Origin of the sequence: Streptomyces sp. NBC_01092 (assembly GCF_045039535.1) — a bacterium.
Lineage (GTDB): Bacteria > Actinomycetota > Actinomycetes > Streptomycetales > Streptomycetaceae > Streptomyces.
Window position 1 is genome coordinate 2,848,290 of the sequence record NZ_CP108659.1, and the last position, 453,700, is coordinate 3,301,989.

Sequence of the window (453,700 nt, forward strand, 5' to 3'; positions counted from 1 at the left end):
GGTTTACCGAAGCGGTTTACCGGATCACGCCTCAACCGCTCCATGCCGGATGCCGCGGGTCGTCGGCGCGCACCAGTACGTCGGCGGTGCCGGCCGGGTCGGTCTCCTGGTCGTAGCGCTCGTAGGCGGGGAGGGTCCAGTGCTCGGCCTCGGGGGTGCGGCGGCGTAGGGCACCGGGCGAGAGGAGGACATGGACAGTCAGATCGAACGGAAACCAGTGGCGCAGCAGGAGGGGGCCGTGCAGCAACAGGAAGCCACCGGGCGGGAGTTGGACGTGAGGGCTGCGGGTGGCTCGGTCGGTGGCCGGGTCCCACAGGTCGGGCAGGACGCGGCCGTCGCCACCGGCTTCGAGGGGGCCGAAGACCTCGCGCCACAGGGCGCCGGTGTCGACCCAGCCGTCGTAATAGGCCTCGACGTCCCGGTGGCCGTACTCCAGGCGGACGGAAGCAGGGCGCAGGAAGCCTTCCGAGCCGACGGTGAGCGAGGGGCGGCCGCGTATGCGCAGCGCCTCGCCGACCCGCTCGGCGAGGTCGCCGGGACGGGCCGCCGGGGCACCGTCGAAGGCCACGCGCGGCCAAGGGCTGCCGTCGGTCGGCTTCAGATCGAGCAGCCGCTCGGCCAGCTGTTCGCCGAGCCGGTCCCAGGTGATCGCTTCCAGTCGCACACGGCCCATGATGCGACAGGGGGTGGGTGGGGTGCGTTGCGGGCCGGGGGCGAGGGGGCCCCGACCCGAAGAACCCGATCGGCGAGTACCCCGCCCCCGGCCGGAGAGGCCCGATCGGCAAGTTCCCCAGCCCTTGTCCGAGGGGAATGAAGCCGATATGGCGCCCCTCACAACTCCCCCGCACCGCACCGGTCTTCTCGTCATCCAGCCCGTCAAGCGGCGGCAGTGCGCGGAGTGTCATGTGGGGCCGTTGCGGATGCTCGTGCTGGAGGACGGTTCGCCGCGGTGTCTGGACTGTGCCGACCTCGGGCATCTGGTGTTCCTGCCGCGCGGCGACACCGCGTTGACGCGCCGGTCGCGGGAGGAGAGTGCCCTGTCGGCGGTGGTGGTGCGGTTCAACCGGCGCAGGGGCCGTTACGAACGGCAGGGCGTTCTCGTCGAGGAGGCGGGGCTGGCCCGGGCCGAGGAGCGGTGCCTGGCGGACGCGGAGGCGCGGCGGCGGCGCCGGATGCGGGACGCGCGGCGTCGGGCGCAGGAGGACGTGCGGTTCGCCGAGGCGTTCGCGGCGGAGATACGGCGGCTGTTCCCGGGATGCCCGGCGGACCGGGCGCGGGACATCGCCGCGCATGCGTCGGTGCGGGGCAGTGGACGGGTGGGCCGGAGTGCGGCGGGGCGGGCGTTGTCCGAGGTGGCGGTGACGTCGGCGGTCGTGGCGGCCGTGCGGCACATGGACACGCCGTACGACCAGTTGCTGATGAGCGGCGTGCCGCGGCACGAGGCCCGTCGGCGGATCGCGGTGGTGGTGGTGACGAGGTTGGGGGCATGGCGGGCGGAAGTGTCCGAGGCCGGATGACGGTGCAGCGGCCACCCACGCGGCACCCACGCCGCCGCCGTCCGCCGTCCGTCGTCCGTCGCCCCAGGCCCTCGCCGGCGTCCGTCCTCCGCTGCTCAGACACCGCGGCGCACCGACCTCCACCGTCCCCGGCCTCGCCACCGACCTCCACCGTCCACGCTCTCGCCACCGGCCTCCACCGTCCCCGGCCTTCGCCTGCGTCCTCCACAGCCCTCGCCGGCGTCCTCCGCTGCTCAGACACCGGCGCACCACCCTCCAGCCCCCTCCCTCCCCACCCGGAGTTCGGGCCTCCGTTCTTCTGGACGTTTGCGTATGTGGTCGCGTCGCTCGGCCATGGTCACTGATGTCGTACAGGATTTCACTTGAGGTGATGGACGGGGCCGGGGCAGGATCTCGGCGGAATGCGGGAGTTGACGTTGACATGATCGATGGGCCGTACTTCGTACTGATCGTGATCGGTGTGGTGGGGACCGGCCTCGTGGCCGGGGTCTTCTGCGCGTTCTCGACCTTCGTGATGCGCGGACTCGCCGCGCTGCCACCCGCGCAGGGCGTCGCGGCGATGAAGGCGATCAATGTGACCGCGCTGATGCCGGCGTTCATGCTGGTGTTCATGGGTACGGCGGTGCTGTGCGCGGTGATCGCCGTGGTGACGTTCGTGCTCTGGCCGGACGAGGGGACGGTGGAGCTGTTGCTGGGCAGTGCGTTCTATCTGTTCGGCTCGTTCGGGGTGACCATGGTGGCGAACGTGCCCCGGAACAACGCGCTGCTCAAGCTGGAGGCGGGCACCCAGGAGGCGGCTGCGTACTGGCCGATGTACGTGCAGGAGTGGACGGCATGGAACCACGTCCGGACGGTCGCCTCGGCCGCCGCGACGGTGTCGTACGTGCTGGCCATCAGCTGAGCAACCTCGACTGGAGAACGGCGGCGAGAAAGCGCTGTCCCCCACTCTGCGCAGGTGACCCGTGAGACGTATCGTTGCCGGAAGAGTGCCGCCCGATGACGCACGGCTCCACCACGTCACATGCGCACGCGCACGCGAGGAAGACGGCCATGGCCGATCCCAAGGGTTTCATGACCACCCCCCGCCAGGACTGGCCGCGCCGGCCTGTCGAGGAGCGGGTCCGGGACTGGGACGAGGTGTACGTCCCGAGGGCGCTGCTGCCGATCATCAGCAAGCAGGCCGACCGCTGTATGGACTGCGGCATCCCCTTCTGCCACGACGCCTGCCCGCTGGGCAATCTGATCCCCGAGTGGAACGACCTGGTGTCGCGGGAGGACTGGCGGGCGGCCTCGGATCGGCTGCACGCGACCAACAACTTCCCCGAATTCACCGGGCGGTTGTGTCCGGCGCCGTGCGAGGCCGGGTGTGTGCTGGCGATCAACCAGCCGGCCGTCACCATCAAGAACGTCGAGTGCGCCATCGGCGATCGGGCATGGGAGGAGGGGTTCACTCCGCCTCGGCCGCCGGACCGGCTGTCGGGGCGGACGGTCGCGGTGATCGGCTCGGGGCCGACGGGGCTCGCGGCGGCGCAGCAGCTGACCCGGGCGGGGCACACGGTCGCGGTGTACGAGAAGGACGACCGGATCGGCGGGCTGATGCGGTACGGCATCCCCGCGTTCAAGATGGAGAAGCACCATCTGGAGCGGCGGATCGAGCAGATGCGGGCCGAGGGGACCAAGTTCCGTACGTCGACGGTGGTCGGGCGGGACATCGGGGCGGCCGAGCTGCGGTCGCGCTACGACGCGGTCATCATCGCCACCGGGGCCACGGCCTGGCGTGAACTGCCCGTACCGGGGCGGGAGTTGAGCGGCATCCAGCAGGCGATGGAGTATCTGCCGCTGGCCAACCGGGTGTGCGAAGGGGACTTGGAGTCGTCCCCGATGTCGGCCACCGGGAAGCATGTCGTCATCGTCGGCGGCGGGGACACGGGGGCCGACTGTCTGGGCACGGCCGTGCGGGACGGTGCCGCGTCCGTGACCCAGCTGGACATCTACGCCCAGCCGGACGCCGAGCGGGACGAGGACGCCGAACCCTGGCCGACGTATCCGAAGATCTACCGGCTCTCGGCGGCGCACGAGGAGGCGCGCGATCTGGAGACGGCGCCCGCGGCGGACGCGGACGCGCGCCTGTTCGCGGCGTCCACGCTCCGTTTCACGGGCGACGCCGACGGGCACGTACGGTCGCTGCACCTGGTCGAGGTGGACGCGCAGCGCCGCCCGATGCCGGAAACCGGGCGGACGCTGCCCGCCGACCTCGTGCTGCTGGCCCTCGGCTTCTCCGGGCCGGACCGGACGGACGGGCTGATCGAGCAGCTGGGGCTGGAGATGGAGCCGCGCGGCACGGTCACGCGGGATGCCGGGTTCGCGACGAACGTGCCGGGCGTGTTCGCCGCCGGGGATGCCGCCCGGGGGCAGTCGCTCATCGTGTGGGCGATCGCCGAGGGGCGGGCGGTGGCGGCGGCCGTCGACCGTCATCTGACGGGGAGTTCGAGGCTGCCGGCACCGATATCGCCGTACGACCGGCCCATGACCGTCTGAGCACCGTCTGAGCAACGGGCCGGCGGCCACTCCGCCCAAGAAGGCAGCCACTCCGCCCAAGAAGCGGAGCGAACCAACGCCTAGCGTCGCTCGTCCGTCCCCGCCACCTTCCCCGTGGCCAACGCCACCCTGTTCCACGTGTTGATCGTCATGATCAGGGCCAGGACGTGGGCCAGTTCCGTGTCGTCGAACTGGGCCGCCGCCTGGGCGTAGGCCTCGTCCGGGACGCCTCCGCCGGCGACCAGGGTCACCGCCTCAGTGAGGGCCAGGGCCGCCTGCTCCTTCTCGGTGAAGAAGTGGCGGGCCTCGCGCCAGACGGCGACCAGGTGCAGCCGGTCCTCGCTCTCGCCGGCCTTGCGGGCGTCGTTGGTGTGCATGTGGAGGCAGTAGGCGCAGTGGTTGAGGAGCGAGGCGCGGATCTGGATGAGTTCGACGAGCGCCGGGTCGAGGCCCTCACGGGCGGCGGCGTCGAAGCCGACGATGGCGCGGAAGACCTTCGGGGCGGACTTCGCGAAGTCCAGGCGGGTGCGGGCGGCCTCGGCCTCGCTGATGGCGCCGGCGATGTCGATCTCGATGTCGGTCGTGTTCGTCGTCATGTGGACCAACCTACGGGCCTGAAAGACCGGCTGTAGGGTGCATTTCCATGGTGGAATCATGGGTCAATTCGGCGGAGCGGATCGGCGCCGACCTGCACCTGGACCTCTCGGAGGCGTCCGGGCCCGGTGGGCGGCGGGCCGCGCTGACCCGTGCGCTGCGCGACGCCGTGCGCAGTGGGCGCCTCGCGCCCGGCACCCGGCTGCCGCCGTACCGTTCGCTCGCCGCCGACCTCGGCGTCGCCCGCAACACCGTGGCCGACGCGTACGCGGAACTGGTCGCCGAGGGCTGGCTCACCGCCCGGCAAGGGTCGGGGACAAGGGTGGCCGAGCGGGCCGAGCCACTGCGGCGCACCGAGCGGGTGCCTCGTACGCCATCCCGGATGCCGCCACGCGCGCGTGGGCCTCGGCACGATCTGCGGCAGGGCACGCCGGACGCCTCGGCGTTCCCGCGTGCGGCCTGGCTGGCCTCCTATCGACGGGCCCTCCAGCAGGCGCCGAACGAGGTCTTCGGGCCCGGCGATCCCGCCGGGCGCGTAGAACTGCGCGAGGCGCTCACCGGGTACCTGGCACGCGTGCGTGGCGTGCGCACCGAGCCGGGCCGGATCGTGATCTGCTCCGGCTTCGCCCACGCCCTGCGGCTGCTGTTCGGCCAGGGCACGGGTGCGGGTGCGGGCGGCGGTGTGCTGCGCGGGCCGCTGGCCGTGGAGGCGTACGGGCTGGGCTTCCACCGGGAACTGCTCGCCGCCGCGGGCGCACGGACCGTACCGCTCCCCCTCGACGAGGACGGCGCGCGCGTCGACCGGCTGGCGCGCGAGCGGGCCGTGCTGCTCACGCCCGCGCACCAGTTCCCGACCGGCGGCCCGCTGCACCCCGAGCGCCGCGCCGCCGTGATCGACTGGGCACGCGCGCGTGGCGGCGTGGTGCTGGAGGACGACTACGACGGTGAGTTCCGCTACGACCGCAAGCCCGTCGGGGCCGTCCAAGGACTCGATCCGGAGCGGGTGATCTTCATCGGCTCGGTGAGCAAGAGCCTGTCGCCCGCGCTGCGGCTGGGCTGGATGGTGCTGCCGGAGCGGTACGTCGGCGATGTGCTCGCGGCCAAGGGCGAGCGCGAGGCGTGGGCGAGCGTCCTCGATCAGCTGAGCCTCGCCGACTTCATCGTCTCCGGGGCGTACGACCGTCATGTACGGCGCATGCGGCAGCGGTACCGGAGCCGCCGCGACCGCCTCGTCGCCGCCCTCGCCACACACGCGCCGCAGATCGAGGTCACGGGTGTGGCCGCCGGACTCCACGCGGTGCTGCGACTGCCGCCCGGCACCGAGCGGTCCACGGTGAAGGCGGCCACCTGGCAGGGCGTCGCCCTGGACGGCCTCGCCGAGTTCCGGCACCCGGACGCGACCGAGCCGGAGATGCCGGCCCGCGACGGGATCGTCGTCGGCTACGCCACGCCCTCCGAGCATGCGTACGGCGCGGCGCTGGACGCGCTGTGCGGGGTACTGCCACCGGGATGACGCCCACGCCGGGCCTCTGTCGCCGGGCCTCTGCCCCCCCCCGCCGGGCAGCAGCACCCGCGGCACACCGCCGCCCCCGGCACTCCCCGGCACCCCGGCACCCTGGCACCCCGGCACCCCGGCCGGATCCTGCCCGCGAAGGAGCCGTCGGCCCCGCGTCCTGCCCACGAAGGAGCGGTCGTCTGCTTCCGCTGGATGAGTCGGCGCGACCCGGCATACTGCCGCGATCGGATTTGTTCTTCTATCTGTCCGAAAAGTGGCTTCCGGGCTACATGCATCCAAACAGGAGTGGGACCCTCGGAGCAGGAGGCGTCCTGTAGCCGCACCCGGAAACGGGCTGCCGTCGGCTCGCCCCCATCCTTCGTTCCGTCGTCAGGCGCAGGGCCACCCCCGCGCGTCCCCCCTGTTGGCGGTCGGTCCTGGAGGGTGTTCGATGACGACGCTCGATGAACGTCATGGAGAAGGTGCCCGCGAAGGGGAAGAGCACCGGGGCGACATCGCCCTCGGCCAGCTCGGGACGCGCGGCCCGGCGAGAGTGCCGCAGGCCATGGTCCCGCTGGACCAGCCCGGCACCGAGTACCCCCGGCTCATGGGGTCCAAAGCGGCGAACCTCGCCCGCGCGGCCCGCGCCGGACTGCCCGTACTGCCCGGGTTCGTGATCCCGCACCAGGCAAGCGGCGACATGATCGCCCTGCGGCGCGCCTGGGACGAGCTCTCCGACGACGGCACCCGCCCGCTCGTCGTACGGTCCTCCTCGCCACAGGAGGACACCGAGGAGTCGTCGCTGGCAGGCCAGTTCGCCTCGGTGCTGGATGTGCGCGGCTGGCGGAACTTCCTCGCCGCCGTACAGAACGTGCTCGACTCGGCCCAGCGGCCGGACAGGTCCACCGCACCCATGGCGGTGCTGGTGCAGCCCATGCTGAGCGCCGAGGTCGGCGGCGTGATGTTCGGCGCCGACCCGGTGGCGGGGCGGGCCGACCGGCTGCTGGTCAGCGCGGTGCGCGGCGGGCCGGACAGCCTGGTGAGCGGCACGCGGTCCGGCACCAGCTACTGGCTCAGTGGACGCGGACGGCTGCTGCGGACCGAGCCGGCACAAGACGCGGGGACCCAGGCACCGCTCCCAGCGGGTACCGACTCACCACTCCCGACAGCGACCGACTCGCCGCTCACACGCGCCGAACTGTTCCGGCTGGCGCGGCTCGCACGGCGGGTCCGGAAGGTCTTCGGCGGGCCGCAGGACGTCGAGTTCGGATTCGACGCGGACGGGCGGCTGTGGCTGTTCCAGAGCCGGCCGATCACCGCGATGGCGGCCCGGCCGACGCGCGGCGCGCGCCTGCTCGGGCCCGGTCCGGTGGCGGAGACGCTGCCCGAGCAACTGGCGCCGCTCGAAGAGGACCTGTGGGTGGCGCCGATGGCCCGTGGCCTGGCCGCCGCGCTCGACATCGGGGGCACCGCGCCGCGCCGACTGCTCAGGTCGGTGCCGGTGGTCACTACCGTCGGCGGGCGCGCGGCCGCGGACCTGCGCCTTCTCGGCACCGTGCGGCCTCGCCACCCCTGGCTGGCTCTGCTCAACCCCGCGCCCGGAGCGCGCCGGCTCGGCGCGGCTTGGCGGGTGGGCCGCCTCGCCTCCTCCCTGCCGGGTCTGGCGACCGACCTCGTCGCCGACGTCGACCGCCGTCTCGCCGAGATCCCGGCCCCCACGACACTCTCCGGCACCGCCCTGGCCACCGAGCTCCGCTGGACCCGCCGGGTTCTGGTCTCCCTGCACGCCCAGGAAGCCCTCGCGGGCGCCCTCCTCCACGAACCGCCCAAGAGCCGCACGGCGGCCGGTACGGCCCTCGCCGTGCTGACCGAGGCACGCGCCCGGGGCGTTCCCGACGATTCTGTGGCCACCACGGACCCGGTCGTCCTGGCCCTCACCGCCCCGAGCCTGCGAGGCCGGGGACGCCTGCCGGACGCCACGATCCCAAGGTCGACAGCACCGACCGACTCCGCACGGCACTCGCGGGCGGCAGCACCAGCACCAGCGCCAGCACACGCGCCCACACCCGCACCCGCACCCGCACCCGCACCCGCGACACCTACCCGCCCCCTCATCACCGCCCTCCCACCCCGAGAAGCCCTACGCCTGCGCGTCCGCTGGGTGCAGGAACTACAGGTACGGCTCGTCCGTGAGGTCGCCCTGCGCCTGGGGATCGGGACCGAGCGCATCGGACTGCTCCGGTGGTCGGAGCTGGCCGGCGTCCTGAACGGCGACCCCCTGCCCGGCGACCTCCACGCGCGCGTGCCGCACCCCGCGACGCCCCCGCTGCCGGACGAGTTCCGGCTCGCGGACGGCTCGGTCGTCGCCGCCGAGCGCGACACCCGCCGGGGCAACGGGGTGCGGGGCGTGTCCGCGGGGCGCGCCGTCGGAACCGTATGGGACGGGACGGGGCCGCGACCGACGGACGCCGTGCTGGTCGTGCGCACCCTGGACCCCGCGCTCGCCCCGCTGCTGCCCGGCCTGACCGGCCTGGTGGCGCAGACCGGCAGCCCGTTGTCGCATCTGGCCGTCCTGGCGCGGGAGTTCGGGCTCCCCGCGGTCGTCGGCGCCGTGGACGCCGTGCGCCGCTTCCCGCCCGGCTCGCGGCTCACGGTCGACGGGACGGCGGGTGACGTACGACTGGTCGACGGGACGGCCGGTGACGTACGGCAGGGGGGCGCGCCATGAGGAAGATCGCCTATGTCTTCGGTGCGCTCGCCGCGGCTGGCGCTGGCACCTACCTGATCGTCTATCTGTACCGGTGGCAGTGGCAGCGCGCGATGATCTGCGGCGTACTGCTGCTGATCATCGAGGTGATGCTGTTCGGCCTGGTGACGCTGGGGCGGCTGAACCGCATCGAGGAGCGGCTGCGCGACTCCGACCGGCGGCAGCGGGAGCTGGACGCCCGCCAGGAGGACGTGCTGACGCGGCTGCGCGAGCCGGCCCTGGCGCGGGAGGAGACGCGGTTCCGCTGGCTGGAGGACCCGGCGGACCGGTCGTACGTCTTCGTGCCGGTCCTGATGGTCGCCGGAGTGGTGCTGTCCGGGCTCGCCTGGGTGGTGCAGAGGGTCGCGTCGAGCACGGCGAAACCCGCCGAGCGGCGTCTGGCCGGACGGCTGGCCATCCTCGCCGCGCCTGATCCGTCCGCGCCTGATCCGTCCACGTCTGATCCATCCGCACGGGACCGGGTGCCCGGCGGCGACGGGTCGTCCGCCCCCGGCGATCTGGACGACCTCCCGCCCCTGGGCACCGGATCCGGCCACCGCACCGCCCGCATGACCACGGCGACGGTCCTCTCCGTCGGCCTGGTCGCCGCGCTGGTCATGGGGCTCGCCGATCTCACCCAGACCCGGGCGGAGGAGGACAACGAGCACGAGGCGACCTCGGTGCTCGTCCAGGTCGATCTGCGCGGCACGGACGTGTCGGCCGCCCGGAAGGCGCTGGCCGCACGGCAGATCTGGGAGGGCTGCCGGGATTCCACGTCCGTGCCGCTGCGGCACGCCCCCCTCGGTGACCTGGGGAAGGGCATGTTCGCCGGGGTCGTACGCCCTGCGCTCACCGACCACGACCTCATGCGGCTGCGCGGCTGCCTGGAGGACGCGACCCTGGAGCGCGCCCACCTCACAGTGGTCGCCGTCAATGACGTGGAGTCGGGCGACGACTCACGGTGACCGTCTGGACCTACTGGACCTACTGGACCTGCTGGACAACCGGACATGACAAGTGAGACGTATCGCACAAAACGGACGTAGCACTCATTGATCACAATCCCCGGGGTACGCTTCCAATGCGCCCACCGTCCCCTAGTCCCCCGGGTCGCTCATGGCTGTTCTCTCCGCTACCCTGCCTCGCGCTGCCCTGCGCAAGCGCCCTCTGCCACAGCGGGCATTGCGCGCCCTCATCGGCATCCTGATCGGTTACATCATCCTGTGGGCAGCAGGCGCCGGCGGCATCCTGAGCCTTTCGTTGCTGACCCGCGCGGAGACCCCGGCACCCGCCGGAACTCGCACCGTCCAGGGCGTGAACCACTTCCAGCCCGTAGGCTCCGACGGCCGGCTGTGGCGCGGTTCCGCCCCCTCCCCGGCCGGTTACCGGGCCCTGGCGGGCATGGGCATCACCACCGTCGTCGACCTGCGCGCCGAGGACATGAGCGCGCGCGAGCTGGCCGAACCGGGCGAGGCCGGTCTGAATGTCGTACGCCTGCCGATCCGTGACGGTCAGACGCCGTCGCCGAAGCAGGTGCAGCGATTCCTCGACGTCGTCTCCACGGCCTCCGGCCCGGTGTTCGTGCACTGCGGCGCGGGAGTCGGCCGTACGGGCGCGATGGTCGCCGCGTACGTCGTGAACACCGGTGAGGAATCGCCGTCGCAGGCGGTCCGGAACAACCTCGCGGTCGGACCCCCGTCGATCGAGCAGATCTACTACGGGCTGAACCTCACCCCGGCCAAGGCGGAGCAGCCGCCGCTGCCGGTGCTGGTCGTCAGCCGCCTCGTGGACGCTCCGCGGCGCATCATGTCGTACCTGTGATGCCTGTGAGCATCGACTAGGGCTTGCGCCCCACCGCCCCGTACCCCGGAATGACCCCGTCGTCCTGCCCGGGTACGGGCTCGCCCAGGTCGGGGTGCCATTGGTGCGGCACCTCGACGCCCGGCGGGACGAGTTCGAGGCCGTCGAAGAAGCGGGTGAACTCCGCACGGGAGCGCAGGGCCAGGGTGACGCCCGCCGCCTTGAGTTTCTCGACAGCCGCCTTCGACTCCTCGGGAGTGAAGTCGGCGCTCGCGTGGGTCACCACCAGGTAGCTGCCCGAGGGAAGCTCGGACAACATCCGGCCGACCAGCTCGTGCGCGCCGTCCTCGTCGGAGACGAAGTGCAGCAGCGCGACCAGGGAAAGAGCCACCGGACGGCTGAAGTCCAGGACCTTCCTGGCCCCTTCGATGATGGCGTCCGGATCACCCACATCGGCTTGCAGGTACTCGGTGGCGCCCTCCTGCGTGCCGCGCAGCAGGGCGGCCGCGTGAGCGAGCACGATGGGGTCGTTGTCGCAGTAGACGACGCGCGCGTCGGGGGCGGTCCGCTGGGCCACCTGATGGAGATTCGGCTCGGTCGGGATACCGGTGCCGACGTCCAGGAACTGGCGCACGCCCTGCCGGGCCAGCCAGCGGGTGGACCGGTGCATGAAGGCCCGGTTGACCCGCGCCATCACGGGGACGCGCGGATCGAGGGCGAGCATCTGCTTCCCCATGGCCTCGTCGACGGGGTAGTTGTCCTTCCCGCCGAGATACCAGTCGTACATCCGTGCGGGATGGGGCTTACTGGTGTCGATCTCAACGGGGTTCGGCCCGGTCATGACCAGCTCCGTAAGGTTCGAGACGATAAATGATCAACTCAGCACCAAGATAAGGGAATTGACTGAACGCAATGGATTGAACAACGGGTCTCACGCCGTCAGGACAGCAGGAAGTCCGCCTCCCCCGCCTTGGCGCCCTCGATGAACGCCGTCATCTCGTCCGAGGTGTAGATCAGGGCCGGCCCGTCGGGGTCGGTGGACTGACGGACTGCGATCCGGCCGTCGGCGAGTTTCATCGCCTCCAGGCAGTTGCCCCCATTGCCCCCGCTCCACGGCTTGTGCCAGCCCTCGCTGCCCAAGTCCCGCGCGGGCATGCCGTTGTAGACCTGTATGCGCGGCTTGATGCGATCCATTCACAGCTCCTTGCGGAGATCCCGCAGGATCTCCTTCGTGCGATGTGCCGTAGCGGCCTGCGCCGCCATGCGGTCCATGACCTCGAGATGGGTCGCCACCTCGGCGCGCGCGTCGAGATAGACGGCGCCGGTCAGGTACTCGCTGTAGACCATGTCCGGCAGTTCTGACATGGCAAATCGGAACAGCACGAAGGGCCCGTACGTGCCGGGGTGCGGCCCGTTCGCGAACGGGGCCACCTGCAGCGTCACGTTGGGCAGCTTCGTGGCCTGAAGCAGCCTGTCGATCTGGGCACGCATCACCTCCGGTCCGCCCACCTGGCGGCGCAGCGCGGTCTCGTCCATCACGACCCACAGCCGGGGCGCATCCTCACGGGTGAGCAGTTGCTGGCGTTGCATGCGCAGGGCGACATGGCGCTCGATGTCGTCGGGGCTGGTCTGGCCGATGGCGCCCGACCTCAGCACTCCGCGCGCGTAGTCCTCGGTCTGCAACAGGCCGGGCACGAAGTGGGGTTCGTACGACCGGATCAGGGCGGCGGCGCCCTCCAGGCTGACGTACATGGAGAACCAGCCGGGCAGGATGTCGTGGAACCGCTGCCACCAGCCGGGCTTGTTGGCCTCCTCGGCAAGTTGCACGAAGCCGTCGGCCTCGTCGTCGGAGACGCCGTAAGCCTTCAGGAGCAGCTGGAGGTACGGGATCTTGAGGGAGACCTCGGCCATCTCCATACGGCGGACCGTGGCAGGGGCGACGCGCAGGACGCGGGCGGCCTCCTCACGCTTGAGCCCGGCACGCTCCCGCAGGTCCAGCAGGCGCCGACCCAGGACGACCTGGCCGACCGTCGGCGCGGACCGCGGCTCGCTCACGCTCCACCTCCACGAATGAATCCCGACAAGTCGATTGAATCCTGACAGGCCGACGGCGCCGCTCGAAGACCTATTCGAAGATCGACGTGGATCTCCGGCGATCCCAATTGGCGCCGTTCGACATGCTGTTGCGAGCAGTGTGCCACGGCCTTCCAGAGAGTCACACAGCACTCTGCATTTTTCAGAGTGACTCTTGCCAAGTGTTCACGGCGGGGCGATAGTGGCAAGCGTGATTCCGTCCCCGCCCTTAGGAACAGACGCCACTGTGGTCCCCCACGGCCTCAGTACCCCCACCGGAGTCGGCCCCCAGCGGGGCGTCGGCGCCGAGCGCCGGTTCCGGTTCGAACTGGCCGCACATCCGGGTTCGCCCGCGCAGGCCAGACGCCTGACCAGGGCGCGGCTGAACGGCTGGTCGGTGTGCGAGGACACCTGCGACACGGCGGCTCTGGTCGTGTCGGAGCTGGTCACCAACGCGATCGTGCACACCGCCAGCGAGCACATAGTGTGCGAACTGCGCGACGGCGCCGACCTGGTACGCATAGCCGTACGCGACGAGGGATGCGCGCCGGGTGAGCCCCACCCGACGTCCGCGCGTCCCGAGGAGGAGCACGGCAGGGGACTGCTCCTCATCGACGCCCTCTGCCATGCGTGGGGGGCCCAGGAACACGGGTCCGGACTGGTGGTCTGGGCTGATCTGACACGCGGGGCCGCCCTCCGTGAGGTGCTGCGCACCGAGCACGCGCCCTGCAACGACCTCGGCTGGGGGTCCCGGCCCAAGCCGGGCCCGCCCGGGGGCCCGGGCGACGAGGACGAAGCCGAGGCGCGACACCACGGGGGAACGGGATCCGCATGGCTGTGAGCGGCGTGTCCGGCGGGGTCAAGGTGCTGAGCCTGGACACGCTGGTCCGCTTCCGCCGCGGCATGCGCACATCCGCCGCCCCGCGCCGCCTGCCCGTTCCGGAGGGGATGACAGCTCCCCTGGGCTGCGACGCGGTGGCGGTTCCCGCCCGCTTCGGTCCGCTGATCCTGCCCCGGCTGCCGCGCGTGGGGTGCGTGTACGCCGACGACACGCACTGGTGGTGGATCGTCCCGTCGGACTCCGACTACGCGCTGGAGTGGCCGGCGTCGGTGCGGTACACGACGGGGGCGGTCGTGCTGGACACCCCGCGTCTGATCCACCGGCCGGACGGGACGGTGCCGTACACGCCGCCGATTCCGCTGTATCTGGCGCTGTGCAGGGTCATGGGTACTACGCCGACATGGTGCAAGCAGATCCCCGCGTGAGGCTCCGCCGGGTGGGCCGGGCCGTGTAGGTGCGGCCTGGTCGGCGGCGTACGCCCGCGTGCACCCCCTGCTTCCACCCGCGCCCTCCCCGAAGCGCCCCTGCCCGGCCATAGTGGCCCTCCGTCACGAGCGGCGGTCGGGGGGATGAGCGGTGGCGAAGCAGAGTGATGCCGGTGAGTCCAGGGTGTCGGAGTCGGAGCGGCTGCTCTTCGGCGGGCCCCTGCGGTACGACATGGGGTGGAACCAGCATCGGGACGCCTTTCTGGAGCTGAACTTCCGGGCGATGGTGACGCGGTTGCCGTCACTCCTCGCGTCGAGCTTCCGGCTCGCCTGGCAGGCCGATCGGCGGGCCGCGCGGACCGTGCTCGTGGCCGAGGTGACCCGGGGACTGGCGCAGGCGGTCGGGCTGCTCGCCGTGAACAGTGTGCTGGGGCGGCTGTTCGAGGGCGGGGAACTGGAGGAGCGGTTACGGGGCGCCGTTCCCGCGCTCGTCACGATGGCCGCCGTGATGGTCGTGTCGACGCTGCTGCGAGCCGCCTCGACGTACGCCACCGGGCGTCTGGAGCCCAAGGTGGAGCGCGTGGCGACCGAGCTGTATCTGGAGCGGGCGGCGGCCGTGGAGCTGGCCGCGATCGAGGATCACGCCTTCCACAAGCTGCTGGACACCGCGCAGTACGGCGCCGCGTCCGCCCGCCGCATGATCTCCTACAGCGCCCGCGTCGTGAACGCGGCCATCTCGCTGATCGCCGCGGCCGGCGTGCTCACCATGCTGCACCCCGCCCTGCTCCCGCTCCTCGCCACCATGACGCTGCCCAGCGCCTGGAGCGCCCTGACCAACGCCCGGCGCCGCTACGAGTCCTTCCACACCTGGGTGCAGCACGCCCGCGCCGGCCATCTGATCAGCGGGCTGCTGACCGAGCCCGCCGCCGCGCCCGAGATCCGCGTCCACGGCGTCGGCCCCTTCCTGCTGCGTCACTACCGGGCGATGTCCGAGACGGCGGAGGCGGAACAGGCCCGCCTTGCCCGGCTCGCCGCGCGCACCGGGTTGATCGCGGCGGCGTGGACGGGGCTCGCGACCGTGGCGACGTACGCGACGCTGGGCGGGCTGCTGCTCGCCGGTGCCATGGCGCTGTCGGTGGCGGGTACGGCCGTGATCGCCATCCGCACCGGGTCGTCCAGCCTCGACAGCCTCGTACTGGAGGTCAACGCGCTCCACGAGGAGGCGCTCTTCGTGGGCGATCTGCAGCGGCTGTACGTCGAGGCGGCCGAACGGGCGATTCCGGTCGGCGGCGCCGCCCTGCCCGAGGACCCCCGGGAGATCCGCTTCGAGAACGTCAGCTTCTCCTACCCCGGCGAGTCCGCCCGCCCCGCCCTCGACGACGTCACGCTCACCCTCCCCCTCGGCCGGATCGTCGCACTGGTCGGCGAGAACGGCTCCGGCAAGACCACCCTGGTCAAGCTGCTCGCCGGGCTCTACACCCCGGACCGGGGCCGCATCCTGTGGGACGACGTCGACGCGGCCGGCGCCGACCGGCACCAACTCGCCGAGCGCATCGCGATGCTGGCCCAGGACTTCAAGCGCTGGCCCTTCACCGCCCGGGTCAATGTGGCCGTCGGCCGCTCCTCCGCGTCCCTCACCGAGGAACGTCTGGCCACCTCGGTCGCCGAGGCGGGGGCCGAGGAGGTGGTGGCGGATCTGCCGCGCGGCCTGGACACCTTGCTGGCGCGCCAGTTCAACGGCGGGCACGAGCTGTCCGGCGGTCAGTGGCAGCGGCTCGGCATCGCCCGGGCCGCCTACCGGCGCGGCCGCATCCTGATCGTGGACGAACCGACGGCGGCCCTGGACGCACGGGCCGAGCTGGAGGTCTTCGAGAAGATCCGCGCCCTGGCCTCCACCGGGCAGACGGTCGTCCTCATCACGCACCGGCTGGCGTCCGTCCGCCATGCCGACCTGGTGCACGTCCTCGACCAGGGCCGGCTCGTGGAGTCCGGGACTCCGGACGAACTGCTGGCCACCGGCGGGGTCTACGCGGAGCTGTACTCGCTCCAGGCCGAGCAGTTCACGACGCGGGTGCCCGCGCCGAAGGCCGGCTGACCGGCACGCCTCTGCCGAGGGCTCACGCGGCGGCGTCCACCGCGCCGTCACCGCGGACGATCACCAGGAACGCGTCCGTCGCGAGGTCCATGACGACCTCGGCGGGCAGTCCCTCCATGCGCCGCGCGTGAGCGAACTCCTCCGCCGGCCACGATCCTCGCGGCCCGCCCGCGGGAAAGCGTTCGAGCACTGTTCGCCCGTTCACCATCCTGACCTCCGATAAGCGTCGTACTTGTAGGAGTTAACGCCTGCCGGAGGTGAATCGCCTCGCTCAGTGACGGGACTGAGACGTAGTTGACACTCGTTCACCGCGATGTGTGAGCATTCGATCACGCTCAATGATCAACCGCTACGCCTCGTGTCAGTCGTCGTACTCGTCGTGATATCGGATACGGTCGCTGCCCGCCAGCGCCCCCAGAGCCGACGCGCGCCCCTTGGGCTCCTCCCACTCCTCCTGCCGGCCCAGCGCCGTGAGGTCGAGGAAGCCGGTGGTCGAGCCGAGCCCGTCCAGGCCTCGCTCGTACGTCGAGTAGGTGTGGAAGACACGGTCCCGGTCCCGCAGGAAGCAGCTGACCCCGGGCCGCTCCACCAACTCGCCCTCGTGCTCCAGGGTCACCTCGAAGTCGTGGTTGAAGTCGGTGCCGTACGACGAGAACCAGGGAAGCGTCCAGCCCATGCGTGCCTTGAACGGCAGGATCTTCGTGAACGGCGCCCGGGAGACGGCGACAAGTGTCGTCCCGCGGGCCTTGAGGTGCGCCGGATGCCCGATCTGGTCCAGGAACCCCGAGCAGCTCCTGCACCCGGCGTCCCATTCGGGGGCGAACATGAAGTGGTAGACGACGAGTTGGTGCCGCCCCTCGAAGAGGTCGAGCAGGGTCGCCTTGCCGTCGCCGCCCTCGAAGACGTACTCCTCCTCGACCTCGACCATGGGCAGTCTGCGCCGCTCGGCGTTCAGCACGTCACGCGCGCGCGTGGCCGCCTTCTCCTTGACCAGCAGTTCCTCACGCGCCGCGCGCCACTGCTCGCGCGAGACGATCTCCGGAAGCGACATGGGCGCCCCTCCTGTGCAACGGTCCCTTCCGGGTGGTGACCGGCGGGAGGAGCGGAACTCATCGCCGAGGCCGAAGAATTCTCAGCAGAACTCTCAGGAGATTTTCTTGGAGTACGCCACCGGCAGCGCGAGCAGGCCACGCGCGCGCAGGGAGCGGCGCCACCGGATGTTCTCGTCCTGGAGGATGAGTTCGGGGAACCGCTCCAGCAGCGCGGTCAGGGCGATCTCGGTCTCGGCGCGGGCCAGCGGCGCGCCCAGGCAGTGGTGGACGCCATGGCCGAGGGCGAGGTGTCCGGAGGCGTCGCGGGACAGGTCGAGACGGTCGGGGTCGGGGAAGCGGGCGGGGTCGCGGTTGGCGGCGGCCGGAGACAGCAGGACGGTCTCGCCGGCCGGCACAGGGACACCGCCGATCGTCATGTCCTCGGTGGGGAAGCGGCGGATGGCGAGGAGGGCGGGGCCCTCGAAGCGGTGGAACTCCTCCACGGCGGCCGCGATGCGCGCGGGGTCCTCGCGCAGGGCGGCGAGCTGCTCGGGATGCCGCAGCAGTGCCAGCACCGCGTTCCCGATGAGCTGCACAGTGTTCTCGTACCCGGCGAAGAGGATCAGGAAGGCGAGGGACATCAGCTCGTCCTCGCTGAGCCGGTCGCCCTCGTCGCGGACCGCGATCAGGTCGGACAGCAGGTCGTCCGCGGGCTCCTTGCGCTTGTCGGCGAGAAGCCGGGTGAAGAACCCGAGCATCGCGACCACCGACTCCTTCGCGGCCTGCGGTCGCGCCGGGTCCGGAGCCACCAGGGCGTCGGTCCATTCCCGGAAGTCGCGCCGGTGCTGGTCCGGGACGCCGAGGAGGTCGCAGATGACGGTGATGGGCAGGGGCGCGGCGTAGGAGGCGATGAGGTCGGTGGTGCCGTGCGGGCCGAGGGCGTCGAGGAGACGGTCGGCGGTCTGCCGTATGGGCGTGCGGAGTTGATCCACGCGCCGGGTGGTGAAGGCGCGGCCGACCAGGCGGCGGATGCGGGTGTGGTCGGGCGGGTCCATGTTGAGGAGGTTGGCGTCGAGGGCGGGCGGAAGGGCGAGGCCGCGATAAGTACCGGGCGCCGCATGCCGTTTGTCCAGCGACAGCCGCGGGTCGGCGAGAGCCTCACGCACATCGCCGTACCGGGTGACGAGCCAGGCGGGACTGCCGTCCGGACCGGCGATCCGGTGCACGGGGGCGGCCTCGCGGAGGCGCCGGTAGACGTCGTAGGGGTGGTCGATGAGGCCGTCGGCGGGATCCATTCGGATCAGCCTAGGGCCGGGCGGTCAAGGGCTGCCCGACTGCGTGACCCCCTGCGCGAGTTGACCGACCACGTCCGCGACGCCCTGCCCGAAGGCGGTCGGCGCGACCAGGATGCCGAACACCAAGACGATGGCCACGGTCAGCTTCTCGTCGTTGCGGCTCCGCGCCTCGGTGCGTCGCCCGAGCCGCAGGACGATGATGACTGCGAGCAGCACCGCCACGTTGATCGTCAGCTCCACCCGGCCGGCCTCCCGTCAGACAGGTTTGCTCCCGCTTACCTGTGTACCGTGAAAGCACCCTGCGCGACCGACCGGCTGCCCGTGGTTGGCGGCAAATCGCTTCTGTGAGACCGGTTCTCAGGCGTCGTACTCCTGGATCCGCCTGCCGTGACTCCGGTCCAGGAGCGCGGGCATCCGCTGCCCCAACTCCCTTACGACTGCGGCGACATCGATCGTCAGCAGTTCGCGGTCGCGCATCAGGACCCGTCCGTCGACGATGGTCGTGCGCACGTCGCCGGCGCGGGCGCTGTGGACGAGGGTGGCGGCGAGGTCGTGCACGGGCTGGGTGTGCGGGCCGGTGAGGTCGACGAGGATGATGTCGGCGCGCCGGCCGGGTGCGAGGGTGCCGAGGGTGTCGCCGAGTCCGACTGCGCGGGCGCTCTGGAGCGTGGCATGGTGCAGGGCTTGACGGGACGTCAGCCATCGCGGGTCGCCGGTCGTCGACTTCTGGATGAGGGCGGTCAGGGCCATCGACTCCCACACGTCGAGGGAGTTGTTGGAGGCGGCGCCGTCCGTGGCCAGGCCGACGGGGATGCCGATGTCGTGCAGGGCGCGTACGGGTGTGGTGGTGGGCCAGGCGAACTTGAGGTAGCCGCGCGGGGCAGTGGCGACGGCCGTACGTCCCTCGGCGGCTTCGAGCAGCGGCAGGTCGCTGTCGAGGATGCCGGTGCCGTGGGCGATGAGGACGTCGGTGTCGAGGATCCCGGTGCGCCTCAGCACCTCGATGGGGGTGACGCCGTGGCGGGCGAGGCCGGCCTCGGCCTGGTCGCGGTTCTCGGCGGCGTGGAGATGGACGGGCAGGCGGTGGTCGCGGGCGAGTTCGGCGGTGGCGGCGAGGTCGGCGTCGTCGACGGTGTAGGGGGCGTGCGGGGCGAGGGTGGTGGTGATACGGCCGCCCGCGCCGCCGCGATGCTGCAGCGCGAACTCCAGTGATTTCTCCCGCCCTTGGGGCCCCTGGGAGGAGAAGTAGGCCTCGCCGAGGTGGGCGCGGATCCCGCATTCGTCCACGACGGCGGCGACGGCGTCCATCGAGAAGTAGTGGTCGGCGAAGCAGGTGACCCCGCCCCGGATCATCTCGGCACAGGCGAGCCGGGCGCCCAACTCCACGTCCTTCTCATGGAGGTTGGACTCGATCGGCCACACGACGTCGTTGAACCACTCCTCCATGGGCAGGTCCTCGGCGACACCGCGCAGGGCGACCATCGGTGCGTGGGTGTGGCAGTTGACGAGGCCGGGGAGGGCGACCTGACCGGTCGCGTCGAGACGCTCGACGGCGGGCAGGTCACGTACGGCGTCGGCGGTCGTGACGGCCTCGACGACCGCGTCGCGTACGACGATCGCGGCGTTCTCCTCGAACCCGATCCGCTCTTGATCGTCGTGCACGAGGACCGTGCAGCCGGTGATGACGAGGTCGGCGGGAGCTTCTGCGGGAGAAGGCGTCATCACGCCAACGTACGACGCGGTCGTCGGGTCGCGTGAGGTGAACCGCGCATCCGGTCAGGGGTCTGTCGCACGGACCTGACACCCGGGCAGGCTGGCCCCGTCACGGCCCGCCCGACGGCCGCACCCGGCCCGCTCGGCGGCTTCGAGGCCTACGGCTTTGGCTTCTGAAAGGAGCCCGGCATGCTCCTCGGCACCTGGAACCTCGAGAACCTCTACCGGCCCGGCGGCGAGTTCGGCCCCAAGGACAAGGCGGCGTACGAGACGAAGCTCGCGGCGCTGGCGGCGACGGTCACCGCTCTCGACCCGGCGCTGCTCGGCGTGCAGGAGGTCGGGGACCCCGAGGCCCTGCGGGACCTGACCGGGATGCTGACCGGCGACTGGCATGTGGCGCTCTCCGAGCACCCGGACGGCCGGGGAATCAGGGTCGGCTTCCTCAGCCGCACGGCGCTCCGGGTCCTGCACGACACGTCCGCGTTCCCGCAGAAGCTGAGGCCGGTACAGACGGACGACGACGGCGACACCGTGTCGGACTCGGGCCGGGGCTTCCTCGCGGTGGAGACGGAGCCGGAGCCTGGGTCCGGGGCGCTGCGGGTGGCGGTCGCCCACCTCAAGTCGAAGCTGCTGTCGTACCCGGGCAACCGCTTCAATCCCCGGGACGAGGGCGAACGGGCCCGCTACGGCGCCTACGCCCTCTACCGCCGGGCGGCCGAGGCGACGGCGCTGCGCGCGCTGGCGGACGTTCTGCTGGCCGGTGACGGACGCGCGCGCGACGTGGCGCTTCTCGGCGACCTCAACGACGAGGTGCAGACGGCGACCACCCAGATCCTGCTGGGCCCGCCCGGCTCGGAGATCGGCACGCCCGGCTTCAAGGTGAAGGACAACGGTGACGCCGTCCGCCTGTGGAACGTGGCGCCGCTGATCCCGGCCGAGCAACGCTTCTCGCGCGTCAACTCCGGGCGGCGCGAGCTGATCGACCACATACTGTGCAGCCACCGTCTGATCCACCGGGTGACGGCCGCGGGGACAGGGATGCCAGGGGCCGGTGCGCCGCAGTTGCCGTCGGTCGGGGCGGATCCGCAGGAACGGCGGAGCGAGGCGGGGTCGGACCATGCGCCGGTGTGGGTACGGATCGGGGGCTGAAGCCAGGAGGGTGCGCTTCGGGGACCGGGGCTGAGTCAGCCGGCGAGGGGAAGTCGGGGCACCTTGGGGGCCTCGGGGATCCGTAGCCCGACCCGGTCGCGCTCCTGCGCGAGTTCGTCCAGCAGCTCGGTGAGCTGGGCGGCGTGCGTGAGGGTGAGCCGGCCGGAGTCGTCGAGATGGACGGCGCACGCGGTCGTCGCGTCGACGAGCCGTTCGAGGGTGGCCACGACCTCGTCCGCGCCCTCCGCGTGCCGGGCGAGCGCGGGGAGTTCGGCCGAGGCGAGGGCGATGGCGGTACGGGCTTCGGCGAGCGCACGGTAGGCCTCGCGGCGCAGGGTCCAGCGGACGGAGCGGGCGGGGCCCTCGGCACCGGCGTCGGCGTCGGCGCGGCCGTCGGCCTCGCGCAGAACATGGTCGAGGTAGGCGTACGCGGCACGCCCCGCCGCGCCGAGCCGCGCCCTCACGCCCCCGCCCCGCTGTCCCGGCATCGGCAGATGCCCGACGACGAGCACGATCGCGCAGGCCAGCAGGGTCTCCCCGATCCGGCTCACGGAGGCCTGCGGCTCGCCGCCCACCATCACCAGGGCGAGCACGAGCACGGTCACGACGGCGGTCTGGGCGGCGAAGTGCCGGGTGGCCACGGGAATGAGGGCGCCGCTGACAGCGACGAGCGCGATGAGCCCCTCCGGCCGGGGCAGCACGGCGGCGAACCCGGCGAAGACAAGAGCCCCCAGCACGGTGCCGGCAGCCCGGCACAGCACCCGGGACACGAGCGGCCCGAGGTCGGGCTTGACGAGGAAGACGGCGGTGGCCGGGAGCCAGTACCAGTGCTCGTGCTGCCCGTACCACTGGGCGTGGTGCAGGGCCTGGGCGATGCCGGCGCTGGCCCCGAAACAGAGGGCGACACGGAGCCCGTACTCCCGCCCGCCGGCCCCGAACAGGGCCCGGACGAGGTCCCTGGCCGTACGACGCCGGGTGTGCAGGTCACTGTTCTCCCTCCCCCGGTCGAAGGCCTCCGCGGCGTGCAGCAGGGCGTCGTCGAGGGCGCGCAGGGCGGGCGCCGACCGGGAGGGCGCGGGGAGGGGCCCGGTGTGGGTGTTGCCGCGTACGGCGGCGGCGAGGCGTCGAGGCCCCTCGGCGGAACGGGCAGGCGCCGCCTCCCCGGCCCAGGCGAGCGCGGTGGCGGCCTCGGCGAGCGGCAGGGCCGCGGCGTACTGCGCGTGCAGCCGCCGCTCGGTGGACGAGGAGGCGTACCGCCGCAGCCGGGGTCCGGTGAGGGCGTCCTGGGCGTGATCGAGGGCGGCGGTCAGGGCGACGCGACGGGCGGTGGCACGGTCGGTCCCCACCGCGTCGAGCAGCCCGGCGACAGCGTCGTACACCGCCGCCACCGCGTCCCGCTCCCCGTCGAACCGGAAGTCACCGACGAGGGACCCGGGCGTGGGAAGCGCCAGCCGGAGCGAGAGCAACCAGGCGGCACCGCCGAGATAGGCGACGGCCCGCACCCACCCACTCTCGGGCAACGGCATCCCGGCCCCGATGGCAGCGGCGACGAGCAGCTGCGTACCGGCACCGGAGGCGACGGGCCCGACGGCACTGATGCCTCCGGCGACGAGCCCGAGCCCGGTGAGCACAAGCGTGAGCGGCACGGCCCCGAGGTGATCCCCCGCATACGTCCCGACGAACAGCCCGGCCGCCCCCACCGCGGCGGGCACCCCGAGCCGCCTGACGGAGCCCCGACGGCTACCGGGGCGGTCGTTGATCCCGGCGAGCATGGCGGCGATGGCGGCGACGACACCGAGGGAGGTACGACCGACGAGAACGGCGGCAAGGAGCAACGGCCCCGCGGCCAACGCCCCTCGCGTGACCGCACTCCAGGGAACCGGTCCCCGTTGCGCGCGCAGGGCGTGATCAAGCCAGGGCGGAAGGGCAAGGGCCGGACGTACGGGGCGGGACACAGGGCTCCTGTCGGGACGAGGGCGGTGTGCGGGTGCCTTCGGGCGACGGTGGCCGGGCGGTGGGGGGCCGTGACGGGCGCGGCCTGTGGTGTCCACGGTAGAGCTGGGTCTTGGTGGGGAGCGGACGTTCGGGTTTCGGGGATGTGACGATGCTTGGAAACGGCACGTTCTTTATGAACGCAATTCGGAGGCGCAGCGCTTGGCGAACAACGTCTCCGCGTCGGTGATCGCTCGCAGCAAGGCCGTCGGCTGCGGCTCCACCATCCCGAGGATCGCGTCCACTCCGCGGAGCCCGGCCCGCTCCAGCAGCCGCTTCTCGTTCGTCACCCACTCCCCCCGCCCCGCCAGCACCGCGTGCCCCGTCTGCACGGAGGCCGTGGCGAGCGCGCCCGCGGTCTCGGTGAGGCGGCCTGCCGGGGCGTGGTTGGCCTTGGCGTACGCGAGGGTGGCCCGGGCAGTGCCGTACCAGCGCTCGCACGCCGCGAGGCGCAGCTTCTCCGGATAGGCGGACGGCCGCGGCAGCGCACCCCGCAGCACCCGATTGATCGCCAGCTCCGCCACGACCAGGTAGCTGGGAATCCCCGCGAGATGGAACAGCAACGGCTCCACCCGGAACCGCCCCTCCCGCGCCTGCGCCAACTCCCGCTCCACCACATCGAGATCGCGATAGTGAACGTCCACCCGCCGCCCCTCGATCGTCAGCCACGCACCGCCGTTGAAGACACCGCCACCCCAGCCGCCGACTTCGGAGACCTCGCCTTCCCAGCCGAGGGCGCGGAGGTCGGCGGGGTCGAAGGGGCCGCGGTAGTAGACCGCGAGGTCCCAGTCGCTGTCGGGGCGGTGGGTGCCCTGAGCGCGGGAGCCGCCGAGGGCGACGGCGCGGACGGTGGGGAGGGAGGCGAGGCGGTCGGCGGTGATGTCGAGGAAGGCGGCGTCGTCGTGGGAGGGCATGTGTGCAGCGTAGGTATCGGGCTGTGTTGGCTCCACCTGGAGGAACGCGTCGTCAGGAGCCGCAGTCCCGGCCGGCGTCGCACTGCCAGCCGGAGAAGCCGCCTTCGCGGGGATGGTCGATGTCGTCGTCGAACTGGACGAACCCCCAGGCCACCCAGGCGATGAAGGCAATGCAGAGGCCGAGCCCGGTCCACAGGGCCAGCTTTTTCAGCAGCATGTGACGGTCCTTCACGAGCGGGCCGTCATCTGGTCGGACGAGCCGGACACGTTGAAGTCCTGGGCCATGCCGGAAGTATAGGGATGGGCGATGTCGGCCTGCTCCAGGTCTATGGATCATCTGCTGCGGACAACTGAGCAGAGGTCGAAATTCGGATGCGCGCGGGAGGACGGGCGCGGATGATCGGCGAGTTGTACGTCGTACGGCCGGCCACGCCTCGCCGTCACCGGCCCACACCCGGCACTTCCGATCAGGAGCCCTCGTGATCCGACGCGTCACCTCCCCCGCCCTCTTCCCTCCCCCCACCTACTCCCACGCCTCCGTCGTAGAGGCCGGCACCAGGATCGCCTTCCTCGCCGGTTCCGTGCCGCTTGACGGGGACGGGAACATCGTCGGCCCGGGGGACCCCGTGCGGCAGGCCCGGCAGGTGATCGCCAACCTTGAGGTGCAACTGGGCGCCATCGGCAGTGACTTGGCGCATGTGCTGTCGACCGACGTCTACGTCGTGAGCGGTGACACCGCCGTGCTGTCCGCCGTCTGGGAGGTCGTCGAGGCATCCGGGCTGAGCGTCGGGCCTCACTCGTCGACGCTTCTCGGGGTGGCCTGCCTCGGATACACGGGGCAGTTGGTGGAGATCACCGCCACTGCCGTCGTTCCCGACCAACCCGCCGAGGGGACGCAGCCATGACCGCCGTGGCCCTCCGCGGCGCCCTCCCCACCGACGCCGGTGCCGCCGCCGACGTATGGCTGCGCTCCTTCGCCGCCGCCCTGCCGACCGTCGTGCGGCCCCGCTCCGACGACGACGTACGAACGTACTTCCGCGAGGTCGTGGTGCTGCTGCGGGAGACCTGGGTGGCCGAGGTCGCCGACCGGGTCGTCGGCCTCATGGTCCTCGACGGCGACGTGCTCTCCCAGCTCTACCTCGACCCCGACTGGCGTGGCCGCGGCATCGGCGACCGGTTCGTCGAGCTCGCCAAGCGGTGCCGTCCGCAGGGGCTGAGCCTGTGGACCTTCCAGGTCAACAACCCCGCCCACCGCTTCTACGAGCGACACGGCTTCGTCGCCGTCGAGTACACGGACGGCAGCGGCAACGAGGAGCGGGAGCCGGACGTGCGGTACGTCTGGCTCCCCGGCGGACACTGAGGTCACTCCCGCGCCCGCCCCCACGCACGCCGCTTCGGCAACGGCGCCGCATAGCCCCCGACCCGGCTCGTCCGCAGCCCCAGTCCCACCAGCGACTCGGCGAGTTTCACGGCCGCGCCCACTCCGTCCACCACCGGCACCCCCAGCTTCTCTCCCACGGCCCGCTGCAACCCGGTCATGCCGGCGCACCCCAGCACCAGGACCTCGGCGCCCGCGTCCCGTACCCGCTCGGCGGCGGCCAGGAACGCGGCCTCCATGCGCACGGCGTCCTCCAGTTCCAGGACGCCGAGCCCCGTACCGACCACAGCGACGCAGTTGCGCCCCACCCCGGCCGTCTCCAGGCTGTCCTCGATCTGCCCGCGGGAGCGCTCCAGCGTGGTCACCACCCCGTAGCGCCGCCCGAGCAGGCAGGCGAGATGGGCCGCCGCCTCCGTGATGTCGACGACCGGTACGTCCACCAGCTCCCGGACGCCCTCTCGCCCGTGCTCCCCGAAGCCGGCCATGACGACCGCGTCGTACGCGGGGCCGTCGTACGTCCGCAGGACGTCCATCACGGCTGCCGCCGACAAATAGCTGTCCAGCCAGCCCTCCGCCGACTCGGGCCCCCACCGCGGCGTCAGTCCGAGCACGGTGGTGCCCGGGCCTGCCGCGGCCCGGGCACCTCGTACGATCTCCTCGGTCATCTCCTGCGTGGTGTTGCAGTTGGTGACGACGATCCGCACGTCCGTCAGACCTCCCGCGCCACGGACCCGGCGGCTTCGCGCTCACCGCGGCACAGCACCAGATACAGCCCCGCCCCCATCGCCGTACCGATGAACCACGAGTACGGCGCCACATCGCTGAACGTCGTCACCAGCGCCAGCACCGCCGCGACACCCGCCGCCGGCAGGAACGCCCACAGCGCCTTCGGGTTGACGCCCTTGCGGTAGTAGTAGCGCGAACCCGGCTCGGCGGAGAAGAGCTCGTCCACGTCCACCCTGCCGTGCTTCACCAGGTAGTAGTCGACCATGATCACGCCGAACAGCGGGCCCAGGAAGGCGCCGAGGCCGCCGAGGAAGTAGTTGACGACCGTCGGGTTCGAGAAGAGGTTCCACGGCGTCACCACCAGGGCCGCCACTGTGCTGATCATGCCGCCGACCTTGAAGGTGATCTTCTGCGGCCAGACATTGGCCAGGTCGTACGCCGGTGAGACGAAGTTCGCGACGATGTTGACGCCCATGGTGGCGATGGCGAACGTCAGCGCGGCCAGAACCAGCACCCAGGTGTTGCCGACCTTCGCCACCAGCTCGGCGGGATCCGTGATGGCCTCGCCGAACACCTCCAGCGAACCGGCCGTGACGATCACCGAGACGACCACAAACGCGGTGGAGTTGATGGGCAGGCCCCAGAAGTTGCCCTTGCGGACCGTGCGGTAGTCGGGCGCGAAGCGGGAGAAGTCGCAGAAGTTGAGCATCAGCGTGCCGTACGTGGCGAGGATCAGGCCGATCGCGCCGAACCACTGCCGCCACTGCTCACCGACGGACACCGGATGCGGGGTGGACGTGAGCGAGATCGTCCAGCCGGCCTTGGCGAGGACCCAGACCGCCAGCGCGATCATCACGACCCAGATCGCCGGGCCGCAGAAGTCCTGGAACTTGCGCACCGACTCCATGCCCTGGCTGATGATCAGCGCCTGGATCAGCCACAGGGAGAGGAACGACACCCAGCCGAGCGCGTGCAGGCCGAGGAAGGAGCTGTGCGTCCAGGACTCCAGGCCGGGCCAGGCGGCCAGCAGCATCACGTTCACGGCGACGGAGGCCAGATAGGTCTGGATGCCGTACCACATGATGGCGATGACGGCCCTGATCAGCGCCGGGATGTTGGCCCCCCAGACGCCGAAGCTGATGCGGCTGACCACCGGGAACGGGACGCCGTGGCGCTGGTCGATCCGGCCCATCCAGTTCATGCCGATGTAGATGAGCACGAAGCCGACGAGCAGGGACGTGAAGACCTGCCACACGTTCATGCCGAGGACCAGCAGACCGGCCGCGAACGTGTAGTTGCCGAGGTTGTGGACGTCGGACATCCACAGGGCGAAGAGGTCGAAGACCTTCCAGTTGCGCTTGTCCGCGGGCGCGAGGTCTTCGTTGGTGAGCCGGGGATCGGGGACGAACGCTGCTGTGCCGGTGGCTTCGGCACGGTCGGCGAGGGACACGGGGCCTCCAGGAGCGAGGGGACGGAGGAGGGCTGCTTTCCGGTCGCTTGGCTGCTTCGACAGGTCGAGCGATCCTTCGGCCTGTCGCGCTTTTGGTATACCAAACTGCGCTCATAGTCCTCCCGTCAACCGTTCTGACGGATATCGCTGCTGTTAACGCTTCGTAAATCGCGCCCGGCGTCGGCGAAGATGGCCCCATGACGAAGATCGAACCGCTCGGAGCGATCCGCGAGCGCGTCCTGGCCACGCTGCGGCAGGACATCATCGCGGGCCGCCTGCGTCCGGGCGATCGCCTGGTCGAGCGCGAACTCGCCGACCGCTTCGGGGTCTCCCGGGTGCCGGTCCGCGAGGCGATCCGGGCGCTGGTCGCCGAGGGGTTCGTCCACTTCGAGACGCCCCGCCGCACGGTCGTACGGCGGCTGACCCCCGCCGACGTCAAGGAACTCTTCGAACTGCGCGAGGCGTTGGAGGTGTACGCGGCCGGGCTCGCGGCGTCACGCGCGACGCAGGAGGACCTGGCGGAGCTGCGGGAGCTGCTGCGCACGGCGGCGAGCGCCACCGAGACCGGGGACGCCGAGCGGATCACCGACGTCAACACCCGGTTCCACAACAGGATCCTGGCCATGGCGGGCAACAGCCTGCTGACCTCGGTCATGGAGCCGGTCGACGGCCGCCTGCGCTGGCTCACCCGGCAGAACGAGGAATGGCCCCAACTCCTCACCGAACACCAGGAGTTGTACGAGGCCATCGCCTCCGGCGATCCCGCCCGCGCCCGCGCCCACACCCTCAGCCACGTGCAGGCCAACTACCGCTCGACGGTCCGCCACCTCTTCGGCGAGGACGAGGGGTCCGGCTAGGGCCCCGCGTACTTGTCCGTCGCCGCCACCAGCGCCTCGGCGACTCCCGGCGCTCCGGCGTCGTGTCCGACCTCGTCGATCATCACCAACTCGCTGCCGGGCCAGGCGTGATGGAGCCGCCACACGATGCCCAGCAGGTTCCCGAGGTCGAGGCTGCCCTGCACCAGCGTGCCCGGGATGCCCTTCAGCAGATGCGCGTCCCGCAGCACGACCCCCTCACCACCGGCGTCCAGGAAATGGCCGTTGCCCCAGTAATGCGTCACGGTCCGGGCGAAGCCCAGGCGGAACGCCGGGTCCTCGAACCGCTCCACCGAGCGCGCCGGCGCCGGGATGATCGCCGTCTCCCAGTCCGTCCAGGCCCGCGCCGCCCGCGCCCGCACGGCAGGGTCGGGCGACTCGATGAGCCGGTTGTACGCGGCGGCGAGATCACCGCCCCGCTCCCCGGCCGGCACCCCGCCCACGAACCGCTCGAACGCCTCCGGGAAGAGCCGCCCCAACCCCCTTGTCAGCAGGGCGACTTCGGGATCCGACCCGGTCGTGACCCCGGTCAGCACCAGCTCGGACACGACCGCCGGGTGCGTCTGCGCATACCGCAGCCCCAGCGCCGACCCCCATGACACACCCCACACGAGCCACCGCCCGATCCCCAGATGCCGCCGCAGCAGTTCCAGATCGGCGATGAGACGATCCGTCGTGTTGACGCTCATGTCCGTCTCGTAGGCGCTCGCGTGCGGCGTCGAGCGCCCGCATCCACGCTGGTCCAGCAGCACGATCCGGTACGCGGCCGGATCGAACAGCCGCCGGAAGTACGGGGTGCAGCCGGACCCCGGCCCGCCGTGCAGCACGAGCGCGGGCTTGCCGTGCGGGTTTCCGCAGGTCTCCCAGTGGACGCGGTTGCCGTCGCCGACATCGAGCATGCCGTGGTCGTACGGTTCGATCTCCGGGTAGAGGCGGCCCATACGGGCACCCTAACGACCCTACGACCGCTGCCGCCCCCTCATTTCAGCCCCGCCGCCTGCGCCGCCGTGCCCAGCACCTCCCGCAGCATCGCGGGCGTGAGCTTCCCGGTGAAGGTGTTGCGCTGGCTGACGTGGAAGCACCCGAAGAGGGCCAGACCGTCAAGGGCGACCCTCGCCCCGTGCGCGAACGCCGGCCGCGGCCGGGGCACGCTCCACCCCGCCTCCACCAGCGCGGGCAAGGTCGCCTGCCAGCCGAAGGCGCCCAGTACGACGACCGCCCGCAGCGTCGGCCGCAGCAGCCGCAGCTCCTGCACGAGCCAGGGACGGCAGGTCTCCCGCTCCCCGGGGGTGGGCTTGTTCGCGGGCGGGGCGCAGTGCACGGGGGCTGTGACGCGGACGCCGTACAGCTCCAGGCCGTCCCCGACGGCCACCGAGGTGGGCTGCGAGGCGAGGCCCACGTCGTACAGGGCCTGATACAACACGTCACCGGAGCGGTCGCCGGTGAACATCCGGCCGGTGCGGTTGCCGCCGTGGGCGGCCGGGGCGAGCCCGACGATCAGCAGCGGGGCGTCCGGCGGGCCGAAGCCGGGCACAGGGCGGGCCCAGTACGTCTGGCCGGCGAAGGCGGCGCGCTTGGTGCGGGCCACCTCCTCCCGCCAGTCGACCAGCCGCGGGCAGGCCCGGCAGTCCGAAACCCGCAGGTCGAGATCGGTGAGGGCGTCCACAGCTCCACGGTAGGCCGTGCCGGATCCGTGCGGGGACTAAGGTCGAGGCATGGCTTCCGAGGATGACGAGGCGACGCGCGGCAGCGCGGACGAGACACGGCGACCGGACGAGGCACAGCGGCCGGAAGAGGCACAGGGGCCGAACACCGAGCAGGCCGTCGACCCGAAGATCGCCGCCGCCGTGGCCGCGGCCGAGGCCGCCGCTGCGCACAGCGGCGAGTCCGTGCGGATCGACAGCTGGATCTGGGCCGTACGTCTGGTCAAGACCCGCTCCATGGGCGCCACCGCCTGCAAGGGCGGACACGTCCGCGTGAACGGCCAGAACGTGAAGCCCTCCCATGCCCTGCACGTCGGTGACGAGGTGCGGCTGCGGCACGAGAACCGGGAGCGGATCGTCATCGTCAAGCAGCTCATCCGCAAGCGGGTCGGCCCCCCGGTGGCGGCCCAGTGCTACGTCGACAACTCGCCCCCTCCCCCGCCGCGCGAGGCCGTCGCCCCGGCCGGCATCCGCGACCGTGGCACGGGCCGCCCGACCAAGCGGGACCGGCGCGAACTGGAACGCCTGCGCGGCCTCATGGGCGGCGGCGCGGGACACCCCCACGGAGGCTGACATACGACGGCGGCGTCCGGCGGGCCGAAAAGGCCCGGGCCGGACGCCACCGATACCGTCGGTCACGCACGCCGTCAGGTCACGTACACCGTCGGGTCACGCACACCGCCAGGTCACGCGCGTCGCCGCACCAACCGCAGCAGATCCCCGTTCGACCTCCGCCGTGCCCAGGCGATCAGGGCGAGCGGCAGGATCAGGATGAGTGGCGTAGCCGCGTTCTCGCCGTCGAAGGCGGTGATCGTGACGACGAACGCGCCCACCATCAGCGCGCTCAGCGCCATCGCCGCAACCGACTGGAGCACCGGGATCAACAGCGCCACAGCACCGGCCAGTTCGAGCGCGCCGATGGTGTACATCCCCGCGCTGCCCCAGCCGAGCTCGTCGAACATCTCGGCGGCCGACGGGTGCGCGATCAGCTTGGGCAGCGCACTGGCGACGGCGTAGAAGAGGGCGAGCAGGATCTGAAGACCGCGCAGGGCGATCCGGGCACGGCGGCCGCGCGCGGTCGCGGACTCGGCGATGACGGTGCGGGACGTGGGGGAGGCGGCTGCGGTGACGGAGGCGGTGGTCTCGGACATGGGGGTCTCCTGTGTTCAGCGGTCCGTGGTGCTGTCACAGAGGTAGACCGGCGCTCCCTGTCGAACTCATCGCCGTACGACGGAACTTCAGCCGTTGCTGTCGAACGGCAGCCAGCCGTGCCCGATGTACCAGTGCCCGCCCGCCCGCAGATGGTCCCCGACGGCCCGCTCCACGGCCGTACGGCGCGGCAGGCCCTCGATCGGCAACTCCGGGTCGCCGAAGACGAATTGGACCGGCTCGGTGTCGGCCGGCTCGCGGTCCTCGCGGGTGAGGCGGAAACGCTCCTGGAACCGGACGATGTTGGAGTCCCCGGGAAGGTACTTCCTCAGCTGATCGTCCAGCAGCCAGGAGTGGCACATGGCCACCCGGTACCGCTCCCGCGGAAAGTGCAGCGCGAAGAACTCCCGGGCCCGCGCCAGGGAACGGTCGACCGCGGGCGGGGACATCGGCCCCAGGAAGTCGGGTATGTGCACATTGAGGCAGAGCGAGTCCGGACCGACGTCGAGCCCGGCCGCCGCGAGCCGCGTCCCCGCGCGCTGGCCGAGCCGCGCCCGCTCGAACTGCAGCCGGCCCAGCTGGTACAGCTCCCCGCGGAAGTGATGGATGAGCCACCACGGCGCCTGCACGCCGGCCCGGCCGTACCGCCTGCGGTGCACGGCCATGTTCCGCCCGAGGTCGGCGAGGGTGCGCCGGGAGACGTCGGCCGGGATGCCGTGCTCGCGGTGGTAGGCGCGGGTGTACGGCAGCGCCGCGACGAACACGTACACCGGGAAGCAGCGCTGCAGGGGACCCGCGGCCCAGTCGAGGTCGGGCAGATCGACCGGGCCGCCGACCTGGCCCATCCCCCGGACGAGCTCGTCGACGGACCGCTCCAGGAACGGCCGCAGCTCCGGGTCGTCCGTCACGCGCCGGCCCATCCGTACGAGGTCGTTGATGTCCTCATGGGGTACGGAGAGGTCGAGCAGCACCTCGGCCAGTTCATCGGTGTCCGGCAGCACTGGGCCCCCTGCGGGAAGAACGAGGAGAACGAGGAGTACGTTTCAAGAAGGAGTGGTGATCCGGATGCGTACGGGCAGTGAGCCTACGACGGCGCGCAGTGCACTGCGGGCCCGTTTCTGGCTGTGCGTGTGGGGCGTGCTCTGGGCGATCTTCGGTACCACCGCGTTCGCCCTGGCGGGACGCCCCGGCTGGGCGGTGGCCTGCGGGGTGCTGTGGCTGGTGATCACGATCGACATGACCATGGTGCTGCGGCACATCCACCAGGGACCGCACTACCAGCCGGGACGCGACATCCCGCCGTACCGCCCGCCCGAGAACCGTCCCTACCGTCCGCCGGGACCACGGCAGAACCGCCCGCATTGGCCACCGGGGAACCGTCACCCCTAGCCGCACCGAGAGCCGTCACCCCAGTCGCCGCTCACCCGTCGAACCGTGCCGCCTTCAGGTACTGCGGGTTCGGGTCGAGCGCGGCCGCCAGCCGGAAGTGACGCTGGGCCTGTCCGGCCCTGCCCTGCCGTTCGTAGGTGCGGGCGAGCGCGAAGTGCGCGAACGCGTTGTCCGGCTCGCGCTCCAGGACGATCGTGAACTCCAGCTCGGCGGGCCGCAGTTGCGCGGCGGCGAAGAAGGCACGCGCGCGCAGCAGCCGGGCGGCGGTGTTCTCGGGGTGCACGGCGATGACCTCGTCGAGCAGCTTCACCGCGCCCCGCGGGTCCCGCGCGGCGAGCAGCTGCTCGGCGGCGCGGAAGTCGATGACATGCGTCTCCGGAGTACGTCCGGTCGATCCGCTGGTCTCGGGCACGGCAGAGTCCTTCCCTCACTGCGAGGGTTCAACGCGCGAACGGAGCAGGGCTATTCCTGGGGCGATCGGGCGGGCCGGTCCTCATGTGCCCCGTGAGCCCGGCGCACGAGCTCGTCCCATACGTCCTTGACGCGGCGCTGAAGCTCCTCCAGTGGTACGTCGTTGTCGATGACGATGTCCGCAATGTCGAGCCGCTGGTCACGCGTCGCCTGCGCGGCCATGCGCGCGCGTGCGTCCGCCTCGGTCATGCCGCGCAGCCGGACCAGGCGATCGACCTGGGTCTCGGGGGCGGCATCGACGACGACCACGAGGTCGTACAGCGGCGCCAGGCCGTTCTCGGTGAGGAGCGGGACGTCGTGGATGATGACGGCGTCCTCGGCGGCGGCCTCCTCCAGCTCGCGGGAGCGGGCGCCGACGAGGGGGTGCACGATCGAGTTCAGCACGGCGAGCCGGTCGGCGTCCGCGAACACGATGGAACCCAGCTTGGGCCGGTCCAGGCTGCCGTCCGCGGCCAGCAGATCCTCGCCGAACGCCTCCACGACGGAGGCGAGACCGGGGGTGCCCGGTGCGACGACCTCCCGTGCGATCCGGTCCGCGTCGATCAGCACGGCGCCGTGCTCCACGAGCAGCCGCGACACCTCGCTCTTACCGGCGCCGATACCGCCGGTCAGGCCCACCTTCAGCATGACGGACAGCTTAGGTCCTGCCACTGACAGCGCACCGGGCAGGACCGGCCCTGCCGCTCAGCCGTCGCCCTCCCGCTCGGCCAGGAACCTCTCGAACTCCCGGCCGATCTCGTCCGCCGAGGGGATGTCCACCGGCTCGGCGAGCATGTTGCCCCGGGATTCGGCGCCGGCGACGGCGTCGTACTGGTGCTCCAGGCCCTCGACGAGGTTGGTGAGCTCCTCGTCGCCCTCGCGGATCTGGCGGTCGATCTCGTTCTGCGTGCGGTGCGCGTCGGTGCGCAGGGAGTGCGCGATGGCGGGCAGGACCAGTCCGGTCGCCGCGGTGACGGCCTCCAGGACGGTCAGGGCCGCGTCCGGGTACGGGGAGCGGGCGATGTAGTGCGGGACGTGCGCGGCGACACCCAGGACGTCGTGTCCGGCCTCCATCAGCCGGTACTCCACCAGGGACTCGGCGCTGCCGGGCACCTGCGCCTCGTCGAAGGGGCTGGTGTGGCCCGGGACGAGGTCGGTGCGGTTGCCGTGCGGGGTGAGGCCGACCGGGCGGGTGTGCGGGACGCCCATGGGGATGCCGTGGAAGTTCACCGACAGACGCACCCCGAGCCGCTCGACGATCTCCTTGACGGCGGCGGCGAAGCGCTCCCACTCCACGTCAGGCTCGGGCCCGGACAGCAGCAGGAAGGGCGCGCCGGTGGCGTCCTGCACGAGCCGCACCTCGATGGCGGGGTCCTCGTACTCGGCCCAGCGGTCGCGCTTGAACGTCAGCAGCGGTCGGCGGGCGCGGTAGTCCACCAGCCGGTCGTGGTCGAAGCGGGCGACGACCTGGTGGGGCAGCGAATCCAGCAGCCCGTCGACGATCTGGTCGCCGGTCTCACCCGCGTCGATGTATCCGTCGAAGTGGTAGAGCATGACAAGACCGGCCGACTCCTGGGCGAGCGCCATGTCCACCACGGCGAGGCCCTTCGGCTCCCATGCGTACAAACCCTGCGGATCAAGCACTGTGACCGCTCCTCCTCGTGTCCATACGTGACAACACCCTTACGGGCGGCGGCATTCCCGAGGAAGAAGCCCAAGATCATGAGAAGGGCACGGCCAACGCGCCCGCTCTTTTGGGGGCGCGGGGAACTGCGCGACAAGCCCCCACCGGCCCGCAGCCGAAAAGCGACCCACAAACGCCTGAGGGACCGCACCTCGAAAGGTACGGCCCCTCAGTCAACAGCTAAGCCTCAGCGGCCAGCGTTCAGCTCTGACCGCCCGCGAGCTTCTCGCGCAGCGCGGCAAGCGCCTCGTCCGAGGCCAGCGCACCGGAGTTGTCCGGGCCCTCGGAGGAGTACGAACCGCCGCCGCCACCCGCGGCCGGAGCCGCACCCGCAGCGTCGCCGCCCTCGGCCGCCGCAGCGGCGTCGGCCTCGCGGGACTTGATGACCTGCTGCTGGTGCTGCTCGAAGCGGGTCTGCGCCTCGGCGTACTGGTTCTCCCACACCTCGCGCTGAGCCTCGAAGCCCTCGAGCCAGTCGTTGGTCTCGGGGTCGAAGCCCTCGGGGTAGATGTAGTTGCCCTGGTCGTCGTACGACGCGGCCATGCCGTACAGGGTCGGGTCGAACTCGACCGAGGCCGGGTCGGCACCGAAGGACTCGTTGGCCTGCTTCAGCGAGAGGCTGATGCGACGACGCTCGAGGTCGATGTCGATGACCTTGACGAAGATCTCGTCGTTGACCTGGACGACCTGCTCCGGGATCTCCACGTGGCGCTCGGCCAGCTCGGAGATGTGGACCAGACCCTCGATGCCCTCGTCCACGCGGACGAACGCACCGAACGGAACCAGCTTCGTGACCTTGCCGGGCACGACCTGGCCGATCTGGTGGGTGCGGGCGAACTGCTGCCACGGGTCTTCCTGGGTCGCCTTCAGCGACAGGGAGACGCGCTCGCGGTCCATGTCGACGTCGAGGACCTCGACGGTGACTTCCTGGCCGACCTCGACAACCTCGGACGGGTGGTCGATGTGCTTCCAGGACAGCTCGGAAACGTGGACCAGACCGTCGACGCCACCCAGGTCCACGAAGGCACCGAAGTTGACGATCGAGGAGACGACGCCGGAACGGACCTGACCCTTCTGGAGGGTCGTGAGGAACGTCTGGCGGACCTCGGACTGGGTCTGCTCCAGCCAGGCACGGCGGGACAGGACCACGTTGTTGCGGTTCTTGTCCAGCTCGATGATCTTGGCCTCGAGCTCCTTGCCCACGTAGGGCTGGAGGTCGCGAACACGGCGCATCTCGACCAGGGAGGCCGGGAGGAAGCCGCGGAGGCCGATGTCGAGGATGAGACCACCCTTGACGACCTCGATGACGGTACCGGTGACGATCCCGTCCTCTTCCTTGATCTTCTCGATGGTGCCCCAGGCACGCTCGTACTGGGCGCGCTTCTTCGAGAGGATCAGGCGGCCTTCCTTGTCCTCCTTCTGGAGAACAAGGGCTTCGATCTCGTCACCGACGGCGACGACCTCGTTCGGGTCGACGTCGTGCTTGATCGAGAGCTCGCGGCTCGGGATAACGCCTTCGGTCTTGTAACCGATGTCGAGCAGGACCTCGTCCCGGTCGACCTTCACGATGACGCCGTCGACGATGTCGCCGTCGTTGAAGTACTTGATCGTCTCGTCGATCGCGGCGAGGAAGGCTTCCTCGTTACCGATGTCGTTGACCGCTACCTGCGGGGTGGTGGCGGTGGTCTCGGTGCTGCTCGTCATGTGGGAAAGGGCTCCGGTACGGACATTGAAGTCGTAGGTACTGCTTACGCCGGGAGCCCGTTTCGCTCTGAAGAAGCCGGACAGCCAAGGAAGCGCCACACAAAACAAACGGTGGCGCCTCGAAAACCGAGGGGACATACAACAGATGCGAGCGCGACCTGCTACGTCTGAGGTGCGCAGGCCCGCAGCGCAACTTGTAGCATACGGGGGCAGCCGGGCAGGGTCAATGCGCGAAGCCGCACACCCGGGGCGGATCGCCCCATACCCGGCACAAAACCTGTCTCTTGAGGCCACGTGGGCCTTGGGCAGTCCCTTTCGTGACACCGCCGCGAGGGGCAGCGCCATTCAGGTGACGGAAGAGTACGACGAGGGAGCCGATCATCCAAGAGCCCGTATCGCCCGAGATCGCGTCCGACGTGTCGGCCGATGTCTCCGGCGCCACTGACACCTCCGACGACTCCTTCGAACCGGAGGCCACCCGGCGTCAGGCCGATGTCGCCGAGAGTTCCCGTGCCAACCGGGGCTGGTGGGACCGCAACGCGGACGAGTACCAGGTCGAGCACGGCACGTTCCTCGGCGACGACCGTTTCGTGTGGTGCCCCGAGGGCCTCGACGAGGTGGAGGCCGAGCTGCTCGGCCCGCCGGAGGACCTCAAGGGCAAGGCGGTCCTGGAGATAGGCGCCGGCGCCGCGCAGTGCTCGCGCTGGCTGGCCGCGCAGGGGGCCCGCCCGGTCGCCCTGGACCTCTCCCACCGCCAGCTCCAGCACGCGTTGCGCATCGGAGGCGCGTTCCCCCTGGTGTGCGCCGACGCGGGCGCCCTTCCCTTCGCCGACGCCTCCTTCGACCTGGCGTGCTCGGCGTACGGCGCGCTGCCGTTCGTCGCCGACCCGGTGCTGGTCCTCAAAGAGGTGCGCCGCGTGCTGCGCCCCGGCGGTCGCTTCGTCTTCTCCGTCACCCACCCGATCCGCTGGGCGTTCCCCGACGAGCCGGGTCCGGAGGGCCTGTCCGTCGCCGCCTCCTACTTCGACCGCACGCCTTACGTGGAGCAGGACGACGAGGGCCGCGCGGTGTACGTCGAGCATCACCGCACGATCGGCGACCGGGTGCGGGACGTCGTGGCCGCCGGGTTCCGGCTGGTGGACCTGGTCGAGCCGGAGTGGCCGGCCTGGAACAGCTCGGAGTGGGGCGGCTGGTCGCCGCTGCGCGGGAACCTGATTCCGGGGACGGCGATCTTCGTCTGCGTACGAGACTGAGAGCGTGATCCGTTACGACGCTCTGGACGTTCTGCCCGTACGCGCCGCCCTGCCCGGCCTGACCGACGCCCTGGACGCGCACGGCACGGCGGTGCTCGTCGCGCCGCCCGGCACCGGCAAGACGACGCTGGTGCCGCTGGCGCTGGCGGGGCTGCTCGGCGAGGGGCCGACCCGGCGGGTCGTCGTCGCGGAGCCGCGGCGGATCGCGGCCCGGGCCGCCGCACGGCGGATGGCGTGGCTGCTGGGCGAGAAGGTCGGCGAGAGCGTCGGCTACACCGTGCGCGGGGAGCGCGTCGTCGGTCGCCGCGCGCGCGTGGAGGTCGTCACGACCGGGGTGCTGCTCCAGCGCCTTCAGCGCGACCAGGAGCTCGCGGGCGTGGACGTGGTGGTGCTCGACGAGTGCCACGAGCGGCATCTGGACGCGGACACGGTGGCGGCGTTCCTGTGCGACGTACGGCAGACGCTGCGGCCGGAGCTGCGGCTGGTGGCCGCGTCGGCGACGACGGACGCGCAGGGGTGGGCGCGGCTGCTGGGCGACGCGCCGGTGGTCGAGGCCGAGGGCACCTCGCACCCCGTGGAGATGGTGTGGGCGCCGCCGACGCGTCCCGTACGGCCGCCGCACGGCATGCGGGTCGACCCGGCGCTGCTGACGCATGTGGCGTCGACGGTCCGGCGGGCGCTGGCCGAGCGGGCGGGGGACGTGCTGTGTTTCCTGCCCGGCGTGGGCGAGATCGCGCGGGTGGCCGGGCAGCTGGGGGCTCTCGGGGACGTCGAGGTGCTCCAGGTGCACGGACGGGCGCCGGCGGCCGTGCAGGACGCGGTGCTGGCCGGCGGGGAGCGGCGCCGGGTGGTGCTGGCGACATCGGTGGCGGAGTCGTCGCTGACCGTCCCCGGGGTGCGTGTGGTCGTCGACTCCGGGCTGGCGCGGGAGCCCCGCGTCGACCACGCGCGCGGGCTGAGCGCGCTGGCGACGGTACGGGCGTCGCAGGCGGCCGGGCGGCAGCGGGCGGGGCGGGCCGGGCGGGAGGCGCCGGGCGCGGTGTACCGCTGCTGGGCGGAGGCCGAGGACGCGCGTCTGCCGCGTTTCCCGTCGCCGGAGATCAAGGTGGCCGACCTGACGGCGTTCGCGTTGCAGGCGGCGTGCTGGGGCGATCCCCAGGCCGATGGCCTTGCGCTGCTCGATCCGCCGCCGGGCGGGGCGATGGCGGCGGCGAGGAGCGTCCTTGCGGCCATCGGGGCGGTGGACTCCGACGGGCGGGCCACGGCACGGGGCGGCGCGCTGGCCCGGCTGGGCCTGCATCCCCGGCTGGGGCGGGCGCTGCTGGACACGTCCGGCGCCGGTGCCGAGGTGGTCGCGCTGCTGAGCGAGGAGGCCCCGAGGGAGTACGGGGACGACCTGGCTGCCGCGCTGCGGGCGGCCCGGCGGGGCGGTGACGCCTATGCGGGGCGGTGGCGGGCGGAGGTGCGGCGGTTGCGGGCGAGCGGCGAGAGCGCGCGGACGCAGGGTGTGGGGGACCGCTCCGGGGCGCACGGCGGGGACGACCGCACCGCGGGCCTCGTGGCCGCCCTCGCCTTCCCCGAGCGCGTCGCCAAGGCCGACGGCGGTTCCTACCTCATGGCGTCCGGCACGCGCGCCGAACTGCGTGACGGCAGCCCCCTGCGCGGTGCCCCGTGGATCGCCGTGGCCGTGGCGGACCGTCCGGTCGGCAAGGGGCACGCACGCGTGCAGCTCGCCGCGGCGGTGGACGAGGACACGGCCCGCTCGGCGGCGTCCTCGCTGTACGACGAGGGCCAGGAGGTGCACTGGGCCGACGGGGACGTCGTCGCGCGGCGGGTCGAGCGGCTCGGGGCGATCGAGCTCGCGGTGCGGCACCTGAAGGACGCCGACCCCGTCCTCGTACGCGACGCGCTCCTCGAAGGGCTGCGGCAGGACGGGCTCGGTCTGTTGCGCTGGTCGTCCGACGCCGTCGTACTGCGGCAGCGGCTCGCGTTCCTGCACCTGCGCCTCGGGGAGCCGTGGCCCGACGTCCGCGACGACGCGCTGCACGCGCGCGTGGACGAGTGGCTGGAGCCCGAGCTGGGGCGGGCCCGGCGGCGGGGCGACCTGGCGCGGATCGACGCCGGGGAGACGCTCGTACGGCTGCTGCCGTGGGCTTCGGGGGACGCCGGACGGCTCGACGAGCTGGCCCCGGAGCGGATCACCGTACCCAGTGGGTCCAGGATCCGGATCGACTACGGCAATCCCGAACAGCCCGTGCTCGCCGTGAAGCTGCAGGAGATGTTCGGCCTGCACGAGTCGCCGAGGGTCGCCGGGGTGCCGCTCCTCGTCCATCTGCTCTCCCCCGCCGGGCGCCCCGCGGCCGTCACCGCCGACCTCGCCTCCTTCTGGAAGGACGGCTACCACGGCGTACGGGCGGAGCTGCGCGGTCGCTATCCGAAGCATCCGTGGCCCGAGGATCCGGCCGGCGCCGAGCCGACCCGGCACACCAACGCCCGGCTCAGGCGCTGACCGGCTCCGGCTCGGTGTCCCTCGTCGGTTCCGGGTCGCGGGGGCGACGGCCGCGTGCCTCCAGGTAGAGGGACAGCGCGAGGAGAAGGATGCCCAGGGTCAAAAAGCCCCAGGGCAGGTACGACGTCATCAGCAGGACCAGGGTGCGGTTGGACTTGACCAGGTCGACCGTGCTGTCGATGTAGTCCTCGCGCATCTTCACGTGGCCGGCGAAGGCCGTCACCTTGTCGCGGCCGCCGAGGAGGGTCCCGCCCCGCAGTTCCTCCTTGTGGATCTCCTCGCCGTAGACGGGGGCGCCGGTGAGCGGTTCGACCCAGAACTTGCGGACGGTGGTGTACCAGATGGTCGTGCCGGTCTTGGCGACCGACTCCGGTGTGATGCCCTCGACCGGCATCGTCTTGGGGAACCTCACCTTGGTCCACGGGATGGTCTGCTCGAAGTAGTAGACCTCGACGCCGCGGAAGTCCTGGGTGCCCTTGTAGTGGATGGGGGCGGTGATCCGGGCCTGGGCGTCGAAGTACTCGTAGTCCCGCTTCTCCGTCAGGAAGGGCCACTTGAACTCGATGCCCTGCCGTTTGACCGGATCGCCGTCGACCATCTCGCCGGTGGCATGGACGGGTTCCTGGGTGTGGGCGTCGAAGATGTAGCGCTCGGGGATCTTGGAGACCATCTTGCCGTCTGGGCCCTGGACATAGGACAGGCCGTCCCAGACGACGACGTCCTTCCCGGCCGTCCGCTCGATCTTCTCCGACTCCTCGACGTTGCCCTTCAGCGTCTGCACGATGGTGACCTTGGGGACCTTGCGGGCCTTCATCGTGCCGTAGTCGAGGAGGGTCGCGTCCTTCGCCTCCAGGACCATGTCCTGGTACTGGCCGGGCGGGATCTTGGCCAGGCGCGGGAAGGCGTACCAGCGCAGCAGCGGGGACAGGGCCGCGAAGAACACGGCGAGGGCGAGCAGGATCAGGCCGGCCTTGCGGCGCATCTCGGCCTCCCTCCCGGACGGGCGGTTACGGGTGTGCGGGCACCGTCGTCAGCAGCGGCTTCGGGGAGGTCTCGCCCGCCGGTGAGCCCATCGCGGTGAGCGCGAGGACCAGGGCGAGCGCGGCGGCGAGACCGGTCGCGGCGGCGATCAGGGCGCGCATACGGGCCTCCCGGAACCCCGGAGCTGATTCGTCCGGCACATCTGATACATCGTCAGGTTCGGCACCGTAGCAATGCGCGGGCGAGATGAGAACACGTTGCACACAGACGAAGGGCGCTCCGTCCGCCGCCTGCGGAGGAGCGCCCTTCGTTCGGAAGCCGGTGGCGCTACGCGCTCGGGCTCGGGCTCGGGCTGGCCGAGCCGGACGCCGGGTCCGTCGGGGTCGGGCTGGGCGACGTCTCGGCCGCGGCCACCTTGAGCTCGACGGTCAGGGTGGCACCGCCCGCGGTGTTGATGCGGAGCAGGAACGTGCCGGTCGCGTCGTCGGCGTACAGCTTCGGCAGCTTGAGCAGGCCGTCCGCGTCCGTCGTCAGGCCGGTCAGGGTGCGCACGGCCTTGCCGTCGGCGTCCTTGAAGAAGGGGCCCTTGTCGTTCTCGGCCGGGTCGTCCGCCGATTTGATGAGCGTGGCGGTGGCCGCGACCTTGTCCGCGACGGCGCCCTTGTAGGTCGCCTTCACCTCGACCTGGTCGGCGAACTCGCCGCCCGGGGTGCAGGTCAGCGCGGTGTCGCTGGTGCGGGCCAGCGCGTCGGCGGCGCGCTCGGTGACGGTGGCCCTGTAGTCGAGACCGGCGATCGTGCGGCCGACGACGGTGACGCGGACGACGAACTCGCCGGTGTTCTCGCCCGCCTTGAGCGCGGGCGCCAGCGCCTCACCGGTGCCGCCGGTGAGGACGGTGGCGTACTTCTCACCGGTGCTGAAGGTCGCGTCGGTGGCGCCGATGATCGTGAAGCGGACCCGGACCTTGGGAACTGCCTTGCCGGCCTTGGTCTCGGCGCGCGCGGAGATCTTCTCGGCGAAGGTATCGCCCGCCATCGCGCTGAGCTTGGCGGTGCCCGCGTCCTCCAGGTGGTCGACCGTGTCGGTGGGGGTGGGAGGCGTCGTGCCGGGCGGGGTCGTGCTCGGCGGGGTCGGCTCGGGGCTCGGGGAGCCGCCGTTGTCGCCGGGCTTGAGGCTGCTCGGTGTCGTCGGCGTGCTGGGCGCCGACGGCGTGGCGGGCGTCGTCGGTGTCGGGCTCGCGGCAGCCGTGTCGTCGCTGCGGTCGGACGGGAGGGTGCCCGTGCCGTCCGGGACCTCGTGGGTGCCCTTGCGGTAGTACTCCAGCCACGTCAGGACGAGGTTGAGGTAGTCCTGCGAGTTGTTGTAGCTGAGGATCGCGCTGTCGAGGTCGCCCTTGGTGGACAGGTCCCAGCCGAAGCGGCACAGATAGTGGCCGGCGGCGAGCGCGGCGTCGTAGACGTTGTTGGGGTCCTTCTTGCCGTCGCCGTTGCCGTCGCGGCCGGCCCACTCCCAGGTGGACGGGATGAACTGCATGGGGCCGACGGCACGGTCGTAGCGGCTGTCGCCGTCGTAGGCGCCGCCGTCGGTGTCGCTGATGTTCGCGAAGCCCAGGCCGTTGAGCTGCGGGCCGAGGATCGGGGAGGTCGTGGTGCCGGCGGCGTCGACGCGGCCGCCGCGGGCCTGGCCCGACTCGACCTTGCCGATCGCGGCGAGGAGCTCCCAGGGGAGGTTGCAGCCGGGCTTGGCCGACTGGAGGGCCGTCGCGGCCTTCTTGTAGGCGTCGAGAACGGTCGCGGGGATGCCCGCCTCGCTCTCGCCCTGGGCGACGGGGGTGCCGGTGGTGGGCGAGGGGTTGGGGCTCTTGAGCGGCGGCAGGTCCGTGTAGTACGGCGAGTTGCCGGTCGCGCTGTTCTCGGCGGGCGTGTCTGGTGAGGGCTGGGTGCCGGTGGTGATCTTTCTGCCGGCGTCGTCGGTCATCACTCCCGGAGCCTGCGACGCGGCCAGTGCCGCGACCACGACCGCGGCGACCGTGGTGTTCACCGCGCCCTTGCGGAGCCTGCCGAATTGCGCCGCCATGAAATGGACCCCTCCCGTGGACGCCCGAGCGCCCATCTGTCTGCCGAGCTCGCCGTGCTCGCCCATGTAGTGACGATCGACTCGCCGCGACAGTTGCCCTCGCGGCACACCTTCGTCGCTGTTCATCTGTTCGACCGCACGTCCCCCGGTGCGGCGACCCAGGCGACCCTACGACAACTTCCTTTGCACGGTCACCCGTTGGCGCCCGATTTTTACCGCTTGGCCATGTGAGAGCTGTCCGTCGTATGCCCCTCATACTGGCTAGTCCGACGATCTGGATCGACCGTCCCGTCAATACCCCGCACGAGGAGCCCCGTTGCCGTTCACGCTCAGCCACGCGGCGGCCGTACTGCCCGCCGTACGCACCGACGGAACCGGCCGAGGCCCACTCGTACCCGCCGTGTTGGTGGCGGGTTCCTTCGCTCCCGACATGACCTATTACGCGGGGAGTGTCCTGCCCGGGGCGATGGAGTTCGGCGATGTCACGCACTCGTTCGCGGGCGTGTTCACCATCGACGTGGTGGTCGCCTGGGCGCTGGTGGGGCTGTGGCTCCTGCTGCGTGAACCGCTGGTGGCGCTGCTGCCGGTGCGGCGGCAGGCGCGGGTGGCCACGCTGCTGCGCTGCGGGGCGCCACGCGCGCGTGTACGGCCGTCGCTTGCGGCGCGCTGGTACGGCTCGGCCGTGCTCGGCGCGCTGACCCATGTCATGTGGGACGCGTTCACGCATCTCGACCGCTGGGGAATGCGCCTGTTTCCCGTGCTGGGCGAGGAGATCGCGGGGTCGCCGCTGTACTGGTACCTCCAGTACGGCGGTTCGGCGGTGGCCGCGGTCGTCATCGCCGCGTTCGTGACCGTGGCGCTACGGCGGACGCCGGCCGCCGCGCCGGTCGGGGTTCCGGCGCTTTCGGTACGGGACCGGTGGTGCGCGGTTGCGGTGATCGGCGCACTGGCCGCGGGGGCGGCGGTGCAGCGGGCGTCTCACTGGTGGGACTACTGGGGGTCAACCGCCAAGTACTGGGAGCTGATCCCGACGCTGTGCTTCGGGGCGGGCGCGGGGCTCGCCCTGGGGCTGGTGCTGTACGGCGTAGGGGTCAGGGTGTGGCGTCCGGTTCCGCGCCCGGGCAGTGCGGGTGCGGATGGTGCGGGGCGGGAGCCGAGCCGTCCGGCCGTTCGGTGAGGGCGCGGGCGGTCGCGACGAGCAGCGTGACGGTGCGGATCAGGCGGTACCTGAGGGTTGCCGTCCTTTGTCGCAGGGTGCTCATCGGGTCGGCGGGGATGCGGGCGGTGCTTGCGCCGGGGGCGAGTGCCGCGACCGGCTTCCGCGCCGGTGACGGGGGCTGATCGGCGGTCGCTTGCGCCGGTGCCGGGGCCGTCCGGCGGTGGAGCGTGCGTATACCCATGACCGCATCTTTACGGGCGCGGGTCGCCTGCGGCGCTTTTGCGGGGGCCACGTGAGTGACGGGTCCCTCCGGGGGGGGTGGGCCGGGTCCGGGCGTCTGGCTGGTTGATGCCGGTTTGGGCGTGCGGGTTGTTGGGGGCTGGTCGCGCCCACGCGGCGGAGCCGCAAATCGATGCAGCCCCGCGCCCCTTCGGGGCGCTGCAGGCCGGGCGGGGTGCTGAACCCGGCCCGGCACGCGCGCCGCCCAGGGGCGTGGGGAACTGCGCGACCAGCCACGACGGCGCCGCAGACGAACGACGGCCTGTCACGGCACCAGCGGAGCCCTCAGTGCGCTGCCGACTCCCAGTCCGGGCCCGATCCGACCGAGACGCCCAGGGGGACGTTGAGGTGGACCGCGTTGGACATTTCGCGGCGGACCACCGCCTCGGTCGCCTCGCGTTCGCCGGGGGCCACTTCCAGGACGATTTCGTCGTGGACCTGGAGGAGCATGCGGGAGGTGAGGTTCTCCTCGCGCAGGGCCCGGTCCACATGGAGCATGGCGATCTTGACGATGTCCGCCGCCGTGCCCTGGATGGGGGCGTTGAGGGCCATGCGCTCGGCCGCCTCGCGGCGCTGGCGGTTGTCGCTGTTGAGGTCGGGGAGGTAGCGGCGGCGGCCGAAGAGCGTGGCCGTGTAGCCCGTCGCCCGTGCCTCGTCGACCGCGCGGCGCAGATAGTCCCGGACGCCGCCGAAGCGCTCGAAGTAGGCGTCCATCAGGGCGCGGGCCTCGCCCGCGTCGATGTTCAGCTGCTGCGAGAGGCCGAAGGCCGACAGACCGTAGGCCAGGCCGTACGACATCGCCTTGATCTTGCGGCGCATCTCCGCGTCCACCGCGGCCGGCTCCACGGCGAATACCTGTGAGGCGGCCGTGGTGTGCAGGTCCTCGCCCGAGGTGAACGCCTCGATGAGGCCCTCGTCCTCGGACAGGTGGGCCATCACACGCAGTTCGATCTGGCTGTAGTCCGCGGTCATCAGGGACTCGAAGCCCTCGCCGACCACGAAGCCCCGGCGGATCGCCCTGCCCTCGTCGGTGCGGACCGGGATGTTCTGCAGGTTCGGGTCCGTCGAGGACAGACGGCCCGTCGCGGCCACCGTCTGGTTGAAGGTGGTGTGGATACGGCCGTCCGACGCGATCGTCTTGATCAGGCCCTCGACGGTGACGCGCAGCTTCGCCTGCTCGCGGTGGCGGAGCATGATGACCGGCAGTTCGTTGTCGGTCTGGCCGGCCAGCCAGGCCAGGGCGTCGGCGTCCGTCGTGTAGCCCGTCTTCGTCTTCTTCGTCTTGGGCAGGGCCAGCTCGCCGAAGAGGACTTCCTGGAGCTGTTTGGGCGAGCCCAGGTTGAACTCGTGCCCTGCGGCCGCGTGCGCCTCCTTCACGGCCTGCTGCACGGCGCCCGCGAACATCTGCTCCATGGCCTCCAGGTGGGCCCGGTCGGCCGCGATGCCGTGCCGCTCCATGCGGGCCAGCAGGACCGAGGTCGGCAGCTCCATGTCACGCAGCAGATCCGCGGCGCCGACCTCCTCCAGACGGCTCTCGAAGGCCTCGCCCAGGTCCAGGACCGCGCGGGCCTGGATCATCAGGGCCTCGGCCTCGGCGCCGTCGTCCGCGCCGAAAGCCAGCTGGCCGTCGGCCGCGGCGGCCGGGGCGAGCTCGCGGTGCAGGTACTCCAGGGACAGCGCGTCCAGGTCGAAGGAGCGGCGGCCCGGCTTGACCAGGTAGGCGGCGAGCGCGGTGTCCATGCGCACGCCCTCGATGCTCCAGCCGTGCTCCGCGAAGACGCGCATCGCGCCCTTGGCGTTGTGGAAGACCTTGGGCTTGGCGGCGTCGGCCAGCCAGGCCGCGAACGCCTTCTCGTCGGTCTCGTCCAGCTGCGCCGGGTCGAACCAGCCGGCCGTGCCGTCCGCCGCCGCGAGCGCGACCTCGGCGACCGAGCCGGCACCGAGCGCCCAGGTGTCGACAGTGGCGACGCCGAGGAGCCCGCCGCCGTGCTCGGTGAGCCAGGGGCCCAGCTCGCCGGTGCCGAGCACCGAGCCGTCCAGCTCGACGCCCTCGGTGGCGATCGGGGTGGCCTCGGCCTCCTCGGCGCCGGGGTCGACGCCGAAGAGCCGCTCACGCAGGGACGGGTTCCTGATCTCCAGGGTGTCCAGGACCAGCGCGACGGCCTTGCGGTCGTACGGCTCGCGGGCGAGGTCGGTGACGGTCTTGGGCAGCTCGACGGCGCGCTCCAGCTCGGTGAGCCGGCGGTTGAGCTTGACGGCCTCCAGGTGGTCGCGCAGGTTCTGCCCGGCCTTGCCCTTGACCTCCTCGACGCGCTCGACCAGCTCCGCGAACGAACCGAACTGGTTGATCCACTTCGCGGCGGTCTTCTCGCCGACGCCCGGGATGCCCGGCAGGTTGTCGGACGGGTCGCCGCGCAGGGCCGCGAAGTCGGGGTACTGGGCGGGCGTCAGGCCGTACTTCTCGACGACCTTCTCCGGGGTGAAGCGGGTCAGCTCGGAGACGCCCTTGGTCGGGTACAGCACCGTGGTGTGATCGCTGACCAGCTGGAAGGAGTCCCGGTCGCCGGTGACGATCAGCACCTCGAAGCCGTCGGCCTCGGCCTGGGTGGCGAGGGTGGCGATCACGTCGTCGGCCTCGAAGCCGTCGACCGCGAAGCGCGAGACGTGCATCGCGTCGAGGAGCTCGCCGATCAGCTCGACCTGGCCCTTGAACTCGTCCGGGGTCTTGGAGCGGTTCGCCTTGTACTCCGTGAACTCCGCGGAGCGCCAGGTCTTGCGGGACACGTCGAAGGCCACGGCGAAGTGCGTGGGCGCCTCGTCGCGCAGGGTGTTGGCCAGCATCGACGCGAAGCCGTAGATCGCGTTCGTCGGCTGGCCCGTCGCGGTCGTGAAGTTCTCCGCGGGGAGCGCGAAGAACGCGCGATAGGCCAGCGAGTGCCCGTCCATGAGCATCAGGCGGGGCCGGCTGCCACCGGGGTTGCTGTCGGTCTTCTTCGATGCTGTCTCTGCCACGCCCCCGATCCTGCCACGCCCCACTGACAGTCGGTTCCCATCGGGGGGTACGGCTGCTCGGACGGGGTGCGCGCGAGGGGTCGCACGGGGAATACGGGTGCCGGGCCCCCCACCCGCGTTGTCGGTACCGCGTGCGAGGATCGGAGATGTACCTCACACGTGTACACAAAGAGGAGTGCGCGATGGCCACCAAGCCGCCCAAGGGTGATCCGGTTCAGGACGCGCCGCAGGTCGCCGAGCCGAAGCATGCGGCGGCGGGGTTGCCGGCCATCGGGCACACCTTGCGCATCGCACAGCAGCAGATGGGCGTGAAGCGCACCATGCTGACGTTGCTGAGCGTCAACCAGAAGAACGGCTTCGACTGCCCGGGGTGTGCCTGGCCGGAGCCGGACCACCGGCACAAGGCGGAGTTCTGTGAGAACGGCGCGAAGGCGGTGGCCGAGGAGGCCACCCTGCGCCGGGTCACCCCGGAGTTCTTCGCCGCGCACTCCGTCCCGGACCTCGCGACCAGGAGCGGCTACTGGCTGGGGCAGCAGGGGCGGCTCACCCACCCCATGTATCTCCCCGAGGGCGGCACGCACTACGAGCCGGTGTCCTGGGAGCGCGCCTTCGACATCATCGGTGAGGACATCACGGCCCTCGGCTCCCCCGACGAGGCCGTCTTCTACACCTCCGGCCGCACCAGCAACGAGGCCGCGTTCCTCTACCAGCTCTTCGCGCGCGAGCTCGGCACGAACAACCTGCCGGACTGCTCCAACATGTGCCACGAGTCGTCCGGGTCGGCCCTCTCCGAGACCATCGGCATCGGCAAGGGCAGCGTCCTGCTCGACGATCTGTACAAGGCCGAGCTGATCATCGTCGCCGGCCAGAACCCGGGCACGAACCACCCGCGCATGCTCTCCGCCCTGGAGAAGGCCAAGGCGAGCGGCGCGAAGATCATCACGGTCAACCCGCTGCCCGAGGCGGGCCTGGAGCGCTTCAAGAACCCGCAGACCCCGCAGGGCATGCTCAAGGGCGCCGCGCTCACCGACCTGTTCCTCCAGATCCGCATCGGTGGGGACCAGGCCCTCTTCCGCCTCCTCAACAAGCTGATCCTCGAGACCGAGGGCGCGGTCGACGAGGAGTTCGTGCGCGAACACACCCACGGCTACGAGGAGTTCGCCGAGGCCGCCCGCACCGCGGACTGGGACGAGACTCTGACGGCGACCGGCCTCACGCGCGCGGACATCGACAAGGCCATGGCGATGATCCTCGCCTCCCGGCGCACCATCGTGTGCTGGGCGATGGGCCTCACCCAGCACAAGCACTCGGTGCCGACGATCCGCGAGGTCGTCAACTTCCTTCTGCTGCGCGGCGACATCGGCCGCCCGGGCGCGGGAGTGTGCCCGGTGCGCGGCCACTCGAACGTGCAGGGCGACCGCACGATGGGCATCTTCGAGCGGCCCGCCCCGGCCTTCCTGGACGCCTTGGAGAAGGAGTTCGGCTTCGCGCCCCCGCGCGAGCACGGCTTCGACGTCGTACGGGCCATCCGCGCGCTGCGCGACGGCGAGGCGAAGGTCTTCTTCGCGATGGGCGGCAACTTCGTGGCCGCGACGCCCGACACGGACGTCACCGAGGCGGCGATGCGGCGTGCCCGGCTGACCGTGCACGTGTCGACGAAGCTCAACCGCAGCCATGCGGTCACGGGCGCCCGCGCGCTGATCCTGCCGACGCTGGGCCGCACAGAGCGTGACCTGCAGGTCGGCCCGAACGGGAAAAGCACAGCGCAGTTCGTGACCGTCGAGGACTCGATGGGCATGGTGCACGCCTCCCGAGGCCGCCTGGAGCCCGCGAGCACGCACCTGCTGTCCGAGCCGGCGATCGTGTGCCGCCTGGCACGCCGCGTGCTCGGCGAGGCCAGCCGCACGCCCTGGGAGGAGTTCGAGAAGGACTACGCGACGATCCGCGACCGCATCGCGCGCGTGATCCCGGGCTTCGAGGACTTCAACGCGCGCGTGGCCCACCCCGGCGGCTTCACGCTCCCGCACGCCCCGCGCGACGAGCGCCGCTTCCCGACGGCGACCGGCAAGGCCAACTTCACCGCGGCCCCGGTCGAGTACCCGGAGGTTCCGGAGGGCCGGCTGCTGCTGCAGACCCTGCGGTCGCACGACCAGTACAACACCACGATCTACGGCCTCGACGACCGATACCGGGGGATCAAGAACGGCCGCCGGGTCGTCATGGTCAACCCCGAGGACGCACAGCGGCTGAACATCGCCGACGGCAGTTACGTCGACCTGGTCGGCGAGTGGAAGGACGGCGTCGAGCGGCGGGCGCCCGGCTTCCGGGTCGTGCACTATCCGACGGCCCGCGGCTGCGCGGCCGCGTACTACCCGGAGACCAATGTGCTGGTCCCGCTGGACGCCACCGCGGACACCAGCAACACCCCGGCCAGCAAGTCCGTCGTCGTACGTCTGGAACAATCGGCGACCGACTGAGCGTTTGCTCAGTCGACGGGCAGGACGAGCGACTGAGCACCACGAAACGGAGCCGGACCCATGGGCGAGCAGCAGCACGTGAAGTTCCCGCAGGACGTCATAGACGAGTACGCCGCGCTCGGTGTCGACCTGCCGGCCCTGTTCTCCGCCGGGCACCTCGGTACGCGCATGGGCGTGGAGATCGTGGAGGCGTCCGCGGAGCGGGTCGTCGGGACCATGCCGGTGGAGGGGAACACCCAGCCTTACGGGCTGCTGCACGGCGGCGCGTCCGCGGTGCTCGCCGAGACGCTCGGGTCGGTGGGGTCGATGCTGCACGCCGGCACCTCCAAGATCGCGGTCGGCGTCGACCTCAACTGCACCCACCACCGGGGCGTGCGCTCCGGCCTCGTCACGGGCGTGGCCACACCGCTGCACCAGGGCCGCTCGACGGCGACGTACGAGATCGTGATCAGCGACGAGGAGGGGCGACGGGTGTGCAGCGCACGGCTCACCTGCCTGCTGCGCGACGTGAAGCCGGGCGACGGCGAGCACCTCCGGTCGGCGAACTGACGTCGACGTCCCGACGACGCGGGCGTGACCACAACCCCCTTGCTTTTCGCGGCCGTTGAAACGGCGGCGCCCGACGGCATACCGTCGGGGCATGACGACGGGAGGACCCCGCCGCAAGGGGGCCGCGCTCGGACCGGCGCTGCTGGCCGCCGTATTGGCGGCCGGCTGCGGTGAGCCGGGCACCCGGGCCGACGCGCCCGAGCCCCGGGCGAGCGCCAACTCCCCCTCCCCGTCGGCGACTGCGCCCGCGCAGCTGTGCGCGCACATCGTCGGGTACTGGGCACGCCGGTCCCTGACCGGCGACACGTACGGCGACTATCAGTCGATGGGCCTGTCCGACGGCCAGTACGAGATCCTGCGCAAGGTCGTGGACGGCGCGCGGGCCGAGCGCGAGCGCGCGGACGCGCGTGCGGCGGACCGCCTGATCGACCGCAGGGCCCGCGAGTTGTGCGAGGAGCGGTACCGCGACGGCGAGCCGACCGGAGGTCCATGGGGCTGACCGAGCAATCCCCAATTCCACATTTCGATGCCCCATGCATGAAAAGCCGGGGGCGGCCGAGCACCTATCACATTCGTAACTCTGTGTAATACGGATGCAATACGAACCAGCAGTTCCCCTGGAGTGGTCATCTTTCACGCAAGGCGACCGAGGCCCCCTGGTAGCCTCCAGCAACAACCTCGGTAATCACCAAAACGCGTGAACACTCGTGAAGAAGCTACGCGCGAACGCTGCGAGTTCTCACAATGTGGACAGGGCGAATCGGCCGGAAATCCGCTCTTCCCCCCATGGAGTACCGCTCTGCGTTACCCCGTGTCATAACAAGAGCGTCACAGCCTTGGTCAGAACCTCCTCCATGTTCCCCACCCGCGCTTAGAGTCACCGCCAGTCACCGCGCCATCGGATTCGAAGTCACTTCGGCCCAGCGCTCGACTCGGCGAGTTCCATGGGGAGCCGCCGTGCCAGGGAAAGGACCTGATTCGTGCGTCAACGTTCGATCATCGCCATAACCGCCGCGCTCGCGGCGGGATCGCTGACACTCACGGCTTGTGGGTCGCGTGACGACGACGGCGGCAGCAGCAACGGCGACAAGACCACTGTGGTGATCGGTGTCGACGCCCCGCTGACCGGCGACCTGTCGGCCCTCGGCCTCGGCATCAAGAACTCCGCCGACCTCGCCGCCAAGACAGCCAACAAGCAGGAGTACGTCAAGGGCGTCGAGTTCAAGATCGAAGCCCTCGACGACCAGGCGCAGCCCTCCGTGGGCCAGCAGAACGCCCAGAAGTTCATCAGCGACAAGGACGTCCTCGGCGTCGTCGGCCCGCTGAACTCCAGCGTGTCGCAGCAGATGCAGAAGCCGTTCAGCGACGCCGGCCTGACCCAGGTCTCCCCGGCGAACACCGGCACCGAGCTGACCCAGGGCGACGGCTGGAAGACCGGCGACTCGGTCCGCCAGTTCAAGACCTTCTTCCGCACGGCCACCACGGACGAGATCCAGGGTGCCTTCGCGGCGGACTACCTGTACAACCAGGCGAAGCTCAAGAAGGTCTACCTGATCGACGACCAGAAGACCTACGGAGCCGGCCTCGCCGCCTCCTTCAAGGCGAACTTCACCAAGTTCGGTGGTCAGATCGTCGGCAGCGACCACATCAACCCCGACGACCGTGACTTCAACGCCGTGGTCGCCAAGATCAAGAAGACCGGCGCCGAGGCCCTGTACTACGGCGGCGAGTACCCGGCCGCCGGTCCGCTGAGCCAGCAGCTCAAGGACAGCGGCCAGAAGATCCCGCTCATGGGCGGCGACGGCATCTACTCCGGCGAGTTCCCGAAGCTGAACAAGAAGGCCGAGGGCGACCTCGCGACCTCCGTGGGCAAGCCGGTCGAGCAGCTCGACTCCGCCAAGACGTTCATCAAGGACTACGAGGCGGGCGGCTACGAGGACGCCTACGAGGCGTACGGCGGCCTCACCTACGACGCCACCTGGTCGATCATCGAGGCCGTCAAGCTGGCGGTCGAGGGCAACGACGGCAAGGTCCCGTCCGAGGGCCGCAAGGCTGTCCTGGACGCCATGGCGAAGGTCAAGTTCGACGGCGTCACCGGCACCATCTCGTTCGACGAGTTCGGTGACACCACGAACCACACGATGACCGCGTACAAGGTCAAGAGCAACGCGTGGGCGCCGGAGTTCAGCGGCGAGCCCAAGCTGGGCTAGCAGAGGACGAGTAAGAGCACTCCACAGAACACACATTGATCCAGGCCGCGCGGGATCGCCCATCAGCGCTCCCGCGCGGCGCCATATCCGAACCACTCCACGGAGGCCCTGCGGTGAACGAACTGCCGCAACAGCTGGCCAATGGACTCATCCTCGGCGCGATGTACGGACTCATCGCGATCGGTTACACGATGGTCTACGGCATCGTCCAGCTCATCAACTTCGCCCACGGCGAGATCTTCATGGTCGGGGGCTTCGGGGCCCTCACCGTCTGGTTGGTACTCCCCGAGGGCTTCGGCCTCGGGGCTGCAGTCCCCCTCATGATCATCGGTGGCGTCCTCGTCTCGGTCGCCGTCGGCACGGCGGCGGAACGGTTCGCCTACCGGCCACTGCGCACCGCGCCACGGCTGGCACCCCTCATCACCGCCATCGGCCTGTCCATCGTCCTGCAGCAGGCCGTGTGGATGTGGTACCCGGACGCGAAGAAGGACCAGCCCTTCCCGCAGTTCGAAGGCGGCCCCATCGACGTCCTGGGCGCCAACATCCAGCGCGGTGACCTCTTCGTTCTCATAGCCGCCCCGGTGTGCATGATCGCCCTGGGCCTCTTCGTCAACAAGACGCGCTCCGGCCGCGGCATGCAGGCCACCGCTCAGGACCCCGACACGGCCAAGCTGATGGGCATCAACACCGACCGCATCATCGTGATGGCGTTCGCCATCGGTGCCGCGTTCGCCGCCATCGCCGCCGTCGCCTACGGCCTCAAGAACGGCCAGGTCGGCTTCCGCATGGGCTTCCTGATGGGCCTCAAGGCCTTCACGGCAGCCGTGCTCGGCGGTATCGGCAACATCTACGGCGCCATGCTCGGCGGTGTGGTCCTCGGCGTCGCCGAGTCCCTCGCCACCGGCTACATCGGCGACATCCCCGGCATGGACCTCTTCGGCGGCGGCGCCTGGAAGGACGTGTGGGCGTTCGCCCTCCTCATCCTCGTCCTGCTGTTCAGGCCACAAGGTCTGCTCGGCGAACGCGTCGCGGATCGGGCGTGATACCCATGACCACCGAGATCCCCATGGACAAGAACACCGACGCCGCCAAGGTGTCCACCGCGCCGGCCACCCCGATCATCCCGCTGCCGCAGGTCGCGGCACGCGGACTGACCGTCGCCGGCTCCGCCTTCGCCCTCATAGGCACCTTCCTCGCCTGGACCTGGACCGATGAGTTCCCGGGCAACCTGACCGTCACCGGCTACCCGGGCGGCCTTCAGATCCTCACCCTCTTCGGCTCCGTGCTCACGCTGCTGTTCGCCCTCTCCGGCTACGGCATCCGCGGCCTGGGCTGGCTCACCCCCGGCGGCAAGAACAGCCCCGTCCTGCTCGCCGCCCTCGGCGTGTTCGGCACCACGGGCTACGCCATCGGCGCGATCACCCAGGAGCTCGGCGGCCTGGTCAACCTGGAGCCCGGCGCCTGGGTCTCCGGCATCGGCGCACTCGTCGCCGTGATCGGCGCCCTCGGCCTCCCGGTCGACCAGCCGTACGGCGCGGCGGACCCGACCCCGAACCTCTGGGGCCGTATCCGCCACTCGCTCACCGCGCCCGACCCCGGCCGTGCCAAGGACCTGCCCTCGTGGGTTGAGATCCTGATCATCGCCGCCGGTTTCGGCGTCGGCCTGTACGTCTTCGCGTTCGGCATCGGCACCGAGTACTCCGAGCTGTTCATCGGCTTCCTGATCGTCACGGCCTTCGGCTTCACCGCCGTGACCCGGGCGGGCCTCCTCAAGCGGCTCTCGGGACTCACCGCCAAGCACCGCAACGTGGCCATGTCCGCCGCCTTCGTCGCGGCGATCTGCTTCCCCTTCACCCAGAGCAACGACCAGTTCGCCCTCATCGGCGCGAACATCCTGATCTTCGCCACGGTCGCGCTGGGCCTCAACGTCGTCGTCGGCCTCGCCGGCCTGCTCGACCTCGGATACGTCGCCTTCCTCGGCGTCGGCGCCTACGCCGCCGCCCTGGTCTCCGGCTCCCCGCAGTCCAGCATCGGCGTCGAGTTCCCGTTCTGGGCCGCGGTCCTCACCGGCGCCGCCGCCTCGCTGATCTTCGGCGTGGTCATCGGTGCCCCGACCCTGCGACTGCGCGGCGACTACCTCGCCATCGTGACGCTCGGCTTCGGTGAGATCTTCCGCATCACCATGAACAACCTGAACGGCAACAGCGGACCGGACGTCACCAACGGCTCCAACGGCATCCCCAACATCCCGGACCTGGAGATCCTCGGGTTCAACCTCGGGCTGCCGCACAACGTCCTGGGCACCGAACTCACCCGGTCCGGCAACTACTACCTGCTGATGCTGGCGTGCACGGCCATCGTCGTCCTGGTCTTCCGCCGCTCGGCGGAATCCCGCATCGGCCGCGCCTGGGTCGCCATCCGCGAGGACGAGACCGCCGCCACCGCGATGGGCATCAACGGCTTCCGCCTCAAGCTCCTCGCGTTCGCGCTCGGCGCGTCCCTCGCCGGCCTCGCCGGCACCGTCCAGGCGCACGTGTCCTACAGCGTCACCCCCGAGCAGTACCAGTTCGCCGGCTCCGTGCCGCCGAACTCGGCCTTCCTGCTCGCCGCCGTCATCCTCGGCGGTATGGGCACCATCAGCGGCCCGCTGATCGGCGCCGCGCTGCTCTACCTGATCCCGGCCAAGCTCCAGTTCATGGCGGAGTACCAGCTGCTGCTCTTCGGCATCGCGCTGATGCTGCTGATGCGCTTCCGCCCCGAGGGACTGGTCGCCGACCGCAGGAAGCAGCTCGAATTCCACGAGACCGGACAGCTCGACGTACCGGAGGACAAGCCATTGCCCGAAGGCGCGACCGGCGTCGCGAAGGCAGGGGCGTGACCGCCATGACCACGACCACCACCGCACCCGCCACCACCACGGTGCTCGACGCCACCGGTGTCACGATGCGCTTCGGCGGCCTGACCGCCGTGCGCGACGTGAACCTCACCGTCAACAGCGGCGAGATCGTCGGCCTCATCGGCCCCAACGGCGCCGGCAAGACGACCTTCTTCAACTGCCTCACCGGTCTGTACATCCCGACCGAGGGCAAGGTCGCCTACAAGGGCACCGTCCTGCCGCCCAAGCCGCACCTGGTCACCCAGGCCGGCATCGCCCGTACGTTCCAGAACATCCGGCTCTTCGCCAACATGACCGTTCTGGAGAACGTGCTGGTCGGACGGCACACCCGCACCAAGGAAGGCCTCTGGTCGGCCCTCCTGCGCCTGCCCAGCTTCAAGAAGGCCGAGGACGCGTCCCGGGCCCGTGCCATGGAACTCCTGGAGTTCACCGGTCTCGCCGCCAAGGCCGACCACCTCGCCCGCAACCTGCCCTACGGCGAGCAGCGCAAGCTGGAGATCGCCCGGGCGCTCGCGAGCGAGCCCGGTCTGCTCCTCCTCGACGAGCCGACCGCCGGTATGAACCCGCAGGAGACCCGGGCGGCCGAGGAACTCATCTTCGCCATCCGGGACCAGGGCATCGCCGTCCTCGTCATCGAGCACGACATCCGGTTCATCATGAACCTCTGCGACCGGGTCGCCGTGCTGGTCCAGGGCGAGAAGATCGTCGAGGGCCCCGCCGAGGTCGTCCAGGCCGACGAGCGCGTCATCGCCGCCTACCTGGGCACGCCCTTCGAGGGCGAGCCCGGCGCCGCGGAAGCCGCCGAGGTCGAGGCCGCCGAGGCGCAGAGCAGCACGGAAGGGGACGACAAGTGACCGCACTGCTCGAGGTCGAGGACCTCAGGGTCGCTTACGGCAAGATCGAGGCCGTCAAGGGCATCTCGTTCAAGGTGGACGCGGGCGAGGTCGTCACCCTCATCGGCACCAACGGCGCCGGCAAGACCACCACCCTGCGCACCCTGTCGGGTCTCCTCCAGCCGCTGTCCGGACAGATCAAGTTCGACGGCAAGTCGCTGAAGAAGGTCCCCGCGCACAAGGTCGTCTCGCTGGGGCTCGCCCACTCCCCCGAGGGGCGGCACATCTTCCCCCGCATGACGATCGAGGACAACCTCCGTCTCGGCGCGTTCCTGCGTACCGACAAGGAGGCCATCGAGAAGGACATCAAGCGCGCCTACGACCTGTTCCCCATCCTCGGAGAGCGCCGCAAGCAGGCCGCGGGCACCCTCTCCGGCGGTGAGCAGCAGATGCTCGCCATGGGTCGGGCGCTGATGTCACGGCCGAAGCTGCTCATGCTCGACGAGCCCTCCATGGGTCTGTCGCCGATCATGATGCAGAAGATCATGTCCACCATCAAGGAGCTCAAGTCCCAGGGCACCACCATTCTGCTCATCGAGCAGAACGCCCAGGCCGCGCTCTCCCTGGCCGATCACGGCCATGTGATGGAGGTCGGCAAGATCGTCCTCTCCGGCAGCGGGCAGGACCTCCTGCACGACGAGTCCGTGCGGAAGGCGTACCTGGGCGAGGACTGATCGCCCGGACACCCACGAGTGAGGCCCGTGCCCCCCGGTCAAGGGCACGGGCCTCACTCTTTGCCGCTTCGGTACGTCAGCCCTTGGCGGCCTTCTTCTCGTCGGCGTCCTGGATGACGGCCTCGGCGACCTGCTGCATCGACATCCGGCGGTCCATGGACGTCTTCTGGATCCACCGGAACGCGGCCGGCTCGGTCAGGCCGTACTCGGTCTGGAGGATGGACTTCGCGCGGTCCACGAGCTTGCGTGTCTCCAGGCGCAGGGTGAGGTCGGCGACCTCCTTCTCCAGCTCCTTCAGCTCGGTGAAGCGCGAGACGGCCATCTCGATCGCCGGCACGACGTCACTCTTGCTGAACGGCTTGACCAGGTAGGCCATGGCACCGGCGTCCCGGGCGCGCTCGACGAGGTCGCGCTGCGAGAACGCGGTCAGCATCAGCACCGGGGCGATGCTCTCCTCGGCGATCTTCTCGGCGGCGGAGATGCCGTCGAGCTTGGGCATCTTCACGTCGAGGATGACAAGGTCCGGCTTGTGCTCGCGGGCGAGTTCCACCGCCTGCTCACCATCTCCGGCCTCACCGACGACGGTGTACCCCTCTTCTTCGAGCATCTCTTTGAGATCGAGCCGGATCAGCGCCTCGTCCTCGGCAATGACGACACGGGTCGTCAGCGGAGGCACGTGCGACTTGTCGTCGTCGGGCGCGTCTACGGGCTGGGGCGACTCGGGGGCGGTCACGGGGGCTCCTCGTTCAGGGGCATGGGTGCTGCTGACAAGAGCCTACCCAGCTGCTGTAAGGTGGGGGCACGGCGGGTAACCACCAACCTTCATATTGAAGGGGCCCCGGTAGCCCAGCGGAAGAGGCAATGGATTCAAAACCCATACAGCGTCGGTTCGAATCCGACTCGGGGCACTTTTCCTTGGTTTCCAAGGTCGCCATAACAAAGCGGATGTTCACGCTCTCGTGAACATCCGCTTTTTGCTGCAAAGGGCCCCTCCTCAATACCGAAGAAGGGCCCTTCGTCTGCTACTTGGGACTGTCGTCCTCGCCGATGTGATGCACGCGGACCAGGTTCGTCGAACCCGACACCCCGGGAGGCGAACCCGCGGTGATGACGACGACGTCGCCCTTCTTGCAGCGGCCGTATTTCAGGAGGAGTTCGTCGACCTGGTCGACCATCGCGTCCGTGGAGTCCACGTGCGGGCCGAGGAAGGTCTCCACGCCCCACGTCAGGTTGAGCTGTGAGCGCGTGGCCGGTTCGGGGGTGAAGGCCAGGAGGGGGATGGGCGAGCGGTAACGGGAGAGGCGACGGACCGTGTCGCCGGACTGCGTGAAGGCGACCAGGAACTTCGCGCCCAGGAAGTCGCCCATCTCGGCCGCCGCGCGGGCGACCGCGCCGCCCTGGGTGCGGGGCTTGTTGCGCTCGGTCAGCGGCGGCAGGCCCTTGGCGAGGATGTCCTCCTCGGCCGCCTCGACGATCTTCGCCATCGTCCGGACCGTCTCGATGGGGTACTTGCCTACGCTGGTCTCGCCGGACAGCATCACCGCGTCGGTGCCGTCGATGACGGCGTTGGCCACGTCCGACGCCTCCGCCCTCGTCGGGCGGGAGTTCTCGATCATCGAGTCGAGCATCTGCGTCGCCACGATCACCGGCTTGGCGTTGCGCTTCGCCAGCTTGATCGCGCGCTTCTGGACGATCGGGACCTGCTCCAGCGGCATCTCCACGCCCAGGTCGCCGCGGGCGACCATGATGCCGTCGAAGGCGGCCACGATGTCGTCGATCGCGTCGACGGCCTGCGGCTTCTCCACCTTGGCGATGACCGGAAGGCGGCGGCCCTCCTCGTCCATGATGCGGTGGACGTCCTCGATGTCACGGCCGGAGCGGACGAAGGACAGGGCGATGACGTCGAAGCCGGTGCGCAGCGCCCAGCGCAGGTCGGCCTCGTCCTTCTCGGACAGCGCGGGGACGGAGACCGCGACGCCGGGGAGGTTGAGTCCCTTGCTGTCGGAGATCATGCCGCCCTCGACGACGGTGGTGTTCACGCGCGGGCCGTCGACGGAGGTGACCTCCAGGCAGACCTTGCCGTCGTCGACGAGGATGCGCTCACCGGCGCTGACGTCGGCGGCGAGGCCGGAGTAGGTGGTGCCGCACTGGTGGCGGTCGCCCTCCGCGCCCTCCTCGACGGTGATGGTGAAGGTGTCTCCGCGTTCAAGGAGTACAGGTCCTTCGACGAAGCGGCCGAGGCGGATCTTCGGGCCTTGAAGGTCCGCGAGGACGCCGACGCTGCGGCCGGTCTCGTCGGAGGCCTTCCGCACGCGCTGGTAGCGCTCCTCGTGGTCGGCGTGGCCGCCGTGGCTGAGGTTGAAGCGGGCGACGTCCATTCCGGCGTCGACCAGTGCCTTTATCTGGTCGTACGAGTCGGTGGCAGGGCCCAGGGTGCAGACGATTTTCGCTCGGCGCATGTTTCGACTCTATGACTTACCGGCGGGTAGAGAATTGGTACGGCATGACCACTCAACAACCGTTGCGTGAAGGGATATTGACAAGTGTTGAATTGTGCGGCGGGGTGCTCCGATGAGCGTTCGAAAGGCACCCCGCCGAGGTAATTCACAGCCGCGGCGGCGTCATCGTGAAGCGCGCGTTGACCTGGGCGTGGACATGCTGCCGCTGGGGTTCGAGATCGAGCGGGGCCGCGGCCGCGTCCTCGGCGGCGCCGTAGGCCACGGAGCGCATCCGGCCGCCGGGGGCCTGCGGATAGGGCGGCGGGGCGCTCTCCGCGCCGATGTCGGCGAGCTCCACCAGCGCCGCCAGGGAGGACCCCAGCGCCTCCGCGTACTCCCGGGCGCGCTGCACGGCTTCCCGTACCGCCTGCTGCCGCGCCTGACGATGGGCCGGCGAGTCGGGGCGCAGGGCCCACCAGGGGCCGTCCACGCGGGTGAGATCCAAGTCGGCCAGGCGGGTGGTCAGTTCGCCGAGCGCGGTGAAGTCGGTGAGGACGGCTGTGATGTGGACGCGGCCGTGGTAGGCGTGGACGCGCTCGCCGCGGCCCTTGTCCTTCAGTTCGGGGCTGATGGAGAAGGCACCGGTCTCCAGGCGCTCGACCGCGTCGCCGTAGGTCTTGATGAGGTCGAGGACGGCGGCGTTGCGGCGGGTGAGGTCGTCGAGGGCGGCGCGGCGGTCCTTGCCGCGGGAGGCGACGGTGACGCCGATGCGGGCGATCTCGGGGTCGACCTCCAGTCGGGCCTCGCCGCGGACGGCGATGCGCGGGGCGTCGGGGGTGCCGTAGGGGACGGCCGGCTGAAGTTCCTCTGAAGGCACGGTCATACGTCCCACTCTGTCATCGCTTGCTGGGTTACGGCCCCCGTGAGTCACCAGATCGAAACCTGCGAGGTCTGTTGCGACTCGCCATGCGCAGGTCAGAATCACGCTTCAGAATCTACGCGCGTTGTTGACCATTCGCCCTGGAGAAGCACTCATGCCGTTGAACCGCCGGAAGTTCCTGAAGAAGTCCGCCGTGACCGGAGCGGGGGTGGCACTCGCCGGTGCGGCGGCTCCGATGGCGGAGGCTGCGGAGCCTGCGGCGGCCACGACGGCGACGAAGAAGTGCGAGAAGCGGTACTCGCTGACCGTCATGGGCACCACCGATCTGCACGGTCACGTCTTCAACTGGGACTACTTCAAGAACGCGGAGTACACCGACGCCAAGGGCAACGCGCAGGGCCTGGCCCGGGTCTCGACGCTGGTGAACGAGATCCGTGCGGAGCGGGGCCGGCGCAACACGCTGCTCATCGACGCGGGCGACACGATCCAGGGCACCCCGCTGACGTACTACTACGCCAAGGTGGACCCGATCACCGCCAAGGGCGGCCCCGTGCACCCGATGGCGCAGGCGATGAACGCCATCGGCTTCGACGCGGTGGCGCTCGGCAACCACGAGTTCAACTACGGCATCGAGACGCTGCGCAAGTTCGAGGAGCAGTGCCGCTTCCCGCTGCTGGGTGCGAACGCGCTGGACGCGAAGACGCTGAAGCCCGCCTTCCCGCCGTACTTCATCAAGAAGTTCCGCGTGCAGGGTGCCCCGCCCGTGAAGGTCGCCGTCCTCGGTCTGACCAACCCGGGCATCGCGATCTGGGACAAGGCCTATGTCCAGGGCAAGCTGACCTTCCCGGGCCTGGAGGAGCAGGCGGCGAAGTGGGTGCCGAAGCTGAAGGCGATGGGCGCGGACGTGGTGATCGTCTCGGCGCACTCCGGCTCCTCGGGCACGTCGTCCTACGGTGACCAGCTGCCGTACATCGAGAACTCTGCGGCGCTGGTGGCACAGCAGGTGCCGGACATCGACGCGATCCTGGTCGGCCACGCGCACGTGGAGATCCCGGAGCTGAAGGTCACCAACGCCAAGACCGGAAAGACGGTCGTCCTCTCCGAGCCGCTGTGCTTCGCCGAGCGCCTGTCGCTGTTCGACATCGAGCTGACCTTCGCCAAGGGCCGCTGGACGGTCGAGAAGGTCGCGGCGTCGGTGCTCAACTCCAACACGGTCGCCGACGACCCGAAGATCACCAAGCTGCTGAAGGACGAGCACGACAAGGTCGTCACCTACGTCAACCAGGTCGTCGGCACCGCCACCGAGGCGCTGACCACGGTCGAGGCCCGCTACAAGGACGCCCCGATCATCGACCTGATCACCAAGGTCCAGGAGGACGTGGCGAAGGCGGCGCTGGCGGGCACGGAGTACGCCGCGCTGCCCGTCATCGCACAGGCCTCCCCGTTCTCGCGCACGTCGGAGATCCCCGCCGGCAATGTGACGATCCGGGACCTGTCGAGCCTGTACGTCTACGACAACACGCTGGTCGCGAAGCTGATGACGGGCGCCCAGCTCAAGGCGTACCTGGAGTACTCGGCCGAGTACTTCGTGCAGACCGCCGCCGACGTGACCGTCGACGTGGACAAGCTGACGAACGCGAACAACCGCCCCGACTACAACTACGACTACGTCTCCGGGCTGTCGTACGAGATCGACGTCGCGCAGGCGGCGGGTTCACGGATCAAGAAGCTGTCCTACAACGGTGCCGCCCTGGACGACGCCCAGAAGTTCGTGTTCGCGGTGAACAACTACCGGGCCAACGGCGGTGGCGCGTTCCCGCATGTGGCGGCGGCGCAGGAGCTGTGGGCGGAGTCGACGGAGATCCGCACCCGGATCGCGGAGTGGGTGACCGCGAAGGGCGTGCTGGACCCGAAGGACTTCGCGTCGGTGGACTGGAAGCTGACGCGCGACGGTACGCCCGTCTTCTAGGGCCGCGCAGGGAAGGCCGACGGCGGACCGGCCGTCGGCCTTCCCCTCCGCTCAGAACAGGCTCGTCACGCTGTCCTGAAGGGCCGCCACATCGCCCGCGACGGCGGCCGTGGCCGCCACGCCGGGGGCGAGGAAGCCGAGCCATCGCAGCAGGACGCCCCGGCGGGGCTCGTCCTGGGCGAGTTCGGCCTCGACACGCTCGGCGGCTTCCACGAGTTCCTCGCCGTCCTCGTACTCGCCCTGGTGAGTGCGTACCTGGTCGAGCAGCAGCCGTGCCGCGGCCCGCAGTTCGGCGATGGCCGCCTCGCGGTCGGCGTCGGCCGGAGTGCCGGTGGTGGCGGTCGAGCGGTTGACGGCTACCGCGCTGCCGTCGATGCGGATGTCGCCGCCGGCCTGGATGCCGCTGTTGTCGCCGGCGCCCGTGTCTGACATGTCGTCACCTTCCTCGGTTCGCGGACGGCGCGGCGGCGGGCTGCCCGGCCTGTGCCGGCTGGCCCGCGGCCCCGGCCGCCTGACCGCGCCGGAAGACTCCGGCCACGCTGCCGCCCACCCCTACGGCGGAACCGTGGACGTTCACGTCGCCGCCCGCGTACAAGCCGGTGTTGTAGATGGTGGTCTGACGCTGCATCAGTTCGTTGGTGTCGATGTCGTGCTCCTCCAGGAACTCCACCAGGGCGTCCAGGACGCGGTGTTCGACCGTCTTGGCGTACAGCTCCCGGTCGAGTTGCTGGAAGTAGCGGTAGTAGAGCTTGTCGCTGGCCGCGTCCCTGATGCTGAAGGACGCTCCGTAGTCGAAGGCACGGTGGCGGATCTCCTGTGCCTGACGGCGTTGCTTGCCGTGCTGGATGAACGGCGAGAACAGGCCCGCGATGACCGAGAAGGGCGACCCGACCAGCAGGAGCGGGGCGCGCAGGCCGGCCTGGGCCACCAGGGCCCACCACTGCCGGAAGGTCGGCGAGTCGAGCAGCCGGTCCGCGATGCGGTAGCGCTCGCGCACCGGGGCGAGCAGGGAACTGCTGCCCTCGATGAAGAGCATCTTGCGGTCGGACAGCAGCGCGCACCGCAGGAAGAAGGTGATGGCGAGTTCGCCGCTCCAGCCGGTGACCCGGATCGCGAGGTACGGGCGGGCCCGGCCCTTGCCGTCCTCGCGCAGCTCGTGCAGGAGGTCCGTGGAGACCCTCGCGCCGGGCGGTCCGGCGGGGTCCGCCAGCAGTTCGGAGCGGGTGCGCTCGTCCACCTCGTACTGGAGGTCCTTGCCGTTGACCAGGAGCAGGTTCTCGACGTGGACGCCGGGCAGCTTCAGGTCCCCGACCCGGGCGGCGAGATGGTCGTTGAGCTCGTGCACGGTGAACGGCACGACCTGCTTGCCCTCTTGGGGGCGCGCCGTGTCGAGTGCGAACGACCAGGTGCTCGTCGTCTGCCCGTACCCGACGAAGGGGGTGTACATCGAGGAGACCACGACGTTGCCCCGGTCGCGCCTCTCGATCTCCTCGATGCGCCGCCGGTTCTCGGCACCGGCCGGCTGCGGGGCCTTGTCCGGGGCGAAGTTCTCGCGGCTGAGCTGCTTGGAGACCACGCCGTAGTGCACCGAGAGGGACTCGACGGCGACGATGACCCAGGCCACGAGCCAGCCCATGATGATCGCCGTGCCGAAGGTGATCGGCAGCATGATCACCACGATCAGCAGCAGTACGGCGAGCAGGACGTCCCGCCCCACCTGACGGCGGCGGGCCGCCAGGGCGTGCCGCAGCACACAGCCGAGGTCGACGCCCGGCGACGAGGCGACGGCGCGGCGCGGCTCCTCCACGATCTGCTCGACGGCCCGGCGGGCGAACCTGGTGTCCGTGTGGACGGCGGTGCACAGATACCGGGTGATGTCGGGGGCGAAGCGGGTGGACGGGGCTGCCAGGGGGGCGCGGGAGGGCGCCGGTGGTGTGGGGACGGTGGGACGGACGGCGGCGGGTGGCCGAGTCGGTGCGGCGGGGGCGGGAGACGGGGACGGGACGGACGGAGCCGGGGCCGGGGCGGACGGGGGCGGCTTCGGTGCGTCCGTCGGGTCGATGGCGCGGGCGGTGCCGCAGTTGGCGCAGGTGCGGTAGTTGCGGTCGTTGTCCGCTTGGCAGCGGGGGCATTTGAGGGTGTGAGTGGTCATGGCTTTCTTCCTCCTCTCGGATTTCTGGCGCAGGACGAGGTAATTCGGCGGTGACGAAAATCGGCCATTCCCGGTGATCGCATATATGCGTTTTCCAGAAATGGCCGGGAGGGAGCGCAGCCCGTCGAGCAGCGAGGATGCCGCAGTCGAAAGCTCCAGCAGACCAATCCCCGCATGAACCGGAAGGTATCAGCGGGCCCGGGCAGAGGGGAGGGAAACGGGATATGCAAGTGCCTTTTGCGCGTCCCCTTCCACGATTCTTCACGCCGATCGCACAGCTGTCCGCCGGGGCTGTTACCGAAGTGACGGGAGGGACTGTGCGGGCCGTCCTTACCGCCTCTCGACCAGCGGGGTGAGCACCGGTGCCTTGCGCGCGGCCGGGATCCGGGGCCGCTGTTCGAGGCCGAAGGTGGTGAACGCCGTACGACCGGGGAGGGCGTAAGTCTCCTTGCCGGTCACGGAGTTGAGGATCCCGGCGCTGCGCCAGGCCGCGAGGCCGAGGTCCGGGGCGCCGACGCCATGGGTGTGGCGTTCGGCGTTCTGGACGTAGACGTTGCAGCCGGAGCCGGTGACCGTCGGGTCCATGACCATGCGGTACTGGTCGTCGATCCGGGGGCGTTCGCGGCTGTCGCGGCGCATGTAGGGGTCGAGGCCGGCAAGGATGCGGTCCAGGGAGCGCTCGCGGTAGCCGGTGGCCAGGACGACCGCGTCGGTGGTCAGGCGTGAGCGGGTGTTCTGGTGGATGTGCTCCAGGTGGAGCTCGACCTTGGTCGTGGCGATACGGCCGGCGGTGCGGACGCGGACCCCCGGGGTGAGCACGGTTTCGGGCCAGCCGCCGTGCAGGGTGCGGCGGTAGAGCTCGTCGTGGATGGCGCCGAGGGTGGCGGCGTCGATGCCCTTGTGGAGCTGCCACTGGGAGGCCACGAGCTTGTCGCGGACCGGTTCGGCCAGGGCGTGGAAGTAGCGGGTGTAGTCGGGGGTGAAGTGCTCAAGGCCCAGCTTGGAGTACTCCATCGGCGCGAAGGCCTCGCTACGGCCGAGCCAGTGCAGCTTCTCCCGCCCGACGGGGCGGCGTCGGAGCAGGTCCAGGAAGATCTCGGCGCCCGACTGTCCGGAGCCGATGACGGTGACGTGGTCGGCGGCGAGCAGTGTCTCGCGGTGGTCGAGGTAGTCGGCGGCGTGGATCACGGGCACGGCGGGCGCCTCGACGAGGGGCCGCAGCGGGTCCGGGACGTACGGCTCGGTGCCGATGCCGAGGACGATGTTGCGGGCGTATGTGCGCCCGAGCGCCTCGACCTCTCCGTCGGGCGCGATCTGGGTGAAGTCGACCTCGAAGACGTCGCGTTCGGGGTTGAAGCGGACCGCGTCGACCTGGTGACCGAAGCGCAGTCCCGAGAGGTTCTCGCAGACCCAGCGGCAGTAGGCGTCGTACTCGGCGCGCTGGATGTGGAAGCGCTCGGCGAAGTAGAAGGGGAAGAGCCGGTCGCGGTGCCTGAGGTAGTTGAGGAACGACCAGGGGCTGGCGGGGTCGGCGAGCGTCACCAGGTCGGCGAGGAAGGGGACCTGGACGCGGGAGCCGTCGATGAGCAGCCCCGGGTGCCAGGAGAAGGCGATGCGCTGTTCGTAGAAGACGGCGTCGAGTTCGGCGAGCGGCTGGGCGAGGGCGGCCAGCGACAGGTTGAAGGGACCGATGCCGATGCCGACGAGGTCGCGGGGGGTGTCGGGGTCCTGGCGCGGGGCGCCCGGCTGCGGGTCGGCTGGGGGGTTCGACTGCGGGCTCATCCGGGGGTGTTTCCTTCCACAAGTTTCAGCAGGGCGGCCAGGTCGTCCGGGCGGGTCACGGGATTGAGGAGGGTCACCTTCAACCACAGGCGCCCGTCTGTGCGGGCCCGGCCCAGGACGGCTCGGCCTTCGGTGAGGAGCCTTCGGCGTACGGCCGCGACGGCGTCGTCGGTGGCGTGTGCGGGCCGGAACAGGACCGTGCTGAGGGTGGGCCGGTCGTGGAGCTCGAAGCCGGGGTGGTCGTCGACGAGGGCGGCGAACTCGCGGGCGCTGTCGCAGACTCGCTCGACCAGCCGGCCGAGGCCGCTGCGGCCGAGGGTCTTGAGGGTGACGGCGATCTTGAGGGCGTCGGGCCTGCGGCTGGTGCGCAGGGAGCGGCCGAGCAGGTCGGGCAGGCCCGCGTCGGTGTCGTCGTCGGCGTTGAGGTAGTCGGCGCGGTGGTGGAGCACCGTGAGATCGCCCGGGTCGCGGACGGCGAGGAGACCCGCGGCGACCGGCTGCCAGCCGAGTTTGTGCAGGTCGAGGGTGACGGTATCGGCGGTGTCGAGGCCGGTCAGCCGGTCGCGGTAGCGGTCGCTGAAGAGCAGGCCACCGCCGTAGGCGGCGTCCACGTGGAGCCGGGCGCCATGGGCCGCGCACAGGGCCGCGATCTCGGGGAGGGGGTCGATGATCCCGGCGTCGGTGGTGCCGGCGGTGGCGGCGACGAGATGCGGGCCGGGCAACTCGGTGAGCGCCTCGTCCAGGGCGGCGGGATCGAGGGCGCCGGCCGGGGCGGGCACGACGACGGGCTCGGCCAGCCCGAGCAGCCAGGCGGCACGCGGCAGCGAGTGGTGTGCGTTGGCCCCGTGCACGAGCCGGACGCCGGCGCCGCAGGCCTCCCGGGCGAGGAGGAGGGCGAGCTGGTTGGACTCGGTGCCGCCGGTGGTGATCAGGGCGGAGGGCGGTGGCTGGGGCGGGCCGACGGGGGCCGTGGTGGCACCGGAGGCCTCCCGCCGGAGCCCGCCGCTGTCGCTGAACACCTCCCGCGCCAGGGCCGCCGTGACCAACGCCTCCAGCTCCGAGGCGCCCGGCGCCTGGTCCCAGGAGTCGAGGGACGGGTTGAGGGTGGAGACGGCGAGGTCGGCGGCGGTGGCGAGGGCGAGGGGCGGGCAGTGGAGGTGGGCCGTGCAGAAGGGGTCGGCCGGGTCGGCGGCGGCCTCCGCGAGCGCGCGGACGACGGTGTGCAGGGCGTTCGGATCGCCCTCGTCCGGCAGTACGTCCCCGACCGCGGCCCGCATCCGCGCGGCCACCGCCTGCGGTCCGCCCGCGGGCAGCGGTCCCCCGCGGGCCTGCGCGCCCTCGTTCAGCGCGTCCAGCACGGTGTCCAGCAACGGCCACAGGGCGTGGGGACCTTCGGGGCCTGAGGCGAGCGACGCAGGCGTGCTCATCGTGTCCTCCCGGGCGCTGGGCGAGAAGGACTTCCAGCTTGTACCCGGATGGACGATGGCGCCCGAAAAGCCCAATGATCGGAACCCGAAAGGGGGTACTTTCGTGCGGGGAAAGCGTGTCGGATGCGGTATGCGGAGTTCGGCGGAGTAGGGGGCAGCCGGACGAACCGGCGCCCCCTACGTCGGACGTACTAGCCCTTTCGGTCCTCTCGCACCCTCAACGCCCTTGCCAGGTCGTCGAGTTGGTCGGCGAGCCTGCGGCGCAGCGCCGGGACCGGCTCGCCGTCGCGCAGGCACTCCTCCCCCAGCCGCAAGGCTTCGGCGTCCACGGCGTGCATCGGGAAGGCGTGGCGTCCGGCGGCGTCGGCGATGGCGTGGCCGCGGCGGGCGGCGAGGGCGAGCGCGTCCTTGAAGTAGCGCGGGACGTAACTCCGGACGAGGTCGGCCTGTTCGGGCTGCCAGAAGCCCTGGGCGGTCGCGGTGAAGAGGTAGTTGGACAGGTCCTTGGTCTCGTCGGTGGCGAACAGGGCCTCCCACGCCCTCGCCTTGGCCTCCTCGTCGGGCAGGGCGGCGCGGCAGCGGGCGGCGCCCTCCTGGCCGGTGGCGCTCGGGTCGCGCTCCAGCTCGGCGGCGATGGCGGCCTCGTCGACGGCGCCGAGCACGGCGAGCCGGCCCAGGACCCGCCAGCGCAGCTCGGGGTCGAGCTCGGGTCCGCCGGGCACGGTGCCGTCGGCGAGCCAGGCGGCGATCGTGTCGGGGTGGGCGGCGACGGAGATGAAGTGGCGTACGGCGATCAGGCGCAGGCCGGGGTTGTCGCCGTCCTCGGTGCGGCGGATGAGGTCGCGGCACAGGGCGGACAGGGTGGCCACGGCGGCAGGCCGCTCCTCGGCGGGGAGGAAGCGGTCGGCGATCTGGGCGGAGGCGAACGCGAGGACGCCCTGCACGATGGCGAGATCGGACTCCCGGGGCAGGTGGGCGCGGGCGGCCTCCAGATAGGCGCTGGCGGCCAGTTCGCCGTCGCGGACCGCGTCCCGCAGGGCGTTCCAGACGACGGCTCGGGAGAGCGGGTCGGGCAGGCCCGACAGGCGCGCGCCGACGGTCTCGAAGGACTCGGCGTCGAAGCGGACCTTGGCGTAGGTCAGATCGCCGTCGTTGAGCAGCAGCAGTGCCGGGCGCTTGCCGATGGGCCGCGGGGCGCTCTGCGGGACGTCGATCTCGAGCCGGTCGCGCAGAGTGAGGTGGCCCTCGTCGTCGCCCAGGTCCTGGTCGTACAGGCCGACGGCGACGCGGTGCGGGCGGCTGCCCGCGTGGTCGACGGTGAGGCTGTAGGTGCCGTTGTCGCCGGGGGTGACCTGCGGGGTGAGGGTGTCGACGCCGGTGGTGCGCAGCCAGCTGTCGGCCCAGGCGTGGACGTCGCGGTCGGTGGCGGAAGCGAGGGAGTCGATGAAGTCGGCGAGGGCGGCGTTGGCGAACTTGTGCCGGGCGAAGTGGGTGTTGATGCCGGCGAGGAAGTCCTTCTCGCCGAGCCAGGTCACGAGCTGGCGCAGCGCGGAGGCGCCCTTGGCGTAGGAGATGCCGTCGAAGTTGAGCATGGCGGAGGCCGTGTCGTCGACGGCCTCGGGGGCGACGGGGTGGGTGGAGGGCCGCTGGTCGGCGTCGTAGCCCCAGGACTTGCGGACGATGCCGAAGTCGGTCCAGGTGTCGGTGAAGCGGGTGGCCTCGACGAGGGTCTGGTAGCCCATGTACTCGGCGAAGGACTCGTTCAGCCAGATGTCGTCCCACCAGCGCAGGGTGACGAGGTCGCCGAACCACATGTGGGCCATCTCGTGGGCGATGACCATGGCGCGGGTCTGCCGCTCGGTGTCGGTGACGGCGGAGCGGTAGACGAACTCGTCGCGGAAGGTGACCAGTCCGGGGTTCTCCATGGCGCCGGCGTTGAACTCTGGGACGAAGGCCTGGTCGTAGGAGTCGAAGGGGTAGGGCTCGTCGAACTTCTCGTGGAAGCGGTCGAAGCACTGCCGGGTGACCTCGAAGATCTCGTCGGCGTCCGCGTCCAGGTGGGGGGCCAGGGAGCGGCGGCAGTGGATGCCGAAGGGCAGGCCGCGGTGCTCGGTGCGCACCGAGTGCCAGGGGCCGGCGGCCACCGCGACGAGGTAGGTGGAGATCAGCGGGGTGGGCGCGGCCTGCCAGCGGCCCTCGCCGAGGTGCTCGGTGCGGCTGTTGGCGAGGACGGTCCAGCCTTCGGGGGCGGTCACGGACAGGTCGAAGACGGCCTTGAGGTCCGGCTGGTCGAAGGCGGCGAAGACGCGCTGGACGTCCTCCATGAACAGCTGGGTGTAGAGGTAGGTCTCGCCGTCGGTGGGGTCGGTGAAGCGGTGCATGCCCTCGCCGGTCCGGGAGTAGCGCATGGCCGCGTCGACACGCAGCTCGTGCTCACCGGCGGTGAGGTCCTTCAGGGGCAGCCTGTTGCCGTCCAGGGTCTCCGGGTCCAGGGGACGGCCGTCCAGCGTGACGGAGCGCAATTCGGCCGGCTTGACCTCGACGAAGGTGTCCGCGCCGGTGCGCGCGGTGAACCCGATGACGGTGCGGGAGTCGAAGGTCTCGTCCCCGGTCGTCAGATCGAGTTCGATCGTGTAGCGATGGACGTCGAGGAGCTGGGCACGAGTCTGCGCTTCGTCGCGCGTGAGTACGGACATGCAGGACATGCTGCCTGATGGCACCGACAACTCACAGAGGCTGATCAGTACGGGCGTTATGTCCGGTCCTTGGCCGGCGTGGCGGTCGGGTTGTCGCGCTGCGGCGGGACGTGGGTGTCGGAGTGGCGCAGGGTGCGGCGTGGACGCGGTTCCGGTGCGTCGGTGTGGCCCTTGACCAGGGCACGTAACTCGCGGACCTCCTCCTCCAGGGCTCGGTGGCGCTGGTAGGCGTCGTACAGGTAGCGGACCTTGGTGCGCAGCGCCCAGGGGTCGGTGGGCTTCAGGACCAGGTCAGCGACGCCGAGCCCGAAGGCGGTGGCGGTCAGTTCGTGATCGGCGCCGAAGCCGGTGAGCAGGATGACCGGTATGTTCTGGGTCTGCTCCACGCGCCGCATGTACCGCACGACGTCCAGCCCGCTGACGCCCGGCATGCGGACATCCAGGAGCAGCAGGCCGACCTGCCCGCGGAGCACCTGCTTGAGGGCCTCGTCACCGCTGGTGGCGCGGGCGAGCCGGTAGCCCAGCGGGGCCAGGGCGCTTTCCAGGGCGTACAGCGTCTCCTCGTGGTCGTCGACGATGAGGATCTTGGCATCCGACGGCATGGCCCGACGTCCCTCCCGCGTGGACATCCAGGGTATGTCCGGGGGTGCTGACGGAGCGTGCGCGTCAGCTGGCATGCGGTGCACAGCGCAGCATGCCCCCCGCGGGCCGCCGTGTCACTCCCTCGGAAGGGCCAGTAGGCGTCAGTTCGCCGTGGGCGCAGCGTCGTTGACCGTGTCCTCGGCGATGCTCTCGTGGTGCCTGATCACCTCGGCGATGATGAAGTTCAGGAACTTCTCGGCGAACGCCGGATCGAGCTTGGCGTTCTCGGCGAGGGTGCGCAGCCGGGCGATCTGCCGGGCCTCCCGGGCCTGGTCGGCCGGCGGGAGCTGGTGGCGGGCCTTGAGATGGCCGACCTGCTGCGTGCACTTGAAGCGTTCGGCGAGCATGTGGACGACGGCCGCGTCGATGTTGTCGATGCTGTCGCGCAGCCGGGCGAGCTCCTCGCGGACCGCGGGGTCGACGTCGCCTGGGGACATGTTGCTGGTCATGAGGGCTCAGCCTACGGGGCCGCCTCGGTCGTCGTTCGCCTGATCACGGGTGGATCGGCGGGATCGGGGACCCGGTTGCTCCAGCCGCCGGGCACGGTGCGGCCCTGCTGCGCGCGGAAGCGGACCGGGGCCATGCCGACCCGGCGGGTGAACAGGCGGGAGAAGTAAGCGGGGTCGTCGTAGCCGACGCGGCGGGCGACGGCGGCGACGGGGAGGTCGGTGGCGGCGAGGAGTTCCTTGGCGCGGCCCAGCCGGATGCCGAGCAGATAGTCCTTGGGGCTGCACCCGGCGCCCCTGCGGACGGCCGTGCGCAGTTCGGCCGGGGTCATGCCGTGCCGGGCGGCGTGGTCGGCGACCGTGAGCGGCAGACAGGCGTCGCGGGCGAGGGCCTTGAGGACCGCCTCGCCGTCGGGGGCGAGGTCGGCGCGGGCGCGGCGCAGGGCGACGAGGAGCTCGTGGACGGCGGCGCCGGTCTCCACCTCCAGCAGGGGGTTGTCGCGGCGCGCGGCGCGGGCCATGCGTCCGATGACGGCACGCGGGCCCGAGGCGTCGGAGAGGGGCACCACGGGGCGGTCCGGCTCGATGTAGCCGAGTTCGGTGTACGAGGCGGTGGCCGGCCCGGTGAAGTCGACGAAGCCCTCGTCCCAGCCGGTGCCGGGGTGGGGCGCGTAGTGGTGCGGGACGCCGGGGGTGAGCCACAGCAGGGCGGGCGCGATGACGGTCGTACGGCGTCCGTGTGGGTCGGCGTACCAGCCGCCGCCGGTACTGATCACGACGGCGACGTGGTGGTCCAGGACCCTGGGTCCGACGGTGGGGAGGGCGCCGTACTGGAGGCCGACGCCGAGACAGACCAGGCCGAGGCGGTGGTGGGCGGGGCCGGGGGTGAAGAAGCGCATCCAGGTGCGGTACATCCGCGCGCCTCCATCCGCCTTCTTCTCCGCCCGCTTCGGTCCAAGCAGCGCTGATCTTTGTCCATGGATCCCGGCCCGCGCCAGAGGCGAGGGTGGGCTCATGAGCGAGTTCACGGTGGGGGACGAAGACTTCCTGCTGGACGGGCGGCCGGTGCGGCTGCTGTCCGGCGCGCTGCACTACTTCCGGGTGCACGAGGCGCAGTGGGGGCACCGGCTGGCGATGCTGCGAGCGATGGGCCTCAACTGCGTGGAGACGTACGTGCCGTGGAACTTCCACGAGCCGAGCCCGGGGCAGCTGAGGGACGTGGCCGCGCTGGGCCGGTTCCTGGACACGGCCCGGGAGGTGGGGCTGTGGGCGATCGTGCGTCCGGGGCCGTACATCTGCGCCGAGTGGGAGAACGGTGGACTGCCGTACTGGCTGACGGCCGAGGTCGGCGCACGCGCGCGTACCCGTGACGAGGGCTACCTGGGGCACGTGGCGAACTGGTTCGGGCGGCTGCTGCCCGAGATCGTGCCCCGGCAGATCGACCGGGGCGGACCGGTGATCATGGTCCAGGTCGAGAACGAGTACGGCAGCTACGGCTCGGACGCGCGGTATCTACGCCATCTGGCCGGCCTGCTGCGCGAACACGGCGTCACCGTCCCCCTGTTCACCTCGGACGGCCCCGAGGACCACATGCTGTCCGGCGGCTCGATCCCGAGGGTCCTGGCGACGGTGAACTTCGGCTCCCACGCGCGCGTGGCGTTCGAGACGCTGCGCCGGCACCGCCCCGAAGGCCCGCTGATGTGCATGGAGTTCTGGTGCGGCTGGTTCGACCACTGGGGCGGCGAGCACGCCGTCCGGGATCCCGGGGACGCGGCGGCCGCCCTGCGGGAGATCCTGGACCGCGGGGCCTCGGTCAACCTGTACATGGCGCACGGCGGCACGAGCTTCGCGGGCTGGGCGGGCGCCAACCGGGGCGGCGGCGCGCTGCACGACGGGCCCCTGGAGCCCGATGTGACGTCGTACGACTACGACGCCCCGATCGACGAGTACGGCCGCCCCACCGAGAAGTTCCGGGCCTTGCGCGAGGTCCTCGCCGAGTACGCCGACTGCCCCCTTCCCGAAGTCCCGCCCGCGCCCGTGCCGTTGGGGGAGCCGGCCGAGGCGGTCCTGACCGGCTGGGCATCCCTGGCGGCCGTACTGGAGACGCTGGGCGGCCCGGAAGTGTCCGGTCCCGTTCCGCCCACCTTCGAGGAACTGGGCGTCGAGCGGGGCCTGGTGCGCTACGAGGTGACGGTGCCGGGTCCGCGGCAGCCGTACCCGCTGACGGTGCGCGGGCTGCGGGACCTCGCCGTGGTGTACGTCGACGGGCAGCGGGCCGGGGTGCTCACCGAGGACGACGCGTGCCTCAAGGAGCCCGTCGCCGGGCACGCGCGCGTGGAGCTGTGGGTGGAGTCCCTGGGCCGGGTCAACTACGGGCCGCGGCTGGGCGAGCCCAAGGGGATCACCGGGGGCGTCCTGCACGAGCGGCAGTTTCTGCACGACGTACGCGCGCGTGGGCTGCGACTGGAGGCCCTGGACGACATCGAGGGCGTCCGGGCGGTGCCGTCGCGGGAGCTGCCCGAGGACGGCGCCCCGGGGTTGTACCGGGGCACCGTCACGGTGCGGGGCGCCGGTGACGCCCGTCTGGAGCTGCCGGGCTGGACCCGCGGGTTCGTGTGGATCAACGGCTTCGGTCTGGGCCGTTACTGGTCCGCGGGCCCGCAGCGCACCCTGTTCGTGCCGGGGCCCGTACTGCGGGAGGGCGCCAACGAGGTGTGGCTGCTGGAGCTGGAGAGGACGGCCCGGACCGGGTCCGGCGAGGCGGGTGTCCCGGTCCTGCGGGCCGTCTGACGCACCTTGCTGCGGCGGCTGCCTACAGCGCGGCCGCCGCGCGGGCGATGTCGCTCGCGAAGTGGCTGACCTCGGTGTAGATCCCCGGCACACCGGAGCGGGCGCAGCCGTCGCCCCAGCTGACGATGCCGACCTGGATGAACTTGCCCGCGTCGTCCTTACGGAACATGGGGCCGCCGGAGTCGCCCTGGCAGGTGTCGATGCCGCCGCTCTGATAGCCGGCGCACAGTTCCTCCTTCGACACCAGCCGGTTGCCGTAGTGGCGCTTGCACACGCGGTCGGCGACGAAGGGAACGGTGGCCTTGCGGAGCTTGGTCGTGCCCGTGCCGGCTCCCTCCTGCGTGTCGCCCCAGCCCGCGATCGTGAACGTGCCGCGGTTGTACTGGTCCGTGGTGGCGATCTTCAGCGTCGGCTTGTCGATGGGCCGGGCGAGCTTGATGAGCGCCCAGTCCTTGCCGGTGCCGTTGTAGCCCGGGGCCACCTTGACCTTGGTGGACTTGACCTTGATCGCCGCGGAGGAGTTGATGTCGTTGACACCCGCGGTGACGGTGATGCTGGTGTTGTTGCCGGAGCCGTTCATGCAGTGGGCCGCCGTCAGCACGACGTCCTTCTTGTAGAGCGCCCCGCCGCAGCCCATGGAGAGATGGACCATGAACGGGAACTCGTTCTGCGCTGCAGCCGTTCCACCGACGATGCGGGTGGACGCGGCGTTCGCGCTGAGCGGCTGGAGGGAGGCGACCGTGAGGGCGACGGCGCCGACGGCCGCGGCTCTCTTCGCCAGGGTGAGGCCGCTTCTCTTCGATATGTGACGGGTCAACATTCGTCCCTTCGTGGGGGGTTGCGCGACCCGGAGTATGAAGATCAAGGGGGGTTCATGACAAGGACGGATCTCACGTTCCGCGCGCGGAACCTCACCGGGGAAAATCCCCTCACATCCCCGTAGAGTGGAATCGGTTTCGAGGCGTCTTGGGGGTACGGGCGTGGCGAACGGCGGACCGGTCCAGCACGGCTTCCCGCACCTGGAGACGGTGCGGGCCTCGATCACCGCGCTCTACAGACGGCTGTCGTACGACACCGTGCAGACGTTCGCGACCAGCGTGGCCCCCGCCGACGTGGCGTTCTGCGACACCGACGATCTGCATCTGGGCGCGCAGCGGGTGGCCCGCGAGCTGGTGCGGCACTACCGGCTGCCGGACGCCCGGCTGGTCGTCGGCTTCCGGGAGATGAGCCACGCGGCGAACGTCGAACTCGCCGCCGGGCCGGAGTACTTCGTCGAGCTGAACGACCGATTCCGCACCCATCGCCGGGACATCGGCGCGGCGCTCGCCCACGAGGTGACGCATGTGTATCTGCACCGCCTCGGCCTGGCCTTCCCGGGCACCCGCGACAACGAGATCCTCACGGACACGGTGACGACGTATCTGGGCGCGGGCTGGCTGCTCCTCGACGCGTACCGGGAGGACGCGGCGTCCTCGCAGAAGCTGGGGTATCTGACTCCGGAGGAGTTCGGGTACGTCCTCGCCAAGCGGGCGCAGGTCTTCGCCGAGGACCCGTCGATCTGGTTCACCAGCCCGCAGGCGTACACGGCGTACGGGAAGGGCACGGCGCAGGCCCGGCGCGACGAGCAGCAGCCTCCGCTGACGGCGGCCGGCTGGGCGGGGCGGCGGCGCTATGCCCGTGACCGGCGGCATGCCCAGGACCATCAGGGGGCCGGTCCCCAGCCGGGGGCTCCGTATACGTTCACGCCCGACGGGCATGGGCCGCTGCGGGTGTCGTTTCCGTGTCCGACGTGTCAGCAGCGGATCCGGGTGCCGGTGAAGGGGCGGGTTCGGGCGCGGTGCGGGTTGTGCCGGACGGTGCTCGAATGTGATACGTGAGCGCCCATGGGGGTGCCGCGATGTGTTGTGGGGCGGCTGCGGGTCCATGGTGGCTGGTCGCGCCGACGCGGCGGAGCCGCATATCGATACAGCCCCGCGCCCCTGATGGGGCGTCTCCGCTAGGCCCCATACGCCGGCGCCGGCGCCTCCGCTTCCCCCAACAACTTCCGAGCCGTCTCCCCCGCCTCCTGCGGCGTCCACCTGGCTGCTTTGTCCGCCGTCGGCCCGGCGTGCCACCCCTCCATCACCGTGATCCGCCCACCCTCCGTCTCGAAGACGCGGCCCGTGACCCCGTCACTCGCCTCCGAGCCCAGCCAGACGACCAGGGGGGAGACGTTCTCGGGGGCCATGGCGTCGAAGCCGCAGTCGGGGGCGGTCATCGTCTGCGCGAAGGTGCGCTCCGTCATGCGGGTGCGGGCGGCCGGGGCGATGGCGTTGACCTGGACGCCGTAGCGGGCCAGTTCGGCGGCCGCGACCAGGGTGAGGCCGACGATCCCGGCCTTCGCGGCGCTGTAGTTCGACTGCCCGACCGAGCCCAGCAGCCCTGCCCCACTGCTCGTGTTGACGATCCGGGCGACCGGAGTGCGGCCCGCCTTCGCCTCCCCACGCCAGTGCGCGCCCACGTGCTTCAGCGGGAGGAAGTGCCCTTTGAGGTGAACGCGTACAACGGCGTCCCAGTCGTCCTCGTCGAGGTTGACCAGCATCCGGTCGCGCAGGAAACCGGCGTTGTTGACGAGGGTGTCGACCCGGCCGTAGGTCTCCAGCGCGGTCGCCACCAGGGAGGCCGCGCCGGCGCTGGTCGCCACGTCGCCGCCGTGCGCGATCGCCTCGCCGCCCGCCGCGCGGATCTCGTCGGCCACCTGGCGGGCGGGGCTGTCGGCGGCCGGTGTGCCGTCGAGGCCCACGCCGAGGTCGTTGACGACGACCTTGGCCCCCTGCGCGGCGAACGCGAGCGCGTGCGCGCGCCCGAGCCCCCGGCCCGCCCCGGTGACGACGACGACCCGCCCTTCACACATCCGGCTCATGTCAGGCCTCCTTGTTGACCGTTGCGGCGTCCAGGAACGCGGGCCGCTCGCCCCCGCCGTGCACATGCAGGCTCGCCCCGCTGATGTAGGCGGCGTCGTCGGAGGCGAGGAAGACGGCTGCCGCGCCGACGTCGGCCGGTTCGGCGAGGCGGCCGAGCGGGACCGTGCGGGAGACGCCGGCCATGCCGTCCTCGCCGCCGTAGTGGAGGTGGGTCTGCTCGGTGCGGACCATGCCGACGACGAGCGTGTTGACGCGGACGTGCGGCGCCCACTCCACCGCCATCGAGCGGGCCAGGTTGTCCAGCCCGGCCTTGGCCGCCCCGTACGCCGCCGATCCGGGCGAGGGACGGCCGCCGCTGACGCTCCCGATCATCACGATGGAACCCCGCGACCGCGTCAGGTGCTCGTACGCGGCCAGGGACGCCGTCAGCGGGGCGACGAGGTTCAGCTCGATGACGCGCGCGTGGCGCTCGGCATCCGCGTCCGTCAACCTTCGGTACGGCGTACCACCCGCGTTGTTGACGAGGACGTCCACGCGGGGCAGGGCGGCGAAGAAGGCCCGTACGGCGGCCGCGTCGCGCAGGTCGAGCGGTCTGAACTCGACGCCCGCCAAAGGGACTTCGGGTGGCCTGCGCGCGCAGACCACGACCTTCGCACCCGCCTCGACGAAGGCCCTCGCCACCCCGGCTCCGACGCCGCGCGTACCGCCCGTGACGACAACTACCTTCCCGTCCAGCCCCATTCGCGGCTACCCTTCACCTAACAAACGTTTGGTGGAAAGGTAGCTGATGCGGCCATGGGTGTCTCCACCTCGTCCCCGGAAAACGGGCCCGAAAAAAGCGGAATCGCCGTCGTCACGGTCGACTTCCCACCGGTGAACGCGCTGCCGGTGGCCGGCTGGTTCGCGCTGGCCGACGCGGTGCGGGCGGCGGGCCGCGATCCGGAGGTCCGGTGTGTGGTGATCGCGGCGGAGGGGCGCGGGTTCAACGCGGGCGTGGACATCAAGGAGCTGCAGCGGGACGGGCCCGGCGCGCTGATCGGCGTCAACCACGCCTGCGCGGAGGCCTTCGCCGCGGTCTACGACTGCGAGGTGCCGGTCGTGGCGGCGGTGCACGGCTTCTGTCTGGGCGGCGGCATCGGACTGGTGGGCAACGCGGACGCGATCGTGGCGAGCGAGGACGCCACCTTCGGGCTGCCCGAGCTGGACCGGGGAGCATTGGGCGCGGCCACCCATCTGGCCCGGCTGGTGCCCCAGCATCTGATGCGCGCCCTGTACTACACCTCGCGTACGGCGACCGCGGCCGAGCTGCACGCGCACGGCTCGGTGTGGCGGGTGGTGCCGCGCGAGGAACTGCGCGCCGCCGCCCTGGAGTTGGCGCGCGAGATCGCCGCGAAGGACGGGCAGTTGCTGCGCCTGGCCAAGGCCGCGATCAACGGCATCGACCCGGTCGACGTCCGCCGCAGCTACCGCTTCGAGCAGGGCTTCACGTTCGAGGCGGGCCTCAGCGGGGTGGCCGACCGGGTCCGGGACAGCTTCGGAAGGGACGGTGGCTGAGTGAGCGACAAGACGACGACCACGGACGAGGTCGTGGCCCACCTGCACAGCGGCATGACCCTGGGCATCGGCGGCTGGGGCTCACGCCGCAAACCGATGGCCCTGGTGCGGGCCCTGCTGCGCTCCGACGTCACCGACCTCACGATCGTCTCGTACGGCGGCCCGGACGTCGGCATGCTGGCCGCCGCGGGACGGATCCGCAAACTGGTCGCCCCCTTCGTCACCCTCGACTCGATCCCGCTGGAACCGCACTACCGCGCGGCCCGTGAGCGCGGCGCCTTCGAGCTGATGGAGATCGACGAGGCGATGTTCATGTGGGGGCTGCGCGCCGCCGCGAACCGGCTGCCGTTCCTGCCGGTGCGGGCCGGGATCGGCTCGGACGTCATGCGGGTCAACCCCTCCTTGCGGACGGTGACTTCGCCGTACGACGACGGCGAGACGTTCGTCGCGATGCCGGCCCTGCGCCTGGACGCCGCCTTGGTGCACGTCAACCGGGCCGACCGGCTGGGCAACGGACAGTATCTGGGCCCGGACCCGTACTTCGACGACCTGTTCTGCGAGGCGGCCGACAGCGCGTACATGTCCTGCGAGCGGATCGTCGACACGGCCGAGCTGACGAAGGACGCCGCGCCGCAGACCCTGCTGGTCAAGCGGCATGTGGTGACGGGGGTCGTGGAGGCGCCGAACGGCGCGCACTTCACGTCCTGCGCCCCCGACTACGGCCGGGACGAGGCGCTCCAGAAGCGGTACGCGACGACGCCCTGGACGGAGTTCGCGGCGCGCTACCTGGCCGGGGACGAGCAGGCGTACCAGTCCGCGGCCCGGGAGGACTCATGACCACACGTGCCGAGTACTGCGTAATCGCCTGTGCCGAGGCCTGGCGGGACAGCGGCGAGATCCTGGCGAGCCCGATGGGGCTGATCCCCTCCGTGGGCGCCCGGCTGGCGCGGCTCACCTTCGCTCCGGACCTGCTGCTGACCGACGGCGAGGCGACGATCGTCCGCCCGGACGGCACCGCCGAGGGCTGGCTGCCGTACCGGCAACACCTGACGCTCGTCACCAGTGGCCGGCGGCACGTGATGATGGGCGCGAGCCAGATCGACCGCTTCGGCAACCAGAACATCTCCTGCATCGGCGACTGGGAGCGGCCGAAGCGGCAGCTGCTGGGGGTGCGGGGAGCACCGGTCAACACGCTCAACAACCCGACCAGTTACTGGATCCCCAGGCACTCCCGACGGGTGTTCGTGGAGAAGGTCGACATGGTGTGCGGGGTCGGATACGACCACGCAGGCGACGCCCGGTACCACCGGATCCCCCGTGTCGTCTCCGACCTGGGCGTCTTCGACTTCGCCACGCCGGACCACGCGATGCGGCTCGTCTCGCTCCATCCGGGCGTCACCGTGGAGCAGGTCAGGGAGGCGACCTCCTTCGACCTGACCGTCCCGGACGACGTACCGCCTACCCGCGAGCCCACCGCCGAGGAGCTGCGGCTCATCCGCGAGGTGATCGACCCGGAGAACACCCGCGCCAGGGAGGTCGGTGCGTGATGGAGACACCGCTGACCCGGCTGGTCGGGGTCCGCCACCCGATCGTGCAGACGGGGATGGGCTGGGTGGCGGGCCCCCGGCTGGTCTCGGCGACGGCGAACGCGGGTGCGCTGGGCATCCTGGCCTCCGCGACGATGACCGTCGACCGGCTGCGGGAGGCGATACGGGAGGTCAAGGCCCGTACGGACGCGCCGTTCGGCGTGAATCTGCGGGCGGACGCCTCTGACGCCGGCGACCGGGTCCGCGTCATGATCGAGGAGGGGGTGCGCGTCGCCTCCTTCGCCCTGGCGCCGTCGCGTGAGCTGATCGCCGAGCTCAAGGACGCGGGCGTGGTCGTCGTCCCCTCGATCGGCGCCCGGCGGCACGCCGAGAAGGTCGCGGCGTGGGGCGCGGACGCGGTGATCGTGCAGGGCGGGGAGGGCGGCGGCCACACCGGCGAGGTGGCGACGACGGTGCTGTTGCCGCAGGTCGTCGACGCCGTGGAGATACCGGTGGTGGCGGCGGGCGGCTTCTTCGACGGGCGGGGCCTGGTCGCGGCGCTGGCCTACGGCGCGGCCGGTGTCGCCATGGGCACCCGGTTCCTGCTGACGTCGGACTCGACGGTGCCGGACGCGGTGAAGGCGCGGTATCTGGCGGCGACGGTACGGGACGTCACGGTCACCCGTGCGGTCGACGGGTTGCCGCACCGGATGCTGCGCACCGAGCTGGTGGCCGAGTTGGAGCACGCGGGCCGCACGAGTGCGCTGCTGCATGCCCTGCGGCGGGCGGCCGGCTTCCGGCGGCTCTCGGGACTGACCTGGCGGCAACTGGTCCGCGACGGCCTCTCCCTGCGGCACGTCAAGGACCTCACCTGGAGCCAGGTCCTGCTCGCCGCCAACACCCCGATGCTGCTCAAGTCGGCCATGGTGGACGGCCGTACGGATCTGGGGGTGATGGCATCCGGGCAGGTCGCGGGGGTGATCGACGACCTGCCGTCGTGCGCGGAACTGGTGGAGCGGATCATGGCCGAGGCCGCGCAAACCATGAGTGGGTTGCCAGTGGGCGGTGCTTCAATGCCCGCATGACGGAGACGATCAACGAGCCCTGGGGGCTCAGCGTTTTTGGTGCGGGCAGTGTGCGGGCGGAGCCCCAGCTGGTGCGGGTGAAGCTGGGGGTGGAGGTGCTGGAGCCCGCCCCCGACCGGGCGTTCCACGAGGCCGGCACGGCGGTGACAAGGCTGCGCGAGGTGCTGCGCCGGCACGGGATACCGGACTCCTCGGTCTCCGGCTCCCGGCTGAGGCTCAGCTCGGAGTACGGCCATGCCGACGGCGCGCGGAAGTTCCTCGGCTACTTCTGCCAGGCCCAGTACGTCGTCGAGACGGAGGCGCTGGACGACCTCCAGCAGCTCATCGTGGAAGCGGTGGAGGCCGGTGCCCGCAGCATCGACAGCGTCGAGTTCGACGTGCACGACAAGCCCGCGCTGCGGGACGAGGCGCGTCGCCGGGCGGTGGCGGCCGCCCGGCGCAAGGCCGAGATCTACACGGAGGCCGCCGGCGTGCCGCTCGGCACGGTGGTGCACATCCAGGACGTGGACTCCGAGTCGTACCAGTTCCGCCAGTACCGCGGGCACGGCGGCGGTGGCGGCAGCTCCGCGGGCGACCTCGCGCCGGGGATGGTGGAGGTGTCCGCGGGTGTGGTGCTGGGCTTCTCACTCGGGCGCTGACGTCACAGCCGCTCGATGATCGTCACGTTGGCCTGTCCCCCGCCCTCGCACATCGTCTGAAGGCCGAACCTGCCGCCCGTGCGCTCCAGTTCGTGCAGCAGGGTCGTCATCAGCTTCACGCCGGTCGCGCCCAGTGGATGCCCGAGGGCGATCGCGCCCCCGTTGACGTTGACCTTGTCGGGGTCGGCGCCGGTCTCCTTCAGCCAGGCCAGGACGACCGGCGCGAAGGCCTCGTTGATCTCGACGAGGTCGATGTCGGCGATCGACAGGCCGGTCTTCTTCAGGGCGTGGGCGGTGGCGGGGATCGGGGCGGTGAGCATGCGGATGGGATCCTCACCGCGCACCGAGAGGTGGTGCACCCGGGCCCGGGGCGTGAGCCCATGCTCGCGCACCGCCCGCTCCGAGGCCAGCAGCATCGCCGCCGCGCCGTCGGAGACCTGCGAGGAACACGCTGCGGTGATCGTGCCGCCGTCGATGACCGGCTTCAGCCCGGCCATCTTCTCCAGGGAGGTGTCCCGGCGCGGCCCCTCGTCGACGGCCACCTGGCCGTACGCCACGGTCTCCCGCTCGAAGCGGCCCTCGTCGATCGCCCGCAGGGCCCGTCGGTGCGAGCGCAGGGCGAACTCCTCCTGGTCCTGCCGGCTGATGCCCCACTTGGCGGCGATCATCTCGGCGCCGGCGAACTGGTTGACCGGCTTCTTCCCGTACCGCGCCTGCCAGCCCTCGCTGCCCGCGAAGGGGCCCGCGGTCAGCCCGAGCGGCTCGGCGGCCTGCCGGGTGGCGAAGGCGATGGGGATCATCGACATGTTCTGCACACCGCCGGCGACCACCATGTCCTGGGTTCCGGACAGCACGCCCTGCGCGGCGAAGTGCACGGCCTGCTGCGAGGATCCGCACTGGCGGTCCACGGTCACGCCCGGCACCTCCTCGGGCAGCCCGGCCGCCAGCCAGCAGGTCCGCGCGATGTCCCCGGCCTGTGGCCCGACGGCGTCCAGACAGCCGAAGACGACGTCCTCGACGGCGGCCGCGTCCACGCCCGCGCGCTGCACGAGCGCCTTCAGCACATGCGCGCCCAGGTCGGCCGGATGGACTTCACTGAGCCCTCCTCCGCGCCGCCCGACGGGCGTCCGGACCGCTTCGACGATGTAGGCCTCGGCCATGGCAACTCCCCAATGGGAACAATGGGAACAGCGGGAACAGCGGGCTATGTGCGTACGGCGATCCCGTCCAGCACCATCGACAGGTACTGCCGGGCGATCTCCTCGGGGCTGTGCTGTCCGCCGGGCCGGTACCAGGACGCGGCGACCCACACCGTGTCGCGCACGAACCGGTAGGTGAGCCGGACGTCGAGGTCGGACCGGAAGATGTCCGCCGCGACCCCGCGCTCCAGCGTGGACAGCCACGCCTTCTCGAACTTGCGCTGCGACTCGGCGAGGAACGCGAACCGCTCCTGCGCGACGAGCTGTCTGTTCTCCTTCTGGTAGATCGCGACGGCGGCCCGGTGCCGGTCGATCTCCCGGAACGACTCGGTGACGAGCGCCTCCAGCGTCTCGCGCGGGCCCAGCCCGGCCTCCAGGACGGCGTCGTAGCCGCTCCACAGCTCGTCGAGGAAGGAGCGCAGGATCTCTTCGAGCATCGACTCCTTGGAGTCGAAGTGGTAGTAGAGGCTGCCCGCGAGCATGCCCGCGTGGTCGGCGATCTTGCGTACGGTGGTGGCGTTGTAGCCCTGCTCGGCGAAGACCTCGGCGGCGGTGTCGAGGAGTTCGCGGCGCCGGGCGGCCGCGGCGGTCACCTGGGGCTTCTTCTTGGTCGGCACGGGTCCATTGTCGTCCTAGCTGTGCTGGCTGCTGACGGGGACGATCTCTCCCGTCATGTACGAGGAGTAGTCCGAGGCCAGGAAGACGATCACGTTGGCCACCTCCCAGGGCTCGGCGTACCGCCCGAAGGCCTCGCGTGCGGTGAGCTCCTCCAGCAGTTCGGGGGTGGTCACCTTCGCCAGGTGCGGGTGCATGGCGAGGCTCGGCGACACCGCGTTGACCCGCACCCCGTACTCGGCCGCCTCGATCGCCGCGCACCGGGTCAGCGCCATCACGCCCGCCTTCGCGGCCGCGTAGTGCGCCTGTCCGGCCTGGGCGCGCCAGCCGACGACGGAGGCGTTGTTGACGATCACGCCGCCGCCGGTGTCCCGCATGTGGCGCAGGGCGGCCCGGGTGCATCTGAAGGTCCCGTTCAGGGTCACGTCGAGGACCTTCGACCACTGCTCGTCGGTCATGTCGGCGAGGGGTGAAGTCCCGCCGAGACCGGCGTTGTTGACGACGACGTCGAGCCGGCCGTGCTCCTGTACGGCGGTGTCGAACAGCGCGCGCACCTGCGTCTCGTCGGTGACGTCGCACACCGCGGAGCTCACCGCGCCCTCGAACTCCCGGGCCAGCTCCGCCTCGTGCTCCTTCAGCCGCCGCGCGTGCGCGTCGCTGATCAGCACGCGCGCGCCCTCTTCGAGGAAGCGGCGCGCGGTCGCCCCGCCGATGCCCGCACCGGCCGCCGCGGTGATGACGGCCGTGCGCCCGCGGAGCAGTCCGTGCCCGGGAACGTACGTCGGCGCCTCGACGTTTGTCATAGCAGCACGCTAACCTACCAAACACTTGTTAGGGAAGACTCGCAGGGTCCGTAAGGAGGGAGCGCGACCGTGGATCTCACCCACTCCACCGCCGACGAGGCGTTCCGCGCCGAGGCCCGCGCCTGGCTGCGCGCGCATGTGCCGCCCGATCCGCTGCCCTCCCTGGAGACCGAGGAGGGCTTCGCGGCGCACCGCGCGTGGGAGGCCGAACTGGCCGCGGACCGCTGGTCGGTGGTGAACTGGCCGGCGGCCTACGGCGGCCGGGACGCCACGCTGCTGCGGTGGCTGCTGTTCGAGGAGGAGTACTACGCGGCGGACGCACCGGGCCGCGTCGGGCAGAACGGCGTGAGCCTCCTGGCCCCGACCCTCTTCGACCACGGCACCGACGAGCAGCGAGCCCGGGTGCTGCCGTCCATGGCCACCGGCGAGGTGATCTGGGCACAGGCCTGGTCGGAGCCGGAGGCGGGCTCCGACCTGGCCTCACTCAGATCGAGGGCCGTGCGCACGGACGGCGGCTGGCTGCTGTCCGGCCAGAAGACCTGGTCCTCGCGCGCCGCCTTCGCCGACCGCGCGTTCGGCCTGTTCCGCACCGACCCGGACACCCCGAAGCCCCACCAGGGCCTCACCTACCTGATGTTCGACCTGCGCTCCCCCGGTGTCACGGTCCGCCCCATCGCCCGCCTCGACGGCAAGCCCGCCTTCGCCGAGCTGTTCCTGGACGAGGTGTTCGTGCCGGACGAGGACGTGATCGGCGAGCCCGGCCAGGGCTGGCGGATCGCGATGTCGACGGCGGGCAACGAACGCGGTCTGATGCTGCGCTCCCCCGGCCGCTTCCTCGCGAGCGCCGACCGACTGCACCGCCTCTGGCAGGACCGGGGCGGCCCGGCGAGTGCGCGCGAGCGCGTGGCCGACGCCCTCATCGGCGCCCGCGCCTATCAGCTCTTCACCTACGCCGCCGCCTCCCGCTTCCTCGACGGCGAGTCCATCGGCCCGGAGTCCAGCCTGAACAAGGTCTTCTGGTCGGAGTACGACATCGCCCTGCACGAGACGGCCCTCGACCTCCTCGGCGCCGAGGGCGAGCGGGCCGACACCGACTGGTCCGAGCGCTACGTCTTCTCCCTGGCCGGCCCCATCTATGCCGGGACGAACGAGATCCAGCGCGACATCATCGCCGAACGACTGCTCGGCCTGCCGAAGGGGCGACGCTGATGAGGTTCCTCCTCGACGCCGAACAGCGTGCGTTCGCCGACTCGCTGGACGCGATGCTGACGGCGGCGGACACGCCCTCGGTCGTACGGGACTGGAGCCGGGGCGAGCATGGGAGGGGGCGCGCGCTGTGGTCCCGTATCGCGGAGGCGGGGGTGTTCGCACTGGCCGTCCCCGAGACGTACGAGGGACTGGGCCCCCGGCCGGTCGAACTCGCCGTCGGCTTCATGGAGTTGGGGCGGCACGCGGTTCCGGGACCTCTGGTGGAGACGGTCACGGCGGCGGCCCTGCTCGCCGGGCTGCCGGACCCCGGCCCGGCAAAGCGGCTCCTGCCCGCGCTGGCGTCCGGGGAGGCGATGGCGACGCTGGCGTGGACGACGCCGTACGCCCTCGACGGTGACGCGGCCACCACCCACCTCGCGCTCACTGCCGACGGTCTGCGCATCTCCCCAGGTCCCGGCCCGGTGCGCCCCTCCCTGGACCCGGCCCGCCGCCTCACCCCCCTCGAACCGGGCGGCGAACTCCTCAGTCCCGCCCCGCCCACCGCCCACGCCCTCACCCTCGCCCGCCTCACCACCGCCGCCCAAGCCCTCGGCGTCGGTCTCGCCCTGCTCGACAAAACCGTCGCCCACGTCAGGCAGCGCACCCAGTTCGGCGTCGCCATAGGCTCGTTCCAGGCGGTGAAGCATCGCCTCGCCGATGCGAAGGTCGGCCTGGAATTCGCCCGGCCGCTCGTCCTCGGCGCCGCGCTCACCATGGACCCGGCCGACGTCGCCGCCGCCAAGGTCGCCGCCTGCGAGGCGGCCTATGCGACGGCCCGTACCGCGCTCCAGTTGCACGGCGCGATCGGCTACACGGCGGAGTACGACCTGTCCCTGTGGCTGACCAAGGCCCGTGTCCTGCGCACCGCCTGGGGAAGCCCGGACGCGTGCAGGGACACGGTGCTCAGTGGTGGTGATCGCCGCTGGTGATCTCCCGGTACTCCTCCGCCGTCGGCTTGGGGATCCGCGACCGAGGCCCGAACATCGCCTCCGCCAGCCGCGCCCGCACCCGCTGGGAGACGGTGACCCGGCGCCGGACGCCGTTCGCGTCGACGCGCGGGCCGATCTCGTACGGCTCTTGCTCGTCATGCTGGGTGAGGGTGAACAGCTGTCCCTGGGCGAGCGGCTCGTGGATCTCGATGTACTCGCCCTGCGGCAGCCGTTTGATGGTGCCGGTCTCCCTGCCGTGCAGCACCTGGGCCCGGTCCCGGCGCTGCAGTCCGAGACAGATCCGCTTGGTCACCATGTAGGTGAAGACCGGCGCCGCGAAGACCGCGATCCGCACGAACCAGGTGATCACGTTGATGGACAGATGCAGATGCGTGGCCACGATGTCGTTGCCGCCGCCGATCAGCAGCACCGCGTACAGGCTCAGCCAGGCCGCGCCGAGCCCGGTGCGCACGGGCATGTTGCGCGGCCGGTCGAGGATGTGGTGCTCGCGTTTGTCGCCGGTGATCCACGCCTCGATGAAGGGATACAGGCCGAGCGCGATCAGGATCAGCGGGAAGAGCGAGAAGGGGATGAAGACGCCCAGTTCCAGGGTGTGGCCCCAGGCGTTGAGCTCCCATCCCGGCATCACCCGGATCAGGCCCTCGGAGAAGCCCAGATACCAGTCGGGCTGGGCGCCCGTGGTCACCAGGTCGGGGCGGTAGGGCCCGAAGGCCCACACCGGGTTGATGCTGGCGATGCCGCCCATGAGCGCGAGCACACCGAAGACGAGGAAGAAGAAGCCGCCCGCCTTGGCCATGTACACGGGCAGGAAGGGCATGCCGACGACCGACTTCTGGTCCCGGCCGGGGCCCGGGTACTGCGTGTGCTTGTGATAGAAGACCAGGATCAGATGGGCGACCACCAGCCCCACCATGATCCCGGGCAGCAGCAGGATGTGGATCGGGTAGAGGCGCGCGATGAAGTCCTCGCCGGGGAACTCCCCGCCGAAGACGAAGAACGCCACATACGTCCCCACGATCGGGATGGACAGGATCGCGCCGTGCGCGAACCGCAGCCCCGTGCCGGACAGCAGGTCGTCGGGCAGGGAGTAGCCGGTCAGGCCGGTGATGATGCCGAGCATCAGCAGGGTCCAGCCGAACACCCAGTTCAGCTCGCGCGGCTTGCGGAAGGCGCCGGTGAAGAACACCCGCATCATGTGCACCAGCATGCCGGTGACGAAGACCAGCGCCGCCCAGTGGTGGATCTGCCGGATGAGCAGCCCGCCGCGCACATCGAAGCTGATGTCGATCGTGGACTCGTAGGCCCTGGTCATCAGGACGCCGTTGAGGGGCTCGTAGGCGCCGTTGTAGACGACCTCGCTGGTGCTCGGGTCGAAGAACAGGGTGAGGTAGACGCCGGTGAGGATCAGGACGATGAAGCTGTAGAGGCAGACCTCGCCCAGCATGAAGGACCAGTGGTCCGGGAAGACCTTGCGCATCTGCGACTTGGCCAGCCCGTACAGCCCGAGCCGCCCGTCGGCCCAGTCGGCGACCCGCTCGCCCTTGCCCGGCGCCGCGGACCGCCGCCCCGCCGCTGCCTCGTTCCCCGATCGTGCGCCGTCCATGCGTCGTCGCCTTCCGCCGGATCACCTCAGAGTGACACGGCGGTACGGGGTCAGCCAACGGTGCGCACAGGGGCAAGGGGCCATCCGGCCGACCCGTCAGCCCGGCCGTACGATCCCCTGCGCGCGCGCCGCCACCAGCCACTTCGGGAACTCCCCGACCAGGCGGTCGTACAACTCGGCGTCGGAGACCTTCCGCGGATCCGGGCCGGCGTGGAAGAACCCGGCGTTGTCGACCACCCGCTTGTCCGGCACCGCCAGGTCGTCCAGCTTGCGCAGAAAGTCGAACTGCTTGCTGGTCGGGTCCCCGAAGCCGATGAACTGCCAGAACAGCGGGAGCGGGGCCGCCTTGCACAGATACCGTTCGGCGGCGAGCTTGTTGATCGGGCCGCCGTCGGTCTGGAAGACGACCAGGGCGGGATCGTGCGACCCGCTCTCCAGGTAGTGGTCGATGACGGCGTCCATGGCCAGGTGGTAGCTGGTCTTGCCCATGTGCCCGAGGCCGGACACGATCCGCTCGATCCGCCCCTGATGGTCCGCCAGCGCGATCTCGGTCTCGGCATCGACGTCGGTGGAGAAGAACACCACCGGCACAGTCCCGTCGTCGTCGAAGTGCGCCGCCATCCCGAGCACCCGGTCGGCGAGCGCCTGCACGCTGCCGTCCTTGTAGTACGGCTTCATCGAACCGGAGTAGTCGATCACCAGATAGACCGCGGCCCGCACCCCGTCCAGCCCCTGCCGGTGGAGCGAGGCACCGGCGCTCTTGTACAGGCTGACCAGCGCGGGCGCGGTCTCCTCCACCTTGCTGAGACTGATCGCCGCCATACGTTCTCCCCCTCGCGCATGTCCGTGGCTGCCGAGATTACGACACCACCGGCCCCGCCCGTGCCTGCGTCCACAGCTGTTCGATAGTTTGTCCGGCGCCGCCCCCACCGGCTCACTGTTCGTCCAGTCCTCCGAGGAGCCGGCTGTGGAGCCCGAGTCCACCGAGTCCACTCTGACCACGTGCTATCGCCACCCCAAGGTGGAGTCCCACGTCCGCTGCACCCGCTGCGACCGGTACATCTGCCCGGACTGCATGCGGGAGGCGTCCGTGGGCCACCAGTGCGTGGAGTGCGTGAAGGAGGGCGCACGGTCGGTGCGGCAGGCCCGGACGGTCGTCGGCGGGCGGATCGCCTCGACACCGCTGGTGACCTCGGTGCTGATCGGGCTCAACGTCCTCGCCTATCTCGCCGAGGTGGTGCGCCCGGAGATCCTGGACCGGTTCGCGATGCTCAGCGCCCGGCTGGTCGGACCGGACGGCGGCTACTACGTCTTCCAGCCCGGGTACCCGTCGGACTTCCATGCCGAGGGCGTGGTCGCCGGGCAGTGGGAGCGGCTGCTGACCGGCGGCTTCCTGCACCTGCCGCCGACGGAGGGAACCTTCGGGCTGCTCCACATCGTGATGAACATGGTCTCGCTGTGGCAGCTCGGCCGGGTCGTGGAGCCCGTGCTGGGGCGGGTCCGGTTCATCGCCCTCTATCTGCTGGCGACGCTGGGCGGTTCGGTGTTCGAGCTGCTCCTCACCGAGGTGAACGTCGAGTCGGTCGGCGCGTCGGGCGCGGTCTTCGGCCTCGGCGCGGCGTACTACGTCCTCGCCCGCCGGGTCGGCGCGAACATGCAGTCCGTCAACCGCTTCATGACCTTCCTGCTGCTGTGGCTGCTGCTGTCCGCGGGCCTGACCTCCTGGCAGGGTCACCTCGGCGGACTGCTGACGGGTGCGGCGGTGACGTTCGCCTACGCGTACGCCCCGCGCGGACCGCGCCAGGCCGTGATCCAGGCGGTCGCCTGCGCGGGTGTGCTGGTGCTGCTGGCGGTGGTCGCGTTCGTCAAGGTCTCGGAGCTGACGGGCGGAGGGATGGCCCAGTGAGACGTACCGGCATCCTGCTCTTCGCGGCCGTCCCCGTCGTCATCACCGCGGGCGCCTACTTCCTCGCCCCCACCGACTCCGCCGAGAGCCCGTCCGAGCCCTCCGTCGCCACGTCGCAGCAGGCCTCCCGCCAGGACGCCAAGACCCGTGCCGAAAAGGAACGGTCGGCCGACGACAAGCTGATCGCGAGCCTGCCGCCGGGGCTGGCCGCCCCGGGAAAGAAGGAGCTGGCCCAGCGGATCGTGGCCAGCGCCGAGAACTCGACGCTGGACTGGCGCAGCGCCTACGGCTACATCGAGGACATCGGGGACGGCCAGGGCTACACGGCCGGCGTCATCGGCTTCTGCACCGGGACGAACGACCTGCTCACCCTGGTCGAGCGCTACACCGCCGACCACCCGGACAACGGCCTCGCCGAGTATCTGCCCGCCCTGCGCGCGGTCGACGGCACCGACTCCCACGAGGGCCTCGACCCCGGTTTCACGGCCGCCTGGAAGGCGGAGGCCGAGGTGCCGGCCTTCCGCGAGGCCCAGCTCGCCGAGCGCGACCGCTCCTACTTCGACCCGGCGGTCCGCCTCGCGAAGCTCGACGGTCTCGGCACGCTGGGCCAGTTCATCTACTTCGACGCGATGGTCTACCACGGCCCCGGCATCGACGAGGACGGCTTCTACGTCCTGCGCGAACGCGCCCTGCGCGAGGCGAACTCCCCGTCCCAGGGCGGCTCGGAGAAGGCGTACCTGGACATCTTCCTCGACATCCGCCGGGGGGCCATGCGGGAGAAGCGTCCCGGCACCGACACGACCCGCATCGACACGGCCCAGCGGGGGTTCCTGTACGACGGGAACCTGCAGCTGCGGACGCCGTTGGAGTGGCGGGTGTACGGGGAGACGTACAGGGTGCCCTAGCCGCCCCTGGGCCAGACGTACGAGACAAAAGCCGCCTACGGCCTCCATTGACGAAAGATGGCGCCTCATCGACGTTAATCCCCTCAAGGGGGAACAACGTCAAACAAGGGGGACGCCATGGCAGCCGATACGGCCGAACCGGCCGCCGCCGGTTCGGGGTTCGGGCCGTACCAGGTCGGACCGGAGGTGCTGGCGGGGCTGGTCCAGCTCGCGGGCAAGGGGCCGAAGGCAGTGCAGTACACCGAGGTCGACGGCCGGCCCGTGTTCGAGGGCGACATCGTCCTCGACCTCATCGAGTCCAAGCAGGTGGCCGCCGAGGAGGCGGTCGCGCTCCTGGAGAGCGGGGTCGTCATCCCCGGTCAGCAGTTCCGCTGGCCGAACGGCCTCGTGCCGTACGAGATCGATGCGAACCTGCCGGACCAGGCACGGGTGACGGGCGCGATCGACCACTGGCAGCGCAACACCCGCATCCGCTTCGTGCAGCGCACGGCCCAGAACACGGACTTCATCCGGTTCGTGCCCGGCAGCGGGTGCAGCTCGGCCGTGGGCCGGCGGGGCAACGTCCAGCAGATCACGCTCGGCCAGGGCTGCGAACTGGGCGCCGCGATCCATGAGATCGGGCACGCGGTCGGGCTGTGGCACGAGCAGAGCCGGGAGGACCGGGACCAGTTCGTCACCGTCAACTGGGCCAACATCCAGCAGGGCATGGCCCACAACTTCAACCAGCACATCACCGACGGCGACGACGTCGGCGCGTACGACTACCACTCGATCATGCACTATCCGCGCTGGGCGTTCTCGAACAACGGCCAGGACACCATCGTGCCCCGGCAGAACATCGAGATCGGCCAGCGGACGGGGCTCAGCCCCGGCGACTGTCTCGCCGTCCGCACGATGTACGCGAACCTGGAGTCGCCGGCGCGTTTCTCCGGTGTGCAGTTCACCGGCCGGGTGGCTGCCGGGCAGGTCGGCCGCTGGTTCACCCACAGCTGGCCGGCGCACTGGTACGTCCACTGGACGGTCGTGCCGACCGCGCCCGTGGTGGACGGGGACGCGCAGATCGAGTCGTGGGTGCAGGTGACCCGGCAGTCCGGTGGGCTGCTGAAGTACTTCCTCAACATCCGCAATCTGACCGGCTCTCCGGTCGACATCCAGGCCCGCTACGACGTGCTGGGCTGGGGCGCCAACGCGACCTGACGGTCCAGGAACCAGGGGGAACGATGCAAGCGATGGGAATGCCGGGCGAGTCCGTGCCCGCGGTCTGGGCCGACGCGGTCGACGCCGGTCCGGCGCCGAGCCTGAGCGGGGCGCCTCAGGCGCCGGCCGGGGCGGCGGTCACCGGGACCGGCAGCGGGATCGGTGGGCCCGAATTCGCGGGCGCCGCTTATGCGCCACTGGGCGCGGCACAGGACGGCGGTGGCGTCGCGGGCGTCCCGGCCGCCGTGCCCAGCCCGAACGACGGCGGGGCCGCACCGAAGGCCCCGGAAGAAGGGGGAGAGTCATGATTCTGGGAGTGCAGTTCCGTGGCCAGGTACCGGCGAACACCAGCCGCCGGTGGTTCACCCACAGCTGGCCGGAGGCCTGGCGGGTCGACTGGACCGTCGTGCCGACGTGGCCCATGGTGGACGGCAACGCCCAGGTGGAGTGGAAGGTCCAGGTGGACCGTCAGGCGAGCAACCTGATCAAGTACTTCATCGAGATCCGCAACCTCACCGGCGCTCCGGTCGACATCGAGGCACGGTACGCCGTGCTCAACTCCTGAAGGCCATGACGACGGTTTCCGGACGGGTCCTACTCACTCCCGACCTGGGGTCCTTCCCCCGGGCCGTCCTCCGGGTGCGCGTCCTCGACGTGACGCTCGCGGACGCGCCCTCGCGGGAGCTGGCGGTGACGGTCCAGGACCTCACGTACGACGGGAAGGGCACGCTCGCCGTGCCCTTCCGGCTGTCGGCGGACTGGGACCCGGGGCGGTCGGTCGTGGTCGACGCGCACCTGGACCGCTCCGGCAGCGGCGTGGTGGAGAGCGGTGACGCGCTGACCGTGCGGTCGACGCCGGTCCCCGACGAGCCGGTTCCGGTGACCGTGCGGCTACGAGCCGTCTGAGAAGAGCGAGCCGTCCGAGAAAGGCGAGCCATCCAGGAAAGGCGACGGCGCCTGCCCATTCGTCCGGTCGGGGACAAGGGGCAGGCGCCGTCAGTGTTCCGTACGCCTTTGTACGGGACGTCTGGTGATCCTCCGGATCAGACCATCAGCGAGCGGTCCGTCGGGCGGATCGGGGCCGGCAGTTCGCTGGCGCCGGTCAGGAAGCGGTCGCAGCCGCGGGCGGCCGAGCGGCCCTCCGCGATGGCCCACACGATGAGCGACTGGCCACGGCCCGCGTCACCGGCGACGAACACGCCGGGCACGTTGGTCTGGAAGTCGGCGTCGCGGGCGATGTTACCGCGTTCGTCCAGGTCCAGACCAAACTGGTCGACCACGCCGTTCTCCCGGTCGGTGCCGGTGAAGCCCATGGCCAGCGTCACCAGCTGGGCGGGGATCTTGCGCTCGGTGCCCGGCTTCGGGGTCAGCTTGCCGTCGATGAACTCCACCTCGGTGAGGTGCAGCCACTGGACGTTGCCGTCCTCGTCGCCCTCGAAGTGGGTCGTGGAGACGGAGTAGACCCGCTCGCCGCCCTCCTCGTGCGCGGAGGTGACCTTGTACAGCATCGGGAAGGTCGGCCACGGCTGGTCCGGCGCCCGGTCCTCGCCCGGACGGGGCATGATCTCCAGCTGGGTCACCGAGGCCGCGCCCTGGCGGTGGGCGGTGCCCACGCAGTCCGCGCCGGTGTCGCCACCGCCGATGACGACGACGTGCTTGCCCTCGGCCGAGATCGGGGAGGTGACGTAGTCGCCCTCCTGGACCTTGTTGGCCAGCGGCAGGTACTCCATCGCCTGGTAGACGCCCTTGAGCTCGCGGCCGGGGACCGGGAGGTCACGGGCGGTCGTGGCGCCGGCGGCGATGACGACCGCGTCGTACCGCTTCTTCAGGTCGGTCGCCTTGAGGTCGCGGCCGATCTCGATGCCGGTACGGAAGCGGGTGCCCTCCGCGCGCATCTGCTCGATACGGCGGTTGATGTGCCGCTTCTCCATCTTGAACTCGGGGATGCCGTACCGGAGCAGGCCGCCGATGCGGTCGGCGCGCTCGTAGACGGCGACGGTGTGGCCGGCCCGGGTCAGCTGCTGGGCGGCGGCGAGGCCCGCCGGGCCCGAGCCGATGACGGCGACGGTCTTGCCGGACAGGCGCTCGGGGGCCTGCGGGGCGACGTCACCGCTGTCCCACGCCTTGTCGATGATCGAGACCTCGACGTTCTTGATGGTGACGGCCGGCTGGTTGATGCCGAGCACACACGCCGACTCACAGGGAGCGGGGCACAGACGGCCCGTGAACTCCGGGAAGTTGTTCGTGGCGTGCAGGCGCTCCGAGGCGGCCGACCAGTCCTCGCGGTAGGCGTAGTCGTTCCACTCGGGGATCAGGTTCCCCAGCGGACAGCCGTTGTGGCAGAAGGGGATGCCGCAGTCCATGCAGCGGCTGGCCTGCTTGCTGATGATCGGCAGCAGGGAGCCGGGGACGTAGACCTCGTTCCAGTCCTTCAGACGCACGTCGACGGGGCGGGACTTGGCGACCTCGCGGCCGTGGTTCAAAAAGCCCTTCGGGTCAGCCATTGATCGCCGCCTCCATCATCTTCTCGGTGACCTCGGTCTCGGAGAGACCGGCTCGCTCGGCGGCGTCCTTGGCGGCGAGCACTGCCTTGTACGTGCTGGGGATGATCTTGCTGAAGCGGTCGACCGCGGTGTCCCACTCGGCCAGGAGCTTCTCGGCCACCGTCGAGGCGGTCTCCTCCTGGTGACGGCGCACCACGTCGTGCAGCCACTGCTTGTCGGTGTCGTCGAGGGCCTCGACGGCATCGACGTTGCCGACGTTGACGTTGTCGCGGTCGAGGTCGATGACGTAGGCGATGCCGCCGGACATGCCGGCCGCGAAGTTACGGCCCGTCTCGCCCAGGACGACCGCGTGGCCACCGGTCATGTACTCGCAGCCGTGGTCGCCCACGCCCTCGGAGACGACCGTCGCGCCGGAGTTGCGGACACAGAACCGCTCGCCGGTACGGCCGCGCAGGAACAGCTCGCCACCGGTCGCGCCGTACGCGATGGTGTTGCCCGCGATCGTCGAGAACTCGGCGAGGTGGTCGGCAGCCCGGTCCGGGCGGACGATCACCCGGCCGCCGGAGAGGCCCTTGCCGACGTAGTCGTTGGCGTCGCCCTCCAGGCGGAGCGTGACACCGCGCGGCAGGAAGGCGCCGAAGGACTGGCCCGCGGAACCGGTGAAGGTGATGTCGATGGTGTCGTCGGGCAGGCCCGCGCCACCGAACTTCTTCGTCACCTCGTGGCCGAGCATGGTGCCGACCGTGCGGTTGATGTTGCGGACCTTGATCTGGGCGCGCACCGGCTGGGCGTCGGTCGCGGAGTCAGCGGCCAGGGCGTCGGCGGCGAGCTTGACGAGCTCGTTGTCGAGCGCCTTCTCCAGGCCGTGGTCCTGCTCGATCACCTGGTGGCGCACCGCGCCCTCGGGCAGCTCAGGCACGTGGAACAGCGGCGCCAGGTCCAGGCCCTGCGCCTTCCAGTGGTCGACGGCCCGCGTGACGTCCAGCGTCTCGGCGTGGCCGACGGCCTCCTCGATGGAGCGGAAGCCCAGCTCGGCGAGGAGCTCGCGGACCTCCTCGGCGATGAACCGGAAGAAGTTCACGACGTACTCGGCCTTGCCCGCGAACCGGTCCCGCAGGATCGGGTTCTGGGTGGCGATGCCGACCGGGCAGGTGTCCAGGTGGCAGACGCGCATCATGACGCAGCCGGAGACGACGAGCGGCGCGGTCGCGAAACCGAACTCCTCGGCGCCGAGCAGCGCGGCGATGACGACGTCACGGCCGGTCTTCAGCTGGCCGTCGGTCTGCACGACGATGCGGTCGCGCAGGCCGTTGAGCAGCAGGGTCTGCTGGGTCTCGGCGAGACCGAGCTCCCAGGGGCCGCCCGCGTGCTTCAGCGACGTCAGCGGCGAGGCGCCCGTACCGCCGTCGTGGCCGGAGATGAGGACGACGTCCGCGTGTGCCTTGGAGACACCCGCCGCGACCGTGCCGACGCCGACCTCGGAGACCAGCTTGACGTGAATCCGCGCCTGCGGGTTCGCGTTCTTCAGGTCGTGGATCAGCTGGGCCAGGTCCTCGATGGAGTAGATGTCGTGGTGCGGCGGCGGGGAGATGAGCCCCACGCCGGGGGTGCTGTGACGCGTCTTCGCGACCCACGGGTAGACCTTGTGGCCGGGCAGCTGGCCGCCCTCGCCGGGCTTGGCCCCCTGCGCCATCTTGATCTGGATGTCGTCGGCGTTGACCAGGTACTCGGACGTGACGCCGAAGCGGCCGGAGGCGACCTGCTTGATCGACGAACGGCGCGCCGGGTCGTACAGCCGGTCCGGGTCCTCGCCGCCCTCACCGGTGTTGGACTTGCCGCCCAGCTGGTTCATGGCGATGGCGAGGGTTTCGTGCGCCTCCTTGGAGATGGAGCCGTACGACATGGCGCCGGTGGAGAAGCGCTTGACGATCTCGCTGACCGGCTCGACCTCGTCGATGGAGATCGGCTGCCGGTCCGACTTGAAGCCGAACATGCCGCGCAGCGTCATCAGGCGCTCGGACTGCTCGTTCACGCGGCCCGTGTACTTCTTGAAGATGTCGTAGCGACCGGTGCGCGTGGAGTGCTGGAGGCGGAAGACCGTGTCCGGGTCGAACAGGTGCGGCTCGCCCTCGCGACGCCACTGGTACTCGCCGCCTATTTCGAGGGCGCGGTGGGCGGGCGCGATACCGGACGCCGGGTACGCCTTGGCGTGCCGGGCGGCGACCTCCTTGGCGATGACGTCGATGCCGACGCCGCCGATCTTGGTGGCCGTGCCGTTGAAGTACTTCTCGACGAAGGCGTCGTCGAGACCGACGGCCTCGAAGACCTGGGCGCCGCGGTAGGAGGCGACGGTCGAGATGCCCATCTTGGACATGACCTTCAGGACGCCCTTGCCGAGGGCGTAGATCAGGTTGCGAATCGCCTGCTCGGCCTCGATGTCCGTCAGGAACGTACCGGCGCGGACCAGGTCCTCGACGGACTCCATCGCCAGGTACGGGTTGACCGCGGCGGCGCCGAAGCCGATGAGCAGGGCGACGTGGTGGACCTCGCGGACGTCGCCGGCCTCGACCAGCAGGCCCACGTGGGTGCGCTGCTTGGTGCGGATGAGGTGGTGGTGGACGGCCGCGGTGAGCAGCAGCGACGGGATCGGCGCGTGCTCGGCGTCGGAGTGACGGTCCGACAGGACGATCAGGCGGGCGCCGTTGTCGATGGCGGCGTCGGCTTCGGCGCAGATCTCCTCGATGCGCGCGGCCAGCGCGTCACCGGCGCCGTGCACCCGGTACAGGCCGGACAGGGTCGCGGCCTTGAAGCCGGGCATGTCGCCGTCGGCGTTGATGTGGATGAGCTTGGCCAGCTCGTCGTTGTCGATCACCGGGAAGGGCAGGGTGACGCTTCGACAGGAGGCCGCCGTCGGGTCCAGCAGGTTGCCCTGCGGGCCGAGGGAGCTGCGCAGCGAGGTGACGAGCTCCTCGCGGATGGCGTCCAGCGGCGGGTTGGTGACCTGCGCGAACAGCTGGGTGAAGTAGTCGAAGAGCAGCCGCGGGCGCTCGCTCAGCGCGGCGATCGGCGAGTCGGTGCCCATGGAGCCGATCGGCTCGGCGCCGGCCTTGGCCATCGGCGCGACGATGACGCGCAGCTCCTCCTCGGTGTAACCGAAGGTCTGCTGGCGGCGGGTGACCGAGGCGTGGGTGTGCACGATGTGCTCACGCTCGGGCAGGTCGGACAGCTCGATCTCGCCGGCCTCCAGCCACTCCGCGTACGGCTGCTCCGCGGCGAGCTGGGCCTTGATCTCGTCGTCCTCGATGATGCGGTGCTCGGCGGTGTCGACGAGGAACATCCGGCCGGGCTGCAGGCGGCCCTTGCGGACGACCTTCGCGGGGTCGATGTCGAGGACGCCGACCTCGGAGCCGAGGACGACGAGGCCGTCGTCGGTGACCCAGTAGCGGCCGGGGCGCAGGCCGTTGCGGTCGAGGACGGCGCCGACCTGGACGCCGTCGGTGAAGGTGACACAGGCCGGGCCGTCCCAGGGCTCCATCATCGTGGCGTGGAACTGGTAGAAGGCGCGCCGGGCCGGGTCCATGGAGTCGTGGTTCTCCCACGCCTCCGGGATCATCATCAGCACGGAGTGCGGCAGCGAACGGCCGCCCAGGTGCAGGAGTTCGAGCACCTCGTCGAAGGACGCGGAGTCGGAGGCGTCCGGCGTGCACACCGGGAAGACGCGGTCGAGGGCCTTCTCGTCGGATCCGAACAGGTCGGAGACGAGCTGCGACTCGCGGGCGACCATCCAGTTGCGGTTGCCCTTGACGGTGTTGATCTCACCGTTGTGCGCGACGAAGCGGTACGGGTGCGCCAGCGGCCACGACGGGAAGGTGTTCGTGGAGAAGCGCGAGTGGACGAGGGCGACGGCCGAGGCGAAGCGGCGGTCGGACAGGTCCGGGAAGAAGGGTTCGAGCTGGCCGGTGGTCAGCATGCCCTTGTAGACGATGGTCCGGGCCGACAGCGACGGGAAGTAGACGCCGGCCTCGCGCTCGGCGCGCTTGCGCAGCACGAAGGCCTTGCGGTCGAGGGCGATGCCCTGGCTGGAACGGTCCGTCACGAAGATCTGCCGGAACGCCGGCATCGTCGACCGGGCGGTGGCACCGAGCAGTTCGGGAGCGACGGGGACTTCGCGCCAGCCAAGGACGGTGAGCCCTTCCTCGGACGCGATGGTCTCAATCCGTGAGACGGCGTCCTGGGTCCCGTCCTCCGGCAGGAAGGCGATACCGACGGCGTAGGCACCGGCCTCGGGCAGTTCGAATTCGGCCACCTCACGGAGGAAGGCGTCCGGCACCTGGGAGAGGATGCCCGCGCCGTCGCCCGAGTCGGGCTCGGAGCCCGTGGCGCCGCGGTGTTCGAGATTGCGCAGAACGGTGAGCGCCTGCTCGACCAGCGTGTGGCTCGCCTCGCCCGTGAGGGTGGCCACGAAGCCGACGCCACAGGCGTCGTGCTCGTTGCGGGGGTCGTACATACCCTGCGCAGCAGGGCGAGCATCCATGAAGGACCAGTTCTGGCCATTCGCGGAGTGCTGGGACGGCTGGCGCGGCGTACGCATCGGCTCTCCCGTCGTCGTCATGTGGCATATGCAGATTGCCGAGGGACGACGTTGGCCCTCTGCGTGAGTGCAAAATTTCGTGCAGGTTACATGATGGAGCGGTTCTCGGGAAGCGGGATAATCCGTTCCAACATGCGGACGCCACGGGGATACGGCGGGGGTTCCGCACACGTGGCTTGAAGTATGTGGGGACCGAGCAGGACAGGTCGATGTCCGACGATCCGAGGGGGGCGGAGGAGGCGTCGTCGCCGACCCCGCGAGTGCGCCACAGGCGTCATTGCCCACAGCGCTTACGGCTCATGCCCGGTGGTCACGCATCCGAAACCAGCGAGTAACGGCTACTTATGCGGCCCAACGCATAAGTCCGAGCCGATCTATCCTACGGCCGTTCCGAACAAACTGCCCAGGGCATACGTCACACCGGCCGCTGCGCCACCCAGTGCGAGCTGCCGCAATCCGCTGTACCACCAGGTCCGCGCAGTCACCTTGGCCACGACGGCACCGCACAGGAAGAGCCCGAAGAACGCGAGCAGCAGGGCCGGCCACAGCGAGGTCGCCCCGAGCAGATACGGCAGTACGGGCAGCAGGGCGCCCAGCGCGAACGACCCGAACGACGAGACGGCCGCGACCAGCGGCGACGGCAGATCACCGGGGTCGATGCCGAGCTCCTCACGGGCGTGTATCTCCAGGGCCAGCTCGGGATCGCGGGAGAGCTGCTCGGCCACGGCCCGCGCGAGCGGCGCCTCGACGCCACGCGCCTCATAGAGGGCGGCGAGCTCGGCCTGCTCGTCCTCCGGGTGCTTGCGCAGCTCCCCCCGCTCGACGTCCAGCTCGGCCTCGACGAGCTCGCGCTGCGAGGCGACGGAGGTGTACTCACCGGCGGCCATGGAGAAAGCGCCGGCGGCGAGCCCCGCGAGCCCGGTCAGCACGATGGTCTGCTGACCGACCGCGCCGCCCGCGACACCGGTCATCAGGGCGAGGTTGGAGACCAGACCGTCCATCGCGCCGAAGACCGCGGGGCGCAGCCAGCCGCCGTTCACATCGCGGTGCGTGTGGTTGTCGCGGTGCGCCACGTGCAGCGCGGCCTCGGTTTCGATGATGGCCATGAAGGTCCCCCAGATGACTCAGATAAGGATGACTCAGGTAAGGCTGTCTTTAGACATGTTCTACTCTTGGACAACTCCAAATCTACGCCCCGGAATTCCGCTCCGCCAGCAAGGAAAGGCTGGGCTAACCTGCGGTTTTGCCTAGAACGCTCATTCGTGAAAGGGGGCGCACAGATGTCGACCGGGTGACTCTGAGGCTTCTGAGGCTCTGGTCAACCGCCGACGGTGGGACATATCCGCAAAGGGCTCCGCGCCCTGGGTGGAGCCCCCGGAGGAGAGGCCGCGTATGGCATCGATCGCCTGCATCCCCTCGGTTCCGGCGCCCGGGGACGCCGCCGCACTGCGCGCACGGGCGCGCGGCGCGCTGCTGGGCCTGGCCGTCGGCGACGCGCTCGGCGCCCCCGCGGAGAACATGAAGCCCTCCGAGATCCGCGCCCGCTGGGGCCGTGTCACGGGATTCGTCACCGACAACCCGTGCGGCACGGACGACACCGAGTACGCGATCTTCTCGGGCCTCCTCGTCGCCCGCCACGGCTCGGCCCTCACCCCGGCCCATGTCGAGGCGGCCTGGCACGAGTGGATCGCGGACCGGGCGGAGGGCCCGTTCAAGGGCGCGGGCTTCAGCGAACGCGGCACGCTGGAGAACCTCCGCCGCGGCCTGGCCGCCCCCATCTCGGCCCAGCACCGCCACGCCTGGAGCGACGGTCTCGCCATGCGGGCGGCCCCCTTCGGCGTCTTCGCCGCGGGCCGTCCGGCGGAGGCGGCCCGCCTGGTGGCGATCGACGGTTCGGTGAGCCATGACGGCGAGGGCATCTACGGCGGCCAGGCGGTGGCGGCGGGCGTGGCGGCGGCGATGGCGGGGGCGCCGACGATCGCGGTGGTGGCCTCGGCGCTGGCGGTCGTCCCGGACGACTCCTGGACGGCCCGCTCCCTGCGCCGGGCGGTGGCGGTGGCCCACCGGGGCGAACGCGCGGTCCGCTCCGCGGTCGTGATCGGCGGCTATCCGTGGACCGACCTGGCCCCCGAGGCGGTCGCGCTGGCCTTCGGCGCCTACGCGGCGGCGGACGGCGACTTCGTCCAGGCGGTCCTGACGGCCGTGAACATGGGCCGCGACGCCGACACGACGGCCGCGGTGGCGGGGGCACTGGCCGGCGCGACCCAGGGCGAGCCGGCGATCCCGACGGAGTGGGCGGCGGCGATCGGGCCGGCGCGGGGGAGCTGCCTGCCGTCGATGGCCGGGCACCATGTGCTGGACGTGGCGGAGCTGCTGGTCATGGGCGAGGACAGAAAGTGGGTAACGGGGGGACTCCGACGATGACGCCGCCCACCCCTTGGGACGAGGGCAGCCGAACGTCGACACAGAGCGAACCCGCGGTCGTCGACGGCGAGGACGCCCCACTGGGGCCACCCGCACCCGACGACGAAAGTCGCACGGGCGGTGCGGGGAACCAGCAGGCCGAAGGCGAAGCCGAGGCCGGTCAAAGAATCCTCGGCCTCCTCCTCGGCCTCGCCGCAGGCGACGCCGCCGGCTGGCCGGCCGCCCGCCACCGAGCCGCCCGCATGCCCGAATGGACCCGCCGCCTCACCCGCGAACTCGACACCTTCGCCGAACAGAACGCCACCACCACCCTCCCCCTCCCCCTCGCCCTCAACCAACCCCCCGAACCCCTGCGCCTCGGCCCCTCCGACGACGCGGAATGGGCGGTCTTCGCCGCAGAAGCCGTGCTCCGCGCCGGCGACGACACCGCCCTGGGCGACCTCAGCCGAGAACGCCGCACCCGCGCCGCCATCGACCTGACCTGGAACGCCGTGGCCAGCGAGGTCGCCGCCGCAGCCGAGCGCGCCCCCGAGGTCGAGTCGGCGATCCTCCCCCTGCGCGCCCGCATCTCCGTCCGCGCCGGCCTCGGCAACCTCGCCACCGGCCTGCGCCCACCCGCCACCGGCCACGACAACCCGCACTACTTCGACGACGCCGCCTGCGTACGGGCCTGCGTCCTCGCCGTGGCCCACCCCGGCGCCCCCCGCAGCGCGGCCGACCTCGCCGAGTTCGACGCCCGCTACACCCAGGACGGCGACGGCGTACACGGCGCGCGGGCGATGGCGGCGGCCGTGGCCCTGGCCCTGACCGGGTCGAAGCCCGAGGCCTGCGTCGCCGCGGCCCTCGCCGAACTCCCCGAGGAGACGGAGATCGGCCGCAACGCCCGCCACGCCCTGCACCTCGCCCGGGGCGCCGACAGCGCCTTCGCCCTGATCCCCCTCCTCGAACACCAAATCGTCGACCACGTCTACAGCTACGGCATCGCCGCCGCCGAGACGGTTCCGGTCGCCCTCGCCCTCACGGTCGCGTCGGACGGCCGTATCGCCGAGGCGGTCCCCGCCGCCGCGTGCCTGTCCCGTGTCGCCGACTCGGCGCCGGCCCTGGCGGGCGCGCTGACCGGCGCGTTGGGCGGCGGTACGTCGATCCCCGCGTCCTGGCGCGACACCTGCCGCACCCTCTCCGGCTGCGTGCTCCCCCGCCTCACCGGCACCGACCTCGTAGAACTCGCCGAACTCCTGGAAGCCACACAACCGGCCCGTCCAGGAGGATGATTCGGGGCATGACGCCCAAAGCAGAAGAAAGCGGTGGCCCGCGTCTCGACGAGCGGATCACCGGCGCCCTGGTCGGCGCGGCGGTCGGCGACGCCCTCGGCGGCCCGGTGGAGGGCTACTCCCCCGACCAGATCCTCGAACGTCACGGCGGCCGGGTCCACGGCATCGTCGGCCCCTGGAACGGCGACGCCTGGCGTACGGCCCGCCCCATCGCGCCGTACCACAAGGGCGACGGGCACGTCACCGACGACACGTTGATGACGCACGCCCTGATCCGGGTCTATGCGCAGGTCCGCGACCACCTCGACGCGTACGCGATCGCCGACCACCTGGTCCCGGACCTGATGACGAACCCGCGCTGGATCCCGGAGCTGGAGGCGCAGGCCCTCCCCCTGCACCGCATCTTCCTGGCCGAGAAATGGCTGGTGGCCCGTCTCCACTACGGCCACGTGGACCCACGGGAGGCCGGCGTCGGCAACATCGTCAACTGCGGCGCGGCGATGTACATGGCCCCGGTCGGCCTGGTCAACGCGGCCGACCCGAGGGCCGCGTACACGGAGGCGCTGGATGTCGCGGGCGCCCACCAGTCGTCGTACGGCCGTGAGGCGGCGGGCGTCTTCGCGGCGGCGGTGGCGGCGGCGTGCACACCCGGCGCGACACCGGCCTCGGTCGTCGAGGCCTGTCTGTCCCTGGCGAAGGACGGCACGAGGACGGCGATCGAGAAGGTCTGCGAAGTGGCGGGCGCCCACAAGGACTTCGAGTCGGCGCTGACCCCGCTCCGGGAGGCGATCACCCCGTACGACACGGTCGGCCCCGACTACCGCCGCCCCTCCCTCGGCGCCCGTCGCCCCTCCCGCCTGCACGCCATCGAGGAACTCCCCATCGCCCTGGCCATGGTGCTGATCGGATGCGGCGACTACCGCCGAGCGGTCCTGGGCGCGGTCAACTACGGCCGGGACTGCGACTCGATCGCGACGATGGCAGGCGCTCTGGCGGGCGCGTTGGGCTCACCGCCCCCGCAGGACTGGTCGAAGACGGTCGCGGAGTCCAGCCGCCTGGACCTCTGGGAACCGGCCCGCACGCTGGCCGAGGTGACGAGGGAGATCCACCGACGGGACACCGTCCGCCGCCGGACCCACGAGGCGGCCTTCACCGCACTGGAGGGCCGAGAATGCTCCGACTGACCTGGGTCCAGCCGGAGGACCTGATCGGCCATGAGCTGCACCAGGCGGCCCTGGACGGCCGAGAGCCGTCAGCGATCGCGGCGCGTTGGAGAGCGGCGGGAGGCAGGGTGGCGCCGCTGCGGGCGGGCGCCTCACCGGAGCCGGCGTCACGTTATCTGCGGACTCTGGCAGAGGACCTGCTGGACGAACTGGCGGACCTCCCGAGCACGTTGACGGACCGGGAACCCACCGCCCTGGCGAGAATCAAGGCCGGCTGCCCGTCCTGGCCGGCGGCGAGCGCCCCCACCCCCGCGACAGCCCCCACCGAGGCCCGCTACGAAGCCGCCTGGCTGGGCCGGGCGGTCGGCTGCCTCCTCGGCAAACCGGTCGAGAAGCTCCCCCTCGAAGCCATCCGGCAACTGGCCGGATCCACCGGCAACTGGCCCCTCACCACGTACTTCACTGCCAGGGGAGTCCCCACGGACCTCCTCACCGCCCACCCCTGGAACCGCCGCTCGGCGACAACCTCCCTCGCCGAGAACATCGACGGCATGCCCGAGGACGACGACCTCAACTACCCCCTGATCAACCTCCTCCTGCTCAGGCGCCACGGCAAAGCCTTCACCACCATCGACGTGGCCCGCCTCTGGCTCGACGAACTCCCGGCCGGCCGCACCTTCACCGCCGAGCGCGTCGCGTACCGCAACCTCCTCCTCGGCATCGAACCCCCGCACACGGCCCGCCACCGCAACCCCTTCCGCGAATGGATCGGCGCCCTCATCCGCGCGGACGTCCACGGCTGGACCAACCCCGGCGACCCGGCCGCCGCGGCCGAACAGGCCCACCGCGACGCCACCCTCACCCACACCGCGGGCGGCGTCCACGCGGCGATGTTCACGGCGGCGGTCATCGCACAGGCGGCGACGGCGACCGGCCCGCACGACATCCACACCTGCCTGCGCACCGGCCTCACGGTGATCCCCCCGAGCTCCCGCCTCGCCCAGGCGATCCACCACGCCATCCGCCTCGCCCGAACCCACGACGACTTCGACACGGTCGTCGACGAACTCCACGCCACCCACGCGCACACCCACCACTGGGTCCACGCCCTCCCCAACACCGCCCTGATCGCCGCCGCCCTCACCCACGCGGACGGCGACTTCACCGGCTCCATCTGCCGTGCCGTATCGGGAGGCTGGGACACCGACTCCAACGGCGCGACCGCGGGCAGCATCGCCGCCCTCCTCACCGGCTCCCCCACCGCCCTCCCCGACCGCTGGACGTCCCCCCTCAAGAACCGCCTCGCCACCTCTGTCGCCGACTTCAACGGCATCGGCTTCGACACGCTCGCCCGCCTGACGCACGAACTCGCCCACAAGCGCACCCCCTTGGAGGCCGCTCACCCATGACCGACATCGTCGTGCTCGGCAGCACGAACATGGACCTCGTCGCCTACGTCGAGAAGGCCCCCCAGCGCGGCGAGACAGTGACGGGCCGGGAGTTCCGTACGATCCCCGGCGGCAAGGGCGCGAACCAGGCGATCGCGGCGGCCCGTGCGGGCGGCAACGTCATGATGATCGGCGCCGTCGGCAACGACGCCTACGGCACCCACCTGCGCTCCACCCTCGAACACTCCGGCGTGGACACCGACGACCTCCGCACGGCCGAGGGCCCGTCCGGCACCGCACACATCGTCGTGGACGACGAGGGCGGCAACGCGATCGTCGTGATCCCCGGCGCGAACGCCACGCTCGACCACCTCAGCCCCGGCGACGAGGCAATCATCGCCGCCGCCGACACCCTGCTGCTCCAGCTGGAGATCCCGCTGGCCGCGGTGCTCGCCGGCGCCCAGGCGGCCCGCCGCCACGACGTCCGTACGGTCCTCACCCCGGCCCCCGCCCAGCCGCTCCCGGACGAACTCCTCGCCGCGATCGACCTGTTGGTCCCCAACGAGCACGAGGCCACCACCCTCACCGGCCGCACCGACCCCCGCGAGGCGGCCACCGCACTGCTGGACCAGGTACCCGAGGTGGTCGTCACCCTGGGCGCCGCCGGCAGCCTGTACGTCACCCGCGGCGCCGAACCCCTGGCCGTCCCCGCCCCGAAGGTGACGGCCGTCGACTCCACCGGCGCCGGCGACACCTTCGTCGGCGCCCTCGCGGTGGCGCTCGGCGAAGGCCGCCCCATGCCGGACGCCCTGAAGTGGGCGGCCGCGGCGGCCGCGCTGTCGGTCCAGCGGGAAGGCGCCTCGGTGTCGATGCCGTACCGCCCCGAGATCGAGGAGGCGTACGCCTCATGAGCGCGCGTCCCCCCGCTCCCCTGGCCGGCCTGCGCGTCCTCGACCTGGCCACCCTCTTCGCGGGTCCCCTCGCCGCCACGATGCTCGGCGACTACGGCGCGGAGGTCGTCAAGGTCGAGCACCCCGAGAAGCCCGACCCCTCCCGCGGCCACGGCCCGTCGAAGGACGGCGTGGGCCTGTGGTGGAAGGTCCTCGGCCGCAACAAGCGCACGATCACCCTCAACCTCTCCAAGCCCGGCGGCCGCGCCACCCTCCTGCGCCTGGCCGCGACCGCCGACGTCGTCATCGAGAACTTCCGCCCCGGCACCCTGGAGAAGTGGGACCTCGGCTGGCCGGAGCTGTCCGCCGCCAACCCCCGCCTGATCCTCACCCGCGTCACCGGCTTCGGCCAGTTCGGCCCCTACGCCCACCGCCCCGGCTTCGGCACCCTCGCCGAGGCGATGAGCGGCTTCGCGGCGCTCACCGGCGAACCGGACGCACCCCCGACGCTGCCGCCGTTCGGCCTGGCCGACTCCATCGCGGGCCTCGCGACCGCGTACGCGGTGATGACGGCACTGGCCGCCCGTGAGCGCACCGGCGAGGGCCAGGTCGTCGACATGGCGTTGATCGAGCCGATGCTGCTGGCACTCGGCCCCCAGGCGACCTGGTACGACCAGCTCGGCTACGTCCAGGAACGCACCGGCAACCGCTCCGCCAACAACGCCCCGCGCAACACCTACCGCACCGCGGACGGCAGTTGGGTCGCCGTCTCCACCTCCGCCCAGTCGATCGCCGAGCGCGTGATGCACCTGGTGGGACGCCCCGAGCTGATCGACGAGCCGTGGTTCGCGACGGGCGCCGACCGGGCCCGCCACGCCGATGTCCTCGACCGGGCAGTCGGCGGCTGGATCGCCCGCCACACCCGCGCCGACGTCCTCGCGGCCTTCGAGAAGGCGGAGGCTGCGGTGGCCCCGATCCAGGACGTACGGGATGTGATGACCGACCCCCAGTACGCGGCCCTGGACACGATCACCACCGTCGACGACCCCGAACTCGGCCCGCTGCGCATGCAGAACGTCCTCTTCCGGCTCTCCGCCACCCCCGGCACGATCCGCTGGACCGGCCGCCCGCACGGCGCGGACACCGACGAGATCCTCACCGACCTGGGCCTGACCCCCGCCGACGTGGCGGCCCTGCGTGCGGAGGGCGCCCTGTGACTCCGTGCCCTTTGACCTGGCTGTACGCCCCGGGCGACCGCCCACACGTAGTGGTCAGGGCGCTGTCCTCGGGCGCCGACATCGTCATCGTCGATCTGGAGGACGCGGTCGCCCCGGACCGCAAGGACTACGCCCGCGCGGCCACCGCGGACCTGCTCTCGACCCCCGATCACCCGGTTCCCGTCCAGGTCCGTGTGAACCCCCTGGACACCCCGCCGGGTGTGCGGGACCTCGCGGCGCTGGCCGCCCTCCCGGGCCTTGCCGCCCTGCGCCTGCCGAAGGTGACCTCCGCCGAACAGATCATCCACCTCGCCCAGACGACCCCGCCCTCGGCCCCGGGCACGACCCCGCTGCACGCCCTCCTGGAATCGGCCCTGGGCATCGAGCGCGCACACGCGATCGCCTCCGCCCACCCGGCCCTCCGGGGCATCTCCCTCGGCGAGGCGGACCTACGCACCGACCTGGGCGTACGCGGCGACGCGGGCCTCGACTGGTCCCGCTCCCGCGTCATCGTGGCCGCGCGCGCGGCAGGCCTGCCCCCGCCCTCCCAGTCGATCCACCCGGACATCCGCGACCTGGAGGGCCTGGCGGCGTCCTGCGCCCACGGCCGCACCCTGGGCTTCCTGGGCCGGGCGGCCATCCACCCCCGCCAACTCCCGGTGATCGAACGGGCCTACCTCCCCACGGAGGCGGAACTCGAACACGCGGAGACGATCATCAAGGCGGCCACGACGGACCAGGGCGCCCAGGCCCTCCAGGACGGCACGTTCATCGACGCGGCGGTGGTGGCAGCGGCCCGGAGAACCCTGTCGCTGGCGCGCCGTACCTGAGAAACGTCAGAGGGCGCCCGGTAGGACCGGGCGCCCTCATCGACGTACAACCGACCGTCAGCCCTTCTTCGCCGACTCGGCCTCGTCGCTCGGTTCCTTCTCGGCTTCGGCGTCCGAGGCGTCAGCCTCGGCTTTCTCGCCCTCGGCCTTGTCCAAGTCAGCCTTGACCAAGTCAGCCTTGTCCGCGTCAGCCTTCCCGGCGTCGGCGTCGGCCTCGGTGCCGTCCTCGACCTCACCGTCGGAGGCACCCGGCTCGACCACGGCCTCCCGGCCCGGCCGCTTCTTCGCCGACACCACGATGTACACCACCGCGAGCAGGAAGACGACCAGCGCGGTCCAGTTGTTCAGGCGCAGGCCCAGGAAGTGGTGGGCGTCGTCGACCCGCATGTACTCGACCCAGAACCGGCCCACGCAGTACGCGGCGACATACAGCGCGAACGCCCGCCCGTGGCCCAGCTTGAAGCGGCGGTCGGCCCAGATCACCAGCAGCGCGACACCGATGCACCACAGCGACTCGTACAGGAACGTCGGGTGGTACGTGCCCGGCACGCGACCGTCCGTCGAGGACGTGATCTTCAGCGCCCACGGGAGGTCGGTCTGCCGGCCGTACAGCTCCTGGTTGAACCAGTTGCCCCAGCGCCCGATGGCCTGCGCGAAGGCGATTCCGGGGGCGACGGCGTCGGCGTAGGCGGGCAGCGGGATCCCGCGGCGGCGGCAGCCGATCCAGGCGCCCAGCGCGCCCAGCGCGATGGCCCCCCAGATGCCGAGGCCGCCCTCCCAGATCTTGAAGGCGTCCACCCAGTCACGGCCCTCGCTGAAGTACAGCTCGTAGTCCGTGATCACGTGATAGAGGCGCCCGCCGACCAGCCCGAACGGGACGGCCCAGACCGCGATGTCGGCCACCGTGCCGGACCGCCCGCCTCGGGCGATCCAGCGTTTGTTGCCGAGCCAGACGGCTACGAAGACACCGATGATGATGCAGAAGGCGTAGCCGCGCAGCGGAATGGGACCGAGGTGGATCACCCCGCGCGACGGGCTGGGAATGTAGGCAAGTTCCATGGCAAGGTCGACGCTACCCTGCCGGGCGGCACCGATGTCAGGCAGCCCGGCTACGGGTCCATAACAGGCGCCGCCCTCAGCCCTTGTCGGCTTCCTCCACCATCTGCTTCAGCTTGGCCGGAGTCATCGTCTGGTCCTGGTAGATGTTCTTGCCGTTGAGCAGGACCGTCGGCGTACCGCTGAAGCCGCCGCTCTTGAACGCGTCGTTGGACTTCTCGACCCAGCTGTTGTGCGTGCCGTCCTCGACACACTTGCGGAAGGCGGGCGTGTCCAGGCCCTTGACCTTGCCCGCGAGCTCGAAGAGCTTGCTGTTCTTGGCGAAGGCGTCGTCGACCTCCGGCGGCTGGTTCTCGTACAGCACGTCGTGGTACTGCGTGAACTTCCCGGCGTCCTGGGCGCAGGCCGCCGCGTTCGCGGCGTTGCGCGAGCCCGTGCCGCCCATGTTGCCGTCGATGATCGTCGCCAGGTGGTATTCGACCCGGAGCTTTCCGGAGTCCGTCAGCTCGTGGATCGTCGACCTGTAGGCGTCCTCGAAGGACTTGCAGGCCGGGCAGCGGAAGTCCTCCCAGACCGTGAGCGTGGACTTTGCGTTCTCCTCGCCCACCGGGATCGCGAGCCCGTCCTTGCCCTGGGCTCCCGAGGGCCCCACGACCGGTCCCGCGTCGCTGCTGTCGTCCTTGCCGGCGTTCGCCGCGACGACTCCGACCACCGCCGCGAGTCCCAGCACACAGACGACGCTCGCGCCCACGATCAGCGCGCGGCGCCGCTTGTCGGCCGCCTTCTGCTTCTCACGCTCGACCGCCAGCCGCTCCCGGGCGGTCCGCTTTCCGTCACGATTCTTTTCGCTCACACCCGCAGAACGAACCGGGGAGGCGCAGCGCGCCTCCCCGGTCCCAGGTCCACCCGTTCGAGCGACTCGTACGGAAGGCCCTTCTTCTGAAGATCCACTCTCGCGGGTGTCGGCTACGCCTGTCCGCGCACGCCCTTCGCCAGTTCACCGGCGAGCGCGCGCACGGCCTCGACGCCGGCCGCGTCGTCCGGCGCGTCCAGCATCCGCTTCACGAAGGCCGAGCCGACGATCACGCCGTCCGCGAAACCGGCGACCTCGGCGGCCTGCTCGGCGTTGGAGACGCCGAGCCCGACGCAGACGGGCAGCTCGGTGCCGGTGGCCCGGGTGCGCTCGACCAGGTCCTGCGCCTGCGCGCCCACGGACGCGCGGGTGCCGGTGACGCCCATCAGCGAGGCGGCGTAGACGAAGCCGCTGCCGGCCGCGGTGATCTGGCCGAGCCGCGCGTCCTTGCTGCTCGGCGCCACCACGAAGACCGTCGCGAGGCCGTGCTTGTCGGCGTGCTCCCTCCACAGCGCCGACTCCTGGACCGGCAGGTCGGGCAGGATGCAGCCCGCGCCGCCCGCCTCGGCCAGCTCGGCGGTGAAGCGCTCGACGCCGTAGCGGTCGATGGGGTTCCAGTACGTCATCACGAGGATCGGCTTGCCGGTGGCCTCGTGCGCCTCGCGGACCGTCCGCATGACGTCCGCGATCCTGACGCCGCCCTTCAGGGCGATGTCGTCGGCGGTCTGGATGACGGGACCGTCGAGGACCGGGTCGCTGTGCGGCAGCCCGACCTCCACGACATCCGCGCCCCCGTCGAGCGCGGCCTTGATCGCCTCGATGCCGCCGTCCACGGTCGGGAACCCGGCCGGGAGGTAGGCGATGAGCGCGGAGCGGCCCTCGGCCTTGGCGGCATGCAGGGTGTCCGTCAACAGCTGGCCCTTATTGCTATTCAATGCAGCCCCGCTCACTTGGCGTCCCCCTGGATCTCGGCGGCGCCGCCATTGGCGTCGGCGGCCACCTCGGCGTCGGTGTCGTACAGGCCGAAGTAGCGCGCGGCCGTGTCCATGTCCTTGTCACCGCGCCCCGACAGGTTGATGACGATCAGCCCGTCCTTGCCCAGCTCCCTGCCGACCTCCAGCGCACCGGCGAGCGCGTGGGCGCTCTCGATCGCCGGGATGATGCCCTCGGTGCGCGACAGCAGGCGCAGGGCCTGCATCGCCGCGTCGTCGGTGACCGCGCGGTACTCGCCGCGACCGCTGTCCTTGAGGTAGGAGTGCTCCGGGCCGATGCCGGGGTAGTCCAGACCGGCCGAGATCGAGTACGGCTCGGTGATCTGGCCCTCGTCGTCCTGCAGGACGTAGGAGCGGGAGCCGTGCAGGATGCCGGGCTCGCCGGCGGTCAGGGTCGCCGCGTGCTCACCGGTCTCGACGCCGTGCCCGGCGGGCTCGCAGCCGATGAGGCGTACGTCCGTGTCGGGGATGAAGGCATGGAAGAGGCCGATGGCGTTCGAGCCGCCGCCGACGCACGCGACGGCGGCGTCGGGGAGGCGTCCGGCGCGCTCCAGGAGCTGGCGCCGTGCCTCGACGCCGATGACGCGGTGGAAGTCGCGGACCATGGCGGGGAAGGGGTGCGGGCCGGCGACCGTACCGAAGAGGTAGTGGGTGCGGTCGACGTTGGCCACCCAGTCGCGGAACGCCTCGTTGATGGCGTCCTTCAACGTACGGCTGCCGGACTTCACGGCGATGACCTCGGCGCCGAGCATGCGCATCCGGGCCACGTTGAGGGCCTGGCGCTGGGTGTCGATCTCGCCCATGTAGATGGTGCATTCGAGGCCGAAGAGCGCACAGGCGGTGGCCGTGGCCACGCCGTGCTGGCCGGCGCCGGTCTCGGCGATCACGCGGGTCTTGCCCATGCGCTTGGTGAGCAGGGCCTGGCCGAGCACGTTGTTGATCTTGTGCGAGCCGGTGTGGTTGAGGTCCTCGCGCTTGAGGAACACGCGGGCGCCACCGGCGTGTTCGGCGAAGCGGGGCACCTCGGTGAGGGAGCTGGGGCGGCCGGTGTAGTTGACCAGCAGGTCGTCGAGCTCGCGGGCGAACTCGGGGTCGTGCTTGGCCTTGTCGTACTCGACGGCCACCTCGTCCACGGCGGCGACGAGGGCCTCCGGGATGAACTTGCCGCCGAACGCGCCGAAGTAGCCTTCGGCGCTGGGGACTTGACCCTCCGGGTCCGGGATGAAGAAGTCGCTGGGCATGCGGATACCTCACGGTGAGTGTGTGGAAAAGACACTGTTCGCCGTGGGGGCGGAGCCTGTCGTACGACCTCAGGCCGGGTGCGGCCGGTCGCTCAGTTCCCCGCGCCCCTGAGGGGCGCGCTGCCATCGGCGGCCGTTTACCTGGCCCGGTTCGTCTCCGATGACGTATCGCACTCGGCGCCCGTGCACGCGGCGTGCCGGTGCGCGGCAGCCGCGAGGGCGGCAGCCGCGCGCGAGGCGGGCGTACCGGTCCACGGTCGTCACAGTGCGATTCATCGACGTAAGCCTAGCGGGTGATCAGCCGCGGCCGTGTCGGAGTGCGGGGTGCTCGCCCGCTGCCACCAGGTCGGCCACCGCGGTCTTCGGGTCCTTGCCCGTGACCAGGGACTCGCCGACCAGGACCGCGTCGGCGCCGGCGTTGGCGTAGGCGATGAGGTCGTGCGGGCCGCGGACGCCGGACTCGGCGATCTTGACGAGGTTGCTGGGGATCTCGGGCGCGACGCGCTCGAACGTCCCGCGGTCGACCTCCAGGGTCTTCAGGTTCCGCGCGTTGACGCCGATGATCTTCGCGCCCGCGTCCACGGCACGCTCGACCTCGTCCTCGTCGTGCACCTCGACCAGCGGGGTCAGGCCGATGGACACCGCGCGCTCGATCAGCGACTCCAGCGCCGACTGGTCGAGGGCCGCGACGATCAGCAGCGCGAGGTCGGCGCCGTACGCGCGGGCCTCCCACAGCTGGTACGACGTGACGATGAAGTCCTTGCGCAGGACCGGGATGTCGACGCGCGCGCGGACGGCCTCCAGGTCGGCGAGCGAGCCGCCGAAGCGGCGCTGTTCGGTGAGGACGGAGATGACGGCCGCGCCGCCCGCCTCGTAGTCCGCGGCCAGCCCGGCCGGGTCGGCGATCGCGGCCAGCGCGCCCTTGGAGGGGCTGGAACGCTTGACCTCACAGATGACCTTGACGCCGTCGCCCTTGAGCGCGGCTACCCCGTCCTTGGCCGCGGGAGCCTTCGCCGCGCGCTCCTTGAGCTCGTCGAGGCTGACGCGCGCCTGCCGCTCCGCGAGGTCGGCACGGACTCCGTCGATGATCTCGTCGAGCACACTCACGCGAGCGGCCCCCTTTCAGACGGTGGAAGTGAAAGCGGTACGAAACAGGTGGTCACTGCGATGGTATCCGGAGCTGGGCTTAGGCCTCGCATCCGGTTGACGCCGGTCCCAGTACCTGGACGTTCACCCGTTGATCAAGGGTGGAGCCAGCCACCGAACGGCAGGTTCCGGACAACGGTGAAGACCAGCAGCAACGCGCCCGCGGCCCACAGCTGCACCGGCCCGAGATCGATCCTCAGCGGCCGGCCGCGCACCGCGCGGACCACCCAGACGGTCCACACCACGGCGAAGAGCGCGTAGCCGACGACGGCCAGTGCGTTGTCCTGGAGCGCCGCCGCGAAGTCCCCGTGGACCACGGCGTGCGCGCTGCGCAGGCCGCCGCAGCCGGGGCAGTAGATGCCGGTGACCTGCAGGAGCGGGCAGGCGGGGTAGTGGCCGGGTTCGTTCGGGTCCACGGCACCGACGTAAGCGAAGGCCCCGGCGACGGCCGCGAGCACGCCCGCGGGGACGGCCAGCCGCCCCCACACGGCGCCGGTACCGGGCTGTGTCACCCTCTGGCTGTCGGCGTTCACGTCATGCATTGTGCCCCGCACGCGCGTGAGGGGCGCCCCCGGGCACACATCGGTGCCGGGTCGCCCCTCAGCGAAGTCGTACGGCTGTCAGCCCTTGGCGGCCGCCGCCTCGCGCTCCTGCGTCATGAGCAGCGCCTTGTGGGCGTCCTTCGGCTGGCCCATGCCCATCGCGCTCATGACCCAGCCGATGACGCCGCCGAGGACCACGAGGCCCAGGCCGGCCCAGAAGCCCGCGGGCTGGTCGAGCACCATGAAGGCGCCCGAGACGCAGAAACCGATGAAGGCGATCGTGACACCGGTCCAGGCGGCCGGGGTGTGACCGTGGCTGCTGCCCGCCATTGCTTGCTCCTCGTTGCTGTGTACGGGTTGTACGTGGGTGAGCCGGTAGCTCGGTGTCATTGTCCCGCACGCGTGCGGCTGCGGTGATCGGGGGTCACGGCGCGCCCTGTGCGCTCAGGCTCCGGTCGGGTCCTCGCCCCGGTCGAGGGCCTTCCAGAGTTCCTCGGGCCGGTCGGGGTCGACGGCGGCCCGGGTCCTGCGGCGCGGCCGGGGTGTGCCGTCGCGCTCGTAGCGGCCGGACATGCCGGGCCAGAGCCGGCCGTAGCGCAGGGCCAGCAGTCCGGCGAGCAGGAGCAGGCCGCCGCCGACGGCCGCGACGTACGGCCAGGCGGTGTGGGTGAGGGCGCCGACGGTGGCCGCGGTGTCGCCGGAGGCCCGCGCGGCCTTCTCGTCGAGCGCGGCGCTGTCGGAGGCGCCGAGCAGGGCGGCGGCGACGGTGCCGGCGCCGGAGAGCGCGAGCAGGGCGGCGACCATGAAGCGGCCTGCGCGGCGGACGGCGAAGACGGCGACGAGCGCGGCGAGTCCCACTATGGCCAGGGCCGCGGGGACGCCCGTGACGTCGCTGCCCTTGGCGGTCAGGGGGAACGCGCCGCCCGCCACCGTCGCGGTGCCCTCCGACCAGCGCTGCCGGGTGGCGAGCAGCGCCACGGCCGCGCCGAGCGCCCCGCACAGCAGGGCTACGGCGAGGCTCATGCGGCCGGCCCGGGCGGAACCGGGGGCTTCGGAACGGGGGTGCGGTACGGCAGTCACGTAGTCCACTATCACCCGAACCCCGGGCGATCAGTCACCCGGGGTACATATGAGACGGCCATTTCCCTGCGGACACAGCCGTCACCGGGCTCACTTCAGCCGGTTCGCGGTGTGTACCGCACGCAGGACCGCCGCCGCCTTGTTCCGGCACTCGGTGTCCTCGGCGACCGGGTCCGAGTCGGCGACGATGCCCGCGCCCGCCTGGACGTAGGCCGTGCCGTCGCGCAGCAGGGCCGTACGGATGGCGATGGCGGTGTCGGAGTCGCCCGCGAAGTCGAGGTAGCCGACGCAGCCGCCGTACAGCCCGCGCCTGGACGGTTCGAGTTCGTCGATGATCTGCATCGCGCGGGGCTTGGGGGCGCCGGAGAGGGTGCCGGCCGGGAAGCAGGCCGTCAGGACGTCGAAGGCCGTGCGGCCCTGCGCGACGCGTCCGGTCACCGTCGAGACGATGTGCATCACGTGGGAGTACCGCTCGATGGACATGAAGTCGACGACCTCGACGGAACCCGGCTCGCAGACCCGCCCCAGGTCGTTGCGCCCGAGGTCGACCAGCATCAGGTGCTCGGCGCGCTCCTTGGGGTCGGCGAGCAGCTCGTCGGCGAGGGCCTGGTCCTCCTGCGGGGTCGCGCCGCGCCAGCGGGTGCCGGCGATGGGGTGGACCATGGCCCGGCCGTCCTCGACCTTCACCAGGGCCTCGGGGGACGAGCCGACGACGTCGAAGCCGTCGAACCGGAACAGGTACATGTACGGGGAGGGATTGGTCGCCCGCAGTACCCGGTAGACGTCCAGCGCGCTCGCCGTGCACGGCGTTTCGAAGCGCTGGGAGGGCACCACCTGGAAGGCCTCGCCCGCGCGGATGCGCTCCTTGATGTCCTCGACGGCCTCCTGGAAGTCCTCGCCGCCCCACAGCGCGGTGTACTCGGGCAGCTCCGAGGGCGGCAGGACGGCCGGGGGCTGGGCCACCGGGCGGGAGAGGTCGGCCTCCATGGCGTCGAGGCGGGCGACCGCGTCGGCGTGGGCCTCGTCGACTCCGGTGTCGAGGTCGTTGTGGTTGATCGCGTTGGCGATCAGCAGGACGGAGCCCTCCCAGTGGTCCATGACGGCGAGGTCACTGGTGAGCAGCATGGTCAGCTCGGGCAGCCCCAGGTCGTCCCGCTCGCCGGGGCCGATCTTCTCCAGGCGGCGCACGATGTCGTAGCCGAGGTAGCCGACCATGCCGCCGGTGAAGGGCGGCAGGCCCAGGTCGTGGGCGAGGTCGTGCGGGGTGTGCAGGGCCTCGATGGTGGCGCGCAGGGCGGCCAGCGGGTCGCCCTCGGCGGGGACGCCGACGGGCGGGGAGCCGAGCCAGTGGGCCTGGCCGTCGCGCTCGGTCAGCGTCGCCGCGGAACGGACGCCCACGAAGGAGTAGCGGGACCAGGAGCGGCCGTTCTCCGCGGACTCCAGCAGGAAGGTGCCGGAGCGCTCGGCTGCGAGCTTGCGGTAGAGCGCGACCGGGGTGTCGCCGTCGGCGAGGAGCTTGCGGGTGACGGGGATGACGCGGCGGTCGGTGGCCAGCTTGCGGAAGGTCTCGAGGTCCATGGCGGCTGACCTTACTGATCCACTGCCGGTACGCCGGAATTGGCGTCCTTGAGCAGTACGTCCTCGTCGAAGCAGGTCCGCGCGCCCGTGTGGCAGGCGGCGCCGACCTGGTCGACCTTGACGAGCACGGTGTCCGCGTCGCAGTCCAGGGCGACCGACTTCACCCACTGGAAGTGGCCGGAGGTGTCGCCCTTGACCCAGTACTCCCCGCGGCTGCGCGACCAGTAGGTGCAGCGGCCGGTGGTGAGCGTGCGATGCAGCGCCTCGTCGTCCATCCAGCCGAGCATCAGCACCTCTCCGGTGTCGTACTGCTGGGCGATGGCGGGCAGGAGCCCGTCCGCGCTGCGCTTGAGGCGCGCGGCGATCTCGGGGTCCAGCGGGCTGGGCTGACGGGGCGTGCTCGTGGTCATGTCTGCCATTGTGCCGCGCACAACTGACAGTGACGGCGCGGTGTCCACTGGGTGGATGGGGGCGGTGTGCGGCGCGGGTGGCCGGGCGACCGGGTGGGCGGACCGGATACGTGGTCGTAGGCTGACTGTATGTCGACCTTCGCGCAGCGTGAACGACTTCTCCTGGCCGACCTCCTGGAGGCCGAGGGCCCCGAAGCCCCCACCCTCTGCGAGGGCTGGGCCACTCGTGATCTGGCCGCGCACGTGGTGGTGCGCGAGCGCCGCCCGGACGCCGCGGCCGGTCTGCTGATCAAGCCGCTCGCGTCGCGCCTGGACAAGGCGATGGAGGAGTTCGCGGCCAAGCCGTACGAGGAGCTGATCCAGCTCATCCGCACCGGCCCACCGCGCTTCTCGCCCTTCCAGCTCAAGCCGATCGACGAGGCGTCCAACACCCTCGAGTTCTACGTCCACACCGAGGACGTCCGCCGCGCCCAGCCGGACTGGACGCCGCGCGAACTCGACCCGGTCTTCCAGGACGCCCTGTGGTCCCGTCTGGAGCGCTCCGCGCGTCTGGTGGGCCGCAGCGCCCCCACCGGCCTGGTGCTGCGCCGCCCCGACGGACAGACGGCGGTCGCCCACAAGGGCACGCCGGTCGTCACGGTGACCGGGGAGCCGTCGGAGCTGCTGCTGTTCGCCTACGGCCGGCAGAGCGCCGCCAAGGTCGAGCTGGACGGCGACGAGAACGCCATCGCCAAGCTGCACGAGTCGAAGCAGCTCGGCATCTGAGCTCAGCCCGGCAGTTCGGCCCGGCGCAGGTCCCGTGCGCACAGTCCGACCAGCCCGCCGAGCCCGCAGAGCGCGGCACTGGCCACGAAGACCGGGCCGGTGCCCCACTGGCCGATCGCGGCGCCGGTCAGGGGGAAGGTGAGCGGGGCGAGGCCGAGGCTGAAGAAGGTGGACACGGACGTGACCCGGCCGACGTAGGCCCGGTCGGACTCGGCCTGGAGCAGCGCCCCGCACAGGACGCCGTTCAGGCCCGAGATCAGCCCGATGGACAGGGCCACGGCCACGGCGACCCCGATCTGCGGTACGAAGGCCAGCGCGCCGATCGAGGCCGCGCTGAGCACGCCGCACGTGGACAGCACGAGCCCCGCGCGCGGGACGCGGCCACGGGCGGTGAGCAGCAGGGAGGCCGCCCCCGCGCCGGTGCCGAACCCGGCGAGCACCCATCCGACGCCGCCGGCTCCCCAGCCGCGTTCGTCGGCGAGCAGGGTCAGGCCGACGTTGAGCGGGCCGACGAAGCCGAGGTCGCTGAGGGCGATGACGACGATCAGCGGCAGCAGGACCCGGTGGCCGCGTATGTAGCGCAGGCCGCCGGTCAGATCGCTCCAGGCGCTGCCACGCGCGCGTGCGTCGTCGCCCGGCAGCCTGCCCACCCGCAGGGCGATCAGGAGCGGCAGGGAGGCCGCGAACAGCAGCCCGGCCAGCCCGAACGCCGCCCCGGTGCCCCCGAGGGCCACGGCGAGGCCGCCGAGCGGGGCTCCGACGACGTTGGCCAGCCGGACGACGAGTCCCCGCATGCCGTGCACCCGGGCGAGCTGTCCGCGTGAGGTGATCCGGCTGGGCAGGGCGCCCAGGGCGGGCATCATCACGGCGTCGACGGCCCCGAAGACCAGCGCCAGCGCGGCCAGCGGCCACAGGCCGGGACTGCTCACGAGCAGCAGCGCGGCGACCGCGAGGACCGCCGCGCAGCGCAGGGCGTCGCTGCTGATCAGCACCCTGCGGGGGCCGAGCCGGTCGGCGATCACTCCCCCGCCCAGCATCAGCGCGGCCCGCGGCACCGCGCTGAGGGCGGTGACCAGTCCGGCCTGGGCGGGCGTACCGGCCTGGACGGCGGCCCAGGACAGGGCGAGGTAGTAGACGTTGTCGCCGACGGCCGACGAGGCGTAGGCGCCGAGCCAGCGCCGGACGTCGGGGTCGCGGTGGGCGGGGCGCTCCACCGCGGCGGCGGGCGCGTTGCCGGTCTGTGTCGCGGGCACGTCCGTCCTCTCAGATCCGGAACGGGAAGGCATAGGTGTGCACCGCGACGCTCTCGCGGCCCTCGGTGTCGCCTGCGGCGTCGGCGGCCACGCCCTGCTCGTCGTACCGGCGCAGCAGGGCGAGCATGTCCTTGTTCAGCTCGGCCAGTTCGTCCGCGGTGAGCCGCAGGTGGGACTCGGAGGACTCGGCGGCCCGGTTCCACTCGGGGCCCCAGTGGGTGCGCTCGTCGAGCCAGCGCCGGTACATGTCCGTGCGCTGCTGCACGAAGAGCCTGCTGGCCGCCGTGTGCGCGGCGGCCTTCTCGGGGGCGTCGCGGAAGTCCTCGTCGTGGATGCGCACCCCGTCCGAGGCGGGCTGCCACCAGCGCTCGCGGCCGTCGGCGCTGCGCGGCTCGGCCTCCTCGATGAGCCCGTGCTCGGCGAGCTTGCGCAGGTGGTAGCTGACCAGTGACACGGCCTCGTCGACCTGTTCGGCCAGCTGTGAGGCGGTGGCGACCCCGGCGACCGTCAGCCCGCGCAGCAGCTGCATCCGCAAGGGGTGGGCGAGCGCCTTGAGCGTGCCCAGGTCGGTGATGCGGCGGTCTCTCTCCTTGTCCGTCATGCCTTGACCGTAGATACGAAAGGAAAGTTGCGCAACAGATTTTGCGCAACTTCTCTTTTCCATCTACCCACGAGAAAGCCCCGGCCATCTCAAGGGCGACCGGGGCTCAGCCCACCGGGGCTCAGCTCGATGTCAGCGGACGGGGTGTCCCGCCCCCCGCAGCGCGTCCTTGACCTCACCTATCCGCAGATCGCCGAAGTGGAACACGGACGCCGCCAGCACCGCGTCCGCCCCCGCCTCGATGGCGGGCGAGAAGTCGGCGAGCTTGCCGGCGCCGCCGGAGGCGATCACCGGGACCGTCACGTGCTTGCGCACGGCCTCGATCATCTCCAGGTCGTAGCCGTCCTTCGTGCCGTCCGCGTCCATCGAGTTGAGCAGGATCTCGCCCGCGCCCAGCTCGGCCGCGCGGTGCGCCCACTCGACGGCGTCGATGCCGGTGCCCTTGCGGCCGCCGTGGGTGGTGACCTCGAAGGTGCCTTCGGGAGTGCGCCGCGCGTCGACCGAAAGGACCAGCACCTGCCGGCCGAAGCGCTCGGCGATCTCGCGGATCAGGTCGGGACGGGCGATGGCCGCCGTGTTGACGCCCACCTTGTCCGCGCCCGCGCGCAGCAGCTTGTCCACGTCCTCGGCCGTACGGACGCCGCCGCCGACCGTCAGCGGGATGAACACCTGCTCGGCGGTGCGGCGCACCACGTCGTACGTCGTCTCACGGTTGCCCGACGAGGCCGTGATGTCCAGGAACGTCAGCTCGTCGGCGCCCTCGGCGTCGTACACCTTGGCCATCTCGACGGGGTCGCCCGCGTCGCGCAGGTTCTGGAAGTTCACGCCCTTGACGACCCGGCCGTTGTCCACGTCCAGGCAGGGAATGACTCGGACCGCCAGGGTCATGAATCCACGGCTCCTCTGAATGCTTCTATTTCCACTTCGACCAGGATGCGCGAGTCCACGAACCCCTCGACGACCAGCAGCGTCGAGACCGGACGCACCGCGTCGAAGACCTCCTTGTGGGCCCGGCCCACGGCGTCCACGTCCCGCGCGTGGGTCAGGTACAGCCGCGTACGGACCACGGACTCGACCCCGAGCCCGAACTCGCCGATCGCCTCGATCGCGCTGGCGAAGGCCGCCTTGGCCTGTTCGTACGGGTCGCCCTCGCCGTACAGCACATCGCCCTTGAACGACGTCGTGCCCGCGACCAGCACACGGTCGCCGGCCGCCACGGCGCGTGCGAACCCGAAGGACTCTTCCCAGGGACTTTCACTCTGCACGCGCCGTACGGCATCGCTCATGACGACACAGCCTCCAAGGCCTCTTCCAGGGTGAACGCCTTCGCGTACAGGGCCTTCCCGACGATGGAGCCCTCGACACCGAGGGGCACCAGCTCGGAGATCGCGCGGAGGTCGTCCAGGGACGAGACCCCGCCGGAGGCGACCACCGGGCGGTCGGTCGCCGCGCACACGTTCTTCAGCAGCTCCAGGTTCGGGCCCTGCAGGGTGCCGTCCTTGGCGATGTCCGTGACGACGTAGCGGGCGCAGCCCTCGTTGTTGAGGCGCTCCAGCGTCTCGTAGAGGTCGCCGCCGTCGCGGGTCCAGCCGCGGCCGCGCAGCGTCGTGCCGCGTACGTCGAGACCGACGGCGATCTTGTCGCCGTGCTCGGCGATGACCTTGGCGACCCAGTCCGGGGTTTCCAGGGCGGCCGTGCCGAGGTTCACGCGGGTGCAGCCGGTGGCGAGCGCGGCGGCGAGCGAGGCGTCGTCGCGGATGCCGCCGGACAGCTCGACCTTGATGTCCATCGCCTTCGCGACCTCGGCGATCAGCTCGCGGTTGTCGCCGGTGCCGAACGCGGCGTCCAGGTCGACCAGGTGCAGCCACTCGGCGCCCGAGCGCTGCCAGGCCAGGGCGGCCTCCAGGGGCGAGCCGTAGGAGGTCTCGGTGCCGGACTCGCCGTGCACGAGGCGGACGGCCTGGCCGTCGCGGACGTCTACGGCGGGGAGGAGTTCGAGCTTGGCCATGTCTCTACAGGGTTCCGATCCAGTTGGTGAGCAGCTGCGCTCCGGCGTCGCCGGACTTCTCGGGGTGGAACTGCGTGGCCCACAGGGCGCCGTTCTCCACGGCCGCGACGAAGGGCTTGCCGTGTGTCGACCAGGTGACCTTGGGGGCGGTCATCGCCGGGTTGTGGATCTCCAGCGTCCAGTCGTGGACGGCGTAGGAGTGCACGAAGTAGAAGCGCGCGTCCGCGTCCAGGCCGGCGAACAGCTCGGTGCCCGGCGCCGCGTCCACGGTGTTCCAGCCCATGTGGGGCACGATCGCGGCCTGCAGCGGCTCCACCGAGCCCGGCCACTCGCCGAGGCCCTCGGTCTCGACGCCGTGCTCGATGCCGCGCGCGAACAGGATCTGCATGCCGACGCAGATGCCCATCACGGGGCGTCCGCCGGACAGCCGGCGCTCGATGATCCAGTCGCCGCGGGCCGCGGTCAGCCCCTTCATGCAGGCCTCGAAGGCGCCGACGCCCGGCACCAGCAGGCCGTCGGCGTTCATGGCCCTGTCGAAGTCACGGGTGATCTCGACGTCGGCGCCCGCGCGCGCGAGGGCGCGTTCGGCGGACCTCACATTGCCGAAGCCGTAGTCGAAGACCACGACCTTCTTGGAGTCGGTCAATTCCACACCTCCAGCCTCAGGACGCCCGCGAGGAGACACATCGCGGCGCCTATCGAGAGCAGCACGATGAGGCTCTTGGGCATCTGCTGCTTGGCGAAGGAAATGATGCCGCCGACCAGGAAGAGCCCGACGACGATCAGGATGGTGGACAGCCCGTTCATGGGTTACAGCGCGCCCTTCGTCGAGGGAAGGATGCCGGCCGCGCGCGGGTCGCGCTCGGAGGCGTAGCGCAGGGCCCGCGCCAGCGCCTTGAACTGGCACTCCACGATGTGGTGCGCGTTGCGCCCGTACGGCACGTGCACGTGCAGGGCGATCTGGGCCTGGGCGACGAAGGACTCCAGGATGTGCCGGGTCATCGTGGTGTCGTACTCGCCGATCATCGGCGCCATGTTCTCGGGCTCGGTGTGCACGAGGTAGGGGCGGCCGGACAGGTCGACGGTGACCTGGGCGAGGGACTCGTCCAGCGGGACCGTGCAGTTGCCGAAGCGGTAGATCCCCACCTTGTCGCCGAGGGCCTGCTTGAAGGCGGCGCCCAGCGCGAGGGCGGTGTCCTCGATGGTGTGGTGGGAGTCGATGTGCAGGTCGCCCTCGGTCTTCACGGTCAGGTCGAACAGACCGTGCCGGCCGAGCTGGTCGAGCATGTGGTCGTAGAAGCCGACGCCTGTCGACACATCGACCTTGCCGGCCCCGTCGAGATCGATCTCGACGAGGACCGAGGTCTCCTTCGTCACCCGCTCTATGCGGCCTACGCGGTTCATGCGCTCTGCTCCTTCTTCATTTCACGTACCGCGTCGAGGAACGCGTCGTTCTCATCGGGAGTTCCGGCGGACACCCGCAGCCATCCCGGGATACCGTTGTCCCGGACCAGGACACCCCGGTCGAGGATCTTCTGCCAGGCCTCGTGCGAGTCCTCGAACCGGCCGAACTGCACGAAGTTCGCGTCGGACTCGACGACCGCGTATCCGGCCGCGCCCAGCTCGCTCACCAGCCGGTCCCGCTCCGCCTTCAGCTGCTCGACGTACTTCAGCAGGACGTCCGTGTGCTCCAGGGCGGCCAGCGCGGTCGCCTGGGTGACGGCCGACAGGTGGTACGGCAGCCGTACGAGCTGGACGGCGTCCACGACCGCCGGGTGCGCGGCGAGATAGCCGAGGCGCAGGCCGGCGGCGCCGAAGGCCTTCGACATCGTCCGGGAGACGACGAGATTCGGCCGGCCTTCGAGCAGCGGCAGCAGCGAGTCGCCGTGGCTGAATTCGATGTACGCCTCGTCGACCACGACCATCGACGGCTTCGCCGCCTGCGCGGCCTCGTACAGCGCGAGCACGGTCTCGCGCGGGACCGCGTTGCCCGTGGGGTTGTTGGGCGTGGTGATGAACACGACGTCGGGCCGGTGCTCGGCGATGGCCTTGGCGGCCACCTCGACGTCGATCGTGAAGTCGTCGTTGCGCGGGCCGGAGATCCAGCCCGTGCCGGTGCCGCGGGAGATGAGCCCGTGCATCGAGTACGACGGCTCGAAGCCGATCGCCGTGCGGCCCGGTCCGCCGAAGGTCTGCAGCAGCTGCTGGATGACCTCGTTGGAGCCGTTGGCCGCCCAGACATTGGCGAGGCCGACCTCGTGACCGGACGTGTCCGTCAGGTACTTGGCGAGCTGGGTGCGCAGCTCGACCGCGTCCCGGTCCGGGTAGCGGTTGAGGTTGCGGGCGGCCTCGCGGACGCGCTCGGCGATGCGCTCGACCAGCGGCTCGGGCAGCGGGTAGGGGTTCTCGTTGGTGTTCAGCCGTACGGGGACGTCCAACTGGGGCGCGCCGTAGGGGGACTTGCCGCGCAGCTCGTCCCGTACGGGGAGATCGTCGATGCGTACGTCGCTCACTTGCTCTCCGGTACCTTCCAGCCGAACCTGGCCTTGACCGCCGCGCCGTGCGCCGGCAGGTCCTCCGCCTCCGCCAGCGTGACCACGTGATGCGCGACCTCGGCCAGCGCGTCCTTCGTGTAGTCGACGATGTGGATGCCGCGCAGGAAGGACTGCACGGACAGGCCCGAGGAGTGGCAGGCGCAGCCGCCGGTGGGCAGCACGTGGTTGGAGCCGGCCGCGTAGTCGCCGAGCGAGACCGGCGCCCAGGGGCCGATGAAGATCGCGCCTGCGTTGCGCACCCGGTCGGCCACGGCGGCCGCGTCGGCCGTCTGGATCTCCAGGTGCTCGGCGCCATAGGCGTCGACGACCCGAAGGCCCTCGTCGACGCCGTCGACCAGGACGATCGCGGACTGCCTCCCCTTGAGGGCGGGCACGATCCGGTCGTCGATGTGCTTGGTGGCCGCGACCTGCGGCTCCAGCTCCTTCTCGACCGCGTCCGCGAGCTCGACGGAGTCGGTGACGAGGACGGCGGCGGCCAGCGGGTCGTGCTCGGCCTGGCTGATCAGGTCGGCGGCGACGTGCACCGGATCGGCCGTGGAGTCGGCCAGGATCGCGATCTCGGTCGGGCCCGCCTCGGCGTCGATGCCGATCCTGCCGGTGAAGTAGCGCTTGGCGGCGGCGACCCAGATGTTGCCGGGGCCGGTGACCATGTTGGCGGGCGGGCAGGACTCGGTGCCGTACGCGAACATCGCGACCGCGGTGGCGCCGCCGGCGGCGTATACCTCGTCGACGCCGAGCAGCGCGCACGCGGCGAGGATCGTCGGGTGCGGCAGGCCGCCGGCTGGATCATTTTGAAAAGCGGGGGCCTGGGCCGGAGAGGCGAGCGCGATGGACTCGACGCCGGCCTCCTGGGCGGGCACCACGTTCATGATCACGGAGGACGGGTAGACGGACCGGCCGCCGGGCGCGTACAGCCCGACGCGGTCGACCGGCAGCCACTTTTCGGTCACCGAGCCGCCGGGCACGACCTGGGTCGTGCGGTTCGTACGGCGCTGCTCGCGGTGGACGAGGCGGGCGCGGCGGATGGACTCCTCCAGGGCCGCGCGCACGGCCGGGTCGAGTTCCGCGAGGGCCTTGGTGAGCGCCTCGGCGGGCACCCGTACCCGGTCGAGCCTGACCCCGTCGAACTTCTCCGCGAAGTCGATCAGCGCCGCGTCACCCCGATGATGCACGGCCTCGCAGATCGGACGCACCTTCTCCAGGGCGGCCGAGACGTCGAAGTCGGCTCGGGGCAGCAGGTCGCGCAAGGCGGGGCCCTCGGGGAGGGCGTCGCCGCGCAGATCGATTCGGGAGATCACGGGTGCAATTCTCTCAGACCCTGCTCCGGCGTCGTTCGCGCGTATCAATGGCTGATACAGATCGCCGGCGGAACCCGGAAGATCTTCTTCACGTCTAGCGTTCGGGGCGTCACTCAGCGGGCATGAACGGTTGTACTAAACCCACGAGTAGCTGAGGGGGATGGGCGCAACGTGACCGAACGGGGCGGTCTTCGCGACGGAGACCTGCCGGACGACCTGCCCAGCGACCTGACCGCCGCCGAGCTCGGCATGTGGCAGGCCTTCCGCAACGGCAGCGTGTACGACCTGAGCAGCGGCGACACGGTCGTCGACGACCCGCACGGCGGGCATCCCTGGGGCGCGGACCGGACCGTGCGCGCGCGGATCATCTGCTGGCTGCTGCTGGACGGTCCGCCCGCCCTCGCGGGCCGGGTGTCCTCGCTGAAGCTGGTGGGCGTGCGGATCAGCGACACGATGGACCTGGCGGGCGGCACGGTGGAGCCGTACGTCGAGCTGCGGGGCTGCCGCTTCGACCAGGAGGTCCGGCTGCCGGAGGCCCGCTTCACGACCGTACGGCTGGTGGACTGCGCGGTGCCGCGCCTGGAGGCGGCCCGGGTGCACACCGAGGGCGATCTGCATCTGCCACGCTGCCGGTTCCACAACGGCGTACGGCTCACCGACGCCCACATAGGCACGGACCTGCTGCTCAACCAGGCGATCGTCTACCGCGACCGCAGCGGCCGCTCCATCGCCGCGGACGGCATCAGCGTCGGCCAGGACCTCCAGGCCGAGATGCTGGAGTCGCACGGCGAGCTGAGCCTGCGCGGCGCCAGCATCGGCGTGTCGCTGAGCCTGCGCGGCGCGCGGCTGGTCAACCCGTACACCCGGCTCGCGCTGAACGCGCCCCAGCTGACCGTCGGGCGCACGCTGTACCTGACCCCGGCCGGCGTCGGCAGTCCGCTGCTGAGCGGCCGCACTCCCGCGCGCGGGACCCGGATCCAGCGTTTCGAGTGCCAGGGCGGGGTGCGCCTGGACGACGGGCGGTTCGGGGACGCGGTCGACCTGGAGCGGGCCCGGTTCACCTTCACCGACGAGCAGGAGCTGTCGCTGCGCCGGATCCAGACGCCGGAGCTGCGCTTCCTCGGGGAGCGGCCGGAGCGCGGCGGGGTGGTGCTGTCGGGGGCGCGGACCGTGAACCTGATGGACCGCGCGGACGCCTGGCCGGACCCGGGGCTGCTGCACATGAGCGGCTTCACCTACGAGAATCTCGTGCCGCGCGGCCCGTTCCCGCTGGAGCGGCGGCTGGAGTGGGTGGCCGCCGCGACCGCCGAGTACAACCCGGAGCCGTACGAGCGCCTGGCCTCCGTGCTGCGGGCCGGCGGCGAGGACGAGGACGCGCGCGAGGTGCTGCTCGCCAAGCAGCGCCGCCGCCGCGAGACGCTGCCCCCCGGGGCCAAGGTGTGGGGGTACGTACAGGACTGGATGGTCGCGTACGGATATCGGCCCGGCCGGGCCGCCGTGTGGATGGCGGTGCTGTGGGCGGCGAGCTCGCTGGCCTTCGCCCACGCCGACCATCCGCCGATCAAGCGCGGCGAGCATCCGGCCTGGAACCCGCCGCTGTTCGCCCTCGATCTGCTGCTGCCGGTGATCGACCTGGGCCAGGTCGGGTTCTGGCAGCTGAGCGGGGCCTGGCAGTGGCTGGCCGCCGCGATGATCCTGCTCGGCTGGATCCTGGCGACGACCGTGGCGGCGGGGGCGACGCGCACGCTGCGGCGTAACTGACACACCCAGGTGCTGGGGCCTGCGGGGTCGGTGAGGTCAGTGGGATCACTGCGTCGAAAGTGTCGAAAGTATGGATGTCGGACAGTTGTTGAAGAGTTGACCTTTACCGGTTCTTGACCTCCGCGCGTACAACTTTCGACGTCTTGGCCGTTCCCTCTGGCGCGGCATGACCAGCGGTCTTTCAATGGTCGACACCATGGCTCTGATGCTTCCGTTCGGCCGTGCGTCCCGGACGACAAGGACCGCCGAGCACCTCGTCGCGCTCCCCGCCGACGACGAGGTGCTCCTCGACGCCCCTGACGACCGCCTCGGCCCCGCGCTGGTCGCGGCCGGGAGCGGCGCGTACGAGCCCGCCGCCGCACTGCTCGCCCGTACGAGACAGCAGGCGCAGTGGGAGTACCGCGACCGCTACACGCTGCACCTGGCGGCCTTCGCACGCTCACGCACGGAGTGGCTGGAGACCTGGTACGCGGCCGCCCCGCAGGATCCGGACGCGCTGCTGATCAGGGCCCAGCTCGCGGTGGACCACGCCTGGCGGTCACCGGCGCAGGCCGAGGTGCTGCGCGGGGTGAGCCCGCTGATCACCGCCGCCGCGCGCGCCGACGACCGCGACCCGGTGCCCTGGCGCATCGCCCTGGACCACGCGCGCGGCTCACGCGCCGGGCACACCTACTTCGGGGAGCTGTGGGAGGCGGCGCTGCGCCGCGCTCCGCGCCACTACGGCTGCCATGTGGCGGCCCTGCGCTACCTGGCGTCGTCCTGGCACGGCTCCCACCGCGAGTGCCTGGACTTCGCCGACCGGGCCGCGCAGGACGCCCCGGCCGACTCCCTCGTCCAGGCGCTGCCGACCCGGGCCGTCCTCGCCTACCTGGACGACGACTGCGGTCCGGGCGTGCCGCGCGAGCGGCTGGAGACGGCGGCCGACCGGGCCGTCACGCTGTCCGCCCGGTTCCCCGCGGCCGACCTGTGGCCTGCCGCGATCCGCAACAAGCTGACGTATGTGCTGGTACGGCTGGGCCGCTGGGAGGACGCCCTGGAGCAATTGCGGCTGATCGGGCCGTACGCCACCTCCTTCCCGTGGAGCAGGCTCTCGGAGGATCCGCTGGACCGGTTCCTGAAGATGCGCGAGGAAGTTCGGCTGCAGGCGGCCACCGACACCGAGGGCAGCGCGCGCGGCGGACATCCACGGAGTGGGCGCGGCGGACGCGTTCACTCCGGCGACCATTAGGCTTTGGCGCCGTGACCGTCCGCCTTCCGCTGTTTCCCCTGAACTCGGTGCTGTTCCCGGGACTCGTGCTGCCGCTCAACGTGTTCGAGGAGCGGTATCGCGCCATGATGCGCGAGCTGCTGAAGACCCCCGAGGAGGAGCCGCGCCGATTCGCCGTCGTGACGATCCGCGACGGCCACGAGGTGGCCCAGAGTGCTCCCGGCATGCCCGACCCCACGGCCCTGCCCGAGCGCGGGCCCACCGCGGGCTTCGGCCCCGACCCGGTCAAGGCCTTCCACGGGGTGGGCTGTGTGGCGGACGCGGCGACGATCCGGGAGCGGGAGGACGGCTCCTTCGAGGTGCTGGCGACGGGCACGACGCGGGTGCGCCTGGTGTCGGTGGACGCCTCGGGCCCGTTCCTGACGGCGGAGCTGGAGGAGCTGCCGGAGGAGCCGGGCGACGAGGCGGGTGCGCTGGCCGAGGGCGTGCTACGCGCGTTCCGGCAGTACCAGAAGCGTCTGGCCGGCGCCCGTGAACGTTCCCTGTCCACGACGACCGAACTGCCCGACCAGCCCTCGGTGGTCTCCTACCTGGTGGCGGCCGCGATGATGCTGGACACCCCGACGAAGCAGCGTCTGCTCCAGTCCCCGGACACCGCGTCCCGGCTGCGCGACGAGCTGAAACTCCTTCGCACCGAGACCTCGATCATCCGTACGCTGCCGTCGCTGCCGTCGTCCGACCTGACGCGCGGCCCGACAAGTCTCAACTGACGTACGACCTCTGGGGAACCGGCCACCATGGCGAAGAAGTCCAAGAAGAACCAGCAGCAAGGAGCCGGGGCGGGCGGCACTCCCGCCACCGTGGCCCTCACGGCCGCGGGTGTCGCCTACACCGTCCACTCCTACGACCACGACCCCGCCCACCCCTCGTACGGCGAGGAGGCGGCGGAGGCGATGGGAGTGTCCCCCGACCGGGTCTTCAAGACGCTGGTGGCGGACGTGGACGGCAGCCTGACGGTGGCGGTGGTCCCGGTGGCGGGCCAGCTGGACCTCAAGTCCCTGGCGTCGGCGGTCGGCGGCAAGCGCGCGGCGATGGCCGACCCGGCCATGGCGGAACGCACCACGGGCTATGTGCGCGGCGGCATCTCCCCCCTGGGCCAGCGCAAGAAGCTCCGCACGGTCCTGGACGACTCCGCCCGCGCCCACGCCACGATCTGCGTCTCGGCGGGCCGTCGCGGCCTGGAGGTCGAGCTCTCCCCCGGGGACCTCGCCGAGCTCACGGAAGCGGTCCTCGCGCCCATCGGGCGTGCGTGACCCCTCGACGGCGGGGGTGTCCTCGGTTAAGTACGAGGGACATGTCGAAGAAAACGCGGAAACGCAAGTGGCGCATCAAGAAGGGCCGCTCGAACCACGGACGCCGCCCGGCATGACGATCCATCGCTCCAGGGGGCCGAGCCCCCTGGGCGTTCCGCGGCTTCAGGCCTGCGGCGCCCCGTACGGGTCCTTCGGCTGCCCCTGCGGCGGGTGCTGCTGATACGGGTCCGCGTCCCGGGGCCCGAACAGCGCCGTCAGCCCGAGGTGGACGACCAGCGCGGCCAGCGGCCAGGCCAGCAGCGCGCCCTTGGCGCCCAGCTTCAGCGGCGCCGAGAAGGCGACTCCCTTACCCGCTTCCTTCGCGTGGGCGATCACATCCTGCGTGGGCCCGAGCCGCACACCGAGCCACCAGGCCAGCAGCGCCCCGAGGAATCCTCCGACGGCCAGCCCGATCACCAACGGCACACCCCCGCGCCGCCGCCAGAGAAAGACGGCGAGCGCACTGACCAGGCCGAACGCGAGCGCGAGCAGAGTGAACGTTCCGTCCACCCCGATGGCCTGCTCCCCCTCGGAATCCTTGAAGTAGACGACCCAGCCGTTGTCGACGACGTCCCCGACCAGCGGCACGCTCGGCGCCAGCCGCCACCACAGCACTCCGAGCAGCGCGCCGAAGAGCGCCACCACCACCGTGACGATCGCGGCCTCTCGCAGCTCGGTCTTCATTCCGGGACCGTCCTGTTCGTACGAGCCATATATGCCGTACGGGCCGGGAGCGCCGGGGTGGCCGGGTATCCCGCCCGGGGCACCGGATATGACGTCATGCGGCGGCACGGCGGCCGCGTGCCGGGCAGCGGGCTGCTGCCACCCCCCGTTCGGGGACGGTTCACGTGGCGGCGGTGGAGGAGTCAGCGGAGCGGTCACCCTGCCATCGTGCCAGGCCGACCTGTGCGGCGCGTCACCGGACGGCCGCCCGACGGTACGCCCAGGTGGCGACGGCCAGCGAGACGACGCCGACGACCCCGCACACGGCCAGGTCAGCGAGCACGAACGCCCAGTCGGGCCGCTCCCCGAAGGTCCGCGCGAAGGCCTCGACGCCGTACGTCGAGGGGAGCAGGTCCCGTGCGAGGCGCACCGCCTCCGGCATCCGGTCGGCGGGCAGCACACCCAGCAGCAGCGCCGCCGACATGCCCAGCTGGCCGAGCAGTGTGGCCAGTTCGGGGCGCGGCGCGAGCAGTCCGAGCGCCGCCCCGAGTCCGGCGAGCGCGGCACCGGCCAGCGGGATCACCGCGATGAGCACCCACAGATGCGCCATCGGCAGTCCGAACAGCACGCATCCGAAGACGGCGGTCACCACGGTCCCGGGCACGGTGAAGGACGCGTACGCCCCCGCCGCCCCCAGCACCACCGCGGCGGGCGGCACCGGCAGCGTGGCGTAGTGGTCGAGCCCGCCGCTGGCCCGCAACTGCCCGAAGTACTGCGCGAGCAGGTTCAGCGCGACGAAGGCCACGACGAGCACCGCCGACCCGGCGACCACGGCCTGCGCCTCGGCCCCGCCGTCCACGACCCCGCGCATCAGGATCATGATCCCGATCGACTGGAAGGTCGCCACGAACAGCAGCGGAATACGCGCGACCCGCGCCCGGGACAGCTGCGCCCGGTACACGGCGCACAGCGCCGGCCACATCCGCGCACGCGGCCCGAGCTCGGCCGCGGCCCGGCCGGCCGTTTCGTCCACGGCCAGGGCGCTGCCCGGCAGAACCTCGGCGGGTACGACACTCACGTGGCGCTGCTCCCTTTCGCACTGGGGATCACTCGGGAGGTGGCCCTGTTCCGTACGGCGTTCTGTACGGCGTTCTGTACGGATACGACGGTCTGCGTGCTCACGCTTTCACCAACCCCTGCTGCGCGGCCCCGCCCAGCGACAGATAGACGTCCTCCAGGCTCGGCGTGGCGAGCGTGAAGTCGTCCAGCGCGGCGAAGGCGGCCCCGCCGGTGACGGTGGCGACGACCGCGCGGGCCTCCTCGGGGGCTAGCCGCAGCGTCCAGCGGCGCCCGGACTCCACGACCCGGTCCTGGAGCGCGGCGACCTCGGGCACGTCCAGGGGCGCCCGGTCCCGCCACAGCAGTTCGACCCGCACCTCGCCCGCGACCCGTTCCTTGAGCCCGGACGGCGTGTCACAGGCGATCACACGGCCCCGGTCGAGGACCGCGACCCGGTCGAGCACGGTCTCGGCCTCGATGACGTTGTGGGTGACGAGCAGCACGGTCGTCCCGTGCTCGGCGCGTCGCCGGTCCACGGCCGACCAGACGGCCCGCCGGGCCACCGGGTCCATCGCGGTGGTCGGCTCGTCGAGCACGAGCAGCGGCCGCTCCCCCACCAGCGCGGCGGCGAAACAGGCCAGCCGGCGCTGCCCGCCGGAGAGCTTCCTGATCGGCCGCCCGGCGAGCGGACCGAGGCCCAGCTCGTCGAGCACGGCGTCCCGCTCGGCCCGCGCCTGGCGCACGTCCAGGCCGCGCAGCCGCCCGGTCGTCTCGGCGGCGAGCGACACGGTCAGGTCGTCGAGGGCGGTCGACTCCTGGCCGAGGTAGGCGAGAATGCGGGCGGCCCGCTCGGGGTGGCGCACGATGTCGTGCCCGAGGATCTCGACGCTGCCGGTGTCGGGCCGCATCAGCCCGGTGAGCTGGCGCACGAGGGTGGTCTTGCCGGCCCCGTTGGGTCCGAGCAGTCCGAAGATCTCGCCGCGCCGGATGTCCAGCCGTACGTCGTCGGTGGCCCGCACCTCGTCGGTCGCGGGCACTCCGCGCCGTCCGCGCACCGCCGGATAGGTCTTGGTCAGCCCGCGCACGGCACACACGACGTCACCACCGTGCCGAAATACCTGTGCCGCGCGCGTACTCACAAGGGACGAGACTACGGGGTCGGGACCCCTGCTCCGCTCCCGGGGCGGCCGGTTGTCACAAATCGCCTGCTCGCCGCCCGAAATCCGCCGGCCGCCATAAATCCGCCGCAACGGCGCTCAACCCCTACGGCACGGTCCGGCGGATCCTGATGGACCGACCCACGGGTCACTCGCCGGCCGGCGCATGCTCCGCGGCCGTCCGCACATCGATCTCCCGCCAGAACCCGGCCCGAATCGCATACCGATCATGCTCGTCGATCTGGTCGTCCTTGTGGGCGAGCAGCCCGAAGCGGGCCGCGTACCGGAGCAGCTCGCCGTCGATCCGGTGCGGAATGCGCGGATACATCCCGGACAGCCGCTGGAGATGGCTCTGGTCCCCCAGCCGCCCCATCCACCGCCGGGCGAAGACCTGCCCCACCTCGTACGGATCGCCGCCGACCGTGGTGATGTCCTCCTCCCGGTCGGCCCACCGCTGTTCCGCCGTGGTCAGCTGGGCCAGCGTCGGCATGGACGCGGCCTCGGCCGTCTCCGCCGTGCCCCCGGGCCGGTCGACCCATCCCTTGTCGGAGGACCAGCGCAATGTCGCGCTCGTCGGGTGCTGGGCGGGCTGGACCCCGGGCGCGCGCAGGGCGGCGAGGTCCTTCGGGGTGGGCACGCCCTTGGGGGCAGGCACCCGCTCCTGTGTGCCGTTCTCCGAGGCGGTGGCCGGTGCGGCGTGTTCGCCCTCCACGGTGCGCCGCTCGGTCGCGGCGCCGAGCGCGGAGTCGGGCAGCGGGGCGGACAGGATCGCGGCGATCTCGGGCCGGGGCACGGGCGGCGGTGCGCACACGCCGGTGAGCTCCTTGGCGCGTACGGCCTTGGTGATCCACGTACGGTCCAGCACGCGCCGTTCGTCGGCCTCGGCGACGAGATCCTCGGACTGGTTGTAATCGCCGTCGGCGGCCTGCACGGCCCACAGGTGGACGGCGACGCCGTGCTCCTTGGCGGCCATCATGCCCGGCAGCAGATCGCCGTCCCCGGTCACCAGCACCACGTCGGAGCAGGCGCGGTTGCGGGCCAGCTCGGTGAGCTCGGCGTGCATCGCGGCGTCCACGCCCTTCTGCGCCCAGCGGCCGTCGCTGCGGGTCAGGGCGCCGAGCCGGACGGTCACCCGGGGCATCACGCGCAGTCTGCGGTGTTCGGGCTGGGGGACGCGGTCGGGGGCGCCGTCGAACCAGTAGATGCGCAGCAACGGCTGCTGGGTGTCGGACTCGGCGCGTTCACGCAGCCCCTGGATGAGGGCGGCATGGTCGACGGTGATCCGGGACCGGGAGGGTTCCCCGGCGAGCAGGCTGGCGGCGGCCCCCAGCAGATACCCGGCGTCCACCAGGACGATGCAGCGGTCCACACGACTCACCCTCTTCCCGGGAGGTTTGCTTCGGGCTTCCTTCGAGTCTGCCCGACCGCGCGGGGGTTAACGGGCCGAACTCGATCTTCGGCGTGGCGTTTCGAGGCATGGGATCCACGGAGCGCCATGCCTCACGCCCCGACAACCGCTGTCACGCACGGTAATTATCCGAAATGCGTTCTTTGTCAGCCTATGTGAATCTGGTCGCGGCCCTGGCCCCTAGTTCCCCACAGGAGGCAGATCACCATGGCCAAGAACAAGAAGCAGGACCGGAAGCAGCCGCAGTCCGAGCGTGGTCAACAGCAGGCCCAGCAGTCCGCGATCGAGTCGCAGACCGAGCAGCGCGCCACGCAGGTCACCCCCGGCGACATGGCCCGCAAGGGGCGCCAGAAGCGCTTCGGTCACAACTGACATCTGCATATCGGGTTGTTGAGACCCAGGCACACACAGAAGGGCGCGTCCCCCGCGGGACGCGCCCCTCTCACGTTCTGCTCGCCGTCGCGGCTCAGCCCGCCAGGCAGGACGGCCCGAGCAGCACCTTCAGGTCTCCGAACAGCGCCGGGTCGGGCTTCACGCGGTGCCGGTCCAGCCGCAGCACCGTCGTCCTGGTCGGGCCCTGGAGCTTGATGCGGACCTCGCTGTCGCCCTTGTGATGGCTGAGGATCTCGCCGAGGCGGTTGATCATCGGCGGGGTGACCCTGGTGGCCGGGATGGTGAGGATCACGGGCGCGTTGGTGCCCGCGTTGGACAGGTCGGGGACCTGGAGTTCCATCGCGACCAGCCGCGGCACGTCCTCGCGCTTGTCGAGGCGGCCCTTGACGAACACGACGGCGTCCTCGACGAGTTGGGTCGACACGAGCTGGTACGTCGCCGGGAAGAACATGCACTCGATGGAGCCGGCGAGGTCCTCGACGGTGGCGATGGCCCAGGCGTTGCCCTGCTTGGTCATCTTCCGCTGCAGGCCCGAGATGATGCCGCCGATGGTGACGACCGCGCCGTCCGCGTGCTCACCGCCGGTGAGCTGGGCGATGCCCGCGTCGGCCTTGTCGGACAGCACGTGCTCCAGGCCGAAGAGGGGGTGGTCGGAGACGTACAGACCGAGCATCTCCCGCTCCTGGGCGAGCAGATAGGTCTTGTCCCACTCGTCCTCGGTGAAGACGACGTCGAGTCCGAAGCCGGGCTCGTTGCTCTCCTCCTCGCCCATGCCGCCGAAGAGGTCGAACTGGCCCTCGGCCTCCTTGCGCTTGACCGCGACCACGTTGTCGATCATCGGCTCGAAGTGGGCGGTGAGGCCCTTGCGGGTGTGGCCCAGGCTGTCGAACGCGCCCGCCTTGATCAGCGACTCCGTGGTCCGCTTGTTGCACGCGGTCGCGTCGACCTTGTCGAGGTAGTCGGGGAAGGAGCCGTACTTGCCCTTGGCTTTGCGGCTCTTGATGATCGACTCGACCACGTTCGTGCCGACGTTGCGCACGGCCTCCAGGCCGAAGAGGATCACGTCGTCGCCCTGGGCGGCGAAGTTGTGCACCGACTCGTTGACGTTCGGCGGGAGCACCTTGATGCCCATGCGCCGGCACTCGTTCAGATAGACGGCCGACTTGTCCTTGTCGTCCTTGACCGAGGTCAGCAGCGCCGCCATGTACTCGGCGGGGTGGTTCGCCTTCAGGAACGCGGTCCAGTACGAGACCAGTCCGTACGCGGCGGAGTGCGCCTTGTTGAACGCGTAGCCGGCGAAGGGGACCAGCACGTCCCACAGGGCCTGGATGGCTTCGTCGCTGTAACCCTTGTCGCGGGCGCCCTTCTGGAAGAGGACGAAGTTCTTCGCCAGCTCGTCGGGCTTCTTCTTGCCCATGACTCGGCGGAGGATGTCGGCCTCGCCGAGCGAGTAGCCCGCGATGATCTGCGCGGCCTTCTGCACCTGCTCCTGGTAGACGATCAGGCCGTAGGTGACCGCCAGAACCTCTTCGAGGGGCTCCTCCAGCTCCTTGTGGATCGGGGTGATCTCCTGGAGCTTGTTCTTGCGCAAGGCGTAGTTGGTGTGCGAGTCCATGCCCATCGGGCCGGGACGGTAGAGCGCGGAGACGGCGGAGATGTCTTCGAAGTTGTCGGGCTTCATCAGACGCAGCAGCGAGCGCATGGGGCCGCCGTCGAACTGGAAGACGCCCAGGGTGTCGCCGCGCTGGAGCAGGTCGAAGGTCGTGGGGTCGTCCAGCGGGAGGCTGAGGAGATCGATGTCGATCCCCTTGTTGGACTTCACCATCTTGACGGCGTCGTCCATGATCGTCAGGTTGCGCAGGCCCAGGAAGTCCATCTTCAGCAGGCCGAGCGACTCACAGCTCGGGTAGTCCCACTGCGTGATGGTCACGCCGTCGGTGTGCCGCACCCAGACCGGGACGTGCTCGGTGATGGTCTCGCTGGACATGATCACGCCGGCCGCGTGCACACCCATCTGCCGGACCAGGCCCTCGACGCCCTTGGCGGTGTCGATGACCTTCTTCACATCCGGTTCGTTCTCGTACATCGCCCGGATCTCGCCCGCCTCGCTGTAGCGGGGGTGCGAGGGGTCGGTGATGCCGTTCAGGTCGATGCCCTTGCCGAGGACGTCGGCGGGCATGGCCTTGGTGAGACGGTCACCCATCGCGTACGGGTAGCCCAGCACGCGCGCGGAGTCCTTGATCGCGTTCTTGGCCTTGATCTTGCCGTAGGTGCCGATCATCGCGACCTTGTCGGCGCCGTACTTCTCCGTCACGTACCTGATCACCTCGACGCGCCGACGCTCGTCGAAGTCGATGTCGACATCGGGCATCGAGATGCGCTCGGGGTTGAGGAACCGCTCGAAGATCAGACCGTGCGGGATCGGGTCGAGGTCGGTGATGCCCATGGCGTACGCGACGATCGAACCGGCCGCGGAGCCTCGGCCGGGGCCGACCGCGATGCCGTTGTTCTTGGCCCACATGATGAAGTCGGCGACGACGAGGAAGTAGCCGGGGAAGCCCATCGAGATGATGACGTCCATCTCGTACTCGGCCTGCTTCTGGCGGTCGTCGGGGATGCCGCCGGGGAAGCGGCGCTCCATGCCGCGGCGGACCTCCTCCTTGAACCAGGTGACCTCGGTGTAGCCCTCGGGGATGTCGAACTTCGGCATCAGGTTCCGGGACTCGAACATGCCGTCGGTGTCGACCATCTCGGCGATCAGGAGCGTGTTGGCGCAGCCCTCCTGCCAGGCGTCCGAGGAGTCGATGGCGTACATCTCGTCCGTGGTCTTCAGGTAGTAACCGGTGCCGTCGAACCTGAAGCGGTCCGGGTCGGAGAGGTTCTTGCCGGTCTGGATGCACAGCAGGGCGTCGTGGGCGGTCGCCTCGTGCGCGTACGTGTAGTGCGAGTCGTTGGTGACCAGCGGGGGGATGCCGAGCTTCTTGCCGATCTCCAGCAGGCCGTCGCGGACCCGGTGCTCGATCTCGATGCCGTGGTCCATCAGCTCCAGGAAGTAGCGGTCCTTGCCGAAGATGTCCTGGTAGTCGGCGGCCGCCTTCAGTGCCTCGTCGTACTGGCCGAGGCGCAGCCTGGTCTGGAGCTCGCCGGAGGGGCAGCCGGTGGAGGCCACGATCCCCTCGGACCACTGGGCGATGGTCTCCTTGTCCATCCGGGGCCACTTCTGGAGCCAGCCCTCGGCGTAGGCGTCCGAGGACAGCCGGAAGATGTTGTGCAGGCCCGTCTTGTTGACGGCCCACATCGTCTTGTGGGTGTAACCACCGGAACCGGAGACGTCGTCGCGCTTCTGGTGCGGCTGGCCCCACTGGATCTTGCGCTTGTTGCGCCGGGACTCGGGGGCGACATACGCCTCGATCCCGATGATCGGGGTGATTCCGGCCTTCTTCGCGGTGTGGAAGAAGTCGTACGCCCCGTGGAGGTTGCCGTGGTCGGACATGGCGATGTGCGTCATGCCCATCTCATTGCACGCGTCGAACATGTCCTTCAGCCGCGCGGCACCGTCCAGCAGTGAGTACTGGGTGTGGACGTGCAGGTGCGTGAACGGCGGCTTTGACACGGCTTGGCCTCCATGGAAAACGCTCGGTGACAGGCGGACGGACACTTCTGGGGACAGCGTCGAAGTCTATGCCTCGGGACTGACACTCGCGGGGCTCCCCCGCGTACCTTCACAGCGAGGGTCGCGGGCACTTTCCCGTGGGCCCGCCCGTTGGATACGACAGAAACGCTGTCGTACACATGCACCAGGAGGCACCCAGCGATGTCGGTCCCCCAGCTCAACGACGAGCAGCGCGGCGACGAGATCCTCGCCGTCTTCGACACCGCCTTCGGCGAGCTCCTGGCCGCCGATCCGGCCGCGTTCCGCGTGAAGTTCCGGAAGATGGCGGCCTCGGCCTTCGCGTTCTACCGCGGCACGGCGTGCCTCTTCTGCAACGACCTGGATGCCGAGAAGCGCGGCGGCCCGTACCTGGACGAGCGCACCTCGCGCGTGTGGATCCACGGCGACCTGCACGCGGAGAACTTCGGCACGTACATGGACGCCAACGGCCGGCTGATCTTCAACGTCAACGACTTCGACGAGGCCTACGTCGGCCCCTTCACCTGGGACCTGAGGCGCTTCTCCGCCTCGATCGCCCTCATCGGGTACGCCAAGGCGTTCGGCGACGACCAGATCAGCGAGCTGGTGCGGATCTACGCGGGCGCCTACCGCGAGCGCGTGCACGCCCTGGCGACCGGCGCCAAGAGCGACGAGGTGCCGCCCTTCACGCTGGACACCGCCCAGGGCCCGCTCCTGGACGCGCTGCGCGACGCCCGCGCGCTGACCCGCTTCGGGCTGCTGGACTCCATGACGGAGATCCGCGACTTCGAGCGCCGCTTCGCCCCCGGCGGCGGCTCCATCGAGCTGGACGCGGCCACCCGCTACAAGGTGCTCGCCGCCTTCGACGGCTACCTGGAGACGCTGCCGGACGCGTCCCTGGCCCGCCCCGACTCCTACCGGGTCAAGGACGTCGTCGGCCGCCGCGGCATCGGCATCGGCTCGGCCGGGCTGCCGTCGTACAACATCCTGCTGGAGGGCCACACCGACGCCCTCGAGAACGACGTCGTGATCTACATCAAGCAGGCCCAGACCCCGGCCGTCTCCCGGCACATCACGGACCAGGCGCTGCGCGACTACTTCCAGCACGAGGGCCACCGCACGGTGATCTCCCAGCGCGCCCTCCAGGCGCACGCCGACCCGTGGCTGGGCTGGACCGAGCTGGACGGCGCGGGCCAGCTGGTCGCCGAGGTCTCGCCGTACGCGGTCGACCTGGACTGGGGCGACATCGACGACCCGGAGGAGATCGCGTCGGTCGTCGCCGACCTCGGCCGGGCCACGGCCACGATGCACGCAGCGGCGGACGACACCTCCGGCGAGTCGCTGGTGCCGTTCTCCACCGAGCGCGCCATCGACGCGGCCATCGCGGCCGACGAGGACGGCTTCGCGGAGCTCCTGGTCGACTTCGCGCACGGCTATGGCGCACGCGCGCGGGCCGACCACCAGATCTTCGTGGACCTGTTCCGCAACGGCCGGATCCCGGGTCTGTGACCGAGGGCCGCTGACCTTTAGGGGTCCTTTACAGGACCACGTGACACACTCTCCTCCGCTATGGACATATCCGGGACCCAGCTGCGAGCCGTACGCGCGGCGCTGTTCACGTCACTCGTGGTGACGCTGAGCACCGCGTCGCACGTACTGCTGTCCCGGGCGCCCCTGCCGCTGAACACGGTGGCCCTGCTCACGGCCGCCGTGTTCGTCATCGCCTACGCGCTGGCCGGCCGCGAGCGGACCTTCGGTCGGATCGCGGTACTCCTGATCCCGCTGGAGCTGGCCGCCGACACGATCCTGACGACCGGCCAGCACGTCTGTTACGGCAGAGCGGGCGGCCCGGTCGCCGGCCCGCTGGCGTCGGTCGGCTGGGACGTCCTCTGCGGCGACGGCACCCAGGTCGGCACACCGCTGGCCCAGGTCACGGGCACCGACCCCAACCGTTTGGGCGGTCTGCTCGCGCACGTCGACCCGGCCACCGCCTGGCTTCTGCTCGGCGCCCACATCGGCGTCGGCCTCCTCGCCGCCGCCTGGCTGCGCCGCGGCGAGCGGGCCCTGGCCCAGCTGCTGAGCGCGGTCGCGGCGACGACGTTCCGGCCGCTGCTCATGGCGGTCGCCGCGGTGACGGTCCCCATGACCGCCCCGGCCCGCCGCCTGCCGCGCCCCACCGGCCGTGCGGCCACCACCCGCAGCCGCCTCCTCGTGCACTCCCTGGGACGACGTGGACCGCCGTGCTCGCCCGCCTTCACCTGCGCGTGAACAGCATCTGAGCACCACAGCCCACCCATACGTATCCCGCACACGACGTGTGCGTGTCCCCATGGAGATCACCAACATGAGCAAGCGGAACACCCAGGCCGCGAAGACGGCGGCCCGAGAGCGCCTGCGCATCGAGCGCGAGCGCGAGGCGAAGCGGGCGAAGATCAAGCGCCAGCTGATCGTCGCCGGCTCCATCGTGGGCGTCCTCGCGATAGCGGGCGGCATCAGCTATGCGGTCATGCAGGGCAACAAGCCCGGCTACTGGGAGGCCGCGAAGGACGACAAGCTGGTCAAGCCGGCCAACACCACGGGCAAGAACGGCACGACCGTCGTCATCGGCGAGGACAGCGCCAAGAAGACCCTTGTGATGTACGAGGACCCGCGCTGCCCGGTCTGCGCCACGTTCGAGCAGACCGTCGGCTCGACCATCGACAAGGACGTCAAGGACGGCAAGTTCAAGGTCCAGTACGTCGGTGCGACCTTCCTCGACAACGGCCTGAGTGGTGAGGGCTCCAAGAACGCCCTCAGCTCCCTCGGTGCCGCGCTGAACGTCAGCCCCGAGGCGTTCCTCCAGTACAAGGCCGCGATGTACTCGGCCAAGTGGCACCCCGAGGAGTCCGACGACAAGCTCAAGGACGACGCCTACCTGATCAAGATCGCGGACACGGTCGACGCCCTGAAGAACAACAAGGAGTTCCAGAACGCCGTGAAGAACGGCACCTACGACAAGTGGGCGCTGGAGATGTCGGCGACGTTCGACGACAGCGGCGTACAGGGCACCCCGACTCTGAAGATGGATGGCAAGACACTGACCGGCGCCGACGGGAAGAACGCGCCGATGACGGTGACCGACTTCAACAAGGCGATCGAGACGGCCCTCAAGGGCTGAACCGAACCTTCAGGGGAAGAGCGGGCGAACTTTTGTGAGTTCGCCCGCTCTTGTTCATACCAGTCAGTAACCTGATCGGCTGTGACCAGTCGATACAGATCACCAGAGCAGCACAACTCCCTCGCCCCTCGCCGCCGTACGGTCGTCAAGGCCGCGGCGGCGACGGCTGTCCTGGCCGGGCCGCTCGCCGCCGCGCTGCCCGCCGGCGCCGCCGAAGCGGGCCCCGCCTTTCTGCACGGCGTCGCCTCGGGTGACCCCCTGCCCGACGGCGTTCTGCTGTGGACCCGGGTGACGCCGACCGCCGAGGCGACGCCCGGCTCCGGCATCGGGCGTCCCACCGAGGTCAGCTGGGTCGTCGCCCGGGACAAGGCGCTGACGAGCATCGTCGCCAAGGGCTCGACCACCGCGACCGCCGCCTCCGACCACACCGTCAAGGCGGACATACGAGGCCTGGAACCGGCCACCGACTACTGGTTCCGCTTCTCGGCCGGCGGCACGGACTCCCCGGTGGCGCGCACCCGCACCGCGCCGGCGGCGAGCGCCTCCGTCTCCGGCCTGCGCTTCGGCGTGGTCTCCTGCGCCAACTGGGAGGCCGGCTACTTCGCGTCGTACCGCCACCTCGCCGCCCGCAGCGACCTGGACGCGTGGCTGCACCTCGGCGACTACATCTACGAGTACGGCACCGGCCAGTACGGCACGCGCGGCACCGTCGTACGAAAGACCGAGCCTGCCAACGAAATCCTCACGCTCGCCGACTACCGCGGCCGGCACGGCAAGTACAAGACGGACGTCGATCTCCAGGCCCTGCACGCGAAGGCGCCCGTCATCGCGATCTGGGACGACCACGAGATGGCCAACGACGCCTGGGCGGGCGGCGCCGAGAACCACACCGAGGGCACCGAGGGCGGCTGGGCCGCGCGTCAGGCCGCCGCCAAGCAGGCCTACTTCGAGTGGATGCCGGTGCGCCCGGCCATCGCGGGCACCACCTACCGGCGCTTGCGCTTCGGCAAGCTCGCCGACCTGTCCCTGCTGGACCTGCGTTCCTTCCGCTCGGAGCAGGTCAAGGTCGGCAACGGCGACGTCGACGACCCGGACCGCACGCTCACCGGCCGCGCCCAACTGGACTGGCTGAAGGCGGGCCTGAAGTCCTCCGACACCACCTGGCGGCTGGTCGGCAACTCGGTGATGATCTCGCCGTTCGCCATCGGCTCCCTCTCCGCGGACCTGCTCAAACCGCTGGCCAAGCTGCTGGGCCTGCCGCAGGAGGGCCTCGCGCTCAACACCGACCAGTGGGACGGCTACACGGACGACCGCCGCGAGCTGCTCGCCCACCTGCGCTCGAACGCGATCCGCAACACCGTGTTCCTGACCGGCGACATCCACATGGCGTGGGCCAACGACGTGCCGGTCGACGCCGGTACCTACCCGCTGTCCGCCTCCGCCGCCACCGAGTTCGTCGTCACGTCGGTCACCTCCGACAACCTCGACGACATCGTGAAGCTCCCCGAGGGCACCGTCTCCGCACTCGCCTCGCCGCTCATCCGAGCCGCCAACCGGCACGTCCACTGGGTCGACACCGACCGCCACGGCTACGGCGTCCTGGACATCACGGCCGACCGCGCGCAGATGGACTACTACGTCCTGTCCGACAAGACGAAGCAGGACTCCGGCGCTTCGTGGGCACGTTCGTACCGCACGCGCAACGGGACACAGAAGGTGGAGCGGACGTACGACCCTGTGTAATGACTGTGCCTTAGGGGCGATTTTCGGCCACCCCTGGCCCATATGGGGACCGTTAACCGGAGATCACATCGCTACGGCGGGTGGTGCGCGCCAGGGTCCGAATCCGGACACACCACCCGCCCGGGCGGCGGAAACCGTTACGCCGCGATCTCACACTCCGGACGGTTGATCATTCACTTACTCCAATCATCCCCGTTTGCCGGGTAATTGATTGGGCCTGATCGATTCTCTTCGGACATGGGCATGTCCACGTAACCTCCGGGCGATGGCCAGGAAGACCCCTGCGCCTTCCTCCCCAACGCATCAGCTAGGAGTCAGCATGCGTGCGCTTGCCCGGATATCCCCCCATACGCGCAGACGTGTTCTTGCCACGACAGCGGTGGCCGGAACCTTGATGCTCACTCCTCTGTCGGCACCCACCACGGTCGCTGCGGCCCAGGCTCCGGCCGCCGACTGCGCCGAGGAGGCCGGCCACTCCGCAGCCCGCGAGGCCCACCCCGGACACGGTGGCGAGGCCGTCGCCGAACCCAACGAGGTCAGCGCGGCCAAGGCCCAGGCGATGGACGCCGATCTGAAGAAGAAGCTCGACAAGCTGCCCGCCACCGGCAGCCGTAGCCTCGCCGCGGCCGCCTCGACCACCATCCCGGTCTACTTCCACGTCATCCACGACGGCGCGACCGGGCAGCTCGGCTCCGCCGACGTCAACGCCCAGATGAGCGTCCTGAACTCGGCCTACGTCGGCCAGGGCACCGGAAACGTCGACTCCGGCTACCAGTTCACGCTGGCCGGCACCGACTACACGGACAACGCGGCCTGGTACAACGTCGGTTACGGCTCGGCGGAGGAGAAGGCGATGAAGTCCGCCCTGCGCAGGGGCGGCGCGAACGCGCTCAACGTCTACACCGCCAACCTCGGCGACGGTCTCCTCGGCTGGGCGACCTTCCCCAGCTCCTACAAGTCGAGCCCGTCCATGGACGGCGTGGTCCTGCTCGACGCCTCACTGCCGGGCGGCTCGGCCACCCACTACGACGAGGGCGACACCGCGACCCACGAGGTCGGCCACTGGATGGGCCTCTACCACACCTTCCAGGGCGGCTGTAACGGCAACGGCGACTACGTCGACGACACTCCGGCCGAGAAGAGCGCCGCGTACGAGTGCCCGGAGGGACGGGACACCTGCACCCGCAAGGCGGGCGTGGACCCGATCCACAACTTCATGGACTACACGTACGACGACTGCATGTACCAGTTCACCGCGGGCCAGGTGACGCGCATGCAGCAGAGCTGGGCGGCGTACCGGGCGGCCGGCTGAGCCTAGAGGGACTCCAGGAAGCCGAGCGCCACCCGCCAGGTGGCCTCGGCGGCCTCCTCGTCGTAGTCCGGCAGGTCGGGATCGGTGTAGAGGTGGCCCGCCCCGGCGTATCTGTACACCTCGACATCGGCGCCCGCTCGGCCCATCTGGAGATACCAGGCGCTCAGCCAGTCGTCCGTCTCGAACGGGTCCGGCTCGGCGACATGCAGCTGCACCGGCAGATCGTCCACCGAGGCGTTCGCCGCGATGTCCGACGTGCCGTGCACCAGCAGCAGTCCGCGCGCCTTCTCGTCACCGAGGCCGAGGGTCTGGGCGACGGAGGCGCCGAGCGAGAACCCGGCGTAGACCAGCCCACGCTCCGAGTAGGGCGCGGCGGCGAGCACGGCCCGCTTCAGCAACTCGTCCTTGCCGACCGAGTCGTTGAACGCCATGCCCTCCTCGACCGTCTCGAACGTGCGCCCCTCGAAGAGGTCCGGCGTCCACACCTCGTGTCCGGCGGCGCGCAGCCGGTCCGCGGCCTGGCGCACCGCGGGCCTGAGGCCATAGGTCGAGTGGAAGAGCATGATGTTCATGAGGCCATCGTGCCAGCCGGGTCCGACAACGCCGTGACCACCGCCTCACCGGCGCACATGTTCATGACCCCCCTCGGCTGGTTACGTTCGAGGCATGGAGAACGTACTCCGCCCGCTGATCGTGATCGGCGGCTCGGTCCTGCTCACCCTGATCATCGGGTGGGCCACCGACCGTCTGATGCGCAAGGCCGACGAACTGCACAGTGAGACGACCCTGTGGGGTCTGCTGCGCCACGCCCGCGTCCCCTACCAGCTCGTCCTGTGCACGGCCCTGCTCAGAGGGTCGTACGACAAGGCCGAGCTGTTCCAGGAGAACCGGGTCGCGATCGGCCGGGTGCTGACCCTGGTGCTGATCGGAGCGGCGGCCTGGCTGGCGATCCGGATCGCGGGGGCGGTCGTGGAGACCACGTACAGCCGTTACGCCCGGGTCCACCGCGATCCGGCCCGGGTCCGCCGGGTGCGCACCCAGGTGACGTTGATCATGCGCGTGGTGTCGGCGGTCGTCGGCGTCGTCGCGGTGGCGGCGATGCTGCTGACGTTCCCGGCGATGCGCGCGGCCGGTGCCTCGCTGCTGGCCTCGGCCGGCATCCTCGGCATCGTCGCCGGTGTCGCGGCCCAGTCCACGCTGAGCAACATGTTCGCCGGGCTGCAGATCGCCTTCGGCGACATGGTGCGCATCGGGGACACGGTCGTGGTGGACGGCGAGTGGGGCACGGTCGAGGAGATCACCCTGACGTTCCTGACGGTGCGCACCTGGGACGAGCGCCGGATCACGATGCCCGTGTCGTACTTCACGTCGAAGGCCTTCGAGAACTGGTCACGCGGCGGCGTCCAGATGACCGGCACCGTCTTCCTCCACGTCGACCACTCGGCGCCCATGGAGGCCATGCGCGAGCAGCTCCGCGACATCCTGCGCGGCTGCCCGGCGTGGGACGGCCGCGACTACGGCCTGGCCGTCACCGACTCCACGCCCAGCACGATGGAGGTGCGGGCCCTGGTCACGGCGAAGGACGCGGACGACCTGTGGACGGTCCGGGTCACGGTGCGCGAGCAGCTGATCCGCTGGCTGACCGAGCGCCACCCGTACGCGCTGCCGCGCGTCAACGCCACGGACGCGGTCCTGCCGCCCGGCTTCCCCGTCCCCGGCCTCGTCACGGGCCGTCTCCCGGCCCGCCGCACCCACCAGCCCGACCACCAGCCGACGGCGCGCCCGGAACGCCCCTGAGCGTCTCAGTGGCCGCGCTCGGCCCCTCCGTTGACCTGGATGATCTGCGAGGTGATGTGCCCGGCCCCGTGCGACGCCAGCCAGTGCAGGGTCGCGGCGACGTCCCCCGACGCACCGGCCCGCCCGGTCGAGGTCTCCGCGACGAGCCGCTCACGCCGCTCCTCGTCCATGCCGTCGCCGAAGAACTGGGTGTCCTCGACATAGCCGGGCGCGACCACGTTCACGGTGATCCCGCGCGGCCCCAACTGCCGGGCCAGATCATGGGCGTACGGATGCAGCGCGGCCTTGGACGCCGCGTACGCCCCGCTTCCGGACCCCCGGAAGGCGGCGATGGAGCCGATGAACAGCACCCGCCCGCCGGGGTCGGCGAGCCGGTCCTTCAGGGCCTCGGTGAGCAGGGCCGCGGTCAGGGTGTTGAGGCCGAAGTTGAGGGTCCAGTTGTGCAGGACGACGTCGAGGGGCTCGTCGCTGTCCACCTTGGGCTCCCGATGCCCGGAGCCGCCGGCGCTGTGGATCAGCACGTCGACGGTGCCGAGCTCCGCCGCCACGAACCGCTCCACGCCCCGCACGCCGCGTGGCCTGCTCAGATCCGCCGCGTAGGTGAGGGCCCCGGGCACATCGGCCCGCTCCAGCACCTCGGCGCGCCGCCCGAGCAGGAGCACCCGGTCCCCGTCGGCCGCGAACAGCCGGGCCGCGGCGAGCCCGATTCCGGTACCGCCACCACTGATGACAACGTTGCGAGCCATGATCAGATCGTACGAAGCCAGGGCCGCCCGCGGCGAGGTCAGCGCAGACTGCGCACGTCCAAATGCCGCAGCACCCGGTCCACCACCTCCGGGTCGGCCCCCGGTTCGCTGCGCGCCGCCAGCACCTCGTGCCGCGCCGCGCTGAGCATCTCGCTCTGGATCCGCCGCACCCGCTTCAGCCGCCGCGCCCGCTGCCGATGCGCCTCCCGCCGCTCGTCCTCGCCCATGTCCGGGCTGATCCGCAGCCCGATGTCGAAGGCCCGCCGCAGCATCTGCTCGGACAGCTCCTCCGGCAGGTCCTCGACGGCCTCGATCTCCCTCAGCCGCCCCTTCGCCGCCTTCGCCGCACGCACCGCCAGCTGCTTCTCGAACTCCTTCTCGCGCTCGCTGTCGGCCCGCACGCCAAGCCGTTTCACCAGCCAGGGCAAGGTCAGCCCCTGCACCAACAGCGTCCCCATGATCACCCCGAACGCGATGAAAATGATCTCGTTGCGGTTCGGGAAGGGATCCCCCGAGTCGGTCTCCAGTGGGATGGCCAGCGCCAGGGCCACGGACGCCACGCCCCGCATCCCCGACCACCACATCACGACGGTCTCGCGCCAGCTCATCGGGACCTCTTCGTCGTAGTCCCGCTTGGCGTGCATGCGCTTGGTGAGCCAGGTGGCCGGCAGCAGGTACAGCAGCCTCACCACCACGACGACGCCGACCACCATGGCCGCCCAGCCGAGCAGCTCGTCCCAGCGCCCGGACGCGGTGCGCACCGCGATGTGCAGTTCGAGCCCGATCAGCCCGAAGGCGACGCCGGTGACCAGCGTGTCGACGATGTCCCAGAAGGTGTGCCCGGCGAGCCGCGTCATCACGTCGTCGGCGTCGGTGGCGTACTCGGCGAGGAACAGGGCCGTCACCAGCACGGCGAGCACCCCGGACCCGTGCAGCTCCTCGGCCAGCACATACGAGGCGTACGGCACGAGCAGCGAGAGCCCGATCTGGAGGGTCGCGTCCCCCAGCATGTCCATCAGCTTGTTGGCGCCCCAGCCGAGGGCGAGCCCGACGGCCAGCGCGACGACGGCGGAGAGCACGAGATCGAGTCCCGCCTCCCACGCGGTGAAGCTGCCGCTCACGGCGGCGGCGATGGCCACGTGGTACAGCACGATGGCCGTCACGTCGTTGAAGAGCCCCTCGCCCTCCAGGATGGACACCAGGCGCCTCGGCAGTCCGAGTTGCCCGGCGACGGCGGTCGCGGCGACCGGATCGGGCGGCGCCACGAGCGCGCCCAGCGCCACGGCGGCGGCGAGCGGCAGCCCCGGCACGATCGCGTGGGCGACCGCGGCCACGCAGAACGTCGTGACGAACACCAGCGCCACGGCGAGCAGGAAGATGGGCCGTACGTTCGCCGCGAACTGCCGCCACGAGGTCCGCCGTACGGCCGCGTACAGCAGGGGCGGCAACAGCAGCGGGAGGATCAGATCCGGCGGCACGTCGACGTTCGGTACGAAGTCCAGCAGCGCCAGCACGATCCCGAGCAGCGTCATCAACACCGGCGCGGGCAACCCGGACCGATCCCCCACCGGGACACTCACCACGGCCCCGAGCAACAGCACGAACAACAGGGCCAACTGATCCACGGTCAGCGCTCCGGTGACATCGGCATCCACATGGCAGGCCTCAAGCCTGCCACGCCGCCCTTCTCACCAGCGCCTACGAGCCCTCTTGGCTACAGCGCGCGCCGCATCGCCCGGTGCGGCATCCCCGCGTCCGGGAACTCCGGCCCGTACGCCACGTAGCCCAGCCGCTCGTAGAACCCCAGCGCCTGCGTCTGCGCGTGCAGATCCACGGCCGCGAGCCCACGCGCGCGTGCCGCCTCCTCGATCGCACGCACCAGGGCCGCCCCGACACCGAGCCCGCGCGCCGCCTGGTTCACGGCGAGCCGCCCCAGCGACCCCACCGACGCATCACCGTCGACCTTGGCCGCGGCCGCCTCGCCGTACAGCAGCCGCCCGGTCCCGAGCGGCAGCCCGTCCTCCCGGACCGCCAGCACATGCACGGCACCGGCGTCATGGGCGTCGTACTCGATCTCCTGCGGGACGCCCTGCTCGACGACGAAGACCTCCTTGCGCACCGCGAAGCACGCCTCACGGTCGGCCGGATCCTCGGCGACCCGGACGGCATACGAGGGTGCGCTCATCCCCACGTCTCCTCGCGCACCTGGTCCAGGGCCTCCTGGAGGTCGGCCGGGTAGTCGCTCTCGAACTCCGCCCACTGCCCGTCCCCCGGGTGCTCGAAGCCGAGCCGCACCGCGTGCAGCCACTGGCGGGTCAGCCCCAGCCGCTTGGCGAGCGTGGGGTCGGCGCCGTAGGTCAGGTCACCGACGCAGGGGTGCCGGTGGGCCGCCATGTGGACGCGGATCTGGTGCGTGCGCCCGGTCTCCAGCTTCACGTCGAGCAGAGAGGCCGCGCGGAACGCCTCGATCAGGTCGTAGTGCGTGATCGACGGCTTGCCCTCGGCCGTGACCGCCCACTTGTAGTCGTGGTTCGGGTGGCGGCCGATCGGGGCGTCGATGGTGCCGCTGGTCGGGTCGGGGTGCCCCTGGACGAGCGTGTGGTATCGCTTGTCGACCGTGCGCTCCTTGAACTGGCGCTTGAGCGAGGTGTACGCGCGCTCGGACTTGGCGACGACCATCAGACCCGAGGTGCCCACGTCGAGCCGGTGCACGATGCCCTGGCGCTCGGCGGCCCCGGACGTCGAGATCCGGTACCCGGCCGCGGCCAGCCCGCCGATCACCGTCGGCCCGCTCCAGCCCGGCGACGGATGGGCGGCGACGCCCACCGGCTTGACGATCACGACCACGTCATCGTCGTCGTGCACGATCTCCATGCCCTCGACCGGCTCGGCGACGACCTGCACCGGCGCGGGCGCGCCCGGCATCTCGACCTCCAGCCAGGCCCCGCCGTGCACCCGCTCGGACTTCCCGACCACCGAGCCGTCGACCGTGACCTTCCCCGCCGCGGCAAGCTCCGCGGCCTTGGTACGGGAGAAGCCGAACATGCGGGAGATGGCGGCGTCTACACGCTCGCCCTCCAGGCCGTCGGGCACGGGCAGGGTGCGGATCTCGGGAATGGTGCTCACCCGACGAGTATGCCGGACTGCGCCGAATGCCCCGTACGGAGCCTGTGGAAAACCCTCTCGGGCTCCTGGTGGGATCAGTCCTTGTGGACGGTGCCGTCCGGGTCCAGACCCCGGAACGACAGCAGCACGATCAGGATGCCGCCGCACACGATCGCCGAGTCGGCGAGATTGAACACGGCGAAGTGCTTGGGCGCGATGAAGTCCACGACCGCGCCCTCGAAGACGCCGGGCGAGCGGAAGATCCGGTCGGTGAGATTGCCGAGCGCACCGCCGAGCAGCAGGCCGAGCGCGATCGCCCAGGGCAGGCTGTACAGCTTGCGGGCGAGCCGGGCGATCACCACGATCACGGCCGCCGCGATCACCGTGAAGATCACGGTGAAGGCCTCGCCGAAGCCGAACGCCGCGCCCGCGTTGCGGATCGCCTCGAACTTCAGCCAGTCCCCGATGATCTCGATCGGCGGGTGGTGCTCCAGCTTGGCGACCACGATCATCTTGCTGATCAGGTCGAGGGCGTACGCGAAAACGGCGACCCCGAACAGCACCGCGATCCGGCGCTTGCCCCGGGGCCGCTCGGCGGCGGCGCCCTGCGACGCGTCGTCGCCGGACGACTCGGCCGCCGCCGGCTCTGGGGTATCCGGCGTACCGATGATGCGCTCCGCCTCTGCCACGTGAGTCCCTCGACCTAGGTACCTGACTGAGGACGAGAGTACGGCACGTCCCTGGGGGCCCGGGGCACCGGTCAGTACCGCCGTTCCTGCTTCTGCTTGCACTCCACGCACAGGGTCGCGCGCGGGAACGCCTGCATCCTGGCCTTGCCGATCGGGTTGCCGCAGTTCTCGCACAGACCGTAGGTGCCCGCGTCGAGCCGTTCCAGGGCGCGCTCGGTCTGGGTGAGCATCTCGCGGGCGTTGGCGGCGAGCGCCAGCTCGTGCTCGCGCGTGATGTTCTTGGCGCCGGTGTCGGCCTGGTCGTCGCCCGCGCCGTCCCCGGAGTCGCGCATCAGGCCGACCAGGGACTCCTCGGACGTCGTGATCTCGTCCCGCAGCCGCACCATCTCGGCCGTCAGCTCGGCCCGTGCCTCCTCGACCTCCTCCTCGGTCCAGGGGTCCTCACCGGGGCGTACCGCGAGCTCGCCGGGCTCCACCGCCGCGGCGATGCGTGCCTTGGGAACGGCGGTCTTGGCCGCCGTGGCCGTGCCAGGGGTCTTCTTCGCAACCACCGTCGTGGCTCCCGTCTGCTCCGCGGCCTGCGCCGCGCCCACCTTCTTGACCCTGCTCTCGGCGACCGTGCGTTTCCCGGCCGCGCTCTTCTTGGCGGTGCTCTTGGTGCTCTTGGTGCCCTTGGTGGCGCTCTCGGCGACGCCCTTCCCGGAGGCGCTCTTCTCGGCACTCTCGGGGACGCCGTTCTCCGGGACGCTCTTCTTGGAGCCACGCTTCGCGGGAGCGCTCTTCGTCGAGACGCTCTTCTCGGAGGCGCTCTTGTCGACAGCGCCCTCTCCCACGCCGGCCTTCTCCTTGGCGGCGCTCTCCTTACCGGCCCCGGCTTTCCCGGCCTCCTGCTCCGGCCCCTTCCTGGCCGGCTCCTCGGCCGCGACCTCCTTGGCCAGCTTCTTCGACACGACCTTCTTGCCCACTGCGGTGGGAGCCGCCGCCCTGGCAGCGACCGTCTTCTTCTCAGCCGCCTTCTTCTCAGCCGCCTTCTTCTCAGCCGTCTTCTTCCCGGCTTTCTTCTTCCCGGCCGCTTTCTTCCCATCGGCCTTCTTCGCCACCCCCGCGGCACCCCCCTGCGCGCCCTTCCTCCCGCCGACATCCTCGGCCGCATCGCCGGAGGCCCCCGCACCGGCATGTGTGGATCTGCTCGACGCCGACTGCTGTACGGCGGTCTTCTTCGCCACCATGCCGCGGCCCCTTCACATATTGTGATCTTGCTCGCGAATCGTGCTGGGACGATAAATCGACTTGAGTCCCGCGGCAACGGGGCACACCGCCCGATTCGCCCGCCTCGCGCATGCCGCGCGGCCGACCTGCATGCGTTGTGCCCAGCTCCCCGCGGGGTATGCAACAGAGCCGGACGTCCCAGATTCCGAACACGCGCACCGCACCATTCGGGTCACCGCGCCCCGACCCCCTCCCCTCGCCGCAGGTCCGGGAAATCCGGTCGGCCGCTGTCCGTGCGGCGCCGTACACTGGGCGGAGCGAAAAGCGTGGATGGGGACGAGTAGCGGCGTACGCAGCCCAGAGCGACCCGGGGACGGTGGAAGCCCGGGGGCGAGCGCGACGTGAAGATCACCCCGGAGCCGCCGGAAGAAAGCCGCAGCCGACCAGCAGCGGCCGTAGAACCGGCATCGCGACCCCAATGAGGGGGCTCGCCGACGCACACCCCGCGTCGGAGGGCCAAGGAGGGTGGTACCGCGGGAGCGCGCCGAAACCGGCGTACCGAAAGACTCGGCTCTCGTCCCTCCGGACGGAAGGCAGCAAGTCCGCCGGAGGAAGCTCGCTGATGACAACGCCGACGTACCGCCAGGTGCCCGCCCAGGTCGACCTGCCCGCGCTCGAGCACGCGGTGCTCGACTTCTGGCGCGAGCAGAAGATCTTCGCCAAGAGCCTGGAGCAGTCCGAGGGCCGCCCCGAGTGGGTGTTCTACGAGGGCCCGCCCACCGCCAACGGCATGCCCGGCGCCCACCACATCGAGGCCCGCGTCTTCAAGGACGTCTTCCCCCGCTTCCGCACCATGCGCGGCTACCACGTGGCCCGCAAGGCCGGCTGGGACTGCCACGGCCTCCCGGTCGAGCTCGCGGTCGAGAAGGAGCTCGGCTTCGCCGGCAAGAAGGACATCGAGGCGTTCGGCATCGCCGAGTTCAACGCCAAGTGCCGCGAGTCCGTGCTGCGCCACACCGACGCCTTCTCCGACCTGACGACCCGCATGGGCTACTGGGTCGACCTCGACGACGCGTACGTCACGATGGAGCCCGAGTACATCGAGTCCGTCTGGTGGTCGCTCAAGGAGATCTTCAACAAGGGCCTGCTGGTCCAGGACCACCGTGTCGCCCCCTGGTGCCCGCGCTGCGGCACCGGCCTGTCCGACCACGAGCTGGCCCAGGGCTACGAGACGGTCGTCGACCCGTCGGTGTACGTCCGCTTCCCGCTCACCTCCGGCCCGCTCGCCGGCGAGGCCGCGCTCCTGGTGTGGACGACCACGCCCTGGACCCTCGTGTCCAACACGGCCGTGGCCGCGCACCCCGAGGTCACCTACGTCGTCACGACGAACGGTGAGGAGAAGCTCGTCGTCGCCGAGCCGCTGGTCACCAAGGCCCTCGGTGAAGGCTGGGAGGCCACCGGCCAGTCCTTCACGGGCGCCGAGATGGAGCGCTGGACGTATCAGCGCCCCTTCGAGCTGGTCGAGTTCCCGGAGACCGAGGGCGGCACCCACTACGTGGTGAACGCCGAGTACGTCACGACCGAGGACGGCACAGGTCTCGTCCACCAGTCCCCCGCCTTCGGTGAGGACGACCTCAAGGTCTGCCGCGCGTACGGCCTGCCCGTCGTGAACCCGGTCCGCCCGGACGGCACCTTCGAGGAGGACGTCCCGCTGGTCGGCGGCGTCTTCTTCAAGAAGGCGGACGAACAGCTGACCGAGGACCTCCAGCAGCGCGGTCTGCTCTTCAAGCACATCCCGTACGAGCACAGCTACCCGCACTGCTGGCGCTGCCACACCGCGCTCCTCTACTACGCGCAGCCGTCCTGGTACATCCGCACCACGGCCATCAAGGACCGTCTCCTCGAGGAGAACGAGCGGACCAACTGGTTCCCCGAGACGGTCAAGCACGGCCGCTTCGGCGACTGGCTGCAGAACAACATCGACTGGGCGCTCTCCCGCAACCGCTACTGGGGCACCCCGCTGCCGATCTGGCGCTGCGAGGACGACCACCTCACGGTCGTCGGCTCCCGCGCGGAGCTCACCGAGCTGACCGGCACCGACCAGTCGAACCTCGACCCGCACCGCCCGTACATCGACGACGTAACCTTCGACTGCCCGCAGTGCGCCAAGACGGCCACGCGCGTGCCGGAGGTCATCGACGCCTGGTACGACTCGGGTTCGATGCCGTTCGCGCAGTGGGGCTACCCGTACAAGAACAAGGAACTGTTCGAGAGCCGCTACCCGGCGCAGTTCATCTCCGAGGCCATCGACCAGACCCGCGGCTGGTTCTACACGCTGATGGCGGTCGGCACCCTGGTCTTCGACAAGTCGTCGTACGAGAACGTCGTGTGCCTCGGCCACATCCTCGCCGAGGACGGCCGCAAGATGTCCAAGCACCTGGGCAACATCCTCCAGCCGATCCCGCTGATGGACCAGCACGGCGCCGACGCGGTGCGCTGGTTCATGGCGGCCGGCGGCTCCCCGTGGGCGGCACGCCGCGTGGGCCACGGCACGATCCAGGAGGTGGTGCGCAAGACCCTCCTCACCTACTGGAACACGGTCGCCTTCCAGGCCCTGTACGCCCGCACGTCGAACTGGGCGCCGTCCGCGGCCGACCCGGCCCCGGCCGACCGCCCGGTCCTGGACCGCTGGCTGCTGTCCGAACTGCACGCGCTGGTCGACCAGATGACCCAGTCCCTGGACGCCTACGACACCCAGCGCGCCGGCAAGCTGCTCTCGGCGTTCGTCGACGACCTGTCGAACTGGTACGTCCGCCGCTCGCGTCGCCGCTTCTGGCAGGGCGACAAGGCGGCGCTGCGCACGCTGCACGAGGTCGTCGAGACGGTCACCAGGCTGATGGCCCCGCTGACCCCGTTCATCACCGAGCGGGTCTGGCAGGACCTGATCGTCCCGGTCGCCCCCGGCGCCCCGGAGTCGGTCCACCTGGCCTCCTGGCCGCAGGCGGACCTGTCGGCGATCGACCCGGAGCTGTCGAAGCAGATGGTCCTGGTGCGCCGGCTGGTCGAGCTGGGCCGTGCCACGCGCGCGGAGTCGGGCGTGAAGACCCGCCAGCCGCTGTCCCGTGCGCTCATCGCGGCGACGGGCTTCGACGCCCTCCACCGTGAACTGCACGCGCAGATCACGGAGGAGCTGAACGTGAGCTCGCTCGCGTCCCTCTCCGAGGTCGGCGGCAGCCTGGTGGACACCACCGCCAAGGCCAACTTCCGCGCCCTGGGCAAGCGTTTCGGCAAGCGCGTCCAGGACGTGGCGAAGGCCGTCGCGAACGCCGACGCGGCGGCGCTGTCCCTGGCCCTGCGTGAGGGCACGGCGTCGGTGGAGGCCGACGGCGAGACAGTCACGCTGGCCCCGGACGAGGTGATCATCACGGAGACCCCGCGCGAGGGCTGGTCGGTGGCGTCCGACTCGGGTGCCACCGTCGCCCTGGACCTGGAGATCACGGAGGAGCTGCGCCGCGCGGGCCTGGCCCGTGACGCGATCCGCCTGATCCAGGAGGCCCGCAAGAACAGCGGCCTGGACGTGGCCGACCGCATCGCCCTGCGCTGGACGGCGACGGACCCGGCGACGATCGCGGCACTGAGCGAGCACGCCGAGCTGATCGCCGACGAGGTCCTGGCCACGGACTTCGGCCAGGGCGAGGCGGACGACACCTACGGCGCCCCGTTCACGGACGAGGGCCTGACCCTGACGTTCCGCCTGCGCAAGGTGTAGCCGAAGGGCTGAGCACGACCGAAGGCCCGGGACCGCCAAAGAATCTTGGTGGTCCCGGGCCTTCGGCGTTGCGTGCGTCGGACATCACACCCAGCTCCGAACAAACACCGTAAACACCATGAACAGGCGTAGCAAAAGGGCGGGGCCCCGGATCGAAATCCGGGGCCCCGCCCTGAACGCTGCCGACGCCTACGGCGTACTACCAACCGTCAGTTGTCGTCCTCGTCGATGAGGAACCCGCGCATCGGCGACGGGGCCTGGCCCATGGGGCCCGGACCCTGCGGCCGGACCGGCGCCATCGGCTGGGTCATCGCCGGGGACATCTGCTGCTGACCGCCGTAGGACGGAGCAGCCGGGGACGGGCCGCCGCCCATGGTCTGGTTGCCGCCGTAGGACGGGGCACTCGCGCCGGCCGGAGCCATGGAGGGCGCCGGGGACGGCGGGAGGGACGCGGTGGCCGGAGTGCGCGGCGGGGCAAGCGAGTCGTCCGCCTGGGTCTCCAACTGGCGCAGCTGGGACTCCAGGTAGGACTTCAGCCGCGTGCGGTACTCGCGCTCGAAGCCGCGCAGGTCCTCGACCTTGCGCTCCAGCGTGGCGCGGGCGGACTCCAGGGAGCCCATCGCGACGCGGTGCTTCTCCTGCGCGTCCCGCTCCAGGGCGTCCGCCTTGGCACGGGCGTCACGCTCAAGACCCTCGGCACGCGAACGCGCCTCGCCGACGATCTTGTTGGCCTCGGAACGGGCCTCCGCGATCGCCTGGTCGGCGGTCTGCTGCGCGAGCGACAGAACGCGTGCGGCGCTGTCGCCGCCGGGGCCGCCCTGACCGGGACCGCCCATCGGGCCACCCATAGGACCGCCCATGGGGCCGCCCATCTGCTGCATGGGGGGCTGGCCCATCGGCCCCGGACCCTGGCCCATCGGACCGGGACCCTGAGGGCCACCCTGACCGCCGGGACCGGCGGGCAGCTGCGGGGCACCGCTCGGCAGCTGGGGCGGACCACCCATGGGGCCACCCATCTGCTGCTGCGGCGGGCCCGATATGCCGGCGGGTACGGGAGCCCCGGGACCGCGCATGCCCTGCTGCGGCATGCCACCCTGCTGAGGCATTCCGCCCTGGGGCATACCGCCCTGCTGAGGGTGTCCGCCCTGCTGGTCCGGACCGCCGGGACCCTCCGGAGGCTTGCGCATGTTCTGCTGGTTCTGGGCAGCAGCACGCGTCGCCGCGGCCAGCTTGGCGCGCAGGTCCTCGTTCTCGCGGAGCAGGCGGGTCAGTTCGGCTTCGACCTCATCGAGGAAGGCATCGACCTCGTCCTCGTCATAGCCTTCTCGGAGGCGGACGGTCGTGAACTGCTTGTTCCGCACGTCCTCGGGGGTCAACGGCATCTCTTCACCTCAACGTAGTCGTCGGCAGTCGGCAAGACCGTATCTGTCACATCGTTCACATCGCGCTCCGTACAACGGTGATCAGGATGTAGACGATGATCATCAGTACGAAGAAGGACAGGTCGAGCGCCACGCCCCCGAGACGCAGCGGCGGGATGAACCGCCGCAGAAGCTTCAGCGGTGGATCAGTGACAGTGTAGGTGGCCTCCAGAACGACCACCATCGCCTTGCCGGGTTGCCATGAGCGGGCGAACTGGAAGACGTAGTCCATGACCAACCGGAAGATGAGCACGATGAGGAACACCATCAGCGCGATGTAGAGAACCTGCATAACCACGCTCATGACTGGTGCGTCCCTCTCCCCTGTTTCCCAGTTCCGTGCTGTTCTTCCGGTGGTGCGTCTCAGCTCTGGTTGAAGAACCCGCCCTCTGCGATGCGGGCCTTGTCCTCCGCCGTGACATCGACGTTAGCAGGCGACAACAGGAACACCTTCTGCGTCACCCGCTCGATGCTGCCGTGAAGACCAAACACCAAACCAGCCGCAAAGTCGACAAGTCGCTTCGCGTCTGTGTCGTCCATCTCAGTCAGATTCATGATCACCGGGGTGCCTTCACGGAAGTGTTCCCCGATGGTACGGGCCTCGTTGTAGGTCCGCGGGTGAAGTGTGGTGATCCGGTACGGCTCTCGTTCCGACACGACCTTGGGCATGATCACCGGTGCGTTCTTCTCCAGGCTTGCGCGTTCTTGTGTGATGGACGCCACGGGCGCAATGCGCGCCGGACGGCCGGATTCCGCGGGTAGCGAAGTCGCACGGGCCACAGGTTCACGAGGCGCGGGCGGTTGGACGATTCGCACCTCTTCGTCCCTTTGGGACTGATGTGCACTGTGCGACTGGTGTGACGGCTCGTGCCGTCGGTGGTCCCGCTCGGGCTCCGGGTCCAGTTCGGGCTCGAAGTCGTCATCGGGGTCGAACCCCCGGCCGTCGTACCCATCGTCCTCCACGAGGCCGAGGTAGACCGCCATCTTGCGCATCGCGCCGGCCATGCTCTGAGTCCTCCGCTCTGTGGTGGATCGGCGACTGCCAAGTGCCTGTGATCCACACGGTCGTTACGCCCGCCTTTCGGCGACATTGACCATATTTTCTGCTGTGGTCCGACTTCTTGGCGACGTTACCCGAGCCTGGGGCGGACTCCGAGTACCGCAGTGCCGACGCGCACATGTGTCGCACCCGCCGCCACCGCCTCTTCGAGATCCGCACTCATCCCTGCCGACACCATGTTCGCAGTCGGATGGGCTCGGCGCAGGTCGGTCGACAAATCCATCAACCGCTCGAACGCCGCCTGTTGGCGCCCTGCGTACTCCCCGGTAAGCGGAGCGACGGTCATGAGCCCGTCGAGCCGCAGCCCCGGAGCCTGCGCGACGAGGTCGGCCAACTCCGCGATCCCGCCGGGCGCCACGCCACCCCTCTCACCTCTCGCGCTCTCTCCCGCGTCCAGGGCCACCTGGATGAGACAGCCCACCTCGCGCTCCTGCTGTACGGCCTCCTTCGACAGGGCCGTCACCAGCTTGGAACGATCGACGGACTGCACGAGATCCGCATAACCGACCACGGACCGCACTTTGTTGGTCTGCAGCTGGCCCACGAAATGCCACGCAAGGGGCAGATCCGTACATTCGGCGGCCTTCGGTGCCGCGTCCTGATCGCGGTTCTCGGCGACGTGGCGCACACCGAGCTCCGACAGGATCCGCACATCGCCCGCGGGGTAGGTCTTGGTGACCACGATCAGGGTCACCTCCTCGCGGGCGCGCCCGGCGGCCGCGCAGGCGGCGGCGATTCGTTCCTCCACCTTCGCCAGGTTCGCGGCGAGTTCGTCCTTACGGTCCGTCATGTCCATTCAGTCCAGCCAGACATAGCCCGCGAGCCGCCCCGTGGTGCGGTCGCGGCGGTACGAGAAGTGGTCGACCGACTCCAGCGTGCACACCGGCGACTGCTCCCGGTCGCGCACTCCGAGCCGCGCGAGCTGGTCGTGCACCCCGGCGGCCACGTCCACCGCCGGAGTACCCCAGCTGGTTTCGGCGTACGCCGTCGGCTCCCCGGCCGCCACCTCGGCACGCATCGCCTCCGGCACCTCGTAGCACCGGCCGCAGACGGCGGGGCCGGTGCGGGCGACGATCCGTGCGGGGTCGGCGCCGAGCTCCGTCATCGCGCGTAGCGTGGCCGGCACGACCCCGGCGGTCATGCCCGGCCGGCCCGCGTGGGCCGCGGCGGCGATCCCGGCGACCGGGTCGGCCAGCAGGACCGGTACGCAGTCGGCCGTGAGAACGGCGAGGGCGAGACCCCGCCGCGCGGTGACGATCGCGTCGACCTCGGGCACCGGACGATCACGCCATGGTCCGTCGACCACGGCGACATCCGTCCCGTGCACCTGGTTCATCCAGACGACGTCGCCCGGATCGAGCCCGAGCGACTTGGCGGCGAGCTCGCGGTTCCTCAGTACGGCCTCGGGGTCGTCGCCGACCGCTCCGCCGAGGTTGAGCTCCTCATACGGAGCGGCGCTCACCCCGCCCCACCGGTCGGTGAAAGCGAAGTGCGCGCCGCTCACGGTGTCGCGCTGTCCTATCACGTCTGAAGGATCACTTAAGGAAGTCCGGGACGTCCAGCTCTTCCGCCGCGCTGTCGGCGTAGGTCCGCGACGGCGGGACCGGCGGGGCGACCGGGATGTCGGCCACCGGCTCCGGCGCGGGCTCCGGGTCCTCCTTCGGCGTGACGCTGCCGAGCGAGCCGAAGGACGGGCGGGACTCGGGCTGGCGTACCGGAGTGGGCTCCTCGCGGCGGGCCGAGGACGAGGTCGAGCCGAGGACGGTGTCCCGGCGGGCCGGCGGCTGGCCGCCGTCGAAGCCGGCGGCGATCACGGTGACCCGGACCTCGTCGCCGAGGGCGTCGTCGATGACCGCGCCGAAGATGATGTTGGCCTCGGGGTGGGCGGCCTCGCTGACCAGCTGGGCGGCCTCGTTGATCTCGAACAGGCCGAGGTCGGAGCCGCCGGAGATGGAGAGCAGCACGCCCCGGGCGCCGTCGATGGACGCCTCCAGGAGCGGCGAGGAGATCGCCATCTCGGCCGCGGCGACCGCGCGGTCGTCGCCGCGGGCCGAGCCGATGCCCATGAGGGCCGAACCGGCCTCGGACATGACCGACTTGACGTCGGCGAAGTCGAGGTTGATGAGGCCAGGGGTGGTGATGAGGTCGGTGATGCCCTGGACACCGGAGAGGAGGACCTGGTCGGCCGACTTGAAGGCGTCGAGTACCGAGACCTGGCGGTCCGAGATGGACAGCAGCCGGTCGTTCGGGATGACGATGAGGGTGTCGACCTCTTCGCGGAGCTCGGCGATGCCGTCCTCGGCCTGGTTGGCGCGGCGCCGTCCCTCGAAGGTGAACGGCCGCGTGACCACGCCGATGGTGAGGGCGCCGAGGGTCCGGGCGATGTTGGCCACGACGGGCGCGCCGCCGGTGCCGGTGCCGCCGCCTTCACCGGCCGTCACGAAGACCATGTCGGCCCCCTTGAGGACCTCCTCGATCTCCTCGCGGTGGTCCTCGGCGGCCTTGCGGCCGACGGCCGGGTTGGCTCCGGCGCCGAGTCCGCGGGTGAGTTCACGGCCGACGTCGAGCTTGACGTCGGCGTCGCTCATCAACAGAGCTTGCGCGTCGGTGTTGATAGCGATGAACTCGACGCCCTTGAGACCGACCTCGATCATCCGGTTGATGGCATTGACACCACCGCCGCCGACACCGATGACTTTGATGACTGCGAGGTAGTTCTGCGGTGCTGCCACGTCGAAGGCCTCTCGCCTCGAGTTACGGGTCGTCGGATCACGGGAAGCTCTCTGCTTCGTGAACCGACGACTGATGCCGAATGGGACGGTCCGTAGCGCCGACCCGAACCCTAACCCTGAAGTTTAGGGTTACCAGTGTGTCTGTTCCTTGAAGTCTTCTGAACAGGACACTAAGTCGACAAGTGGCGCACGTTCAACGAACACGCCGAACCTCCCGTTTTTCTTTTCACCCTATGTGATCAGCCATGTCGCTGCCCAACCAGGGTGCTGGCCTGCGCAGATGTGCGTCAACTCCCCGATGACGCAGGGGCGGTGGGAACGCTGACATCGAAGTGCCGGGCACGCGGCGAGGCTTTCATGAGAGCGGTGAGTGTGCGAGCCTTCGCCGCCCCCTTCTCGCCACTCCCCCACGAGACGATCCGGCCGTCCCTCAACTCCAGCGAGATGTCGTCGTAGGAACGGACCTTGACGACCAGGGTGTCGCGGCCGACGGCGGCCGGAATGGCGCCGGCGACCCGGACCGCCTCCCGCACCAGACGGCTCTCCGAGAAACGGCGCAGGCTCGCGGCGGCGGAGCTCGACCGGGACACCGTCAATTCCAGTGCGGGAACGCCTTTCGGGGGCACGGAAACCGTGGCGAAACGGACACCTTCATCGTCCACTTCGATGAACTTTCCGCCTTTTTGCACCACCAGAACCGGAGTACGCTCCATCACTTTCAGGCTGATTCCATGGGGCCACGAGCGGACCACGTCAACCTCGTCAATTCTGGGCAATTTCCGGCGCAGTCGCGCCTCAATCGCATCCGTGTCGACGGAAATCAGTGGCGCCCCGACGGGGACATCGGCCGCCTCGCGGACCTGCGCGGGCGTCAGAACCCGGGTCCCGGCGACCGATACGCGCTCCAGGCGCAGGTATTTGGAGCCGTACAGCAGCCAGACGGAGCCCGCGGCCAGGAGTACGAGGAGCACGGTAAGGATGATGATCGTACGAAGGCGTGGCCGTCTCAACCGCCGCCGGGCGAGGGGCGGGTCGGACGACTCCTGCTGGCGTTCACCGCGCTCGGCGGTCGTCGGTCCGGCCACGCTCCCTGCCCTCCGTCATACGGTTACTGGCGGCGCTGCGAGGCGATCGCCTCGTACACCATGCCGACGAGCAGGTCGTCGGCGTCCCGGCGGCCGAACTCGCTTGCGGCGCGGGACATCTCGTACAGCCGGTGCGGGTCGGCGAGCACGGGCAGGACGTTCTGCTGCACCCATTCGGGCGTGAGGTCCGCGTCGTCGACCAGCAGACCGCCGCCGGCTTTGACCACCGGCTGGGCGTTCAGCCGCTGTTCGCCGTTGCCGATGGGCAGCGGGACATAGGCGGCCGGGAGCCCGACGGCGGAGAGTTCGGCGACGGTCATCGCGCCCGCACGGCAGAGCATCAGGTCGGCCGCGGCGTACGCGAGGTCCATCCGGTCCAAGTAACTTACCGGGATGTAGGGGGGCATCCCCGGCATCTGATGAACCTGCGGCAGTTCGTTCTTCGGACCGACCGCGTGCAGGATCTGGATTCCGGCCTGCTGGAGCCAGGGCGCGACCTGCTGGACGACCTCGTTCAGCCGCCGGGCGCCCTGCGAGCCGCCGGAGACCAGCAGCGTGGGCAGGTTCGGGTCGAGCCCGAACATCGCGCGGGCCTCGGGGCGGGCGGCGGCCCGGTCGAGGGTGGCGATGGTGCGGCGCAGCGGGATGCCGATGTAACGCGCGTTCCGCAGCTTGCTGTCCGGCGTGGAGACGGCGACCTGGCTGGCGTAGCGCGAACCGATCTTGTTGGCCAGGCCCGGGCGGGCGTTGGCCTCGTGGATGATGATCGGCACGCCGAGGCGCTTGGCGGCGAGGTAGGCGGGCAGGGCTACATAGCCGCCGAAGCCCACGACGGCGTCCGCCTTGGTGCGCTCCAGGATCTGCTCGGCCGCCTTGATCGTGCCGCGCAGCCGGCCCGGGACGGTGATCAGCTCGGGAGTGGGCTTGCGTGGCAGTGGTACCGCAGGGATCAGCGCGAGCTCATAGCCCCGCTGCGGTACGAGCTTGGTCTCCAGGCCGCGCTCCGTGCCCAGGGCCGTGATCCCCACGGTCGGGTCCTGCCTGCGCAGGGCGTCCGCGAGGGCGAGCGCGGGCTCGATGTGGCCGGCGGTCCCCCCACCGGCGAGTACGACATGCACCGAAATTCACCGCTCTCCGGACGAACGCGCCGCCGAGGCACGCCGTCGCATCGTGTTCCATCTCCGAGGCCCCCGGTCACGCACGGCGCCTCCCGCACGCTTTCTACCAAAGCGGGGTTGCCGCACGGAAAGCGCTGCCCGCGCAGCGGGCTCGTCGCGTGCGAAGGCGATCAGCAGCCCGATGGCGAACATGGTCGGCAACAGGGCGGACCCTCCGTACGAGAACAGCGGCAGGGGGACGCCGGCGATCGGCAGCAAGCCGAGTACCGCACCGATGTTGATCACGGCTTGCGCGGTGATCCAGGTGGTCACGCCTCCCGCGGCGTACCTCACGAAGGGGTCCTCCGTGCGTCCGGCCACGCGGATACCCGCATAGCCTAGAGCCGCGAAGAGGGCGAGCACCGACAGCGTCCCCGCCAGGCCCAGTTCCTCACCGGTGACGGCGAAGATGAAGTCGGTGTGGGCTTCGGGGAGTTGGCCCCATTTCTCCACACTCGCACCCAGCCCGGATCCGAAGATTCCGCCGGACGCCAGCGCGTAGATCCCGTGCACGGCCTGCCAGCAGTCGACGGCGCCGCTGCGCGGCTCGGTGGCGCCCAGGCACTGCAGGCGGGCCATGCGGTTCGGGCTGGTCTTGATCAGGATGAGGCCGATCAGTCCGGCGACCGACAGGACCCCCACGAACAGCCTGGTCGGCGCGCCCGCCAGCCACAGCAGGCCGAACAGGATCGCCGACAGGATGATCGCCGTACCCATGTCGCCGCCGAGCATGATCAGCCCGAGCAGCATGAAGGCGACCGGCACGAGCGGCACCAGCATGTGCTTCCACTGGTTCAGCAGCTTCTTGTCCTGCTTGCGGGCGATCAGGTCGGCGCCCCACAGCACCAGCGCGAGCTTGCCGAACTCGCTGGGCTGGATCTGGAAGGAGCCGCCGAGGGCGATCCAGTTCTGGTTGCCGTTGACCGCGACTCCTATCCCGGGCACCTGCACCAGCGCCATCATGAAGACGGCGCCCGCGAGGATCGGGTAGGCCAGCGCCCGGTGCAGCTTCACGGGCATCCGGGAGGCGGCGAACAGCAGCCCGGCGCCGATCAGCGCGGCCAGCACCTGCTTGCGGAAGAAGTACGACCCGGGCAGGGACATCTGCAGCGCGGTGACCTGGGAGGCCGAGTAGACCATCACCAGACCGAGCACCGTGATCAGCAGGCTGCCGCCGAGGATGAGGTAGTACGCGGTCAGCGGCCGGTCCCACGCCCGCTGCAGGCGCGTGTGGAGCCGGCGTACCGCGTTGTCGCGCGGCGGTCCCGCGGTGACGGGCCGCCGAACGGTTCGCTGCACGGGCGGCCCGCCCGTACGGCTACCGGGCATCGGCGCTCACCGCCCCAACGTGGGCGTACGTACCGTCCGGCCACATCCGAGTCACGCGTCCCTCCAAGGGTCCCGAAGCACCCGCTGTGGCCGAGACCCGCCGTCAGGCGCCCGCGCCGAGTTCGCGAACCGCCTCCGCGAACGCGTCACCGCGCTGGTTGTAGTTGGCGAACATGTCCATCGAGGCACAAGCAGGTGCCAAGAGCACCGTGTCTCCGGCAACAGCGAGTCGCCGGGCCTCCTGGACTGCCGCGAGCATCGCCCCAGTGTCGGTCCGGTCGAGGTCGACGACGGGTACTTCCGGCGCGTGTCGCGCCAGGGCTTCCCGGATCAGGCCGCGATCCGCGCCGATGAGCACGGCGGCGCGCAGGCGCCCCGCCGACTTGGCGACCAGCTCCTCGAACACGGCGCCCTTGGCGAGCCCGCCCGCGATCCAGACGATGGACTCGTAGGCGGCCAACGAGGCCTGCGCCGCGTGCGTGTTGGTGGCCTTGGAGTCGTCGACGTAGGCGACCCCGTCCACGTCCGCGACGTGCGCGATGCGGTGGGCGTCCGGGGTGAAGGCCCGCAGGCCGTCCCGTACGGCCGCTGGGGGCACCCCGAAGGCCCGGGCGAGGGCCGCCGCCGCAAGGGCGTTGGCGATGTTGTGCGGGGCCGGCGGGTTGACGTCGGAGACCTCGGCGAGCTCCTGGGCGTTCTTCTGCCGGTTCTCCACGAAGGCGCGGTCGACGAGGATGCCGTCGACGACGCCCAGTTGGGACAGGGCCGGGGCGCCCAGCGTGAAGCCGATGGCCCGGCAGCCCTCCTCGACGTCCGCCTCGCGCACCAGGTCCTCGGTGGCCTTGTCGGCGACGTTGTAGACACAGGCGACGCGGTTGCCCTCGTAGATACGGCCCTTGTCGGCGGCGTAGGCCTCCATGGAGCCGTGCCAGTCGAGGTGGTCGGGCGCGAGGTTCAGCACGGCAGCCGAGTGTGCCCGCAGCGAGGGCGCCCAGTGGAGCTGGTAACTGGACAACTCCACGGCGAGGACGTCGTACTGCTCCTCGCCGAGCACCGCGTCCAGCAGCGAGACGCCGATGTTGCCCACGGCGGCGGTGCGCAGGCCCGCCGCCTTCAGGATCGAGGCCAGCATCTGAACGGTCGTGGTCTTGCCGTTGGTGCCGGTGACGGCGAGCCAGGGCGCGGCGTCCGGGCCGCGCAGCCGCCAGGCGAGTTCGACGTCGCCCCAGATCTCGAGGCCTGCTTCACGTGCCGCCGCGAACAGCGGCTTGTCCGGCTTCCAGCCGGGCGCGGTGACGACGAGTTCGGTGCCTTCGGGCAGGGTCGCCCCGTCACCGAGGCGCACGGCGATGCCCAGCGCCTCGAGTTCGGCCGCCTGGGCACGCGCGCGTGCGTCGTCGCCGTCGTTGACGACGGTGACCTTCGCGCCGAGGCCGTGCAGCACCTTGGCCGCCGGGATCCCGGAGACTCCCAGTCCGGCGACGGTGACGTTCTTCCCCTGCCAGTCGGTCACCTTTCCGCCGCCCATCCCGCGTAGAAGAGACCCAGTCCGACGATCACACAGATGCCCTGAATGATCCAGAATCGGACCACGACGAGCACTTCTGACCAGCCCTTGAGTTCGAAGTGGTGCTGGAGTGGCGCCATTCGGAAGACGCGCTTGCCGGTGAGGCGGAAGGAGCCGACCTGGATGACCACCGACATGGTGATCAGGACGAACAGGCCACCGAGGATGGCGAGCAGCAGCTCGGTGCGGGAGCAGATGGCGAGACCCGCCAGCGCGCCGCCGAGGGCCAGCGAACCGGTGTCACCCATGAAGATCTTGGCGGGCGAGGTGTTCCACCAGAGGAAGCCGAGGCAGGCGCCCATCAGCGCGGACGAGACGACGGCGAGGTCCAGTGGATCCCGCACCTCGTAACAGGCGTTGGGGCTGGGCAGGATCTGCGCGTTGGCGCAGGACTCCTGGAACTGCCAGACGCCGATGAAGGTGTAGGCGCCGAAGACCAGCACGGACGCGCCGGTGGCGAGGCCGTCCAGACCGTCCGTCAGGTTCACGCCGTTCGACATGGCGAGGATCATGAACAGCGCCCAGACGACGAACAGCACCGGGCCGATGGACCAACCGAAGTCCTGCACGAAGGAGAGCTTCGTGGACGCCGGGGTGTTGCCGCGGTTGTCCGCGAACTGGAGCGAGAGCACCGCGAAGGCGATACCTCCGAACAGCTGGCCGGCCATCTTGGCCTTGGCCCGCAGCCCCAGCGAGCGGCGCTTGACGATCTTGATGTAGTCGTCCAGGAAGCCGACCAGACCCATGCCGGCCATCAGACCGATCACCAGGATTCCGGAGAACGTCGGCGGCTTGCCGGTGATCAGCTTGGACAGGAAGTACGCGGCGATCGTCGCCAGGATGAAGGCGATACCACCCATGGTCGGCGTACCGCGCTTGGCGTGGTGCTCACGCGGGCCGTCGTCCCGGATGTACTGGCCGTAGCCCTTGCGGGCCAGCAGCTTGATCAGCAACGGGGTGCCGACCAGGGTCAGGAAGAGACCAATGACTCCTGAGAACAGGATCTGATTCATCATCGGGCGGCAACCTCACCCTCGGTACCGCCCGCGAGCAGCGCCGCGGCGACACTCTCCAGACCTACCGAACGGGACGCCTTCACGAGTACGACGTCCCCCGGGCGCAACTCGCTGCGCAACAGGTCGACCGCCGCCTGTGCGTCGGACACGTGCACCGACTCCTCACCCCACGAACCCTCGTTATATGCGCCCAGTTGCAGCCAGGACGCTTCTCTGTCCCCGACCGCGACGAGCTTGCTGACGTTGAGCCGGACGGCGAGCCGTCCGACCGCGTCGTGCTCGGCGAGGGCCTCGTCCCCGAGCTCGGCCATCTTGCCGAGCACCGCCCAGGTCCGCCGCCCCCGGCCCATGGCCGCCAGCGCCCTGAGGGCGGCTCGCATGGACTCGGGGTTCGCGTTGTAGGCGTCGTTGACGATGGTCACGCCGTCCGGGCGCTCGGTGACCTCCATACGCCAGCGGGAGAGGGAGCCCGCCTCGGAGAGCGCGGTGGCGATCTCAGCGACGGACATGCCCAGCTCATGGGCGACGGCGGCCGCGGCGAGCGCGTTCGACACGTGGTGCTCACCGTACAGGCGCATGGTCACATCGCTGCACCCGGAGGGTGTGTGAAGCATGAAGGAAGGCTGTCCGCTGTCCGTGAGTCGGACGTTCTCGGCGCGTACGTCCGCTTCGCCGGACTCTCCGAAAAGGATCACCTTCGCCTTCGTACGGGACGCCATGGCCCGTACGAGGGGATCGTCGCCGTTGAGGATCGCCGCGCCGCCCTCACTCTCCGACGGAAGGGACTCGACGAGCTCCCCCTTGGCCTGCGCGATCTGCTCGCGGCCGCCGAACTCGCCGATGTGGGCGGTGCCGACGTTGAGCACGAGGCCGATCTTCGGGGGCGTCAGATCGGCGAGGTAGCGGATGTGGCCGATGCCGCGGGCGCCCATCTCCAGCACGAGGAACTTCGTCTCCTCGGTGGCGGTCAGGGCGGTGAGCGGCAGCCCGATCTCGTTGTTGAGCGAGCCGGGCGTGAACACCGTCGGCGCCTTGCGCCGGAGCACCTGGGCGATCAGGTCCTTGGTGCTGGTCTTGCCCGCCGAGCCGGTCAGCGCCACGAGGGTCGTACCGAGCCGCTGTACGACGTGCCGGGCGAGGGCGCCGAGGGCCTTCTGGACGTCCGGCACGACGATCGCGGGCACACCCACGGGACGCGAGCCCAGTACGGCGACCGCGCCGGCCGCCACGACGGCCTCCGCGAAGTCGTGGCCGTCCACGCGCTCGCCGGCGAAGGCGACGAAGAGGCTGCCGGACTCCACCTCACGGGAGTCCCGGACGACGGATCCGGTGACCCGGACCGACGGATCCGGTATGTCGTGCGTCTGCCCGCCGACGACTTCTGCGATCTCGGCGAGAGAGAGGGCGATCACAAGTTCATCCCTGGGTCTTCTGGATAGCTTCGCGAAGCACCTGGCGGTCGTCGAAGGGACGGACCACTCCGGCGATGTCCTGGCCCTGCTCATGGCCCTTGCCCGCGACCAGCACCGTGTCGCCGGGCTGGGCGCGCGCGACGGCTGCGGCGATCGCGGCGGCCCGGTCCTCGAAGACCTGGACCTCGCCACGCTCGTGTACTGGCACGGACGCCGCGCCCTGGAGCATGGTTGCGAGGATCGCGAGGGGGTCCTCGGAGCGGGGGTTGTCGGAGGTCAGTACGGCGGTGTCGGCGAGCCGGGCCGCGGCGGCGCCCATCGGCTCGCGCTTGGTCTTGTCGCGGTCCCCGCCGCAGCCGAGCACGACGTGCACCTTGCCCTCGGTGACCTTGCGCAGCGCCTTGAGCACCGACTCGACGGCGTCGGTCTTGTGGGCGTAGTCCACGACCGCGAGATACGGCTGCCCGGCGTCGACGCGCTCAAGGCGGCCCGGCACGCCCGGCACGGCGGCGACGCCGTCGGCGGCGGTCTGCACGTCGAGGCCGGCGGCGGCCAGGGAGACGATGGCGGCGAGGGTGTTCGCCACGTTGAAGGGGCCCGGCAGCGGCGAAGTGGCGGTGATGCGCTCGTCCTTGGGGCCGATCACCGTGAACGTCGCGTCCATGGGGCCGATCTCGACGTCCTCGGCGCGCCAGTCGGCGTCCGGGTGGCCCTCGGCGGAGAAGGTGACGACCGGGACGGCGGCCTCCTTGGCGAGCCTGCGGCCGTACTCGTCGTCGAGGTTGACCACGCCGAGTCTGCTGCGTTTCGGCGTGAACAGCTGCGCCTTGGCCCGGAAGTAGTCCTCCATGTCGGAGTGGAACTCCATGTGCTCCGGGCTGAGGTTGGTGAAGACGGCGACGTCGAAGACGCAGCCGTCGACCCGGCCGAGGACCAGGGCGTGGCTGGAGACCTCCATGGCGACCGCCTCGACGCCGCGTTCGCGCATGACGGCGAACAGGGCCTGGAGGTCGGTGGCCTCGGGGGTGGTCCGCTCGGACTTGATGCGCTCGTCGCCGATGCGCATCTCGACCGTGCCGATGAGACCGGTCGACCTGAGCGTCTTCAGGCCGCCTTCGACGAGGTAGGCGGTCGTCGTCTTGCCGGAGGTGCCGGTGATGCCGATCTGGAGGAGATCGCGGCCGGGGTGGCCGTAGATCGTGGCCGCCAGTTCGCCCATTTGCCCGCGCGGGTTCTCGACGACCAGGACCGGCAGGCCGGTCTGCGCGGCGCGGTCGGCGCCGGTCGGGTCGGTCAGCACGGCGACCGCGCCGAGGCCCGCGGCCTGCGTCACGAAGTCGGCGCCGTGCATCCGGGCACCGGGGAGTGCGGCGTACAGGTCGCCGGGGCGGACGGCGCGCGAGTCATGGGTGATGCCCGTGACCTCGGCGGAGCCGTCCGTGGGCTGCGGCGCGGGGACACCCAACTGGTCGGCGAGTTCCGCGAGGGGTGTGGCGGAGACCTGCGCCGGCCTGGGCGGTCCCGGATACGTCACAGGATGCCCCTTCTGGGTGGTTTGGGACTGATCAGCGTGTGGCACGGCGGTGAGCGTACCGGGCGCACCCGCCTCGGAGCGAAGTGAGGGGCGGGGCGGGGGCTGGTTCCCGGAGTCCGGGGTGATCGTTGTCACGAGGTGGTTCCTGGCTGCTCGGTGCTGATCAGGGTGGTCAGGGTTTGTAGGCGACCGGGAGGTTGGCGGCCTTGGCCCCGGTCGGCGGGACCTGGAGGGTCTTCAGCGCGAACTCCATCACCTTCTTGTAGATGGGGCCGCAGATCTGGCCGCCGAAGTAGTTGCCCTGGGTCGCGTTCTGGATGGCGCAGTAGACCGTGATCCGGGGGTTGTCGGCGGGCGCGAAGCCGGCGAAGGACGAGGTGTAGCCGCGGTACTTGCCGGTGGCCGGATCCACGCGGTTCGCCGTACCCGTCTTGCCCGCGACCCGGTAGCCGGGGATGCGCGCCTTGGTGCCGGTGCCCTCCCGGTCGCCCACGACCGACTCCAGCATCTGGGCGAGGGTCCGCGCCGTCCTGGCACTGATGACCCGCGTCTTCTTGGGCTTCGCCGTTTCGGTGAACTGCCCGTCGGGTCCCTCGGTGCCGCGCACCAGCGTGGGTTCGACGCGTACGCCGCCGTTGGCGATCGTCGAGTAGATCGAGGCCGCCTGCATCGCGTTGAGGGACAGGCCCTGGCCGAAAGGAATCGTGTACTGCTGCGAGGTCGACCACTTGTCCGGGGCGGCCAGGATGCCGGGCGTCTCGCCGGGGAAGCCGAGGCCCGTGTAACTGCCGAGGCCGAACTTGCGCAGGTAGTCGTAGAGGACCTTGTTGGACTTCGACTGGGTCTTGCCGAGCTGGCCGGTGGCGAGGATGGTGCCGATGTTGCTGGACTTGGCGAGCACGCCGTTGAGCGTGAGGTACCAGGTGTCGTGGTCGATGTCGTCCTTGAAGAGCCGGTCGCCGCGGTGCAGCCGGTTGGGCACGATGACATGCGTGCCGGGCGTGGCCACGTTCTCCTCCAGTACGGCGGCCATCGACATGACCTTCGCGGTGGAGCCGGGCTCGTAGGCGTCCTGGAGCGCCGCGTTGCCCATGTTCGCGCTGCTGGCCTCGGAGAGGTCGTTCGGGTCGAAGCCGGGCGAGTTGGCCATGGCGAGGATCTCGCCGGTGCGGGTGTCCTGGACGATCACATAGCCGCGGTCCGCCCTGGACTCCTGCACCTGCTCGGTGATCGCGTTCTGCGCGGCCCACTGGATGTCGCGGTCGATGGTGAGCTCGACGTCGCTGCCGGGCACGGCGGGCGTCTCGGTGGAGCCCACGGTGGGGACCTGGCGGCCGCCGGACTGGGCGTAGCGGATCTCGCCGTCCTTGCCGGACAGCGCCTTGTTCAGCTGCTGCTCGACACCGCCGCCGCCCTTGCCGTCGGCGTTGACCCAGCCCAGTATCCCGGCGGCGAGGTCGCCGTTGGGGTACACGCGCTTGCTGCTGGCGACCGACAGGACGCCCGCGAGGACGTTGACCGTGCTCTTGTCGGTCTCGGCCTTGGTGGTCAGCGCGTTCTTCAGGTCCTTGATCTGCTTCCAGACCTGCGGGGTCTGGCGGCTGGCCAGCAGGGTGTAGCGCAGGTTCCGGTTCGCGGGCCGGAGCTTGTTGACGATCTTCTCCTGGTCCTGGCCGAGGATCGGGGCGAGCAGGGCGGCCGCCTGCTCGGGGCCGTCGTCGATCTTCAGCTGGTCGCGGGAGAACAGCGTGGGGTCGGCCGTGATGTCGTACGCGTCCACGCTGGTCGCGAGCGCGACGCCGTTGCGGTCGGTGATGCCGCCGCGCTCGGCGGCCAGGGTGTAGCCGACGTACCGGTTCTTCTCGGCCTTGGCGGCGTAGGTGCTCGCGTCGACGCCCTGCACCTGGAGCAGTCGTACGACGAAGGCGATCAGGACGAGGGTCAGGGCCAGGCTGACCATGCGCAGCCGGGGGCGGGGCCGGCCGAGCCGGATGGCGACGGGGGCCCCTGGACGCGGGCGTGCCGGGCGGCGGGCAGGGCGGGCGCCGGGGCCCGGACGCCGCTGGGCACCGCCGGATCGGGCGGGCTTCGCGGGTCCGGGCACGCGGCGGCGCGGCGGTTCCCTGTCGGACACTTCCGTCACCTGCCGGGGGTCGGGTACGGGGAGGACTGGGCGGACGGTGCGGTCTGCTGGACGGGAGGCGCGTACTGGGGCACGGTCTGGGCCGTGACCTGGCCGGCCGCGGGCTCGGACGCGTCGGGGGTGGCCGCCGGCTGAGGCGAGGTCGGCGTGGCGCCGTACGCCGAGGACGCGCCGTCGAGGGCCTCTGGAGCGAGGGGGGCGCGGCCGGCGATCTGCCCGGCGGGTGCGGCGCTGGGGACGCCCTTGACGGTGCCGTCCGGGTCGAGGAAGGCCGGGTCACCGCCCGGGATCATGCCGAGTTCGCGGGCCCGGCGCTGAAGGGCGTCGGGGGCGGAGTAGGCGTCGATGTCCCGCTGGAGGGACTGCTCCTCGTCGGTGAGGGTCTTCGTCTCCTTCTGGAGGTCGTCCTTCTGGAACGCGCCCTCGCTGAGGGCGGAGTTCAGCACGAGGAGTCCGATGAGGCCGCCGCCGAGGAGGAGGACGACCAGGAGGACGAAGGGGGCACGGGCGGCCTGCCCGCCGCCCGGGGGGAAGAGCCGCGCGAGCCGGGCGGCCCGCCCCCTCAGTTCGGGTTTCCTACTCACTCGCCCTCCCCCGGGTCCGGTTTCCCAACTCAGGGGTTCGAACCCTGGGCCCGGACGCCCGCCCCTGCCTCACGGCCTTCATTCGATGGACTCCCTGATGCGCTCGGCCCCGCGCAGGCGCGCCGGTGCCGCGCGCCGGTTCTCGGCGACCTCTTCCTCCGTGGGAAGTTCGGCACCGCGCGTCAGCAGCTTGAGCCGGGGCTGGTACTGCTCGGGGACGACGGGCAGACCGGGCGGGGCGGTGTTGGCGGCACCGGCCGCGAACACCTGCTTGACCAGCCGGTCCTCCAGCGAGTGGTACGACAGGACGGCGATCCGCCCGCCGACACCGAGGGTCTCCACGGCGGCCGGGATCGCCCGCTCCAGGACGGAGAGCTCACCGTTGACCTCGATGCGCAGCGCCTGGAAGGTGCGCTTGGCCGGGTTCCCGCCGGTGCGCTTGGCGGCCTGCGGCAGGGCGTCCCGAATCAGCTCCACGAGCCGGGCGCTGTTGCTGAACGGCTCCTTCGCGCGCTCGCGCACGACGGCGGCCACGATCCGCTTGGCCTGCTTCTCCTCGCCGTAGGCGCGCAGGATCCGTACGAGCTCGCCGGGCGGGTAGGTGTTGAGGACCTCGGCGGCGCTGATGCCGGTCGTCTGGTCCATGCGCATGTCGAGGGGGGCGTCCTGGGCGTAGGCGAAGCCGCGGTCGGCCTCGTCGAGCTGCATGGAGGAGACGCCGAGGTCGAACAGGACGCCCTGCACACGCGCGATGCCGAGCCTGGCCAGCACGTCCGGGAGCTCGTCGTAGACGGCGTGCACGAGGGTCGCGCGCTCGCCGTAGGGGGCGAGCCGCTCGCCGGACAGGCGCAGGGCCTCCTTGTCGCGGTCGAGGGCGACCAGGTGGGCCTCGGGGAACTGCGTCAGGAGGGCCTCGCTGTGGCCGCCGAGGCCGAGGGTGCAGTCGACGACCACCGCTCCCGGCGCCCGAAGGGCGGGGGCCAACAGGTCCAGGCACCGCTGGAGCATCACCGGGACGTGTCGACTCTGACTCAAGGGGCCCTCTCTGATCCGGCCCGTACGCACCGCCGGGTCCCCACCCTCCCCCAGCTTGCTGGGGACCCCCAGTGAAGGGGAGGCCTGCCGGCGCCAAAAGCGTCAGCCGGCCGGGAGCGGGAGGAGGCCGAGCCGTACGTACGCGCCGCGCACGCGGGGAGAGCTCCGGAAGAATCGCCGGTGTCTCCGGGGAAAACAGTCCAGCAGGGAGTCTCGACTCCCGCTTCGCGTCACTTTAGTCCACGGTGTCGTGCGGTCAATCAACCGGCCTGCGCGTCGCCGCTTCGGGTTCCGCCGAAGTCGCACGGCCGGAAAAATGGCTCGTATGGAGGCACTCACACCACCCTTGTGGGTTAGCTCACAACAAGCCGCGATGGCGTTCTTTTGTCCGCTCTCACAACAGGACCGTTGCGGACGTGACCAGTAACGTCATGGGTATGACGACTTCTGCATCGGTTCCCACCGGCCCCGACAGTGCGATAACCCGCCGCGGCACGGTCACCGACCGTCTCGTCGACGCCAACGGGCACTACGCCGCCGCCTTCAGCGACCCGGGCATGGATGCCCGCCCGGTCCTGCACGTCGCCGTCGTGGCCTGCATGGACGCCCGCCTCGACCTGCACGCCGCGCTGGGTCTGGAGCTCGGCGACTGCCACACCATCCGCAACGCGGGCGGGGTCGTCACGGACGATGTGATCCGTTCGCTCACGATCAGCCAGCGCAAGCTCGGCACCCGCAGCGTCGTCCTGATCCACCACACGGGCTGCGGTCTGGAGAGCATCACCGAGGACTTCCGGGGCGAGCTGGAGCTGGAGGTCGGCCAGCGCCCCGCCTGGGCCGTGGAGGCGTTCCGCGACGTCGACCAGGACGTACGGCAGTCGATGCAGCGCGTGCGCACCTCGCCGTTCATGCTGCACACCGACGATGTCCGGGGCTTCGTCTTCGACGTGAAGACGGGTCGGCTGCGCGAGATCGACCCCGCGTAACCGCCTCGGTGCACTCCGTGCGACGGTCGGCGTGGACGCAGTGCCGCGGACGCCGTGTGACCCTCGCACGGACCCCGCGTAACCAGCCGCGGCGCCTGTCGTTCCGCTGTCAATTTGTGCTCGGGCGTGCCCAAAAGGCCGTAAGACCCGACATAACGCAGGCAGTTGTCCACAGGCGAGTGACACGAATCGGTAACGGCAGCAAGAATGCGGGTGTGACAACACGCGGAGCACTTCACGCGTGGTGTCCGTGTTCCAGGGGTGGGCCGGTCCGCGCATCGCGTCGGCCCGGAAAGAACGGGCCGAGGAGGGCCGGGTGACGACCTATGACGATCGAGCGAGCCTCACTGATCTGACCGCCACTGTGGAGCGTGTCCGCGACGCGGTGGAAGGAGTGATCGAGGGCAAGCCCGAGGTCGTACGGCTTTCGCTGACCGTACTGCTCGCAGAGGGACATCTACTGATCGAGGACGTTCCGGGCGTGGGCAAGACGATGCTGGCGAAGACGCTGGCGCGGTCCATCGACTGTTCGGTGCGACGTATCCAGTTCACGCCGGACCTGCTGCCGTCGGACATCACGGGTGTGTCCATCTGGGACCAGCAGCGCAAGGACTTCGAGTTCAAGCCCGGGGCGATCTTCGCCCAGATCGTGATCGGCGACGAGATCAACCGCGCCTCGCCGAAGACGCAGTCCGCGCTCCTGGAGTCCATGGAGGAGCGCCAGGTCACGATCGACGGGCAGACCTACGAGCTGCCGAGCCCCTTCATGGTGGTGGCCACGCAGAACCCGGTCGAGATGGAGGGCACCTATCCGCTGCCCGAGGCCCAGCGCGACCGCTTCATGGCCCGCGTCTCCGTCGGCTACCCCAGCATGGAGGCCGAGCTGCAGATGCTGGACGTGCACGGCGGCGTCTCCCCGCTGGAGGACCTGCAGCCGGTGGCACACGCGCACGACATCGTGAAGCTGATCGACGCCGTGCGCGGCGTCCATGTCGCCGATCCGGTCCGGCGGTACGCGGTGGAGCTGGTCTCGGCCACGCGCACCCACCCCGACCTCAGACTCGGCGCCTCTCCGCGCGCCACGCTGCATCTGCTGCGCGCGGCGAAGGCGTCGGCGGCGCTCAGCGGCCGGGAGTACGCGCTGCCGGACGACGTGCAGGCCCTCGCCGTGGCCGTCCTGGCCCACCGCCTGCTGCCCACCGCACAGGCCCAGCTCAACCGGCGCACCTCCGAGCAGGTCGTCCAGGAGATCCTCCAGCGCACCCCGGTGCCCGCCGCGCCGCAGCAGCAGCACGGCTTCGGTGGCCTGGGCCGCGGCACTCCGTCGTACGGCCAGCAGCCGCCACGGAGGCTGTGATGACCTCCGGCAGTACGGGCCAGGCCGAGGCGGATCGCGGCGACCAGAGCGGGATCCGCACGGCACTGGCCGGTCTGACCACGCGCGGCCGCTCCTTCCTGGCCGCCGGCGTCGCGGCCGCCGTCTGCGCCTACGTCCTCGGCCAGAGCGACCTGCTGCGCGTCGGACTGCTGCTCGCGGTGCTCCCGCTGGTCTGCGCAATGGTGCTGTACCGCACCCGCTACCGCGTCTCGGGCAGCCGCAGGCTCTCCCCCGCGCGCGTGCCCGCAGGCAGCGAGGCCCGTGTGCACCTGCGGATGGACAACGTCTCCCGGCTGCCCACCGGCCTGCTCATGCTCCAGGACCGGGTGCCGTACGTCCTCGGCCCGCGCCCCCGCTTCGTGCTGGACCGGGTCGAGCCGGGCGGCCGCCGCGAGGTGTCCTACCGGGTGCGCTCCGACCTGCGCGGCCGCTATCCGCTGGGCCCGCTGCAGCTGCGCCTGAGCGACCCGTTCGGCATGTGCGAGCTGACCCGCTCCTTCTCGACGTACGACACCCTCACGGTCATCCCGCGCGTGGAGCCGCTGCCGCCGGTGCGCTTCAGCGGGGAGGCGAAGGGGTACGGCGACGGCCGGCACCGCTCGCTGGCGCTGGCCGGCGAGGACGACGTGATCCCGCGCGGCTACCGCTACGGCGACGACCTGCGCCGCGTCCACTGGCGCTCCACCGCGCGCTACGGCGAGCTGATGGTGCGCCGCGAGGAGCAGCCGCAGCGCTCGCGCTGCACGGTGCTGCTGGACACCCGTGGCCCGGCCTTCCAGGGCTCGGGCCCGGACTCGGCCTTCGAGTGGGCCGTGTCGGGCGCGGCGTCCGCGCTGGTCCACATGCTGGAGCGGGGCTTCTCCGTGCGGCTGCTGACCGACACCGGCAGCTCGGTGCCCGGCGAGGGCGCCGACGGGTTCGCGGGCGCGAGCCAGGAGTCCGCGGACGCGGCCGGGCTGATGATGGACACCCTCGCGGTGATCGACCACTCCGACGGTACGGGTCTGTCGCGGGCGTACGACGTGCTGCGCGGCGGCAACGAGGGGCTGCTGGTCGCCTTCTTCGGCGACCTCGACGAGGAGCAGGCGGCGGTGGCCGCGAAGATGCGCCAGCGCAGCGGGGGCGCGGTCGCCTTCGTGCTGGACAGCGGGACCTGGGTGCGGGAACCCACCGATGTGCCCGGCGCGTTGGACAGGAGCGAGGAGCGGCTGCGGATGCTGCGGGAGGCGGGCTGGACGGCCCTGAGCGTGCCGCGGGGCGCTCCGCTGAACGAGCTGTGGCGCCAGGCGGACCGGGCGCGTACGGACGCCGCCGCGGGCGGTGGCGTGTTCGGCAAGGGGGGAGCGGCATGAGCGGGCGGACACGGATGGCGCTGTGCGCCGCGGCGGCCACGCTGATGGCCGCGTGCGCCCTGCTGCCGCTGGTCTCCCCGGTCACGTGGCTGTTCCAGGCGATCTTCCTGCTGGCGATCCAGACGGGCGTGGGCATGGCGACCCGGCGGGTGCCGCTGGCCCGGCCCCTGACGGTGGCCGCGCAGGTCCTGGTCGCGCTGATGCTGCTGACCCTGACCTTCGCCAACCAGCAGGCGATCATCGGGGTGATCCCCGGGCCGGAGGCTTTCGCTCACTTCGCCGACCTGTTGCAGACCGGCACGGACGACGTCGGCCGGTACTCGATCCCGGCGCCGCTGTCGGACGGCATCCGGCTGATGCTCATCGGCGGCGTGCTGATCATAGGTCTGGCGGTGGACACCCTCGCGGTGACGTTCCGCAGTGCCGCGCCGGCCGGGCTGCCCCTGCTGGCGCTGTACTCCGTGGCCGCGGGGCTGTCCGAGGGCGGCGCGGACTGGCTGTGGTTCCTGGTGGCCGCCGCGGGCTATCTGATGCTGCTCCTGGCCGAGGGCCGTGACCGGCTCTCGCAGTGGGGCCGGGTCTTCGGCGGGGCGCCCCGGACGCCGGGCGGCGACCCGAGCGGCGCGGTGGCACCGGTCCGCTCCGGCCGGCGCATCGGCATGGTCGCGCTGGGCATCGCCCTGGTGGTTCCGCTGGCGCTGCCCGCGATGAACGGCGGCCTGCTGGACGCCGCGGGCACCGGCGTGGGCTCCGGCAGCGGGAGCGGCGGCACGATCTCCGCGGTGAACCCGCTGGTGTCGCTGCGCGACAGTCTGAACGTGGACGAGGACCGCGAGGTCCTGTCCGTGAAGACCAACACCTCCGACATGTCGAACATGTACCTGCGGATCGTCTCCCTGGACGACTTCGACGGCACCACATGGCAGCCGTCCAAGCGCAGCATCGAGGCCGTGCCGGACAAGCTCCCCACCCCCTTCGGCCTGGGCGCCGACGTCCGCCGCGCGGAGGTGGAGACGACCATCTCGGCCGCGGACTGGTACGCCCAGAACTGGTTGCCGATGCCGTACCCGCCGAGCGGCGTGGACATCAGCGGCAACTGGCGCTACGAACCGCTCGGCATGACGGTCGTCGGCGACCGCCGCCAGACCACGCGCGGGGTGACGTACACCGTGCGCAGCCTCGACGTGCAGCCGACGGCGGGGCAGCTCGCGGGCGCCCCGGAGCCGCCGGCCGCGCTGAAGCGCGAGTTCACCAAGCTGCCGGACTCGCTGCCCGGGGTGGTCGGCCGGACCGCGCGCCAGGTCACCGAGGGGGCGACCAGCCACTACGAGCAGGCGGTCAAGCTCCAGGAGTACTTCTCCATCACGGGCGGCTACCAGTACGACACCAACGTGAAGGTGGGCAGCGGCCCGGGGGCCATCGCCCGCTTCCTGCGGGACAAGCAGGGGTTCTGCGTCCACTTCTCCTTCGCGATGGCGGCGATGGCCCGCTCGCTGGACATACCGGCCCGGGTCGCGGTGGGCTTCGCGCCCGGTACCCCGCAGGGTGACAACTCCATCTCCGTGGGGCTGAAGGACGCACACGCATGGCCCGAGCTGTACTTCGAGGGCGTGGGCTGGACCCGCTTCGAGCCGACGCCGACCCGTGGTTCGGTGCCGTCGTACACCCAGTCGGACACCCCCGGCTCCACGCTCCCGGACGTGGCGCGGCCCTCGCAGTCGGCGAGCACGGGCCCGTCCGCCACTCCCTCGACCAGCGAGAGCTGCGCGGGGCAGAACCCGGAGCTGTGCGCGAGCGAGTCGCCGGAGGCCGCGGTGGCCGTCGGCGGCTCAGGCCCGCCTTGGTACGTCCTGCTGGCGTGGGCTCTCGGCGGGGCGACGGCGCTGCTGATCCCGCTGGCGCCGATGCTGTGGCGGCTACGGACGAGAGCGGTACGGCTGGGAGCGCATGGCCGCACCGAGGCGGACATACCGCTGCACACCTTGTCGGTCTGGCAGGAACTGGCGGACACGGCCTGGGACTTCGGGATTCCCCCGGACGACTCCCAGACCCCGCGCAAGTCGGCCGCCCGCATCGTCCGTCTGGGCCAACTCGACCCGCCGGCCGCGGCCTCGGTCCACCGAGTCGCCGACGCGGTGGAACAGGTCCTCTACGCCCCGACGCCGCGCCCGACGGCCGGCCTCGCGGAGGACGTCCGGCGCGTGCAGGCCGACCTGCGGTCCAGGGCCAAGTGGACGACGAACCTACGCGCTGCGCTGGCCCCACGCTCCAGCGTGCGGGTGGTCTGGGCGGTGTCGGACTGGTGGATCAGCGTCAAGCGCCGCGCGACGGCGGCCCGACCCACCTGGCGGCGGCCGTCCGCGCCGGGGCAGCAGGGGTGAGGGTTCGCGAGGGCTGAGGGGATGTGACGGCGCCGGGCAGGAGAGGCGCCGCACTCCTCGCGGGCCGGGCCCGCCCGCGCGTCTCCGGCCGGGCCCGCTCCCGGATCTCCGGTGTGGGAGGACATGCGTCAGGGGGTGACCACCGGTCGGTGGTCACCCCCTGACGCATGTCCGGGAGCTGCCTGGCAACTCGTCGAGCTAGTGGCCGCCCTGTTCGTCACGGCGGCGCTGCCAACGCTGTTCGATGCGGTCCATCATGGAGCGCTTCTGACGTGGCTGACGGCGGGCCTGCGTACCGCCGGCGGGCTGTTCGCCCGGCTTGGGGGCCTTGCGCCAGCCGGTCACCGCGAGTACCGCACAACCCAGCATGACGAGGAAGCCCACCACGCTGAGCCACACCTGCTTGGCGACCATTCCAGCCATGAGGAGCGCGATACCTACGAGGAAGCCCGCGACCGCCTGGTAGACCCGTCGCCGGGTGTACGTACGCAGCCCGCTTCCCTCAAGCGCTGTCGCGAACTTGGGATCTTCGGCGTACAGCGCTCGCTCCATTTGCTCGAGCATTCGCTGCTCGTGCTCCGAGAGCGGCACGGAGTCCTCCTCATCGTGCAGTCGCCGGGGCGACCCGGGGGGTCCCTTCAGGATAGGCAGGGAATCGCCCCCGTGAAACCCGCCCCTCTACGCCAATTGGCCAACCGGGCTCCGGCATGGACATCCCGGCTCGCTGAGATCTTCATTCCCCAGCGGCCGACCCGTCATGCCGGAACGGTCTCCCTCGATCATACGGCGCTGAGCGCGCGATCGGGTGGCCTGTGGCGTACTCCATGTGCCGCCAAGTCCCTGATCAAGGCGCACCCTGGCGGTCCGCTCAGACCTCGGCTCAGGCCTGCGAGGTCTCCCTCGTCTCGCCCAGCACATGGAGCTGCGTGGCCACCGAGTGGAACGCGGACAGCTCGGCCGCCGCCTCCTCCAGCTTCAGCAGCGCCTCCAGCGCCCCGGGCTCGGTGTCCACCAGCACGCCGGGGACCAGGTCGGCGAAGACCCGCACTCCGTGCACGGCACCGACCCTGAGCCCGGCCCGCTCGACGAGCTCGGTGAGCTGCTCGGCGGTGAAACGGCGCGGCATGGGATCACCCTTGCCCCAACGGCCGTCCGGGTCCTCAAGGGCCTGCTTGGCCTCCTTGAAGTGGCCGGCGAGGGCGCGCGCCAGCACGGCACCGCCCAGACCGGCGGCGAGCAGGCTGAGGACGCCCTCGGAGCGCAGGGCCGCCACCGCGTTGCGGACGCCCTCGGCGGGGTCGTCGACGTACTCCAGGACGCCGTGGCAGAGCACGATGTCGTACCCTGCGCGCTCCACCACGTCGAACAGGCCGTGGGCGTCTCCCTGCACGCCCTTCACCCGGTCGGCGACCTCGGCCTCGGCGGCGCGCCGCTCCAGGGCGAACAGCGCGTTCGGGCTGGGGTCGACCACGGTGACGCGGTGGCCGAGGCGGGCCAGGGGCACGGCGAAGTTGCCGCTGCCGCCGCCGGTGTCGAGGACGTCCAGCGCCTGGCGACCCGTGGCCTTCACCCGGCGGTCCAGGGCGTCCTGGAGGACCTCCCAGACCACGGCGGTACGGAGAGAGGCGCGGGGGCGCATCGGGTCCGGCACGGCAGTTGACTCCTCGGCGCGGCACCGCCGCTTGCACGGCGGAGCGAACGGGCTGCCTCCCCCGGCCCGGATCAGGGGGTGGGAAGGCTTCAGGCGCCCTCCACCCTATTGCCTACGACACCCGGTCCGGCCATCGCGGTGCCGCGCGACACCGCCCGTCTCGCACGACGGACGGCCGAGCGGCGACTGCTCCGGTGAGGCCGCCGGGCCGTCAGCCCGCGTCCGGCATGTCGTCCCTCTCCCGGTGCGCCCCGCCCACCTCCTCCCGGTCCGCGTCCGTGCGCGGTTGGGGCAGGACCGGCTGGAGTACCAGCATTCGCTCGACGAGGCGCAGGAACATCGCCACGTCGCGTATCAGGTCGTCGGCGTCCCGGCGGCTGGCCGCGCCCTGGATGCCCGCCTCGGCGCGGGCGCGGCGCCGCGCACCCGAGGCGAACAGGGCGCTCCACTCGGTGAGTTCGGGCACGATCTCGGGGAGCACTTCCCAGGCGCTCCGTATGCGGGCCCGCCGCCTGGTAGTGGGCTCCGGGCGGCCCCGCGCCGCGAGCACGGCGGCGGCGGTGCGCAGGGCGGCGAGGTGGGCTGTTGCGTAGCGCTCGTTCGGGGTTTCGAGGACGGCGGCCTCGTCCAGTCCGGCACGGGCCTGGGCGAGCAGGTCGAGGGCGGCGGGCGGGGCCGTGGCCCGGCGGAGCACAGGGTGCACGTCGCTCGCCGGGCCGGTCAGTGAGGGGGCAGGGCCGGTGGCGCGGCGCCGGTGGGCGGCGGCTGCGTGGTAGCTGGCCATGACGAACCTCCTGTCGTCGTTGTAACGGCATGCCCGATACGGGCTGCCGTATGTGCCCATCGTGAGGTATGGCACTGACAATCCGTTCTGACCTGGGGTTTTGCTTCGAGCGACAGTTCGGACTAACTTTTGCACTGACCAGTCAGTTCAAATTGAGGGGGCAGGGATGGGGGGAACCGTGGCCGGAGTCGGCGTCACGGCCCTGGGGCTCGGGCTCAAGGGGCCCCGCGGATGGGCGTTCCGCGGGGTCTCGTTCGAGGCGGAGCCCGGCTCGCTGATCACGATCGAGGGACCGTCCGGCACCGGCCGTACGTGTCTGCTGCTGGCGCTCACCGGGCGGATGAAGCCCACCGAGGGCACCGCGACCGTGGGCGGGGCGGCGCTGCCCAAGCGCATGGCGGTGGTGCGGCACTTCAGCGCCCTGGCCCACGTTCCGGGTGTGACCGACCTGGACCCGGCCCTGACCGTCGCCGAGCACCTGAACGAACGGGCGCTGCTCCAGCGGCGGTTCGGCGATTCCCTGCGGGGGCTGCTGCGCCCGCGTGCCGAGCGGCGGACCGAGGCACGGCTGCGGATCGACGCCGCGCTCGAGGCCGCGGGTCTCGACCGGGACTCCCTGCCCAAGGGCTCCCGCACGGCCGTACGCGATCTGGAGCGTCTGGAGGCTCTGCGGCTGTCCCTCGCGCTGGCGCTGATCGGGCGCCCGCGGCTGCTCGGCGTCGACGACACCGACCTCAAGCTCTCGGATGCCGAACGGGCCGAGGTCTGGGCGCTGTTGAAGTCCGTGGCCGAGACCGGGACCACGGTCGTGGCGGTGTGCAGCGAGGCCCCCGAAGGCACGGTCAAGGTCTCCACCGAGGCGACCGACGAGCCGTCAGCCGTGGTGCGGTCGCAGGAGACCGACGAGCCGTCAGCCGCCCGGGAATCGCAGGAAACCGACGGAAAGGAGGCCGCCGATGCGCTCGCCGAGGCTGGCCGCGCTTGAGCTGAGGCGCTTCGGCCGGGGGAAGCTGCCGCGTGCGGCCCTGGTCGCGCTGCTGGTGCTGCCCCTGCTGTACGGCGCCCTGTACCTGTGGTCGTTCTGGGACCCGTACGGCCGTCTCGACAAGATCCCCGTGGCGCTCGTGAACGACGACAAGGGGGCGGCCGTCGAGGGGAAGAAGCTGTCGGCCGGCGACGACATCACCAAGGGGCTGCGCGAGAGCGACGTCTTCGACTGGCGCGAGGTCAGCGCGGCCGAGGCCACGAAGGGCGTCGAGGACGGGACCTACTACCTGTCGCTGACCATGCCGGCCGACTTCAGCGAGCGGATCGCCTCCAGCGCGGGCGCCTCGCCGGAGACGGGCGCCCTCCAGGTGCGTACGAACGACGCGAACAACTACATCGTCGGGCAGATCTCGCGGACGGTCTTCAGCGAGGTGCGCGAGGCGGCGTCCACGAAGGCGTCGCGGTCGTTCCTGGACCGGATCTTCGTGTCGTTCTCCGACATCCACGGCGCCACGGTCAAGGCCGCGAACGGCGCCGACCGGCTCGAAGGCGGCATCGGGAAGGCGGAGAAGGGCTCCAAGGACCTCGCCGACGGACTGAAGGACGCCAAGGCGGGCAGCGGCAAGCTGTCCAGCGGCCTGAAGAAGCTCAACAAGGGCGCGGGTGATCTGGAGGACGGCTCCAGGCGGGTCGCGCAGGGCACGCAGACGCTGGCCGACCGGGTCAACGGAGTCGACGAGAAGATCGGCCCGTTCCTGAAGGACAACGAGAAGACCATCGGGGACACCGCCCAGCTGGTCGCCGACTCCTCCGGAGCGATCCGCAACAACCTCGACGACCTGGTGGAGCGCGCTCCGGCCGCCGCCAGGGGCGCCCATACGGCGTCCGACGCGCTGAACCTCATTTACAAGGCACGCTGCGAGGACCCCGTACTGCCCGACCCGGCGTGCTCCGACCTGAAGAAGGCGAAGCAGTCGGCCGCGGACGTGGCGACGATCGCCGACGACCTCAACACGCTGATCGCCGACCAGGACGGGGACCTGAAGAAGCTCGACAAGCACCTCGCCACCCTCCAGAAGCAGGCCCAGGCGCTCGCCGACCGCGCGCCCCGCCTCTCCGAGGACCTCGACGACGCCGTCACCCGGATCAACAAGCTGAACCAGGGCGCCACGAAGGTCGCCGCAGGTGCCAAGAAGCTGCACTCGGGGCTCGGCGACGCCAAGGGCGGCGCGGCCGACCTGGACAGCGGCGTGGGCGAGCTGAAGACCGGCGCGTACGACCTCAACGGCGGCATCTACAAGCTCGTCGACGGCTCCGGGAAGCTCTCGGACGGGCTGCACGACGGTGCGGGGCGCATCCCGGACTACGACAAGAAGGACCGCGACCAGCGCACCGAGGTCATGGCCGACCCGGTCCAGCTCCTCTCCAACGATCTGCACAAGGCGCCCAACTACGGCACCGGGTTCGCCCCGTACTTCATCCCGCTGTCCCTGTGGGTGGGCGCGATGGTGGCGTACATGCTGATCGCGCCGATGAACCGGCGCGCGCTCGCCGCGGGCGCCCCGGCGTGGCGGATCGCGCTGGCCGGCTGGCTGCCCGTGGTGGCGATCGGGGTGCTGCAGACCATCGCCCTGATGTCCGTGCTGCACTGGGCGATCGGGCTCCAGATGGCGCGCGCGGCCGGCACGGTGGGTTTCCTGTTCCTCGTGACGGCGTGCTTCGCGGCGATCGTGCAGTGGCTGAACGCCCGCTTCGGGGCGGCCGGCCGGATCCTCGTCCTGGCCCTGCTGATGCTCCAGTTGACGTCCGCGGGCGGCACCTACCCCGTCCAGACCAGTCCGGGCTTCTTCAACGCGCTGCACCCCTTCCTGCCGATGAGCTACATCGTCGAGGCCCTCAGGAGGCTGATCACCGGCGGCGGCCTGGAACCGGTGTGGCACGCGTGCGTGGTGCTCGTCGCCTTCACCGCGGGGGCCCTCGCCCTGACCGCGCTGTCGGCCCGCCGCCGTCAGGTGTGGACGCTCGACCGGCTGCACCCGGAGCTGAGCCTGTGAGCGCGCGCGGGACAATCAGCCCCATGGAAAGCAGCAGCGCCGCGTCGGGCGGCAGCACGCGCCGTGAGGCCACCCGGCAAAAGCTCTACGAGGCGGCCGTCACGCTCATCGCCGAGCAGGGCTTCTCCGCCACCACGGTCGATGAGATCGCCGAGCGGGCCGGGGTGGCGAAGGGCACGGTCTACTACAACTTCGCCAGCAAGTCGGTCCTCTTCGAGGAGCTGTTGCGGCACGGAGTGGGCCTCCTCACCGCCTCGCTGCGGGAGGCCGCCGAGCAGACCGCCAGGGAAGGCGGCGGCAAGGTGGACGCCCTGGACGCGATGATCCACGCGGGGCTGGTCTTCATCGACCGCTACCCGTCCTTCACGCAGTTGTACGTCGCCGAGCTGTGGCGCACGAACAGGGCCTGGCAGTCCACGCTGATGGTGGTCCGCCAGCAGGCCGTGGCGGTCGTCGAGGGTGTGCTGCGCGAGGGCGTGGAGAGCGGCGAGTTCAGCGAGGAGATCGACATCCAGCTGACCGCCGCCGCGTTGGTCGGCATGGTCCTGGTGGCCGCGCTGGACTGGCAGTCCTTCCAGCCGGAGCGCTCCCTGGACGACGTACACGCGGCGCTGTCCCGGCTGTTGCAGGGCCGGGTGAGCGGGCGCCGCTGAAGCAGCGGTCGGAAGGCGTACACGAAAGCGCCGGTCCGAGTGTGGCCGCGTCCCCCGCGGGCCATGCTCGAACCGGCGCCCTCTCGTGCTCCCCCGTTCCCCCGTACTCCCCCGTGTCCCCCTGGACCCCCGTCCGGTCGTTCCCCCGGGTCCCCCGGTCTCACTCCCGCCGACACCAGGCCGGCGGAAGGAGCGGATCCGGGGACGCTCCGTTCCGGCGCCCCGTGTCGCCGGTGCCGGAGCCGCTCCCCTTCTCCGTGGCTCCACTCTCTCGTTCACGCAGGTCGTGGCCCATCCGCGCGCGTACTCATCTCGTCGGCTAGGTACGGGTACTCAGAGCTGCGCACTCATCCCCAGGACCCGGTGTTGCCGAGTGGTTACGATCGCCCCCGTGTCTGTACTCCCTTTGGTGTTCACAAGCGGCTGGGCCAGCGGAATCAACGCCTACGCCGTCGTACTGCTGCTCGGCATATTCGGCGCGACGGGGCTGAGCGACGAGGTGCCCGAGGCACTGCAGCGGCCCGACGTCCTGATAGCGGCCGGCGTGCTGTTCCTCATCGAGGCCGTCGCCGACAAGATCCCGTACGTCGACACCGCGTGGGACTCGGTGCACACCGTGATCCGGCCGGTGTCGGGCGCGGTCGTCGCGGCGCTGCTCGCCGGGCAGAGCGGGTCGGTGCCGGAGCTGGCGGCCGGCGCGGTCGGCGGTTCCACGGCGTTGCTGAGCCACCTGGTCAAGGCCGGGACGCGGATGGCGGTCAACACCTCGCCCGAGCCGTTCACCAACGTCGTGGTGAGCCTCGCCGAGGATCTCGGCGTCGCCGCGGTCATCACCTTCGCGATCTTCCACCCCGTAGCGGCGGCCTCCGTCGCGGGCGCCCTGTTGCTCGCCGGGCTGTTCCTGCTCTACTTCCTGGTCTCGCGGATCCGTCGCTTCCTGCGGCGCAGGGCCGAGCGGCGGGCGGAGAAACGGCTCGCGCAGGCGGTGACCCAGCGCGGCGGCTGAGTCGTCTCCCCAGGTCAGTGGGCCGTTGTCAGTGGCGGCCGATAAAGTCCCTGGCATGGCAAGGATTGCGGTGATCGGCGCCGGGATGGGCGCGATGGCGGCGGCTGCCCGGCTCGCCGTCGCGGGCCACCGGGTGGCGGTGTACGAGCGTTCGCAGACGTACGGCGGAGCGGTGCGCCGCGTCGAGCGTGACGGCTTCGCCTTCGACACGGGACCGGGGCTGCTCCCGCTCCCCGCCGTGTACCGCGACCTGTTCGTCAAGACCGGCAAGGAGCCGCTGGAGGCGTGCGTCGAGCTGGTCCAGGTCGACCCGTCCGCGCGGCACGTCTTCGCGGACGGCACCGAGGTGTCCCTGCCGAACGCCTCACGCGGGGGAGTGGTGACCGCCCTGGACGAGGCGCTGGGCGCCGGAGCGGGCGGGCGCTGGGGCGACTTCCTGGTCCGTGCCCGCGAGGCCTGGGACCGCACGCGCAGACCGCTCCTGGAGGAGCCCCTGTGGCCGAACTGGCAGGTGCTGGCCGAGCGCGAGCCCTACCCGTCGGTCCCGCACAAGCGCCTCCTGCGCACCCGCCGGGCCGCCACCCTCGCCGAGGTCGGTGCCTGGGAGCTGCGCGACCCCCGGCTGGTCGCCCTGCTGGAGAGCCACGCGCTGGCGTACGGCCTGGACCCGCGCGAGACGCCGGCGAACGGGGCGGTGCTGCCGTACATGGAGCATGCCTTCGGGACCTGGTATGTGCGCGGCGGCATACGGGAGTTGGCGCGGGCCGTGTACGAGCGGTGCGTGGCCAGGAAGGTCGAGTTCCACTTCGGTGCGGAAGTCACCGGGATCCTGGAGAAGGACGGCCGGGCGGCGGGGCTGGAGCTGGCCGACGGGCCGGTGGTGGAGGCCGACTTCGTGGTCTGCGGGGTCGCTCCGGAGGTGCTGGACGGCCTCATGCGGGGAGCGGCGGTGCGTGGCGAGGGCGAGGTGGCGCCCCAGCGCCGGGCGGCGAGTCGGCTGACGGTGCTGCTGGCGTTGCGCGGTGGCCGGCCTCAGGGCACGGCGCACCGCACGGTGGTGCACACGCAGGACCGCGAGACCGAGCTGGACGCCCTGTTCGGTGCCGCCGGGGGCATGGCCACGCGGCCCACCGTCACCGTCCTGCGGCCCGACGACCCGGCGCTGGTTCCGGACGCCGGCCATGAGGCGATCTCGCTCACGTCGACGGTGCCGGCGCACCCCGACCGGGGCCGGGCGCAGGAGGAGCTCTTCGAGCGGCACGCGGACGATGTGATCGCCGTGGCCGAGAGGGCGGTGCCGGATCTGCGCGACCGCCTCCTGTGGCACCAGGTGCGCACCCCGGCCGACATCGCGGAGGCGACCGGCGCGGCCGGCGGAGCGGTTCCGGCTCCGGCGCTGGCCGCGGCCGAGGGGCGTCTGCTGCACGCGTCGAACAGCACGGCCGTGTCCGGCCTGTTCACCGTCGGCGGCTGGTCCCACCCCGGCGGCGGCCTTCCGCACGCCGGCATGTCGGGTGCGCTGGTGGCCGGGCTGATCGTGGAGGGGCCGGAGTTCCAGGGCTCGCAGTGATCGCCGGGTAGCGCCGGCTCACCCGGGGGTCAGAAACGGTACTGCTCGTCGTACCCCTGCCCCTGCTGCTGGCCGTTGCCCTGGTACGGGTACTGCTGCTGCTCCGGCGGGAGTTCGCCGCCGTATGCCTCGTCGGTGCGCTGCTGCGGGACGTAGACGCCGCCGGACGGGGTCTCGCCGTAGGTGCCGGTGGCGTATTGGTCCTGGGCGTAGCCCTGCTGGCCGTACTGCTGCTGGCCGTAGGCGTCGTACGAGGCGCCGCCGTAGGTCTGCTGGGCGCCGATGTACGGGTCGGAGTAGGCGGCGTACTGCTGCTGGCCGTTCGGGTCGTAGCCGTACTGCTGCTGGTCGTAACCGGAGTAGCCGTCGTAGCCGTAGCCCTGGTCGGCCGTCGCGTACTGGTCCTGGGGCTGCTGGCCCGCAGCGGCGTAGTTCTGGTCGGCGGCGGCGTAGGCGGGGTCGTTGTATATGCCGTACGAGCCGGTGTCGTCCGGCAGGGGCTGCGGTTCGTAGACGGCGCTCGCGTGCGCGGCCGTGGGCTGTCCGCGGGTGGGCGTGAAGACGTCGTCGCGGTCGTAGTCGTCGCCGTAACCGGCGCCGCCCTGGCCGTAGGCGCCTTCGTTGCCCGCGAATCCGCCCTCGGACGCCTCCAGGTCGGAGACCTCCAGGGTCGGCTCCTGGTGTTCCGGCTCGTCGCGGCGGCGCTTGTTGGCCAGGGGGCCCAGGGCCGGCGCGGAGACCGCCCAGCCGGCCGAGAAGCCGCGGCGGAACGACAGCGTGACGTAGGTCTGGCCGATCGCGAAGGCGGCCGCGCCCAGACCGATGACGATCACGGACGGGATCAGCACCCCGACCACGACGCCGAGGAACCCGACGAAGGCGAGCAGCCGCCAGCGCAGCCGCGCCTTGTACTGCAGCAGCACCTCGCCGAGCAGCCACAGCGCGACGATGCCGAACGCGATGTAGAGGACCGTCCAGCCCATGTACGCCCCTCTCCCAGTGGCCGCCTACGCAGTGTGACGTATGTCAGGACGGCCGGTCTAGGCCTGCGGTGGCTGGTGCAGGCCCAGGTTTTCGTGAATTTCCAAGGTAGCCGTGGAGTTGTTGAGCGTAATGAAGTGCAGTCCGGGCACTCCCTCGGCCAGCAGCCGTGCGCAGAACTCCGTGGCGAACTCGATGCCAATGGAGCGTACAGCCGCAGGATCGTCCTTTGCTGTGAGGATCCGCTCTTTCAGGGCGGCCGGGAAGCCGGCGTTGGTGAGGGAGGGGATCCGCTCCAGGGTCCTCGCGCTGGCGATCGGCATGATCTCCGGGATGATCGGGGTGTCGCAGCCGGCGGCCGAGACGCGGTCGCGAAGGCGCAGGTAGTCCTCCGGATCGAAGAACATCTGCGTGATCGCGTAGTCCGCGCCGGCACGGCATTTGTCGACGAAGTGACGGACGTCGGTCTCCCAGTCGGCGGAGCGCGGGTGCATCGCGGGGAAGGCCGCGACACCCACGCAGAAATCGCCGGACGCCTTGATCAGTTCCACGAGCTCGGCGGCGTAGGCGAGGCCCTGCGGGTGCGGCACCCACTCGCCGAGCGGGTCGCCGGGCGGGTCGCCGCGCAGCGCCAGCATGTTGCGGATCCCGGCGTCGGCGTACTGGCCGATGATGTTGCGCAGGTCGGCCACCGAGTGGTCGACGGCGGTGAGGTGGGCGATCGGCGTGAGCGTGGTGTCCGAGGCGATGGCCTCGGTGGCCTTGACCGTGCCGGCGCGGGTGGAGCCACCCGCGCCGTAGGTCACGGAGACGAAGTCGGGTCCGACGGCCTCGACCCGGCGCAGCGCGTTCCACAGGTTCCGCTCGCCCTTCGGGGTCTTGGGGGCGTAGAACTCGAAGGAATACGTCGTCTTACCGGTCGCGAGCATCTCGCGCACGGTACGAGCGTGGTCCGACCTGATGGATGCGGTGCCGAGGGCCATACTCGCAGGTTAGCCAGGGGGCACCGGTCCCCCAACCGGGCGTCAGACATTTGCCCGATTTGTCGGCTTGTTGTCCACGCCTTGGACAAACAACGGCCGAACAGAGCCCCAAGTCCGCGGGAAGACACTGCCGCGCCGACCACAGGCTGAGACGCCACCCCGCATGGACCGAAGGACGGCCGGTGGACGGCCGGAAAGGCGAACCGCCCGAGCCGCCCTACACCTGCCGCAGCCGCTTGGCGAACTCCGCCGCCGCGGCGGCCGGGTCGTCGGCCTCCGTGATCGCCCGTACGACGACGACACGGCGGGCGCCCGCCTCCAGCACCTGGTCGAGGTTGCCGAGGTCGATGCCGCCGATGGCGAACCAGGGGCGGTCGGTGCCGAGGCCGGCGGTGTGGCGGACCAGGTCGAGGCCGGGGGCGTGGCGGCCGGGCTTGGTGGGGGTGGGCCAGCAGGGGCCGGTGCAGAAGTAGTCCACGCCCTGCTCGGCTGCGGCCGCGTAGGCCTCGGAGTCGGCGTGCGTGGAGCGGCCGATCAGGACGTCGTCGCCGAGGATCGCGCGGGCGGCGGGCACCGGGAGGTCGCCCTGGCCGAGGTGCAGGACGTCGGCGCCGGCGGCGTGGGCCACGTCGGCCCGGTCATTGACGGCGAGGAGCTTGCCGTGCCGGGCGCAGGCGTCGGCGAAGACCTTCAGGTGCTCCAGTTCCTCGGCTGCCTCCATGCCCTTGTCCCGCAGCTGAACGATATCGACGCCACCGGCCAGGGCGGCGTCCAGGAACTCCGCGAGATCACCCTGCCGCTTGCGGGCGTCGGTGCAGAGGTAGAGCCGGGCGTCGGCGAGCTGACTGCGGGCGCTGCTCGCGGTGACGGTGTCGGACATACGGTGCCCCCTGTGATCGGGTTGCCGGGCGGGTGAGGTCGGGCGGGCTTGTCGCTCCCCCAAGCTCTCAACTTCGTTCGAGCAGGGAGGTACCCCCCTTCGCGGCGGAGCCGCAGATCGATACGGCCCCGCGCCCCTGGGGGCGCTGCCGAACCGCAGTCGACTTCGCCAGGTCCGCCCAGGGCACGGTAGCCGGTGCCGGACATCGGTACGGACACGGACAGGTCTTCCCGCCCCCGGACAGCCGGATCCGGCCCCCGGCCGCGACCGCGGTCACCCGCGGCCGTGGCCCGGAGCCCCGGCCCGTACGCCGGACGGTATTCGGATTCGCTTGTTTCGGATCAGACGGCGAGCGCCTGGGCGCGGCGCTTCACCTCCGTGCCGCGGTTCTCGCTGAGGGCCTGCGCGGGGGTGCCGGGCAGGCTCTCGTCGGGAGTGAAGAGCCACTCCAGCATCTCTTCGTCCGTGAAGCCGTCGTCCCGCAGCAGCGTCAGGGTCCCGGTCAGGCCCTTGACGACCTTCTGCTCGGCCCCGTCGATGAAGGCGGCGGGGACGTGCAGTGCGCGGTTCTCACCACGGCGTACGGCGATGAGCTGGCCGTCCTTGACCAGCTGCCGGACGCGGGTCACCTCGACATCGAGCATCTCTGCGATGTCGGGCAGGGTGAGCCAGGCGGGGACGAGAGCATCGATCTTTGTGTCAATCTCGGTCACGGAACAAGCCTGCCATCTGCCACTGACAGTCGGAAGTCAGGCCGGTCCACCTGGGAGGGGCGTCACCGCGACGCGCTACGCCGTCGCCGCCTTCAGCGGCCTCGCCGGGTCCGTCAGCAGCTCCGCGTTCATGAGCGTGCCCGACTCGATCAGCCGCCGCCCTTGCGCGAGGTCCCTCGGCCGGCCCACCGCCAACAGGGCGACGAGGCGCTCACCCCGCAGCCAGCAGACCGTCCAGGCCGGGCCGGACGGGTCGCCGCGCCACAGGGTCGTGTCGGCGGCGGCGTGGTGGCCGGCGTACTGGACGAAGCGGCCGAACTGCTCGGACCAGAAGTACGGCACGGGGTCGTAGACCGCGGAGGTCTGGCCGAGGATGTTGGCGGCAACCGTGCGCGGGCCCTGCAGGGCGTTGTCCCAGTGGTGGACCAGCAGACGCTCGCCGTAGCGCCCCGAGGGGAAGGAGGCGCAGTCGCCGACCGCATAGACGTCGGGCACGGACGTGCGCAGCCGGTCGTCGGCCACGACTTCGCCGTACGCGCCGAGCTCGACGCCCGAGCCGGCCAGCCAGGCCGTGGCGGGGCGGGCCCCGATGCCGACCACCACGGCGCCCGCGCGCAGCCGCGTGCCGTCGTCGAGGATCACCTCGCCGGGTTCGACGCGCTCCACGCGCGCGTGCGTGCGCAGCACCGTCCCGCTGTCCTCGTACCAGGCGGTCATCGGCGCGGTCACCTCCGCCGGCAGCGCCCCCGCGAGCGGGCGGTCGGCGGCCTCCACGACCGTCACCGCGCAGCCCGCCTCGCGCGCGGCCGTGGCGAACTCGGCGCCGATCCAGCCGGCCCCGACGACGACGATGTCGTGCTGGCGGGCGAGCACCGGCCGCAGCCGCTCGGCGTCGTCCAGGGTGCGCAGCAGATGCACGCCGGGAACGCCCTCGGCGCCCGGCAGCCGGATCGGTTCGGCGCCGGTGGCGAGCACGAGGACGTCGTACGGGACGGGCCCGGTCTCGGTGTCCAGTTCACGGTCGGCGACGCGCACGCCCAGCACCTCGCGGCCCAGCCGCAGGTCGATGCCGAGCGACTCGAAGTCGACGTCGAAGGCGGAGCCCTCGGCCTTGCCGAGCAGCACCGCCTTGGACAGGGGCGGCCGGTCGTACGGCTGGTGGGGTTCGGCGCCGATCAGGACGACGGTGCCGGTGAAGCCCTGTTCCCGAAGGGCGACCGCCGTCTGTACGCCGGCCATGCCGGCGCCGGCGACGACCACTGACCGCTGCGACTGCGTCGTCTGCTCGCTCACCTGATCACCATAGACAACTGACAATCAGTCAGTCAGGAGTCGTGCTCGGTGACCTGCTCCACAACGCTGGTGCCGCTGCCCGTCTGCGACTCCCACTCCCAGGTCTCCTCCAGCCGCACCCGCCCGTCGGCGAGCTCGACCACGCTCGACACGCAGTGGCCCGAGGACGTCGTCCCGTCCCGCTTCAGCTGCACGTACCGGAAGTCCAGCCGGTCGCCGTCCCGGGTGCCCACGAGATGCCCGCGCACGACGTCTCCGCCGGCGTACTCGGCCCAGATCTCGCCGTCCTTCTCGTGGTACGTGAACCGGGTGCGGGTACCCACCTGACCTGGGGCCTGGTCGGCGACGGGGGCCAGGACGAGACCGTCGAGCGAGCGGGCCATGGGGTGAGGCTCCCTTACTGAGACTTACGGCGGCGGGCTAGGGTGGCCAACGTAGAGCACTCGCGGGAGCCCGGACGCACCGGGCTGAGAGGGAGGCTGGCGGCCTCCGACCGTACGAACCTGATCCGGGTCATGCCGGCGAAGGGAGGGGCTGGACGCCCATGTCGCGTACGCGAACGTCAGACGTCCTCGTCATCGGGGGCGGAATCATCGGCCTGGTCACGGCGTGGCGGGCCGCGCAGCGCGGGTTCACGACGGCCGTCGTGGATCCCGAGCCGGGCGGCGGCGCCGCCCAGGTGGCCGCCGGCATGCTGGCCGCCGTCACGGAACTGCACTACGGCGAGCAGACCCTGCTGGGTCTGAACCTCGCCTCGGCCCGCCGCTACCCGGCCTTCGCGGCCGAGCTCACCGAACTGACCGGCCATGACCTCGGCTACCGCCAGTGCGGCACCCTCGCCGTCGCGATGGACGCCGACGACCGCGCCCATCTGCGCGAACTGCACGCCCTGCAGCGCCAGTCGGGGCTGGACTCCGAGTGGCTGTCGGGGCGGGAGTGCCGGCGCCTGGAGCCGATGCTCGCGCCGGGCGTGCGCGGCGGGCTGCGGGTGGACGGCGACCACCAGATCGACCCGCGCCGGCTGGCCGGGGCCCTGCTGGTCGCGTGCGAGCGGGCGGGCGTGGTCTTCCACCGCGGCTGGGCCGAGCGCGTCGACGTCGTACGGGACCGGGTCGCCGGTGTCACCACGACGGACGCCGCCGTGCTGGCCGCGGACCAGGTGGTCCTCGCGGCCGGCAGCCTCAGCGGGCGGCTGGCGGGCCTTCCCGACGACGTACTGCCGCCCGTGCGCCCCGTGAAGGGGCAGGTGCTGCGGCTGACCGTGCCGAAGAGATACGCGCCGTTCCTGAGCCGGACCGTGCGGGCCGTGGTGCGCGGCAGCCAGGTGTACCTGGTGCCGCGCGAGAGCGGGGAGCTGGTCGTCGGGGCGACGAGCGAGGAGCTGGGCTGGGACACGACGGTGACCGCGGGCGGGGTGTACGAGTTGCTGCGCGACGCCCACGAGTTGGTGCCGGGCATCACCGAACTGCCGCTCACGGAGACCCGGGCCGGTCTGCGCCCCGGCTCCCCCGACAACGCCCCGCTGCTCGGCCCGACCGAGCTGGCGGGGCTGTCGCTGGCCACCGGGCACTACCGCAACGGCGTGCTGCTCACGCCGGTCACCGGGGACGCCATGGCGCACGTCCTGGCCACCGGTGAACTTCCCGACGAGGCGCGCGCGTTCACGCCCAGGCGCTTCACTCCCGCCGCACTCACGGAGCAGCCCGCATGAGCGTCCAGGTCACCATCTCGGTCAACGGCGAGCGTCGGCGCGTCGAGCCCGGCACGGCTCTCGACACGCTCGTCCGGTCCGTCACCGCGGCGCCCTCCGGAGTGGCCGCCGCCCTCAACGAAACCGTCGTCCCGCGCACGCAGTGGCCGTCGACGCCCCTCTCCGAGGGAGACCGCGTCGAGGTCCTCACCGCCGTCCAAGGAGGCTGAACCATGGCCGACGATCCCTTTGTCATCGACGGTACGTCCTTCACGTCCCGGCTGATCATGGGCACGGGCGGAGCGCCCAGCCTGGATGTGCTGGAGCGGGCGCTGGTGGCCTCCGGGACGGAGCTGACGACGGTCGCGATGCGACGGGTGAACCCGTCGGTGCACGGCTCGGTGCTGTCCGTGCTGGAGAAGCTCGGGATCCGGGTGCTGCCGAACACGGCAGGGTGCTTCACGGCGGGAGAGGCCGTGCTGACGGCCCGCCTCGCGCGTGAGGCGCTCGGCACGGATCTGATCAAGCTGGAGGTCATCGCCGACGAGCGGACGCTGCTGCCGGATCCGATCGAGCTGCTGGACGCGGCGGAGACGCTGGTGGACGACGGTTTCACGGTGCTGCCGTACACGAACGACGACCCCGTGCTGGCACGGAAACTGGAGGACGCCGGCTGCGCCGCGATCATGCCGCTCGGCTCCCCCATCGGGTCGGGCCTCGGCATCCGCAATCCGCACAACTTCCAGCTGATCGTGGAGCACGCGCGCGTGCCGGTGATCCTGGACGCGGGCGCCGGTACGGCCTCGGACGCGGCGCTCGCGATGGAGCTGGGGTGCGCGGGCGTGATGCTCGCCTCGGCCGTGACGCGGGCGCAGGAGCCGGTGCTGATGGCCGACGCGATGCGGCACGCGGTGGAGGCGGGGCGGCTGGCGTACCGGGCGGGGCGGATCCCCCGGCGGCACTTCGCGGAGGCGTCGTCCCCCGCGGAGGGCATGGCGCGGCTGGATCCGGAACGGCCCGCGTTCTGAACGCATGTTCGACGAAGGCATTCGGCCAGTGAGGCGTCCGTCACAGGTCGGCTCCAGTCCCGCTCCGATCACGCCCGAACGGGCGGGGCTGTCGGTGTCGGCTCGTACACTCGCCTGCGTGGATACGACCCTTCAGGACCCTCTGGTCGGGCAGGTGCTCGACGGCCGGTATCGCGTGGACGCGCGGATCGCCGTCGGCGGGATGGCCACGGTCTACCGGGCCCTGGACACCCGCCTGGACCGCGTGCTCGCGCTCAAGGTGATGCACCCCGCGCTGGCGGTGGACGGGTCGTTCGTCGACCGGTTCATCCGAGAGGCGAAGTCCGTCGCCCGTCTGGCGCACCCGAACGTGGTGCAGGTCTTCGACCAGGGCACCGACGGGTCGTACGTCTATCTGGCCATGGAGTACGTCGCCGGCTGCACCCTGCGTGACGTGCTGCGCGAGCGCGGGGCGCTCCAGCCCCGGGCCGCCCTGGACATCCTGGAGCCGGTGCTCGCCGCGCTCGGCGCCGCGCACCGCGCCGGGTTCGTGCACCGGGACATGAAGCCCGAGAACGTGTTGATAGGGGACGACGGCCGGGTCAAGGTCGCCGACTTCGGGCTCGTGCGGTCCGTGGACACCGTGACCAGCACCACCGGCGCCGTGCTCGGCACCGTCTCCTATCTCGCCCCCGAGCAGATAGAGCAGCCCGGCACCGCCGACGCCCGCGTCGACGTGTACGCGTGCGGTGTCGTCCTGTACGAGATGCTCACCGGCGAGAAGCCGCACGACGGGGACTCCCCCGCCGTGGTGCTCTACAAGCACCTGCACGAGGACGTCCCGCCGCCCTCGGCGATCGCGCCGGGGCTGGCGTACGAGCTCGACGAGCTGGTCGCGGCGGCGACCGCGCGCTCCCCGCAGATCCGCCCGCACGACGCCGTGGCGCTGCTCGCGCAGGCCCGCGAGACGCGCGCCGCGCTGAGCGCGGACCAGCTGGACGCGGTGCCTCCGCAGGCGCTCTCGGCGGAGCACAGCAACACCGACGACCGTACGAGCGTGATCCCGCGCGCGCTGAACTCCCCCACGCTCGGCTCCGCTCGCGCGGGGGGACCCCCATCGCGGCCGCTGCCGGTGAACGGGGACGAGCCGGAGGCCGTCTTCAACCGGACCAGCCGGCTTCAGACCCCGCCGCCTCCGCCGCCCGGGCACCGCTCGCGCACCCGGCGCGCGCCCCGCGGCCCGATGGTGATCGTCGCCGCCGTCCTGCTGGCCCTCGGCCTCGGCGTCGGCATCTGGTACATCAACTCCGGCCAGTTCACCCAGGTCCCGCCGCTGCTGTCCAAGACCGAGGCGCAGGCCCGGGACCGGCTGGAGGAAGCCGGGCTCGAGGTCGGCAAGGTGGAGCGCGCCTACAGCGACACCGTCAAGCGCGGCACCGTCATCAGCACGGACCCGGACACGGGCGCCCGCATACGGCACAACGACTCCGTGAAGCTGGTCATCTCGGCCGGCCCGGAGACGGTGAAGGTGCCGGACGTCGAGGGCTACCCGCTGGCCAAGGCGAGGGCCGAGCTGAAGGAGAGCGGCCTCCAACCGGGCATGGTGACCCGGGAGTTCAACGACGACGTCACGAGGGGCTCCGTGCTCTCCACGGAACCCGGGACCGGCACCGAGGTCCGCTCCGGCTCCGCGATCAAGCTGTTCGTCAGCAAGGGCAGCCCGGTGGACGTCCCCGACGTCACCGGCGAGGACCCGGCCGACGCCAGGGCCGAGCTGGAGGAGGCCGGCCTGAAGGTGAAGATCGCCCCCGCGCGGGTCAACTCCGAGTTCGACGCCGGGCAGGTCGCCCAGCAGTCCCCGGCGGAGGGCAAGCAGGCCGCCGAGGGCGACACGGTGACGCTGACGCTGTCCAAGGGCCCCGAGATGATCGAGGTCCCGGACGTGGTCGGCGACAGCGTCGACGACGCCACGGCCGCGTTGGAGGCCGCCGGCTTCGAGGTCGACGAGGACCGCGGCCTGCTCGGGATCTTCGGCGACACGGTCAAGAAGCAGTCCGTCGACGGCGGGGAGACGGCACCCAAGGGGTCGACGATCACGATCACCATCCGTTGATCCATGGCGACGAGGGCGACACCGGCCGGTGATCGGGCGGTCCGGACCGCATGACACCCTGAACGGGTGAGAAGTCAGCAGTCCGGCACCGCCCTTACGGGCCCGTCCCGCAACCCCGTGGGTGGCCATGTCCCCGTGGCCGGCGGCCTCAGTTCCGTCGGGCTCGCCTACGCCCATGACCTCAGGGCCGAGACCGTCCAGGTCTTCGTCGCCAACCCGCGCGGCTGGGCCACGCCCGCCGGGAACCCGCGGCAGGACGAGGACTTCCGCGCGGTGTGCGAGGCCGAGTCGATCCCGGCGTACGTCCATGCCCCGTACCTGATCAACTTCGGCTCGCACACCGAGGCGACCGTGGAGAAGTCGGTGGAGTCGCTGCGGCACTCACTGCGCCGCGGGCGGGAGATCGGCGCGCTCGGCGTCGTCGTGCACACGGGCAGCGCGACCGGCGGCCGGGAGCGTTCGGTGGCCCTGAAGCAGGTACGGGAGCACATGCTTCCGCTGCTGGACGAGCTGACCCACGACGACGACCCGTTCCTGCTGCTGGAGTCGACGGCGGGTCAGGGCTCCTCGCTGTGCTCGCGCACCTGGGACTTCGGGCCGTACTTCGAGGCGCTGGACGCCCATCCGAAGCTGGGCGTGTGCCTGGACACCTGCCACATCTTCGCCGCCGGCCACGACCTGACCGGCCCGTCCGGCATGCACCAGACCCTCGACCTGCTGGTGGACACCGTCGGCGAGGGCCGGCTGAAGCTGATCCACGCCAATGACTCCAAGGACGTCGTCGGCGCCCACAAGGACCGCCACGAGAACATCGGCGCAGGTCACATCGGCGAGGACCCGTTCCGGGCGCTGATGACGCACCCGGCCACCGAGGGCGTACCGCTGATCATCGAGACGCCCGGCGGGAAGGAAGGGCACGCGGCGGACGTGGAGCGACTGAAGAAACTTCGCGACGCATAGCCCGTTACGGAATACCCCAGGGGGGTATACGGTTCTTGCTCGGTGCAGGAACCGTGACCTGACATTGGGGGCAGTGATGCAGCACGAAGCACACACGGCACACGATCACCATCAGCAGGCGGTCGCCGCCGGCAGCTGGACGATGGCCGTCCAGGCCACCCTGCACTGCCTCACCGGCTGTGCCATCGGCGAGGTACTGGGCATGGTGATCGGCACCGCGCTCGGCTGGGGCAACGTGCCGACGCTGATCCTGGCGATCGTCCTGGCCTTCTTCTTCGGTTACGCGCTCACCCTGCGCGGCGTCCTGAAGGCGGGCGTCGACCTGCGGACCGCGCTCAAGGTGGCACTGGCGGCGGACACCCTGTCCATCGCCGTGATGGAGCTGGTCGACAACGGCGTGATCGTGCTGTGGCCGGGCGCCATGGACGCCGGGCTCGCCGACCCGCTGTTCTGGTGGGTGCTGGCGATCGCGCTGGCCGTCGCCTTCATCCTCACCACACCGGTCAACAAGTGGATGATCGGCCGCGGCAAGGGGCACGCGGTGGTGCACCAGTACCACTGACGCCCAGCGAATGGACCAGGAGTCAGAGCTCGGGGCCGTCCCCGGGCTCCTCCTGGTAGGAGTAGCGCTGTTCCTGCCACGGGTCACCGACGTTGTGGTAGCCGCGCTCCTCCCAGAAGCCGCGGCGGTCGGCGGTCATGTACTCCACGCCACGGACCCACTTGGGCCCCTTCCAGGCGTACAGATGGGGGACGACCAGACGGAGGGGGAATCCGTGCTCCGCCGTGAGCAGTTCGCCGTCCTTGTGGGTGGCGAAGATCGTGCGCTCGGAGGCGAAGTCGGCGAGGCGGAGGTTGGAGCTGAAGCCGTACTCCGCCCAGACCATCACATGAGTGACGGCAGGTGCGGGCGGGGCGATCTCCAGGATCGCCCGCGCCGGGATGCCGCCCCACTCGGCACCGAGCATGCTGAACTTCGTGACGCAGTGCAGATCGGCCACGACGGTCGTGTACGGCAGGGCCGCGAACTCCTCGTGGTTCCAGCAGTGCTTCTCGCCGTCGGCGGTGGCCCCGAACACCCTGAACTCCCAGCGTTCGGGCCGGAACTTCGGGACCGGGCCGTAGTGCGTGACCGGCCAGCCGCGCTGCACGCGCTGCCCCGGCGGGAGCTCGGAGTGTGCTGCTGCTCCGCTTTCGCTCTCCACCGGCTGACCCATGACTCCATCCTGACAGACCTGAAGCAGTGCACCTGACCCCACCCTCGACAATTGCCTTCAAACAGGACTAAGCATGCACTTACTTACTAAGTGAAGACTTACTGGACGATCTTTGTCGCCGGTGCAATCATGCGGCGCAACCTGCCAGTTCCCCCGCTTGGAAGGAGCCTCTGCGATGCAGGGCGACCCCGAGGTCCTCGAATTCCTGAACGAGCAGCTGACCGGCGAGCTCACCGCGATCAACCAGTACTGGCTGCACTACCGGATCCAGGACAACAAAGGCTGGACCAAGCTCGCCAAGTACACGCGTGAAGAGTCCATCGATGAGATGAAGCACGCGGACAAGCTCACCGAGCGCATCCTCATGCTGGACGGCCTGCCCAACTACCAGCGGCTGTTCCACGTCCGGGTCGGCCAGACGGTGACCGAGATGTTCCAGGCCGACCGGCAGGTCGAGGTCGAGGCGATCGACCGCCTCAAGCGCGGCATCGAGGTGATGCGTAACAAGGGCGACATCACGTCCGCGAACATCTTCGAGTCGATCCTCGAGGACGAGGAGCACCACATCGACTACCTGGACACACAGCTGGAGCTCATCGAGAAGCTCGGTGAGGCGCTCTACATCGCGCAGCAGATCGAGCAGCCGAGCTAGGCAGCGTCCTTCAGCCGGGCGAGGACCTGCTTGCCCTGCTCGGCCAGCTCACGGCGGGGGCACGCACCCCTGCCCAGGAGCGTCTGAATCTGGCGTACGCACGACCCGCAGTCCGTGCCGGCCTTGCTGGCCGAAGCTATCTGGCGGGGGGTGCAGGCACCGTCCTCCGCGTGCTTCTTGACCTGCTCCTCGGTAATGCCGAAGCAACTGCAGACGTACACGCGGTTCACCTCCCGGCGGGATCGATGCGCCATCCCCTTGATCGGTGAGGCAAACCTAACCTTACCCGCCAGACAGGAACCGTAAAAGTGGGGTGGGGCGCGGATCGTATGTGATCCGCGCCCCACCTCTGTGCATGTAACAACCGAACCGGCTACTGGTCCCTGTACATCTCGGCGACGAGGAAGGCCAGGTCAAGCGACTGGCTGCGGTTGAGCCGCGGGTCGCAGGCCGTCTCGTAGCGCTGGTGCAGGTCGTCGACGAAGATCTCGTCGCCGCCGCCCACGCACTCGGTGACGTCGTCACCGGTGAGCTCCACGTGGATGCCGCCCGGGTGGGTGCCGAGGCCCTTGTGGACCTCGAAGAAGCCCTTGACCTCGTCGAGCACGTCGTCGAAGCGGCGGGTCTTGTGACCGGAGGCCGCCTCGAAGGTGTTGCCGTGCATCGGGTCGGTCACCCAGGCCACAGTGGCGCCGGAGGCGGTGACCTTCTCGATCAGCTCGGGAAGCCGGTCACGGACCTTGTCGGCGCCCATGCGGACGATGAAGGTCAGCCGGCCCGGCTCGCGGTCCGGGTCGAGGCGGTCGATGTACTGGAGCGCCTCCTCGGCCGTCGTCGTCGGGCCGAGCTTGATGCCGATGGGGTTGCGGATCTTCGAGGCGAACTCGATGTGCGCGTGGTCCAGCTGCCGGGTGCGCTCGCCGACCCACACCATGTGCGCCGAGACGTCGTACAGGCGCCCGGTGCGGGAGTCGACCCTGGTCAGGGCGGACTCGTAGTCGAGCAGCAGCGCCTCGTGCGAGGAGTAGAACTCGACCGTCTTGAACTCCTCCGGGTCGGCCCCGCAGGCGTGCATGAAGTTGAGCGCCTGGTCGATCTCGCGGGCGAGCTGCTCGTAGCGCTGGCCCGACGGGGACGACTTCACGAAGTCCTGGTTCCAGGCGTGCACCTGGCGCAGGTCGGCGTAGCCACCGGTGGTGAAGGCGCGCACCAGGTTGAGCGTGGAGGCGGAGGCGTTGTACATCCGCTTCAGGCGCTCGGGGTCCGGGATGCGGGCGGCCTCGTTGAAGTCGAAGCCGTTGACGGAGTCGCCGCGGTACGTCGGCAGGGTCACGCCGTCGCGGGTCTCGGTGCCCTTGGAGCGCGGCTTGGAGTACTGGCCGGCGATGCGGCCGACCTTCACCACGGGGACGGACGCGGCGTACGTCAGCACGGCGCCCATCTGGAGCAGCGTCTTGAGCTTGTTGCGGATCTGGTCGGCGGACACCGCGTCGAATGCCTCGGCGCAGTCGCCGCCCTGGAGGAGGAACGCCTCTCCCTTGGCGACGGCCGCCATCCGGGCGCGCAGCTGGTCGCACTCGCCCGCGAAGACGAGCGGCGGATACGACTCGAGGTCCGCGATCACTGCGCGCAGAGCCTCGGTGTCGGGGTACTCGGGCTGCTGCGCCGCGGGCAGGTCTCGCCAGGTGTTGCCAGCGCTCGCGCTGGTCTTAGCGTTCACGGTCACGCCTCAACATTACGGGGTCGTGTCGGGCGTCCAGCCCCATGCCCAGCAATTGAGACACGGGGTACACGACTCGGACACCTGCACCTGGGGTAGGGTGCGTCGCATGTTCGCGCACTCGACCCAGAACTGGTGGTGGACCGCTCATCCGGCGGCCCACTGACTGCGCGTACGACAGACTTCGCGAAGGCCGCCCGAGGGGCGGCCTTCGGCGTTTCCCGGGGTCCGTTCCTCACCGACATCGATCGACATCGACGGAAGAGGAACCATGGACCTGGCACAGCTGCTGCACGACCCCCGCCCGTTCGCGCTGCTGCGCCGCCGCACCCCGGGCCATGATCAGGAAACCGTGGAGGTCATGATCGGCCCGGTCAGTACCTACGACCGTCTGGCCGACCTCCCCGACGAGGGCCTCGCGCTGGTCCCCTTCCGGCAGATCCGCGAGCGCGGCTTCGACGTCCGCGACGACGGCACGCCGCTGACGGTGCTGACCCCCGAGGAGTCGTACGCCATCCCGCTGGCCGAAGCCCTGGAGCAGCTCCCGGCGCACGACGTGCGCGTCGAGGGCGGTGGCTTCGACGTCGGCGACGAGGAATACGCGGAGATCGTCGGGCGTGTCCTGCGGGACGAGATCGGGCGGGGCGAGGGCGCGAACTTCGTGATCCGGCGGACGTACGAGGGCGGGATCCCGGGGTTCGGACGGGCCGACGCGCTGGCGCTGTTCCGGCGGCTGCTGGTGGGTGAGCGGGGCGCGTACTGGACGTTCGTCGTGCACACCGGGGAGCGCACGCTGGTGGGGGCGAGTCCCGAGGTGCATGTCCGGATGTCCGGCGGGACCGTCGTCATGAACCCGATCAGCGGGACGTACCGCTATCCCGCCGAGGGGCCGACGCCCGAGCACCTGCTCGACTTCCTCGCCGACGGCAAGGAGATCGAGGAGCTGTCGATGGTCGTCGACGAGGAGCTCAAGATGATGTGCACCGTCGGCGACATGGGCGGGGTCGTCGTCGGACCCCGGCTGAAGGAGATGGCGCACCTCGCGCACACCGAGTACGAGCTGCGCGGGAAGTCCTCGCTGGATGTGCGCGAGGTCCTGAAGGAGACGATGTTCGCGGCCACCGTGACCGGCTCGCCCGTGCAGAACGCCTGTCGGGTCATCGAGCGGCACGAGGTCGGCGGGCGCGGGTACTACGCGGGGGCGCTGGCGCTCATCGGCCGGGACACCGGCGGGGCCCAGACCCTCGACTCCCCCATCCTCATCCGCACCGCCGACATCGACGCCGGCGGCGGGCTGCGGGTGCCGGTCGGCGCGACCCTCGTGCGGGGCTCGGACCCGGCGGGCGAGGTCGCGGAGACCCACGCGAAGGCGGCGGGTGTGCTGGCGGCCCTGGGCGTACGTCCGGCCGGGCCGCGCGTGCAGGGGACGCGTCCCAGCCTCGCCGACGACCCAGGCGTGCGAGCCGCGCTCGACGGGCGCCGGGCCTCGCTCGCCCCCTTCTGGCTGCGGATGCAGGAGCGGTCCGCGGAGCTGGCCGGGCACGCTCTGGTCGTCGACGGCGAGGACACCTTCACGGCGATGCTGGCGCACGTGCTGCGGTCGAGCGGCCTGGAGGTGACCGTGCGGCGCTACGACGAACCCGGGCTGCGGGCGGTTGTGCGTGCGCACGAGGGGCCGGTCGTGCTGGGACCCGGGCCGGGCGACCCTTGTGACCTCGACGATCCGAAGATGCGCCTGCTGCGCGACCTCACGGCCGAGGCCCTCGTCAACCACTCGCACGGCGTGCTCGGCGTCTGCCTCGGCCATGAGCTGATCGCGGCCGAGCTGGGGCTGGACATCGTGCGCAAGGAAGTGCCGTACCAGGGCGCGCAGACGACGATCGACCTGTTCGGACGGCCGGAGACGGTCGGCTTCTACAACAGCTTCGTGGCCCGCTGCGACGACGAGGCGTACGCGGAGCTCGCCGATCACGGCATCGAGGTCAGCCGGGCCGACAACGGCGAGGTGCATGCCCTGCGCGGCCCGGGGTTCGCCGGGGTGCAGTTCCACCCGGAGTCGGTCCTGACGCTGAACGGCGCCGCCGTCGTCCGGGATCTGGTGGGTCAGCTGCGGGGCACGAGCACGTTCTCGGAGCGGCGGCCCGCCTTGTAGTCGAGGACGTTCTTCAGCGTGGTCTCGACGATCTGGCCGACGGCGTCCTCGGTGTAGTACGCCTGGTGCGAGGTGACCAGGACGTTCGGGAAGGTGACGAGGCGGGCCAGGGTGTCGTCCTCGACGGCATGGAGGGACTTGTCGTGGAAGAAGAGCCCGGCCTCCGCCTCGTAGACATCGAGACCGACACCCGTGAAGCGGCCCTCGCGCAGCTCGGCGACGAGGGCCGCGGTGTCGATGAGGCCGCCGCGGCTGGAGTTGACCAGGATCGCGTCGTCCTTCATCGCCTTCAGGGCGTCGGCGTCGATCAGCCGGCTCGTCTCCGGCATCAGCGGCACATGCAGGCTGACCAGGTCCGACTCGGCGAGGAGGCGGTCCTTGGGGACGTAGCGCATGCCCAGCTGCATACAGGCGGGGTTCTCGGCGACGTCCCAGCCGAGCAGGTTCATGCCGAAGCCGTGGGCGATGCGGGCGAAGGCCTCGCCGATCTTGCCGGTGCCGAGGACGCCGGCGGTGCGGCCGTGCATGTCGCGGCCCATCAGGCCGTCGAGGCGGAAGTCGAAGTCACGCGTGCGCGTGGAGGCGCGCACGATACGGCGGTTGACCGCCATGACGAGGGTCCAGGCGAACTCGGCCACGGAGTGCGGCGAGTAGGAGGAGACCCGGGAGACGGTCATGGCGAGGCGCTCGGCGACCTTGAGGTCGATGTTGTTGAAGCCGGTCGAGCGCTGGGCGACCATCCGGGTGCCGCCGGCCGCGAGGGTCTGCAGGACGTGATTGCCGAGGTCGCAGTTGACGCTGGTGCAGACGACCTCGTAGCCGGCCGCGATGGGGGCGGTGTCCTCGCTGAGGAAGACGTCCAGGCAGCGGACGTCGTGGTGGCCCCGGAAGGCCTGCTCGATCAGGGGCTTCTCGTCCGCCTGCACGCCGAAGGCGAGAATCTCCACGGCTGCTCCCGTTTCATAGGGCCATGGGCCGAATATACGGCCCATGACCCCATGCCGCCGGGCGGAAAGCGGTCACCTCGGACAGGTCAGCCGAAGAACACCCCGACCTCGTCGTACAGCTTCGGATCGACCGTCTTCAGCTTGGCCGTGGCGTGCGCGATCGGGACGCGGACGATGTCCGTGCCGCGCAGGGCGACCATCTTGCCGAAGTCGCCGTCGTGCACGGCCTCGATGGCGTGCAGCCCGAAGCGGGTGGCCAGCCAGCGGTCGAAGGCGCTCGGGGTGCCGCCGCGCTGGATGTGCCCGAGGACCGTGGTACGGGCCTCCTTGCCCGTCCGCCTCTCGATCTCCTTGGCCAGCCACTCGCCGACCCCGGACAGCCGGACATGTCCGAAGGAGTCCAGCGACCCGTCCTTCAGCACCATGTCGCCGTCCCTGGGCATGGCGCCCTCGGCGACGACCACGATCGGGGCGTACGACGCCTTGAAGCGCGACGTGATCCAGGCGCAGACCTTGTCGACGTCGAAGCGCTGCTCGGGAATGAGGATGACGTTGGCTCCGCCGGCCAGCCCGGAGTGGATGGCGATCCAGCCGGCGTGACGGCCCATCACCTCGCAGACCAGGACGCGCATATGGGACTCGGCGGTGGTGTGCAGCCGGTCGATGGCCTCGGTGGCGATGCCGACGGCGGTGTCGAAGCCGAAGGTGTAGTCGGTGGCGGACAGGTCGTTGTCGATGGTCTTCGGCACGCCGACGCAGGGCACGCCGTAGTCGTCGGACAGGCGGGTGGCGACGCCGAGGGTGTCCTCGCCGCCGATGACGATGAGCGCCTCGACCTCCTGCTTGGCGAGGTTCTCCTTGATACGGCGGATGCCGTCCTCCTGCTTCAGGGGGTTGGTGCGCGAGGAGCCGAGGATGGTGCCGCCGCGGGGCAGGATGCCGCGCACGGCGGGGATGTCGAGACGGACGGTGTCGTTCTCGAGCGGACCTCGCCAGCCGTCCCGGAAGCCGACGAAGTCATAGCCGTATTCCTGCACGCCCTTGCGGACGACGGCCCGGATGACGGCGTTGAGACCGGGGCAGTCGCCGCCTCCGGTCAGTACTCCGACCCGCATGAAAAGTCCCTTCGCCGCGGTTGCCTGGTGAGGCCACGCTAATGGTGAGCCACGTCACAGCGGGATGGGTCGGACCGGCAATTCCGGTGAACCGCAGGGTGTTCGGTTTACGCGCCGTCAAACCGGCGCGATGGATCACTCGTCGTCGAGGCCGCGCTCGATGGCGTATCGCACCAGCTCCACGCGGTTGTGCAGCTGGAGCTTGCCGAGGGTGTTCTGGACGTGGTTCTGGACCGTGCGGTGGGAGATGACCAGGCGCTCGGCGATCTGCTTGTAGCTCAGGCCCTTCGCGACGAGCCGCAGCACCTCGGTCTCGCGCTCGGTGAGCTGCGGGGCACCCGGCTGGTCGGCGCCCGGGGCGGCGGGCGCCGGATCGGAGGCGAGGCGGCGGTACTCGCCGAGGACCAGGCCGGCCAGGCCCGGCGTGAACACGGGGTCGCCGACAGCGGTACGGCGGACCGCGTCGAGGAGTTCCTCGGTGGACGCCGACTTCAGCAGATAGCCGGTGGCGCCGGACTTCACGGCCTCCAGCACGTCGGCGTGCTCGCCGCTCGCCGACAGGACGAGGACGCGCAGGGCCGGGTTGTGGCCGACGAGTTCCTTGCAGACCTGGACACCGGGCTTGGCGGGCAGGTTGAGGTCGAGCACCAGGACGTCGGGGGCGGCGGCCTTGGCGCGGCGTACGGCCTGCTCGCCGTCGCCCGCCGTGGCGACCACGTCGAAGCCGGACTCGGCCAGGTCGCGGGCGACCGCGTCGCGCCACATGGGGTGGTCGTCGACCACCATGACCCTGATCGAGCTCTGCTGTCCGCTCGCCGTGTCCGTCATCGCTGCTCCGCCTTCCCCCGTGAAGCGCTCCCGGCCTTCGGTACTTTCAGTTCCACTTCGGTGCCCTGGCCCGGCACCGAGATCAGCTCGGCGGTGCCGCCGAGGTCGCGCAGGCGGCCCCGGATCGACAAAGCGACTCCGAGCCGCCCCTCGCCCTCGGCCTGTGCGAGCCGGCCCTCGGGGATGCCGGGTCCGTCGTCCCGCACGGTGACGATCACCTCGTCGGGCTCGTCCTCGACGAGGATCCACGCGCGCGCGTGCTCGCCCGCGTGCTTGCGGACGTTGTCCAGGGCGGCGCCGACGGCCGCCGACAGCTCCCGCGCGGCAGCCGGGGCCAGCGACACGGGCGCGCCCGGCTCGGCGAGGCTGACCAGCGCGCCGGCGTACGGGGCGAGCAGCGCACGCAGATCGACGGGGCCGTCGGAGTCGTCCGGCTCCTCCACGGCCCGTACGACGGCACCCTCGGCGGCGTCCTCCGACACCCGCGGCACGGGCACCAGTCCGCCCGAGACCAGCGTGCGCAGCGCCACCTCCTGCTCGCCGGCCAGCCGGCCCAGCTCGGCCGCCTCGCCGCCGATGACGACGCCGCGCCGCTGCACCATCGCCAGCACCTGGAGCACGCCGTCGTGGATGTCCCGGGCGAGGCGCTCGCGCTCACGGGTCGCCGCCTCGATCTCCAGGGCCCGGGCGAGGGTGCGCTCGGAGGCGCGGGCGACCTCGACGACGTAGCCGATGGCGATGGAGGCGATCCAGACCAGCAGCACCATGTGGACGGTGTCGCGGGTCGGAACGCCGGAGCGGTGGATCAGGTTGGCGACGGCGACCAGGGTGGAGGCGAAGGCGGCCCAGCGCCAGCCGCCCTTGATGGCGAACGCCAGCACGGCGCCCGCCGCCCATATCGACGGCAGGGTCGGGGCTCCGGCGTCGATCCGCTCGGGCGACTCTGCGACGCGGGTCAGCAGGATGCCGGTCAGGGCGATGGTGAGGTCGGCGGCGAGGAAGCGCTTGGTGCAGCTCGCGGCGTTCGCGACCCTCGGCAGCGTGGCCAGCGTCCACACCGCCAGGACGGCGAAGTAGGCGATGGCCACCCAGGGGCGGGCCACTTCGTCGTAAGCGCTGGCGAAGAGCCCGATGGCGTACACCATCGTCAGCACCCGGTAGCCCGTGAGCGCCCGCCACAGCGGCTGCTCGACGGACATGCGCATGACCCGCTCACGCTTGGCCATGCCCCCACCCCCCTGATTTTGACCTGCTGCTGCTCTGGCCTACTTCGTCTTCTTCGTCTGTTCCTTCTCCGCCTTCGCCGCGTCCGCGATCTGCCGCTTGGCGGCGGTCGCGTACATGTCGACGTACTCCTGGCCGGAGAGCTTCATGATCTCGTACATGACCTCGTCGGTCACCGCGCGGAGCACGAAACGGTCGTGCTCCATGCCCTGGTACCGGCTGAAGTCCAGGGGCTTGCCGATCCGGATGCCCGGCCTCATGAGCTTGGGCATGACCTTGCCGGGCGGCTGGATCTTCTCCGTGTCGATCATGGCGACCGGGATGACCGGCGCGCCGCTGGCGAGCGCCACGCGCGCGAGGCCGCCGGGCTTGCCCCGGTAGAGCCGGCCGTCGGGCGAGCGCGTGCCCTCGGGGTAGATACCGAACAGCTCGCCGCGCTCCAGGACATCGATGCCGCTCTTGACGGCGGCCTCGCCCGCGCCGCGCGCCCCGGAGCGGTCCACGGGCAGCTGGCCGACGCCCTTGAAGAAGGCCGCCGTCAATCGGCCCTTGACGCCGGGGGTGGTGAAGTACTCGGCCTTCGCGATGAAGGTCACCTTGCGGTCGAGGACCGCGGGCAGGAAGAACGAGTCGGAGAACGACAGGTGATTGCTCGCCAGGATGGCGGGGCCCGCGGCGGGAATGTTCTCCAGACCCTCCACCCAGGGCCGGAAGGCGACCTTGAGCGGTCCCCCGATGGTCACCTTCATCGCGCCGTACAACAACCGAGTGCCTCCTGTGTCTGTCGATCAGACCTTAACCCGGAGCACTGTCAATGAGCCCGACGGCCCTGGTCGGTGTCAGTGCGGTCGCGTACGGTGAAGCACACCTGGCTGTATCGATGTGCGGCTCCGCCGCGTGGGTTCATGTCGTAGCTCTCGTCCAAGTCGTCCCTCTTACGAACAGGAGACCGTAAGGTGCCGGTCCTTCCTGGAGCCGAGCCGTACCGCCACGAGGGCGGAGAGGTCGGGGTCCTCTTCTGCCACGGCTTCACCGGTTCCCCCCAGTCGCTGCGCCCCTGGGCGGATTACCTCGCCGAGCGCGGGCTCACCGTCTCGCTGCCGCTGCTGCCTGGGCACGGCACGCGCTGGGAGGACATGCAGCTCACCGGCTGGCAGGACTGGTACGCCGAGGTGGACCGGGAGCTGCGCGCCCTGCGCGACCGCTGCGCGCTGGTCTTCGTGGCCGGCCTGTCCATGGGCGGCGCCCTGGCGCTGCGGCTCGCCGCGAAGCACGGGGAGGACGTGGCCGGGGTAGTGGTCGTCAACCCGGCGAACAAGGTGCACGGCCTGTCGGCGTACACCCTTCCGGTGTCCCGCCACCTGGTCCGCACAGCGCCGGGGATCGCCAGTGACATCGCGAAGGAGGGCGCCGTCGAGCTCGGGTACGACCGGGTACCGCTGCACGCGGCCCACTCCCTGCGGAACTTCTTCCGGCTGGTCGACGGCGAGTTGCCGCAGGTCACCCAGCCGCTGCTGGTTCTGCGCAGCAGGCAGGACCACACCGTGCCGGCGGTGGACTCGGCCCGCATCCTGAGTCGGGTGTCGTCCACGGACGTAACGGAGATCGTGCTGGAACAGAGTTATCACGTGGCGACGTTGGACCATGATGCGGACCGGATCTTCGAGGAGAGCCTCGGATTCATCGACCGGGTCGCGACCGGCGTCGGCAAGGAAGGGACGACCGCACGTGGCTGAGCACGGCTCCGACCGCGAGAAGCGCGAGGACAGCGAGCCCGAGGAGCAGCACGTCCCGTTCGACGAGGACGCGGCCTGGGCCGCGATCGTCGAGGGGTTCGGCGACGAGCCGCCGGACCCTCCGGGCAGCAAGCCCTTCAAGTCGGTGGAGGACCTGGCGTTGCCGGAGACCGACGCGAACACCGAGGCGGGCGGCGGGACGGACACCGAGCCGAAGGCCGACAAGGCCGAGGCCGGCCCGCCCGACAAGAAGGCCGACGAGCCCGGTGAGGACAAGCCGTCCAAGCCGCTGGGCAGCTCGATCTCCTTCGCGCCCGGCGTCGGCCCGCGCGACTACAGCGTGCCCGAGCCGGCCGAGGAGGACTTCGACGCCGACGACGAGGGCCACTTCGTGCCGCCGGAGCCGCCGCCCCTGCCCGCCGCCGACGCGACCGCGAAGTTCGCCTGGCTCGCGGTGATCGGCGGGCCGGTCCTGCTGCTGCTCGCCGTGCTGCTCAGCTGGGACATGACCTGGTGGCTCGCCACACTCGGCATCGGCGGGTTCCTGGGCGGGTTCGCCACGCTGGTGATGCGGATGAAGACCGACGACGAGGACGACGACCCCGGTCGGGGCGCCGTCGTCTGACCTACTGAGCTGCGGGAACTCTGAGGGCGGCCAGGACCGGAAGGTGGTCCGTGGCCGCCCTCAGATCTGTCCGCGTGATGCCCGGCAGGCCGACGGGTACTCCGCAGCCGAGCACCTCGATGCCCTTGGTGGCGAAGATCGCGTCGATGCGCTGGTGGGGGTCGGCCGGGGTCGAGGTGTACTCGCCGCCCCAGGGGGTGGTGGCCCAGCAGTCCTGAAGGCTGTCGGCGAGGCGGCCGAAGGTGCGGCCGGTGGGGCGGTCGTTGAGGTCGCCGCCGGCGATCGCGTGCTCCACGCCCATGCCGGCGAGGCGGTCCAGGAGCCTGCCGCCCTGTTCGTAGCGCTCGTCCTTCTGGAGGGAGAGGTGGCAGCAGAGCACCCCGAGGCGGGCGCCGCCGAACCGGACGACGGCCGTCGCGAAGCCACGGCGGTGCAGGCCTGGGGTGAGCGGGAGGAGCAGGTCCTCCGTCCGCTCCACGGTGGCCCTCAGGTTGCACAGCATCGCCGGGCCCGCGGCGGTGGCGCCGCCGGTGAGTACGACGAGGTTCGCCGCGCGGGCCAGGCGGGAGAGTTTCTTGCGCCAGCGGAAGAAGCGGGGGGCTTCCTGGATGAGGACCAGGTCGGGGTCGCAGGCGCTGATGACGCGGGCGAGGGCGTCCGTGTCGTCGCGCATCGAGCGGATGTTGTAGCTGAGGACGCGGATGACTGCGGAACCGTCGGCTTCAGTGTGGGAGTTGGGAAGCAGTGGGGGCGTCGGCATGCGGGTCAATTTACGCCGGAGGCGGGGTTTGCACGCCCAATGGCTCGGGGCGCGAGGCTCGTGTGCGACTGCCGGATCGTCGTGGCTTGTCGCTCCCCCAAGCTCTCGGCTTCGCTCGAGCAGGGGGGACCCCCATCGTGACGGAGTCACACATCGATACAGCCCCGCGCCCCTGGGTAGGCACAGTGGGCGCACCCCATGAAGCAGCAGCTACATGATCGGGTCGGGCTCCCGGGCCAGGTCCGCCGCGCCCACCAGGCCCGCCTCGTTGCCCAGTTGGGCCGCGATGACGTCGGCCACGGGGCGCCAGTTACCGCCCACCAGCCAGCGCTTGTAGGACTTGCGGATGGGGTCGAGGACCAGTTCGCCCTCGTCCGAGAGGCCGCCGCCGACGATGAAGGCGGACGGATCGAACAGCGAGGCCAGGTCGGCGAGGCCGGCGCCGGCCCAGCGGGCGAGCTCGCGGTAGGAGTCGACGGCTACCGGGTCGCCCTGGCGGGCGGCCATGGAGATGTGCTTGCCCTCGATGCCGTCGGGGCTGCCGTCACCGAGTCCGAGCAGGATCTCGGCGTTCTCCGGGGTGGCGTTGGCGCGCTGCTTGGCGTAGCGGACGAGGGCGCGGCCGGAGGCGTACTGCTCCCAGCAGCCCTGGCTGCCGCAGCCGCACAGCAGGCCGTCCGGCACCATGCGGATGTGGCCGAACTCGGCGGCCACGCCGTAGTGCCCGCGGCGCAGCTTGTTGCCGATGATGATGCCGCCGCCGAGGCCGGTGCCCAGGGTGATGCAGATGACGTTGCGGTGGCCCTTGCCGGCGCCGAACTTGTACTCGCCCCAGGCGGCCGCGTTGGCGTCGTTCTCCACGACGACCGGGAGGCCGACGCGGGCCTCGACCTTCGTCTTCAGCGGCTCGTTGCGCCAGTCGATGTTGGGGGCGAAGTAGACCTCCGAGCGCTGCCGGTTCACGTAGCCGGCCGCACCGATGCCCACGCCGACGATCTCGTGCCCGCCGCGTGCTCCCTCGACTGCGGAGGCAATGGCGTCCACGATCCCGTCGGGCGTGCCCGGGGTCGGCACCTTGTGGGTCGAGAGGATGTTGCCTTCCTCGTCGACCACACCGGCCGCGATCTTGGTACCGCCGATGTCGACGCCGATGGTGAGTCCCATGAATCCCTCAGTTTCGGTCGAGCCCCGCTACGGCCAACCGTACCCGAGGCCCTGCCGCCGGGTTCCCGTCGTCCGCCCGCCGGGCGGACCCCGAGCGGGCGGTCAGTCCAAGTCGATGCGCTGGCCGGGGCCCGTGCCCTCGCCCGGGTCCCGCTTGTCGTCGTCGAGCTCGTCCAGTTCCTCGGTGTCGCTCGGACCGCTCGGACCGCTCGTCCAGCTCCGCTCCTGGGCCTGGACCGCGGAGCGGTAGGCGGCGAGGAGTTCGGTGCCGGCCGCGGCGAGGTGGTCGAAGACGTCGGGGTTGCGGTCGATGACGGGTTCGACGGCGGCCTTGGCCTGCTCCACGACCTGCTTGACCACCTGCTGGGCGGCGGGTCCGGCGACCGCGCCGAGCAGCGGGGACTGGAGGGTCGAGAGCTTGTCCGCGACGGCGTCGACGAGCTTGCGCAGTTCCTCGGCGGCCGAGCCCGGCGGCGGGCCGTGCTGGGCGCGACGGCGGGCCTTCTCCGCGGCGAGGTCCTCGGCGCACGCCGTCGACCACGCGTCGGCGTCGGTCGCCCGTACCTCGTCGACGGCCTCGCGCTCGGTGGCGTCTGACGGGGGGAGCTCTTCGCTCATGACGGACTCCTGACTACGGTTCGTCTCTCCGACGTTACCCGAACGGGCGTACCTGCTTCACCGGGACCGCGGCCAGAGGTCCGGATCCGGCACGAACCGGATGCGCAGCTCGCCGTCGCGCAGCGCGGCCCCCTCCACGGTGCACCGGCGCAGGGCGGACGGCAGGGGCACGATGCGCCGGAACTGCCCTGCGGTGACGACGAGTTCGTCGCCGCGCCGGATGAGGTCGAGCTCGTCGCGGGCGGCGCCGGGCAGCGGGAGGTGCCATACGAAGACCCGGCTGCCGCCGTCCTCGGCGAGCCGGTCGGTGACGGGCCACTCGACGGTGGACGACGTGCCGTTGACGGCGGGCATCGCGAGCTCGGTGAGATCGTCGGCGCCGCGGGGGTCGCGCCCGAGGTGCGCGACGCCGTGGACGTCGTACGTCTCCCCCCACTCCTCCAGAACCTTGCGCTGCTGGGCGACGGGCCCCGCGAGCCAGCTGCCGGCGGCGGCCTCCGGCTCCGGCAGGACGCGGTTGGCGATCACCAGGTCGGGGCGCAGGCCGCGCAGGGCGAGGGCGAGGCCGGCGGCGCGCACGGCGTCCGCGCCGGCCGGGCCGGGTTCGGCGACCAGTCGTACGACGGTGTCCCGGTCGGCGACGACGGCCTCCACGGCGGCGAGCTCCACATCCCAGCGGGCGGTGGTCTCGTACAGCCACTCCGCGGGCATCGGCACGCCGGCCAGCCGTCCGAGGACGGGCCGCAGTGCGCGGGCCGCCTGGCGTTCGGGCGGGAGCAGCCGGCGCAGATAGCGGCGCAGCTCCTCGGGGAGGGAGAGCAGGGCGAGGGCGTGCGGGGTGGCGGGCAGGTCGACGACGAGCAGGTCGTGGGCCTCGGCGAGCGCGGCGTCCCGCAGGGCCCGCAGCAGCGCGAGCTCCTCGGCGCCGGGAAGCGGGGTGACCTCCTCCGGGTCGAGCCGGGAGGCACCGAGGAGGTCGAGGGCGGAGGTGGCGCGCTCCTGGAAGGCGGCGAGGTCGTCCCGGAATCCGGTGGCGGCGTCGGGACGCCAGGCGGTGAGGTTCGGGGCGACGTGGGTGGGGGTGGCACCCGTCGGTACGCCGAGTGCCGCGCCCAGGGTGTCGGTGCGATCGGCACTGAGGACCAGGGTTCTGGTGCCGTCGACCGCCGCGGTCAGCGCGGTTGCGGCGGCAACGGTGGTACGGCCGCTGCCGCCGGGGCCGGTGATCAGGAGGGTGCGCATGGGGGTGAACGGTAACCGACCCGCCGCCAGGGGCGCGGAACCCCTACTTGCCCGACTCCACCCGCTTCTTCAACCCCGCCAGCGCCCGGTCGATGATGACCTTCTCGGCCTTGCGCTTGATCATTCCCAGCATCGGGATCTTGACGTCGACGGTCAGCTGATAGGTGACCTCGGTCGACCCCGCACCCGCCGCCTTGAGAAGGTACGAGCCGTCCAGCGACCGCAGCATCTGCGACTTGACCAGCGTCCAGGACACCTCGTTCTCGCCGGTCCAGGTGTACCCCAGTACCTGGTCGTCCTTGATCGCCCCGGCGTCCATGACCAGCCGCACCTGCTCGGCGCGCCCCTGGTCGTCGGTCTTGAGGACCTCCGCCTCCTTCACTTCGCCGGTCCAGTCCGGATAGCGAGCGAAGTCGGCGATCACCCCCATCACATCGGCCGGTGCCGCCTCGATCGTGATGCTCGAGCTGGTGTGTTCCGCCATCGCTGTGGCTCCTCCAGATGCGGGCCGGTTGGAAGTCGTGGTGTGCACGCGTGCGCAGCGTGAAGGCTACCGCGCGCCCGACCGGCCGACTCCACCCCCACCTGCACCATCGCCGCGAATGCGTCCACCGCACCCGAATTCACTCACCATTCGAGCGCCCATGGCTTCCCGCTCCCCGCGAAGTGCCCCACGTTCACGCACTCCGTGGCCCCGATCCGCATCCGCCGCACCAGTGGCTGATGGACATGCCCGAAGAGGGAGTAGCGGGGACGAGTGCGGCGAATCGCTGCCAGCAGGGCCCTGCTCCCCCGCTCGAAGCGCCGCGCCACCGTGTCGTAGACCAGCTCGGGAACCTCCGGCGGAATGTGCGTGCACAGCACGTCCACCTCGCCCACGGCCTCGATCTTGGCCGCGTACTCCTCGTCACTGATCTCGTACGGCGTGCGCATGGGGGTCCGCAACCCGCCGCCCACGAAACCGAAGGTCCACCCCCCGATCTCGACCCGCTCCCCGTCCAGCACGGTCGTGCCCGGCCCGGCATACTCCGGCCACAGAGGCGGCATGTCGACATTGCCGTAGGTGGCGTACGTCGGCGTCGGGAACGCGGCGAACATCTCGGCGTACTGCCTGCGGACCGCCTTCTCGATCACCCGGGCCCGGTCCGAGCCGACACCGGCCCACAGCCGCGCCCCGAGCTCGCGCGCCTCCTCGAAGCGCCGGGCGGTGCGCAGTTCCACGATGAGGTCGGCGTTCTCCACGCCGAACAGGTCCGGAAAGATGCCGCGCGTGTGGTCGGCGTAGTCCAGGAACAGCACCAGGTCGCCCAGGCAGATCAGGGCGTCGGCGCCCTCGCCGGCCCTGGCCAGGTCGCGGGCGTTGCCGTGCACATCGCTGACCACGTGGACGCGGGTCCTGCGGTTTCCGGTCGGTGTCGCTGCCATGGCGATCAAGGGTAGGCGTGTGCGGCATACGTGAACAGTGGCGGCGGAACGGACGGTTACTGGCCAGTCGTCAGACCGCTCGACTACTCTGCGCGCAGAAACACCAATCCGTGTGACGCAGCGAACATCTCGCCGGGACCCCCTGTCGAAGAAGCCATACCGGCGGGTAACGTCCGGTCGGTCCAGTCGTGCTCTGGATTTCAACATGTGAATCCGCGAGCACTTGCCCGAGCCTTGGACCGCACCGTCGCATCACACAACGTCGTGGCGCCGGCGCCCTATGAGGAGCAGCAGTCTTGCGCGAGTTCAGCCTTCCGGCTTTGTACGAGGTCCCTGCGGACGGCAATCTCACCGACATCGTCCGCAGAAACGCCGCGCAGCACCCGGACGTGGCCGTCATCGCCCGCAAGGTGGGCGGTGCCTGGCAGGACGTCTCGGCCACCGCGTTCCTCGCCGAGGTGCGCGCGGCCGCGAAGGGGCTCATCGCCTCCGGGGTCCAGCCGGGCGACCGGGTCGGCCTGATGTCCCGTACCCGCTACGAGTGGACCCTGCTCGACTTCGCGATCTGGTCGGCGGGCGCGGTCACCGTGCCGGTGTACGAGACCAGCTCGCCGGAGCAGATCCAGTGGATCCTCTCCGACTCGGGCGCCACCGCCTGCGTCGTCGAGCTGGACAACCACACCGCCGCCGTCGAGTCGGTGCGCGACCGGCTGCCCGCGCTCAAGCACGTGTGGCAGATCGAGGCCGGCGGCGTCGAGGAGCTGGGCCGGCTCGGCCAGGACATCAGCGACGCGGCGGTCGAGGAGCGCAGCTCGCTGGCGAAGGCCGACGACCCGGCGACCATCGTGTACACCTCCGGCACCACCGGCCGGCCCAAGGGCTGTGTGCTGACCCACCGCAGCTTCTTCGCCGAGTGCGGCAACATCGTGGAGCGCCTGCGGCCGCTGTTCCGCACCGGTGAGTGCAGCGTCCTGCTCTTCCTGCCGCTCGCGCACGTCTTCGGCCGTCTGGTGCAGGTCGCGCCGATGATGGCGCCGATCAAGCTGGGCAACGTCCCGGACATCAAGAACCTCACCGACGAGCTGGCCTCGTTCCGCCCCACGCTGATCCTGGGCGTGCCGCGCGTCTTCGAGAAGGTCTACAACTCGGCGCGCGCCAAGGCGCAGGCCGACGGCAAGGGCAAGATCTTCGACAAGGCCGCCGACACGGCGATCGCCTACAGCAAGGCGCTGGACACCCCGTCCGGCCCGCCCGTCGGCCTGAAGATCAAGCACAAGGTCTTCGACAAGCTGGTCTACAGCAAGCTGCGCGCGGTCCTCGGCGGCAAGGGCGAGTACGCCATCTCCGGCGGCGCCCCGCTGGGCGAGCGGCTCGGGCACTTCTTCCGCGGCATCGGCTTCACGGTCCTGGAGGGCTACGGCCTGACCGAGTCCTGCGCGGCGACCGCGTTCAACCCCTGGGACCGGCAGAAGATCGGCACGGTCGGGCAGCCGCTGCCGGGTTCCGTGGTGCGCATCGCGGACGACGGGGAGGTGCTGCTGCACGGTGAGCACCTGTTCCGGGAGTACTGGAACAACCCGGGCGCGACCGAGGAGGCGCTGGCCGACGGCTGGTTCCACACCGGTGACATCGGCACGCTCGACGAGGACGGCTACCTCCGGATCACGGGCCGCAAGAAGGAGATCATCGTCACCGCCGGCGGCAAGAACGTCGCTCCGGCCGTGATCGAGGACCGTATCCGGGCGCACGCGCTGGTCGCGGAGTGCATGGTGGTCGGCGACGGGCGGCCGTTCGTGGGCGCGCTGGTCACCATCGACGAGGAGTTCCTGGAGCGCTGGTGCGCCGAGCACGGCAAGCCGGCGGGCTCCACCGCGGCGGCGCTGCGCGAGGACACGGACCTGGTGGCCGCGATCCAGTCGGCGATCGACGACGGCAACGCCGCGGTGTCGAAGGCGGAATCGGTGCGGAAGTTCCGTATTCTGCCTGCCCAGTTCACGGAGGACTCGGGCCATCTGACGCCGTCGCTGAAGCTGAAGCGCAACGTGGTGGCGAAGGACTACTCGGACGAGATCGAGGCGCTCTACCAGAAGTAGTGCGGATTGTGGGGTCCGCGCCCCTCGGGGCGCTGCCCTACAGCAAGTCCTTCAGGTGCTCCGCGAGTAGGTCCCAGCGCCACTTCTCCTCGACCCACTCCCTGCCGCGCTCCCCCATCCTCCGGCGCAGCTCGGGGTCTGCGAGGAGCGGGACGATGCGGTCGGCCGCATCCTCCGGGGAGCCGCCCCTCACCACCCAGCCCGTCTCGCCGTCCAGGACCGCGTCCGGTGCGCCGCCCGAGTCGCCGGCGACCACCGGCAGGCCCGTCGCCGAGGCCTCCAGGTAGACGATGCCGAGGCCCTCGACGTCGAGGCCGCCCCGGCGGGTGCGGCACGGCATCGCGAAGACGTCGCCGGCGCCGTAGTGGGCGGGCAGGTCGGACCAGGGGACGGGGCCGGTGAAGTGGACCGAGTCGGCCACGCCCGTTTCCTGGGCCAGCCGCTGCAGGTCCTTTCCGTACGGCCCGCCCCCGACGATCAGCAGCACGGCTTCCGGCTCGGCGGCCAGGATGCGGGGCATGGCCAGGATCAGCGTGTCCTGCCCCTTGCGCGGCACCAGCCGGGACACGCACACGATCACCGGCCGGTCCGTCAGCCCGAGCCGCGCGCGGACCTCGTCGCCGCCCGACCCGGGATGGAAGGTCTTCTCGTCGACCCCCGGCGGCAGCTGCACCATCCGCGAGGCCGCCGCCGGCGTCAGCGCGGTCGCGATCCGCGAGCGGGTGTACTCGCCGAGGTAGGTGATCGTGTCCGTCGACTCCCCGATCCGCCCCAGCAGCTGCCGGGCCGCGGGCAGCTGGGCCCACCCCGCCTCGTGACCGTGGGTCGTGGCCACCAGCCGTTCGGCGCCCGCCCTGCGCAGCGCCGGCGCCATCAGGCCGAGCGGTGCCGCCGCCCCGAACCACACCGACGTACAGCCGTGCTCGCGCAGCAGGCCGACCGCGCGCCGGGTCGCCCCGGGCGTCGGCAGCAGCATCGTCGTACGGTCCCGTACGACCGTGAAGGGCTGCTCGGCGTCGAAGGCCGCGGTGGCCTCGATGCCCTCGCGGCCGCGCTTCCAGGTCGAGGCGTAGACGACGAGGCGCTCCGGGTCGAGCCGTAGCGCCATGTTGTGCAGGAACGCCTGGATGCCGCCGGGGCGGGGCGGGAAGTCGTTGGTCACGATCAGGGTCTTGTGCACGCCGCGAACCTTACCGAAGGCGCTGTTCACAGCCGGGGCCCGGCCACGCCTGTGGCAGGTACACAGCTGGACGCGACATCATGTTCCATTGAGGCGGGAAGCGAACGGCAGGGGATCCGGTGGAGACGACGGGCACGCGGCGGTCCTTGGCGTGGCTTCTGGGCGTCTGGGGTCTGACCAGGGTGGTCCTGCTGCTCTTCGTGTTCAAGGTGTACGTCTTCCCCGGCCCGGACGTCACCAGCGACGTCTCGGTGATCTACCAGGGCTGGTACGACGTCCTGCGCACCGGCACCTTCCCGCTGGGCGACGTGACCTGGCAGTACCCGCCCGCCGCGGCGCTGCCGATCCTCTCCCCCGCGCTGGTGTTCTGGCTGGACTATCCGTCGGCGTTCTTCGTCGTCGCCTTCACGGCCGACCTGGCCGTCCTGCTGCTCCTGTTGTACGCCGGTATGCGCCCCGGCCGGACGCTGCGCGGGGCCTGGGTATGGGTGGCGGGCGTACCGCTGCTCGGACCGACCGTGTACGCGCGCTACGACGTGATGGTCACCGCCGTCGCCGTCGCCGCGCTGCTCGCCGGCACCCGGCATCCCCGGCTGATGGGGGCGCTGGCGGCCTTCGGGGCGATGCTGAAGGTGTGGCCGGTGCTGCTGCTGGTCGCGGCCTGCAGGCGCCGTGCGTGGCTGTCGGCCGTGCTGACCGCAGGCGCCATAGCGGCCGTTTTCGCCCTCACCATGCCCGGCGCCTTCGCCTTCCTGACCTTCCAGCGCGACCGGGGCACCGAGGTGGAGTCGCTGGGCGCGCTGGTCTTCCATGTGGCCCGGCAGTACGGCTGGGACGGCCAGGTGCTGCTGAACTACGGCTCGGTGGAGTTCCTCGGCCCGTACGTCGACGTCGTCAGCACGGCCGCCCTCGTCCTGAGCGGGCTGGCCTTCGGCTGGCTGCTGCTGTGGCGGCTGCGGGCGCGCCGGTTCCTGCCGCACACGCTCGCGGACGCGGCCTTCGTGGCGGTGCTGATGTTCGTGACGACCAGCCGGGTGATCAGCCCGCAGTACCTGGTGTGGCTGGTGGGCCTGGCGGCGGTGTGCCTGTGCTTCCGCGAGAGCCCGATGCGGCTCCCGGTCGCCCTGGTCCTCGCGGCGTCCTTCGTGACGGTCCTGGAGTTCCCGCTCTGGTTCTCGCACGTCGTCGCCAGCGACCCCCTCGGTGTCACCCTCCTGTTCCTGCGCAACGGCCTGCTGGTCCTCGCCACCCTCCTCGCGGCCCGCGAGCTCTGGCGCTCGACGGTCGTCCGAGCCACCCCCGCCGCCGTACCGGCTCAGCCCACCCGCGCCAGGGAAACGTCCCTGCCCTCCTGAGACCGGGCCCGCCGAAGCGACAGCAGCACCGCCGCGCACTGCACCCCCATGGCGAGCGCGAGGGCCAGGCACACGCCGGGCAGCCCGAGGCCGGACAGCGCGTACGCGAGCGGCAGTTGTACGGCCGTACCGAGCAGCGTCACCCGCAGGAGCACCGGCGCTCCCCCGCTCCCCTCGAAGACCCCGCCGAGCGCGATGAAGCAGGCCATCAGGACGAGGTACGGCCCGACGCAGCGCAGGAACAGCGCACCGTCCTCGGCCACGGCGGGCCCGGCGCCGAACGCGGCCATGATCCACGGGGCGGCGGCACCCAGCAGGACGGACGCCGCGAGCCCCGCGCTCCCCGAGACCAGCACCGCCTGCCGCCCCATCGCCTGCCGCACGGTGAAGTCGGCCGACATCGACACCCCGGTGCGCAGCGTCCGCCGGGCCGCGCACCGCACCCACGAGCTTCTTCTGCGAGGGCGGCAGGCCCGTACGGGCCGAGGAGTCCGACGACCTGTTCCGGCAGGGCATGCTGCGGGTCGCCCGGGCGACGGGCGAGGCCGAGCGCGCGTGGCTGACGGAGGCCATCGCGCTGCTCGATCACCCGAGCTGAGTCCGCAGGTACTCCCGCCACTGCCCGGTGAACTCCTCCAGCGAGGTGCCGAGTACGTCCTGCAGCGCGCCCTCGACCGCCCCCGCCCGGCGTTCGTGGCCGCCGACCGCGCGGTAGAACTCGGCGAGTCTGACCTCGCCCCAGCGGTCCGCGATCATGCGGCAGGCCATCCAGCCGCCCTCGTAGGCCTGGGCCAGCCCGGTCGCGTCGCCGGCGAAGCCGAAGTCCGCGTCGGAGGGCAGGCTCCGGGGTGCCCGGCCCTCGGACACCGCGCGCCGCAGCTCGGGGGCGGCCTGGGACGGGGAGCGGCCGCTGCCGAGGTAGCCGATCCAGTCGGCGTAGCCCTCGGAGAGCCACAGCGGGGTGGCGGGGGTGGTGTGGGTGCGGGTGGCGACGTGCGTGGTCTCGTGGGTGAGGACGACCTTCTTGCCGGTGTCGCCGAGGACGCCGTACGCGTCCGGATTGAGGATGATCCGGTCGGCGGGAGCGCCGGCCGGGGCGCCGGTCTCGCCGGTGGTGACCGCGGCGATCCCGCGATAGGAGGACTCGGGCGCGCCGAGGAGTGCCGCCATGCCGGTCAGCGACCTCGGTACGAGGACGACGATGTGCCGGGCCCAGTTCGTGCCCCACGCCTGGGACACGGCCGGCACCGCGTGGTCGGCCAGCGCCGCGTACGACCGCAGCCGGTCGGCGGGCTGCCCGACGCCCAGGACGAGGCTGTCGCCGCCGCGCACGACGCTCACCTCGCCCTGGTCCCACAGCTGCTCGGCGGAGCCCTTCGCGGGCCGCTCCGACTCGACGTACCAGTGGCCCTCGGCGTCCAGCTCCAGGCTCAGGGTGCGGCCGGCCCGGACGGGAGCCCGGTCGTAGCCCTGGACGCGATAGCGCAGCTCGGCCTCCACGAGAGCGGTGTCCCCGGTGCGGCGCAGACCGGTCAGGCGGTACGACCAGTCGGCGAGGGGCACCGCGCGCAGATGGTCGAACCTGTCCCGCGCACCCGTGCGCAGATACGCCGCCGCGTCATGGTCGAGGATCGCGGCGGCCCGCCGGTCGAGGAGGCTCTGTACGTCGGCCCTGGCGCTGTCGGTCGCGGGCCGCCCGCCGCAGCCCACCAGCGCGACGAGCAGCAGACACAGCGCCACGACGACCCGCGTTCCCGACGCCCGCCTTCGACCAGCCACTTTCCGATCGTACGGCGACGGCGGCGCGGAGGTCAGACCCTGGTGACCGTCGCCCCGGGGATCATGCCCACCGGGTCGTAGCGCACGGGTGCGCCGGGATAGGGCGCGTGGATCACCTGGCCGTTGCCCATGTACATCCCGACATGGCTGGCGTCGGAGCGGTAGGTGACGACGTCGCCGGGCTGGGCCTCGGAGATCGGGACCTGCCGGCCGGCGTACCGCTGGCCCTGCGAGGTGCGCGGCAGGGAGACGCCGGCCTGGGCGTAGGACCACTGGATCAGGCCCGAACAGTCGAAGCCGGAGGGCCCGTTGGCGCCCCAGATGTACGGCCTGCCGAGCGCGGACTGGGCGGCGGCGACGGCGGCCGCCGCGCGGCCCGTTGCCGGGACGCCGCTGCCGAAGCCGGGCAGGTCCGCGCGGCCGGAGCGGGAGGCGCGGTCGTAGGCGGCGCGGTCGCTCTCGGTCAGGGAATTCAGGAGCTTGCGGGCCAGGGCGAGCTTGCGTTCGACGGTCCGCTTGTGAGCGACGACGGCCTTGCGGCTCTTCTCCAGCTCGACGAGCTTGCCGGCCGCCTCGCTGCGCTCCTGGGCCAGTTCACGCATCGCGTCCTGGAGCTCCTTGAGTTCGCCGGCCTGGTGGGCGCTGATCCGGGCGAGCGCGGCGGCCTTGTCGAGGTAGTCCTCGGGGTCGTCGGAGAGCAGCAGGGCGAGGGAGGGGTCGAGGCCGCCGGAGCGGTACTGGGCGCCGGCCAGCGAACCGAGCACGTCCCGCTTGGAGTTGATGTTCTCCTGCTGCCGGGCGATCCGGTCCTGGGCCCGGCTCACCTGCCCGCGGAGCTCGTCGGCGCGCTCGTCGGCCTTGTTGTAGGCCTCGGTGGCCTTCTCGGCCTCCTCGTAGAGGCGGTCCACCTTGGCCCCGGTGTCGTCCTGTGGCTCGGCAGCGGCCGGTACGACCCCGAGGGCCGCGGCGGCGGCCGACATGACGCAGAGCGCTGCGTTGGTGCCCCGGTCGAACCCGGGCGATGCAAGGCGACGATGGGACCCCACGGGAAGCCGCTCTCCTTCCGCTGGCGGACAGGGACTTTCCCCGGCGACGGGGAAACGCGGCAGACAGTAGCTCCGAGCGGCGTCGGCGACCAACGACCGCGGCGGGCACACAAAGTGACGCCCCGCCTCTGACGCAGGTCATGGGCGGGGCGTGGGGTCAGTCGGCGGTGCCGTAATTCGCTCGTTCGGGCGGCACGCTGTGTTGATCTTGCAGGCGCTGAGCCGGGGTCAGACGCGGACGCCGAACTGGAACGGCATGTTGTTGATCGACTCGTAGCGCACGACCGTGCCGGAGCGCGGGGCGTGCAGCACCTGACCGTTGCCGGCGTAGAGGCCGACGTGGTGCAGGTCGCCGTAGAAGATGACCAGGTCGCCGACCTTGAGTTCGCTCATCGACAGGTGCGTCCCGGCGTTGGCCTGGGCCTGCGAGGTGCGGGGGATGCCGACGCCGGCCTGGGCGTAGGCCCAGGAGGTCAGGCCCGAGCAGTCGTAGGAGGCGGTGCCGGTGGCGCCGTAGACGTACGGCTTGCCGATCTGGCTCTGGGCGGCCTGGAAGGCGGCCTGGGCCCGGCCGGAGGCGGAGCCGACGTTGCCGAGGTCGACGCGGTCGGCGGCGGAGCGGCTGGCGCGGTCCTCCGCGGCGGCGAGGGCGGCCTTCTCGGCGGCCGTCAGGCTGTTGAGGAGCTTCTGCGCCTCGCCGAGCTTGGACTGGACCTCGCTCTTCTTCTTGCCCAGTTCGGTCCGGGTCGAGGAGAGGTCCTTGAGCTTCTCGGCGGCCTCGGCGCGCTGCTGGGCGAGCTCGCGCTGCTTCTCCTGGACCTTCTTCAGCGACTCGACCTGCTGAGCGCTCAGCTGGTCCATCGTGGAGGCCTTGTCCAGGTAGTCGTCCGGGTCGGACGACAGGAACAGCTGGATCGAGGAGTCGATGCTGCCGGTGCGGTACTGGGAGGCGGCCGCGAGGCCCATCGAGTCACGCAGCTCGTTCAGGTCTTCCTGACCGCGGGCCACGTTGTCCTGGATGGTGGAGATCTCCTTCTGGAGCTTCTCCTGCTTCTCCTTGGCGCCGTTGTACTTCTCGGTGGCCTGCTCGGCCTCCTCGTAGAGCTTGTCGACCTTGGCCTTGACCTCGTCCTTGCTCGGCTTCTCGCTGGGGGCCGCGTTGGCCGCCTGCGAACTGATGGCCACGGCAGCAGCCGCCGCGGTGGTGAGCACGGTCACGCGTGCCCGGCTCGGCTGCTTCGGTCGACGGTGGGACGCCACTGAGGTGAAACCCTTCTTCTGAGTGATCACCCGCTCGGAGGTTCGAGGCCAGACCCTAGTGACCCTCTTGTGATCAGATCAAATCCTCACAGGAAAAATCTCGTCACACACATCATTCTTTACACACAACTCACATGGTGTGATGCGCGGTTGACGCTACGTTGCGTAACGGTCCCACCAATTCGGGCATTGCGCCCGTACGTTGGCCGATTCAGGACAGTCGCTTCAGAAGCACCGCAGAAGCCACGGGACGCGCGCCGGCCTTGGCCACGCCGTCGGCGACCTCGCGGTCGGTCGAGGCGACGATGACCGGACGGCCCGGCGGCTCGGCGCGCACCAGCTGGCGGATCAGCTCGTCGGCGGTCACGCCCGGCTTGGAGAACAGCACCCGCACCCCGCGCGGCGGCGCGAGGAGCACCGGCGCGGCCAGCTCGGCGCCGTCGAAGACACAGGTCACCTCGGCGCCGGTCTGCGCGGCCAGCTGCGAGAGCTGGCCGAGGAGCCTGAGGCGCTGCTTCTCCAGCGGCATCTGGGGATAGCCGGTCTTGGTGACGTTGTAGCCGTCGACCACCAAGTGGGCCTGCGGCAGGGCGAGAAGCTGGTCGAGGATCGCGGGGTCGTTCTCGGACAGCGCCCGCGCGGCGATGTCCTTGGGGGTCATTCGTCCCGGTTCGACCGCGTCCACGGTCTCGGCGGGGCGTACGGAGACCGGCGGCAACGCCAGCTCCCTGCGCAGCCCTTGGGCGGCGTCCAGCAGGGTGTCCAGCAGCAGCCGGACGCGCATGTCCTCGACGCTGCGCCCCTCCCGCGCCGCTCTGCGCGTGGCCTCCAGGGCCGCCTCGGCCTCCCCGAGCCGCGCCTTGAGCCGCCGGCTCTCGCTCTCGGCCGCGGAGACCTGCGCGTGCCCCTCGGCGCGCATGCTCTCGATCTCGCCCTGGACCTTGCGCAGGGCGGCCTCGCCGCGCTTGACGTCACTGAGGGCGGAGCGCAGCTTGCGGTGAAGCGATTCGGCTTCCTTCTTGGCCGCGTCCAGCTCGGTGCGCAGCCGCTCGGTCTCGTGCCGGGTGTGGTCCCGCGCCTCGGCGAGTTCCTCGCGCAGCCGCTCCAGCTCGGCCCGGGTCTCCTCGTCGGCGCGCTCGGCGTCGGCCCGCTGGGCCTCCTCGCCGGCCGCCGTGACCAGCTTGACCCAACCGGTGGGCCGCAGAACATAGGCCGCGGCCGCCACGTCGAGCGGGTCCGCGGCCGCAGGCGCCGAGCCGGAGTCGAGGGCGCCGGTGAGCTCCGGCTGGGCATCTCTGAGCTTCTCGCCGATGCGCTGGCGGAACAGCGGATCGGTCTCCAGCGCGGCGGCCATCGCGTTGCCCGCGAACTTGGCCCGCCGGTTCGGCGCGAATCTGGCGTACTGCCTCAGCTGTGCGGGCAGTTCACCGACGGTCAGACCGCCGAAGCCGTCGGACACGATCTGTACGACCTTGCGCCGCACGCCGTCGGGCAGCGGACGGTCGAGCACCTCAGCGGCGCCGTCGCCCGGCTCCCCGCCTTGTGTCTCCACCATCCGTCACACCCCAATGCTGTGCGGGAGCCGCTCCCCTCAGGAGCCGGCGCCCGGCCTGTCCACGAGTTCCACCTTGTCGACCGCGTTGCACCAGCGACAGCGGACCGACTCGATCGTCTCACTGAGCACCTCGCGCTCCTCGACCTTCGGCTCGCCTGCCAGATCGAGGTGCATGTACTCCACGACCTTGGACGAACGCGTCACGTCGAAGCGCGTGAGGTTGCCGCAGAGCGTGCAGCGCCACCGCGTCGAGGCGGTCGGGAGGGGAACCGTCATCGTGGCTGTCCGCTTCCTTCTGGTTTCCGTGACGCGCCGGACTCCCCGGTGCGTGTGGCTCGTAACCCTACGGCCTGGCGGGTACTCGTCGCCCGTCCGTCCGCGGCGGCGAGGCGGTCTGTGCGAGTGCGTCCGGTTACGTCATGCTCTGTGTTCATGATCGGCAACTGGAGCGTGGCGCATTTCCGGGCTCGGTTCGGCGGTGCCGGGGGCCGATCGGCCCCCGGGTCGTCGGCGCCGGTGACATACGGGCTGATCATCCTGTGCTGCCTGGTCTTCGTGCTGGGCCCGGCGGCGGGACTCAATCCGGCGTACGGCTCCGGCGAGGGGCTGATCGCCGCGCAGCGGGCCTACTTCCACCGCTGGGGCGTGGTGCCCGCGGAGCTGTTCGAGGGCGCGCCGCGGGCCGTCCTCACCCCCGCCACGGCCCTGTTCGTCCACGGCAGCTGGGTGCACCTGCTCGGCAACATGCTCTTCCTCTACGTCTTCGGCGCGATGACCGAGGAGCGGATGGGCCGCGTCCAGTTCACGCTGTTCTACCTCGGCTGCGGCTACCTGGCCCTGCTGGGCTACGCCGCCGCCAATGACGACTCCACCCAGTCCCTGGTCGGCGCGTCCGGGGCGATCTCGGCCGTCCTCGGCGCGTTCCTCTTCCTCTTCCCCGGAGCGCGGGTGACAAGCCTGCTGCCGTTCCTGCTCTTCCTTCCGCTGCGCTTCCCGGCCTGGGTCGTGCTGCCCTTCTGGGCGGCTCTGCAGTGGGTGGCGGCCGGGCGGGCGGCCCAGGGGCCCGGGGTGGCGTATCTGGCGCACCTGGTGGGCTTCGGCCTGGGCTTCGGCTACGCGTGGGCCCGGTTCGGGCGGCCCACTAGAGTGAAAGCCGCCCCAGCTCCGGCCCCCGAGGGAGAGAACCAGCCGTGATCACCGCGATCGTCCTGATCAAGACCAGCGTGGACCGGATCCCCGAGATCGCGGAGCGGATCGCTTCGCTGGAGAACGTGACCGAGGTCTTCTCCGTCACCGGCACCTATGACCTGATCGCCATGGTGCGGGTGAAGGAGCACGAGGAGCTGGCCGAGGTCATCCCCGGCCGGATCAGCAAGATCCCCGGCGTCGAGGGGACGGACACCCACGTGGCGTTCCGCACCTACTCGCAGCACGACATGGAGGCCGCCTTCGCCATCGGCCTGGACAGCTGACACCCGGGGCGTCGCTCAGGATGAGGAGTTCTTCATCCTGGGCTCATCCTGAACGCCGTGCGCCGTGGGCAGGATCGCCCGTATGGCCTTCACGCACCGGATCGCGGCCCTGGCCGCCGTCGTGGCGATCCCGCTGGGCATCGCCGCGACCAGCTTCGCCCTCACCGACCAGCCGAAGTCGCCCGAGGTGCCGCCCAGGGTGGAGCTGGACAGCGGCTCCCCCACGCCGACGCCCAGCCGGCCCGCGCCGACGCCGAGCGACGAGGTCGTCTCCCGCCCACCGGTGACCGACAGCCCCGCGAGCGATGACGATGACGACGCCCCCGACGACGACCTCGGCGAGCCCGGGGACGACGGCTGAGCGCTGCCCTGGAGGGCGGCTACGCCGCCTGTCGGGCGCGGCCGCGAGGAACGGTGCAACGGTGCCTTATGGCGACACCCGCTAGCCCCGCGCCCCGGCGGGTCTCCGCCCGGGTCCGGATCCTGCTGTGGCTGCTGCTCGTGATGGCCGTGGGCCTGGTGTCCGTGGCCACGACCACGCGCTCGATCCTGCTGCGGGACGTCGACCACCGGGCGAACGGGCTGCTCGCGCAGGAGGCCGGCGAGTTCGCCAACTTCGAGGAGCGCGGCGTCGACCCCGAGACCGGCCGCCCGTTCACCGACCCGTCCCGGCTGCTGCGCGAGTTCCTGGTACGGCAGTACGCCGACCCCGACGAGGAGCTGATCGGCCTGGTGGGCCGCGCGGGCGACACCCCGGCCCAGATCATCCAGCCGCGCGGCATCCCGGTCGCCGTGCCGCTGCACGAGGACGCCGACGCCCGCCGCCGTATCTTCGGCTCACCCGACTCCACGGGCACGGTCGACCGGCCGTCCGGGGAGATCCGCTGGGCCAAGGTCGCCGTCGCGCGGGCGGGCGGCGAGACGGAGGCCGCGTTCGTCGTCGCCTTCCACCCGGGGCGCCAACAGGCCGCGGTGAACGAGGAGTTCCGCACCCTGCTCGCCATCTCCGGCGTCGCCCTGCTGCTGACGACCGGCATCGGGTGGGCGGTCGCCGGGCGGATCCTGAAGCCCGTACGGCTGGTGCGCACCGCGGCCGCGCAGCTCACCGAGCAGGACCTCACCCGCCGTATCCCGGTGCACGGGCGCGACGACATCGCCGCGCTCGCGGAGACCTTCAACGCGATGCTCGACCGGCTGGAGGGGGCCTTCGCCGCCCAGCGCGAGTTCGTCGACGACGCCGGCCACGAGCTGCGCACGCCGATCACCATCGTGCGCGGCCATCTGGAGCTGATGGGCGACGACCCGGCGGAGCGCGAGGAGACGATACGGCTGGTCACCGACGAGCTGGACCGGATGAGCCGCATCGTCGAGGACCTGCTGCTGCTCGCCAAGGCCGAGCGCCCCGACTTCGTCACCCCCGAGCCGGTCCAGCTCGCCGAGCTCACCGCCGACGTCTACGTCAAGGCCCGCACCCTCGGCGAACGGGACTGGCAGCTCGCCGAGGTGGCCGACGTCGAGGCCGCGCTGGACCCGCAGCGGATCACGCAGGCGATGGTCCAGCTCGCCCAGAACGCCGTGCAGCACACCGCGCCCGGGAGCCGCGTCCGGATCGGCTCCCGCGCCGACGGCCAGGGCATCGAGCTGTACGTCGCCGACTCCGGCTGCGGTGTCCAGCCGCAGGACGCCGACGTGATTTTCGAACGGTTCCGGCGCGGCACGTCCCGGCGCGGCGCCCGGGGCTCCGGCGCCGGGCTCGGCCTGTCGATCGTCCGGGCCATCGCCGAGGCGCACGGCGGCCGGGTGCGGCTGCGCGCCACGGCGGGCGGCGGCGCCACCTTCGTACTGGCACTGGGAGAGGGGCAGACGTGAACCGGATCCTCATCGTCGAGGACGAGGAGCGCATCGCCTCCTTCGTTGAGAAGGGCCTGCGCTCGAACGGCTTCACCACGACCGTCGTCGGCGACGGCGAGGCGGCGTACGAGTACGCCGTCACGGGCGCCTTCGACCTGGTGGTTCTCGACATCGGCCTGCCCGGCCGGGACGGCTTCACCGTGCTGCGCGAGATGCGCGAGGCCCGGGTGACGGTCCCGGTGATCGTGCTGACCGCGCGGGACTCCGTACGGGACACGGTGGCCGGTCTGGAGGGCGGCGCCGACGACTGGATGACCAAGCCGTTCCGCTTCGAGGAACTCCTCGCGAGGGTGCGGCTCCGGCTGCGTACGGCGGCCCGGGCGCCTGAGGTGACGGTGCTGCGGTCCGGCTCGCTCACCCTGGACCTGCGCACCCGGCGGGCGCGGGCCGGGGAGCGGACGGTCGACCTGACGGCCCGTGAATTCGTGCTCCTGGAGCTGTTCCTGAGGCACCCCGGGCAGGTACTGTCCCGCGAGCAGATCCTGTCGCACGTGTGGGGCTACGACTTCGACCCCGGGTCGAACATCGTGGACGTGTACGTGCGAGCGTTGCGCAAGAAACTGGGGGCGCAGCAGGTGGAGACGGTACGGGGCATGGGGTACCGCCTGCCCGCGTGAAGTCTCCTTCATGTGCCGCTCATCGAGGACTCACGGCTCAGGTGAACCCTCGATGACGTGACCCTGAACCTCCGTCGGAGCGCGGCCCTCTGCGCGGCGCTCTCCCTGTGCGCGCTGCTCGCCGTGCCCGGCAACTTCACGGGCCTCGGCGCCGACGCCCGCCTCACCCTCGCCGTGTTCGCCCTGGCGACCTGCGCCTGGATCGCCGCGCCGGTCGACGACACGTACATCGCGCTGGGCGCCGGGCTCGCCCTGACGGTGACCGGGGTGATCAGCAGCGACACCCTCTTCGGCACCCTCGGCGACTCCACGGTGTGGCTGCTGATCTGCGCCTTCGTGCTGGCGGCCGCGGTGACCCGGACGGGCCTCGCGGGGCGGGCGGCGGCGTTCCTGGTCGGCGGGGCGCGCACGGTACGGCAGCTCGTGCACCTGACCACGGCCGCGCTGGTCGTCACAGCGTTCGCGGTGCCGGCCACCTCGGGGCGGGCCGCCCTCGCGCTGCCGGTGTTCCTCGCCCTCGCCAAGGCGCTGGCCGACCGGAGACGGCTGGTCGTGATGCTGGCGCTGCTGTTCCCGACCGTGATCCTGCTGTCGGCGGTGGCGACCCTGATCGGGGCGGGTGCGCATCTGATCACGGTGTCGGTGCTGTGGCAGGCCACGGGCCACCGGATCGGCTTCACCGAGTGGCTGCTGCTGGGCCTGCCGCTGGCCGTGGCGTCGTCCCACCTGGCCGCCGAGGCCGTACTCCTGACGTCCACCCGGCGCACGGACCGCAAGGGCGCCGTGCGGATCACCCCCGAGCAGATCCAGGAGCACAGCGAGCGGCCCGTCACGGGCCCGTGGTCGCAGGCCGAGAAGCGGTGCGCGCTGCTGCTCGGCACGGTCGTCCTGCTGTGGTGCAGCGAGCCGCTGCACCGGGTGCCGCCGGCGGTCGTGGCGCTGATCGGCGCGGTGGTGGCGGCCTCGCCGGCCCTCGGCACCGTGCATCTGAAGGACGCGCTGAAGACGGTCCCCTGGTCGCTGCTGCTGTTCATGGCGGCGACGATGGCGATGGGGGTCGCGCTCGCCGACTCCGGGGCCGCGGAGTGGCTGGTCGCCGGGCTTCCCGGTGGAGTCAGCCCGCTCCTCTTCCTGACCGTCGTGATCGCGATCAGTACGGCGGCCCACCTGGTCCTTCAGTCCCGCTCGGCCCGTTCGTCGGTGTTGGTGCCGCTGGTGGTCGCGGCGGCGGTGGGGGCCGGGGTGAATCCGGTCGCCGCGGCGCTTGCGTCCACGGCCGCGGCGGGCTTCTGCCACACGCTGCCGGCCTCCGCGAAGCCGGTCGCGCTCTTCTCCGACCTGCCCGGGACGCCTACCTACACGCCGCGTGACCTTTTGCGTCTGTCCGCCGTCCTGGCCCCGCTGACGGCCGCGCTCGTTCTGCTGTTCGCCGTCGCGGTGTGGCCGCTGTTGGGTGTTCCGCTGTGAGTGCCGCGTCATGTCGTCGGGTGGCTGCGGCGCCGTTGTGGCTGGTCGCGCCCACGCGGCGGAGCCGCATGTTCAACACGGCCCCGCGCCCCTTGAGGGCGTTGCCCCTCGGGGCGTTGCGCATTCGTCCGATCTGCCTAGGAGACCTCTGATGCTGAGCCGAGTCGTCGTCGCCCCCAGTGGCTTCAAGGAGTCGCTGTCCGCCCAGGCCGCCGCCGATGCCATCGCGGACGGTGTGCGTCGCGTCCTGCCGGACGCCGTGCTCGATCTGATCCCGCTGGTGGACGGCGGCGAGGGCACCGCCACCGCGCTGGCCGCCGCGACCGACGGACGCCTCGTCGCGTTGCCCGCCACGGGCCCGGTCGGCGAACGCATCGGCAGCCACTTCGCCCTGCTCGGCTCCCGGGACACGGCGGTGGTGGAGATGGCCGCGGTCGCCGGACTGTCTCTCGTGCCGCGCGCCCTGCGCGACCCGGGCGCCACGACGACGTACGGCGTCGGCGAGCTGATCCGCGCCGCGCTCGACACGGGCGTACGGCGGATCCTGATCGGCTGCGGCGACTCGGGTACGTCGGACGGGGGCGCGGGCGCGCTCCAGGCCCTCGGCGCCCGGCTGCTGGACGCCTACGGCTTCGAACTCCCGCACGGAGGGCGCGAGTTGACCAGGCTGGCCCGGATCGCCCCGTCCGGCCTGGACCCGCGCCTACGGGACGTCGACCTGCTGGTCGCCTGCAACCCGTACAACGTGCTGTGCGGCGAGCGCGGCGTGGCCCGCGTCTTCGGCCCGCAGAAGGGCGCGACGCCCGCGCAGGTGGAGGAGCTGTCGGCAGGCCTCGAGAACTGGGCGCGGGTCCTCACCCGTGACCTGGGGGTCCTGGACACGGACCTGTACGGCGGCCCCGGCACCGGAGCCTCCGGCGGCCTGGGCGCCGGGCTCGCTGCACTCGGCGCCCGCCTGCTCCCCCGCTTCGACGTCCTCCTCGACCACCTCGACCTCGACGCCCGCCTCGCCCGCGCCGACCTCGTCGTGACCGCGGAGGGCGCCCTGGACCACCAGACGCCCCACGGCAAGGTCCCGGCCGAGGTGGCCCGCCGGGCCAAGCTGTACGGCCGCCCGGTGCTCGTGCTGGCGGGCACGCTGAGCGAGGGCGCGCGGGACGTGCCCGGCGTCGACGCGTTCAGCGGGATCCTGCCGGCGCCGATGGCTCTGGCGGAGGCCCTCGTGCGGGCCTCCGAGCTCCTCACGGACGCGACCGAGCGCGCCCTGCGGATGATCCTGCTGGGCGCCCGGCTACCGGCTCACGCGGAGGTGTCCGGCACGCAACGGCCGTCCTCGGTGCGGTAGTTCCACCGGGCGCCGTCCGTCACGAGCTCCTTCACGGCGTTCACGAACCGCTCGACGTGCTCGTCCGGCGTACCGGCGCCGAAGCTCACCCGGATCGCGTTGAGGGACTTCTCTCCCGGCGCCGCCTCCGGGGCCCCGCACTCGCCCTGGGCCTGCGGGTCACTGCCGAGCAGCGTCCGCACCAGCGGGTGGGCGCAGAACAGGCCGTCCCGCACCCCGATGCCGTACTCGGCGGACAGGGCGGCGGCGAAGTGGGAGCTGTTCCAGCCCTCGACGACGAAGGAGATGACGCCGACGCGCGGGGCGTCGTCGCCGAAGAGGGAGAGGATGCGGACGGCCGGCACCTCGGCGAGACCGGCCTGCACCTTCTCGATCAGGTACTGCTCACGGGCGACCAGGCTGTCGAACCCCGCCTCCGTCAGCGCCTTGCAGGCGGAGGCGATGGAGTAGGCGCCGATGACGTTCGGGGAGCCGGCCTCGTGCCGGGCGGCGCTGTCGTGCCAGTCGACGTCCACTCCCCCGTCCTCGCGCCGGGAGACCTTGCGGCTGGCGCCGCCACCCGCGAGGTACGGCTCGGCCTCGCGCAGCCAGTCGGCGCGGCCGGCGAGGACGCCGGAGCCGAACGGGGCGTACAGCTTGTGGCCCGAGAAGGCGACCCAGTCGACGTCCAGGTCACGCACGCTCACCGGGTGGTGGGGGGCCAGCTGGGCGGCGTCGAGCACGATCCGGGCGCCGTGCGCGTGCGCGGCCGCCGCGAGCTCCTTGACCGGCCACAGCTCGCCGGTGACGTTCGAGGCGCCGGTGACGCAGACCAGGGCCGGGCCGAAGGGGTCGCGCTCGGCGAGGGCGCGCTCCAGGGTCTCGACGGCCTGGCGGGGGGTGCGGGGCGCGTTGAGATAGGTGACGCGGGCGTCGCGCCAGGGCAGCAGGGAGGCGTGGTGCTCGGTCTCGAAGACGAAGACCTGGCAGTCGGCCGGGAGGGCGGCGGCGAGGAGGTTCAGCGAGTCGGTGGTGGACCGGGTGAAGACCAGCTGGTCGTCGGCGCGGCAGTCCAGGAATTCGGCGACGGTCCGGCGGGCGTTCTCGAACAGGTCGGTGGAGAGCTGCGAGAGGTACCCGGCACCGCGGTGGACGCTGCCGTAGTACGGCGCGTAGGCGGCCACGTCGTCCCAGACGCGCTGCAGGGCGGGGGCGCTGGCGGCGTAGTCGAGCGCGGCGTAGGTGACCTCGCCGCCGGTGACGAGCGGGACGGTGACATCACGGCCCAGAACGGGCAGAGAGGCACAAACGGACTGGTCGGCGGCAGCGGTGGAGGCAGACATGGCGAACTCCCGTGAGGGGCATGCCGATTGAGGGGCATGCGAGAAAGAGAAAAGGGTGTGCGGAGGCGGGGCTCTGCGGCCCTATCGCATTCGCTTGCTCACGGAAGACTCCCTCGAACGACCAGGACCCCTGGTTTCGAGAGGGGCCCGCGCTTGCCGTAGACCTCGCTGCCTACGGCCTGGTCTTCACCCGGGGCACCCCGCCACGGACGGAGGGTTGCCGGACAGTCGGCCGGGGCCTCATGACTGTCACTCATGACCTGGTACAGGAACGTACGCGAAATGATCGTCGTCCCGCAACCCGTGTCCGGATCGCGGGACGACAAGCCCGTGCGGCCTAAGCGGGTCAGGCGAAGTCCATTGCGGTTCGGCAACGCCCTGATGGGGCGCGGGGAACTGCGCGACCAGCCACGACGGCGCCGCAGCCGAACGACGGCATATCACGGCACACCCAGCGGAGCGCTCAGGCGTTGCTCGCGGCCACCCACCGGTCGAGCGTCCGCTTCGCCGACCCCGAGTCGATCGACTCCGCCGCCTTCACCATGGCGGCGCGGATCTGCTCGGTGAGCGGGGCATCGGTCGGGTTCAGCGCCACCAGCGCGGCGGCCGAGTTGAGCACCACGGCGTCCCGTACGGGCCCCGTCTCCCCGTTCAGCAGGCGCAGCGCCACATCGGCGTTGTACGACGCGTCAGCGCCCCGCAGCGCCTCCACCGGCACCAGTTCGATGCCGACGTCGCGCGGGTCGAAGGCCTCCTCGGTCACCTTGCCGTCGCGTACGACCCACACCCGCGAGGTGGCCGTGGTGGTGAGCTCGTCGAGGCCGTCGTCGCCGCGGAACACCAGTGAGGAGTTGCCGCGCTCGGCAAAGACGCCCGCGACGATCGGAGCCATGCGCGGGTCCGCCACGCCGACCGCCTGGGCCCGCACCTTCGCCGGGTTGGTCAGCGGACCGAGCACGTTGAAGGTCGTCCGGATGCCCAACTGCCCGCGCGCGGCCGCCACATGGCGCAGCGACGGATGAAACTTCACCGCGAAGCAGAAGGTGATCCCGGCCTCCTCGGCGACCCGGGCCACCCGCCCGACCGGCAGTTCCAGATTGACGCCGAGCTTCTCCAGCACGTCCGAGGCACCCGACGCCGACGACGCCGCCCGGTTGCCGTGCTTGACGACCTTCGCACCGGTGCCGGCGATGACGATCGCCGACATCGTGGAGATGTTGACGGTCTTCGCCCCGTCGCCGCCTGTGCCGACGATGTCGACGGTCGGTCCCGGCACCTCGATCACGTTCGCGTGCGCGTACATCGTCCGGACGAGCCCGGTGATCTCCTGCACCGTCTCGCCCTTGGCCCGCAGTGCCACCACGAACCCGGCGATCTGCGCGTCCGTCGCCTCGCCTCGCATGATCAGGTCCATCGCCCACGCGGTGTCGTCGGCGGACAGGTCCCGGCCGGCCAGCAGGCCGTTCAGCAGCAGGGGCCAGGAGCGGGCCGCCGCGGTGTCGCCTCCGGCGGGGGTCACAGCGCTCATAAGCCGCTCCAGGGTCAGGCGTCCCGCACTACGGGACACGAGTCTCAACGAGGTCCACCCTATCCAGCCCCGGGGCACGGCGAAGGGCCCCGTCCGTACAACGGACGGGGCCCTCAACCGTGGCGTGCGCAGCGATCAGTGGTGGCCGTGGCCGCTCGTGATCTCCTTGTACTCCTCGACGGTCGGCTTGGGGATCTGGCCGTCCTCGCTGAAGTACGACTTGCTGAGCTTGGCGCGCAGCTTCTCGGAGCCCTTCACCTTGCGCTCCACGCCGTTCTCGTCGACCGTCGGGCCGATCTCGAGCGGCTGGTACTGCTCGTGCGCGGTGAGGGTGTGCAGCGCGTCCTGGCTGAGCGGCTCGTGCACCTCGATGAACTCACCGTGCGGCAGGCGCTTGATGATGCCCGACTCGCGGCCGTGCAGCACCTTGTCCTTGTCCCGGCGCTGCAGGCCGAGGCAGATCCGCTTGGTGATGATGAACGCGAGGACCGGTCCGACGAAGAAGCCGATCCGGACGAACCAGGTGACCGCGTTGATCGACAGGTGGAAGTGGGTGGCCCACAGGTCGTTGCCACCGCCGACCAGGCCGATCATGTACACCGTGACCCAGGCGACGCCGAACGCGGTACGCGTCGGGGCGTTGCGCGGGCGGTCCAGGATGTGGTGCTCGCGCTTGTCGCCGGTGACCCAGGACTCGATGAACGGGTAGACCGCGATCGCCATCAGCACCAGGCCGAAGAGCACCAGCGGGATGAACACGCCCAGGACGAGCGTGTGACCCCAGAAGTTGACCTCCCAGCCCGGCATGTACCGGACCAGACCCTCGGCGAAGCCCATGTACCAGTCGGGCTGGGCGCCCGTGGACACATGGTCCGGCCGGTAGGGGCCCATGGCCCAGATCGGGTTGATCTGCGCGATCGCCGCGATGACCGCGATGACACCGAAGACCAGGAAGAAGAAGCCTCCGGCCTTGGCCATGTAGACCGGCAGCAGCGGCATGCCGACGACGTTCTTGTTGGACTTTCCGGGGCCCGCGAACTGCGTGTGCTTGTGGTAGAAGACCAGGATCAGGTGGCCGACCACCAGGCCGAGCATGATGCCCGGCAGCAGCAGGATGTGGATCGAGTAGAAGCGGGCCACGAAGTCGACGCCCGGGAACTCGCCGCCGAAGAGGAAGAACGAGATGTACGTGCCGACGATCGGCATGGACAGGATCGCGCCCTCGGTGAAGCGGACACCGGTGCCGGAGAGCAGGTCGTCGGGGAGCGAGTAACCGGTGAAACCGGTGAACATGCCCAGGACGAACAGCAGGAAGCCGAACAGCCAGTTGATCTCACGCGGCTTGCGGAACGCGCCCGTGAAGAACACGCGCATCATGTGCACGAACATGCCGGCGAGGAAGATCAGCGCCGCCCAGTGGTGGATCTGCCGGATGAGCAGACCACCGCGCACGTCGAAGGAGATGTGCAGCGTGGAGCTGAACGCCTCCGACATGAGCTGTCCCTGGAGCGGGACGTAGGAGCCGTGGTACTCCACCTCGTTCATCGACGGGTGGAAGAACAGCGTCAGGTACACACCCGTGAGGATGATGATGATGAAGCTGTAGAGGCAGACCTCACCCAACATGAACGACCAGTGGTCGGGGAAGATCTTGCGCATGTTGGCCTTGGCCAGGGAGTAGATCCCCAGTCGGCCGTCGGCCCAGTCGGCGACGCGCTCGCCGGCCGGCGCCTTCCCGCGAGAGCGGGACTCGGTGGTCTCTGTAGTGCTCATCCGCGCTCCCAGAATGCAGGACCGACGGGCTCGTCGAAGTCGCCGAGCGCCTCGAGGTAGCCCTCGTCGTTCACACCGATGCGCAGCTGCGGCAAGGGGTGACCGGCCGGGCCGAAGATGACCTTGGCACCGTCGGCGAGGTCGAAGGTGGACTGGTGGCAGGGGCACAGCGCGTGGTGCGTCTGCTGCTCGTACAGGGAGATCGGGCAACCGACGTGGGTGCAGATCTTCGAGTACGCGACGATGCCCTGGTAGGACCAGTCGAGTTCCTGCTTGTCCTTGATGTCGTCCGGCTGGAGCCGGATGATCATCAGGGCCGCCTTGGCGATCTCGTTCTGGAAGTCGTGGTCGTGCTCCTCCAGGCCCTCCGGCTTGACGAAGGTGAGGGAGCCGACCGCGACGTCCTCGGGACGCAGCGGCTCGTCGGTGTTCATGTTGACGAGCAGCTTGCCCTTGGACCACAGGGTGTGGCGGAGCTTGGTCCCGGGCAGCGGGCCGAGGTCACGCAGCAGGACGACGCCGGAGAGCGGGAACAGGGCCAGCGCACCGAACATCGTGTTGCGGATCAGCTTGCGGCGACCCAGCGCGGACTCCTTGGCGCCCTGCTTGAAGTCGGCCATGACCTTGGCCTTGACCTCGGGCTCCGCGGCGATCGCGTGCCGGTCGTCGGCGACCTCTTCGTCGGACATCAGGGTGCGGGCCCAGTGGACCGCGCCCGCGCCGATGCAGAACAGCGCCGCACCGAGGGTCAGACCCAGCGCGAAGTTCAGCGCGTTGAGGTGACCGATCGGGAAGACGAAGACCGACTTGTCGTGCGGGATCGTCACGTACGAGGCGATGAAGCCCACGGTGGCCAGCATCGAGACCGTGAACAGCAGGGCGACCGCGCGCTCGGACCGCCGGGCGGCCCGCTCGTCGATGTCCTGGACCCGGTGCTCGTGGGGCGGCAGTCCGGGGTCCGCGAAGGGGTTCTTCTCGTCCGCTACCGCGACGTTGGCGTCCTGCTCAGCGGGCAGGTTCTCTTCTGGAATGTCTTGGCTACTCATGACTTCTTGGCCTTTGCGGTCCGAGCGGCGACCCAGATGGCGACGGCGATCAGGGCACCGAGACCGAAGATCCAGGAGAAGAGGCCCTCACTGACCGGCCCGAGGCCGCCCAGCTCCAGACCACCCGGATTGACCGTCTCGTCGCTGTTGACCGCGTGGAGGTACGCGATGATGTCCTTCTTGTTCTGCTCCGACAGCGTGGTGTCGGGGAAGGACGGCATGTTCTGCGGGCCGGTCTCCATGGCCTCGTAGATGTGCTTCGGGTCGACGCCCTCGAGGGTCGGTGCGTACTTGCCCTTCGTCAGCGCTCCGCCCTTGCCGGTGAAGTTGTGGCACTGGGCGCAGTTGTTGCGGAAGAGCTCGCCGCCCTTGGCGATGTCCGCTCCCTCGGGGCCGTACTGCTCCTCGGTCGGGACGGTCGGACCGGGACCCAGCGAGGCGATGTACGCCGCGAGCTGGTCGATCTCGGCCTGCGAGTAGATGTTCTTCTTCGCCGGGACCTGGGCGCCCTGGGAGGTGGCGGCCGGCATACGGCCCGTCGACACCTGGAAGTCGACGGCGGCAGCGCCGACGCCGACAAGGCTCGGACCGTCGGAGGTGCCCTGACCGCCGGTTCCGTGGCAGCTGGCGCAGCCGACGGCGTAGAGCTTCTTGCCCTCTTCAATCGTGAGGGACTGGGCGGTTTCCTCGGCCTGCGCCTTGTCCGCGGGAGCGAACACGGCGTACAGCCCCCCCGTGCACGCCAGCGCGAGGAGTAGGACGACGACCGCCGCCAGCGGATGGCGTCGTCGTGCGGAGAGCTTTTTCACGGATTACCCCGGTGTCAGGATCTTCTGCGTCGATGCTTCTGGAAGGTGCGTTGTGGAACGCGCGCGGGATCGGGCCCGACTACTTGATCATGTAGATCGTGGCGAAGAGGCCGATCCAGACGACATCGACGAAGTGCCAGTAGTAGGACACGACGATCGCGGCGGTCGCCTGCTCGTGCGTGAACCTCTTGGCCGCGTAGGTGCGGCCGAGGACCAGCAGGAAGGCGATCAGGCCGCCCGTCACGTGCAGGCCGTGGAAGCCGGTGGTCAGGTAGAAGACCGAGCCGTACGGGCCGGACGAGAGCGAGATGCCCTCGTGCTTGACCAGCTCGGTGTATTCGTACACCTGACCGCCGACGAAGATCGCACCCATGATGAAGGTGACGATGAACCAGCCCCGGAGCTTCTTCACGTCACCGCGCTCGGCGGCGAAGACGCCGAGCTGGCAGGTGAGGGAGGAGAGCACCAGGATCGTGGTGTTCGTCGCCGAGAACGGGAAGTTCAAGGCCTCGGCCTGTGACTCCCAGTACTCGGGCCCCGTCACCGATCGCAGGGTGAAGTACATCGCGAAGAGGGCCGCGAAGAACATCAGCTCGGAACTCAGCCAAATGATGGTTCCGACGCTGGTGAGGTTCGGCCGGTTGACCGACGGGTGCGCGTGCCCGGTTTCTACTGTCGTTGCTGTCGCCACGACCGACATTATGTCGGTCGCTTATCCCGCCCTCACTCCGGGGGGTGCCGTTCGGAGTGTCTTCCCCTGTCGTACCGGTGTTGACGTGGTGTTCAAGGGAGTAGCATCCGGCCCAACGGGCCTGTCCTTACGACGCTGATGTCACGGAGGAACAATGCAGCCGACCGCCACGGTGCTGGTCTACAGCGACGACTCCAACACCCGTGAGCAGGTGAGGTTGGCGACCGGGCGACGGCCCGCTCCGGACGTTCCCGTCGTGGAGTTCGTGGAGTGTGCGACCCCTGCGGCCGTCGTCAGGGAGCTGGACAAGGGCGGGATCGATGTCTGCGTCCTGGACGGTGAGGCCGTGCCCATGGGGGGCATGGGGGTGTGCCGGCAGATCAAGGACGAGGTGTTCAACTGTCCGCCGGTGCTGGTGCTGATGGGGCGGCCGCAGGATGCGTGGCTGGCCACGTGGAGTCGGGCCGAGGCGGCTGTGACGTTGCCTGTGGAGCCGGTGGAGTTCGCCGGTGCGTTGGCTGCGTTGTTGCGCAGCAAGAGGTTGCAGAGCGCCTAGGAGCTCGGTTCAGCAGGTAATCCGGCGGCTGCGGGTCGTGGGGGCTGGTCGCGCAGTTCCCCGCGCCCCTTGGGTGGGTCGCCCGCCCGTCGGTCTAGATGCTCTGTGGCCTCAGTCTTGCCCGCTCCGCCGGGCTCGGGCCGTCCGGGGTGCCCGCCACCAGGGCGCTGCCGCCCCGCCAGTTCTTCCAGGGCAGGTTCCAGTCGCCGAAGCCGTTGCCGAACGATTCCATCGTGTTGCCGTTCGAGTTGATGACCTTGACGAGGTCGCCCTCGCGGACGTTGTCGAAGAACCACTCGGCGTTGGCGGTGCTCATGCCGGTGCAGCCGTGGCTGACGTTGGCGTAGCCCTGGGAGCCGACCGACCAGGGGGCGGCATGGACGTACTCGCCGCTCCAGGTCACCCGGGTGGCGTAGTAGACCGGTAGGTCGTAGGACTCCGCGGAGCCTTCCGCTATGCCGACGCTCGTGCCGCGCATGCGTACGAAGTACTCCTTGCCCAGGATCACCTTGACGCCGTTGCGGGTCTCGAAGCCGGGCTTGCCCGTGGTGACGGGTATGGACCTGACCTCCTCGCCGTTGCGGTAGAGCGTCAACTGGTGGGTGGCGGCGTCCGTGACGGCGATGACCTGGTCGCCGATGGTGACCTTGAGGGGCTTGCCCTTGCCGCCCCAGACGCGGTCGCTGACCTTGACGCCGTCCAGGTCGCTGCGGGCCCGGACGGTGGCACCGGCGGGCCAGTACTCCTTGGGCCGGTAGTGGAGTTCCTTGTCGTCGACCCAGTGCCAGGTGCCGTCCACCGCGGGGATGGAGTCGACCCTCAGGGCCCGCTCGACTGTCGCCCGCTGGTTCTTGTCCTTGACGGGCCGGCTCAGTTCGGCCGTGATGGGCTGGCCGACGCCGTACTTGCCCGCCTTGGGGCCGAACGTCACCGTCAGGTGCTTCTTGCTGGTCGGCTTGCTGGTGTCGAAGGTGAGGACCTTGCGGCCGGGGGCGCCGTCCTCGTCCTCGGTGCTCACGCGGACCGTGTAGCGGGCGTTGGCGGCCAGCGGAGAGGTGCTGTGCCACCTGGTGCCGTCGGCGGAGAGTTCGCCCGTGACGTAGCGCCCTGCGGCGTCCCTGGCGGTGACGTCGGTGATCCGGCCGTCGGAGTCCGCGGCGGTGATCTCCAGGGGCTTGTCGGGGTCGGCCTTCTCGCCGTCGCCCGAGGGGCCGTTGAAGGCGATCTGGTCGGCCGCGTCGTACGGCTCGGCGGACAGCGGGTTGCCGTCGCTGCTGCAGCCGGCCACGCTCGCGCCGAGCGCTATCAGCAGGAGCGTGCAGCCTATGACGGTGCTCTTGCTCGGTATTTTGCTCATGGCTTCACGCTAGGAAGCGGCGTCAACGGCGGCGCGCCGAGTGACACGTATGGGCGATGCCGATTACGGCAAACGAGGGAGCCCGGACCTCCTGACGGAGTGTCCGGGCTCCCGATGAGCTCAGCTCGTGTTACTGGGTGCGGTTCTCACCGCGGTAGTACTCGAAGACCCAGCCCCAGAGGCCGACCAGGATCAGCGGCGCCGAGAAGTACATCAGCCACCAGCCGATCGCGATCGACAGGAAGGCGAGGGCGCCTCCGATCGCGAGGGAGAGCGGCTGCCAGCTGTGCGGGCTGAAGAACCCGACCTCGCCGGCGTCGTCCGCGACGTCCGCTTCCTTGTTGTCCTGCGCACCCGCGTCGACCCGCCGGGCGGTGAAGCCCAGGTAGAAGCCGATCATGATGCACAGACCGAACGCCAGGAAGAGGGCCGTGGTACCGGCCGGCTCCTTCGACCAGACGCCATAGACAACCGCCATGGCGAGGACGAAGACGCTCAGCCACATGAACATCCTGCCTTGGACCTTCACTTGCCGGCCTCCTTGCCACCAGCCAGGGCCTTCTCACCGTGAGGGGCGTTCTCGAGCTGGTCGAGAGCGGCGATCTCAGGGTGATGCAGGTCGAACGCCGGGGATTCGGAACGGATCCGCGGCAGAGTGAGGAAGTTGTGCCGCGGCGGCGGGCAGGAAGTCGCCCACTCCAGCGAGCGGCCGTAGCCCCACGGGTCGTCGACCTCGACCTTCTTGCCGTACTTGGCGGTCTTCCACACGTTGTAGAAGAACGGCAGCAGCGACGCGCCGAGGACGAACGAGCTGATCGTCGAGATCGTGTTCAGGGCGGTGAAGCCGTCGGCCGCGAGGTAGTCGGCGTAACGACGCGGCATGCCCTCGGCGCCCAGCCAGTGCTGGACCAGGAAGGTGCCGTGGAAGCCGACGAACAGCGTCCAGAACGTCATCTTGCCGAGCCGCTCGTCGAGCATCTTGCCGGTCATCTTCGGCCACCAGAAGTGGAAGCCGGCGAACATCGCGAAGACGACGGTGCCGAACACGACGTAGTGGAAGTGCGCCACCACGAAGTACGAGTCGGACACGTGGAAGTCCATCGGCGGCGAAGCCAGGATGACGCCCGTCAGACCACCGAAGGTGAAGGTGATGAGGAAGCCGACCGCCCAGAGCATCGGTGTCTCGAAGGACAACGAGCCCTTCCACATCGTTCCGATCCAGTTGAAGAACTTCACGCCCGTGGGGACGGCGATGAGGAACGTCATGAAGGAGAAGAAGGGCAGCAGCACACCGCCGGTGACGTACATGTGGTGCGCCCACACCGTCACGGACAGACCCGCGATGGCGATGGTCGCCGCGATCAGACCCATGTAGCCGAACATCGGCTTGCGGGAGAAGACCGGGATGACCTCACTGATGATGCCGAAGAACGGCAACGCGATGATGTACACCTCTGGATGCCCGAAGAACCAGAACAAGTGCTGCCACAGCAACGCTCCACCGTTCGCCGCGTCGAAGATGTGCGAGCCGAACTTGCGGTCCGCCTCCAGCGCGAACAGCGCCGCCGCGAGGACGGGGAAGGCGAGCAGGACCAGGACGGCCGTCAGCAGCACGTTCCACACGAAGATCGGCATGCGGAACATGGTCATGCCGGGGGCGCGCATGCAGATGATCGTGGTGATGAAGTTGACCGAGCCGAGGATGGTGCCGAAGCCGGAGAAGGCCAGACCCATGATCCACATGTCGGCGCCGATGCCCGGGCTGCGGACCGCGTCCGACAGCGGGCTGTAGGCGAACCAGCCGAAGTCGGCGGCGCCGTCCGGGGTGAGGAAGCCGCCCACCGCGATGAGCGAGCCGAACAGGTACAGCCAGTAGGCGAACATGTTCAGCCGCGGGAACGCCACGTCCGGCGCGCCGATCTGCAGCGGCATGATCCAGTTCGCGAAACCGGCGAACAGCGGCGTCGCGAACATCAGCAGCATGATCGTGCCGTGCATCGTGAACGCCTGATTGAACTGCTCGTTCGACACGATCTGCAGACCGGGCCGGGCGAGCTCGGCGCGCATGATGAGCGCCATCACGCCACCGATCACGAAGAACGCGAACGACGTGACGAGGTACAGCGTTCCGATCGTCTTGTGGTCGGTGGTGGTGAGCCACTTGACCACGACGTTGCCGGGTTGCCTGCGCCTGACCGGCAGCTCGTTCTCGTACGAGTCCTCAGCTGCGGCGGCACCCTGGGGTTCGTTGAGGATGCTCACAGGTTGTTCGTCTCCCGGTTCTTCTCGTGGCTCGTCTGCGCGATGCCGGCGGGAACGTAACCGGTCTGCCCCTTCTTGGCGAGGTCCTTGAGGTGCTGCTCGTAGCGCTCGGGGGAGACGACCTTCACGTTGAACAGCATCCGGGAGTGGTCGACGCCGCACAGCTCGGCGCACTTGCCCAGGAAGGTGCCCTCATGGTTGGGGGTCACCTCGAAGGCGTTGGTGTGGCCCGGGATGACGTCCTGCTTCATGAGGAACGGCACCACCCAGAAGGAGTGGATGACGTCGCGCGAGGTGAGGACGAAGCGGACCGTCTTGCCCTCGGGCAGCCACAGGGTGGGGCCCGGGTTGCCGGTCTGCGGGTTCCGGGTGCCGGGGGTGCCGGCGTCGTAGACACCGCCGGCGTTCGCCGGGAAGTCCTCCTTGAACCGGTCCGGAATCGCGTCCAGGTTCTTGTCGGTCTTCGCGTTGCCGGTGGAGCCCTCGACGGGCTCGACGTAGTTGAAGGCCCAGCTCCACTGGAAGCCGACGACGTTGATGGTGACGTCGGGCTTGTCCTTGAGGCTGAGGAGCTTCGTCTCGTCGCGGGCCGTGAAGTAGAACAGCACCGAGACGATGATGAGCGGGACCACCGTGTACAGCGCCTCGATCGGCATGTTGTACCGGGTCTGCGGGGGGACCTCGACCTTGGTGCGGCTGCGCCGGTGGAAGATGGTCGCCCACAGGATCAGGCCCCAGACCAGCACGCCCGTAGCGAGCGCGGCCGCCCAGGATCCCTGCCACAGGGAGAGGATCCGCGGAGCCTCTTCTGTGACTGGGGTGGGCATACCAAGGCGGGGGAAGTCTTCCCAGTTGTACGAGCAACCGGTGGCTGTCGCCAGGACCAGGCCCGCAGTCATTGCCTGCAGCAGCTTCCGCCGCATCGGGCGCCGCGGCGAGCGGTCGGAGCCGTTGGGACTCACGTAGCGCCTTCCCGAGAGTCTCGCCCGCGCGTATTGGCTGCGGCCTGACTTCTCGCGGGTCGGTCGCCGCCCTGCGTCGGGCAGGGGTTTGGATGTTTATGCGGACCAAACCCTAGCCGACGCTCTCCGAGGGTTCGCGGGGAGGGGGGCCTACTGGGGTGGGGGGTTCGCTTGATTGGCGGCTGCGGGCTTGTTGGGGCTTGTCGCGCCCCGCGGCGGAGCCGCTGGTGTCACCGCCCCGCGCCCCTTTGGGGCGCTCCTGTTGCCGGACGTTCTAGCGTTGCTGTGTGAGTTACTTCGACGCTGCTTCCAGTGCTCCTCTGCATCCCGTTGCCCGGCAGGCTCTGCTGGCCTCCCTCGATGAGGGGTGGGCAGATCCCGCACGCCTCTACCGGGAGGGGCGGCGGGCACGCATGCTCCTGGACGCTGCTCGGGAGGCTGCCGCCGAGGCCGTGGGGTGCAGAGCCGATGAGTTGGTGTTCACCTCATCGGGGACGCGGGCCGTCCACTCGGGTGTCGCCGGGGTGTTGGCCGGGCGGCGGCGGGTCGGGCGTCACCTGATTGTGTCCGCTGTCGAACACTCCTCTGTGCTCCATGCGGCTGATGCGCACGAGGCCGAGGGCGGCACGGTCACCCAGGTGGCGGTGGACCGTTCCGGGGCGGTGGGCGTGGGGGCGTACGCGCAGGCCCTGCGGGCGGACACCGCGCTCGCCTGCCTCCAGTCGGCCAACCACGAGGTGGGCACCGAGCAGCCGGTGGCGGAGGTGGCCGCCGCGTGCCGGGAGGCCGGGGTGCCGTTGCTGGTGGACGCGGCGCAGTCGCTCGGGTGGGGGCGCGTTGAGGGTGACTGGTCGGTGTTGACCGGGAGTGCCCATAAGTGGGGTGGTCCGTCGGGGGTCGGGCTGCTCGTGGTACGCAAGGGCGTGCGGTTCGCCGCGCAAGGGCCCGCGGACGAGCGGGAGTCGGGGCGGGCGGCCGGGTTCGAGAACATCCCGGCGATCGTCGCCGCGGCGGCCTCGCTGCGGGCCGTGCGGGCGGAGGCGGCCCAAGAGGCGGTACGGCTGCGGGAGCTGACGGAGCGGATCCGGGCCCGGGTGCCGCGGCTGGTGCCGGACGTGGAGGTGGTCGGCGATCCGGAACGCCGGCTGCCCGGCATCGTCACCTTCTCCTGTCTCTATGTCGACGGGGAGACACTGCTGCACGAGCTGGACCGTGCGGAGTTCTCCGTTTCCTCCGGTTCGTCCTGTACGAGCAGCACGCTGACGCCCAGCCATGTGCTGAAGGCGATGGGGGTGCTGAGCGAGGGGAACGTGCGGGTGTCCCTGCCGTTCGGGGCGCCGGAGGAGGACGTGGAGCGGTTCCTGGAGGTGCTGCCGGGGGCGGTGGCGGGGGTGCGGGAGAAGCTGGGCGCACCGGTCACCGAGACGGTCGTACGTGACGACGTCCTGGTCGTGGACTCCCTAGGCAAGCTGTGCCCGATCCCCGTCATCGAGCTCGCCAAGGTCATCGGCGAGGTGCCGGTGGGCGGCCTGGTCCGGGTCCTCGCCGACGACGAGGCGGCACGCCTGGACATCCCGGCGTGGTGCGAGATGCGGGGTCAGGAGTACGTGGGCGAGGAACCGGCGGAGAACGGAACGGCTTACGTGGTCCGCCGGTTGACCTGAACGCCCCTACCCGGTCCTCAGCCCAGGTAGACCCGGACCTCTTCGCCGGCCTCATGCCCGTACGCCTTGGTGAACCGGTCCATGAAGTGGGCCCGCCGCAGCTGGTACTCCTGCGTCCCCACCGTCTCGATGACCAGCGTCGCGACCATGCAGCCGACCTGCGCGGCCCGCTCCAGGGACACGCCCCAGGCCAGTCCGGACAGGAACCCGGCGCGGAAGGCGTCGCCGACGCCCGTGGGGTCGGCCTTGCGCTCCTCCTCGGCGCAGCCGACCTCGATCGGGTCCTGGCCGGCCTGCTCGATCCGCACGCCTCGCGAGCCGAGGGTGGTGACCCGGTGGCCGACCTTGGACAGGATCTCCTCGTCCGTCCAGCCGGTCTTGGTCTCGATGAGTCCCTTCTCGTACTCGTTGGAGAAGAGGTAGGTGGCCCCGTCCAGCAGTATCCGGATCTCGTCGCCGTTCATCCGGGCGATCTGCTGGGAGAAGTCGGCGGCGAAGGGAATCGCGCGGGAGCGGCACTCCTCCGTGTGGCGGAGCATCCCTTCGGGGTCGTCGGCGCCGATGAGGACCAGGTCAAGGCCGCCCACGCGGTCCGCGACGGTCTTCAGCTCGATCAGCCGGGCCTCGCTCATCGCGCCGGTGTAGAAGGAGCCGATCTGGTTGTGGTCGGCGTCGGTGGTGCACACGAAGCGGGCGGTGTGCAGGGTCTCGGAGATACGGACCGATTCGGTGTCGACGCCGTGCCGGTCCAGCCAGGCCCGGTACTCGTCGAAGTCGGAGCCGGCGGCCCCGACCAGGATCGGCTTCGTGCCCAGCTGACCCATGCCGAAGGCGATGTTCGCGCCTACGCCGCCCCGGCGTACGTCCAGGTTGTCGACCAGGAAGGAAAGCGAGACCGTGTGCAGCTGGTCCGCGACGAACTGGTCGGCGAAGCGGCCGGGGAAGGTCATGAGGTGGTCGGTGGCGATGGAGCCGGTGACTGCGATGCGCACGGCGAGGAGTCTCCTGCGGGGAGGTTGGGTTGACATTCCACGCTACCGTTCGTGACCAGGACACAGAAGCAGGCAAAACTACCCGATAGTAGATCTTTCTTCGCGGGCTCGACCGTGCATACGGTGCGCCTATGACGAAATTCGAGGTCCGCGCCCCTGCTCCGGCCGACCTGGAGGTCGACCTGGCGTCACTGCTGGGTGACTGTGCGCGGATGGCTCCGCACTGGGCCGCTCCCGACCGTGTCCTTTCCCGTCCGGTCTCCCCCTCACGCATCCACGGGGTGACCGTGCCGTCGAAGTCGGCGCGACTGCTGGACGCGATGTCCGACTACGGCGACTGACCCGCCGGGCCGATCGAACTCCGGCGGCGCGATCGGCGCTTTTCAGGGAACCGTGCGCTCCCCCGCTGCGTCCCATCGGCGTCCCCCGTAAAGGGGATGCGGGATACGACCCGACTGACCGGCCTTTTGACAGGGTCGGGTCAGGGTCATGGGACATGTGCGCAGCCGAAGGAGCGATGCGGTGAACACCGAGCGACCCGACAACGACGACGCGGGCGCCTGCGGCAAGGACGCCGAGGAGGCACGGGCGGAGCAGGCCGCCGCCGGTGCCGAAGGGCTCGCCGCCGAGGGTGGGGCGGCGGGCGGAGTTCCTGACGGCCGGGGCGATGAGGTCGGCGACGGGACCGACGAGGTCGTCGCCGAGGACGAGGGGGCATCGGACGGGGCGGGTGCCTCGGACGACGAAAGTGACTCGGACGACGAAATTGCCTCGGCGGCCGTCGGCCGTTCGGATGAGGCCGCGGCCTCGGAGGCGTCCGCCACGCCCCCCGACGCGGAACCGAGCCACGCCCGCACCCACAGCCACGAGCCGGACGACGCGCACGGCAGCGCTCGCCACCGCTCCCCCGCGATCATCGCCTCCGTCGCCGCCGCCGTGCTGCTCCTCGGGGGCGGTGGGGCCTTCCTCGCCGCGAACGCGTCCGGCGGGTCGGACGGCGATACGTCGTCCGGGGCGTCCGGCGGTGACACTCCCCCGCCGCTGCACCTCGACGGCTACACCGAGGGCGGCACGGGCGGCATCGCGCCCGGAGAGCCCAACCCGTACGGCGCCACGTACAAGGCCGACGGCGATCTGCCGGACGGGCCCGGGTCGGCGGCGGTGTACCGGGCGGGGGGCGAGGTCGGCGCGGACGAGGTGGCCCGGCTGGCCGAGGCGCTCGGGGTGGACGGGACGCCGGTGGCGCAGGGGCAGACCTGGAGGGTCGGTGCGACGGACGGGGCGGGGCCCAGTCTCCAGGTGAACAAGCAGGCGCCGGGGACCTGGACCTTCTACCGGTACGCCCCCGGCACGGACAACTGCCAGAGCACCACCGTCTGTGCGAAGGCCCCCGCCCCGCCGGCCGGCGATCCGGTGAGCGAGGCCGTCGCGAAGAAGGCCGCCGCGCCGGTTCTCAAGGCGGTCGGCCAGGACGACGCGAAGCTCGACGCGAGCCAGGTCATGGGCGCCCAGCGGGCGGTGAACGCGAACCCCGTGGTCGGCGGACTGCCCACGTACGGCTGGACGACCGGGGTCACCGTGAACGCCCAGGGCGAAGTGGTGGGCGGAAGCGGCCAGTTGAAGGCGCCGGTGAAGGGGGACACGTACCCCGTGCTGGACGCCGAGAAGACGCTCGGGCTGATGAACGCGGCGCCCGGGGCCGACGGCCGGATGGGCATCGGTGGCTGCGCCAGCCCCGTACCGCTGAAGGACCGTCTTGAGGCGCCCTGCGGCGACCAGGGGTCGACCGGCGCGGAGCCGGACACGGCGGCCTCGGCGAGCGCGCCGGCCGGGGACGTCATCACGGTGGAGAAGGCCGTGTTCGGGCTGGCCGCGCACTATGTGAACGCGCGGCAGGCGCTGGTGCCGTCCTGGCTGTTCGAGGTGCGGACGCAGGGCGCGCAGGACAGCTTCACGGTGACGTATCCGGCGATCGACCCGAAGTACCTGGCCTCGTCGACGCCGTCGCAGGAGCCGACCGGGCAGCCGAGCCCGCGGCCGACCGGGCCGAAGGACGACTCGACGTCGTCGCCGATCACCCGGAACGTGGGCGCGGACGCCTACACCTCCGACGGCTCGGAGCTGACCGTGGCCTTCACGGGCGGTGTGTGCGCCGACTACAAGGTGACGGCGAGCGAGAACGGCGACGAGGTGTCGGTCCGTGTGACGGAGACCTCGCAGCCGGACGAGGTCTGCATCCTGATCGCCAAGGTGTTCCACAAGACCGTGCAGCTCGACGAGCCACTCGGGGACCGGAAGGTCGTGGGCACGGACGGCCAGGCGATCCCGCTGGAGAAGCCCGGGACGCTCCCGGACGCACCCCAGACGTCCGGAGCCCGGTAAGGGCCCACGGACACGGGAAGGCGGCGGCCCCGTCGGAGGGGGTCGCCGCCTTTCTGCGTGTGTGCGGGGATCAGCTGAAGGAGTCGCCGCAGGCGCAGGAGCCCGTCGCGTTCGGGTTGTCGATCGTGAAGCCCTGCTTCTCGATGGTGTCGACGAAGTCGATGGAGGCGCCGCCCAGGTACGGAGCGCTCATGCGGTCGGTGACGACCTTGACACCGCCGAAGTCCTTGACGACGTCCCCGTCGAGCGAGCGCTCGTCGAAGAAGAGCTGGTAGCGCAGGCCCGAGCAGCCACCGGGCTGAACGGCGACTCGCAGAGCGAGGTCCTCGCGGCCCTCCTGGTCGAGCAGGGCCTTGACCTTGGCCGCGGCGGCGTCGCTCAGGATGATGCCGTCGGTGGCGGTGCTGGTCTCGTCCGATACGGACATCTACATCTCTCCCGGGTTGTACGGAGACTGCTTGCCGACGTGTGCAACCGGCGGGTCGGCGGATTCATTCCGGGCCGGATGCTTGTCTTTCGGTCCTTCTTCATGCTCGCACACGGTGCGCGGAGCGGAAAACGTCTCATTCGGGAATGTGCGGGCCGGTCACGGGATTCACGTCACATCGACATGATGGCCATCGTCAAACTGACGTGAACCGGTTATGATAGATAACGTCAATTCGACGAGAAGTCGAAGAAGGTGTCCCGCTTGACCCGCCGGGTCCGGATTATCCGGTGCCGGCGAGCCGCAGAACAGAAAGGGTGCGTGTCGTGACCACCGCCCAGACCCAGGAGCTCGACGTACAGCCGACGCCCCTCGCCCTGCTGCTCCTCGGCCGCGAGGCCGACCCGAGGAGCGAGCGCGGCGTCGAGTGTCCCGGCGACCTTCCCTCGCCGTCCGATCCGGACCTGGTCGAGCGCGCCCGCGCGGCCAAGGAGAAGCTCGGCAACAAGGTCTTCGTGCTCGGCCACCACTACCAGCGCGACGAGGTCATCCAGTTCGCCGACGTGACCGGTGACTCGTTCAAGCTGGCCCGTGACGCGGCCGCCCGCCCGGAGGCCGAGTACATCGTGTTCTGCGGCGTGCACTTCATGGCGGAGTCGGCGGACATCCTCACGTCCGACGACCAGAAGGTCGTCCTGCCCGACCTCGCCGCCGGCTGCTCGATGGCCGACATGGCGACGGCCGAGCAGGTCGCCGAATGCTGGGACGTGCTGACCGAGGCCGGCATAGCCGAGCAGGTCGTCCCCGTCTCGTACATGAACTCGTCCGCCGACATCAAGGCCTTCACGGGCAAGCACGGCGGCACGATCTGCACCTCCTCGAACGCGAAACGGGCCCTGGACTGGGCCTTCGAGCAGGGTGAGAAGGTCCTGTTCCTGCCGGACCAGCACCTCGGGCGCAACACCGCCGTCCGCGACATGGGCATGTCCCTCGAGGACTGCGTCCTCTACAACCCGCACAAGCCGAACGGCGGGCTGACGGCGGACGAGCTGCGTGCCGCGAAGATGATCCTGTGGCGCGGCCACTGCTCGGTGCACGGCCGCTTCAGCCTCGACTCGGTGAACGACGTGCGCGAGCGCATCCCGGGCGTCAACGTCCTCGTCCACCCGGAGTGCAGGCACGAGGTGGTCGCCGCCGCGGACTACGTCGGTTCGACGGAGTACATCATCAAGGCCCTGGAGGCCGCCCCGGCCGGCTCCAAGTGGGCCATCGGGACCGAGCTGAATCTCGTCCGCCGGCTGGCGAACCGTTTCGCGCCCGAGGGCAAGGAGATCGTCTTCCTCGACAAGACGGTCTGCTTCTGCTCGACGATGAACCGCATCGACCTGCCGCACCTGGTCTGGGCGCTGGAGTCGCTGGCCGAGGGCAACCTGGTCAACCGGATCGAGGTCGACAAGGAGACCGAGGCGTTCGCGAAGCTGGCCCTGGAGCGGATGCTGGCGCTGCCGTAGGGCGTGACCGTGCCTCTTGTGCTCACCCCGATACGGGCTTCCGGTCGGGGTGGGCGGGGTCGAGGGTGAACAGATCGCCTTCCGAAGTGGCGACGACGGGGGCGCCCTTGTGCAGCAACACCTCGGCCCGCGACCAGCCCTGGTTCGTCACCCGCTGGGTACGCGGCATGGTCTCCCACAGCAGCGTGCCCTTCAACGCGTCGAGGGCGGCTACCCGGCCGCTCGCGCTGGCCAGGTAGACCACATGGGCGCGCGGGTCGTGGGTGACGTCGCTCGGCTGTTCCAGGCTCGTCCGGGTCTGCCACAGCCGCTCGCCCGTCCGGGCCGAAACGGCGGTCACCTGGCCGGAGGTCGTGGCGAACCACAAAGTGCCGTCCGACAGGGTCGCGTTGCCCTCGAACTCCTGCGCCAACTTCGTCGTACTGTCCTTGCCCGTGTCCGGATCCAGCAGCCGGATCCGGGAGAACGCCTCCTTGTCCACGTCCTCTACCGGGTCGAGGAAGAGCAGGCGGCCGTCGAACGTCCCGACGAGAGTTGCGCGCCTGGGCACCGTCAGGCGCCGCGTCGAGCCGTCGGCCCGGTCCCAGCCCAGGAGCAGCGACTCCTTGCTGCCGGTCAACGCCGGGGCGCACTGGACATAGGGGTCCTCACCGGTGTCCGCCCAGTCGCAGTACTGCCCCTCCGGCAGCGGTGCCGTCCAGCGTTCGGCGCCGGTGCGCGGTGAGCGGGCGATCACCGAACGGCCGCTGTCGTCGGGGACGATCACGAGGTCGCCGGAGAGGTGCGGGCGGACCTGGCTCGTGTTCACGGTGCGATGCCAGAGCCTCTTTCCGGTCACCGTGTCGAGTGCGGTCACCGAGTACTCGGGGTCGTCCCCCTGCTCGGGGCGGTACTCCTGCTGGACGACCATCGCGTCGTCGACGACACCGAGGACCGAGAAGATGTACGTCCCGTTGCCCACAGCGGACGGCACCCCGTCCGCCCGCCAGACGACCCGTCCGGTGAGCGCGTCGATACGCACGGGCAGGACCCCGTCGCCCGCGCAATGGACGCCGCCCTCGTACACCTCGCACTCGGGGGTGCCCTCCGGGCCGTAGCCGGCGACGCCGGTTGCGTCCTTCACTCCCTGCGCGGCGATGGCGTCCGCCGACGTCTGCCAGGGCTTCCAGCCGGCCGGCATGGCCGCCCATCGGGACGGCGCGGACGCGGCGGTGTCGGCCCCCGACGGGGCGTCGTCGTCCCCGAGTCCGGGCCCGATGAGCAGGTATCCCGTCAGTCCGAGCGCGAGGGCGACGACGGCAGCGGTCGTGGCCCACAGCGGGCGTATCCGGCGCCGACGCCGGCCCTCGGCCGCGGGGGCCGGGGCGGCGGGCCGGGTGGAGACCAGGGCCATCTCCTCCGTGCGCAGCGTCACGGTGGGCCGGTCGTCGGCGCCCGACTCCGGCAGCGCGGCCACGAACTCCCCCGCCAGGTCGTCCAGTTCGGGCCGGTCGGCGGGTTCCTTGGCGAGGCAGCGCTCCAGGATCGCCTGAAGGGGCTCTGCCACACCGTCCAGGACGGGGGCGTCGTGGACCACCTGATAGGCCGTGAGGTAGGGGCTGTCGGCGTCGAAGGGACCCCGGCCCGTGATCGAGTAGACCAGCAGGGCGCCCACGGAGAAGACGTCGGAGGCCCGGCCCACCGAGCGGGCGTCGGTGAGCTGCTCCGGGGACATGAACGGCGGGGTGCCGATCATCTGGCCGGTCTCGGTCAGGGTGTTGTGGTTCTCGGCCGCGCGGGAGATGCCGAAGTCGATGACGCGGGGGCCGTCCTCGGCCATCAGGACGTTCGCGGGTTTGAGGTCCCGGTGGACCACGCCCGCCCGGTGGATGTCCCGCAGCGCTTCCACCAGCCCGAGGGCCAGCCGCCGCAGTTCGGTGCCCTTCAGCGGGCCCTGTTCGCGGATCAGGGCGGCGAGCGAGGGCCCGGGCACGTACTGGGTCGCCATCCAGGGCCGTACCGCCTCCGGGTCCGCGTCCACGACCGGTGCGGTGAAGGCGCCGCTCACCTTGCGGACGGCCTCGATCTCCTGGCGGAAGCGGGCGCGGAAGACCGCGTCCTCGGCGTACTGCGCGTGCACCACCTTGACGGCGACCTCACGGCCCGAGCGCGATCTTCCCCGGTAGACGATCCCCATGCCCCCGGACCCGAGCCGGTCGACCAGTTTGTAGCCGCCGAGCGACTTCGGGTCGTCCTTGTGCAGCGGCACGCCCGGATCCCCTCCCCCGTGATGCAGTCAGAGCCTCAGGATACGTAACGGGGAAACGGTGACGGCCGGGGTCCCGAACCGCACTTTCCGGTTCGGGACCCGGCCGCCGTGGGTCATTCGGCCAGGTGGCGCGATCAGACCGACGCGGGCTCCGGCTCGTCCGAGGCCGACGTCGGCTCGGCCCGGGTGCCCGCCTTCTTCGCCCGCTTCGCCGCCCGCTTCTTCGCCCGGCGCTCCTTGCGGAGCTCCACCATCGCGTAGAGGGTCGGGACGAGGAGCAGGGTCAGCAGGGTCGACGTGATCAGACCGCCGATCACGACCACGGCCAGCGGCTGGGCGATGAAGCCGCCCTCGCCGGTGACGCCCAGGGCCATGGGCAGCAGGGCGAAGATCGTCGCCAGGGCCGTCATGAGGATCGGGCGCAGCCGGTGGCGGCCGCCCTCGATCACGGCCTCGACGACGCCGTAACCCTGCTTGCGGTACTGGTTGATGAGGTCGATCAGCACGATCGCGTTCGTCACCACGATGCCGATCAGCATCAGCATGCCGATCATCGCGGGGACGCCCATCGGGGTGCCGGTCGCGATCAGGAGGCCGATCGCGCCCGTCGCGGCGAACGGGATGGAGACCAGCAGGATCAGCGGCTGGACCAGCGAGCGGAAGGTCGCGACCAGCAGCATGAAGACGATCGCGATGGCCGCCAGCATCGCCAGGCCCAGGTTGGCGAACGCGTCGTCCTGGTCCTCGGAGACACCGCCGATCGAAGCGGTGGCGCCCGCCGGGAGCGTCAGGCCGTTGATCTCGGACTGGAGGTCCGCGCTCACCGCGCCCGTGTTGTCGCCGGTCGGCTTCGCGCTGATCGTGGCCGCGCGCTGGCCGTCGATCCGGGTCATCGAGACCGGGCCGTCCACCAGCTTCACGTCCGCGATGTCACCCAGCTTCACCGGGCCCAGACGCAGGTCCTCAAGCTGCTTCAGCGTCGTCGCCGGCTTCGCCGACTTGATGACGATGTCCCGCTCGGTGTCGTCGAGGGTCGCCTGGGCCGCCGTGTTGCCACGGACCGCCTGGGCCACCGCCATGCCGAGCGTCTGGTCGTTGAAGCCCGCCGCGGCCGCCTTGTCGTTGGCCTTGACCGAGATGCGCGGGACGCTCTGCGACAGGTCGCTGGTGACGTCGGTGACGTCGTCCAGACCGGCCACCGCCTCGCGGACCTGCTCCGCCGCCTTGCGCAGCACGTCCGCGTCGGCCGCCTTCACGACGACGCTCAGGTCCTGGGCGCCGAAGCCGTCACCGGCGGCGATCGTGGTGGTGCCGATGCCGTCGAGCTTCTTCAGGCCCGCCTCGATGCCGTCCTGTACGTCGTCGAAGGACGCGGAGTCCTCCAGCATCACCTGGTACGACGCCTGGTTGGTGTCGGTGCCGCCGCCGAAGGCCGCCATGAAGCCGGACGAGCCGATGGTGACCTGGTAGTCCTTGACGCCCTTGGTGTCGGCGAGCAGCTGCTCGACCTTCTTCGCCTGCTCGTCGGTCGCCGCCAGGCTGGTGCCCGGCTTCAACTCCTGCTTGACGGTGAGGACTTCCTGCTCGCCCTGGTCGAAGAAGTTCGTCTTCAGCAGCGGCGCCATGCCGAACGTGCCGACGAGGATGACGATCGCGAGCAGCACGCTGGTGAGGCGGCGGCGGGTCGCGAAGCGCAGGACGGGGACGTAGATGCGCTGGAGCCTGCTCTTCGCCTCCTTCTCCTCGGCGATCCGGCGCGCTTCCTCGGCGTCCGCCGGGGTGCCCTTGGGCGCGCGCAGGAACCAGAACGACAGGACCGGCACGACCGTCAGCGAGACCAGCAGCGACGCCAGCAGGGCCGCCGTCACGGTCAGGCTGAACGAGCCGAACAGCTCGCCCACCATGCCGCCGACGAGGCCGATCGGCAGGAACACCGCGACCGTGGTGAGCGTCGACGACGTCACCGCGCCGGCGACCTCGCGGACCGCCTTGATGATGGCGTCGTGGCGCTCCTCGCCGTAGCCGAGATGGCGCTTGATGTTCTCCAGGACCACGATCGAGTCGTCGACGACGCGGCCGATGGCGATGGTGAGCGCGCCGAGCGTCAGCATGTTGAGGGAGAGGTCCCTCGTCCACAGGACGATCAGGGCCAGGACGACGGAGAGCGGGATGCTCACCGCCGTCACCAGCGTCGAGCGGATCGATGCCAGGAAGACCAGGATGACGAGGACCGCGAAGAGCAGGCCGAGCGCGCCCTCCGTGGTCAGGCCGTCGATGGACTTCTTCACGGCCGGGCCCTGGTCGCTGACCACGGTCACCTTGGCGTCCGAGCCGAGGTCCCCCCGGATCTCCGGGAGCTTGTCCTCGACGGCGTCGGAGATGGCGACCGCGCTGCCGTCGCGGTCCATGGTGACCGCGACCGCGAGGGACGGCTCGCCGTCGGTGCGGGTGATGGAGTCGGCCGGGGCCTGCTCCTGCTTGACGGAAGCGACGTCGGCGAGGCGGACCGGCTTGCCGCCGGCGCCGGGCTCACCGGCGACCATCAGGTCCTCGACCTGCTGGAGCGAGGTGAAGCCGCCGCCCACCTGGACCGTGCGGTTGCTGCCGTCCTCGTCGAAGGAGCCGGCCGGCACGGTGGCGCCGCCCGCCTGCAGGGCCTGGGAGATGGACGCCGAGGTCAGGCCGGCCTTCGCCAGCTTGGCGTCGTTCGGCGTGACGGTGACCTGGAGGTCGCGTACGCCGTCGACGGTGACCTGGCCGACGCCGTCGATGTCCTTCAGGTCCGGCACGAGGGTGCGGTCGATCCGGTCGGCGAGGGCCTGCTGGTCCTTGCCGGAGGTGACGGCGAGGACGACGGTCGGGATGTCGTCCGTGGAACCGGCGATGACCTGCGGGTCCACGTCGTCGGGCAGCTGGACGCGGGCCCGGTTGACGGCCTGCTGGACGTCGGCGACGAGCTGCTGGTTGTCGGGGCCGTAGTCGAAGGACGCCATGATCACGGCGTTGCCCTCGCTGGCCGTGGAGGTGACGCCGGTGATGCCGTCGACGGCTTCGAGGCTGTCCTCGATCGGCTCGACGACCTGCTTCTCGACGACATCCGGCGACGCGCCCTGGTACGGCGCGAGGACGGACACCATGGGCAGTTCGATGGAGGGCAGCAGCTGCTGCTTGAGCTGGGGGATCGCGATCGCGCCGAAGGCGAGCGCGATGATCGAGATCAGGCCTATCAGGGCACGTTGGGCGAGGCTGAATCGGGACAGCCAGGACATGGGTCAGGGTCTCTCTTCTGTGAGCGGCAGAAGCGGCAAGGGCGTCTGTGTCGGTGGCACACATGGGCGCGCCGCACACATGTGAGCGCCCGCCTCTCACACCCTGAGCCATCGAGAGCCGGGTTTTCCTAGACCCCAGGTCCATTTCCTTATCCGGCGCATACTCCGGGCGCAGTATGCGCGGTCGAGTTCACTCCACCCTTGGACGTACCAGCCCGGACTCGTACGCGATCACCACGAGCTGGGCCCGGTCGCGCGCACCGAGCTTGGACATGGCCCGGTTGACGTGCGTCTTCACCGTCAGCGGGCTGACCTCCAGGCGCTCGGCGATCTCGTCGTTGGAGTGCCCGCCGGCGACCTGGACGAGGACCTCGCGCTCACGGCCGGTGAGGGCGTCGAGCCGCTCGGCGCGCGCCGGGTCGCGGTCGTCGTCGCTGTCGCCCTGGGCGAGGAAGCGGGCGATCAGGCCCTTGGTGGCGGCCGGGGAGAGCAGGGCCTCGCCGCCGGCCGCGATGCGGATGGCGGCGAGGAGTTCGTCGGGTTCGGAGCCCTTGCCGAGGAAGCCGGAGGCCCCGGCGCGCAGCGACTGCACGACGTAGTCGTCGACCTCGAAGGTGGTGAGGATGACCACGCGGACATGAGCGAGGGCCGGGTCGGCGCTGATCATGCGGGTGGCGGCGAGGCCGTCGGTGCCGGGCATCCGGATGTCCATCAGGACGACGTCCGCGCCCCGCTCTCTGGCCAGGCGCACCGCCTCCGCCCCGTCGGACGCCTCACCGACGACCTCCATGTCGGGCTCGGAGTCGACCAGCACCCGGAAGGCGCTGCGCAGGAGGGCCTGGTCGTCGGCGAGCAGGACGCGGATGGTCATGCGGGGTCCTCGTCTGTCAGGTGGCGTAACGCGTCCTCGGCCGTCATACGGCGTCTTCCGCGGCGCGGGCACGGCTCTTGACCGGCAGGATCGCATGGACGCGGAAGCCGCCTCCGTAGCGGGGGCCGGTGGTGAGGGTGCCGCGCAGGGCGGTGACGCGCTCGCGCATGCCGAGCAGGCCGTGGCCGCCACCCTCGATCGTGTCGTCGTCGCCGGCGCCGTCGTCGAGGACGGTGATCTCGACGTTCGGCCCCACCCGGACGACGCTCACCTCGGCCTTGGCGTCCGCGCCCGCGTGCTTCTGGACATTGGTGAGGGCCTCCTGGATGACCCGGTAGGCGGCCAGGTCCACGGCGGCCGGGAGCGTGGTGTCCCGGTCGGCGCGGGCGACCTCGACCTGGAGGCCGGCGCTGCGGAAGGTGCCCGCGAGTTCGTCGAGGCGGTGGAGGCCGGGGGCGGGTTCGGTGGGGGCCTCGGGGTCGCCGGACTGCCTCAGCAGGCCGACCGTGGCCCGCAGTTCGTTGAGCGCCGAGCGGCTGGCCTCGCGTACGTGGGCGAGGGCCTCCTTGGCCTGGTCGGGCCGCTTGTCCATGACGTGGGCGGCGACGCCGGCCTGCACATTGACCAGGGCGATGTGGTGGGCGACGACGTCGTGCAGGTCCCGGGCGATCCGCAGGCGCTCCTCGGCCACGCGGCGGCGGGCCTCCTCCTCGCGGGTGCGTTCCGCTCGCTCGGCGCGCTCCCGGATGGCCTGGACGACGGCGCGGCGGCTGCGGACCGCGTCGCCGGCGGTGGCGCCGATGCCGGTCCAGGCGAAGATCGCGAGATTCTCCTGGGCGTACCAGGGCAGGGGGCCGGCGAGCATCGCGGAGCCGGTGAGGACGGTGATGGTGAGCAGGCCGACGCGCCAGGTGGTGGTGCGGTCGGTGGTGGAGGCGACGGTGTAGAGGGCGATGACCGCGGACATGGCGACCGGGGCGCGGGGGTCGCCGGTGACGGACTCCACGAGAGAGACCGCGCTGGTGAGGGCGAGCACCGTCATGGGGGCGCGGCGGCGGAAGACCAGGGCCGCGGAGCCGAGGGTGATGAGCAGGAGGCTGAGCGCGTCCGGGGTGCGCAGGGCCCACGTGACGCCCTGCTTCCCGTGCGGGTCCACGAACGAGCCGGCCACCGTGCAGGCGAGGACGCCCACCGCCAGCCCCGCGTCCAGCGCCATGGGGTGCGCCTTGAGATGCCGCCTGGCGCGTTCGAGGGTGCTCACGGTTGATTACGGTACGGCGTCCCTGCGGGGCTTGGAACGGGGGTGGACTGGAGGTTTCTCACGTCAGGTGCCCGGCGCCACCACCCAGGTACCAAGGGGCTCCGCCCCCTGGACCCCCGCTGGGACCTGCGGCCCCAGACCCCGCTTCGGCCCTGAACGGGCCTCGTCCTCAATCGCCGGACGGGCTGGATGATGCCGCCCGGCGTCCAGAAGTCCAGTCCTGCTCAGCCCGGGATCAAGCCGTCGTCGCTCAGCAGTTCCCGGACCTCCTCCAGCGTCGCGTCCGGGGACGGCAGGATCAGTTCCGACGGTTCGAGGGAGTCGTCGGGCAGGGGCACGCCCAGGTCGCGGACCTTGGACAGGAGTGCGGTGAGGGTGCGGCGGAAGCCGGGGCCGTCGCCGCTCTCCATTTCCGCGAGGAGTTCGTCGTCGAGTTTGTTCAGCTCGGGCAGGTGGCTGTCGGACAGCTTCACCTGCCCCTCACCCATGATCCGGACGATCATGTCGCCCATCTCGCCCTCCTCGGCGTGGGCCCCGGCCGTCGGCTACTGCTTGTCGAAGCGCGGGGTGTCCTGCGGCTGCTGCTGGGACTGCTGGCCCGAGCCGCCCTCGATGGCCTGCTGGCCGGCCGACGGGCCGCCCGCCAGCTCCGCCTTCATGCGCTGCAGTTCCAGCTCTACATCCGTACCACCGGAGAGCCGGTCCAGCTCGGCCTGGAGGTCGTCCTTGTGCATGCCGGACTGGTCGTCCAGGGCGCCCGAGGCGAGGAGCTCGTCGATCGCGCCGGCGCGGGCCTGGAGCTGGGCCGTCTTGTCCTCGGCCCGCTGGATCGCCATGCCGACGTCGCCCATCTCCTCGGAGATGCCGGAGAACGCCTCGCCGATCCGGGTCTGCGCCTGGGCCGCGGTGTACGTGGCCTTGATGGTCTCCTTCTTCGTACGGAAGGCGTCGACCTTGGCCTGAAGTCGCTGGGCCGCGAGGGTGAGCTTCTCCTCCTCGCCCTGCAAGGTCGCGTGCTGGGTCTCCAGGTCCGTCACCTGCTGCTGGAGGGCGGCGCGGCGCGAGAGCGCCTCGCGGGCCAGGTCCTCGCGGCCCAGCGCGAGCGCCTTGCGGCCCTGGTCCTCCAGCTTCGACGACTGCTGCTGGAGCTGGTTCAGCTGGAGCTCCAGGCGCTTGCGCGACGTGGCGACGTCGGCCACACCGCGGCGCACCTTCTGGAGCAGCTCCAACTGCTTCTGGTACGAGTAATCGAGGGTTTCGCGCGGGTCCTCGGCCCGGTCAAGGGCCTTGTTCGCCTTCGCGCGGAAGATCATCCCCATACGCTTCATGACACCGCTCATGGGCTTCGCGCGCCCCCTTCTGACGGACTCCACTCCAGCACCTGCGACAGAACCCACAGTACGGGCCCTGCATCCATTACCGCACTGTTCGGGGACGGATGCGCTCATCCCCAAGGACGACTGCCTACGCTCCTGCTCCGGCGTAAGGAGTAGGTGACTCCCGGGTGCCCACCCGGTGCCGCCCACGTGCCTCCCCCGTGGCCATCGGAAGATCCGTTTGCAACGTCCCTCTGTCCCCCTACGACGACTGGTGTTGCCGGATCGTTCCCCATGGGGCTGGGGTCCAACCCCGGCCACCCCGTACCCTTGGGTTTTGTGTTCCGTAGCCGTGCCAAGGATGAGAAGGCCCAAGCCGCCGACAAGGCGCTGGTGACCGACTCCAACGAGACCCGTCACCCCGAGGCCCCCAAGGGCCGCCCCACGCCCAAGCGCAATGCGGCCCAGTCGCAGCGTCGCAGCGTGGCCAACACGTCGATGACGCGTAAGGATGCCGCCAAGCGCGGGCGCGAGGAGCGCCGGGCCGCCCTGGAGAAGCAGCGCCAGGCGCTGGCCGGGGGCGACGAGCGGTATCTGCCGGCCCGCGACAAGGGCCCGGTCCGCAAGTTCGCGCGTGACTTCATCGACTCGCGCTTCAACATCGCGGAGTTCTTCCTGCCGATGGCCGTGGTCATCCTCGTGCTGAGCCTGGTGCAGGTGCCCGCGTTGCAGAACATCGCGCTGCTGCTGTGGCTGATCGTGATCGTCCTGATCGTGCTGGACTCGGTCGTGACCGGCTTCCGGCTGAAGAAGCGGTTCGCCGAGCGCTTCCCCGACGAGAACAAGCGCGGCGCCGTCGCCTACGCGCTGATGCGCTCTCTCCAGATGCGCCGGCTCCGGCTGCCGAAGCCGCAGGTCAAGCGCGGAGAGCGGCCCTGAGCGCTGCGGCTTTCCCCGAGGGCGTGGCCGAAGCCCGGCTCAGCGGGCCGGGCGGGCCCAGTGAAGTCGTACGACAGGAGCTGGTCGCCCGGCAGCTCGACGAGCAGATAGGCGGGCGGTTCCCGGTCGGGCAGCGGCTGCGGGTGCTCGACGTGGGGATGGGCCGGGGCGCGCAGGCGCTGCGGCTGGCCCGGGCCGGGCACCAGGTGACCGGCGTCGAGCAGGACGCGAAGCTGATCGCCGCGGCCCGCGAGGAGCTGGCCGGCGAGCCGGAGGGGATCCGGGAGCGGGTGCGGCTCGTCGAGAGCGATGGGCGGGACACCGGCGTCCACTTTCTGCCGGGCAGCTTCGACGTCGTGCTGTGCCACGGCGTGCTGATGCACATCGAGGAGCCCGACCCGATGCTGGCTGGGCTGGCCCGGATGCTCGCCCCCGGCGGACTGCTGTCGCTGCTCGTGTGCAACGGCGACGCGCTCGCCATGCGCCCCGGGCTGTCCGGGGACTGGGCCGGCGCGCTGTCCGCCTTCGACACCACCGCCCACCTGCCCCATCCCCGTACGACGTCGGACGACGGCGAGGGCCCCGTCCGGCCCGGGACCGACGTTCGGGCCGACCGGCTGTCGGACCTGACGGCGACGCTCGCGGGCATCGGGGCGCCGCTGCACACCTGGTACGGGGTGCGGGTGTTCACCGACACGGCAAAGGACGAGGCGCAGATCCCGGCGGACGTCGGGACGTTGCTGGCGGTCGAGGAACGCGCCGGGAAGACCGATCCCTATCGGAGCGTGGCGGCGCTGCTGCATCTGTGCGGAGTGCGCGGCTGATCCCGTTTCCCGTTCGGGTGAGCAGCACGCGCCGGGCGCATGCCCGGCGGTGAGACTCGGGGCATGGATGCTCGCCGTTTGCGTACCCGGCGTCCGGCCGTCGTGGTCCTCGCCCTCCTGTTCTTGCTCGGCCTCCTCGGCGCCTGTTCGTCCTCCTCGTCCACGCGCGAGGAGGAGGACTCGACGACCCAGGCCGCCGTGCCGAAGGCGGTCCGGGCGGTCGATGACCTTCAGGACGGCTATCTGAAGGTGATCAAGGACGTGTTGCCGTCGGTCGTGCAGATCCAGGGCAGGCGTGACCTCGGATCGGGCGTGGTCTACGACGGGGACGGGCACATCGTCACCAACGCGCATGTCGTCGGGGACGAGAAGAGCTTCCGCGTGACGACCGCCAACAGCGAGAAGGAACTCACCGCCCAGCTCGTCTCCTCGTACCCGCAGCAGGACCTCGCCGTCGTCAAGCTGGACGACCCGCCGGACGGGCTGAAGGGGGCGAAGTTCGCGGACTCCTCGAAGATCCAGGTCGGGCAGATCGTGCTGGCCATGGGCTCGCCGCTGGGGCTGTCGTCCAGTGTGACGCAGGGCATCGTCTCGGCGACCGGACGGACCGTCACCGAGGGCGGCGAGGGCGGCACGGGCGCGACGATCGCGAACATGGTGCAGACGTCGGCGGACATCAACCCCGGCAACAGCGGCGGCGCCCTGGTGAACCTCGACAGCGAGGTCATCGGCGTCCCGACCCTCGCCGCCGTCGACCCGGACGTCGGGGACAGCGCGGCGCCGGGCATCGGGTTCGCGATCCCGTCGTCGACGGTGCAGAAGATCGCCGACCAGATCATCGAGGACGGCCGGGTCACCGACTCGGGCCGGGCGGCGCTCGGCATCACCGGCCGCACGGTCGTGGACGACGACTACCAGGCGGCTGGCGTGGCCGTCGTCGAGGTGCAGGACGGCTCAGCGGCCGACAAGGCCGGTCTGGAGCCCGGGGACATCATCACCCGGCTGGGGGATACGGAGATCACCACCATCACCTCGCTGTCCGAGGCGCTGGCCGGCGACAAGCCGGGTGACCGGACCACCGTGACGTACAGCCGTGACGGCGACGACAAGAAGGTGGATGTCACGTTGGGCGAGCAGTGACGGGGGCGAAGGGATCCGCGAAGGGACACGTCCCTCGCCCCCCGTCCGGTCAGGCCTCGGCGTGCAGGCTCATCGGGCCGTAGATCTGCGTGGCGTCCTCGAACAGCCGCACCTGGTCCGCGCCGCCCTCCTGAAGTGCCTTCCAGTGCTCCCCGATCCAGGACTCGGCGTCGCCCTGGGTGGTGAACTCCTCGGGCTGCACCGCGGGCTGGACCTCCGCCCCGTCGGCCTTCTCGAACCGCCACGTCCATGCCGCCATGTACGCCTCCAAGGTGTCAGCACGTTGAGTGCAACAGCGTATGCGGTTCGTGTGCGTCTGCTGCTCGGTGGGGGCCGCTCGCCCCGCCGCACAGCCGCCGATGTCACCGCCGCGCGCCCCCGAAGGGGCCTCGCGCGCGCAAGATCGGCGGTGACCGGCGAAAATCGGGGCGTGGAACTGACTCTCCTCGGCACCGGTGCCCCCGCGGGACTCCCCCGCCCCGACTGTCCGTGCGCGGCGTGTGCCAGTGCGCTCGGTGATGACGCGCGGGCGGCCACCGCGCTGCTCGTGGACGGGGCGCTGCTGCTGGATCTGACGCCCGGGGCGGCGTTCGCGGCGGCGCGGGCCGGGCGTTCGCTGGGGACCGTACGGCAGGTGCTGCTGTCGCATCCGCACGACGGGCCCGCCGTCGAGGTGCCGGCCGGGCTGCCGCAGCCCGGGCGGGTGCCGGACGGGCGGGAGTTGGCGCTGCTGACGGGGCATCGGGTGCGGGCGGTGGCGATGGACGCGCCGGGCACGGGGTACGCGGTGACGGGGCCGGACGGGCAGCGTCTGCTGTATCTGCCGCCGGGGGGTGCGCCGGCCGGGCTGGAGAACGGGGCCGGCGGGATGTACGACATGGTCGTCGCCGACGTGGTGGGACGGCCGGACGCCCTGGCCAAGCTGCGGGCGGTGGGCGCCGTCGGGCCGACGACGGACGTCATCGCCGTGCATCTGGACCATGACGCCGCGCCGGGCGCCGAGCTGCGGCGGCGGCTGGCCGCGGCGGGGGCACGGGCCGTGCCGGACGGGACGACGCTGGTGGTGGGGGCGTACGAGGACGTGCCGGACGTGCCGCGCCGGACCCTGGTGGTGGGCGGCGCCCGGTCGGGGAAGTCGGTCGAGGCGGAGCGGCGGCTGGAGTCCTTCCCGGATGTGCTGTACGTCGCGACCGGGGGCACCCGGAGCGGGGACAACGAGTGGGCGACGCGGGTCGCCGTGCACCGGGAGCGGCGGCCGGGGTCGTGGCGTACGGCGGAGACGTGCGACTTGGCTCCGCTGTTGGCCGAGGACGGGGCGCCGTTGCTCATCGACTGTCTGTCGCTGTGGCTGACGGACGCGATGGACTCCGTCGGGGCGTGGGACGACGCGGTGTGGGCGGACGGCGGGGAGCGGGCTCTGCGGGATCGCGTGCGCGAGCTGACGGAGGCGGTGCGGGCCACTCGGCGGACCGTTGTTGCCGTGTCCAATGAGGTGGGGTCGGGGATTGTGCCGGCCACGGCGTCCGGGCGGCGGTACCGGGATGAGCTCGGGCGGTTGAACGCTGCGTTTGCGGGTGAGTGTGAGCAGGTTGTTTTGGTGGTGGCGGGGCAGGCGGTGGTGCTTCGCGGGTGAGTGCCGCGGTTTGTACTGGTGCGTCTGCGGGTCCGTCGTGGCTTGTCGCGCAGTTCCCCGCGCCCCTATCGGGGCGCTTCAGTGACCGGGGTCTCCTTGCGGGCGATGACCCGGTAGGCGTTCGAGAAGCGGGTGGCTCGTAGGAACGGGGCCAGGAGGTGGTCCAGGGTCCAGGCGACGGCCACCAGGGGGGAGCCCAGAGGCGACAGCAGCGACGGCAGCAGGTACGAGAGCACCAGTGAGGTCGCGGCCGCCAGGTCGTAAGGGATGTGCGCGGTGTGGTGGTCCGTGTGGACGACCGTGCAGCCCTGGGCCTGCAGTTCCTCACAGAGGGTCTCCATGGGCATCAGGTGCAGATGGCCCGGAGGGCTGTGCGGGACCCAGAGTCTGCCGAGCAGTGTGGCGAACAGGCAGCGTGGGTTGGGCAGTTCGAGGAGGAGGTGGCCGCCCGGGCGCAGGACCGTGAGGGCGGCGCGGAGTTCCTCGCGGGGGTCGCGGGCGTGTTCCAGGTGGCGGAACATGCTGACGATGTCGTAGCGGGCACGCAGGCGAGACGTGATGCGAGGGTCGGTGAGGCTGCCGACGTGGGCCTCCTCCACCCGCTCGGCGACGCGGCCGTGCAGGACGCGGTAGGTCGGGTCCAGGCCGTCGAACGACGTGTACGGGAAGACGCCCTTCGCGGTTTCCGGGAAACGGGCATAACCCGTGCCCACATCCAGCCAGCCCTCCGGCTCGGGGAAGGCGAGTGCCAGACGGGCCGCGGCGCGCAGCCGGCGCGGGCCGCGCCGCGTGAGCCCCAGGTGGCGGGGGACGTAGGTGTGCTCCCGGCACCCGGCGGGGGTGAACGCGCAGTCGGCGCGGGGGCGTTCGGAGCGTGCGGTCGCGTTCATGTGCGGCTCCCGGGCGTGGGGGCGTACGAGAGGGGCGTACGGCGAGGGCGGTGCGAGACGGTGCGAGCATGCCCCGACAATCCACTGCAAAACGGAACGTATGGGATGGCGATCTAGGGTGCAACGACGTCGCACGGATAAGGGGGTGACGTGGCGCAGCCCGTGGTGGCCATGTGGCGCCGTTCTGTTCGACCGGTGCCGGTACTGTTCGGCGAATGAGCTCGCTTAATCTCGACGACTTCTCCGACCTGATCGAGCGCCCCGACGGAGGGGTGCGCCGTGACGCCGAGGCGCGCCGTGAGCGTCAGATCGTGCCGCCCGGGGCGCTGGGCCGCCTCGACGAACTGGGCGAGTGGCTGGCGGCGGCGCAGTCCGCGGTGCCGGTGCGGCCGATCGAACAGCCGCGGGTCGTGCTGTTCGCCGGTGACCACGGCATCGCGGAGCTGGGCGTGTCGGCGCGGCCCGCGGGCGGCGCCTCGGAGTTGGTGCGCGAGATCCTGGAGGGCGGCCGGCCCGTGTCCGTGCTCGCACGGCGGCTCGGGGTTCCGGTGCGGATCGTCGACATGGCGCTGGACTGCGACCCGGAGTCGCTGCCGGAGGCGGTCGTACGGCATCGGGTGCGGCGGGGCAGCGGCCGTATCGACATCGAGGACGCGCTGACGCTCGATGAGGCCGAGGCGGCCTTCCTGGCCGGGGTCGCGGTGGCCGACGCCGAGGCCGACTCCGGTACGGATCTGGTGGTGCTCGGCGATGTGAGCGTCGGCGGGACCACGGCGGCGGGGGTGCTGGTCGCCGCGCTGTGCGGGACCGACGCTTCCGTGGTGACCGGGCGGGGCGGACTCGCCATCGACGACCTCATGTGGATGCGCAAGTGCGCGGCGATCCGGGACGCGCTGCGGCGGGCCCGGCCCGTGCTCGGGGACCAGCTCCAACTGCTCGCGACGGTGGGCGGGGCCGACCTCGCCGCGATCACCGGGTTCCTGCTGCAGAGCGCGGTGCGCAAGCTGCCGGTGGTGCTGGACGGGGTCGTGGTGGCCGCGTGCGCGCTGGTGGGCCAGCGGATCGCGTTCCGGGCGCCGGACTGGTGGCTGGCCGCGCACAACAGCGGGGAGCCCGGGCAGGCGAAGGCGCTGGACCGCATGGCCCTGGAGCCGGTGCTCGACCAGGGCGTGAAGGTCGGGGAGGGTGCCGGAGGTCTGCTGGCGCTCCCGACAGTCCAGGCGGCGGCGGCACTGGCCGCGGAACTGCCGGAGAAGCCGAAGGACTCCGAGTCGTCGGACTCCGAGTCGTCGGACGCCGAGACGTCGGACGCCGAGGCTCTGGACGTCGAGTCGTCGGACGTCGAGTAGTCCGGTTCGTCCGAGGCCGTGTAGAGGGTCCCGGCCGGGGCCGGCAGCGGGAGGAGCCGGTCTCAGGACGAGGGACGAGGGTGGACATATGATCACTTCTTGTGACAGTTGACACCCTCGGTCGCTGGGCCTGTGCGGAGTGGGGGGCGTTGTACCTCGCCGTGCGGGGGGCCGTGGTCGAGCGGCGGTGGCGGGCGGCGCCCATGACCGTCGGGGCCGTGTGTCTGACCGGGATCACGCAGGTCGTGCAGAACCAGTCCTGGGGGTATCGGGTCGTCCAGGATCTCGGGGCCGTACGGGCCGAGGATCCGCTGTGGCTGGCGCTTCTGCGGACGCCGCTGTCGCTGTTCGTGCCCGCCCTCGATCTGCCGGTGTGGGGTGCGCTCGCGCAGGTCCTGCTCGCGTTCGGGATCGCCGAGATGTGTCTGGGCTGGTGGCGCACGCTGGTCGTCGCCTACGTCGCGACCCTCGCCGGAACCCTGTACGCGCGCGTGGGCATCGCACTCGGCCCGGACAACCCGTTCGGACTGCCCGCCTCGGACGCGCGGGTCGTGGACACGGGCCCGTCGGCCGCGGTCGTCGGGCTGGCCGTGTTCCTCGGGTGGCGTTACGGGGCGTACGTCACGGCCGGCGTGGTGATCGCGGCGATGATCGTCGAGGTCGCGCTGAAGGCGAACCTCGCCGGGAAGGAGCACCTCGCCGCCATCGCGGCGGTGCTGGTGCTGTGCGCGGTGGCGACGGTGCGTCAGCGGCGTTCCAGGGCCCGCGCCGGATCCACGTCGGGCGCGCCGCCGATCCAGTCCTGAAGTCTGCGGCTGGGGCCCGCCCAGCGCCGGTCGTGGTGGTAGGCGCGCAGCTGGGACTTGGCGCGGGCGCGCGGACGGCGACGGTAGAAGCGCTTCGCCCAGGGGGAGGTGGGACGGGCCAGCCGGATCGCGCCGAACAGGGCGATGAAGGGGATGATCACCCCGAAGATCGCGATACGGGCCTTGCCCTTGGCGAGGGCGATCAGGGCGAAGAGGAAGTTGAAGAGGACGGTACTGATCACCGACCCGCGGTTCTGGAGATCGTCGTCGTTGAGGTCGTTGACCCCGAAGGGCGCGAAGCCGAGGAGGAGCAGGCCGGCCAGGGCGGCGGTGAGCACGACCACCTCGACGCTCTTGCGGCCGTCCTCCGTCCAGTAGACGTCGTCGAGGTGCAGGATCAGCGCGAACTCGTCCATGACCAGGCCCGCGCCGATCCCGAAGACCACGCCGGCCACCGCCGAGCCGAAGCCGCGCTGCCCGCCGGCGACCGCGCAGAAGCCGCCGATGATCGTGAGGACGATTCCGGGGACGACGTGGTGGATGTGGACGGCGCCGGTCTCGATGTTGCGGAAGGGCCCTTTGCCCGCGCGGATCATGCGGGTGATGACGCGGGTGACGACGAAGGTGACGACAAAGGCGGTCAGGGCGAGGAGCAACGGGAGCTTGCCCGGCTCGATGATGTTGCGCTGCCACCAGTCAGCCATGCCCTCAGTGTCTTCCCGGCAGGGGTGGGCCGCCTGGCGGCGGCGACGTCCGGGCTACTCTGCGGGCGTGTCCATGACCCACCCGCCCCTGCACGGCCTCCGCTTCGCCTTCGGCACCCTGAGCGTGCTCCCCGTCAAGGTGAGCCGGTGGGACCGGGAGGCGGCACGCGGCGGGATGCTCTGCGCCCCGCTGGTGGGGGTGGTCATCGGCTGCGGCTCCGCCGTACTCGCGCTGGTACTGCTGTTCCTCGGCGCCGCCCCTCTCCTGGCCGCCGTCGCGGCCGCCGCCGTCCCCGCCGTCCTCACGCGCGGGCTGCATCTCGACGGGCTCGCCGACACCGCCGACGGGCTCGGCAGCGGCAAGCCGGCCGAGGACGCGCTGCGGATCATGAAGCAGTCGGACATCGGGCCGTTCGGCGTCATCACGCTCGTCTTCGTCCTGTTCGCGCAGGTGGCCGCGCTGTCGCAGCTGTACGACGACTCCTGGGCCCGGGGCGCCCTCGCCACCGTCGTCGCGGCCGTCGCCGCCCGCCTCGCCCTCACCCTCGCCGCCCGCACCGGCGTACCGGCGGCCCGGCCGGAGGGATTGGGGGCGGCGGTGGCCGGGGTGGTTCCGGTACGGGGTGCGGTGGCCGTCGCCCTGGCCGTGACCGGCGTTGCCGCCGCGGCGGGCGCGCTGCTCGGGAGGGACGACATCGTCCGCACCGCCCTGGCAGTCCTCGTGGCGCTCGCCGGCGCCGAACTGCTCCTGCGGCACTGCGTGCGCCGCTTCGGCGGCGTCACCGGCGATGTCTTCGGCGGCCTCGCCGAGACGGCGGCGACTACGGCACTCGTCGTGCTGTCCCTGGGCTGACACCGGCGCCGCTCACGTCTGGTTCCGGCGAGCCGTCCGCTTGCCGCGTTCGCTTGCCGCATTGGGCGATTTCCGCAGGTTCTCTGCTATTTCGCCGCAACTGTGCGCCTGGAAATCAAGGAATGGCCGCGACGCCATCCACAGGTGAACGCCCGTAGGAATGAGCGAACGCTCACACGAGCGTAGGCTCGTCCCGAGTGTTCGCCGTACCGGGGAAGGCCCCGCTGCCACTGCACGCCTAGGTCGGAACTAGGGTCGGTCGGCAATCTCCTGGGCCCGGTCGACCCACACCATCGGCCATCGCAACTTCACATCGGAAGCGAGATTTCACCACCGTGACTGCTCTCACTCTCAGCACCGCCGCGGCGCCCGGCCTGCGGGCCGACGCGATCGTGATCGGTGTCGCCAAGGGCGCCAAGGGCCCGGTCGTCGCACCTGGCGCCGAGGCCGTGGACAAGGCATACGACGGCAAGCTCGCCGGCGTCCTGGAGACCCTCGGTGCCTCCGGCGCCGAGGGCGAGGTGACGAAGCTGCCCGCACCCGCCGGCTTCAAGGCTCCGCTCGTGCTGGCGGTGGGGCTGGGCGCCAAGCCCGCGAAGGATGCCGAGTACGACGGCGAGGCGCTGCGCAGGGCCGGCGGTGTCGCGGCCCGCGCCCTCGCCGGCTCCAAGAAGGCCGCGTTCGCGCTGCCCCTGGCCGACTCCGGCGACATCGGCGCCGTCGCCGAGGGCGTGCTGCTCGGGGCGTACGCCTTCGACGTCTACAAGGACAACGGCAAGGACGCCGGCGGCACCCAGGGCAAGAAGAACGGCAAGGCCCCCCTCGCCGAGGCCGCGCTGCTCGGCGGCAAGCCCCGCGACAAGGAGCACAAGGCGGCGATCGAGCGCGCCACCGCCGTCGCCGAGGAGCTCAACCGCGCCCGCGACCTGATCAACACCCCGCCGAACGACCTCACCCCGGAGTCCTTCGCCGCGGTCGCCTCGGCCGCGGGCAAGGAACACGGCATCAAGGTGCAGGTGCTCGACGAGAAGGCCCTCACCAAGGGCGGCTACGGCGGCATCCTCGGCGTCGGCTCCGGCTCGGCCGCCACCCCGCGGCTGGTGAAGCTGTCGTACACGCACTCCAAGGCGAGCAAGCACCTCGCCCTCGTCGGCAAGGGCATCACCTATGACTCGGGCGGCATCTCGCTGAAGCCGGCCGGGCACAACGAGACGATGAAGTGCGACATGAGCGGCGCGGCCGCCGTGTTCGCCGCCGTCGTCGCCGCCGCGCGGCTCGGCCTTCAGGTGAACATCACCGGCTGGCTGGCGCTCGCCGAGAACATGCCGTCGGGGACCGCGGTGCGCCCCGGTGACGTGCTGCGCATGTTGAGCGGCAAGACCGTGGAGGTGCTCAACACCGACGCCGAGGGGCGGCTGGTGCTGGCGGACGCCCTGTGGGCGGCCTCGCAGGAGAAGCCGGACGCGATCGTCGACGTCGCGACGCTCACGGGTGCGATGGTGCTGGCGCTGGGGAACCGGACGTTCGGCGTCATGGCCAACGACGACGCGTTCCGCAACGCGATCGTGGAGGCGGCCGAGGAGGTCGGCGAGCCGTCCTGGCCGATGCCGCTGCCGGAGCACCTGCGCAAGGGGATGGACTCGCCGACCGCCGACATCGCCAACATGGGTGAGCGGATGGGCGGCGGACTGGTCGCCGGGCTCTTCCTGCGCGAGTTCGTCGGTGAGGGAATCACCTGGGCACACCTGGACATCGCGGGCCCCGCGTTCAACGAGGGCGGGCCCTTCGGTTACACGCCCAAGGGTGGTACCGGCAGCGCGGTGCGGACGCTGGTCCGGCTGGCCGAGGTGACGGCTTTGGGCGACCTGGGCTGAGGTCGCTGTGCTTGAGGGGGCTCCGCGCGCGGGTAGGGCGGAGCCCCCTCTTCCATGCGCGCTCAACTGAACGTGGGGCGTCTCACACACCGGCCCGGCGTCTCGTTCGGTGTGGACAAGTGCGAAGATGGGGCTCGGCAGGACAGGGCCCCCACCACAGGGCCGAAGAAAGAGCGGCCGGACACCAGCCGCCTGTCGGTCATCGACGACCGGCGTACGGCGCACATGCATGGAGGACGTGACGTGGCGAACGACGCCAGCACCGTTTTCGACCTAGTGATCCTCGGCGGTGGCAGTGGCGGTTACGCCGCGGCCCTGCGCGGGGCACAGCTGGGCCTGGACGTCGCCCTGATCGAGAAGGACAAGGTCGGCGGCACCTGCCTGCACCGGGGTTGCATCCCCACCAAGGCCCTGCTGCACGCGGGCGAGATCGCCGACCAGGCTCGTGAGAGCGAGCAGTTCGGTGTGAAGGCCACCTTCGAGGGCATCGACATCGCCGGGGTCCACAAGTACAAGGACGGCGTGATCTCCGGTCTGTACAAGGGCCTTCAGGGTCTCGTCGCCTCCCGCAAGGTGACCTACATCGAGGGTGAGGGCCGCCTGTCCTCCCCGACCTCCGTCGATGTGAACGGCCGGCGTGTCCAGGGCCGCCACGTCCTGCTGGCGACCGGCTCCGTGCCGAAGTCGCTGCCGGGCCTGGAGATCGACGGCAACCGCATCATCTCCTCGGACCACGCCCTCGTCCTGGACCGCGTGCCGAAGTCCGCGATCATCCTGGGCGGCGGCGTCATCGGCGTCGAGTTCGCCTCCGCCTGGAAGTCCTTCGGCTCCGACGTCACCGTCATCGAGGGCCTGAAGCACCTCGTCCCGGTCGAGGACGAGAGCAGCTCGAAGCTTCTTGAGCGCGCGTTCCGCAAGCGCGGCATCAAGTTCAACCTGGGCACCTTCTTCCAGAAGGCCGAGTACACCGCCGACGGCGTCAAGGTCACCCTCGCCGACGGCAAGGAGTTCGAGGCCGAGGTGCTGCTGGTGGCGGTGGGCCGTGGCCCCGTCTCCGCCGGTCTCGGTTACGAGGAGCAGGGCGTCGCGATGGACCGCGGCTATGTCCTCGTCGACGAGTACATGCGCACCAACGTCCCGACCGTCTCCGCCGTCGGTGACCTCGTCCCGACCCTCCAGCTCGCGCACGTCGGCTTCGCCGAGGGCATCCTGGTTGCGGAGCGTCTGGCCGGTCTGAAGACGGTTCCGATCGACTACGACGGTGTCCCGCGGGTGACCTACTGCCACCCCGAGGTCGCCTCCGTCGGCATCACCGAGGCCAAGGCCAAGGAGATCTACGGCGCGGACAAGGTCGTCGCTCTGAAGTACAACCTGGCGGGCAACGGCAAGAGCAAGATCCTGAACACCGCGGGCGAGATCAAGCTCGTCCAGGTCAAGGACGGTGCCGTGGTCGGCGTCCACATGGTCGGCGACCGCATGGGCGAGCAGGTCGGCGAGGCCCAGCTGATCTACAACTGGGAGGCGCTGCCGGCCGAGGTCGCCCAGCTCATCCACGCCCACCCGACCCAGAACGAGGCGCTCGGCGAGGCCCACCTGGCCCTGGCGGGCAAGCCGCTGCACGCGCACGACTGACCCTCGGTCGACGAACGCGACGACTCAGACTTCCGCAATTCGTAAGGAGCAACCGAAACCATGGCGGTTTCCGTAACCCTTCCGGCGCTCGGCGAGAGCGTCACCGAGGGCACCGTCACCCGTTGGCTGAAGGCCGAGGGTGAGCGCGTCGAGGCCGACGAGCCCCTGCTGGAGGTGTCGACGGACAAGGTCGACACCGAGATCCCCTCCCCCGCCGCCGGTGTCCTGGCCTCCATCAAGGTCGCCGAGGACGAGACGGTCGAGGTCGGCGCCGAGCTGGCCGTGATCGACGACGGCACCGGTGCCCCCGCTGCCGCTCCGGCTCCGGCCGCCGCCGAGGCTCCGGCCCCGGCCGCCGAGCCCGCCCCGGCGCCGGTTGCCGAGGCCCCGGCCGCCCCGGCCCCCGCTGCCGCGCCCGCCGCCGCGCCCTCTTCTCCCGCAGGGGGCGGCGCGTCCGGCACGGACGTGGTCCTGCCCGCGCTCGGCGAGTCCGTCACCGAGGGCACCGTCACCCGCTGGCTGAAGTCGGTCGGCGACAGCGTCGAGGCCGACGAGCCGCTGCTGGAGGTGTCGACGGACAAGGTCGACACCGAGATCCCGGCGCCCACCTCCGGCACCCTGCTGGAGATCGTGGTCGGCGAGGACGAGACGGCCGAGGTCGGCGCCAAGCTGGCCGTCATCGGCGTCGCGGGTGCCGCTCCGGCGGCCGCCCCGGCCCCGGCGGCTCCGGCCCCCGCCGCCGCTCCCCCGGCTCCTGCCGCCCCGGCCGCGCCCGCGGCTCCGGCTGCCCCCGCGGCCCCGGCTCCGGTCGCCCCCGCGGCTCCGGCTCCCGCGCCGGCCGCTGCGGCCCCGGTCACCCCGGCCCCGGTCACCCCGGCCCCGGTCACCCCGGCTCCGGCCGTTCCGGCCGCCGCCCAGCCGACCGACGAGGGCGCCTACGTCACCCCGCTGGTGCGCAAGCTCGCCGCCGAGAACGGCGTCGACCTGGCCACCGTCAAGGGCACCGGCGTCGGCGGCCGTATCCGCAAGCAGGACGTCATCGCCGCCGCCGAGGCCGCGAAGGCCGCAGCCGCCGCTCCGGCGCCCGCTGCCGCCGCTGCCCCGGCCGCCAAGAAGGCGCCGGCCCTGGAGGCCTCCCCCCTCCGTGGCCAGACCGTCAAGATGCCGCGCATCCGCAAGGTCATCGGCGACAACATGGTCAAGGCGCTGCACGAGCAGGCGCAGCTGTCCTCGGTTGTCGAGGTCGACGTGACCCGCCTGATGCGGCTGCGGGGCCAGGCCAAGGACTCCTTCGCCGCGCGCGAGGGCGTCAAGCTCTCCCCGATGCCGTTCTTCGTCAAGGCCGCGGCCCAGGCGCTGAAGGCGCACGCGCCCATCAACGCCAAGATCAACGAGGCCGAGGGCACGATCACCTACTTCGACACCGAGAACATCGGTATCGCGGTGGACTCCGAGAAGGGCCTGATGACCCCGGTCATCAAGCACGCGGGCGACCTGAACATCGCCGGCATCGCGAAGGCCACGGCGGAGCTGGCCGGCAAGGTCCGCGCCAACAAGATCACGCCCGACGAGCTGTCCGGCGCGACCTTCACCATCTCCAACACCGGTTCGCGCGGCGCGCTCTTCGACACGATCATCGTGCCGCCGGGCCAGGTCGCGATCCTCGGCATCGGTGCCACGGTCAAGCGTCCGGCCGTCATCGAGACCGAGGAGGGCACGGTCATCGGCGTCCGCGACATGACCTACCTGACCCTCTCCTACGACCACCGCCTGGTGGACGGCGCCGACGCGGCCCGTTACCTGACGGCGGTCAAGGCGATCCTGGAGGCGGGCGAGTTCGAGGTCGAGCTCGGCCTGTAATCGCCGATCAGCAAGTACGACGCCCCGTCCGGAGCTCCTCCGGACGGGGCGTCGGCTTTTCGCCGCAGGCCATCCGCGACCCCCTCGGGGCGCCCGGCCCACTCACCCCGTGTAAGTCTCGTCTCACCTGCACTAAAGCCCCCTCAAGCGCCACCCCCGCGGAGCGCAACGGCCTTATTGTCTAAACGTCAACGCGCCCTAAGGAGCCCTCATGACCGCCCCCGTCATCCACTCGCTGCGCGAACAGATCCGCGAGCACATCCTGGAGGGGATCATCAGCGGTCGCTGGCAGCCGGGCGAGCGAATCGTGGAGCGGCGGATCGCCACCGAGCTGGAGGTCAGCCAGACACCCGTACGCGAGGCGCTGCGCGAACTGGAGTCGCTGCGGCTGATCGAGTCCGCGCCCAACAAGGGCGTACGGGTCCGGAACCTGACGGCCGCCGACCTGGAGGAGAGCTACCCGGTCCGGGCCGGCCTGGAGGCCATCGCCGCCGAGCTCGCGGCCGACCGCCTCGCGGAGAACTGCTCCGCCCTGGATCCGCACGTCACGGCCCTGTACGAGGCCGACCGCAACTCGGACGGCACGGCCCAGGTGCGGCACACCGTCGGCTTCCACCGCGAGATGGTCCGCGCGGCGGGCAACTCGGTGCTGCTGCACACCTGGGAGGGCCTCGGCATCGAGGTCTTCACGGCCCTGTCCATCCGCTGGCTGGGCACCGTGCAGCAGTCGTACGCGGAGGAGCACGAGGAGCTGGTGGCGGCCTTCCAGCGCCGGGACCCGAGGATCGCCGAGATCGTCAAGGCCCACGTCCTGGGCTGCGCCCCGCGGCACGAGCGCTGAGCGAAGCCGCTCGAACAGGTTGAGCGGCACCCCGCTCATACGCGTCCCCACCTGCGAAAACCTTGGAAAAACGCGGCACCGGGTGCCTGTCCGAAAGGCACCGCGTGCCTACTTTCTCGTGATCAAGAGGTTTTCGCCCTCCCCCCTTTGATCGATCATCGATCAGCGAGTTAAAGTCGCCGACGGGCCGCGCGGCGGAGCCGCATGGTGTCACAGCACCGAGGCCCTCCGCCCTGTCCTGCCAAAGACACAAGGGCAACCCAGAACCCTTACCGATGAGGGAACCCCCTTCGACTGAGGAAGGCGGCGACATGACCGACCCCAACGCCATCCAGCCGAGCGCGCTCGACCAGCTCCCCGACCGTGATCCGGAGGAGACCGCCGAATGGCAGGCCTCACTGGACGCGGTCGCCAAGGCGGCCGGCCCGCACCGAGCCGCATACCTGATGCGCCGCACGCTGGAGCGGGCCGAGGGCACCGGCATCGCGCTGCCCAAGCTCCTCGAGACCGACTACGTCAACACCATCCCGACCGTCGCCGAGCCGTCCGCGCCCGGTGACGAGGCGATGGAGCGCCGTATCACCGCGTGGAACCGCTGGAACGCGGCCGCGATGGTGACCCGCGGCTCCAAATACGGCGTCGGCGGCCACATCGCCACCTTCGCCTCCGCGGCCTGGCTCTACGAGACCGGCTTCAACCACTTCTTCAAGGGCAAGGAGGCCGACGGGTCCGGCGACCAGCTCTACATCCAGGGCCACGCCTCCCCCGGCATCTACGCCCGCGCCTTCCTCGACGGCCGGCTGACCGAGCAGCACCTCGACCACTTCCGCCAGGAATCCGGCGGAGACGGCCTGCCGTCGTACCCGCACCCGCGCCGGCTGCCCTGGCTGTGGGAGTTCCCGACGGTGTCGATGGGCCTCGGCCCGCTGTCGGCGATCTACCAGGCGCGCTTCAACCGCTACCTCACGGCGCGCGGCATCAAGGACGTCTCGAACTCCCACGTCTGGGCCTTCCTCGGCGACGGCGAGATGGACGAGCCGGAGTCCACGGCGGCACTCGCACTTGCCTCCCGCGAGGGCCTGGACAACCTGACCTTCGTCATCAACTGCAACCTCCAGCGCCTCGACGGCCCGGTCCGCGCGAACTTCAAGATCGTGCAGGAGCTGGAGGCGCAGTTCCGCGGCGCCGGCTGGAACGTCGTCAAGACGCTCTGGGGCACCGCGTGGGACGAGCTCTTCCAGCTCGACACCACCGGCGCGCTGGTACGCCGGCTGCGCGAGGTACCGGACGCGCAGGTGCAGACGTACCAGACCCGCGACGCCGCCTACATCCGCGAGGACTTCTTCGGCAAGGACCCTGCGCTCGTCGAGATGGCGAAGCTGCTGAGCGACGACAAGATCCTGGAGTGCTTCCACCTCTCCCGCGGTGGCCACGAGGCGCGCAAGGTCTACGCCGCCTACAAGGCCGCGGTCGAGTTCAAGGGCGCGCCGACGGTCATCCTGGCCCAGACGGTCAAGGGCCACACCCTCGGTGAGGGCTTCGCGTCGAAGAACGCCAACCACCAGATGAAGAAGCTGACGGTGGACGAGTTCAAGACGATGCGTGACCTGCTGGAGCTGCCGATCGCGGACAGCCAGTTCGTCGACGGCCAGGTCCCCTACGGCCACCCGGGCGCCGACTCCCCCGAGGTCCGCTACCTCCAGGAGCGCCGCGCGGCCCTCGGCGGCCCGGCCCCGGCCCGCCGTACGCACGCGCTCGCCCCGCTGCCCGCCCCCGCCGAGAAAGCCTTCGCCTCCTTCGACAAGGGCTCCGGCTCCCAGAACGTGGCCACCACCATGGCCTTCGTCCGCCTGGTCAAGGACCTGGTGCGCGACAAGGAGTCCGGCAAGCGCTGGGTGCCGATCGTCCCCGACGAGGCGCGCACCTTCGGCATGGAGTCGCTCTTCCCGTCCCTCGGGATCTACTCCCCCAAGGGCCAGACGTACGAGCCGGTCGACCGTGACCAGCTGATGTACTACAAGGAGGCCAAGAACGGCCAGATCCTCAACGAGGGGATCACCGAGGCCGGTTCGATGGCCGACTTCATCGCCGCGTCCACCGCGTACGCCACCCACGGCGAGGCGATGATCCCGTTCTACATCTTCTACTCGATGTTCGGCTGGCAGCGCACCGCCGACCAGATGTGGCAGCTCGGCGACCAGCTCGGCCGCGGCTTCCTCGTCGGCGCGACGGCGGGCCGTACGACGCTGACGGGCGAGGGCCTGCAGCACGCCGACGGTCACTCGCCGGTGATCGCGGCGACGAACCCGGCCGCGCTGACGTACGACCCCGCCTTCGCCTACGAGGTCGCGGCGATCGTCAAGGACGGTCTGCGCCGGATGTACGGCGAGGCGGCGCCGGGCGAGGACCAGAACGTCTTCTACTACCTGACCGTCTACAACGAGCCGCTCCCGCAGCCCGCGAAGCCGGCCGTGGACGGCGTGGACGAGGGCATCGTCAAGGGCCTGTACCGCTTCAACACGGCGGAGTCGGCGGGCGTGACCGTGACGGCGGCGAACGCCCCGCGCATCCAGCTGCTCGGCTCCGGAACGGCGATCCACTGGGCCCTCGCGGCGCAGAAACTGCTCGCCGAGGAGTGGGGTGTCGCGGCCGACGTCTGGTCGGCGACGTCCTGGACGGAGCTGCGCCGGGACGCCCTGGAGGCGGACGCGGCCCTGCTGCGCGGCGAGGAGCGCACGCCGTACGTCCGTCAGGCGCTCCAGGGTGCCGAGGGCCCGGTGCTGGCGGTCTCCGACTACATGCGCCAGGTCCCGGACCAGATCGCCCAGTGGGTCGAGCAGGACTACTCCTCCCTCGGCGCCGACGGCTTCGGCCTCTCCGACACCCGCGAGGCGGCCCGCCGCCACTTCGGCGTCGACGCCCAGTCGATCGTCGTCGCGGCCCTGGCCCAGCTCGCGAAGCGCGGCGAGGTCAAGGCGACGGCCGTGAAGGAAGCGCGCGAGAAGTACGGCCTGTAAGGCCGAGTGACGACGATGAAGGGGTACGGCTGCGGCCGTACCCCTTCCTTGTCAGCGGGCCCCGGCATCATGGCCGTATGCGTGCTGCCCGGCTCATCAAGATGGTGCTGCTTCTTCAGTCCCGGCCCTCCATGACCGCGGCCGAACTCGCGAGCGAGCTGGAGGTCTCCGAGCGGACCGTCACGCGGGACGCGCAGGCGCTGTCCGAGGCCGGGGTCCCGGTGTACGCGGATCGGGGGCGGGCCGGGGGTTACCGGCTCATCGGGGGGTACCGGACCCGGCTGACCGGGCTCGGGCGGAGCGAGGCCGAGGCGCTGTTCCTCTCCGGCGTGCCGGGGGCGCTGCGGGAGATGGGACTGGAGGACGCGGCGTCCGCCGCCCGGCTGAAGGTGTCCGCCGCGCTGATGCCCTCCCTGCGCGACGCCTCCCGTACGGCGGCTCAGCGCTTCCATCTGGACGCCCCGAACTGGTTCAAGGAACCGAAGACCCCCGAGCTGCTGCCGGCCGTCGCCGACGCGGTGTGGGACGACCGGCGGATCGTGGCCCGGTACCTACGCGGGGAGAGTGAGGCCGAGCGCGAGCTGGAGCCGTACGGGCTCGTGCTGAAGGCGGGGGTCTGGTATCTGTGCGCCCGGGTCGCCGGGCACGGGTCGTACCGGGTGTACCGCATCGACCGGTTCACCGCCGTGGACGCCGCCGACGACCGGTTCGTGCGGGACGACGAGTTCGACCTGCCGGACTTCTGGGACGAGCGGGCCGAGCAGTTCGCGCGGTCCATTCTTCGGGCCGAGGTCGTGGTGCGGGTGTCCCCGGGCGGGGTGCGCAGACTGCCGTACACCCTCGATCCGCAGTCCGCGCGGGATGCGCTGGAGGCGGCGGGCGCCCCCGGCGGGGACGGCTGGGTGACACTGACGCTGCCGGTGGAGTCGGAGGAGGTCGCCCACACCCAGCTCGCCTCGCTCGGACCGGAGATCGAGGTGCTGGCGCCGCGGTCGCTGCGGGAGCGGTTCGCGAGCGACGCGATACGGCTGGCCGAGCTGTACCGCGCTCGACCCGGCGGCCCATAACAATCCGCCACACTCCACGTGCGCCCCACCCGCCCAGGGCCGATGCTTGACCCGTGATGGACGAGACGGAGTTCTGGGAGCTGGTGGACGGCACCCGTGACGGTGCCGAGGGTGACCCCGAGGAGCAGGCCGACCTGCTCGTGGACAGGCTGCTCCAACTGGACCCCGACGCGGTGCTCGACTTCGCCCGTCACTTCGAGGCCCGCTACAACCGCGCGTACAACTGGGACCTGTGGGGCGCCGCCTGGGTCCTGCTGGACGGGGCCAGCGACGACGCGTTCGACTTCTTCCGGTGCTGGCTGATCGGCCAGGGCCGCGAGGTGTACGAGGGCGGGGTGCACGACCCCGACTCGCTGGCCGACCTGCTGGACGACTTCGACGAGGAGTTCGACGGCGACGGCGAGGAGCTCGGCTACGCCGCGGACGAGGCCTACGAACAGCTCACCGGCACGGTCGCCCCCGACCTCGGCATCCCGCCCGCGCCCGCGGAACCGGAGGGCACGCCGGTCGACTTCGAGAACGAGCGGGTGCTGGCGGAGCGGTTCCCCAGGCTGTGGGAGCGGTTCAAGGACTGAGCCGACCGCCGACCGCCGATCCCGCTCAGGCCACGGCCCGCCTGCGGCCCGGGTCCGAGGGGATGTACGCCTGCGCCTGATCGGCCCTCACCGCGTGGTGCATCGGCGCCTTGTTGGCCTGGTCCAGCGCGGATGCCGTGACGGCGGCCGGCCCCAGGACGACGGTCGCGACGGCGCAGACGACCGTCCAGACCCGCTTGTTGCTGTGACCGATGCTGTTGCTGCTGCTGCTCATGATCCCCACCTCCGGTCAGTACGTGTCCATGACCCGTGTCCATGACGCGTGTCCATGACGATAGGGAGGCTGTCTCGGGGACATCCTTGAGCGGGCTACGAGAAACCTGTGAGGGTCTTTCGGGAAGGTTCACTCTCCGTCTCTTGACCCGTTGCGTGATCTCCGGCTTACGGTGGCCGCCCCGAACAGGAGCATCCAGCCCATGACCAGCCCGTATGTACGGGAGATCACACGCGAGGACCATCTGGCCCATCTGCGGCTGTACCCCGACGCGAGCCATCTCCAGATCCCCGAGTGGGGCGATGTGAAGCCCGACTGGCGGGCGGAGAGCGTCGGCTGGTTCGAGGACGGTCCCGCCGGGGAGGTCCTGATCGCGTCCGCGCTCGTCCTGTACCGCCCGCTGCCCGGCACCCGGCGCTGTCTCGCCTACGTCCCGGACGGGCCGGGGATCGACTGGCAGGCCCCGCGGGTGGACCGCTGGCTGGACGCCCTGGTCGCCCATGTGGAGCGTCGCGGGGCGTTCTCGCTGCGGATCGGGCCGCCCGTCGTCGTACGGCACTGGGAGGCGGACACCGTCGCGGCGGGGGTCGCCGACCCCGACGTACGCAGTCTGCACGACCTGCCCGCGGACGACATCGACGGGCGCGCGCTGGACCTCGCGGAGCGGCTGGGGCGGCTCGGGTGGCGGCGCTGCGCGGACGGCAACGGCAGCGGTTTCGGCCTCGGTCAGCCGCGCTACGGCTGCCAGGTGCCGCTGGTGGGCCGCTCGATGGACGACCTGCGCGACGCCCTCGCACCGCGCTGGGAGCAGTCGCTGCGCATCGCCGAGCGGGCGGGGGTCCTCGCATCCTGGGGCACGGCCGCCGACCTTCCCGAGTTCTACCGGCTGTACACCGCGACCGCCGAGCGCGACGGCTTCCGGGCCCGGCCCCTGGTCTACTTCCAGCGCATGTGGGCGGCCCTCAACGCCGTCGACAGCGACCGGGTGCGGGTCTACCTCGCCGAGTACGACGGTGAGGTGCTCTCCGCCGCACTCATGATCAGCGTCGGCTCCCGCGTCTGGCACTCCTACGCCGCGTCCGGACGCCGGGGCCGGGAACTGCGGCCCAGCAGCGCGCTGTTGTGGCGGATGCTGGGGGACGCCCGGCAGGTGGGCGCACACACATACGACCTACGCGCCATCACCCCCACCCTCACGGAGGACAAACTGCTCGGCCGACTCCTGTTCAAGACGGGGGCGGGCGGCCGGGCGGTGGAGTACCTCGGGGAGTGGGAACGTCCGGTGGGCACCCAGGGGAAGGCGCTGCAGCGGGCGGTGGGGGTCTATTTGGGGCGCAGGTGAGGGCGGGCGGATGCAGCCGAGCGCCCTGAGGTGCGCTCAGCGCCTGCCCTGGAGTCGCGCGGCCGTTTCCCTGATCTCCGGGAGGCGGGCGGTGAGGGCCGCGCCGGGGCAGCTCGTCATGTAGCCCTCGTTGTGGCCGGCGATGGCCGGGAGCGTGGTGGTGGTGCCGGCGGAGTAGCGGCTGAGGCTGTTGCTGGAGGTCAGCCGGGCATTCGCGCGGGGGTCCGTCTGGGAGAGGCCCAGCTTCCACGCGGCGATGGCGGCGATGGCGTCGGTCATGGCCTTGGGGACGGGTACGCCGGCCGTGAAGGTGCCGATGGCGGCAATGCCGGTGGTGCGGTGGTTGAAGCCCTGGGTGTGGGCGCCGGTGACGGCCCGGTCGACGCCGCCCGCACGGCCCTCGTAGATCCTGCCGCACCGGTCGACGAGGAAGTTGTAGCCGATGTCGTCCCAGTCCCGGGAACCGGTCTGGCCCGCGTACACGTACCGGATGATGCGGGGCGTGTCGGCGCAGTCGTATCCGTTGGGCGAGTCGGTGTGGTGGACGAACACGGCGACGACCTTGTCGTCGTACCGCGGAGGCGGCTGAGCCCGTCGGGCGTCCCCGTCCAGCCAGGCCGCCCTCGGCACGATCTCCGGCCGAGCCGCCTTGTAGGCCCCCACGGGCCGAGCCGCAACAGGCCGCTCCTCCTCGGCAACACTCCGCTCGACGCCGCGTGCGCAGACCATGAGCGCGAGGGCGGCGGCGAGGCCGGGAACGCAGGCGAGCACCACCACCAGCACACCCGAGACCCTGGCCCCGTCAGGGGTACGCCACCAGTCCGGCGCCTGCCACCCCATAAGAGACCGCAACGGTCCCCGCCCCGGCCCATCGTCTCGACCTTGCACCCCGGTCCGGCGGTGCACCCCGGCTCGGCCGTGGGTCCCGGTTCGAAGCGGCCGCCGGATCGGAGCCCACCGCTCGGCCCGCAGCTGCCGGCGGGCGTGGGATGAGGGCTGGTCTTGGGCCGGCCTCTCGCTCTCGGGTAGCCGCTGGCCCTCCCGCGGCTGCGGATCATCCGGCGTACGCCGATCCCGAGCCGACCGCTGAGCACCGGCCGACCTCTCCGTCTCCGCCTGGGACGGCCTCCGCGCATCCGCCGCAGCCCGCTCGGCGCCAGCCCGCGCACTCCCCGCAGGCTCGCTCCGCGTAACCGCCGAATCCCCCGCCGCCTCGGCCCGTAAAGCCGTTACCGCCTCAGGCCGCCCAGCCCGCGTCGCCTCAGCCCGCGCACCCCCACCGGCCTCGCCCCCACCCCCGTCCCGCGCAGACCGCCCCACCCCCGGTATCCGCGCAGCCCAACGTATTCGTACGGCGCGAGGTCTTCGTCTCCCCCGTGTTCTCCGGAAGACCCTTCGGGTGACCCGTCGGAAGACAGACATGGTCCTACTGTCCGACGGATCCCGTCCGCCCGCGATGTGTGGTGTCACACGCAGTGGAACCATCGTCCCGGTCCGGGGCGTTTCTCCAGGTGTACGCGGCGTGGCCGGTTCCGGGCGGCGCGTGCGTGTGTGCTGATCAACGGGGGCTTTCCGCGCGTACTAAGAGGTCCTAGGGAAAGGCGGCTCTGTGGACCTGCTCGACATCCTGCTGTTGCTGGTGATCCTGGCCTACGCGGCGTCCGGCTACCGTCGCGGCCTGGTGGCCGGCTGCGTCTCGCTGGCCGGTTTCGTGGGCGGCGCGGCGATCGGCGTATGGATCCTGCCGTGGACGATGGACCTGGTCACGCCGGGTACGACGCAGGCGACCGTGACCGCCGTGCTCACGGTGCTGGTCCCGGCCGTGGCAGGGCACGAGCTGGCGGGCCGGCTGGCGCTGCGGCTGCGCAGGGAGCTGGACCGGGGCCCGCTCAGGGTCGCCGACGGCGTCGGCGGGGCCGTGGCCAACTCGGTGGCCGTGCTGATCGTGGCCTGGGTCGCGGCCAGCGTCCTCGCCGCGTCCTCCTCCCCGCTGCTCACCTCCGCGATCCGCGACTCCCGCCTGCTCGGCACCGTCCAGGACGCCATGCCGGACACGACTCCCGCCTGGTTCTCGCGAGCCACCTCCGCACTCACCGAGGCGGGCTTCCCGCAGGTCTTCAACCCGTTCGAGAACGAGTCGACGGCAGAGGTCGCCAAGCCCTCCGGCGACAGCGTCACGTCCGCCGCGACGAACGCCGCCAAGCTCAGCACCGTCAAGATCGAGGGCGTCGCGGGCACCCAGGGCCGCGAAGGCAGCGGCTTCGTCTACGCCCCGGAGCACGTGATGACCAACGCCCACGTGGTGGCCGGCATCGACGAGCCCGGCGTCCGCGTCGGCGGCGTCGGACGGTCGTACGAGTCCCGGGTGGTGCTCTTCGACCCGGAGCGGGACGTGGCCGTGCTGTACGTCCCCGAACTGCGCGCCCCCGTCCTGCGGTTCGACGACGACGCCACCCGCGGCGACTCGGCCGTCGTGGCGGGCTATCCGGAGGACGGCGACCTGAACCTCCAGGCGGCGACGGTCGCGAACCGAGTGCGGGCGACGGGCCAGAACATCTACAACGACGGCACCGTCACCCGCGAGATCTACTCGATCCGCTCCACCGTCCGCCCCGGCAACTCCGGCGGCCCGCTGCTGACCACCGACGGCAAGGTGTTCGGCGTGGTCTTCGCCCGCTCCACCTCCGACGACGAGACCGGCTACGTCCTGACGGCGGCCGAGGTCGCCGCCGACGCCAGGCGCGCGGCGAGCGCGACGGACCCCGTGGACACAGGGGACCTCGTCACTTCGTGAGGCACCTCGTGAGGCAACTCGTGAAGCACCTCGGCAGAACGCACTGCTCGCCGACCCTCACAGCCCCCGCCCCATGATCACGTCATCCACGAACTGCCCCGCCAGATAGAACTCCCCCGGCAGCACGCCCTCGACCACGAACCCCTCGGACTCGTACAGCCTGCGCGCCGGCGTGTTGTGCCCGAGGACGCGCAGCGTCAGTCGCCGCGCTCCCCTGCGTCGGGCCTCCTCCACGACCGCGCGGATCAGCGCCCGGCCCACACCGCGGCCACGGGCCTCGTCGGCGACGGCGAAGCCCTGGATCTGGCGGACGTGCGCGTTGGCGGCCAGCGGAGTGGAGAAACCGAGGCGGACATAGCCGACGATACGGCGGTCGAGTTCGGCGACGAGATGGTCACCGGGGGCATGGCGCTCGTCGAAGAACGGCGAGTAGGGCGGCACCGGTTGCGGTGCGACCGCGTGCAGATGCGACCAGGTGCTGCGGTCCAGGAGGGACAGCTCCTCCTCGTCGTCGGGCAGGGCTGTGCGTATGTACGGCGACTGGTGGTGCGCGGTCATGAGCGCCACCCTACGTCCGGGGGAAGGTATGCCAACCAGGGTTTTATGTGGTCACGGGCAGGATGGAACTCATGGAACATTCAAGGATCGCGGTGGCCGGAGCCTCCGGCCTCATCGGCGGCGCCCTGGTGCGCTCCCTGGTCGCGGACGGGCACGAGGTGGTGCGGCTGGTGCGCCGTGCGCCCCGGTCCAGGGACGAGGTGCGGTGGGATCCCGAGGGCAAGTCCGTGGACGCGGCGGGGCTGGCCGGGTGCGCGGCCGTGGTCAACCTGGCCGGGGCGAACGTGGGTTCGCGCCGCTGGACGGAGGCGTACAAGGCGCAGCTGCGGTCCGGGCGGGTGCTGGGCACGACGGCGCTCGCCGAGGCGATGGCGTCGCTCGCGCCCGACGAGCGGCCTCGGGTCTTCGTCAACGGCAGCGCGATCGGCTACTACGGCGAGACCGGCGAGCGCGCGGTCGACGAGAGTGCCCCGGCCGGGGAGGGCTTCCTGCCCTCGATGTGCGTCGAGTGGGAGGCCGCGGCGGCCCCGGCCCAGGAGTCGGGCGTACGGACGGTGTTCCCGCGCACGGGGTTGGTGGTGGCCCGCGAGGGCGGGGCCTGGGGACGGCTGTTCCCGCTGTTCAAGGCGGGGCTCGGCGGGCGGATGGGCGACGGGCGGCAGTACTGGTCGTTCGTCTCGCTGCATGACGAGGTGGCCGCGATCCGGCATCTCATGGACACCGACGGGCTGTCGGGGCCGTTCAACGTGACCGCGCCGCAGCCGCTGACGAACCGTGAGATCACCGAGGCCATGGGCCGCGTGCTGCGCCGGCCGACGCTGTTCGCGGTGCCCGCACCCGTGCTGCGGACCGTGCTCGGCGAGATGGCGGGGGATGTGCTGGGCAGTCAGCGGGTGCTGCCGAAGCGGTTGCTGGAGTCGGGGTTCACCTTCGCGTTCCCGGAGATCGAGGGGGCGATCCGGGCGGCCGCCGGGTAGCGACCCGTCACGCGCGGCGTTCGTATGCGACCGCCGTGCGACCGTGCTCTGTCGATGCGCGACTGTTCCTGACCGATCACAGCCCTAACCTCGTGCCGAACTCGGGTATCCCCGGAGCCTGTTGGGGGCATCACGTCTCCACCGGCCGCGCAACCTCGAGGAGGGGCACGTGCTTGAGCCCGCGTACCAGGCGGACGTCGTCATCGTGGGAGCCGGGGTCGCCGGACTCTCCGCGGCACATCGCCTGACCAGCGCAGGAGTAACCACCGCAGTCCTGGAGGCCGCCCCTTGTCCGGGCGGCCGCATGTCGACCGAGAAGGTCGACGGGTTCCGACTCGACCGGATCGGGCAACTCCTGTCGACGTCTTACCCGGAACTACGTCTGACCCCAGGACTCGACGCACTCGCGCTGCGCCCGTTCGCCCCGGGCGTGCTGCTGCACAGCGACGGACGCCGGCAGCGCGCGGGCGCGGTGCCGAGCGCGATGGGCGCAAGGCGCGCAAGGGGCGCACTGCACGCGGTGCGCGCCCTGGCGAGCGCCCCTCGGGCGGCGTCCGGACGAGGTGTGCCGGGGACCGTACCGAGGGTGCGGGCGGGTGCCCCCCTCGGTACCGCCGTCGACCAGGCCCGGCTCGGCGCCGCGCTCGCCCGGCTCGCCTCCTCGCCCGTCGAACGGCTGCTGGCCCGCCCCGAGTTGCCGGCCGCGCAGGCCCTCGCGGAGCGCGGCGTTCCCGCCCGCACGGTCGACGGCTTCCTGCGCCCCCTGCTGGCCGCACTCCTCTGCGACCCCGAGCTGACGACGTCCAGCCGGTGCGCGGACCTCGCGCTGCGCGCCTTCGCGAGCGGGCGGCTGTGCGTGCCCGAGGGCGGCGCCGAGGCCCTCCCGGAGCTGCTCGCACGGGCGCTGCCGCCGGGCACGGTGCACACCGGGGTGCGGGTCACGTCGATCGCCACGACGTCCGTGACCACCGCCGAGCACGGCGAGATACGGTGCCGTGCCGTCCTGCTGGCGACGGACGCACGGACCGCCGCCGAACTCCTGCCGGGCCTGCGCGTACCCGACTTCCACCCGGTGACGGTCGTCCACCACACGACGGACGAGCCGCCGACAACCGGCGCCTCCCTCCTGCTGGACGCCGACCGGGGCGGCCCGGTGGCGCACACGGCGGTGATCAGCCAGGTCGACCCGAGCCGCGCACCGGAAGGCCGGGCCCTCATCTCCTCAACGGTCCTGGGCACCCCGCCCCCCGACATCGACACGGCCGTACGGATGCACCTCTCCCGCCTCTACGGCACCTCCACGGCCCGCTGGGAGACGCTCGCGGTGCAGCACACCCCGGAGGCCGTCCCGGCCATGCGCCCACCCCACGACCTGCGCCGTCCGGTACGCCTCCTGGCGGGCCTGTACGTCTGCGGCGACCACCGCGACACCAGCACGGTCCAGGGAGCCCTCCACTCGGCCCACCGAGCGTCAGCGGCGATCCTGACGGACCTGGGAGCCGCGGGCTCACTGCACAGGGCGGAACCGTTACGAGCGGCGGCCTGAAAACGCCGGGCAACCCCCGCGCCCCTTCAGGGGCGCGGGGCTGTGTCAATATGCGGCTCCGCCGCGTGGGCGCGACCAGCCACGACGAAGCCGCGGATGGCAGAACACCGCTCGGAGTCACGGCGAGACCCCTACCCGAAAGCCGCGACCTTGTCGCGATACCCCCGCACAGGCGCCGCATCCCGATACGGCTCCAACCGCCGCTCGAAGTCCCGGACATACTCGACCGCCCGCACCGACCGCATCTCCGCGGCAGCGCCCGCGGCCTCCGCACCGAGCGCACACGCCTGATCGAGTTCACCCAGACCGAGCCGGGCAGTGGCAAGCACAACGCGGCAGAACAGTCGGCTACGGGCATACGCGGGCGCACGCAACTGCAGCGAGCGCTCGGCATGCTGCGCCGCCGCACGGAACTGCTGCAGATCCCGGTGACAGTGCCCGAACTCGTCGGCGAGCTGCGCCTCGTCGAAGAAGCGCGCCCAGTACGGGACGTCGTCGCCGGGCCGGGCCGCTTCGAGGGCGCGCTCGGCCCGCACCAGCGAGGCCGTGCACGCACGTACCTCGCCCAGGACCCCGTGCCCACGCGCCTCGCATGCGTGCAGCAGGGCCTGGACGACCGCCGGCGCGCTCGTGCCCACGCCCTGCTGGGCCACCCGCGCCAGCTGGACGGCCTCACGGCCGTGCCCGAGGTAGACGGCCTGGCAGCTCATCGTGACGAGGACGTAGGAGCCGTACGGCCGGTCCCCGGCGGCCTGTGCGAGGCGCAGCGACTGCACGAAGTAGCGCTGTGCGAGCCCGTGCGCCGCGATGTCGTACGACGTCCAGCCCGCGAGCCTGGTCAGGTCGGCGGCGGCCGCGAACAGGCGCCGGCCGGTCTGCTCGCCGTAGGTGCCGCGCAGCATCGGCTCGCACTCGTGCTCCAGGTAGCGGACGAGTGCCTGGCGGGCGTGGCCGCCGCCGTACATGTCGTCGAGGGAGCGGAACAGCTCGCCGACCGAGCGCAGCGCGGAGATGTCGCCGCCGGTGACCTTCTGGCCGGGTCCGCGCTCGGCCTGGGTGCGCTGGCGGGGCACAGCTGCCGGCCGGCCCTGGGCCGGGATGCGGGCGAGCGGCTCGCCGCGGGCGACCTTCTCGTCGGCGCGCCCGATGAGCCAGTCCCGGCTGGGCACGACGAGTCCGGCGGGGGTGAAGGCGATCTTGCGCAGTTCGGCATGGCTGCCGGAGTCCTTGCGCCACAGGCCGCTGACGATGTCGACGGCCTCCTCGGGGGTCGCGGCGAACTCCAGCCCCGCGTACACGGGCGCGCACGCGTCGAGGCCCAGGTCCTGGGCGGTGAGCCTGCGGCCCAGGCGACGGGTGAAGACCTCGGCGATGAGGGCCGGGGTCGTGCCGCGCGGCTGCTGTCCGCGCAGCCAGCGAGTGACCGATGTCTTGTCGTATCTGAGATCAAGCCCGTGTTCGAGGCCGAGCTGGTCCACCCGGCGGGCGAGACCCGCGTTGGAGAATCCCGCTTCTGCAATGAGCGCGGCGAGCTGGCGGTTGGGAGTGCGCTGCGCGGGTCGTTCCGTCATCTGCGGTGCGGTCTCCTGCCTTTCGGGCCTCGAAGAGCCATACGGCCATCGAGTGCCCGGATTGCCGGTGAGCAGCCATTTTGGCCTCTCGAACGGCGCGAATGTAGCGGAGAGTAAGCAGCCGATCGCACATTCCGGCACCCATTCATCCGATCGTGTGAGGATTGCCCTACCGGGCTGACGCGGGCCACGGGGTCGTACTCGAACGGGCCGGTCGTACAGTGGCGTAGGCACTCTTTGTGCCTTACGACGTTCTGGGCTCTTCCAGGGAGGCGCTTGCCGTGAGTGAGTTGCGGTTCGTCCGCGTGGGATTCGGCGCGGATGCCGTCGAGTACCAGCAGGCGTGGGACGAGCAGCGCCGGGTGCACGCGGCGCGGTTCGAGGACGCGATCCCCGACACGGTCCTGCTGCTCGAACACCCGCCGGTGTATACGGCCGGCCGGCGCACGGCGGTCAACGAGCGGCCCCTGGACGGCACGCCGGTCATCGACGTGGACCGCGGCGGCAAGATCACCTGGCACGGCCCGGGCCAGCTGGTCGGCTACCCGATCCAGAAGCTCCCGCGCCCGGTGGACGTCGTGGCGCACGTACGGCGGCTGGAGGAGGCCCTGATCCGCACCTGTGCGGAGTTCGGTCTGGAGACGACCCGTATCGAGGGCCGCAGCGGCGTGTGGGTCCTCGGGGACCCGGTCGAGCAGCGCCCCGCAATCGGCGGTCTTGCCCTGGACTTCGACCCCCGGCTCACCGACGAGGAGTTCGACCCGCGGCTGAACGGCCCCGAGTACGCGCCTTCGAACGCCGGCCAGCGGCGCGAGGACCGCAAGATCGCGGCGATCGGGATCCGGGTCGCCAAGGGCGTGACCATGCACGGCTTCGCGCTGAACGTGAACCCGGACAACAAGTGGTTCGACCGGATCATCCCGTGCGGGATCCGGGACGCGGGAGTCGCCTCACTGGCCGCCGAGCTCGGCCGGGACGTCACGATCGACGAGGTGCTGCCGGTCATCGAGCGGCACCTGACGGACGTACTGGAGAACGCCGAGCTGAAGCCGCGGGAGATCGAGCGGGAACCGGCGGCATAAACGAGCCCGTGGAGGGGCTGACACCCACGCAGGCATTCAAATCCACGGGCGTACCCTTGAGGGCGCCGAAGAATCAATCGCTAGGGAGCCGGTCGTGTCCGCAGTCTCACCCGACGGACGCAAGATGCTGCGCCTGGAGGTCCGCAACGCCCAGACCCCCATCGAGCGCAAGCCCGAGTGGATCAAGACCCGGGCGAAAATGGGCCCCGAGTACACGAAGATGCAGAGCCTCGTGAAGAGCGAGGGCCTGCACACGGTCTGCCAGGAAGCCGGCTGCCCTAACATCTACGAGTGCTGGGAGGACCGCGAGGCGACCTTCCTCATCGGCGGCGACCAGTGCACCCGGCGCTGCGACTTCTGCCAGATCGACACCGGCAAGCCCGAGGCGCTCGACCGCGACGAGCCGCGCCGCGTCGGCGAGTCCGTGGTCACCATGGACCTGAACTACGCCACCATCACCGGCGTCGCCCGCGACGACCTGGAGGACGGCGGCGCCTGGCTGTACGCCGAGACCGTGCGCCAGATCCACGAGCAGACCGCCTCCCGCGAGGCCGGCCGCACCAAGGTCGAGCTGCTCGCCCCCGACTTCAACGCCGTCCCGGAGCTGCTCCAGGAGGTCTTCGCCTCCCGCCCCGAGGTCTTCGCGCACAACGTCGAGACGGTGCCCCGGATCTTCAAGCGGATCCGCCCCGGCTTCCGCTACGAGCGCTCCCTGAAGGTCATCACCGAGGCCCGCGACTACGGCCTGGTCACCAAGTCCAACCTGATCCTCGGCATGGGCGAGACCCGCGAGGAGATCAGCGAGGCGCTCCAGCAGCTGCACGACGCGGGCTGCGAGCTGGTCACCATCACGCAGTACCTGCGCCCGAGCGTGCGCCACCACCCCGTGGAGCGCTGGGTCAAGCCGCACGAGTTCGTGGAGCTGAAGGAGGAGGCCGAGCAGATCGGCTTCTCCGGCGTGATGTCCGGTCCGCTGGTGCGGTCCTCCTACCGCGCGGGCCGGCTGTACCAGATGGCCGTCGAGAAGCGCGGTTCCTACGTCGCTTCTCAGGCCGTCTGATGGCACGGAGTGCCACTCGGCGCATGTGAATCTGCGCACAAGCAACTGCCCCTCGGCGGAAGCCGATTGACGCGGTCCTGGACGTCCCCGCAGATAGGGACGTCATCAGGGCCGCGTCAAGGTTTTCGGACGGCGTATTAAGGCTTCATTGGTGTTTGACCGGTCGGTCACGCCCTGGTAACACCAATCAGTGACGCTGGTTGTACACCCCGTGCACCACTCACCAAAGCCGCCATCCCGAGGGGGGACCTCCACCATGCAGGCCGCGCCCGTTCGCGCCACCGCCATCCCGTCGTTCACGACTGCACTGCGTGCCGTCGAATCGCTGCTCATGAGCAGCGGCCAGCGCACCGCCCGTCGCAACGCCTGGACCTCCGTCCTGGAGGACCGTCGCCGCGCCAAGGACCGGGTCGAGGCGCAGCGCGTCCTGGACCAGGCCGTCGCACCCCGCCCCTGAAGCGTCCCCGGAGTCCTTCCTCCCGTCCCGTAGGGGGCTGCGCCCGACACTGCCGTCGTCGGCGCTTGTGGGGCCACGTAGACTTCGTGGCATGGCGAGGAAGGAACCTGCAGCGGACGCTGCGAATCCCGGGCGACTGAAGCAGATCGCTCTGACCTACAAGATGACCCGCAGGGCCGACAAGAAGATCGGTCTTGTACTCGCGGCAGTCGGAATCGTCACCTTCGGTGTCTTCCTCGCGATCGGTTTCTTGATCGGTCACCCCATCTATCTCGGCATCCTGGGCCTGCTGCTCGCCTTCCTCGCGTCGGCGATCGTGTTCGGGCGCCGGGCCGAGCGGGCGGCCTTCGGGCAGATGGAGGGCCAGCCGGGCGCTGCCGCGGCCGTGCTGGACAACATCGGCCGAGGCTGGACGACGACGCCCGCGGTGGCGATGAACCGCAGCCAGGACGTGGTCCACCGGGCCGTCGGCAAGGCCGGCATCGTCCTGGTCGCCGAGGGCAACCCGAACCGGGTGAAGACCCTGCTGGCCGCCGAGAAGAAGAAGATGAACCGCATCGTGGCGGACGTGCCGGTGCACGACATCCTCGTCGGCACGGGCGAGGGCCAGGTGGAGCTGAAGAAGGTGCGCACCACCATGCTGAAGCTCCCCCGCGTGCTGACCGGCCCCCAGGTGACCGCCACCAACGACCGGCTGCGGGCCATGGGTGACCTGATGAGCAACATGCCGATGCCCAAGGGCCCGATGCCCAAGGGCATGAAGTTGCCGAAGGGCGGGCCGAAGGCCCGCTGACTCCCCTCGTACGAGAAAGGGGGCGCCCGGTTCAACCGGGCGCCCCCTTCGTTCGTCGTACGTCCGTCAGACGCGCACTTCCACGGTCCGGGCCAGCCGGTCGTGCAGGCCGCGGCCGTCGCGGTCCCAGATCAGGGCCGGGACGGCGACGCACAGCAGGGCCGTGCGCACCAGGGCGCGCAGCGGGTTGACCGTGCCGGTGTCCAGGGAGACCACGCGCAGGCCGAAGAGGCGCTTGCCCGGGGTGAAGCCGACCGTGCCGACGGTCAGCAGGCTCATGACGAAGAACAGGAGCAGGGCCCAGTTGCTGGTCGCCTGGCCGTAGCCGTCGGTGATGAGACCGTATGCGATCAAGATGCTGAGGCCCCAGTCGACGGCGAGTGCTCCGAGCCGCCGTCCCGGGCGGGCGATGGAACCCGGACCCTCCTCCGGAAGGCCGAGCTGCTGACCCCGGTATCCGAAGTCGACACCCGCGTCCTCGGCGGCCGCGCGGGGGCCCGAGAGCCAGGATCCGATTGCTTGCCTCTTGTCCACGCGACCACGGTACTGTGCCCGTTTTTGGATGTGGACAGGAGGGGTGAGGTGTGGGATGTCCGGTTAACGTGTGCGAAACAAACGGGTCACGCCCGAGAAATCACCCGTCCCTAGGGTCGAGGTCAGCGTGTGCCACCGCACTGGCCGCACGAACGAACTACCACCCCGGCACGACGGGTCGGGAGTAGGAGGAGCTGGATGTTCCAGAACGCCGACGAGGCCAAGAAGTACATCGCGGACGAGGACGTCAAGTTCATCGACGTCCGGTTCTGCGACCTGCCGGGCGTGATGCAGCACTTCACGATCCCTGCCACGGCCTTCGACCCGGCCGAGGAGCTCGCGTTCGACGGCTCCTCGATCCGCGGCTTCCAGGCCATCCACGAGTCCGACATGGCGCTGCGTGCCGACCTTTCCACCGCGCGCGTCGACCCGTTCCGTCGCGACAAGACCGTCAACATCAACTTCTTCATCCACGACCCGATCACGGGCGAGCAGTACTCCCGTGACCCGCGGAACGTGGCGAAGAAGGCCGAGGCCTACCTCGCCTCCACCGGTATCGCCGACACCGCGTACTTCGGCCCCGAGGCCGAGTTCTACGTCTTCGACAGCGTGCGCTTCAAGACCGCCGAGAACGAGGCGTACTACCACATCGACTCCGAGGCGGGTGCCTGGAACACGGGCGCGCTGGAGGACAACCGCGGTTACAAGGTCCGCTACAAGGGCGGTTACTTCCCGACCCCGCCGGTCGACCACTTCGCCGACCTGCGTGCGGAGATCTCCCTGGAGCTGGCCGCGTCCGGCCTCCAGGTCGAGCGCCAGCACCACGAGGTGGGCACCGCCGGCCAGGCCGAGATCAACTACAAGTTCAACACGCTGCTCGCCGCGGCCGACGACCTCCAGCTCTTCAAGTACATCGTGAAGAACGTCGCCTGGCGCAACGGCAAGACCGCGACCTTCATGCCGAAGCCGATCTTCGGTGACAACGGCTCGGGCATGCACATCCACTCGTCGCTGTGGTCGGGCGGCTCCCCGCTCTTCTACGACGAGGCCGGTTACGCGGGCCTGTCGGACACCGCCCGCTTCTACATCGGCGGCATCCTCAAGCACGCCCCGTCGCTGCTCGCCTTCACCAACCCGACGGTGAACTCCTACCACCGTCTGGTGCCGGGCTTCGAGGCGCCGATCAACCTGGTGTACTCGCAGCGCAACCGCTCGGCCGCGATGCGTATCCCGATCACGGGTTCGAACCCGAAGGCCAAGCGCGTCGAGTTCCGCGCGCCCGACTCCTCCGGCAACCCGTACCTGGCCTTCTCGGCCCTGCTGCTGGCGGGCCTGGACGGCATCAAGAACAAGATCGAGCCGGCCGAGCCGATCGACAAGGACCTCTACGAGCTGGCTCCCGAGGAGCACGCGGGCGTCGCGCAGGTCCCGACCTCGCTCCCGGCCGTCCTGGACCGTCTGGAGTCGGACCACGAGTTCCTCCTCCAGGGCGACGTCTTCACGCCGGACCTGATCGAGACGTGGATCGACTTCAAGCGCGCGAACGAGATCGCCCCGCTGCAGCTGCGTCCGCACCCGCACGAGTTCGAGCTGTACTTCGACGTGTGATCGGCGCCTGACCGAGACATCGCGCCCGCGCCCCCGCTGTCGTACCGACAGCGGGGGCGCGGGCGTATGTTCTATTCTGCCCCTGACACGACACGGGGGTGTACCGGGATGCCGGAGCGTGAACAGGACGACCAGGAGCGCGAGTTCGACCTGAAGTGGGCGGACAACGCCGAGCACAAGGAGCCCTCGGCACGGGCCCGGATGCTCGCCGCCCGCTGGAAGGAGAACCCGCCCGGTCCGGTGCCGTTCCGGGGCGAGCCCGATCATGTGGCACGGCGGCAGCGCCGGTCGGGCTGGGTGTCCACGGCCGTCGTGCTGGGCTGCGTCGCCGGGTTGATCGTCTTGCTGGGCTACATCAACTTCCGCGCGGGCTACTAGACGGTCCGCCGGTCCCGCACTCCACTCCCGGGCCTTTGCGGCCCCTAGGGCCGATCACGACCCGTTCATGGGGGTCACCGGGTGCACACTGGGCAGTGGGACGAGTGCCTGAGTGCGGGGTGGTGCAAGATGCAGAGCCGCTTCCGGAGTGACCGGCGGTTGACCGCGCGTATGGGGGTCACGCTGTTTCTGCTCGGGTTGTTGTATGTGGGCTTCGTCGTCGCGTTGATCGTGCTGCTGAAGTCCTGGGTGCTGGTGGTGGTCGTGGCGGCCGGGCTGCTGGGGGCGCAGTACTGGTTCTCCGACCGGGTCGCGCTGTTCGCGATGCGCGGGCGGGTCGTGGAGCGGGAGGAGTATCCCGAGCTGCACGGGGTCGTCGACCGGCTGTGCACCCTCGCCGACATGCCGAAGCCCGTCGTCGCCGTGTCGGACATGGAGATGCCGAACGCGTTCGCGACCGGGCGCAATCCCGATCACGCCGTGGTCTGTGTGACCACGGGGCTGCTGCGGCGGCTGGAGCCGGACGAGCTGGAGGGTGTGCTCGCGCACGAGCTGTCGCACGTGGCGCACAAGGACGTCGCCGTGATCACCGTCGCGTCGTTCCTCGGGGTGATCGCGGGGCTGATCGTGCGGTTCGCCTTCTACTCGCAGCTGTTCGGCGGCGGGCGCAGGGACCAGAACACCGCCGCGATCTTCGCCATCGTGCTCGGGGTGTCGGCGGCCGTGTACGCGATCAGCTTCCTGCTGATCCGGGCCCTGTCCCGGTACCGCGAGCTGGCCGCCGACCGGGCCGCGGCGCTGCTCACCGGGCGTCCCTCGGCGCTGGCGTCCGCGCTGACCAAGGTCACCGGCGACATCGCCCGCATCCCGTCCAAGGACCTGCGGACGGCGCAGGCCTTCAACGCCTTCTACTTCACGCCGGCGCTGGGCCGTGACCCCGGCATCGCGCAGCTCTTCTCCACCCACCCGAGCCTGGAGCAGCGGATCGACCAGCTGGGGCGGATCTCCGCCGAACTGGGCGAGGCCGCGGCTCCCGGAGGGGCGTGAGATGGGGCTGCTGGACATCCTGCTGGGCCGTACGAAGCCGGTCGTACCCGATCTCGACCGGCTCTTCGGGCTGCCGTCGGCGGCGGTGACGCTGGAGGCGGCGGCCGGGCTCCGGCCGACGGGGAGCGGGGCGGTGTGCTTCGCCACGGTCGAGGGCGCGGCCTTCGAGCAGACGCACCGCGAGGTCCAGGCCCTGCTGGACGCGGACTCCGACCGTGCGGGCAGGCCGGTGCGGCTGACGCGGGACGACTACGGCTACTCGTGGCTGGTCTCCGAGCGCTCGCCCGATCAGCTGCCGGAGCTGGTCAACGATCTGCACGCGGTGAACAGCGCGATGGAGGTCAACGGGTTCGGGCCGCAGCTGCTGTGCTCGCTGGTGGGGTTCGAGATCGAGGGGGCCGAGCGGGACGGTCATGGGCGCCGCCTCGCGCTCGTCTACCTCTACAAGCGCGGCACCTTCTACCCCTTCGCGCCGCTGCCCGGCACGGCACAGCGGCGCGACAACCCGCTGGAGCTGCGCGTCAAGGCCGTGCTGGCGAACGACCTGCAGATCGAGCAGGACCTGAGCCGCTGGTTCCCGGTCTGGGGTGCCCCCGGCCTGTGACCGGGGGCACCCCGCCTCGGGTTACCACCAGAGGTGGTCTCACTTGCTCTTCTCGCGCTCCTGACGGCGGGACTCCATGGGGCGCTCGCGGCGGTAGCGGCGCTCCCACTTGGCCTGCATGTCGCGGCGGTCGCGGTAGGCGCGGTAGTCCGAGGGCATCGAGCCTCCGGACGAAGCGCCTCCGCCGGCCCCCGCGCCGGCCCCTCCCCCGGGTCCGCCGCTCGGCGCGGAGGAGCTCCGGCCGTACTGCAGGTAGAGGAAGAGCACAGCGACTGCGAACAGCCAGTAGACGTGGTTTCCGAATCCTAGGATCACCAGGACGACGGTCCCGGACATGACGATGGTGCCCATCACGGGCCTCCGTGGGCGTGGGTCGATTCTGAGCGGTGTGTGCGTGCCCCGACGGGGCGCTGGGGGATGGGCGACCGTCCGTCGGTGCGTAGAGAGTAGCCCCGAGTCCGCAGGGTGACGCCTTCCCTGCGAGAAGCGGCGTGAACAGCTCCGTTACGCATGTCCAGGGTAGGGAGGCGGTCACTCGGTGTGCATCTCCTTTTCCGGGGGCGGGAGTTCGGCCGGTGCCCGGTGTGAATGAATGGGGCACATGACCGGGCTCTCCTCCTTCACGCACGCGCACGACGACGAACTGCTCAGCGGGGTGTACGGCGGCGGCGCCGACGGCCCTGGTACGGCCACCGTGGTGCTGCTGCACGGCGCGGGCAACGGCAGCAAGGAGCGGCTGCTCCCGATGCTCGCCGAGTTCGTGTCCCGCGGCTGCCACGGGCTCGCCTTCGACTTCTCGGGGCACGGCGAGAGCACCGGCGAGCTGCGGGAGTTGAGCCTGCGCCGGCGTTTCGAGCAGGCGGTCGCGGTCATCGACGCCCGTGTGGCGGCGGACGGCCCGCTGATCCTCGTCGGGTTCAGCATGAGCGGGCAGACGGTGACGGATCTCGTCGCGCACTACGGGGAGCGCGTGGCGGCGGTGGGGCTGTGCGCGCCTGCCGTGTACGCCGAGGAGGCGTGGGACGTGCCGTTCGGAGAAGGGGACGGACGGTTCAGCGAGATCATCCGCAGGCCGGACGGCTGGCGTGCGGCGCCGGCGCTGGAGGTGCTGCGGGCGTACGCGGGGCGGGCGGTGCTCGCGGTGCCGGAGACGGACGCGATCATCCCGCCGGAGGTGACGGAGGCGGTACAGGACGCCCTGGCCGCGCACGCGCAGTTCACACGGTTCGACGTGCCCGGCGCGGAGCACATGCTGGGGTTGTGGTTCGAGGGGCACGCCGAGGACCGGCGGGACTTCGTGACGGCCGTCCTGGCCGGGCTCGGCGACGGGGGATGGACGGCGACCCGGGCATGGCTGGCCAAGCAGCTTCCGCAGGGGCGCACCGTCGCCGGCACCGCCTTCGCGCGGGGCGGCTGGAGCTCACAGATGCGGCGGCTCACCCTCGACGACGGCACCGGGCTCGCGCTGCGCACCTTCGTGAAGCCCTTCTTCCGCAGGCACGCACCGGGTCTGCTGACCCGGGAGGCGTCGGTCCTCACCCTGCTCGCCGCCGAGGAGAGCGTCCCCGCGCCCGGGTTGATCGCCGTCGACGCCTCCGCCGAGCACTGCGAGCACCCCTCGTTGCTGATGTCCCTGCTGCCGGGCCGGGTGCGGGTGGACGAGGAGAATGAGGAGGCGCTGGACCGGCGCCTGGATCTGCTGGCCGCCCAACTCGCAGCGATCCACCGGGTCGTACCGGACGAGCGCCCGCGCCCGTACCAGGCATGGACGTCCCCGGAGCAGGTGCGCGGGCCCGGCGGCGCGCTGTGGGAGCGGGCCGTGGACGTGATCCGGCGGGAGCCTCCCGCGTACGAGGGGTGCTTTCTGCACCGGGACTTCCACCCGGGGAACGTGCTGTTCAGCGGCGGTGGCGCGGAGCTGCGGATCAGCGGGGTCGTCGACTGGGTGGAGACCTCGTGGGGCCCGGCCGACCTCGACGTCGCCCACTGCTCGACCGCGCTCGCACTGCTGCACGGGCCGGAGCACGGGCTCGGCTTCCGGGAGCGGTACGAGGCGCACGGCGGGCGCCGGCTCGCCGACGGCGGCGACCACCTGTACTGGCGGCTGATCGACGCCCTGGCCTACTCCCCCGACGCCGCGAAGCTGGCGGGCCCGTGGCGTGAGCTGGGCCGGACGGACCTGACGCCCCAGGTGCTGGGCGAACGGCTGACTGCGTACGTGGGCGCGCTGATGGAGTCGTACGGCTGACCACACCACGGAGAGCCGTCGGCCGGACGGCGGTCAGGCGCCGGGTACGGCTCTGACCACGCCCGCCTCGACCGCCGCGCTCAGGGTCGTGTGGTCGCCCGCGTTCTGGTCGGCGTAGGCCAGCGCGAAGTCGGCGACCGCGCGGTCGAAGGTGTCGGCGCCGCCGAGGTAGCCGGCGATGGCGATGCGGTCGCCGGAGCGGGCGTGGGCCCGGGCGAGGGCGGTGCCGCACAGCCGGGCGTAGGCGCACAGGTCGTCCGGGCCCATGCCGGCCACGTCCGCCGAGCCCTTCATGTCGCGCAGCTGGCGCCAGTAGAACGCGCGCCCCTGCGGCCCCGACATCCAGCCCAGGAAGATGTCACCGGCGGCCTGCAGCAGCCGCTGCCCCGCGACGACGCGATGGCCGGGGTGGAGGTACGGCCCGCTCGGCAGATGTTCCTCCAGTACGGACTGCCGGGCCTCCTTGATCTGGAGGAACAGCGGGTCGCCGGCGTCGCGCCCGGCGAGCAGCACGATGAAGCAGCGCAGGCCGACGCTGCCGACGCCGACGACCTTGCGGGCGGCGTCGACGAAGCGGTAGCGGTCCAGGAGCAGCCGGCGCTCCTCGGAGAGCGTCGAGCGGTAGTCGCTGAAGATCTTGCGCAGGGCGGCCATGTCGGAGGTGCCGGCGCGTTCGAGGAGCGGCGGGTCGTGGATGATGCGCCGGCGCCCGTCGACGGTCTCGGTCAGCTTGCCGAACGCGCGCAGGCTGGTGCGGCGGCGTGCGCGGCCGAGGCTGGCCGCGACCCGGTGGTGCCGGCGGGTGGAGCGGACCAGCGGCAACAACTGCTCGGCGTCGATGCGCATGTACCAGACGTCGAGCTCGCCGCGCCGGGCCAGCCCGCGCATCGCGATGCGGTACTCGGCGACGGCCTCCCGGGCCGCGCGGGCGACGTCGGGCTCCCGGTGGCCGTTCTCGCGGGCCGCGACGGCGACCGAGGTGGCGAGCCGTTTGACGTCCCACTCGAAGGGGCCGGGGAACGTCTCGTCGAAGTCGTTGAGGTCGAAGAGCAGGGCCCGCTCCGGCGAGGCGTACAGCCCGAAGTTGAGCAGGTGGGCGTCGCCGCACAGCTGCACGGTGAGGCCGGTGTGCGGGGCGGCGGCGAGGTCGGCGGCCATCACGGCGGCGCCGCCGCGCAGGAAGGCGGACGGGGATCCCGCCATCCGCCCGTACCTGATCGGCAGCAGCTCCGGCAGCCGGTCGCGGCCTTGGCGCTCCAGTATGGCGACGGGGTCGGGCCGGTCGACGGACGGGATCCAGGCGGCGTGCGCGGAACGGGGTGCGCGCTTGCGGGCGGCCTTGCCGCGCAGGAACCGGTCGGCGGGAGTGGTCGGGCTCGTCATGAGACGACGGCCCGGTGTCGGACCGACGTGTGCTGCGACTGTCGTGCGCCGAACATGCCCATCGCACCTCCCGCTGCCACGTGTTCTGTTGGGGAGGAGGTCCGTCACCTCCTGATCGTAGTGAAGACGGCTGGTGACCTGCGCGCATGTCGGGCAGGCGGTTCGGGTGACGGGGCGGCGCGCTCGGGCGGGCCGGGGCCGTTGTCAGTGGGGTCGGGGAAAATGCGGGCAGTGGTGTGCGGGGGATGACGCGCGACGGTGTGACGGGTGGAGGCCGGGATGGGTGACGGGGTGCGGTACATCGGGGTGGCCGAGCGGCGGGCCCGGCTGGGGCTGCGGCACCGGCTGGCCGGGGCGACGCGGGCGCAGGAGCCGGCCGAGGTCGCCGAGTCGCTGGTCGCGCTGCACGGCACCGATCCGGCGACCGTGTACCTGGCCGTGGGCGCACGGCTGGCCGAGCCCGGGAAGACCGTCGCGCAGACCGAGCGGGCGCTGTACGAGGACCGGGCGCTGGTGCGGATGCACGGCATGCGGCACACCGTGTTCGTCTTCCCCACCGAGCTGACCGCCGTGGTGCACGCCTCCACGGGCCTCGCGGTCGCCGCCCGGGAGCGGGCCTCGCTGGTCAAAGCCATGGCCATGGCGGGCGCCCCCGACGCGGCCTGGCTGACGGAGGTCGAGGAGTCGGCGCTGGCCGCGCTGGCCCGGCGCGGGCAGGCGACGGCGGCCGAACTCGCCGCGGACGAACCGCGGTTGCGCGAGCAGTTCGTGTACGCGCCCGGGAAGAGCTACGAGGGCGTGCACACCGTCTCGACGCGGCTGCTGCGGGTGCTGGGCGTCGAGGGCAAGGTCGTGCGCGGCCGGCCGCTGGGCTCCTGGACGTCCTCGCAGTTCCGGTGGGCGGTGGCGCCCGAGCATCCCGAGCTGGATGTGGCCGGGGCGCAGGCGGAGCTGCTGCGGCACTGGCTCGCGGCGTGCGGGCCCGCGACCGAGGCCGACCTGAAGTGGTGGACGGGGTGGCGGGTGACGGAGGTCCGGCGGGCGCTGGCGGCGATCGGGGCGCAGGCCGTGTCCCTGGACGAGGGGACGGGGCACGTCGTCGAGGGCGACGTCGATCCTGTCGCCGGCCCCGCGGAGCCGTGGGCGGCGCTGCTGCCCGGGCTCGACCCCACGGCGATGGGGTGGCAGCAGCGGGACTGGTACCTCGCGCCGGAGCTGCGGCCGTCCCTGTTCGACGGGAGCGGCAACGTGGGCCCGACGGTGTGGTGGAACGGCCGCGTGGTCGGCGGGTGGGCCCAGCGCGGGGACGGCGAGATCGTCTGGCGGCTGCTGGAGGACCTCGGGGGCGCCGAGCGGCATGCAGTGGAGGCGGCCGTCGCGGTGGAGGCGGAGCGGTTGCGGGGGTGGGTCGGGGCGGCCCGGGTGACGCCTCGGTTCCGGACGCCGCTGGAGAAAGAGCTCTCGAAGTGAGGGAAGTTTTCGGTGGGGCCACGCGGACGCCGGGCGCGCTCGACGACGGAGCGCACCCGGCGGCCGGGCCTACCTCGAATACCTCATGAACGCCCGGACCATGTGGCACGTCGTCTCCGACGGCGGGTGGACGCCGATCGTCTCCGCGGCGCTCCTGATCGTCTCGTTGCCCGCCTGGTTCGGCATATGGACGCCCGAGTCGAGGAGCGCTATCGCCAGGCGCATGGCCTTCAGACGGCGGTTGTGGGTGATGTACCACTCGCGAGGGCGGCCCGGCGGCAGCGGCCGCTTCTCCACCGGCGCGTACGGCAGGTCGAGCAGCACCGGGTGCTTGGCGGTGGACTGGGTGGGACGTGGCTTACGGATCGGCTTCGGCTTCAGTGCGGCAGCGGGCACAGGCATCCTCCTGTCGCGGTCAGAGCGCCGGCCGGATGCCCCGGCGACGCTCTCGAACACTGCTTACAGTTTACTGCCCGCCACTGACATCGGGGGAACCCGAGGCACCCCTGAAATCCCCAGGTCAGCAACGGAACTGTCACCGTGTCACACCGGATCCGGCAGGTACGTGAGAGGCGGTAGAGAATTCGAACACCGGGAGCACGGGATACCGTGAGCCGTATGGAGATCTGGATCAATCCGGCCTGTTCCAAGTGCCGTAGCGCCCTCACACTGCTCGACGCCGAGGGCGCCGACTACACCGTCCGCCGCTACCTGGAGGACGTCCCGAGCGAGGACGAGATCCGGGAGGTTCTCGACCGGCTGGGGCTGGAACCGTGGGACATCACCCGGACCCAGGAGGCCGTCGCCAAGGAGCTCGGGCTCAAGGAGTGGGCGCGGGACGACAGTTCACGGGACCGGTGGGTGAAGGCGCTGGCCGAGCACCCGAAGCTGATCCAGCGGCCGATCATCACCGCGGACGACGGCAGCGCCGTCGTCGGGCGCACGGACGAGGCCGTGCAGGACGCCCTGTCCCGCAAGAGCTGAGAGCCCGTCAGATGCAGTGTGACGCACGTTACTTCAGTGACTCCGGCAACCGCTGAGTAACACCGTTCGGTATCTCGTACATAGCGGCGTACGTTCCCCTACCCCCCAGGAGGCGCGCATGTCGCGTAGGAGAACTCTCAGCACGAAGAAGAAGCTCGCCCTGCTGGTCAGTGCGGCGACGGTGGCGGGCGGCGGTGCCTTCGTCATGGCGAGCACCTCGAACGCCTCGCAGACGCCGACGGTCAAGTCCGCCGCGGATTCGACCGTTTGCCAGGGACTGGCCACCGCTCTCGGTAACAACCAGAAGTTCATCGACGGGCAGAAGGCCAGTCCCGACGCCCAGTCCGCGGCCCGGATCGCCAACCGCGAGGCGGTCATCGCGCAGATCAAGGTCCAGCAGGAAGCATCCGGTTGCGTTGCCGGGGAGTCGGCTCAGGACTCCCAGGCCGCACAGCCGAGCGCTCCCGCGGCGGGTGCCGGAAACACGGGTGCCGGGAACGCGGGCAACGAGAACGCGGGGAACACCGGCAACGCGGGGAACGCCGGCGGTGGCGGCGCGGCCTCCGGGCAGCAGGTGTGCAACGGGTCCACCGTCACGCTCTCCGGCGAGGGCGGGGCTCCGGCCGCGTCCAGCAACCAGTTCCCGGCCGGCACCAAGCTGAAGGTCACCAACCTGGACAACAACAAGTCCACGACGGTCGAGGTCACCTCGGTCTCCGGCAGCTGTGCGCTGCTCAACAACGCGGCTTTCGAGCAGGTGCGCGAGCCCGGCAAGTTCCTGATCCGGCGTGCGGTGATCGAGAAGGTGGGGTGAGGTTCGGGGCACCAACCTCGTACGTGTCATGGGCCCTGCCACTCGCGGCCACGAGTGGCAGGGCCCGCGTACGTCGGTGCTCACCACGTGAGTCGCGTTACAGGAACACCAGGTAACACGGGGTTCACATTGGAGCAATGACCGGGAAATCGCCTGTTGACAGGCTCGCGGGCATCAAATGCGGCGCGTGACGTGCCGCAGCGCCGCAGCACCCGCAAGTGCGCCTAGACCCACCCCCGAAGGATGTGGCCCGTGACCTTCAAGGCTGAGTACATCTGGATCGACGGCACCGAGCCGACGGCCAAGCTGCGTTCCAAGACGAAGATCATCACGGGTGAGCCCGCCGGTCTGGACGCGCTGCCGATCTGGGGCTTCGACGGGTCCTCCACGAACCAGGCCGAGGGCCACGCCTCGGACCGTGTCCTCAAGCCGGTCTTCACCTGTCCCGACCCGATCCGCGGTGGCGACGACGTCCTCGTCCTGTGCGAGGTCCTCAACATCGACATGACGCCGCACGAGTCCAACACCCGTGCCGCGCTCACCGAGGTCGCCGAGAAGTTCGCCTCCCAGGAGCCGATCTTCGGTATCGAGCAGGAGTACACGTTCTTCCAGGACGGCTACCCGCTCGGCTTCCCCAAGGGCGGCTTCCCGGCCCCGCAGGGCGGCTACTACTGCGGTGTCGGCGCCGACGAGATCTTCGGCCGTGAGGTCGTCGAGGCGCACCTGGACAACTGCCTCGCGGCGGGTCTCGCCATCTCCGGCATCAACGCCGAGGTCATGCCCGGTCAGTGGGAGTTCCAGGTCGGCCCGGTCTCCCCGCTGGAGGTCTCCGACCACATGTGGGTCGCCCGCTGGCTGCTCTACCGCACCGCGGAGGACTTCGGCGTGGCCGCCACCCTCGACCCGAAGCCGGTCAAGGGCGACTGGAACGGCGCCGGCGCGCACACCAACTTCTCCACCAAGGCGATGCGCGAGGGCTACGACGCGATCATCACCGCCTGCGAGTCGCTCGGCGAGGGCTCCAAGCCGCTCGACCACGTCAAGAACTACGGCGCCGGCATCGACGACCGCCTGACCGGTCTGCACGAGACCGCCCCGTGGAACGAGTACTCCTACGGCGTCTCCAACCGCGGCGCCTCGGTGCGTATCCCGTGGCAGGTCGAGAAGGACGGCAAGGGCTACATCGAGGACCGCCGTCCGAACGCCAACGTCGACCCGTACGTCGTGACGCGGCTGATCGTCGACACCTGCTGCTCCGCGCTGGAGAAGGCCGGCCAGGTCTGATCCGCCCAGGGCTCCTTTGAAGGGGGCGTCCACCGTCACGGTGGGCGCCCCCTTCGCCGTGCGCCTGCCGCGTTGTGCTCGGTGGCGCCGGGCCGTCCACACAGTGGGACGGGGCTGCGGGGAGAGCGATCATCGTCACACCGTTGACCTGGGAAAAACGGCTGGAGGGATGAGACGAAGGGTCCCCTCCCGGGCGGGTGTCTGCTTCAATGGGGGCATGGCCAGCATCCAGAAGTACGCCGCGACAGGTCGCCATGACCTCGAGCCCTTCTGGCCTTCCCGTCAGCACCACGACTTCGACCGGGTGTGTTGCCGCGCGGTGAACGCGCGGGCCCTCTAAAGCCGTCACCCCGGCCTTCGGCCAGCGCGAACGACGTTCCTCTCCCACGACGGACCTCTCGCGCGAAAGAGCTGACCTCTCATGGCGACCACTCGTTCTCTCTCCCCCGCCGCCACGCTCAACTCTCCTTCGTCCAACGGCGCACGGCATCATCTGCGCGCCGTGGACCGGGACGAGGTGATCGACGTCGCGGACCTCCTGCCGCCGGGCGCCACCTGGCTGCCCGCTCCCCAGCACTCCCTGCCCACCCTGCCGGGGCAGCCGCCCATGATCGGCTACCTGGTGCTCGTCCCGGCCGACCGGCAGCCGCCGGTCGCGGCGGCCGTCGAGACCGACGGCGACCCGCTCGTCCGGGTCGACTCCGTGCGGCGCGCCGCCGCGGTCGACGGGCGTGAACTCGACCTCACCTACCTGGAGTTCGAGCTGCTCGCCCACCTGGTGGCCAACCCCCACCGCGTGCACTCCCGCGACCAGCTGGTCACCACGGTGTGGGGCTACGGGCATGTGGGGGACGGCCGTACCGTCGACGTCCACATCGCCCGGCTGCGCCGCAAGCTGGGCACCGAGCACCGGGACACCATCCGGACGGTGCGTCGGGTGGGGTACAAGTACGCCCCGCCGGCCGGGCGCTGACCTCACCCGTTGAAAACCTTCTGCTGACGGCAGAGTCCTGTTCCGTCCCTCACCGGCACCGTGCAGAGTCGACGGCATGAGGCTTCTGATGCTGGGTGGTACGGAGTTCGCGGGGCGGGCCGTCGTGGAGGCGGCCCTCGGGCGCGGCTGGGACGTGACCGTCTTCCACCGGGGGCGGCACGAGCCCCCGGCCGGGGTGCGGTCGCTGCACGGGGACCGCACCTCGCCCGACGGGCTCGCCGCCCTGGAGGCGGGTGAGTGGGACGCCGTCGTGGACACCTGGTCGGCGGCGCCCCGCGCGGTGCTGGACTCGGCGCGGCTGCTGCGGGGCCGCGCCGGGCGGTATGCGTATGTGTCGAGCTGCTCGGTGTACGAGTGGGCGCCGCCCGCCGGGTACACCGAGGACGCGCCGCTGGTCGAGGGCGCCGAGGCCGGTGCGGGGCAGACCGACTACGCACGCGACAAGCGGGGCGGCGAGCTGGCCGCCGTGGAGGCCTTCGGGGCGGAGCACTCGGTGCTCGTGCGGGCGGGGCTGATCCTCGGGCCGTACGAGAATGTCGGCAGGCTGCCCTGGTGGCTGAGCCGGATGGCACGTGGGGGGCCGGTGCTGGCGCCGGGGCCACGGGACCTGCCGCTTCAGTACATCGATGTCCGTGACCTCGCGGAGTGGATCCTCGGTGCCGTGGAGCGGGAGCTCAGCGGGCCGTACACCCTGATCGGGCCGCAGGGGCTCGCCACCATGGGCACCCTGCTCGACGCCTGTGTACGGACCACCGGCTCCGCGGCCGAACTCCGGTGGACCGAGCCCGAGGTGATCCTGGACGCGGGCATCGAGCCGTGGACGCAGCTGCCGGTGTGGGTGCCGCCGGGCACCGACATGCACGACGCTCTGCACAGTGCGGACGTGTCCCGGGCGCTCGCGACCGGGCTGCGCTGCCGGCCCGTCGAGGAGACCGTCGCCGACACCTGGCGGTGGCTCCAGGACATCGGCGGCGCTGCGCCCCTGCGGCCGGACCGGACCTCGAAGGGCCTCGATCCCGAGGTGGAGGCGAAGGTGCTGGCAGCCCAGGGGGGTGTATCTGGCACCACCTCCTGATCCGGGGGTTCGGCCCCGTGACCTCTCCTCCCGCCCTCGGCCAGACTGACGCCATGAGTATCGACACGAAGAGCGACGGCGGGCGGACGAGGGCGCGGGGCATGGGTCTGGCGGCCGTACGGGGGTTGGCGTTGGCTCTGATCTCCCTGCCGGGGGCCGTCCTCTGCTTCGTCCTCTCCCTCGTGTCCCTCGCGCTCATACCGATCGGCGTCGGCATCGTCACGACGCCGTGGGTGTTGACGGGGGTGCGGACGTTCGCCGACTGGCGGCGGGTCCTCGCGGCCGAGTGGGGCGGGGTGCGGATCCCGCCCGCCTACCGGCCGTTGCCGAAGAGCGCCAATCCGTGGACACGCACCTTCGGGATGCTGCGCGACCCGGCGACCTGGCGGGACCTGCTGTGGCTGCCCGTCGACATGACGGCGGGGTTCATCACCGCGCTGCTGCCGGCGGTGCTGCTCTTCTATCCGCTGGAGGGGTTCGCGATCGCGGCGGGGCTGTGGCGGGTCCTGCCCGACGGGTACTGGTACGGCTTCGTACCCGTCACCGGGCAGGCCTCCGCACTCGGCGCCGGTGCCCTGGGCCTCGTCATCCTCTTCTTCGCGCACTTCCTCACCACACCCCTCCTCCAGGCCCACTTCCGGCTGACCGGGGCCGTCCTCGGCTCCAACCAGGGTGAACTGGCCGAGCGGGTGCGGGTGTTGACGGAGACACGGAGGGACGCCGTGGACACCTCGGCCGCCGAACTGCGCCGTATCGAGCGGGATCTGCACGACGGGGCGCAGGCGCGGCTGGTGGCGATGGGCATGGACCTCGGCACGATCGAGATGCTGCTCGACAAGGACCCGGCGAAGGCCAAGCAGCTCGTGGCGCAGGCCCGCCGCTCCTCCGCCGACGCGCTCTCGGAACTGCGCGACCTGGTGCGCGGCATCCACCCGCCCGTCCTCGCCGAGCGCGGACTGGGCGACGCCGTAAGGGCGTTGGCGCTGCGGCTGCCGGTGACGACCGAGGTGACCGTGGAGCTGACCGGGCGGGCCGAGGCGCCCGTGGAGTCGGCGGCGTACTTCGCGGTCAGCGAGGTGCTCACCAACGCCGTCAAGCACGCGGGCGCCGACCGGATCTGGATCGACCTGCACCACACGAACGGCATGCTGCGGATCACCGTCACCGACAACGGCCGGGGCGGCGCGGTGATCGGAGCCGGCTCGGGACTGGCCGGGATCGAGCGGCGACTGGGTACATTCGACGGCGTCCTGGCCGTCAGCTCGCCCGCGGGCGGCCCCACCATGGTCACCATGGAGATTCCTTGCGCGTTGTCCTAGCCGAAGACCTGTTCCTGCTGCGCGACGGGCTCGTCCGGCTCCTTCAGGCCTACGACTTCGAGATCGCGGCGGCCGTCGAGACCGGCCCCGAGCTGTCCCGCGCGCTGGCCGAGCTGGACCCGGACGTCGCCGTCGTCGACGTACGCCTGCCGCCGACCCACACCGACGAGGGCCTGCAGTGCGCGCTGGAGGCCCGGCGCAGGAAGCCCGGGCTGCCGGTGCTGGTGCTCTCGCAGCACGTGGAGCAGCTGTACGCGCGGGAGTTGCTCGCCGACGGCAGCGGCGGGGTCGGGTATCTGCTGAAGGACCGGGTCTTCGACGCGGACCAGTTCGTGGACTCCGTACGGCGGGTCGCGGCGGGCGGGACCGCGATGGACCCGCAGGTGATCCAGCAGCTGCTGAGCCGGCGCGCGGCCGACGACCAGCCGCTGGCCCGGCTCACGCCCCGCGAGACGGAGGTGCTGGAGCTGATGGCGCAGGGGCGGTCGAACGCGGCGATCGCCGAACGCCTCGTCGTCACGGAACGGGCCATCGCCAAACATACGGCCAACATCTTCGCCAAACTGGGCCTGGAGGTGTCGGACGACGACAACCGTCGCGTGCTGGCGGTTCTCGCGTATCTCGACCACGGCCGGTAAAACCGGACGCCTCTATTCACCCGCCGTGCGGGATCAACAACTCCTGGTGTTTTGGGGGCTGTTGAGCACACAGGTTCTCACGAATCTCTCAACAATTTCCGGGGCGGCTGAACACCTCTGGGGCCCCCTGCGTATGAAAGGGAGCCGCTTCACTCCTGTCGGGCGCCTCGATGCCCCGAAAAAGGAAGTCAGAGGAGTTCCATGGGACGCAACATTCGAAAACGCCGTACGCCGCTGGCCACCAAGGCCATAGCCGCATCGGCGGCCCTAGCGCTCGGTGGGGGCGGGCTTGTATGGGCCAACTTCTATGCTTCGGCGCACGAGGACAACTCTGGGTGGAACCAGACGAAGTCCGCGAACGCCCGGGTCGCGACGATCAACTGCCCTGATGTCGGCCAGCAGCTGACGAAGGTGCCGAGGAGCGCGCGCAGGGGTGTCGCCAAGGAGCTGGCGCTGCTGGACAGGCAGGTCACGGATGCCTACAAGCGTCTCGCCGAGACGCGGCAGGCCCAGGCGGGGGACGCCAACTACGTCAGCAACGCCATTCTGAGCCCGCTGAAGTCCAAGCGTGTGGCCACGCTCGACCGGATCGGCATCAACATCAACCGGGCCGGCGGGCAGCGACCGCAGAACCTCGACCAGCTCGCCCAGTGCCAGGGTGTCCCGGCCGAGCAGCCCGAGACCAACGACGGCCAGCAGGACGGCGACCAGAACCAGGACGGCCAGGACCAGAACCAGGACGGTCAGGACCAGAACAACGACGGTCAGGACCAGGGCGGCCAGGACGGCGGCGGACAGGACCAGGGCGGCAACGGCGGGCAGGCCGGCAACGGTCCGTCGGCGGACGACTTCGTGGACATCACACAGGTCCAGGCCAACGCACAGCTGGGCGTCGGCGCGAACGGCCTCCCCGCGAACGGGGACAGCGGTTCGACCGGTAGCTTCACCACGGAATGCGGCACCAACGAGAACGAGAACCGCAACTCGGACAACGTGATCGTCGCTCCCGGTGTCAGCAACGGTGCGCAGCACCAGCACGACTACGTCGGCAACCAGGCCAACAACGCTTTCGCGAGCGACCAGGACCTGGCGAACGGCGACACCACCTGCCAGAACCAGGGTGACGCGTCGTCGTACTTCTGGCCGGTGCTGCGCGTGCAGGACGGTCAGAACGACATCGACGCCAACGCCCCCGGTGGCGGTCAGGACGGCAACGTCGGCACGATCGTCCAGGCCAGCGAGGCACAGCTGAAGTTCGTCGGCAACAAGACGAGCGATGTCGTCGCCATGCCGCAGGCTCTGCGCATCATCACCGGTGACGCCAAGTCCTTCGTGAACGGCAACAACAACGCCAACGCCAACTGGAGCTGCACGGGCTTCGAGGACCAGGTCCAGCTGCACGACAAGCTCCCGATCTGCCCCGAGGGCAGCTCCGTGGTGCGGACGTCGAACTTCCAGAGCTGCTGGGACGGTCAGAACATCGACAGCGCCAACCACCGTACGCACGTGGCGTTCGTCCAGGGCGACGGCACCTGCGCCAACGGTTTCCAGGCGATCCCCCAGCTCCAGGTCCGCCTGGTCTACGACGTCCAGGCTCCGCAGATCCAGGACGGACAGGTCCAGAACGCCTTCGCGGTCGACTCCTTCCCGGACCAGCTGCACAAGGCCATCACCGACCACAACGACTTCATCAACTTCTTCGACGAGAACACGATGAACGAGATGGTCCAGTGCATCAACAGCGGCGAGGACTGCCAGTAGTCCTCACCCAGTAGGAAGCCGGCGGTGGGAATTCCCACCGCCGGCTTTCTTTTGTGCGCGGTTCACGATCAGCTGTGGTGGCCGCCCTTGTTGTGGCTGCCTCCGGGATTCATGTGCGCGGAGCCTTCTTCCATGGTTCCGCCCAGCTTGCTCTGGAGCGCGGTGACCGTCTTCTCCTGGCCGACGGCGACCCATTTGCGGCCGACCAGGTAGTAGCCGCCGTAGTCCTTCGCGCCGCTCAGCCACTCGGCCTGGCCGCGGTCGGTGGCGAAGGTGGCGAGGACGTACTTGTCCTTGCCGGTCTTGCAGATGGCCTGACGGATCTCGTCGGCGTCGGTCTGCATGTTCGGGTCGCACTTGGCCATGGATGCCAGATGCTCCAGGCTGCCGGTCGCCGTCTCGGGCATGTCGGCCGCCTTGTCGCCGCCGGCGCCACATCCGGCCAGCGCGAGCACCGCCACCGCGCCGGTCAGCGCGAGCATCGGTCGGGTCAATGTCATCTGTTCCTCCGGTCCATGCCGCACAGAGCCCCGGCAGGAGCCCTCCTCCCCCATACGGCTGTGGCGTGCGATGCGCTCAAATGGAGACTCTCACAGGCACAGGTGTGCGAGTGTGGGCCGGTGAACCAGGACTGGGAAGACCGCGTGACCGCGGCATGGGCGACCTTCGACTCCTACGCCGAGGCGGAGGCGGCCGACTTCCGCGCCGTGGTCGACGCCCTCGTCGCCGAACTGCCCGACGACAGCCCGCTCGGGCTGTTCGAGCAGGCGTGCGCCTGGGACTCCACGGGTCACTCGGACAAGGCGGCGCCGCTGTACCGGGAGGCCCTCGCACGGGGGCTGAGCGGCTACAAGGGGCGGCGGGCCAAGATCCAGCTGTCCAGCTCGCTGCGGAACATCGGCCAGGCGGAGGAGGGCGTCAAGCTGCTGACGCCCGAGCTGGACGCGCCGTCCGACGAGCTGGACGACGCGGTACGGGCGACCCTGGCGCTGTGCCTGTCGAGCCTCGGGCGGGACCGGGAGGGGCTGGCTCTGGTGCTGGGTGCGCTTGCCGCGCATTTGCCGCGATATCAGCGCTCCATGGCCAATTACGCCCGTGAGCTCTGTGCGCCTCAGGATGTGCCGCGGTAGGCCGTCGGGCGTCTGCGGGTCCGCCGTGGTCGATCGCGCCCACGCGGCGGTAGCCGCACATCGATACAGCCCCGCGCCCCTGAAGGGGCGCCGACGAACCGCGCGCTGTGACCTACCGTCCATTCGCTCGTTCTGCTGAACGTGCAGTCACAGGATGTCGCCCCGCGCCCCGCACCCGAATCGGCCGACCCGGTCGTCGACGTCGAGCGGGCCGAGGCCGCGCTCGTCGAGCACTACCCGCGTCTCGTCCGGCTCGCCTACCTGGTGCTGCCGCCAAGCCTCGGCCGCAACCGGCGCGTGGTGACCGCGCACTCCCTCACCCAGCGCGCACTGCCCCGCGGCCGGGCGGCGTCCACGCCCGTGATCCCGGCCCAGGCCACCGGCCGGGACAGCGACCCCGGGTACGCCTTCCTGCGGCTGCGTGTCCTGCGTACGGCGCTGGAGGCGGGCCGGCCGCTCAAGCGCGTGGCCTGGCCCAGGAGCTCCCAACTGCCGCCCCTGCTGCCCCAGGTCTGGGGCCTGCGCCTCTTCCCCCGGTCGGGCGGCGCCGACGAACTCGCCCTGGACCAGCGGCTGTCGGCACTGTCCGGCCCGGCGCGGGCGGCCTACGTCCTGCGCGGTCTGGAGAAGCTCCCGGACGGCGACGTACGCGAGGCGCTGACGGCGGCCGGCGTCGAGGACGTGGACGACGCGCTGGAGGAGGCCGACGCCGTACCGGGGCAGTACGCGCTGCTCGACTCCCCCGAGTTCGACCCCTGCTCGCTCCAGGCCAGGCCCACCGATCTGATGCGGCGCAGGCAGCATCTGCGGGCCGCGCTCGTCGCCGGGGCCGCCCTCCTGGTGTGCGGGGCGCTGCTCGGACTGCCCGGCGAGGGCTGGGCCCCCGACGGTCCCGCCGCCCCTTCGTACGCGCAGAACCCGGCGGCCGAGGCCGCCCTCGACCCGGCCCAGTTGACGAAGGTCCCCGCGCTGGCCTGGCAGTCCTCCGCCCGCACCGACTTCTCCGTGTGGCCGGCGCGCGGCGAGCTCACCGGCGACTCGGCCCTGCTGCGCCGCGCCCTCGCCGTGTGGGCCCGCCCCGGCGAGACGGTCACGGTCTCGGCGACGCCCGGCACCCCGGGGGGCGGCCCGCCCGGCGCACCGCAGCTGCTGTACGCGGGGACCGTCGACACCGCACGCGTGGTGCTCCTCTACGACGGTCTGCGCATCGCGCGCTACGCCGAGCCGACGGACGGCACGGCCGGCGCCGCCCTGGACTTCTCCCGGGTCGACGGCGCGGGCCGGGCGGAGGCGAGCGCGGTGGTGCTGAGCCGGGCCGACGGCAATGTGCGCTATCTGCTGGCGCCCTGGGTGAAGGAGGCGGCCGAGCGGGATCTGCTGAAGCCGGGTGCCGGGGCGATGGAACTCGGTGTGCAGGCGGGGGTGACCTCACCGATGGCGAGTCCGATCACCCAGCAGACCGGCGCGTGCTCGTCGTGGAACGTCCTTCAGCTGGCCGACAGCACGGGTACGCGTCTGGTGACCGACCTCGCCGAACTGGTGCCGGCCCGGCTCACTTCGGGCCGTCCCGGGGCGACCGGGGACGTGACCGGGGCGCGGGCGCTGCACACCTGGGCGCCGTACTCCTGCTGGCTCGGCGCGATGCGCTCGGCGGGCGTGCGGTCGGTGAACGCCTGGTCGTTCGCCCAGCAGCCGCTGCCCGACGGCACCGGTGCGGCGGACTGGGTGTGCACCCGCGCCGAGACCTGGCGGGGTGGCGGCGAGCGGGTGCTGGCGCAGTTCCGCACGCCGGGCACGGCGCTCGGGGCGCTGGCGGCGAAGGCGCAGAACGTACCGGCGTGCGGGGCGCGCGACCCGCACGTGCTGGCCGGGGTGCTGTGGAAGGCGAAGGCGGGCGGCTGGTATCTGCTGGCGGCCGGCACGAACGACACGGAGTCGATCACGGCGACCGGCGGCGTCCACGGCACCTCCCGGAACCACCTGCTGACCGCGCAGGCGAAGCAGGGCGCCCAGGCCGAGCTGAAGGCCACGCTGGAGAGCGGCCGCGTCATCAACGGGCTTCAGTGAGGCCCTGAGCCCCCGGTCCCCCTACTGACAGAAATGTAAATAAGGGCACGCACAAGGGTTCACCACGGCCCTACCCGTCAGTACATTGACGCCATGTCTAACACGCAGGACCGCGTGCCCCTCAAGGCCCGCAAGGTGTCCTTCTCCTGGGACGACACCCCGTTGCACTGGGTGCCGGGGGACCCGTTCAGCACGCACACCATCAACGTGCTGCATCTGCTCCTGCCGGCCGGTGAGCGGTGGTTCGTGCATGTCTACAAGCAGGTGCTGCCGTACATACGGGACGAGCAACTGCGCGAGGACGTGCTCGGGTTCATCGGGCAGGAGGCGATGCACTCGCAGGCCCACGACGAGGTGCTGCCGCATCTGCGTGAGCAGGGGCTCGACCCGACGCCGTACACCGCTCAGGTCGACTGGTTCTTCGAGAAGCTGCTGGGCGACCGCACGCTGCCGCCGGGCCGGGCCCGCCGCTGGTGGCTGATGGAGCGTGTGGCGCTGATCGCGGCCATCGAGCACTACACCGCCTTCCTCGGCGACTGGGTGCTCAACGCCGAGGAGCTGGACCGCCGCGGCGCCGACCCGACCATGCTGGACCTGCTGCGCTGGCACGGCGCCGAGGAGGTCGAGCACCGGTCGGTCGCGTTCGACCTGTTCATGCACGTCGACGGCGGCTACCGGCGGCGGCTGCGCACCTGGGCCGCCGCGTTCACGGCCCTGGTGTTCCTGTGGCAGCGCGGGGCGCGGTTCTTCATGGAGAACGACCCGACGCTCATCGACGGCCGCGCCTCGTTCAAGGACTTCTACGTCCGGGGCAGGCGCGGCACGCTCCCCACCACCGGGGACATGCTCAGGTCGATCCCGACGTATCTGAGCCGTGCGTATCACCCCTCGCAGGAGGGTTCCACCGAGCAGGCCGTCGCCTACCTGGCCTCCTCCCCCGCCGCGCTGGCCGCCGAGGCAGCCGAGAAGTCCGCGAAGGGTGCCGCCTGATGCCGAAGCTGCGCACCGTGGCCGTCGTCGCCGGGACCGCCCTGCTCGTCCGGCGGGCGATGCGGCGCCGCATCCGGACCTCGCCGCTGTGGCCGATGCCCGCCCTGGAGGAGCCGATCTCCGGGCGGCCGCGCTCGCGGGCGCTGCGGGTGCTGGTGGCCGCGCGCAAGGAGGTCGCCGAGGGGGTCGTACAACTGCGCCTCGAAGGGCACGACCTGCCGCGCTGGGAGCCCGGTGCGCATCTCGACCTGGTGCTGCCATCGGGTCTTGTGCGGCAGTACTCGCTGTGCGGCGACCCGGAGGACGCCTCGTCGTACACCGTCGCGACCAGGCTGGTCCCGGACGGGCGGGGCGGCTCGCGCGAGGTGCACGAGCAGGTCCGCGAAGGCATGGAGCTGGAGGTGCGGGGGCCGCGGAACCGTTTCCCGCTCGTCGGGGCCGGGCGTTACGTCTTCGTCGCCGGCGGCATCGGGATCACGCCCGTCCTGCCGATGCTGCGGGCGCTGCCGGACGGCGTCGAGTGGCGGCTGCTGTACTGCGGACGCGACCGCGCCTCGATGCCGTTCCTGGAGGAGGTCGAGAAGCTGGGCGCGGACCGGGTGACGGTCGCGGAAGGGGTGCCCGACCTCGACGCGCTCCTCGCGGACGTGCCCGAGGAGGCCGCCGTCTACTGCTGTGGGCCGGAAGGGCTGATGGCCGCGGTGCAGGAGCGGTTCCCGCGGGTGCTGCTGGAGCGGTTCACGCCCCGTATCTCGACCGGCGGTGCCTTCGAGGTCGAACTCCGGCGCAGTGGGCGGACGTTGACCGTGCCCGCCGACTCGACCGTACTGGCCGCCGTACGCGCCGAGTTGCCGAACACGGCGTACTCCTGCGAGCAGGGCTTCTGCGGGACCTGCCAACAGCGGGTGCTGGCGGGCGAGGTGGACCACCGGGACGAGCTGCTGACCGACGCGGAGCGCGGCGACTCGATGCTGATCTGTGTGTCGCGGGCGCGCGGTGATCGACTCGTACTCGACATGTGAACGCCCATGGTCGGTCCGGTCCGTTCGGGGCCGGAATCGATCGGTAAGGTGTTCGCATGACTACCGGGGTACGGCGAAGAATGGGAGTCGAGGAGCGACGGCAGCAGTTGATCGGCGTCGCCCTCGACCTGTTCAGCCAGCGCTCGCCCGACGATGTCTCCATCGACGAGATAGCCGCGGCCGCGGGCATCTCACGGCCGCTGGTCTACCACTACTTCCCCGGCAAACTCAGCCTGTACGAAGCCGCGTTGAAGCGAGCGTCGGAGGAACTCGCGGGCCTGTTCGTCGAACCGCACGAGGGGCCGCTGGGGGCGCGGCTGCTGCGGGTGATGCGGCGGTTCTTCGACTTCGTCGACGACCACGGCCCCGGTTTCTCGGCGCTGATGCGCGGCGGCCCGGCCGTCGGCTCCACGGCGACGAACGCACTGATCGACTCCGTGCGGCAGGCCGCTTATGTCCAAATCGTTTCGCATCTGGGCGTGGAGAATCCGCCCGCGCGCCTGGAACTGGTCGTCCGCTCCTGGATCTCGCTCGCCGAGTCGACGGCGCTGATCTGGCTGGACGGCCGGCGCATCCCGCGCGGCGAGCTGGAGGTCCAGCTCGTGCACGACTTCGCCGCGCTGGCCGCCGTGAGCGCCGCCCAGGACGAGGAGATGGGCATGCTGCTGCGCGGCATGCTGAAGGAGGAGCCGGCCGACGGGCCGTTCGCCGACCTGGTCGCCCGGCTGATCGCGCTGGCGTCGTGAGGACCCGCTAGCGCTCGAACTTCCGGTACGACGCGTCGAGTTCACGCACCTCCGCGGAGGCGTGCAGGACGAGCCCGTCGTCCTCCACGTGCTTCTTCAGCAACTCCAGTACGGTCTCGGTCAGCTTCGCCTTGGTCTCGTCGGTGCGGCCGGCGAGCAGCCCGATCGTGACGTGCACGATGGCGTGCAGCTGGTCCTCGGGGTCCTCGTAGCCGAACGCGGTGTACTCGCTCCGGCGGAACTGCGTCTTGCACGCCTCGGGCCTCGCCGCCGCGATCTCGACCGTCGCGGTGTGCAGCGCCCGCGCGAAACCCTCCCGGTCGATGGCGGAACCCAGCGTGTGGGAGTAGTCGACGGTGATCTGCGGCATGAGCACTCCTGTTCTACGACGGCAGCGCTCACCCTAACCGCAGCGCCAGCATCGCGATGTCGTCCTCCCGGTCGTGCCCGAAGCAGCCCAGCAGGGTGTCGCACAGCGCGTCGAGGCCGGCCGGGGCGTCGCCGGCGGCCGTGCGCAGCTGCTCCATGGAGGTGGCGAGGTCGATGCCGCGGGTCTCGATGAGACCGTCGGTGACCATCAGCAGGCGGTCGCGCCGGGTCAGGACCAGCTCGCTCGGCTCGGGCCGGTCGAGGGCGAGCCCGAGCAGCGGGCCGTCCACCGGGACGTACTCTGCCTTGCCGTCCCCCCGCACGAGCACCGGCGGAATGTGCCCCGCGTTGGCGATCCGGGCCAGCCCGGTGCCGGGGTCGACCAGGGCCAGGCAGACCGTGGCGGTGACCTCGGGGTGGTAGTGCAGCAGCATCCGGTCGAGCCGTTCGGCCAGTGCGCGCGGGTCGCTCTCCTCGACGCAGTAGGCGCGCAGCGCGTGGCGGATCTCGACCATGACGGTGGCCGCGTCCAGCGAGTGCCCGACGACGTCCCCGACCGCGGTGAGCACCCCGTCCCGGGTGCGCAGGGCGGCGTAGAAGTCCCCGCCGATCTCGGTCTGCCGGGAGGCGGGGACGTACCGCACGACGAGCTCGACGCCGGGCAGATGGGGCAGCCGGTGCGGCTGGGGCAGGAAGCTGTGCTGAAGCGTGAGGGCGATGTGCCGCTCCGCCTGGTACATGAGCAGCGGCTCGGCGGCGAGCGCGGTGGCCTGGGCGAGGCGTTCCACGGGGAGTGCCGCGTCGGGCAGTGCCGCGTTGTGCCGCCGGCCGTCCACGGGCTCGTCGTGGCTGGTCGCGCCCCTGCTCCTGAGGGGCGCTGTACCTGCCGGTATTGCCAGACATACCCGGGCTCGGCCCTCCTTGGCCGACGCCAGCACCAAGTGGGCGTCGTCCCGGGCGCCGGGCCTGAAGAGGCCCGTCGGCCACAGGGGCGCCGGGACGACGGTGCTGTGCACGCCCGCCTGTCGGCCTGCGATGCGCGTGATCAGCCGGGCCGCGGCCTGGTGCGGGCCCGCGTCGGACAGGGCGAGCCGACTGCGCGATGTGCCGTGGTGGGCTTCGCCGTCCGGGCCGATCACGAAGACGACCGCCGGTGTCCCGGTCAGCCGGGCCGCGCCCGCGGCTGCCGCGTCGGCCAGCTCCTCCAGGCAGCGCGCCGTCTGCACGGCGACGATGGTCTCGGACAGCAGCGTCAGCCGGTCGGCGAGCGCCTCGGCGGCGGTGCGCCCGCGCGCCCTGCGGACCGCCGCCTGCACGACGGCCTGGATCTCCCTCGGTTCGGCCGGCACGGTCAGGTAGGCGTCGGCGCCCGCGTCGAGTCCCCGGCACCGGTCCTTCGCGTCCACGGCCGTCGCGGAGAAGTGGACGACGGGCAGCGCGGCCGTGGACGGCCGGGACTTGACCCGGCGGCACAGTTCGTAGCCGCTCATGTCCGGCAGCCCGACGTCGACGAGGGCCACGTCGGGCAGGGCGCCCGCCCGCAGCCGTACGTCGAGTTCACTCAGTGCCTCGCCCGCGCTCGCGACCGGCACGACGTGATGGCCCGCGCGGCGCAGCACGGCGCCCATGGCGTAGCGGTTGGTCGGGACGTCGTCGACGACCATCACGGTCGCGCCCCACTGCTTGACGTCATTTTTCATCGTAAGCAGCCCTTGGATACGCGTGAGGGGGCGACCCGTGACCGGGCCGCCCCACTCAAGTTAGTGCCGTATCAGAGGGCTCGGGTGAAGACCGCGACCGTACGCCCCGGAATGGCGAACGTGCCCGTTTCCTCGTCGTAGGAAGCGGACTTGACGATAGGATCCGCGCCCGAGGCCTGCACCGGATGCAGCCGGTACCCGTCGCCGGCGAGCGAGGCGATCCGCTGCTCCTGCCGGTCGGGCGTGGCGTTGAAGACGACGACGAGGTCACCGAGCCGCATGGTGATCACGCCGGGCGTCTCGTCCTTGCCGGACACCGGGAAGGACAGCTTCGACTGCACCTGCTCGGCCGTGCCGAGGGAGAAGGCGCTCTCCGTCGAACGGATCCGCAGCAGGTCGCGGTACGCCGTCGAGGAGCCCTCGATCTGCTCGCAGCCGACCTTGATGCCGCTCAACAGGGGCTTGGCGTACGGCCACTTGGACTGGTTGTCGGCCGCCATCGGCAGCCCCCGCCCGAAGCCGTTGCCGTCGGCGCAGTTCCAGTGGATGGCGTTGAACCAGTCGCCGCTGTCGTAGGAGTTGCGGTCGAGGGACTTCGAGCGCAGCAGGTCGGTGCCGGCCTGGGACAGCGCCGGGCCCTGCGACAGGGTCGCCGTGGCCATGGCGAGGACCTGCATCCGGGCGCGGTCGGCCGCGCTCGTCGTGGCGGGCAGCTTGAAGGCGAGGGCGTCGAACAGCGACTCGTTGTCGTGCGCGTCCGCGTAGGCGAGGGCGTCGCCTGGGGCGGCCGCGTAGCCGGCGGGTGCGCCGTTGTAGTCGACCTCGGAGCCCTTGACGTCCTTGCCCGCCGTGTCGGTGAAGCGGTACTCGGCGAGGTTGCCGGACAGGCCGACCTTGATCAGGTCCTGGTAGTGCAGCAGGCGCGCCTTCTGCTCCGCCTCGGTGCCGTTGTTCTTCGACGAGTTGGGCTCGGTGTACAGCCCGGACGCGAAGCCCTGGACGCCCGGGTCCTCGTCGAAGGGGCCGCCGCCGCGCACCGCGTCACGGGCGCGGTCGGAGAAGGTCGCGATGCCGGTGCCGGCCATGTTCTTCTGCGTGGCCTGGACGAACCGGGCGTCGTCGGCGACCTCGCCGAAGTTCCAGCCCTCGCCGTACAGGATGATCTTCTTGCCGTCGACGCCGTCCTTGGCGAGGGTCAGCCCGTCGAGGGCCTTCCTGACCGCCAGGATGTTGGCCTTCGGGTGGTGGCCCATGAGGTCGAAGCGGAAGCCGTCGACCTTGTACTTCTTGGCCCAGGTGACGATCGAGTCGACGACCAGCTTGCCCATCATGGCGTTCTCGGTGGCGGTGTTGGCACAGCAGGTGCTGTTGGCGACCGAGCCGTCGGGAAGGAGCCGCTGGTAGTAGCCGGGCACGATCCGGTCGAGGACGCTGGTGTCCGCCTGGCCGCTCGCCGCGGTGTGGTTGTAGACGACGTCCATGACGACGCGCAGGCCGTCCTCGTTCAGCGCCTTGACCATCCGGCGGAACTCGACGGTACGCGCGGTGCCGTCGGGGTCGGAGGCGTACGAGCCCTCCGGGACGGTGTAGTGGTACGGGTCGTAGCCCCAGTTGTAGGCGTCCTTCGCGGCGGTCTTCGCCACGCACTCCTGCTGCTTGTCGGAGTCGGCCGGGAAGGAGGCGAGGTCGCAGTCGGGGCTCGCCTGGTCGGACTTCTTCTCGGGGATGGTGGCGATGTCGAAGGCCGGCAGCAGATGGACGTACGACGTGCCCGCCTCGGCCAGCTTCTTCAGGTGCTTGGAGCCGTCGCTGAGCTTGTCGGTGAAGGCGAGGTAGGTGCCCTTGTCCTTCGCGGCCACGGTCTTGTCCGCCACCGAGAAGTCCCGGACGTGCAGCTCCTGGATCTGCGCGTTCTTCAGCGGCACCGCCTTGGGCTTGGTGTAGGTGAACCAGCCGCTCGGCGCCAGGGTCCGGTCGTCCAGGTCGACGAGGAGGCTGCGCTCGGAGTTCGCGGTGAGGGCGACCGAGTAGGGGTCGGTGACCTTGTTGGTGACGACCTTGCGGACGCTGGGCGCCCAGACCTTCACGACGTACCGGTACGGCTTGTTCTTCCAGGACTTGGAGCCGGTGACGGACCAGACGCCCGTGCTGTCGCTGCGCTTCATGGCGACGGTGGAGTCGCCGATCTCCAGCTTCACCGACTGTGCCGTGGGCGCCCAGACGGACAAGGTCGGACGGCCCTTGTCGAAGGTCGGTCCGAGGTCCGCCTTCGTCGCCGCGGGGTAGAGGTCGTCGAGCACTCCGGCGATCTGCACACCGGTCGCGGCGAGCACGGCACCGTTGGCGGCGCGCTGGGAGGCGACGACCTGGCCGTTCAGGGCCTCGCGGACCCGGTCGCGGTCGCGCGGGTCGACGGACCACGCGGTGTAGTCCTTGAGGTGCGGGAACTTCGCCTTCTGGGCGTCGGTGAGGGAGCTCTTCGACAGCCGCAGCCACTTGGCGTCGCCGGTCAGCGCGCCGTCCTTCACGGCGATGTCGCCGTCCCGGCTGTACAGGAGCTGGGTGGACGCGGCGGCCTCGGAGCCGTTCCAGGCGACCGTGTTCCGGTCGAGCCAGACGGCCTTGGAGGTCGTCAGGTCGAGCGCGGCCGCGGAGCCGGCGGGCTGCGGGAGCAGGTACTTCTCCTGGCCGCTCAACAGCCACACCTCGTGGCCGTTCGCCGTGAGGTCGAGGGACTGGTCGGCGGGCAGGTCCTTCTCGTCGCCCTTGTGCAGGATGTAGCTGAGACTGGTGGCACCGTCGGTGAGCGGTACCTCGAAGACCGCACCATAACTGTCAGTCTTGACCGGCTTCAGGGGGTTCGACCACTCGGTGGGGTTCGCGGCACCCGTCCAGGTGTGCAGTCCCCAGCCGTCGTAGTTCCCGTCGGCGCGGTGGTAGTGCAGGACGGCCTTGGACTTGTCCGGGGCCGGGTAGTCGGCCGCCGGCTTCTCCGTGCGGACGGCCTCCTTGCCCTGCTCGACCCAGATCTCGCCCGTCTTGGTGACGTCGATCGTGCGGTCGGCGGAGACGTCCTTGTTGCCGTCCTTGTCGATGACGAGGTAGCCGACCGCCGAGGCGCCGGGCTTCAGCTTGACGTAGGCGAAGGCGCCGTAGGAGTCGCGGCCGACGAAGGGGTGGCTGTCCGGCCAGGGGGTGGACTCGCCCTCGGCGAGGTCGCCCCAGGCGTACAGGCCCCAGTTCGCGTAGTCGCCGTCGGCGCGCTTGTAGTGGACGATCGCGTAGTCGCGGGAGGAGGCCGTGGGGGTCTCCGGGGCGGGCGGGGTGCCGGTGGTGGAGGCAGCCGTCGCGCTCGCCGTGCGGCCCGCCGAGTCGATCACGACCGCCTTGTAGCGCAGGGCCGTTCCGGCCGGTACGTCTGCGCCGACGGCCTGGGTGACCTTGTACGGGGCGTGGTCGGCGGAGCCGAGGGTCTTCCACTTGCCGTTTCCGACCTGCGCGGCGAAGACGACCCGGTTGAGCTGCCCGCCGTCGACATCGGCGCCGATCTCGACCGTGCCGGTGGCGCCGGTGGCCGGGGCCTTCAGGGTGATCGTCGGCTCGGTGGCGGGCTCGGCGAGCTTCCCGGCCGCCTTGTAGACGACCGCCGAACCCGCGGGGACGGTGACGGTGACCTTCTTGTCGGCGTCGCTCTTCAGGGAGGCGTCGCTGCCGTGGATCCCCTTGAACGCCATGCCGGCCGAACCGGTCGCGAAGGTCGCCGTCTTCGCCTCGCCCGCGTTGTTGAAGGCGACGACGTACTCGGTGCCCGTCCTGGCGTCGGTGCGCGAGAAGGCGTAGATGCCGGCGCCGTCGGCCGCGTAGCGCTCGGTCTGGACGCCGTCGGCGAGGGCCGGGTTGGCCTTGCGGAGCTTGGAGAGCGCGCTGATCTGCTGGTACAGCGGTGCGCTCGTGTCGTAGGCGTCGCTCGCGTGGGTGCGGTCGGTGCCGATCTGGTCGTCGTCGAGGTAGTCGGCGGTCTTCGAGGCGAACAGGGTCTGGCGGGAGTCCTTGTCGCCGCCGGCGCCGGTGAAGCCCTGTTCGTCGCCGTAGTAGACGACCGGGTTGCCGCGGCTGAGGAACATCAGCTCGCCTGCGAGCTCGTCCTTCTTGAGCAGCTCGGCGTCGGTGGCCTTCGGGTTGTCCTGGTTCAGGAAGTACCCGATGCGGCCCATGTCGTGGTTGCCGAGGAAGGTGACCTGCTCGTAGGCGTTGGCCTTGTCGGTCGTGTACTTGTAGTCGTCGCCGAAGACGCCCGCGAGCTTCTTCGCGCTGCCGCCCTGGGAGGCGTACTGCCGCGCCGCCTCCTGGAAGGGGAAGTCGAGCGTGGCGTCGAGGCGGCCCTGGGTGACGTACGGCGATGTGATCGACGTGTCGGCGGAGTAGACCTCGCCGAACATGAAGAAGTCGTCACGGCCCCGCTTGGCCGCGTAGGAGTCGAGGGCCGTGGCCCACTGCGTCCAGAACTCCATGTTGACGTGCTTCACCGTGTCGATACGGAAGCCGTCGATGTCGAAGTCCCTGACCCAGCGCTGGTAGATCCGCTCCATGCCGCTGACGACCTCGGGGCGCTCGGTCCACAGGTCGTCGAGGCCGGAGAAGTCGCCGTGGGCGGAGCTCTCGCCGGCGAAGGTCGAGTCGCCGCGGTTGTGGTACATCGCCGGGTCGTTGAGCCACGACGGGACCTTGAGGTTCTTCTTCGCGGCGGGGACGGTCGGGGTCCGCGGGAAGGAGTCGGCGTCGACGGCCGGGAACCCGGACTTGCCGTCCGCGTAGTCGACGTCGTCGAACGGCCTGCCGTCCTTGGTCAGATACGGAAAGGCGCCCTTGGAGAGGTAGTCGTACGACTTCTCCTCATAGTCGACGACATCCGCCGTGTGGTTGGTGATGACGTCGAAGAAGACCTTCATGCCCTTGGCGTGGGCCTTGGAGATGAGGGTCTGCAGGTCCTTGTTGGTGCCGAAGTGCGGGTCGACCTGGGTGAAGTCGGTGATCCAGTAGCCGTGGTAGGCGGCGGAGGCGTTGCTCCCCGTCCCCTGCACGGGCTGGTTCTTGAAGATCGGGGCCATCCAGATGGAGGTGGTGCCGAGGCCCTTGATGTAGTCCAGGCGCTTGGTCAGGCCCTTGAGGTCACCGCCCTGGTAGAAGCCCTTGTCGGTGGGGTCGTAGCCGGTGGCCAGGCGCGAACCGGTCAGGCCGCCCTTGTCGTTGCTCGCGTCGCCATTGGCGAAGCGGTCCGGCAGGACGAAGTAGAACTGCTCACGGGTGGCGTCGTGCCGGGCGGGCTCGGCGGCGAGCCTGGCGTCGGACGGGGGCGCGGGCGGGGTGTCGGCCCGCGCCGCGAGAGGCTGGACGAGTGCTGCGGTCAGCGCGGTCACGGCGACCGCAGCGACCCGTCCGACATGGGCGGTTCGCCGCCTCGACGGCGATGACCATCTCGATATCACGGATGGGCTCCTAGCGATTACGGCTCTGTGGGTCCGACCCCGCGCGAAACGTATCGCCGCCGTAAGGATTACAGCAAGAGGCTTGAAACCATCGGTAAGAAGTTTCAGCTGGGTTCTCAGCAGGGCGAGTTGGACTGCGCCAGCAGATGTACCTCGCGCATCGCGCATAATCGGTCGCCAAGCTCGGCAGCTCCTGCCTACTGTCCCCGCATGGAGCAGGAACCGCCCCTCGTTCGCGAGGTCTTCCCGGAGCTCGTCGACGAGCTGGTCCGGCTCCTGGAGGAGGAGGGCGAACGCGAGCTGGCCATATGCGTGTGGGACGTCCGCATGGTCGGCGAGTGCGCCTGCGGGGACGACTTCTGCCAGAGCATCCGGACGTCGGATCATCCGGGCGGACAGCCGTACGGCCCGGGCCATCGGTGTGTGCCGCTGTTGCCCTCGTCGGGCGATCTGATTCTCGACGTCGTGAACGGCCGGATCATGTACATCGAGATACTCGGACGGCCACCTCTGCGCCCGTGTGTACAGGAATGACAGGGGTGGCCGTGCGGAGGGCGGGACGGCTCAGCAGCTCGACCTGCCGGAGTAGACCGCCAGGGCCGTGTTGGCGCCCAGCGTGGCCGTGAGCTGGCCGCTGGAGTTCACCGTCACCGTCGTGTTGTTCTGCACGTTGCAGTACGTGCCCGCCGCGAGGGACGTCTGGTACGTGCGGCTCAGCGAGCCCGACTCGTGGTTGATGGCCACGAAGCCCTTGCTCCCCCGCCCGAAGGCGATGGCGTCGGCGCCGTTGTCCCACCAGTTGGTGACCGACTCGCCGCGCGCGGCGTTGCGGAAGGCGACCATCGACTTGATCTCCGGCCAGGCGTGCTGGCACTTCCAGCCGTTCTGCCAACAGGCGGTCACTGAGCCGCCGCCCGGGGGACCGGCGTCCGTGTCGGAGAACACGTAGCCGGAGTTGATGTCCGGAGCGCCGTACGGGTAGGCGAGCATGAAGACGTTGGCCAGCGTGTAGTTGGCGTTGTCCTTGTAGTTCAGGGTGGAGCCGTTGCGTTCGGTGTCGTGGTTGTCCACGAAGACACCGGAGACGCCGCTGCTCATATAGCCCCAGCCCTCGCCGTAGTTCTTCAGATAGGCGAGGTTCTCGTTGTTGAAGACCCGCTTGAGGTCGTAGGCGTACCGGAACTCCTGCACATCCCCGTTGCCCGTGTACTCGGTGGGCTGGACGGCCTCTCCGCTGCCGTAGATGGCCTCTTGCTTCCAGTAGACGGAAGGGTTCGTCAGCCGGGACTTGATGTTGGCCAGGTCGGCGGCGTCCATGTGCTTGGCCGCGTCGATGCGGAAGCCGTCGACGCCGAGCGAGAGCAGGTCGTTCATGTAGCCGGCGATGGCGCCGCGCACGTAGGACTCGCCGGTGTCCAGGTCGGAGAGGCCGACGAGTTCGCAGTGCTGGACGTTCCAGCGGTCCTGGTAGTTGCTGATCTGGCTCGTGCAGTCGTCGAAGTCGGCGGACGAGTACAGGCCCGGGTAGTTGTACTTGGTATACGACGATCCGCCCGTGCCGGTGCCGCTGCCCGCCGACATGTGGTTGATGACGGTGTCGACGACGACCTTCACACCGGCCGAGTGACAGGTGTTGACCATGTTCTGGAAGGCCGTACGGTCACCGAGACGTCCGGCGATCTTGTAGCTGACCGGCTGGTACGAGGTCCACCACTGTGCGCCCTGGATGTGCTCGGCGGGCGGGGAGACCTGGACATAGCCGTAGCCGGCGGGGCCGAGGGTGTTCGTGCACTCCTTGGCGACCGAGGCGAAGTTCCACTCGAACATCACCGCGGTGACGTCCTTGGTGCCGGGCGGGGAGGCGGACGCGGTGGTCCCGGGGGCCATGAGGGCCAACGACGTGGCGGCGAGCGCGGTCGCGGTCGCGGTGACGGACCATCTCGATATCACAGGCGTGTACTCCTTGCGATGACGGCCAGGCGTCGTTGCCGGGCGCCGGCGTGACCGTACCGCCACGAAAGGTTTACAGCAAGAGAGTTGAAAGTCATAGCAAGTACTTTCATCCGCAACCTTGACGCGCCCTCCTCAACTCCCTCACTCTCGCCAGTAGTTGACACCTGGAAGTACGAGCAGGGCCCGCTGCCTCAGAAGGCAGCGGGCCCCGGCCCTGTTGTTTGACGGTCTGTCAGGCAGTCGTCCACCACACCGTGGTGTCGCCCGGCACCTTCGCCTCGCCGTCCGCCTCGCTGATCTCACCGCTGGCGAGGAGAAGACGGCCGTACGACGTCGTCGTCACCGACTCACCGCCGGTGTTCGCGACGCACACGAACTCACCGCGCCGGAAGGCGACGACACCCTCGGGCGCCTTCAGCCACTCCACCGCGTCGCCGGCGCCCAGGTCGGGCTGCGTGCGGCGCAGGGCGAGCGCGGAGCGGTACAGCTCCAGGGTGGAGTCGGCGTCGCCGGTCTGCGCCTCGACGCTCAGCTCGCCCCAGCCCTCCGGCTGCGGCAGCCAGCTGCCGCCGGCGCCGAAGCCGTACGACGATCCCGAGCGCGTCCACGGGATCGGCACCCGGCAGCCGTCGCGGAAGCCGTCCTGCCCGGCGCCGCGGAAGTACGCCGGGTCCTGGCGGACCTCGTCCGGCAGGTCGACGACGTCCGGGAGGCCCAGCTCCTCGCCCTGGTAGATGTACGCCGAGCCGGGCAGCGCCAGCATCAGCAGGGTGGCCGCACGGGCGCGGCGCAGGCCCAGTTCCCGGTCCCCGGCGGTGCGGATCTGGGTGCCGAGGCCGGGCGGGTTGGCGAACCGGGTGGCGTGGCGGGTGACGTCGTGGTTGGAGAGGACCCAGGTGGCGGGGGCGCCGACCGGGCGCATGGCCTCCAGGGTGCGGTCGACGACCTTGCGCAGCTCCTCCGCCTCCCAGTCCGTCGACAGGTACTGGAAGTTGAAGGCCTGGTGCAGCTCGTCCGGGCGGACGTAGTTCGCGGTGCGCTCGACGGTCGGCGTCCACGCCTCGGCCACGAAGATTCGCTCGCCCGAGTACTCGTCGAGGATCGTGCGCCACTGCCGGTAGATCTCGTGCACACCGTCCTGGTCGAAGAACGGCATGACATCGTTGCCCAGCAGCTTGAGCTGTTCGTGGGATCCGAGGTCGGGCAGCCCCTCCGCCTTCACCAGGCCGTGGGCGACGTCGATACGGAAGCCGTCGACGCCCATGTCGAGCCAGAAGCGGAGAATCGAGCGGAACTCGTCGCCCACCGCCGGGTGGTCCCAGTTGAAGTCGGGCTGCTCGGGCGCGAAGAGGTGCAGATACCACTCCCCGTCCGCGACTCGCGTCCAGGCGGGTCCGCCGAAGATGGACTCCCAGTCGTTGGGCGGCAGTTCGCCGTTCTCGCCCTTGCCGGGACGGAAGTGGTAGCGGTCGCGCAGCGGGGAACCCGGCCCCTCGGCGATGGCCCGCTTGAACCACTCGTGGTGGTCGGAGGAGTGGTTGGGGACCAGGTCGACGATGATCCTGAGGCCCAGCTCGCGGGCGTCGCGGATCAGCGCGTCCGCGTCGAGCAGGTTGCCGAACATCGGGTCGACGGCCCGGTAGTCGGCGACGTCGTAGCCGGCGTCGGCCTGCGGCGAGGCATAGAAGGGGCTGAGCCACACGGCGTCGACGCCGAGGTCGCGCAGATACGGGAGACGGGAGCGTACGCCTTCCAGGTCGCCCATGCCGTCGCCGTTGCTGTCGGCGAAGCTGCGCGGATAGACCTGGTAGATCACCGCGTCCCTCCACCAGTCACGGCGCTTGGCGACGGTGGCGACGGCGGAGTTGGAGGCCGGTGCGGTGGGGTGCTGGCTCATGGCGTCCTTGATGCGTAACGGAGTCATCGGTGGGGTTCGTAGAGGGTCATCGAGGCGGCCGCGGGGTCAGCGGGGTCGGATGGACACCGCGGCCGCCTCGGGTCTGGGGCGTCAGCCCTTGGTTCCGCCCGCGGTGAGGCCGGTCACCAGGTTCTTCTGGACGAGGTAGAAGAAGGCGGAGACGGGTATCGCGATCAGCACCGCGGTGGCGGCCATGAGCTGGCGCTGGGCGTCGTGCTCACTGACGAAGGTCTGCAGGGCGACGGCGAAGGTGTACTTCGTGTCGGACAGCATGAACGTCGACGCGAAGGCGACCTCGCCGAAGGCCGTGATGAAGCTGTAGAAGCCGGCGACCGCGAGACCGGGCTTCGCGAGCGGCAGGATCAGCCGTACGAACGTGCCGAAGGGGCTCAGTCCGTCGACGCGTCCGGCCTCGTCGATCTCGAACGGGATGGTGTCGAAGTAGCCCTTGAGCAGCCAGGCGCAATACGGCACCGCGGTCGAGCAGTAGACCAGGATCAGACCGAGGTAGCTGTCGACCAGCTGGAGTTCGGAGAGGATCTGGTACATCGGCACGATGAGGACGGCGATCGGGAACATCTGGGTCACCAGAAGCACCCACATGAACTTCTTGTAGCCCGGGAAGCGCATGCGCGAGACGGCGTAGCCGGTCGTGGCGGCGATCATGACGCCGATGACCGTGGTGCCGAGCGAGACGATCAGGGTGCTCGTCAGCCAGTCGAAGAAGTTGGTGTCCTGCAGGACGAACGAGTAGTTGTCCAGCGTCATCTTCCCCCAGATGCCGCCGGGGTGCAGATAGTCGTCCTTGTCCGGGCCGAGGGACAGGAAGACCAGCCAGAGGATCGGGAAGAGCGCGATCAGGCTCGCGACGATCAGGATGCCGTGGGAGACGAGCGAGCCCGCGAGGCCGCGTCCGCCTCGGCGCGCCTTGCCCGGGGTGGGGGCCACGCTGTTCTCCTTCTTCGCCTCGGCGGAGGTCAGGGCGGTAGTGGTGCTCATGGGAACTCCTGCCTCAGATCGCGAGCTGCTGGTCATTGCGGTTCAGCCAGCGGCGGTAGAAGGAGGTGAAGACGATCAGGATGGCCAGCAGCAGCATGCCGTAGGCGGCCGACTGCGCGAAGTCACGCGGCTGCTGTCCGAAGCCGAGGTAGTAGGCCCAGGTGACAAGGATCTGGGCGTCCGGGGCGGTGTCGCCGAACAGCAGGAAGATGATGGCGAACTGGTTGAAGGTCCAGATGATGCCGAGGAGTACGACGGTGGAGCTGACGGAGCGCAGGCCGGGCAGGGTGACGTAGCGGAACTGCTGCCACTTGCTCGCTCCGTCCATCTCGGCGGCCTCGTAGAGGGTGGTGTCGATGGACTGCAGTCCGCCGAGCAGCGAGAGCATCATGAACGGCACACCGCACCAGGTGTTGACCATGATCGCGGCGAACCGCTGCCAGAAGGTGTCCTCCAGCCACAGCGGCGTCGGCAGGTGGAGCGTCTCCAGGAAGGAGTTGATGACGCCGCCGTCGGCGAGCATGAAGCGCCAGCCGAACACCGTGACGAAGGTCGGTACGGCCCACGGCAGGATCAGGATCAGCCGGTACAGGGTGCGGCCGCGCAGCTTCTGGTTCAGCAGCAGGGCGAGGCCGAGGCCGATCGTGTAGTGGAGGGTGACGCAGGCGCCCGTCCACACGATGGTCCAGATGAAGTGGGACCAGAAGCGGTCGTAGGCGGTCTCGCCCCACAGGATGTCGGCGTAGTTGTCGAGGCCGATGAACTTGTAGGTGGCCTCGATCTCGTTGACGCCGATGGTGCGGCCCGTGTTGAGGCTGTTGGCGTCGGTGAGCGTCAGATAGAAGCCGTAGGCCAACGGGTAGAGCACGAGAACGCCGAGGACGACGATCACCGGCGTGATCATCGCGTAGGCGTACCAGTGCTTCTGGTACGAGTGCTTCAGGCGCTGGCCCAGCCCGGGCCGCGGCGCGCGGTCACCGTGGCGCTTGCCGGTGGCGCGGTCGATGGCGACTGTCATGGTTCTCTCGACACCTTCTGGAAGATCAGGGGGCGGGCCTTACGCACAGGCCGGTGGCCGCCGGGTCCCGTCCCCCTGTCGGGCAGGACCCGGCGGCCACTGGCGATCACTTGCTGAAGTCCGGCACCAGCTTGGCGATGGCGACCTCGGTGCTGCTCAGACCCTTGTCCAGGGACTCCTTGCCACCGGCGATCTTCAGCAGCTCGGTGTCCAGCGGGCCCCACAGGGAGCTGTACTCGGGCAGCGCCGGGCGCGGCTGGGCGGAGGCGAGGACGCCCTGGTAGCCGGCGATGCCCGGGTCGGCCTTCACCTCGTCGGTGTAGGCGTCGTCACGGGTGGGCAGCGTGTTGTTCTTCAGGGCGATGGTCTCCTGGGACTTCGCCGAGGTCATGAAGTTCACGAACTTCAGCGCGGCCTTCTGGTGCGCCTCGTCGGAGCCGGCGTACACGGAGAGGTTGTGGCCGCCGGTCGGGGCGCCCGCCTTGCCGGAGGAGCCGGCCGGGACGGTGGCGATACCGAGGTTGGCCTTGTCCTTGAACGCGGAGCCCTTGTAGAAGTTGGTGATCTCCCACGGGCCCTGCATGATCGCGGCGACCTTGCCGCTGACGAACGCCTCCTGGATGTGGGCGTAGGCGTCGGCGGTGGTGTCGGCCTTGTGCAGGCCCTTGCCGTCGAAGAGGCTCAGCCAGGTGCCGTAGCCCTTCTTGGCCTCGGCCGAGTTGACGGTGATCTTCTTGGCGTCGGCGTCGACGGTGTCGGTGCCCTCGCCGTAGAGGAACGTCTGGGCGTAGTAGGCCTGGGTGGAGCCCCAGTAGCCGTCGACGCCGGTCTTGTCCTTGATCGTGGCGGCGGCCTTCTTCAGATCGTCCCAGGTCTTGGGAGCCTCGACGCCGGCCTTCTTGAACAGGTCCTTGTTGTACACAAAGGCAAGGGTGTCCGTGGTGAACGGAGCGCCGTAGGTCTTGCCCTCGTACTTGGCCTGCTCGATCAGGCTGGGCTGGAACTTGGCCTGGTCGGCGAGGGCCTCGGTGCCGTCCAGCGGCAGGAAGAAGCCCTTCTTCGCGAAGGCGGGGGTCCAGCCGACCTCGGAGCGCAGGATGTCCGGGGCGCCCTTGGAACCGGCGGCGGTGTCGAACTTGTTCTGCGCCTGGTCGAAGGGGACGTTGACGTACTTGACCTTGATGTCCTTGTTGGCGGCCTCGAACTCCTTGACCAAGGCCTGGTACGTCGGCGCCTCATTGGTGGCGTTGGAGGTGTCCCACCACGTGAGGGTCACCGGCCCGCTCGAGTCGCTGCCACTGTCGTCCCCGCCGCACGCCGTCGCCGCAAGAGCGAGGGACGCCACCAGCGCGGTGGCCGCTATGCCACGCCGCATGAGTTCTCCTTGAGGGTGAAAGCCCGTGTGATGCAGGGGCGGCCCCGTCTGCCTGCCCCTGCTGTCTTGCCGACTGCGCCGTTGCGGCCGCCGGGCGACGTGAACGTAACAGCGCTGAAAGACTTGCGAAAGACCTTGCAGAAAAAAAGTGCAAGAGAACACGGAAGTTACCGGGGTGTGACCGCTCGGCGACCACCATGAGACGCTTCTTTACAGGGGTGGAGCGGCCCGTAGGCCACTTGTGCAAGACTCTGCAAGCTCTTGCCATCATGTTCACGAGGGAGTGCGATGACGCAGCAGCCCGGGCGCGGCCGGTCAACAGGTCGCCCACGGCGTCCGATTGGTGTGCAAGGCGACATACGGCCGGTACAGTCCAGTGCCGTGACCACACGGCTTGCGGACATCGCTGCGCAGGCGGGGGTGAGCGAAGCGACCGTCAGCCGGGTCCTCAACGGCAAGCCGGGCGTCGCCTCCACCACCCGCCAGTCCGTGCTGGCCGCACTCGACGTGCTCGGCTACGAACGCCCCGTACGTCTGCGCCAGCGCAGCGAGGGCCTGGTGGGCCTGATCACGCCGGAGCTGGAGAACCCGATATTCCCGGCCCTCGCCCAGGTCATCGGCCAGGCGCTGACCAGGCAGGGCTACACGCCGGTGCTGGCCACCCAGACCCCGGGCGGCTCGACGGAGGACGAGCTCACGGAGATGCTCGTCGACCGCGGAGTGGCCGGCATCATCTACGTCTCCGGCCTCCACGCCGACACCACGGCCGACATGCAGCGCTACGAGCGACTGCGCGCCCAGGGTGTCCCCTACGTCCTGGTGGACGGCTTCTCCCCCAAGGTCCAGGCACCGTTCATCTCCCCCGACGACCGCGCGGCGATGACCCTGGCCGTGACCCATCTCGTCTCCCTGGGCCACACCCGCATCGGCCTGGCCCTGGGCCCCAAGCGCTTCGTCCCGGTCCAGCGCAAGATCGAGGGCTTCGTCCGCACCGTGCAGGACCAGCTGAACCTGCCGACGGACGTCATCGAGAACGAACTGATCCAGCACTCCCTGTACACGCTGGAGGGCGGCCAGGCAGCCGCGACGGCCCTGATCGGCCGTGACTGCACCGCGATCGTCTGCGCCAGCGACATGATGGCACTGGGTGCGATACGGGCGGCCCGGCAACTCAGCCTTGACGTCCCCAAGGACATCTCGGTCGTGGGCTTCGACGACTCCCCGCTGATCGCCTTCACCGACCCGCCCCTGACCACGGTCCGCAAGCCGGTTCCGGCGATGGGCCAGGCCGCGGTACGCACGCTGCTCGAAGAGATCGGCGGGACTCCCGCTCCGCACAGCGAGTTCGTGTTCATGCCGGAGCTGGTGGTGCGGGGTTCGACGGCTTCGGCACCCGGTGACAGGAATCGTCCCTAAGTCGTCCGCGAGGCGGAGAATAGACCCATCCCTCCCCTGCGTTGGTAGGAGTATGGAGCTGTACGCCGGCCGTAGAACGTGCGTCCCGAACCCAACCGGGGGATGATCGGTCGGGGAAGTCTTTTCTGGCAGACTCTGTGCCTATGGGTGACACGACCGTGACGACATTGGAAGGCCGCGAAGCGGCCGTCCCGCACCCTGTCGCCAACGAGACGGGGCGGGGGCCCCTGCGCCGACTGCGCACCCCTCGCCGACCCCGTCTCTGGTTCGAGATCCTGCTGATCGCGGTGAGTTACTGGACGTACTCACTGATCCGCAACGCGGTCCCGGAGCAGAAGTCCGAGGCGCTGCGCAACGCCGACTGGCTCTGGAAGCTGGAGCACAGCCTCGGCATGGCCTTCGAGGAGTCGGTCAACCACGCTGTGAACTCGGTGACTTGGCTCATCGTCGGTATGAACTACTACTACGCGACGCTGCACTTCATCGTCACCCTGGGCGTCCTGGTCTGGCTCTACCGCAGCCACCCCGGCCGCTACGCGGCGACCCGCCTGGTCCTCTTCGCGACCACAGGTGTGGCTCTGGTCGGTTACTACCTGTATCCACTGGCGCCGCCACGGCTGATGACGAACACCGGCTTCATCGACACGGTGCTGGTCCATGACACCTGGGGCTCCATGGCCTCCGGCGACCTGAAGAACATGTCGAACCAGTACGCCGCGATGCCGTCGATGCACATCGGCTGGTCGGTCTGGTCAGGCCTGACGATCTTCGCCTTGGCGCGCGTCCCGTGGGTACGCGTACTGGGTCTGCTCTACCCGACGGCCACCCTCCTGGTGATCGTCGCGACGGCCAACCACTTCTGGCTGGACGCGGCGGGCGGCCTGGTGTGCCTGGCCTTCGGCTACACGGTGGCACGCGTCTGGTACGGAGCGCTCCCCTACGCGCTGCCGCGGCAGGTACCGAACAGGGCGACCAGGCGCCGTGCCGGGGGACGTCCGCCCGCGGCGGCGGGCGTCGAGGAACCCGCGACGAAGCAGTAGGCGCGGGCTTCACGCCCCGTAGAACAGCTCCTCCACAACCCCCCGAGCCCGCCGCGCGGTACGCCGATACGCATCGAGCATGTCCCCTACGTGACCGGGCTCGTACCCCAAGTAACGCCCCACGGCCGCCAGCTCACGAGCATCCGAGGGAAATGTGTCCCCGGCCCGCCCCCGCACCAGCATCACCGCGTTGCGCACCCGCGTCGCCAGCACCCACGCCTCGTCCAGGATCGCCGCCTCCTCGCCCGGGATGAGCCCGGCCGCACAAGCGGCGGCAAGGGCCTCGCGCGTCCGAGTCGTACGCAGCCCCGGCTCGGCCCACCCGTGCCGCAGCTGCAGCAGCTGGACCGTCCACTCCACGTCGGACAGCCCGCCCGGCCCGAGCTTGGTGTGCAGCTTGGGATCGGAGCCGCGAGGCAGCCGCTCGGACTCCATCCGGGCCTTCAGCCGCCGGATCTCCCGTACGGCATCCTCGCCGAGCCCCTCGGCGGGATAGCGCAGCGGAGCGATCAGCTCGACGAACCGCCCCGCGAGCTCCTCGTCCCCCGCGACCGGCTCGGCGCGCAGCAGCGCCTGCGACTCCCACACCAGCGACCACCGCCGGTAGTACGCCTCGTACGAGTTCAGCGTGCGAACCAGCGGCCCCGTCTTGCCCTCCGGGCGCAGATCGGCGTCGATCAACAGCGGCGGATCCGCACTGGGAATCTGCAGCAGCCGCCGCATCTCCGAGACGACCCGATTCGCGGCGTCGGCGGCCTCGCGCTCCTCCACCCCGTCTCGCGGCTCGTGCACGAACAGGACGTCGGCGTCGCTGCCGTATCCCAGCTCATGTCCCCCGAACCGCCCCATGCCGATGATCGCGAACCGGGTCGGCAGGGTGTCCCCCCACCCTTCGCGCACCACCGCCCGCAAGGTCCCCGCCAGCGTCGCCGCCGTCAGATCGGACACCGCCGCCCCGACCCGGTCCACCAGCGCACCCTGATCGGCCTCGGTGGGCTTCGTCTCGGTGCCGTAGGAGTCGACGATGTCGGCGGCCGCCGTACGGAACAGCTCCCGGCGCCGCACGCCACGCGCCGCCGTGACCCCCTGCACGGCCCCGTCCGCACGGCCGACCGCGGCGAGGATCTCCTGCTCCAGGTGCCCGCGCGAGCGGGGCTCAAGACCGCTCCCCCCGTCCCCGTCACCGAGCAGCGCCACCGCCTCCGGCGCCCGCATCAGCAGATCGGGGGCGAGCCGGCCGGCCGACAGCACACGGGCGAGGTTCTCGGCGGCGGCGCCCTCGTCCCTCAACAGCCGCAGATACCAAGGGGTCTTGCCGAGCGCGTCCGACACCTTGCGGAAGTTCAGCAGCCCCGCGTCGGGGTCGGCCGAGTCAGCGAACCAGCCCAACAGGACGGGCAGCAGCGTGCGTTGGATCGCCGCCTTCCGTGTGACTCCGGAGGCCAGCGCCTCCAGATGCCTGAGCGCGGCGGCCGGATCGCCGTACCCGAGCGCGACCAGCCGCTCCCGCGCCGCCCCGGCACTCAACCGGGCCTCGCCGTTGGCGAGTTGGGCGACGGCGTCGAGCAACGGCCGGTAGAAGAGCTTCTCGTGCAGCCGCCGTACGACACTCGCGTGCCGTTTCCACTCGCGGTTCAGCTCGGCCACCGGATCGACGCGCAGTCCGAGCGAGCGGCCGATGCGCCGCAGGTCGGCCTCGTCCTCGGGCACCAGGTGGGTGCGGCGCAGCCGGTAGAGCTGGATGCGGTGTTCCATGGAGCGCAGGAAGCGATAGGCGGTGTCGAGCTGCGCGGCGTCGGCCCGCCCGACGTAGCCGCCCGCCGCGAGCGCCCGCAAGGCGTCCAGGGTCGTGCCGCTGCGCAGCGAGGCGTCGTCCCGGCCGTGTACCAACTGGAGCAGCTGTACGGCGAATTCGACGTCCCGCAGCCCACCCGGCCCGAGCTTCAGCTGGCGGTCCAGCTCCGTCACCGGGATGGTCTCGACGACCCGCCGCCGCATCTTCTGCACGTCGGCGACGAAGTTCTCGCGCTCGGCGGCCTTCCAGACCATCGGCTCCAGCGCGGCGACGTACTCCTCGCCCAGCTCGATGTCGCCCGCCACCGGGCGGGCCTTGAGCAGCGCCTGGAACTCCCAGGTCTTGGCCCAGCGCCGGTAGTAGGCGAGGTGGCTGCTGAGCGTGCGCACCAGGGGGCCGTTCCTGCCCTCGGGGCGCAGGTTGGCGTCCACGGGCCAGATGGAGCCCTCGACGGTGGTCTCGGAGCAGATCCGCATCATGTGCGAGGCGAGCTTGGTGGCCGACCGCAGCGCCTTGCCCTCGTCGGCGCCGCCCGCGGTCTCACCGACGAAGATGACGTCGACGTCGGAGACGTAGTTGAGCTCATGGCCCCCGCACTTGCCCATCGCGATCACCGCGAGCCGGCACTGTGCGGCGTCCTCGGGCGCGGCGGCGCGGGCGATGGCGAGGGCGGCGCGCAGGGTCGCGGTGGCGAGGTCGGCGAGCTCGGCGGCGGTCTGGGCGAGGTCGGTGGTGCCGCACACGTCGCGCGCGGCGATGGACAGCAGGCAGCGCCGGTAGGCGACGCGCAGGGACACCGGGTCGGTGGCGTCGACGAGGCCCTGCTCGAACTCCTCGACCCCGGGGTGCAGGTCGCGGGGCTCGTACATGACCAGCGCCTGCCAGTCGCCGGGGTGCCGGGCGAGGTGGTCGGCGAGCGCGGCGGACGCGCCGAGCACGCCGAGCAGCCGGTCGCGCAGGGGCTTGGCCGCTATCACCGTGTCGAGCAGCTCCTGCTGGGCTGCGGGCTCGGCCTGGGCCTCGACGAGCCGGACGAGGCCGTGCAGGGTGAGGTCGGGGTCGGCGGTGGCGCCGAGGGCCTCCAGCAGCACCGGATCGTCACGGATCGGCGCGAGCTCGGGGCTCTCCAGGAGTCGCTCGGCGGCCGACGGGTCGGTGAATCCGTGCCGCAGCAGCCGCGTGAAGGTACTGCTCCTGCGCCCCGGCGCCGTCATGCTCGCCCTCCCGTCCGATCGGGTTCGTACGCACCCGATCAAGGTCGTACGCGGTCGAGCCTAGCCGCAGAGCCTGGAAGTGGCGCCGATGAGTTCCGGCGCTCCGAGCGGTCTGTCTTGTCGAGGGAGAGGCCCGGCGACACATCTGGAGGGCGGCCGATGACCGACAAGCAACCACAGACCCGACTGGACGCGCGCTACAGCGACGAGACGGCCACGGCGAAGCCCTGGTCGGAGGCGGAGAAGCTGCTGTCCGAGGCCGAGCTGTTCTGGATCTCGACGGTACGGCCGGACGGGCGTCCCCATGTGACCCCGCTGCCGGCGGTGTGGTCGCGGGGCGCGCTGCACTTCTGCACGGGCCCGGAGGAACGCAAGGCGAGGAACCTCGCGGCGAACCCGCATCTCGTCCTGACGACCGGCACGAACCTCTGGGACGAGGGCTACGACCTGGTGGTCGAGGGCGAGGCGGAACGGATCACCGACGAGGCGCGGCTGCGCGAGCTGGCCGACGCGTGGGAGACGAAGTACGGCCCCTTCTGGCACTTCGACGTGGCGGACGGTGCTTTCCAGCACGGAGCGGGACATGCCTACGTCTTTTCGGTGGCGCCGCGAACGGTTTTCGGCTTCGGTAAGGGTGAGCCGTTCAGCCAGACCCGTTGGCGATTCACCATGGAGGACTAGCGATGGACTTCACCCTGGAAGTGATCCCGTTGCCCGTCAGCGACATCGACCGGGCCCGCGACTTCTACCGGGACAAGGTCGGCTTCCACGTCGATATCGACCAGGAGGTGATGCCGGGCATGCGCATCGTCCAGCTGACCCCTCCGGGTTCCGGCTGTTCGATCGCCCTCGGCGACAGCATCTGGGACATGACCAAGGGCGAAACCGTGCCCGAGCCCGGCTCCTACCAGGGCCTGCAGCTCTGCGTGGCCGACATCAAGGCGGCCCACGCGGAACTGGTCGAACGCGGCCTGGACATCTCCGAGCCGGTCCAGTACACCCCCGACGACGGCGCCACGTTCATGTACTTCAAGGACCCCGACGGCAACGGCTGGTCGATCCAGGAGTACCGACGCCGGGCGACGGAGCCCTTGCACCAACTCCTCACGGAACTGTCGAACAAGGGCGGGCAGTAACGCCGTAGGGGACGCGGGGAGCTGCACGCCCCCGCGTCCCCACGGCGACCGAGCACTACAGCACCGGCAAGCTCTTCCGCAGCTCGAACGCGGTGACCTCGCTGCGGTACTCCTCCCACTCCTGGCGCTTGTTGCGCAGGAAGAAGTCGAAGACGTGCTCGCCCAGCGTCTCGGCGACCAGGTCGCTGTTCTCCATGAGGGTCAGGGACTCGCCGAGGTTCTGCGGGAGGGGCTCGATGCCCATGGCGCGGCGCTCGGCGTTGGACAGGGCCCAGACGTCGTCCTCGGCGCCCGGCGGCAGTTCGTAGCCCTCCTCGATGCCCTTGAGGCCGGCGGCCAGCAGGACGGCGTAGGCCAGGTACGGGTTGGCGCCGGAGTCGAGGGAGCGGACCTCGACCCGCGCCGAGCCGGTCTTGCCGGGCTTGTACATCGGCACGCGGACCAGGGCCGAGCGGTTGTTGTGGCCCCAGCAGATGTACGAGGGGGCCTCGCCGCCGGCGCCCGCGGTGCGCTCGGAGCCGCCCCAGATGCGCTTGTAGGAGTTCACCCACTGGTTGGTGACGGCCGAGATCTCCGCCGCGTGCTTCAGCAGGCCGGCGATGAAGGAGCGGCCGACCTTGGAGAGCTGGTACTCCGAGCCGGACTCGTAGAAGGCGTTCCGGTCGCCCTCGAAGAGGGAGAGGTGCGTGTGCATGCCGGAGCCGGGGTGCTCGGAGAACGGCTTCGGCATGAACGTCGCGTGGACGCCCTGCTCCAGCGCCACCTGCTTCATGACCAGGCGGAACGTCATGATGTTGTCGGCCGTGGACAGTGCGTCGGCGTAGCGCAGGTCGATCTCCTGCTGGCCCGGCGCGCCCTCGTGGTGGGAGAACTCGACCGAGATGCCCATGGACTCCAGCATGGTGATCGCCTGGCGGCGGAAGTCCATGCCGATGTTCTGCGGGGTGTGGTCGAAGTAGCCGGAGTTGTCGGCCGGGGTCGGGCGGGTGCCGTCGAGCGGGCGGTCCTTGAGCAGGAAGAACTCGATCTCCGGGTGGGTGTAGAAGGTGAAGCCCAGGTCGGAGGTGCGCGCGAGGGCGCGCTTGAGCACGTAGCGCGGGTCGGCGAAGGACGGGGAGCCGTCCGGCATGAGGATGTCGCAGAACATGCGGGCGGTGCCGGGGGCCTCGGCGCGCCAGGGCAGGATCTGGAAGGTCGACGGGTCCGGCTTGGCGATCATGTCGGACTCGTATACGCGGGCGAAGCCCTCGATCGCCGAGCCGTCGAAGCCGATGCCCTCGTCGAAGGCCTGCTCCAGCTCGGCAGGTGCCACGGCCACGGATTTGAGGAAGCCCAGCACGTCGGTGAACCACAGGCGTACGAACCGGATGTCGCGCTCCTCCAACGTACGGAGCACGAACTCCTGCTGCTTGTCCATCTTCCGCTTCCCATCCTTGCTGGTCAGGCCGCCTGTCTCCGTGTCCCGCAGGAGGCGGTCGGGCACCTGAGCATCACACCACAACACCGTTTCAGGCGCGTTGCGGACCTTGATCGCCGTGGCGACCTCGGGTCGAACACCCGGCCTACGGCAGGTGTCCTGTCGCGGCCATGGTGTCCGGTGGACTGCTCTGCCGCCCATCTTGCCTGCTCGGGCCCACATCTGTAATGCCCGGCCCCGGTGGACCCACCCCGCTTTAATTTGCATCTCAGATACAAGTTTTAATGGAGGCACCTCGACCGAACCAGAGGAGATCCGATGCTGTCCGAGCAGTCCGCCGCCACCGTGCGCGCCACCCTCCCCGTCGTCGGCGGGGCGATCGGTGAGATCACCGAGCGCTTCTACGCCGCGATGTTCGCCGCCCGCCCCGAGCTGCTGCGTGACCTGTTCAACCGCGGCAACCAGGCGGCCGGCACCCAGCGGCAGGCGCTCGCGGGGTCGATCGCCGCGTTCGCGACGCACCTCGTGGACCGCCCCGGCCAGCGGCCCGACGCGATGCTGAGCCGCATCGCCCACAAGCACGCCTCCCTGGGCGTCACGGCGGAGCAGTACGCGCTCGTCCACGAGCACCTCTTCGCCGCGATCGCCGAGGTGCTCGGCGAGGCCGTCACGCCCGAGGTCGCCGCCGCCTGGGACGAGGTCTACTGGCTGATGGCGAACGCGCTGACCGCGATCGAGCAGCGGCTGTACGAGGAGCGCGGCGGGAACCAGTGGCGGGAGTGGGAGGTCGTCGGGCGCGTCGAGGAGACCGCCGACGTCGCCATGTTCCGGCTGCGCCCGGCCGACGGCCGCCCGGCGCCTGACTTCCGGGCCGGCCAGTACGTCTCGGTCCAGGTCGAGCTCGCTGACGGCGCCCGGCAGATACGCCAGTACAGCCTCTGCGCCGCACCCGGCTCACCGATCCGGCAGTTCAGCGTGAAGCGGGTGCACGGCGGGGCCGCGCCCGACGGCGAGGTCTCGAACCACCTCCACGCGCGTGTGTGCGTCGGCGACCGGCTGCGCATGTCGGCGCCGTACGGCGATCTGGTACTCACCGACGTCCGCGCCGACGCGCCGCTGCTCCTCGCCTCGGCCGGCATCGGCGTGACCCCGATGGTCGCCATGCTGGGTCAGCTCGCGGACCACGGGCACGAGGGCCCGGTGCTGGTCGTGCACGGCGACCGCTCCCCCGCCGAGCACGCGCTGCGCGCGGACCACGAGGCGTACGCCGGGAAGCTCGCCGACGCGTCGGTCCACTTCTGGTACGAGACCGGCGCCGGGGCGGCCCACCGCACCGGCCTGGTCGACCTCACCGGCGTCGCCGTACCGCGGGGCACGCGCGCGTACCTGTGCGGTCCGCTGCCCTTCATGCGGGCGGTGCGGGCACAGCTGATCGGCAAGGGTGTGGCACCGGCCGACATCCACTACGAGGTGTTCGGGCCGGACCTCTGGCTGGCGCAGGAGGGCTGAGGCCGGTTCCGCCTCAGGGCGCGTGGCCGATCTGCAGGAGCAGCGGCCCGGTCGGGTCCGCGGTCACGTCGGCCACCGTCAGCGGGTCCAGCGAGGCGAAGAACGCCTCCTGGGCCCGCCGCAGCGCGCCGCGCAGCCGGCACCCGGAGTTGAGCGGGCAGGGGTGGTCGCCCTCGCACTCGACGACGTCGCCGTCCCCCTCGAAGGCGCGCACGATCGCGCCGACGGAGGCCGTACGGCCCCGGTCGCCGATCGAGAGCCCGCCGCCGCGGCCCCGGCGGGCGACGACCAGCCCCATGTGCTGGAGCTCGGCGACGACCTTGGCGGCGTGCGTGTACGGCACCTCCATGTCCGCCGCGACCTCGCGGGTCGTCGGCGTGGCGTCCCCGAGGACGGCGAGCCGCATGAGGAGGCGCAGTGCCAGGTCGGTGGAGCGCAACAGCCGCATACCGGGAAGCGTAGATAATGCGCATCCCCGGTTCAAAATATCGGCCTGCGGGGCGGGCGTCGGCAGAGTGGGTCGTTGCGATCCGGACTTTCCCGCCACCTCCCTACGAGAGGCCACTCCTTCCCCATTACGATCAGCGGACCCGACCGTCCCTTTCGCCAGAAGGACATGACCTCATGGGCTCCGCCAAGAACAAGAACAGCGCTGAGCGCAAGGCGCGAATAGAGGAGATGCGGCGTGCGGAGCGGGCCCGTGAGCGCCGCAACCGCATCCTCACCATCGCCGCCAGCACGGTGGTCGTCGCCGGCCTCGTCGTCGGCGGAGTCGTGCTCGTCCAGTCGCAGTCCGACAAGAAGGACGAGGCGAAGCCCGACAAGAAGACCTCCGGGAAGTTCGTCGCCGGCGCGGACGGCGTGCAGACCTGGAAAGGGACGCTGGCCAGCACCCACGTCGAGACGAGCGTGAAGTACCTGATGGAGCCCCCGGTCGGCGGCAACCACCACCGCGCCTGGATGAACTGCAACGGCGACGTCTACACCAAGGAACTGGCGCGGGAGAACGCCGTGCACTCGCTGGAGCACGGCGCGGTGTGGGTGACGTACACCAGCAAGGCGGCCAAGGCCGACATCGAGGCGCTGGCGGCGAAGGTCAAGCAGACGCCGTACACGCTGATGAGCCCGGACGAGCAGCAGAAGGACCCGATCATGCTCAGCGCGTGGGGGCACCAGCGCACGGTGACGAGCGCGAGCGACCCGAACGTCGGCAAGTTCTTCGAGACGTACGTCCAGGGCAAGCAGACGCCCGAGCCGGGCGCGGCGTGCACGAACGGTCTGTCGGAGTGAAGCAGCACGTCGGCTGGATTGCAGGAACCGCGGCGGCGGTGCTCGTCGCCGCGGGCGCGATCACCTACGCGGTCGCCGAGGACGGCGGTTCGGGCACGACCCCGGTCGCCGACTCGGCGGACGCCGGCTTCGCGCGGGACATGGCGGTGCACCATCAGCAGGCCGTGGAGATGTCGTACATCGTGCGCGACCGCACCGATGACGAGGACGTGCGGCGGCTGGCCTACGACATCGCGCAGACGCAGGCCAACCAGCGCGGCATGCTGCTGGGCTGGCTGGACCTGTGGGATCTGCCGAAGGTGTCGTCCAAGGCGCCGATGACCTGGATGGGCATGGGCGACATGCCCTCCGCGGGGGACGGCTCGTTGATGCCGGGCATGGCGACCAACGCGGAGATGAAGAAGCTCGGGACCCTCAACGGCAAGCAGGCGGAGATCTTCTTCCTCCAGTTGATGACGGCCCATCACAAGGGCGGCATCCACATGGCGAAGGGCTGCCTCGACCGGTGCGGGGTCGGCGTGGAGAAGCGGCTCGCGCAGACGATGGTGAACGGCCAGAAGTCGGAGATCGACCTGATGGCCGACATGCTCAAGGAGCGGGGCGCGAAGCCGCGGTCGTAGGACCGGAAATGGCTTTGTCATTAACGTAGTTGGGACCTTCTTGGGCCGGGCATTCCCCTGGCGTGAACGGTTCGTCGCTTAAGTGGCCACCGTCGGGTGATCCACTCGCACACGAATCGCACAGGGGGTTCCATGAGATCTCGACATGCCGCGCGGCGCGCCTGCGTGAGTCTGGCGGCGACACTGCCTCTCCTCACCGGCGCGCTGGCGCTCGGCATACCGGCGGCGCACGCCGCCGACGCCCCGGGCCGTGACCGGCTCGCCGGCACCAAGCCCGCGTGGGCGACGCCCCGGGCGGACAAGGGCGCGGCCTCGGACGGCGCGCAGGTCGCCGTACGCGTCTACCTGCAGGGCAAGGACGCGACCGGCCTCGCCGCCTACGCCAAGGCCGTCTCCGACCCGGACTCCGCGACGTACGGCAAGCACCTGAGCGCGGCCCAGGCCCAGTCCCGCTTCGGCGCGACCAAGGCTCAAGTGGCCGCCGTCAAGGGCTGGTTGACGTCGGCGGGACTGAAGGTCACGGGCGTCACTCGACACTATGTCGCCGTCAGCGGCGATGTGGCCGCCGCGGAGAAGGCGTTCGGCACCCAGCTGCACAACTACACCAAGGGCGCGAAGACCTACCGCGCGCCCACGACGGCCGCCTCGGTGCCGGACGGCCTCAAGGACGCCGTCCTGACCGTCACGGGCCTCGACAACTCGCCGCACCTGGCGAGCCACCGGGACCAACTGCCGCCGCCGGAGACGGTGTTCCGCAACGCCGGGCCGTTCTCGACGTACCACGGCTCGAACGTGGCGAGCACGCTGCCGGACGCGTACGGCACGAAGGTCCCGTACGCCGTCAAGGGCTACACCGGCAAGCAGCTGCGCGCCGCGTACGGCGCCGGCACGCGCACCGGCAAGGGGGTGCGCATCGCCATCACCGACGCGTACGCCTCCCCGACGATCGCCTTCGACGCGGCCACCTACGCGAAGCGGGGCGGCGACGCGGCCTGGAAGAGCGGCCAATTGCGCCAGGTCCTGCCCGCGAAGTACACGCGGACCAAGGAGTGCGGGGCGGCCGGCTGGTACGGCGAGGAGACCCTGGACGTCGAGGCCGCGCACGCGGTCGCGCCCGGCGCACAGATCACGTACGTGGGCGCCGCCTCCTGCTACGACGAGGATCTGCTCGACTCGCTCGGCAAGATCGTCGACAACCATCTCGCCGACATCGTCTCCAACTCCTGGGGCGAGGTGGAGGCCGACCAGACGCCGGATCTCGCGGCGGCCTACGACCAGGTCTTCCAGTTCGGCGCGGTCGAGGGCATCGGCTTCTACTACTCCTCCGGCGACGACGGCGACGAGGTCGCGAGCACCGGCACCAAGCAGGTGGACATCCCGGCGAGTTCGGCCTGGGTGACGGCGGTCGGCGGCACCTCGCTGGCGGTCGGCAAGGGCGACAAGTACCTGGGGGAGACCGGCTGGGGCACGCAGAAAGCGAGCCTCGCGGCCGACGGGAAGAGCTGGACCGGCTTCCCCGGCGCGTTCGCCTCGGGCGCGGGCGGCGGCACGAGCAGGACCGTCGCCGAGCCGTACTACCAGCGGGGCCTCGTCCCGGACGCGCTGGCCAAGGCCAACAGCGCCGACGGCAACCGGGTCGTGCCGGACATCGCGGCGATCGCCGACCCGAACACCGGGTTCCTGGTGGGGCAGACGCAGACCCTGCCGGACGGCAGGACCCAGGCCTACGACGAGTACCGCCTCGGCGGCACCTCGCTCGCGGCGCCGGTCATCGCCGGCGTCCAGGCCCTCGCCCAGGAGGCGGCGGGCGGCAAGCCGCTCGGCTTCGCCAACCCCGCGATCTACGCGCGCTACGGCTCGAAGGCGTACCACGACGTCACGGACAACCCGACGGGCTCCGGACTCGCGGTGGCCCGCGTCGACTTCGTCAACGGCTACGACGCGACGGAGGGACTGGCCACGTCCGTACGCAGCCTCGGCAAGGACAGCTCGCTGAGCGCCGTGAAGGGCTACGACGACGTGACGGGCGTCGGCACGCCGGCGGGCGGCTATGTGGAGTCGTACCGCCGCCGCTGATCACCGGGCAGGAAACCGGGCACAAAGGGGCGCCCCGCCGACGGGGGAAGATCGGCGGGGCGCTTGGTGCCGCAGTGGTTCAGGGGCCCGGGAGGGCTCAGTGGACGGAGTGCGCCTCGAGCGGGAACGTTCCGCCGACGACGTCGTCCGCGAAGGCCTTCGCCGCGTTGCCCATGACCTCGCGCAGGTTCGCGTACTGCTTGACGAACTTGGGGACGCGGCCGCCGGTCAGGCCCAGCATGTCCGTCCAGACCAGGACCTGCGCGTCGGTCTCCGGTCCTGCGCCGATGCCGACCGTGGGGATGTGCAGCACACGCGTCACCTCGGCCGCGAGCTCCGCCGGCACCAGCTCCAGGACGACCGCGAACGCGCCCGCGTCCTGCACCGCCTTGGCGTCGCGCAGCAGCTGCGCGGCCGCTTCCTCGCCGCGGCCCTGGACGCGGTAGCCCATGGCGTTGACGGACTGCGGGGTCAGGCCGATGTGGGCCATCACCGGGATGCCGGACTCGACCAGCAGCTCGATCTGGCGGTGCGAGCGCTCGCCGCCCTCCAGCTTGACGGCCCCGACGCCGGCCTCCTTGACCAGCCGGGTCGCCGAGCGCAGGGCCTGCACCGGGCCCTCCTGGTACGAGCCGAAGGGCAGGTCGCCGACGATCAGGGCGCGGGAGGTGCCGCGTACGACGGCCGCCGAGAGCATGGTCATCTCGTCGAGCGTCACGGGCACCGTGGTCTCGTAGCCGAGGTGACAGTTGCCCGCCGAGTCGCCGACGAGCATGACCGGGATGCCGGCCTCGTCGAAGACGGACGCGGTCATCGCGTCGTAGGCGGTGAGCATGGGCCACTTCTCGCCGCGCTCCTTGGCGGCGGCGATGTCACGAACGGTGATGCGGCGGGTGCCCTTCCCCCCGTACAGCGCATTGCTGCCGTCGGAGGGCTTCGCCTGAGGCGTCTGGGCAGCCGAGAGCTGCGTCATGGCAACGGCTCCTTCATGTCATCTCGAGGCGCCCTGACGGCGTCCCCGGATCCCCTCCATGGTGGCACTTCGTGCCAGTCGCGGCCAAGCCCCCTCGTGTGAGATGCACCCCGATGCCTCCCGTGTAAGAGCTCGGTAAAAATTTACGATACGAGACGGTGCCGTATCGAAAGTCTTCTAGGCTCGACGCCATGACTTCTCCCGTCCCTGACACCGGCTCCCGGATACCGGAGGCCGTGCATCGGCGCCGCTGGGCGATCCTGGGTGTGCTGATGCTCAGCCTGCTGATCGTCGTGCTGGACAACTCCATCCTGAACGTCGCCATCAAGACCATCTCGACCCCCGCGCCGACCGGCCTCGGCGCCACCCAGAGCGAGCTGGAGTGGGCGATCAACGCCTACACGCTCGTCTTCGCGGGCCTGCTGTTCAGCGCGGGCATCCTCGGCGACCGGCTCGGCCGCAAGAAGGTCCTGCTCGGCGGCCTCGCCGTGTTCGGCATCGGCTCCGCGCTCGCCGCGTTCTCCGGCTCACCGGGCGAGCTCATCGCCTTCCGCTCGGTGATGGGCCTCGGCGCCGCCTTCGTCATGCCGGCCACCCTCGCCGTCCTGATGAACGTCTTCGAGCGCGACGAGCAGCCCAAGGCGATCGGCATCTGGGCCGGCGGCGTCGGCCTCGCCATCGCCATCGGCCCGATCACCGGCGGTGTGCTGCTCGACCACTTCTGGTGGGGTTCGGTCTTCCTCATCAACGTGCCGATCGTGCTGCTCGCCCTCGCGCTGATGCTGTGGCTGGTCCCGGACTCGCGCGATCCGAACCCCGGTCGCATCGACCCCGTCGGCGTCGTGCTCTCCGTCGTCGGCCTCGTCCTGCTCGTCTACGGCATCATCAAGGGCGGCCAGCTCGCCGACTTCACGGACCCGACGGTCCTCGCGACGATCGCCGCCGGTCTCGCCGTACTCGCCGCCTTCGTGGTGTTCGAAAAGCGCAGCGACCACCCTTCCGTCGACATCACGTACTTCCGCAACAAGGTCTTCTCGGCCGCGATCGGCGTCATCGCGCTGGTCTTCTTCGCCCTGATGGGCGTGACCTTCTTCTCGGTCTTCTACACCCAGAGCGTGCGCGGCTACTCGCCGCTGGAGACCGGTCTGCTGATGCTGCCGCTGGCCGCCGCCCAGATGATCTTCGCGCCGCGGGCCCGGCTCCTGGTCGACCGGTTCGGCAACCGGGCCACGACGACCGGCGCCATGCTGCTCATCGCGCTCACGCTGGCCGCGTTCGCGACCTTCGAGGCGGACACGCCGATCTGGGTCCTGGAGGTCGTCTTCTTCCTCATGGGCGCCGCGATGGCGCACATCATGACGCCGGTCAGCGTCGTCATCATGCAGGCCCTGCCCCGCGAGAAGGCCGGTTCCGCCTCCGCCCTCAGCAACACCTTCCGGCAGGTCGGCGGCGCCCTCGGCATCGCCGTCCTCGGCTCGGTCCTGTCGACGGCGTACCGCAGCGACATCGAGGACCGGCTCACGGCGTTGCCGGAGGGCCTGCGGCACACGGCCGGCGAGTCCATCGAGGCCACGCTCGGCGTCGCCGCCAAGCTCGGCCCGCGCGGCGAGGCGCTCGTCGGCCCCGCCAACGACGCGTTCCTGCACGCCATGCACGTCACGGCGCTGTGGGGTGCGGGCATCGCCGTCCTCGGCGCGGTGGTCGTGGCGCTGTTCCTGCCGGGGCGGCCGACGGCGCCTCAAAAGGGCGAGGAGGAGCGGGAGTTGGTGGCGTCCGAATAGAGCCGGGCGGGGCGGACGGGAGTGCCGGGAGGGGGCCGGGGCGGTGGCCGCGGACGACTCGCTGCGGCCCGGCCGCCGCACCGGCGGCGGCATACCCGGGGGACAATCAGCGCAGCCCACGGAAAGGACCGACCAAGTGAGCCTCGCCGACAGCAATCCCCGGCCGGACGGCCCCGTCCGGGGCCGCCCCCGCAGCGAGGCCGTGGAGCGGTCCATCATCGAGGGCGTCATCCGGCTGCTGGAGGACGGGGTGCCGCTCGCGGAGCTCTCCATCGAGCGCATCGCCCGCACCGCGGGCGTCGGCAAGGCCACCATCTACCGCCGCTGGAGCGGCAAGGAGGAGCTCTTCGTCGACGTCGTACGCGCCGCCGAGCCCCCGGACCCCGAGCTGCCCGGCACCTCGGTGCGCGACGATCTCGTGACGCTGCTGGAGCAGTTGCGCCGGCGCGGCCTGATGACCCGGTCGTCGGTGCTCCTGCACAACGTCATCGCCCAGATGAAGCGCAGCCCGAAGATCTGGGACGCCTATCACGCGAACGTCGTCGAACCGCGGCGCAGGAAACAGCACGAGATCCTGCGCCGCGGGCAGGAGAACGGCGAGCTGCGCACGGACATCGACGTCGACGTGATGAACGACATGGTCTTCGGCCCGATGCTGGTGCGTGCCGTCATGCGCCCCGACGCCGATCTGCCCGATGGGCTGTCCGAGCAGATGGTCGACACCGTGCTCGAAGGTCTACGGCCCGTCAGTTCGGGCACTCCGTAGTACGCATGTGCGCGTTTCGTCACAGAGCGCGCTTTCCCCGGCCCGGACCGGAACTCGCGAAGCCGACTTGTACGTCCTCGCCCCCGTACGGCCGTCATGGGGACGGCATGAACGGAACCGATCATCCCCTAGGGTTTCCATGGGCGCGGGGGGACGACGGTGTGCACGGCAGGTAGTGAGGCGACGGTATGGCGCAGCAGGCGTACGTGACGGAGACGGACAGCAGCGGCTCGGGGCCCGAGCGCAAGGAATCCGGGCTTCGGCGCCTGCAAGGCCGCCTGGTCTCGGGCTGGCGCGGCGACCCACGCATCTGGCGGCGCGGCATCGTGCTGGCCGCCCTCGCAGTGATCCTCGCCCTGGTCATGGGGCTGCACGCGCGGATCCCGAACGCCATCGGCAACCTCGGCTCGCTGACCGAGACGTTTCTGCCCTGGCTGGGCTTGTTCATCCCGGTTCTTCTCCTGCTGGCCCTGCTGCGGAAGTCCGCGACCGCGCTGATCGCGCTGCTGATCCCGGCGATCGTCTGGCTGAACCTCTTCGGCGGCCAGCTCTCCGACAAGACCGGCACCGGCGGCGACCTGACGGTGGCCACGCACAACGTCAACGCCGACAACACCGATCCGTCCGGAACCGCCCAGGACGTGGCCGCGTCCGGCGCGGACGTCGTGGCGCTGGAGGAACTGACGGCCGACGCGGTTCCGACGTACGAGAAGGCGCTGGCGGCGACGTACAAGTACCACTCGGTGCAGGGCACGGTCGGGCTGTGGAGCAAGTACCCGCTCAGCGGTGTCAGGGCCGTCGACATCAAGCTGGGCTGGACCCGTGCCATGCGGGCCGCGGTGACGACGCCCGCCGGGCAGGTCGCGGTGTACGTCGCCCATCTGCCGTCGGTGCGCGTGAAGATGGAGGCCGGGTTCACCGCCCGGCAGCGCGACAAGAGCGCCAACGCGCTGGGCGAGGCCATTTCCGACGAGCCGCTGCAGAAGGCCGTGCTGCTCGGCGACCTGAACGGCACGATGAACGACCGTGCTCTGCGGGCCGTCACCGCCCAGATGCGCTCCACGCAGGGCGCCTCGGGCAGCGGGATGGGGTTCAGCTGGCCGGCGTCGTTCCCGATGGCGCGGATCGACCAGATCATGGTGAAGGGCGTCGAGCCGATGAGCTCGTGGACGCTGCCGGAGACCGGGAGCGACCATCTGCCGGTGGCCGCGCGTGTGAAGGTCGACACATCCGCGTCCTGAAAGTCGCAGGTCAGCGCCTTTTGGATGGATCCTTGCAACCGGGTTGTCATCTGCCGGAATGCTGGGCCTGAGACGCTTTGTTCCGTACTTGAACATACGAAGTCACGGAACGACGCTCTCGACACCCCGAAAGGCAAAGGCACTTCATGCCACTGGCCCTGCTCGCCCTCGCCGTAGGCGCCTTCGGTATCGGCACGACCGAGGTAGTAATTCGCACGTAGGTACACGGAGCGTAGCGGGAAGCGATCAAGGAACGCCCAGCTCAGGGAGCCTTCCTTTCTAAGGCAGGGTGCGACCCGGAGACGGCCGCCGACGGGGCCGAAAACTACGGGCTGTAGCCGGAGAACCGTTACCGACTCTTTACCGTCGGCGCAGGTCGTTCAGCGCTCCCCAGCTGCCGGGATCGTGCACCGAGGACGCGCGGTCGATCTTGCGACTCATGGAAGCGGTCCGCAGCCGGGCGCGCAGCTCCGGCGGCCAGGTGGCGATGGCCTCCGCGTCCGGGTCGGCCGGGGCAGGCTCGGGCGCCGGGCGGGCCGGGGGCTCCTCGCCGGTGCGGCCACGCTCCCGAAGCAGCTCCCCGCGCAGCCGCTGAATCTCGGCCGCTGCACCGGGCTGGCCGGGGTCGGCCGCCAGCTCACGCAACCGTCGCTTGATCGTCTTCCGGTCCATCGTCGTCCTCCTCGTCGAGCAGATCTCCGAACTCGTCCTGGATCTTCGCCAGTTCGGACAGCACGGCATCCGCGCTGTCCGGCTCGCGGTAGCGCGGAGGGGCCGGGGCGGCGGACGCCCCGGGCAGCAGGGCGAGCTGTGGCCGGGGTGCCTCCGGCGCCGGGCCTGGGTCACCTCCGCCCTCAGCCTTGAGGGTGTGGCCCGCGACCTCCAGCGCGTACATCTGGAGCTTGGCCCGGAAGGCGCCGTCCAGGTCGGGCAGGGCGGCCGTCACGGCGTCCACGGCGGCCATGACGGCAGCCACGACGTCGGTGGCCTCCTCCTCCACGCGGCGCTCCAGGGCGATGGTCATGGCCTCGGGGGCGTCGGCGCCCTTGAGCTTGCGCAGGGACTCCTCGGCCCGCAGACACCTGTCCCACGCCCGGCCCCAGGCATCCGAGCCCTTCTCCGTCCCGGCCAGGGAGGCATACGCCCGGCGGAACAGATCCTCCAGCCGGACCTCACGCATGGCGACGAACTCGTCCGACGCGCGCTGGGTGCGAGTGCGGAGCAGGTGCGACAGCCGGTCCTGCACCGTGGACTTGGGCATGCCGACCTCGGCGGCGATCCGGCGGACGGGCAGGCCCGCAGCCGCCAGCCCAAGGATCTTGTCGTCGACTTGTCCGGGCTCCGGGCCAGCTCCAGGGCCGTGTGTCCGGTGCGCCTCGTCCGGCGGTGCGGTCATGATCGTCTCCTTCCGGGTGTTACGGGTGGGGCTCATGTGTCGGCGCCCAGGGTGAGGGCCAGCTCGCACAGGACGTTGACGGCGTCGTCACAGGCCCGTTCGCGGGCGGCCTGCCAGGCGTCGTGTGCCCGGCGCCAGCGGTCCTCCCGGGGCCGGTGCGGTCCAGTGCGGCCGGAGACGCGCATGACGCACGGACGGCCCACGGGCGCCCCGCACCAGCGGCACGGGAAGTCCTCCGGCCGGGGCGCCGGGACCCGGGCGGCGAACCGCTCGCGGGCCTCAGCGCAGGCGTCGGTCAGGGCGGGGTTCACGACCGGGCCCCCGCAGCGGGGCAGCCGGAGGCGTGCTCACGGGCCGGGCAGCGGGGATGCATCTGGCACCGGTCCGCGACCGAGGCGGGCGAAGCGGGCGAAGTTGCGCCCTTCTCTACAGGGCGCCCACTCACTTCATCTGCCCGGTCTTGATCCTTTGCCGGCTGTATCTGCGCCCTGTAGAGAAGAGGGCTAACTCCGCCCGCTTCGCCCGCCTCGGCGCCCCTCTCGTCCCGGTGGACCGTCCCGGCCCTGACGTTGAGGGCAAGCGCTCGCGTCGTCTGGCGCCTCACCTCCACCACCCCCGTCACCGACAGCAGCCGCTCCTTGAAGCCGTCCCGGCCCATGTCCAGCCCACCGTCCTGCTTCTGCTGACGGGTGAACGCCTGGAACAGCTCGGTCGTGGTGGCGGTCTGCTCGGCCGGGAGGGTGCTGCGGGGCTCGGCCGGGGTGACGGTGCAGTAGTCGGCCACCCATCGCGCCACCCGGTCGGACTTGACCACGAACTGTTCGGTCACGGCCCGGTTGGCGGCGAGGTAGCCGCCTCGGGCGTAGTGCGCCTGCCACGCCTTGACCCACCGCACGAGGATGCCGGGCAGCTCGCCCGCCAACCTGCTCTCCAGCTCCAGGTCTTCCCGTCCGGCGACGGAGTGACCGAACCAGAAGGGCCGGATGCGCTCCATGTACGCGCCGGACGGGTCGGACACGTGCGGGATGTTGTTGGCGCTGAAGGCGAACAGGGCCGTCGCCGTGAAGTCGAACGGCTGGCCGTACTTGTGGTCCGCCGTGACCATGTCGACGCCGGTCATCTTCTTGAAGAGCCGGATGTCCGCCACGTCCTTGGACGACGGGTCGGCCGACAGGTTGACCATCTTCCCGTACAGGTGGGCGGCGGTGAACTTGTCGTCGGCGAGTTGGTGCAGGTCCACCGCCGAGCAGTTGGCCTCGCCCGCGATCTGCTTGATGATCCGCAGGAAGGTCGACTTGCCCGACCGGGGCGGCCCGAACAGGAAGGCTGCCTTGGTCGGAGTGCGGGACTGGTCGAGCATCAGGGACACGACGTTTTCCAGCTCGTCGGCCTGGTCCGGGCAGACCTGCTTCAGCCACGCCTCGTACTGCGGGCAGGTCGCGTCCGGCAGCCACGGCACCGGGATCTGCGACCGGGACAGGTACTTGGGGTCGTGCTCCAGCAGCTCACCCGTCATCAGGTTGAGCATGCCGTTGGCACAGTTGAGCAGTGGCTCCGAGAGGGTGTCCGGGATGACCCGGCCCTCATCGATCAGAATGCCCCTGACCGACTCCTCCACGGTGCTCTTCCACACCGGCCGGTACTGCTCCCCGAGCAGCCGACGCACCGACGCCAGCACGAACGTGCCGTCGATCTGGAACACGCCGTCCACGTACCCTGCGATCTTCTGCTCGGCGGTCAGCGCGCACGGGTGACCGTCCATCACGTCCTTGGACAGCGTCTCGGCCAGCAGGCCATCGCGCTCGTCGAAGTACTTCGACCGGCGCTTGGCCGGGCGGCGTCCGAGCTTGCCGGGGGCCCGGTCCGCCACTCGCTCCAGGTAGGCGGTGCGCTTGTCCGGCGCCTTCCGGCCGAGCACGTCGTCCAGGCCGTCAGTGGCCCCGGCGCCCGCGAGACGGGCGAACTTGACCTCGGTGGCCCCGGCGTCCAGCAGGGCATCCCGCAGCTCCGAGGCAGCGTCGTAGACGTCCCGGTTGGTCGCGGTGTCCTTGTCGAACATCACGACGACCGGCCGGTCCTCGGCCCAGTCCAGGTCGGTGCCGATCCAGTTGGAGCACCCGGGCACGCCCGCCACGCCCCACTCCGGCGGAGCCCACGACAGGGCCGCCAGGCTCTGCTTGGTGCCCTCGGCGATCAGTACCCGCGCGCCCTCGGTCGGCTCCCGGAAGACCGCGACGAACGACCCGCACCCCTTCGGGAAGACGTACTTGGACTCCTCACCGTCGATCACAACCGGCGCGTCCGGCCGGAACTGCGGCACCGGCTTGTCACGGCCCGGCACCGGCCACCAGAACAGGATCCCGTCGCCGTTGCACAGCCCGGCCGGGAGACCCTGGCCCACTGCCTCGGCCGCCGTGACAGACCGGGTGTGGTGCTGCTCCAGCACCTCATCCGTGGTCGCCTGGCCATTGAGGAAGGCCCGGTGCTCCGGAGACAGCAGTGAATTACCTGAACCGGTAATTCCGGAGCCATTCCGGGTACCATCGTCATAGACGAGGTTGGCCCCCGCGTCTCCTTCAGAGCCCCCCGGCTTGAGCCCCCGGGGGGTTTCGTCTTTCGCGTTCACTCCGCCGCACCCCCTGACGGGGCGAGCAGCCGCCGCACCTTGGCGATCACTACGTCGGGCGCCGGAGCGCGATTGACCCGTGCCTGAATTTCCTCGTCCAGCGTCGGTCGGTCCTTCACCGGCATTTCCTGGGCCATCTCTGGGCCCCTTTCCGCACTGGTTGCCTCGCGCCTCCTTTCCGTGGTCTTTGGTCAGGTGCTGTGCCGGTCGGTGGACGCCTTGCCCGTCCGGCGGGTGGTGCTCGGTTCGGCTACGCGGCCGGGCCCGTCAGTGCTTCAACCTCGCGACGCAGCCGCTTGGCCTCGGTCTCCAGCGTGTTGGCCCGCTCCAGCGTCAGTTCTGCGCCCAGGCGTTCCGCCTCTTCGGTGCGCCCGTAGCGCAGGGCGATGGCCCGGCGACCCTTGAGAGACCGCTCGGCGGCCGACATCGGGACCTTGGGAATGGGCATGATCTCCTCCCGGAAAGCAAAAGGAACCCGCGCCCCTTGTGGGGCTGGGTTCCTTGGTCTGCTTACAACCTACCCCGGGTGCGAGGTTCAGCAAACCGTCTGGGCACCGGGCGTCGAAGTTTGTAGGTTCCTATTTATCTTCATCTACTTAATTCGTGTACGCGCTTTTACGCGCGATTACTCACGGGGGTACAAGAGGGCACAAAGGGGGCGCACCCCAGTCATGATCCCCATTCTTTGGAGTGCGCCCGCCCCTCCATTATGCTCCTTTTAAAAGCCGGGAGGCGCGCAATGGATTTCCTCACCATTTCCCAGGCGGCGGACCGCCTGAACACGACGACGCAGGCGGCGTACGACGCCCTGAAACGCGGCGACCTGGAGCGCGTGCCCGGCGAGGGGATCATCCTGCTCACCGGCGCCTCCGTGGATGCCTTCGCCCGGCGTCGGCGCAGCCGGGCTGCCTCGGGCCTGACTCCGCAGACGGCCGCGCAGTACCTGGCCGATCACCTCCGTCCGCCGCCCGAGCCCCTGACCGTGGACGGCCGCAGCGTGGCCACCGGCGAGAAGCCCCCGCCGCCCGCTCCGCTCACGCGGGAGGAGCTGCGCACCCGGCGGGACAGGGCCCTGGGTCAGATGCCCGCCCTGCGTGCGATCTTCAGCGCTGACGTGCTGGACGCGGTCCTCCTGCCGGACGGCGCCGGGTGCCGGTGGTGCGCGTCGGACGTCCCGGCGGACGAGGTGTTCGCCGCCCGAGGCGAGGCCACCTTCCGCACCCTGTTCGGCATGGAGCCCTGTGCCCGGGATCTGGACCGCTGGGACGGCCAGGTAGCCGAGACCGAGCGTCGCCGGGCCGCCGCTCGCGCGGCGAGCGACCAGACAGCGGCGGACGGCCGTATGCGCGCGGACGCCCTCCGGTTCGCTGAGCTGAAGATCGGTGCGCCCTACGCCGACGACGCCGACGGCCCGATGGCGTTCGACTGCGCCGGACTGGTGCGGTGGGCCTACGCGCAGGCGGCCGGGGTGCTCGTGCCCCGCATGAACCTGCCCCTGATCGACGCCGGGCAGCGCATCGAGCTGGACAGCCTGGAGCCGGGGGACGTCGTGCTCAACCGCCCGGCCACCCATGCGGGCCTGTACGCCGGGAGCGGCCGGGTGCTGCACGCGGCCGAGGGCGGGGTGCAGTACACCTCCCTGGACGGCTTCACGGACGGTGTGAGGCTGTCCCGGCCGGGCCTGGTGGCATCGGGCGCGGAGACCGTCGACAGCGGCTCCCTGGCCGCTCTGACGGCTCTCGCGGCACTGCGGGCCGCCGCTGACGAGATGGGACTGACGGTATGAGCGCCCGGTACCGGTGGCCCCGGCCGGGGGCCGAACTCTCCCCCGCTGCTCGCGCGTTGACGCTGCTCCAGGGCAACGGGGACACCGGCATGACTCCGGCGTCGGTCGGCGTGGTGCTGGGGCTGCCCGCCGCTCAGGCCCGGCGCCTCCTGGAGACGCTGGTCCGCCGGGGCAAGGTCGTCCGTATCGACGACAACTACCGGGCCGCTCCCGCTCCAACTGACGAGACTCCGGGAGGCGTTGACCATGTCCGGTGAACTGGACGCACAGCAGGCCGAAATCGTCGCCGCCGGGCGCGCGGCGCTGGCCGACATCCAGCAGGCGTCCGGCGAAGCGACGGCGGCCGTGGTGCGGGTGGTCGCGCAGCAGACCGGAGTGACGCTCGCTGCCCCGCCCGGCCCGTCGATCATGGACGCGACCCGGGCCCAGCTCCTGGACGCCGACCGCCGCGCAATGCACGCCCGTGCCGCTATGGACATCGTCCTGCGGGGCTGGTTCTGGGGCGACGCGCAGACCCTCGGTCAGCTCATGCCCGACCTGCCGGAGGACGTCCGCGAGCAGGTGGCCGATCACCTGGTGCAGGCGGGCCTCTCCTGATGGGCGGCGGGGTCGACAGCATCAGTCCGTTCCTGCGCGCCAGGGCGCTGCGTCACATCCAGACCAACCCCGGCCGCACCGCCGACGAGCTGACGGCGGTGCTGTCGGTGTACGACCGGAGCCTGTTCGGTGGGGCACTGCGGAGCCTGCGGGAGTGCTGCATGGTCCGCGTGGACACCGACGGGCGCATCTGGGCGGCCTGAGCTGGGGCGACCACTGCCGGCTGAATTCCTTAAATGAGGCTCGGCGGCGGCACAATCTGCGTATGACTCTCGCTGCCTCGTCCTTCTGGGACGACTGGCCCAAGTTCGTGCCCGGGTGGCTCGCGTTCGTCGCGACCGTGGGCACGTGGATCTACAAGGCGTGGACTCGTCGTCACACGGTGGCGCTCGGGGCCGCCGACGATGAGCTACGCGAAGCCCTGGAAGCCGCCCGGACCCGCTTCGAGGACATCATCGCCCAGGGCCGCCGGGCCGACTGGTTCATGGACGAGAAGCGGCGCGAGACCGCCCGCAAGATCCGGGACCTGTCCGAGCGCCGGAAGGACGAGGCCCTGCGCGTGGAGCTGACCAAGGTGGCCGACGCGTGGGACGAGACGTTCGCCCTCGCCCCTGGCGCTGGGGGTCCGTGGGTCCGGTTCATGGACCAGCCTTCGACACCTCAGGAGCGGGCCGAATCGGCTCGCGTCCAGGCGCAGTTCGGCAAGGAGGCGGACGTGGCCCGTACAGCTCTGGAGCACATCACGACAGCTCTCACCCGGTTGAACGAACTGGAGCGCAAGACGCTCGGCCGGTCATGACGGAGCCCCGCACCGGTCACCGGTGCGGGGCTCGCGTCTGTGCGTCAGAGGGAACCGAGGATGTTGGTCGCCGTGGCCCCGAGTTCGCCGAAGCCACCCATCAGCATGACCGTCGCCGCGATGGCAATCAGGGCGGGGACGCGGTGCTGCTTGGCTGCGGCCACGAGGACCACCAGAGCGATCAGTGCGCCGAACTGGATCACTTGGATTCACCTCCTCCCGAGCCGTTGACCGAGCGCACCACGCGCCGGACGTAGCCGGGCTCAGCGGTCACGCCCTCGGTGGCGAGGGCACGGCCGATCTCGGGAGCCGTGGTGACGCCCTGGCTGATCAGTTCGCGGATGCGGTCCGCCGTCGTACCGGTGCTGTCCCGGTCCTGTGCCGGTCCGTCCCGGTCCCCGGACCGGTCCTGTGCCGGTCCGTCCCGGTACTCCTCGGCGAACTGCTCGCCCGCTCGCGCCAGTTCGGCCGGGTCGGTGTCCCGGGTGCTCGCCGACAGCTCCAGGACGGTGGGCCGAGCCGCCTCCAGGGAGCTGCGGACGGCGGCCGTGTGGGCGTCCACCCGGAGGGTCTGCCGGTCCACGGAGGCCACGGCCTGCCGGACGTACGCCTTGCTCAGCCGGTCGGCGAGGTCGTCCCGGTCCACGGGGGACAGCTCCCGGTCGATGTGCTTCATGATCCCGAGCCAGAGCCCCTTGGCGACGGCGCTGACCAGGGCGCCGATCACGGCGTACCCCAGGTCAGGCCAGGCGTGCCAGAAGATCGCGCCCATCGTCACGACCAGCAGCACCCACCCCAGCGACCGAGGGAAGGCTCGCTTCCCGGGGTCGAACCGGGCCTTCCACTCCAGGATCAGGCAGACGGCCCAGCTCAGGTCGAACACCAGGGCGGCGAGGAACCCCATGCCGCCGTGCAGCAGGCTGCCGATGCTCCAGGTGGACCAGGCGACGGCCACGGCCGTCAGCGTGAGCACAGCGCCTACCGCCACGCGGGTGCTGATGACATCCCAGTCCACCGGCGGCACCGGCACGGGGGCGAACTCAACGGTCTTGGTGGTCTCGAAGGTGGAGCCGTCCGGCCGGGCCACGGTGACCGGTCGGCGCTCGGGCGGCGGGGTGCGGAGCTTCATCGGGTGGCCTCCTCGTCGTCGGTGCGGAACGGCTCCAGGACGGCGGCGAGTTCCGCCGTCACGGCCTCGATCTCGGGTCCCCGGGCGACGGCGTCGGCCAGGGTCTGTTCGGCCCTCTCGCGGGCTTCCACGGCTTCCTGCACCATGGGGTTACTCCTCTTCAGTGGCATGGAGGGGGATCGTGTAGCCGTCGGTGGTGCGGGTGACTGCGCCGTCGGCGGCGAGCGCATTCACGGCCGCGTGCACGGCGGCGGGGCTGCGCCCGGTGGCCCGTGCCAGGGCGCGCACACCCAAGGGCTCGGGCGAGGTCATGAGCGCGGTGAGCACGTCATCGGCCACGGGCGGGCGGGTGTTCGTTCGCTGTTCGTTCGGTGCCTGGATGCGCAGGTCAGAGGGCGTACGAACGCCCGAACGAACGGGCATGCGCACGGGCGCAGGCAGTGGCGGGACCTTGACCAGGCAGACGCGGTTGCGCGCCCCGGCGAGTGCGGTCTCGCTCATCCACAGGCCGAAGCACACGCGCGCCTTCTTGCGCTCCGGCTCCCACACGAGCAACTGCCCGGCGCGCTCCAGCTTGTCCGGCCGCCAGCCTGCCGCTGCCAGCTCCTTGAAGATCACGTGGCTGTCTTCGGCGGTGGGCACCAGGCCGACCACCTTGCAGGTGAACAGCATCCGGATCTCGGACGGGATGGACGAGGTCTTGAAGTCCTGCACGCCCGCCCACACGTGGACACCCAGCTCCCGGCCGGTCTGCATGATCTCGACCAGGTCCGAAAGCGCTGCGGCTGACAGGGAGTTGAACAGCCGGGACTCGTCGGCGATGAGCACCAGGTGCGGGCGGCGGGTCATGCGGCCCCGGGCGGGGAACTCACGGGTGACCAGATCGGACAGGAACGCCTCGATCTCGCCCAGGTCGTCCAGGACGCGGCAGTGCCGCCGGTAAGGCGCCACCGACGCACCCCACTTGCCGTCCAGACAGACGACCTGCCAGTCCGGCTGACGCAGCGCCCACGCCCCGAGGGCGCGCAGGACCGAGGTCTTGCCGCACCCGGTGGTGCCGACGGCGGCGATGTGCTGCGCGGGCTTGATCCGGACCGGTCCGCCGAACAGTCCCCGCCGGGCCACGGTCACCCGGGACGCGAACCAGCGGTGCCAGAACCGGTCCGGCTGAGGGCTCCAGCGCATGAGGCGCTGTACGGCGGCGTCCGGCAGATGCGTGTGGACCCGCTGAGCCAGCGGACGCTTCAACTCCTCCTTGGCCTTGGCGCGTTCGGCGGACGCGAGGGCCCGGCGCTTGGGCAGGCTCAGCCGCCAGACCGTGAACTTGTGCCAGACGAACCAGGCGGCGAGGCCACCGGCGACGAGCAGAACGAGGGTGGTCATGCCGTGCCCCCGTCCGCCTCCAGGTAGCGGATCAGGTCAGCCGTGCGTACGCGGCGGCGGCCCGCCACCCGCAGCACGGGCACGGGGAATTCGGCCCGACGGTGCAGCCGGTAGGCGGTGGTCGTGCCGATGCCCAGGGCGCGGGCCGCCTGAGCGAGTGAGACGAGCGCGGGCCAGGCGCGCACCTCGTCGAGCGTTGCTGGTTCGCCCATGTGGGGCTCCTCCGGGACAGGACCCGGACCAGCACACGCAAAAGACCACGGACCGCGTGATGCTGGTCCGTGGTCTGTGGTCTTTGCTGCTCCCAGAGTACGGCGGATTACCGCTGGTTTCCAAGGGTTACCGGGGCTTACCGCACCCAATCTGAACTGGGCGGACTCCTTTAGCTAAATCAGCCGGCAGTGGGCCCTCGTCAGACGTTGAGCGCCCGGCGGGCGTCAGTGATGAGCCGGTGCGCGTCGGCCCCGTACACGGCCGACTCCCGCAGGGTGTTCCAGGTGCGGAGGTAGGTGCTGACGCTGGCCTCGTCCTCCACCCAGAGTTCCGAATGCCACGTCTCCACGATCACCCGGCTGTCGTCGTAGACCCAGAAGGCCGTGGCGGGCGGGATCTTGAGCGATGCGCTGAGCGGGACGATGCCGAGTTCGACCGTGTCCAGGCCGACGGCGCCGGACAGCCGGTCGAGCTGCGCCGCGAGCACGGACGGCGGACAGACGAGCGCCCGTAGCGCGGCCTCCCACAGCAACAGGTGGAAGCGCTTGGAGGGGTCGTAGAGGGCTTCCTGCCGCTTGATGCGGGAGCGGACGGCTTCCTCCGTGTCCCGGGGCGACTGCTGGAGTTCCGCGTACCGGGCGAAGATCGACCGGGCGTAGTCGGGGGTCTGGAGGATGCCGAAGATGATGGACGACTCCCAGCCCCGGAACACGGAGGCGTCACCGTGTGCGGCGAGGTGTGTGTCCTGCACGGGCTTGTGCCCGGAGGCGAGCTGCCGCCGCCATGAGCGGATGTGGGACTCGAACCCCCGTAGCCGGGCGAGTAGTTCGTCGTACGCGTCCGGCTGGCCGGTGCCCTCGGCCCAGGCGCGGAGGTCGTCAGGCGTGGCGGTCTGGCGGCCGTTCTCCAGCTTGCTCACCTTGGGCTGCGGCCAGCCGAGGCGCCGGGCGAGCGCGGAACCGGTGAGCCGACCGTCCGGCGCCGTGAGCCGCAGCTCACGCAGCCTGATACCCAGCGCCTCACGCGCCTGCTGGTAGTCGGTGGTCACCGGTTCCGCTCCTTGGCTCTACAGGTTCGCTGCGAAGGTCTCGTACGGCACGGCGTAGTGGGTGGCAGCGTCACGCGCCTGTGCGTACCGGTTGACCTCCACCGGCTCCGTGATCAGCTCCACGTTCACCAGGTTGTCGGCGTCGTCGAAGTTGAGCCGGGCCACCAGCCGGGAGTCGAACAGCCAGAAGTCCTCTGCGGGGAGCTGGAGGCGTTCGGCGTCGGTGCGCCAGAGCTGCCGGATGTTCTCGCCGACGGAGCTGTTCCGCCGGGCGTTGTCGAGCAGGTAGAGCTGCCCGGGGGTGGGCGGGCTGTCGACGACGCGTACGCGCTCGAACCGCTTGCCGAGAGCGGTTTGTTCACGGCGCTCGGCACACCAGGCGGCGTCCCGCCCCTCCCAGTCGACAGGCTCACCCCGGAGGAACTGCGCGTAGGTATCGGTCGACTCGTCGGAGGCGTAGCGGCGGCGGGTCTCCAGCCGCCAGGCCGTGTGCTTGAACTGAGTGAACAGCCGGTCGAACTCATCCAGGCCGATGATGTCCGGCACGCGTGTGACCTCCTTGGGACCGAAGTCGACGAGCAGTTCGCGGGGGACGACGATGGGGACCTCGCCGTCGCCGAGGTGCCGCAGGCGGGCGATGTCGTCGGGGTCGGTGAGCGCCGGTCCGTGAATGATCACCTCGCCGGTATCGAGGTCTTCGTGCACGGCCGGGCAGCCGTTCACGCCACTGCCCGTGCCGTTGAAGCGCAGCCGTCGCGCCATGATCGGTTCCTTTCGCCGGGTACTGGTGCCCTCATGATCAGCGTGCTCGGGAGTGGACGGTACGGGTTCGCCGGGCCCCCGTGGACATAAACGGCTATAGACAGCCCCTACCCGCGAATAACCGGGTATAGGCGCTAGCTGCCTCAACCGCCCCTCCAGAACGCTCAGTTCATGGTCACTGCACAGGAGACGGGCACCACGGATGCCCTGGAAGCGGTTGAGGTGCTGCGCGAAGCACTGACGGCGGCGGGGATCGTCCTGCCGTCCCTGGGGGCGGATACAGCATCGCCCTCACTGAACCTGATCAACCTGGGCCGGGTGCGGGCTGATGTCGCGCTCCGGCTCGCCGACGCGATCAAGCGGGGGTGCGCATGAACGCGTATACGCCGGACACCGGCGATCTGGTGTGGGACGAGACCGCGCGCAAGGTCGGCCGGGTGATGGGGCGCGAGGGCGGGTGCTACCAGCTTCGGCCGCCCGGCGGCGGGCGAGAGTGGGACGCGCAGGGCCCTCTGCGGCCCGCTACGGCGGCGGAGAAGCTGTCGGCAGGCGTGGCGATGGCCAACGCCCGGAGCCGGGGAGAGGCGCCGTGAGCGCGCCCGTGACGGACCCGCCGCTGTCGGCTGAGTGCACCCTCGGCCAGCGGCCCGACTACCGGGACGTGCACCGCGAGTGCCGCCAGACCAAGGACGTGCCGCTGCCGCACTCGAACGGGGCAGTCCTGCTCGTACGCCGCTGCGGCTGTACCTGTCACCGCCGGGGTGGTGCGCAGTGACGGCGAGCGTGCACGTGTGCCGGGCGTGCGACGAGGAGATCACCGACCCGGCGGATGCGGTGGCCGTGGCCCACGAGCTGGGCAACTCGGGCCCGGGGTGGACGGTGTGGGCCCACCGCGAGCACGTGGACGACGTGGAGCTGATCGACCCGGACCTGCTAAGGATCATGCTGCGAATCTGGACGGTGCGCCTCGGCGCGTAGCCCCAACAGCACGGAGCCGCCCCGATGCCGATGCGGGGCGGCTCCGTCGTGTGCGTGGTGGGGTCAGGTGCGGCGGCGCAGCAGGGCGACCCGGAACGGCGTCAGCACGGGACGCTGACGGGGCGTCTCCGGCCTCCGGCCCGTGGCCAGCAACCGGCGTAGGGCCTGGCCGACTTCGGCCGCCTGAGCGCCGTACAGGGGCTCGCGGATGTCGTCGCTCATGCTGCCGTCACCCACTTGATGCGGTCTCGTACGGCGTCTGACGGGCTGTCGGCAACGCGCCGGAGCCGTACCTGCCCGATGACCTCGGGGCTGAGCAGAAGGGCGGCCACGGCCCGCTGAGCGGCGATGTCCGTCGCCTCCCAGCGCGCGGCGATGGTGTCGGCCGGGCCCTGGGGGAACAGCGCCTCCAGCGGGTTGGGCCGGGTGAGGCTCTGCTCCTTCTCCTCCAGCTCCTTGACCTCGGTCTCCAGCCGCTCCTCACGGCGGGCGAGGCGGCGTTCCTCCGCCAGCGACTCGGGTTCGGCGGTGCGGGTCTCATCCAGGGCTGTGCGCTTGGCGGTCAACTGAGCGCGGACGCTCCTCAGTTCGGCATCGTCGTGTCCACTGCCGAGCCTGGTGTAGACGTCCGGCCGGGCCAGCCAGCCCAGCACGTGACGGGCCAGGATGCGGTCCAGCTCGGCCTTCTCGCTCAGTCGCACGCAGCCCTTGTCCCGGCAGGCGTACACCTGCTCGCCCTCGGCCGACAGGTGCGCCGTGACGGTGATAGGGCCGCCGCAGACGTCGCAGCGCACGGTCATGGTCCAGATGTGCTTGGCTCCGCCGCCGGGGTTGGTCCGGCGCTGGGGGTCGTTGAGCATCGCCTGGACCTCAGTGAACAGGGTGACGAACTCCTCGGCGTCCATGGGCGATCCGTCGAAGTCGGCCACCACAGGCCAGGCGGCGTCCACCTCACCGGTCACGATCTTCTTGCGCTTGCCGGTCTCGGGGTCCTGCACGGTCTTGGTGATGACGCGCTTGCCGACGTAAGAGATCTTGCGGGCCATCTGGGACAGGGACTGCGCGCTGAAGGGGACGCCGTCCCGGCTGACGATGCCGCGTGCGGCCCAGTCGTCGGAGATGACCTGGAAGGAATCCCCGGCCCGCAGCTTGACGAACAGGTCGATCACGTTCAGGGCGTCGGCGGGCTCGGGAAGCTGCGCCTCGGGGCGGGTGACCAGACGGCCCTTGGAGTTGCGGACCTTGGTGTACGTGCGCCGGAAGCCGTAGGGGATCAGCCCGTGGGGCTTGCCCTTGCGGGCGTTGCTGGCCAGGGTCCGGGTCACGCGCTCGCTCGTCTCCTCGGAGGCCGCCGCCGCCTTCAGGCTCTCTTCCTGGAGGGCGTGGCGGTCGCGCCACTTGTCCAGATCGTAGAGCCGCGCGTGCGTGGTGATGAAGATCTTCACGCCGCGCGCCTGGCAGGCGTCGATCAGGTCGAGCCACTCGCGGGGCTGGCGGCTGCCCCGGCTGTTCTCCCACATCACGAGTACCTGCGCGCCGAAGGTGTTGGCCTCCAGGTCGGCCATGAGGCGCACGAAGTCGTCGCGCTCCTTGAGCGCGAACCGGGAGGCGGAGCCGACGTCGCGGTACGGCTGGCCGACCAGCGTGATGCCGTTGTCTGCGGTGACGTAGGTGTTCTCGTCGTGCTGGTCGTCGTTGCTGCGCTCGTAGCCGGACGTGTCGATCGAGACGCGCAGGTATTCGCGGCCGATGAGCGTTGCGGTGGCGGTCGTCATGTCCCCTCCCGGGTGGTCTGCCCTACCCCTTCAACCATGCACCCATCTGCGAATTACGACCGAGTTCGTGATGATGGGCCTGCTGCCCGAAGTCGCGAACGACCTGCACATCTCGATCCCCACCGCCGGGCATCTGGTCTCGGCGTACGCGCTCGGTGTCGTCATCGGCGCCCCGCTGCTGGCGGCGCTCACGGCACGCATGCCCCGCCGCACGGTCCTGATCGGTCTGATGGCCCTGTTCGTCGCGGGCAACGCGCTGTCCGCCCTCGCCCCCGACTACCACTGGCTGATGGCCGCCCGCTTCCTGAGCGGCCTGCCGCACGGCGCCTTCTTCGGCGTCGGCGCGGTCGTGGCGACGAGCATGGTCGCACCGGAGCGCAAGGCCCGCTCGGTGTCGCTGATGTTCCTGGGCCTTACGGTCGCCAACATCGCGGGCGTGCCGGTGGGCACGCTCCTGGGGCAGCACCTGGGCTGGCGGGCGACGTTCCTCGGCGTGAGCGTGATCGGCCTGGCGGCGGTGGCGTCCCTGGCGCTACTGATACCGCGCGCCGAGGCGAACGCCGCCCCGGCCATCGGCCTGCGCGGCGAGCTGGCAGCCCTGCGCTCGGTGCCGGTGTGGCTGGCGCTCGGCACGACGGTGGCGGGCTTCGGCGCGCTGTTCGCCGCGTACAGCTACATCACGCCGATGCTGACCGACTCCGCCGGGTACGCCGACGCCAGCGTGACCCTGCTGCTCGCGTTGTTCGGCGTGGGCGCGACGATCGGCAACCTGCTGGGCGGACGGCTGGCGGACCACGCCATGCGGCGGACGCTCTTCGGGGGGCTGCTCTCCCTGGCCGCGGTGCTGGCCCTGTTCCCGCTCCTGATGTCCACGGCGTGGAGCGCGGCCCTGGCGGTGATGCTGCTCGGTATGGCGGCGTTCGTGACCGGCTCCCCGCTCAACCTGATGGTGATGGAGAAGGCGTCGTCGGCCCCGTCCCTGGCCTCCTCGGCCAACCAGGCGGCCTTCAACCTCGCGAACGCGGGCGGCGCCTGGATCGGCGGCCTCGCCCTCGCGGCCGGCTTCGGAGTCACCTCCCCTGCCCTCGCGGGCGCGGCGCTGGCCGTGCTCGGACTCGGCGTCGCGGGCGCCGCGTACGCGGTGGACCGACGCCGGGTCGCTCCGCGGGCCGGACGAGAACGCCTGGTCGCGGGCCACGTCCCGCAACAGGCAGAAAGGGTCCAGCACTGAGCTTGGCGGGTCCTGGGGTGGGGGGCGTCCGGTGATCACCGGGCGCCCCTTGGTGTTTGTCGGGGGTGGGGTGTCTGCGGCGCAGGGGGCCGGCGGCGGGTTGGGGCCTGTGCGTGGGGCGCGGCCCTGGCGGCGGGTTGGGGGCCTGCGCGTAAGGCGCGGCCCTGGCGGCCGGTCGCAGGCCCGCCGGGAACGTGCGGGCCCGTCGGCGAAATGCGGCCCTCGCAGCTGGTCGCAGGCTCGTCGACAAGTTGCAGGACCGTCCGCAGGCCACGGGCGCCGGTCAACAGACCGGGTCCGTCGGCAGGCCGCGGCCCTGGCGGCCGGTCGCAGGCCCGCCGGGAACGTGCGGGCCCGTCGGCAAAATGCGGCCCTCGCAGCTGGTCGCAGGCTCGTCGACAAGTTGCAGGACCGTCCGCAGGCCACGGGCGCCGGTCAACAGACCGGGTCCGTCGGCAGGCCGCGACCCTGGCGACAGGGCGCAGGCCCGCCGGGAACGTGCGGGCCCGTCGGCGAAATGCGGCCCTCGCAGCTGGTCGCAGACCCGACGGCCCGGCACAGGCCCGGCGCAGACCCGGCGGTAAGGCACAGGCCGGCGAAGCCGCGCACCCCCGGCCGTGCCCCCGTCGCTGCTGTTGGTGGCCTCTTGGCGTTCGTGTCGGTGGACTGTCGGTGTTTTGTCGGTGTGGGGTGGCACCGTCGTCCCCATGAAGCGAATCGACAACAAGCCGGGCGGCGTGAGCAGCGCCGTCTCCGTGCGGGGGTTGGTCAAGCACTACGGCGAGACCAAGGCTCTGGACGGTGTGGACCTGGACGTACGTGAGGGCACCGTCATGGGGGTGCTGGGACCGAACGGGGCGGGCAAGACCACCCTGGTGCGGATCCTGTCGACACTGCTGGCGCCGGACGCCGGGCAGGCGACCGTCGCCGGATACGACGTGGTGCGTCAGCCTCGGCAGCTGCGCCGCGTGATCGGGCTGACCGGGCAGTACGCCTCCGTGGACGAGAAGCTCCCCGGTTGGGAGAACCTGTATCTGATCGGGCGCCTGCTGGATCTGCCCCGCAAGGAGGCACGCACGCGTGCCGATGAGCTGCTGGAGCGGTTCTCGCTGACAGAGGCGGCCAAGCGGCCCGCCTCCACCTATTCCGGCGGTATGCGGCGCCGCCTCGACCTGGCCGCCTCCATGATCGGACGGCCAAACGTGCTGTTCCTCGACGAGCCGACCACAGGGCTCGACCCGCGCACCCGCAACGAGGTGTGGGACGAGGTCAAGGCCATGGTCGGGGACGGTGTGACCGTGCTGCTGACCACGCAGTACATGGAGGAGGCCGAGCAGCTCGCCTCCGAGCTGACCGTCGTCGACCGGGGCAAGGTCGTCGCGGGCGGCGGCATCGAGGAGCTCAAGGCCAAGGTCGGCGGGCGCACGCTCAGGGTCCGCCCGGTCGACGCCCTGCAACTGCGCCCGCTCGCCGGGTACCTCGACGACCTCGGCATCACCGGGCTCGCGGCCACCACCGTGGACACCGCCTCCGGCACCCTCCTGGTCCCGATCCTCAGCGACGAACAGCTGACCGCCGTCGTCGGCGCCATCACCGCGCGCGGCGTCACGCTCGCCTCCATCACCACCGAACTGCCCAGCCTGGACGAGGTGTTCATGTCCCTCACCGGCCACCGCGCCAGCGCCCCGCAGGACACCGTGCCCACCGACGACCGCGAGGAGGTCGCCGTATGAGCGCCGCCACCGTCACCACAGAACCCCGCACCACCGACGACGCCCGCATCACACTGCGCGGGCACCTGCGGCACACCGGTGCGCTCGTGCGCCGCAACCTGCTGTGGATCCGGCAGGACCCGGAGTCCATGGCCGACGCGCTGCTGATGCCGGTCATCTTCACCCTGCTGTTCGTGTTCGTCTTCGGCGGCTCGATCGGGCAGGCGCTGGGCGGCGGACAGGACCAGTACGTGCAGTACGTGATCCCCGGCATGATCGCGATGATGAGCATGACGCTCTCCCAGGGCGTCGGCACCGGGTTCAGCCAGGACTTCAACTCCGGTGTCATGGACCGTTTCCGGTCGCTGCCGATCGGGCGCGGCTCGGTGCTCTTCGCGAAGATCTCGGTGGAACTGCTGCGGATGCTGTTCGCCACCGCCGTACTGATGATCGTCGCCGTCCTCGTCGGGTTCGAGATCACCAGCTGGCCCGGCCTGTTCGCGACCGTGGCCCTGTCGACGGCGTTCGCCTCGTCGATCATGTGGGTGTTCCTCACCCTGGGCGTGATCATGAAGAGCGCGCAGTCCGTGCAGGCGATGGGCTTCCTGGTGCTGTTCCCGCTCCAGTTCGGCTCGTCGATCTTCGCGCCGACGACGTCGATGCCGGGCTGGCTGCGGGCCTTCACCGACTACAACCCGCTGTCCACGCTCGCCGACGCCTCGCGCGGACTGATGGTGGGCGGGCCGGTCGCGCACGACCTGTGGGTGACACTCGGCTGGTCGGTGGCCATCACCGCGGTCATGGCGCCGGTGGCCATCCACAAGTTCCGTACGAAGAGCTGACGCGTCGGGCGCCGCGTGAGCGCGTCAGACCAGGGCGGCGGCCTCCCGGGGGGAGAGCCCGCCGCCCTCGGCGTAGGCCGTCTCGAAGCCCTCGTCGCCCAGTGCCGCACGCAGCGCCCGCGCGGCCTTGGCGTGTGTCTCGCGCTCCATCGTCGTCGGGGCATGACTGGCCGGCAGCATCACGTCGCCCGCGGCGAGACAGCGGGCTCCGTCGCGGGCGCGGCTCCCGCCGTCGACGCCGGCGAGGGCGACCGCGGCGACGTGCAGGTACATCGCGCGCATGTGCGGGGCCATGGCCTGCGACAGCGGGTCCTCGGCCCGTTCCAGGGCCAGGCGGACCTTGTCCAGGCATGCCTCGTAGCGGCCGTCGGCCGCCTCCACGAAGGCCTCCCCGCCGAGGATGAAGGCGTCGAAGATGATGAAGTGAGCGATCTTGAAATCCTCGCGCAGCAACACCATCTGCTCACGCGCCTCGGCTGTCCGGCCGGTCAGGGAGAGCCACCCGGCGATGGCGAGCCGCGCGAAGGGCATCGCCTCGTTGCTCGCGCCGTCCACTCCCGCGATCACGTCGCGCAGCATCCGCTCGCCGCGCTCGGACTCCCCGGCCTCCAGCAGCGCACTGCCGAGCCGGGCCTTGAGCACCTCGCCCTGCGCGCGGGCACCGAGCCGCTCGGCGATCTCGATCGCCGCCACGTAGTCCACGCCCGCGAGGTCGTAACTCCCCTTGCGTTCATGGGACTCGGCCCGCGCGGCGAGCGCCTCGGCGGTGCCCCACAGATCGCCGATGCGCCGGTAGATCTCCAGCGACTCCTCGGCGTCCCGGGTCGCGTCGCCCGCCCAGTCGCTGCGGTTGGAGTACAGGTTGGCGCGCCACTGGAGGCTGGCGGCGAGCTCCCAGTCGTAGCCGGGTGTCTCGCGCGAGGTGCGGACGGTGGCGTCGACGACCGTCCGCAGCCGCTCCACGTCTCCGGAGAGCATGACGCCGAAGAACCAGAGCATGCCCGGGACGCGGCAGGTCTGCGGCTGGCCGGGCTCGTAGGTGGCCGCGATGGACCGCAGCTTCGTCTGCGCCTCGGGGGTCTGCCAGGCGTCCAACTCGGTGTCCATGCAGGCCAGATGGACCAGGTGGGTGCCGCGCCGGGCCTCGGCGAGGACCTCGCCGGTCCACGGCGGCGGGGCGGCCGTGCAGCGCTCCCACACGGGGGCGGCGGGCAGCGGCGGCTCGGGGAACGGGTCGGGGCCGAGGGCCATGACCTCGCGTGACCAGTTGCGGGCCTCGATGCGCAGGTCGCGCATCTGCCAGTACCAGGCCAGCGACAGGATCAGGCACATCGCCTCCTGCTCCTCGCGGCCGGCGACGGCGTGGCGCAGGGCGGTGCGCAGGTTCTCGTACTCGTGCTCCAGCCGCTCGATGGCGGCGAACTGGCCGGGGCCGCGCAGCAACGGGTCGGTGGTGCGGGCGAGTTCGCGGTAGTACGTCAGATGCGCGCGTGCGGCCTGCGCCCGCTGCCCGGCCTCGTCGAGCCGCTCGCCCGCGTATTCGGCGACGGTCTCCAGCAGCCGGTAGCGCATCTCGCCGTCGGTGCCCTTTCCGGGCAGGGGCGCCGCCACCACGAGGGACTTGTCGACGAGGGAGCCGAGCGCCTCCAGGGCGAACGGCCCGCACACCGCCTCGGCGGCGGCGAGGTCGCAGCCGCCCGCGAAGACGGACAGCCGCCGCAGCACCTCCCGTTCGTCCTCGTCGAGCAGCTCCCACGACCAGTCGACGACGGCGCGCAGCGTCTGCTGGCGGGGCAGGACGGTGCGGCTGCCGGAGGTGAGCAGCCGGAAGCGGTCGTCGAGCCGGTCGGCGATCTGGCGTGGGGTCAGCATGCGCAGCCGGGCGGCGGCGAGCTCGATCGCGAGGGGCAGACCGTCGAGCCGCCGGCAGATCTCCGCGCACCCCTCCGGGTCGTCCTCGATCCGGAACCCCGGCCGCGCGGCCGCGCCCCGGTCGGCGAGCAGCCGCAGCGCGAACGGCTCGGGCAGCGGGTCCACGGGGCGCAGCAACTCCCCCGGTACGCCTAGGGGTTCGCGGCTGGTGGCCATCACCGTCAGGTTCGGGCACCGCTCCAGCAGCTCCTCGACGAGGCGGGCGGCGGCTTCGACGACATGCTCGCAGTTGTCGAGGATCAGCAGCATGCGGCGCCTGCCGCAGTGCTCGGCGAGCCGCTCCACGGGGTCGTCGTGCCGTTCGCTGCCGGCCCGCATGGCCTCGGCGCCGGCGCCGTACAGCACGGTCTCGCGGGCGCCGACCGCGGTGAGCACGGCCTCGGGGACGGCCGCGGCGTCGTCGACCGGCGCGAGCTCGGCCAGCCACACCCCGTCCGGCGCACCGCCGCGCACCCTCTCGGCGGCCTCCTGCGACAGCCGCGTCTTCCCGGCACCGCCGGGGCCGAGCAGGGTGACCAGCCGGGCGGCGGTGAGGTCCCCGCGGATGGCATCGATGTCGGCTTCGCGGCCGACGAAGGAGGTGAGGCGGGCGCGGAGGTTGCCCGCGGGTGGGGGCGGAGCGGGGGCGGCGGAGGCCGTGGCGTGCGGACCGGGACCGGCCGGGGAACCGGGGACGTGCCCCTCGCCGACCGCCGCCGTACGGCGCGTCCCGGGGCCGCCGGAGCCGGGCGCCGGAGCCGCACCCCTCCCCCCGCGGGAGGCGCCGTTCCCGCCGCCCGCGCCCGGACCGGTCCCCCGTCCGTCCGGCGTCGGCCGGAGCAACTCCCCGTGCAGCGACCGCAGTTCCGGGCCCGGGTCCGAGCCGAGCCGGTTCGCCAGGAGTCGTCGTACGTCCTCGTAGCCGGCCAGCGCGTGGGCCGTGCGGCCCGCGTCGCGCAGGGCGCGCAGGCGCAGGGCCTGGAGGGGCTCGTCCAGGGGGTGGGTGTCGCACAGGGCGGTCAGCTCGGGCAGGGACTGCTCGGCGTGGCCGAGGGCGAGGGCGGCGCCGTGGCGGGCGCGCAGGGCGTCCAGGCGACGCGTCTCCTGGCGGGCCGCCTCGGCGGTGTGGTCGGGGAGGTCGGCGAGGGCGGGGCCGCGCCACAGGGCGAGGGCGTCGTCCAGGACGCCGGCCGCCTTGCCGGGGTCGCCGTCGGCCAGCGCGCGCGTGCCCTCGCCGACGAGCCGCTCGAAGCGGTGCAGGTCGATGTCGTCGGACGAGGCGGCGAGCCGGTATCCGCCCTCCGCCGAGACGATGGCGTCCGCCCCGAGGGCCCGCCGCAGCCGTCCGACCAGCGCCTGGAGCGCGCCCGGCGCGTCGGCGGGCGGCTCGCCGCCCCACACCTCGTCGACCAGCAGCCCTGGGGGCACGGTCCGGCCGGCCCGCAGCGCCAGCACGGTCAGCAGAGCGCGAAGCCGTGCCCCGCCGACCGGAACGGGGCGGCCGTCGGGGCGAAGTACCTGGGTGGTGCCGAGGATGCGATAGCGCACGGGGTCCATTGTCTCTGGTCGGTCGGGGACGGTCACAGGGTTGACGGGCGCGGCGGACGAGTACGTGAGGCGGGGCTCGGCCCGCTTCCGGGCAGTGGCGAGGACATGGGGCACCGTCACCCCGGTTCCGGGACGGCGCTCAGGGATTCCAGCAGTTCGGTCAGAGCGGCCGGTGTCAGGCCCGTCACCTCGGCGCCGGGGGCCGTGCTCTCGTGCGGGAGGCCGCGGGCCTCGCGGACCGCGTAGGACAGCCGGGAGTCCGTGCCGGGCACCTCCAGGGTCACCAGCACGCCCGCCTCGGCGTCCGCGAACCACTTCGGGCACTCCCGCACCGAGCGAAGCGAGCGTTCCCCGGGGACCGGCTCCCGCGTCCACGAACCCGGCGATGTCTCGGCGAAGCCCTGCTCCAGGACCTGGATCGCCCGGATCCGGCCACTCGTCACGGGCACGGCATCGCCGTGGAACTCGGCCGTGAGGAGGCCGGCCAGGCGGAGCCGGTGCCCCGGCCGCACGTCGCCCGCTTCCTTGTTGGCGGCCGTGTCGACCGGATGCCCGTGCAGGGCCACCACCAGCCCGTTCTCCTCGCGCAGGACCCGCACCGGGCCCTCGTCGTCCCCCGCCAAGTCCCCCGCCAGGTCCTCCACCGGTCCGGCGATCCTGGTGAGCTGATCGTGCCAGCCGCCGCCCAGCACGTCCTCGGACGTCTGGAACAGCAACGGCCAACTCACCTCGTCGCCCACCTTGAACGGCGTACCGCAGCACTCCATCTGCCAGTCCGCGTAGAACACATGCCACAGCCCCATGGCCCCACCTTCCCTGGAACTACCTACCCACCGCGAGACGTTTTCCCGGTGCGCCCGGTACGGTCGGGCAGGCCTGCCGTCCCGTCCCGTCCGTCCCACAGGAGCTCCCCACATGACGACCGCCCTCAGCCGCCGCAGCGAACGGCGGATCAGCCCCGTCTTCGTCGGGATCCTGGCCGTCACCGCGGTGACGGGCTGGGCCACCTGGACCGGGTTCGCCGAGCAGCCCGGCCTGGCCGTGTTCCTGTTCGTGACGGCGGCCTGGATCGTGTCGCTGTGTCTGCACGAGTACGCACACGCGCGTACGGCCCTGCACAGCGGCGACATCTCGGTCGGCGCGAAGGGCTACCTCACGCTCAACCCGCTGAAGTACACGCACGCGCTGCTCAGCATCGTGCTCCCGGTCGTCTTCGTGATCATGGGCGGCATCGGCCTGCCGGGCGGCGCCGTCTTCATCGAGCGCGGACGGATCCGGGGCCGCTGGCGGCACAGTCTGATCTCGGCCGCGGGGCCGTTGACCAACGTGCTGTTCGCCGTGGTGTGCACCGCGCCGTTCTGGCTGGACGCGCTGGACGGCGTCCCGAGGGACTTCCGCTTCGCGCTCGCCTTCCTCGCGCTGCTCCAGGTCACCGCCGCGATCCTGAACTTCCTGCCGGTCCCGGGCCTGGACGGCTACGGCGTGATCGAGCCCTGGCTGTCGCACAAGATCAAGCGCCAGGTGGAGCCGTTCGCCCCGTTCGGCCTGCTGTTCGTGTTCGCGCTGCTGTGGGTGCCGGAGATCAACAGCGTGTTCTTCGACATGATCGACGCCGCCCTGCGCAACCTCGGCATCAGCGACTTCGACACGTACTGCGGATATGACCTGTTCCGCTTCTGGCGGGACTCGAACGAGCTCTGCACGATCGGCTCGTGACGGCGGTCAGCCCGCGGCGGAATCCCGTCGCCCGTCCCTGCCCCGCTTGAGGTAGTACCAGGTCATGTTGGACGACAGCCCCGCCAGCAGCACCCACACGATCCCCAGCAAGCTGCCCTGCGCGAAGGAGACCACGGCCGCGGCCACGGCCAGCACACAGACGATCAGGGCATAGACACCAAGGCGGGGCATTTCACTCGGCTCCTTCGGGGGACACTGCTACCCGACCAGTGTCCCCCATCCCCTCATCCGTCGGTGCATCCCCTCATACGTCGGTGACGCGGAGCCCCGCGTGCGCCTTGTACCGCCGGTTCACCGAGATCAGGTTCGCGACCAGCGACTCCACCTGGTGCGCGCCTCGCAGCCGCCCCGCGAAGATGCCGCGCATGCCGGGGATACGGCCGGCCAGCGCTTGGACGATCTCGACGTCCGCCCGCTCCTCCCCGAGCACCATCACATCGGTGTCGATCTCGTCGATCTCCGGGTCCTCCAGCAGCACCGCCGACAGGTGGTGGAAGGCCGCCGTCACCCGCGACTCGGGCAGCAGGGCGGCGGCCTGCTCGGCGGCACTGCCCTCCTGCGGCTTCAGCGCGTAGGCGCCCTTCTTGTCGAAGCCGAGCGGGTTGACGCAGTCGACGACCAGCTTGCCGACCAGGTCCTCGCGCAGCGATTCGAGGGTCTTGCCGTGGCCCTCCCACGGCACGGCGACGATCACGATGTCGCTGCGCCGCGCGCACTCGGCGTTGTCGGCGCCCTCGACGCCGTGCCCGAGCCCCTCGGCGGCGGCCTGGGCCCGCTCGGCGGCCCGCGAGCCGATGATCACCTTCTGGCCGGCCCGGGCGAGCCGGTAGGCGAGGCCCTTGCCCTGCGGCCCGGTCCCGCCGAGCACGCCGACGACGAGCCCGGAGACGTCGGGGAGGTCCCAGGGGTCCTTGGCCGGGGCCTTCGCGGGGGCGTCGGTGGGCTGCTGTGCACTGTCGGTAGAGGTCATGGGCCGACTTTACGTCCGCCCGTGCCGCGCCGACGGCTCAGGTGAGCCGGTTCACGGGCACCCGCCGGAAGGTGATGCTCTCGTAGGGTCCGAAGTCACCGGTCTCGTAGAGGAGTCCGACCGTCTCCTCGTCGATCCGGACCAGATCCGAGTACGCGGCGGGCAGCCCGTCCGCCGTGTATGCGGACCGCCAGGTGACGCCGTGGTCGGTGGAGACGCGGATCGTCATCAGGGCGCGGGCGGCCGGGTCGGCTGGGCCGGAGAAGAGGAGCACGTCCGGGTCGCGGAGCTGGAGCACGCTGCCCTCGCAGATGGGGGCGACGAGGCCGGCCTGCGGGCGGAAGGGCTTGACCAGCGTCTGACCGCCGTCGTCGGAGTAGGCGTCGGCGCGGTTGCCGGGGGACACGGAGTCGTTGCGGGTGTTGAAGTAGACGCGGCCGTCGGGGAGTTCGGCGGCCGTGCTCTCGTTGACGTTGATGTAGCCGTCGGTGTTCTCGTCGATGTAGCCGATGCGCCAGGTGGCTCCGCGGTCGTCGCTGAGCAGGCAGTGGCCGCTGTTGTACCTGGCCTCCGTGCCGTTGTCGGTGCCGGCGGGCGGGATCGTGTGGTTGGCGGCGACGACGACCCGTCCGGTGCCCAGCTGGATCGCGTGGCCGGGCGTGGTGGCGTACCAGCGCCAGCCCGGCTTCTTCACCTGCGCGGTGATCTCCTTCGAGCTCGACCAGGTGACGCCGTCGTCGTCGCTGTGGCGCACCCAGACCCGGCGGCCGTCGGCGTCTCTCACCTCGCCGCGCAGGATGTCGTCCTCGCTGGCGCCGGCGGTGGAGCGGACGTAGACGAGCAGGATGCGGCCGGAGTCGAGGACGACGGGGGCGGGGTTGCCGGCGAGGTGCCAGTTGTTGTCGGCGGCCACCGTGAGGGGACCCCAGGTGTGGCCGCCGTCCGTCGACCGCTTCAGCACGATGTCGATGTGCCCGTGGTCGCGGGCGGAGTTGACCCGGCCCTCGCAGAAGGCGAGGAGCGTGCCGGAGGCGGTGGCGACGACGGCCGGGATACGGAAGCTCGCGTAGCCCTCGCGGCCGGCGCGGAAGGGGACGCTGGTCTCTGTCATGAGGGCTCCTCGGAAGGCCGGTATCACCGCGGCGGGTGTCGTGCGGGATAACGAAGGCCTCTGCCCAGGTTGGGCGAATTCGTGGTGAACTCCGGGTCACGAGTGGTCGGTTGCGGCAGGATGCGGTCGCATGGATGCCGTACGTGTCGCGTTGCTGCGCGAAGTACTCGCCGGAACCGAGTGGTTGGGGTCGACCCGGCGGTTCGCGGGCGCGCTGCGTGCGTCGGCGGTGGCGCACGGCGGCGGGCTGCTGCTGGTCGGCACGCGGGAGTACGAGCCGTGGCATCTGGCGGCCCATCTGGTGGACGAGGCCGCGTGGTCGGGAACGCCGGAGCTCGCTCCCACCCTCGTACGGCATGACGCGCGCGCCTCGGATCCGGCCCATCTGGCGGTCGGGCTCGGACGGTTGGCGGCGGCCCGTCGCGGCGAGACGCTGCTGGTGGTGTCGCCCGCCGAGCCGGGGGCACCGCTGCTGGAACGGGTGCACGACGCCCGGCGGGCCGGGGCGACGGTGCTGGCGCTCGGCACCGGCGAGGGAGAGCTGACGACGATGGCCCACGAGCGGCTGGTCGTGCCGCAGGGCGCGGAGCTGGACCTGGACACCGTGCAGCACCTGGTGAGCGCGGCGGCGGGCGAGAACGCGGTGCCCTCCGGGCGGGGGCGCCGACGGCTGCGGGACCGCCTGTCGAGCCTGGCGCAGTCACTGACGGCACCGCCACCGCCGCGGTGGTGAAAGGGGCGGCTTCTGTTGTCGGGCGGGCATCGGTTGTGGGGGCCGGTCGCACTCGAAATCCGGTTGCCCTCGCCACCTACCCGACCCGAGCATGACCCCTCGTGACCGACTCCCCCACACCCGGCCCCGCCCCTTCCTCCCGCCTGCGGGCCGTGCTTCCCGACCTCGCCCCCTGGCGGGCCTCCGCCGACTTCCGGAGGCTGTGGCTGGCGGGGCTGGTCACGTACTTCGGCAGCTTCCTGACCTTCGTCGCGCTGCCCGTGCAGATCAAGGAACTGACCGGGTCCGCCGCGGCGGTGGGGGCGATCGGGGCGGTGGAGCTGGTGCCGCTGATCGTGTTCGGGCTGTACGGGGGCGCGCTCGCCGACGCGCTCGACAAGCGGCGGCTCATCGTGTGGACGGAGGCCGGACAGGCGGTGCTGAGCGCGGTGCTGCTGGTCAACGCGCTGCTGCCGAGCCCCGCGATCTGGCCGCTGTACGTCGTCGCCGCCCTGTCCTCCGCGCTGGTCTCGGTCCAGCGCCCGGCCATGGACGCCCTGTTGCCCCGGATCGTCGCCCACGACCACCTCCCGGCCGCCGCCTCGCTCAACGCGCTGCGCTGGCAGGTGGGCGGTGTCGCGGGCCCGGCCCTGGCCGGTGTGGTCGTCGCGTACGCGGGGCTCGGCTGGGCGTACGGCGTGGATCTGCTGACCTTCGTCGTCTCCGTTCTGCTCGTGCTCGGGCTCGCCCCCTCCCCCGCCTCCCACGAGGCCGCGAAGCCGTCCCTGAAGGCCATCGCCGAGGGCGCCCGCTACGCCTGGAGCCGCAAGGAGCTGCTCGGCACGTACGTCATCGACATCGCGGCGATGCTCTTCGCTCTGCCGCTCGCCGTGCTGCCCTTCCTCGCGGACGAGCTGAACGCGCCCTGGTCGCTGGGCCTGATGTACGCGGCGATGCCGGCCGGCGCGATGGTGGTGAGCCTGACCAGTGGCTGGACCTCACGGGTGCACCGGCACGGGCGGGCCGTCGTGGTGTCGGCGGCGCTGTGGGGCGTGGCCGTCGCGTGCGCGGGTGTGTCGGGGAACGTAGGGCTGGTGCTGCTGTTCCTGGCGCTCGGCGGGGCCGCCGACATGGTCAGCGGCATCTTCCGCGGGGTGATGTGGAACCAGACGATCCCGGACGAGCTGCGCGGCCGGCTCGCCGGGATCGAGCTGCTGTCGTACTCGGTGGGCCCGCAGCTGGGCCAGACCTACATGGGCGGCGTCGCGGCCTGGAAGGGCGTGCGGACCTCCGTCTGGTCGGGCGGCCTGCTGTGCGTGGGCGCGGTGGGGCTGCTGGCGCTGTGCCTGCCGAAGCTGATGACGTACGACGCGCGCACGAACGAGCACGCGGTACGGCTGCGGGAGCAGCGGACGGCGGCAGCAGCCGCACCGGGGCCGGCGCCGGGCTGATCAGTTGTCGTCCGCCGGGCCCGTCGGGGCGTCATGCCACCGCGGGTCGTTCTCCCACTCCAGGTTGCGCTCCCGCGCCAGGTCCATCGCCTGCTGGGCCTCCCCGCGGGTGGCGTAGGGCCCGAAACGGTCCTTGGCCGGGCAGTCCGGCCCCTCCTCGACCTTCTTGTGGACGAGGCAGTAGTACCACTCGCCGGGCTTCCCGACCGTGCGCTTCTTGAACAAGGCCATGACCAGCTCCTCTCGCCACCGACATGTTCCCCCATGGCCGCTGGTTAGACTCGCTGGCATGTCTGGCCAGTCGCTGCTCGTACCAGGGGAGCTGTCTCCCACCCGTTCCGTGCCCGGAAACATCCGCCGGCCCGAGTACGTCGGCAAGCCCGCGCCGACGCCGTACACCGGTCCGGAGGTGCAGACTCCGGAGATCGTCGAGGCGATGCGGGTCGCCGGCCGTATCGCCGCGCGGGCGATGGCCGAGGCGGCAAAGCTGATCGCGCCGGGTGTGACGACGGACGAGCTGGACAAGGTGGCGCACGACTACATGTGCGACCACGGCGCCTACCCCTCGACGCTCGGCTACCGCGGCTTCCCGAAGTCCCTGTGCACCAGCGTCAACGAGGTGATCTGCCACGGCATCCCGGACTCCACGGTGCTGCGCGACGGCGACATCGTCAACCTCGACGTGACGGCGTACATCGGCGGGGTGCACGGCGACAACAACGCCACGTACCTGGTGGGCGACGTCGACGAGGAGAGCCGCCTGCTGGTGGAGCGCACCCGCGAGTCCCTGAACCGCGCGATCAAGGCGGTCAGGCCGGGCCGCCAGATCAACATCATCGGCCGCGTGATCGAGTCGTACGCCAAGCGCTTCGGCTACGGCGTGGTCCGCGACTTCACCGGCCACGGCATCAACTCGTCCTTCCACTCGGGCCTGATCATCCCGCACTACGACAGCCCGCACGCGACGACGGTCATCCAGCCCGGGATGACGTTCACGATCGAGCCGATGCTGACGCTGGGCACGCACGAGTACGACATGTGGGACGACGGCTGGACGGTCGTCACGAAGGACCGCAGGCGCACCGCGCAGTTCGAGCACACGCTGGTGGTGACGGAGACGGGCGCGGAGATCCTGACGCTGCCGTAGCCCGAAGTCGTACGTTCCGTCGAAACCCGTCCTCTGCGGAGGGCGGGTTTTCTCGGTACGCTTTTACCGACATGACGTCGGCAAACCTATTGACTTAGGTAAGCCTAACCTCAGAAAATGGCGGCATGGACTCCTTCTCGACAGTCATCCGCACCGCCTCCCACGAAGAGCACGTGCAGGCGGAGACCTCGACGTTCATGAGCGACATGCTCGGCGGCATGCTGGGCGTGGACGCGTACGCGCGGTACACCGAGCAGCTGTGGTTCGTGTACGAGGCCCTGGAGGCCGGCGCCGAGCGGCTGGCGTCGGACCCGGTGGCCGGTCCGTTCATCCAGCCGGAGCTGTTCCGGCAGGCGTCGCTGGAGCGGGACCTGGCGCATCTGCGGGGCCCCCGGTGGCGCTCACGGGTGTCCGCCCTGCCGGCCACCGAGGCCTACGCGGAGCGGGTCCGGGAGTGCGCCCGGCAGTGGCCGGCCGGCTACATCGCCCACCACTACACCCGCTACCTCGGCGACCTCTCCGGCGGCCAGATCATCCGCGACAAGGCGGAGAAGACCTGGGGTTTCGCGCGCAAGGGCGACGGGGTCCGGTTCTATGTCTTCGAGCAGATCTCCAACCCGGCGGCGTTCAAGCGCAGTTACCGGGAGCTGCTGGACGCGGTGCGCGCGGACGACCTGGAGAAGCAGCGGGTCGTGGCGGAGTGCAAGCGGGCGTTCGCACTGAACACGGCGGTGTTCCGGGCACTGGGCGAGGAGTTCCCGCTGTCGGCGTGAGGCCGTCAGCGCTCCAGGACCACCCGGCCGCCGAGTTCGATCCAGTCCCCGGGCTGAGGAGCCGTCAGAAGCTGCGAGCCCGCGCCCTGCGTGATGTTGAGCGCCCGGCCGAGCCGGTGGGTGAGCTGGATGGCGGCCGCGCCGGTCGCCTCGTCCTCCTCGACGCCGTCTCCCCGGCCGGGAAACGCTCGGGCGCGGACCCGGCCGGCGGCCTCTTCCTCCCAGGCCCAGGCGTATATCCACTCCCCCTGCGGGGGCACGGCGAGTTCGTCGACCTCGCGGGCGCTGCCGTACTGCCGCAGGGTGCGCGGCGGGGCCCACTGCGGCCGGGCCTCGATCCAGCAGAACTCCCCGTCGATCCGGGCGCCCACCACACCGGCGGGGGTGACCAGCTCGGGCACGTCGAGAAGCCAGGCCGTACCGACGCAAGGGTGCCCGGCGAAGGGCAGCCGCACGGAGGGCGTGTAGATGTCGACGACCCCGCGCTCGGGGTCGTCCACGAACACGGTCTCGCTGAACCCGAGCTTCGCCGCGAGCGCCTGTCGCTCGCCGCGCTCGGGGATCACCGAACCCTCGCGGACGACGCCGAGTTCGTTGCCGTATCCGCCCGTCGGCCCGCAGAAGACGCGCAGGACGTCGTAGTCAGTCACGGGGGCATTCAAGCACCGCGCGGGCGGGCGGGCAGCGGCGGGCACGGGAGCGGCGCCCGTGGCAAACAAAGGCAAGGCTAACCTAAACTACCTGCCGAAACGGTGAGCTCCACCAGGAGGAAGCAGCGTGACCGTACTGGAGAAGTCCGCCCCCGAGGCGGCCGCGGACCACGCTCCACCGCCCGGACGCCACACCACCGCCTGGCTGCTGACCGCCGGACTGATCCTCACCCTCCTCGTGCTGACCCCGGTCGCAGCAGGCATCGGCGCCTACCCGGTGCCGCTCGGTGACGTTCTCGCCTCCGTGCAGCACCGCGTCGGGCTCGGCGGTACGCAGCTCGACCGGGTCGCCGAGTCGGTCCTGTGGAACGTCCGCTTCCCGCGCATCGTCCTCGCCCTCCTCATCGGCGCGTCCCTCGGCTGCGCCGGTGCGCTGATGCAGGGCGTCTTCGGCAACCCCCTCGCCGAGCCCGGCGTCATCGGCGTCTCCTCGGGCGCGGCGGTCGGCGCGGTCGGTGCCATCGCGCTCGGCGTGAACTTCCTCGGCACCTGGACGGTCTCCGCCTTTGCGTTCGTCGCCGGACTCGCCACCGTCCTGGTCGTCTACGCCATGTCGCGCTCCGGCGGCCGTACGGAAGTCGTGACGCTGATCCTCACCGGCATCGCCGTGAACGCCTTCGGCGGGGCGGTGATCGGTCTGTTCCTGTTCTTCGCGGATGCCGCCGCCATCCAGCAGATCACCTTCTGGCAGCTCGGCTCGCTCTCCCAGGCGACCTGGCCGAAGGTGCTGGCCGTACTGCCGTGCGCCGCGCTCGGACTGGCCGTCGCGCCGCTGTACGCCCGCCGGCTGGACCTGCTGGCCCTCGGCGAACGGCCCGCGCGGCATCTGGGCGTGGACGTGGAGCGGCTGCGGATCGTGCTCGTGCTGGTCATCGCCCTGCTGACGGCCGCCGCGGTGAGCGTTTCCGGGATCATCAGCTTCGTCGGCCTCGTCGTGCCGCATCTGCTGCGGATGGCGGCGGGGCCGGGGCATCGGTTTCTGGTTCCGGCGAGCTCTCTGCTCGGTGCGGTGGTGCTCCTTGCCGCCGATCTGACGGCCCGTACGGTCGCCGCCCCCGCGGAGCTGCCGCTCGGGGTGCTCACCGCTCTGCTGGGGAGTCCGTTCTTCTTCTGGCTGCTGCGCCGGACTCGGCGGCGGCAAGGGGGGTGGGCCTAGAGGTCGAGGGCGCCACTCGCGACCGCGCTGACACCCGACCCTCCACTGAAGGACCCGTTCATGAGACTCCTCCGCCCGCGCGCCACACCCCCACCAGCAGCCGAACCCGGCGACCTCGTCGCCGAAGCCGAGAACCTCCACGTCCGCCTCGGCGCCCGTCCCGTCCTGCTCGGCGTCTCCGTCCCGGTCCGGGCCGGCGAGGTCCTCGCGCTCGTCGGGCCCAACGGGGCCGGGAAGTCCACCCTGTTGAGTGCCCTGGCCGCCGATCTGCCGGCCGCCGAGGGTGTCGTACGGATCCACGGCCGCCCTGCGACCGACTGGTCCGCGCCGGAACTCGCCCTGCGCCGCGCGGTCCTGCCGCAGTCGGCGACGCTCTCCTTCCCCTTCACGGTGGAGGAGGTCGTACGCATGGGCCGCGCACCCCACGCCTCCTCCCCCGCCGAGGACGACCTCGCCGTCGCCGAGGCGATGGCCGCCACCGAGGTGACCGCCTTCGCCGTGCGGCCGTTCTCCGCGCTCAGCGGCGGCGAGAGGGCCCGCGTCGCGCTCGCCCGGGTGCTCGCTCAGCGCGCCCCGCTGCTGCTGCTCGACGAACCGACGGCGGCACTCGACCTCAGGCACCAGGAGTTGGTGCTCGGGGTGTGCCGGGAGCGGGCGCGGGCCGGGGACGCGGTCGTGGTCGTCCTCCATGACCTGGGGCTCGCGGCGGCGTACGCGCACCGCGTCGCGATCCTGCGCGCCGGACGGGTCGCGGCCGACGGGCCCCCGGCCGACGTGTTCTCCGAGCGGCTGCTGTCGGACGTCTATGACCAGCCGGTCGAAGTGCTTCCGCACCCTCGAACAGGAGCGGTCCTGGTGACTCCGAGACGGAACCTTTGACCATCCTTTGACTTCTCTATGGGGTCAATTTTGGCCACTTAGGTAATCCTTATCTCCGTTAGGCGAGCCTCACCTTCCTACTGTGAGGCTCGTCACGCACACTTTCCGGCCACCTTCTGGAGCCTTCATGCGCACCGTCAGACTCCCCGTCAGCACCGCCATCGCCGCCGTGGCAGCTCTGACCGCCGTCACGGGATGCACCGAGAAGGGCAGTTCGGCGGGCGACGACCGGGTCGTCAGCGTCACGGCCACGGACGACAAGTGCGAGGTGTCCAAGAAGGAGTTTCCGGCCGGGCACGTCGAGCTCGCCATCGAGAACAAGGGCTCCAAGGTCACCGAGGTCTACATCCTCTTCCCGGACGACCGCATCGTCACCGAGCGGGAGAACATAGGCCCCGGCACCAAGCAGACCGTCACCGCCGAGGTGAAGGCGGGCGACTACACCATCGCCTGCAAGCCCGGCATGAAGGGCGACGGCATCCGGCAGACCGTGAAGGCCACCGGCAAGGGCACGGCCGCCAAGCGCGACCCGCGCCTCGACGAGGCCGTCGCCGCCTACCGCAAGTACGCCCAGGAGCAGGCCGACGAGACCCTGCCGCTCTCCGAGGCCTTCGCCAAGGCGGTCAAGGACGGCGACATCGAGGCCGCGAAGAAGGCCTACGCCACCTCCCGCATCGGCTGGGAGCGCACCGAGCCGGTCGCCGAGTCCTTCGGTGACATCGACCCCAAGGTCGACCTGCGCGAGGACGGTCTGGAAGAGGGCCAGGACCTGGAGAAGGACTGGACCGGCTGGCACCGTCTGGAGCGCTCGCTCTGGAAGGACAACAAGCTCACCGACCGCGACTCCGAGCTCGCCGACCAGCTCATCACCGACCTCAAGGACTGGCAGAACCGGGTCGGCAAGGCCGAGATCACCCCGACCTCCATGGCCAACGGCGCCAAGGAACTCCTGGACGAGGTCGCCACCGGCAAGGTCACCGGCGAGGAGGAGCGCTACTCGCACACCGACCTGGTCGACTTCAAGGCCAACGTCGAGGGGGCGCAGAAGGCGTACGAGCTGCTGAAGCCGGTCGCCAAGGAGAACGACCCGGCTCTGGTCACCGAGCTGGACAAGCAGTTCGGCGCGCTGAACACGCTGCTCGACAAGTACCGCGCGGACAAGTCGTCGTACGAGTTCACCTCGTACGACAAGGTCGGCAAGGCCGACCGCAAGGAGCTCTCGGACGGCGTCAACTCCCTCGCGGAGCCGCTGTCCAAGCTCGCCGCCGCCGTCGCCGCCAAGTAGGAGCAGGGACATGACGGATTCGAACGACGCCACGACCCCCTCCCGGCGTTCGCTCATCGGCTGGGGCGGTGCCGGGCTCGCGCTCGGTGCCGTCGCGGCCGGCGGCGCCGTCGCGATGACCCGCACGGGCGACGACGTGGCCCCGGCCGCGGCCGCGACGGGCGCCGCGATCGACTTCCACGGCGAGAAGCAGGCCGGCATCGCCACCCCGGTGCAGGACCGGCTGCACTTCGCCGCGTTCGACGTGAAGACCGACGACCGCGCCGAGTTCGTGCAGATGCTGAAGGACTGGACGGCGGCCGCGCGCCGGATGACCGCCGGACAGGCCGTCGGCGAGGGCGCGTTCGGCGGTCTGGCCGAGGCGCCGCCGGACGACACCGGTGAGGCGCTGGGCCTCAAGCCGTCGCGGCTGACGCTGACGATCGGCTTCGGGCCGTCGCTGTTCGAGAAGTTCGGGCTGGAGGACGCGCGCCCGGAGGCGCTCGTCGATCTGCCGAAGTTCGCGGGCGACAACCTCGACAAGAACCGCAGTGGCGGCGATCTGTGCATCCAGGCCTGCGCGGACGACCCGCAGGTCGCCGTGCACGCCATCCGCAACCTGGCCCGCATCGGCTTCGGCAAGGTCGTCATCAAGTGGTCCCAGCTCGGCTTCGGGAAGACCTCCTCCACCACCCCGGAAGAGCAGACCCCGCGCAACCTCATGGGCTTCAAGGACGGCACCCGCAACATCGCGGGCACGGAGACGGACCGTCTGAAGAAGTTCGTGTGGGTGGGCGAGAAGGACGGTCCGAAGTGGATGGCCGGAGGCTCGTATCTCGTCGCCCGGCGCATCCGGATGAACGTCGAAACCTGGGACCGGACTCCGCTCCAGGAGCAGGAGGACATCTTCGGCCGCGACAAGGGCGAGGGAGCCCCGGTCGGCAAGGCCAAGGAGCGCGACGAGCCGTTCCTCAAGGCGATGAAGCCCGAGGCGCACGTGCGGCTCGCGCACCCCGACACCAACGACGGGGCGACGATCCTGCGGCGCGGCTACTCCTTCACCGACGGCACCGACGGCCTGGGCCGCCTGGACGCGGGCCTGTTCTTCCTCGCGTACCAGCGGGACGTCCGTAAAGGCTTCATCCCCATCCAGCGCAGCCTGGCGATCGACGTCCTCAACGAGTACATCCAGCACGTGGGGTCGGCGATCTTCGCGGTCCCGCCGGGCGTCCGCGACAAGGACGACTGGTGGGGCAGCACGCTGTTCGCCAAGGAGGCGTAGCCCGTGTTCTCCAACTACCTGATCGGCCTGCGCGAGGGTCTTGAGGCCAGCCTCGTCGTCTGCATCCTCATCGCCTACCTGGTGAAGACGGACCGGCGGGACGCGCTGAAGCCCATCTGGATCGGCATCGGCGTCGCCCTCGCCCTCGCGCTCGGCTTCGGCTGCGCCCTCGAATTCGGCTCGCAGGAGCTGACGTTCGAGGCGCAGGAGGCGCTCGGCGGCTCCCTGTCGCTCCTGGCGGTGGGCCTGGTGACGTGGATGGTGTTCTGGATGCGGCGCACCGCCCGGCACCTGAAGGCCGAGCTGCACGGCAAGCTGGACGCTGCCCTGCAGATGGGCACGGGCGCGCTGGTGGCGACCGCGTTCCTGGCCGTCGGCCGGGAGGGCCTGGAGACGGCCCTGTTCGTGTGGGCGTCGGTGCGCGCGGCCGGCGACGGCACCCCGCGCCCGCTGGTCGGCGTCGCCCTCGGCATCGCCACGGCGGTCGTGCTGGGCTGGCTGTTCTACCGGGGCGCCCTGCGCATCAACCTCGCGAAGTTCTTCACGTGGACCGGCGGCATGCTGGTCGTCGTGGCGGCGGGCGTGCTGGCGTACGGCTTCCACGACCTGCAGGAGGCGCGCTGGCTGCCGGGGCTGAGCAACAAGGCGTTCGACATCAGCGACACCATCGATCCGTCGAGCTGGTACGGCACCCTGCTGAAGGGCATCTTCAACTTCCAGCCGGATCCGACCGTCCTCCAGGTCACGGTGTGGCTGCTGTACTTGATCCCGACGCTCGCGCTGTTCCTCGCCCCGGTAGGGTTCGCCTCCGGGAAGGGGAAGGTGAAGGGACCTGATGAGCAGGGAACGCGGCCCTCGAAGGCTCCGCAGGCTTGACCGGAGCGCACTGATAGCGGCCTGTGCGACCGCTTTGTCGTTGACGGCGAGCGGATGCGTGGTGGTCCACGGGGAGCGGGAGATCCTCCCCTCGGCCACCAAGGCGGAGGCCGCCGAGGCCCTCAAGGAGTTCACCACCGCATACAACAAGGCGGACAAGGCGTACGACAACGCCCTTTACGCCGGCCATGTCACCGGCGCGTTGAGCGACATCGACGGGGCGCGGCTGAAGGCGGGCAAGGCGCTGAGCCCCGAGGGCAACGCGGCGCACACCCCGCTGGAGCTGTCGGACACCAAGTTCACGATCCCGAAGAAGGCGGGCTGGCCGCGCTGGTTCGTGGCCGACACGGCCGCGAACAAGGGCGGCAAGGCGCGCTGGGTCTTCGTGTTCACCCGTGACGGCCTGGACGATCCGTGGGAGGCGGCGTATCTGACGCTGATGGCCCCCGGTGACGTACCGAAGTTCAAGACGGACAAGGACGGCTGGGCCAAGGCGGTGCCCGCGAACTCGACCGAACTGGCCGTGCCGCCCGGGGACTTGAGCAAGGACTACGCGGGTTACCTCAAGAACGGCGGGGACGCCTTCGCGCAGGGGCGGCACACCAGCACCTGGCGTGCGGACCGGGAGAAGGACGCCAAGCGGCCGGGCCTGGTCAGCCAGTTCATCGACGAGTCGATGACCGACGGCGACTACGCCCCGCTGGCGCTGCGCACCTCGGACGGCGGCGCGCTGGTGTTCTTCACCACGCGCTACTACGAGAAGCGGACGGCCTACGCGGGGACCTCGGTTCCCTCGCCGGGCAAGGCCGTGGAGGCGCTGACGGAGGGCGAGATCAAGCAGTCGCTGACGATGGAGTTCGTCTCGAACGAGGTGGCCCTGGACCCGAAGGGCTCCGGCAAGGTGGACGTGCTCGGCCGGATCCAGGGACTGACGTCGGCGAAGGGCGAGTGACACCGCCCCTCAAGGCTGCTCAGTGGCGGCGCAGGGGCCAGGCCGCGGAGACGTGGTCGGGCTCCGCGCCGGCGTGGCGGGCGCCGGCGTCGGTGAGGACTTCGAGCAGGCTCAGCGGGTCGGGCAGCGGGTGTTCGGGTCCGCGTACCCAGTGCACGGTCTGGTTCTCACCCGGCAGCTGGGCGGGCGGTACGAGGACGTAGGACCCGCGGCAGTGCCAGCGCAGTCCCGGGTGCTCGTCCATGGTCTCGGGGTGGCAGTCCAGCTCACAGGGCCACCACTCGTCCTCGTCCTCGGGGGTGCCGCGGGTGGCGGTGAAGAACAGCAGGCGGCCGTCGTCGCTCTCGGCGACGGGCCCGACCTCGATGCCGGCGTCGAGCAGCCGCTCGAGCGCCTCACGCCCGGCCTCGACCGGCACGTCGAGCACGTCGTGGACCATGCCGGTGGCGGTGATGAAGTTGGCCTGCGGCTGGTGCCGGGCCCAGCGCTCGATCTGTCCTCGATCGGTGGTGGACTGCGTCTGCCAGGCGAAGGACACCGGGTGCCGGGCCGGGGTGGGACAGCCCACCCGGTCGCAGGAGCAGCGGTAGCCGGCCGGGTGTGCGGCGGGCGCAAGCGGCAGTCCCGCCGCGGCGGCGGCGAGCAGCAGGGTCTCCCGGCCGCCTTCGTCGGCGGTGTCCTTGGGGCGGCGTCCGCGCAGCCACTGGGTGAGTTTGCCCTGCAGTCCGGTCCGGCCGCCCAACTCCGCGCTCATCTATCCCCTCGCCTCGCTGTCGTGCGGAACAGCATGCCCTATGGTCCCACCATCGTGCGCGCCGGGGGGCCGTAGCGGACAACCGGGCCAGGTGGGGCGAGGTGTACACAGCACTGTGATCAGGGGTAATGCACCACTTTGACGGGATTTACCTCCCTACCGACCGCGCGGTGCGAGTCCGTACAGGGCGTAGTCGACGAGGGTGTCCGTGTAGTCGTACGTGATCGGCCCCGTGTACTGGAGCCAGCGCTGGGCGAGCGGCGACACGAAGAGCTCCAGCGCGATGCGCGGGTCGATGTCCGGGCGCACGTCCCCGGCCTCCTGCGCGGCGCGCAGCCGGTCGACGTAGAGCTGGAGCGAGGGTTCGAGGAGCTTGACCACGAACTCCCGCCCGAGCTGCTCGTTGACCACACCCTCGGCGGCGAGGGCGCGGGACGGGGCCTCGAAACGGGGGTCCTTCAACTCGTCGACGGTGGCGCGCAGTACGAGCTTCAGGTCGGCGGCGAGATCCCCGGTGTCCGAGATGGCGTACGGCTCGTGCCCGACGCTCTGCGCGGACTGCTCCCCCAGATCGAGGAACGCCTCCATCAACACCTCGGCCTTGGACGACCACCACCGGTAGATCGTCTGCTTGCCGACGCCGGCACGGGCGGCGATGCCCTCGATGGTGGTCCTGGGGTAGCCGACCTCGACGACGAGGGCGAGGGCGGCGTCATAGATGGCCCGCCGGGACTTCTCGCTGCGGCGGGTGGAGCTGGGCGGGGGCTGGGCGGACTTCTGGGCTGCCATGGGTCGAATTTATCAGGTTGACAAGACGGAGCGTCTCGCTGATTCTGAGCGGGTGACACGAACGAGACGATACGTCTCGTATCTTCGCTCAGGATGAAAGGAACTCAAGATGACCCGAAGCGGAACCGGAAACATGCTGGGAGTCGGCGGCACTCGACGGAACCTCGGCCGCAAGGACCTGCGCGGTGGCGGCCGGAGCGGCCGGATCGGCGGCGGAACCGACCCCACGGCACAGAAGCGGGAGCTGTTGCGGAAACTCCAGGAGCAACGGCAGGGAGGGCGAGAGGGCGACGAGTCGTCGTGATCGGCCGCCCCCGCGGCTCCTCGGGCCTGTCTCCCCCGCAAGAGGGAGACAGGCCCCTCTCTTGCGGGATCCCCGCCCGACGCCCGGCGGCTGTACTGAAGCGGTCAGCAGGTCAGGCAAGGGACGGAGAGGATTTACGATGCGCGACTGGACGAGACGACGGCTGCTCACCGCGGCGATCTCGACGGTCCCGGCCGTGGGCCTGGGCACCGCGACCGCACGAGCCGCGGTGGGGAAGTCTCGATCAGGGAGCGGTGACATCGCCGACACCCTGCGAGCGCTGCCGGGGCTGCGGGTGATCGAGGAGTTGCCCGGGGCCGAGCCGGGTTACCGGTTCTTCGTGCTCGGGCTGCGCCAGCCCGTCGACCACACCGACCCGGCCGCAGGCACTTTCGAGCAGCGCCTCACGCTGCTCCACACCTGCGCCGACCGTCCCACGATCCTGTTCACCACCGGATACGACGCCGTGCTCATACCCCGGCGAACCGAGCCGGCCGTGCTGCTGGGCGCCAACCAGCTCCAGATCGAGCACCGCTACTTCGGCACCTCCCGCCCCACGGTCCACGGCTACCCGTATCTGACGATCCGGCAGGCCGCAGACGACCAGCACCGTGTCGTCCGCCTCTTCCGCACGCTGTACCGCGGCGCCTGGATCTCCACCGGTGGCAGCAAGGGCGGCATGACCGCGATCTACCACCGCCGCTTCCACCCCCACGACGTGGACGGCACCGTGGCCTACGCCGCCCCGAACAACGTCGACGACCGGGACGACTCCGCCTACCTGCGCTTCCTTGACACTGTGGGCAGCGCCGAACTCCGCGATGCGGTGAAGGCGACCCAGCGGCGGATCCTGTTGCGCCGTACCGAGATGGTTCGACGGTACGAGGCCTGGGCGGCCGCCGCCGGCGACACCTTCCGCATCGTCGGGAGTGCCGACAAGGCGTTCGAGATCGCCGTGCTGCGCGCGCCGCTCATGTTCTGGATGAACGGCAAGCCGGTCGACCACGCCGCCGTCCCCGGTCCCGACGCCACGGCGGACGAGCTGTACACGTGGCTCGACCGTACGGCGGGGCTGTCCCTGTACGCCGACTCGGTCGCGCGGGACTACATCCCGTACTGGTACCAGCTCGGCACCCAGCTGGGGTACCTCGCCGTGCCCTCGTCCCATCTGGACGGACTGCTGCGGTACCGGGATCCCATCCGGCCGCGCTCGTTCGTCCCGCGTGACATCCCGATGCGGTTCGACTCCGCCGCCATTCCGGACGTCGACCGCTGGGTCCGGCGGCGTGGCAGCCGCCTGCTCTTCGTCAACGGCACCATGGACCCGGCCGTCGCCGAGCCCTTCCGTCCCGGCGGGCCGGACTCCCGGGTGCTGTGGGTGCCGGGCGGGAACCACCACGTCTCCATCGAGGGGCTGGCGCCCGCCGACCGCGCCGAGGCGCGGGCGATGCTCGTCCGATGGGCAGGAGACTCCGGGAACTTCTAGGGTTCTTGGGCCGGCGGCCAGGCGTCGCCCCAGTCCGTGTCCCGGGCCGCCTTGTAGAGGTCGCCGTGGCGCTTGGTGACCGTGGTGCGGTGCAGGGCCGGCTCGGACTCGCAGAGGTCCAGGAGGACCTGGCCCTTGCGGATCTGGGGTTTGCGTACGACGCGGGCGGGGGCCGGAGTTGCCGGGAGGCGGGTGGCCGCGACGTAGGCGAACTTCTCGTCCTCGTAGGCGAGAGAGCCGCCCTTGATCTGGCGGTGCAGCGAGGAGCGGCTGACCCTCGCCGAGAAGTGGCACCAGTCCGTGCCGGGGACGATGGGGCAGGCGGCGCTGTGCGGGCAGGGGGCGGCGATGCGGAAGCCGGCGGCGATGAGGTGGTCGCGGGCCTCGATGACGCGGGTGTAGCCGTCCGGGGTGCCGGGTTCGACGATCACCACGGCGGCCTGGGCTGCGGACGCGACCGTGTCGAGGAGGGTGGTGCGGTCCGGTGCGGTGAGTTCGTTGAGGACGTAGGAGACCGTGACCAGGTCGGTGGGGTCCAGGCTGAGGCCGGATCCGATGCGGGCTCGCTGCCAACGGGCCTTGTGCAGCGCCGGGTTGGCCTCGGCGATCTCCCTGCCGATCGCCAGGGCGGGCTCGGCCCAGTCCAGCACGGTGACGCTGCGCTTGCCTGGCCAGGTCGCGGTGACGGCCCAGGTTGCCGCGCCGGTTCCGCCGCCGACGTCCGTGTGGCTGTCGGGGGTCCAGTCCGGGACGGTCTGTGCGAACGCCTCCAGCGCCGTGTGGACGGCCTCGAAGGTGGCGGGCATGCGGTACGCGGCGTAGGCGGCCACGTCGGCGCGGTCGCGGAGGATGGGGGCGTGGGTGGGGGTGGCGCCCCGGTAGGTGGCGATGAGGCGGTCGACGGCCTGGGTGGCCTGGCGGGGTGGGAGGTCGTCGAGGAGGGTGGCGAGGGCGGTGCGCAGGGTCTCGGCCGACGGGGGGACGGGGGCGTTCACCCGGTGATTCTACGAGGGCGCGCGGCGGCCGAGGGCCCTGGCATTCCTCGCCCCCGCCGCCCCTACCCGTCCCGTCCCTGGGGGCTGCCGCCCCCAGACCCCCGCTTTCGGCCCTGAAGGGGCCTCGTCCTCAAACGCCGGACGGGCTGATTTCAGCCCCTCCGCGGCTAGCGGCCCCGTACCGCCCGCGCCACCCGTGTCCCCGCCCTCGCCCGGGGGGTGCTGTCCGGGGCGCGTCTGTGGGGGTGGACCGTGTTTGCCAGGAGGATCAGGAAGGTGTCCGTCACGGGGTCGAGGACCAAGGACGTGCCCGTGAAGCCCGTGTGGCCCGCCGCGCCCTGGCCCGCCAGTTCGCCCATGAACCACGGCTGGTCGATGGCGAAGCCGAACCCGGGTGGGGTCAGCAGCAACTCCACGAAGTCCGGGCCTAGGACGCGGGCGGGGCCGTACGCGCCGCCCGACAGCAGCGCGCGGCAGAACACCGCCAGATCGCGGCCGGTCGAGAAGAGACCCGCGTGCCCGGCCACCCCGCCCAGCGCCCAGGCGTTCTCGTCGTGCACGACACCCCGCAGCATCCCCCGGTCGGCCTTGGCCCAGGGCCGGCGCTGGTCCTCGGTCGCCGCCGCGCCGGCGCAGGGGCCGAAGTGGGTCGCGGTCATGCCCAGCGGACGCGTGATGCCGTCGTGGATCAGGACGTCGAGGGTGCGGCCGGTGATGCGTTCCAGGACGTGCTGGAGCAGGAGCATGTTCAGGTCGGAGTAGCAGTAGGTGCCGGGGACGCCGATCGGCGGCTCCGCGCGAAGCGCATCCAGCCGCGCCGCGTCGTCCGCGTAGTCGTACAAAGGGAGTTCGGGCCGCAGGCCCGAGGTGTGCGTGAGCAGCTGGCGCACCGTGACGTCGTGGTGGGCCGCCGCCCGGAAGTCCGGCAGATACGCCCCGACCCGCGCGTCGATGCCCAGCGTGCCGCGCTCGATCTGCTGCACCGCGGCGACCGACGTGAAGAGCTTGGTGAGGGAGGCCAGGTCGAAGGGGGTGGTGGGGGTCATCGGGACGCGGGAGTCGGGCGGCAGCTCCACGCCCGCGTCCTTGTGCTCGTCGTAGGAGCCGTAGCGGACCGCCCAGCCCACCGCCTCCTCGACGGCGACATACGGCCCGCGCCCGACGATCAGCACCGCTCCGGCCGCCCAGGGACGTGCACCGGTGGTGAGGTCGTGGACCTCGCGGACGAGATCCTGGATCTCCTCGGGGTCGAGTCCGGCCCTTTCCGGCGTGTCCCCGCGCAGTCTCGGCGCGCTCAGCTGTCTGCTCCCTCCGCGACCGCACGTCCATCGGCACGTTCATCCGCACGTCTGTTCCAAGGACGGCACAGTCCCATGAAGCAGGCCAGCGCCACCAGTGCTGCGGCCAGTTGGACGACGGCCATCGGAACGGCCGTGTCCTCTCCGGCGATGCCCACGAGGGGCGAGGCGACGGCGCCGATGAGGAAGGAGGACGTACCGAGGAGCGCGGAGGCGGACCCGGCGGCGTGCTTGGTGCGCTGGAGGGCGAGGGCCTGGGTGTTGGGGAGCGTGATGCCCATCGCGGACATCAGGACGAAGAGAGCCGCCGCCACCGGCACCAGCCCGACTTCGCCGAAGACGCCCAGCGACATCAGCAGCAGCGCGGTCGCCGCCAGGATCACCACCGCGAGCCCCACGCCCAGCACCCGGTCCAGGCTGACCCGCCCCACCAGCACCTTGCCGTTGATCTGGCCGACGGCCACCAGCCCCACCGAGTTGAGCCCGAACAGCAGGCTGAACGTCTGCGGCGAGGCCCCGTAGATCTCCTGGATCACGAAGGGCGAGGCCGCTATGTAGGCGAAGAGGGCGGCGAAGGCGAACCCGCCCGCCAGCGTGTACCCGGCGAACGGCCGGTCGGCGAGCAGTCCGCGCATGGCGCGCAGCGCCTCGCCCACCCCGCCGCTGTGGCGTTCCTCCGGCGGCAGCGTCTCGGGCAGCCTGCGCCAGACCAGGGCGGCGAGCAGCACCCCGACCACCGTGAGCACGACGAACACGCCCCGCCAGTCCGTCACTCGCAGGATCTGGCCGCCGATGAGCGGCGCCACGATCGGGGCCACCCCGGAGATCAGCATCAGTGTCGAGAAGAAGCGGGCCATGGCCACGCCGTCGTAGAGGTCGCGTACGACGGCCCGCGCGATCACGATCGCCGCCGCGCCCGAGAGGCCCTGCGCCAGCCGGAAGGCGATCAGGAACTCGACGGTGGGCGCGAGTGCGCACAGCGCGGTGGCCACGACGTACACGACCAGGCCCGCCAGCAGCGGGCGCCTGCGGCCCCAGCGGTCGCTCATCGGGCCGACGACCAGCTGCCCGAACGCCATGCCGGCCAGGCAGGCGGTGAGCGTGAGCTGGACTGTCGCGGCCGGCGCGTGCAGGGCTCCGGTGACCTCGGGCAGCGCCGGGAGGTACATGTCCATCGCCAGCGGGGGCGTCGCCGTCAGACCGCCGAGGATGAACGTCACGAGCAGGCCGGTGCCCCGGAGGGAGCGGGTGGTGGGCGGTCGGTCCGTCTTCGGTATGGCCGGCCGCGACACGTCCTGTGCCGGCCCCCCACGGTCGCCCATGCGCCCCTCCCTCTCCCGGTGATCCGCCCTCTATGCTCTCAGCTCGTACAGAGTGCCGAGGGTCACATGAGCGAGGGGTGGGGCCGAGATGGCCGAGCAGAGCGTGCGGTGGGGGATCCTGGCGACCGGCGGGATCGCGGCCGCGTTCACCGCGGATCTGGTGGATCTGCCCGACGCCGAGGTGGTCGCCGTGGCCTCGCGGAGGCAGGACTCGGCCGACGCGTTCGCCGAGCGGTTCGGGATCCCGCGGGCGTACGGCGACTGGGAGGCGCTCGCCGAGGACGGCGACATCGATGTCGTGTACGTCGCCACCCCGCACTCGGCACACCGCACGGCCGCCGGGCTGTGCCTGGAGGCCGGGCGCAACGTGCTGTGCGAGAAGGCGTTCACGCTGAACGCGCGCGAGGCCGGGGAACTGGTCGCGCTGGCGAAGGCGCGCGGGAGCTTCCTGATGGAAGCGATGTGGATGTACTGCAACCCGCTGATCCGGCGGCTGAAGGCGCTGGTGGACGACGGCGCGATCGGCGAAGTGCGCCATGTCCAGGCCGACTTCGGGCTGGCCGGGCCCTTCCCGGCCGCGCACCGGCTGCGCGACCCGGCGCAGGGCGGGGGCGCCCTGCTGGACCTCGGCGTGTACCCGGTCTCCTTCGCCCAGCTGCTGCTCGGGGAGCCGTCGGACGTGACGGCGCGCGCGACGCTGTCCGCGGAGGGCGTCGACCTCCAGACCGGTGCCGTGCTCTCCTGGGACAGCGGCGCGCTCGCCTCGGTGCACTGCTCGATCGTCGGCGGTACGGCGACCGCCGCGTCGATCACCGGCTCGGCAGGGCGTATCGACGTGCCGAGCGGCTTCTTCTTCCCGGACCGCTTCGTGCTGCACCGGGACGGCCGTGACCCCGAGGAGTTCACGGCTGACCCGGCCGACGGGCCCCGCAACAGCCTGCGGCACGAGGCCGCCGAGGTGATGCGGGCCCTGCGGGCAGGCGAGACGGAGTCGCCGCTGGTCCCGCTGGAGGGCACGCTCGCCGTGATGCGGACGCTCGACGCGATCCGGAACCGCGTCGGCGTCCGCTACCCGGGCGAGGAGACCGCCGGCGAGGCGCCCGAGCTCACGCCGGCTTGAGCCCCTGCTCCCCCACCTGCGTGACGAAGGACGCGGCCGTGGTGAGGGGCGCCCCGGGCGTGGTCACGTACGGCACCGTCTTGAAGTCGGCCCGCGCCAGCTGCTGTCCCAGCGCGACGGTCACGTAGCCGCGCCGCCCGTTGTAGAACCGCATGTGCGGGTTGGCCTTCATGTACGTGTCCCAGTTGGCGGGCTTGTCGACGCCGTCGCGGCCGCTGGCGATCGACGTGGCCACGATCTCCGTGCCGAGCGTGGCGGAGGCGGGGTCGTCGAAGTCGTCCTTGATGTCGAAGCCGTACCCGACGTGGACGTCGCCGGTGAGCACCATCAGGTTCTCGACGCCGTTCGCCTTGGCGCCGTCCAGGACCCGGCGGCGGGAGGCGCGGTAGCCGTCCCAGGCGTCCATGGACACCCGTGACGGCGTGGTGAGGTCGAACTTGCGCTGGGCGAAGGTGACCTGCTGCGGGACGACGTTCCACAGCGCCGCCGAGTCGCGCCAGCCGTCCAGCAGCCAGCGCTCCTGCGTGGCGCCCGTCATCGTGCGCGCCGGGTCGTCGACGTCCGGGCCGGGGATCTGGGAGCCGTCGCCGTAGGCCTGGTTGGAGCGGTACTGCCGGGTGTCCAGCACGTCGAACTGGGCGAGCCGGCCCCAGTACAGGCGCCGGTAGAGCTGCATGTCGGGTCCGACGGGCCGCTGCGGGCGGCGCAGGGGCTGGTTCTCCCAGTAGGCGCGGTAGGCGGAGGCCCGGCGCAGCAGGAACTCCTCCGGCGGGACGTCGTTCTCCGGGATGTCGTCGGCGTAGTTGTTCTCGGTCTCGTGGTCGTCCCAGGTGACGACGAACGGGTGCGCGGCGTGCGCGGCCATGAGGTCGGGGTCCGACTTGAACAGGGCGTACCGCAGCCGGTAGTCCTCCAGGGTCACCGTCTCGCGGTTGAACAGCGCGGGCAGGGTGCGGTCGGTGTAGTTGCGGTAGCCGCCGACGGAGTTGACCGCGTACTCGTACAGGTAATCGCCGAGGTGGAAGACGACGTCGACGTCGTCCTGGGCGAGATGGCGGTACGCCGTGTAGTAGCCGTCGGTGTAGGCCTGGCAGGAGACGGCGGCGAGGGTGAGGGAGCTCGCGGCGCCGGTCCGCGCCGGGGCGGTGCGGGTGCGGCCGGCCGCGCTGATCCAGGTGCCCGTGCGGAAGCGGTAGTAGTAGACGCGGTCCGACGGGAGGTGGGAAACCTCGACGTGGACGGTGTGGTGGAACTCGGGGTAGGCGATCGCCGCGCCGCGTCTGGCGATCCGGGTGAACTTCTCGTCGTGCGCCAGCTCCCAGTACACGGTGATCCGCTGGGCGGGCAGTCCGCTGTCCGGCTGGTAGGGCGCGGGGGCGAGGCGGGTCCACAGCAGGACCGAGTCGGGCAGCGGGTCGCCGGAGGCGATGCCGAGGGTGAAGGGGTTGTCGGTGATCCTGCGGGCGTCGAGCTCGGCGGCGCCGGCGGTGCCCGCGGTCGGCAGGTTCACGGCGAAGGCGAGCGCGGCGGCCGCGCCGGTGACGGTCAGGAAGCGGCGGCGCCCGATGTGGCGGGCTGCCGCGCGCAGTTCGGGGCTGTGCTGGGGCAGGTCTGTCGTGATGGTCATCCGGTCCTCCCCTGGCTGATGGATGCATGAGGCATTGGAGTGGCCGGGGACGACACTCGCTTGGCGCGTACACAACACCCGGATGGCGGACCGATGAGTTCCGAATGGCGGACCGTCCCGTACGCTGCGGGCCCATGAATGACAGGCAAACGGACACGAGGATCGCCGTGGTGACCGGCGCCGGCTCCGGCATCGGCCGGGCGGTCGCCGTGGAACTGCTGCGCGCGGGCTGGTCGGTGGCACTGGCCGGACGGCGCGTCGGGACGCTGGAGGAGACGGCCGCGCTGGTGCCCGACGCCGCCGCTCTCGCCGTACGGACCGACGTGTCACGGCAGGAGGACGTGACCGCGCTGTTCGCCTCCGGCGTGGAGCGGTTCGGGCGGGTCGACCTGCTGTTCAACAACGCGGGGACGTTCGGTCCTGGCGGGGTGCCGGTCGAGGAGCTGCCCTACGACGCCTGGCGGCACGTCGTGGACACCAACCTCAACGGGGCGTTCCTGTGCGCGCAGGCGGCGTACCGGCAGATGAAGGAGCAGGACCCGCAGGGCGGCCGGATCATCAACAACGGCTCGATCTCCGCACACACGCCCCGCCCGCACTCGGTGGCCTACACGGCGACCAAGCACGCGCTGACCGGGCTGACGAAGGCGCTGTCGCTGGACGGGCGGCCGTACGGCATCGCCGTCGGCCAGATCGACATCGGCAACGCGGCGACCGACATGACCGAGCGGATGCAGACGGGCGCCCTGCAGGCGAACGGGTCGGTGGCGCCCGAACCCGTGATGGACGTGGCCGACGTGGCGCGGACGGTGCGGCACATGGCGGAGCTGCCGCTGGAGGCGAACGTGCAGTTCGCGACCGTACTGGCGACGGCGATGCCGTACGTGGGGCGTGGCTGAGATCCGACGGCCTGTGAGGACCTCCACAATTTGCACAAACGGAATCTGAAATTCCGCTGCGTTGGTGCCGGTAGGCGACTTATGCTCAACTTCGCCTGCACAAGAGCTTCACATGTGGAGCATGGTGCTTCCGTAGACCGAACAACCGAGGGGGGAACGGCAGCCGTTCCATGACACCGGGTGGGGGTGGACCTCGCGTGGGACCGCGAGGTACGCACCGGTGCGTGGAACGGCTGCCGTGCAGTTTCGTACGGGGGGTTCAACGGCCGAGGATGCGGTCGACCTCGGTCAGCTGCCCGGCCGTGAGCGCCCCCTTCTCCAGCGCGCCCGCGTTCTGCTCGGCCTGGGCGACGGAGCGGAACCCCGGGATCGGCACGGTGCGCGGACTGCGGGCCCACAGCCAGGCGAGGGCGCCCTGGCCGGGCGTGCGGCCGTCGCTGGTGAGGATCTCCTTCAACGCGTCGACGCAGGCGAGCCACTGCGGGTCGGCGCCGGATCCGTCCTCGAAGCCCCGCAGCCACTGGGGCGGCCGGCTGCGGATGTCCCCGGCCTCCAGGGCCTGCCCGGACCTGCGCTTGCCGGTGAGCAGGCCCATCGCCAGCGGGCTGCGGTTGATGCTGGCCAGCTCCAGCTCCTCGCACAGCGCGAACATCTCGGGCGCGTCCTGGAGCACATTGGCCGCGTGCTGTACGGCCGCGCAGTGCTCCCCGCGGGCGAAGACGGCGGCGCGGGCGGGGTCGTCGGTGCTCCACGCGTAGGCGCGGATCAGCCCCTCGCGCACGAACTCCTCGCAGACGTCGCGCAGTTCGGCGGCGCGCTCCGGGTCGGCGTCGGACAGGTGCAGCTGGTAGAGGTCGACGTGGTCGGTGTCCAGGCGCTTCAGGGAGGCGGTCAGCGCGCGGCGGGCGTACTGCGGGGAGTCGTCGGCGCCGGTGAGGGTGCGGGTCTCCTCGTCGAAGACGTTGCCCCACTTGGTGGCGACGACGACGTCGGCGCGGCGCTTGCCGAGGGCGCGGCCCAGGACGCGTTCGCTGTGGCCGGCGCCGTAGGTGTCCGCGGTGTCGAAGAAGGTGACGCCCAGGTCGAGGGCGCGCCGGATCGCCCGTACCGACTCCTCGTCGTCGACCTTGCCCCAGCCGAGGGGCTGCCCGTCGGCGGATTCCCACTCGCCCCCGATGGCCCAGCAGCCGAAGCCGAGCGCGCTGACCTCGATGCCGGTCCGTCCCAAAGTCCTCTTGGTCTCCATGAGCGAGGACGTTAGGAGTTGGAGCGCACACGAGGGCAAGCGCTTCCGCGAAACTTCCCGGGTCGGTTACGCCTGACCGGTCTCGAAGCGGGAGATCCGGCCGTCGTCCTCGACCTCGAAGTGCCAGCGGGTGCGCATCTCGCCCCAGGCGTCGTTGCTGTAGCTGGCGACGAGGTCGCGCCCGTGGTTCGACTCCTTGTCGACCTCCATGTGGCCGTGCGAGGAGAAGATCTCCCGGTCGATCCAGTCGGCGAGGTCGCGGTCGGTGCCGTCGTCCGCCATGGTCGCGCCGGGCGCGAGGATGCTCAGAAAGCCCTCGCGGTCGTGGGCGTTGACGGCGGTGACGAAGGCACGGACGGCGGGGTCGCTGAGTTTGGACGTCTGAATCGTCATACCGGTCAGCCTCACATCGGCCCGGGCGGGCCGCCACCCGAACGGCGGCGAAGGCAGGCCGCGCAGGTGTCCCTGGTGCGACGGTGAGAGGCGGGAGGGGATATGTCCCTGCTGTCTGCTCCGGGAGTTGCTGTGGGTGCTTACGACCGACGTGATCTGGGTCTGCTGTTGCTCCGGCTGAGTGCCGGCGGGGTGCTGGCCGCGCACGGCACGCAGAAGCTGTTCGGCTGGTTCGGCGGGCACGGCATCGAAGGGACCGGCCAGTTCATGGAGCAGGTCGGCTACCGGCCGGGCAAGGCCAGCGCGATGGCGGCGGGCCTCGCGGAGGCCGGTGGCGGCACACTGCTGGCGCTGGGGCTCGCGACGCCGCTGGCGGGCGCCGCGGCGGCCGGCGGCATGGCGGGGGCGGCCGCGGTGCACGCCCCGAACGGCTTCTTCGCCCAGGAGGGCGGCTACGAGACGGCGGCGACCCTCGGCCTCGCCGCGGCCGGCATCGCCGTGGCGGGCCCCGGCCGGCTCTCCCTCGACCACGCCATGGGCCACCTCTTCGACCGTGGCTGGATGGTCCCCACGGCGCTGGCGGCGACGGCCGCGGTCACGGCGCTGGTGGTGGGGGCGCGCAACAGGAGGCTGGACAGACCGGAGAAGGGGGACGGCGATCCGCTGGAGGGGCAGGACGCCCTGTTCGAGGAGTAGCCGGGGCCTGTGCCAAGCTGCCCGCATGACTGATCGGGCCATCCCCGCCGAGACCTCCGCCGACCTGTGGGCAGCCATCGACGACCTGTGGACCTGGCTCGACGCCGACCAGCCGGTCGGCGGCCAGGAGGGCCTGCTGCTGCGCCTGCTGAAGCTGTCGGAGGAGGTCGGCGAGGTCTCCGAGGCGGTGATCGGTGCGACGGGTCAGAACCCGCGCAAGGGGGTCACCCACACCTGGGAGGACGTGCAGGGCGAGCTGTGCGACGTGGTGATCACGGCGTTGGTGGCCCTGCGCACGCTGACGCCGGACACGCGTGAGGTGTTCACGCGGCATCTGTCCCGGGTGAGGGAGCGCTCGCTGGGCCCGGGGTCCGGATAAGTCAGGGGCAACGCCGATCGCTCGGCTTCAGGCTCACCACCGTCCCCTCCCCGTTCCCCGACAGCAGCAGCGCCCCTTCCTGTGTGACTGCCAGCCCCGCGAACCGCCGCGCCATCCCCGGCATCCCCTGGGCGAAGAGGGCAGGTTCCGTACGCGGAACCACCCCCGCCGGCGCCCCGACCGGCAGGTCCTCAGCATCCGTGCGGACCTCCCCCGTCGTCAGCGACACCGCCCGCAGTCTGCGCCGCCCGGTCTCCACCGTGAACAGTTCGTCGCCCAGGACCGCGAGGCCCTGCGGTGCGTCGAGCCCGTCCAGGACGACCGTCGGCGCCGCGTCCGCCTCGATCCGCAGGACCGCGCCGGCCCCCTCGTCGCTGACGTAGCAGCGCCCCTCGGCGTCGAAGGTGACGTCCGCGGGCCGGTCGAGTCCGTCCGCGAGGACGCTGACGGCGTCGTTCCCGTCGACGGCCACCACCCGCCCCGCGTCCGACTCGGCGACGACGAGCGAGCCGTCCGGCGCGACCGTGATGCCGAGCGGCCGGCGCAGACCTCCCGCCCTCTCCCGCGTGGTCCCGTCCCGGGGGTCGTACGTCTGGATCTGCCCGAACTGCGAGGTCAGGTGCAGGAGTTCGCCTTCGGCGGCGATGCCGTGCGCGAAGGGGAGGAGGGCGTGGGTGGTGATGCCGGCCGGCGAAGGGCTCGCGACGCGGTAGTGGTCGGCGGCGTACACCTGGCCGCCGAGGTCGATCGTCACGCCGTACGGTCCGTCCAGTCCGCGCGGCACGATCTCGCGGGTGCGGCCGTCGGGGTGCATCTCGGTGACGCCGCCGCTGGCGTAGCTGGAGACGAACATGCGGTTCTCGGCGTCGAAGGCCGCGTTGTCCAGGCCGACGACCCCGCTGGTGACCAGGGTTCGCGAGCCGCTGCCGTGCAGGTCGATCCGGGTGACGATGCCCTCGGCGCCCCGGGACAGGACGTGCAGCACCCCGCCCTGGTCGAACCGCACGGCGACCGGCTGGTGGACGTCGTCGGCGACCACCTCGGGCGTGCCCCCGTCCGGCGGGATCCGCCAGACCTGGCCGGTGAGCAGCGGGTTCGGGCCGCTCATCATGTGCGGGTAGTAGAGGTGGCCGTCGGGGCCGAGCTGCATCGCGTTGCCGAGGGCGAGCCCTTCGGTGAGGACCACGGGGTCGCGGCCGTCGGGGAAGAGCTCCATCAGGCGGCCGTCGGGCTTCATCTCGTTCACGAACAGCCGGTCGCCGACGCAGGTGATGCCGTTGGGGTTGGCCACGTCGTCCGAGACGAGCGTGTACTCCCCGTCCGGACCGCGGCGCCACACCCGCCCCGGCACCAGATCGGCGATGTACATCGAGCCGTCCGCGCCGAAGGCGAGGTCGTCCGGGGACTGCACGGGGCCGTCCATCGGTACGACCACCTCGACGTCCCCGGTGGCCGGGTCGACGGCGCTGACCTGCGCGGCGAGGAACTGGGCGACGTACAGGCGCCCGTCGGGTCCGAACGCGACGCCGTTGGAACCCCACAGCCGGCTGGGCGGGTTGAGCCGCTCGGCGGTCCAACGGGCGCTGGTGGCAGGCGGGTTGCCCGGCGAGCCGTACCTGCTCGCGCTCATGCCTCGTCCTCCGCCAGCACCTCGCGCAGGCCGCCCTCGGAGCGCCAGCGCCGCAGCAGTTCGTGGAAGGCGACCGGACCGTCGCCGTACGACTCGCTGCGCTCCCTCGGCCTGCCCTCGTTGTTGTAGTAGCCGGGGGTGCACTCGGCCTGGAACGGGTACAGGTCGGCGGCCTTCCGGCGGATCGTCGCCACCCAGGCGTCCTGCGACTCGGTGGTCGGCTCGACGTGCCGCGCCTGCCGCCTGCGGGCCTCGGCGACGACCTCGGCGACGTGGGCGGCCTGTTCGTCGAGGATGTGGACGTAGTTCACAGCGGAGGCGTTCTGCAGCGGGCCGAGGTGGAAGAGGTTGGGGAAGCCCCGGCTGTAGAACCCGTGCAGGGTCCTCGGGCCGCCGCTCATCCAGGTCCGCAGGAGATCGGCGCCGCCCCTGCCGTACACCGGCAGCCGCCCGGACAGCACTCCGGAGACGCCGACCTCGAAGCCGGTGGCGAAGATGATGCAGTCGACCTCGTACTCGCGGTCGCCGACCACGACGGCGTTCTCGGTGATCCGCTCCACGCCGTGGGTGTCGGCGGTGTCGACGAGGGTGACGCCCGGCCGGTTGAAGGTCTGGAGATAGCTGTCGCTGAAGGTGGGCCGCTTGCACATGTAGCGGTACCAGGGCTTGAGCCGCTCGGCGGTCTCCGCGTCCTCGACCGTGGCCTCGACGCGGGCCCGCAGCTCGTTCATCTTCTGGAAGTCGGCGATCTCGTAGGCGAGTTCGCGCTCCTCGGCGGGCACGTCGGCGTAGGCGTTGGTCGGGATGAGCTTCTCCTGGAGCCGGGCGGTGGACGTCCAGGCGTCGTCCACCAGGTCCTCGTCGGCGCGGACGCCGGTGACGACCTTGAGAAAGTTCTCCCTGCGGCGCCGCTGCCAGCCCGGCTCCAGGGACTTCGCCCACTGCGGGTCGGTGGGCCGGTTGCCGCGGACGTCCACGGAGGACGGGGTGCGCTGGAAGACGTACACCCGCTGCGCGTCGGCCCCGAGGTGCGGCACGACCTGGATCGCGGTGGCGCCGGTGCCGATGAGGGCGACGCGCTTGTCGGCGAGGCCGGTCAGGCCGCCGTTCGCGTCGCCGCCGGTGTAGTCGTAGTCCCAGCGGCTGGTGTGGAAGGTGTGCCCGCGGAAGGTCTCGATGCCGGGGATGCCGGGGAGTTTGGCCTCGCTGAGGGTGCCGCTGGAGACGATGACGTACCGCGCCCGCATCCGGTCGCCGCGGTCGGTGCCGACGATCCACTCCGACTCCGCGTCGTCCCAGCGCAGTTCGGTGACCTGGGTCTGGAAGCAGGCGTGGTCGTAGAGGCCGAAGTGGCGGGCGACGGCCCGCGCGTGCTCGCGGATCTCCTCGCCGGGCGCGTACTTCCACCGCGGGACGTGGCCGAGCTCTTCGAGCAGCGGCAGGTAGATGTACGACTCGATGTCGCAGTGGATACCGGGGTAGCGGTTCCAGTACCAGGTGCCGCCGAAGTCCCCGCCCTTCTCGACGACCCGGATCTCGCGTACGCCCGCCTGACGCAACCGCGCCCCGGCGAGCAGCCCGCCGAACCCGCCGCCGACGATCACCGCCTCGACCCGGTCGTGCAGCGGCTCACGGGTGAACTCCGGGTCGGCGTGCGGGTCTTCGTCGTACGCACCGAACTCGCCGGCGAGCTGTTGGTACTGCCTGCTGCCGTCGGGGCGGATGCGGCGCTCACGCTCGGCGCGGTACTTGGCGCGCAGGGCCTCGGGGTCGAAGTCCAGCTCCGCCTCCAGGTCCTTCCTCGCGTCCTGCGGCTCGGGCATGGGTGCGCTCTCCTCGGTCGTGGGGGCCGGCCGCGGGAGGGCCGGGACAGGGGAAGTCGGGGTCAGTGAAGCGAACCGGGCTGACAGGTCCCAGACATATCCCGGACACGTGATCAATGTGACCCAGGGCACACCGACCGGAAGGCCTTACGGCTGTATGGGCCGGCCCAGCCAGTAGCCGAAGCCCCGCCGGGTGTGGATCAGCGCGGTCCGCTCGCCGTTCACCTTGCGGCGCAGCCGTGAGACGAGCCGCTCGATCGCGCCGTCGGTCGGCGGGTCGTCCCAGACGTGCCGGCCGATCTGCTCCTTGGACAGCACCCGGTCGGCGTTGACCAGCAGACAGCGCAGCAGCCGGTACTCGGCGGGCGTGAGCTCGATGACACGCTCGGCACGCCGGGCCCGGCGGGTGGCGTCGTCGAGCACCAGGTCGCCGTAGCGCAGCGCGCCGTCCCATCCGGCGGGCTCCTCGCTGCGCACCAACTGCCGTGCCCGCGCGAGGACTTCGGCGACCCGGCCGGGCGCCCCCGGCTGTCCGTCGGTGCCGGGTCCGCCGCCGGGGAGGCTGCCGAGGAACTCACCGGCCCCGGTGAGCAGCAGGACGGCCGGACGGTCGGGGGCGAGGAGACGGCGGCTGTGCCGGAGCGTGTCGGTGTCCGACAGGGTCACGTCGAGGATGACCAGATCGAACCGGCGCTCGGCGAGCAGAGGACCGGCGTCGGTGGCGCGGTCCACCGCCACGGTCCGGTAGCCGGCGAGCTCCAGCAGTGCGGCCAGCGGCTCGGACGTACGGGGCTCACCGACGACGAGCAGGACATCCGGTACCGCGTCGGTCGACGGCGGCTTCGGCATACGGCCACTCTACCTGCGGGTTGCCTGAGGCAAGTAAGTGCCGATCAGGTCGCGTCGGCCTCACGTCCAGGGCGTGGCGACGAGCCGGAGTCTCGCGCCGGCGCCGACGAGCGGGGCGGCGCTGGCGGGCAGCGGGATGTGGGCGACCCAGCGGCCGGGGGTGGGGTCCTCGTCGGCGCGGGGCGCTCCGGCGACGTGGTGGTCGCGGATGGCGCCCTCGATCTCCGAGTTCCAGGTGGCCCAGATGCCGGGGCCGGCCTCGGGTGTGCCGACGTCGATGACGAGGGTGTCGGCGAAGTCGGCGCTGTGCTCCAGGTGGTCGCCGAGGTGCAGGATGCCGCGCCGCTCGCGCAGGGAGAGGAGCCGCAGTTCGAGGATGAACCGCATGGGTTCGTCCGCGTCGGTCCGCAGGCCGCTGTTGAGGAAGGTGGTGGCCAGCGACACCGACGCCTGCTGCCCGTCGAGCTGGATGGGGCACCAGTGGGCCGCGAGCCGCTCGTGCATCACCACGGGCAGCCCGCGCACCGACAGCCGCGCCTCGGCCTGCCACACGAGGTCCCCGTCGGCGGGCAGCCGGAGGTCGACCAGCGACGCCTCGATGCGGGTGTCCCCGAACAGGAACCGCCGCAGGTTCTGGTAGCCCTCCTCGGAGTTGACCATGCCGTAGCGCCCGCTGTGGCTGCGGTGCACGAAGGCCCGGTGGGCGCCCGGCACATACGCCCGCTCGATCTGGACGAGCCCGTCGCTGTGCGGTCCGACGGCCTTCGAGGACAGTCCGAGGGCGACGTCGTAGTCGGCCGGGTCGGTGCCCACCAGGCAGAAGACCCGCTCGACGGGCAGCGTCCCCGGCCCCTGGGGCAGCTCGCGGGCGTCCCAGCCCTCGGGCGGGCCGTCGGGGTCGGTCAGCGCCTGCGGGGTGAGGTACTCGTACATCCGCCGGGATCCGAAGATGTCCGCGCCCTGGATGCCGAGGGTGTCCCGGACCCGCTCCAGCATCCCGCCGCCGAGGTCGAAGGCGATGCCGCCGTGCGGGGTGCCGTAGGTGAAGAACTTCGCGACGCAGTCGGCGCCGCGGCCCCGGTCGGGCAGGATCTTCTGCAGCAGGCAGCGGCAGATCAGGCCGCCCATGGAGTGGGCCACGAGGATGACGGCGGGGGCGCCGGTCTTCTCGCGCAGCCGGTCGATCAGGTCGAGCAGGTCGGCGGCGGCGTCCTCCAGCTGGTACTCCTGCGGGCTGCCGCCCCAGGTGGTGGCCGAGCGGTCGTAGAAGCGGTGGATCCAGACGGTGTTGGCGGGGATCCCGGTGTGTTCGGCGAGGTAGGCCGCCTGGTTTCCCTTCACGAGGAGTTCGTAGCCCTCCTCCCGCAGCAGGCGCAGCAGGGGGCTTTCGAACTGGTGGAAGAGCGGCTGGTTGTGGGCGCCGACGCGGACGTGGACGGAGCCCTCGTTGAAGCCGTAGAAGGGGTCGTCGACGGCCTTGTCGATGCCCCGGGTGCCGCCGGCGAAGCCCCGGACGTAGACGAGGGGAAGCCTGCTGTTGCCGTCCACGTCTGCCTCCATCGCACCGGGGTCCACTCCTCCTGAGTAGCGGAAGCCCGGAACTCTGGCTTCCCGGAATAGGCCGGAACGGTGACGTCCTCGGCTTGTCACCCGGAGGGAGCAGGTTGCCTCGTCGTGCGGGCCCCGGTCGTGTCGTACTGGAGTTTCACGAGGAAAGCCACGGAGGCCCGAATGTCCACGCGGCAGAGGAAGGATCTCGCGCCTTGGCGAGAGCTGCCGCTGACCGTGATCACCCGTCTGCGAACCCAGCTCGCCGAAGAAGAGTGCCGTGTCACGGAGGACGACGGCGGGCGGCGCCGGGCCGTGCTCGACGGAGCGAGGCAACATCTCGATGAAGCCGAGGCAGCGTGCCGTGACGCCTCGAAGTTCCGACGCAGATCCGGCACCTTGGAACGCGTCTGGTCGAACGTCCGCGCCGCCGATACCGACCTGCTCTCCCTCGCGTCCGATGACGAGGTCCGGGCGAGAATTCCCGAAATCCTGGGCATGGCGCGACGGAACCTTTCGGAGGGCAACCCTCAGCGGCAGGCCGTTGAAGACATCGCCAAGGGGGTCAAGACCGGCGACGGGCCCCTCACGGATCAGGAGCGGAGCACGCTGGTCAGGGCGCTCACCTTCGCCTACGCATCCCTGGGCGGCAAACACAGGCGAATACGCGTCTTGGCGGACCTGCTCTGGAACCTCACGGGGGCGGTGACGCTGGGGCTGGTCGCACTTGCGGTGTGGGGTCATACCGACGAGCAGACCGTGGATCTGTGCTTCCGCCCCCAGCCGCCCGGCAACAGGGTGGTCTGCCCCACCGGCGAATACGAGGTCCCTCCCGTGGGCCCGCCCCCGATGGCCGAGCCCCTCGCCGTCACGGACGTCGTCACCGGCAGCTTCGCCGAGCCTCGGGACGTCCTGACCGTGGAGTTCGCGGGGCTCGTCGGAGCGGCCCTGACCGTGGTCACGGCGATGCGCCGGATCCACCCGGACCACGCCACGCAGTACGAGTTCCGCCTGCCGCTTGCTGCGGCGGTACTGAAGTTCCCCATGGGCGCGCTGTCCGCCGTCGCCGGAATCCTGCTCATCAAAGGGGCCTTCGTACCGGGCCTGAGCAACCTCGACAGCTCCGCACAGATCCTCGGCTGGTCGATCGTCTTCGGAGCGGCCCAGCACCTGGTCACCCACATCGTCGACCAGCGGGCGGAAGAGGCGCTGAGCGGGGTGCGGAAACCGCCGTAGCGGCAGGTACCCAAACCCTGTGACGGACTGCGCAACCCCCTGCGACGGACCCGCCGCCCTGCCCCGTAGAGCAGACGACAGCAGTCCACAGGGAGGGGAGCAGGACGTGGCAGGGCACAGGGGCAGACGCGTCAGTGGTACGGCGGCCGCGCTGGCGGCGATGGCGGCGCTGACCGCGTCACAGGCGCCGGGGGCGGCCCCGGCGCGGGCCTCCGTGCCGGTACCGGGGCGGACGCCGGCCGAGCAGGGATCGAGCGTCTCCGGCGACACCCCGTACCGCACCGAGCTGCCGCCGCTGCGGACCGGGAAGCGGGAGGGTGGTGGGGCCCCGGCGGAGGCGGGCGCCGCGCTGCCCGCGAGCGTGTTCGCCGCCTACGGGCGAGCGCAGGAGCGGCTTTCGCGTGAGGCTCCCGGCTGCCGGCTGCGGTGGCAGTTGCTCGCCGCGATCGGTCAGGTGGAGTCGGGACAGGCGCGGGGTGGGCGGGTGAACGGCGACGGTACGACCGTGACGCCGATCCTTGGGCCCCGGCTCGACGGCGTGGCCTTCGCGCTGATCCGGGACACCGACGGCGGCGCCCACGACGGGGACACGGCGTACGACCGCGCGGTCGGGCCGATGCAGTTCATCCCGTCGACGTGGGCCCGCTGGGGCGCGGACGGCAACAGTGACGGGCGTATGGATCCGAACAACGTGTTCGACGCGGCGCTCGCCGCCGGGCGCTACCTGTGCGCGGGCGGGCGGGATCTGTCCGACCCGGCCGACCTCGACCGGGCGATCCTCGGCTACAACCACTCGGCGGCGTATCTGCGCACGGTCAGGGCCTGGTACGCGTACTTCCTGGGAGGGACCCGGGTGGTGCCGGACAACTCCACCGGCTCCCCGGACGGCCGCCGCGAGTCGTCGCGCCCGGCCTCGAAGCCGAAGGGTGCCTCACCGACACCGGCACCGACGCCGACGGCCCCTCCGCGCGCCACCCCCTCCCGTCCGGCGTCGCCCCCCGCCTCATCGGGCCCCACCCCGTCCCGTCCGGTCGCCGCCCCCGAGGACACACAGGAACCGCAACTCCCCCTGCCCGCCCCGGACATCGAGCTCCCCGCTGACGGCCTGTTCCCCGGCGACGGCCCGCTGACCAGTAACAGCGCGGAATCGATGCCCGCCGCCCCCTCCACAGCCGCCGCTACTGGGCGGTAGTGTCGCGCCCCGCCGGTCGGAACGACACTGGTGGATGAGCGCGAAGGGGCCCTCATGGCGACGGACACGCCTGCGGAGATGGAAGCCTCCGACGACCGTTGGCAGCGCATGTGGAGCCACCGCGAGCAGTTGCTCAAGGTGGCCCGGCGCAGGTCGATGAGTGCGGAGGACGCCGAGGACGCGGTGCACGAGGCGATGCTGCGCGCCGCCGAGCGCCCCGAGCTGGACGACGAGCGGCTCGCGGCGTGGCTCACGACGGTCACGATGCGGCTCTGCGTCGACCGCTACCGGCAGGTCAACCGAGAGGCCGAGGTCCGCACCCGCCCTACCCTCGTCTCGCCCGGCCCCGTGCCCGTCGAGGAGGTCGTGTGCGACCGGGCAGAGGCGAAGTGGCTCGCGGTGCGCAGTGGCGAGCTGCCCGCGCGCCAGGCCGAGGCGCTGCGGCTGAAGTCGGAGGACCTGGACGTCGGCCAGGTCGCCGTACGGATGGGTCTGAGCTACCGGACCGTCGAGTCGCTGCTGGCCCGGGCCCGGCGAACGCTGCGGCAGTCGCTGGCCGCCACGCTCGGGTTCGCCCTGTTCCTCATCGGGTGGGGGCGGCCGCGCGGCGGTGGCAAGGTGCAGGCCGCGGCGGTGGCTTCGACGGCGGCGACACTGGCGGTGGCGGGGTTCGTGCTGCCGTACACCCTCGACGCGGGCGGGGGCGAGGGCGGGAACGGTACGGCTCCGCGGCCCGCCGTCGCCTCGCCGAGTGTGGAGGCGTTGCGGCCGGACGGCAGCGCTGCGGGCAGTACTCCCCAGGGGAACCGGCCCATTGCCACGGCGGCCGAGCGCGGGGCGGCCGGGTCACCGTCGGAAGAACCGTTCCGGCCGCTGTCCGTGCCGTCATTGCCAGAAGCTCCGGAAGTACCGGAAGTACCGGAAGTACCGGAAGTACCGGAAGTGCCGGTGCCTGCGGTCTCGGTGCCCCCACTGCCGGTGCTGGCAACGCCGGAGGTCCCGGATATGCCGGGCATACCGCAGACTCCGGATGTGCCGGGCGTACCACAGACTCCGGATGTGCCCGACGTCCCTGAGCCTCCCGAGATGCCCACCCTGGCACCCGTTCCGTAGCCACCCGAAACCCGCCCGAAAAAAATTCGCCACCTGAGCGACGGACGCCCGCTCCCTCCCCGTAGAGCAGATGTCAGAGCTGCTCCACGGCTGAAGGGCGGACCGAATGGGTGTCGAGATCTGTGTGGAAGGGCTGACCAAGTCCTTCGGTCACCAGGTCATCTGGCAGGACGTCTCGCTGACGCTGCCCGCCGGGGAGGTATCGGTCATGCTCGGCCCCTCGGGCACGGGCAAATCGGTGTTCCTCAAGACGCTCGTCGGACTGCTGAAGCCGGAGCGTGGCTCGATCACGATCCAGGGCCGGGACATCACCAGGCTCCGCGAGCACGACCTGTACGAGGTGCGGAAGCTCTTCGGCGTGCTCTTTCAGGACGGCGCGCTGTTCGGCTCGATGAACCTGTACGACAACATCGCCTTCCCGCTGCGCGAGCACACCCGTAAGTCCGAGAGCGAGATCCGGCGCATCGTGCTGGAGAAGATGGACATGGTCGGGCTGATCGGCGCCGAGGGGAAGCTCCCCGGCGAGATCTCCGGCGGGATGCGCAAGCGGGCGGGACTGGCCCGCGCCCTGGTGCTCGACCCGGAGATCATCCTCTTCGACGAGCCCGACTCGGGCCTCGACCCGGTCCGCGTGGCCTACCTCAACCAGCTGATCGTCGACCTCAACGCCCAGATCGACGCGACCTTCCTGATCGTCACGCACGACATCGCCTCGGCCCGCCAAGTACCGGACAACATCGGGCTGTTGTTCCGCCGCGAGCTGGTGATGTTCGGGCCGCGCGAGGAACTGCTGACCAGCAACGAGCCTGTCGTACGGCAGTTCCTGAACGGCCGGATGCAGGGCCCGATCGGCATGGCGGAGGAGAAGGACGCCGCGCAGGTCGAGCAGGAGCTGGCCGCCCTCGGCGATGGCGACAAATCCACCCGGTCTCCCGGCAGTCAGCCCCTGACTCCCCGCCTGCTGCCGGGCCCAGGTATCCCCCGGCCGCCCCGCTGGGAGGCCATCGCCCGGCGTGAGGCCGCGCTGCACCAGAAGGCGGTGGCCGGCGCATGAGCCTGTCACCGATCGGAGCGCTGCGGCACTCGGGGAGCCTGTTCGCGATGGCGCTGGACGTCGTCCGGACGATCCCCCGACGGCCGTTCCAGGCACGGGAGTTCATCCAGCAGGCGTGGTTCGTGGCGAGCGTGACGATCCTGCCGACGGCCCTGGTCTCCATCCCCTTCGGGGCGGTCATCGCGCTGCAGATCGGCAGTCTGACCCGGCAGCTCGGCGCCCAGTCCTTCTCCGGTGCCGCCTCCGTGCTCGCCGTGCTCCGCGAGGCCTCGCCGATCGTCACCGCGCTGCTGATCGCGGGCGCCGGCGGCACGGCGATCTGCGCCGACCTCGGGGCGCGCAAGATCCGCGACGAGATCGACGCGATGCAGGTGCTGGGCATCGACCCCATCCACCGCCTCGTCGTCCCGCGCGTGCTGGCGTCGATGCTGGTGGCGGTGCTGCTCAACGGCCTGGTGTCGGTGGTCGGCGTGGCGGGCGGCTATTTCTTCAACGTCGTCCTTCAGAACGGCACCCCCGGCGCCTACCTCGCCTCCTTCACCACCCTCGCCCAGCTCTCCGACCTGTGGGCGGCCGAGGTCAAGGCCCTCGTCTTCGGTGCGATCGCCGGGATCGTCGCCTCGTACAAGGGGCTCACCGCGAAGGGCGGCCCGAAGGGCGTGGGCGACGCCGTGAACCAGTCAGTCGTCATCACCTTCATGTTGCTGTTCGTGACCAACTTCGTGATGACCGCGGTGTACTTCCAGGTCGTCCCACAGAGGGGCTGAGAGGGGTTAACCGATGAGACTTCTCGATCGACCTCTGCGCTCTCTCGAAGCGCTGGGCACTCAACTCTCCTTCTACGGCCGCTCATTGGCGTGGACGGGCCGCACCCTGCGCCGCTACAAGAAGGAGATCCTGCGGCTGCTGGCCGAGGTGAGCTTCGGCCGGGGCGCGCTCGCGGTGGTGGGTGGCACGGTCGGCGTGATCGCCTTCCTGTCCTTCTTCACCGGTACCGAGGTCGGCCTCCAGGGCTATGCGGCCCTGAACCAGCTCGGGACCTCCAACTTCGTGGCGTTCCTCTCGGCGTACTTCAACACCCGGGAGATCGCCCCGCTGGTGGCCGGGCTCGCGCTCTCGGCGACCGTCGGCGCCGGCTTCACGGCACAGCTGGGCGCGATGCGGATCAGCGAGGAGACCGACGCGCTCGAAGTCATGGGCGTGCCCTCGCTGCCGTTCCTGGTGACGACGCGGATGATCGCCGGGTTCGTGGCGGTGATCCCGCTGTATGTGATCGGCCTGCTGTCCTCGTACCTGGCCGCCCGCACCATCACCACCGGCTACTACGGCCAGTCGGCCGGCACCTACGACCACTACTTCCAGCAGTACCTGCCACCGGTCGACGTGCTGTGGTCCTTCGGCAAGGTGCTCGTCTTCGCCGTCCTGATCATCCTGGTGCACTGCTTCTACGGCTACTACGCGAGCGGCGGCCCGGCGGGCGTCGGCGTGGCGGTGGGCCGTGCGGTGCGGACCTCGATCGTGGCGATCAACGTCCTGGACTTCTTCCTGTCGCTCGCGATCTGGGGCGCCAACACGACCGTACGGATCGCGGGGTGAGCCGCCGTATGAGGGTGCGCGTGCTGAGACTGCGGTTGTACGGCATCGTCTTCATCGCCGTACTCGCACTGTTGCTGGGGCTGTCGGTCGCCGTCTACCGGCAGGCGTTCACGCCGGTCGTACGGATCACCTTGGAGGCCGACAGCCTCGGCAACCAGCTCGATCCGCGGGCCGACGTCAAGCTGCGCGGACTGCTGGTGGGTGAAGTGCGTGAGGTGCACGCGGACGGGACAAAGGCGCGACTCGACATCGCGCTCAAGCCGGAGCACATCGCGTACATCCCGGCCGATGTGCACGCGCGGCTGCTGCCCAAGACGCTGTTCGGCGAGAAGTACGTCGACCTGGTTCCGCCCGAGGGCGCCGGGTCCTCTTCAGCTCGCCCGATCCGCGCCGGTGACGTCATCACCCAGGACCGCACCCGTGTCGGCATCGAGTTGCAGCAGCTGATGAACGACCTGCTGCCCCTGCTCCGGACGGTCCAGCCCGGCAAGCTCAACGCCACGCTCGCCGCCTTCGCCACCGCCCTGGAGGGCCGCGGCGACCGCATCGGCGACAACCTCACGCGCCTGGAGGCCTACCTGCGCCGCCTCAACCCCCACCTGCCGTCCCTCACCGAGGACATCGCCCGCTTCGCCGAGGTCGCCGAGATCTACGGCGACGCGGCGCCCGACCTGATGGCCATCCTGCGCAACACCGTCACCACCAGCCGCACGATCGTCGAGCAGAAGGACCGGCTGGCGACAGCCTTGAAGGCCACGGCGACCGTCGCGGGCACGGCGGAGGACTTCCTCGACGCGAACGGCGACCGGCTGATCACCCTCGGCCAGGTCTCGCGCCCGACGCTGGAGCTGTTCGCCCGCTACTCCCCCGAGTACCCGTGTCTGCTGGCCGGTCTGGTCCGGCAGGAGAAGGCCTCGGAGGAGGCGTTCCGGGGCGGAAAGATGCACATCACTCTGGAGGTCGTACGGCCGCAGGGGGCATACGAGCCGGGCGAGGAGCCGCACTACGGCGAGCGGTCGGGTCCCGACTGCCGTGATCTGCCGCATCCTCCGGTGCCGGCGCCCGGGGCTCACCTCAACGACGGTTCGAAGCCCGGGGGTTCGTCCTCGGGCGGCCCGCTGGGCGTGTCCGCCACCCGGGCCGAGCAGCGGGCGGTCGGCTCGCTCGTGGCCCCGGTCCTGGGCGTGCCCGCCGACGAGGTGCCGCCGGTGGCGACGCTGCTGTTCGGGCCGCTGGCGCGCGGGACGGCGGTGAGTGTGGCATGAGGCAGACGGCAGCTCCTCTGATCAAGTTCAGCCTCTTCGCGGTGGTGACCGTGATGGCGACGGCCCTGCTGGCCGCCACCATCGTGAACATCTCCTTCACCCCCGAGCACCGGTACCGGGCCGTCTTCAGCGACGTCACCGGCCTGGAGGAGGGCGACGACATCCGGGTGGCCGGGGTGCGGGTCGGCGAGGTGGAGGGCATCCGGATCAAGGACCGGACGCTGGCCGAGGTCACCTTCACGGTCAGCCGGAACCGGCCGCTGCTCACCAGCACGGCCGCGGTCATCCGGTACCGCAACCTGGTCGGGCAGCGGTACGTCGCGCTCACCGAGGGCACGGGTGACGGCACCACCCGCTTGCGCCCCGGCGCGACGATTCCGCTGTCGCGCACGCAGCCGGCGCTGGACCTCAACGCCCTGCTGAACGGCTTCAAGCCGCTGTTCGCCGCGCTCAGCCCGAAGGACGTCAACCAGCTGGCCACCGAGATCATCAGGACCCTCCAGGGCGAGGGCGGCACGGTCAACAGCCTGCTCACGCACACGGCGTCGCTCACCTCGACGCTGGCCGGCCGTGACCAGCTGATCGGCTCGGTGATCGACAACCTCAACACCCTGCTGGGGACGCTGGACAAGCGTGGCGCCCGTTTCTCCGGGCTGCTCAAGCAGCTGCGGCGGGTGATCTCGGGCCTGTCCGCCGACCGCAAGCCCATCGGGCAGTCGCTGGTGAACATCGGCGATCTGACGGAGGCCACCTCGGGGCTGCTCAAGGACGCGCGTCCGCCGCTGAAGGACGACATCGCCGAGCTGACCGAGCTCACCGGAACGCTGAACGACAACGAGAAGACCGTGGAGGGCGTCCTGAAGCGGCTGCCGAACAAGCTGGGCGAGCTGACGGGGACGGCGTCCTACGGCTCCTGGTTCAACTTCTACCTGTGTGACTTCGACGGGCGGATCGTGCTGCCGAAGACGAAGCAGGTGCTTACGCCCGATCTGCACGTGGCGAGGGCGAGGTGCGGGGCATGAGCCGTAAGAAGCGCCCGGAGCCGCTGTTCAAGGTGCGTGTGGAGCCACCGAAGCTGCCGAGCATACGGCTGCCGAAGGTACGGCTCCTGCCGCGCCGGAAGCCCCGCCCGCGCCGCCCGCAGCCGCTGTTCAAAGTGCGCGTCGAGCCGCCCAAGCTGCCGAAGATACGGCTCCGCCGGCCGCGCCTCGGCCCCTTCCGGGAACGCAACCTTGTCGTCATCGGCGCCGTCGGCCTCACCACCCTCGCGCTGCTGGCCGTGGCCGCGTTCAACGCCGACCGCCTGCCGTTGATCGGCGGCGGCGAGACATACAGCGCGGCCTTCGCGGAGGCGGGCGGCCTCAAGCCGGGCGACGAGGTGCGGATCGCCGGGGTCAAGGTCGGCAAGGTCGAGGAGGTCGACTTGGACGGCGACCACGTCAAGGTCACCTTCAAGATCAAGGGCGAGCCGGGCTTCGGCCCCGAGACGGGCGCGTCGATCCGGGTCAAGACGATCCTCGGCGCGAAGTATCTGGCACTGCACCCCAGCGGCCGGGGCCGGTTGACGCCCGGCAGCGAGATACCGCTCAACCGCACGGTCCCCGCATACGACGTCGTACAGGCCTTCAGCGACCTCACCACCACCACGGAGAAGGTCGACACCGACCGCGTGGCGAAGGCCCTGGACACCATCTCCCTCACCTTCGAGGACTCCCCCTCGGAGGTACGGGCGTCCATCAAGGGCCTGTCGCAGATCTCCCGGACGGTGGCCTCCCGCGACAAGGCGCTGCGCCGGCTGCTCCACCACGCGAACGGTGTGACGGATGTCCTGGCCGACCGCTCAGGGGATTTCACCACCCTGGTCAAGGACGGCGACAAGCTGTTCAAGGAGATCAGTAAGCGGCGCGAGGCCATCCACAAACTGCTGAAGAGCTCCGCCGCGCTCGGCATCCAGCTCTCCGGCCTGGTCCAGGACAACGACAAGGAGATCGGCCCCGCGCTCAAGGGCCTGAACCGTGTGGTGGAGATGCTCGAACGGAACCAATCCAGCCTGGACCGGAGCATCAAGCTCCTCGCGCCCTATGTGCGGGTCTTCACCAACACCCTCGGCAACGGCCGTTGGTTCGACTCGTACGTCCAGAACCTGGTCGCGGCTCCGGTGGTACCGCGGACGGGAGGCGCCCAGTGAGCAGCCGTTGGAGGAAGCGCCTGGCCCTGCTGATGGCTCCGGTCCTGGTCGCCGCGCTCGCCTACGTCCTGTGGCCGCGCCCCGAGCCGGTCCGCGTCACGGCGTACTTCCCGCGTACCGTCGGCATCTATCCCGGCTCGGACGTCCGCGTGCTGGGCGTCCGGATCGGCGAGGTCAAGGAGATCACGCCGCAGGGCGGCCGAGTACGGGTGGAGCTGGAGTACGAAGCGGACCGCAAGGTCCCCGCAGAAGCCCAGGCCGCGATCATCAACTCCTCGGTGGTCAGCGACCGTTACGTCCAGCTGCTGCCGGTGTACCGCGGCGGTCCGATGCTGCGCGACGGCGACGAGATCCCCGAGTCACGCACGGCCGTACCCGTCGAACTGGACCGTGTCTTCGACAGCCTGCACACCACGGCCGAGGCGCTCGGCCCCGAGGGTGCCAACAAGGACGGCTCCCTGTCCCGGCTGCTGGGGGTGAGCGCGGACAACCTGGACGGCCAGGGCAAGAGCCTGAACCGGACGGTGGAGGACCTGGCAGCCGCGGTCACGACGCTGTCCGACGGTCGCACCGACCTGTTCGGCACGATCCGGAACCTCCAGGTCTTCACGGCTGCGCTGGCGGCCGACGACAAGAGCGTGCGGTCGTTCAACAGCAGCCTCGCGAAGGTCGCCGAGCAGCTGGCGGGCGAGCGCAAGGACTTGGCGGCCGCACTGAAGAACCTGGGGACGGCGCTCGGTGACGTGTCGGCCTTCGTGAAGAGGAACAAGAAGTCGTTGACCTCGAACGTGGAGGGTCTCAGCAAGGTGACCAAGGTCCTCGTCACCCAACAGGCGGCGCTGGAGGAGCTGTTGGAGGTGGCCCCGACCGGCATGTCGAACCTGAACAACGCCTACAACCCGTCGGCCGGCACCCTCGACACCCGCAACAACCCCAACCAGCCACAGGATCCGGCGTCGCTGGTGTGCTCGATCCTGAAGACGACCGGGGAGAAGACCGACTGCCGGGACCTGAGGGAGCTGTTCGACTCCCTGCCGGAGGTGCCCCAGGGCGGCGCGGCGGTCACGGGCACGGTCGACCGGACGCTCGGCGGAATCCTGGGGGCGAGCGCGTGAGCGTACTGCGCAAGGGCGGGGCACTCGCCTGGGCGGCCGTCGGTTCCATGGTGCTGTCGGGCTGCGAGTTCAACGGCTGGTACGACGTCCAGCTGCCCGGCGGCGCGGCGGCGGACGGGAACGCGTACCACGTCACCGTCGAGTTCCGTGACGTGCTGGACCTGGTGCCGCAGTCGGCGGTGAAGGTCAACAACGTCACGGTGGGCGCGGTCGAGAAGGTGGAGCTGGACGGCTGGCACGCGCGCGTACGGCTGCGCGTCGCCGACTCGGTGAAACTCCCCGGCAACGCGATGGCCGAGCTACGCCAAACCAGCATGCTCGGCGAGAAGTACGTGGCGCTGTCGAAGCCGGCGGGCACAGCCCCGGCCGGTCGTCTCGCCGACGGCGATGTGATCCCCCTGTCACGCAGCGGCCGCAACCCGGAGATCGAGGAGGTGCTGTCCGCCCTGTCCGCGCTGCTCAACGGCGGCGGAGTGGCCCAGCTGAAGACGATCACGGTGGAGCTGAACAAGGCGCTGGAGGGCAGGGAGAACCGGGTCAAGTCCCTGCTGAAGGAGCTGAATGTGTTCCTGGGCGGCCTGGACGAGCAGAAGGAGGACATCGTCCGGGCACTGAAGGCCGTGGACCGGCTGGCCAAGCGGCTCGGCAAGGAGAAGGAGACCATCGCCGAGGCGGTGGACGCGATGCCGCCGGCACTGAAGGTTCTGGCGGACCAGCGCCGCGACCTGACCAGGATGCTGGTGGCGCTGTCGAAGCTGGGCAAGACGGGAACGAGGGTCGTCAACGCCTCGCACAACGACACGGTCGCCAACCTCAAGAGCCTGCGCCCGGTCCTGCAACAGCTCAACAAGGCGGGTGACGACCTTCCCAACTCCCTGGAGCTGCTGACGACTTACCCCTTCCCGCGCAACGCGGTGGACGCGATCAAGGGGGACTACGTCAACCTGCACATCACGGCGGACCTGGACCTGGCGGGGATCTACGGGAACTTGACGGACGAGCCGGGCGGCGGCGACGGAGACGGGAATGGGGATTCGGAGGGGCCGGAGCTTCCCGAGACCCCCGACTTGCCGGACGTACCGGATCTCCCGGAGCTGCCGGGCGTGCCGACGCCCACGGCGCTGCCGAGCGGCCCGAGCGTGCCGTCGTCGCCTTCGGCCCCGTCCGGGGGCGGCGGGGACCTGCTGTGCCCGCCGGTGTGCACGGCCGCCTATGCGGCTGGGGGCGACTGGCCCGAGGGCATCGACCTCGACCTCGCCGAGCTGATGCTGAAGGGAGTCCAGCCGTGATCACACGTACGGTCAAGGCCCAGCTGCTCGCTTTCACCACCATCACAGCCGTAGGCGTGTCGTATGTAGGCGCCGAGTACACGGGTTTGGTGGACGAGATCCTGGACCGCGGCTACACAGTGCGGGCGGACTTCGCGGACTCCGGGGGAATCTTCCCCGGCGCGGAGGTGACGTATCGCGGGGTGCCGGTGGGGAGGGTGGCCGCCCTGCACTTGACGGACGGCGATGGCGTTTCCGTGGCCCTGGACATCGAGGACGGGGCACCGCACATTCCGGCGGACACGCTGGCGGTGGTGGCGAACCGCTCGGCGGTGGGCGAGCAGTACGTGGACCTGCAACCGCGCACGTCCCACGGTCCGTACCTGCTGGACGGCAGCACGATCCCACGCGAGAGCACGCGCGTACCGCTGCCGACGACGGACCTGGTCCTCAGCCTGGACCGCCTGGTGAACTCGGTCGGCAAGGAGGATCTGCAGGTCACGGTCGACGAGTTGGGCAAGGCGTTCGCGGGGACCGGCCCGAACCTGAGCCGCCTGGTGGACTCGGGGAACGAGCTGATCGAGTCGGCGTCGGACGCGCTGCCGGAGACAATCTCCTTGATCGAGGACTCACGGAAGGTCCTGAAGACGCAGGCGGACCAGGGCTCGTCGATCAAGTCATTCGCGCACGATCTGGCCGCGCTCACAGCCCAGTTGAAGGCGAGCGACGGGGACCTGCGCAGGCTGATCGGCAACGCGAGACCGGCGGCGCAGGAAGTGAACTCGCTGCTGAAGTCGGCCGGGCCGGAGCTGTCCGTCCTGCTGGCGAACCTGATCAGCGGCGGCCAGGTCACCCTGGCCCGCCTGCCCGGCGTGGAACAGGCCCTGGTCACCTTCCCGGTGATGGTGGCGGGCAGCTACACGGTCGTCCCCGGCGACGGCACCACCCGCTTCGGCCTGGTGGTGAACGCCGACGACCCGCCGGCCTGCACCCAGGGCTACGACACGGCACGCCGCGACCCCTCCGACACGAGCACACGCGAGGCGAACACCGAGGCCCGCTGCACGCTCCCGCGGGGCAGCGAGTCGTCGGTACGGGGGGCGCAGAACGCGCCTTACGTCTCTCCGTACGACCCGGAGACCGGCACCACCACCGGCCCGGACGGAAGGACCGTCGAGATCGGCTCGACGGGCGGCCAACGGGCCGTATTCGGAAAGGAGTCGTGGCAATGGCTGCTCGTTGGCCCGATGGCATGAGGAACGTGATGAGCTCAAGGGCGATGACGATGGGACTGGTGCTGTCGACGGTCCTGACCACGGCACTGACGATCTGGCTGACGCTCGGCCTCTACACACAACGCGAGGCGGATCAGAGCCGCCAGAACATCTTGGCCGCGGCCCGCCAGTCAGCACTGAACTTCACCTCGCTCGACTACCGGCACTACGGCCGCGACAGCGCGAACGTACTGGCAAGCGCGACCGGCGACTTCAAGAAGCAGTTCACGGCACAGACGAAGCAACTGACGGAGCTGGTGGCTCAGAACAAGTCGGTCTCGGAAGGCCAGGTCCTGGAGGCGGGCATCGTCCGCTCCGACGAGGACTCGGCGCGCGTCCTGGTGGTGGCCGACAGCAAGGTGACCAACACGGCCGTGCCCCAGGGGGAGGCACGCGCGTATCGCCTCCAGCTGGACCTGGTCCACCGGGACGGCCGCTGGCTGACGTCCGACGTCGAGTTCGTCGGCTGACAAACACGAGTGAGGAGTACGACCATGCCGAAGACACTGACGGCAGCGGCCCGCGCGGCAGCCAAGCGCGCGGAACGCAGCCACCGTGAACCGGACCCGGTAACCACCGTCGCGGGACGCACCGTACTCATCGAGGCCCCGAAGAACGGCTGGGAGGACCCACCGGAGCCGTCACCGGAGGAGTTCGAGGAAGACGCGCCGCAGGAGCGGCACACGCCTCACCGCCGAAGGCTGCTCACGGCACTGCTCGGTGCCCTGCTCGTGTCGGGCCTGGTAGCGGTCGCCGTACTGGGGTGGCAGTACCGGGACGGACGTCAGACGGAGACCGCCCGAGCCGAGGCGGTCACGGCCGCCCGCAAGGCGGCGCCGATCGTCCTGTCGTACGACTACCGCCACCTGGACCGCGACTTCACCCGCGCCCGCACCCACCTGACCGGCGACTTCCGCGACGAGTACGGCAAGACCACGAAGACAGTGGTCGGCCCCACGGCCAAGAAGTACCGGGGCGTGGTGAAGGCGACGATCGCCGCCCCGGCCTCCGGCGGCTCCCCGGCGGCCTCCGTCGTCTCGGCGTCCCCGGACGAGGTCGTGGTCCTGCTCTTCGTCAACCAGGTCACCGAGAGCACCCAGGTCTCGGGGTCCCGGATCGACCTGAACCGGGTGCGGATGACGATGACCCGGGCGGGCGACGGGTGGAAGGTGAGCGCGGTGGACGCCCTCTGAGCAAAGGGAGACGAGTCGGGCTGTACGCAGGGGCGGGCCGCGTCAGAGTTCCGTAAGACGGATTTGATTCCCCTCGGCGGCCCCGCGCACGTGGAATGGCACCATGCCCGCACCCGCCCTCCTCCCCCGCTTCCGAGGCAGACTTCACGACCCGCGCACGGCAACCGTGGTCGGCCGCCTCCTGGGGCTTGCCATCCTGGTCTGCTTCCTGACCGGCGTGATCAGCCACTACCTCCAGGAGCCGCCCACCTGGCTGTCCCCGCACCTGCCCACCCGCCCCGCCTCGGGCTACCGCGTCACCCAGGGCCTGCACGTGATCAGCGGCATCGCCGCCGTACCGCTCCTCCTGGTGAAGCTGTGGACGGTCTACCCCCGCCTCTTCGAATGGCCCCCCGTCCGCTCGGTCGCCCATGCCCTGGAACGCCTGACCATCGCCGTCCTGGTCGCAGCCACGCTCCTCGAACTGTTCATGGGCCTGCTCAACACGATCCAGTGGTACGCGTGGCCGTTCTCCTTCCGCGAGGTGCACTGGGCGCTGGCGTGGGTCATCATCGGCTCCCTGCTGTTGCACCTGGCGGTGAAGACCCCGGTGATCCTGGCGAATTGGCGCCGGATGCCGGCCGAGCGCACAGAGTCTCCGGAGTCCTCGGAATTTCCGGAGTTCCGGGAGCCGGAACTCCGAGACGAGGTCGACCGACGCTCCCTGCTGCTGGGCCTGGGCACGGCGGTCGGCGCCGTCACCCTCTTCACGGCGGGTCAGTCGGTAACACCGCTGAAGGACCTGGCGCTACTGGCCCCGAGAGACCCGGACGTGGGCCCGCAGGGACTCCCGGTGAACCGAACGGCGAGGGCGGCGGGCATCACCGACGACGCGATACGCGACTGGCGCCTACGCGTTGAGGGCCCCGACCCCTACGAGCTCACCCTCGACGAACTACGCGCAATGCCGCAGCACCGCGTCGAACTCCCCATCGCCTGCGTAGAGGGATGGTCCAAGTCCGCCCACTGGGAGGGCGTACGCATCAAGGACCTCCTGGCCCGCGCCGGCCTCCCCGACGGCGCCCGCCTGCGCATCGTCTCCCTCCAACGCCGAGGAGGCTACGGAGTGACCGAGATGGACCACCCCTACACCCGCGACGACCTCACCCTCCTCGCCCTCCGCCTCAACGGCGACACCCTCGCCCCCGACCACGGCTACCCGGCCCGCATCATCGCCCCGAACCGCCCCGGCGTCCTGCAGACCAAGTGGGTCACAAAGCTGGAGGTGCTCACGTGACGAGAACGACGTTGCTCCGCCTGCTACTTGCGGCACCTGGCCTGGCAGCTGCGGGTTTCGGTATCCAGCAGTTCGTCGAACGAACCCGCCCCGACCTGTCCGACGCATGGGACCTGACCGTATGGCTCGGCGGCGCGGTGGTCTTGCACGACGGCCTCCTCGTACCGGCCGTGCTCCTCCTGGGCCTGCTCATCGGCCGCTCACGGCTTCGCCCGGTGCTACGGGGCGGGCTGCTGACCGGGGGATGCCTGACTCTGCTGGCCCTGCCCCTGCTCCTGCGCCCGGGGAGTCCGAAGAATCCGACGGTGCTGCCCCGGGATTACTGGGTCTCGTGGTCGGTGGCCCTTGTTGTCACGGCGGTGGTCACGGGCGTTGTCGCGGGGGTGGCGTTGGCACGGGGCCGGCGGAACTGACGGACGGATCGGGGCACGGCGGTCACTCCTCCTGGCGGGCGGCGAGGCCCATCACTCGTTCCACCGTTTCGTTGCCGAGGCTCGGGGTGGTCAGCGGGGGGTTGTCGGGGCGCTGTCTGAGGCCGTTGAGCAGGACCTCCAGATAGCGGCGCCAGATGTCGGGCCGCTCGCCCTGGGTGAACCGGGTGGCCGAGCTCAGCATGTGCTGGAGGACGGGGATGTCGGACGGGGTCACCTCCGGGCGCAGCTGCCCGCTCTCCTGGGCCCGGCGGATCAGGGCCTCCAGGAACGGGAGCATGCCGCCGCGGGCGGCCTCGAAGGGCTCGGAGCTGTGGCTGCCCAGCATGACCACTTCGTACAGCGCGCGGTTCTCCGCGAAGTCCGCGGTCATGTCCGTGAGGAAGTCGACGAGGCCCTCCCAGGGGTCCGGGTGCGCCAGGGCCTTGGTGGCCGACTCCCGCCGGATCTCGAAGTCCTGCTCGAACAGGGCGCGTACGAGGGCTTCTTTTGAGGGAAAGCGCCGGTACACCGTGCCGACGCCCACGCCGGCGTGACGGGCCACGTCGTCGAGGGTGACGCCCAGTCCGCGCCGGCCCAGGATCTCCCGCGCGGCGCTGAGAATTCGCTCCCGATTGAGCGCCGCGTCCCGCCTCAGGGGGCGGCCGCCGCCCTCCGGAGCACTTTCCCGCGGCTTCTCCGTCATGAGCTCATCGTATCCGTGACGATCTCGCCGCTCTCCGGGACACCTGCGGCCCATGTGACGGAGGTCATGCCACCCGAAGCGAACTCCCGCCCCTTCCCTGCGTCTTGTCCGCGCATGCCGCCAACTCAATGACAGAGGCTTTCAGAATGTCGACTTCGCGACGCTTCCTCGCCCCCGTTGCCCTGCCGGCCGACCCGTCCTGTTCCGTGATCCGCGACGCGGTCGTCGACGTGGGACCGGACGGGCGCATCACCTATTGCGGTACGGCCGCCGAGGCGCCCTCGGCCGCGCCCGACGTCCCGCGCACCCGGCTGTCCGGCATCCTCACGCCGGGCCTGGTCAACACCCACGCGCACTCCCCGATGACCCTGCTGCGGGGCCTCGGCGGCGATCTGCCGCTGCTGCCCTGGCTGCGGGACGTCATCTGGCCGGCCGAGGCCCGGATGCAATCGCGGGACGCCCGCGCCGGGATGCTGCTTGGCTGCACCGAGATGCTGCGGGGCGGCGTGACGACCAGCGCCGAGATGTACGCGCACGCCGAGGCCGTGGCGGAGGCGGTCCTGGAGGCCGGGAGCCGGGTACTGCTCGCCCCCGCCTACTTCGACCGGCCGGGCGGCGACTGGCGCGGCGACATCGACGCCGTGGGGAGGTGGATCGACACGGACGGCCTGCGCTTCGGGCCGGGCGAGCGCGTCGAGCTGTGCTACGGGCCGCACTCGGCGTACACCCTGCCGCCGCAGGCCCTGCGCAGCACGGCGGAGGAGGCCGCCCGGCGCGGCGCCCTGGTGCACATCCACGTCGCCGAGACGCTCGCCGAGGACGCCGCCCAGCGTGAGCGGTACGGCTCCGTCCCTCAACTCCTCAAGGAGACGGGCCTCCTGAACGGGCGTCTGCTGGCGGCGCACACCGTCCACCTCTCCGACAGCGACATCGCCGTGCTGGCCGAGTCGGGAGCGGGCGTCGCGCACTGCCCGGGCTCCAACGCGAAGCTCGCCTCCGGGACGGCGCCGCTGCACGCGCTGCGCTCGGCGTCGGTCACCGTCGGCCTCGGCACCGACGGCCCCGCGAGCAACGACGATCTCGACCTGTGGGAGGAGGCCCGTCTCGCGATGATGTTCGCCCGCCAGTCCACCGGCGACCCGCTGACGCTCACCGCCGCGGACGCGTTCCTGATGGCGACGTCGGCGGGAGCGGCCGCCCTCGGCAGGTCCGACATCGGGTCCCTGCGCCCCGGCAACTGGGCCGACATGGCACACATCGGCGTCGACGGGCCGTACTTCACCGCAGGTCTCGACGTCACGGACGGCCACCTCCTGGCCAACCTCATGTGGGCGGCCGGGGCGCGTGCGGTGCGGGACGTGTGGGTCGCGGGCGAGCCCGTGGTCGTGGACGGCGAGACGGTTCTCGTCGACCGGATCGCCGCTCAGCGCGCCGCCGCAGAGGCGACATCGCGCGTCATCGGCGTGGGGTGAGCGCTCTGCCGAAGTGACCGCTCCCGGGCCGCGTCGAGGAGTCGGCGGGCCTCGACGCGGCTGGCGCGGACGCGCTGTCCGGCGTCGGCGTGCGGTGCGTCGGCCGTGGCGACGAGAGCCGCGGCGAGCTTGGCCCGGCCCTGGCTGAGCCGGCTGCGCACCGTGCCGACGGGCACGCCGCAGACCTTGGCGATCTGCTCGTAGGAGGTGCCCCCGGCGGTGAAGTGACGCAGCACCAACGGCATGCGCAGCGCGGGAGAGAGCTCCTCCAGGGCCTCCCAGATCCAGTCCCGCAGCGCGTTCTGCTCAAGCCGGCGCTCGGGGTCGGCCTCGACCGCCGGCAGCTGCAACTCGTCCACGGGCCGGACGAGTACGGCGTCCCGCAGCACGGACCGGCCGGCGTTGCGCACGATCATCCGCAGCCACGCACCCACGGCCCCCGGATCGCGGACGTCACCGATGCGCCGCAGCGCGGTCAGCGCCGCTTCCTGCATCACGTCGTCGGCGTCCGCGCCCGGTCCCAGGATGCTGAGCGCCACGGCCCGCATGCCCTTGCGGTGCCGTTCCAGCAGCAGACCCAGCGCCGCGACGTCGCCCGCCTGCGCGGCACGAGTGAGCCTGGTGTCCTGGTCGCGAGCGGCTTCAACTGCTTCCCCGGTCATGGGATCCCTTCCGGCTCTGTCTCTGCGTGCATTGCCGTCGGTGGCGCCTGCCTGTCAGACATCCGCGAGCCAGTTGCCGTGGAAGCCGGCGGGGACTCTGCGGGGCAGGTGGACGGTGGCCACCGGGTCGCCGGCGAGGTTGTCGGCGTCGAGGATCACCAGGTCGCTGCGGTCGGTCGAGGCGTCGTACACGAAGGTCATGAGCCAGCCCGGGCCCCCGGGCCGGTCGTCGGCGGGCGCGAAGGCGGCCTCGCCCGGCTGCCGGCCCGGCGCGAAGTAGTGGCTGCTCACGCTCGCCTTGCGCAGTTCGTACCGGTGGATCGCGCCCCGCCGCTCGTCCGGGTCGTACTGCGCGAGCTCCGGCACGGGTGCCGCCGTGGCGTGAGCGAAGTCCGCGGGCAGGCCGGTGAGGCGGTCGTCGATGCGGGGGAATTCGCCCGGGTGGTCGTCCAGTTGCTCCTCGCTGACGGTGCCGGTGGCGAGGTCCACCGTCCAGCGCCACAGGTGCGCGGGCGACGAGAGCTTGGCGCCGTCCTCCAGCTTCGGATACCGCATGGCGAGCAGGACCAGGCTCTGCCCGTCATTCTCCTCGTGGGCGTTGACGGTGTGGAAGACGTAGCAGGTGTCGATGTCGAACCAGCGGACGGCCCCGTACGGATCGTCCCTGCGCAGCACCCCCAGCCTGGCGCCGTAGGTGTCGGACCAGACGAACGGCATGCCCCCGTCCGGATCGACGGCGCGCTCGACGCTGAACACCGCCGGGAGGTCCATGAAGACGACGTGGTTCCGGGTCAGGTGGAAGTCGTGCATCATCGTGTGCGCCGGGACGTCGACCGGCCGGCTGACGGTCAACTCCCCGTCGGCGTCGGCGCGGTGATAGGTCAGATACGGCGCCGACAGCCCGCCGTACCCGAAGAAGTGCAGCTCGCCGGTGACCGGGCAGGTCTTGGGGTGGGCGGTCATCGGGGTGTGCAGGCGTCCGCCGAAGTCGTAGGCACCGATGGTGTCGAGCTCGCTTCCCGCCGCGCAGCTGAGTTCGTACGGGAAGGACGTCTCCACGAGCGCGAGGGTGCGGCCCGCGTGCCGGACGACGTGGGTGTTGGCCTTGCTGTTGGCGAGGTTCATCTCGCCGTTCTCGTCGTAGACGGTGGCGCCCGTCTCCAGGGTCGGGGTGCGGACCCAGCGGTTGCGGTAGGAGACGGCCCGGCCGCCTTCGAGGCGGACCCCGTGGACCATCCCGTCACCGGTGAACCAGTGGGCCGAGGCGGCTTCCTGGGGGTTGGGGCCGTTGCGCAGATACCAGCCGGTCAGCTCCGGCGGGACGGCCCCGGTCACCGGCAGCTCGGTGACCGTGACCTCGTCGAGGACGGGCGCGAAGTTCCCGGCGAGGTGCGGGGGTGGAGGGGTGTTGTCGGTACTCATGGACGACTCCGTCGGTCAGGGTGAGGGATGGCGATCACGCCGCGCTGATCAGGCGCCCGCTGCCTGCATGGCCTCCAGCCGGGCCTGGACGCGGGCGGGGTAGACCTTGGTGAAGACCGCGGGAGCGAGCAGACCCGCGACGCGGGCGGTGATGCCGATCCAGTCCGGGGCGCCGGTCGCCTCGCACACGGTCATGGCGACGAAGATGAACGTGAAACCGGCGGCCCATACGGCCGTGATGGCGTTGTTGACGGCGAGGAAACCCGGGGTGTCCCAGTACTCCTGCGGGGTCTGCCGGCGGGCGATGCCCAGCGTGAAGGGCCGCCGGACGGCGAGGCTGCCCCAGGCCATGAGGGCCAGCCACACGAAGGAGAGCACGCCGTTGTACGGCTCCAGGGGCGAGTCCGGCGAGGCGAAGGCGACCGCTCCGATGACGACGAAGTAGACGATGCTGCCGGCCTCCAGCACCAGCGCGTCCAGCGGCACTCCCCTGCGGCGGTCCTGCAGGAGCAGCAGCACGCCGGCGAGGAAGCCGGCCACCGCGCCCCAGCGCCAGTCGAAGGAGGAGACGACGCCCGATGCGACCCAGGGGATGAACCCACGCACGTAGCCCACGATGTTTTCCTCAGCTCTCGATATTCCAACTTTGACATGTGGAAGTTAGAAGCTCCTGGAGCAACCTGTCAAGATTGGAATGTCGACGACGACCTGTCAGTTTTGGAACGACAGAGGTTAGGGTGGTGACCATGAGCCTTCGCCACGCCCTCCTCGGGCTCCTCGTGTTCCGCCCCGGCAGCGGCTACGACCTGCTGAAGATCTTCGACACCTCACTCGGCAACGTCTGGCCGGCCAAGCAGAGCCAGATCTACGGCGAGCTGACCAAGCTGGACGCCTCGGGTCTGATCGAGGTCACCGACGAGGGCCCGCGCGGGCGCAAGCAGTACGCGCTCACCTCCGAAGGGAAGGAGGAAGTGCGGCGCTGGCTGAGCGAGGAGCCGGCACCGCGGGCCCAGCGCAACCCGATGCTCCTGCAGACCTTCTTCCTGGGACTCCTGCCACGGGAGGTGGCCGTGGAGCGACTCCTGCAGACGGCGGACGCCGCGGCCAAGGAGCACGACGAGCTGGTGACTCTCAGAGACTCGGTGGACTGGGACCGGGACATGCTGAGCGTGTGCGGAAGGCTCGTCCTGGAGTACGGCCGGCGTCAGCGCCTCCTGGAGGAGGACTGGGCCCGCTGGGCCGCCGACCAGCTTCAGAACAGCCATCTCGGGGAGCCCAAGGACCCGAACTGAACGCGTCGCATGCAGCCATACGGAACCCCAAGTGGAGATAGCTTCTCCACTTAAGGTACCACCGCCTACGCCTACCCGTGCCTCAAGACGCGCTGTCCGTCGTGCCGTTGACGAACCGCGAGACCGCGCGCGCGAAGTCCTCCGGCTCCTCGACATGCCCGAAGTGCCCGCTGCCCTCCAGGACCAGCAGCTCCGACCCGGGGATGAGTTCATGCAGCTCCCGGGCCCACCTGACGCCGCAGATGAAGTCGTGCCGGCCGACGACGACCAGCGTCGGCACGGAGATCGCCCCGAGCGCCTCCCGGTCATCGATCAGATGCGGAGCGCCGTCCTCGTCCAGCGCCGAGATGTACGCCGCGCTCACCGCGGCGCGAAACGGCGCGAACTCCTTGTCCCGGCCCCAGTAGTCGGCGAAGTACACCGGCACCAGCGCCCTGAGCACCTCCGTGTACTGCGCGTCGTCGCAGGCGGCGGGCAGGGACTCGAAGGCGCCCAGAACGGCGGGCAGTTCGGGGTGCCCCGCGTGCCGCTCGGCGAACCGCTCGACCCCGCGCATGGCCTGCGCGACATGTTCACCACCGGTGACCGGAGCGCTCTCGTACAGCACCACCCCGGCGATCCGCTCCGGGTGGTGCAGGGCGTGGTACTGCGTGACGAAGCCGCCGTGGGAATGGCCCAGTAGATGCACCCGGTCGACGCCGAGATGCTCGATCAGGGCATCGAGGAACCGGCTGTAGCGGGCCCGGGTGTACCCGTGCGGATGAGAGGGCAGCCGGCCCGACTCCCCCGAGCCGACCGGCTCCGGGTAGACCACCGTGAGGTACCGCTCCAGCACGGGCATGCGCAGGTACTCCCAGCTGATGCCGGGCCCGCCGGAGTGGGCGATGATCACGGGGCCCGTGCCGTGGACGTGATACCGCTGCGTGACTCCGTCGACGTCGAATGCGTGGGTACCGGCGGCCAGTTGATCGGTGGACGTGGTGAGGTCGGTGAGGTCGGTCATCGGAACTCCATGTCCGGAAGGCGTTGCTGACGCCGACAAGACAGGGGGGCGAGAACGAAGTTCGATCCCGCCCCTATGACCTGGATCACAACCGCGGGGGGGCGGCCGGGTCAACGGTTGCTACGGGGTGGGGTCTGTTTCGAGGTGGGGTCTGTTACGGGGTGGGGTCAGGGCCGCCGGCCGAAGGCGACGAACGTGGCGCCGAAGAAGCGCAGTTCGCTTCTGATCTCCTCGGTCTTCTCGGTCTCCTGGAAGGCGTCGTCCCAGCGGGCGATGTCCTGCGCCGTGGCAAGACCTTCCGCGACCAGGGCGTCACGGGCGGCCCAGGCGGGGCCGCGCATGCCGGGTGGGGGCGCCATGACGTTGATGTGCCCCTCATAGGCGACGACTTCCAGACCTGCGGCGGTGAGGAGTTCGTCGAGCCGGGTGCCGACGGTCAGGTCGTTGCCCCGGAGCCGGTGCATCTCGCGGTACCGCTCGTCCATCTCGTCGTACACGGAAGGCGCTCCCCGCAGCCGGAAGGAGCTCATGTCGACATCGGCGAGGTACACCGTGCCGCCGCCCGGCTTCGCGAGCCCTGCGAGGTGGTCGACGATCGCCTGCTCCTGGCCTCCGTTGTGGGCCAGGACGTGCCGCAGCATCACCAGGTCGAAGGTGCCCTCGGCCAGCCCGGTGGCATCGGCGGATCCGACGGCGGTGTGCATCGGCACCCCGGTCCGCTCGGCGAGCGCCGAGGCGACCGCCAGAGCGTCGGCGTCCCGGTCGACCGCCCATACGGCGCCGTCCGGAGCGACGATGTCCGCCAGCCGTACGGCAATCGCGCCCGGACCGCATCCGACGTCGGCGACCCGCGCTCCGGGCACCGCTCCGGCGGCGGTCCACTTGTCCCGCTCCCGCTCCTCGGCGAGCGCGGCCATGATCCGGTAGCGCTCGACCTCCGAGTCACTGAGCTTCAGCGTGTAGTCGGCCACTTCGTCCTTCTTTCCGGTCAACGTGGACTGCCGTGGAGTGAGACGCGGGCGGGATTCGGGGAGGTGGCTGCCGCAGGGGCAGGGTAATGGGCGTCCTGGCGGCGCGGGATCAGGGACTGTGATCGGGGGCGTTCCGGCAGGTCGACGACCTGGGGGGCAGACGAGTCGGGCTGTACGCCGGGTATTCCTGGAGCACCTTTCTGACCTGCGCTTTCGCGGGCCGGACCGGCTGTGACCTGCTAGGTCGGGTTACAGAGACGGTCGGAGGCAGTCAGAGGAAACCGCTCTGATTCGCCCCCGATTCGACCGGGCCGCTGGGAACCAGCCAGAGGAAATCCGGGGGCACATCAGGGCCTCCATCAAAAACTGAGAGCAACCCAATGCTCTTACCACTTGTCACGCCAGCCACTCGACCAAGCCGTTAGAAATTTTCGCCGCCATCCCCTGACTCTCCGCCAAACTCAAACGCCAGTTGCCCGTCCGTCACCGCGTTCCTTACCGTCGGCTCGTCCGGAGCGACCACGTCGTCGTCCTCATGCGGCAGCGCATACTGGTCCGCCAGCCTCGCAAGATGCATCACGAGCGGCATCCCCAACACATCGCGATAGTCCTCGCAATCGCGCTGATGATGCACGTAGGCAGCCCAAGCTTCGGCTTCATCACCTGGCTGGAGGCAGGCCACGGTGAGTTCGAGGAGTGAGGGATTCCATGCGCTCTTCGTCGGGCGGAAGGCGTTCTTTCCCCGTACGTTCACGTGTGCCGTCAGTTTGGCGTCCTCATTCGTGAGCTTGGTCTGCGTGCTCGACTTGTCCGCCGTGCTGTAGAACACCCGGCCCAGCTCGTTCCCGGGCTCCGGCACCCAGAGTCCCTTGGCGAAACCCGCACGCTGTTTTCCCTGCTGCTCCGGGTCGAGTTCGTCCGCTTCAGCCCACCACTGGGCGGTCTCGTCACGGGTGTTGTCGGCGATCCGGACCACCCGGAGTTGCTTACCGTGCAGACCGATCCGCTGGAGGGGCTCGCCACCGAAGCCGAGACGGTCCTGTTCCAGCCCGTCGTTCTTGAGCCACGGCCAGCGCTTGCGGATGTCCTGGGCGTGTACGAGGACCAAGGTGGGCGTGGATCGCAGACCTGCCAGTGTCTTCTTGATGAAGGCGGCCGTGAGTGCGGACTGCTGAGCGGAGGTCTTGAGGGAGTCTTCACGGATCTGCCCGGTCAAAGCCTTCAGCAGCTCCGGGTAGGGAACCCATGCGTGCATGTCCGCGGTCCTACTGAGCACGCACTTGGCGCCGGGCCGCACGAGGACGGCGATCGGCGTGAACTGCGCCTTGCCCGTGGGCCCGTCATGCCGACGTTCCACCAGGTGGAAGGCGAGCTGGTTCAAGCCATCCGGAATGAGGCTGCCCAGGTTGTGGTTCGGCACGAGCCTCATGCCCGTCTGCCGTACTCCGTCCGACCACGCGGCCTCTGCCCGGATGATGCTGTCCTTCTCCGCCTCCTCGGCTTCGAGTTCCGGGTCCGAGGGGCGGATGAACTGCGAGACCAGTCCGGCGTCGGAGCAGCCGAGGCGGATCGCATGCTTGGGGTCGGCCCGCCGCTTGGCCTGGCGGAAGTGCTCCTGGCCGTCGAGTTCCACAAAGGCGATCCGCGCCCCGGGCACATCAGCACTCAACTCTCGCAACGTCTCGGCCACGTCACGGCGCCGTTCACGAATGGCAGCGTCGTGCTCTTTGCCCCGGCGTGGCACACTGTCGCTGCCCAGAGGCGCCCCGAGACGGCCAAGCGGGCGAGCATGCATCCGGACCGTCAGCTCGGGCGACTCCCACACCCACGTGTCGGGGCCCTGCTCCCGGCGGTGTCCCGTCAAGCCGAGACCGGTCTCCGTAGCGGTGACCAGCCGATCGCGCTGGTCATTCGACTGATACATCACCAGCCCGACGAAGTCTGCACCGTCGAGCGCCTCGGCCAGACGCGCACGCCGCAGATCGGCGTTGTCCGCCTCCCTCAGCTCGCGACGCGCGAGGAGGGCTGCGCGGTCTTCCTCGCTCTGCTCCTTCTTGGGGATGGGTGGCAGAGTCTTGAGCTGCTTCCTGGGGGGACGGGAGTAGCGGCTGCGTACCGGCCGAGGGACCGGCACCAGTTCGGGGGCCAGTGCCTGTTCGGCCCATTCGATCAGCCTGCGCCGTTCGCCCGGCATGAGGCCGGTGCCGATGGGGTGCCTTCCCATGCCCGTCTGGTGCCCGACGGCCATGGCGATGCCGTCCCGCCCGCCGATCCACTGATCCGCTTCCTTGACGAGCCGGTCCACGGAGGGCAGGGCGTCGAGGGCGGTGACGCCGGCGAGCATCCCCTCCGGGCCGCCTTGACGCCAGTCCGTCGTCCCCTTCCTCCACTCCAGCATGGCAACGGAGAAGCGCTGCGGCGTGGGACCGTCCGGGACGAGGGAAGCGTCCGGAAGGAGAAACACCGAGACACCCTTCTGGTACGGCATCCACACCTTTCCCGTGACGAACCGGCGGATTCCCGCGGCCAGATGAACACGCGGAGCGCCCGAGAACGGCACGGTCCGCACAGTGATCCGGATGAGGGCCGAGTAGAAGGCGGGCCTGCCGCTGCCGTCCCCCTTGCTCTTCGGCCCGTACGGGCGGGGAGGCCAGGACATGAGTTCCGCGCCGCCGCTGCCGACACCTCGGGAGCCCCCGAGTCCGGCGACCTGATGGAAGACCAGTCGTTCACCGTTGTGCTCGTACGGAGCCTGCCGGGCGATGCGTGAGGCAAGGACGTCGGGCAGCAGCCGGTACACATGATCGGCCGGAAGCGCCGTCCCACCAGGGGAGACCCGCTGTTCGAGGAGGTCGACCATGCCCAGCTGCCAGGTGAGGGCCTTCGTGTCGAGACTCCGGAAGGTGTTCATCAGCAGCGCGGCGGCCTCGGGGTCCTGCGGATTACGCTGGAGGCTGCGCACCCAGGCGGCGACGAAAGCGTTCATGACCGAGAGCGGGTACTCGTGTTCGCTGTAGAGCCAGGGACGGTCCGCACCGAACGTGGCGGTGGCGTCGACGGTGACGAGGTCGGGGGCGGTGGCGCGCATGAGCTGGTTCACCTCCCGGGTGGGGACCCGCCGCCGCCAGGCTGCCTGCTGTTCCGTCAGCCCTGAGCGGTGGAGGTCCAGCAGTGGCTGCTCCCACTCGGCGGGCAGGGCGAGGGTGTGCAGTGGGACGGCGAAGGGGCCCTGCTCCGGATCGGGCACGTACGCCGCTGCCCTGATGCGCTGGTACTCCACGGTGATGCTTCTCCTCGGTGTCGCAAGTGCTGGCAGATGGTGGGTAGTTCGGGCGTCAGCTCATGTCTGTGAGCGCGCGGTGGAGCGGTTCGTACAGTTCACGGACGAGCGACCTGTCCATGGGCGGGAGTTCCGATTCCGGGTCGTCGTCGAAGTACGGGGCGAGCACCTCGCGCATGCTGGCCAGCAGGCTGGTCTCCGGGGTGTCGACGGCCTGGAACCCGGCTTCCCGGGGCGAGAAGGCGGCGTCCACGAAGACGACCCTGGCCGGTACACCACCGCGCACCAGGCGACCGATGACCTGCCACATGACGACGAGCTGGTCCCAGGTGAACGCGGTCTTCTCGTCGTCGCGCAGGCTGGACCAGGCGAGGCGCCGGGTGAGGTAGCGGTTCCACTGATGGCGAGCCCTGCTGCGGAAGGCCCGGCCTGCCCGGTCGGGAGTCGCTGCCGCCAGCGCTCCTTGCTTGAACACCCCGCCCTCGTCCCTGAGCTGACGGACGGCCCAGTCGTTGATGGCCTGGATAGCCAGGGAGATGTCGTCGGGCCTGGGGTGCGGGCGGGCCAGGAAATAGACACTGCCGATGGCTGCCTTGCCGCCGCTGAGAACGATGTTGTGGCCGCGTTCGACGGCGAGCAGCGGTGCCACGAGGATGTCCCCGCCCACCGAGGGGAATGCCTTGACATCACCGCGCGGCAGGGTGCGCACGGCAGTGTCCTCCGGCATCCGCGTCCACGCGGAGTCGGCGTCCGCGTCGTCGGAGACCAGCTGGGTGATGCGCCCGTTCCACTCCGGGATCTGGTTGAGGTATTCGGCGGCGCGGCGGGCCTCGTCGTAGCTGCCGACGAGGAGCAGGATGCGGCGCCGGTCCGGGTCGTCGATCTCGGCGAGTTCGGTGTCGAGCATGCTGACGGCGTCCGGCAGGCTGCGGTCGGGCACGGCGAGTTGATGCAGCATCTGCAGCAGGGCCTGCGGCCGTTCCTCGGGGTCGCAGCCGGAGAGCCGCAGGGGCCTCGGGGTGTCTCCGTCGGGCCAGTACAGGAACTCCTTCCTGAACTCGGTGCCGAGCACAGCCGCAACTTCTTCGTCGAGAGGGCGAAGTACCGCCCCGACCTCTGCGCGCACGTGGTAGCGGCTCGACGTGCCCGCCCAGCTGGTGGCGGACATCAGCAGGACATTCGGACCGGGGCGCCCGTCCACCGCACACAGGTCACCGAGCCGCATGAGCAGCTCACGGCCGACCCCGTTGCAGTGGAAGAAGCGGAGTTCGCCGCTGCGCTCGCCTTCCCGCTCCTGGTCGTCGTGCCGGAACTGGAAGCCGAGGACGTTGCCCATGGGCGACTCCGGGATGACGGCCTCGTAGTCCTTGGGGGGCCGGCGGGACAGGACGTTCGAGGCGACCTCCAGATTGAGGGCGGCCTCGACACGCGGCCACAGAGTGGTCATGAAGTCCAGGCGGCTGTGCAGGGCGGCGAGGATCAACGTGAACTCGAACCGCCTGGCCTGGAGGTCAATTCGGTCCAGGGCCCCTGAGTCCTCGCCGAGGATGTCGGTCAGGGTGTCGCGCAGCCGCTCACGGGTGCGGGCCCCCTGGGGTGCGTGCAGGAGCTCCAGGGTGAGGTGGACAAGGGCATTGACCAGCGGAGTGACCTGGTCCTCACCTCCCGTGGACTGATGCTCGTGGAGTGGTTCGTCCCGGAATCGGAGCAGAGCCGCGTCCAGCGCGCGGGCGGCTTCAGGAGGCTCTTCGCCTTGCTTCCGTCCGGGGAACAGCTCGTCGAGCAGCAACGTGTGCAGAGTGAACGCGCTGAAGTAGTCGGAGCGGATCCAGTTCCTCAACTCGCCGTGCTGCACGAGGAGCGCGTAGAGGCGGTCGGTGGCGGCGCTGACGGTGTTGACGGCGTTCGTCCAGTCGTCGACGTCACGGGCGGTCAGCTGAAGCCGTCCGTCGCGGGCCATCTGCTGGAACTTGTGCACGGCGACCTCGTCGAACCAGGAGTTCGGGGCACGGCCGACCAGCGTGCTGGCCGGCGCGAAGGCCGAGTCGAGCTGCATCTGCACCCGGTCGGCCTCGTCCACGATGACCAAGTCGCTGACTCGACAAGCCAGTTCGAGATAGCGCAGCTGTTCGTCGTGCTGGTGCTGCGGTACGGCGCTGTGGACAAGGCCGGCCGGAGTGGCGACCCAGACCTGGGCGTCGACCAGGTCGCGGGCACCACGATGGCGCGGGCAGCGGTTCCACAGGGGGCATAGACGCCGCTGCGGTGCGGGGCGGGCACTGGCTGCGGTGGCCGGGGTCTCCTCAGCGAGCAGTGGGTCGACATCGGCGCTGTCGTCGTGTTCCGGAACGGTGTAGAGCCCGAGGCAGGGCGCCTCCCGGATTCCCAGGGGCCGCTTGGCCTCCACGCCCCTCAGTACGTCGACGGGGCAGGCGCTGCTGAGGTAGGCGAAGCCGGCATGGTCGTGCCCGAGCATGGTCGCGGCGCCGGCTGTCGCCGTCCGCCGGTGCAGGCGGCTGATGTTGCGCTCACGAGTGGAGTGGCCGAGGACGGGTGCGGCCCGCACACCGAGCCGGGCGAACTGCTCGACGACGGCCAGAGTCTCCGCGACGTCACCCACCACGATGGTGACGCGGGACGGGGTCTGGGTCACCACGTGGAAGGTGAGGATGTCACGGATCGTGGACTTGCCCGCGCCGACCATCCCCACCAGGTGGAGGAGCCGGTCGACCTTGAGTACGCCCTGTTCGGTGAAGCGCCCCAACTCCTCGTCCCGCACGAGCAACTTGACACGTCCGAGACGCCTAGCCCACTCGTTGCGAGGCCCCTCGTGCTCAGTGGCCTCCGTGGCGTCCATGGCCTCTGCGGCCTTCTCCAGCTCGGTCCAGGTGACTTCGACGGGCTCGCCGAGTCCGGCTGTGGGAGCGTCGAGCGTGTGACCGCGCGGCCTGGTGTCCGTCAGCAGGTCCTCGGTGAACTCCACGGAATACGTGCGGTCCTGGACCCGGAATGTGTGCTCGCCCGAATCGGCGAGCGGAATAGTACGAGTGGTGAACTCAGGTGCGCTGCTGAGGAGTTGCTCAAACACCTTGAAGCGTTTGGCTGCCCGGGACGGTTCCCGTCGGCGAGGAACATCCTGAGGATCGTCGAGGTCGTAGCCGCGCAACTGCTGCGGCACCGAGAGATAGTCGGTCAGTGCCTCGGTCCAGGCGCTGCGGCGCCTGAGGTCCCACAAGTAGTGGCGGGCACGGAGGATACGCAGCTTCTGTTCTTCCGTCCGGGCATCGCCGAACGCCTCGCTGTACGCATAGCCGCCCAGTAGTGGCCACACATCTACGGCCGTTCGGGTCGGTGTCACGTTCTGCAGGAGATAGAGGCCGAGTTCGACATCGAAGAGGTCTCCGGGGCGGAACGCCGCAAGGTTCGTCGGCCACACATCGAGGAGCTGCTTCGGCGAGCAACGCCGGTGCCAGCCGCTGCGGTCACGCATGGCTGCCGCCTTTCTCAGTACGGGCGTCGGTGCGCGTGTCGGGCTGGTCCGCCACGATCTGGCCGACCAGCCGCAGGAAGGCGCGGTCGTCGAGCAGGGTGACGCGGTCCGCCAACTCGTCGGGGAGGTTGCGGCGGAACTGCCGCCCGTATGCCTCGTTGTCGCGGAAGCGGTAGCGGGGCACGACGAGGAAGGCCCGGTCATAGGGCGGTTGCGTACGGAACGGGGTCAGGGTGCGCGCGAGCAGGACCGGATTGACACGGTCCTTGACGTCAACGGCCCAGTTCCGGCCGCCCGGCAGGGGAACACGGAGGTCGTACGCGTCATAGTGGGGCCACATCTGGGCCGTGATGCCGAACTTCTTCTTCAAAGCGACTTCGAGCTCGATCTCGGCGAGACCGGGGCTGGTGACGAACATGCGCAGAGGACGGCCGAGCTGGAAGACACCACCCCGGTCGGGACGCAACCGTTCCCCTTCGCCGCCTGTGCCCTCCCGACGGCAGCGGTCGAGTTCACAGCGATGGCCCCCTCGGTGCAGCGGCACCATCAGGCACCGACAGCGCGCGCACTGCCGGTAGGCGCCGTCTCTCAGATAGGAGGCGGGAACCGGCTCGTAACAGCGTTTGATGACGCTGTGCAGGAGCATTCCGCACTCCGGGTCTCCACCGAGCAGGGCCAGTTCGGCCCCGGTGAGCACAGGCTTGGAGGTGAGCAGCGCGCGAAAGGCGGTGTATGCATCGGGAGCCTTCGCGGCGCGGCAGATCGCGAGCGCCTCCAGGATCCGCTCGTTCTCGAAGAGCTCGGCGGCGGGGTCGGCCGCGGACACCTCCCACTCCAGGCAGAGCTGGTGCGGCAGCCGGGTCTCTTTGTCGACCAGGCGGGACTCCCCCACCCGGCTCTCCGAAGGAAGTGTCAACGGCCATGCCTCCAGCGGAAGTTCGGCCGCCCAACGGCACATCTCCGCGACGCTGCCAGGCGGCTCCGCCGCGCGCCGCAGACAGTGCAGGACCAGCCGGTTGTACGCGTCCTGCACCTTCGCCGGATAGACGGGATTGGGTACGGTGCGCTGCCGGGAGAGACAGGCCAGCGCGCTGGCGACCAGGCGCAGCAGATTCTCGTCGCTGCCGCTTGCTTCAGGCTTCACCGACATCACACATCCCCCTCCGTCACGCGCTCACCCGGCGCAGCACTCGGACACCACCGGGATACCGGACACCACTGACAATGCGGTCCCGGCCGGGCTTCGTGGGCGTCGTCCACACGCCATGGACCGGCGAGAGCGCGCAGCACGCTCAGAGCTTTCTCAAGCCGGCCCGGGTCGGTCGGGTCGATGATGTTCAGGTCGGATCCGTCGGGCCTGAGCACCTCGACCTCGATCCGGGAACCGGCCGGGTCACCGCCCAGTGCGCCGCGCGCCAGAAGAGCGACGGCGAGGGCGAGCTGAGGGAACTCGTCGAGCAGGTCCTGGTGGTACCACCTGCGCTTGCGTGTCGTCTTGAGCTCCCGCCACACCCACGAGCCGTCCTCGCGGTACAGCAGGTCGGGCTTTGCGACGACGAGCGCCTGTGCGGCGGTGTCGTGGACAACCCGCAGCGCCTCCGCCTCGACGCGATCGACTAGCGCCGTGTCCTGGAAGGGGCAGGCGTCCACGTGGTGCAGCAGCATCTCCCGTCCGACCGAGGCATCGTCGTCACCTACGCGCCAGCGCCCGCCGGTCCAGTTCTCCCCCTCCCCCGGCATGTCGGCGACCGTGCAGGCGGGCCGCCCCTCCCGCCCGTGCAGTGCCTCGATCCATCCGTGCACCGCCTGTCCGAGCTTCGCCGAACTGCCGTACTCGTCGGACTTGGGCAGGTGCAGCGATCGAAGGAACTCCTGTGCCGGGCAGGTGCGGTGATAGCGCAGATCGCTCGCCGACACCTTGCGGAGCGGAGCGACGCGCGAGGTGAGCCCGAGAACACCGGGTGTGCGGGTCACGGCATCGCACCCCGTGAACTGTTTGCAGTCGATGCACGACGATCCGGGCACCGGGTCGCCGCCCGCCACGACGCGACTGACATGGGCGCGGCCGTGCTCGGTGAAGTAGGCTTCCGCGTCCTCGGCCGTCCCGTCGAACTGCACCGCGTCCTTGCCGTCGGCGAGTCCGATCTCGATGACCCGCACCCGCTCGGGTCGCGAGGCGGGGCCGTACGGCTGGAACCTGCGGCCCCACTTTCGCGGCCAGGCCGCTGTCCGTCCGTGCACGGCCACGTACACAGCGATGGCGATCTCGCCCGGTTGGGACCCCTTGGCCACCCCATGCCGCAGTCGGCGGTATTCACGCACACGCCCGTCCGGCGACTCGTACCGTCGCCACCAGGCGTACATCTCCCAGAACCTGCCGTTCTCTCGCTGCGCCACCCAGTACGGTCGCACCGGCCGCAGAGCCGCCGGGCCTTCCCCGCCGCCGGCCTGGACGTCGAGGTACTTGCGCACGGCGTGCTCGACGTAGGTCAGGTGCCCGGGATGGAGGGCAGGGGTGCGTGAACCCAGTTCGGCCAACGCCCGCTCGACTCCTTCCCCGTCGAACTCGACACGGTCGATGGCGTCCATGACGGGACCGAGGGTGAAGGTCTCCTGCTCAGGCTTGGGCAGCCGCAGACGCTCAGCGGACCAGAGCGCGGGCCGCGCCTTGGCCGCCGCGTGGGAGGGGCAGGTGTGCTCTTCGTCCCCACCTGTTCCCGGGCCGACACGGAGCAGCCCTTCGTCTCCCGTCAGCCAAGCGGGCTTGCGCCACTGACCGCTCACGCGTTGTCCCCCGAATCCGTCCATGGCCGCGCGGGCACGACCTTGCGGTAGCAGCTCGGCAGAAGAGCGGCCATCACTAGAGAACCATGACGTGTGGATATGGTCAACCAGATTGTTTGTTCACACTCACACCGTCTGTGGACTTGGCCACCCTTCACCCACCCCGTAGAGTCCAGTTCGCGCAGGCCGGACCGCGTACAGTCCCTGACGGTGCCGACGAGAGGGGAATCAGCCGTGGCCACGGATCGCGTCGAGGTCACCTCGGCGGACATCGCCCGCATCGCCGATGTGCGTCCCACTGCCGTCAGTAACTGGCGGCGGCGCCACGATGACTTTCCACAGCCGGTGGGCGGGACGGAACGTAGCCCGCGCTTCGACCTGGCGGAGGTCGAGGCATGGCTGCTGCGCGAGCGCAAAGCGCCCCAGATCCCACCGAGCCAGCGGCTCTGGCAGGCGTTCGACTCGGTGCGCTCGGTGATGCCGGCCGACGATGCGCTCGGCATGGCCGGAACACTGCTGCTGCACCTGCACGAGCACCCGGCGACTCCGGCCCCTGCGCGCGTGTCGGACTGTGAACATCTGTTGCGGGAAGCCGGGCGCACACTGTCCCAGGCTCGGGGTGCCCGCGCAGGTGTCACCGCGCTGCTTGCCCACTGCCCACGCCACGAGTTCGGCCCACGGCAGCTCCAGCTACTGAGCGCGGCAGCCGAAGCGGCAGCCGCCAACGGCGCGGCGGCAACCTTCGACGAGCTGTGCGCCCGCCATTTCACCAGCGGCCCACGAGCGGGTTTCTCCGCTACCCCGCCCGCCCTGGCCGACCTCATGATCCACCTCGCGGGCCCGGGGCACGGCACGCTCCTCGACCCGGCCTGCGGCAGCGGCACCATTCTGCTGGCCGCCGCCGAACACGGCTACCAGCGTGTCCAGGGACAGGAGTTGAACGCGTCCCTTGCCCGGGTGACCGCGGTGCGCCTGGCCTTCCGTGCGAGTACGGCCGACCCGGACCAGGTCCGCGCCGCAGTCGTCTACGACGTACACGCCGACGACTTCCTGCGCAGCCCCGCCTACCCGCGCAAGGCATCAGCGGTGGTCACCAACCCGCCCTTCGCCGACCGCACATGGGGATACGAGGAGCTCGCCGACTCCATCGTCTGGGAGTACGGCGTCCCTCCTCGCGCGGAATCCGAACTCGCCTGGGCCCAACAGGCGTTGGCACACGTCGTCCCCGGGGCGCCGGTGGTCCTGCTGATGCCACCGGCCGCGGCGGCGCGTCCTTCCGGCCGCCGTATCCGCGCCGATCTGCTGCGCCGTGGCGCGCTACGCGCCGTCTTCTCCCTCCCACCGGGATATGCCGCGCACTATGCGCTGCCCCTACAGCTGTGGGTACTGCACCGCCCCGATCCCGCTGACGCCCCGCGCCCAGACCACCTCCTGGTCGCGGACGCAGGCGACAGCCAGGATCCGGCCGCCCTCGTACGCGACATCTGGGACGCCTACACCGCGGCGCCGGAAGCCTTCGCCACCCGCCCCGGTGTAGCCCGCACCGTCCCCCTGGTCGACCTCCTGGACGACGCCGACGTCACCCCCCGCCGCCATCTTCCCCAACTGGCGCAACCCGGCGTCTCGTTGACGGCGCTCACCGCAACCCGGTCAGCGTTCGAGGAAGCAGCCGAGACGCTCCTCTCACGCCTGCCCGGGCTCCCGCCATCACCCCCCGACGAGCGGCCCGAGACCCGCCCCGTCCTCCTCCACGACCTCATCAAGAGCGGCGCGGTCGTCCTTCACCACCCCACCCCGGCACGCAAGGTCCCGCTCACCGAGGAATCCCCGGGCCCTGGCGAAGCCCGCTTTCTCACCGCAGCGGACCTGACCCAAAGCCGCGCCGCATCCACATCAGGACCTGCGCCCGAGGACCCGTTGCGCTCCCCGCCGATCCGGGTCGGCGACATCCTGATGCCGGCCATCACGCGCAACGTCGTTGCCCGGGTGGCCACCGAGGAAGACGCCGGGAGCTACCCAAGCGCTTCTGTCCACCATCTTCGGATCACGGATCCCGACCTCTTGGACCCCTGGTTCTTCGCCGGATATCTGTCGAGTTCCGAGGGCATCCGCCAAGCCTCCACGGCGACCAGCACGCTCGGCGTCCATGCGCGTATCGACCCGCGCCGCGTCCGCCTGCCACTCCTGCCGATCGAGCAGCAGCGTACGTACGGCGAGGCGTTCCGCTCGATCTCGGAGTTCGCCCGCGTACTGCAGACGGTCCATCGCCTGGGCTCGGAGCTGACCAGCGACGCGACCGATGCCCTGGCAGCGGGGCTTCGCCCCGCCGACGGGCACCAGCTCCTCACCCCCGCAGGGGAACGAACGGACTGACGGCCCCGCTCCACGACACCCTCAGCGTCTCCCGCGCCCGCGTGCATGCCACGAACAGCAGGCAGCGCTCCCGCAACGTATCCGCATCGTGCTGCAGCCGGTCCACCTCGACGGGGGTGATCTCCCGTGCGAACGGCACGGCGGTCGCCGTCACCCCCACCACCGCGACGCACCGGAACTCCAGCCCCTTCATGGCGTGCATGGTCGCGAGCCGCACCCCGTCCTCGCCGGGCCCAGGATTCTCCTTGACCCGCACGACGGGGATGCCCGCGGCCCGCAGCCGGTCGCGCACCTTGTCGAGGATCACGTGGAAGCGGGCACAGACCGCGATCTCACTGGCGTTGACGCCCTGAGCGAGCCATTCCTCGATACGCTCCACCAGCTCCGTGATCTCGGCTTGTTCCCCGCTGTACCCGGATGTCTGTGGCCGTCTGCCGTGCAGGAGCGAGCGGTATCCGTTCAGGCTGTCACGCCCTTCGCCGCCGAGATCCTCGACGGCCGCCGCGTCCAGGATGCCGGTGGACCAGTGCAGAATCTCTTCCGTGCTGCGGTAGTTGATCCGCAGCCGGCTCGTCCGGCCCGTCACCGCGATACCGAGCGAGCCGAGGGAGACCCGTGAGTCGTAGATGCGCTGATGCGGGTCCCCGGTGATGAACAGGTCGTCGGCCCCTGACGCGACGGCCGCCCGCAGCACACGCCACTGGGCGGGATGAAGATCCTGTGCCTCGTCCACCACCACATGGTCGTAGCCGTACGTTCCCAGGTCGGCTCCGCCGAGCAGCCGGGCCGCGTCCGCGCAGACCTGAAGGTGTGTACAGGCTCCCTGCCGGGCGAGTTCTGCGTTGAACTCCTCGATCGCCCGCCATACTTGAGCCCGCTTCAGCGGCGGAAGGGCCGATCCTCGCCCGCGCCGAGTCGCCCGGAGATATTCCTCGGCAGTCCGCAGGTCCTGCGCAAGCACCACATGGCGATACTCCTGGGCAAGAAACTGCTCGGTCCACAGCAGCGCCGACCGCTCGCGCACCCGACGCCAGATCTGCCGCTCGTCCCGGTCCTGGACGGGCGACGGCGACTTCCCGCCCACCTGAGTCACGATGCGGTGGGCATAGGCGTCGACGGTGGTGACCTCGACCCGGGCGAGCAGCTTCTCGTCCCCGTCGAGGAGGAGTGAGAGGTTCTCTCTCAGCGCCCCCGCCAGCGCGTTGGTGTACGTCGTCAGCAGGATGCGGCTGTCGGGCGAGCGGGACAGCAGGTGCTTGACCCGGTGCAGGGCGACAACCGTCTTCCCGGTTCCCGGTCCGCCGGTGACCTGCGCCGGTCCACTGTACGAAACCCGGTAGGCCACCCTGCGCTGCGAGGGGTGCAGAAAGACCCGCCAGGCCGCGAACGGCTTCTCCAGGATGTCGGCGAGTTCGTCGGGCCCGGAGACGAGAGTGATACGGCTGCCGGTGTTGACGATGGCCCTCGCAAGGCTGTCGTCCGCGTCCGTGGCGGCTCCGGCGGGCCTGCGCGCACAGACCACGTCCCGGTAGACCTCGTCCGGCCCGAACCCCTCGGCGAGGAACTGCAGCACCTCGAACTGGTCCTCGGGCAGCAGCGTCCCGAACGCCTCCAACTGCGTGTTGTCCGTGATGGTACGCACTGCCCGGAGCACCTGATCGTCGACGCCGAGATCGCGCAGCACCGTGTCGGAGTACTGCGCGAACAGCAGCGAGGGAGCCACAGCCGCCGCCTTCTCCAGGGCGGGTGTGAGCTGCTCGATGGCGGCGACATTGCGTACTTCGAGCCCGCGGGTCGCCGTGTTCACCGTGTACAGACGCTTGGCGGCCCAGCCGTACGCGTCGTCATGCGGTACGACGTTCAGCAGCAGGAAGACATCGCTGCCGTCGTCGGGGGCGAGGACGACGCCCCGCCAGAAGTCGTTGATGCGGATGGTCCGCATCCGCGGGTCGCGTGCCTTGTCGACGGACTCCAGGTGCAGCCCCTTGTCGGCGTGCAGCTGGGCGACGGTGAGCTTCTGGAACTTCGTCATGGCCTTGCGGACCCCGGCCCTAACCGGTTTCTCCAGCGCGTCGTAGCTCTCCCAGAAGGTGTTCGCGAAAGCGAGCTGCGGCACGACGGCCTCCTCACGACTCATGAACCCGTCAAGGAATCAAACGATCATACGTGCGCCCCGTGCGCCATCTCCCGTACGAGCTCGGCCACTTCTCCAAGCAGCCCGGCCGGTTCCTGATCGAGGTCGAGAGCGTGCTGATGCAGTACCGTCCCGGCCCGCCGCACCTGGTGGCGGGTGTGCGGGGCGTTCCCCTTCGCATACACGAGGTGCCCCGCGCCAAGGCCCAGCGCGGTGCAGTACGCGAGCATCTGGTAGAGGTCCGCTTCCGGGTAGCCCTCCGGCCGTCCGGCCTTGTACTTGGCATCGGCGACGGCAAGAGGCGTCCCCCGCTCCTCGTACCAGACGAAGTCGGGCCGCATCCGGATCGCGTCATCCTCGTCGAGATGGACGCCCTTCGCCTGGAGGCTGCCCCGTCCCCCGTACGGCACGAAGGCCTCGCGCAGCGCGACACACACGAAGTCCTCGAAGAGCTTGTTCATGTCGAAGAGGAACCCGTCGATACACAGAGCACCCGCGCGGTGCTCGGCCGAAGCCCCGTCGAGGATGGCCCGTGCGAGGTGAAGGGCGTGCCGATAGCGGGAGTTGAGCCGCGTCGGCCGCCACCGCGGCAGCTCCTGCCCTCGCACCAGCGGAGTGACGTCCGCGAGCCGGGCTCGCTGATGCAGCAGCCGAGACCGTACGTCCTGTGGCACGCCCGGCAGCCGCAGCAGCCGCTCTACGGCCGCGCGCAGCAGCCGATTCTCGGCGATGTCCGTGGTGAACTCGTCGTAGGCGATCTCCACGGGCAGCGCGGCCCCGAACCGTCGCCGGATCTGCTCCGCTTCGCGGATACGCCCCCGCACGACGAGGGACGCGTCCTCGGTGGCCCGATATCCCTGCAGCAGTCCGCGCCCGAGGGCCCGCTCGACCTGCCGCTCGAACGCGTGCGCCAACGCAGGCAGCAGCTCCCGGTGTTGGGCGACATGAACATCGCCGTCGCGCCAGCCGCGCGGATCGAGGCTGTACCCCAGCAGGAAGAACAGTCGGCCGATGGCCACCTTCGGCGTGATCCGCAGCGTGACGGGCTCCTCACCCGCCACCTCCACTCGCACAGCCCCGACCTTGCTGCCCGCCCTGAGCGTCCACTGCCCCGCCGCATACGGATCGGGGGCGGCCTCAATGATCCGCGAGGCGGCCAGCTCGCGCCCGACGGCGTCCGGCAGCCGACGGCTCACCGGCCGCGCGTGTTCGACCAGCTCGATGACTCTCCCGCCGACGCCCCCGCTGTTCACGCGCCCGTCTCGTCTCCACCGGACACCGGCAGCGCGGCGCGCAGCGCGGCCAGCCCGTAACGCTTCTCGATGTCCACGCTCTCCCCGTAGTGATGCTCTTCGAGGAGCGGAAGGATCTTGGTACGCCAGGTCCGATCGAGCCCGCCGGCCCGGTACACACCGGGCTTCATCAGATACGACGGCCCGATCCTGAAGTCCGCGTCGTCGATACGGGAGTTGAGCTCGTCCAGCAGCTCGGCGGGCTCGGCGTCCATCCCCTCTTCCGCCAGCCACCGCCGCAGCAGCCCGCTGGTCGGTTCGGTGCGAGGCGACAGCTCGACGAACGCGAACCGGCGCCGCATGGCCGCGTCGACGAGGGCGATGGACCGGTCGGCGGTGTTCATGGTGCCGATGACGAAGAGGTTGGGCGGCAGCGCGAAGTCGTCCCCCGAGTAGGTCAGCCGCACGGTTCTTCTGCGGTACTCAAGGAGGAAGTACAGCTCGCCGAAGACCTTCGCCAGGTTGGCCCGGTTGATCTCGTCGATGATCAGGAAGTGCGGGATGTGCCGGTTGCCCTCACGTCCGGCCAGGTCGGCCAGCTCCCGCAACGGCCCGGCCGTCAGCCGGAAGGCGACCTCTCGGGTCTCGGGATCCTCCTGAGGCCGAAAACCTTCGAAGAAGTCCTCATAGGCGTACGAGGGATGGAACTGGACAAGCTTCACCTGCTCGGGCCCGCCGCCCAGGAACTCGGCGAGCTTCAGCGCCAGATACGTCTTCCCGGTCCCCGGAGGCCCGTACAACACGAGTTGCTTGTCGTCCCACAGCAGGTCCCGGACCTCTCGCAGCCAGTCCACGTCGTGAACGAGCAGCTCGCGCGCCAACTCCTCATCAGGAACGGGAAGTTCGACCTCCCGTCGGGCGGTGATCGCCGGGATCTCCAGGCTCGGATCGCGGTCGGCGGCCTCGGCCTCCTCGACGAGCTCCTCATCGCTTATGCCGAGCCCGTCGATCAGATCCTTCACGACGGTGAGATCGACGACGTCGTGCTGCGCCGACAATTTCTGCTGAAGCTCCTCCGGCAGCTCGTCGTACGCGAACCCCTCGCTCTGCCACTGCGCCGGACGCCGGAGATTCGACCGCCCGTCCTCGGACTCGATCTGCTCGGCCGCCCCGCTGATCTCCCCCACGAACAGTCGCCCACCGGAGATCGTGCACACCACATCCCCCGGCTTCATCCGGGAGACGAACGCGTGGAACTCCTCGACGAGCTGCACCTTCTGGTTGTACGTCGCCGTGGACTCGTAGTCCTCCTCGACCGCCGTGCGCAGCCGGTCCTTGCTCGCCCCCTGCGCGAAGCCCTGCCGCAGATGCTTCGCGGCCAGGGTGACGCGCTCCTCGGGCAGCCAGAGGCGTTGCACGAGATCGAGACCGGTGACATTGGAGCCGCGCACCAGCCAGGCACGGTTGGGCCCCGGCCAGAGCTGCTCGATGTAGTCGGAGAGGGGATGCCCGTCCTCGGTCTTCCACTCCAGCCAGCCGTTGGCACTGCGTCCGACCAGGATCTCGGCGGCGGCGGAGGGCGAGTTGCACTCGATGTCCTCGACGGTCTCCAGCCAGCCGGGCCAGGTCTCGGACTCCCGGATCGCACCTTCGGTGATCTTCCGCTCCCGCAGCCTGTACGAGGACGGCATCCGCAGCGGGAACGACGGCACCACGTCGGGCCGGACCGGTGAGCCGGCCGACACCACGAATTTCTGGCTCCCGTTGGTCCCCTTCTCCGTCAGCAGCCGCCCCGAGGCCACGGGTCCGTCGTTGGGCAGCCGCAGTCGGAACCCGGGGTACTCGCCGGCCATTGCTCTCCTCGCTCGGTACGGGGGCTGGACGCTGCGCTCACCCTACGTGCGCTCACGACCACAAGTCCGAAGATCGGCGACCTCAGCGGCTCCGTTCCGGCCATAGCCCCGGCTCCCTCAGCCGCCGAGGTTTGCGGTGCACACCAATGCGGCTCATGATCTACCCGGCGGCAGGGGGCCGTTGGCATGGGACGAGGGGGAAGCGTGGGGAGCAGGCCGACGACCGTCGGAGGACAGCGCGTCGAGGAACTTCTGGAGGCCGCGTCCGTTTCGGTCTCCGAACTGACTGGGGCAGTAGGCGGATTCGAGGGCGACGCGGTGAGCATGGTGCGCTCGTCCATCCATACCGCGGCACGGGTGTTCGCCGAACTCGACGCGTGCGACGCGGTGATCGACAAGGCGGCGGAGAGCGGCGCGGACTCGGCGGACCGGCTGCGGGCCGCACTCGCCGCCGAGACCGTGGCGCCGGCAGCCGCGGAGCTGGCATCGCTCGACGCGATGATCGAGGACGTACGCCGCTGCGATGAGCCTCGCCGACTGCTGAACCGTCTCCTCGGCCGCGACGAGAGCGACATCCTGGAGCGGACACCCGTCGCGCGACTCACCGCCGCCGAGCTGCCCGAGATCCCGTCCTCGTACGGCGACGGCGCGTACGCCGACCTCATGGCCATGGCCGACCGGGAAGCGGAACTCGCCCCGCGGCTCGCGGCAGCGCACGCCGAGCGGATCACACGGGTGCGGACCCACTTGGTGGCCGTCGTCCGGCAGGCCGTCCGAACCGGCTTCGCGGACGCCGCGTTCACGCGCGAGTCGGTGGAAGAGGCCCACGGCGCGTTCGAGCTGTGGCAACGCTGCCTGCGGGAACGCCACCGCTCTCTGGGCTGAACCGTTCTGCTTCGGCTCTACTTCAACTCCACTTCGGCCCAGAAGGTCTTGCCGCCCGGCGGGTATGGTTCCGCTCCCCAGCGGTCGGCGAGCGCGGCGACCAGGAACAGGCCCCGGCCGGACTCACCGTCCAGGGCGGGATCCGCTTTCACGGCCGTGTCGGGCAGCCGCTCGCCGCGCGCGTCCGTCGCCTCTACACGAAGCGTGCCGGTCTCGGCGTCGACCGCCAACGCGATACGGAAGCCTCGCCCCCCTAGGGCGCCGTGAAGCACGGCATTGGAGGCGAACTCGGCCACGATCTGTTCGGCGCGCTCGATCGTTCGTGACGGCACCTCCCAGGCGCGCAGCTGCTCGACGGCCAGGAGCCGAGCGAGGCGGGCGCCGCGCCTGGTGGGCGACAGGAGCTGGGCGAAGGTGCGTGCGGTGTCCGCGGGTCGGGATGGTGCTGGGTTCATGGATGCCACGGTGGCGGGCGCGCGAGGGCGTACACCAGAGACGACCCCCGTACGGTGAGTCAGCGTACGGGCACACACAGTGGACAGTACGGAGATCTTGCCGTCACGCTGGGCGAGTTGAGCGCGGGGAGATCGAACTGCCCACCTGGAGGTGGAGCCGTATGACCGACGACGACATGACCGACCCGACCGAAGTGGACTGTGAGGCGGAACGGGAACCAGGCCCCTCGGACAGTCTGCGGACCTTCGGAGCCGTCGTCCAGGCCCTGCGCGAGCACGCAGGGTTCAGCCGGGCGGAGTTCTCGGACGTGGTCCGCTTCTCCAAACACACGGTGGAATCCGTGGAGTTGGGGCGAAGGATGGCGGACGAGGCGTTCGTGGAGCGGGCGGAGGAGGCGACGGGCAACACGGGAGCGCTGAGGAAGTCGTCGGAGTTTCTGACGCGGGGCGAGGTGGGGCTTGCTGTCTGGTTCCGGCGGTGGGCTCGGCTGGAGAAGAAGGCGGTGAGTCTCTGTACGTACGAGTGCAGGCTGGTGCCGGGGCTGTTGCAATCGGAGGCTTATGCGCGGGCGGTGTTCGAGGGCACGATTCCGCTGCTGACGGACAAGAAGTTGGAGGACCAGATGTCCGCCCGCTTCGAGCGGCAGAAAATGCTGCGAGACCGGCCGACGGTACCGTTCAGCTTCATCGTGGAGGAGGCAGTCTTCCGGCGCAGGTTCGGTGGCGCGGAGGAGATGCGAGGGCTGCTGGACCGCGTGCTGGAGCTATGCGCGCTGCGCAACGTGACACTCCAACTGGTGCCACTGGACGCCATGTTGCATGCCTGTCTCGACGGGCCCATCCAGCTTCTGGAGACACCGCAGGGGCGGCGGCTCGGGTACTCCGAAGGCCAACAGAACGGCCGGTTGATCGCCGACGCGAAAGAAGTGAGCCTCCTTCACCAGCGCTATGACACACTGCGCTCGCAGGCCCTGAACCCCCAAGAATCGCGGGGCTTGTTGGAGCAACTGCGAGGAGAGCTATGAGTGGCACGACGGAACTCGCCTGGTTCAAGTCCAGCTACAGCGGTAGCCAGGGCGACAGCTGCGTGGAGGTCGCCATCGCCGCGCAGGCTATTCACGTACGGGATTCCAAGGACGTCACGCGCCCCGCGTTCGCCGTCGGGCGTGACGGTTGGACGCAGTTCGTGCGGTACGCGGCCGACAACTGACCGGACCGCAAGGCCTCAACGTGCCTCCCCCTCCAGTGCCCGCAGCCACGCGTCCAGATGCGGACAGGCTTCGCGAAGAGCGGGGAGGCCGAGGAGATCGATCGCGTCCGGGCCGTCGACCACCTTCTGGTAGCCGGGGTAGGCCCGCTTGATGCGCTTCGACGGGGCCGTGTCCGGACCGTCGTTCACAAGCTCCGCGCCACCGCTGTCGGTGACCTGGGATTCCAGGGAATCGGCAAGCCTGGGCAACTCAACCATGTAGGCGAGTTGATGGGCTGCGGCAAGCACCCATGCTTCCGTCTCGTGGAGGGCGATGAAAGGGAGGAAGCGGGGGTCGTCGATGGACTTGGAAATCGCCGATTCCAGGTGCTGCACGCGCGCGTAGGCATCGCCCGTGGGCATGTCACGCCAGCCCGGGGTGTCGGTGGGCAGACCGTAGAAGTCCAGCATCGTGGTCACCAGATCCACCCCGGAGTTGCGCAGCAGCCTCTGGATCTCCGGCTCGATCCGCGACCACTTGCTAACTCCACCGCGGTCATGCGGCTGCCCGACAGCTCGCCGCGTCTTCACCGAGACAGGGGTGAGCCAAACGCCCTTCGGAGCCAGCTCCGGCTGAAGGGTACGCAGCACCACCTGCGTCTCAGTGGCGCCTTCCACCAGTACGTGAATCTGTCGCATCACTCTCGACCCTGCCGCTTCAGCTCACGGGTAGGCCGGCCACCCAGGAGGTTCTTGAGCCAGAGGTCACCCAGCGAGTAGTCGTCGAGCCATGCAGCCAACGCCTCCGGGTCGGGGCGGCGGAGCTCGGTCGCTCCCTCCACGCGCTCGGCGATGACGAGTTCGGACAGCTCGAATTCGTCGAGAAGGGTCACGGACTGCGTGGCGACGATGACCTGGCTGTGGGCGGTTGCCGTCCGGATCATCTCGGCCAGGACCGTGATGGCAAAGGGATGCAGCCCCAACTCGGGCTCGTCGAGAACCAGCAGCTCTGGCGGATACGGCTGGAGGAGAAGCGTGGTCAGGCAGATGAACCGCAGGGTGCCGTCCGACAGGGCTTCGGCAGGGAGCACGGCATCCGCCCCGGCCTGCTGCCAGCGAAGCCGAATACGTCCGCTGGTCTCTTCGTTCAGGACGAAATCCCGGAAGTATGGGGCCACGGCTTGGATGGTGCGAAGGACTTTCCGGTAGTCGACCGGGTGCTGTTCCTTCATACGGTGGAGGAAGGCCGCGAGGTTTCCGGCATCGGGGTGCAGTGTCTCGGAGTCGGACGAGTATCCGGCCTGCTTTACCGGGGCGAGGCGGGAGGTGTCCTGGAAATGGTAGACGCGACAGCCAGAGAAAAGCTCCCCAAGGGTCCGGGACCAACCTTGCACCATTTTGTCCCGGAGCACTGCTCCAGGGGCGAGTTTCGATTCTCGATGCCCTTCACCCAACGAGAACCGCGGTTTCGGGGGAAATTCAACAATCTCGCGCGCGAAGATCAACTCATCATTGGCAGCGGGCCTGAGCGCTACCACGTAGGCGGCCATCTCCTCATCAGCCCCCGGTTCAACGCGGATCCGAAGGTCCGATGCGGTCTTGGCCGAAGCATGGAGCATGGCCTGAGCGCCGCCTTGGAGACCGACCTCCAGGCTCAGGTCACCACTGACAATCCGCCCCAGCAG

General features: G+C 70.8%; 420 protein-coding genes, 1 tRNA gene, 2 pseudogenes and 2 riboswitches (1 of these 425 running past the window's edge). Of the genes and pseudogenes, 203 read left to right on the forward strand and 220 right to left on the reverse strand.

Going from position 1 to position 453,700, the window contains the following annotated elements:
* Positions 1-31: 31 nt before the first annotated feature.
* Positions 32-673: a uridine kinase gene (locus OG254_RS12700; protein ID WP_405580781.1), complete on the reverse strand. Its 642-nt coding sequence runs from the start codon at positions 671-673 to the stop codon at positions 32-34.
* A 148-nt stretch (positions 674-821) separates the two neighbouring features.
* Here OG254_RS12700 and OG254_RS12705 point away from each other — a divergent pair, with 148 nt between their 5' ends.
* The 3 genes from OG254_RS12705 to OG254_RS12715 all read left to right on the forward strand — a co-directional run bounded on the left by OG254_RS12705 (position 822) and on the right by OG254_RS12715 (position 4,055).
* Positions 822-1,517 (forward strand): DUF2293 domain-containing protein, encoded by a 696-nt coding sequence (locus OG254_RS12705; RefSeq protein ID WP_405580783.1) that lies wholly within the window; start codon positions 822-824, stop codon positions 1,515-1,517.
* Positions 1,518-1,938: 421 nt separating this feature from the next.
* Positions 1,939-2,418, forward strand: a complete 480-nt coding sequence (locus OG254_RS12710; RefSeq protein WP_405580786.1) for a DUF1772 domain-containing protein — start codon at positions 1,939-1,941, stop codon at positions 2,416-2,418.
* 149 nt (positions 2,419-2,567) lie between these two features.
* Positions 2,568-4,055: a glutamate synthase subunit beta gene (locus OG254_RS12715; protein ID WP_405580788.1), complete on the forward strand. Its 1,488-nt coding sequence runs from the start codon at positions 2,568-2,570 to the stop codon at positions 4,053-4,055.
* Between the two features lie 80 nt (positions 4,056-4,135).
* On the opposite strand, the gene OG254_RS12720 is transcribed toward OG254_RS12715, so the two are convergent.
* The gene (locus OG254_RS12720) at positions 4,136-4,651 is read right to left on the reverse strand and encodes a carboxymuconolactone decarboxylase family protein (RefSeq protein WP_405580790.1); all 516 of its coding nucleotides are present in this window, start codon (positions 4,649-4,651) and stop codon (positions 4,136-4,138) included.
* A 47-nt stretch (positions 4,652-4,698) separates the two neighbouring features.
* On the opposite strand from OG254_RS12720, the gene OG254_RS12725 reads away from it, so the two are divergent.
* The 4 genes from OG254_RS12725 to OG254_RS12740 all read left to right on the forward strand — a co-directional run bounded on the left by OG254_RS12725 (position 4,699) and on the right by OG254_RS12740 (position 10,711).
* Positions 4,699-6,162 (forward strand): PLP-dependent aminotransferase family protein, encoded by a 1,464-nt coding sequence (locus tag OG254_RS12725; RefSeq protein WP_405580792.1) that lies wholly within the window; start codon positions 4,699-4,701, stop codon positions 6,160-6,162.
* Between the two features lie 433 nt (positions 6,163-6,595).
* Positions 6,596-8,872 carry a PEP/pyruvate-binding domain-containing protein gene (locus tag OG254_RS12730; RefSeq protein ID WP_405580794.1) on the forward strand — a complete coding sequence of 759 codons (2,277 nt, stop codon included), beginning with the start codon at positions 6,596-6,598 and terminating at the stop codon, positions 8,870-8,872.
* Positions 8,869-9,855: a hypothetical protein gene (locus tag OG254_RS12735; protein ID WP_405580797.1), complete on the forward strand. Its 987-nt coding sequence runs from the start codon at positions 8,869-8,871 to the stop codon at positions 9,853-9,855. The genes OG254_RS12730 and OG254_RS12735 overlap by 4 nt, the downstream gene beginning before the upstream one ends.
* A 217-nt stretch (positions 9,856-10,072) precedes the next feature.
* Positions 10,073-10,711: a fused DSP-PTPase phosphatase/NAD kinase-like protein gene (locus OG254_RS12740; protein ID WP_405580800.1), complete on the forward strand. Its 639-nt coding sequence runs from the start codon at positions 10,073-10,075 to the stop codon at positions 10,709-10,711.
* A gap of 16 nt (positions 10,712-10,727) precedes the next feature.
* Here the strand turns inward: OG254_RS12740 and OG254_RS12745 are convergent, their stop codons facing one another.
* From OG254_RS12745 to OG254_RS12755, 3 genes are all read right to left on the reverse strand, one after another.
* A complete protein-coding gene (locus OG254_RS12745; RefSeq protein WP_405580803.1) occupies positions 10,728-11,531 on the reverse strand; it encodes an SAM-dependent methyltransferase in 804 nt (267 codons plus the stop codon).
* Between the two features lie 98 nt (positions 11,532-11,629).
* On the reverse strand, positions 11,630-11,884 hold the full coding sequence (locus OG254_RS12750; protein WP_147998298.1) for a DUF397 domain-containing protein: 255 nt from the start codon (positions 11,882-11,884) through the stop codon (positions 11,630-11,632).
* Positions 11,885-12,745, reverse strand: a complete 861-nt coding sequence (locus OG254_RS12755) for a helix-turn-helix transcriptional regulator (protein WP_405580806.1) — start codon at positions 12,743-12,745, stop codon at positions 11,885-11,887.
* Positions 12,746-12,965: 220 nt separating this feature from the next.
* Here OG254_RS12755 and OG254_RS12760 point away from each other — a divergent pair, with 220 nt between their 5' ends.
* The 3 genes from OG254_RS12760 to OG254_RS12770 all read left to right on the forward strand — a co-directional run bounded on the left by OG254_RS12760 (position 12,966) and on the right by OG254_RS12770 (position 16,124).
* Positions 12,966-13,604, forward strand: coding sequence for an ATP-binding protein (locus tag OG254_RS12760; RefSeq protein ID WP_405580809.1), 639 nt, complete (start codon positions 12,966-12,968; stop codon positions 13,602-13,604).
* A complete protein-coding gene (locus OG254_RS12765) occupies positions 13,595-14,029 on the forward strand; it encodes a hypothetical protein (RefSeq protein ID WP_351193354.1) in 435 nt (144 codons plus the stop codon). Before OG254_RS12760 ends, OG254_RS12765 begins: the two co-directional genes overlap by 10 nt.
* Positions 14,030-14,261: 232 nt before the next feature.
* A complete protein-coding gene (locus OG254_RS12770; protein WP_405594963.1) occupies positions 14,262-16,124 on the forward strand; it encodes an ABC transporter ATP-binding protein in 1,863 nt (620 codons plus the stop codon).
* Positions 16,125-16,146: 22 nt separating this feature from the next.
* Here OG254_RS12770 and OG254_RS12775 read toward each other — a convergent pair whose 3' ends face one another.
* From OG254_RS12775 to OG254_RS12795, 5 genes are all read right to left on the reverse strand, one after another.
* Entirely contained in the window at positions 16,147-16,332 is a 186-nt protein-coding gene (locus OG254_RS12775; protein ID WP_030948256.1) for a hypothetical protein, read from the reverse strand.
* Positions 16,333-16,485: 153 nt separating this feature from the next.
* Positions 16,486-17,175, reverse strand: coding sequence for a DUF899 domain-containing protein (locus tag OG254_RS12780; protein WP_405580814.1), 690 nt, complete (start codon positions 17,173-17,175; stop codon positions 16,486-16,488).
* Between the two features lie 93 nt (positions 17,176-17,268).
* Entirely contained in the window at positions 17,269-18,450 is a 1,182-nt protein-coding gene (locus tag OG254_RS12785; RefSeq protein WP_405580817.1) for a cytochrome P450, read from the reverse strand.
* A gap of 24 nt (positions 18,451-18,474) precedes the next feature.
* Entirely contained in the window at positions 18,475-18,690 is a 216-nt protein-coding gene (locus OG254_RS12790) for a hypothetical protein (protein WP_405580820.1), read from the reverse strand.
* 117 nt (positions 18,691-18,807) lie between these two features.
* Complete coding sequence (locus OG254_RS12795; RefSeq protein WP_405580823.1) at positions 18,808-20,172, reverse strand: amidohydrolase; 1,365 nt, start codon at positions 20,170-20,172, stop codon at positions 18,808-18,810.
* Positions 20,173-20,352: 180 nt separating this feature from the next.
* On the opposite strand from OG254_RS12795, the gene OG254_RS12800 reads away from it, so the two are divergent.
* Positions 20,353-21,312, forward strand: coding sequence for an endonuclease/exonuclease/phosphatase family protein (locus OG254_RS12800; RefSeq protein ID WP_405580826.1), 960 nt, complete (start codon positions 20,353-20,355; stop codon positions 21,310-21,312).
* A 35-nt stretch (positions 21,313-21,347) separates the two neighbouring features.
* Here the strand turns inward: OG254_RS12800 and OG254_RS12805 are convergent, their stop codons facing one another.
* The 3 genes from OG254_RS12805 to OG254_RS12815 form a co-directional block, all read right to left on the reverse strand.
* Positions 21,348-23,267: an FUSC family protein gene (locus OG254_RS12805; RefSeq protein WP_405580829.1), complete on the reverse strand. Its 1,920-nt coding sequence runs from the start codon at positions 23,265-23,267 to the stop codon at positions 21,348-21,350.
* A gap of 171 nt (positions 23,268-23,438) precedes the next feature.
* Positions 23,439-24,218 carry a nucleotidyltransferase domain-containing protein gene (locus tag OG254_RS12810; RefSeq protein WP_405580832.1) on the reverse strand — a complete coding sequence of 260 codons (780 nt, stop codon included), beginning with the start codon at positions 24,216-24,218 and terminating at the stop codon, positions 23,439-23,441.
* Between the two features lie 52 nt (positions 24,219-24,270).
* On the reverse strand, positions 24,271-24,435 hold the full coding sequence (locus OG254_RS12815; protein WP_405580835.1) for a hypothetical protein: 165 nt from the start codon (positions 24,433-24,435) through the stop codon (positions 24,271-24,273).
* Between the two features lie 262 nt (positions 24,436-24,697).
* Between OG254_RS12815 and OG254_RS12820 the strand changes: the two genes are divergently transcribed.
* Together OG254_RS12820 and OG254_RS12825 are read left to right on the forward strand one after the other, a co-directional pair.
* Complete coding sequence (locus OG254_RS12820) at positions 24,698-25,123, forward strand: RidA family protein (RefSeq protein ID WP_405580838.1); 426 nt, start codon at positions 24,698-24,700, stop codon at positions 25,121-25,123.
* Positions 25,120-25,578, forward strand: a complete 459-nt coding sequence (locus OG254_RS12825) for a GNAT family N-acetyltransferase (RefSeq protein ID WP_405580841.1) — start codon at positions 25,120-25,122, stop codon at positions 25,576-25,578. Before OG254_RS12820 ends, OG254_RS12825 begins: the two co-directional genes overlap by 4 nt.
* A gap of 2 nt (positions 25,579-25,580) precedes the next feature.
* On the opposite strand, the gene OG254_RS12830 is transcribed toward OG254_RS12825, so the two are convergent.
* Positions 25,581-26,300: an aspartate/glutamate racemase family protein gene (locus tag OG254_RS12830; protein ID WP_405580844.1), complete on the reverse strand. Its 720-nt coding sequence runs from the start codon at positions 26,298-26,300 to the stop codon at positions 25,581-25,583.
* A gap of 5 nt (positions 26,301-26,305) precedes the next feature.
* A complete protein-coding gene (locus OG254_RS12835) occupies positions 26,306-27,772 on the reverse strand; it encodes an NCS1 family nucleobase:cation symporter-1 (protein ID WP_405580846.1) in 1,467 nt (488 codons plus the stop codon).
* A gap of 197 nt (positions 27,773-27,969) precedes the next feature.
* Between OG254_RS12835 and OG254_RS12840 the strand changes: the two genes are divergently transcribed.
* Complete coding sequence (locus tag OG254_RS12840) at positions 27,970-28,629, forward strand: GntR family transcriptional regulator (protein WP_405580848.1); 660 nt, start codon at positions 27,970-27,972, stop codon at positions 28,627-28,629.
* On the opposite strand, the gene pip is transcribed toward OG254_RS12840, so the two are convergent.
* Together pip and OG254_RS12850 are read right to left on the reverse strand one after the other, a co-directional pair.
* Positions 28,626-29,588 (reverse strand): prolyl aminopeptidase, encoded by a 963-nt coding sequence (gene pip / locus OG254_RS12845; RefSeq protein WP_405580850.1) that lies wholly within the window; start codon positions 29,586-29,588, stop codon positions 28,626-28,628. The genes OG254_RS12840 and pip overlap by 4 nt on opposite strands.
* Positions 29,589-29,626: 38 nt before the next feature.
* Positions 29,627-30,313: a uracil-DNA glycosylase gene (locus OG254_RS12850; RefSeq protein WP_405580852.1), complete on the reverse strand. Its 687-nt coding sequence runs from the start codon at positions 30,311-30,313 to the stop codon at positions 29,627-29,629.
* 49 nt (positions 30,314-30,362) lie between these two features.
* Between OG254_RS12850 and OG254_RS12855 the strand changes: the two genes are divergently transcribed.
* Entirely contained in the window at positions 30,363-30,923 is a 561-nt protein-coding gene (locus tag OG254_RS12855; RefSeq protein WP_405580854.1) for an RNA-binding S4 domain-containing protein, read from the forward strand.
* A 113-nt stretch (positions 30,924-31,036) separates the two neighbouring features.
* Here OG254_RS12855 and OG254_RS12860 read toward each other — a convergent pair whose 3' ends face one another.
* Together OG254_RS12860 and OG254_RS12865 are read right to left on the reverse strand one after the other, a co-directional pair.
* Positions 31,037-31,501, reverse strand: a complete 465-nt coding sequence (locus OG254_RS12860) for a DoxX family protein (RefSeq protein ID WP_405580856.1) — start codon at positions 31,499-31,501, stop codon at positions 31,037-31,039.
* Between the two features lie 87 nt (positions 31,502-31,588).
* Positions 31,589-32,500 (reverse strand): acyltransferase domain-containing protein, encoded by a 912-nt coding sequence (locus tag OG254_RS12865; protein ID WP_405580859.1) that lies wholly within the window; start codon positions 32,498-32,500, stop codon positions 31,589-31,591.
* A 64-nt stretch (positions 32,501-32,564) separates the two neighbouring features.
* Between OG254_RS12865 and OG254_RS12870 the strand changes: the two genes are divergently transcribed.
* Complete coding sequence (locus tag OG254_RS12870) at positions 32,565-32,888, forward strand: DUF6343 family protein (protein ID WP_405580862.1); 324 nt, start codon at positions 32,565-32,567, stop codon at positions 32,886-32,888.
* Positions 32,889-32,919: 31 nt separating this feature from the next.
* Here the strand turns inward: OG254_RS12870 and OG254_RS12875 are convergent, their stop codons facing one another.
* From OG254_RS12875 to rpsA, 4 genes are all read right to left on the reverse strand, one after another.
* On the reverse strand, positions 32,920-33,300 hold the full coding sequence (locus tag OG254_RS12875; RefSeq protein WP_351193409.1) for a tetratricopeptide repeat protein: 381 nt from the start codon (positions 33,298-33,300) through the stop codon (positions 32,920-32,922).
* A 50-nt stretch (positions 33,301-33,350) separates the two neighbouring features.
* Positions 33,351-33,986, reverse strand: coding sequence for a dephospho-CoA kinase (coaE, locus tag OG254_RS12880; RefSeq protein WP_405580866.1), 636 nt, complete (start codon positions 33,984-33,986; stop codon positions 33,351-33,353).
* Positions 33,987-34,043: 57 nt separating this feature from the next.
* Positions 34,044-34,982 (reverse strand): PAC2 family protein, encoded by a 939-nt coding sequence (locus OG254_RS12885; protein WP_405580869.1) that lies wholly within the window; start codon positions 34,980-34,982, stop codon positions 34,044-34,046.
* Between the two features lie 241 nt (positions 34,983-35,223).
* Entirely contained in the window at positions 35,224-36,726 is a 1,503-nt protein-coding gene (gene rpsA / locus OG254_RS12890) for a 30S ribosomal protein S1 (protein WP_351193417.1), read from the reverse strand.
* Between the two features lie 404 nt (positions 36,727-37,130).
* On the opposite strand from rpsA, the gene OG254_RS12895 reads away from it, so the two are divergent.
* Positions 37,131-37,979 (forward strand): class I SAM-dependent methyltransferase, encoded by an 849-nt coding sequence (locus tag OG254_RS12895; RefSeq protein WP_405594965.1) that lies wholly within the window; start codon positions 37,131-37,133, stop codon positions 37,977-37,979.
* Between the two features lie 4 nt (positions 37,980-37,983).
* Positions 37,984-40,488, forward strand: a complete 2,505-nt coding sequence (hrpB, locus tag OG254_RS12900) for an ATP-dependent helicase HrpB (protein WP_405580872.1) — start codon at positions 37,984-37,986, stop codon at positions 40,486-40,488.
* Here the strand turns inward: hrpB and OG254_RS12905 are convergent.
* The 3 genes from OG254_RS12905 to OG254_RS12915 form a co-directional block, all read right to left on the reverse strand.
* A complete protein-coding gene (locus OG254_RS12905) occupies positions 40,478-41,470 on the reverse strand; it encodes a DUF3068 domain-containing protein (protein ID WP_405580874.1) in 993 nt (330 codons plus the stop codon). The two genes, hrpB and OG254_RS12905, sit on opposite strands and share 11 nt — an antisense overlap.
* A 25-nt stretch (positions 41,471-41,495) precedes the next feature.
* Complete coding sequence (locus OG254_RS12910; protein WP_147996614.1) at positions 41,496-41,630, reverse strand: SPW_0924 family protein; 135 nt, start codon at positions 41,628-41,630, stop codon at positions 41,496-41,498.
* Positions 41,631-41,796: 166 nt separating this feature from the next.
* Positions 41,797-43,545, reverse strand: a complete 1,749-nt coding sequence (locus OG254_RS12915; RefSeq protein ID WP_405580877.1) for a lytic transglycosylase domain-containing protein — start codon at positions 43,543-43,545, stop codon at positions 41,797-41,799.
* Positions 43,546-43,861: 316 nt separating this feature from the next.
* On the opposite strand from OG254_RS12915, the gene OG254_RS12920 reads away from it, so the two are divergent.
* Positions 43,862-44,722: a DUF4184 family protein gene (locus OG254_RS12920; protein ID WP_405580879.1), complete on the forward strand. Its 861-nt coding sequence runs from the start codon at positions 43,862-43,864 to the stop codon at positions 44,720-44,722.
* Positions 44,723-45,268: 546 nt separating this feature from the next.
* Here OG254_RS12920 and polA read toward each other — a convergent pair.
* The gene (polA, locus tag OG254_RS12925) at positions 45,269-47,995 is read right to left on the reverse strand and encodes a DNA polymerase I (RefSeq protein ID WP_405580881.1); all 2,727 of its coding nucleotides are present in this window, start codon (positions 47,993-47,995) and stop codon (positions 45,269-45,271) included.
* 182 nt (positions 47,996-48,177) lie between these two features.
* Between polA and OG254_RS12930 the strand changes: the two genes are divergently transcribed.
* The 8 genes from OG254_RS12930 (at position 48,178) to OG254_RS12965 (ending at position 57,694) form a co-directional block, all read left to right on the forward strand.
* Positions 48,178-50,472 (forward strand): FdhF/YdeP family oxidoreductase, encoded by a 2,295-nt coding sequence (locus OG254_RS12930; protein WP_405580883.1) that lies wholly within the window; start codon positions 48,178-48,180, stop codon positions 50,470-50,472.
* A gap of 60 nt (positions 50,473-50,532) precedes the next feature.
* Positions 50,533-51,021, forward strand: coding sequence for a hotdog fold thioesterase (locus OG254_RS12935; protein ID WP_147996610.1), 489 nt, complete (start codon positions 50,533-50,535; stop codon positions 51,019-51,021).
* Between the two features lie 91 nt (positions 51,022-51,112).
* Complete coding sequence (locus OG254_RS12940) at positions 51,113-51,520, forward strand: hypothetical protein (RefSeq protein ID WP_351193436.1); 408 nt, start codon at positions 51,113-51,115, stop codon at positions 51,518-51,520.
* 481 nt (positions 51,521-52,001) lie between these two features.
* A complete protein-coding gene (locus OG254_RS12945; RefSeq protein ID WP_405580886.1) occupies positions 52,002-53,231 on the forward strand; it encodes a branched-chain amino acid ABC transporter substrate-binding protein in 1,230 nt (409 codons plus the stop codon).
* A gap of 113 nt (positions 53,232-53,344) precedes the next feature.
* Complete coding sequence (locus OG254_RS12950; RefSeq protein WP_405580888.1) at positions 53,345-54,274, forward strand: branched-chain amino acid ABC transporter permease; 930 nt, start codon at positions 53,345-53,347, stop codon at positions 54,272-54,274.
* A 23-nt stretch (positions 54,275-54,297) separates the two neighbouring features.
* Positions 54,298-56,109: a branched-chain amino acid ABC transporter permease gene (locus tag OG254_RS12955; protein WP_405594967.1), complete on the forward strand. Its 1,812-nt coding sequence runs from the start codon at positions 54,298-54,300 to the stop codon at positions 56,107-56,109.
* Positions 56,110-56,114: 5 nt separating this feature from the next.
* Positions 56,115-56,981 (forward strand): ABC transporter ATP-binding protein, encoded by an 867-nt coding sequence (locus tag OG254_RS12960; RefSeq protein ID WP_405580890.1) that lies wholly within the window; start codon positions 56,115-56,117, stop codon positions 56,979-56,981.
* Entirely contained in the window at positions 56,978-57,694 is a 717-nt protein-coding gene (locus tag OG254_RS12965; RefSeq protein ID WP_351193441.1) for an ABC transporter ATP-binding protein, read from the forward strand. Before OG254_RS12960 ends, OG254_RS12965 begins: the two co-directional genes overlap by 4 nt.
* Before the next feature lie 76 nt (positions 57,695-57,770).
* Here OG254_RS12965 and OG254_RS12970 read toward each other — a convergent pair whose 3' ends face one another.
* On the reverse strand, positions 57,771-58,427 hold the full coding sequence (locus OG254_RS12970; protein ID WP_217211850.1) for an ANTAR domain-containing response regulator: 657 nt from the start codon (positions 58,425-58,427) through the stop codon (positions 57,771-57,773).
* A gap of 102 nt (positions 58,428-58,529) precedes the next feature.
* Here OG254_RS12970 and OG254_RS12975 point away from each other — a divergent pair.
* Positions 58,530-58,602, forward strand: a tRNA-Leu gene (locus OG254_RS12975).
* Between the two features lie 114 nt (positions 58,603-58,716).
* Here the strand turns inward: OG254_RS12975 and pyk are convergent.
* Positions 58,717-60,153: a pyruvate kinase gene (pyk, locus tag OG254_RS12980; protein WP_405580895.1), complete on the reverse strand. Its 1,437-nt coding sequence runs from the start codon at positions 60,151-60,153 to the stop codon at positions 58,717-58,719.
* Positions 60,154-60,298: 145 nt separating this feature from the next.
* Positions 60,299-61,015 carry an SIMPL domain-containing protein gene (locus OG254_RS12985; protein WP_405580898.1) on the reverse strand — a complete coding sequence of 239 codons (717 nt, stop codon included), beginning with the start codon at positions 61,013-61,015 and terminating at the stop codon, positions 60,299-60,301.
* A gap of 151 nt (positions 61,016-61,166) precedes the next feature.
* On the opposite strand from OG254_RS12985, the gene OG254_RS12990 reads away from it, so the two are divergent.
* Complete coding sequence (locus tag OG254_RS12990) at positions 61,167-62,981, forward strand: bifunctional metallophosphatase/5'-nucleotidase (RefSeq protein ID WP_405580900.1); 1,815 nt, start codon at positions 61,167-61,169, stop codon at positions 62,979-62,981.
* A 51-nt stretch (positions 62,982-63,032) separates the two neighbouring features.
* On the opposite strand, the gene OG254_RS12995 is transcribed toward OG254_RS12990, so the two are convergent.
* The 8 genes from OG254_RS12995 to OG254_RS13030 all read right to left on the reverse strand — a co-directional run bounded on the left by OG254_RS12995 (position 63,033) and on the right by OG254_RS13030 (position 73,040).
* Positions 63,033-63,413 carry a hypothetical protein gene (locus tag OG254_RS12995; protein ID WP_405580903.1) on the reverse strand — a complete coding sequence of 127 codons (381 nt, stop codon included), beginning with the start codon at positions 63,411-63,413 and terminating at the stop codon, positions 63,033-63,035.
* Positions 63,414-63,417: 4 nt separating this feature from the next.
* The gene (locus tag OG254_RS13000) at positions 63,418-65,133 is read right to left on the reverse strand and encodes a hypothetical protein (protein ID WP_405580905.1); all 1,716 of its coding nucleotides are present in this window, start codon (positions 65,131-65,133) and stop codon (positions 63,418-63,420) included.
* Positions 65,134-65,463: 330 nt separating this feature from the next.
* Positions 65,464-66,915 carry a lysine N(6)-hydroxylase/L-ornithine N(5)-oxygenase family protein gene (locus OG254_RS13005; protein ID WP_405580908.1) on the reverse strand — a complete coding sequence of 484 codons (1,452 nt, stop codon included), beginning with the start codon at positions 66,913-66,915 and terminating at the stop codon, positions 65,464-65,466.
* On the reverse strand, positions 66,912-68,342 hold the full coding sequence (locus tag OG254_RS13010; RefSeq protein ID WP_405580911.1) for a pyridoxal phosphate-dependent decarboxylase family protein: 1,431 nt from the start codon (positions 68,340-68,342) through the stop codon (positions 66,912-66,914). Before OG254_RS13010 ends, OG254_RS13005 begins: the two co-directional genes overlap by 4 nt.
* Positions 68,343-68,533: 191 nt before the next feature.
* Positions 68,534-71,038, reverse strand: a complete 2,505-nt coding sequence (pepN, locus tag OG254_RS13015; protein ID WP_405580913.1) for an aminopeptidase N — start codon at positions 71,036-71,038, stop codon at positions 68,534-68,536.
* Positions 71,039-71,094: 56 nt separating this feature from the next.
* Positions 71,095-71,640, reverse strand: coding sequence for a two-component system response regulator (locus OG254_RS13020; protein WP_405580916.1), 546 nt, complete (start codon positions 71,638-71,640; stop codon positions 71,095-71,097).
* Positions 71,641-71,781: 141 nt separating this feature from the next.
* Entirely contained in the window at positions 71,782-72,129 is a 348-nt protein-coding gene (locus OG254_RS13025) for a chorismate mutase (RefSeq protein ID WP_405580919.1), read from the reverse strand.
* Between the two features lie 11 nt (positions 72,130-72,140).
* Positions 72,141-73,040: a helix-turn-helix domain-containing protein gene (locus OG254_RS13030; RefSeq protein WP_405580921.1), complete on the reverse strand. Its 900-nt coding sequence runs from the start codon at positions 73,038-73,040 to the stop codon at positions 72,141-72,143.
* A 100-nt stretch (positions 73,041-73,140) separates the two neighbouring features.
* On the opposite strand from OG254_RS13030, the gene OG254_RS13035 reads away from it, so the two are divergent.
* Positions 73,141-74,916, forward strand: a complete 1,776-nt coding sequence (locus OG254_RS13035) for a glycoside hydrolase family 35 protein (protein WP_405580924.1) — start codon at positions 73,141-73,143, stop codon at positions 74,914-74,916.
* Positions 74,917-74,938: 22 nt separating this feature from the next.
* Here OG254_RS13035 and OG254_RS13040 read toward each other — a convergent pair whose 3' ends face one another.
* Entirely contained in the window at positions 74,939-75,736 is a 798-nt protein-coding gene (locus OG254_RS13040; RefSeq protein WP_405580926.1) for a S1 family peptidase, read from the reverse strand.
* Between the two features lie 160 nt (positions 75,737-75,896).
* Here OG254_RS13040 and OG254_RS13045 point away from each other — a divergent pair, with 160 nt between their 5' ends.
* Positions 75,897-76,793 (forward strand): hypothetical protein, encoded by an 897-nt coding sequence (locus OG254_RS13045; RefSeq protein ID WP_405580929.1) that lies wholly within the window; start codon positions 75,897-75,899, stop codon positions 76,791-76,793.
* A gap of 119 nt (positions 76,794-76,912) precedes the next feature.
* Here the strand turns inward: OG254_RS13045 and OG254_RS13050 are convergent, their stop codons facing one another.
* Positions 76,913-77,818, reverse strand: a complete 906-nt coding sequence (locus tag OG254_RS13050; protein ID WP_405580931.1) for an SDR family oxidoreductase — start codon at positions 77,816-77,818, stop codon at positions 76,913-76,915.
* A gap of 1 nt (position 77,819) precedes the next feature.
* On the reverse strand, positions 77,820-78,560 hold the full coding sequence (locus tag OG254_RS13055; protein WP_405580933.1) for an SDR family oxidoreductase: 741 nt from the start codon (positions 78,558-78,560) through the stop codon (positions 77,820-77,822).
* Positions 78,561-78,614: 54 nt separating this feature from the next.
* On the opposite strand from OG254_RS13055, the gene OG254_RS13060 reads away from it, so the two are divergent.
* Genes OG254_RS13060 through OG254_RS13080 form a run of 5 tightly spaced genes read left to right on the forward strand, consistent with a single transcriptional unit; the run spans position 78,615 to position 82,622 of the window.
* Complete coding sequence (locus tag OG254_RS13060; protein ID WP_405580935.1) at positions 78,615-79,373, forward strand: enoyl-CoA hydratase family protein; 759 nt, start codon at positions 78,615-78,617, stop codon at positions 79,371-79,373.
* Complete coding sequence (locus OG254_RS13065; RefSeq protein WP_405580937.1) at positions 79,374-80,210, forward strand: CoA transferase subunit A; 837 nt, start codon at positions 79,374-79,376, stop codon at positions 80,208-80,210. It begins immediately after the preceding gene.
* Entirely contained in the window at positions 80,207-80,920 is a 714-nt protein-coding gene (locus OG254_RS13070) for a CoA-transferase subunit beta (protein WP_405580939.1), read from the forward strand. The genes OG254_RS13065 and OG254_RS13070 overlap by 4 nt, the downstream gene beginning before the upstream one ends.
* A complete protein-coding gene (locus OG254_RS13075) occupies positions 80,920-81,984 on the forward strand; it encodes an NAD(P)H-dependent flavin oxidoreductase (protein WP_405594969.1) in 1,065 nt (354 codons plus the stop codon). The genes OG254_RS13070 and OG254_RS13075 overlap by 1 nt, the downstream gene beginning before the upstream one ends.
* Entirely contained in the window at positions 81,981-82,622 is a 642-nt protein-coding gene (locus OG254_RS13080; protein WP_351193493.1) for an SIMPL domain-containing protein, read from the forward strand. The genes OG254_RS13075 and OG254_RS13080 overlap by 4 nt, the downstream gene beginning before the upstream one ends.
* Before the next feature lie 2 nt (positions 82,623-82,624).
* Here OG254_RS13080 and OG254_RS13085 read toward each other — a convergent pair whose 3' ends face one another.
* Genes OG254_RS13085 through OG254_RS13095 form a run of 3 tightly spaced genes read right to left on the reverse strand, consistent with a single transcriptional unit; the run spans position 82,625 to position 85,239 of the window.
* Positions 82,625-83,782, reverse strand: coding sequence for an acetyl-CoA C-acetyltransferase (locus OG254_RS13085; RefSeq protein ID WP_405580941.1), 1,158 nt, complete (start codon positions 83,780-83,782; stop codon positions 82,625-82,627).
* Between the two features lie 44 nt (positions 83,783-83,826).
* Complete coding sequence (locus OG254_RS13090) at positions 83,827-84,438, reverse strand: TetR/AcrR family transcriptional regulator (protein ID WP_405580943.1); 612 nt, start codon at positions 84,436-84,438, stop codon at positions 83,827-83,829.
* A gap of 15 nt (positions 84,439-84,453) precedes the next feature.
* Positions 84,454-85,239, reverse strand: a complete 786-nt coding sequence (locus OG254_RS13095) for an SDR family oxidoreductase (RefSeq protein WP_351193501.1) — start codon at positions 85,237-85,239, stop codon at positions 84,454-84,456.
* A 69-nt stretch (positions 85,240-85,308) separates the two neighbouring features.
* On the opposite strand from OG254_RS13095, the gene OG254_RS13100 reads away from it, so the two are divergent.
* Both OG254_RS13100 and OG254_RS13105 read left to right on the forward strand, forming a co-directional pair.
* Positions 85,309-86,448, forward strand: coding sequence for an acyl-CoA dehydrogenase family protein (locus tag OG254_RS13100; RefSeq protein WP_405580946.1), 1,140 nt, complete (start codon positions 85,309-85,311; stop codon positions 86,446-86,448).
* Positions 86,448-87,416 carry an acyl-CoA dehydrogenase family protein gene (locus OG254_RS13105; RefSeq protein WP_405580949.1) on the forward strand — a complete coding sequence of 323 codons (969 nt, stop codon included), beginning with the start codon at positions 86,448-86,450 and terminating at the stop codon, positions 87,414-87,416. The genes OG254_RS13100 and OG254_RS13105 overlap by 1 nt, the downstream gene beginning before the upstream one ends.
* Here OG254_RS13105 and OG254_RS13110 read toward each other — a convergent pair.
* Positions 87,391-89,040 carry a cytochrome bc complex cytochrome b subunit gene (locus OG254_RS13110; protein WP_405580952.1) on the reverse strand — a complete coding sequence of 550 codons (1,650 nt, stop codon included), beginning with the start codon at positions 89,038-89,040 and terminating at the stop codon, positions 87,391-87,393. The genes OG254_RS13105 and OG254_RS13110 overlap by 26 nt on opposite strands.
* A gap of 96 nt (positions 89,041-89,136) precedes the next feature.
* Entirely contained in the window at positions 89,137-89,862 is a 726-nt protein-coding gene (locus OG254_RS13115; protein WP_405580955.1) for a vWA domain-containing protein, read from the reverse strand.
* 145 nt (positions 89,863-90,007) lie between these two features.
* Between OG254_RS13115 and OG254_RS13120 the strand changes: the two genes are divergently transcribed.
* The 6 genes from OG254_RS13120 to OG254_RS13145 all read left to right on the forward strand — a co-directional run bounded on the left by OG254_RS13120 (position 90,008) and on the right by OG254_RS13145 (position 93,954).
* On the forward strand, positions 90,008-90,946 hold the full coding sequence (locus OG254_RS13120; RefSeq protein ID WP_405580958.1) for a rhomboid family intramembrane serine protease: 939 nt from the start codon (positions 90,008-90,010) through the stop codon (positions 90,944-90,946).
* Entirely contained in the window at positions 90,943-91,851 is a 909-nt protein-coding gene (locus OG254_RS13125) for a chitosanase (protein ID WP_405580961.1), read from the forward strand. The genes OG254_RS13120 and OG254_RS13125 overlap by 4 nt, the downstream gene beginning before the upstream one ends.
* Before the next feature lie 117 nt (positions 91,852-91,968).
* The gene (locus tag OG254_RS13130; protein ID WP_405580964.1) at positions 91,969-93,048 is read left to right on the forward strand and encodes a M12 family metallopeptidase; all 1,080 of its coding nucleotides are present in this window, start codon (positions 91,969-91,971) and stop codon (positions 93,046-93,048) included.
* 23 nt (positions 93,049-93,071) lie between these two features.
* Entirely contained in the window at positions 93,072-93,356 is a 285-nt protein-coding gene (locus OG254_RS13135) for a hypothetical protein (RefSeq protein ID WP_405580967.1), read from the forward strand.
* Positions 93,353-93,613, forward strand: a complete 261-nt coding sequence (locus OG254_RS13140; protein ID WP_351193522.1) for a hypothetical protein — start codon at positions 93,353-93,355, stop codon at positions 93,611-93,613. Before OG254_RS13135 ends, OG254_RS13140 begins: the two co-directional genes overlap by 4 nt.
* 5 nt (positions 93,614-93,618) lie before the next feature.
* Complete coding sequence (locus tag OG254_RS13145; protein ID WP_405580970.1) at positions 93,619-93,954, forward strand: YbaY family lipoprotein; 336 nt, start codon at positions 93,619-93,621, stop codon at positions 93,952-93,954.
* Between the two features lie 137 nt (positions 93,955-94,091).
* Here the strand turns inward: OG254_RS13145 and OG254_RS13150 are convergent, their stop codons facing one another.
* The 3 genes from OG254_RS13150 to OG254_RS13160 form a co-directional block, all read right to left on the reverse strand.
* Positions 94,092-95,552: a glutamate synthase subunit beta gene (locus tag OG254_RS13150; RefSeq protein WP_405580973.1), complete on the reverse strand. Its 1,461-nt coding sequence runs from the start codon at positions 95,550-95,552 to the stop codon at positions 94,092-94,094.
* A complete protein-coding gene (gltB, locus tag OG254_RS13155; protein WP_405594972.1) occupies positions 95,545-100,143 on the reverse strand; it encodes a glutamate synthase large subunit in 4,599 nt (1,532 codons plus the stop codon). The genes OG254_RS13150 and gltB overlap by 8 nt, the downstream gene beginning before the upstream one ends.
* Positions 100,144-100,517: 374 nt before the next feature.
* Positions 100,518-101,249 carry a VIT1/CCC1 transporter family protein gene (locus OG254_RS13160; RefSeq protein ID WP_405580976.1) on the reverse strand — a complete coding sequence of 244 codons (732 nt, stop codon included), beginning with the start codon at positions 101,247-101,249 and terminating at the stop codon, positions 100,518-100,520.
* A gap of 286 nt (positions 101,250-101,535) precedes the next feature.
* On the opposite strand from OG254_RS13160, the gene OG254_RS13165 reads away from it, so the two are divergent.
* From OG254_RS13165 to OG254_RS13195, 7 genes are read left to right on the forward strand one after another with little or no spacing between them, the layout of a single operon-like run.
* Positions 101,536-102,567 carry an ADP-ribosylglycohydrolase family protein gene (locus OG254_RS13165; RefSeq protein WP_405580979.1) on the forward strand — a complete coding sequence of 344 codons (1,032 nt, stop codon included), beginning with the start codon at positions 101,536-101,538 and terminating at the stop codon, positions 102,565-102,567.
* On the forward strand, positions 102,564-103,838 hold the full coding sequence (locus OG254_RS13170; protein WP_405580981.1) for an ADP-ribosylglycohydrolase family protein: 1,275 nt from the start codon (positions 102,564-102,566) through the stop codon (positions 103,836-103,838). The genes OG254_RS13165 and OG254_RS13170 overlap by 4 nt, the downstream gene beginning before the upstream one ends.
* An 8-nt stretch (positions 103,839-103,846) precedes the next feature.
* Positions 103,847-105,022, forward strand: coding sequence for an ADP-ribosylglycohydrolase family protein (locus OG254_RS13175; protein WP_405580984.1), 1,176 nt, complete (start codon positions 103,847-103,849; stop codon positions 105,020-105,022).
* Complete coding sequence (locus OG254_RS13180) at positions 105,010-106,410, forward strand: ADP-ribosylglycohydrolase family protein (RefSeq protein WP_405580987.1); 1,401 nt, start codon at positions 105,010-105,012, stop codon at positions 106,408-106,410. Before OG254_RS13175 ends, OG254_RS13180 begins: the two co-directional genes overlap by 13 nt.
* On the forward strand, positions 106,407-107,300 hold the full coding sequence (gene rbsK, locus OG254_RS13185; RefSeq protein WP_405580990.1) for a ribokinase: 894 nt from the start codon (positions 106,407-106,409) through the stop codon (positions 107,298-107,300). Before OG254_RS13180 ends, rbsK begins: the two co-directional genes overlap by 4 nt.
* Positions 107,297-108,496: a CoA transferase gene (locus OG254_RS13190; protein ID WP_351193545.1), complete on the forward strand. Its 1,200-nt coding sequence runs from the start codon at positions 107,297-107,299 to the stop codon at positions 108,494-108,496. The genes rbsK and OG254_RS13190 overlap by 4 nt, the downstream gene beginning before the upstream one ends.
* Positions 108,493-109,326, forward strand: a complete 834-nt coding sequence (locus tag OG254_RS13195; RefSeq protein WP_405580995.1) for an HpcH/HpaI aldolase/citrate lyase family protein — start codon at positions 108,493-108,495, stop codon at positions 109,324-109,326. The genes OG254_RS13190 and OG254_RS13195 overlap by 4 nt, the downstream gene beginning before the upstream one ends.
* A 57-nt stretch (positions 109,327-109,383) precedes the next feature.
* Here the strand turns inward: OG254_RS13195 and lgt are convergent, their stop codons facing one another.
* The 11 genes from lgt to hisI all read right to left on the reverse strand — a co-directional run bounded on the left by lgt (position 109,384) and on the right by hisI (position 118,233).
* Positions 109,384-110,385: a prolipoprotein diacylglyceryl transferase gene (gene lgt, locus OG254_RS13200; protein WP_405580998.1), complete on the reverse strand. Its 1,002-nt coding sequence runs from the start codon at positions 110,383-110,385 to the stop codon at positions 109,384-109,386.
* Positions 110,386-110,461: 76 nt separating this feature from the next.
* Entirely contained in the window at positions 110,462-111,235 is a 774-nt protein-coding gene (locus OG254_RS13205; protein ID WP_405581001.1) for a DsbA family protein, read from the reverse strand.
* 113 nt (positions 111,236-111,348) lie between these two features.
* Positions 111,349-112,170, reverse strand: coding sequence for a tryptophan synthase subunit alpha (trpA, locus tag OG254_RS13210; protein ID WP_405581004.1), 822 nt, complete (start codon positions 112,168-112,170; stop codon positions 111,349-111,351).
* A gap of 11 nt (positions 112,171-112,181) precedes the next feature.
* Positions 112,182-113,468, reverse strand: a complete 1,287-nt coding sequence (gene trpB, locus OG254_RS13215; protein ID WP_405581007.1) for a tryptophan synthase subunit beta — start codon at positions 113,466-113,468, stop codon at positions 112,182-112,184.
* A gap of 69 nt (positions 113,469-113,537) precedes the next feature.
* Positions 113,538-113,744: a tryptophan biosynthesis modulator TrpM gene (trpM, locus tag OG254_RS13220; RefSeq protein WP_405581010.1), complete on the reverse strand. Its 207-nt coding sequence runs from the start codon at positions 113,742-113,744 to the stop codon at positions 113,538-113,540.
* Between the two features lie 21 nt (positions 113,745-113,765).
* Positions 113,766-114,575 carry an indole-3-glycerol phosphate synthase TrpC gene (gene trpC, locus OG254_RS13225; RefSeq protein WP_405581012.1) on the reverse strand — a complete coding sequence of 270 codons (810 nt, stop codon included), beginning with the start codon at positions 114,573-114,575 and terminating at the stop codon, positions 113,766-113,768.
* 134 nt (positions 114,576-114,709) lie between these two features.
* Positions 114,710-115,156: a DUF2752 domain-containing protein gene (locus tag OG254_RS13230; RefSeq protein ID WP_405581015.1), complete on the reverse strand. Its 447-nt coding sequence runs from the start codon at positions 115,154-115,156 to the stop codon at positions 114,710-114,712.
* Positions 115,157-115,234: 78 nt separating this feature from the next.
* The gene (locus OG254_RS13235) at positions 115,235-115,486 is read right to left on the reverse strand and encodes an HGxxPAAW family protein (protein WP_405581018.1); all 252 of its coding nucleotides are present in this window, start codon (positions 115,484-115,486) and stop codon (positions 115,235-115,237) included.
* Positions 115,487-115,600: 114 nt separating this feature from the next.
* Positions 115,601-116,245, reverse strand: a complete 645-nt coding sequence (locus OG254_RS13240) for a TIGR02234 family membrane protein (protein WP_351193569.1) — start codon at positions 116,243-116,245, stop codon at positions 115,601-115,603.
* Between the two features lie 81 nt (positions 116,246-116,326).
* A complete protein-coding gene (locus OG254_RS13245) occupies positions 116,327-117,814 on the reverse strand; it encodes an anthranilate synthase component I (RefSeq protein ID WP_147996572.1) in 1,488 nt (495 codons plus the stop codon).
* Between the two features lie 11 nt (positions 117,815-117,825).
* Positions 117,826-118,233: a phosphoribosyl-AMP cyclohydrolase gene (gene hisI, locus OG254_RS13250; protein ID WP_405581022.1), complete on the reverse strand. Its 408-nt coding sequence runs from the start codon at positions 118,231-118,233 to the stop codon at positions 117,826-117,828.
* A gap of 120 nt (positions 118,234-118,353) precedes the next feature.
* Between hisI and OG254_RS13255 the strand changes: the two genes are divergently transcribed.
* Positions 118,354-118,989: a TIGR03085 family metal-binding protein gene (locus tag OG254_RS13255; RefSeq protein ID WP_405581025.1), complete on the forward strand. Its 636-nt coding sequence runs from the start codon at positions 118,354-118,356 to the stop codon at positions 118,987-118,989.
* Between the two features lie 2 nt (positions 118,990-118,991).
* On the opposite strand, the gene OG254_RS13260 is transcribed toward OG254_RS13255, so the two are convergent.
* The 10 genes from OG254_RS13260 to hisD form a co-directional block, all read right to left on the reverse strand.
* Positions 118,992-120,242 (reverse strand): MFS transporter, encoded by a 1,251-nt coding sequence (locus OG254_RS13260; protein ID WP_405581028.1) that lies wholly within the window; start codon positions 120,240-120,242, stop codon positions 118,992-118,994.
* Between the two features lie 10 nt (positions 120,243-120,252).
* Positions 120,253-120,843 (reverse strand): helix-turn-helix domain-containing protein, encoded by a 591-nt coding sequence (locus tag OG254_RS13265; protein ID WP_351193583.1) that lies wholly within the window; start codon positions 120,841-120,843, stop codon positions 120,253-120,255.
* 132 nt (positions 120,844-120,975) lie between these two features.
* Positions 120,976-121,731: an imidazole glycerol phosphate synthase subunit HisF gene (hisF, locus tag OG254_RS13270; RefSeq protein ID WP_351193586.1), complete on the reverse strand. Its 756-nt coding sequence runs from the start codon at positions 121,729-121,731 to the stop codon at positions 120,976-120,978.
* Positions 121,728-122,129: a RidA family protein gene (locus OG254_RS13275; protein ID WP_405581031.1), complete on the reverse strand. Its 402-nt coding sequence runs from the start codon at positions 122,127-122,129 to the stop codon at positions 121,728-121,730. Before OG254_RS13275 ends, hisF begins: the two co-directional genes overlap by 4 nt.
* Positions 122,126-122,851, reverse strand: coding sequence for a bifunctional 1-(5-phosphoribosyl)-5-((5-phosphoribosylamino)methylideneamino)imidazole-4-carboxamide isomerase/phosphoribosylanthranilate isomerase PriA (gene priA, locus OG254_RS13280; RefSeq protein ID WP_351193591.1), 726 nt, complete (start codon positions 122,849-122,851; stop codon positions 122,126-122,128). Before priA ends, OG254_RS13275 begins: the two co-directional genes overlap by 4 nt.
* Positions 122,852-122,855: 4 nt before the next feature.
* On the reverse strand, positions 122,856-123,497 hold the full coding sequence (gene hisH / locus OG254_RS13285) for an imidazole glycerol phosphate synthase subunit HisH (RefSeq protein ID WP_405581033.1): 642 nt from the start codon (positions 123,495-123,497) through the stop codon (positions 122,856-122,858).
* Positions 123,494-123,658: a hypothetical protein gene (locus OG254_RS13290; RefSeq protein ID WP_187284527.1), complete on the reverse strand. Its 165-nt coding sequence runs from the start codon at positions 123,656-123,658 to the stop codon at positions 123,494-123,496. Before OG254_RS13290 ends, hisH begins: the two co-directional genes overlap by 4 nt.
* A 3-nt stretch (positions 123,659-123,661) precedes the next feature.
* Complete coding sequence (gene hisB, locus OG254_RS13295) at positions 123,662-124,255, reverse strand: imidazoleglycerol-phosphate dehydratase HisB (RefSeq protein ID WP_351193598.1); 594 nt, start codon at positions 124,253-124,255, stop codon at positions 123,662-123,664.
* On the reverse strand, positions 124,252-125,364 hold the full coding sequence (locus OG254_RS13300) for a histidinol-phosphate transaminase (RefSeq protein WP_405581036.1): 1,113 nt from the start codon (positions 125,362-125,364) through the stop codon (positions 124,252-124,254). The genes hisB and OG254_RS13300 overlap by 4 nt, the downstream gene beginning before the upstream one ends.
* Positions 125,361-126,704: a histidinol dehydrogenase gene (hisD, locus tag OG254_RS13305; protein ID WP_405581038.1), complete on the reverse strand. Its 1,344-nt coding sequence runs from the start codon at positions 126,702-126,704 to the stop codon at positions 125,361-125,363. The genes OG254_RS13300 and hisD overlap by 4 nt, the downstream gene beginning before the upstream one ends.
* 171 nt (positions 126,705-126,875) lie before the next feature.
* Between hisD and OG254_RS13310 the strand changes: the two genes are divergently transcribed.
* From OG254_RS13310 to ybaK, 4 genes are all read left to right on the forward strand, one after another.
* On the forward strand, positions 126,876-128,465 hold the full coding sequence (locus OG254_RS13310) for an oxidoreductase (RefSeq protein ID WP_405581041.1): 1,590 nt from the start codon (positions 126,876-126,878) through the stop codon (positions 128,463-128,465).
* 184 nt (positions 128,466-128,649) lie between these two features.
* Positions 128,650-129,693: a hypothetical protein gene (locus OG254_RS13315; RefSeq protein ID WP_405581044.1), complete on the forward strand. Its 1,044-nt coding sequence runs from the start codon at positions 128,650-128,652 to the stop codon at positions 129,691-129,693.
* Between the two features lie 11 nt (positions 129,694-129,704).
* Positions 129,705-130,442 (forward strand): LON peptidase substrate-binding domain-containing protein, encoded by a 738-nt coding sequence (locus tag OG254_RS13320; RefSeq protein WP_405581047.1) that lies wholly within the window; start codon positions 129,705-129,707, stop codon positions 130,440-130,442.
* A gap of 27 nt (positions 130,443-130,469) precedes the next feature.
* Positions 130,470-130,985 (forward strand): Cys-tRNA(Pro) deacylase, encoded by a 516-nt coding sequence (gene ybaK, locus OG254_RS13325; RefSeq protein WP_405581049.1) that lies wholly within the window; start codon positions 130,470-130,472, stop codon positions 130,983-130,985.
* Between the two features lie 162 nt (positions 130,986-131,147).
* Here the strand turns inward: ybaK and OG254_RS13330 are convergent, their stop codons facing one another.
* The 4 genes from OG254_RS13330 to OG254_RS13345 all read right to left on the reverse strand — a co-directional run bounded on the left by OG254_RS13330 (position 131,148) and on the right by OG254_RS13345 (position 135,272).
* Positions 131,148-131,906, reverse strand: coding sequence for an AAA family ATPase (locus tag OG254_RS13330; protein WP_405581051.1), 759 nt, complete (start codon positions 131,904-131,906; stop codon positions 131,148-131,150).
* A 34-nt stretch (positions 131,907-131,940) separates the two neighbouring features.
* Positions 131,941-132,765, reverse strand: a complete 825-nt coding sequence (locus tag OG254_RS13335; protein WP_351193618.1) for an ABC transporter permease — start codon at positions 132,763-132,765, stop codon at positions 131,941-131,943.
* A 100-nt stretch (positions 132,766-132,865) separates the two neighbouring features.
* Positions 132,866-133,840 carry an ABC transporter ATP-binding protein gene (locus tag OG254_RS13340; RefSeq protein ID WP_351193620.1) on the reverse strand — a complete coding sequence of 325 codons (975 nt, stop codon included), beginning with the start codon at positions 133,838-133,840 and terminating at the stop codon, positions 132,866-132,868.
* Positions 133,841-134,051: 211 nt separating this feature from the next.
* A complete protein-coding gene (locus OG254_RS13345) occupies positions 134,052-135,272 on the reverse strand; it encodes an NYN domain-containing protein (RefSeq protein ID WP_405581055.1) in 1,221 nt (406 codons plus the stop codon).
* Positions 135,273-135,518: 246 nt separating this feature from the next.
* Between OG254_RS13345 and OG254_RS13350 the strand changes: the two genes are divergently transcribed.
* Entirely contained in the window at positions 135,519-135,683 is a 165-nt protein-coding gene (locus tag OG254_RS13350; protein WP_351193625.1) for a hypothetical protein, read from the forward strand.
* Positions 135,684-135,777: 94 nt separating this feature from the next.
* On the opposite strand, the gene dnaE is transcribed toward OG254_RS13350, so the two are convergent.
* On the reverse strand, positions 135,778-139,317 hold the full coding sequence (gene dnaE / locus OG254_RS13355; protein ID WP_405581057.1) for a DNA polymerase III subunit alpha: 3,540 nt from the start codon (positions 139,315-139,317) through the stop codon (positions 135,778-135,780).
* A 201-nt stretch (positions 139,318-139,518) separates the two neighbouring features.
* Here dnaE and OG254_RS13360 point away from each other — a divergent pair, with 201 nt between their 5' ends.
* The 5 genes from OG254_RS13360 to OG254_RS13380 all read left to right on the forward strand — a co-directional run bounded on the left by OG254_RS13360 (position 139,519) and on the right by OG254_RS13380 (position 145,547).
* Positions 139,519-140,844 carry a DUF2252 domain-containing protein gene (locus OG254_RS13360; RefSeq protein ID WP_405581059.1) on the forward strand — a complete coding sequence of 442 codons (1,326 nt, stop codon included), beginning with the start codon at positions 139,519-139,521 and terminating at the stop codon, positions 140,842-140,844.
* 60 nt (positions 140,845-140,904) lie between these two features.
* On the forward strand, positions 140,905-141,603 hold the full coding sequence (locus OG254_RS13365; RefSeq protein ID WP_405581061.1) for a hypothetical protein: 699 nt from the start codon (positions 140,905-140,907) through the stop codon (positions 141,601-141,603).
* Positions 141,604-141,679: 76 nt separating this feature from the next.
* Positions 141,680-142,492 carry a thioredoxin domain-containing protein gene (locus tag OG254_RS13370; RefSeq protein ID WP_405581064.1) on the forward strand — a complete coding sequence of 271 codons (813 nt, stop codon included), beginning with the start codon at positions 141,680-141,682 and terminating at the stop codon, positions 142,490-142,492.
* An 81-nt stretch (positions 142,493-142,573) separates the two neighbouring features.
* Positions 142,574-144,235 (forward strand): alkaline phosphatase D family protein, encoded by a 1,662-nt coding sequence (locus tag OG254_RS13375; protein WP_405581066.1) that lies wholly within the window; start codon positions 142,574-142,576, stop codon positions 144,233-144,235.
* 319 nt (positions 144,236-144,554) lie between these two features.
* Positions 144,555-145,547, forward strand: coding sequence for a zinc metalloprotease (locus OG254_RS13380; protein WP_405581069.1), 993 nt, complete (start codon positions 144,555-144,557; stop codon positions 145,545-145,547).
* 2 nt (positions 145,548-145,549) lie between these two features.
* On the opposite strand, the gene OG254_RS13385 is transcribed toward OG254_RS13380, so the two are convergent.
* The gene (locus tag OG254_RS13385) at positions 145,550-146,119 is read right to left on the reverse strand and encodes a dienelactone hydrolase family protein (RefSeq protein WP_405581072.1); all 570 of its coding nucleotides are present in this window, start codon (positions 146,117-146,119) and stop codon (positions 145,550-145,552) included.
* A gap of 94 nt (positions 146,120-146,213) precedes the next feature.
* Here OG254_RS13385 and OG254_RS13390 point away from each other — a divergent pair, with 94 nt between their 5' ends.
* Positions 146,214-147,344, forward strand: coding sequence for a mechanosensitive ion channel family protein (locus OG254_RS13390; RefSeq protein WP_405581075.1), 1,131 nt, complete (start codon positions 146,214-146,216; stop codon positions 147,342-147,344).
* A 5-nt stretch (positions 147,345-147,349) separates the two neighbouring features.
* Here the strand turns inward: OG254_RS13390 and OG254_RS13395 are convergent, their stop codons facing one another.
* The 6 genes from OG254_RS13395 to OG254_RS13420 all read right to left on the reverse strand — a co-directional run bounded on the left by OG254_RS13395 (position 147,350) and on the right by OG254_RS13420 (position 153,113).
* Positions 147,350-148,090 (reverse strand): SDR family NAD(P)-dependent oxidoreductase, encoded by a 741-nt coding sequence (locus tag OG254_RS13395; protein ID WP_405581078.1) that lies wholly within the window; start codon positions 148,088-148,090, stop codon positions 147,350-147,352.
* A 38-nt stretch (positions 148,091-148,128) separates the two neighbouring features.
* Positions 148,129-149,715 (reverse strand): Na+/H+ antiporter, encoded by a 1,587-nt coding sequence (locus tag OG254_RS13400; protein WP_405594974.1) that lies wholly within the window; start codon positions 149,713-149,715, stop codon positions 148,129-148,131.
* A gap of 89 nt (positions 149,716-149,804) precedes the next feature.
* Positions 149,805-150,275, reverse strand: a complete 471-nt coding sequence (locus OG254_RS13405; RefSeq protein WP_405581080.1) for a GNAT family N-acetyltransferase — start codon at positions 150,273-150,275, stop codon at positions 149,805-149,807.
* A complete protein-coding gene (locus OG254_RS13410; RefSeq protein ID WP_351193652.1) occupies positions 150,272-151,216 on the reverse strand; it encodes an RluA family pseudouridine synthase in 945 nt (314 codons plus the stop codon). Before OG254_RS13410 ends, OG254_RS13405 begins: the two co-directional genes overlap by 4 nt.
* A 74-nt stretch (positions 151,217-151,290) precedes the next feature.
* Positions 151,291-151,884 (reverse strand): signal peptidase II, encoded by a 594-nt coding sequence (gene lspA / locus OG254_RS13415; protein WP_351193654.1) that lies wholly within the window; start codon positions 151,882-151,884, stop codon positions 151,291-151,293.
* 71 nt (positions 151,885-151,955) lie between these two features.
* Positions 151,956-153,113 carry a TraR/DksA C4-type zinc finger protein gene (locus tag OG254_RS13420; RefSeq protein WP_405581083.1) on the reverse strand — a complete coding sequence of 386 codons (1,158 nt, stop codon included), beginning with the start codon at positions 153,111-153,113 and terminating at the stop codon, positions 151,956-151,958.
* A gap of 602 nt (positions 153,114-153,715) precedes the next feature.
* Here OG254_RS13420 and ileS point away from each other — a divergent pair.
* The gene (ileS, locus tag OG254_RS13425; RefSeq protein ID WP_405581086.1) at positions 153,716-156,862 is read left to right on the forward strand and encodes an isoleucine--tRNA ligase; all 3,147 of its coding nucleotides are present in this window, start codon (positions 153,716-153,718) and stop codon (positions 156,860-156,862) included.
* A 209-nt stretch (positions 156,863-157,071) separates the two neighbouring features.
* On the opposite strand, the gene OG254_RS13430 is transcribed toward ileS, so the two are convergent.
* The 16 genes from OG254_RS13430 to rsmH form a co-directional block, all read right to left on the reverse strand.
* Positions 157,072-158,244: a DivIVA domain-containing protein gene (locus OG254_RS13430; protein WP_405581089.1), complete on the reverse strand. Its 1,173-nt coding sequence runs from the start codon at positions 158,242-158,244 to the stop codon at positions 157,072-157,074.
* Between the two features lie 55 nt (positions 158,245-158,299).
* A complete protein-coding gene (locus OG254_RS13435; protein ID WP_147996538.1) occupies positions 158,300-158,587 on the reverse strand; it encodes a YggT family protein in 288 nt (95 codons plus the stop codon).
* Positions 158,588-158,646: 59 nt separating this feature from the next.
* Positions 158,647-159,288, reverse strand: coding sequence for a cell division protein SepF (locus tag OG254_RS13440; protein ID WP_030950524.1), 642 nt, complete (start codon positions 159,286-159,288; stop codon positions 158,647-158,649).
* A gap of 125 nt (positions 159,289-159,413) precedes the next feature.
* Entirely contained in the window at positions 159,414-160,133 is a 720-nt protein-coding gene (locus OG254_RS13445; protein WP_351193664.1) for a YggS family pyridoxal phosphate-dependent enzyme, read from the reverse strand.
* A 6-nt stretch (positions 160,134-160,139) separates the two neighbouring features.
* Positions 160,140-160,868: a peptidoglycan editing factor PgeF gene (pgeF, locus tag OG254_RS13450; RefSeq protein WP_405581093.1), complete on the reverse strand. Its 729-nt coding sequence runs from the start codon at positions 160,866-160,868 to the stop codon at positions 160,140-160,142.
* A gap of 10 nt (positions 160,869-160,878) precedes the next feature.
* The gene (gene ftsZ, locus OG254_RS13455) at positions 160,879-162,075 is read right to left on the reverse strand and encodes a cell division protein FtsZ (protein WP_405581095.1); all 1,197 of its coding nucleotides are present in this window, start codon (positions 162,073-162,075) and stop codon (positions 160,879-160,881) included.
* 287 nt (positions 162,076-162,362) lie between these two features.
* Entirely contained in the window at positions 162,363-163,160 is a 798-nt protein-coding gene (locus tag OG254_RS13460; RefSeq protein WP_405581097.1) for a cell division protein FtsQ/DivIB, read from the reverse strand.
* 23 nt (positions 163,161-163,183) lie between these two features.
* Positions 163,184-164,278: an undecaprenyldiphospho-muramoylpentapeptide beta-N-acetylglucosaminyltransferase gene (gene murG / locus OG254_RS13465; RefSeq protein ID WP_405581100.1), complete on the reverse strand. Its 1,095-nt coding sequence runs from the start codon at positions 164,276-164,278 to the stop codon at positions 163,184-163,186.
* A 6-nt stretch (positions 164,279-164,284) separates the two neighbouring features.
* The gene (gene ftsW / locus OG254_RS13470) at positions 164,285-165,646 is read right to left on the reverse strand and encodes a putative lipid II flippase FtsW (RefSeq protein WP_405581103.1); all 1,362 of its coding nucleotides are present in this window, start codon (positions 165,644-165,646) and stop codon (positions 164,285-164,287) included.
* A 103-nt stretch (positions 165,647-165,749) separates the two neighbouring features.
* The gene (gene murD / locus OG254_RS13475; RefSeq protein WP_405581106.1) at positions 165,750-167,174 is read right to left on the reverse strand and encodes a UDP-N-acetylmuramoyl-L-alanine--D-glutamate ligase; all 1,425 of its coding nucleotides are present in this window, start codon (positions 167,172-167,174) and stop codon (positions 165,750-165,752) included.
* On the reverse strand, positions 167,156-168,229 hold the full coding sequence (mraY, locus tag OG254_RS13480; protein ID WP_190070461.1) for a phospho-N-acetylmuramoyl-pentapeptide-transferase: 1,074 nt from the start codon (positions 168,227-168,229) through the stop codon (positions 167,156-167,158). The genes murD and mraY overlap by 19 nt, the downstream gene beginning before the upstream one ends.
* A complete protein-coding gene (gene murF / locus OG254_RS13485; RefSeq protein WP_405581109.1) occupies positions 168,226-169,641 on the reverse strand; it encodes a UDP-N-acetylmuramoyl-tripeptide--D-alanyl-D-alanine ligase in 1,416 nt (471 codons plus the stop codon). The genes mraY and murF overlap by 4 nt, the downstream gene beginning before the upstream one ends.
* 4 nt (positions 169,642-169,645) lie before the next feature.
* Positions 169,646-171,175 carry a UDP-N-acetylmuramoyl-L-alanyl-D-glutamate--2,6-diaminopimelate ligase gene (locus OG254_RS13490; protein ID WP_405581112.1) on the reverse strand — a complete coding sequence of 510 codons (1,530 nt, stop codon included), beginning with the start codon at positions 171,173-171,175 and terminating at the stop codon, positions 169,646-169,648.
* 172 nt (positions 171,176-171,347) lie between these two features.
* Entirely contained in the window at positions 171,348-173,309 is a 1,962-nt protein-coding gene (locus OG254_RS13495; RefSeq protein ID WP_405581115.1) for a peptidoglycan D,D-transpeptidase FtsI family protein, read from the reverse strand.
* 5 nt (positions 173,310-173,314) lie between these two features.
* Positions 173,315-173,902, reverse strand: a complete 588-nt coding sequence (locus tag OG254_RS13500; protein WP_405581117.1) for a septum formation initiator family protein — start codon at positions 173,900-173,902, stop codon at positions 173,315-173,317.
* Between the two features lie 78 nt (positions 173,903-173,980).
* The gene (gene rsmH / locus OG254_RS13505; RefSeq protein ID WP_351193692.1) at positions 173,981-174,937 is read right to left on the reverse strand and encodes a 16S rRNA (cytosine(1402)-N(4))-methyltransferase RsmH; all 957 of its coding nucleotides are present in this window, start codon (positions 174,935-174,937) and stop codon (positions 173,981-173,983) included.
* A gap of 437 nt (positions 174,938-175,374) precedes the next feature.
* Between rsmH and OG254_RS13510 the strand changes: the two genes are divergently transcribed.
* The 4 genes from OG254_RS13510 (at position 175,375) to OG254_RS13525 (ending at position 181,034) form a co-directional block, all read left to right on the forward strand.
* Positions 175,375-175,923 carry a beta-class carbonic anhydrase gene (locus OG254_RS13510; protein WP_405581120.1) on the forward strand — a complete coding sequence of 183 codons (549 nt, stop codon included), beginning with the start codon at positions 175,375-175,377 and terminating at the stop codon, positions 175,921-175,923.
* Positions 175,924-176,239: 316 nt separating this feature from the next.
* The gene (locus tag OG254_RS13515; RefSeq protein WP_405581123.1) at positions 176,240-177,280 is read left to right on the forward strand and encodes an AAA family ATPase; all 1,041 of its coding nucleotides are present in this window, start codon (positions 176,240-176,242) and stop codon (positions 177,278-177,280) included.
* Entirely contained in the window at positions 177,280-178,653 is a 1,374-nt protein-coding gene (locus OG254_RS13520) for a DUF58 domain-containing protein (protein ID WP_405581126.1), read from the forward strand. The genes OG254_RS13515 and OG254_RS13520 overlap by 1 nt, the downstream gene beginning before the upstream one ends.
* Positions 178,650-181,034: a DUF3488 and DUF4129 domain-containing transglutaminase family protein gene (locus OG254_RS13525; RefSeq protein ID WP_405581129.1), complete on the forward strand. Its 2,385-nt coding sequence runs from the start codon at positions 178,650-178,652 to the stop codon at positions 181,032-181,034. Before OG254_RS13520 ends, OG254_RS13525 begins: the two co-directional genes overlap by 4 nt.
* Before the next feature lie 198 nt (positions 181,035-181,232).
* Here OG254_RS13525 and OG254_RS13530 read toward each other — a convergent pair whose 3' ends face one another.
* The 3 genes from OG254_RS13530 to OG254_RS13540 form a co-directional block, all read right to left on the reverse strand.
* Positions 181,233-181,625, reverse strand: a complete 393-nt coding sequence (locus tag OG254_RS13530; protein WP_351200021.1) for a DUF3040 domain-containing protein — start codon at positions 181,623-181,625, stop codon at positions 181,233-181,235.
* A 289-nt stretch (positions 181,626-181,914) separates the two neighbouring features.
* Positions 181,915-182,685, reverse strand: coding sequence for a methyltransferase (locus OG254_RS13535; protein ID WP_351200023.1), 771 nt, complete (start codon positions 182,683-182,685; stop codon positions 181,915-181,917).
* A 211-nt stretch (positions 182,686-182,896) separates the two neighbouring features.
* Positions 182,897-183,469, reverse strand: coding sequence for an SAV_6107 family HEPN domain-containing protein (locus OG254_RS13540; RefSeq protein ID WP_405581133.1), 573 nt, complete (start codon positions 183,467-183,469; stop codon positions 182,897-182,899).
* A gap of 166 nt (positions 183,470-183,635) precedes the next feature.
* On the opposite strand from OG254_RS13540, the gene OG254_RS13545 reads away from it, so the two are divergent.
* The 5 genes from OG254_RS13545 (at position 183,636) to OG254_RS13565 (ending at position 189,739) form a co-directional block, all read left to right on the forward strand.
* The gene (locus OG254_RS13545) at positions 183,636-184,454 is read left to right on the forward strand and encodes an ATP-binding cassette domain-containing protein (protein WP_405581136.1); all 819 of its coding nucleotides are present in this window, start codon (positions 183,636-183,638) and stop codon (positions 184,452-184,454) included.
* Entirely contained in the window at positions 184,426-186,510 is a 2,085-nt protein-coding gene (locus OG254_RS13550) for a YhgE/Pip family protein (RefSeq protein WP_405581139.1), read from the forward strand. The genes OG254_RS13545 and OG254_RS13550 overlap by 29 nt, the downstream gene beginning before the upstream one ends.
* Positions 186,511-186,533: 23 nt before the next feature.
* Positions 186,534-187,163, forward strand: coding sequence for a TetR/AcrR family transcriptional regulator (locus OG254_RS13555; protein ID WP_405581141.1), 630 nt, complete (start codon positions 186,534-186,536; stop codon positions 187,161-187,163).
* Positions 187,164-187,554: 391 nt separating this feature from the next.
* On the forward strand, positions 187,555-188,169 hold the full coding sequence (locus OG254_RS13560) for a DUF4126 domain-containing protein (RefSeq protein WP_405581144.1): 615 nt from the start codon (positions 187,555-187,557) through the stop codon (positions 188,167-188,169).
* A gap of 55 nt (positions 188,170-188,224) precedes the next feature.
* Positions 188,225-189,739: a phytoene desaturase family protein gene (locus OG254_RS13565; RefSeq protein WP_405581147.1), complete on the forward strand. Its 1,515-nt coding sequence runs from the start codon at positions 188,225-188,227 to the stop codon at positions 189,737-189,739.
* Between the two features lie 29 nt (positions 189,740-189,768).
* Here OG254_RS13565 and OG254_RS13570 read toward each other — a convergent pair whose 3' ends face one another.
* From OG254_RS13570 to OG254_RS13595, 6 genes are all read right to left on the reverse strand, one after another.
* Entirely contained in the window at positions 189,769-190,722 is a 954-nt protein-coding gene (locus OG254_RS13570) for a hypothetical protein (RefSeq protein ID WP_405581150.1), read from the reverse strand.
* A 57-nt stretch (positions 190,723-190,779) separates the two neighbouring features.
* Positions 190,780-191,703: a methylenetetrahydrofolate reductase [NAD(P)H] gene (gene metF / locus OG254_RS13575; RefSeq protein WP_351200041.1), complete on the reverse strand. Its 924-nt coding sequence runs from the start codon at positions 191,701-191,703 to the stop codon at positions 190,780-190,782.
* Positions 191,704-191,920: 217 nt separating this feature from the next.
* Complete coding sequence (thiE, locus tag OG254_RS13580; protein WP_405581153.1) at positions 191,921-192,583, reverse strand: thiamine phosphate synthase; 663 nt, start codon at positions 192,581-192,583, stop codon at positions 191,921-191,923.
* 341 nt (positions 192,584-192,924) lie between these two features.
* The gene (locus tag OG254_RS13585; protein ID WP_351200045.1) at positions 192,925-193,296 is read right to left on the reverse strand and encodes an Rv2175c family DNA-binding protein; all 372 of its coding nucleotides are present in this window, start codon (positions 193,294-193,296) and stop codon (positions 192,925-192,927) included.
* A 75-nt stretch (positions 193,297-193,371) separates the two neighbouring features.
* Positions 193,372-194,589: an NAD(P)/FAD-dependent oxidoreductase gene (locus OG254_RS13590; RefSeq protein WP_405581156.1), complete on the reverse strand. Its 1,218-nt coding sequence runs from the start codon at positions 194,587-194,589 to the stop codon at positions 193,372-193,374.
* A 32-nt stretch (positions 194,590-194,621) separates the two neighbouring features.
* Positions 194,622-194,972 carry a hypothetical protein gene (locus tag OG254_RS13595; RefSeq protein ID WP_351200049.1) on the reverse strand — a complete coding sequence of 117 codons (351 nt, stop codon included), beginning with the start codon at positions 194,970-194,972 and terminating at the stop codon, positions 194,622-194,624.
* A 52-nt stretch (positions 194,973-195,024) separates the two neighbouring features.
* Positions 195,025-195,136: riboswitch (TPP riboswitch) on the forward strand.
* Here OG254_RS13595 and thiO point away from each other — a divergent pair.
* From thiO to OG254_RS13625, 6 genes are all read left to right on the forward strand, one after another.
* Entirely contained in the window at positions 195,134-196,300 is a 1,167-nt protein-coding gene (thiO, locus tag OG254_RS13600; RefSeq protein ID WP_405581159.1) for a glycine oxidase ThiO, read from the forward strand. (Overlaps the previous riboswitch by 3 nt.)
* Complete coding sequence (gene thiS, locus OG254_RS13605; protein WP_351200053.1) at positions 196,297-196,509, forward strand: sulfur carrier protein ThiS; 213 nt, start codon at positions 196,297-196,299, stop codon at positions 196,507-196,509. Before thiO ends, thiS begins: the two co-directional genes overlap by 4 nt.
* 3 nt (positions 196,510-196,512) lie before the next feature.
* Positions 196,513-197,307: a thiazole synthase gene (locus OG254_RS13610; protein WP_351200055.1), complete on the forward strand. Its 795-nt coding sequence runs from the start codon at positions 196,513-196,515 to the stop codon at positions 197,305-197,307.
* 118 nt (positions 197,308-197,425) lie between these two features.
* The gene (pknB, locus tag OG254_RS13615; protein ID WP_405581163.1) at positions 197,426-199,399 is read left to right on the forward strand and encodes a Stk1 family PASTA domain-containing Ser/Thr kinase; all 1,974 of its coding nucleotides are present in this window, start codon (positions 197,426-197,428) and stop codon (positions 199,397-199,399) included.
* A gap of 66 nt (positions 199,400-199,465) precedes the next feature.
* Complete coding sequence (locus tag OG254_RS13620) at positions 199,466-200,359, forward strand: deoxyribonuclease IV (protein ID WP_405581166.1); 894 nt, start codon at positions 199,466-199,468, stop codon at positions 200,357-200,359.
* 76 nt (positions 200,360-200,435) lie between these two features.
* Complete coding sequence (locus tag OG254_RS13625) at positions 200,436-200,921, forward strand: DUF4396 domain-containing protein (RefSeq protein ID WP_405581169.1); 486 nt, start codon at positions 200,436-200,438, stop codon at positions 200,919-200,921.
* A gap of 22 nt (positions 200,922-200,943) precedes the next feature.
* Here OG254_RS13625 and OG254_RS13630 read toward each other — a convergent pair whose 3' ends face one another.
* Complete coding sequence (locus OG254_RS13630) at positions 200,944-201,576, reverse strand: sulfite oxidase-like oxidoreductase (protein ID WP_405581172.1); 633 nt, start codon at positions 201,574-201,576, stop codon at positions 200,944-200,946.
* A gap of 175 nt (positions 201,577-201,751) precedes the next feature.
* Between OG254_RS13630 and bfr the strand changes: the two genes are divergently transcribed.
* A complete protein-coding gene (gene bfr / locus OG254_RS13635) occupies positions 201,752-202,228 on the forward strand; it encodes a bacterioferritin (protein ID WP_393508236.1) in 477 nt (158 codons plus the stop codon).
* Here the strand turns inward: bfr and OG254_RS13640 are convergent.
* Together OG254_RS13640 and OG254_RS13645 are read right to left on the reverse strand one after the other, a co-directional pair.
* Positions 202,225-202,458, reverse strand: a complete 234-nt coding sequence (locus OG254_RS13640; protein ID WP_261989453.1) for a bacterioferritin-associated ferredoxin — start codon at positions 202,456-202,458, stop codon at positions 202,225-202,227. The two genes, bfr and OG254_RS13640, sit on opposite strands and share 4 nt — an antisense overlap.
* Before the next feature lie 143 nt (positions 202,459-202,601).
* Positions 202,602-203,954, reverse strand: coding sequence for a class II 3-deoxy-7-phosphoheptulonate synthase (locus OG254_RS13645; protein WP_147996500.1), 1,353 nt, complete (start codon positions 203,952-203,954; stop codon positions 202,602-202,604).
* 103 nt (positions 203,955-204,057) lie between these two features.
* On the opposite strand from OG254_RS13645, the gene OG254_RS13650 reads away from it, so the two are divergent.
* Together OG254_RS13650 and OG254_RS13655 are read left to right on the forward strand one after the other, a co-directional pair.
* Complete coding sequence (locus OG254_RS13650) at positions 204,058-204,114, forward strand: trp operon leader peptide (protein WP_071528813.1); 57 nt, start codon at positions 204,058-204,060, stop codon at positions 204,112-204,114.
* A 105-nt stretch (positions 204,115-204,219) separates the two neighbouring features.
* Positions 204,220-206,100, forward strand: a complete 1,881-nt coding sequence (locus OG254_RS13655) for an anthranilate synthase family protein (protein WP_405581176.1) — start codon at positions 204,220-204,222, stop codon at positions 206,098-206,100.
* Here OG254_RS13655 and OG254_RS13660 read toward each other — a convergent pair.
* From OG254_RS13660 to OG254_RS13680, 5 genes are all read right to left on the reverse strand, one after another.
* Positions 206,052-207,047 (reverse strand): 2-hydroxyacid dehydrogenase, encoded by a 996-nt coding sequence (locus OG254_RS13660; RefSeq protein WP_405581179.1) that lies wholly within the window; start codon positions 207,045-207,047, stop codon positions 206,052-206,054. The genes OG254_RS13655 and OG254_RS13660 overlap by 49 nt on opposite strands.
* A gap of 86 nt (positions 207,048-207,133) precedes the next feature.
* Positions 207,134-208,162 carry a 6-phosphofructokinase gene (locus OG254_RS13665; RefSeq protein WP_405581182.1) on the reverse strand — a complete coding sequence of 343 codons (1,029 nt, stop codon included), beginning with the start codon at positions 208,160-208,162 and terminating at the stop codon, positions 207,134-207,136.
* Positions 208,163-208,297: 135 nt separating this feature from the next.
* Positions 208,298-208,990, reverse strand: coding sequence for a response regulator (locus OG254_RS13670; protein ID WP_405581184.1), 693 nt, complete (start codon positions 208,988-208,990; stop codon positions 208,298-208,300).
* Positions 208,987-210,216: a MacS family sensor histidine kinase gene (gene macS, locus OG254_RS13675; protein WP_405581186.1), complete on the reverse strand. Its 1,230-nt coding sequence runs from the start codon at positions 210,214-210,216 to the stop codon at positions 208,987-208,989. Before macS ends, OG254_RS13670 begins: the two co-directional genes overlap by 4 nt.
* 39 nt (positions 210,217-210,255) lie before the next feature.
* Positions 210,256-210,963, reverse strand: a complete 708-nt coding sequence (locus tag OG254_RS13680) for a lysophospholipid acyltransferase family protein (protein ID WP_351200134.1) — start codon at positions 210,961-210,963, stop codon at positions 210,256-210,258.
* Positions 210,964-211,170: 207 nt separating this feature from the next.
* On the opposite strand from OG254_RS13680, the gene OG254_RS13685 reads away from it, so the two are divergent.
* Both OG254_RS13685 and OG254_RS13690 read left to right on the forward strand, forming a co-directional pair.
* The gene (locus OG254_RS13685; RefSeq protein WP_405581189.1) at positions 211,171-211,950 is read left to right on the forward strand and encodes an alpha/beta hydrolase; all 780 of its coding nucleotides are present in this window, start codon (positions 211,171-211,173) and stop codon (positions 211,948-211,950) included.
* The gene (locus tag OG254_RS13690) at positions 211,943-212,575 is read left to right on the forward strand and encodes a hypothetical protein (protein ID WP_405581192.1); all 633 of its coding nucleotides are present in this window, start codon (positions 211,943-211,945) and stop codon (positions 212,573-212,575) included. The genes OG254_RS13685 and OG254_RS13690 overlap by 8 nt, the downstream gene beginning before the upstream one ends.
* Before the next feature lies 1 nt (position 212,576).
* Here the strand turns inward: OG254_RS13690 and OG254_RS13695 are convergent, their stop codons facing one another.
* From OG254_RS13695 to OG254_RS13720, 6 genes are all read right to left on the reverse strand, one after another.
* Positions 212,577-213,335, reverse strand: a complete 759-nt coding sequence (locus OG254_RS13695; protein ID WP_405581194.1) for an endonuclease/exonuclease/phosphatase family protein — start codon at positions 213,333-213,335, stop codon at positions 212,577-212,579.
* A gap of 210 nt (positions 213,336-213,545) precedes the next feature.
* Positions 213,546-214,499 (reverse strand): ROK family glucokinase, encoded by a 954-nt coding sequence (locus OG254_RS13700; protein ID WP_147996489.1) that lies wholly within the window; start codon positions 214,497-214,499, stop codon positions 213,546-213,548.
* Between the two features lie 102 nt (positions 214,500-214,601).
* Positions 214,602-215,117 carry a DUF5304 domain-containing protein gene (locus OG254_RS13705; protein ID WP_405581197.1) on the reverse strand — a complete coding sequence of 172 codons (516 nt, stop codon included), beginning with the start codon at positions 215,115-215,117 and terminating at the stop codon, positions 214,602-214,604.
* Between the two features lie 57 nt (positions 215,118-215,174).
* Positions 215,175-216,359 (reverse strand): ArsA family ATPase, encoded by a 1,185-nt coding sequence (locus tag OG254_RS13710; protein WP_405581199.1) that lies wholly within the window; start codon positions 216,357-216,359, stop codon positions 215,175-215,177.
* 43 nt (positions 216,360-216,402) lie between these two features.
* Positions 216,403-216,843: an SRPBCC family protein gene (locus tag OG254_RS13715; RefSeq protein ID WP_147996486.1), complete on the reverse strand. Its 441-nt coding sequence runs from the start codon at positions 216,841-216,843 to the stop codon at positions 216,403-216,405.
* Between the two features lie 143 nt (positions 216,844-216,986).
* On the reverse strand, positions 216,987-217,784 hold the full coding sequence (locus OG254_RS13720; protein WP_405581202.1) for a metallophosphoesterase: 798 nt from the start codon (positions 217,782-217,784) through the stop codon (positions 216,987-216,989).
* 296 nt (positions 217,785-218,080) lie between these two features.
* Here OG254_RS13720 and OG254_RS13725 point away from each other — a divergent pair, with 296 nt between their 5' ends.
* Positions 218,081-219,877: an AMP-dependent synthetase/ligase gene (locus OG254_RS13725; RefSeq protein WP_405581205.1), complete on the forward strand. Its 1,797-nt coding sequence runs from the start codon at positions 218,081-218,083 to the stop codon at positions 219,875-219,877.
* 37 nt (positions 219,878-219,914) lie between these two features.
* On the opposite strand, the gene OG254_RS13730 is transcribed toward OG254_RS13725, so the two are convergent.
* The gene (locus tag OG254_RS13730; RefSeq protein ID WP_405581208.1) at positions 219,915-221,057 is read right to left on the reverse strand and encodes a glycosyltransferase family 4 protein; all 1,143 of its coding nucleotides are present in this window, start codon (positions 221,055-221,057) and stop codon (positions 219,915-219,917) included.
* A 119-nt stretch (positions 221,058-221,176) separates the two neighbouring features.
* On the opposite strand from OG254_RS13730, the gene OG254_RS13735 reads away from it, so the two are divergent.
* Positions 221,177-222,412, forward strand: a complete 1,236-nt coding sequence (locus OG254_RS13735) for a glycosyltransferase 87 family protein (protein ID WP_405581211.1) — start codon at positions 221,177-221,179, stop codon at positions 222,410-222,412.
* Here the strand turns inward: OG254_RS13735 and OG254_RS13740 are convergent.
* Positions 222,373-222,855: pseudogene (locus tag OG254_RS13740) on the reverse strand (MATE family efflux transporter); the annotation flags it as partial. The gene OG254_RS13735 and the pseudogene OG254_RS13740 sit on opposite strands and share 40 nt — an antisense overlap.
* Between OG254_RS13740 and OG254_RS13745 the strand changes: the two are divergent.
* Positions 222,855-223,010: pseudogene (locus OG254_RS13745) on the forward strand (PadR family transcriptional regulator); the annotation flags it as partial. The pseudogenes OG254_RS13740 and OG254_RS13745 sit on opposite strands and share 1 nt — an antisense overlap.
* Here OG254_RS13745 and OG254_RS13750 read toward each other — a convergent pair.
* The 5 genes from OG254_RS13750 to OG254_RS13770 form a co-directional block, all read right to left on the reverse strand.
* Positions 222,998-224,191 (reverse strand): hypothetical protein, encoded by a 1,194-nt coding sequence (locus OG254_RS13750; protein ID WP_405581214.1) that lies wholly within the window; start codon positions 224,189-224,191, stop codon positions 222,998-223,000. The pseudogene OG254_RS13745 and the gene OG254_RS13750 sit on opposite strands and share 13 nt — an antisense overlap.
* A gap of 32 nt (positions 224,192-224,223) precedes the next feature.
* On the reverse strand, positions 224,224-225,237 hold the full coding sequence (locus tag OG254_RS13755; protein ID WP_405581216.1) for an NlpC/P60 family protein: 1,014 nt from the start codon (positions 225,235-225,237) through the stop codon (positions 224,224-224,226).
* 228 nt (positions 225,238-225,465) lie between these two features.
* Positions 225,466-226,497, reverse strand: a complete 1,032-nt coding sequence (locus OG254_RS13760) for an NlpC/P60 family protein (protein WP_405594978.1) — start codon at positions 226,495-226,497, stop codon at positions 225,466-225,468.
* A 211-nt stretch (positions 226,498-226,708) separates the two neighbouring features.
* Positions 226,709-228,052, reverse strand: a complete 1,344-nt coding sequence (locus OG254_RS13765; RefSeq protein ID WP_351200100.1) for an NYN domain-containing protein — start codon at positions 228,050-228,052, stop codon at positions 226,709-226,711.
* Positions 228,053-228,088: 36 nt separating this feature from the next.
* Positions 228,089-228,328: a hypothetical protein gene (locus tag OG254_RS13770; RefSeq protein WP_351200102.1), complete on the reverse strand. Its 240-nt coding sequence runs from the start codon at positions 228,326-228,328 to the stop codon at positions 228,089-228,091.
* Positions 228,329-228,484: 156 nt separating this feature from the next.
* Between OG254_RS13770 and OG254_RS13775 the strand changes: the two genes are divergently transcribed.
* The 7 genes from OG254_RS13775 (at position 228,485) to OG254_RS13805 (ending at position 234,864) form a co-directional block, all read left to right on the forward strand.
* On the forward strand, positions 228,485-229,246 hold the full coding sequence (locus OG254_RS13775; protein ID WP_405581220.1) for a rhomboid family intramembrane serine protease: 762 nt from the start codon (positions 228,485-228,487) through the stop codon (positions 229,244-229,246).
* A complete protein-coding gene (locus tag OG254_RS13780) occupies positions 229,243-229,524 on the forward strand; it encodes an Lrp/AsnC ligand binding domain-containing protein (RefSeq protein WP_351200106.1) in 282 nt (93 codons plus the stop codon). Before OG254_RS13775 ends, OG254_RS13780 begins: the two co-directional genes overlap by 4 nt.
* A gap of 82 nt (positions 229,525-229,606) precedes the next feature.
* On the forward strand, positions 229,607-229,885 hold the full coding sequence (locus tag OG254_RS13785) for a small secreted hydrophilic protein (protein ID WP_405581223.1): 279 nt from the start codon (positions 229,607-229,609) through the stop codon (positions 229,883-229,885).
* Positions 229,886-229,953: 68 nt separating this feature from the next.
* Positions 229,954-231,393 (forward strand): ATP-binding protein, encoded by a 1,440-nt coding sequence (locus tag OG254_RS13790; RefSeq protein WP_405581226.1) that lies wholly within the window; start codon positions 229,954-229,956, stop codon positions 231,391-231,393.
* Positions 231,390-232,052 (forward strand): response regulator transcription factor, encoded by a 663-nt coding sequence (locus OG254_RS13795; protein ID WP_351200110.1) that lies wholly within the window; start codon positions 231,390-231,392, stop codon positions 232,050-232,052. The genes OG254_RS13790 and OG254_RS13795 overlap by 4 nt, the downstream gene beginning before the upstream one ends.
* Before the next feature lie 57 nt (positions 232,053-232,109).
* A complete protein-coding gene (locus tag OG254_RS13800) occupies positions 232,110-233,519 on the forward strand; it encodes an SLC13 family permease (protein WP_405581229.1) in 1,410 nt (469 codons plus the stop codon).
* Between the two features lie 151 nt (positions 233,520-233,670).
* Complete coding sequence (locus OG254_RS13805) at positions 233,671-234,864, forward strand: glycerate kinase (RefSeq protein ID WP_405581232.1); 1,194 nt, start codon at positions 233,671-233,673, stop codon at positions 234,862-234,864.
* Here the strand turns inward: OG254_RS13805 and OG254_RS13810 are convergent.
* From OG254_RS13810 to OG254_RS13835, 6 genes are all read right to left on the reverse strand, one after another.
* Positions 234,819-236,186, reverse strand: a complete 1,368-nt coding sequence (locus OG254_RS13810; protein WP_405581234.1) for an aminotransferase class V-fold PLP-dependent enzyme — start codon at positions 236,184-236,186, stop codon at positions 234,819-234,821. The genes OG254_RS13805 and OG254_RS13810 overlap by 46 nt on opposite strands.
* Positions 236,187-236,330: 144 nt before the next feature.
* Positions 236,331-236,447, reverse strand: a riboswitch (SAM riboswitch).
* 202 nt (positions 236,448-236,649) lie between these two features.
* Positions 236,650-237,714 (reverse strand): anthranilate phosphoribosyltransferase, encoded by a 1,065-nt coding sequence (gene trpD / locus OG254_RS13815; protein ID WP_405581236.1) that lies wholly within the window; start codon positions 237,712-237,714, stop codon positions 236,650-236,652.
* 135 nt (positions 237,715-237,849) lie between these two features.
* Positions 237,850-239,487, reverse strand: coding sequence for a cytochrome bc complex cytochrome b subunit (locus OG254_RS13820; protein ID WP_405581238.1), 1,638 nt, complete (start codon positions 239,485-239,487; stop codon positions 237,850-237,852).
* Complete coding sequence (locus OG254_RS13825; RefSeq protein ID WP_405581240.1) at positions 239,484-240,533, reverse strand: Rieske 2Fe-2S domain-containing protein; 1,050 nt, start codon at positions 240,531-240,533, stop codon at positions 239,484-239,486. The genes OG254_RS13820 and OG254_RS13825 overlap by 4 nt, the downstream gene beginning before the upstream one ends.
* The gene (locus tag OG254_RS13830) at positions 240,530-241,342 is read right to left on the reverse strand and encodes a c-type cytochrome (RefSeq protein WP_405581243.1); all 813 of its coding nucleotides are present in this window, start codon (positions 241,340-241,342) and stop codon (positions 240,530-240,532) included. Before OG254_RS13830 ends, OG254_RS13825 begins: the two co-directional genes overlap by 4 nt.
* Positions 241,343-241,421: 79 nt before the next feature.
* Positions 241,422-242,042 (reverse strand): heme-copper oxidase subunit III, encoded by a 621-nt coding sequence (locus tag OG254_RS13835; protein ID WP_351200125.1) that lies wholly within the window; start codon positions 242,040-242,042, stop codon positions 241,422-241,424.
* 145 nt (positions 242,043-242,187) lie between these two features.
* Between OG254_RS13835 and OG254_RS13840 the strand changes: the two genes are divergently transcribed.
* Positions 242,188-242,589 (forward strand): hypothetical protein, encoded by a 402-nt coding sequence (locus OG254_RS13840; RefSeq protein WP_351200127.1) that lies wholly within the window; start codon positions 242,188-242,190, stop codon positions 242,587-242,589.
* Between the two features lie 94 nt (positions 242,590-242,683).
* Here the strand turns inward: OG254_RS13840 and OG254_RS13845 are convergent, their stop codons facing one another.
* The 4 genes from OG254_RS13845 to coxB form a co-directional block, all read right to left on the reverse strand.
* Entirely contained in the window at positions 242,684-243,946 is a 1,263-nt protein-coding gene (locus OG254_RS13845; protein WP_405581247.1) for an Ig-like domain-containing protein, read from the reverse strand.
* Between the two features lie 130 nt (positions 243,947-244,076).
* Entirely contained in the window at positions 244,077-244,475 is a 399-nt protein-coding gene (locus OG254_RS13850; RefSeq protein WP_405581250.1) for a cytochrome c oxidase subunit 4, read from the reverse strand.
* Positions 244,472-246,208 (reverse strand): cytochrome c oxidase subunit I, encoded by a 1,737-nt coding sequence (gene ctaD / locus OG254_RS13855; RefSeq protein ID WP_405581253.1) that lies wholly within the window; start codon positions 246,206-246,208, stop codon positions 244,472-244,474. The genes OG254_RS13850 and ctaD overlap by 4 nt, the downstream gene beginning before the upstream one ends.
* Positions 246,205-247,170 (reverse strand): cytochrome c oxidase subunit II, encoded by a 966-nt coding sequence (coxB, locus tag OG254_RS13860; RefSeq protein ID WP_405581256.1) that lies wholly within the window; start codon positions 247,168-247,170, stop codon positions 246,205-246,207. The genes ctaD and coxB overlap by 4 nt, the downstream gene beginning before the upstream one ends.
* Positions 247,171-247,457: 287 nt before the next feature.
* Between coxB and OG254_RS13865 the strand changes: the two genes are divergently transcribed.
* Entirely contained in the window at positions 247,458-248,834 is a 1,377-nt protein-coding gene (locus tag OG254_RS13865; protein WP_405581259.1) for a cysteine desulfurase/sulfurtransferase TusA family protein, read from the forward strand.
* Between the two features lie 17 nt (positions 248,835-248,851).
* Here the strand turns inward: OG254_RS13865 and OG254_RS13870 are convergent, their stop codons facing one another.
* A complete protein-coding gene (locus tag OG254_RS13870) occupies positions 248,852-249,826 on the reverse strand; it encodes a carbohydrate kinase family protein (RefSeq protein ID WP_351201284.1) in 975 nt (324 codons plus the stop codon).
* A 131-nt stretch (positions 249,827-249,957) separates the two neighbouring features.
* Between OG254_RS13870 and OG254_RS13875 the strand changes: the two genes are divergently transcribed.
* Entirely contained in the window at positions 249,958-250,167 is a 210-nt protein-coding gene (locus OG254_RS13875; protein ID WP_030967407.1) for a hypothetical protein, read from the forward strand.
* Between the two features lie 181 nt (positions 250,168-250,348).
* Complete coding sequence (locus OG254_RS13880; protein ID WP_405581263.1) at positions 250,349-252,208, forward strand: hypothetical protein; 1,860 nt, start codon at positions 250,349-250,351, stop codon at positions 252,206-252,208.
* 70 nt (positions 252,209-252,278) lie between these two features.
* Here OG254_RS13880 and OG254_RS13885 read toward each other — a convergent pair whose 3' ends face one another.
* Positions 252,279-252,635, reverse strand: coding sequence for an iron-sulfur cluster assembly accessory protein (locus tag OG254_RS13885; protein ID WP_147996441.1), 357 nt, complete (start codon positions 252,633-252,635; stop codon positions 252,279-252,281).
* A gap of 326 nt (positions 252,636-252,961) precedes the next feature.
* On the opposite strand from OG254_RS13885, the gene nadA reads away from it, so the two are divergent.
* Positions 252,962-254,146 carry a quinolinate synthase NadA gene (nadA, locus tag OG254_RS13890; protein WP_107907385.1) on the forward strand — a complete coding sequence of 395 codons (1,185 nt, stop codon included), beginning with the start codon at positions 252,962-252,964 and terminating at the stop codon, positions 254,144-254,146.
* 22 nt (positions 254,147-254,168) lie between these two features.
* On the opposite strand, the gene OG254_RS13895 is transcribed toward nadA, so the two are convergent.
* From OG254_RS13895 to OG254_RS13920, 6 genes are all read right to left on the reverse strand, one after another.
* Entirely contained in the window at positions 254,169-256,394 is a 2,226-nt protein-coding gene (locus tag OG254_RS13895; RefSeq protein ID WP_405581267.1) for a protein kinase domain-containing protein, read from the reverse strand.
* 134 nt (positions 256,395-256,528) lie between these two features.
* Complete coding sequence (locus tag OG254_RS13900; protein WP_405581270.1) at positions 256,529-259,663, reverse strand: efflux RND transporter permease subunit; 3,135 nt, start codon at positions 259,661-259,663, stop codon at positions 256,529-256,531.
* A 190-nt stretch (positions 259,664-259,853) separates the two neighbouring features.
* Positions 259,854-260,534, reverse strand: a complete 681-nt coding sequence (locus tag OG254_RS13905; protein ID WP_405581273.1) for a response regulator — start codon at positions 260,532-260,534, stop codon at positions 259,854-259,856.
* A gap of 43 nt (positions 260,535-260,577) precedes the next feature.
* On the reverse strand, positions 260,578-261,795 hold the full coding sequence (locus OG254_RS13910) for a sensor histidine kinase (RefSeq protein ID WP_405581276.1): 1,218 nt from the start codon (positions 261,793-261,795) through the stop codon (positions 260,578-260,580).
* 224 nt (positions 261,796-262,019) lie between these two features.
* Positions 262,020-262,298, reverse strand: a complete 279-nt coding sequence (locus tag OG254_RS13915; RefSeq protein WP_147997985.1) for a PspA-associated protein PspAA — start codon at positions 262,296-262,298, stop codon at positions 262,020-262,022.
* Between the two features lie 42 nt (positions 262,299-262,340).
* Positions 262,341-263,108: a PspA/IM30 family protein gene (locus tag OG254_RS13920; RefSeq protein ID WP_261989451.1), complete on the reverse strand. Its 768-nt coding sequence runs from the start codon at positions 263,106-263,108 to the stop codon at positions 262,341-262,343.
* A gap of 297 nt (positions 263,109-263,405) precedes the next feature.
* Between OG254_RS13920 and OG254_RS13925 the strand changes: the two genes are divergently transcribed.
* The 3 genes from OG254_RS13925 to OG254_RS13935 all read left to right on the forward strand — a co-directional run bounded on the left by OG254_RS13925 (position 263,406) and on the right by OG254_RS13935 (position 266,014).
* Entirely contained in the window at positions 263,406-264,050 is a 645-nt protein-coding gene (locus OG254_RS13925) for a DUF3043 domain-containing protein (RefSeq protein ID WP_147996435.1), read from the forward strand.
* 80 nt (positions 264,051-264,130) lie between these two features.
* Positions 264,131-264,874, forward strand: coding sequence for a class I SAM-dependent methyltransferase (locus OG254_RS13930; protein WP_405594980.1), 744 nt, complete (start codon positions 264,131-264,133; stop codon positions 264,872-264,874).
* Between the two features lie 63 nt (positions 264,875-264,937).
* Complete coding sequence (locus OG254_RS13935) at positions 264,938-266,014, forward strand: S1C family serine protease (RefSeq protein WP_405581279.1); 1,077 nt, start codon at positions 264,938-264,940, stop codon at positions 266,012-266,014.
* Positions 266,015-266,063: 49 nt separating this feature from the next.
* Here the strand turns inward: OG254_RS13935 and OG254_RS13940 are convergent, their stop codons facing one another.
* Complete coding sequence (locus OG254_RS13940) at positions 266,064-266,273, reverse strand: hypothetical protein (protein ID WP_147996433.1); 210 nt, start codon at positions 266,271-266,273, stop codon at positions 266,064-266,066.
* A 171-nt stretch (positions 266,274-266,444) separates the two neighbouring features.
* On the opposite strand from OG254_RS13940, the gene OG254_RS13945 reads away from it, so the two are divergent.
* Entirely contained in the window at positions 266,445-267,647 is a 1,203-nt protein-coding gene (locus tag OG254_RS13945; protein ID WP_405581283.1) for a bifunctional adenosylcobinamide kinase/adenosylcobinamide-phosphate guanylyltransferase, read from the forward strand.
* 65 nt (positions 267,648-267,712) lie between these two features.
* On the opposite strand, the gene OG254_RS13950 is transcribed toward OG254_RS13945, so the two are convergent.
* Positions 267,713-268,537, reverse strand: a complete 825-nt coding sequence (locus tag OG254_RS13950; RefSeq protein WP_405581286.1) for a class I SAM-dependent methyltransferase — start codon at positions 268,535-268,537, stop codon at positions 267,713-267,715.
* A gap of 215 nt (positions 268,538-268,752) precedes the next feature.
* Between OG254_RS13950 and cobT the strand changes: the two genes are divergently transcribed.
* Positions 268,753-269,886 carry a nicotinate-nucleotide--dimethylbenzimidazole phosphoribosyltransferase gene (cobT, locus tag OG254_RS13955; protein ID WP_405581289.1) on the forward strand — a complete coding sequence of 378 codons (1,134 nt, stop codon included), beginning with the start codon at positions 268,753-268,755 and terminating at the stop codon, positions 269,884-269,886.
* A 101-nt stretch (positions 269,887-269,987) separates the two neighbouring features.
* Entirely contained in the window at positions 269,988-270,692 is a 705-nt protein-coding gene (locus OG254_RS13960) for a hypothetical protein (protein WP_405581292.1), read from the forward strand.
* On the opposite strand, the gene OG254_RS13965 is transcribed toward OG254_RS13960, so the two are convergent.
* The gene (locus OG254_RS13965; RefSeq protein WP_405581295.1) at positions 270,632-271,396 is read right to left on the reverse strand and encodes a hypothetical protein; all 765 of its coding nucleotides are present in this window, start codon (positions 271,394-271,396) and stop codon (positions 270,632-270,634) included. The genes OG254_RS13960 and OG254_RS13965 overlap by 61 nt on opposite strands.
* Before the next feature lie 73 nt (positions 271,397-271,469).
* On the opposite strand from OG254_RS13965, the gene OG254_RS13970 reads away from it, so the two are divergent.
* The 8 genes from OG254_RS13970 to OG254_RS14005 all read left to right on the forward strand — a co-directional run bounded on the left by OG254_RS13970 (position 271,470) and on the right by OG254_RS14005 (position 283,115).
* Complete coding sequence (locus OG254_RS13970; protein ID WP_405594982.1) at positions 271,470-272,249, forward strand: adenosylcobinamide-GDP ribazoletransferase; 780 nt, start codon at positions 271,470-271,472, stop codon at positions 272,247-272,249.
* A gap of 335 nt (positions 272,250-272,584) precedes the next feature.
* Positions 272,585-274,123 carry a leucyl aminopeptidase gene (locus tag OG254_RS13975; protein ID WP_405581298.1) on the forward strand — a complete coding sequence of 513 codons (1,539 nt, stop codon included), beginning with the start codon at positions 272,585-272,587 and terminating at the stop codon, positions 274,121-274,123.
* Positions 274,124-274,366: 243 nt separating this feature from the next.
* Positions 274,367-275,755, forward strand: coding sequence for a dihydrolipoyl dehydrogenase (gene lpdA, locus OG254_RS13980; RefSeq protein ID WP_405581303.1), 1,389 nt, complete (start codon positions 274,367-274,369; stop codon positions 275,753-275,755).
* A gap of 60 nt (positions 275,756-275,815) precedes the next feature.
* Positions 275,816-277,615 (forward strand): 2-oxoglutarate dehydrogenase, E2 component, dihydrolipoamide succinyltransferase, encoded by a 1,800-nt coding sequence (gene sucB, locus OG254_RS13985; RefSeq protein ID WP_405581306.1) that lies wholly within the window; start codon positions 275,816-275,818, stop codon positions 277,613-277,615.
* A gap of 211 nt (positions 277,616-277,826) precedes the next feature.
* A complete protein-coding gene (locus tag OG254_RS13990) occupies positions 277,827-278,456 on the forward strand; it encodes a GntR family transcriptional regulator (protein ID WP_147996426.1) in 630 nt (209 codons plus the stop codon).
* 311 nt (positions 278,457-278,767) lie between these two features.
* Complete coding sequence (gene aceE / locus OG254_RS13995) at positions 278,768-281,473, forward strand: pyruvate dehydrogenase (acetyl-transferring), homodimeric type (protein WP_405581309.1); 2,706 nt, start codon at positions 278,768-278,770, stop codon at positions 281,471-281,473.
* 77 nt (positions 281,474-281,550) lie between these two features.
* Positions 281,551-282,540, forward strand: coding sequence for a helix-turn-helix transcriptional regulator (locus OG254_RS14000; protein WP_405581311.1), 990 nt, complete (start codon positions 281,551-281,553; stop codon positions 282,538-282,540).
* 56 nt (positions 282,541-282,596) lie between these two features.
* Positions 282,597-283,115, forward strand: a complete 519-nt coding sequence (locus tag OG254_RS14005; RefSeq protein WP_351198851.1) for a DUF4240 domain-containing protein — start codon at positions 282,597-282,599, stop codon at positions 283,113-283,115.
* 25 nt (positions 283,116-283,140) lie between these two features.
* On the opposite strand, the gene OG254_RS14010 is transcribed toward OG254_RS14005, so the two are convergent.
* Entirely contained in the window at positions 283,141-283,350 is a 210-nt protein-coding gene (locus tag OG254_RS14010) for a hypothetical protein (RefSeq protein ID WP_405581314.1), read from the reverse strand.
* Positions 283,351-283,552: 202 nt separating this feature from the next.
* Here OG254_RS14010 and OG254_RS14015 point away from each other — a divergent pair, with 202 nt between their 5' ends.
* Positions 283,553-284,692: a lipid II:glycine glycyltransferase FemX gene (locus OG254_RS14015; protein ID WP_405581317.1), complete on the forward strand. Its 1,140-nt coding sequence runs from the start codon at positions 283,553-283,555 to the stop codon at positions 284,690-284,692.
* A 36-nt stretch (positions 284,693-284,728) separates the two neighbouring features.
* Here OG254_RS14015 and OG254_RS14020 read toward each other — a convergent pair whose 3' ends face one another.
* Entirely contained in the window at positions 284,729-285,421 is a 693-nt protein-coding gene (locus tag OG254_RS14020; protein WP_405594984.1) for a peptidoglycan recognition protein, read from the reverse strand.
* Between the two features lie 880 nt (positions 285,422-286,301).
* On the opposite strand from OG254_RS14020, the gene OG254_RS14025 reads away from it, so the two are divergent.
* Positions 286,302-287,486, forward strand: coding sequence for a MarP family serine protease (locus OG254_RS14025; protein WP_405581320.1), 1,185 nt, complete (start codon positions 286,302-286,304; stop codon positions 287,484-287,486).
* Between the two features lie 57 nt (positions 287,487-287,543).
* On the opposite strand, the gene OG254_RS14030 is transcribed toward OG254_RS14025, so the two are convergent.
* Positions 287,544-288,044, reverse strand: coding sequence for a GNAT family N-acetyltransferase (locus OG254_RS14030; RefSeq protein WP_405581323.1), 501 nt, complete (start codon positions 288,042-288,044; stop codon positions 287,544-287,546).
* Positions 288,045-288,115: 71 nt separating this feature from the next.
* On the opposite strand from OG254_RS14030, the gene OG254_RS14035 reads away from it, so the two are divergent.
* Together OG254_RS14035 and OG254_RS14040 are read left to right on the forward strand one after the other, a co-directional pair.
* The gene (locus OG254_RS14035; protein WP_405581326.1) at positions 288,116-289,021 is read left to right on the forward strand and encodes a TIGR01777 family oxidoreductase; all 906 of its coding nucleotides are present in this window, start codon (positions 288,116-288,118) and stop codon (positions 289,019-289,021) included.
* A gap of 169 nt (positions 289,022-289,190) precedes the next feature.
* A complete protein-coding gene (locus tag OG254_RS14040; RefSeq protein WP_147996420.1) occupies positions 289,191-290,567 on the forward strand; it encodes an NAD(P)/FAD-dependent oxidoreductase in 1,377 nt (458 codons plus the stop codon).
* Positions 290,568-290,698: 131 nt separating this feature from the next.
* Here OG254_RS14040 and OG254_RS14045 read toward each other — a convergent pair whose 3' ends face one another.
* A complete protein-coding gene (locus OG254_RS14045; protein ID WP_405581329.1) occupies positions 290,699-292,138 on the reverse strand; it encodes a regulator in 1,440 nt (479 codons plus the stop codon).
* Positions 292,139-292,419: 281 nt separating this feature from the next.
* Between OG254_RS14045 and lipB the strand changes: the two genes are divergently transcribed.
* The 4 genes from lipB to OG254_RS14065 all read left to right on the forward strand — a co-directional run bounded on the left by lipB (position 292,420) and on the right by OG254_RS14065 (position 295,530).
* Positions 292,420-293,220 carry a lipoyl(octanoyl) transferase LipB gene (lipB, locus tag OG254_RS14050; protein ID WP_405581331.1) on the forward strand — a complete coding sequence of 267 codons (801 nt, stop codon included), beginning with the start codon at positions 292,420-292,422 and terminating at the stop codon, positions 293,218-293,220.
* Between the two features lie 94 nt (positions 293,221-293,314).
* Positions 293,315-294,280 (forward strand): lipoyl synthase, encoded by a 966-nt coding sequence (gene lipA, locus OG254_RS14055; RefSeq protein WP_405581333.1) that lies wholly within the window; start codon positions 293,315-293,317, stop codon positions 294,278-294,280.
* A gap of 256 nt (positions 294,281-294,536) precedes the next feature.
* The gene (locus tag OG254_RS14060; RefSeq protein WP_351198818.1) at positions 294,537-294,737 is read left to right on the forward strand and encodes a hypothetical protein; all 201 of its coding nucleotides are present in this window, start codon (positions 294,537-294,539) and stop codon (positions 294,735-294,737) included.
* Between the two features lie 91 nt (positions 294,738-294,828).
* Positions 294,829-295,530, forward strand: a complete 702-nt coding sequence (locus tag OG254_RS14065) for a DUF4191 domain-containing protein (protein WP_147996415.1) — start codon at positions 294,829-294,831, stop codon at positions 295,528-295,530.
* Positions 295,531-295,596: 66 nt separating this feature from the next.
* On the opposite strand, the gene OG254_RS14070 is transcribed toward OG254_RS14065, so the two are convergent.
* Positions 295,597-296,064, reverse strand: a complete 468-nt coding sequence (locus tag OG254_RS14070; protein ID WP_351198816.1) for an RDD family protein — start codon at positions 296,062-296,064, stop codon at positions 295,597-295,599.
* A gap of 198 nt (positions 296,065-296,262) precedes the next feature.
* On the opposite strand from OG254_RS14070, the gene glnA reads away from it, so the two are divergent.
* The 4 genes from glnA to OG254_RS14090 all read left to right on the forward strand — a co-directional run bounded on the left by glnA (position 296,263) and on the right by OG254_RS14090 (position 299,701).
* Complete coding sequence (gene glnA / locus OG254_RS14075; RefSeq protein ID WP_405581337.1) at positions 296,263-297,672, forward strand: type I glutamate--ammonia ligase; 1,410 nt, start codon at positions 296,263-296,265, stop codon at positions 297,670-297,672.
* Positions 297,673-297,780: 108 nt separating this feature from the next.
* Complete coding sequence (locus OG254_RS14080) at positions 297,781-298,050, forward strand: hypothetical protein (RefSeq protein ID WP_405581339.1); 270 nt, start codon at positions 297,781-297,783, stop codon at positions 298,048-298,050.
* 129 nt (positions 298,051-298,179) lie between these two features.
* On the forward strand, positions 298,180-299,097 hold the full coding sequence (htpX, locus tag OG254_RS14085) for a zinc metalloprotease HtpX (protein ID WP_405581342.1): 918 nt from the start codon (positions 298,180-298,182) through the stop codon (positions 299,095-299,097).
* 1 nt (position 299,098) lies between these two features.
* Positions 299,099-299,701 (forward strand): hypothetical protein, encoded by a 603-nt coding sequence (locus tag OG254_RS14090; protein ID WP_405581344.1) that lies wholly within the window; start codon positions 299,099-299,101, stop codon positions 299,699-299,701.
* A gap of 39 nt (positions 299,702-299,740) precedes the next feature.
* Here OG254_RS14090 and OG254_RS14095 read toward each other — a convergent pair whose 3' ends face one another.
* Entirely contained in the window at positions 299,741-300,052 is a 312-nt protein-coding gene (locus tag OG254_RS14095; RefSeq protein WP_351198800.1) for a hypothetical protein, read from the reverse strand.
* Positions 300,053-300,293: 241 nt separating this feature from the next.
* Here OG254_RS14095 and OG254_RS14100 point away from each other — a divergent pair, with 241 nt between their 5' ends.
* On the forward strand, positions 300,294-301,949 hold the full coding sequence (locus OG254_RS14100; protein WP_405581347.1) for an alpha/beta fold hydrolase: 1,656 nt from the start codon (positions 300,294-300,296) through the stop codon (positions 301,947-301,949).
* A gap of 33 nt (positions 301,950-301,982) precedes the next feature.
* Here the strand turns inward: OG254_RS14100 and OG254_RS14105 are convergent, their stop codons facing one another.
* Positions 301,983-303,332, reverse strand: a complete 1,350-nt coding sequence (locus tag OG254_RS14105) for a DUF2252 domain-containing protein (RefSeq protein WP_405581349.1) — start codon at positions 303,330-303,332, stop codon at positions 301,983-301,985.
* A gap of 279 nt (positions 303,333-303,611) precedes the next feature.
* On the opposite strand from OG254_RS14105, the gene OG254_RS14110 reads away from it, so the two are divergent.
* Positions 303,612-304,802 (forward strand): winged helix DNA-binding domain-containing protein, encoded by a 1,191-nt coding sequence (locus OG254_RS14110; protein ID WP_405581351.1) that lies wholly within the window; start codon positions 303,612-303,614, stop codon positions 304,800-304,802.
* Between the two features lie 69 nt (positions 304,803-304,871).
* Here the strand turns inward: OG254_RS14110 and OG254_RS14115 are convergent, their stop codons facing one another.
* Positions 304,872-305,198: a hypothetical protein gene (locus OG254_RS14115; RefSeq protein WP_351198792.1), complete on the reverse strand. Its 327-nt coding sequence runs from the start codon at positions 305,196-305,198 to the stop codon at positions 304,872-304,874.
* A 222-nt stretch (positions 305,199-305,420) separates the two neighbouring features.
* On the opposite strand from OG254_RS14115, the gene OG254_RS14120 reads away from it, so the two are divergent.
* The 8 genes from OG254_RS14120 (at position 305,421) to OG254_RS14155 (ending at position 313,671) form a co-directional block, all read left to right on the forward strand.
* On the forward strand, positions 305,421-305,786 hold the full coding sequence (locus OG254_RS14120; protein ID WP_351198790.1) for an arsenate reductase family protein: 366 nt from the start codon (positions 305,421-305,423) through the stop codon (positions 305,784-305,786).
* A gap of 118 nt (positions 305,787-305,904) precedes the next feature.
* Positions 305,905-306,600 carry a hypothetical protein gene (locus OG254_RS14125; protein WP_405581355.1) on the forward strand — a complete coding sequence of 232 codons (696 nt, stop codon included), beginning with the start codon at positions 305,905-305,907 and terminating at the stop codon, positions 306,598-306,600.
* Positions 306,601-306,852: 252 nt separating this feature from the next.
* Positions 306,853-307,884, forward strand: coding sequence for a glutamine synthetase (gene glnII / locus OG254_RS14130; RefSeq protein WP_405581358.1), 1,032 nt, complete (start codon positions 306,853-306,855; stop codon positions 307,882-307,884).
* A 421-nt stretch (positions 307,885-308,305) separates the two neighbouring features.
* Positions 308,306-308,857, forward strand: a complete 552-nt coding sequence (locus tag OG254_RS14135) for a winged helix-turn-helix domain-containing protein (protein WP_405581362.1) — start codon at positions 308,306-308,308, stop codon at positions 308,855-308,857.
* Between the two features lie 76 nt (positions 308,858-308,933).
* Positions 308,934-309,953 (forward strand): SDR family oxidoreductase, encoded by a 1,020-nt coding sequence (locus OG254_RS14140; RefSeq protein WP_405581365.1) that lies wholly within the window; start codon positions 308,934-308,936, stop codon positions 309,951-309,953.
* A gap of 53 nt (positions 309,954-310,006) precedes the next feature.
* Positions 310,007-311,272: a sensor histidine kinase gene (locus OG254_RS14145; protein WP_405581367.1), complete on the forward strand. Its 1,266-nt coding sequence runs from the start codon at positions 310,007-310,009 to the stop codon at positions 311,270-311,272.
* Positions 311,257-311,910 (forward strand): response regulator transcription factor, encoded by a 654-nt coding sequence (locus OG254_RS14150; RefSeq protein WP_351198778.1) that lies wholly within the window; start codon positions 311,257-311,259, stop codon positions 311,908-311,910. Before OG254_RS14145 ends, OG254_RS14150 begins: the two co-directional genes overlap by 16 nt.
* A 201-nt stretch (positions 311,911-312,111) precedes the next feature.
* Positions 312,112-313,671, forward strand: coding sequence for a DUF1996 domain-containing protein (locus OG254_RS14155; RefSeq protein ID WP_405581370.1), 1,560 nt, complete (start codon positions 312,112-312,114; stop codon positions 313,669-313,671).
* A 68-nt stretch (positions 313,672-313,739) separates the two neighbouring features.
* Here OG254_RS14155 and OG254_RS14160 read toward each other — a convergent pair whose 3' ends face one another.
* Entirely contained in the window at positions 313,740-314,171 is a 432-nt protein-coding gene (locus OG254_RS14160) for a hypothetical protein (protein WP_405581373.1), read from the reverse strand.
* A gap of 102 nt (positions 314,172-314,273) precedes the next feature.
* On the opposite strand from OG254_RS14160, the gene OG254_RS14165 reads away from it, so the two are divergent.
* The 5 genes from OG254_RS14165 to OG254_RS14185 all read left to right on the forward strand — a co-directional run bounded on the left by OG254_RS14165 (position 314,274) and on the right by OG254_RS14185 (position 319,626).
* Entirely contained in the window at positions 314,274-314,801 is a 528-nt protein-coding gene (locus OG254_RS14165) for a tetratricopeptide repeat protein (protein WP_405581376.1), read from the forward strand.
* A gap of 141 nt (positions 314,802-314,942) precedes the next feature.
* The gene (locus OG254_RS14170; protein ID WP_405581379.1) at positions 314,943-316,868 is read left to right on the forward strand and encodes a hypothetical protein; all 1,926 of its coding nucleotides are present in this window, start codon (positions 314,943-314,945) and stop codon (positions 316,866-316,868) included.
* Between the two features lie 93 nt (positions 316,869-316,961).
* The gene (locus OG254_RS14175; protein WP_405581381.1) at positions 316,962-317,858 is read left to right on the forward strand and encodes a metal-dependent hydrolase; all 897 of its coding nucleotides are present in this window, start codon (positions 316,962-316,964) and stop codon (positions 317,856-317,858) included.
* Entirely contained in the window at positions 317,858-318,880 is a 1,023-nt protein-coding gene (locus tag OG254_RS14180; RefSeq protein ID WP_405581383.1) for a PDR/VanB family oxidoreductase, read from the forward strand. Before OG254_RS14175 ends, OG254_RS14180 begins: the two co-directional genes overlap by 1 nt.
* Positions 318,881-318,936: 56 nt before the next feature.
* Positions 318,937-319,626, forward strand: coding sequence for a TetR/AcrR family transcriptional regulator (locus tag OG254_RS14185; RefSeq protein WP_405581385.1), 690 nt, complete (start codon positions 318,937-318,939; stop codon positions 319,624-319,626).
* A 7-nt stretch (positions 319,627-319,633) separates the two neighbouring features.
* On the opposite strand, the gene OG254_RS14190 is transcribed toward OG254_RS14185, so the two are convergent.
* From OG254_RS14190 to pulA, 3 genes are all read right to left on the reverse strand, one after another.
* Positions 319,634-319,996: a 5-carboxymethyl-2-hydroxymuconate Delta-isomerase gene (locus OG254_RS14190; protein WP_405581388.1), complete on the reverse strand. Its 363-nt coding sequence runs from the start codon at positions 319,994-319,996 to the stop codon at positions 319,634-319,636.
* Between the two features lie 28 nt (positions 319,997-320,024).
* Positions 320,025-321,695 (reverse strand): SpoIIE family protein phosphatase, encoded by a 1,671-nt coding sequence (locus OG254_RS14195; protein ID WP_405581390.1) that lies wholly within the window; start codon positions 321,693-321,695, stop codon positions 320,025-320,027.
* Positions 321,696-321,766: 71 nt separating this feature from the next.
* Positions 321,767-327,181: a pullulanase-type alpha-1,6-glucosidase gene (pulA, locus tag OG254_RS14200; protein WP_405581393.1), complete on the reverse strand. Its 5,415-nt coding sequence runs from the start codon at positions 327,179-327,181 to the stop codon at positions 321,767-321,769.
* Between the two features lie 210 nt (positions 327,182-327,391).
* Between pulA and OG254_RS14205 the strand changes: the two genes are divergently transcribed.
* Positions 327,392-327,715 carry a hypothetical protein gene (locus tag OG254_RS14205; RefSeq protein ID WP_405581396.1) on the forward strand — a complete coding sequence of 108 codons (324 nt, stop codon included), beginning with the start codon at positions 327,392-327,394 and terminating at the stop codon, positions 327,713-327,715.
* A 30-nt stretch (positions 327,716-327,745) separates the two neighbouring features.
* On the opposite strand, the gene OG254_RS14210 is transcribed toward OG254_RS14205, so the two are convergent.
* From OG254_RS14210 to OG254_RS14230, 5 genes are all read right to left on the reverse strand, one after another.
* On the reverse strand, positions 327,746-329,131 hold the full coding sequence (locus OG254_RS14210) for an alpha-amylase family protein (protein ID WP_405581398.1): 1,386 nt from the start codon (positions 329,129-329,131) through the stop codon (positions 327,746-327,748).
* 235 nt (positions 329,132-329,366) lie between these two features.
* Positions 329,367-331,031, reverse strand: a complete 1,665-nt coding sequence (locus OG254_RS14215; protein WP_405594986.1) for a glycoside hydrolase family 13 protein — start codon at positions 331,029-331,031, stop codon at positions 329,367-329,369.
* Positions 331,032-331,142: 111 nt separating this feature from the next.
* Positions 331,143-332,051 (reverse strand): sugar ABC transporter permease, encoded by a 909-nt coding sequence (locus OG254_RS14220; protein WP_405581401.1) that lies wholly within the window; start codon positions 332,049-332,051, stop codon positions 331,143-331,145.
* A 13-nt stretch (positions 332,052-332,064) separates the two neighbouring features.
* On the reverse strand, positions 332,065-333,069 hold the full coding sequence (locus tag OG254_RS14225; protein WP_351198752.1) for a sugar ABC transporter permease: 1,005 nt from the start codon (positions 333,067-333,069) through the stop codon (positions 332,065-332,067).
* 106 nt (positions 333,070-333,175) lie between these two features.
* Positions 333,176-334,444: an extracellular solute-binding protein gene (locus tag OG254_RS14230; RefSeq protein WP_405581404.1), complete on the reverse strand. Its 1,269-nt coding sequence runs from the start codon at positions 334,442-334,444 to the stop codon at positions 333,176-333,178.
* Positions 334,445-334,825: 381 nt separating this feature from the next.
* Between OG254_RS14230 and OG254_RS14235 the strand changes: the two genes are divergently transcribed.
* Together OG254_RS14235 and OG254_RS14240 are read left to right on the forward strand one after the other, a co-directional pair.
* The gene (locus OG254_RS14235) at positions 334,826-335,860 is read left to right on the forward strand and encodes a LacI family DNA-binding transcriptional regulator (protein ID WP_405581407.1); all 1,035 of its coding nucleotides are present in this window, start codon (positions 334,826-334,828) and stop codon (positions 335,858-335,860) included.
* Between the two features lie 143 nt (positions 335,861-336,003).
* The gene (locus OG254_RS14240; protein WP_405581410.1) at positions 336,004-336,900 is read left to right on the forward strand and encodes a phosphatase PAP2 family protein; all 897 of its coding nucleotides are present in this window, start codon (positions 336,004-336,006) and stop codon (positions 336,898-336,900) included.
* 9 nt (positions 336,901-336,909) lie between these two features.
* Here OG254_RS14240 and OG254_RS14245 read toward each other — a convergent pair whose 3' ends face one another.
* Positions 336,910-339,909, reverse strand: a complete 3,000-nt coding sequence (locus tag OG254_RS14245) for a bifunctional [glutamine synthetase] adenylyltransferase/[glutamine synthetase]-adenylyl-L-tyrosine phosphorylase (RefSeq protein WP_405581413.1) — start codon at positions 339,907-339,909, stop codon at positions 336,910-336,912.
* A 159-nt stretch (positions 339,910-340,068) separates the two neighbouring features.
* On the opposite strand from OG254_RS14245, the gene OG254_RS14250 reads away from it, so the two are divergent.
* Both OG254_RS14250 and OG254_RS14255 read left to right on the forward strand, forming a co-directional pair.
* A complete protein-coding gene (locus OG254_RS14250) occupies positions 340,069-340,590 on the forward strand; it encodes a pyridoxamine 5'-phosphate oxidase family protein (protein ID WP_405581415.1) in 522 nt (173 codons plus the stop codon).
* Between the two features lie 2 nt (positions 340,591-340,592).
* Positions 340,593-341,045, forward strand: coding sequence for a VOC family protein (locus OG254_RS14255; protein WP_405581418.1), 453 nt, complete (start codon positions 340,593-340,595; stop codon positions 341,043-341,045).
* Between the two features lie 55 nt (positions 341,046-341,100).
* Here OG254_RS14255 and OG254_RS14260 read toward each other — a convergent pair whose 3' ends face one another.
* The gene (locus OG254_RS14260) at positions 341,101-342,462 is read right to left on the reverse strand and encodes a glutamine synthetase family protein (protein WP_147997972.1); all 1,362 of its coding nucleotides are present in this window, start codon (positions 342,460-342,462) and stop codon (positions 341,101-341,103) included.
* A 318-nt stretch (positions 342,463-342,780) separates the two neighbouring features.
* On the opposite strand from OG254_RS14260, the gene OG254_RS14265 reads away from it, so the two are divergent.
* The gene (locus tag OG254_RS14265; RefSeq protein WP_405581421.1) at positions 342,781-343,971 is read left to right on the forward strand and encodes a globin domain-containing protein; all 1,191 of its coding nucleotides are present in this window, start codon (positions 342,781-342,783) and stop codon (positions 343,969-343,971) included.
* A 13-nt stretch (positions 343,972-343,984) separates the two neighbouring features.
* On the opposite strand, the gene OG254_RS14270 is transcribed toward OG254_RS14265, so the two are convergent.
* Entirely contained in the window at positions 343,985-344,419 is a 435-nt protein-coding gene (locus OG254_RS14270; protein ID WP_405581424.1) for an Rrf2 family transcriptional regulator, read from the reverse strand.
* 176 nt (positions 344,420-344,595) lie between these two features.
* On the opposite strand from OG254_RS14270, the gene OG254_RS14275 reads away from it, so the two are divergent.
* The 3 genes from OG254_RS14275 (at position 344,596) to OG254_RS14285 (ending at position 347,957) form a co-directional block, all read left to right on the forward strand.
* The gene (locus tag OG254_RS14275; protein ID WP_405581427.1) at positions 344,596-345,261 is read left to right on the forward strand and encodes a DUF3105 domain-containing protein; all 666 of its coding nucleotides are present in this window, start codon (positions 344,596-344,598) and stop codon (positions 345,259-345,261) included.
* The gene (locus OG254_RS14280; RefSeq protein WP_405581430.1) at positions 345,258-345,881 is read left to right on the forward strand and encodes a DUF305 domain-containing protein; all 624 of its coding nucleotides are present in this window, start codon (positions 345,258-345,260) and stop codon (positions 345,879-345,881) included. The genes OG254_RS14275 and OG254_RS14280 overlap by 4 nt, the downstream gene beginning before the upstream one ends.
* Positions 345,882-346,013: 132 nt before the next feature.
* Positions 346,014-347,957, forward strand: a complete 1,944-nt coding sequence (locus OG254_RS14285; protein ID WP_405581433.1) for a protease pro-enzyme activation domain-containing protein — start codon at positions 346,014-346,016, stop codon at positions 347,955-347,957.
* Positions 347,958-348,054: 97 nt separating this feature from the next.
* Here OG254_RS14285 and panB read toward each other — a convergent pair whose 3' ends face one another.
* Positions 348,055-348,930: a 3-methyl-2-oxobutanoate hydroxymethyltransferase gene (gene panB, locus OG254_RS14290; RefSeq protein ID WP_147996374.1), complete on the reverse strand. Its 876-nt coding sequence runs from the start codon at positions 348,928-348,930 to the stop codon at positions 348,055-348,057.
* Between the two features lie 191 nt (positions 348,931-349,121).
* On the opposite strand from panB, the gene OG254_RS14295 reads away from it, so the two are divergent.
* From OG254_RS14295 to OG254_RS14305, 3 genes are all read left to right on the forward strand, one after another.
* Positions 349,122-350,711: an MFS transporter gene (locus OG254_RS14295; protein WP_351198727.1), complete on the forward strand. Its 1,590-nt coding sequence runs from the start codon at positions 349,122-349,124 to the stop codon at positions 350,709-350,711.
* A gap of 136 nt (positions 350,712-350,847) precedes the next feature.
* Positions 350,848-351,477 carry a TetR/AcrR family transcriptional regulator gene (locus tag OG254_RS14300; RefSeq protein WP_351198725.1) on the forward strand — a complete coding sequence of 210 codons (630 nt, stop codon included), beginning with the start codon at positions 350,848-350,850 and terminating at the stop codon, positions 351,475-351,477.
* A 188-nt stretch (positions 351,478-351,665) separates the two neighbouring features.
* Positions 351,666-352,718, forward strand: a complete 1,053-nt coding sequence (locus tag OG254_RS14305) for an endonuclease/exonuclease/phosphatase family protein (protein ID WP_405581438.1) — start codon at positions 351,666-351,668, stop codon at positions 352,716-352,718.
* 360 nt (positions 352,719-353,078) lie between these two features.
* Here OG254_RS14305 and OG254_RS14310 read toward each other — a convergent pair whose 3' ends face one another.
* From OG254_RS14310 to OG254_RS14335, 6 genes are all read right to left on the reverse strand, one after another.
* A complete protein-coding gene (locus OG254_RS14310; RefSeq protein WP_405581441.1) occupies positions 353,079-353,390 on the reverse strand; it encodes a hypothetical protein in 312 nt (103 codons plus the stop codon).
* Positions 353,356-354,114: a hypothetical protein gene (locus tag OG254_RS14315; RefSeq protein ID WP_405581444.1), complete on the reverse strand. Its 759-nt coding sequence runs from the start codon at positions 354,112-354,114 to the stop codon at positions 353,356-353,358. Before OG254_RS14315 ends, OG254_RS14310 begins: the two co-directional genes overlap by 35 nt.
* A 32-nt stretch (positions 354,115-354,146) precedes the next feature.
* The gene (locus tag OG254_RS14320) at positions 354,147-354,425 is read right to left on the reverse strand and encodes a hypothetical protein (RefSeq protein WP_405581446.1); all 279 of its coding nucleotides are present in this window, start codon (positions 354,423-354,425) and stop codon (positions 354,147-354,149) included.
* Positions 354,422-356,560 carry a phage/plasmid primase, P4 family gene (locus OG254_RS14325; protein ID WP_405581449.1) on the reverse strand — a complete coding sequence of 713 codons (2,139 nt, stop codon included), beginning with the start codon at positions 356,558-356,560 and terminating at the stop codon, positions 354,422-354,424. Before OG254_RS14325 ends, OG254_RS14320 begins: the two co-directional genes overlap by 4 nt.
* 176 nt (positions 356,561-356,736) lie before the next feature.
* Entirely contained in the window at positions 356,737-356,877 is a 141-nt protein-coding gene (locus tag OG254_RS14330; RefSeq protein ID WP_405581452.1) for a hypothetical protein, read from the reverse strand.
* Positions 356,878-356,990: 113 nt separating this feature from the next.
* Positions 356,991-357,188: a hypothetical protein gene (locus OG254_RS14335; protein WP_405581454.1), complete on the reverse strand. Its 198-nt coding sequence runs from the start codon at positions 357,186-357,188 to the stop codon at positions 356,991-356,993.
* A gap of 291 nt (positions 357,189-357,479) precedes the next feature.
* Between OG254_RS14335 and OG254_RS14340 the strand changes: the two genes are divergently transcribed.
* The 5 genes from OG254_RS14340 (at position 357,480) to OG254_RS14360 (ending at position 359,922) form a co-directional block, all read left to right on the forward strand.
* Complete coding sequence (locus tag OG254_RS14340; protein ID WP_405581457.1) at positions 357,480-358,526, forward strand: C40 family peptidase; 1,047 nt, start codon at positions 357,480-357,482, stop codon at positions 358,524-358,526.
* Positions 358,523-358,783, forward strand: coding sequence for a helix-turn-helix domain-containing protein (locus OG254_RS14345; RefSeq protein WP_405581460.1), 261 nt, complete (start codon positions 358,523-358,525; stop codon positions 358,781-358,783). Before OG254_RS14340 ends, OG254_RS14345 begins: the two co-directional genes overlap by 4 nt.
* Entirely contained in the window at positions 358,773-359,123 is a 351-nt protein-coding gene (locus OG254_RS14350) for a hypothetical protein (RefSeq protein WP_405581463.1), read from the forward strand. Before OG254_RS14345 ends, OG254_RS14350 begins: the two co-directional genes overlap by 11 nt.
* Positions 359,123-359,326, forward strand: coding sequence for a hypothetical protein (locus tag OG254_RS14355; protein WP_405581466.1), 204 nt, complete (start codon positions 359,123-359,125; stop codon positions 359,324-359,326). The genes OG254_RS14350 and OG254_RS14355 overlap by 1 nt, the downstream gene beginning before the upstream one ends.
* A gap of 62 nt (positions 359,327-359,388) precedes the next feature.
* Complete coding sequence (locus OG254_RS14360) at positions 359,389-359,922, forward strand: hypothetical protein (RefSeq protein WP_405581469.1); 534 nt, start codon at positions 359,389-359,391, stop codon at positions 359,920-359,922.
* A gap of 44 nt (positions 359,923-359,966) precedes the next feature.
* On the opposite strand, the gene OG254_RS14365 is transcribed toward OG254_RS14360, so the two are convergent.
* The 7 genes from OG254_RS14365 to OG254_RS14395 form a co-directional block, all read right to left on the reverse strand.
* On the reverse strand, positions 359,967-360,125 hold the full coding sequence (locus OG254_RS14365) for a hypothetical protein (RefSeq protein ID WP_405581472.1): 159 nt from the start codon (positions 360,123-360,125) through the stop codon (positions 359,967-359,969).
* Positions 360,122-361,051, reverse strand: coding sequence for a hypothetical protein (locus tag OG254_RS14370; RefSeq protein ID WP_405581475.1), 930 nt, complete (start codon positions 361,049-361,051; stop codon positions 360,122-360,124). Before OG254_RS14370 ends, OG254_RS14365 begins: the two co-directional genes overlap by 4 nt.
* A complete protein-coding gene (locus OG254_RS14375) occupies positions 361,048-361,197 on the reverse strand; it encodes a hypothetical protein (protein WP_405581478.1) in 150 nt (49 codons plus the stop codon). The genes OG254_RS14370 and OG254_RS14375 overlap by 4 nt, the downstream gene beginning before the upstream one ends.
* Positions 361,198-361,201: 4 nt before the next feature.
* The gene (locus OG254_RS14380; protein ID WP_405581481.1) at positions 361,202-362,434 is read right to left on the reverse strand and encodes a helix-turn-helix domain-containing protein; all 1,233 of its coding nucleotides are present in this window, start codon (positions 362,432-362,434) and stop codon (positions 361,202-361,204) included.
* Positions 362,431-362,646, reverse strand: coding sequence for a helix-turn-helix transcriptional regulator (locus OG254_RS14385; protein WP_405581483.1), 216 nt, complete (start codon positions 362,644-362,646; stop codon positions 362,431-362,433). The genes OG254_RS14380 and OG254_RS14385 overlap by 4 nt, the downstream gene beginning before the upstream one ends.
* Before the next feature lie 200 nt (positions 362,647-362,846).
* The gene (locus tag OG254_RS14390) at positions 362,847-363,695 is read right to left on the reverse strand and encodes a helix-turn-helix domain-containing protein (protein ID WP_405581486.1); all 849 of its coding nucleotides are present in this window, start codon (positions 363,693-363,695) and stop codon (positions 362,847-362,849) included.
* Positions 363,696-363,713: 18 nt separating this feature from the next.
* On the reverse strand, positions 363,714-364,457 hold the full coding sequence (locus OG254_RS14395; RefSeq protein ID WP_405581489.1) for a DUF6879 family protein: 744 nt from the start codon (positions 364,455-364,457) through the stop codon (positions 363,714-363,716).
* A 171-nt stretch (positions 364,458-364,628) separates the two neighbouring features.
* On the opposite strand from OG254_RS14395, the gene OG254_RS14400 reads away from it, so the two are divergent.
* The 4 genes from OG254_RS14400 to OG254_RS14415 are packed head-to-tail and all read left to right on the forward strand — an operon-like array spanning position 364,629 to position 365,435.
* A complete protein-coding gene (locus OG254_RS14400; RefSeq protein ID WP_405581492.1) occupies positions 364,629-364,832 on the forward strand; it encodes a hypothetical protein in 204 nt (67 codons plus the stop codon).
* Positions 364,829-365,050, forward strand: coding sequence for a hypothetical protein (locus OG254_RS14405; protein ID WP_405581495.1), 222 nt, complete (start codon positions 364,829-364,831; stop codon positions 365,048-365,050). The genes OG254_RS14400 and OG254_RS14405 overlap by 4 nt, the downstream gene beginning before the upstream one ends.
* On the forward strand, positions 365,047-365,232 hold the full coding sequence (locus tag OG254_RS14410; protein ID WP_405581498.1) for a hypothetical protein: 186 nt from the start codon (positions 365,047-365,049) through the stop codon (positions 365,230-365,232). Before OG254_RS14405 ends, OG254_RS14410 begins: the two co-directional genes overlap by 4 nt.
* Positions 365,229-365,435 (forward strand): hypothetical protein, encoded by a 207-nt coding sequence (locus OG254_RS14415; protein WP_387728358.1) that lies wholly within the window; start codon positions 365,229-365,231, stop codon positions 365,433-365,435. Before OG254_RS14410 ends, OG254_RS14415 begins: the two co-directional genes overlap by 4 nt.
* Positions 365,436-365,498: 63 nt before the next feature.
* Here the strand turns inward: OG254_RS14415 and OG254_RS14420 are convergent, their stop codons facing one another.
* Together OG254_RS14420 and OG254_RS14425 are read right to left on the reverse strand one after the other, a co-directional pair.
* Positions 365,499-365,657, reverse strand: coding sequence for a hypothetical protein (locus OG254_RS14420; RefSeq protein ID WP_405581501.1), 159 nt, complete (start codon positions 365,655-365,657; stop codon positions 365,499-365,501).
* Positions 365,654-367,210 (reverse strand): recombinase family protein, encoded by a 1,557-nt coding sequence (locus tag OG254_RS14425; RefSeq protein ID WP_405581503.1) that lies wholly within the window; start codon positions 367,208-367,210, stop codon positions 365,654-365,656. The genes OG254_RS14420 and OG254_RS14425 overlap by 4 nt, the downstream gene beginning before the upstream one ends.
* On the opposite strand from OG254_RS14425, the gene OG254_RS14430 reads away from it, so the two are divergent.
* The 3 genes from OG254_RS14430 (at position 367,209) to OG254_RS14440 (ending at position 370,995) form a co-directional block, all read left to right on the forward strand.
* A complete protein-coding gene (locus tag OG254_RS14430; protein ID WP_405581506.1) occupies positions 367,209-368,441 on the forward strand; it encodes an MFS transporter in 1,233 nt (410 codons plus the stop codon). The two genes, OG254_RS14425 and OG254_RS14430, sit on opposite strands and share 2 nt — an antisense overlap.
* Before the next feature lie 707 nt (positions 368,442-369,148).
* Positions 369,149-370,174, forward strand: a complete 1,026-nt coding sequence (locus tag OG254_RS14435) for an ATP-binding cassette domain-containing protein (protein ID WP_147996369.1) — start codon at positions 369,149-369,151, stop codon at positions 370,172-370,174.
* Complete coding sequence (locus tag OG254_RS14440; RefSeq protein ID WP_405581509.1) at positions 370,171-370,995, forward strand: ABC transporter permease; 825 nt, start codon at positions 370,171-370,173, stop codon at positions 370,993-370,995. The genes OG254_RS14435 and OG254_RS14440 overlap by 4 nt, the downstream gene beginning before the upstream one ends.
* A gap of 24 nt (positions 370,996-371,019) precedes the next feature.
* Here the strand turns inward: OG254_RS14440 and OG254_RS14445 are convergent, their stop codons facing one another.
* Entirely contained in the window at positions 371,020-374,463 is a 3,444-nt protein-coding gene (locus tag OG254_RS14445; RefSeq protein ID WP_405594989.1) for an AfsR/SARP family transcriptional regulator, read from the reverse strand.
* 107 nt (positions 374,464-374,570) lie between these two features.
* Positions 374,571-375,257 (reverse strand): DUF6578 domain-containing protein, encoded by a 687-nt coding sequence (locus OG254_RS14450; protein ID WP_405581512.1) that lies wholly within the window; start codon positions 375,255-375,257, stop codon positions 374,571-374,573.
* Between the two features lie 112 nt (positions 375,258-375,369).
* Between OG254_RS14450 and OG254_RS14455 the strand changes: the two genes are divergently transcribed.
* Positions 375,370-376,170 (forward strand): site-2 protease family protein, encoded by an 801-nt coding sequence (locus OG254_RS14455; RefSeq protein ID WP_405581514.1) that lies wholly within the window; start codon positions 375,370-375,372, stop codon positions 376,168-376,170.
* A gap of 6 nt (positions 376,171-376,176) precedes the next feature.
* On the opposite strand, the gene OG254_RS14460 is transcribed toward OG254_RS14455, so the two are convergent.
* The 3 genes from OG254_RS14460 to OG254_RS14470 all read right to left on the reverse strand — a co-directional run bounded on the left by OG254_RS14460 (position 376,177) and on the right by OG254_RS14470 (position 378,272).
* Complete coding sequence (locus OG254_RS14460; RefSeq protein ID WP_405581516.1) at positions 376,177-376,362, reverse strand: hypothetical protein; 186 nt, start codon at positions 376,360-376,362, stop codon at positions 376,177-376,179.
* 73 nt (positions 376,363-376,435) lie between these two features.
* Positions 376,436-377,161, reverse strand: a complete 726-nt coding sequence (gene npdG / locus OG254_RS14465; RefSeq protein WP_405581519.1) for an NADPH-dependent F420 reductase — start codon at positions 377,159-377,161, stop codon at positions 376,436-376,438.
* Positions 377,162-377,198: 37 nt separating this feature from the next.
* On the reverse strand, positions 377,199-378,272 hold the full coding sequence (locus OG254_RS14470) for an exo-alpha-sialidase (protein ID WP_405581522.1): 1,074 nt from the start codon (positions 378,270-378,272) through the stop codon (positions 377,199-377,201).
* A 130-nt stretch (positions 378,273-378,402) separates the two neighbouring features.
* Here OG254_RS14470 and OG254_RS14475 point away from each other — a divergent pair, with 130 nt between their 5' ends.
* Positions 378,403-379,005: a hypothetical protein gene (locus OG254_RS14475; protein ID WP_405581525.1), complete on the forward strand. Its 603-nt coding sequence runs from the start codon at positions 378,403-378,405 to the stop codon at positions 379,003-379,005.
* Between the two features lie 101 nt (positions 379,006-379,106).
* Positions 379,107-380,435, forward strand: coding sequence for an MFS transporter (locus OG254_RS14480; RefSeq protein ID WP_405581528.1), 1,329 nt, complete (start codon positions 379,107-379,109; stop codon positions 380,433-380,435).
* Here OG254_RS14480 and OG254_RS14485 read toward each other — a convergent pair whose 3' ends face one another.
* Positions 380,436-380,666 carry a hypothetical protein gene (locus OG254_RS14485; RefSeq protein ID WP_405581531.1) on the reverse strand — a complete coding sequence of 77 codons (231 nt, stop codon included), beginning with the start codon at positions 380,664-380,666 and terminating at the stop codon, positions 380,436-380,438.
* A gap of 58 nt (positions 380,667-380,724) precedes the next feature.
* Here OG254_RS14485 and map point away from each other — a divergent pair, with 58 nt between their 5' ends.
* The gene (gene map / locus OG254_RS14490) at positions 380,725-381,582 is read left to right on the forward strand and encodes a type I methionyl aminopeptidase (protein ID WP_405581534.1); all 858 of its coding nucleotides are present in this window, start codon (positions 380,725-380,727) and stop codon (positions 381,580-381,582) included.
* Between the two features lie 125 nt (positions 381,583-381,707).
* Positions 381,708-382,355: a heme oxygenase (biliverdin-producing) gene (locus OG254_RS14495; RefSeq protein ID WP_405581536.1), complete on the forward strand. Its 648-nt coding sequence runs from the start codon at positions 381,708-381,710 to the stop codon at positions 382,353-382,355.
* Between the two features lie 5 nt (positions 382,356-382,360).
* Here the strand turns inward: OG254_RS14495 and OG254_RS14500 are convergent, their stop codons facing one another.
* The gene (locus tag OG254_RS14500; protein ID WP_405581538.1) at positions 382,361-383,005 is read right to left on the reverse strand and encodes a PhzF family phenazine biosynthesis protein; all 645 of its coding nucleotides are present in this window, start codon (positions 383,003-383,005) and stop codon (positions 382,361-382,363) included.
* Positions 383,006-383,132: 127 nt separating this feature from the next.
* On the opposite strand from OG254_RS14500, the gene OG254_RS14505 reads away from it, so the two are divergent.
* The 6 genes from OG254_RS14505 to OG254_RS14530 all read left to right on the forward strand — a co-directional run bounded on the left by OG254_RS14505 (position 383,133) and on the right by OG254_RS14530 (position 389,474).
* Complete coding sequence (locus tag OG254_RS14505) at positions 383,133-384,221, forward strand: FecCD family ABC transporter permease (RefSeq protein ID WP_405581540.1); 1,089 nt, start codon at positions 383,133-383,135, stop codon at positions 384,219-384,221.
* 60 nt (positions 384,222-384,281) lie between these two features.
* Entirely contained in the window at positions 384,282-385,100 is an 819-nt protein-coding gene (locus tag OG254_RS14510) for a heme ABC transporter ATP-binding protein (protein WP_405581543.1), read from the forward strand.
* A gap of 127 nt (positions 385,101-385,227) precedes the next feature.
* Positions 385,228-386,385, forward strand: a complete 1,158-nt coding sequence (gene efeO / locus OG254_RS14515; protein WP_405581546.1) for an iron uptake system protein EfeO — start codon at positions 385,228-385,230, stop codon at positions 386,383-386,385.
* 10 nt (positions 386,386-386,395) lie between these two features.
* Positions 386,396-387,646 (forward strand): iron uptake transporter deferrochelatase/peroxidase subunit, encoded by a 1,251-nt coding sequence (gene efeB, locus OG254_RS14520; RefSeq protein WP_405581548.1) that lies wholly within the window; start codon positions 386,396-386,398, stop codon positions 387,644-387,646.
* A gap of 3 nt (positions 387,647-387,649) precedes the next feature.
* Entirely contained in the window at positions 387,650-388,522 is an 873-nt protein-coding gene (efeU, locus tag OG254_RS14525; RefSeq protein ID WP_351198688.1) for an iron uptake transporter permease EfeU, read from the forward strand.
* The gene (locus tag OG254_RS14530) at positions 388,482-389,474 is read left to right on the forward strand and encodes a hypothetical protein (RefSeq protein WP_405581551.1); all 993 of its coding nucleotides are present in this window, start codon (positions 388,482-388,484) and stop codon (positions 389,472-389,474) included. The genes efeU and OG254_RS14530 overlap by 41 nt, the downstream gene beginning before the upstream one ends.
* A gap of 19 nt (positions 389,475-389,493) precedes the next feature.
* Here OG254_RS14530 and OG254_RS14535 read toward each other — a convergent pair whose 3' ends face one another.
* Together OG254_RS14535 and OG254_RS14540 are read right to left on the reverse strand one after the other, a co-directional pair.
* Positions 389,494-390,228: a bifunctional DNA primase/polymerase gene (locus OG254_RS14535; RefSeq protein ID WP_405581553.1), complete on the reverse strand. Its 735-nt coding sequence runs from the start codon at positions 390,226-390,228 to the stop codon at positions 389,494-389,496.
* Positions 390,229-390,384: 156 nt separating this feature from the next.
* Positions 390,385-391,017, reverse strand: coding sequence for a TetR/AcrR family transcriptional regulator (locus OG254_RS14540; protein ID WP_405581555.1), 633 nt, complete (start codon positions 391,015-391,017; stop codon positions 390,385-390,387).
* 109 nt (positions 391,018-391,126) lie between these two features.
* Here OG254_RS14540 and OG254_RS14545 point away from each other — a divergent pair, with 109 nt between their 5' ends.
* Together OG254_RS14545 and OG254_RS14550 are read left to right on the forward strand one after the other, a co-directional pair.
* A complete protein-coding gene (locus OG254_RS14545; protein WP_405581559.1) occupies positions 391,127-391,321 on the forward strand; it encodes a DUF6243 family protein in 195 nt (64 codons plus the stop codon).
* A gap of 139 nt (positions 391,322-391,460) precedes the next feature.
* The gene (locus OG254_RS14550) at positions 391,461-392,807 is read left to right on the forward strand and encodes a S28 family serine protease (protein ID WP_405581561.1); all 1,347 of its coding nucleotides are present in this window, start codon (positions 391,461-391,463) and stop codon (positions 392,805-392,807) included.
* Here the strand turns inward: OG254_RS14550 and OG254_RS14555 are convergent.
* The 3 genes from OG254_RS14555 to OG254_RS14565 form a co-directional block, all read right to left on the reverse strand.
* Positions 392,804-393,802: a small ribosomal subunit Rsm22 family protein gene (locus OG254_RS14555; RefSeq protein ID WP_405581563.1), complete on the reverse strand. Its 999-nt coding sequence runs from the start codon at positions 393,800-393,802 to the stop codon at positions 392,804-392,806. The genes OG254_RS14550 and OG254_RS14555 overlap by 4 nt on opposite strands.
* A gap of 167 nt (positions 393,803-393,969) precedes the next feature.
* A complete protein-coding gene (locus tag OG254_RS14560; protein ID WP_405594991.1) occupies positions 393,970-395,085 on the reverse strand; it encodes a serine hydrolase domain-containing protein in 1,116 nt (371 codons plus the stop codon).
* An 11-nt stretch (positions 395,086-395,096) separates the two neighbouring features.
* Positions 395,097-396,422, reverse strand: a complete 1,326-nt coding sequence (locus tag OG254_RS14565; RefSeq protein WP_405581566.1) for a multidrug effflux MFS transporter — start codon at positions 396,420-396,422, stop codon at positions 395,097-395,099.
* Positions 396,423-396,510: 88 nt separating this feature from the next.
* Here OG254_RS14565 and OG254_RS14570 point away from each other — a divergent pair, with 88 nt between their 5' ends.
* The gene (locus OG254_RS14570) at positions 396,511-397,542 is read left to right on the forward strand and encodes a Gfo/Idh/MocA family protein (RefSeq protein ID WP_405581568.1); all 1,032 of its coding nucleotides are present in this window, start codon (positions 396,511-396,513) and stop codon (positions 397,540-397,542) included.
* On the opposite strand, the gene OG254_RS14575 is transcribed toward OG254_RS14570, so the two are convergent.
* Positions 397,529-399,169, reverse strand: coding sequence for an alkaline phosphatase D family protein (locus tag OG254_RS14575; protein WP_405581570.1), 1,641 nt, complete (start codon positions 399,167-399,169; stop codon positions 397,529-397,531). The genes OG254_RS14570 and OG254_RS14575 overlap by 14 nt on opposite strands.
* A gap of 134 nt (positions 399,170-399,303) precedes the next feature.
* Between OG254_RS14575 and OG254_RS14580 the strand changes: the two genes are divergently transcribed.
* Complete coding sequence (locus tag OG254_RS14580) at positions 399,304-400,068, forward strand: SDR family oxidoreductase (RefSeq protein WP_405581572.1); 765 nt, start codon at positions 399,304-399,306, stop codon at positions 400,066-400,068.
* Between the two features lie 259 nt (positions 400,069-400,327).
* Here OG254_RS14580 and OG254_RS14585 read toward each other — a convergent pair whose 3' ends face one another.
* Positions 400,328-401,314: an aldo/keto reductase gene (locus OG254_RS14585; RefSeq protein WP_405581575.1), complete on the reverse strand. Its 987-nt coding sequence runs from the start codon at positions 401,312-401,314 to the stop codon at positions 400,328-400,330.
* A 66-nt stretch (positions 401,315-401,380) separates the two neighbouring features.
* Positions 401,381-401,707 (reverse strand): nuclear transport factor 2 family protein, encoded by a 327-nt coding sequence (locus OG254_RS14590; RefSeq protein ID WP_405581577.1) that lies wholly within the window; start codon positions 401,705-401,707, stop codon positions 401,381-401,383.
* A gap of 132 nt (positions 401,708-401,839) precedes the next feature.
* On the opposite strand from OG254_RS14590, the gene OG254_RS14595 reads away from it, so the two are divergent.
* Both OG254_RS14595 and OG254_RS14600 read left to right on the forward strand, forming a co-directional pair.
* On the forward strand, positions 401,840-402,403 hold the full coding sequence (locus tag OG254_RS14595) for a DoxX family membrane protein (protein ID WP_351187491.1): 564 nt from the start codon (positions 401,840-401,842) through the stop codon (positions 402,401-402,403).
* Positions 402,404-402,428: 25 nt separating this feature from the next.
* Positions 402,429-402,782, forward strand: coding sequence for a MazG-like family protein (locus OG254_RS14600; RefSeq protein WP_405581580.1), 354 nt, complete (start codon positions 402,429-402,431; stop codon positions 402,780-402,782).
* A gap of 1 nt (position 402,783) precedes the next feature.
* On the opposite strand, the gene OG254_RS14605 is transcribed toward OG254_RS14600, so the two are convergent.
* The 4 genes from OG254_RS14605 to OG254_RS14620 all read right to left on the reverse strand — a co-directional run bounded on the left by OG254_RS14605 (position 402,784) and on the right by OG254_RS14620 (position 408,644).
* Positions 402,784-404,412, reverse strand: coding sequence for a hypothetical protein (locus OG254_RS14605; protein WP_405581583.1), 1,629 nt, complete (start codon positions 404,410-404,412; stop codon positions 402,784-402,786).
* On the reverse strand, positions 404,409-406,235 hold the full coding sequence (locus OG254_RS14610; RefSeq protein ID WP_405581586.1) for a flavin-containing monooxygenase: 1,827 nt from the start codon (positions 406,233-406,235) through the stop codon (positions 404,409-404,411). The genes OG254_RS14605 and OG254_RS14610 overlap by 4 nt, the downstream gene beginning before the upstream one ends.
* A 147-nt stretch (positions 406,236-406,382) precedes the next feature.
* Positions 406,383-407,084, reverse strand: coding sequence for a response regulator transcription factor (locus OG254_RS14615; protein WP_351187499.1), 702 nt, complete (start codon positions 407,082-407,084; stop codon positions 406,383-406,385).
* A gap of 60 nt (positions 407,085-407,144) precedes the next feature.
* Positions 407,145-408,644: an esterase/lipase family protein gene (locus OG254_RS14620; RefSeq protein ID WP_405581589.1), complete on the reverse strand. Its 1,500-nt coding sequence runs from the start codon at positions 408,642-408,644 to the stop codon at positions 407,145-407,147.
* Between the two features lie 171 nt (positions 408,645-408,815).
* Between OG254_RS14620 and OG254_RS14625 the strand changes: the two genes are divergently transcribed.
* The 16 genes from OG254_RS14625 (at position 408,816) to OG254_RS14700 (ending at position 424,815) form a co-directional block, all read left to right on the forward strand.
* The gene (locus tag OG254_RS14625) at positions 408,816-409,868 is read left to right on the forward strand and encodes a hypothetical protein (protein WP_405581591.1); all 1,053 of its coding nucleotides are present in this window, start codon (positions 408,816-408,818) and stop codon (positions 409,866-409,868) included.
* 106 nt (positions 409,869-409,974) lie between these two features.
* On the forward strand, positions 409,975-411,060 hold the full coding sequence (locus tag OG254_RS14630; RefSeq protein ID WP_405581594.1) for a lytic transglycosylase domain-containing protein: 1,086 nt from the start codon (positions 409,975-409,977) through the stop codon (positions 411,058-411,060).
* A gap of 54 nt (positions 411,061-411,114) precedes the next feature.
* Positions 411,115-412,173 (forward strand): RNA polymerase sigma factor, encoded by a 1,059-nt coding sequence (locus OG254_RS14635; protein WP_405581596.1) that lies wholly within the window; start codon positions 411,115-411,117, stop codon positions 412,171-412,173.
* A gap of 106 nt (positions 412,174-412,279) precedes the next feature.
* A complete protein-coding gene (locus OG254_RS14640) occupies positions 412,280-413,227 on the forward strand; it encodes an ABC transporter ATP-binding protein (protein WP_405581599.1) in 948 nt (315 codons plus the stop codon).
* Entirely contained in the window at positions 413,224-413,994 is a 771-nt protein-coding gene (locus OG254_RS14645; protein WP_019757409.1) for an ABC transporter permease, read from the forward strand. Before OG254_RS14640 ends, OG254_RS14645 begins: the two co-directional genes overlap by 4 nt.
* Positions 413,995-414,007: 13 nt before the next feature.
* On the forward strand, positions 414,008-414,823 hold the full coding sequence (locus OG254_RS14650) for an ABC transporter permease (protein WP_048584423.1): 816 nt from the start codon (positions 414,008-414,010) through the stop codon (positions 414,821-414,823).
* 8 nt (positions 414,824-414,831) lie between these two features.
* Positions 414,832-416,088, forward strand: a complete 1,257-nt coding sequence (locus OG254_RS14655; protein WP_405594993.1) for an MCE family protein — start codon at positions 414,832-414,834, stop codon at positions 416,086-416,088.
* The gene (locus OG254_RS14660) at positions 416,085-417,110 is read left to right on the forward strand and encodes an MCE family protein (protein ID WP_405581604.1); all 1,026 of its coding nucleotides are present in this window, start codon (positions 416,085-416,087) and stop codon (positions 417,108-417,110) included. Before OG254_RS14655 ends, OG254_RS14660 begins: the two co-directional genes overlap by 4 nt.
* Positions 417,107-418,276 (forward strand): MCE family protein, encoded by a 1,170-nt coding sequence (locus tag OG254_RS14665; protein WP_405581607.1) that lies wholly within the window; start codon positions 417,107-417,109, stop codon positions 418,274-418,276. Before OG254_RS14660 ends, OG254_RS14665 begins: the two co-directional genes overlap by 4 nt.
* A 32-nt stretch (positions 418,277-418,308) precedes the next feature.
* Positions 418,309-419,391 carry an MCE family protein gene (locus OG254_RS14670; RefSeq protein WP_405594995.1) on the forward strand — a complete coding sequence of 361 codons (1,083 nt, stop codon included), beginning with the start codon at positions 418,309-418,311 and terminating at the stop codon, positions 419,389-419,391.
* The gene (locus tag OG254_RS14675) at positions 419,388-420,680 is read left to right on the forward strand and encodes an MCE family protein (RefSeq protein WP_405581610.1); all 1,293 of its coding nucleotides are present in this window, start codon (positions 419,388-419,390) and stop codon (positions 420,678-420,680) included. The genes OG254_RS14670 and OG254_RS14675 overlap by 4 nt, the downstream gene beginning before the upstream one ends.
* Positions 420,677-421,915: an MCE family protein gene (locus tag OG254_RS14680; RefSeq protein ID WP_405581613.1), complete on the forward strand. Its 1,239-nt coding sequence runs from the start codon at positions 420,677-420,679 to the stop codon at positions 421,913-421,915. Before OG254_RS14675 ends, OG254_RS14680 begins: the two co-directional genes overlap by 4 nt.
* A gap of 23 nt (positions 421,916-421,938) precedes the next feature.
* Positions 421,939-422,403: a hypothetical protein gene (locus OG254_RS14685; RefSeq protein WP_405581616.1), complete on the forward strand. Its 465-nt coding sequence runs from the start codon at positions 421,939-421,941 to the stop codon at positions 422,401-422,403.
* Between the two features lie 24 nt (positions 422,404-422,427).
* Positions 422,428-423,126 carry a hypothetical protein gene (locus tag OG254_RS14690; protein WP_405581618.1) on the forward strand — a complete coding sequence of 233 codons (699 nt, stop codon included), beginning with the start codon at positions 422,428-422,430 and terminating at the stop codon, positions 423,124-423,126.
* A 103-nt stretch (positions 423,127-423,229) separates the two neighbouring features.
* A complete protein-coding gene (locus tag OG254_RS14695; protein WP_405581621.1) occupies positions 423,230-424,402 on the forward strand; it encodes a molybdopterin-dependent oxidoreductase in 1,173 nt (390 codons plus the stop codon).
* Complete coding sequence (locus tag OG254_RS14700) at positions 424,399-424,815, forward strand: hypothetical protein (protein ID WP_405581624.1); 417 nt, start codon at positions 424,399-424,401, stop codon at positions 424,813-424,815. The genes OG254_RS14695 and OG254_RS14700 overlap by 4 nt, the downstream gene beginning before the upstream one ends.
* Positions 424,816-424,837: 22 nt before the next feature.
* On the opposite strand, the gene OG254_RS14705 is transcribed toward OG254_RS14700, so the two are convergent.
* A complete protein-coding gene (locus OG254_RS14705) occupies positions 424,838-425,518 on the reverse strand; it encodes a TetR/AcrR family transcriptional regulator (protein WP_405581627.1) in 681 nt (226 codons plus the stop codon).
* A gap of 146 nt (positions 425,519-425,664) precedes the next feature.
* Here OG254_RS14705 and OG254_RS14710 point away from each other — a divergent pair, with 146 nt between their 5' ends.
* Positions 425,665-426,990 (forward strand): amidohydrolase family protein, encoded by a 1,326-nt coding sequence (locus OG254_RS14710; RefSeq protein WP_405581630.1) that lies wholly within the window; start codon positions 425,665-425,667, stop codon positions 426,988-426,990.
* On the opposite strand, the gene OG254_RS14715 is transcribed toward OG254_RS14710, so the two are convergent.
* The 3 genes from OG254_RS14715 to OG254_RS14725 are packed head-to-tail and all read right to left on the reverse strand — an operon-like array spanning position 426,942 to position 429,689.
* Positions 426,942-427,652: an RNA polymerase sigma factor gene (locus OG254_RS14715; RefSeq protein WP_405581632.1), complete on the reverse strand. Its 711-nt coding sequence runs from the start codon at positions 427,650-427,652 to the stop codon at positions 426,942-426,944. The genes OG254_RS14710 and OG254_RS14715 overlap by 49 nt on opposite strands.
* A gap of 54 nt (positions 427,653-427,706) precedes the next feature.
* Positions 427,707-429,074: a carotenoid oxygenase family protein gene (locus tag OG254_RS14720; RefSeq protein WP_405581635.1), complete on the reverse strand. Its 1,368-nt coding sequence runs from the start codon at positions 429,072-429,074 to the stop codon at positions 427,707-427,709.
* A gap of 48 nt (positions 429,075-429,122) precedes the next feature.
* Positions 429,123-429,689: a hypothetical protein gene (locus tag OG254_RS14725; RefSeq protein WP_405581637.1), complete on the reverse strand. Its 567-nt coding sequence runs from the start codon at positions 429,687-429,689 to the stop codon at positions 429,123-429,125.
* Positions 429,690-429,820: 131 nt separating this feature from the next.
* Between OG254_RS14725 and OG254_RS14730 the strand changes: the two genes are divergently transcribed.
* A complete protein-coding gene (locus tag OG254_RS14730) occupies positions 429,821-430,366 on the forward strand; it encodes a PadR family transcriptional regulator (protein ID WP_351187513.1) in 546 nt (181 codons plus the stop codon).
* Positions 430,367-430,448: 82 nt separating this feature from the next.
* Here the strand turns inward: OG254_RS14730 and OG254_RS14735 are convergent, their stop codons facing one another.
* The 6 genes from OG254_RS14735 to OG254_RS14760 all read right to left on the reverse strand — a co-directional run bounded on the left by OG254_RS14735 (position 430,449) and on the right by OG254_RS14760 (position 441,894).
* Complete coding sequence (locus OG254_RS14735; RefSeq protein ID WP_405581640.1) at positions 430,449-431,369, reverse strand: alpha/beta fold hydrolase; 921 nt, start codon at positions 431,367-431,369, stop codon at positions 430,449-430,451.
* A gap of 167 nt (positions 431,370-431,536) precedes the next feature.
* Positions 431,537-432,340 carry a methyltransferase domain-containing protein gene (locus OG254_RS14740; protein WP_405581642.1) on the reverse strand — a complete coding sequence of 268 codons (804 nt, stop codon included), beginning with the start codon at positions 432,338-432,340 and terminating at the stop codon, positions 431,537-431,539.
* A gap of 421 nt (positions 432,341-432,761) precedes the next feature.
* The gene (locus OG254_RS14745) at positions 432,762-435,620 is read right to left on the reverse strand and encodes a pPIWI_RE module domain-containing protein (protein ID WP_405581644.1); all 2,859 of its coding nucleotides are present in this window, start codon (positions 435,618-435,620) and stop codon (positions 432,762-432,764) included.
* A 55-nt stretch (positions 435,621-435,675) separates the two neighbouring features.
* Positions 435,676-439,110: a signal recognition particle gene (locus tag OG254_RS14750; RefSeq protein WP_405581646.1), complete on the reverse strand. Its 3,435-nt coding sequence runs from the start codon at positions 439,108-439,110 to the stop codon at positions 435,676-435,678.
* The gene (locus OG254_RS14755) at positions 439,103-440,254 is read right to left on the reverse strand and encodes a hypothetical protein (protein ID WP_405581648.1); all 1,152 of its coding nucleotides are present in this window, start codon (positions 440,252-440,254) and stop codon (positions 439,103-439,105) included. The genes OG254_RS14750 and OG254_RS14755 overlap by 8 nt, the downstream gene beginning before the upstream one ends.
* Before the next feature lie 5 nt (positions 440,255-440,259).
* Positions 440,260-441,894, reverse strand: a complete 1,635-nt coding sequence (locus OG254_RS14760; protein WP_405581650.1) for a PD-(D/E)XK nuclease family protein — start codon at positions 441,892-441,894, stop codon at positions 440,260-440,262.
* 234 nt (positions 441,895-442,128) lie between these two features.
* Between OG254_RS14760 and OG254_RS14765 the strand changes: the two genes are divergently transcribed.
* Complete coding sequence (locus OG254_RS14765) at positions 442,129-444,267, forward strand: N-6 DNA methylase (RefSeq protein ID WP_405581653.1); 2,139 nt, start codon at positions 442,129-442,131, stop codon at positions 444,265-444,267.
* Here OG254_RS14765 and OG254_RS14770 read toward each other — a convergent pair.
* From OG254_RS14770 to OG254_RS14780, 3 genes are read right to left on the reverse strand one after another with little or no spacing between them, the layout of a single operon-like run.
* Positions 444,239-446,383: a UvrD-helicase domain-containing protein gene (locus OG254_RS14770; protein ID WP_405581656.1), complete on the reverse strand. Its 2,145-nt coding sequence runs from the start codon at positions 446,381-446,383 to the stop codon at positions 444,239-444,241. The two genes, OG254_RS14765 and OG254_RS14770, sit on opposite strands and share 29 nt — an antisense overlap.
* 44 nt (positions 446,384-446,427) lie before the next feature.
* Positions 446,428-447,654, reverse strand: coding sequence for an McrC family protein (locus OG254_RS14775; protein ID WP_405581658.1), 1,227 nt, complete (start codon positions 447,652-447,654; stop codon positions 446,428-446,430).
* The gene (locus OG254_RS14780; RefSeq protein WP_405581661.1) at positions 447,651-449,486 is read right to left on the reverse strand and encodes a DUF4357 domain-containing protein; all 1,836 of its coding nucleotides are present in this window, start codon (positions 449,484-449,486) and stop codon (positions 447,651-447,653) included. The genes OG254_RS14775 and OG254_RS14780 overlap by 4 nt, the downstream gene beginning before the upstream one ends.
* A 204-nt stretch (positions 449,487-449,690) precedes the next feature.
* On the opposite strand from OG254_RS14780, the gene OG254_RS14785 reads away from it, so the two are divergent.
* The gene (locus OG254_RS14785; RefSeq protein WP_405581664.1) at positions 449,691-450,371 is read left to right on the forward strand and encodes a hypothetical protein; all 681 of its coding nucleotides are present in this window, start codon (positions 449,691-449,693) and stop codon (positions 450,369-450,371) included.
* Between the two features lie 17 nt (positions 450,372-450,388).
* Here OG254_RS14785 and OG254_RS14790 read toward each other — a convergent pair whose 3' ends face one another.
* The gene (locus tag OG254_RS14790; protein WP_405581666.1) at positions 450,389-450,826 is read right to left on the reverse strand and encodes an ATP-binding protein; all 438 of its coding nucleotides are present in this window, start codon (positions 450,824-450,826) and stop codon (positions 450,389-450,391) included.
* Between the two features lie 161 nt (positions 450,827-450,987).
* Between OG254_RS14790 and OG254_RS14795 the strand changes: the two genes are divergently transcribed.
* Together OG254_RS14795 and OG254_RS14800 are read left to right on the forward strand one after the other, a co-directional pair.
* Positions 450,988-451,851: a helix-turn-helix domain-containing protein gene (locus OG254_RS14795; RefSeq protein ID WP_405581668.1), complete on the forward strand. Its 864-nt coding sequence runs from the start codon at positions 450,988-450,990 to the stop codon at positions 451,849-451,851.
* Positions 451,848-452,036, forward strand: coding sequence for a DUF397 domain-containing protein (locus tag OG254_RS14800; RefSeq protein WP_405581671.1), 189 nt, complete (start codon positions 451,848-451,850; stop codon positions 452,034-452,036). The genes OG254_RS14795 and OG254_RS14800 overlap by 4 nt, the downstream gene beginning before the upstream one ends.
* 15 nt (positions 452,037-452,051) lie before the next feature.
* On the opposite strand, the gene OG254_RS14805 is transcribed toward OG254_RS14800, so the two are convergent.
* Positions 452,052-452,714, reverse strand: a complete 663-nt coding sequence (locus tag OG254_RS14805; protein ID WP_405581674.1) for a DUF4276 family protein — start codon at positions 452,712-452,714, stop codon at positions 452,052-452,054.
* Positions 452,714-453,700, reverse strand: partial view of an AAA family ATPase gene (locus tag OG254_RS14810; RefSeq protein WP_405581677.1) — the 3' portion only. It continues 135 nt past the right edge of the window; only the last 987 of its 1,122 coding nucleotides appear in the window; its start codon lies beyond the right edge, outside the window; the stop codon is at positions 452,714-452,716. Before OG254_RS14810 ends, OG254_RS14805 begins: the two co-directional genes overlap by 1 nt.

What these genes read in the sequence shown, in the direction of transcription:
- htpX (WP_405581342.1), top strand. Translation starts at nt 298,180, where the DNA reads ATGCAGAGCCGCTTCCGGAGTGACCGGCGGTTGACCGCGCGTATGGGG.
- OG254_RS13085 (WP_405580941.1), bottom strand. Translation starts at nt 83,782, where the DNA reads ATGGCCGAGGCCTACATCGTCGAAGCGGTCCGGACGCCCGTCGGGCGG.
- OG254_RS12940 (WP_351193436.1), top strand. Translation starts at nt 51,113, where the DNA reads ATGACGACGGGAGGACCCCGCCGCAAGGGGGCCGCGCTCGGACCGGCG.
- OG254_RS12840 (WP_405580848.1), top strand. Translation starts at nt 27,970, where the DNA reads ATGACGAAGATCGAACCGCTCGGAGCGATCCGCGAGCGCGTCCTGGCC.
- OG254_RS13050 (WP_405580931.1), bottom strand. Translation starts at nt 77,818, where the DNA reads ATGAGCCGGATGTGTGAAGGGCGGGTCGTCGTCGTCACCGGGGCGGGC.
- OG254_RS12770 (WP_405594963.1), top strand. Translation starts at nt 14,262, where the DNA reads ATGGGGTGGAACCAGCATCGGGACGCCTTTCTGGAGCTGAACTTCCGG.
- OG254_RS13010 (WP_405580911.1), bottom strand. Translation starts at nt 68,342, where the DNA reads ATGAGCACGCCTGCGTCGCTCGCCTCAGGCCCCGAAGGTCCCCACGCC.
- OG254_RS14460 (WP_405581516.1), bottom strand. Translation starts at nt 376,362, where the DNA reads ATGCCCCGCCTTGGTGTCTATGCCCTGATCGTCTGTGTGCTGGCCGTG.
- OG254_RS13950 (WP_405581286.1), bottom strand. Translation starts at nt 268,537, where the DNA reads ATGAACGCGACCGCACGCTCCGAACGCCCCCGCGCCGACTGCGCGTTC.
- OG254_RS13655 (WP_405581176.1), top strand. Translation starts at nt 204,220, where the DNA reads ATGGACCTGGCACAGCTGCTGCACGACCCCCGCCCGTTCGCGCTGCTG.
- OG254_RS13005 (WP_405580908.1), bottom strand. Translation starts at nt 66,915, where the DNA reads ATGAGCCCGCAGTCGAACCCCCCAGCCGACCCGCAGCCGGGCGCCCCG.
- OG254_RS13095 (WP_351193501.1), bottom strand. Translation starts at nt 85,239, where the DNA reads ATGACAAACGTCGAGGCGCCGACGTACGTTCCCGGGCACGGACTGCTC.
- OG254_RS14565 (WP_405581566.1), bottom strand. Translation starts at nt 396,422, where the DNA reads ATGGGCGACCGTGGGGGGCCGGCACAGGACGTGTCGCGGCCGGCCATA.
- OG254_RS13775 (WP_405581220.1), top strand. Translation starts at nt 228,485, where the DNA reads ATGATCGGCAACTGGAGCGTGGCGCATTTCCGGGCTCGGTTCGGCGGT.
- OG254_RS14540 (WP_405581555.1), bottom strand. Translation starts at nt 391,017, where the DNA reads ATGGCAGCCCAGAAGTCCGCCCAGCCCCCGCCCAGCTCCACCCGCCGC.
- murD (WP_405581106.1), bottom strand. Translation starts at nt 167,174, where the DNA reads ATGGGCGGCGGAAAGGTGACCGACTGGCAGGGGAAGAACGTCACCGTC.
- OG254_RS12855 (WP_405580854.1), top strand. Translation starts at nt 30,363, where the DNA reads ATGGCTTCCGAGGATGACGAGGCGACGCGCGGCAGCGCGGACGAGACA.
- hisF (WP_351193586.1), bottom strand. Translation starts at nt 121,731, where the DNA reads ATGACCCTGGCGGTCCGAGTCATTCCCTGCCTGGACGTGGACAACGGC.
- OG254_RS13035 (WP_405580924.1), top strand. Translation starts at nt 73,141, where the DNA reads ATGAGCGAGTTCACGGTGGGGGACGAAGACTTCCTGCTGGACGGGCGG.
- OG254_RS14590 (WP_405581577.1), bottom strand. Translation starts at nt 401,707, where the DNA reads ATGACGATTCAGACGTCCAAACTCAGCGACCCCGCCGTCCGTGCCTTC.
- OG254_RS14065 (WP_147996415.1), top strand. Translation starts at nt 294,829, where the DNA reads ATGGCGAGGAAGGAACCTGCAGCGGACGCTGCGAATCCCGGGCGACTG.
- OG254_RS14805 (WP_405581674.1), bottom strand. Translation starts at nt 452,714, where the DNA reads ATGCGACAGATTCACGTACTGGTGGAAGGCGCCACTGAGACGCAGGTG.
- OG254_RS14720 (WP_405581635.1), bottom strand. Translation starts at nt 429,074, where the DNA reads ATGAGTACCGACAACACCCCTCCACCCCCGCACCTCGCCGGGAACTTC.
- ileS (WP_405581086.1), top strand. Translation starts at nt 153,716, where the DNA reads ATGACAACGCCGACGTACCGCCAGGTGCCCGCCCAGGTCGACCTGCCC.
- map (WP_405581534.1), top strand. Translation starts at nt 380,725, where the DNA reads ATGTCTGGCCAGTCGCTGCTCGTACCAGGGGAGCTGTCTCCCACCCGT.
- OG254_RS13170 (WP_405580981.1), top strand. Translation starts at nt 102,564, where the DNA reads ATGACGCCGCCCACCCCTTGGGACGAGGGCAGCCGAACGTCGACACAG.
- OG254_RS14475 (WP_405581525.1), top strand. Translation starts at nt 378,403, where the DNA reads ATGGATGCCGTACGTGTCGCGTTGCTGCGCGAAGTACTCGCCGGAACC.
- OG254_RS14570 (WP_405581568.1), top strand. Translation starts at nt 396,511, where the DNA reads ATGGCCGAGCAGAGCGTGCGGTGGGGGATCCTGGCGACCGGCGGGATC.
- OG254_RS13150 (WP_405580973.1), bottom strand. Translation starts at nt 95,552, where the DNA reads ATGGCTGACCCGAAGGGCTTTTTGAACCACGGCCGCGAGGTCGCCAAG.
- OG254_RS13040 (WP_405580926.1), bottom strand. Translation starts at nt 75,736, where the DNA reads ATGTTGACCCGTCACATATCGAAGAGAAGCGGCCTCACCCTGGCGAAG.
- OG254_RS12930 (WP_405580883.1), top strand. Translation starts at nt 48,178, where the DNA reads ATGGCCACCAAGCCGCCCAAGGGTGATCCGGTTCAGGACGCGCCGCAG.
- OG254_RS12775 (WP_030948256.1), bottom strand. Translation starts at nt 16,332, where the DNA reads ATGGTGAACGGGCGAACAGTGCTCGAACGCTTTCCCGCGGGCGGGCCG.
- OG254_RS14550 (WP_405581561.1), top strand. Translation starts at nt 391,461, where the DNA reads ATGCGCGACTGGACGAGACGACGGCTGCTCACCGCGGCGATCTCGACG.
- OG254_RS13905 (WP_405581273.1), bottom strand. Translation starts at nt 260,534, where the DNA reads ATGACCATCCGCGTCCTGCTCGCCGACGACCAGGCCCTCCTGCGCAGC.
- pepN (WP_405580913.1), bottom strand. Translation starts at nt 71,038, where the DNA reads ATGTCCGTACTCACGCGCGACGAAGCGCAGACTCGTGCCCAGCTCCTC.
- glnA (WP_405581337.1), top strand. Translation starts at nt 296,263, where the DNA reads ATGTTCCAGAACGCCGACGAGGCCAAGAAGTACATCGCGGACGAGGAC.
- metF (WP_351200041.1), bottom strand. Translation starts at nt 191,703, where the DNA reads ATGGCCCTCGGCACCGCATCCATCAGGTCGGACCACGCTCGTACCGTG.
- OG254_RS14655 (WP_405594993.1), top strand. Translation starts at nt 414,832, where the DNA reads ATGAGGGTGCGCGTGCTGAGACTGCGGTTGTACGGCATCGTCTTCATC.
- OG254_RS14005 (WP_351198851.1), top strand. Translation starts at nt 282,597, where the DNA reads ATGGACGAGACGGAGTTCTGGGAGCTGGTGGACGGCACCCGTGACGGT.
- OG254_RS14470 (WP_405581522.1), bottom strand. Translation starts at nt 378,272, where the DNA reads ATGACAGAGACCAGCGTCCCCTTCCGCGCCGGCCGCGAGGGCTACGCG.
- OG254_RS12710 (WP_405580786.1), top strand. Translation starts at nt 1,939, where the DNA reads ATGATCGATGGGCCGTACTTCGTACTGATCGTGATCGGTGTGGTGGGG.
- OG254_RS14215 (WP_405594986.1), bottom strand. Translation starts at nt 331,031, where the DNA reads ATGAGCCAGCACCCCACCGCACCGGCCTCCAACTCCGCCGTCGCCACC.
- OG254_RS14220 (WP_405581401.1), bottom strand. Translation starts at nt 332,051, where the DNA reads ATGAGCACCACTACCGCCCTGACCTCCGCCGAGGCGAAGAAGGAGAAC.
- OG254_RS14190 (WP_405581388.1), bottom strand. Translation starts at nt 319,996, where the DNA reads ATGCCGCAGATCACCGTCGACTACTCCCACACGCTGGGTTCCGCCATC.
- hisI (WP_405581022.1), bottom strand. Translation starts at nt 118,233, where the DNA reads ATGGCAGACATGACCACGAGCACGCCCCGTCAGCCCAGCCCGCTGGAC.
- OG254_RS13520 (WP_405581126.1), top strand. Translation starts at nt 177,280, where the DNA reads ATGACCTCCGGCAGTACGGGCCAGGCCGAGGCGGATCGCGGCGACCAG.
- OG254_RS14455 (WP_405581514.1), top strand. Translation starts at nt 375,370, where the DNA reads ATGACGACCGCCCTCAGCCGCCGCAGCGAACGGCGGATCAGCCCCGTC.
- pip (WP_405580850.1), bottom strand. Translation starts at nt 29,588, where the DNA reads ATGGGCCGCCTCTACCCGGAGATCGAACCGTACGACCACGGCATGCTC.
- OG254_RS14355 (WP_405581466.1), top strand. Translation starts at nt 359,123, where the DNA reads ATGGGCGGCGGGGTCGACAGCATCAGTCCGTTCCTGCGCGCCAGGGCG.
- macS (WP_405581186.1), bottom strand. Translation starts at nt 210,216, where the DNA reads ATGGCCAAGCGTGAGCGGGTCATGCGCATGTCCGTCGAGCAGCCGCTG.
- efeB (WP_405581548.1), top strand. Translation starts at nt 386,396, where the DNA reads ATGACGGATTCGAACGACGCCACGACCCCCTCCCGGCGTTCGCTCATC.
- OG254_RS12720 (WP_405580790.1), bottom strand. Translation starts at nt 4,651, where the DNA reads ATGACGACGAACACGACCGACATCGAGATCGACATCGCCGGCGCCATC.
- OG254_RS14240 (WP_405581410.1), top strand. Translation starts at nt 336,004, where the DNA reads ATGGGTGACACGACCGTGACGACATTGGAAGGCCGCGAAGCGGCCGTC.
- OG254_RS12715 (WP_405580788.1), top strand. Translation starts at nt 2,568, where the DNA reads ATGGCCGATCCCAAGGGTTTCATGACCACCCCCCGCCAGGACTGGCCG.
- OG254_RS14665 (WP_405581607.1), top strand. Translation starts at nt 417,107, where the DNA reads ATGAGCCGTAAGAAGCGCCCGGAGCCGCTGTTCAAGGTGCGTGTGGAG.
- OG254_RS14605 (WP_405581583.1), bottom strand. Translation starts at nt 404,412, where the DNA reads ATGAGCGCGAGCAGGTACGGCTCGCCGGGCAACCCGCCTGCCACCAGC.
- OG254_RS14800 (WP_405581671.1), top strand. Translation starts at nt 451,848, where the DNA reads ATGAGTGGCACGACGGAACTCGCCTGGTTCAAGTCCAGCTACAGCGGT.
- OG254_RS13625 (WP_405581169.1), top strand. Translation starts at nt 200,436, where the DNA reads ATGCAGCACGAAGCACACACGGCACACGATCACCATCAGCAGGCGGTC.
- OG254_RS12800 (WP_405580826.1), top strand. Translation starts at nt 20,353, where the DNA reads ATGCTCCTCGGCACCTGGAACCTCGAGAACCTCTACCGGCCCGGCGGC.
- OG254_RS13840 (WP_351200127.1), top strand. Translation starts at nt 242,188, where the DNA reads ATGCAGCCGACCGCCACGGTGCTGGTCTACAGCGACGACTCCAACACC.
- OG254_RS12735 (WP_405580797.1), top strand. Translation starts at nt 8,869, where the DNA reads ATGAGGAAGATCGCCTATGTCTTCGGTGCGCTCGCCGCGGCTGGCGCT.
- OG254_RS14015 (WP_405581317.1), top strand. Translation starts at nt 283,553, where the DNA reads ATGACCAGCCCGTATGTACGGGAGATCACACGCGAGGACCATCTGGCC.
- OG254_RS13885 (WP_147996441.1), bottom strand. Translation starts at nt 252,635, where the DNA reads ATGTCCGTATCGGACGAGACCAGCACCGCCACCGACGGCATCATCCTG.
- thiS (WP_351200053.1), top strand. Translation starts at nt 196,297, where the DNA reads ATGAGCGTCCAGGTCACCATCTCGGTCAACGGCGAGCGTCGGCGCGTC.
- OG254_RS13965 (WP_405581295.1), bottom strand. Translation starts at nt 271,396, where the DNA reads ATGGCTGACTGGTGGCAGCGCAACATCATCGAGCCGGGCAAGCTCCCG.
- OG254_RS12705 (WP_405580783.1), top strand. Translation starts at nt 822, where the DNA reads ATGGCGCCCCTCACAACTCCCCCGCACCGCACCGGTCTTCTCGTCATC.
- OG254_RS13710 (WP_405581199.1), bottom strand. Translation starts at nt 216,359, where the DNA reads ATGCGCACCCTCCTGATCACCGGCCCCGGCGGCAGCGGCCGTACCACC.
- OG254_RS13265 (WP_351193583.1), bottom strand. Translation starts at nt 120,843, where the DNA reads ATGACGGACAAGGAGAGAGACCGCCGCATCACCGACCTGGGCACGCTC.
- OG254_RS14125 (WP_405581355.1), top strand. Translation starts at nt 305,905, where the DNA reads ATGTCGCGTAGGAGAACTCTCAGCACGAAGAAGAAGCTCGCCCTGCTG.
- OG254_RS14090 (WP_405581344.1), top strand. Translation starts at nt 299,099, where the DNA reads ATGGGGCTGCTGGACATCCTGCTGGGCCGTACGAAGCCGGTCGTACCC.
- OG254_RS14135 (WP_405581362.1), top strand. Translation starts at nt 308,306, where the DNA reads ATGGCGACCACTCGTTCTCTCTCCCCCGCCGCCACGCTCAACTCTCCT.
- OG254_RS12785 (WP_405580817.1), bottom strand. Translation starts at nt 18,450, where the DNA reads ATGGATCCCGCCGACGGCCTCATCGACCACCCCTACGACGTCTACCGG.
- OG254_RS13835 (WP_351200125.1), bottom strand. Translation starts at nt 242,042, where the DNA reads ATGTCGGTCGTGGCGACAGCAACGACAGTAGAAACCGGGCACGCGCAC.
- OG254_RS14600 (WP_405581580.1), top strand. Translation starts at nt 402,429, where the DNA reads ATGACTGATCGGGCCATCCCCGCCGAGACCTCCGCCGACCTGTGGGCA.
- OG254_RS12955 (WP_405594967.1), top strand. Translation starts at nt 54,298, where the DNA reads ATGGACAAGAACACCGACGCCGCCAAGGTGTCCACCGCGCCGGCCACC.
- OG254_RS13570 (WP_405581150.1), bottom strand. Translation starts at nt 190,722, where the DNA reads ATGGGCTGGACGGTCCTCTACATCGCGTTCGGCATCGTCGCGCTGTGG.
- OG254_RS14690 (WP_405581618.1), top strand. Translation starts at nt 422,428, where the DNA reads ATGCCGAAGACACTGACGGCAGCGGCCCGCGCGGCAGCCAAGCGCGCG.
- trpD (WP_405581236.1), bottom strand. Translation starts at nt 237,714, where the DNA reads ATGAGCGCTGTGACCCCCGCCGGAGGCGACACCGCGGCGGCCCGCTCC.
- OG254_RS14780 (WP_405581661.1), bottom strand. Translation starts at nt 449,486, where the DNA reads ATGGCCGGCGAGTACCCCGGGTTCCGACTGCGGCTGCCCAACGACGGA.
- trpB (WP_405581007.1), bottom strand. Translation starts at nt 113,468, where the DNA reads ATGCCCAGCGACTTCTTCATCCCGGACCCGGAGGGTCAAGTCCCCAGC.
- thiE (WP_405581153.1), bottom strand. Translation starts at nt 192,583, where the DNA reads ATGTCCGACACCGTCACCGCGAGCAGCGCCCGCAGTCAGCTCGCCGAC.
- OG254_RS14155 (WP_405581370.1), top strand. Translation starts at nt 312,112, where the DNA reads ATGGGACGCAACATTCGAAAACGCCGTACGCCGCTGGCCACCAAGGCC.
- OG254_RS14530 (WP_405581551.1), top strand. Translation starts at nt 388,482, where the DNA reads ATGAGCAGGGAACGCGGCCCTCGAAGGCTCCGCAGGCTTGACCGGAGC.
- OG254_RS14295 (WP_351198727.1), top strand. Translation starts at nt 349,122, where the DNA reads ATGACTTCTCCCGTCCCTGACACCGGCTCCCGGATACCGGAGGCCGTG.
- OG254_RS13810 (WP_405581234.1), bottom strand. Translation starts at nt 236,186, where the DNA reads ATGTCTGCCTCCACCGCTGCCGCCGACCAGTCCGTTTGTGCCTCTCTG.
- OG254_RS12985 (WP_405580898.1), bottom strand. Translation starts at nt 61,015, where the DNA reads ATGACCGTGCCTTCAGAGGAACTTCAGCCGGCCGTCCCCTACGGCACC.
- OG254_RS14035 (WP_405581326.1), top strand. Translation starts at nt 288,116, where the DNA reads ATGGAACATTCAAGGATCGCGGTGGCCGGAGCCTCCGGCCTCATCGGC.
- OG254_RS14450 (WP_405581512.1), bottom strand. Translation starts at nt 375,257, where the DNA reads ATGGGGCTGTGGCATGTGTTCTACGCGGACTGGCAGATGGAGTGCTGC.
- OG254_RS14140 (WP_405581365.1), top strand. Translation starts at nt 308,934, where the DNA reads ATGAGGCTTCTGATGCTGGGTGGTACGGAGTTCGCGGGGCGGGCCGTC.
- rpsA (WP_351193417.1), bottom strand. Translation starts at nt 36,726, where the DNA reads ATGACGAGCAGCACCGAGACCACCGCCACCACCCCGCAGGTAGCGGTC.
- aceE (WP_405581309.1), top strand. Translation starts at nt 278,768, where the DNA reads ATGACCGACCCCAACGCCATCCAGCCGAGCGCGCTCGACCAGCTCCCC.
- cobT (WP_405581289.1), top strand. Translation starts at nt 268,753, where the DNA reads ATGAGCTCGCTTAATCTCGACGACTTCTCCGACCTGATCGAGCGCCCC.
- OG254_RS12730 (WP_405580794.1), top strand. Translation starts at nt 6,596, where the DNA reads ATGACGACGCTCGATGAACGTCATGGAGAAGGTGCCCGCGAAGGGGAA.
- sucB (WP_405581306.1), top strand. Translation starts at nt 275,816, where the DNA reads ATGGCGGTTTCCGTAACCCTTCCGGCGCTCGGCGAGAGCGTCACCGAG.
- OG254_RS14285 (WP_405581433.1), top strand. Translation starts at nt 346,014, where the DNA reads ATGAGATCTCGACATGCCGCGCGGCGCGCCTGCGTGAGTCTGGCGGCG.
- OG254_RS14270 (WP_405581424.1), bottom strand. Translation starts at nt 344,419, where the DNA reads ATGCGGCTGTTGCGCTCCACCGACCTGGCACTGCGCCTCCTCATGCGG.
- OG254_RS14060 (WP_351198818.1), top strand. Translation starts at nt 294,537, where the DNA reads ATGCAGGCCGCGCCCGTTCGCGCCACCGCCATCCCGTCGTTCACGACT.
- OG254_RS13020 (WP_405580916.1), bottom strand. Translation starts at nt 71,640, where the DNA reads ATGCCGTCGGATGCCAAGATCCTCATCGTCGACGACCACGAGGAGACG.
- OG254_RS14710 (WP_405581630.1), top strand. Translation starts at nt 425,665, where the DNA reads ATGTCGACTTCGCGACGCTTCCTCGCCCCCGTTGCCCTGCCGGCCGAC.
- OG254_RS14445 (WP_405594989.1), bottom strand. Translation starts at nt 374,463, where the DNA reads ATGGACCCCGTGCGCTATCGCATCCTCGGCACCACCCAGGTACTTCGC.
- OG254_RS13925 (WP_147996435.1), top strand. Translation starts at nt 263,406, where the DNA reads ATGGGGCTGGGGTCCAACCCCGGCCACCCCGTACCCTTGGGTTTTGTG.
- OG254_RS13180 (WP_405580987.1), top strand. Translation starts at nt 105,010, where the DNA reads ATGCTCCGACTGACCTGGGTCCAGCCGGAGGACCTGATCGGCCATGAG.
- OG254_RS13390 (WP_405581075.1), top strand. Translation starts at nt 146,214, where the DNA reads ATGGAGAACGTACTCCGCCCGCTGATCGTGATCGGCGGCTCGGTCCTG.
- OG254_RS13370 (WP_405581064.1), top strand. Translation starts at nt 141,680, where the DNA reads ATGAGCAAGCGGAACACCCAGGCCGCGAAGACGGCGGCCCGAGAGCGC.
- OG254_RS13565 (WP_405581147.1), top strand. Translation starts at nt 188,225, where the DNA reads ATGGCAAGGATTGCGGTGATCGGCGCCGGGATGGGCGCGATGGCGGCG.
- OG254_RS13545 (WP_405581136.1), top strand. Translation starts at nt 183,636, where the DNA reads ATGGGGGGAACCGTGGCCGGAGTCGGCGTCACGGCCCTGGGGCTCGGG.
- OG254_RS14185 (WP_405581385.1), top strand. Translation starts at nt 318,937, where the DNA reads ATGACTACCGGGGTACGGCGAAGAATGGGAGTCGAGGAGCGACGGCAG.
- OG254_RS14635 (WP_405581596.1), top strand. Translation starts at nt 411,115, where the DNA reads ATGGCGACGGACACGCCTGCGGAGATGGAAGCCTCCGACGACCGTTGG.
- OG254_RS13610 (WP_351200055.1), top strand. Translation starts at nt 196,513, where the DNA reads ATGGCCGACGATCCCTTTGTCATCGACGGTACGTCCTTCACGTCCCGG.
- OG254_RS14580 (WP_405581572.1), top strand. Translation starts at nt 399,304, where the DNA reads ATGAATGACAGGCAAACGGACACGAGGATCGCCGTGGTGACCGGCGCC.
- OG254_RS13255 (WP_405581025.1), top strand. Translation starts at nt 118,354, where the DNA reads ATGTCGACCTTCGCGCAGCGTGAACGACTTCTCCTGGCCGACCTCCTG.
- OG254_RS13765 (WP_351200100.1), bottom strand. Translation starts at nt 228,052, where the DNA reads ATGGTGGAGACACAAGGCGGGGAGCCGGGCGACGGCGCCGCTGAGGTG.
- OG254_RS13230 (WP_405581015.1), bottom strand. Translation starts at nt 115,156, where the DNA reads ATGCATGACGTGAACGCCGACAGCCAGAGGGTGACACAGCCCGGTACC.
- OG254_RS13440 (WP_030950524.1), bottom strand. Translation starts at nt 159,288, where the DNA reads ATGGCCGGCGCGATGCGCAAGATGGCGGTCTACCTCGGCCTCGTGGAG.
- OG254_RS12915 (WP_405580877.1), bottom strand. Translation starts at nt 43,545, where the DNA reads ATGGCGGCGCAATTCGGCAGGCTCCGCAAGGGCGCGGTGAACACCACG.
- priA (WP_351193591.1), bottom strand. Translation starts at nt 122,851, where the DNA reads ATGGCCAAGCTCGAACTCCTCCCCGCCGTAGACGTCCGCGACGGCCAG.
- efeO (WP_405581546.1), top strand. Translation starts at nt 385,228, where the DNA reads ATGCGCACCGTCAGACTCCCCGTCAGCACCGCCATCGCCGCCGTGGCA.
- OG254_RS13785 (WP_405581223.1), top strand. Translation starts at nt 229,607, where the DNA reads ATGGCCTTCACGCACCGGATCGCGGCCCTGGCCGCCGTCGTGGCGATC.
- OG254_RS12870 (WP_405580862.1), top strand. Translation starts at nt 32,565, where the DNA reads ATGCGTACGGGCAGTGAGCCTACGACGGCGCGCAGTGCACTGCGGGCC.
- OG254_RS14545 (WP_405581559.1), top strand. Translation starts at nt 391,127, where the DNA reads ATGACCCGAAGCGGAACCGGAAACATGCTGGGAGTCGGCGGCACTCGA.
- OG254_RS14425 (WP_405581503.1), bottom strand. Translation starts at nt 367,210, where the DNA reads ATGACGACCGCCACCGCAACGCTCATCGGCCGCGAATACCTGCGCGTC.
- OG254_RS14260 (WP_147997972.1), bottom strand. Translation starts at nt 342,462, where the DNA reads ATGGACAAGCAGCAGGAGTTCGTGCTCCGTACGTTGGAGGAGCGCGAC.
- OG254_RS14660 (WP_405581604.1), top strand. Translation starts at nt 416,085, where the DNA reads ATGAGGCAGACGGCAGCTCCTCTGATCAAGTTCAGCCTCTTCGCGGTG.
- OG254_RS13430 (WP_405581089.1), bottom strand. Translation starts at nt 158,244, where the DNA reads ATGCCGTTGACCCCCGAGGACGTGCGGAACAAGCAGTTCACGACCGTC.
- OG254_RS14685 (WP_405581616.1), top strand. Translation starts at nt 421,939, where the DNA reads ATGACGATGGGACTGGTGCTGTCGACGGTCCTGACCACGGCACTGACG.
- OG254_RS14380 (WP_405581481.1), bottom strand. Translation starts at nt 362,434, where the DNA reads ATGACCACCCTCGTTCTGCTCGTCGCCGGTGGCCTCGCCGCCTGGTTC.
- OG254_RS14385 (WP_405581483.1), bottom strand. Translation starts at nt 362,646, where the DNA reads ATGGGCGAACCAGCAACGCTCGACGAGGTGCGCGCCTGGCCCGCGCTC.
- OG254_RS13380 (WP_405581069.1), top strand. Translation starts at nt 144,555, where the DNA reads ATGCGTGCGCTTGCCCGGATATCCCCCCATACGCGCAGACGTGTTCTT.
- OG254_RS13940 (WP_147996433.1), bottom strand. Translation starts at nt 266,273, where the DNA reads ATGGCGGCATGGACGTGGCGGTTCGAGAAGGCCGACGGGGCGGAGGTC.
- OG254_RS13385 (WP_405581072.1), bottom strand. Translation starts at nt 146,119, where the DNA reads ATGAACATCATGCTCTTCCACTCGACCTATGGCCTCAGGCCCGCGGTG.
- OG254_RS13055 (WP_405580933.1), bottom strand. Translation starts at nt 78,560, where the DNA reads ATGGGGCTGGACGGGAAGGTAGTTGTCGTCACGGGCGGTACGCGCGGC.
- OG254_RS13555 (WP_405581141.1), top strand. Translation starts at nt 186,534, where the DNA reads ATGGAAAGCAGCAGCGCCGCGTCGGGCGGCAGCACGCGCCGTGAGGCC.
- OG254_RS13630 (WP_405581172.1), bottom strand. Translation starts at nt 201,576, where the DNA reads ATGGGTCAGCCGGTGGAGAGCGAAAGCGGAGCAGCAGCACACTCCGAG.
- OG254_RS14255 (WP_405581418.1), top strand. Translation starts at nt 340,593, where the DNA reads ATGGACTTCACCCTGGAAGTGATCCCGTTGCCCGTCAGCGACATCGAC.
- OG254_RS12795 (WP_405580823.1), bottom strand. Translation starts at nt 20,172, where the DNA reads ATGACGCCTTCTCCCGCAGAAGCTCCCGCCGACCTCGTCATCACCGGC.
- OG254_RS14645 (WP_019757409.1), top strand. Translation starts at nt 413,224, where the DNA reads ATGAGCCTGTCACCGATCGGAGCGCTGCGGCACTCGGGGAGCCTGTTC.
- OG254_RS13695 (WP_405581194.1), bottom strand. Translation starts at nt 213,335, where the DNA reads ATGCCGACGCCCCCACTGCTTCCCAACTCCCACACTGAAGCCGACGGT.
- OG254_RS12745 (WP_405580803.1), bottom strand. Translation starts at nt 11,531, where the DNA reads ATGACCGGGCCGAACCCCGTTGAGATCGACACCAGTAAGCCCCATCCC.
- OG254_RS14145 (WP_405581367.1), top strand. Translation starts at nt 310,007, where the DNA reads ATGAGTATCGACACGAAGAGCGACGGCGGGCGGACGAGGGCGCGGGGC.
- OG254_RS14510 (WP_405581543.1), top strand. Translation starts at nt 384,282, where the DNA reads ATGAGACTCCTCCGCCCGCGCGCCACACCCCCACCAGCAGCCGAACCC.
- OG254_RS14715 (WP_405581632.1), bottom strand. Translation starts at nt 427,652, where the DNA reads ATGACCGGGGAAGCAGTTGAAGCCGCTCGCGACCAGGACACCAGGCTC.
- OG254_RS13030 (WP_405580921.1), bottom strand. Translation starts at nt 73,040, where the DNA reads ATGTACCGCACCTGGATGCGCTTCTTCACCCCCGGCCCCGCCCACCAC.
- OG254_RS14120 (WP_351198790.1), top strand. Translation starts at nt 305,421, where the DNA reads ATGGAGATCTGGATCAATCCGGCCTGTTCCAAGTGCCGTAGCGCCCTC.
- OG254_RS14370 (WP_405581475.1), bottom strand. Translation starts at nt 361,051, where the DNA reads ATGAAGCTCCGCACCCCGCCGCCCGAGCGCCGACCGGTCACCGTGGCC.
- OG254_RS13140 (WP_351193522.1), top strand. Translation starts at nt 93,353, where the DNA reads ATGATTCTGGGAGTGCAGTTCCGTGGCCAGGTACCGGCGAACACCAGC.
- OG254_RS13115 (WP_405580955.1), bottom strand. Translation starts at nt 89,862, where the DNA reads ATGGCGGCGATCAGTCTCAGCAAGGTGGAGGAGACCGCGCCCGCGCTG.
- OG254_RS13110 (WP_405580952.1), bottom strand. Translation starts at nt 89,040, where the DNA reads ATGGACGGCGCACGATCGGGGAACGAGGCAGCGGCGGGGCGGCGGTCC.
- OG254_RS13525 (WP_405581129.1), top strand. Translation starts at nt 178,650, where the DNA reads ATGAGCGGGCGGACACGGATGGCGCTGTGCGCCGCGGCGGCCACGCTG.
- OG254_RS13435 (WP_147996538.1), bottom strand. Translation starts at nt 158,587, where the DNA reads ATGAGCGTGGTTATGCAGGTTCTCTACATCGCGCTGATGGTGTTCCTC.
- OG254_RS14790 (WP_405581666.1), bottom strand. Translation starts at nt 450,826, where the DNA reads ATGAACCCAGCACCATCCCGACCCGCGGACACCGCACGCACCTTCGCC.
- OG254_RS13395 (WP_405581078.1), bottom strand. Translation starts at nt 148,090, where the DNA reads ATGGCTCGCAACGTTGTCATCAGTGGTGGCGGTACCGGAATCGGGCTC.
- OG254_RS14375 (WP_405581478.1), bottom strand. Translation starts at nt 361,197, where the DNA reads ATGGTGCAGGAAGCCGTGGAAGCCCGCGAGAGGGCCGAACAGACCCTG.
- OG254_RS13825 (WP_405581240.1), bottom strand. Translation starts at nt 240,533, where the DNA reads ATGAGTAGCCAAGACATTCCAGAAGAGAACCTGCCCGCTGAGCAGGAC.
- coaE (WP_405580866.1), bottom strand. Translation starts at nt 33,986, where the DNA reads ATGCTGAAGGTGGGCCTGACCGGCGGTATCGGCGCCGGTAAGAGCGAG.
- OG254_RS13715 (WP_147996486.1), bottom strand. Translation starts at nt 216,843, where the DNA reads ATGGCGGAACACACCAGCTCGAGCATCACGATCGAGGCGGCACCGGCC.
- OG254_RS12910 (WP_147996614.1), bottom strand. Translation starts at nt 41,630, where the DNA reads ATGCGCGCCCTGATCGCCGCCGCGACCGGTCTCGCCGCCGCGCTCGCC.
- OG254_RS13130 (WP_405580964.1), top strand. Translation starts at nt 91,969, where the DNA reads ATGGCAGCCGATACGGCCGAACCGGCCGCCGCCGGTTCGGGGTTCGGG.
- OG254_RS13420 (WP_405581083.1), bottom strand. Translation starts at nt 153,113, where the DNA reads ATGGTGGCGAAGAAGACCGCCGTACAGCAGTCGGCGTCGAGCAGATCC.
- OG254_RS13315 (WP_405581044.1), top strand. Translation starts at nt 128,650, where the DNA reads ATGGTCGACACCATGGCTCTGATGCTTCCGTTCGGCCGTGCGTCCCGG.
- lgt (WP_405580998.1), bottom strand. Translation starts at nt 110,385, where the DNA reads ATGGAACTTGCCTACATTCCCAGCCCGTCGCGCGGGGTGATCCACCTC.
- OG254_RS13875 (WP_030967407.1), top strand. Translation starts at nt 249,958, where the DNA reads ATGACGAAATTCGAGGTCCGCGCCCCTGCTCCGGCCGACCTGGAGGTC.
- OG254_RS14275 (WP_405581427.1), top strand. Translation starts at nt 344,596, where the DNA reads ATGGGCTCCGCCAAGAACAAGAACAGCGCTGAGCGCAAGGCGCGAATA.
- OG254_RS14265 (WP_405581421.1), top strand. Translation starts at nt 342,781, where the DNA reads ATGCTGTCCGAGCAGTCCGCCGCCACCGTGCGCGCCACCCTCCCCGTC.
- OG254_RS12815 (WP_405580835.1), bottom strand. Translation starts at nt 24,435, where the DNA reads ATGCTGCTGAAAAAGCTGGCCCTGTGGACCGGGCTCGGCCTCTGCATT.
- OG254_RS13720 (WP_405581202.1), bottom strand. Translation starts at nt 217,784, where the DNA reads ATGGCAGCGACACCGACCGGAAACCGCAGGACCCGCGTCCACGTGGTC.
- OG254_RS14615 (WP_351187499.1), bottom strand. Translation starts at nt 407,084, where the DNA reads ATGCCGAAGCCGCCGTCGACCGACGCGGTACCGGATGTCCTGCTCGTC.
- OG254_RS14430 (WP_405581506.1), top strand. Translation starts at nt 367,209, where the DNA reads ATGTCCCCTCCCGGGTGGTCTGCCCTACCCCTTCAACCATGCACCCAT.
- OG254_RS13700 (WP_147996489.1), bottom strand. Translation starts at nt 214,499, where the DNA reads ATGGGACTCACCATCGGCGTCGACATCGGCGGTACCAAGATCGCGGCC.
- OG254_RS14620 (WP_405581589.1), bottom strand. Translation starts at nt 408,644, where the DNA reads ATGGAGGCAGACGTGGACGGCAACAGCAGGCTTCCCCTCGTCTACGTC.
- OG254_RS13190 (WP_351193545.1), top strand. Translation starts at nt 107,297, where the DNA reads ATGAGCGCGCGTCCCCCCGCTCCCCTGGCCGGCCTGCGCGTCCTCGAC.
- OG254_RS14225 (WP_351198752.1), bottom strand. Translation starts at nt 333,069, where the DNA reads ATGACAGTCGCCATCGACCGCGCCACCGGCAAGCGCCACGGTGACCGC.
- pyk (WP_405580895.1), bottom strand. Translation starts at nt 60,153, where the DNA reads ATGCGCCGAGCGAAAATCGTCTGCACCCTGGGCCCTGCCACCGACTCG.
- rbsK (WP_405580990.1), top strand. Translation starts at nt 106,407, where the DNA reads ATGACCGACATCGTCGTGCTCGGCAGCACGAACATGGACCTCGTCGCC.
- panB (WP_147996374.1), bottom strand. Translation starts at nt 348,930, where the DNA reads ATGACGCAGCTCTCGGCTGCCCAGACGCCTCAGGCGAAGCCCTCCGAC.
- OG254_RS13075 (WP_405594969.1), top strand. Translation starts at nt 80,920, where the DNA reads ATGGAGACACCGCTGACCCGGCTGGTCGGGGTCCGCCACCCGATCGTG.
- OG254_RS13770 (WP_351200102.1), bottom strand. Translation starts at nt 228,328, where the DNA reads ATGACGGTTCCCCTCCCGACCGCCTCGACGCGGTGGCGCTGCACGCTC.
- OG254_RS13105 (WP_405580949.1), top strand. Translation starts at nt 86,448, where the DNA reads ATGAGGTTCCTCCTCGACGCCGAACAGCGTGCGTTCGCCGACTCGCTG.
- OG254_RS13665 (WP_405581182.1), bottom strand. Translation starts at nt 208,162, where the DNA reads ATGCGGGTCGGAGTACTGACCGGAGGCGGCGACTGCCCCGGTCTCAAC.
- OG254_RS13290 (WP_187284527.1), bottom strand. Translation starts at nt 123,658, where the DNA reads ATGAACGGGCTGTCCACCATCCTGATCGTCGTCGGGCTCTTCCTGGTC.
- OG254_RS14575 (WP_405581570.1), bottom strand. Translation starts at nt 399,169, where the DNA reads ATGACCATCACGACAGACCTGCCCCAGCACAGCCCCGAACTGCGCGCG.
- OG254_RS14340 (WP_405581457.1), top strand. Translation starts at nt 357,480, where the DNA reads ATGGATTTCCTCACCATTTCCCAGGCGGCGGACCGCCTGAACACGACG.
- OG254_RS14095 (WP_351198800.1), bottom strand. Translation starts at nt 300,052, where the DNA reads ATGGGCACCATCGTCATGTCCGGGACCGTCGTCCTGGTGATCCTAGGA.
- OG254_RS13540 (WP_405581133.1), bottom strand. Translation starts at nt 183,469, where the DNA reads ATGGCCAGCTACCACGCAGCCGCCGCCCACCGGCGCCGCGCCACCGGC.
- OG254_RS14315 (WP_405581444.1), bottom strand. Translation starts at nt 354,114, where the DNA reads ATGACCGCACCGCCGGACGAGGCGCACCGGACACACGGCCCTGGAGCT.
- OG254_RS14180 (WP_405581383.1), top strand. Translation starts at nt 317,858, where the DNA reads ATGCCGAAGCTGCGCACCGTGGCCGTCGTCGCCGGGACCGCCCTGCTC.
- OG254_RS13915 (WP_147997985.1), bottom strand. Translation starts at nt 262,298, where the DNA reads ATGATCGTCCGGATCATGGGTGAGGGGCAGGTGAAGCTGTCCGACAGC.
- bfr (WP_393508236.1), top strand. Translation starts at nt 201,752, where the DNA reads ATGCAGGGCGACCCCGAGGTCCTCGAATTCCTGAACGAGCAGCTGACC.
- OG254_RS14030 (WP_405581323.1), bottom strand. Translation starts at nt 288,044, where the DNA reads ATGACCGCGCACCACCAGTCGCCGTACATACGCACAGCCCTGCCCGAC.
- OG254_RS14245 (WP_405581413.1), bottom strand. Translation starts at nt 339,909, where the DNA reads ATGACGGCGCCGGGGCGCAGGAGCAGTACCTTCACGCGGCTGCTGCGG.
- OG254_RS13080 (WP_351193493.1), top strand. Translation starts at nt 81,981, where the DNA reads ATGACGGAGACGATCAACGAGCCCTGGGGGCTCAGCGTTTTTGGTGCG.
- OG254_RS12990 (WP_405580900.1), top strand. Translation starts at nt 61,167, where the DNA reads ATGCCGTTGAACCGCCGGAAGTTCCTGAAGAAGTCCGCCGTGACCGGA.
- OG254_RS14730 (WP_351187513.1), top strand. Translation starts at nt 429,821, where the DNA reads ATGAGCCTTCGCCACGCCCTCCTCGGGCTCCTCGTGTTCCGCCCCGGC.
- ybaK (WP_405581049.1), top strand. Translation starts at nt 130,470, where the DNA reads ATGGCGAAGAAGTCCAAGAAGAACCAGCAGCAAGGAGCCGGGGCGGGC.
- OG254_RS13595 (WP_351200049.1), bottom strand. Translation starts at nt 194,972, where the DNA reads ATGGCCCGCTCGCTCGACGGTCTCGTCCTGGCCCCCGTCGCCGACCAG.
- OG254_RS14670 (WP_405594995.1), top strand. Translation starts at nt 418,309, where the DNA reads ATGGCTCCGGTCCTGGTCGCCGCGCTCGCCTACGTCCTGTGGCCGCGC.
- OG254_RS14420 (WP_405581501.1), bottom strand. Translation starts at nt 365,657, where the DNA reads ATGAGCGACGACATCCGCGAGCCCCTGTACGGCGCTCAGGCGGCCGAA.
- gltB (WP_405594972.1), bottom strand. Translation starts at nt 100,143, where the DNA reads ATGCGTACGCCGCGCCAGCCGTCCCAGCACTCCGCGAATGGCCAGAAC.
- OG254_RS12810 (WP_405580832.1), bottom strand. Translation starts at nt 24,218, where the DNA reads ATGCCCTCCCACGACGACGCCGCCTTCCTCGACATCACCGCCGACCGC.
- OG254_RS14435 (WP_147996369.1), top strand. Translation starts at nt 369,149, where the DNA reads ATGAAGCGAATCGACAACAAGCCGGGCGGCGTGAGCAGCGCCGTCTCC.
- OG254_RS13510 (WP_405581120.1), top strand. Translation starts at nt 175,375, where the DNA reads ATGACGACTTCTGCATCGGTTCCCACCGGCCCCGACAGTGCGATAACC.
- OG254_RS14535 (WP_405581553.1), bottom strand. Translation starts at nt 390,228, where the DNA reads ATGAGCGCGGAGTTGGGCGGCCGGACCGGACTGCAGGGCAAACTCACC.
- OG254_RS14020 (WP_405594984.1), bottom strand. Translation starts at nt 285,421, where the DNA reads ATGGTCTGCGCACGCGGCGTCGAGCGGAGTGTTGCCGAGGAGGAGCGG.
- trpM (WP_405581010.1), bottom strand. Translation starts at nt 113,744, where the DNA reads ATGAATCGCACTGTGACGACCGTGGACCGGTACGCCCGCCTCGCGCGC.
- OG254_RS14335 (WP_405581454.1), bottom strand. Translation starts at nt 357,188, where the DNA reads ATGCCCATTCCCAAGGTCCCGATGTCGGCCGCCGAGCGGTCTCTCAAG.
- OG254_RS14495 (WP_405581536.1), top strand. Translation starts at nt 381,708, where the DNA reads ATGGACTCCTTCTCGACAGTCATCCGCACCGCCTCCCACGAAGAGCAC.
- OG254_RS12750 (WP_147998298.1), bottom strand. Translation starts at nt 11,884, where the DNA reads ATGGATCGCATCAAGCCGCGCATACAGGTCTACAACGGCATGCCCGCG.
- OG254_RS13970 (WP_405594982.1), top strand. Translation starts at nt 271,470, where the DNA reads ATGACCCACCCGCCCCTGCACGGCCTCCGCTTCGCCTTCGGCACCCTG.
- OG254_RS14045 (WP_405581329.1), bottom strand. Translation starts at nt 292,138, where the DNA reads ATGACGGAACGACCCGCGCAGCGCACTCCCAACCGCCAGCTCGCCGCG.
- OG254_RS13365 (WP_405581061.1), top strand. Translation starts at nt 140,905, where the DNA reads ATGGACATATCCGGGACCCAGCTGCGAGCCGTACGCGCGGCGCTGTTC.
- OG254_RS12780 (WP_405580814.1), bottom strand. Translation starts at nt 17,175, where the DNA reads ATGTCGCTTCCGGAGATCGTCTCGCGCGAGCAGTGGCGCGCGGCGCGT.
- OG254_RS13235 (WP_405581018.1), bottom strand. Translation starts at nt 115,486, where the DNA reads ATGGCGGGCAGCAGCCACGGTCACACCCCGGCCGCCTGGACCGGTGTC.
- OG254_RS13900 (WP_405581270.1), bottom strand. Translation starts at nt 259,663, where the DNA reads ATGTCCTGGCTGTCCCGATTCAGCCTCGCCCAACGTGCCCTGATAGGC.
- OG254_RS13705 (WP_405581197.1), bottom strand. Translation starts at nt 215,117, where the DNA reads ATGAGCGAAGAGCTCCCCCCGTCAGACGCCACCGAGCGCGAGGCCGTC.
- OG254_RS13135 (WP_405580967.1), top strand. Translation starts at nt 93,072, where the DNA reads ATGCAAGCGATGGGAATGCCGGGCGAGTCCGTGCCCGCGGTCTGGGCC.
- OG254_RS13070 (WP_405580939.1), top strand. Translation starts at nt 80,207, where the DNA reads ATGACCACACGTGCCGAGTACTGCGTAATCGCCTGTGCCGAGGCCTGG.
- OG254_RS14205 (WP_405581396.1), top strand. Translation starts at nt 327,392, where the DNA reads ATGGAGCAGGAACCGCCCCTCGTTCGCGAGGTCTTCCCGGAGCTCGTC.
- OG254_RS13935 (WP_405581279.1), top strand. Translation starts at nt 264,938, where the DNA reads ATGGATGCTCGCCGTTTGCGTACCCGGCGTCCGGCCGTCGTGGTCCTC.
- OG254_RS14105 (WP_405581349.1), bottom strand. Translation starts at nt 303,332, where the DNA reads ATGACGAGCCCGACCACTCCCGCCGACCGGTTCCTGCGCGGCAAGGCC.
- OG254_RS13060 (WP_405580935.1), top strand. Translation starts at nt 78,615, where the DNA reads ATGGGTGTCTCCACCTCGTCCCCGGAAAACGGGCCCGAAAAAAGCGGA.
- OG254_RS13000 (WP_405580905.1), bottom strand. Translation starts at nt 65,133, where the DNA reads ATGACCACTCACACCCTCAAATGCCCCCGCTGCCAAGCGGACAACGAC.
- OG254_RS13680 (WP_351200134.1), bottom strand. Translation starts at nt 210,963, where the DNA reads ATGAAGGTGACCATCGGGGGACCGCTCAAGGTCGCCTTCCGGCCCTGG.
- OG254_RS14795 (WP_405581668.1), top strand. Translation starts at nt 450,988, where the DNA reads ATGACCGACGACGACATGACCGACCCGACCGAAGTGGACTGTGAGGCG.
- npdG (WP_405581519.1), bottom strand. Translation starts at nt 377,161, where the DNA reads ATGACCTCTACCGACAGTGCACAGCAGCCCACCGACGCCCCCGCGAAG.
- OG254_RS13445 (WP_351193664.1), bottom strand. Translation starts at nt 160,133, where the DNA reads ATGACGGACCGTAAGGACGAACTCGCCGCGAACCTGGCGAAGGTGGAG.
- OG254_RS14305 (WP_405581438.1), top strand. Translation starts at nt 351,666, where the DNA reads ATGGCGCAGCAGGCGTACGTGACGGAGACGGACAGCAGCGGCTCGGGG.
- OG254_RS12905 (WP_405580874.1), bottom strand. Translation starts at nt 41,470, where the DNA reads ATGCGCCGCAAGGCCGGCCTGATCCTGCTCGCCCTCGCCGTGTTCTTC.
- OG254_RS14080 (WP_405581339.1), top strand. Translation starts at nt 297,781, where the DNA reads ATGCCGGAGCGTGAACAGGACGACCAGGAGCGCGAGTTCGACCTGAAG.
- OG254_RS14485 (WP_405581531.1), bottom strand. Translation starts at nt 380,666, where the DNA reads ATGGCCTTGTTCAAGAAGCGCACGGTCGGGAAGCCCGGCGAGTGGTAC.
- OG254_RS14350 (WP_405581463.1), top strand. Translation starts at nt 358,773, where the DNA reads ATGTCCGGTGAACTGGACGCACAGCAGGCCGAAATCGTCGCCGCCGGG.
- OG254_RS14395 (WP_405581489.1), bottom strand. Translation starts at nt 364,457, where the DNA reads ATGGCGCGACGGCTGCGCTTCAACGGCACGGGCAGTGGCGTGAACGGC.
- OG254_RS12825 (WP_405580841.1), top strand. Translation starts at nt 25,120, where the DNA reads ATGACCGCCGTGGCCCTCCGCGGCGCCCTCCCCACCGACGCCGGTGCC.
- OG254_RS13790 (WP_405581226.1), top strand. Translation starts at nt 229,954, where the DNA reads ATGGCGACACCCGCTAGCCCCGCGCCCCGGCGGGTCTCCGCCCGGGTC.
- OG254_RS14400 (WP_405581492.1), top strand. Translation starts at nt 364,629, where the DNA reads ATGGTCACTGCACAGGAGACGGGCACCACGGATGCCCTGGAAGCGGTT.
- OG254_RS13360 (WP_405581059.1), top strand. Translation starts at nt 139,519, where the DNA reads ATGTCGGTCCCCCAGCTCAACGACGAGCAGCGCGGCGACGAGATCCTC.
- OG254_RS13275 (WP_405581031.1), bottom strand. Translation starts at nt 122,129, where the DNA reads ATGAGCGATGCCGTACGGCGCGTGCAGAGTGAAAGTCCCTGGGAAGAG.
- OG254_RS14230 (WP_405581404.1), bottom strand. Translation starts at nt 334,444, where the DNA reads ATGCGGCGTGGCATAGCGGCCACCGCGCTGGTGGCGTCCCTCGCTCTT.
- OG254_RS13920 (WP_261989451.1), bottom strand. Translation starts at nt 263,108, where the DNA reads ATGATCTTCCGCGCGAAGGCGAACAAGGCCCTTGACCGGGCCGAGGAC.
- OG254_RS13990 (WP_147996426.1), top strand. Translation starts at nt 277,827, where the DNA reads ATGACCGCCCCCGTCATCCACTCGCTGCGCGAACAGATCCGCGAGCAC.
- OG254_RS14625 (WP_405581591.1), top strand. Translation starts at nt 408,816, where the DNA reads ATGTCCACGCGGCAGAGGAAGGATCTCGCGCCTTGGCGAGAGCTGCCG.
- OG254_RS12960 (WP_405580890.1), top strand. Translation starts at nt 56,115, where the DNA reads ATGACCACGACCACCACCGCACCCGCCACCACCACGGTGCTCGACGCC.
- OG254_RS13405 (WP_405581080.1), bottom strand. Translation starts at nt 150,275, where the DNA reads ATGAGCGCACCCTCGTATGCCGTCCGGGTCGCCGAGGATCCGGCCGAC.
- OG254_RS14330 (WP_405581452.1), bottom strand. Translation starts at nt 356,877, where the DNA reads ATGGCCCAGGAAATGCCGGTGAAGGACCGACCGACGCTGGACGAGGAA.
- OG254_RS13025 (WP_405580919.1), bottom strand. Translation starts at nt 72,129, where the DNA reads ATGACCAGCAACATGTCCCCAGGCGACGTCGACCCCGCGGTCCGCGAG.
- ftsW (WP_405581103.1), bottom strand. Translation starts at nt 165,646, where the DNA reads ATGCCCGGTAGCCGTACGGGCGGGCCGCCCGTGCAGCGAACCGTTCGG.
- OG254_RS14310 (WP_405581441.1), bottom strand. Translation starts at nt 353,390, where the DNA reads ATGGACCGGAAGACGATCAAGCGACGGTTGCGTGAGCTGGCGGCCGAC.
- OG254_RS12700 (WP_405580781.1), bottom strand. Translation starts at nt 673, where the DNA reads ATGGGCCGTGTGCGACTGGAAGCGATCACCTGGGACCGGCTCGGCGAA.
- OG254_RS14405 (WP_405581495.1), top strand. Translation starts at nt 364,829, where the DNA reads ATGAACGCGTATACGCCGGACACCGGCGATCTGGTGTGGGACGAGACC.
- OG254_RS14010 (WP_405581314.1), bottom strand. Translation starts at nt 283,350, where the DNA reads ATGAGCAGCAGCAGCAACAGCATCGGTCACAGCAACAAGCGGGTCTGG.
- OG254_RS14110 (WP_405581351.1), top strand. Translation starts at nt 303,612, where the DNA reads ATGGGTGACGGGGTGCGGTACATCGGGGTGGCCGAGCGGCGGGCCCGG.
- OG254_RS12935 (WP_147996610.1), top strand. Translation starts at nt 50,533, where the DNA reads ATGGGCGAGCAGCAGCACGTGAAGTTCCCGCAGGACGTCATAGACGAG.
- OG254_RS13145 (WP_405580970.1), top strand. Translation starts at nt 93,619, where the DNA reads ATGACGACGGTTTCCGGACGGGTCCTACTCACTCCCGACCTGGGGTCC.
- OG254_RS12765 (WP_351193354.1), top strand. Translation starts at nt 13,595, where the DNA reads ATGGCTGTGAGCGGCGTGTCCGGCGGGGTCAAGGTGCTGAGCCTGGAC.
- OG254_RS14250 (WP_405581415.1), top strand. Translation starts at nt 340,069, where the DNA reads ATGACCGACAAGCAACCACAGACCCGACTGGACGCGCGCTACAGCGAC.
- OG254_RS14610 (WP_405581586.1), bottom strand. Translation starts at nt 406,235, where the DNA reads ATGCCCGAGCCGCAGGACGCGAGGAAGGACCTGGAGGCGGAGCTGGAC.
- OG254_RS14360 (WP_405581469.1), top strand. Translation starts at nt 359,389, where the DNA reads ATGACTCTCGCTGCCTCGTCCTTCTGGGACGACTGGCCCAAGTTCGTG.
- OG254_RS13160 (WP_405580976.1), bottom strand. Translation starts at nt 101,249, where the DNA reads ATGGCCATCATCGAAACCGAGGCCGCGCTGCACGTGGCGCACCGCGAC.
- OG254_RS14195 (WP_405581390.1), bottom strand. Translation starts at nt 321,695, where the DNA reads ATGAAAAATGACGTCAAGCAGTGGGGCGCGACCGTGATGGTCGTCGAC.
- OG254_RS13165 (WP_405580979.1), top strand. Translation starts at nt 101,536, where the DNA reads ATGGCATCGATCGCCTGCATCCCCTCGGTTCCGGCGCCCGGGGACGCC.
- OG254_RS14000 (WP_405581311.1), top strand. Translation starts at nt 281,551, where the DNA reads ATGCGTGCTGCCCGGCTCATCAAGATGGTGCTGCTTCTTCAGTCCCGG.
- mraY (WP_190070461.1), bottom strand. Translation starts at nt 168,229, where the DNA reads ATGATGAATCAGATCCTGTTCTCAGGAGTCATTGGTCTCTTCCTGACC.
- hisB (WP_351193598.1), bottom strand. Translation starts at nt 124,255, where the DNA reads ATGAACCGCGTAGGCCGCATAGAGCGGGTGACGAAGGAGACCTCGGTC.
- OG254_RS14705 (WP_405581627.1), bottom strand. Translation starts at nt 425,518, where the DNA reads ATGACGGAGAAGCCGCGGGAAAGTGCTCCGGAGGGCGGCGGCCGCCCC.
- OG254_RS12995 (WP_405580903.1), bottom strand. Translation starts at nt 63,413, where the DNA reads ATGTCAGACACGGGCGCCGGCGACAACAGCGGCATCCAGGCCGGCGGC.
- OG254_RS12725 (WP_405580792.1), top strand. Translation starts at nt 4,699, where the DNA reads ATGGTGGAATCATGGGTCAATTCGGCGGAGCGGATCGGCGCCGACCTG.
- OG254_RS12860 (WP_405580856.1), bottom strand. Translation starts at nt 31,501, where the DNA reads ATGTCCGAGACCACCGCCTCCGTCACCGCAGCCGCCTCCCCCACGTCC.
- thiO (WP_405581159.1), top strand. Translation starts at nt 195,134, where the DNA reads ATGTCGCGTACGCGAACGTCAGACGTCCTCGTCATCGGGGGCGGAATC.
- OG254_RS14750 (WP_405581646.1), bottom strand. Translation starts at nt 439,110, where the DNA reads ATGCGTGACCGCAGCGGCTGGCACCGGCGTTGCTCGCCGAAGCAGCTC.
- OG254_RS14345 (WP_405581460.1), top strand. Translation starts at nt 358,523, where the DNA reads ATGAGCGCCCGGTACCGGTGGCCCCGGCCGGGGGCCGAACTCTCCCCC.
- OG254_RS14735 (WP_405581640.1), bottom strand. Translation starts at nt 431,369, where the DNA reads ATGACCGACCTCACCGACCTCACCACGTCCACCGATCAACTGGCCGCC.
- OG254_RS13350 (WP_351193625.1), top strand. Translation starts at nt 135,519, where the DNA reads ATGGCCAAGAACAAGAAGCAGGACCGGAAGCAGCCGCAGTCCGAGCGT.
- OG254_RS13670 (WP_405581184.1), bottom strand. Translation starts at nt 208,990, where the DNA reads ATGACGGACACGGCGAGCGGACAGCAGAGCTCGATCAGGGTCATGGTG.
- OG254_RS14160 (WP_405581373.1), bottom strand. Translation starts at nt 314,171, where the DNA reads ATGACATTGACCCGACCGATGCTCGCGCTGACCGGCGCGGTGGCGGTG.
- OG254_RS13175 (WP_405580984.1), top strand. Translation starts at nt 103,847, where the DNA reads ATGACGCCCAAAGCAGAAGAAAGCGGTGGCCCGCGTCTCGACGAGCGG.
- OG254_RS13805 (WP_405581232.1), top strand. Translation starts at nt 233,671, where the DNA reads ATGCTGAGCCGAGTCGTCGTCGCCCCCAGTGGCTTCAAGGAGTCGCTG.
- OG254_RS13245 (WP_147996572.1), bottom strand. Translation starts at nt 117,814, where the DNA reads ATGGACCTCGAGACCTTCCGCAAGCTGGCCACCGACCGCCGCGTCATC.
- OG254_RS13820 (WP_405581238.1), bottom strand. Translation starts at nt 239,487, where the DNA reads ATGAGCACTACAGAGACCACCGAGTCCCGCTCTCGCGGGAAGGCGCCG.
- OG254_RS14175 (WP_405581381.1), top strand. Translation starts at nt 316,962, where the DNA reads ATGTCTAACACGCAGGACCGCGTGCCCCTCAAGGCCCGCAAGGTGTCC.
- OG254_RS14585 (WP_405581575.1), bottom strand. Translation starts at nt 401,314, where the DNA reads ATGGAGACCAAGAGGACTTTGGGACGGACCGGCATCGAGGTCAGCGCG.
- OG254_RS14440 (WP_405581509.1), top strand. Translation starts at nt 370,171, where the DNA reads ATGAGCGCCGCCACCGTCACCACAGAACCCCGCACCACCGACGACGCC.
- OG254_RS13550 (WP_405581139.1), top strand. Translation starts at nt 184,426, where the DNA reads ATGCGCTCGCCGAGGCTGGCCGCGCTTGAGCTGAGGCGCTTCGGCCGG.
- OG254_RS14640 (WP_405581599.1), top strand. Translation starts at nt 412,280, where the DNA reads ATGGGTGTCGAGATCTGTGTGGAAGGGCTGACCAAGTCCTTCGGTCAC.
- OG254_RS14650 (WP_048584423.1), top strand. Translation starts at nt 414,008, where the DNA reads ATGAGACTTCTCGATCGACCTCTGCGCTCTCTCGAAGCGCTGGGCACT.
- OG254_RS14695 (WP_405581621.1), top strand. Translation starts at nt 423,230, where the DNA reads ATGCCCGCACCCGCCCTCCTCCCCCGCTTCCGAGGCAGACTTCACGAC.
- OG254_RS14100 (WP_405581347.1), top strand. Translation starts at nt 300,294, where the DNA reads ATGGGGCACATGACCGGGCTCTCCTCCTTCACGCACGCGCACGACGAC.
- OG254_RS13845 (WP_405581247.1), bottom strand. Translation starts at nt 243,946, where the DNA reads ATGAGCAAAATACCGAGCAAGAGCACCGTCATAGGCTGCACGCTCCTG.